This is a genomic window from Bradyrhizobium sp. HKCCYLS3077 (genome assembly GCF_051167555.1).
Classification (GTDB): Bacteria; Pseudomonadota; Alphaproteobacteria; order Rhizobiales; family Xanthobacteraceae; genus Bradyrhizobium.
In genome coordinates this window covers 1-400,169 of sequence record NZ_JBNPTH010000008.1, presented here as the reverse complement: position 1 = coordinate 400,169, position 400,169 = coordinate 1, and the positions used below count along the sequence as shown (strand labels likewise).

The window sequence follows — 400,169 nt, the reverse complement described above, 5'->3', positions numbered from 1 at the left end:
ACTTCGCCCCCCAATGAAGGAAGCCGCATGAAGCAGGAATCCTGCCGGACAGCCGTGGGACAAGCCCGGGCATGACGACGCGGAGAGAGACGGGCACAAAACTACGATCTCCATCTGCGATCGCACTACCCTCAAGGGGAACGGCGGCAGAGCCGTTGACCTCCCAGGAGGCGCCGCGGCATCAGGCACATGCGCGGCGCTGCCATGATACGATCCCGTGGAACACATCACGTTCTAGCCGCCGCTCCGGCACGGCGGAGAAAGCATCGGCACATTCGCCCACGGCCAATTGTGCCATCGACCCTGTTCATCGACGCAGGCGGAGGACGCCGGCGGCGAACTCGCCGTCGCATGCGCGGCGGCCTCGCGCGCTGCAAACCGGTGGTCGACATAGGTTGTCGACAGATATCCCGCCACGGTCACCACCAGGACGACCACGGATCCCTTGGCGAAGTCACCCCAACCCATGTCATCAGCTCCCTCGTTCGGAGTGTCAGGACCACATGGGACGACATTGACGCACCATAGCGCGGCGGGCTGTGAGAGCGGTCACACCGAAAAAAATTACGGTGACAGTGCACTTAACTCAGCGACCTTGAAGTCCGTTCCCGCTCATCCTCCTCCGCCGGCTTCGGCCCGCGCTTGGCTGGCTTGAGCAGGCGACCGGTCATCTTCTCGATGCGGCTGAGGAAGCGGTCGCTGCCGATCGGCCGTCCGATGCTCTCGGCGGCGCGCAGGCGGGCGAACAGAGCCTCCTCGTCGTCCAGCCTGCCGCCCAGGAGCCCCGCGATGTCCGGGACCATCGCCTTCACCGGCTCGCGCGCGTTGACGCCGTCGTCGCGCCCGCGCAGATGCGCGCGCGTGCTCGACCACGCCCAGTCCTGGGCGCGGGTGACCAGCCGCGCCCGCACCGGCTTGAGGCTGACATAGCGCAACGCTGCGGCGAGATGCGCCTCGTCCATCGCCACGGCGCCGAACCGCCCCTGCCAGAAATGGCCGCTGCGCTTGCGGCGCGCCTGGACGATGCCGGCGTAGGTACGATGCACGCGCGCCAGGGCTCGGCGCAGGCCGTCGGCATCCGACGGCACCAGGATCAGATGCACGTGATTGGGCATGAGGCACCACGCCCACACGGCGATGACGATTATGGGCTCTACCGCAACCTGCTCGCGACCCATTGCCGGGCGGCGGACCTCGCGCCTCGAGAAGACATCCACTTTGGCGGGAATAACTCGCCAGACTAAAGTTGATTTTTTATCTCGTTCGGTCGCGGCCCGCCCCCCCCGGGCGCCGTCCATTCATCTGGTGGCTCAACCAAAAAGGCGAGCGCCGCTAAAATTCAACAGCATTCCATGGAACTTAGCCTCTGTGCGAGGGTACTCATAACTCATTGACACTCCAGCCTGAATCAAGGACTCTTTCCTTGCCGAATCATGGGCGTTTTTGCGTCGAGTCCGTCTCACTAGAGAGGCGGGCTCGTTTGATTCCAGGCTCCCAAAGACACTCGCCTACGAGCGCCGCAACCATGATGAAGTCCGGCAAAAAATTGCGCGCAGACAAGCAGGGCGGCAAGGTTGCTACCAATTACGTTCACGAACTCATCGAAATTCTCGAAAGCCATTTTCGAGAAGAAGGACACGCAAGGCAGGAATTTGCCACGGCTGCATTCGCGGGCGCGCTCAGGTTTCTGGAAGAAATTTCAGAGGCGAAGGACATTCCAACCTATAAGCGTATTGCGTTGCTGGCGAAGATTTACGAGGCGGCGAACAAAAAAATCGAGAAGCTGGCGGGAGAGCCCTTCGAGAACATTCCGCTTTGGGCCGACCGCGGTCGCAACTTGAGGAAGATATCCCCCTGCGACTGGGTCAGGCGCCACTACCCCACCTACGGGAAGGGCCTAACCATGGACCAGATCAGAGATGCGAAGCTACGTCAGGCGCTTTGGACCTACAAATCCAAGTATGGCTGGCCAGATGATTTCGATCTGCCGGGCAAATCGGTCACCATTAAACGCCTGCTGGAGGACGTTGGACCGACGGACACGCTTGCCGGCCTTGATGATCTGCCTCCCCGGAGCCGCCGCGACCGCCGGCGGGCTTGGCAGATCCGGTACCAGCGCCTCAAGAAATAGATTTCCGGACACCTAACAGTAGGAGCTTTGCTTCCGGCTCAAAGGAAGCTAACTTTACTAAGTTAACCACCCTTTAGGAAAGAGGTGCGAGCCTGTGACAGCGCCCAGTGACAGGGCTGTTGCCAGGAGGCACGCATGGCCGCCCAAAAATCAGAAGTCTTCTTTAAGATACTTTCACGTATCGCCGACGTTGCTAGTCTGTTCGGCGTGACGCTGATCAGCATCAGCTCGATGCTGCTGCCGACCGCGGCGCAAGCTCCCACCGCGCTCATCGAGCAGGACCTTCACAATTATTGTGTCGAGTATGCCGTCTACGCCGCAGCCAAATCCGATCAGCCGGGCGCCCTCACCATCCTTCGCATCACGGCGGACTGTAAGGACAAGGCCGCGCAACGCGGGGCGATTCCTCGCGCCGGGAGCCGATCATGAAATGTCTCCCCATCTTGTTGCTCGCCGGCGCGATTGCCGTCGGCAGTATGACCGCCGGGGACGCGGCACAACACTTTCAACGCAAGCCCCCCCTCATGCTCGCACCGCCGTCTGCGCCTCCAAAAGCAAAACGGCAGGTGCCGCACTCTGCATCGAAGCCTCCGGCCTGGATGGCGACGCTTCATCGGTGTAATGCCTATATGAATGCACAACTGCTTTGTGCCCGCGCGGTTGATCACACTCGCAACGCGGAGAAACATTTTCTTGCCTGTCTAGACCAGGAAGGCTTTCGCGACGAACCGCCTGAATGCAGGAGCTTACGGTGACGCAGCACTGTCAGCGTAATTCTTGTAATTCCGAAAATGAGTAGGCACGACGCGCTGAGCCTATCTGGGGCCATCAAACGCGAAGCGACTGGCTGGTCTCGCGGTATCGATGCACCCGAATATGTGGGCCTAACATCCGCCCGAAGTCCGAAGATAGTTTTTCCTTGTGCCCAAGCGCTATTCCTGTAGTTGATTAGCTGGGAATACTCGCCACACGGCGGCGTTGGAATCAACTCCATGACCTCAGACGCTTACGATGCTTTTTCTGAAATTCCGAGGATATTGATAACAACATTTACGGTCGCCCTCACGTTAGTTTGCCATATTTTCCTGTGCGCAATTGCAATTTCTAGTGTGTTTGGCATCGAGCAACTTATTCATTGGCTCTGGGGACAAGAGGACCCTAAATTCTTCGATGTTCTTCCTCTCAGATACGTTTTTGGCGCAGTAGATCTTGGGCTAATCGCAGTCTTTGGCGGCTTCGGTATTTGGGATGCGGTGAAGATCTTTCGAGGTAAGAAATGATCTTCTTAGAGCAATGGAGAGAAATTCCTCTTATAGAGTTCCGGCGACAGCCGGGGCGATGGTTCGTCTCACGCGCGATTGTCTATACTGTCGTAGCACTCGGTATTGGATCTTTAGGAACTGCGTTCGCAGCAACATATTCGTTCCTCGTATCGCGGATGCGAGAGCTCCCGCCAACCACTGGAACACTTCCTGAATTTGATCCCCTTACACGACAGAATTTGGTTCCGGACGAAACTGTTTTAAAGAAGGGCGATCGGCTGCCGCTTCTAATGAGCATGCCCGACTCCGCTCATCGAGATCGTATAGCGATGGCCAGCAGGCGAACTGGCGTGGCGCAACTGATCCAAGGCGATGGTGATAGCGATCCTTCAGATGACGCCAAGGCTGCCTTGAGAATTCCGACGACAGCCCGACGTCCACCCGAAACAGCTTTGGCAGCCACAACCGCGCCACCGCCTAAAGGAAGCCGCAAGGATGGACTTCCGTCGACGTCGGCTCGCGCAGCAGCCGTCAGATCCCAGGTAGCGTTGGTCCCACCACGAAAAGAAGACACCACGGCCGCACAGATAGCTGTGAGTGCATCAGCAAATCCGACGAAGGATTTCTCAAACACACTGGAAGTCCTCGATGCGGAAAAAGAGCGTGAGGGTGATCAGCTCTTGCGGATGAACGCTGCCGACAAGAAGGCTGTGCGCAAAGCCATATCGATGTATCGCGCTGCCCTCGCAAATATCGATCGCGAAGATAAGCCAGCGGATTGGGCGAGGCTTCAGGGCAAGATCATCAAAGCCGAAAGTTTACTGCGCTAATGATGTGTGGAATACCGTGTTAGGGTGACAGTGCATATAACTTCCGACCGCCTAACCGTCGACGGGGGCCCGCTCTGCGGCCGCGGCCCGGTCACGCCGCCCGCGGTTTGTTCACCGTCTCGATCCGATCGAAAACCCTACCGAAACTGGGTTTCGTCATCTGGACGTCGTAGTCCGTTTGCAGGCTGAGCGAAAGCTTGGGCGTCGTGTCGAGCGCCTTGGCGAGCCGGAGCGCGGTGTTGGCGGTGGTGCCGGCCTGCTCGCTGGCGATCCGCTCGATCCGCGTTCGCGGCAGGCCGCACACCTTGGCGAGCGCGCCGGCGGACATCCCAAGCGGGGTGAGAAACTCCTCCCACAGGACTTCACCGGGATGCATCGGCTTCAACTTCTTGGTCATTGCAGCGCCTTTCAGTGATAATCGATGATCTCGACGTTCGCCGGGTCGTCGGCCGTCCAGGTGAAGCAGTCCCGAAACTGATCGTTAATGCGGATGGAGTGCTGCCGCTGGCGATTTCCCGTTAGCGCCTCCAGCCGATTGCCGGGCGGCGATCGCAAGTCGCCGAGGTCAGCTGCGGCATTTAGATAGCGCAGCTTCCTAATGATACATAGGTCAAACAATCGCGAGGTCTCTGAGTTGCCCGCGCTGCTTCTACCAACTCACATGTCGTCAGCCAGAGCATCCACCCCTGCACAAACTGCCCGTCGTGCTGATTCCCCTTGCGCCGTCGGGCAAATCACCGCCACATTTCCCGCCATCCCGCCCGCACTGAGAGGGGCGTATCGCGATCGTCACGGGACGTTGCGGCGGGGAGTGGTGGCCGTGGGGCGACGCAGCATCTCATTTGCGGGTGCGGACGAACGTCGTCATGCGGACGGTCAAGCCGTGTGGTCCCGACACCCCGACGCTGGTGTCTTGGTCGGCGACGATGCCGATGACGGGGGCAAGCAAGCCCGGTCCCCTGGGAGAGCGCGGAGCAGCCGTTCAAACCATCGCGCAGGGAAGGCCGGGTTGTTTCCGGCTGAGCCTGTGGTTCCTGCCCCGTGCACTCTGTTTCGCACGGGGGCCGCGGGTGCCAGTCGGCACTCGGCCTTCCCTGCGCCCTCTCAATCGATGAGGACGCCATCCGCAGCAGAGCTCGGGCTGATTCAGCCGCGAGGTTGCGGGCGCATGGGCGCGAGCGACGGCTGCTGATCGCAGCAGGCTGTTTGACAGGGTTGATCAGGAGATCAGGGAGCGGGGCTGAAGCTGGCACTTGGCGGGCTCAAACGCCCGGCTTCGCCAAGAGGCTACGCCGGGCACGCTTCGCCCTGCGGGCTACCGCGGCTGCGCCACGCGTAGCCCGCAGGGCGAAGCGTGGTGCCCAGGGGCGGAATCGAACCACCGACACTGCGATTTTCAGTCGCATGCTCTACCAACTGAGCTACCTGGGCAGGTCTCTTTCGGGCCAAAAAAGCCCGGCGAGCCGGCGGTTTATAGTCAGAGCGGGCGGCGCTGTCTACCGCTGTTCGCGGAAGTTTTCACATTCCTTTTGCAGCTGCGCAGCTGTTGCCGAAACACCGCCCGGCGAGCTGGCGCCATCGGCGCAAGGACATGAAAATACTGGTTTATTCGACGTCGTCCTCGTCGCCCTCGGTGGCCGGGATGACATAGGAGCCGCTGAGCCAGCGATTGAGGTCGACGTCGCGGCAGCGCGACGAGCAGAACGGGCGCGAGGCGTCCGCGGCGGGGCGGTTGCAGATCGGGCAGCGGCGGATGGGTTTGGCCGCGGCGGCGGTGTTCGGTTGAGGCGATTCGTCGGACATGGCCGCTATTTAGGCGACGAGGCCGCCGGATGCATCCCCGTCGGGCGATTACACCCCGACGGTGTTGAGCCAGCCGAAGCGGATCGGAAAGCCCTCGCCGGCGAGCAGGGTCGTGGTCTCGTACAGCGGCAGGCCGACGACGTTGGTGTAGGAGCCGACCATCTTGACCACGAACGAGCCGGCGATGCCCTGCACGGCGTAGCCGCCGGCCTTCCCGCGCCATTCGCCGGAGCCGATATAGGCCTGGATGTCGTCCTCGCTGAGCCGCTTGAAGCGGACGCGGGTCTCGACCAGGCGCTGGCGGAACGCCTCCTTCGGCGTCACCAGGGTGATCGCGGTATAGACGCGGTGGTTGCGGCCCGACAGCAGGCGCAGGCACTGCGAGGCCTCGTCGACCAGATTGGCCTTGGGCAGGATGCGGCGCCCGACCGCCACGACGGTGTCGGCGGAGATGATGAAGGCGCCGCGCAGCTCGTCGTCGAGCTGGACGGATTTCAGCGCCGCATCGGCCTTGGCGCGCGCCAGGCGGTTGGCGCAGGCGCGCGGCAGCTCGCCGCGCTTCGGCGTCTCGTCGACGTCGGCGGGGCGCAGCGCGTCGGGCTCGATGCCGGCCTGGTTGAGCAGCGCCAGACGCCGCGGCGAACCGGATGCAAGAACGATTTTGGGACGGCCGAGCATGCTGATTTCGCTAGGGGATTCGGAAGCGGCGGGGCGTGCGCGCGGAACCTATCGGAAGGGCTGTCATTCCACAACCCGAAGGGTGCGACAAGCTGCGACAGGCCTGCTCTAAGCGCTTCGTTTGAGCACGGGACGACGTTGGTATTTCGGTTCGATGACACCTTGCGGGGGAACTTGGAACTACAGACCTGCCGGACCGGGCTTGGCGAAGCGCTTGCGGATGCGCGTGAACAGGCCGTCGAGGACCTCGCGATAGGCCGACAGCTTCTGCTCGCGGTTGCCGTCGGTGGTGGTGGGATCGGGCGTCGGCCAATATTCGACGTCGGCGGCGATGGTGCGGGTCAGTTCGAGGGCCTTGTGGTGCGCTTCCGGAGAGAGCGTGATGATGAGGTCGAAGTTCAGGCCCTCCCAGTCCTCGAGCTCCTCGAAGGTGGTGGGCTTGTGCTGCGAGATGTCCTGGCCGAGCTCGGCCATCACGGAGACGGCGAACGGGTCGAGCTCGCCCTTCTTGACGCCGGCGGAGCGGACGTAGAGCGCGTGCGGAAACATCTGGCGCAGCAGGCTTTCGGCCATCGGCGAGCGCACGCTGTTCTGCCCGCAGGCGAACAGCACCGCCTGCGGCTGGCGCGCGCGCGGCGGCCCCTCGGCCATGCGGCTAGGCGCCCTTGGCCGGACGGCAGGACGCGCGGAGAGGAGCGCGCGGCGTCACTGGCCCTCGCCCTTCCAGTGCAGCACCGTGATGAGGGTGAACAGCCGGCGCGAGGTCTCGAAATCGACCCGCACCTTGCCCTTGAGCCGCTCCTGCAAAGTACGCGAGCCCTCGTCATGGATGCCGCGGCGGCCCATGTCGATCGCCTCGATCTTGTCGGGCGTCGCGGTGCGGATCGCCTGGTAGTAGCTGTCGCAGATCATGAAATAGTCCTTCACGATCCGCCGGAACGGCGACAGCGACAGCAGATGCGTGACGACAGGGGTGCCGTCCTCGCGGCGGATGTCGAACATCAGCCGGTTGGCGGTAATGCCGAGATGCAGGGTGAAGGGACCGGCGCCGTCGGCGCCCTCGGGCGCGAACAGGTTCTCCTCGACGAGGTCGTAGATCGCGATCGCCCGCTCATGCTCGATGTCCGGACCGGAGCGGCCGATCGACTCCTCGTCGAGCGTCACCGCCACGATGCGATTGGTCCGGTCGTCGCCTGGCGGGTGCTGGGTCATGGCAGATTGAGGCGTATTCCCACGGAGCGTGAATGGGCGTCGAGACCCTCGGCCTTGCCCAGAGTCATCGCCGCTGGCCCCAGCGCGCGCAACTGGTCCGGACCGCATTTCAACAGCGACGTGCGCTTCATGAAGTCGAGCACGCCGAGCCCGGAGGAGAACCGCGCCGAGCGCGCGGTCGGCAGCACGTGATTGGAGCCGCCGACATAGTCGCCGATCGCCTCCGGCGTGTGCGCGCCAAGGAAGATGGCACCGGCATTGCGGACACGGGCCGCGAACGCATCGGGATCGGCGGTCATGATTTCGAGATGCTCGGCGGCGATGGCATCCGCCAGCGGCACGGCCTGGTCGAGGTTGTCGACCTCGATGATGGCGCCGAAATCGGCCCAGGACGCGCCGGCGATTTCCGCGCGGGGGAGCGTCTTGAGCTGGCCCTCGACGGCGCGAGCGACGTCGTCGGCGAGGCGGCGGCTGTCGGTGATCAAAATCGATTGCGCGCTGGCATCGTGCTCGGCCTGGGCGAGCAAATCGGCGGCGATCCAGTCGGCATTGCCGCTGTCATCGGCGATCACCAGCACCTCGGACGGGCCGGCGATCATGTCGATGCCGACCTTGCCGAACACCAGCCGCTTGGCGGCGGCGACATAGGCATTGCCGGGGCCGACGATCTTGGCGACGGGCGCGATGGTCGCGGTGCCATGCGCCAGCGCGGCCACGGCCTGGGCGCCGCCGACGCGGTAGATCTCGGAGACGCCGCCGAGATGGGCCGCGGCCAGCACCAGCGGGTTGAGCTTGCCGTCCGGCGCCGGCACCACCATCACGAGCCGGCCGACACCGGCGACCTTGGCGGGAATGGCGTTCATCAGCACCGAGGACGGATACGCCGCGGTGCCACCGGGCACATAGAGACCGGCCGATTCGATCGCGCTCCAGCGCCAGCCAAGCTCGACGCCGGCGGCATCGGTGAAGCGCTGGTCCTGCGGAAGCTGCTTGAGGTGGAACGCCTCGATGCGGTCGCGGGCGAACTTGAGTGCATCGACGGTTGCCGTGTCGCAGGCCTTCACCGCGGCTTGGATTTCATCTGGCGTGACGCGCAGCGTGGCGGCGGTCAGCTCCAGCCGGTCGAACTTGGCCGTCGCCTCGAGCAGCGCCGCATCGCCGCGCCTGGCGACGTCGTCGACGATGGCGCGGGCGGCGGCTTCGACGTCGGCGGAGGTCTCGCGCTTGGCGGCGAGAAACTGCCGAAACTGGGTGTCGAAATCGGCGTGAGCGCGGGACAGGCGAATGGGCATCTCTGGCACTTTCCGAAGGGGTGGCTGCCCCAGACCCCCTGCTCAATGGCGCGGCAGCGCGGGGCCGTCAACCCTTTGAACCGGCCCCTACCCGGTCAGCGGCGGCACGTCGTCGGAGGTGCCGAGATCGTCGGCACCGAGATCGGTCAGCTCGCATTCCAGGCATTCGACATCGAGCCGCAGCGCGCCGCCATGGGAGAACAGCAGAAGCGCGCTGCCGGCGGGCGCTTCGGTGCCCGGATGGAATTCGATGCCGATCAGCTCCAGCGCGGCATCGGGCGCGGCGAGGTCGATGCGGCGCGACTTGCAGGCGAGCACGCGGTCGAAGCGCAAGGCGGCAAGCAGGCGGCGAGGTTCGGCCTCGCCGTGCAAGGCCTGGTCCCAGTCGAGCCGGTTCATGCCGATGACCAGCCGCTTCTCGGCCTGGCGCCAGATGATGTCGGCCGGCTGCACCCGCGCATCCTGCACATGGGCGGAGATCACGGCGAGATCGTCGGTATCGAGCGCGATCAGTTTGAGCCGGTCGGTCACGACATCATTCCTTCAACCTCACTCGCGGATGCGCTCGATCGTCGCGCCGCAGGCCTGCAGCTTGTCCTCCAGCCGCTCGAAGCCGCGATCGAGATGATAGACGCGGTTGATCATGGTCTCGCCCTCCGCCGCGAGCCCGGCAATCACCAGCGAGACCGAGGCGCGCAGATCGGTGGCCATCACGGGCGCGCCGCGCAGGGTCGAGATGCCCTCGATCCGCGCAGTCTCGCCGTCCAGACTGATACGCGCGCCGAAGCGGGCCAGTTCCTGGACGTGCATGAAACGGTTCTCGAAGATGGTCTCGGTGATGGCGGATGCGCCCTGCGCCCGCACCATCAGCGCCATCAGCTGGGCCTGGAGATCGGTGGGGAAGCCGGGAAACGGCGCGGTGGTGACCTGCACCGGGCGGATGCCGTGGCCGTTGCGGACGACGCGGATGCCCTCGGCGTCGCTGGAGATCTCGGCGCCCGCCTCGGCCAGCACATCGAGCGCCGATTGCAGCAGCTCCGGCCGCGCGCCGGCGAGATGGACATCGCCGCCGGTCATCGCGGTGGCGATCGCGTAGGTGCCGGCTTCGATACGGTCAGGCAGCACCGTATGCCGCGCGCCGTGCAGAGACGCCACGCCCTCGATCTCGATCACAGGCGTGCCAGCGCCGGTGATGCGCGCGCCCATCTTGTTGAGGCAGTCGGCGAGATCGGTGATCTCCGGCTCGCAGGCCGCGTTGGTGATGATTGTCGTACCCCTGGCGAGCGCCGCAGCCATGACCGCGACATGGGTGCCGCCGACGGTGACCTTGGGAAAATCGATCGTGCCGCCGCGCAGGCCGCCCGGGGCCTTGGCGACGACATAGCCGGCGTCGATCTCGATGCTGGCGCCGAGCTTCTCGAGCGCCATGATCAGAAGATCCACCGGCCGCGTGCCGATGGCGCAGCCGCCGGGCAAGGACACCCGCGCCTCGTGCATGCGCGCGAGCAGCGGCGCGATCACCCAGAAGCTGGCGCGCATCCGCGACACCAGCTCGTACGGCGCGGTGGTGTCGATGATGTTGGCCGCCGAGATCTGCAGGGTCTGGCCCTGGTACTGGCCATCGCCCGGGCGCTTCCCGACGGACATGATATCCACGCCGTGATTGCCGAGAATGCGCTGCAGCTGCGCGACGTCGGCCAGGCGGGGGACGTTGTCGAGGATCAGCGTCTCCGGCGTCAGCAGGCCCGCGATCATCAGCGGCAGGGCAGCGTTCTTCGCGCCCGAAATCGGGATGATGCCGTGAAGCGGTTTGCCGCCGACGATGCGAATGCGATCCATGCTGGTCCTATGGGAGCTGGCCGGGAAATCGGGCTGAGATGGGCGCAACAGGACCGACATTACGGCGATTTGATGAGTTCGCAACGGCAGGTCGCATCATGCAGCTCGTCATCCCCTGACCGTGCTCTCGGCGATCAGACCGGCGGCACCAGGGGATCGGCGAGAAAGCCGTGCAGCGCCGCCACCACCTGGGCGCCCTCGCCGATCGCGCCGCCGACCCGCTTGACCGAGCCGGACCGGACATCACCGACGGCAAAGACGCCGGGTACCGAGGTCTCCAGCGGCGACACCGTGCGCCCGGCGTTCTGCTCCGATTGCGCCCCCGTCACGACGAAGCCGGCACGGTCAAGCGTCACGCCGCAATCGCCTAGCCAGCCGGTCGCCGGGTCGGCGCCGACGAACAGAAACAGGTTGCTGATCTCGGCCGGCGTCTCCTCGCCCGACAGCCGGCTCTTCAACGTGATGCGCTCCAGCCCGGTCTCGGCGCCGCCGTCGAGTGCGACCACCTCGGTGTTGAACAGCAGCTCGATGTTCGGCGTCGCCTCGATGCGCTCGATCAAATAACGCGACATCGACGCGGCGAGCCCGCCGCCGCGGACGATCATCCGCACCTTCTTGACGTGCCCCGACAGAAACACCGCGGCCTGGCCGGCCGAGTTGCCGCCGCCGACCAGCGCGACCTCACGGCCCGCGCACAGCCGCGCCTCGATCGGCGAGGCCCAGTACCAGACGCCGCGGCCCTCGAACTCCTTGAGACGGGCGAGATCCGGACGCCGATAGCGCGCGCCACTGGCCACGACGATCGAGCGCGCCCGCACCTCGTCGCCGCCCTCGAGCGCCAGCACGAAGGCGCCGTTCCTGCGCTCGCAATCGAGCGCCGTCACCGACACCGGGATCATGATCTCGGCGCCGAACTTCTGCGCCTGGTTGAAGGCGCGCGCGGTCAGCGCGAGGCCGGTGATGCCGGTGGGAAAACCAAAGTAGTTCTCGATCCGCGCGCTGGCGCCGGCCTGGCCGCCGAAGGCGCGCTGATCGAGTACCGCCACCGACAGGCCCTCGGAGGCGCCGTACACGGCGGTGGCCAGCCCCGCCGGACCGCAGCCGACGACGGCGACGTCGTAGATCTTCTCGCCGCGCGGACCGCCGATCATGCCGATGGCGCGCGCGAGCTCGGTCTCGCTCGGATTGCGCAGCACGCTGCCGTCGGACACCACGACCAGCGGCAGCTCGGCCGGCGTCGGCGAATAGCGCGCGATCAGGTCGGCGGCGTCGTGATCGACCGCGGGATCGAGCAGATGGTGCGGAAAACCGTTGCGGGTGAGAAAGCTCTGCAGCCGGGCGATCGCGGCCGATTGCGGCGGGCCGATCATGACCGGGCCGCCAGCGCCGCCCTGAAGCAGATTCACCCGGCGCAGGATCAGCGCGCGCATGATTCGCTCGCCGAGTTCGGCCTCGGCGATCAGCAGCGCGCGCAGCTTGTCCGGCGGAATCAGGATGACCTCGACCTCGCCCTCGGCATGGCCGTCGACCAATGCGACGCGGCCCGAGAGCTGGGCGATCTCGGCAAGAAACTGCCCAGGCCCCTGATCGATCACCGGGGTGACATGGCCGAGGCCATCGCGCTGGGTGATCGCGACGTGGCCCTTGAGGATGACGAACATGCCGGGCCCCGGCTTGCCGGTCTCGAACAGGCAGTCGCCGTCGCGATAGGTGCGGATCTCGCCGAAGCCGCGCAGGCGTGCGATCTCGGCCGGTGTCAGCTCCGGGAAAGTCTGCTCGAAGCGGGCAAAGGTTTTCGCCAGCTCCGCTCGCTGTGCCGCTTCGGTCGCCGTCGTCCCGTCAGTCGCCGTCATCACGCTCCCCGCTTCACTCGTCTCACCGCTTCGAATCATCGGCGCTGTCGACAGGAGCGGCATCGCCCCTGTCCTTCTCGACAGCCGCCTGGCTCCGCTCCCGGCTCTGCGCCTTGCGCCGCTTCAGGTTCTCGCGCAGCGCCTGCTTCAGCCGCTCCTCGCGCACGCCCTTGGCCGCCGGCCTGCTGGTCTGATCCGTCATCCCCTTCCCCTGCGCCTTGTCGTGCGAGCTATCGCGGCTTGCGCAGCACGTGCCTCGCCCGGCTTGCGGGAGAGGACGCGCACGACCCGAGACGCGAAGATCTCCCCACCAGGCACCGGCGCTCGCCACGAGGGCACAATTGATGTTGCGGACGCGAAAGCCAAGAGGCGATGCGCCGCAGACGGTAAGTTCCGCTGCCGGCTGCGTCGCCTGCCCGGATGGGGAGTTGCCGAGACACCACGTTCATTCCGCCTGTTACGGCGGCCACGAGCGAGAATCCCGGCCTGAACCGGCTGTTTCGGATCGATTCGGGCCTCCGCCGCGCCGATTCGGCGAAAAGCATCTGCGTCTTTCCCCGAAAACCGGGCGAGCCGCGCTTGCGCATGTCCGGACCTTGTGGCAAGAACCGCCCGCGTTCGGGCGCGGCCTTCGGGCCGGCCCCCGTCGCGTTCCTGCTGCCGTAGCTCAGTGGTAGAGCACTCCCTTGGTAAGGGAGAGGTCGACAGTTCAATCCTGTCCGGCAGCACCATTGTTTTTTCCACATTCCAAGCTGCACCATCTCTGGCTTCATGGTCCGAGACGCGCCGCGTCTTGGCAGCCGTCGAAATAGCCTGGATTTGGACGCGGCGCTCCTCACCATGAGGGGCACCAGCGCAGCCAAGCCATCGAGCCGGAGTGAGCCGAGCCGTTTGCCACGCCCGCGGTGCGCTCCCTCTCCCGCTTGCGGGGGAGGGTTGGGGTGGGGGCCGCTCCGAGGGCGGTGGGTGGGGCGCCCCCACCCCGGCCCTCCCCCGCAAGCGGGAGAGGGGGAGCAGCGCGGGTGGGGCAGCAGGTTGGCCTCCGTTCGCAATCGCCTGCTGCACGAGCTCGCCGTATCTCAAGTCCTGCTCGCTCACCTTCGAATCCATCTCCCCTCATCGCGGCAACAAATTCTCCTTTGCCAGATCGATCACCTCGTCGCCGCGGCCGCTCATGACGGCGCGGATCAGCCAGACGCTGAAGCCTTTCACCTGCTCGAGGCCGATGGTCGGCGGCATCGACAGCTCCTGCTTGGCGGTGACGACATCGAGCACGGACGGACCGTCATGCGCGAGCCAGTCGGCAACCGCGCCCGGCAGCTCGCCGGGATCCTCGACACGGCAGCCGTGGATGCCCATCGCCTGCGCCATCGCGGCGAAATTTGGGTTCTCCAGATCGGTGCCGTGCTCGACGAAGCCCGACGCCTTCATCTCCAGCGCGACGAAGCCGAGCGTGCCGTTGTTGTAGATCACGACCTTCACCGGCAGCTTCATCTGCTTCAACGTGATGAGATCGCCCATCAGCATCGCGAAGCCGCCATCGCCGGACAAGGAGATCACCTGCCGCCCCGCCTGTGCGGCCTGGATGCCGATGCCTTGCGACATCGCATTGGCCATCGAGCCGTGCACCAGCGAGCCGACCAGGCGGCGGCGGCCGTTCATGGCGATGTAGCGCGCAGCCCAGATCGTCGGTGTGCCGACGTCAAAGGTGAAGACGGCATCCTCCGCGGCACTCTCGCTGATGACCCGCGTCAGATATTGCGGATGGATCGGCCGGCGGCCGGGCGTACCGGCCGCGAGATCGTCGAGCCCTTTGCGCGCCGAGGCGTAGCGCTTGAGGTTCTCGTCGAGATGGCTGCGGTCCGACTTCGCCGTGAGCTTCGGCAGCAACGCGCAAAGCGTCTCCCCGACATCGCCGACCACGCCGACATCGAGCCGCGCGCGGCGGCCGAGCTGGCTCGGCCTGATGTCGACCTGGGCGATCTTGATGTCCGTTGGAATGAACTGCTTGTAGGGAAAATCGGTGCCGAGCATCAGCAGCGTGTCGCAGCTGTGCATGGCGTGATAGCCCGAGGAGAAGCCGATGAAGCCGGTGAGGCCGACATCGTAGGGATTGTCGTACTCGACATGCTCCTTGCCGCCGAGCGCATGCACGATCGGGCTCTTCAAGGTCTCGGCGAGCTGCATCAGCTCGGCATGCGCGCCGGCGCAGCCGCGGCCGCAGAACAAAGTGACGCGCTCGCCGCCATTGAGCAGCGCCGCCAGCGCATCGAGCTCCGGCTCGGCCGGGCGCACCACGGGCTTCGGCGGCACGAGACCAATCGCCGGCGGCAGCGCGCGCTTCGGCGCAGCCTTCAGCGCGACGTCGCCGGGAATGACGATGACGGCGACGCCGCGCTCGCCGAGTGCGGCACGGATCGCATTGTCCAGCACGAACGGCATCTGCGCGGGATCGGAGATCAGCTCGCAATAGACGCTGCATTCGCGGAACAGGTTCTGCGGATGCGTCTCCTGGAAATAGCCGCCGCCGATCTCGCTCGACGGGATGTGCGCGGCGATCGCCAGGACCGGCGTGCGGCTGCGCTGCGCATCGTAGAGACCGTTGATGAGATGCAGATTGCCTGGACCGCAGGAGCCGGCGCACACCGCGAGTTGGCCGGTGATCTGCGATTCACCTGACGCTGCGAAGGCCGCGGCCTCTTCATGGCGCACATGCACCCAGTCGATGGTCTGACGAACGCGCAGCGACTCGGTCAGCCCGTTCAGGCTGTCGCCGACGACGCCGTAGATGCGCTTGACGCCGACGATCTCGAGCGTCTCGACGATCTGGTCTGCAAGAGTGGTCATGTGCTGATGAGTCCTTTGGTCACGAGAAGGGCCGCGCGCGCGGCCGAGTCGATCCTGTCGTACATTGCATGAGCCAGGCCACCCCAATCAAAACCTCGCGGTGAGCAGGAGTTCCAGATCGTGGCATGCGACGGAGACGACGACGGGAGAATGACGGCGCCCGTGATCCGGGCCATGACAGCACATCCTCGCGGCGCATCTTGCGTCCGAGCTTTGCTGCTCAATCGCCCTCTTCGAGATCGAGGGCGCAGGGAAGGCCGGGCGCTGGCCGCGCCCGTGGCCCGCCTGCCGAAAAAGAATGCAGGCGGCAGTCACCACAGGTCTGGCCGAACACACCCGGCCCTCCCTGCGCGATGGGCTTACGAATTATACGCGCTCTCCCTGGGGACCGGGCTGTCTTGCCCCCATCACCACGCGGCGCTTTCGCGCCGGCGCGGCTTGACCTCAGCGTCGGGAGGCCAGGACCACGCGACTTCTCCGTCCGCACCGAAGCTGTTCGTCCGCCCGCGAATGCGCAGCGCAACTCCGATCCGGCCATCGCATCCCATGCTCAACGCTCGTGACGACCCGCGAAGCGCCCCTCGTTGATGAGCAGGGACGGGCGGAAATGTGCAGGTGATTTGCCCGACGACACAAGGCGAATTCGTGCGGCAAACTGGCACGACGGGCAGTTTGGGCATGGCGGGTATGCGGGCGCATCTGCGCGGTCTAAGCTCCGACTGAAGATTGGGCGGCCCTCATGTCTCTGATCGATAGCTTCCTCCCGACCTATCAGTTCTCCGAGCGGCACGAGACGCGCGTCCGCTGCCCGCCCGGTGAGCTGCTCGATCTCATCCAGAACTGGGAGCCGCCGCGCGACCGCTTCTCCGAGATCGCGATGACTCTGCGGCAGTTGCCGGCGCGGCTGATGCACGCGCTTGCGCCGACGCGGCATCCGGCGCCGCGGCCGTTCAGCCTGAATAGCTTTGCGCCGCTCGGCCGCGACGGCGACCGCGCCATCGTCGGTGGGCTGATCGGGCAGTTCTGGCGCAACGATTTCGGCCTGGTGCGGATCGCGGGGCCTGACGAGTTCATCGCCTTCAATGCCCCGCGAATACCGAAGCTCGTGCTGGCGTTCATGGTCGAGCCCGACGGCGAGATGACGCGGCTCGTGACCGAGACGCGCGTGCACTGCCCGGACTGGCCTTCTTTCCTGATGTTCCTGCCGTACTGGATCGTCATCCGGCTGGCGAGCGGTCTGATCCGCCGGCGCACGCTCCGCGCGATCAAGGCGCGCGCAGAACGTAGCGCTCAGCCGACCTGACAAGCGGTCTAATGCGCGTCCAAACCGGTCCTGATTCTGGCCGGTTCGGTCCTTGCTGCGCGGCGCTCCTGCCCTATCCTGCGCGCATGACAGCAGGACATCGTCGTGCGCCCTCCCAGTCTCAAGCCCGGATGCTTTGAGCGACGAGCAGAGGCCGCTCCACGGCGCGAGCGCGCGCAACGGAGCGAGGACTGACCGCAGACACTGACATGAACCCGCATGTCTCTGCGCTCATGCGGGCTACGGGTCCGCGGGCTTTGAGACTCTGTCGACTACGTTGGCATCCGAGCTCTTCGCCGCGACGGCAGTGAGCTCCTTCTCCCCGCGTGCGGGGAGAAGGTTGGGATGAGGGGGGCCTCTACGGAAACCGCGCCCGCGGAGAGTCCCCCTCACTCGCGGCCTGTCGATGCAATCGGAGCTCTCCCGCATGCGGCAGTGTCATCGCATGAGACGATCTCAGTTTTGTGCTCGTCCCTCTCCGCGACGTGATGGCCGGGCCTGTCCCGCCTGCGCGGCCGAAGCCGATTCGGCGCGGCGAAGGTCCGGCCATCCACGTCGTCCGGCATGCTGAGAACGACGTGGATGCCCGGGACAAGCCCGGGCATGACGGAACAACTAATTGCCAGGATTGATCGTCGCGAGAGTCCAGCATCTCATATGCAATGACCCTGCCGCACGCGGGCCAAGGTGCACCGCGAGCGCCGCGCCGACGTTGATCAGAGGCGACTACAAATCGAAATTCGTCGGCAGCATCACGACGTCGCGGATGGTCATGTTGCGCGGGCGGGTCAGCATGAACAGGATCACGTCGGCGACTTCCGTGGGCTCCAGCAGGCTGCCGGACTCGCGCGCCTCCTTCAGTTTCTCCGCCGGCCAGTCGGCGATCAGCGCCGTCACCACCGGGCCCGGCGAGATCGCGCCGATGCGGATGCCATGCTTGAAGACCTGGCGGCGCGTGGTCTGGACGAAACAGTCGATCGCCCATTTCGAGGAGGCATAGACCGGCTCCCAGGGCGTCGGGTAATGCGCGGCGAGCGAGCTGGTGACGATGATGTCGCCGGCACCGCGGTCGATCATGTGCGGGAGCACGTCGCGCACGTTCTTCATCACGACGTTGACGTTGAGGGTCAGCATACGGTCGATCGCGTCCGTCTGGGCGTCGACCAGGTCGCCGCCGAGATAGCTGCCGGCATTGGCGTGGAAGATGTCGAGCCGGCCGGCGGACTGCAGCACCCGGGGCAGCAGCGTAGCGCAATCGACGGGGTCGAGCAGGTCGATGACGAGCGGGATCACGGCATCGCCGTGACGCTCGTGCAGCCGCGCCAGCGCTGCAACGTCACGATCGATCATCACGACGCGCGCGCCGGCCGCCAGCATCGCCTCGCTGCTGGCGAGCCCAATGCCCGACGCCGCGCCGGTGACGGCAGCCACCTTGCCTTCGAGTTCTGCCGCCATCGTCGCCTCCCCACCTCTGTGATTTGCCTGCGAGTCTAGCAAACGCGGCGCGCGATGTCGGGAGCAATCGGCTGTCGGCATCGGGCATCACTGGCACGCCCCTTGCCTTGCACAACGTCAATATCGCGCAAACGCCAGGGGGCCCAATGAGCAGTTCGCACTTCGACATCACGCGCCGGCACGTCATGCTTGGCGGCTTGGGCGCCGCGGGACTGAGCGCGCTGGGCCCGCGCGTCGCGCTGGCGCAGGGACGCGCCGAGACACTGCTGGTGGTGCAGGAGCTCGGGCCGAACTCGCTGGACATGCAGGGCGTCGGCTCGAACCAGACCGTCAATGGACTCGCCTGGAACTGCTACGACCGGCTGCTGAGCTATGCGGCGAAGACGCTGCCCGACGGCACCACGTCCTATGATCGCGCGACGCTGGCGCCGGAGCTCGCCGAGAGCTGGGAGGTCGCCGCCGACGGCCTATCCTGCACCTTCAAGCTGCGCAAGGACGCGACCTTCCACGACGGCACGCCGGTGACGGCGAAGGACGTCAAATGGTCGTTCGACCGCGCGGTGTCGGTCGGCGGCTTCCCGACCTTCCAGATGTCGGCGGGATCGCTGGAGAAGCCGGAGCAGTTCGTCGTCGTCGACGACCACACCTTCCGCATCGACTACATCCGCAAGGACAAGATGCTGCTGTTCAACGTCGCGGTGGTCGTGCCGTTCGTGATCAATTCGGAGCTCGCGAAGAAGAACGCGACGACCGAAGACCCATGGGCACTGGCCTGGCTGAAGAACAATGAGGCCGGCGGCGGCGCCTACAAGGTGGAGAGCTGGAAGGCCGGCACCGAGACCATTCTCAGCCGGTTCGACAATTGGAAGTGCGGACCGCTGCCGAAGATCAAGCGGATCATTGCGCGCGACATTCCCTCGGCCGGCACGCGGCGGGCGATGCTGGAGCGCGGCGATGCCGATCTCTCCAGCGGCTTCGCCCCGCGCGATTTCGATCAGCTCATCAAGGAAGGCAAGGTCAAGGTCACGGGCGTGCCGATCCCGAACGCGCTGTGGTACGTGGCGCTGAATACGGCGAAGCCGCCGTTCGACAATGTCAAGCTACGCCAGGCGATCGCCTGGGCGATGCCCTATGAGCAGATCCAGGCAAGCGCGTTCTTCGGCCGCGCGGTGCCGATGTATGGCGGCGCTTCTGAGGCGACCAAGCCGGTGTGGCCGCAGCCCTTCCCTTACGTCACCGATCTCGACAAGGCCAAGGCGCTGATGAAGGAGGCGGGTCTGGAAGGACTCGAGACGACGCTGTCGCTGGATGCCGGCACGGCCACCGTCGGCGAGCCCACGGCGATCCTGATCCAGGAGAACCTCGCCAAGATCGGCATCAAGGCGGCCATCGACAAGATCCCGGGCGCAAACTGGCGGACGACCTTGAACAAGAAGGAGCTGCCGATGGCGCTCAACCGCTTCTCAGGCTGGCTCGATTATCCCGAATACTACTTCTATTGGAATTTCCACGGCCGCAATTCGATCTTCAACATCTCGTCCTACCAGAGCAAGGAGATGGACGCGCTGATCGACAAGGCGCGCTTCACCGAAGACGCCGCGGAGTACGAGGCGACGGTGAAGGCCTTCATCACGCTGTGCATGCGCGAGGTGCCGGTGGTGCCGCTGAACCAGCCGATCCACGACGTCGCGATGCAGAAGCCGGTGAGCGGCTATGAGTTCTGGTTCCACCGCGAGCCGGACTACCGGCAGTTCGTCAAGGGCTAGCGCTCGAGCGGCGGCGGCTACACCGCCGCCGTCGTGACGCCGCCATCGACCACGATGGTCTGGCCGGTCATGAAGGTCGAGGCATCCGAGGCGAGATAGGCGACCGCGCCGGCGATCTCGTGCGGCTCGCCGATGCGCCGCAGCGGCGTGGTGGCGCAGCGCTGCTTCAGCCGGGCTTCGTCCTCCCACAGCGCGCGGGCGAAATCAGTCTTGACCAGGCCCGGCGCAACGCAATTGACGCGCACGCCCTGCGGGCCCCATTCGCCGGCGAGGCTGCGGCACAGCGAGAAGTCGGCGGCCTTGGAGATGCCGTAGGCGCCGATCACGGTCGAGCCGCGCAGGCCGCCGATCGAGGAGACGATCACGACCGAGCCTTTCCCGCGCGCGGCCATCGGCGGGATCGCCTTGGCGCAGAGCCACAGGTTGCTCTTGACGTTCGAGCCCATGATCTTGTCGAAGGCCTCGTCGGTGATGTCGAGCAGCGGTCCGTAATACGGGTTCACCGCGGCGTTGCAGACGAGGATGTCGACCTGGCCGTAATGCTTCACGGCGCCATCGATCAGCGCGTCGACCTCAGGCCTGCGCGAGATGTTGCAGGGAATCACATGCGCATCGCCGCCATTGGCGCGGATGCCGGCCGCGACCTCCTCGCAGGCGTCGGCCTTGCGGCTGGAGATCACGACCTTGGCGCCGAGTTGCGCGAGCAATTCAGCCGAGGCACGGCCGATGCCGCGGCTCGAGCCGGTGATCACGGCGACCTGGCCGGCAAGGTTGAAGGGATTGGGGGTCATGGCTCGTTCCTCCGCGTCATTGCGAGGAGCGAAGCGACGAAGCAATCCAGGGCAACGCATGACGCCCTGGATTGCTTCGCTTCGCTCGCAATGACGGCTCAAAAATCAAACCGCATCGGAGCCAAGCCAGCGTAGGCACCGAAGAGCCTCAGATCGTCATACGCGGGCTTGACCCGCGCATCCATCATTCGAAGGCGATGGGTTGCCGGGTCAAGCCCGGCAACGACGCATCCTGTTAGATCAGCCCACCGGCCTCGCTGACGCGGCGCATGTGGTAGTCGGTGTCGCCGAAGGTCAGCTCGATCATCGACAGGCGCTTGAAGTAGTGGCCGATCTTGGCCTCCATCGTCATGCCGATGCCGCCGTGCAGCTGGATCGACTGCTGGCCGACGAACTTGCCGGACTTGCCGATCTGCACCTTCGCGGCGGCGATCGAGGTGGCGCGTTCCTTGGCGTCGTCGAAGTCGGCGGCCATGGTGGCGAACATCGACATCGAGCGGGCCTGCTCCAGCGCCACGAACATGTCGGACGCGCGGTGCTGCAGCGACTGGAACGAGCCGATCGCGACGCCGAACTGCTTGCGGGTCTTGATGTACTCGACCGTGGTCTTGAGCGACTCGTCCATCAGGCCGACCGCCTCCGCGCACAGCGCGATGCGGGCCTCGTCGACGACGCGCTCGATCAGCGGCAGCGCATTGGCGGGATCGCCGATCGCGGCGTCAGCGCCGACCTCGACGCCGGTGAAGGTGATGTCGGCGGCGTACAGGCCGTCCTGGGTCGGGTAGCCCTTGCGGGTGACGCCCTTGGCGTCGGCCGGCACGATGAACACGCCGATGCCGGACTTGTCGCGCTGGCCGCCGGAGGTGCGCGCGGTGACGATCAGCGTGTCGGCGTTCTCGCCGTTGAGCACGACGAACTTCTCGCCGTCGATGACCCAGCCGTCGCCCTTCTTCTTGGCCGAGGTGGCAACATCGAACAGGTCGTAGCGCGACTGCTTCTCGAGCTGGGCGAAGGCGAAGGTCTTGCTGCCGTCGATGATGCCCGGCAGATGGGCGGCCTTCTGCGCCGCCGAGCCGGCGTGGCGGAGGAAGCCGCCCGACAGCACCACGGTCGCGAGATAGGGCTCGAGCACCAGCGCGCGGCCCATTGCTTCCATCACGATCATGGTCTCGACGCCGCCGGCGCCGAAGCCGCCGTCTTCCTCCGAGAACGGCAGGCCGAGCAGGCCCTGCTCGGCGAGCTTCGACCAGATCGCCTGGCTCCAGCCGCCCTTCTCCTTCATGTACAGCTTGCGCTTGTCGAAATCGTAGGCATCCGCCAGCAGGCCGTCGATGCTGTCCTTGAGGAGACGCTGCTCCTCGGTGAGATCAAAATCCATTGGTTGACTCTCCAGTATCCCCATTCTCCGTCATGCCCGCGCTCGTCGCGGGCATCCACGTCATGCCCGCCCGGGGCTGCGCGTGGATGGCCGGGTCAAGCCCGGCCATGACGGTGTGCGTTGTCGAGGCGCTGCGGCTCACAGGTCAGAGCCCCAGCACCGCCTTGGCGATGATGTTGCGCTGGATCTCGTTGGAGCCGCCGTAGATCGAGACCTTGCGGTTGTTGAAGTAGCTCGGCGCGATCTGGGCGGTCCAATCCATGGTCTCGTTGCTGTCGTCGTCGCCATGGACGTCGTAGGGCGCGGCGAACGGGCCGATGACTTCCATCAGCAGTTCGGTCGTGGTCTGCTGGATTTCGGAGCCCTTGATCTTCAGCACCGAGGACGCCGGGTTGGGCTTGCCCTTGCCGTGCTTGCCCTCGTCGGCGACGACGCGCAGCTGGGTCAGCTCCAGCGCCTTCAGCTCGACCTCGCAGGCCGTCAGCTTCTCGCGGAACGACGGATCCTCCAGCACCGGACGGCCGCCGGCTTCGACCTTGGCGGCGAGCTCCTTGATGCGGCGGATGCGCTCCTTGGAGACGCCGACGCGGGCAATCCCCGTGCGCTCATTGCCGAGCAGGAACTTGGCGTAGTCCCAGCCCTTGTTCTCCTCGCCGATCAGGTTCTCGATGGGCACCTCGACGTCGTCGAAGAACACCTCGTTGACCTCGCGGCCGCCGTCGATGGTCTGGATCGGTCGCACCGTGACGCCCTTCGACTTCATGCTGAAGACGATGAAGGAGATGCCCATCTGCTTCTTGGCAGAGGGATCGGTGCGGCACAGGCAGAAGATCATGTCGGCGTGCTGGGCGAGCGTCGTCCAGGTCTTCTGGCCGTTGATGATCCACTTGTCGCCGCGACGTTCAGCCTTGGTCTTGAGCGAGGCGAGGTCGGAGCCCGAGCCCGGCTCGGAGAAGCCCTGGCACCACCAGTCGTCGACATTGGCGATGCGCGGCAGGTACTTCTTCTTCTGCTCCTCATTGCCGAAGGTGTAGATGACCGGGCCAACCATGCTGACGCCGAAGGCGAGCGGCTGCGGCGCCGGATAGGCCTGCAGCTCCTCGTTGAAGATGTAGTGCTGCACCGAGCTCCAGCCGGTGCCACCATATTCCGTCGGCCAGTGCGAGACGCCCCAGCCCTTCTTGTTGAGGATGCGCCACCAGGTCACCATCTCGTCCTTCGACAGATGCCGGCCCTCGACCATCTTCCGGCGCGTCTCCGCGGGCACGTTGTCCCTGAAGAACTGCCGCACTTCCTCGCGGAACGCCTGCTCTTCCTTGGTAAATGCAAGATCCATTGGATCCTCCCGTGTCTAGTTTATCCATCGACAAATCGAGCTGTCATTCCGGGGCGCCTCGAAGAGGCGAACCCGGAATCCATAACCACGATGGTGAGTATGGATTCCGGGCTCGCGCTCCGCGCGCCCCGGAATGACGAAGACTTACTGCAGCACCTCGAACAGGCCGGCGGCGCCCATGCCGCCGCCGACGCACATGGTGACGACGGCGTATTTGGCCTTGCGGCGACGGCCTTCGATCAGCGCGTGGCCAGTGAGGCGCGCGCCCGACATGCCGTAGGGATGGCCGACCGAGATCGCGCCGCCATTGACGTTGATCTTGTCGGGGTCGATGCCGAGCTTGTCGCGGCAATACAGCACCTGCACCGCGAACGCCTCGTTCAGCTCCCACAGGCCGATGTCGTCGACCGTGAGGCCATGGCGCTTCAGCAGGCGCGGCACGGCGAACACCGGGCCGATGCCCATCTCGTCGGGCTCGCAGCCATGCGCGACGAAGCCGCGGAAGATACCGAGCGGCTGCAGGCCGCGCTTGGCGGCTTCCTTGTCGCTCATGATCACCGAGGCCGAGGCGCCGTCGGACAGCTGGCTGGCATTGCCGGCGGTGATGGTGAAGCCGTCGCCGCGCACGGCCTTGAGCCCGGCGAGACCTTCGGCGGTCGTCTCAGGACGCGGGCCCTCGTCCTGCGACAGGGTGATGTCCTTGAACGAGATGTTGCCGGTGGCCTTGTCGGTCACCGCCATCTTGGTCGAGATCGGCGCCAGCTCCTCGCTAAACTTGCCGCCCTGCTGCGCGGCGGCGGTGCGGCGCTGGCTCTCCAGCGCGTATTCGTCCTGGCGCTCGCGCGAGATGCCGTAGCGCTTGGCGACGACCTCGGCGGTGTCGATCATCGGCATGTAGACGTCGCCCTTGATCTCGAGCAGCGCCGGGTCGGTGGCCTGGAAGGCATTCATCTTGTCGTTCTGGACCAGCGAGATCGACTCGCCGCCGCCGCCGACCGCGATCTCGACGCCGTCGAAGATCACCGAGCGCGCCGCGAGCGCGATGGCCTGCAGGCCCGAGGCGCACTGGCGATCGATGGTGGTGCCGCCGACCGACACCGGCAGGCCGGCGCGAAGCAGCGCCTTGCGCGCGATGTTGCCGCCGGTCGAGCCCTGCTGCAGGGCCGCGCCCATCACGACGTCCTCGACCTCGGCCGGATCGATCTTGGCGCGCTTGACGGCCTCGCCGATGGCGTGACCGAGCAAGGTGGCGCCGCCGGTGGCGTTGAGCGCGCCGCGATAGGCCTTGCCGATCGGCGTGCGGGCGGTGGAAACGATGACGGCATCGGTCATGGGCGACCTCCTGTTGTTGTTACGCTTGTTTGCTGTGAGATGTTGATGATTGCTGCTGGCGCAATTCGTGACGCGACAATTTTCCGACCGGCGTGCGCGGCAGTTCGTCGACGAACTCGACGGCCGCCGGCAATTCGTGCTTGCCGAGCTTGCCGGTCAGGAAGTCGCGCAGCTCCTCGACCGGGAACGGCGCAAAGCCGTCGCGCAGCTTGATGAAGGCCTTCGCGGCTTCGCCGCGATAGGCGTCGGGAATGCCGATCACGATCACTTCCTGCACGGCGGGATGGGTGTAGATCGCCTGCTCGATCATCTGCGGATAGACGTTGAAGCCGCCGGAGATGATCATGTCCTTCTTGCGGTCGACCAGGAAGTAGAAGCCGTCGGCGTCGACATAGCCGATGTCGCCGGTCAGGAAATGATCGCCGACGAAGGACTGCGCCGATTCCTCCGGCCTGTTCCAATAGCCGCTGGTGACGTTCGGCCCCTTGACGCGGATCTCGCCGACCTCGTTGACCCCGAGCACCTTGGAGGGGTCTTCGAGCGACACGACATCCATCTCGATGCCCGGCAGCGCGATGCCGATCGAGCCCGGCTTGTCCGGCCCCTCCTTCGGATGGCTGGTGCCGGGCGAGCAGGTCTCGGTCATGCCCCAGCCGCTCTTCAGCTTCATGCCGACGCGCCGCTCCAGGATGCGCGCGACCTCCACCGGCAGCGGCGCGCCGCCGGAGCCGACGCTGGTCAGCGACGACAGGTCGCGTTTGTCGAGATCGGGCAGGTTGGCGATCGCGATCCACATCGTCGGCACACCCGGGAAATAGGTCGCGCGCTTCACCTCGATGTCGCGCATGACAGCCTCGACGTCGAAACGCTGATGCAGCGAGACCAGGGTGCCGATGCGCAGCGCGGTCAATAACACCACGCTCAGCGCATAGATGTGGAACAGCGGCAGCACGCAGATGACGCGATCGGCGCCATCGTGGTGCGGCCGGGTGGCGCGGCTCCAGATCTCGATGATCGAGACCGCGGAGGTGAGGTTGCCATGCGTCAGCATCGCGCCCTTGGGCAGGCCGGTGGTGCCGCCGGTATATTGCAGCAACGCGATGTCGTCGGGCGAGATGTCAGGCCAGGCGGCGGGCGCCACCGCGCCGTCGACGAAGGCACGATGCGTCGTGATCGCGGGGTTGTCGGGCAGCGGCGTCTGCGGCGTGCGGACCTTGCCCCAATCATCATCCTCGCAGACGATCAAATGGTCGAGCAGGCCCTTCGCCAGGAACTTCAGCGCCATCGGCAGCAGCGCCGACAGGTTCGACGTCACCAGGATGCGCGCGCCGGAGTCGCTGAGCTTGTGCGACAGCGCGATCTCACCGTCGAGCGGCGACAGATGCACGACCCGGGCGCCGGCTTTCAGCGCGCCGAAGAAATTGATCGGATGGTCCGGCGTGTTGCTGAGGAACAGCGCGATCGAGGCTCCCTTGCCGAAGCCGGCGCGGAGAAACGCCGCGGCCGCCTGATCGACGTGGCCGGCGAGCTGATTGAAGCTGATCGGTCGATCACGAAACTCCAGCGCATGGCGATCGCCGAAATCGCTCACGGACTTCGCCAGCAGATCCGGCAAGGTGCCGCGCGCGATCGGCGCGTCCCAGCGGACGCCTTCGGGATAGAACTGTTCGCCGGGATGGGTCATGCAAGCTCGACTTCCGTTGGCGTAAGGCGGCCCCACTCTTTCCGTTCCCTCCCCCCTTGTGGGGGAGGGGCAGGGAGGGGGGTGGCCCCGGGCGAGACTGCCGTTGTGGCCCCCCCCCCCGACCCCTCCCCGCAAGGGGGAGGGGAGTAGACTGGCGCGTGGAGCGGCAGTCGGGCGTCCTCAAGCGGCCTTCCCCTGCGCAAGCGAGGCGAAGGTCTTGCCCTCGTCCGCGAGCTTCTTCAGCAGCGGCGCCGGCTCCAGCGACGGATCATTCGTCTCCTTCGCGTAGAACGCCAGCCGCTCGGCGATGTGCTTCAGGCCGACGCTGTCGGCCCAGTACATCGGGCCGCCGCGATAGATCGGCCAGCCATAGCCGTACAGCCAGACGACATCGATATCCGACGGACGCGCCGCGATGCCCTCGGCGAGGATCTTCGCGCCCTCGTTGATCATCGGATACATCATGCGCTCGAGAATCTCCTCGTCGCTCACCGTGCGGCGCTTGAGGCCGAGCTTTGCGAGCGTCTCGTCGATCAGCTTCTCGACATCCGGATCCGGCAGCGGCGCGCGGGAGCCGGCCTCGTATTTGTAGTAGCCCTTGCCGGTCTTCTGGCCGAAGCGGCCGGCTTCGCACAGCGCATCCGCGATCTCGCTCTTGATGCCCCGGTCCTTGCGCGAGCGCCAGCCGATGTCCAGGCCGGCGAGGTCGCCCATCGCGAACGGGCCCATCGGCATGCCGAACTTGGTGACGACGGCATCGACCTGCTGCGGCAGCGCACCTTCGAACAGCAGCTTCTCGGCCTGCTTGCCGCGCTGCGCCAGCATGCGGTTGCCGACGAAGCCGTCGCAGACGCCGACCACCGCCGGCACCTTGGCGATCTTGCGCGCGATCGCCACGGCGGTGACCAGTGCGTCCGGCGCGGTCTTCTCGGCGCGCACGATCTCGCACAGCTTCATGACGTTGGCCGGCGAGAAGAAGTGCATGCCGAGCACGTCCTGCGGACGGCTGGTCTCGGCGGCGATGGCGTCGATGTTCAGATAGGAGGTGTTGGAGGCGAGCACCGCGCCCGGCTTGGCATATTGGTCGAGCTTGCCGAACACTTCCTTCTTCACGGCCATGGTCTCGAACACCGCCTCGATGACGAGGTCGGCGTCCTTGACGTTCTCCAGTCCGACCTTGCCGTCGATCAGCGCCATGCGCTTGGCCGGGGCATCCGCCGGGATGCCGCCGCGCGCGGCGGTCGCCTCCCAGTTCTTCTGCATGATGCCCATGCCGCGCTTGAGCTGCTCCTCGGCAGTCTCGATCAGGGTGACGGGAATACCGGCATTGGCGAACGACATCGCGATGCCGCCGCCCATGGTGCCGGCGCCGATGATGGCGACACGCTCGACCTTGCGACCCTTGGTGCCCTCGGGCACGCCCGCGATCTTGGCGGCCTCGCGCTCGGCGAAGAACGCATAGCGCTGCGCCTTCGACTGGTCGCTGGCGACGAGCTTGAGGAAACCCTCGCGCTCGCGCTTCAGACCTTCATCAAAAGGAAGGTCGATCGCGTAGCCGACCGCGTCGGCGGCTGCGAACGGCGCCTCGAGTCCGCGCGACTTCTTGGTGATCGCAGCCACAGCATTGGTGAAGATCGAGCGATCGGCCTTCGCGGCGGCAATCTTGGAATCGTCATCACGCAGCTTGCGCAGCGGGCGGTTCTCCGCCACCACCTTGCGCGCAAACTCCACGCCGCCCGACGCCGGCCCCTCGACGATCTCCTCGATCAGGCCATTCTTGTGCGCCTCGGCCGCGCTGATCGGATCGCCGCCGACGATCATCTTGACCGCGAGCTCCGGACCGACCGCACGCGGCAGGCGCTGCGTGCCGCCCGCACCCGGCAGCAGTCCGAGCTTCACCTCGGGCAGACCGAGCTTCGCCTCCTTGGTGGCGACACGATAATGACAGGCCAGCGCCACTTCGAGGCCACCGCCGAGCGCGGTGCCGTGAATCGCGGCGATCACCGGCTTCGGGCTGTTCTCGATCGTGCTGAGCACGTCGTTGAGCGCCGGCGGCTTCGGCGGCTTGCCGAATTCGGTGATATCGGCGCCCGCGATGAAGGTGCGGCCGCCACAGGTGAGGACGATGGCCTTGATCGTGGGATCGTCGATCGCCGCCTTGACGTTGTCGAGGATACCGCCACGAACTGCGGCACTCAGCGCATTGACCGGCGGACTGTCGATGGTGACGATGCCGATGATGTCTTGGCGATCAAGCTTTGCCACTTCGCTCACGCTAGGCTCCTTGGGATGTCGTTTCTTTGCGGCCGGTTAACGCACCGGCCAATTGTTGGACCTTCATTTGCGCAGAGTATCAGCCTTGCTTGCGTCTACCCGCTGCAGAACCTCAATTCCGCAGTGCGAAACGTAATTCCACATCTTGACACGCAGGGTTATTTTGAAGCACGAGCGTTGTCAACGAGGCTCATCAATCAACAGCCGATGACATGAAACGCCCAGGGAAGAAAGCTGCGACCGATCGCAACTTCGTCGTTGCGCTGTCGCGCGGCCTGGAAGTGCTGCGCGCCTTCCGGCCGAACGACGGTCTGCTGGGCAACCAGGAGATCGCCGCACGCACCAATCTGCCCAAGGCAACGGTGTCGCGCCTGACCTATACGCTCACGAAGCTCGGCTATCTCACCCCGGTTCCCCGTTTCGAGAAGTATCAGCTGGCGCCGTCGGCGCTGCTGCTCGGCTATGCCGCGCTCGCCAACCTCGGCGTGCGCCAACTCTCCGAGCCGTTTCGCGAACAATTGATGCGCGAGACCGGCGGCGCGGTGGCGATCGGCGGCCGCGACCGCCTGAGCATGATCTATATCGGCCAGAGCCGGCATGGCGTCGTGAATGTCGAGCTCGACGTCGGCTCACGCATTCCGATCGCCACCACGGCGATGGGCCGTGCCTATCTCTGGGCGCTCCCCGAAGAGGAGCGCGCCGCGCTCATGCGCGAGATGCGCGAGCATTATGGCAACCGCTGGCCGAAGATCCGCGACGGCATCGAACGCGCCGGCGAGACTGTCGCCAAGCACGGCTTCGCGATCTCGGCCGGCGAGTGGCAGGACGATGTCCACGCCGTCGCCGCGGCGCTGAGGCTCAATGATGGAACGGGTCCCTACGCGATCAATTGCGGCGCGCCTGCATTCCGCTTCACGGAAGAGCGTCTGCTCACCGACATTGGACCTCGCCTCGTGGCGATGGTAAGAAAAATCGAAGCGGCGCTTGGCGGACTCGCGCCGCAAACTAATCAGACTAATAATCAGACGAGCCAATCGTCTCACAAAGACCTCAATAAAAAGCCGAAGCCAGGAGGAAAAGTTGCCCGTGTTGCCGAGGGTATCAGATAGCCTGCATCATCGCGGTCGGCTGGCGCCGCGCCCCAATCTGAACGATTTCGGGAGGGGCGAGACGAGATGACGCAGGCACAACTCGCCCCCACGAACGATCCGCTGCTCGCGGTTCGCGACGTCAGCGTCGTGTTCGGCGGCATCGTCGCGCTGAACGGCGTGTCGTTCAACATGCAGAAGGGCCAGATCCTCGGCCTCATCGGCCCGAACGGCGCCGGCAAGACGACGCTGTTCAACTGCCTCAGCCGCCTGTACCAGCCGAGCGCCGGCGACATCCTGATGGAAGGCCGCAGCATCCTGACGCGGCCGCCACATCGCATCGCCGAGATCGGCATCGGCCGCACGTTCCAGAACGTCGCGCTGTTCCCGAACCTCTCGGTGCTCGACAATGTCCGCGTCGGCACCCATGCCCGGACGTCGAGCGACATCATCTCGGACTCGCTGCGGCTCGCGTGGATCCGGCGCAGCGAGAAATCCATGAACACCAAGGTTCACGAGATCCTCGCTTATCTCAATCTCGAGGAGGTCGCGCACAAGACCGTGTCCGGCCTGCCGTTCGGCACGCAGAAGCGCGTCGAGCTGGCGCGCGCGCTCGCCGCCGATCCGAAGATCCTGCTGCTCGACGAGCCTGCGGGCGGCCTCAACCACGAGGAAGTCTATGTGCTCGGCGACCTGATCCGCCGCATCCGCGACGATCGTCACATCACCGTACTGCTGGTCGAGCATCACATGGGGCTCGTGATGTCGATCGCCGACCACGTCGTGGCGCTGAACTTCGGCCGCAAGCTCGCCGAGGGCACGCCGGCCCAGGTGCAGGCGGATCCCGACGTCATCAAGGCCTATCTCGGGAGCAAGGATCAATGACGGCGCTTCTCAACGTCAAGGATCTGCGCGCCTATTACGGCCAGGTCCAGGCCCTGCACGGCCTCTCCTTCTCGCTCAACGAGGGCTCGCTGACGACCCTGCTCGGCGCCAACGGTGCCGGCAAGACCACGACCTTGCGCGCGATCTGCAACATGGTGCGCTCGACCGGCGCGATCGAGTTCGAGGGCAAGCCGCTCAACAACAAATCGACCGAGAGCATCGTCCGCTTCGGCATCGCGCATGTGCCGCAGGGCCGCGGCACCTTCACCAACATGACGGTGGAGGAAAATCTGCAGCTCGGCGCCATCACCCGCAGCGACAAGGCGGGCATTGTTGCCGATATCGAGCGGATGTACTCCTACTTTCCGAAGCTCAAGGAGCGTCACACGCAGCAGGCCGGCACCCTCTCGGGCGGCGAGCAGCAGATGCTCGCGGTCGCCCGCGCCCTGATGCTGCGCCCCCGGCTGATGCTCCTCGACGAGCCGTCATTCGGCCTTGCGCCGCTGGTGGTCCGCGATCTCTTCGGCATTCTCGGCAAGATCAATCGCGAGGAGAAGGTCTCGATCCTCGTCGTCGAGCAGAACGCGCAGCTCGCGCTGGAGCTCGCCGACCAGGCCTATGTGATCGAGACCGGCCGTATCGTCATGTCGGGTGTCGCCAAGGACATCGCGAACGACGAGAACGTCCGCAAATCCTATCTGGGCTACTAACGGAGGCGGGACAATGGAACTCTTCACCAACCAGGTCCTGGCCGGCATCGCGACGGGCGCGATCTACGCCTGCATGGCGCTCGCCGTCGTGATGATCTACCAGGCCATCGACCATCTCAACTTCGCGCAGGGCGAGATGGCGATGTTCTCGACCTTCATCTCCTGGCAGCTGATGCAATGGGGCCTGCCCTATTGGGCGGCCTTCGTGGTCACGCTGGCGTTCTCCTTTGCCGGCGGCATCGCCATCGAGCGCGTGCTGTTCAAGCCGCTGACCAAGGCGCCGATCCTGACGCAAGTCGCCGGGTTCATCGCGCTGTTCTCGATCATCAACTCCTGCGCCGGACTGATCTGGGACTTCACGATCAAGCAGTATCCGACCCCGTTCGGCTCCTCGCCCTTCCTCGGGAGCCAGCTCATCTCGACCCACCAGGCCGGCATGATCGGCATCACCTTGCTGCTGCTGATCGGCCTGTACTTCTTCTTCCAGTACACCCGCGTCGGCCTCGCGATGCGGGCTGCGGCGGCGCTGCCCGAGTCGGCACGGCTGGTCGGCATCAACACGTCCTGGATGATCGCGCTGGGCTGGGGCATGGCGGCGGCGATCGGCTCGATCGCCGGCATGCTGATCGCTCCCGTGGTGTTCCTCGAGCCCAACATGATGGGCGGCGTGCTGATCTATGGCTTCGCCGCGGCCGTGCTCGGCGGTCTCACCAGCCCGTTCGGCGCGGTGCTCGGCGGCTTCCTGGTCGGCATCTTCGAGAATCTCGCCGGCACCTACATCCCGCACGTGGGCAATGAGATGAAGCTGCCGATCGCGCTGGCCCTGATCATCTCCGTCCTGGTCATCAAACCCGCCGGCCTGTTCGGCCGCAACATCGTGAAGCGAGTCTGATCATGAGCGCAGTCGAGGAAATCGCATCCCAGGCGCCCGCGGTCGAGGCCGTTCCGAAGCGGGCCATGACCCTGAGCTCCGGCACCACCTTCGTTGTCGTGCTGCTGCTTCTGATCGTGCCGCTGTTCGTCAAGAACTTCATCATCTTCCAGATGACGATGCTCCTGATCTATGGCCTCGCCGTGCTGGCACTGAACATCCTGACCGGCGGCTCCGGACAGTTCTCGCTCGGGCAGAGTGCGTTCTACGCCGTCGGCGCCTATACGTCGGCGATCCTGATGGAGCAGTACAACGTCAACTACGCGCTGACCCTGCCGATCGCCGGCGTCATCTGCTTCGGCTTCGGCTTTCTGTTCGGTCAGCCGGCGTTGCGGTTGTCCGGCGTCTATCTGGCACTCGCCACCTTCGCGCTCGCCACCGCCATGCCGCAGATCCTCAAGCTCGGCTTCTTCGAGCACTGGACCGGCGGCGTGCAGGGTCTGGTCGTCACCAAGCCCGACGCGCCATTCGGCCTGCCGATGTCGCAGGACATGTGGCTTTACTACTTTACGCTCGCGATCACGATTGCGATCTACGTGTTCTCGGTGAACCTGCTGCGCTCGCGCTCGGGCCGTGCGTTCATGGCGATCCGCGACAACGAGATCGCCGCCTCGGCCATGGGAATCGACGTCGCGACCTACAAGACGCTGGCCTTCGGCGTCAGCGCCGGCATCACCGGCGTCGCCGGCGGCCTCGGCGCCATCGCGGTGCAGTTCGTCGCGCCGGACAGCTACACGATCGTGCTCGCGATCTCGCTGTTCCTCGGCATGGTCGTCGGCGGCGTCGGCTGGCTGCCCGGCTCGTTCGTCGGCGCGGCCTTCATCATCTTCGTCCCCAACATCGCCGAAGGCATTTCCAAGGGCCTGTCCGGCGCGGTGTTCGGCGTGCTGCTGTTCCTCGTCATCTTCCTCGTGCCGCACGGCTCGCGGCAGGTGGCGATGGTGGCCCAGCAGCTGCTCGGCAAACTCAGAAAGAACTAAGGAGGAACTCTTGCAGGTCGCTCACCATCTACGCATCGCCGCCCTCGCGACGGCGATCGCCGCCCTCACCTCGGGCGCAGCCTTCGCCCAGAAGAAATACGACACCGGCGCCACCGACACCGAGATCAAGATCGGCAACATCATGCCCTACAGCGGACCCGCGTCCGCCTACGGCGTGATCGGCAAGACCGAGGAGGCGTATTTCAAGAAGATCAACGCCGAGGGCGGCATCAACGGCCGCAAGATCAACTTCGTCACCTATGACGACGCCTACTCGCCGCCGAAAGCCGTCGAGCAGGTGCGCAAGCTGGTCGAGAGCGACGAGGTGCTGTTCGTCTTCAATCCGCTCGGCACGCCGTCGAACTCGGCGATCCAGAAATATCTCAACGGCAAGAAGATTCCGCAGCTGTTCGTCGCCACCGGCGCCACCAAGTGGAACGACCCGAAGAACTTTCCGTGGACCATGGGCTGGCAGCCGAGCTACCAGAGCGAGGGCCGCATTTATGCGAAGTACCTGCTGAAGGAGAAGCCGGGCGCCAAGATCGGCGTGCTGTTCCAGAACGACGATTTCGGCAAAGACTACCTGAAAGGCCTCAAGGACGGCCTCGGCGACAAGGCCGCCTCGATGGTCGTGATGGAGGAGAGCTACGAGACTTCCGAGCCATCGATCGACGGACATATCGTCAAGCTGAAGGCCTCCGGCGCCGACACCTTCTTCAGCGTCACCACGCCGAAATTCGCGGCGCAGGCGATCAAGAAGCTCGCCGAAATCGACTGGCATCCGACGCATCTGGTCGTCAACGTCTCGGCCTCCGTCGGCAGCGTCATCAAGCCGGCCGGCTTCGAGAACTCGCAAGGGATTCTCTCCGCCGCCTACGCCAAGGATGCAGCTGACGCGCAGTGGGACAATGATCCCGGCATGAAGAAGTTCTTCGACTTCCTCGCGCAGTACGCGCCCGACGCCAACAAGCTCGACAGCTCGACCGTCTACGGCTACGGCGCCGCGCAGACGCTGGTGAAGGTGCTGCAGATGTGCGGCGACGACCTCACCCGCGCCAACGTGATGAAGCAGGCCGCGAGCCTGAAGGATTTTGCACCGGACACGCTGCTTCCGGGCGTCAAGATCAACACCTCGGCCACGGACTTCGCCCCGATCGAGCAACTGCAGATGATGCGGTTCAAGGGCGAGAAGTGGGAGTTGTTCGGCGAGGCCATCAGCGGCGCCGTCGAGTAGCTAAAAGTCGAGTCATCGCGCATCGCCGCCAACGAGCGGTGCCGATCTCCACTGGCCCTCCGTGCTCACTGCACGGAGGGCTTTTTCATGCCCGAAGCGTCCGTTCGACCGGCGGTGAAGCGACACCGCCCGACTGATCTCAGGCTGTTCTCGCAAAGCACTCACCCGCCGAGATTGCGCTCTCCCGCAACTGCACATCCAAAACGGCCGCGAAAACACGGCCCGTGCCGTGATGTCGCAGCCTGGCCGCATCAGCTCTGCTATAGTTCCCGTGTCAACAAGAGCTTCCAGCAAGGAAGCCGCGACACGTCATCGAGAACCAACACGGGAGATACGCACAATGATGATCACGCGCAGAGCAGCCCTCGCCTCAGTCGCCGCCATCGCCTTCGCCTCGACCACCGCATCCGCCGCCGACAAGAAATACGACACCGGCGCTTCGGACACCGAAATCAAGATCGGCAACATCATGCCCTATAGCGGGCCGGCCTCGGCCTACGGCATCATCGGCAAGACGGAAGCGGCCTACTTCAAGAAGATCAACGCCGAGGGCGGCATCAATGGCCGCAAGATCAACTTCATCTCCTATGATGACGCCTATTCGCCGCCGAAGACCGTGGAGCAGGCCCGCAAGCTGGTGGAGAGCGACGAGGTGCTGTTCATCTTCAATTCGCTGGGCACGCCGCCGAACACCGCCATCCAGAAATACATGAACTCGAAGAAGGTCCCGCAGCTGTTCGTCGCGACCGGCGCCACCAAGTGGAACGATCCGTCCAACTTCCCGTGGACCATGGGCTGGCAGCCGAACTACCAAAGCGAGTCACGCATCTACGCCAAATACCTGCTGAAGGAAAAGCCGGACGCCAAGATCGCGGTGCTGTATCAGAATGACGATTATGGCAAGGACTACCTGAAGGGGCTGAAGGACGGGCTGGGCGCCAAGGCCGCCTCGATGATCGTGATGGAGGAGAGCTACGAAACGGCCGAGCCCTCAATCGACGGCCACATCGTGAAGCTCAAGACCACCGGCGCCGACGTCTTCATGAACATCACCACGCCCAAATTCGCGGCGCAGGCGATCAAGAAGATCAAGGAAATCGATTGGAAGACGCTGCATCTCCTCAACAACGTGTCGGCTTCGGTCGGCAGCGTGCTGAAGCCCGCGGGCTTCGAGAATTCGCAGGACATCATCTCCGCCGCCTACCTGAAGGACGTTTCCGATCCGCAATGGAAGGACGACGCCGGCATGAAGCAGTTCCTCGACTTCATGGCCAAGGAGTTCCCGGAAGGCGACAAGCTCGACGGCGGCACCGTCGTCGGCTACGCCGTGGCGCAGACGCTGGTGCAGGTGCTGAAGCAGTGTGGTGACGATCTGACCCGCGCCAACGTGATGAAGCAGGCGGCCTCCCTGCGCAACTTCCGGAGCGAGATGCTGTTGCCGGGCATTTCGATCAACACGTCGGCGACGGACTTCGCGCCGGTGAGCCAGCTGCAGCTCATGCGCTTCAAGGGCGAGAAGTGGGAGCTGTTCGGCGACGTGATCTCGGCCGACGTCGGCGGCTGATCGCTGGCGGCAACGATGATGCCTCCTGCGGCGTCGCGCCGCAGGAGGCATTTCTTCATCTGAACAATCTTTGCCAAGCCTTTCTTAAGCTAGGAGTTGGACGAGCGGCGGTCATGCGTCGGCGGCGGTTACGCTGCGCGCGCGGCTGGGCTATGGGGACGGCTTCGGAGTGAAACGAGTCGCCCGCGCTGCGGGCGGATCCAACAACAAGGCCAAGCTCCAAGGCCGCGAAGGAGTCCCCACGTGACCACTGCCCTCACCCGCCGTACCGTCTCCGGCCTGATCGGCCTCGCCCTCGTCGGCGCCGCCGCCGGCAGCGCCTATGCCGACAAGAAATACGACACCGGCGCCAGCGACACCGAGATCAAGATCGGCAACATCGTTCCCTATAGCGGCCCGGCCTCGGCCTACGGCTCGGTCGGTAAGGCGATGTCCGCGGTGTTCAAGAAGGTCAATGACGAGGGCGGCATCAACGGCCGCAAGATCAACTTCATCTCGTATGACGACGCCTATTCGCCGCCCAAGACGGTGGAGCAGGCGCGCAAGCTGATCGAGAGCGACGAGGTGCTGTTCCTGTTCGGCGTGCTCGGCACCGCGCCCAACACCGCGATCCAGAAATACATGAATGCCAAGAAGGTGCCGCAGCTGTTCGTGGCCACCGGCGCGACCAAGTGGAACGAGCCCAAGACCAATCCGTGGACGATGGGCTGGCTGCCGAGCTACCAGTCGGAAGCGCGGATCTACGGCAAGTATCTCAACGCGCAACAGCCGACCGGCAAGATCGCCGTGCTCTACCAGAACGATGACATGGGCAAGGACTATCTGAAGGGCCTCAAGGACGGCCTCGGCGATGCCTCACGCGTGGTGCTGGAGGAGAGCTACGAGATCGCCGAGCCGACGGTGGAATCGCACATCGTCAAGATGAAGTCGGCCAATCCCGACGTCGTCGTGCTGTTCACGACACCGAAATCGGGCGCGCAGGCGATCAAGAAGCTCGGCGAGATGAGCTGGAAGCCGGTGACCATCATCTCCAACGTCAGCGCCTCGACCGCGGCGGTGATGCGGCCGGCCGGCGTCGAGAACTCGCAGGGCGTGATCTCGGCCGCCTACGCCAAGGATGCCTCCGATCCGCAATGGGCCAATGACCCCGGCCTCGGCGCGTTCCGCGAACTGCTCGCGAAATACCTGCCGGAGATCAATCCCGTGGATTCGTCGGCGCTCACCGGCTACAACATCGCCACCACGATGGTCGAGGTGCTGAAGCGATGCGGCGACGAACTGACCCGCGCGAACGTCATGAAACAGGCCGCGAGCCTGAAGCAGTTTGCGCAAGGCGGGCTGCTGCCCGGCGTCACGCTGACCACGGGTCCCGACGATTTCCAGCCGATCGAGCAGCTGCAGCTGATGCAGTTCAAGGGCGAGCGCTGGCAGCTGTTCGGCGAGGTCATGAGCGGCGAGCTGAAGTAGGCGATTGCGTATCTGCGGGCGGCGTCGCATGACGAGCCGCCGTCCGCTGTTGCGTTCCATCTTCGACGCCGCGGTCGCCGCGGCGCATCCCGATGTGGTGCTGCCGGGCTTCCTCCCGGCGGCTCCGAATGGCCGGATCATCTGCCTCGCCGCCGGCAAGGGCGCGGCGGCGATGGCGGTCGCCGCCGAGCGGCACTATCTCGACACGCTCGGGTTCGATCCCGCGAAGCTCGTGGGCATCGCAACCACCCGTCACGGCCATGGCGTGCCGACGCGCCGCGTCAGGGTGATCGAAGCGGGCCACCCGATGCCGGACGAGGCCGGGCTCCGAGCAGCCGACGATACATTGCAGCTCGCCGCGACGGCCGAAGCCGACGACCTGATGCTGGTACTGATTTCCGGCGGGGGCTCGGCCAACTGGGTCGCACCGGTAAACGGCGTCAGCTTCGCGCAGAAGCAGCAGCTGACGCGCGCGCTGCTGCGCTCGGGAGCGCCGATCGGCGAGATGAACGTCGTCCGCAAGCATCTGTCGCGCATCAAGGGCGGGCGGCTGGCACGGGCCGGGCAGAAGGCTGAGATCGTGACGCTGGCGATCTCCGACGTGCCGCATGATGATCCCTCGGCGATTGCTTCGGGACCTACGGTGCCGGATCCGACGACGCTGGCGGACGCCCGCGCGATCGTCGCCAAATACAGGCTCGAGCTCGATCCGGCGATCGCCCGGGCGCTCGAGGATGCCGCCAATGAGAGCTGCAAGCCCGGCGATCCCGCCTTCGCCCGCGCCTCTTTCGAGCTGATCGCGCGGCCCGCCAGCTCTCTCGAAGCCGCTGTGGCCGCGGTCAAGGCCGCGGGCTACGACGTGCTCGACCTCGGTGCCGATCTCGAGGGCGAAGCCCGCGAGGTCGCCGCCGACCACGCCAAGCTGGCGCGCGAGGCCCGCGCGCTCGGCCGCCGCATGGCGATCGTCTCCGGCGGCGAACTCACAGTGACCGTGCGCGGGCAGGGCCGCGGCGGCCCGAACCAGGAATATGCGCTCGCGCTCGCCGACCTGCTCCAGGACATGGACGGCGTCGCGGCGTTGGCCGGCGACACCGACGGCGCCGATGGCGGCGGCGGCAGCGCCTCCGATCCGGCCGGCGCGCTGGTCGATGCCGAGGTCATCGCGGCGATGCGGGCGCAGAATCTCGACCCGCAAGCCTATCTCGCCAACAACGACGCCACGGCGTTCTTCGCCGCGACCGGTGGGCGGCTGCAGACCGGGCCGACGCTGACCAATGTCAACGACGTCAGAGTGATCCTGGTCGACTGAGCGCACGGCGCCTCAGAACTCCTCCGCGATCTTGGTAAGCATCGCCAGCAGCGCCTCGCGGCCGTCGGGACCGAGCAGCTCGTTGAGCCGCGCCTCGTGCTTCGAGACCACCAGCTTCTTGGCGCGGCTGAGCACGCTCTTGCCCTTCTCGGTCAGCAGGAGAATGTGGGAACGCCGGTCATTGGCCGAGCGGACGCGGGTGCAGAGCTCGCGGCTTTCCAGGCTGTCCAGCAGGGACACGAAATTGGGCCGGAGGATGCCCAGCGTGTTGGCGATCTCGGTCTGGTTGCGGCCGGGATTGGCGTCGAGCAGCAGCAGCACCGAGAATTGCGCCGGCGTCAGCTGCAAGGGTGCAACGCAGCGCAGGAAATCCTCGAACACCTTCAACTGCGCCCGTTTCAGCACATAGCCGAGCAGATCGGAGAGCTCGCCGAGCTGGACCGCTTGCGTCTCCTCGACGGCTACGGCAGCTTCCTTGCGGCTCTCCCGCTTGCTGACGGGCCTGGCGCTATCGGACATGGCGATCCGCCAAATTCATCTTCGCTTCCATCCCTGGTCTCGAATGCCGCAGCCGGAACAGCGGCCTTGAGATTATAATCGATAATTGTTATCCACTATATCAAACACGGGCAGCCATTCAACTGCTCCGACCAGCCGCGGGCGCAAGGCACCCCACGGCGTGCGGTCACCACAGAGGGGGAGCGTCCTGTCTTGAACACAACGATCTTGCTGTTCCTGTTGCAGGACGGCATTACCAACGGCGCGATCTACGCCCTGCTTGGGCTGGCGCTGGTGCTGGTATTCGCCGTCACGCGCGTCATCCTCATCCCTCAGGGCGAATTCGTCACTTACGGCGCGCTCACCTACGCCTCGCTCGCCGCCGGCCGCATGCCGGGTACAGCGAAGCTCGCAGTGGTGATCGGCCTCGTTGCCTTTGCCTTCGACCTCTATGCGATGCGCAAGACGCTGCATCTGCCGAAGATCGCGCGCGCCGCTGCCCTTCACGTTGCGTTCCCCGTCGTCGTGCTGCTCGCCAGCATGTGGGCCGCGGACCAGCGCATGCCGGCCGGCGTCAGCCTGGTGCTGTCGCTGCTGATCGTCGCCAGCATCGGCCTGTCGCTGTATCGCATCGTGTTCCAGCCGCTCGCTCACACCTCGGTGCTGGTGCTGCTGATCGCCTCCGTCGGCGTGCATCTTGCGCTGCAAGGCCTCGGCCTGCTGTTCTTCGGCGCCGAGGGCCAGCGCGGCCCGACACTGCTCAACGCCACCGCAACGCTCGGCTCGCTGCGCTTCACCGGCCAGGGCATGGCAGTCTACGGCATCACCATCGCTTTCATCATCGGGCTCTGGCTGTTCTTCGGCCTGACCTTGTACGGCAAGGCGCTGCGCGCCACCGCCGTCAACCGTCTGGGCGCCCGCCTGGTCGGCATCCGCACGACGCTGTCCGGCCAGATCGCCTTCCTGCTGGCGTCCACCATCGGCGCGCTCTCGGGCATCCTGATCGTGCCGATCACCACGCTCTATTACGACACCGGCTTCCTGATCGGCCTGAAGGGCTTCATCGCCGCGATCATCGGCGGCCTGATCAGCTATCCGCTGACCGCGGTCGCCGCGCTGGTCGTCGGCATCGTCGAGGCATTCTCCTCGTTCTACGCCTCGAACTTCAAGGAAGTGATCGTCTTCACGCTGCTGATCCCGGTCCTGCTGCTGCGTTCGCTCGCCGCGCCCGCGGTCGAAGAAGAGAAGGATTGAGCCGTGCGCGAGCGTTGGCCTCTCATCGTCTTTGCCGTCCTCGTCGCGGCGATCCCGTTCATTCCGGGCGTGCCGCCGTTCTGGATCGTGCTGCTCGACAATATCGGCCTGTCCGCGCTGGTCGCGATGGGCCTGGTGCTTTTGACTGGCGTCGGCGGCCTCACCTCGTTCGGCCAGGCCGCCTTCGTCGGCTTCGGCGCCTACACCACGGCGGTGCTGTCGGCGCAATATGGCGTCTCGCCCTGGCTGACCCTGCCGCTGTCGCTGCTGGTCTCCGGCCTCGCCGCCGTGCTGCTCGGCCTCGTCACCGTCAGGCTGTCCGGGCACTACCTGCCGCTCGGCACGCTGGCCTGGGGCCTCGGGCTCTACTACCTCTTCAGCAAGCTCGCCTTCCTTGGCCGTAACGACGGCATCTCCGGCATCCCGCCGCTGTCGATCGGCAGCCTCAGGATGCTCGATCCCGGCACGATCTACTACGCGATCTGGGCCGCCGTGCTGATCTCCGCGCTGCTGACGATGAACCTGCTGGACTCCCGCACCGGCCGCGCCATTCGCGCGCTGCGCCGCGGCCACATCGCGGCCGAAGCGTTCGGCGTGTATTCGCCGCGCGCCAAGCTGCTGGTGTTCATCTACGCCGCCGTGCTCGCGGGCCTCTCCGGCTGGCTCTACGCGCACTTCACCCGCGCGGTGAACCCGACGCCGTTCGGCGCCCAGGCCGGCATCGAATATCTGTTCGTCGCGGTCGTCGGCGGCGCCGGCTACGTCTGGGGCGGCGTGCTCGGTGCTGCGATCGTCGTGGTGCTGAAGGAAGTGCTGCAAAGCTATCTCCCGCTGCTGCTGCATGGTGAGGGCCAGCTCGAGACCATCGTGTTCGGCATCCTCCTCGTCACCCTCCTCCAGCTCGCGCCGACCGGATTGTGGCCGTGGCTGACCGCGCGGCTGCCGTTCAAGCCCGTCGCGAAGAAGCCGGACACCTCGATTGAGCTGCCCGCGCGCGTGCGCTCCTCCTCGGCGCCCAACGTGCTGCTGCAGGTCGACAATGCGCGCAAGCAGTTCGGCGGTGTGGTCGCGGTCAACAACGTCTCGTTCGACGTCCAGGCCCGCGAGATCGTCGCGCTGATCGGTCCCAACGGCGCCGGCAAGAGCACGACCTTCAACCTGATCACCGGCGTGCTGCCGCCGACCTCCGGCAACATCTCGGTGCTTGGCAAGGCCGTCGGCAACGCGCCGCCGCAGGACGTGGTCAAGCTCGGCATTTCCCGCACCTTCCAGCACGTCAAGCTGGTGCCCGACATGACCGTGCTGGAGAACGTCGCGATCGGCGCGCATCTGCGCGGCCATTCCGGCGCGCTGTCCAGCATGTTCCGGCTCGACCGCGCCGACGAGGCCAAGCTGCTGGCGGAAGCCGCGCGGCAGATCGAGCGCGTCGGCCTCGGCGACCAGATGCACCAGCTCGCCGGCTCTCTGTCCCTGGGCCAGCAGCGCATCGTCGAGATCGCCCGCGCGCTGTGCGTCGATCCGATGCTTCTCTTGCTCGACGAGCCCGCCGCAGGCCTGCGCCACATGGAGAAGCAGCGCCTCGGCGCGCTGCTGCGCGAACTCAGGGCCGGCGGCATGTCGGTGCTGCTGGTCGAGCACGACATGGGCTTCGTCATGGATCTCGCCGACCGCATCGTGGTGCTCGATTTCGGCACCAAGATCGCCGAGGGCACACCAGCCGCGATCAAGACCAATCCCGAGGTGATCAAGGCGTATCTCGGAGCCGCCGCATGAGCACCCTGCTGGAAGTCACCGACGCCCACGTCTCCTACGGCAAGGTCGAAGCGGTCCGCTCCGTCTCGCTCACCGTGGCCGAGAACGAGATCGTCACCATCATCGGCGCCAACGGCGCCGGCAAGACCACCTTGCTCAGCGCCATCATGGGCGTGTTTCCGCTCAAGGGCCGCGTCTCCTTCCTGGGCGAGGACCTGGCGCGCTACGAGATCGAGGACCGCGTCGCGCGCGGCCTCTGCCTGGTGCCGGAGCATCGCGAGCTGTTCGCGACCATGAATGTCGAGGACAATCTGCAGCTCGGCGCTTTCAGAATGTCGAAGGCGCACGCGGCGCGTGGCTTCGAGCACGTCTACAATCTGTTTCCGAAGCTGAAGGAGCGGCGCAAGCAGCTCGCCGGCACGCTCTCGGGCGGCGAGCAGCAGATGCTGGCGATGGGCCGCGCGCTGATGGGCTCGCCGAAGATGCTGATGCTGGACGAGCCGAGCCTCGGGCTGGCGCCGATCATCGTCGCCGGCATCTTCGAGATTGTCGCGAAGCTGCGCGAGGAAGGCGTCTCGGTGCTGCTGGTCGAGCAGAACGCCAAGGCCGCACTGAAGGTCGCCGACCGCGCCTATGTCATGGAGCTCGGCGAGTTCGTGCTCAACGGCAAGGCTTCGGAGATCGCGACCGACCAGCGCGTCGCGGCGAGCTATCTCGGCTTCGCCGAGGCCGCCGCGCACTGAACCGAACCTGAAGATGGGACGGCGCTGTCTCAGGATGGCGCCTCCTGCGACAAGAGGAAGTCGACCATCACGCGTTCCAGGGCGTGGTACATGTCGGTGCCGGTCGCCGTCAGGCAGCCGCGCTCGCGCGCGGCGGCGATGAACGGCGACACCTCCGGCTTGGTGATCACACAGCCGCAATAGGCCGAGGGGCTCACCGTCGCCATGTCGACCGGCAGCGGATCGCCCGTCTGCATCCCCGCAGGGGTCGCGTTCACGACCATGTCGAATCCACTGGCGTCGGTGCTGCCGATCACCACGCGGCCTTTGCCGCGTTCATTGAGACGCGCAATCAGCGCGTCGCGACGGCCGTCATCGCTGTCGTGAATCGCGAGCTCGCGGACACCGGTATCGATCAGCGCCAGCGCAATCGCCGAGCCGGCGCCGCCTGCCCCGACCTGCAAGGCGCGAACGCCGGCGGGATCGAAGCCTGCCGCCTTCGCCGCACCGACGAAGCCGAGGCCGTCGACCATGTCGCCATGCCAACGGCCGCCAGGACCACGCCGCATCAGGTTCACGGCACCGATGAAATGCGCGCGTTCGGTGGCCGTGGCACAGGCGCGATAGCAGGCGAATTTGTGCGGGATGGTGGCGACGATGCCGTCGAGATTCTTCACCCGCGTCATCGTCGCCAGGACGTCCGCGAGATCGGCCGGCGCGACCTGGACCGCCACCAGGATCGCATCGCTCTCGCGATCCGCGAAGGCTTCGCTGACCCCGGCGGGCGCGCGCACCTGCGCGATGGGATCGCCGATGATGATGTGGAGCCTGGTGGCGCCGGTGGGGGCGAAGATCATTGCGGGCCTCTTGGAAAACTATAAAGATTGCCGTGCAAATAGCCGAAAGGCCGGCTCAACGAGCCGGCCTTTCCTGATTGAAGCGATGGTCCGCCCGCTCACTTCGCCGGGACGTATTTGCCGTCCTTCACGGTCAGGATGATGCGGGCGCGGTCGTCGAGGCCCGAGCGGTCCTTTTCGGTGAAGTTGTAGACGCCCTGCGAGGCCGCGAGGTCCTTCTCGCTCATCAGCGCCTGGCGGATCGCCTCGCGGAACTCCGGCGTGCCGGGCTTGGCGGTCTTCAGCGCCACCGGGATGACGCGCTTGAGGATCTCGAACGCGTCGAAGGAGTGGCCGGCGAACTGGCTGCGGCTGTTCGGGCCGTACTTGGCCTCATAGGCCTTGTTGAGCTCGAGGCCGGGCTTCTTGGTCAGCGCGCTGTCGTCCTGCGTCTCCGGTGACATCACCGGGCCCGAGGCCATGATCACGCCTTCCGCTGCCTTGCCGGCGATGCGGATGAAGTCCATGCTCGCCGCGCCGTGGGTCTGGTAGATCAGGCCGGTGTAGCCGCGCTCACGCAGCTCGGTCTGCGGCAGCGCCGCCGCGGTGCCGGAGGCACCGACCAGGATCGCATCCGGGTTGGCCGCAACCAGCTTCAGCACCTGGCCCGTCACCGACGTGTCGGGACGCGCGAAGCGCTCCTCGTCGACGATGGTGACGCCCATCGGCACGCCCTGGTTCTTCAGATCGTTGAACCAGAGATCGCCGTAGCTGTCGGAATAGCCGATATAGCCGACGGTCTTCACATTGTGAGCCTTCATGTGCTCGTAGAGCACCTTGCCCATGATCGGCACCGGCTGCGGCATCACCACCGACCATTTGGTACGCTCCGGCGTGACCGGGAACGGCGCCAGGCCGAAATGCGGGATGCCGGCCTCGTTGGCGACGTTGGACACCGCGATGGTCGGCGGCGTCAGCGCCGAGCCCATGATGATGTCGGCCTTGGATTCGGTCACGAAGCGGCGAGCATTGGTGGTCGCCGTGGTCGGATCGCCGCCGTCATCGAGCACGATCACCTTCAGCGGCACGCCGCCGATCTCCTTCGGCACGAATTCCAGCGCATTGCGCTCGGGAATGCCGAGCGCTGCGCCCGGGCCCGTCGTGGTCGTGGTGATGCCGATGGTGATCTCGCTGGTCTGCGCCAGCGCCGGAGCCGACACCAGCATCGCAATGACGCCAGCCGCCGCCAGATAGGCCTTCCTCATCAAATCCTCCCTCAATCTTTTCGGTTCAGCTCGTGATCCGCCGATCCTGTTTACAGTCCCGCCCCTGTTCCGGGACGTCTTCCAGTTGGCCGGCCGATAGGTGTCCAAACGTGATCATAGCATTGAACACGAGAAGATCACTTCTCACCATCCGACCAAAGCACGACAGCTGAACATCCTTAAGACGGCCGCATGTCGCACCCATTGCCGCAGCTCATTCGCCGAGGAATTTGGCTCGCATCTCCTCCGGGAACGGCGCCGATTTCAACTTGTCCGGGTCCGCCGGATCGCGCCCGACCAGCACCCGCGTCTCGAATCCCTCGATCGCCAGCGCCTCGCCCTTGAACACCTTGTGGGTGACGTCGAAGGACGAGCGCTTGATGCTCTCGACCCGGCTCTCGATCGTGATCCAGTCGCCATAGGTCGAGGGGATGTAGAATTTCGCGCGGGTGTCGACCATGGGAATGCCGACCAGGCCGTAGCGGCGGACGATGTCCTGCTTGGAGAACCCGGCCGCCTCGAACATGACCGAGGTCGCATCGTCGAACATCGCGAAGTAGCGCGGATAGTAGACGATATTGGCGGGATCGCAGTCGCCCCACTGGATCTGCACGTCGCGGCGGTTGACGAACATCGATTGAGCCTCGCTACAACGACGACAGCGGTCTGTAGGGTGGGCAAAGGCGCATCGCGCCGTGCCCACCATTCACTTGGGCGGTGGGCAGGCTTCGCTTTGCCCACCCTACGGATCTCTCCGTGGTCATTCCGGGGCGCGCGAAGCGCGAGCCCGGAATCCATGTCTCGGCTGCGCCAGACGCCAAATGGATTCCGGGCCCGACGCTGGCGCGTCGTCCCGGAATGACAACCAAATGAACGCCCGCTCGCGGCACCTACTTCGGCGCCATGCGGAGCGAACCGTCGAGGCGGACGACTTCGCCGTTGAGGTAGGCGTTCTCGACCATGTGCAGCGCCAGCGCGGCGAACTCGTCCGCGGCGCCGAGGCGGCGCGGGAACGGGATTGCGGCGGCGAGCGAGTCCTGGGCCTCCTGCGGCAGGTTGGCGAGCAGCGGGGTCAGGAACAGGCCGGGCGCGATGGTCAGCACGCGAATGCCGAACTGCGCCAACTCGCGCGCGATCGGCAGGGTCATGCCGACGATGCCGCCCTTTGATGCCGAATAGGCCGACTGCCCGATCTGGCCGTCATAGGCCGCGACGGACGCCGTGTTGATGACCACGCCGCGCTCGCCGGTCGCCTGCGGCTCCAGCTTGGTCATGCCGTTGGTGACCAGGCGCAGCATGTTGAACGAGCCGATCAGGTTGACCTTGATGACCTTCTCGAAATCCGACAGCGCCATCGGGCCGTCGCGGCCGACGACGCGCTTGGCGACGCCGATGCCGGCGCAGTTCACCAGCACGCGCGGCTGCTGGCCGAGCGCCTCGACCGCCTTGGCCACGGCTGCTTCGGCGCCGGCGGCGTCGGAGACGTCGCAGACCACCGCCACGCCCTTGATCTCGGCCGCGACCTCCTCCGCCAGCTTGGCGTTGAGATCGAACACGGCGACCTTGGCGCCCTGCGAGGCGAGCTTGCGGGCGGTGGCGGCGCCGAGGCCCGAGGCGCCGCCGGTGACGATGGCGGCCTGATCCTTCAACAACATGTCGTCTCTCCCTTATTTCGTTGATCAGCCGGCGACGATGATGTCGTCGTCCGGTGTCGACGCGTAGATGCGTTCGATCAGGTCCTTGCGGTTCTCCAGCACGGCGCGCTGGTTGATCGAGCCCTTGTCGGTGACCTCGCCCTTGTCGATCGACAAGGGCAAGCCGAGCAGCACCGCGCGCGTGATCCGCGTCGAGGAGCCGGTCGCGGTCTTCAGGAATTTCGTGAAGCGCTCGCGGAACGCGGCAACGATCAGCGGATCCGACGCGGTTTCGGCGAGATCGTCGAACGGCAATGTCGCGTTGATCAGCCGGCAGCCGTCGAGGTCGAGCACGACGATGGCCGCGATCTCGTCGCGATTGATGCCGGCGATGATGACGTCACGCGCCAGCGGCGCGCAGGCCGCGACGAAGCGCGCTCTGAGCGGACCAACCGAGACCCAGGTGCCGGACGCCAGCTTGAAGTCCTCGGCGACGCGGCCGTCGAAATCGAAGCCGGCGTTGAAGTCGTTGGGATCGGCGGGCTTCAGCGCATCGCCCATCTGGTAGTAGCCTTCGGAGTCGAAGGCCGCGGCCGAGACTTCCGGCAGGCGCCAGTAGCCCGGCGTGACGTTCGGGCCCTTGGCGCGCACTTCCATCTTGCCGTTGTTCGGCACGAGCTTGGCCTCGTTGCCCGGCACCGGCAGACCCACGTGGCCGGAGCGGCTGGTGCGCGGATTGACCGACATGAAGAACGGCGCGGTCTCGGTCGAGCCGAGGCCGGTGAGCATCGGCACACGATATCCCGTCTCCGACACCGAGAGCTCGTCGAGCTCGTTCCAGACATGCGGCGCCAGCGCGGCGCCGGAGAAGAACATCGCATGCAGGCGGCGGAAGAACGTCTTCCGCAGACCGGGGTCCTCGCGGAAATACGGCAGCAGCGACTCGTAGCCCTTGGGGACGTTGAAATACACCGTCGGCGAGATCTCGCGCAGGTTCCGCACGGTCTCCTCGATGCCGCCGGGCACCGGCTTGCCCTGGTCGAGATACATCGAGCCGCCGTTGAACAGCGTGAGCCCGATGTTGTGGTTGCCGCCGAAGGTGTGATTCCACGGCAGCCAGTCGACGATGACAGGCGGCTCGTCCTTCAGGAAGGCGAGCGTCTCGCGGATCATCACCTGGTTGGCGCAGATCATGCGCTGGGTGTTAATGACGGCCTTGGGATTGCCGGTCGAGCCGGAGGTCAGCAGGAACTTCGCGATCGTGTCCGGGCCGATCTTGTCATGGATGGCATCGAGGCCGGCAAACAGCGGCGAGGCGATCAGCTCCGACAGCATCGTGATCTTGCGGCCCGGCACCGAGCCGAACGACGCTACGATCTCGGTGCCCTCGGGCACGTTGGCGATCAGCGCATCGGCGAACTTGTCGGCGTCGTCGACGAAGACGAGGCCGGGCGTCAGCAGCTTCATCAGGTAGGCGAGCTTGCCGTAGTCGCGCGACACGAGCGAATAGGCCGGGGAGACCGGGCAGAACGGCACGCCGGCATAGAGCGAACCGAACGCGATGAGCGCATGGTCGATCGAATTGCCGGAGAGGATCATCACCGGACGGTCCGGCGACAGGCCACGGGCCAGCAGGCCGGAGGCGATGTGCCGGCTCGCGGCCAACAAGGTGCCGTAGCTCAGCTCGCGCCAGCCCTCGGGGCCGACGCGCTCGGCCATGAACACGCGCTCGGGCGTCGTCTTTGCGAAATGATGCAGCCGGTCGGTGATCCGCTGCGGGAAATCGCCCAGCGGCTGGGTCGGCCGGAGGTAGATGGTGCCGTCGTCGCGGCGCTCGACGTCGACCACGGGATCATTGAACGAGATGGCGCGCAACGGATGAACACTGGCGCTCCGCGCCGTGTTGTCCGTTCCTCCCTGTGTGATTTTTGTTGTTTGCGCGGTCATGTCACGTCGGCTTCACTTTGGCTGTCTTGTGATCGAGGAAGGCGCGGATGCGGCCCTTGGCCTCCTTGTCGCTCTGCGCGACGGTGGCCATCAGCGATTCCATCAGCAGGCCGGTCTGCGGATTGGCTTCCGCGATCATCGGCAGCGCCTGCAGCACGGCGAAACTGGTCAGTGGCGCGTTGTTGGCGATCTTCGCGGCGAGCTCCAGCGACTTGGTCATCGCGGCGCCGGCTTCGACCAGATATTGCGCGAAGCCGTAGGACGAGCCTTCGGTCGCCGAATAGACGCGGCCGGTCAGCATCATGTCCATCATGCGGGCAACGCCGATCAGGCGCGGCAGCCGCACCGAGCCGCCACCGCCGACGAAGATGCCGCGCTGGCCCTCGGGCAGCGCGAAATAGGCTGACGGTTCGGCGACGCGGATATGCGCGGCGCAGGCGAGCTCGAGGCCGCCGCCGATCACCGCGCCCCTCAGCGCGGCGATGACCGGCACGCGGCAATATTGGATGCGGTCGAATACGCGGTGCCACATCTGCGAATGCACCAGGCCTTCGGTGGCGTCGCGCTCGCGCAGCTCGGAGAGATCGAGGCCGGAAGAGAAATTGTCGCCGATGCCGTGGATCACAACGCAGCGGATATCGTCGGGCAGGCTGGCGAAGCACTCGCCGATCGCGAGGATGATGCCGTCATTGAGCGCATTGCGCTTGGCCGGACGGTTGAGCCCGATCGTCAGGACGGCGCCCTGCTGTTCGATCTGCAGCAGAGACGGATCGCCTGTCGGCGTCGTGTCGGCGTTTCCCATCGCTTGATTGTGTCCTGTTCAGAATAGTTATGTTTTATAACGATCTCGGCAGGAGTCAATAAGCGGTGCCGGAGATCGTGTTGTGCAATGCAAAATGGACGGTGCCTCGCATGAACTACATGAGGCGTGCGCGTGGCATCGTAAGACGCATCAGCGCAAAGGCAAATGACATGATGCGGCATTCCCGCGGCGAATTCGCGCCCGGGGTTTGCTGAGATCGTTCACCCTCCGGTGCAGAGGGCGCAGGGAAGGCCAGGCGCCGACTGACGCCTGCGGCCCGCCTGCTGAAAAAATGCAGGCGGCAGGTACCACAGGTGCAGCCGGAGAACGCCCGGCCTTCCCTGCGCGATGGTTTTCGCGCTTATACGCAGTCTGCCTGGTGCGCCGGGCTTGTTGGCCACCATTCGCGACAATGCTTACGCATTGCGCGGGACACCAGCATCGGGGTGCCAGCACGCTGCGACTTCACGCCCGCGTCACGCCGTTCGTCCGCGCGGGCATTCGCCCACGCTGCGGCACGATCGCGGCCACCGCTCCCCGCCCCGCGTGTCGTGACGATCGCGCGCAACGCCCCTCGGCTTGGGACGGGATGAGGGGAGATAAGCATAATTTCCGATAAACCGCAAGATACTTTTATGTTACAGAATAAGAGCAAAGCCATGGGTCGGATTGGACAGTCGCGAGATATCTCCTCTCGTCATTCCGGGGCGCCCGCAGGGCGAGCCCGGAATCCATAACCACCATCGGAAGTATGGATTCCGGGCTCGTGCCGCTTCGCGGCCCGCCCCGGAATGACCCGTGGGATGGGTCGACGATCTGGCTCATCTAACAGGTTACTCGCGCCCAGCCGGAGCGTCGAATGATCCGATGCACCGTCGAGGCGATGTGCCGGCTCCATGCCAGTGCTCTACGGCTGGCTCCGAAACTGAACGGCCGACAACATTGCATTCAGGGTGGCTTCAAAGCGCGCGCTGTAGAAACGCCATCGTCACCACACTTCCCAATGGAGGGGACCATGGTTTCGCTGAAGACATCTTTCGCTGGCGGCGTCGCCGCGCTCGCCGTGACCGCCACCCTGCTCGCCGGCGCCGCACCGGCCCAGGCGCATGACGGCCGCAACGCGGCACTGATCGGTGGTCTCCTGGTCGGCGCCCTCGTCGGCGGCGCCATCGCGTCGGAAGCGCAAGCCTATGAGCCGGCGCCGGTCTACCGGTCGCACTACCGTTCCTACTACCGCGACGCGGCGTATGACGGCTACGGTTACGAGCGATACAGCTACGTGCCGGCTCACCGCTATCGCCCCTGCGACCACGGCGGCTATGGCCGCGCCTCGAGCTGGGACGACGAGGACTAGTCCAACATCTCCGGGCTTTGGACGTCTTGATGACCTGGATCAACGCGACGGCGCCTGAACGGCGCCGTTGCATTTTCCGCGTGTCGGTCCAGTGTATGAAGCACAATTGCTCGCCACACCGTCATTGCGAGGAGCCAACGGGTCCGCGCAAAGCGCGGCCCGATGACAGGCTCCGCGACGAAGCAATCCAGAGTCCCGTCCACAGCCCTGGATTGCTTCGCTACGCTCGCAATGACGGAGTGTGAGGTAGACAGCCCGCCTTACAGCACCACGTGCACGTCGATGATCACGCGATCCGCATGCCTCGCCGCGGAGCCGACGAAGACGTGCTCCATCAGCCAGCGATATTTGTCGTGGCCGGTCTCGAAGCGCGGGTGGGTGCGGAAGTAGATCAGCTTGGGGTCGACAGGCTCGCCGCGCTTGAGCTTCTGCAAGAGGTCGACCGGCCCGAAGCGGATGCCGCGGTTCTCGACATAGATGGTGGCGCCATCGTCGGTCTCGAAGCCGTATTTGGCTTCGAGGTCGATCAGCTCGTTCGGACGGATGACCTGGAAGTCGGCGCCGAAATTGCAGATCCTGCCGCTGACGCCCTCGCCGTTGAGGCCCGGCCCCTTCACCTCGCCGCCATGGATCGGGATGATCCGGCGCACGCCGATGCCGGTCTCGCCGGCCGATGTGACGGCGCCGATCATCACGGTGAGGGTGAAGACGTACTTCGTTTCGAGAACGGGCGCGGTCATCGGTTCATCATCTGTTGCGGCAGCCAGGTGGCGAGCAGCGGGAAGGCGATCAGGATCACCAGGCGGATCAGGTCGGTCGCGACGAAGGGCAGCACGCCCTTGAAGATCGTCGAGAATGACACGTCCTTCACCACCGATTTGATCACGAAGACGTTCATGCCGACCGGCGGATGGATCAGGCCGAGCTCGACGGTCATCACGATGATGACGCCGAACCAGATCGGATCGAAGCCGAGATGCGAGATCACCGGGAAGATGATCGGCACGGTCAGGATGATCATCGCCATGGCGTCCATCAGGCAGCCGAGCACCAGATACATCACCATGATCAGCGCCAGCACGCCATAGGGGCCGAGGCCGAGGCCGGTGAGGAATTCCGTCACCTTTTGCGGCGTCTGCGTCACCGTGAGGAAGTAGCCGAAGATCAGCGCGCCGATCAGCACGGTGAACACGGCCGCGGCAGTGCGCGTCGCCTGCAGCAGCGAGGCCAGGATCTTCTCCTTGTTCAGCCGCCCGGTGAACACGCCGATCAGGAACGCGCCGGTGGCGCCGACACCGCCGGCCTCCGTCGGGGTAAAGCGCGGCAGGAACGGCAGGCCGTAGAGGCCGCCGATCACGAAAAGGAACAGCAGCACCGGCGCCCAGATGCCCTTCAGCCCGGCGATGCGCTCGCGCCACGGCGGCGCCTCGCCCTTGGGGAGGAAGTCCGGCCTGACCTTGCCGATCACCGTGATGGTGATCATGTACATGGTCATCGCCAGCAAGCCTGGGATGATGCCGGCGATGAACAGCTTGCCGATGTCCTGCTCGGTGATGATGCCGTAGACCGCGAGCACGGTCGACGGCGGCAGCATGGCCCCGAGCGTGCCGCCGGCGGCGATGACGCCGGTCGCGAAGGACTGCGGATAGCCGAAGCGGCGCATTTCGGGATAGGCCACTGCGGAGAAGGTCGCGGCGGTCGCGACCGAGGAGCCGCAGATCGCGGCGAAGCCGCCGCAGGCGGCGACCGTGGCGATGCCCAGACCGCCGCGCAGATGGCCGACGAAGCCGTTGGCGGCGCGGAACAGCTCCTTGCTCATGCCGGAGTTGGAGACGAACGTTCCCATCAAGAGGAACATCGGGATCACGCCGAACGTGTAGTCCGTGACCGTGCGCATCGAGGTCTGGCCGACCAGCTTCAGCGCCGCCGTGCCGTTGACGAGATAGGCGAAGCCGGAGACGCCGACGAGGCCCATCGCCATGCCGACGGGCACGCGCAGGAGCATCAGGGCGAACAGGGCAACGAAGCCGATGACGGCGACCGCATCCGTGCTCATGCGGCACTACTCCGTGGGCTTGACGTGAGGGTCATGAATCTCCTCGGGATGGAAGATCAGGCGATAGGTCCGGATGGCGATCAGCAGCACCGCCGAGACGTCGCCGATCCAGGCGATGGCGAAGAACGGCCAGGTCGGCATGTGCAGGTCGAAGGTGAGGACGTTGTCCTCATAAGTGCCGCGCACCTTGTCGAACAGGGTCCAGGTCTGCACGGTGACGACGAACAGCAGGACGAGGGTGGCGAAGATGTCGATCCAGCGCTGGTAGCGCGGGCCGACATTGCCCCAGATCAGATCGACCGTGATGTGGGTGCCGCGATACGATGTCGCAGCAATGCCCCAGAAGATCAGGATGCCGAGCAGCATGCGGCCGATGTCGAAGGAATCGGGGATCGCGTAGTTCAGGGTGTTGCGCAACAGCACCGACAGGAAGATGTCGAGCGCGACAATGCCGACGAAGAACGCGGCGATCCACTCGATCCCGTCGATGATCCGATCCATGAAGGCGCGCTGCATGGCGTGTCCGTGTCACAAATGTTGGCTTGAGTCGCGAAGAGCTTGAAGCGAGCTAGTGCGCAGCAGGTGGTGCGCTCCCTCGCCCCGCCAGGGCGAAGCAAAGCTTCGCTAAGGCGGGGAGAGGGTTGGGGTGAGGGGGCTCTCCGCACGGTCGGTGCGTGTGGCTGCCCCTCACCCCAGCCCTCTCCCCGTGAAGAACGGGGAGAGGGAGCGCACTGTCGCTGCGGCGATAGCTCTGGTCTCAGAAGACGCTACTGCGCCAGGGCGTTGTACTTGGCGAGCGAGGCCTTCAGCTCGGTCATGGCGGCATCGGCATCGACACCGGTCTTCTTGACGCCGTCGGCCCAGGTCTTGAACAGCGGCTCGGACGCCTTCTTCCAGGCCGCGGTCTGCTCCGGGGTCAGCTTGTAGACCTCCTGATCGGCCTGCGCCTTGATCTTGTCGACGCCGGCGTCCTCGAACTTGCCCCAGGGCTCGCCGACCTTGCCGGCGGTCTCGGTGTTGCAGTTGTCGTCGATCGCCTTCTTCTGCGCCGCCGACATCTGGTTGTACTTGTCCTTGTTCATGACGAACACGAAGGTCGTCACGTAGAACGGCGCGTCCATGTGAAACTTGGTGACCTTGTCGACGCCGAACAGCACCAGCGATCCGGCCGGGAAGGTGACGCCGTCGGCAACGCCGCGCTCGATGATGTCGCGCACTTCAGGCGCCGACGACTGCACATTGGTGCCGCCAAGCAGGGTCACGAAATTCGCGATGGTCGCATCCGCCGGGCGGATCTTCATGCCCTTGACGTCCTCGGGCACGACGACCTTCTTGGTGCGGGTGTGGAAGGCCGAGGGCGTATGGACGAAGGCGAGGCAGTACTTGACGTCCTTCATCTCCTTCTCGGCATATTTGCGATACCACGCGTCGAGACCTTCCGAGCCACCCTTGGCGTCGGAGACCAGGAACGGCAGCTCGCCGGCGCCGATGATCGGGAAACGGCCGGGCTGATAGCCGGGATTGACATAGGTGACGTCGGCGATGCCGTCGCGCGCCATGTCGTAATGGTCGAACGCCTTGCCGAGCTGCTGCGCCGGGAACACCTTGCCCTTGATGGTGCCGCCGGAGGCCTTCTCGACCGACGCGGCCCAATCCTCCAGCGCCTTCTGCAGCGGATGGCTCGCCGGGACCCAGTGCGAAATCTTCAGATCGAACGTCTTGTCCTGCGCGAGCGCGGGGGTGGTCACACCGGCAGCCAGCGCCAACGCCAGAAGCGTCTTCCTCATCGGGATGTTCTCCTCCATCGACGGGCCTTCGAGGGCCCTTTGCTTCATTGTTATAGCATATAACCATCATTGCAAGCGTGACGGCGAGCCGCCGCCGCTGCACGCACGGAGCGGACCCTATCGCGCCAGCCAGCGCAAGTCTGACGGACGAAAGTTGCAGGCGTGTGGCCGATTCATTAACACGTTAAGCATCTCCAATGCACCCGAAATTGCACGGCGGCATCGGCACACCGCGAAATTGCCGCGAGCCTGGAGCGCCCCCTGCGACATCGTGCGCCATCCCTCCCGGCATCCGCGCGGACCGTTTCAAACGTCCACGCAAAAACCGTTTGAAACTTTGTAGGCGGTGCAAAATCCGGGCGGACGTCGTTGACTGCGAACATCGCCCGCAACGATGGAGACGCGCATGAGCAGCATCCCCGCCGGCTTCGAGCCGCATTTCCGCAAGAGCCCGTTCACCGATCCCTGGGAGCCGCTGTACGCGAAGAAGACCGACAAGGCCGTCATCCTCGGCCTGCGGCTCGCCAGGCCGCATACCAATTCGCGCGGGCTGATCCATGGCGGGCTGATCGCCTCGCTCGCCGACAATGCGATGGGCTACAGCTGCGCCCAGGCGCTGGGCTGGGAGCTGTCGCTGGTCACGATCAACCTGTCGGTCGACTATATCGGCAGCGCCGGGATCGGGCAGTGGCTGAGCGTCGAGAGCAAGGTCATCAAGAGCGGCCGGACGCTGTGCTTCGTGCAGAGCCTGGTGCTCGCCGACGACGCCGTCATCGCGCGGGCGAACGCGACGTTTCGGGTGGTGCCGAAGAAGGAATGATCGGGCTCGATCGGCTGTGTCCCGTCGGCCCGGTCGCCTCCTCCCGTCATTCCGGGGCAATCGGCAACGCGCATCAGCGCGTTGTCGATTGAACCCGGAATCTCGAGATGATGAACAGCGGCGCAAGACAAGCTCGAGATTCCGGGTTCAAGGCCTTCGGCCTTGCCCCGGAATGACGGGGTGTGGCGGCGTCGTAAGCATCAGCCGAAGCGCCAGTTGCAGGCCTCCGTCACCAAATCGATGAACGCGCGGACCTTGGCCGAGAGCAACCGGGAGCTCGGAAACACGATGTGGATCGGCAGCGGCGGCGGCTCGTATTTTGCCAGCACCCGCTTGAGACGGCCGGTGCGCAGCCCCTCGGCGGCCTGATAGGCCAGCACGCGCGTCACGCCGCCACCAGCCTCGGCATATTGGATGGCGGCGTCGGCATTGTTGGTGATCAGCCGCGGGCTGAGCGTGATGCGCAGCTCCTCGCCATCCCTCACGAACCGCCAATCGCCGGCATGGCCGAACAGGATGGCTTGGTGCTTGACGAGGGCATCCGGCGCGCGCGGCTCGCCGTGGGCTTTGAAATAGGCGGGCGCGCCGACGACGATCCGCCGCATGCTGCCGACCTGGCGAGCGACCAGCGAGGAATCGCCGAGATGACCGATGCGCACGGCGCAATCGATGCCGTCCTCGACCAGATTGACCTGACGATCCTCCAGGCGCAGCTCGGCCGATACGTCGGGATAGCGGGTGAGATAGGCCGAGACGACAGGCCCGACATGCAGGCGGCCAAACCCCACCGGGGCGGACACGATGAGCCGCCCCGCCGGCTGCAGGCGCTCGCTCTCCGCGGCAAGCTCCGCCTCCTCCAGATCGGCCAGGATGCGCCTGGTCCGTTCGAGATAGCGCCGGCCGGCATCGGTCAGTGTCACCGAGCGGGTCGTGCGCTGCAGCAGCCGCACCCCGAGATGCTCTTCGAGCGCGGCGATCAGGCGTGTTACCGCCGACGGCGACAGCTTCATGCGCCGCGCCGCCGGCGCAAAGCCGTTCAAATCGGCCACCGTCACGAAGGCCTGCATGGCGTCGATGCGGTCCATGGCATCATTGCAGCATCTGCAATGATCCAGTGTCAAGGCGCCCGATTATTTCCGGAGGGGATCGGGAGCATATTGTCGGCATGGCGGCAGGCACTGCCGCAACGACAAGGAGTCATCACGATGACCCAGACAACTCTCCGCCCGCCCGGCGACGTCATGTTCTCCCCGGCGGCCAAGGCGATCCAGGCGCGCAAGGGTTCGCGCGACAGCTATGCCCATGTCGAAGCGACCCGCGGCTTTCGCCACGAGGTCGACGCCGACCTCGCCGGCCGTCTCGCAGAGGCGACGAGCTTCTATCTCGCCACCGCCTCGGCCGATGGCCAGCCCTACATCCAGCATCGCGGCGGGCCGAAGGGCTTCCTCAAGGTGCTCGACAGCCGGACGCTGGCATTCGCCGACTTCAGCGGCAATAAGCAGTACATCACCCAGGGCAACCTGTCGGAGAACCCGCGCGCCTATATCTTCGTGATGGACTACGCGCACCGGCGCCGGGTGAAGATCTGGGGCACGGCGCGGGTGGTTGAGGACGACGCCGCGCTCACGGCGTCGCTGATGCCGAGGGGCTACAAGGCGCGGCCGGAACAGGTGATCCTGTTCACGATCGAGGCCTGGGACACCAATTGCCCGCAGCACATCCCGCAGAAGTTCGACGCGGCCGACGTCGCGGACGCGCTGGCGGTGCGCGATAGGAGGATTGCGGAGTTGGAGGCCGAGGTGGCGCGGTTGAAGGGCGAGGGCTAGCACCCGTCGGGTTTAGCGTCTTGGCCGTCATTCCGGGGCAATCGTCCGAGCGCGACGCGCACGGTCGATTGAACCCGGAATCCCGAGATGGCTTAAAGCGCAAGACAACATCGAGGTTCCGGGTTCAAGGCCTGCGGCCTTGCCCCGGAACGACGGTGGCGGTGGCACGAGTCCTCACGCTGCCTCGGCAGCCGTGCCCCACTCGAACTCCGGGAAATACGTCGTCATCATACGCTCCGCATAGGCGACGAGATTATCGAAGCCTTCCGTCCGCCGGCGCAGCTCGGACTCGAAGAACGGCGTGAGGATGCCGGCGATAACGGCGAAGGCGGTTGCGTCGGTGCCGCAGGGGCGGTCGCCCATCAAATAGGGCCGGTTGCCGAGCTGCACCGACAATGCACGCAGCGAGCGCGCGGCGAGGTCGATGTCCTCGTCGGGCGCGTGGCGGCCGAGGCCGGAGATCAAATAGTTCTCGGCGACGCGGAACTGCGCGTCCTCGCGCAGCTTCTCGCGCTTCTCCGCCGGGACGCCGTCGAAGAAATGCGCCGGTCCCTTGGCGAAGTTGACCGGATCGACCCAGCGCGCGCCGACGAGCGCGAAATACAAATGATGCTCGATCATGCGCTCGAACGCCCAGGCCTGAGCCCGCGCGCGCACATCGAGACCGTGATCGAAGTCGAAGCCGTATTTGCGCTCGATATGGGCGCGGATGAAGGTGGAGTCCGCGATCAGCTCGCCGCCATCGTCGACGAAGGGCAACTGCCCCTTGGGCGACGCCGGCGGCATCGCCCGTTGTTTCCGATAGGCGAGACCCGCCATCTTCAGCTGCACCTCCGTCTTGGTGACGAAGGGGCTGATTTCCGGCAGGCCGAAGCCCGCGCCCAAACCGAACAGCGTGATCATGACAGCACTCCCGACTTCCTGAGCAGTCGGCGGACGCTACGCACATGCTGCTGCCACCATGGTGTCAGCAGCGGCAGTAGCGTGGTCGCAAGGCCAAGGCCATAAAACATCATCATCGACATCACCCCTTCAATCCTGTTGTTGGCCCGGTATAAGGACGGGCTGCTGCCAGCATCGTGTCAGCAGCGGCGGGGTGATCGCTTCCGCGGGGACACACCATGAGACGCGCCGACCGGCTGTTCCAGATCATTCAGGTGCTGAGACGCACGCGCCGTCCGCTGACCGCGGATGCGATCGCGGCCGAGCTGGAGACGTCGAAACGCACGATCTATCGCGACATCGCCACCTTGATCGGCCAGCGCGTGCCGATCCGCGGCGAGGCCGGCATGGGCTACATCCTGGAGAAGGGTTTCGATCTTCCGCCGCTGATGCTGACGCCGGACGAGATCGAGGCCGCCGTGCTCGGCGCGCAATGGGTGGCCGCGAATGCCGATCCGGTGCTCGCCCGCGCGGCGGAGGATCTCATGGCCAAGATCGCCGACACCGTGCCGGAACGCTTGCGGCCCTTCGTTCTGGAGCCGGCCAGCCGCGCGCCACGGCCCTGGACCCGCGAGCCCGACCGCATCGACATGTCGCGCACGCGCTCGCAGATTCACGAGGGCCGTAAGATCAAACTGCGCTATCGCGACGAGCAGGGCCGCGACAGCGAGCGCGTGATCTGGCCGATCGCGATCGGCTATCACGACGCGGTGCGGATTCTGGCCGCCTGGTGCGAGCTGCGCCGCGACTTCCGCAGCTTCCGCACCGACCGCGTGGTCGAGGCGGACTATCTCGACGACAAATATCCCGAGCGGCGCGAGGCGCTGCGCGCGAAATGGCGGCGCAGTCTGGTGTGGGAGGTTCCCAAGGATGTCTGACGATGTCGACCCGGGCCCCTGTCAAAGCTGCGGCGCCTGCTGCGCCTATTCGTCGAACTGGCCGCGCTTCACGATCGAGGAGGACGACGCGCTCGACCTGATCCCGGCCGAACTGGTCAACGACCGGCTATCGGGGATGCGCTGTGAGGGCGACCGCTGCTGCGCGCTGGACGGCGAGATCGCGCGATCCGTCGCCTGCCGGATCTATGCGATCCGCCCCGAGGTGTGCCGCATCTGCATGCCGGGCGACGAAGAATGCACGATGGCGCGGCGCAAGTTCGGACTCGCACCGCTGGTCTGAAGAGATTGAGGGCGTCTCAGGCCGTGGCCGGATCGAGCTCGTCGTCGAGATCGTCCTCGAACGGCTTCATCACCGACAGCGGCTTCGTGGACAGCGAGATCGGCTTGCGGCTCGACGCGGCGACGGCGGCGCCACCCCGGGCACCTCGCGATTGCGCGTAGAGCGCCGATCCGACCCGGCCGCCAAACTGCGACAGATCTTTCTCGGTGCAGGTCGAAGCGATCGTGATCGCCAGCCCGTGCAGATGCGTGCGCCTGTAGCAGAACAGCGCCAGCATGGCGCGGACGTCGGCGGAGACGCTGTCCACGAGGGCGGGCAGCCCGTTGGCATCGGCGCGATAGAGCTCCCCGAGCAGGTCCTCACCCACCGGGCAGGAGTCGGTGTCGAACGCGTCACGGCTAGGCAGCACGGTCTTGATTCCCATGAGGGTGAACATGCCGCGCGAATCGCTAACGTCCGGTTAACCAAACCGAACGATCGCCTGTTCCTCAGCTTGACAGGAGCGGCGCAGGTGCTGCGCCACCGCAAGCTCACCCGTTGGCGGCCATGAAGATCGACAGGCCAAATCCCGTGAGATGATGCAGCGCCTGATCGACGCCGATCAGCGTCCAGAACCAGGGATGCTCGAGGGTGATGCCGAAGCGCGACGAACAGATGCCCTTGATGCGATCGATGGTGATGTGGACGGCGAAGTCGATCACGGCCACGAACCAGAATTTCGGCGCGACGATCAGGATCAGCACCATGGCGACGGCGAGATGGATGAGGCAGTGCACCAGAAGCGGCAGCGCCCAGCCTTTCCGCTGGTCCTTGCCATAGGCCATCCAGGCATTCTGCAGCACGAAGTCGCCGATGATGTGCTTGAAGGTGAGCAGCAGCATCCAGCCGACCAGCGCAGCAACCGGGATCTGCGACGACAAAGAGGGAAAAGACAAAGCTGACGCTCTCGCTACGACTAACCCTTGGACGCACCGAGAACTGGAGGCGTTCAGCGCAATCTGATGAGAATACCCGGCCAATTCGACGCGTATGCGACGCTTATGACATCTCTGGTGGCGAATTGCACGCGAAAGGGAACCTCGGATCGCACTCCGCTACCCCTCGGTACGTCTCCGCCAACAATAAGGTTACCCCGCCCGGGCATGAGTCGGGGCACCTGATCCGGCGGCGGCGTCACTCCGCAGCGCTGGTGCTCGGAACCGCCAGGGCCCGCGCCCGGATCTGGGCGATCGTCCGCTTCAGCGCACCATGCCCCGGCTCGGCCAGCGCGACCGCACGGGCCTCGGCAATCGCCGCGGCGAGATCCGGAATCGGCAGCACGCCGTCGAAGGTGGGCTTGGCGAGCCCGTCGATAATGGCGTGCCAATCGGCGAGACCCTGCCGGTAGCCGTCGCCCTGCCCCTGGATCATGGTTGCCGTCGCGATCACGGCCGGCGCCGCTGCGGGCTGCTTGTCCAGCGCCCGCGCGATCATGTGCAGCCAGCGCTCGGCCCAGGCGCGCTCCTCGGCATAGCGCACCGACTGCAGCCGCCAGCGCCGCAGCCCGGCGATCATCTTGAGGCGGCGCACCGCGAGCCGCGACCGGACGGAAAAGCGCACCTTGACCCGGCGCCGGCCTAGCCAGCCGACCTGCTCGAAGCCCGTCAGCATCGATTCGGCGATCGACTGCGGCAATGCGCCGAGCAGCTCGTCGAGCCGAAACCGTCTGACATCGTCGGTCTCGCGGCCGCCGGGCCTGCGCCCGCTGCTGAGGCTCATCAACCTGAGCTGCGCGATCCGGATCGGGTCCTCATAGGCCATCCGCGCGGCGAGCAGCTGGGCGATCTCGCGCAGAATGGCGGGATCGAGGTTCGATCGGCGTACGAAACGCTTGATGCGGTCGACATAGAGCTGCGCGTAGGCTCCCCCCTGATACTCCATCAGCAGGTGGATGCCCTCGCTCACCGCCTCAGCAGCCGCGTCCGGCAGCCCCTCCGGCAGAAAGGGCGGCTCGCCGTCGTGCTCGCCGATGAAGTCGGCGAATAGGTATCGCAGCGAAGACCGGACGCTCTCCACGGTGCCTCGAACTCCCTCGGATCACGCCGACTTGGCCACCGGCGCCTGCGCGGCGGTCTGCTGCGCCAGCCGGCGCTCCAGCGTCTCGATGTTCTGGAACAGCCGGGCACTGGCCAGGCGCAGGAAGTAGAAGGCGAACGCCGGGTTCTGCACGTAGAGCTGCTCGACCTGATCGTAGGACACCGACAGGATCAGCCCGCCCTCGACGCATTCCAGCGTCTGCGTGCGCGTATTGGACGGCGAGATCATGCCGAACTCGCCGACGATGGCCCCGACCGGGAGCTCGATGCCCGACTCCACCAGGCGGAAGCGGCCGCTGACGATGTAGTACATGCTGTCGGCTTTCTCGTCCTTGTAGAACAGGACCTCGCCCGGGCCGCATTTGCGCTCCGTCATGAACGGCTTCAGCCATTCCATCGAGAGGTCGCTGTTGACCGACTGCTTCACGTCGCGGACGAGCTGCAGCATCTGGTGCAGCCGGTAGCTGTTGAGCGGCAGCAGCACGCCGTGCAGGATCAGGACGGGATAATTGTGCATGGGGATGGCGGTCGCGATCAGCACGATGTTGGTGAGGATCGCGAAGACGCGCAGCGGAATCATCGTCCGCATCGACAGCGTGGCGACCACGAAGATCGATGCGAAGAGGCTGCCGGCGGCGCCTGCATGTTCGACCAGGTGAGACGTATCCATTGGGATCAACCAGACTCTTGCTGCTCGAGGCGGACGAACGCTCGCCGGCCGCGTCTTGCCCAATTTGGCGTGTGCGCGCCGGTCTCTGATATACGGCGAACGGACGACGATTGAACCGGTATTTGAGTCGCGCCCGCAAAATTCCCGCGCGCCGCCAGGCGGCCGAGCCGCCCGACAAAAGCCCTGCAATCACCCTCCCGGCATCGTTGACGCAGGTTCCCCGGTCGGGGCACTTTGCCGGCGCCACCTTCCCAATCCCTCCTCAGCCGCAGGCATCTCCATCCGATGGCCAAATCGCCGTTACCTCCTGCCCTGGCGGCGTTCGTGGCGGCAACGGCCAGGCGCGACATGACCGGAGTGGCCTATGCAGTCATGCTGCTCGGCAACGCCGCGATGGTCCTGCTGACGTTGGACGCGGCCTATGCGGCCGCGCACGGCTGGATCTACGCCCTGTTATGCGGATGCCTTGCCTTCTTCGTCGCCGAATGGGGGATCCGGGTTCAGGCGGCCGTTCGGATGCATCAGGCGACCGCCTACCTCACCTCGGGTCGCGGCCTGGTGGACGCAGCCTCCGCGACCGCCGTTCCGATCGCCTTGGCCGCGGGGGTCGAGCCGCGTACCGCATGGCTGCTGGCGTTCGCCTGGGCGCTGAAGGTGATCCCGGGCGTGCCCGGCCTGCGCCGGCTCCGCCGGGTGATGGTGGTGGAGGCGCGCCCCCTGCTGTCGGTGCTGGTGCTGTTCCTGCTGGTGCTGTTTCTCGGCTCGGTCGCGGAATACACGCTCGAACATGACGTGCAGCCGGCCACCTTCGGCACCATCCCCTCGGCGATGTGGTGGGCCGTCGTCACGCTCACCACGACCGGCTATGGCGACGTGGTGCCGATCACCCCGCTGGGACGGATGGTGGCCGGGATGGTGATGATCTCGGGCCTCGGCGTGTTCGGCCTCTGGACCGGTATCCTGGCGACCAGCTTTGCCGCCGAGACCCGGCGCGACAATTTCTTGAAGACCTGGGAATTGGTCAGCCGCGTGCCGTTTTTCGCCAGCCTCGGCCCTTCCACGATCGCCGACGTCACCCAGATGCTGCGCACGATCGACCTGCCGCCGCGCGCGACCGTGATCCGCAAGGGCGAGCCGGGCGACTGCATGTATTTCATCGCGGCGGGCGAGGTCGAGGTCGATCTTCCCGGCAAGAAGGTTAGGCTCGGCGAGGGCGCGTTCTTCGGCGAGATGGCGCTGCTTGGGAACAATCTGCGCTCGGCCAACATCAGCACCACCAACCTGTCGAAGCTGCTGGTGCTCGACCTCGTCGATTTTCGCGTGCTGATGGCACGCCATCCCGATCTGGCGCGGAGCATCGATGCCGAAGCCCAGCGCCGCGCCTTGGAGAACAGGACATGAGTGATCAGAACAGCCCAATCGAGGACGCGCCGAGCACGCCGGTCCTGACGATCGAGGGCCCGCGCGCCACGATCCGGCTCAACCGTCCCCGCCATCTCAACCGGCTGCAGCCCGAGGATCTCGGCGCGCTGCTCAATCTGTTCGACCGGATCGAGGCGGATGCGACCTTGCGGGTGCTCGTCCTGACCGGCACCGGACGCGCCTTCAGCGCCGGCTTCGACCTCGGCGCCATCGGCGCGGCGCCCGGCAGCGACACCGACGGGCGTTCCACGCCGGCCTTCGAGGCCGTGGTCGACCGGCTCGAGGACCTGACCCTGCCGACGATCTGCCGGATCAATGGCGGCGTCTATGGCGGCTCGACGGACCTCGCGCTGGCCTGCGATTTCCGGATCGGAGTCGACAGCGGCGAAATGTTCATGCCGGCGGCCAGGCTCGGGCTGCACTACTATCCGAACGGCATCAAGCGCTACGTCTCGCGCCTCGGCGTCGACCATGCGAAGCGCCTGTTCCTGACCGCGGAGAAGATCGACGCCGCCGAGATGCTACGGATCGGCTATCTCACGCGCATGGTGCCGGCCGACGGCCTCGATGCGGAGGTCGACCGTCTTGCGACGATCCTGGCCGGCAACGCGCCACAGGCAATGCGGGGCATGAAGCGCGCCATTAACGAATTCGCGCGCGGCGCGCTCGACGATGCGGCGGCCCGCCGCAGGCATCAGGACAGCACCACCGGGACCGAGATCAGTGAAGGCATGAAATCGTTTGCAGAGAAAAGGCCGCCGCGATTCTGAGCGCCGTCGAGCTACGCGTCGGACTCATTTTGCATGCAAAGGCCTGTATCCAGCCGGTGTGCGGACACACGCTCAGCGAACTATCGACGTAAAGCTCCAATTTGCGGTTGACAGCCTTTTGCCCGTGGCTAGCTTGAACCACCGGCGGAGAAATTCACATGCAAGTGATGGACGCGTATTGGGGGCGACGAGCACTGGACTACGTCGATGCGATCGAAGCGTCGAAGACCAGCGCGAGCGTCCTCTCCCAGTTCGAAAAGATGATCGGCGATCTGGGATTTCACGCCTATATCATGGCCGGCGTGCCCGCCCCGGGGCAATCCTTGCAGCAGACCATGCTGGCAAATGGTTGGCCGCGTGAATGGTTCGACATGTACGCGCGGGAACAGTTTCACCGCTGCGATCCAATTCCGCGGCACTGCCTCTCCACATTGAATCCATTCGCATGGTCGGAAGCCCCCTATGACCGGCAGGATGAGCCGGGCGCGCATGAGGTGATGATGCGTGCCAAGGACTTCCGATTGAACGAAGGCTTCTGCGTGCCCATCCACTATGACGACGCCGTCGGCGCCGTCAGCGTGGCCGGCGAGCATCCGAACCTGGCGCCAGACGCGCGCGGCGCGCTGCATCTGATCAGCATCTTCACCCACAGCAGGCTGCGCGCGCTGGCGCGCACCGCCACGAGCAACCCGACCCGGCGGCTGTCACGGATCGAGGCCGAGGTGCTGAGCTGGGCGGCGCGGGGCAAGACCGCATGGGAGACCGCGCGCATCCTCGGCGTGTCCGAGCGCAACGTGCGCTGGCACCTCGAAGAGGCGCAGCGCAAGCTCGCCACGAAGAACAAGACGGCGACGGTTGCGACCGCGCTTGTCAACGGCGAGATCACCATCTGATCTGGCGTTTTTGCCACTGGATCAATCGAAGCGCATCGGCAATCTGCAGACCCCATATTTGTTCAGACGACCGGGGGTTTCGATGCCTGAGATTCATGTCGTTCGAAAAGATAATCGCGCGCTCTACGAATCATATTTCGATCCGTATTTTCGGCTGCGTCACGAGATCTACGTCAAGCAGCGCAAATGGATGGCCCTCGATCGTCCCGACGGCCGTGAGATCGACCAGTTCGACACCGATGATTCCGTCTACCTGTTCTGCATCGACCATGGCCAGCTGATCGGCGCGATGCGCGCGGTGCCGACCTTGATGCCGACATTGATGAGCGACATCTTCCCCTATCTCAATCTGCGCGGCCCGATCCAGCGCCCGGACGTCTACGAACTGTCGCGGATCTTCGTGATCCCAGAGCGGCGCGGCGAACATGCCGGACCGCGAATCGACATGCTGCTGCTCACCGCCATCATGGAATATGGCATCTCGATCGGGCTGACGGCGTTCTCGATCGTGCTGGAAAGCTGGTGGCTGCCGCGATTCGAGAAATGCGGCTGGAAGGCCAAGCCGCTCGGCGTGCCTCACCTGATGGACGGGATGTCGGTGATGGCCGTCCTGGTCGATTGTGATGAATCGACCTGGAAATCGCTATGCAAGCAGATCGGTCTGAAGCGGCCGACATTGACCTGGCGAGGGCTCGAGGACGTCAACCGCCGGGCCCTGCCGGATATCTTTCTTCATCTTCCAGCAGCCGTTCAGCCAGCGCAATGAGCTGCTCCCGATGCCGCGTCAGCCTGAGCTTATGGAATGCCTTCAAGAGGCGGTGACCAAGGAGCGTCGCCTCATCCACCTCGAGCGCGTAAAGGTTGGACGGCGTGTTCATGGAATCCATCGCTGACACTTCAGGTTTCGAGCCGTGACTGAACCTTCAATCGAGAAGATCATCGAGCGTCTACAATTCTGCATCGTTGATGCTCGGGCGATGCAACTCAAAATGTTAGAGAGGATTTTGTCAATATCATTGCTCGAGGCCCATGAGCTCAGGGAAAAATGCGCGCCGAAGCCGAGTAGCAGCAACCACTAGGTCTGCTGCGGCAAGTCTCACGCAGGAGACGTGGCGCTTCGCCCGCGGCATCCTCCGGCAACGCCTTGATTCCAGGACAGCTTTGAATGCGAACGCCGGCGCTTGCGTGGACGCCCTGTCGACAGCCGCGCGCACGCCGCATGAACGACACCCGGGCGGGCACAGTGTGGCGCCGATGTCGCTTGTCAAAAAAGTAAACGCAGAAGGCAATTTCGGGGTGCGATGGCCCCGCTTCGCCTGGGCCGGAGCGCCGAGTCCCGCCAATCGGAACTCGCACTCGGCTTTTGGACCATCATCGCCGTTGCGTCGCGCGGCCGCTCGGGTCAGGTGCCGTCGTCGTGAAAACGGACGGTGTCGGCCACCGTCGCCCGTCCGGTGCGGTAGGAGTTGGCCTTGTGGCCGAGATCGGGATAGCCGAACGAGATGCCGCAGACGATCCTGCGATCATCGCCGAGCCCGAAATGCTGGCGCACCAGGTCGGAATGAAAGGCCAGCGCAGCCTGCGGCACCGTGGCCACGCCGAGCGCCTGCGCCGCCAGCATGAAGCTCGTGACATAGCCGCCGCAATCGATCGCGCCATAGGTGCCGAGCGCCTCGTCGCTATGGATGATCGCCACATGCGGCGCGCCGAACAAATTGTAGTTCTCCAGCGCCTGCTTGGCATATCCGGCCTTGTCGCCCTTGGCGATGCCCAGCGCATTATAGAGCTGGAAGCCGCTCTCGCGCCGCCGCTCCAGATAGACGCCGTTGTATTCACGCGGAAACGGAAAGTCGCCCGACGCCGGCTTTCCGCTCGACGCCGCCGTGTACATCACCTTGCGAAACGCCTCGGTCGCGGCGCCCGAGGTGATCTCGACTCGCCACGGCTGGCTGTTGCACCACGACGCGGTCTTCTGCGCGGCGGTCAGGATGCGCTCGATGATCGCGCGCGGCACGGGATCGGCGCGAAAGCTGCGGCAGGAGAAACGCGCCGCCATGAGGTCTTCGAGGACGTTGATCGCGTCTTGCTCCGGCTTCGGCGCTGCTGATGACATCATGACCTTCCTGGATTTCGATTGAAGCGCACGCGCGCTCCCCCTTCCACACCCGTCATTCCGGGGCGGTCGCGAAGCGACCGAACCCGGAATCTCGAGATTACAAAAAGAGCGGCAAGCCAACCTCGGGATTCCGGGTTCAAGGCCTTTCGGCCTTGCCCCGGAATGACGGCGTGTGTGGCTAGCTGCGTCCCTTGGTCGGCACCTTGTTGAACGGCACGTCCTTGTCGACGCGGATGTCGCCGGGCAGGCCGAGCACGCGCTCGGCGATGATGTTGCGCAGGATCTCGTCGGTGCCACCGGCGATGCGCATCGACGGCGCGGTCAGCAGCATCTGCTGGAACTGGCCCTGCGTCTCCGCCTCGTCCGCGCCGGTGAGCACGCCAGCCGCGCCTTCGAGGTCCATCGCGTAGCTCGCGATGTCCTGGAGCATGACGCCGGCGACCAGCTTGCCGATCGAGTTTTCCGGGCCGGGACGGTCGCCCTTGGACAGCGCCGAGATCGCGCGGTAGCTGGTGTACTTCAGCCCGCTCGCCTTAACCGCCCATGACGCCAGCTTGGAACGTGTCGCGCGATCGTCGATCGCGAGCCCGTTCTCGGTCATCAGGTTGGTGCAAAACTCGAACATCTCGGGGAAGCCGGTCGCGAGCCGCGCGCCGATCGACATGCGCTCGTTCATCAAGGTCGTCAGCGACACGTTCCAGCCGTCACCCACGGCGCCGAGGCGCTGCGAGTCCGGGATGACGACGTCCGTGAAATAGACCTCGTTGAACTCCTGCATGCCGTTGGCCTGCTTGATCGGACGGACCTCGACGCCCGGGCTCTTCATGTCCAGGAAGAACATCGTGAGCCCCTTGTGCTTCGGCACGTTGGGATCGGTGCGCGTGATCAGCAGGCCGTAGTCCGAATAGTGCGCGCCCGAGGTCCAGATCTTCTGGCCGTTGATGACCCAGTCGTCACCGCGCTTCTCCGCGCGCGTGCGCAGGCCTGCGACGTCGGAGCCGCCCGCGGGCTCGGAGAACAGCTGGCACCAGATCTCTTCGCCGGAGGCGAGCTTCGGCAGATAGCGGCGCTTGTGCTCCTCGCTGCCATAGGCCATCACGGTCGGGCCGCACATGCCTTCGCCGATCTGGAACGGCTGCGTCAGCTTGCCGTAGACGCCCTCCTCCTGCTGCCAGATCACGCGCTCGATCGGCGTCGCGCCGCGGCCACCATAGTCCTTCGGCCAGTGCAAACAGGCCCAGCCGGCGTCGGACTTCTTCTTCTGCCAAGCCTTGCCCACCTCAACGATGTCGGCGTGCTTCAGCCGGATGCGCCCGAGCGAGGAGCTCGCAAGCTCTTCCTCCAGCTCCTTCGGCGCATTGGCCGCGACCCAGGCGCGCGCGGTCTCGCGAAAGGCGGCTTCCTGCGGGGTGTCGTCGAAGTTCATGCCCTGACCCTCACTTGATATGCGTAGGGCGGGTTAGCCGAAGGCGTAACCCGCCACTTGATTGACGTCGCGCAGTCGACGGCGGGTTACGCTGCGCTAACCCGCCCTACGACAGCAACTAAGCCCGCCCCTTGGTCGGGACCTGGTTGAACGGCAGGTCCTTGTCGACGCGGATATCGCCGGGCAAACCAAGCACGCGCTCGGCGATGATGTTGCGCATGATCTCGTCGGTACCGCCTTCGACGCGGGTGCCAGGCGCGCGCAGTAGCATCGCCTGGAATTTGCCGGCGACGTCGGCCTCGGGACCGCTGAGCACGCCGGCCGCCCCCTGCAGATCGAGCGCGTAGGCCGCGACGTCCTGCACCATCGCGCCTGCGACCAGCTTGCCGATCGAATTCTCCGGTCCGGGCCGCTCGCCTTTCGACAGCGCCGAGATGGCGCGCATGCTGGTGTATTTCAGCCCGCTCGCCTTCACCGCCCAGTTCGCCAGCTTCGACCGCACGTTGCGGTCCTCGATCGCGGGACGGTCGTCGAGCATGATGTTGGAGCAGAAGTCGAACAGCTCGGGGAAGCCGGTGGCAACACCGGCGCCGATCGACATGCGCTCGTTCATCAGGGTCGTGAGCGCGACGTTCCAGCCGTCATTGACCGCGCCGAGCCGCTGCGAGTCCGGGATCACGACATCGGTGAAATAGACCTCGTTGAAATCCGAATGTCCGCTCGCCTGCTTGATCGGACGGACTTCGACGCCTTTGCTCTTCATGTCCAGGAAGAACATCGTAAGGCCCTTGTGCTTCGGCACGGTGGGATCGGTGCGCGTCAGCAGGATGCCGTAGTCGGAGTAGTGCGCACCCGAGGTCCAGATCTTCTGGCCGTTGATCACCCAGTCGTCGCCGCGCTTCTCGGCGCGGGTGCGCAGGCCGGCGACGTCGGAGCCGCCCGCGGGCTCGGAGAATAGCTGGCACCACACCTTCTCGCCCGAGGCGAGCGGTGGCAAATACTGCCGCTTGTGCTCCTCGGACGCGTAGGCCATCACCGTCGGGCCGCACATGCCGTGGCCGATGATGAACATCGCGGAGAGTTTTCCGAACGGCCCCTCCTCCTGCTGCCAGATCACGCGCTCGATCGGCGAGGCGCCGCGGCCGCCATACTCCTTCGGCCAATGCAGACAGGCCCAGCCGGCATCCGCCTTCTTCTTCTGCCAGGCCTTGGCGACTTCCAGAATGTTGGCGTTCTTCAGCGCGGTGCGGCCGAGCGAGGACGCGCGCAGCTCGTCCTCATACTGCTTCGGCGCGTTCGCCGCGATCCAGGCACGCGCTTGGCTGCGAAACGCGGCCTCCTGCGGGGTGTCATCGAAGTTCATCGTCTCATCCCTTCTAGGTCGTCATTCCGGGGCGATGCGCAGCATCGAACCCGGAATCTCGACGAGATAACCTCTGGATTCCGGGTTCGCTCGCTCTGCGCAAAATGGCCTTGCCATTTTGCGCGCGCGAGCGCCCCGGAATGACGGGCTTGGCTCACGCCGCGTTGCGCTTGCGCATGCGGTCGATCAGCTGGTCCTCCCAATAGGACAGGCTGCCGAGGCCGAGCGCGAGCGCGTTGGCGCGGCGGTAGTACATGTGGCAGTCGAACTCCCAGGTGAACCCCATGCCGCCATGGACCTGGATGTTGTTCTTGCCGCAGTGCTGATAGGCCTGCGTCGCGCTGATGCGCGCCGAGGCCGCAGCCTCCGGCAATTCCGGCGCGTTGGTCGACAGCGCCCAGGCACCATAATAGGCGTTGGATCGCGCGAGCGTCGCCGAGACGTACATGTCGGCCAGCATGTGCTTGACCGCCTGGAACGAACCGATCGGACGGCCGAAGGCGATGCGGTCGAGCGCGTAGTCGCGGCCCATCTCCAGCGCGCGATCGGAACCGCCGACCTGCTCGAATGCCGTCAGCACCGCCGCGCGGTCGAGCACTTGGCTGATGATGCTCCAGCCCTCGCCGGCAGCGCCGAGCGGCTCGGCCTTGCAATTCGCAAAGGTGAGCTCGGCCTGGCCGCGGGTCGGATCGAGATTGGTCAGCGCCTTGGCCTCGACACCGCCGGCCTTGGCGTCGACCAGGAACAGCGAGATGTCGCTGTCGCGGCCGGTCGAGGCCGTGCGCGCGGCGACGATGATGAGATCGGCGATCGCGCCATCGGCGACCGGCTTCTTGGTGCCGTTGAGCACGCCATTGGCGGCTGCGAGCTTGATCGCCTTCGGCGACGGATTGCCGGTGCCCTCGAACAAAGCGAGCGTGCCGATCGTCTCGCCGCTCGCGATCTTCGGCAGCCAGGCCTGCTTCTGCGCATCGCTGCCGGCGAGCATCAGCGCTTCCGCGGCGAGATAGACGGTCGAGGAGAACGGCACCGGAGCCAGCGCGCGGCCGACTTCTTCCGCGATCACGCAGAGTTCGAGATGGCCGGCGCCGGCCCCGCCGTACTCCTCGGGAATGGCGACGCCGAGAAAGCCCATCTCGGCAAAGCCCTTCCACAGCGCGCGGTCATAGGCCTCCTTGCCGTCGAGCACGACGCGCACCGCCTTGGGCGGGCACTTCTCGGCGAGGAATTTCCGCGCCTGGTCCCGCAGCTGTTTCTGATCGTCGGAGAAATCGAAGTTCATGGATGTCACTCGCCTTGGAAGTCGGATCTAAAGCTTGCCGTCATTCCGGGGCGCGCGGAGCGCGAGCCCGGAATCCATACGCCCGATCGTGGTTATGGATTCCGGGCCTGCGTGCTTCGCACGCATCCCGGAATGACGAATGGAGAGAGTGGGACCTCATCACAGCACGATCACGTCGCTGTCGGGCGTGGCGGCATAGAGCCGCTCGACCAGAGCGGCGCGGCGTTCGAGGCCGGCGCGCTGGTTGATGTAGCCCTTATCGGTCAGCTCGTGGCCGTCGATGGACGGCGGCTCGGCCATCAGCATGACGCGGCCGATGCGCCGGCTGCTGGCGCCTTCGCAGTCCTTGTTGTGGGCCTGGAGGCCGCGACGAACGCAGTCGATCACGGCGGGATGCTTCACCACATCCTCGAACGTCGCTTCGGGATTGCCGACCAGTTGGCGGCAGGCGTGCAGGTTCGGCCACGCCAGCAGGCCGATGTAGTCGCGGTCCTGCCCCGCTACGAGCGCATCATGGATCGCCGGCGTTGCCGCCGCGATCGCATCCGTGCGCAGCGATCCCACATGGACGAAGGTGCCGGTCGTCAGCTTGAAATCCTCGACCACGCGGCCGGCGAAGATGATGCCCTGCGCGGGATCGTTGGGATCGACGAACACGCCGGCATCGCCGATGCAATAGAAGCCCTCGTCGTCGAACGCCTTTGCCGTCAGCTCGGGCTGGCCGAAATAGCCGGGCATGACGTTGATGCCGCGCAGACGCAGCTCGTATTTGTCGCCGGTCGGCACCATCTTCAGCTCGACGCCGGGGAACGGCAGGCCGATCAGGCCGACGCGCTCGGTGTTCCAATAGGTGCCGGTCGAGGTCGGCGCGGTCTCGGTCGAGCCCCAGCCGGTGTAGAACACGATGCGCTCGCCGGTGGTCTTCACGGCCAGCGCCTGCATGCGCTCGTAGAGATCATCCGGGAGCCGCGCGCCGCCATAGGCCATGATGCCGAGATCCTTGAAGAAGGAGCGGCACAGCGCATCGTCCTTCTCCATCGCCGCGGCGAGCGCGGCGTAGCCTGCGGGAACGTTGGCATAGTAGGTCGGCGACACCTCGCGCAGGTTACGGAGGCTCTCCTCGAACATCCCGGGCATCGGGCGGCCGTCGTCGATATACAGCGTGCCGCCATCGATCAGCAGCGGATTGAACGCCGCATTGCCGCCCATCGTGTGATTCCACGGCATCCAGTCCAGCACCGTGGAGACCGGCGCATCCGGCGCCCGCGGCCGCGTCTGCATCATCATCGCCGCATTGGCGCACATCATCCGCTGGGTATTGATGACGGCCTTGGGCATGCCGGTGGAGCCCGAGGTGAACAGCAGCTTGCCCACCGTGTCGGGCGTGATCTGCGCGATGGAGGCCTCGACGTCGCCAGTGACGGGCGTCGCAGCAAGATCGGCGAAGCTGACGCTCGGAATGCCCTCGCAGGGACGCGCGACATGCACGACGGTGACGCCGTCGAGATCGAGCGCTTTCAGCGCCTTCTCGAAGGTCGGGCCATCCTGCACCATCACCACGCCCGGCTTCACCAGGCCGAACAGATATTTCAGCTTGAGATGATCGTGGCTCATCAGCGAATAGGCCGGCGATACCGGCGCTGCCGGTGAGCGGGCCTGCATCGCGGCGAACGTCATCAGCGCATGCTCGATGGAATTCCCGGAGAGGATCGCGACCGGGCGGCCGTCGAGCTTCAGATTGAGAAGGCCCTGCGTCAGTCCGTCGACGGTGCGCTTGGCCTCCGCATAGGACAGCTTGCGCCACTGCCGCTCGGGGCCGGTGCGCTGCGCGAGCCAGGTTCGCGTCGGCGCCTCCTTGGCCCAGCGCGCGAGCGGCGCGGCAAGATGCGGCTCATAGGCCTGCAGCGGAATGCGCGACTTGATGACGATCACGCCGTCCGCGCGACGCTCGACGTCGATATCTCGCGCCAGCCAGTTGACCTTGCGGAATGCCGGCTTCTCCAACACCTTCGCTGCCGTCCCGTCCATTTTGCGTCTCCCGAAATATCGTCCTTTGCGGATCTTGATATCTAGCGGTTGGTATAGACCGGCTTGCGCTTCTGGAGAAAGGCTTCAATGCCTTCCTTGAAATCCTCGGAGCGGCTGCACAGCACTTGGTTGCGATCTTCCATCGCGATGACGGCCTCGATCGATGACGCATCGACGCTCATGTTGAGGCATTCCTTGGATAGGCGGAGCCCGACCGGCGAGGCGGTCATCATGGCCTCGATGATCGGCGCAGCGGCGTCATCGAGCTGATCTTCTTCGACGATCTCCGACACCAGCCCGACCATCAGCGCGCGTTCGGCGCCGATGAAACGTCCGGTGAGGATCAGTTCGGAGGCGACGGAGACGCCGACGAGGCGCGGCAAAAAGTAGCTGGTGCCGATGTCGCAGCCGCCCAGACCGAGCTTGACGAAGGCGCAGTTCATGCGGGCCGAGCGCGTGGCAATGCGAATGTCGGCGGCGAGCGCCAGCGCGAAGCCGCCGCCGGCGGCCGCGCCTTGCACCAGCGCAATGATCGGCTGCGGACAGCGCCGCATCAGCATCACGATGTCGGCGATGCGGCGTTGCGAGTCCAGGGATTCGGTCACACCAGGCGGCTCGTTGACGCCGCCGCGCCGCTGCATCGCGGCCTTGAGATCGAGGCCGGCGCAGAAATTCTTGCCCGCGCCCTTGAGCACGACGACGCGCGTGGTGCGATTGCGCTGCAGGCTTTCGAAATAGGTATTAAGCGCGTCGATCAGCGCGGGATCGAGCGCGTTCAGGCTTTCCGGACGATTGAGCGTCACCCGGTCGACACCGTTGTCGTGCTCGATCAGCAGCGGTTGGGACATGGCGCGCGCTTTCCTCACCGTCATCCCGGCGAACGCCGGGATCCATAGCCACCGGCTTCATTGGTTAGGGCGCGGCGTCTGCCAGAGTGCTTCTCACAGACGCCGCGGAGTATGGGTCCCGGCTCAAGGCCGGGACGACAGCGGAGGTTGCCGTCAGCGCGGGGCCATGCGGATGGCGCCGTCGAGGCGGATGGTTTCGCCGTTGAGCATCGGGTTCTCGACGATGTGGACGGCGAGGTTGCCGTATTCCGAGGCGTCGCCGAGGCGGGCGGGATGCGGCACCTGGGCGCCGAGGCTCTTGCGCGCTTCTTCGTTCAGGCCCATCAGCAGCGGCGTCAGGAACAGGCCGGGCGCGATGGTGTTGACGCGGATCTTCTGGCTGGCGAGATCGCGCGCGGCCGGCAGGGTCAGGCCGACGACGCCGCCCTTCGACGCCGAATAGGCGATCTGGCCGATCTGGCCTTCATAGGCCGCGACGCTGGCGGTGTTGATGGCGACGCCACGCTCCTCGCCGATGGGCTCGGCGGTGACCAGGCGCTCGGCGAACAGGCGCAGCACGTTGAAGGTGCCGATCAGGTTGACGTTAATGATGCGCGCGAACTTCGCCAGCGGATAGACGCCGTCCTTGCCGACGATGCGCTGCGAGCCGCCGATGCCGGCGCAGTTCACCAGCACACGGGCGACGCCGTGCGCGGCCTCGGCCTTGGCGATGCCGGCCTTGACCTGCTCCTCATTGGTGACGTCGGCATGCAGGGCGACGCCCTTGAGTTCGGCCGCGACCTTCTCGGCATTCTCCAGGCTCTGATCGAGCACGGCGATCTTGGCGCCCTTCGCGGCCATGGCGCGCGCCGTGGCGGCGCCGAGACCCGAGCCACCGCCGGTGATGAGAACGGCAACGTTGTTCAACTGCATGGTTAAGTTTCCTCCGTGGATGTTTCTTGTTGGCGGCAAGGAGCGAGCGGCAAACACCTACTCGCCATTCGCCCTCTTCAATATCCCGCCGCAGATCAGCGCCTCCATGTGGGCGATGTACTGGCGGCAGACTTCGTCGGTGACCGGGCCGACGCCGATCGCGCGCGACATGGCGTGGCGGCCGAAGAACAGGTGATCGCAGGCGCCGATCAGGCTGGTGTAGAACAGCACGGGATCGACGGCGCGGAACTCGCCCTTGGCGATGCCCTCTTCGATCAGCCGGCGATGGAATTCCAAGAGCGGCGCGACGAAGAATTTCGACACCTCGTTGGCGGCGTCGGCGCTGCTCTCGTGCAGAAGATAGTGGATCAGCCGGTTCATGTAGGGAAACCGGTGATAGGCGCGGATGATGCCGCTGATGTGCAGCTTCAGCTTGGCGGTCGGCGGCAGCGGCTGCGCCAAGAGATATTCGAGATTGGCGACCTCAGTGGCCGCGTCGCGCGCGAGAAGCGCCAGCAGCAGGCCGTCCTTGTTGCCGAAATGGTATTTCACCAGCGCGGCGTTAGAGCCGGACTTCTGGGCGATGTCGCTGAGCGAGATCTCGATCGAGGACCGCTGGATCATCAGCTCGCTGGCGGCATCCAGCAGCTTTTCCGCGGTGGCATTCCGCCCCACGGCAAGCTTCTCCGGCGCGCTGGTCTGCAGCTGAGGTCCCAAAACGGTGCCCACCTTGGACGTTTCCCACCTGATTGTTGGGGCCAGATAAGCCGAAGCCGGAGGCGATCTCAAGAGTTAATTGATCGATTGACTAAAGCTCAATCGCGCATTTAAATCCCTCCCAATCAACGAACCAAGTCTAGGGAGGAAACCTCATGGCGGAAGCCTATATCGTCGCGGCTGCGCGCACGGCCGGCGGTCGCAAGGGCGGGCGTCTGTCCGGCTGGCATCCGGCGGATCTGGCGGCGAAGGTGCTGGACGCGCTGGTCGAGCGCTCCGGCGCCGCGCCGGACCAGGTCGAGGACGTGATCATGGGCTGCGTCATGCAGACCGGTGAGCAGTCGACCAACATCGCGCGCAATGCGGTGCTGGCCTCGAAGCTGCCGGAGAGCGTGCCGGGCACCTCGATCGACCGCCAGTGCGGCTCGTCGCAGCAGGCGCTGCACTTCGCCGCGCAGGCAGTGATGTCGGGCGCGATGGATGTGGTGATCGCCGCCGGCGTGGAGTCGATGACGCGCGTGCCGATGGGCCTGTCCTCCACCTTGCCGGCGAAGAACGGCTTCGGGCACTACAAAAGCCCGAGCATGGAGAGCCGCTATCCGAACATCCAGTTCAGCCAGTTCACCGGCGCGGAGATGATGGCGGAGAAGTACGGTCTCTCGAAGGATGAGCTCGACGAATACGCCTATAACAGCCACCAGCGCGCGATCGCGGCGACGCAAGGAGGGCACTTCAAGGACGAGATCATCCCGCTGCAGATCACCCGCGCGGACGGCTCCACCGACACCCACCATATCGACGAGGGCATCCGCTTCGACGTCAGCCTCGACGGCATCAAGGGCGTCAAGCTGATTGCCGAGAACGGCAAGCTGACGGCGGCGTCCGCCAGCCAGATCTGCGACGGCGCCTCCGGCGTGATGGTCGTCAACGAGCGCGGCCTGAAATCGCTCGGCGTCAAGCCGCTGGCCCGCGTGCACCACATGACCATGATGGGCGGCGATCCCGTCATCATGCTGGAAGCCCCGCTGCCGGCGACGCAGCGCGCGCTGCAGAAGGCCGGCATGTCGATCGACGACATCGACCTCTACGAGGTCAACGAGGCCTTCGCCTCAGTGCCGACCGCGTGGCTGAAGACCACCGGTGCCGATCCCAGCCGTCTCAACGTCAATGGCGGTGCGATTGCGCTCGGTCATCCGCTCGGCGGCTCCGGCACCAAGCTGATGACGACGCTGCTGCATGCGCTGAAGCAGCGCAACAAGCGCTACGGCCTGCAGACGATGTGCGAAGGCGGTGGCATGGCGAACGTCACGATCGTCGAGCGGCTGTAGCCGTCGCTCCAACAACGGTGTCGTCCCGGCCTTGAGCCGGGACCCATAGCCACCGAAATCGATTTTGGGCGAGCTGGAGCCACAGCTCGCTCTCACCACAGGCCCTGTGGTTATGGGTCCCGGCTCAAAGCCGGGACGACAGCTTTTTCCTAATTTAGCGGTGAGCCCATCATGACCCACCCGTCCATCTACGCCCAGAGCCATCCCGACAAGATCGCCTATCAGATGGCCGGCACCGGCAAGGCCATCACCTATCGCGAGCTCGACGAGCTCTCCAACCAGGGCGCCCAGCTGTTTCGATCGCTTGGCCTGAAGGCCGGCGACCACATCGCCTTCCTGATGGAGAACCGGCTCGCCTTCATGGAGATCGCCTGGGCCGCGCAGCGCTCCGGCCTCTACTACACCGCGATCAGCCGCTATCTCACCAAGGACGAGATCGCCTACATCATCAAGGATTGCGGCGCCAAGGTCTTCATCACCTCGCCGAAATGCGCCGAGCAGGTGCGCGACCTCGTGACGGCGGACGGCCCGCTGTTCTTCATGGTCGACGAGCCGGAGCCGGGCTTCCGCTCCTGGGACAAGGAGGCCGGCGCGCAGCCCAAGACCCCGATTGCCGACCAGGTCGCCGGCTATGACATGCTGTATTCGTCGGGCACGACCGGGCGGCCGAAGGGCATCAAGAAGGATTTCGAGGGCAATCCGATCGATCAGCCCAACCAGTTCCTGCGCGTGCTGTGCGCCGACATGTGCGGCATGAATGCCGAGAGCATCTACCTGTCGCCGGCGCCGCTGTATCATGCGGCCCCCTTGCGCTTCAACATGATGGCGATCACGCTCGGCGGCACGTCGATCATCATGGAGCATTTTGACGCCGAGGAGTTCCTGAAGCTCGTCCAGACGTACAAGATCACGCAGTCGCAGCTGGTGCCGACGATGTTCGTGCGCATGCTCAAGCTGCCGGAGGACGTCCGCAAGCGCTACGACGTCTCCACCCTGAAGGGCGCGATCCATGCGGCGGCGCCCTGCCCTGTCGACGTCAAGGCCAGGATGATCGACTGGTGGGGGCCGATCCTGATCGAGTACTATGCCGGCTCCGAGGGCAATGGCGTCACCGTCTGCACCTCGAAGCAATGGCTCGAGCATCGCGGCAGCGTCGGCCGCGCCGTCGTCGGCAAGATCAAGATCCTCGGCGAGGACGACCAGGAGATGCCGACCAGCGAGATCGGCACGGTGTATTTTGCCGATGCGCCGGTTTTCTCCTATCACAACGATCCAGAGAAGACGAAGCGCGCCTACAACGACAGGGGCTGGTCGACGCTCGGCGACGTCGGCTATCTCGACGCCGACGGCTTCCTTTATCTGACCGACCGCAAGTCCTACATGATCATCTCCGGCGGCGTGAACATCTACCCGCAGGAGACCGAGGACGTCCTGATCACCCATCCTGATGTCGCCGATGTCGCCGTGTTCGGCGTGCCGAACGAGGAGATGGGCGAGGAGGTCAAGGCCGTCGTGCAGCCGCACGACATGGCGCGCGCCGGAAAGGCGCTCGAGGAGCAGCTGATGCTGTTCTGCCGCCAGCATCTGTCGCCGATCAAATGCCCGCGCTCGATCGACTTCGAGCCGGAGCTGCCGCGCACCCCGACCGGCAAGCTGGTCAAGCGCCATCTGCGCGAGCGCTATTGGCCGAAGAAGGGCGCGGGGTAAGCGGGCCGCGCCTGCAGCTCAAAGCAACGGTGTCGTCCCGGCCTTGAGCCGGGACCCATAGAGCCACCGTCCCGAGTTTTGCGAAAGCTGGAGCTGCCAGCGCTGCCTACCACATTATCCTGTGGTTATGGGTCCCGGCGTTCGCCGGGACGACACAGATGAGGGCCGCGATGACCTCTTCTTTTCCACTTCCAGCTCTTCCCCCTCTCCCTCTTCCTCCCACTATCCGCTCGCGCTTCGTCGACGGCATCAACGGCTTGCGCATGCACGTGCTCGAAGCTGGCTTCGAGACGCCCGGCCGGCCATGCATACTGCTGCTGCACGGCTTTCCCGAGCTCGCCTATAGCTGGCGCAAGGTGATGCCGGCGCTGGCGGCGGCGGGCTATCACGTGCTGGCGCCGGACCAGCGCGGCTATGGCCGTACCACCGGCTGGAGCGCCGACTATGACGGTGACCTCGCGCCGTTCCGCTTCACCAATCTGGTGCGCGATGCGCTGGGCGTGGTCTATGCGTTCGGCCATCGCCACGTCGCGGCGGTCGTCGGACATGATTTCGGCAGCCCGGTCGCGGCGTGGTGCGCCCTGATCCGCCCCGACGTGTTTCGATCGGTCGTGATGATGAGCGCGCCGTTCCCGGGCCCACCGGCGGCACCGTTCGACACCGCCGACCACCCTCTCGCTGCGCCCGAGGATCCCGTGCATCGCGAACTGGCCGCGCTATCTCGGCCGCGCAAGCACTATCAATGGTACTACTCGACGCGAGAGGCCAACGCCGACATGCATCGCGCGCCGCAGTGTCTGCATGATTTTCTGCGCGCCTATTATCACCACAAGAGCGCGGATTGGCCTGACAACAGTCCCGCACCGTTGCAGGCATGGACAGCGAGCGAGCTGTCGAAGCTGCCGACCTACTACGTCATGGACCTGGACAAGACGATGGCCGAGACCGTCGCCGAGGTGATGCCTGACTCTGCGACGATCGCGGGCAATCGCTGGCTGCCGGATCATGAGCTCGCGGTCTACGCCGCCGAATATGAACGGACCGGCTTCCAGGGCGGCCTGCAATGGTATCGCTGCGGCACGTCAGGCCTGTTCGACGCGGAATTGCAGACATGGTCCGACCGCACCATCGACGTTCCGTCCGCATTCATCTCAGGGCTGCAAGACTGGGGCATCTACCAACGGCCCGGCGTGCTTGAAGCGATGCAGTCCCGAGTGTGCACCAACATTATCCTGAGCGAGCTGATCGATCGCGCCGGACATTGGGTGCAGCAAGAGCAGCATGACAAAGTCAATGAGCTCCTGTTCACGTTCCTGAACAAATCGACAGCCTGATTTTGGACGCGTTGCGGCCTCATCAGGCGAATCGAGGAACGAACATTCGGGGTGCGACGTTTTGGCATCCGGGCGATGCGCATCAGGAGATGAATTCATGGATAAGAAGATCGCAGGCTTGTTGGGCGCGGTCGCCGCTGTCGGCGCGCTCGGCACGGGCCAGGCGTCAGCGGCTCCGGCCCCCACCGACGTGCTGAAGGCCAATTCCTACGCCGATCTGCTCGAGCCGATCCCGAATGCGGCCAAGGTGCTGCAGGCGCTCGACGAGCAGGCGCCGCCGGAGGCCGAGCCGAAGGTGCAGTTGGCGCAGTGGTACCATCACCACCATCATCATCACCACCATCACCATGGCTACTGGCGCGGCTATGGCTACGGCCCCGGCTATGGATATGGCTACGGTCCCCGGGTCTATGTGGTGCCGCGCCGGTACTACCACCACCATCATCACCATCACCACTGGTACTACGATCGCTATTGATCGTCGTCAGGTGAAGGCCATGAGGGCGTCGATCGCAAGGTCGGCGCCCTTTCGTTTTTGGGGGCGAGACAATCGCGTGTGGCGGCACTACCGAAACGAGCGGGTCGTCAAATTGTTACTCCGTCATGCCCGGGCTTGACCCGGGCATCCACGTGGTTCTCAGCATGCCGGACGACGTGGATGGCCGGGACAAGCCCGGCCATGACGTCGTGGAGAGATGAGCGCAAAACTTCGATGGTCGCATGCGACAGCCCTGTTTTGCTGCTTTCAGGACTTGCGCGCCTTCTCCTTCGCCGCGCGGTGGAGATGGCGGTAGGTGCCGTCGAACACGGTGTCGGTGCTCGACACCCATTCGGTCTCCTTGGCGAGCACCGGACGGCTGGCGTGGATGCGGCGCGACTGCAGCTCGCGCTCGGCGGCCTCGTCGGGGCTCATCGGCTCCACCGTGAAGTTGGCCTCCTCGGGAATCACGATCACCTGCGCGAACGGCTCGCCCGGACGGAAGATATGCGTGCGCCCCTCGGCCGGCGCCTTGAACACGCAGAAGAACAGCATCGGCCAGAAATTGCGCACCAGCGCCGGAACCGCGATCGGGCAGGTGTCGGTGCGGTCGGTGTAGAAGCGCGGATGCGGCTCGGTGCGGATCGCAAAGCCAGGCGGCACCTTGAGATCGATCAGGATCTGATAGGTGTAGAACGCATCGCCGAAATTGCGGAACGGCGGCCATTGCAGGCTCGGGCTCGGCGGCTCGCCCCAATCGCCCGACAGCTCCAGCTTGCCGTCGCGCGTCGTCACCTGCAGCTCGAAATCATACGGATAGAACAGCTCGATGCCGTATTGCGCGCCTTCGGAGAACGGCACGCAGTGCCAGACCTGCTCGTGCGAGCCATTCGCGCGCGGCTGCCGCTCGCCGGCCCAGCCCGGAATATCCATCCTGGTCCGTCGCGGCGCCAGTCTCGGATCATTCAGCCGGTATTTGACGCTGGTCATTGGAACTCCTTAGGTAGCCAAGCGGAAACGCGAACCGTGAATTTGCCCAGGGGTTCCCTGACTGGGGCCTGAATGCGACCTCACGAAAACGTTTCGCGACCACCGCGCGGCGGCAGTTTGACCGCGCTGCGGCAAAACCATATAGCGTTTAGAAACGTTCTAAACTCGACTGCGTTGAGAACGGCAATCCGGGGACCTTGGAATGAAGAATTTCGCCGACCTCACCGAGCGCGAGATCCTGGCGATCGCGATCTCGGCCGAAGAGGAAGACGGCCGCATCTACATGAGCTTCGCGGAAGACTTGGCGGAGCGGTATCCGGATTCGGCGAAACTGTTCGAGCAGATGGCCGAGGAGGAGAAGGGCCACCGCCATATGCTGCTCGAGCTCTATGAGGAGCGCTTCGGCAAGAACCTGCCGCCGATCCGGCGCGAGAACGTCAAAGGGTTCATGCAGCGCCGGCCGATCTGGCTGACAAAGAACCTGTCGCTCGACGCCATCCGCAAGGAAGTCGGCACCATGGAATTCGAGGCCGAGCGGTTCTATGCCAAGGCCGCCGAACAGGCCAAGGACGTCGGCGTGCGCCGGCTGCTCGGCGATCTCGCCGAGGCGGAGAAGGGCCACGAGAAGGTCGCGGCGCAACTGACCGACAAGATCCTCAGCCCGGACGTCCGCGACAAGGAAGACGAGACGCGGCGCCGCGTGTTCGTGCTGCAATATGTGCAGCCGGGTCTCGCCGGATTGATGGACGGTTCGGTCTCCACGCTGGCGCCGCTGTTCGCGGCCGCCTTTGCCACGCATCAGAATTTCCAGACCTTCCTGGTCGGCCTCGCCGCCTCGATCGGCGCCGGCATCAGCATGGGCTTTGCCGAGGCGCTGTCTGATGACGGCTCGCTCACGGGGCGCGGCTCGCCCTGGCTGCGTGGCGCGGTCTGCGGCGCGATGACGACGCTCGGCGGCCTCGGCCATACGATGCCCTATCTGGTGCCGGACTCCTGGCCCAACGCGTTCTGGATCGCGACGGCGATCGCCAGCCTCGTCGTGTTCTTCGAGCTGTGGGCCATCGCCTATATTCGCGCGCGCTACATGGACACGCCGTTCATGCAGGCCGTGTTCCAGATCGTGCTCGGCGGCATCATCGTGCTGGGTGTGGGAATATTGATCGGCGCAGCCTAGCATCGCCCCGGCAGGCGGAACGTCCAGCCACGGCGCCGATGGCGCCCCATCGATCGCAACGGAAGGCTCGTGATGACACCACGCCTGCACTACGGCACGCCCGCGAAAGTCCTGCATTGGCTGGTGGTGGCGCTGCTCGCCGTCCAATATCCGATCGGCTGGCTGATGCCGGATTTGCACGCCAATACGCCTCCTGGCGCGCCGATGATCCTGCACATCTCGTTCGGCCTCACCATTCTGCTGCTGATCGTGCTGCGCTTTGTCTGGCGGCTCACCCATCCCGTGGCGCCGGAAAGCTCGCTGCCGGCGTGGCAGCGGCTGAGCTCGGAGGCGGTGCATTGGATGCTCTATGTGATGGTGCTGGCGACGACCATCACCGGCTGGCTGTTTGCCTCCTATCGCGGCTGGAGCGTGTCGTACTTCTATCTGTTTCAGCTGCCGATGCTGGCCACGCGCAACCCCGCAGGCAACCGCGCCATCGACGGCCTGCACCAGGCATCCGAGTGGCTGCTGCTGATCCTGATCATCGTGCATGTCGGAGCCGCGCTGGCGCACATCTTCGTCTATCGCGACCGCGTGATGCAGCGCATGCTGCCGGGTTGACGGCGCGCCTTCCGCAATTTCGATCAAGCGCCTGCCACGCGTCTGGGGTAAAACACGACCTCCACGCGTACGGGGAGCAGGACCTTGGCTGCATCGCAATGGACGTTCGCAACCGCCGTCGAGACGGCAAAAGCTCTGGAACATCGAGAGGTCTCATCGGTCGAGCTGACTCAGCTCGCGATCGACCGCATCCAGCGACATGACGACAAGATCAACGCCGTGTGCGTGCGCGATTTCGACCGCGCGCTGGAGGCCGCCCGCGTAGCCGACGCGCGGCTGGCACGTGGCGAGCGCGCCCCGCTGCTCGGCTTGCCGCTGACGGTGAAGGAATCCTACAACGTCGCCGGCCTGCCGACGACCTGGGGCTTTCCGCAGCAGAAGAATTTCGTCGCGGCCGAGGATGCGCTGACGGTGACGCGCGTGAAGGACGCGGGCGGCATCGTGCTCGGCAAGACCAACGTGCCGCTCGGGCTCGGCGACTGGCAGAGTTACAACGACATCTACGGCACGACGAATAACCCTTACGATCTCGGCCGCACGCCGGGCGGCTCGTCCGGCGGATCGGCGGCGGCGCTCGCCGCCGGCTACGGCTCGCTGTCGCTCGGCTCGGACATCGGCGGCTCGCTGCGGGTGCCGGCGTTTCATTGCGGCGTCACCGCGCACAAGCCGACCTATGGCCTCGTGCCGACGCGCGGCCACACGCCGCCGCCGTTCCAGCCGCTGCCGAACGAGGCCGACCTCGCCGTGGTCGGCCCGATGGCGCGCTCGGCGGCTGATCTGTCGCTGCTGCTCGACGTGATGGCCGGCCCCGATCCGCTCGAAGCGGGCACGGCGTATCGGCTGGAGCTGCCGCCGCCGCGGCATACGCGGCTGCAGGATTTTCGCGTGCTGGTGGTCGCGTCGGATACGCTGCTGCCGACCGACACCGCCGTGCGCGGCGCGATCGAACGGCTCGCAGCTGATCTGGCGAAGGCCGGCGTCAATGTCGTAAGGGAAAGCCCGCTGCTGCCGGACTTCGCCGCCACCAGCCGGCTCTATATGCGCCTGCTGCTCGGCTTCCTCGGCGCGACCATGCCGCCGCAGGTGCATGCCGAGGCCAGCCAGGCCGCCGCGCATTTGCCGAAGGAAGCGATGAGCCTCGCGGCCGAGCGGCTGCGCGGCCTCGCGCTCAGCCATCGCGACTGGGTGCAGGCCAACAACGCCCGCTTCGGCCTGCGCGCACAATGGCGGGCGCTGTTTGCGCAGTTCGATGCGGTGATCTGCCCGATCATGCCGACGCCGGCGTTTCCGCACGACCACTCGCCGGATCAGCGCGAGCGGCGCGTCAAGATCGATGGCGTGGAGCACGACTACAACGACCAGCTCGCCTGGCCGGGTATCGCCACCCTGCCCGGTCTGCCGGCCACGCAGATTCCGCTCGGGCTCGCGGATGGCCTGCCCGTGGGCGTGCAGATCGTCGGCCCCTTCCTCGAAGACCGCACGCCGATCAAGCTCGCCGAACTGATCGAGCGCGAGTTCGGCGGCTTCACGCCCCCGCCGATGTTCGCGGATTAGTTCGATCTTCGAGTTATTCGACGGCGTCTCACCCAACCTCTCCATCGTCATGGCCGGGCTTGACCCGGCCATCCATCGTTCGGGAAGGATGGATGCCCGGGTCGAGCCCGGGCATGACGAGCAACTGATACGCAGGCCACCTCACCTCTCAGCCACGTCACACGGGACCAAGCCCCTTACGCATCGAACATGATGACGCTGCGCAGCGTCTTGCCGGCCTTCATGTTGGCAAAGCCCTCGTTGATCTCGGACAGCTTCAGCTTGGCCGAGATCCAGTCCTCCAGATGCAGCTTGCCGCGCAGGTAGAACTCAACAAGCCTTGGCATGTCGACCCGAAAGTGGTTCGAGCCCATCGACGAGCCCTGGATGCGGCGCTCGCGCAGGAAGTCGAAGCCGTGCAGCTCGATCTTCTGGCCAAACGGGATCATGCCGACGATGGTCGCGGTGCCGCCCGGCGCCAGCATCGCGAAGGCCTGCTCCGCGGTCTCCTTGCGTCCGAGCACCTCGAAGGCGTGATGCACGCCGCCCTTGGTGAGTTCGCGCACCTGCGCCACGACGTCGCCATCGGCCGGATTGATGATGTCGGTGGCGCCGAGCTTCGTCGCGAGTTGCAGCTTGGCCGGGTTGGTATCGATGGCGATGATGCGTCCGGCGCCGGCGATCTCCGCGCCGTTGATCGCCGCCATGCCGACGCCGCCGCAACCGATCACCGCGACGGTTTCGCCGGCCGTTACCCGCGCGGTGTTGACGACCGCGCCATAGCCGGTGATCACACCGCAGCCGATCAGCGCCGCAAGCTCGAGCGGCATGTCCTGGCGGATTTTCACGATCGCGTTCTCGTGCACCAGCATCTGCTCGGCGAAGGACGACAGATTGAGGAACTGGTGCAGCTTCTCACTTCGCCCCCACGACAGCCGGTTGGAGGCGCCCGGCAGCATCTTCACCGTGGTGTCGGTGCACAGCACCGGCCGGCCCGTCGTGCAGTTGTCGCAGGTGCCGCAGAACACCGACAGGCAGGTGACCACATGATCGCCGGGCTTCACATAGGTGACGTCGGAGCCGACCTGTTCGACGATCCCTGCCGATTCATGACCGAGCACGGCCGGCAGCGGATGCGGATAGAGCCCTTCGATAAAGTGCAGATCGGAATGACAGAGGCCGGCCACGCTCGTGCGGATCAACACCTCGCGCGGGCCCGGCTTGGGCACGCTGATGTTCTCGATGACGAGCGGCTTGTTGACCTCCATCAGCACGGCGGCTTTCATTGACGTTCTCCCTGTTGTTTTCTTTTGCTACTCATCTGTTTCGACGCACTCGCCGCGCTCCCTCTCCCCGTCCTTCACGGGGAGAGGGTTGGGGTGAGGGGCAGCCGCACGAGTGGTGCAAATTAGTAAGACCTGTACCCCCTCACCCGGATTGCATCTGGCGATGCAATCCGACCTCTCCCCGCCCTAGCGAAGCTTCGCTTCGCCCTGGCGGGGCGAGGTAAGAACCGCGCCCGGGGCAACCACCTTGCTCATCACGACCATCCGACTGAAAGCAGCCTACGCCGTAGCTATCAGTTCGCCAACCTCCGCCATGGTCGCATCGTGCTCACCGAGCAGCAGCGTTGCAATCGTATCATCCGTCTTATTTTCCGCGAGCCGGAAGGGATCCGACGACGTCAGCCGGTGATCAACAACCAACTTCGCCAGCAACAGCCGGCGTGCATCGCCACGCATCGCGTGGATGCGCGCGCTTTCCCAGGTGAGGGAGACGGCGCTCGCCGTGTGATACAGCAGGCTGGTCGCGCGGCGCGACTCCGCTTCGTTGTCAGCACGACCTGCCACCTCACGGGCAAAGCCGACCGCGCGACCGACAAGGCGATGCAGCTGATCGCGCCAAGCCTGCGGCACGGCGGCGCTGTCGTCGAGCCGCGCATGCAGATCGGCTGCCAGCGCCGCCTCCGCACCATGACGGCCGACCGCGCGCTTCAGTGCATCGAGCGCGACGATATTGCCGGTGCCCTCCCAGATCGAGCCGAGATGCGCATCACGCAACAGCCTGGAGGTGGCGAACTCTTCGACATAGCCGATGCCGCCGCGCATCTCCAATGCGTCGCCGCAGACCTTGCGGGCATCGCGGGTCGCGCGGAATTTCAAGGTCGGCGTCAGGATGCGCAAGAGCGCAGCGGCATCCTGGCTGCCGCCCTCGGCACGGTCGAGCGCATCAGCGGTGAGGAAGCTCATCGACAGCGCCTGCTCGGTCGGGAGCAATATCTTCAATAGTTGACGACGGCCGAGCGGCAGGTCGACGATCCGCTGTCCGAACACGACGCGATTGCGCGCGACCGTGATCGCGTCATGCCAGGCGCGCCGCATCAGCGCCGTCGACTTGACGCCGTTGGACAGCCGCGAGGAGTTGACCATCTCGGCCATCTGCACGAAGCCGCGGTCGAGCCGGCCGACCGCGTAGGCGATCGCGCCCTCCAGCTTGATCTCACCCGACGCCATCGATCGGGTGCCGAGCTTCTCCTTCAAACGGACAATCCGGTAGTGGTTCTGGCTGCCGTCGTCGAGGAAGCGCGGCATCAGGAACAGGCCGACGCCGCGCGTGCCGGGCTCGGCGCCTTCGGGCCGCGCCAGCAGCATCACCACTTTCGCATCGGCGTTGGAGCAGAACCATTTCTCGCCATGCAGCCGCCAGTGATCGCCCTCAGGCACGGCGACGGTCGTGAGCGTGCCGACATCGGAGCCGCCCTCCTTCTCGGTCATGAACTGGCCGCCCTGGGTCAGCTTGCGCATGTCGGTCTGCGTCAGGCCGTCGAGATATCTGGCCTTGAGCGCCTCGCTGCCGAAGCTCGAAAGCAGCTTGGCGCAGCCGTCGGTGACGTTGATCGGACAGCCGAGACCGAACTCCGCCTGGTTGAACAGGAAGGTGAAGGCGTGCTTCGCGACAACAGGATATTTGCTCGGCCAGCCGAGAATGCCCTTGCGGATCGACATTGCGTGAATGCCGAACTCGCCGAACGCCGCGCGCTCCAGTTCGCGATAGGCCGGGTGATACTCGATCCACTGCACGTCGCGGCCGAAGCGGTCGCGCTGATGCAGCACGGGCCCATGGCGGTCGGCGAGCCGGGCGCATTCGTCGAGATAGCCGCCGGCGAGCTCACCGAGGCGGTCGAGATGCGGCACCATGTGACGAAACAGTGCGTCGGGCAGGTGAATGCGCAGGAGGTCGGCGAGCGCCGGGTCGGCGCGATAGAAGTTGAGCCCGGTGGTATCGGGCGCCAGCAGATCCGGCCTCTTACCGCCGGTCATGACGTCGTCGCGCTTCAGGAACTGGTGCATGCGCGTTAAGCCCTCGTTCGTTTCCGCAAGTCTCTGATGGACTCTTCAGGTTGCATCTGATCGGGTACACCAGTCCCACGCCCGCAGGTTCGAGGGAGCCGGTCCATGACCAATCAGCCGACGGATGTTTATCGCATCTTCGGGGCGGAGATGTCGCCCTATTCGGTCAAGGTGCGATCGTATTTGCGTTACAAGGGCATTCCGCATCAGTGGATATTGCGCAGCGCGGAAACCGAGGCGGAGTTCACCCGCCACGCCAAGCTGCCGCTCGTGCCGCTGGTGGTCGCGCCCGACGAGGTGCCGCTGCAGGATTCGACGCCGATCATCGACGCGCTCGAGCTCGATTTTCCCGAACCCTCGGTCCACCCCGGCGACGTGCTGACCAGTTTCATCTCCGCTCTCATCGAGGAGTTCGGCGACGAGTGGGGCAACAAATGGATGTTCCACTATCGCTGGGCCGGCGATCTCGACCAGCGCGCCTCGGCCGGGCGCATCGCCCGCATGGTCGCGCCTAAGGCCGCCGATACCGACGTCGCGCGGCTCGCCGACAAGATCCGCACGCGCATGGTCGCGCGCCTCGCCTATGTCGGATCGAACGAGGCCAACGCGCCGCAGATCGAGCAGGGCTTCGTCGAGATGCTCGATCTCCTGGAACGTCATCTCGCGCTGAGGCCCTATCTGTTCGGCGGCAGGCCGGCCTATGGAGATTTCGGCCTGTGGGGCCAGTTCTACGAACTCTGGACCGACCCGACCGCCGGCGCCCTGATCGAGGGTCGCGCGCCGCATGTGCTGGCCTGGATCCAGCGCATGCTGTGGCCGCGCGCGGAAGGAGAGTTCGAGCTGTGGCCGGAATTGTCGCTCACCTTGATGCCGATCCTGACACGCCAGGTCGGCGGTCTGTTCATGCCGTGGTCGCTCGCGAACGAGAAGGCGATCAAGGACAGCCGCGACACGTTCAGCGTCGAGCTCGGCGATGTCGTGTGGACGCAGAAGCCGCAAAAATATCACGCGCGATCGCTGGCCATGCTGCGCTCGAAATACGCTTTCCTGCACGACCGCAGCCGGCTGGACGTCGTGCTGGAAGAGATCGGCTGCCTCGCAGCCCTACAGGCCGCCGCGGCCTGAGCTGCGGCAAAATTGTGGGAATGAGTGGTAGGAAGTTGGCTTTCGCCGCACTAGCTTGAGCACAGCGGCCGCGTGGCCACGCCCCCTTCAAGGACATGCCCATGGACATCCCTGCCTACAAGATTGCCCTGATCGTCGGTGCCGGCGAAGGGCTCTCCGCCTCGCTGGCGCGGCTGTTCGCGCGCGAGAAGATCCGCGTCGCGCTGGCCGCGCGCAAGACCGAGAAGCTCGGCGCGCTGTGCAGCGAAACCGGCGCGCGCGCCTATCCCTGTGATGCGACCAACCCGGAAGAGGTCGAGCGGCTGTTCGGCCTCGTCTCGCGCGAAATCGGCGAGCCCGATCTCGTCGTCTACAATGCCAGCGCCCGGGCGCGCGGCCCGCTCACCGACCTCGTGCCGGCCGAGGTGCAGGAATCGATCGCCGTCAGCGCCTTCGGCGGCTTCTTGGTGGCGCAGCAAGCGGCGCAGCGCATGCTGCCGAACAAGCACGGCGCCATTCTGTTCACCGGCGCGTCGGCCAGCGTGAAGGGCTATGCGCAGTCGGCACCATTCGCGATGGGCAAGTTCGCGCTGCGCGGCCTCGCCCAGAGCATGGCCCGCGAACTGTCGCCGCAGGGCATCCACGTCGCGCATTTCGTCATCGACGGCGGCATCAAGAGCGCCGCACGGCAGGAGCCGGCCGAGCGCCCGGATTCGATGCTCGACCCCGACGCGATCGCGGCAAGCTATTGGAGCGTGCTGCAGCAGCCGCGCAGCGCGTGGAGCTGGGAGATGGAGCTGCGGCCGTGGGTGGAGACGTTCTGAGTACGCTTGAACATCTGACAACAAAGCAGACTGCACGTGAATGCGCCCTCTCCCCTTGTGTGAGAGGGCAAGTTTGGCCCGTCCACAAGCGCGGTCGGGTGAGGGGTCTCTCTCGGCAAACAACGCTCGTGGATAGAAACCCCTCACCCGGGCGAGTTTGCAGCACCTTCCTACATGCCCTCTCCCACAAGGGGAGAGGGCGCAATCATTGGCATCGCGATCGATCCCCGTGCGTCGTACGTTCTTGCGAGTTTGGCCGCAGCGCTGGATGAGCTGATGACTGTCATTTCATCAAGTCAAGAAAGGCGACATGCACGTGGCTGGCACTTACGCCCTTCTCGAACCGCACCAAAGTCCAATCATCCGCGTGCGGCTGGATCGTGAAGCCGGCTTTCCTGGCCAGCGCGATCATCACGTCGTTGGTGCGCAGCGCGTCGCCTGACAGCGTGACACCGCCGAGGGCGGCTGCGCGGCGCTCAAGATCCGCGATCAGCGCCGGGCCGATGCCGTGACCCTGCCAGCGGTCATGCACCGACAGGCCGAATTCCACGCGACCCGTGCTGCGATCCAGAGCATAGCGCGCCTCGGCGACGATGCTCTCGACACCGTCGTGCTCCATCACACCGAACAGGCTGTAGCGATCATTGCGGCCGAGCGCGACGAAATCGTCGAGCACGGCCTTGGGCAGTTCGCTGAGCGCGCCAAGAAAGCGCTTATTCCGAGAGCGCGGGCTCAACGACCGTACGTAGTCCTGCAGCGCCTCGGCATCGCCGGGCGTCACGAAACGCAGCCGCACCTCCTCGCCACGCCGTGTGGTGATGACGTCGGACGCGGACGCGAATGCAGCGATGGCGGGCGTCGACATGGCGGGCTCCGGCGAGAGAGTTGCCGGCGCCCTCCTTTGCGGAGCGGCGCCGGCGGGGCGGGATGAGTGAGGGGCTCAACCCCGCCAGAACGGCTTGTCGATCTCGGCGGCGATGTCGCTGCGGGACAGGCCGAGATCGTGCAGGTCACGCTCCGACCATTGCGCCAGCTCGTGCCGCGTGCGGTAGCGGAAGCGCCAGGCGGCGAGCAGCTCGGCCACCCCGGACCAGAAGCCCGGACCATGATGTTTCGTCATTGACGAGGAGACGTAAAGGGACATGAAAGCCTCCTGAAAAGCAGTGAGGCTGCACTATCGAAGGCTTGCTCTTCATCTACAAACGACATTTACTACCGTTTCGGATGAAATAAGCTCATGTTATTGGGAGGCCCTGGATGACCCGGCTGCCGTCGCTGAATGGATTGCGGGCATTCGAGGCTGCGGCGCGGCATCTCAGCTTCACCCGCGCGGCCTCCGAGTTGAACGTGACGCAGACCGCAATCAGCCATCAGATCAAGCGCTTGGAGGACGAACTCGGCATTCGCCTGTTCGTCCGCCAGAACCGCAGCCTCGCGCTGACACCGCAGGCGCGCGACTACCTTCCGCTGGTCCGCGCCGCCTTCGACGATCTCCGGCTGGCGACCGAGCGGCTGGTGCGCAAGGACAATGCGAAGGTGCTGACGGTCTCGACCATCGCCTCGCTCGCCGCCAAATGGCTGCTGCCGCGGTTGACCACCTTTCAGGAGGCCCATCCCACGATCGATGTGCGCATCACGACCTCGACCAGCCTGGTCGACTTCCGCAAGGACGATGTCGACGCCGCCATCCGCTATGGCCGCGGCCATTGGCCGGGCGTGCGCGCGGAATGGCTGATGGCGGACGAGCTGTTTCCGGTGTGCAGTCCGACACTGCTGCAGGGACCGAAGCCGCTGCGCTGCCCCGAAGACCTCGCGCATCACACCCTGCTGCAGGCGAGCGGCGGCTATGACGATGATTGGCGGCTGTGGCTTACGGCCGCGGGCCTGCCGGTCGAGATGTCCCGGCAGAGCCGGCTGAGTTTCGACCTGTCGCTGATGACCGTCCAGGCCGCGATCGACGGCCTTGGCGTCGCGATCGGCCGCACGGCCTACGTCCAGGACGATATCGCCAAGGGGCGCCTGGTGGTCCCGTTCAAGATGACGCTGCCGAGCGACGCCGGCTTTTACCTGGTCACGCCGGAGGGCCGCACCGATCCTCCCAAGCTGAAGGCGTTCCGGCAGTGGCTGAAGGGTGCAGCGCAGCAGAACCGCGCGGCAGAGCCGGCACTGCGTTAAGGAATCGACGGAAAATCGATTGGCCGAGGGCCGCCTGGCGTGGCAGATTGCCGCACCTCATCCCCTCGGCCGGCGCAGAAATTCTTCCGCACACGAGCCACTCGACGGTAGGAGTTTCTTCGCGTGTCACCACCCCCCACCCCACCGGCCAACCTCCAATCGCGCATCGGCGCGATCCTGCGCGCCACCAGCGGCAATTTCCTCGAACAGTTCGATTTCTTCCTGTTCGGGTTCTATTCCGATGCGATCGCGAAGGCGTTCTTCCCTTCCGCCGACGAGACCACCGCAGTCCTCAAGGCGTTCGCCGTGTTCTGGGTCGGTGCGCTGATGCGGCCCTTGGGCGCCATCGTGCTCGGCGCCTATGTCGACAAGATCGGCCGGCGCCAAGGATTGATCGTGACGCTCGGAATCATGGCCGTCGGGACCGTGGTGATCGCCTTCTGCCCGACCTATGAAGCGATCGGGATTGCCGCGCCTATCATCGTCGTGATCGGCCGCCTGCTGCAGGGCTTCTCGGCCGGCGTGGAACTCGGCGGAGTGTCCGTCTATCTCGCCGAGATCGCCACGCCCGGCAATCGCGGCTTCTACACCTCGTTCCAGTCGTCGAGCCAGCAGGTGGCGATCTTCGTGGCGTCGATCCTGGGCTACCTGCTGAGCGAATACATTCCGTCGAACACGGTGCTGGATGTCTTCGGCGGAGGCGTCGCCAAATGGCGGATCCCGTTCTTCGTCGGCTGCCTCATCATCCCGCTGATCTTCTTCCTGCGGCGCACGCTCGAGGAAACGCCGGCCTTCCTTGCCATGAAGAAGCATCCCACGGCGAATGAAGTCTTCGCGTCGGCGCTCGCCAACTGGCGGATCGTGCTGCTCGGCATGATGATCGCCATTCTGACCACCACGATGTTCTACTTCGTGACGGTCTACACGCCTCGCTTCGGCAAGGAGCTGCATCTGTCGACGGCTGACGGCCTGCTGGTGACGCTTGCGGTCGCGGTGACCAACTTCATCTGGAACCCGGTGGGTGGCGCCGTCTCCGATCGAATCGGCCGCAAGCCCGTGCTCCTTTTCATCGCCGGCCTCTCGTTCCTCACGGCGCTGCCGGCGCTCTATTGGCTGGTGCAGTCGCCGACCTTCGGCAAGCTGATCGCCGTCGAGATGCTGTTCTCGTTCTACTTCGGCGTCTACAGCGGTGCCATGCTGGGTGCGCTGGTCGAGATCGTACCGGCCCACGTCCGCACCACCTGCTTCTCGATCGCCTTCGCCCTCGCGGCCGCGCTGTTCGGCACGTTCACGCCGCTGGCGTCAACCTGGCTGACCGAAAAGACCGCGCATGCCGAGTGGCTGGGAGCTGCGGTGAAGCCATTCGCCGCGGCCTCGCCGGGGATCTGGCTGATGTTCGCGGCTGCGCTCAGCTTCATCGCCGTCTCCATCGTCTATCGCGGCGGCCAGCAGGCCGTGCAGGCGCGCGAGCCGGTGACGGCCTGACCGGGTTGTTTGTTTACGGCAAGGGCGGCATCATCGGATGCCGCCCTTTTTGTTACCGGTCGGCGCGGACACGAGGATCGCCATGGATGAACTGATCGCCGTCGCCGGCAAGGTTGCCGAGCGGCTCATCGCACGCAAGCAGACCATTGCGGTCGCGGAATCCTCCGCGGGCGGCCTGATCGCCGCAGCGCTGCTCGCCGTGCCCGGCGCCTCGGCCTACTTCCTCGGCGGCGCCGTGGTCTATACGCGCGATGCCCGCCGCGTGCTGATGGACATTCCGGACGAGGCGATGAAGGGCATCCGCTCGGCATCCGAGCCGTATGCCGAGCTGCTGGCGCGGCAGATCCGGACACGCTTTGCGACCGATTGGGGATTGTCGGAGACCGGAGCGGCCGGCCCGACCGGCAATCGCTACGGCGATGCGGCGGGACATGCGTGTTTTGCAGTGTCCGGGCCTGCGTCCGCTGTGGTCACGCTGGAGAGCGGCCGCAGCGACCGAGCGGCCAACATGCAGCTGTTCGCGAAAAGTGCGCTGCAGCTGTTGTTGACGAAGCTCGCCGAATAGCCCCGCTGTCGTCCCGGACAAGCCCGGTGACGCGAAGCGTCGGCGGGCGCCGATCCGGGACCCATACGCCGCAGCAGAAGTGAGTCGCGACGCTGGAGGTCACGAGCATCTCGCGCCACAACGGGGTCCTGTGGCTATGGATCCCGGCGTTCGCCGGGATGACACTGAATGTGTGGCGCCGGATGTGGCCCAGTGAACAGCCGCCGCCCTCACTTCTCCCGGAACGCCCGCATCAACTGGTCGTGCAGCGGCTTCATCAGATACGAGATGACGGTGCGATCGCCGGTCTGCACGAAGGCCTCGACCGGCATGCCCGGGATCAGCTTGACGTCGCCGAGCCGGGCGATCTCCTCGGGCGGCATCGAGACGCGGATGGTGTAGTAGCTCTGGCCGGTGCGCTGGTCGGTGGTGACGTCAGGCGAGACGCGGCTGACGACGCCGTTCAGCTCCGGTGTGGTGCGCTGGTTGAAGGCGGACAGACGCAGCAGGGTCTTCTGGCCGACCTGAAGCTTGTCGATGTCCTGCGGATTGACCTTGGCCTCGACCTGCAGATCATCGCTCTGCGGCACGATCAGCATGATGGTGTCGCCCGCGGTGATGACGCCACCGACGGTGTGGACCGAGGACTGCAGCACCATGCCGTCCTGCGGCGCGCGGATGTCGACGCGGCGCAGCTGGTCCTCGGCGGTGACCTTGCGCTCGACGAACTCGCCGATCTTGTCGGTGGTCTCGCGCAGGTCCTTGGAGACCTCGCTGACCATGTCCTTGTCGATCTGGATGATCTGCAGCTCGGTCTCGCTGATCTTGCCCTTGGCCTGGGCGCGGGCGGCGATGTATTGCGCGCGCTCGCCATTGAGGCGGGCCGTGTCGCGCTCCAGGCTGGTCAGGCGCGACAGCTGCACCAGGTGCTGCTCGTAGAGCTGGCGCACGCCATCGAGCTCCTTCTGCACCAGCGCAGTCTCCTGGTCCTTGGCGGCGACCTGCGCCGACAGCCCCTCGATCTCCTCGCTCAGCTGGGCGACGCGCTCGCGGAGCTGGGCCTTCTGGCCGATGCGGCCGTTGACGCGCACCTCGAACAGCTTGGTCTCGCTTGCGGTCAGGCTCTTGACGTCGGGATCGCTCATCCGCTGCAGGATCTGCGGCGGGAACAGGATCTTGGCCCAGCCGCGCTGCTCGGCCTCGAGCCGCGCGGCGCGCGCCTGCAGCGCATCCAGATTCTTGGTGACGATGGCGAGCGACGCCTTGGTCACGGTGTCGTCGAGCCTGACGACGATGTCGCCGGACTTGACCACGTCGCCGTCGCGCGCGCGGAGCTCGCCGACCACGCCGCCGGTCGGATGCTGCACCTTCTTGACGTTGGATTCGACCACGATCTGGCCGGGGGCGATCAGCGCGCCGGAAATCTCCTGCGTGGCCGCCCAGCCGCCCATTCCGCCGGCGACGGCAATGACGACGCCCATGCCGACCAGGAGGTGACGGCGGATCGACTCGCGCACACTCGCCGGCTTGCGCAGGCCTGGAATGGGGCCGGTGATCACCTGGCTGCTCATGACTTCGTCACTCCCGCCTCGGACACGATCTTGATCGGCGCCGGCGGACGCGGCTGCAGCACCTGCGCCAGCACCGTCTCCTTCGGTCCGAACGCCTGGGCGCGGCCATCCTTCATGACCAGCACCTGATCGACCGCCTCGATGCCGATCGGCCGGTGCGCGACAACGACGACGATCGCGCCGCGCGCCCGCGCCGAGCGCACCGCGCGGGACAACGCCTCGTCGCCTTCGGTGTCGAGATTGGAGTTGGGTTCGTCCAGCACGATCAGGAACGGATTGCCATAGAGCGCGCGCGCAAGCGCCACGCGCTGCGCCTGGCCGGCGGACAGCGCTGTGCCCTGCTCGCCGATCTGGGTGTCATAGCCCTCGCGCATCTTGATGATCATGTCGTGCACGCCGGCCTCCTTTGCGGCGGCGATGATGCCGTCGGCGGAGGCCTGCGGATCGAAGCGACTGATGTTCTGCGCCACCGTGCCGGCGAACAGCTCGACATCCTGCGGCAGGTAGCCGACATGGCGGCCGAGCTCGTCCGAGGACCATTGATCGAGCGCCGCGCCATCGAGCCGGACATGGCCGCGCACCGGACGCCAGACGCCCACCAGCGCGCGCACCAGCGACGACTTGCCCGATGCGCTCGGGCCGATGATGCCCAAGCCGTTGCCCGCCGACAGCGCGAACGTCACGTCCTGGACGATCGCCTTGGTGTCGCCGGGCGCGACGATCGAGACACCCTCGACTGCGAGCTTGCTGACCGGCGGCTGCAGCAGCGTGGGCGCCGCGCGCTGCGGCATGGTCTGCAGCAGCTGGTTGAGGCGATGCCAGCTCTGGCGTGCCGCGACGAAACTCTTCCAATGCGCGATCGCGAGATCGACCGGCGCCAGCGCCCGCGCGCTCAGGATCGAGCCGGCAATGATGATGCCGGCGGTCGCCTCCTGATGGATGACGAGATAGGCGCCGACCGCGAGCACCGCGGACTGCAGCATCATGCGCAGCACCTTGGCGATGGCCCCCAAGCCGCCGGCGACGTCGCTGGCGCGCTGGTTGCCGGCAAGATATTTCTCGTTGGTCTCGTTCCAGCGCTGCAGCATCCGCCCGGTCATGCCCATCGCGACCAACACCTCGGCATTGCGGCGGCTGGTGGTGGCGAGATCGTTGCGGCGGGCGGCGAGGCCCATCGCTTCCTTGGCGGGCGTGCGGGTGAGGAACTCGGTGATCAGCGTCAAGGTCACCAGGATGATCGCGCCGACCAATGCGGTCACGCCGAGCAGGACGTGAAAGGCGAAGCAGATTGCCAGATACAGCGGCAGCCACGGCAGGTCGAAGAATGCGCCCGGCCCCTGGCTCGCCAGGAAACTCCTGATGTTGTCGAGGTCGCGCAGCGGCTGCAGGCCCTCGTTGCGGCCGCCGGCCGACAGCGGCAAGCGCACCACCGTGTCGAACACGCGCGCATTCAGGCTCTCATCCAGCGCCGATCCGATGCGGCCGAGGATCCGGCTGCGGATCATGTCCAGCGCGCCCTGGGCGATGTAGAGACCGGCGGCGATGATGATGAGGCCGATCAGGGTCGGCACCGAGCGGCTCGGCAGCACCCGGTCATAGACCTCCAGCATGAAGATCGAGCCGGTGAGATACAGCAGGTTGATGATGCAGCTCATCACCCCGACGCCGATGAAGGCGCTGCGGCAACCGCGCAAGGCATCGCTCAGCTCGGATTGCCTCACGTGAGGTGCGGCCGCCATCACCACCATCTCTTTCGATCAAATGAGCTGCGTGGCCGCCGATCAAAACCAGAAACGGGCGGCAACCAAGGCAAAATATACTGATTCCTCAGGCGAGCGTCCAACGACGCTCAATTCAGCGTAAACGGGCGATATCTCCGATAGGTCTTGCGGCGCTGCGCAAACGTTCAGCGCCGTCGATGCGCGGCCTCAGAGACGTCCGCCGGTGCGCACCAGCCGGACCACCAGCAGCAGGATGATGGCGCCGAGCGCCGAATAAACGATCTCGGAAACCAGGCCCGTCCCGAGGCGGATGCCGAGCCGCGGGAAGATCAGGCTGGCGACGAGCGCGCCGAGCACGCCGATCACGATGTCGCCGATGAGACCGAAGCCGGTGCCGCGCACGATCTTGCCGGCCAGCCAGCCCGCGATCAGGCCGACGAACAGGATGACCAGAATACCTTCGTTCGATACGTGCATGGCGTGTCCTCAACGTGGCTCGGACGAGCGGTCCGGCACGGCGGCACCTTAGCGAGGCGGCTGCGGCGCTTCGACACGCGATGCATGGTTCCCGCGTACGACCAGCTTGTTTCGCGCGAACCGTTACGTCGCCGCCACACTTGCCGGGGCTTCGGCGAGGACGCAGCGCGCCAGCCGCTGCGGCCCGAGCTGAACGTTCGGCGGCAGCGCCTCCGAGCAGCGCGGCTGGGCGTGGCTGCAGCGGGGCGCGAACGAGCAGCTCTGCGGCGCCTGGTCGAGTGACGGCGGCGTGCCGGGGATGGTCTGCAGCCGCTCGCCGCGCTTGGCGCCATGGACGGTCGACGCCAGCAGGCCGCGCGCATAGGGATGGACGGGCTGGCGCACGATGTCGCGCAAGCTGCCCTGCTCCACGATCTGGCCGGCATACATCACCGCGACCCGGTCGCAGATCTCGATGGCGACGCCGATGTCGTGGGTGACGAAGATGACGGACATGCCGAACTCGCGCTGCAGCTCGCGCAGCAGCAGCAGGATCTGGATCTGCACGGTGGCGTCGAGCGCGGTGGTCGGCTCGTCGGCGAGCAGCACCTTGGGCCGGCAGGCCAGCGCCAGCGCGATCATCGCGCGCTGCCGCATGCCGCCGGACATCTCGTGCGGATAGGACTCCAGCCGGCGCTTGGCCGAGGGGATGCGGACGACATCGAGCATCTCCAGCGCCCGCGCCATACCCTCCGCGTAGCTCTTGCCTTCGTGGCGCATCACCGTCTCGGCGATCTGCCGGCCGATTGTGTAGACCGGATCGAGCGCCAGCCCCGGCTCCTGAAAGATCATCGACACCGTGCGGCCGCGGAACTGCGACAGCTCCTCGTCGCTCATGGCGAGGACGTCGCGGCCCATCACATGGACCTGGCCTGAGATCTGCGAACGCTTCTTCGGCAACAGCCGCATCAGCGCGCGCATCGTGACGCTCTTGCCGGAGCCGGACTCGCCGAGCAGCCCGAGCACCTCGCCGTCGCCGAGCGACAGGCTGACATCGTTCACCGCATGCACCGTGCGCTCGCCGGTGAAGCGGATGGTGAGGTTATTGATCTCGACGAGGTTGGTCATTGGAAGCTATCTCACCTGGCCGTCAGGAGCGCCGTCCCCAAATGGGATGTAAGCCGCCACCCTCCCTGGAGGGCAGGGCAATCGCATGTGGAAATTCCGGGCTGTTGCGACGAACGATCCTGCAAGTTGGTTGCTCCGTCATGCCCGGGCTTGTCCCGGGCATCCACGTCGTTCTCAGCATGCCGACAGACGTGGATGGCCGGGACAAGCCCGGCCATGACGACGTGGAGAGAGAGGAGCACAAAACGTCGATCGCCACATGCGATGCCCCTGCCCTGGAGGGGGAGGGTCGGCTCGCATGCAGCGCAGTGGAATGCGAGACGGGGTGGGGTGGCGGCCCCTCAATTGACTCGCTACTGAAAGGACAGACCGTCACCCCACCCCGATTGCGCATTGCATGCGCAATCGACCCTCCCCCTCCAGGGGAGGGTGAGAGCGTCGAACGGGATGCACTGGTCTCCATCATGGCAGCGTCGGCACCCGGGCGTGGAAGTCGGTGGCGCGCTGGAACGCGGCGCCGATCGTGAGGATCGTGGCTTCGTCGAAGGAGCGACCGATCAGCTGCATGCCGACCGGCAGCCCCGTCGACGTGAAGCCCGTTGGAATCGCGAGCGACGGCAGGCCGAGGTAGTTGACCGGCCGCGTGAAGCGGGTGATGCGCTGGATCACGGCCTCCGCGCCCGGCGCGCCACCGACATCGCTGTCAGCGATCGAGGGCGTCACCAGCGGCGAGACCGGCGCGATCACGGCGTCGACACCCGACGTCGCCGCAACATGCGCGGCCAGCGCCGCGCCGCGCCAGCGCAGCGCTTCGAGATAGGCCACGCCGGAGACGGCCAGCGCATTCTGCAACCGCATCAGCACCTGCGGGCCATAGTCCTGCGGCCGCTCGATCATCCAGCGCTTGTGGAACGCGGCCGCCTCGACCGCGAGCACGAGCTGACAGGCGGCGGTGAGCTGGCGCTGGTCGGGCAGCTCGACCTGCACGACATCGGCGCCTTCGGTCTTCAGCACCGCGATCGTCGCATCGAGGCAGCGCGCGACCTCGGGATCGAGGTCGTCGACATAGAACGCCTTGGGCACGCCGATCTTGAGGCCCTTCATCGAAGCTCTGACGGCCGCGACATAGTCCTGCACCGGCGCGGCGCTGGCGGTCGGATCCTCCGGATCCGGGCCGGCCATCAGGCCGAGCAGCAGCGCGCAATCCTCCGCCGTCTGCGCCAGCGGCCCAACCGTGTCGAGCGACTGTGACAGCGGCATTGCGCCGGCGCGGCTGACCCGGCCCCAGGTGACCTTCAGGCCGGTGACGCCGCAGAAGTTCGCGGGCATGCGGATCGAGCCGCCGGTGTCCGAGCCGAGCGCGGCAAAGGTCAGGCGTGCGCCGACCGCCGAACCCGAGCCGGACGACGAGCCGCCGGTGACGTAGCCGAGCTTCCAGGGATTGTGCACCGGACCGTAATGCGCGTTGTGGCCGGTCGGGCCGTACGCGAACTCCGCCATCTGCAGGGTGCCGAGCCGGATCGCACCGGCATCCTTCAGCCGCTGCACCGCAGTCGAGGTGGTGGTCGCGACAAAGTCGCGGCGGATCAGCGAACCGCAGGTCGAGACGTAACCGGCCTCGTAATACATGTCCTTGTGGGCGAGCGGCACGCCGTGCAGCGGCCCCTTCGGACCATCCTTCTCGAGCGCAGCGTCCGCCTCGGCGGCGGCCTTCAGCGCCGGTTCGGACTCGATCGCCATGAAGGCGTTCAGCTTCGGCTGCCACTGCGCGATACGATGCAGGACGGAGCGCGTCACCTCGACGGAGGACAGCTTCTTCTCGGCGATCGCCTTGGCGACCGCGGTCAACGTCATCAGAGCGGGTTCGGTGCTCATCGGCCCACCTTCAGCGTCTGTGCCACGACGTAGCTCGCCGGTTCCAGATCGAACGGCAGCGTCCCGGCGACGGCGGCGAAGCCGTCAAAGGCCGGTCCGATCGACTCGGCGATGCGGGTCGCGACCTCCTTGTCGACCGGCAGGCCGGAGGCCTCCGCGATGGCATGGACTTGCTGGGGCGTGGGTCTGGTCATCTGCGCGTCTCGCTTCTGGTGTCCGTCAGGCCGGTGCACGGCTGTGTCCCGAGCCTGGGATCGCCATGTGGCAGGCGGCCTGATGGCCCATTGTATCCAGCTCCGTCAGTTTTGGCGCGGCATTCGCGCATAGCGCCTCGGCGAACGGGCAGCGGGTGTGGAAGCGGCAGCCGGCCGGCGGGTCGATCGGATTGGGCGGATCGCCGGACAGCGGCGGCGTCTCGGTGCGCCGGTCCGGATCGGAGGACGGCATCGCCGCGAGCAACGCGCGCGTATAGGGATGCGCCGGCTTGGCCCAGACCTGCTCGACCGGACCAAGCTCGACCACCTCGCCGAGATACATCACCAGCACGCGGTCCGAGATGTAGTTGATGACGTTCAGGTCGTGGCTGATGAACAAATAGGTCAGGCCGAACTCGCGCTTGAGGTCCATCAGCAGGTTCAGCACCTGCGCCTCGACCGATTTGTCGAGCGCGGAGACGGCCTCGTCGAGAATGACGAGGCGAGGCGAGAGAGCGAGCGCGCGGGCGATGTTGACACGCTGGCGCTGGCCGCCGGAGATCTCGTGCGGATAGCGGTTGGCGAAGGTTTCCGGTCGCAGACCGACCTTGCCGAGCAGTTCGCGCGCCAGCGCGCGGGCCGCGCCGTCGGCCATGCCATGCACCTTCGGCCCGAACGCGATCGACTCCTCGATCGTCAGTCGCGGATTGAGCGAGGCATAGGAGTCCTGGAACACCATCTGCATGCCCCTGCGCAGCTCGCGCAGCGAGATCTCGTGCCCGACTTGCCGGCCGTCGAAGATGATCTCGCCGGCATCGCGGTCCATCAGGTGCATCAGCAGCCGCGCCGTCGTCGACTTGCCGCAACCGGACTCACCGACGATGCCGACCGTCTCGCCCTTGCCGATGTTGAACGAGACATCATCCACCGCCCGCACCGTCTTGCGCGCCCCGAACAACACGCCGCGCACGGGGAAGTGCTTGGTCAGTCCGTCGACGCGCAACAACGGCTGCGCCTTGCCGCCAAGGTCTTCGATCGGCGCGAGACCGGTCACGGTTGCTGCTTCGCTCATGATGCACCCGAACTTACGCGACAGAGACGGTACGCTCCCTCTCCCCGTTCTTCACGGGGAGAGGGTTGGGGTGAGGGGCAGCCGCACGGGAAGTACCTCAAGTGAGACCTGTACCCCCTCACCCGGATTGCATCTGTCGATGCAATCCGACCTCTCCCCGCAAGCGGGGCGAGGTGCACTGCCGATGCCGCGCGATTGTCGCTCCAAATCAGCATGATCACCATCAGCTCCGGATATCCATCGCGCTGCGCAGGCCGTCGCTCAGCAGATTGAAGCAGATCGACACAGCGAAGGTCATCACACCGGGTAGCGCCGCCACCCAGGGATTGACGTAAATCGCCGTGCGCAGAGTGTTCAGCATCAGGCCCCATTCCGGCTCCGGCGGCTTGGTGCCGAGGCCGAGGAAGGACAGACCGGCGGCGAGGATCATCGACACCGAGATCAGGCCAGTCGCATAAACAAAGATCGGCCCGAGCACGTTACCCAGCATGTGCGCCCGCATGATCGTGAAGGCGTTCGCACCCGACGCCCGCGCGGCCTCGACGAAATCGCGATTGCGCACGCCCGTGGTGACGCTCTCCGCGACGCGCGTGATCTGCGGCACGAACACGATGGTCAGCGAGACAATCGAGTTGGTGATGCCCGCTCCGAGCGCACCGGAGATCGCGATCGCCAGCAGCACCGAGGGGAAGGCGTAGAACACGTCGATGGTGCGCATGATCATCGTGTTGACCCAGCCGCCGACATAGCCGGCGACGAGGCCGAGCATGGTGCCGATGCCGAAGGCCAGGATCACCGGCGAAATGCCGATCAGGAGCGACAGCCGGCCGCCATAGATCAGCCGCGCCAGCATGTCGCGGCCAAGCTCGTCGGTGCCGAGCGGATAGTTCGGCGTGCCGATGTGGCGCAGGCGGCGGATCATCGAGCCCTGATAGGGATCGGCGAGATGCAGATAGGGCGCGAGCAAGGCGGAGAGAAAGATCAGCAGCAGGATCGCGACGCAGACCATGCTGACCTTGTCCCGGACGATGCGGCGGCCGACGGTGGCCCAATAGCCGCGCGCGTTGGCCATTGGCGCGGCCTGCAGGGACGGGTCGTTGACCGCGCTCGGGGAACTCACGTTCATCGCTAGCCCCGCTTGATGCGCGGATCGATCGCGGCCTGCGCGATGTCGACCACGAGGTTGAGGATGACGAAGAACATCGCCAGCACCAGGATCGTGCCCTGCAGCAGCGGCAAATCGCGCTGGAAGATCGCCGAGTTCAACAGCAGGCCCGATCCGGGCCAGGAGAACACCGTCTCGATCAGGATCGAACCGCCCAGCATGTAGCCGAGCTGCAGACCCATCACCGCGAGCGCGGTCGGCGCGGCGTTCTTCAGCACGTGGCGGAACACCTGGGTTTCGCGCAAGCCCTTCGCGCGCAGTGCCTCGACGAAGTCCTGGCTCAGGATGTCGCCGGTCAGCGCGCGCACGGTGCGCGTGATGATGCCCATCGGAATGACGGAGGTGGTGATCGCCGGCAGGATCAGGAAGCGGATATGCGCCCAGTCCCATGACCACGCGCCGGAGCCGGATGGACCGGCGCCGACAGCCGGCAGCCAGTTCAGCTCGACCGAGAAGATGATCACCAGCACCATGCCGAGCCAATAATGTGGCACGGACACGCCGGCGATCGCGATCGAGGTCGCGACCTTGTCGATCCAGGTGTCGCGGAAGTAGCCGGCGACGAGGCCGAAGAACAGGCCGAGCGAGAAGCCGATGATGGCGGCGGCGATCGCGAGCGTCACGGTGTTCGAGACGGCGCGCAGGACCTCGGCGAGCACCGGGCGGCCGGTCGCGATCGAGCTGCCGAGATCGCCATTGATCGCACGCCACAGCCACAGGCCGAACTGCACCGGCAGCGGCTTGTCGAAGCCGTAGGCGGTGCGCAGTTGCTGCGCCAATTCCTGTGAGGCGTCAGCCGGCAGCACCGCGACGAGGGGATCACCGGGCGTGATGTGAACGAGCATGAAGCAGACGAGCGCAACACCGATGATGATCGGGATCGCATAGACCATCCGCCTGGCAGCATAAGAGAGCACGAGTCACCTTCGGTTGACTCTCCACCGCTGCAGAGAGTCGCGAGAAACAACCGTCACGAAGAAAGCTCCCCTCCCCCACGCCGCAATCGCGAAGCGATTGTCGGCAGCGGGGAGGGGTCGGGGGTGGGGGTCCCCACGAAGACTGCCGCCGGGGTACCCCCCTCCCCACCCCTCCCCCGCAAGGGGGGAGGGAGCGCAGCGGGGCAAGCGGCGAGATCAGCCTGCGAACGTGGACGAATACTCCACCACGCCAACAACTAGTCCACCGAGATCGGCGAGAAGTCGATGAACCAGCTCTTCGGCTGCACCACGCCCTTGACCCTCGGGCTCATCGCGCGCGGGCCGACGTCGTGGGCGACGTAGAGGAACGCCGCGTCGTCGACGGAGGCCGCATGCAACTCGGCCAGCGCCTTGTCGCGCTCGGTCGGATCGAAGGTCTGGCGCGCCTTTTTCACCAGCTCATCGAACTTCGGGTTGTTGATGAAGCCCCAATTATTCGACACCGGCGGCGCCATCGACGACTGCAGGAAGCGCACCAGCGCGAAGAACGGGTCCATCGCCGCATAAGTCACGTTGGTGGCGTTGGCGCCGTTGGCCGAGGCATCCTTGGCGCCGCGGCGCCAGTTGGTGAACAGCGTGTTCCACTCGATGACGTCGAGCTTGACGTCGAAATAGCACTCCGCCAGCGCCTGCTGCAGATACTCGTTCATCGGCAGCGGCTGCATCTGGCCCGAGCCCGACGCCGAAGTCTGCGTCTTCACCTCGAGCTTCTTGTTCGGGCCGTAGCCGGCCTCCTGCATCAGCTTCTGCGCGGCCGCCTTGTCGTACTTGATCTCGAAGGTCACGTTGCCGCGCCAGGGATGGCCCTTCTCAAAGGTGCCGCTCGCCGGCACCATCAGGCCGGCCAGCAGACCGTCACGCAGGCCCTCGCGATCGATGCACAGATTGGCCGCCTTGCGGACGCGGATGTCGTTCCACGGCGAGCCTTCGATACGCGAGAACTGCCACGGCCAGACATGCGGCTGCTCATTGGCGTAGAGCTTGAAGCCGCGCTGCTTGATCTCCGGCAGCGCATCCGGCGCCGGCGCTTCGACCCAATCGACCTGGCCGGACAGCAGCGCCGCGGTGCGCGCATTCGCTTCTGGCATGGGCAACAGGATCATCTTGTCGGTCTTTGGGACGCGCGCCTTGTCCCAATAGGCCTCGTTCTTGACGAGCTCCAGCCGCTCGCGCGGCGTGAACTTCGCCATCTTCCACGGGCCTGTGCCCGCGGCGTCCTTGGCGAACGCCGCCCACGCGGCTTGCGACTTCGCCTTGTCATCGGCGCCGGTGGCGGACTCATAGAGCTTCTGCCACTTCGCCGGGCTCGCCATGAACAGGTTGGTGAGGTTGATCGGCAGGAAGCTGTCCGGCTCCTTGGTCGTCAGCTCGACCGTGAGATCATCGATCTTGCGCGCAGAGGCGAGCGTCGGCATGCGAGAGGCGGTGACGCCGACCTGGCTCGGATCGAACTGCGGTGCGTCCTGCTTCAGCACCTTCTCGACGTTCCACACCACGGCGTCGGCATTGAACGGCGAACCGTCATGGAAGGTCACGCCGGGACGCAGCTTGAAGGTCCACTTGGTCTTGTCGGCGTCGTCCACCTTCCACTCGGTGGCGAGGCCGGGAATGACGACGCTCGGCTTGTCCGCGGACGACAGGTCCCACATCGTCAGCGCGTCGTACATCGTGAGGCCGGTGAAGCGGTTGCCCTCAAAACCCTGGTCGGGCTGGCCGAGCGTGCGCGGAATATCGGCGGCAGTCATGCCGATGCGCAGCACCGACTCCGCGCCGGCCTGCGCCGGCAGCATGAGGATGGCGGCGCTCGTCATCATCGCGGTCGCAACGGCCGCGCGCTTTTTCAGTGAGGTCGCAAGACGCAAAAGCACGATGGATATCTCCGATCAGCTGGCTAATTTCTGGGCAGCATTATGCAACGCCTATGCCAGCGGTGCTCCCAAGCGCCCGCCTGCGACGCGTGGTCACAACCGTTTGTGCTCAAACGATCCCGCCGGAGGGCTTGGCACCCGTATTGCAGGTTTGGCGCGTCGAATTTGATCCGGTTTTTACGGAGCTTCACACTGATGCGTATGAAATTGTCCTTGCTGGCGACTGCGCTTGCGCTCGGCATCTCTACTATGGCCGCGCATGCTGAAACGGTTCTGCGCTACGGCATCTCGATGGCCGACATCCCGCTGACGACCGGCCAGCCCGATCGCGGCGCCGGCGCCTATCAGTTTACCGGATACACGATCTACGATCCGCTGGTCGCGTGGGACATGAGCGTCGCCGACAAGGCGGGCAAGCTGATCCCGGGCCTTGCCACCGAGTGGAAGGTCGACGACGCCGACAAGACCAAATGGCGCTTCACCCTGCGCAAGGGCGTCAAGTTCCACGACGGCAGCGACTTCAATGCCGATGCGGTGATCTGGAATCTGGACAAGGTGCTCAACGATAAGGCACCACAGTTCGACAAGCGGCAGAGCGCGCAGGTCAAGACACGGCTTCCGTCGGTGGCGAGCTACGCCAAGATCGACGACTCCACGGTCGAGATCACGACGAAGACCGTCGACTCCTTCTTCCCCTATCAGATGCTGTGGTTCCTGATTTCGAGCCCGGCGCAATATGAGAAGCTCGGCAAGGACTGGGACAAGTTCGCCAGCCAGCCCTCGGGCACCGGCCCGTTCAAGCTGACCAAGCTGGTGCCGCGCGAGCTCGCGGAACTGACAAAGAATTCCGAATACTGGAACAAGGACCGGCTGCCGAAGACGGACAAGCTGGTGCTGGTGCCGATGCCGGAGGCGCTGACCCGCACCAACGCGCTGCTCGCCGGCCAGGTCGACCTGATCGAGACGCCGGCGCCGGACGCGGTGCCGCAGCTCAAGGCCGCCGGCATGAAGCTCGTCGACAACGTCACGCCGCATGTCTGGAACTATCATCTCAGCGTGCTGCCGGGCTCGCCCTGGACCGACATCCGGCTGCGCAAGGCGCTCAACCTCGCGATCAACCGCGACGAGGTCGTGGGCTTGATGAACGGTCTCGCCAAGCCGGCCAAGGGCCAGGTCGACCCATCGAGCCCGTGGTTCGGCAAGCCGAGCTTCGAACTGAAATATGATCTCGCCGCCGCCAAGAAGCTGGTCGAGGAGGCCGGCTACTCGCCCGCCAAGCCGCTGAAGACCACCTTCATCATCGCACAGGGCGGCACCGGCCAGATGCTGTCGCTGCCGATGAACGAATATCTGCAGCAGAGCTTCAAGGAAATCGGCATCAACATCGAGTTCAAGGTCGTCGAGCTCGAGACGCTCTACACGCATTGGCGCAAGGGCGCGGCTGACGAGATGAACGCCGGCATCACCGCCAACAACATCGCCTACGTCACGTCAGATCCGCTCTACGCCATCGTCCGCTTCTTCGCCTCCGACCAGATCGCGCCTGTGGGCGTCAACTGGGGCGGCTATAAGAATCCGAAGGTCGATGCGCTGATCGCCGAGGCCAAGCAGACGTTCGATCCGGCAAAGCAGGACGAGCTGATTGCGCAGGCCCATGCGCAGGTGGTTGATGACGCCGTGCTGGTCTGGGTCGTGCACGACACCAACCCTCACGCGCTGTCGCCGAAGGTCAAGAAGTTCGTCCAGGCCCAGCACTGGTTCCAGGACCTGACGACGATCGGGGCGGAGTAACGAGCTGTCGTCTCGACCTCGCGGCAACGCGGCTGTCAGATCACATGCCCTCTCCCCTTGTGGGAGAGGGCATTTGCGGCCCATCCGCGAATGCGGTTGGGTGAGGGGTCTCGTTCAACGGGCGCAACTCGCGGAGAGAAACCCCTCACCCAACCGAGCTCCCCGAGCCGTCCTACATCCCCTCTCCCACAAGGGGAGGGGGCGCATTCATGAGCACTGCACTCATCGCCCGGCAACCGCACACTGAAGGGGATAATTCATCGTTGCTAGGGTTTAGTTGGCACTACTTCGATGTCAGCGCGTGAGCGCCGTTCCAGTCCTCTGGCGGCGGATTTTGCCGATAGGCGCGGATGCGCTCTTCGTAGAGATCGAACAGCTTTTCCAGCTCCTTCGCCTCGTCCTTCTTGCGCCCTCGCGCGATCGCCGCCAGCGCTTCGTCCCAGTCGCGGCTGCGATAGGCGGCGAGCATCTCGATGGTCAGGTTGCGCAGCAGCTGGAAGCGCTCGGAATGCATCACGTCTTCGCGGCCGGTGATCGCATAAATCACCTCCGGCTCGCTCTTGCCCTTCACCATGATGAAATCGAGTTCGAGGATCGCGAGCCTGTCTTTCACCGCCATCGCGGTGGCCGCGCCGACGATGATCGGGAAGCCGTACTCCTTGGTCTGGCCTTCCAGCCGTGAGGCGAGGTTGACGCTGTCGCCGAGCGCCGAATAGTTGAACTTCAGGTCGGAGCCCATGTTGCCGACGACGCCGATGCCGGTGTTGAGACCGATGCCGACCTTGAGCGGGATGTAGACGTGGCCGCCATGCGCGGCTTCGTCCTCACGCTCGCCATTGACCCGATCGATCCGATCGAGCATGTCGAGCGCCGCCTCGCAGGCATTGAGCTGATGGTCCTTGTCGGCCAGCGGCGCGTTCCAGAACGCCATGATGGCGTCGCCCATGTATTTGTCGACATAGCCCTTGCGGGCGATGATGGCGTTGGTGAGCGGCGTGAGGAAGCGGTTCATCAGCTGGGTCAGGCCCTGCGGATCGTGCTTGTAGCTCTCCGAGATCGAGGTGAAGCCGCGCACGTCGGAGAACATCACCGTGATCTCGCGCTCCTCGCCGCCGAGCTTGGGCGGCGAGTCAGCCAGTTGCTCGACCAGGACCGGCGACAGGTATTGTCCGAACACCGAGCGCATCTGCCGCCGCTGCTCCTGCTCGCGCACGAAGTTCGCAAAGATGAGCGTCAGATAGACCGCCGTCGTCGAGAGCATCGGATAGGTGAAGTCGATCAGGATTCGCTGCTGGGTGTAGAAGTACCAGGAGACGCCCAGCAGCGCGCTCGCAAACAGCCCTCCCACCGCCACCAGCGTGATCGCGCCCAGCCGCGGTGCGAACAGAATGACGAGCAGTCCGAGCACCACGGCGCCGCCGAACTCGACCGCGATGCCCCAATACGGCCGTGTCAGGATCGATCCGGTCAGGACAGACTCCAGCACCTGGGCGTGCACCTCCACGCCAGGCATGGCTGGATCGACAGGCGTAGTCTTGATGTCGTTCAGGCCGATCGCGGATGGCCCGATCAGGACCAGCTTCTTGGCGATCTTCTCCGGCGCGACCCGCCCCTCGAGCACATCGATGGCGGAAACGTAGATCGACGGATCATGCTTGGCATAGTGGACCCAGATTTTGCCGTTGCCGTCGGTCGGGATCTGAAAGCCGCGCAAGCCAAGGCTGACGATGCCGCCTTCCGCCGTCTTGATCAGCACCGTGTCGGACGCCGTGACAACCCGCAACATCTCGAAGCTGAGCGCGAGCATCGTCACGTCCTGCGCCCGCATGATCATGGGCACCCGGCGGATGATGCCGTCGCGCTCCGGCGGGATCGTGAACAGCCCTCGCCCCGCCGCCGCATGCTCGATCACCGGGACGTTGCGCAGCAGGCCCGGAAACGGCTGCATGAACGGGATCGGATCGTCGCCGAGCATCGCGAACCCCGTCACTGGCAACGTCATGTCGAGATCGGCGCGCGGCTCCGGGCTGCCGGTCTCGCCGAGCACGATGCGCGACCTGCGCAGCGCGTCGGCCAGCACCTGATCGTTCGACGGCAGCGCCTTCAATCTCTCGCGTGTCGTCTCATCGAGATTGGGAAAGGTCTCGGCGGCGAGCGCGGGATTGAGCCGGTCGGGCTCGGCGAAGACCACGTCGAAGGCGATCACGAGCGCCCCCATGCGAGTCAATTGATCGATGATCTCGGCGATTCGCGTCCGGGGCCAAGGCCATTGCCCGAGCTTGGGATCGGACACGCTCTTCTCGTCGATATCGACGATCGTGACCGGCCGGATCGTCTTGGGGCGCGGGCTGAAGGCCTGGAAGCTATCGAAGGTGCGAAGCCGGAACTCCTGCACCGGCGGCGGATCGGCAACGCGTAGTGCCGCGAAGGCGACCAGCAGCAGCAGGCACATCACGCGCGCATAGCCGAACCGGCGCGCGAACCATCGGGGCACTGCCTTCAGTCGTTTCATGCCGCCATCACGCCAAGGACGGACAACCGGAACGAGCGGTCATGCCGAAGAGGACTCCTGCGTAGCCTTGCACGACGGCGCTCAAACCAGGTGGAAGCCGTCGTGATGTGCCTTGAACTGGTCGAGCGTCACGCCCTTGAGCGTCAGCGTATCGTGCGCGGCATCGGTGATGACCGTGTCTTGACCACCGTTGGCGGACTGCGCCGCATCCACCATCGCCTGGACGCTGGCGAACAGCGAATGGTCGATCTCGACGATGTCCTTGTTGAGATTGAGATCGCCGATCGTGGCGCTGCCGAAATGCGGGTTGAAGACGAAGGTGTCGTTGCCACCCTTGCCGAAGATCGTGACGCCGCCGCCGACATTGACGAAATTGTCGTCCTGACTGGTGCCGTTGACGATCGAGGCGCCGTTGCCGGCCAGCGTAATTGTGAGCGGCTTGGTAGCAGACGTGTCGTGGCCATCGCTGACCACGGCCTGATAGGTCACGGTCAGCGTATCGCCCGGCTTGAGGAAGTCCAGGTTCACCGCGTCCGGATGATAGGTCCAGTGCAGCACCTCCTTGTGGCCATCGGAGGTCGCGCTATCGAAGGTGATCGCCGCTGCGCTCGCCAGCGCGTCGACATGGACATTCTCGGGCAGGTTCGACGAGCCGTTGTACTTCACGACACCCTGGCCGAGCACGGACGCGGTCAGCGTATCGCCGATATCCTTGTCGCGAACCGTCAGAGTGCCGGACATGTCGCTCGACAGCTTCACCGGCTGATCCGGGATGTAGCCGGCCGACACATTGTCCAGCTCGAAGGCGTTCTGGCTGCTGGCGAGCACGACCTTGTTGAACGGCGTCAGACCGAGAAACTCGACATAGCCGTTCGACGCAGACGACGTCTGCCCGCCATTGGCGATCAAGGGCGCGACATCGCTGCCTGTATAGGACGCGACCAGCTTGGTGCCGTTGTAGAACGAGATGTTGTTGTAGGCGTCGACCGATCCCCAATACAGCCCGAAACTGTTCTTGATGCTGTCGAAGGTGATCGTCTCGTGCGCGTTGGCGCCGATGGTAAGATATTTGGTCTGGTCCCGGCCGCCATCCATGTAGGGCGCCGACAAAACCGACGAGGAGCCTTGCACGATCCCCGCGGCGCCGCTCGCCGTGAAGGTTGCGTGCAGGGCCTGGCTGTAGAAGCCGTCATGGCCGCGGCCCTCGCCTTCGAAGTCCCACGAGTTGTGATCGAAGGTCTCGGTTGCCATGCCCGCGGTGTTGGCGGTGGCGGAACTCGCCAGCTCGATTGCCCGCTCCGCCAGGATCACGGTCTGCACCGGCGGGTTGGTTTCAGCGACGATGACGGGCGCATCATTGGCGCCGTTGACGGTAATGGTGATGGGCACGTCGACCACGCCACCGCGACCGTCCGCGATTTCCACCGTGTAGGTCAGCGTCACCTGCTGGTCGACGCCGAGATAGTCGAAGCCCTTGTCCTCGGCCGAGAAGGTCCAGGACTGAGATCCCGTGCCTCCGGAGTCGGAATCCGTCAGCGGCCCCAGCGACAGCCAGCTCAGCAATACCGAACTGTCCGGCGGAAGCCCGTCATGCGCGCCCTCGACCGCGACGGCGGTCACCTTCACGGCGTGCGTGTCGGTGACGTCGGCGTCCGTGAAGGTGATGGTGCCTGTTGCCGTATCTCGGAGTTTCGAGCCGGACGTATCCGCGCGCTCTGAGATCTCCGCAGCCTGCGCGTCCGAGGTGATGACGGGCTGATCGTTGGTCCCCGTGATGGTGACGACGACCGTGGAGATCGCGGTGCCGCCCTGGTGATCGTCGACCGTGACCTTGGTGGTGACCATGACGGTCTCGCCGGCGCCGAGGAAATCGAGCGCGCCGCCGGCGATCGCATAGGTCCAGTCGATCGCGCCGTTGTTGGTGTTGGCGCCGTGGCTCAGTTGCAGCGCCTGCTCCAACGCCGCGATCTGGGTCGATGTCAGCTGGTTCGACAGATCGGTCTGGTGATCGGCCGCAGTCCATTTGACTTGCTGGGAGTCGGCGAGGATCGAAGCCGCCGGACGATCCGTCAGATCGACATCGGTGAAGTGAATGGTGCCGGTGGCGGTGTGCGGAGCGGACGACCCGGTCTGCTCGGCGGTTTCCGCGATGCTGCCCGCCTGATCGGGATCGGCAATGACCGGCGCGGCATCCTCCGCCGTCAGCGTGATCAGCGTTCCACCATGCCCATCGGTGCTTCCGGCGAAATGGGCGTTGCTGTAATCGCCGACAAGAGTGAGATCAATGCTGTGCCCCTGACCGTCGGTCACGGTCAGCACGCCGGTTTCGGCGTCGTAGGACGCGGTGGTCGTGGCGCTCCAGGCGATGGTCGACAGGTCGATCTTGTCGCCGACGCCGAGGCCGGCGATCTTGGCGGAGAAGCCCGTCTCGTCGATGACGAGCTCGCTGCCCCCTTCGCTGCTGAAATCGATGGTCTGATCGACATGACCGTCAACCTTCAGCGTCGCGCCGGCGTCGACCTTGATCTGGCCCGAGCCTTCGACGTTGCCGGTGATCTCGAAGGTGCCGGCGACGATCTCGATCGTGCCTTCGTTGTAGATCGTTCCGCTGAGACCGCTCACGCCGCTCGCCGTGATCGTCCCGTAGACGTGCAACTCGCCGTCGCCGCTCACCTTGGTGTCGACCAGAGCGAGGATCGCATCGAGGTCGACGGTGAACACGCCGGCATTCTCGACCTGCACGCCGGACAGAGTCACGTCGTGGCCGGCGATCTCCAGCGTGCCCGCGATCTGGACCTTCAGCGTGCCGCCGGTGAGGCTCGTGCCGCCGTCGAGCACCAGGGTCGACGGCACCGGGGTATCGCCGGCCTCGTCGATGATGATCACGCCGCCGGCATTGTCGATCGTGACATTGTCGAACGTGGACGCCGCCTCGGTCTCGACATGCACCGTGCCGCGATTGACGAGATCACCGCCGGTGATCGTGCTGTCCTCGATCAGCAGCAGCGCGCCCTCGTCCACCTGCACGATGCCGGAGCTGTCGACGGAAACGTCGACGAGGGTCGCGCCCGCGGCCGACGCGACCTCGAGCGTCGCGCCCTCGCCGATCGTCACGTCGACGCTGGTCACCACGGCGCCGCCCTCGAGGGTGAGGACCACCGAACCTTCCGCGAATTGTCCGACGCTGTCGCCGATCAGAACGGAGCCGCCCTGGACGGCGCTGCCGTCGATGACGCTGTCGCCATCGACCGAGATCGTCCCCGCGCCGGTGATGGCCCCGCCAGCGATGGTCGTGCCGCTCAGTGACAGCGCGCCGCTCAGCGCAATGGTGATGGCCGCGGCATTCGCATTGGTGATGGTTTCGTCGTCCAGCGCATTGCCGCTGCCGGACACTGCGATGACGCCGGAATTGTCGACGATGCTGCCGATCAGGGCGCCATGGCCGGCCAGGGCAATCGTTCCGCCGGACTCGTTGGTGATCACGCCCGCGGTGATGCTCGCGTGCGTTAACGTCAGCGTTGCGGCGTCTTCCACCGTGATGCTGCCGCCCGCATTGTCGATGCTGGTGCCGCCGTCAAGCGTCAGTTCGCCATCGGCCTTGATGTCGATGAGGCCGACATTGGTCACGCTCTCATTCGAGAGGATGTTCCCTGTACCGGATACATCGACCGTGCCGAAATTATCGAGCTCGCCGCCACGGATCGCAGCTCCGCCCGTCAACTGCAGCACCCCGCCGGGCTGCTCCGGATTCTCCTCGCCGTCCTGCAGCGTCCCGATATTCTGGATGACCGGCACGCCCTGGATCAGGATGGTGCCGCCGTCGATGCTGCCGCCATCGAGCGTTAGGGTGGCGCCGAGGTCGACCTGGATCAAGCCGGAGCGATCCTCACCGGCGTTCTCGACGTCGGCATGCACGACCAGCGTGCCGGCGCTGAGCTCGATCGTTCCGACGTTGCTGATGATCGCCGAGGCGCCGAACACGCCGCCGCCCGCCAGCAGCACCGTGCCGGAATTGTGCAGCTCGCTCTGGTCGAGCAGTTGCGCCGACCCGCCGACGCTGAGGATCGCATCCGAGAAATTGTAGATGCGGGAATCGGCCTTGGCCGTCAGCGCGCCGCTGATCGTCAGCGTACTGTGATTGTCGAGCTGCGGGACCGCCCCGCCGCCGAAATCGTTCAGGCTCACCGATTTGGCGAAGGCGGCCGAGTCGATCGTCACCGGGAAGGCGGGCGTCAACCCGTGCAACTGATCGGTGATGATGATGACGTCGTCGGCCGCGGTCGGAGCAAGGCCCGTCGCCCAATTCGCGCCGTCGCTCCACAGCATGACCTGGGCGCCGCTCTGCCCATCGGGCTGGGTCGTGGCGATCCAGACCACCGCGGGATCGTCGGTACCGGTAATGGTGACCGTGACCGTCTGCGTCGATGTCGCGCCTTGCGAATCCTTCAAGGTCACCGTGTAGGTGAGCGTCAGGGCCTTCCCGGCCGGGATGAAATCGGCGACATAGACCGGAAGGTCGGCCAGGGTCCAATTGATCTTGCCCGTGCCGCTGCCGGTGCTGTCCAACGCCAGCGACGCCGTCAGCGCCTGCTCGAACAGCGCCAGCGGAGCCGGCGGGATGCTGCCACCGCCCTCGAGAACCGCGCTGCTCAGCTTGGCCGAGACCGTATGGGTATCGGTGAGATCGACATCCTTGAAGGTCAACGTGCCCGATGTCGGATCATCTGATGTCAGCGGCCCGCCGGGAACGCTGGTGCCGCCCTCGAACGCAACCGTCGGGACGCTCGCGACGATCTCGGGCTTGTCATTGGTGCCGGTCACCGTGATCGTGATCGGCACCTCCGTATACTCGTTGGACGGCGCGAAATTGTTGTCGACACGCACCACGTAGGTCAGCGTCAGCGTCTCGCCGGCGGCCAGGAAGTCGAAGGACTTGTCCGGAACGCTGTAGGTCAGCGTTGCCGAGCCGAAGTTCTTGTTCGTGGGATCGGGCACCACCGTGATCTTCACGGCCGTCGCCATCACGTCCTGCACTTGCAGGGCGTTCAACGAACCCGTGACATCGGCCTGATCCACGCTTTTGTAGGCGTAGGATTTGAAGCTGACGGAGACCGTCGGCTTGTCGATGGCATTGACGTCGAGGAAATTGACCCGGCTGAGGACGGTGTCGAAATCGGTCGTATTCCCGGTCTGGCCGGCGCGCTCGACCAGACCGAACGACGTCGTCAGCTTACCGTTGCTGTCGAGAATCCGGACCTCCGGCGCGCCCGGAAGATGCGACGGCTGCTCGGATGTCGTACTCGACGGCGTGGTCGGGGTGGTGGTGTCGGTCAGCTTGATGATCGGCGTCGCGCTGGTGCCGTTGGGCAGCGTCAGGGGCGCCAACGGCTGCAGCACGCCGATATCGGTGAAGTGGGTGTTCGATTTCGGATTCGTGTTGTCGGTGAACTTCAGCGAGAACACGTCGTTGATGAGCTTCTGGATATCCGGCGAGAGCGGCACGGCGCTCTGGTTCACCACGCCGTTGCTGATCTGAATCTGCTGGCCGGCCTGGTTGACCACGGCGATCGGCTGCAGCGTCGTCTTGTCGAACAGCACGTAGGATCCGGTGCGCCCGTCGGGCTCGACCAGCACCTGAAACTTGGCGTCCGGCAAACCGCCCTGACCCGGCACGCTGAAATCGATCTCGACCAGGACGGCGGTGCCGCGAATGCCCATGGTCGCGACCGGCGTGTCGACCTTCATGTCGCCATGCTTGGCGGTCTCGCCGGCGACGAAAGAGATCGTGCCCGCGACCAGGCTGATCAGCGACGAGTTGTTCGACCCGTTGGGGTCGTAGACCATCTCGTTCAGCACCATCCGCGCATTCGAGGAGAGGCCGAACACGGTGCCGTCGATGAAGGTGATGCCGAGCGTCGAATTCGAGCCGGACTGGACGATATCGCCCTTCTCGACGTTGTCGCCGTTGTGAAGCAGGATCGACACGCCGTTGCGGATCACCGTCGCGGTGCCGACCAGCTTCGTCACGTGCCCGATCACCTTGCCGCCCGCAGCGGCGGCGCCGGCCTGACTGACCTGCACCGCGCCCGACAGCGCATTGACGAGGTCGCCGGTCAGATGCGCGCCATCCGGCGAGGCCAGCGGCGCCCGCTTCTCGCCCTTGAAATAGTCGGGGAGCACGAGGTCTCGACCGTCTGACGACAGGATCAGATCGACGCCGGATCGCTTGAAATCGGCACTGAACAGAAAATGCGCATCCGGAACGACGATCGCATCCGCCGGCGCGTGAGCGGGTGGCACGTCCAGCCGCACAGACGCGTGCGCGGGGGTGCCCAGGCCATCGGAGAAAAGCGCGGCGTCAGACTTGCCAGCGTAATTCACGGGGCCACCGAACTATGGTTAATGAATACATAAGAATGAGCGTTCAAAGCGTCCATATCACTGGTGGGTGCCTGGAGGAACCATCTTCAGCTTGTGCCCCCGAGGGCTGGAAACTGCGCCTCCCGCGGGATTGCTTCGATAATGTCAAGATTTCGCCGTCTTTTCGGCTGACGCCGCAAAACACTTACAAGTATTCAGTCAGCGTCATTTGGCTAACCAAAGTAATCTGAAGTACTTTGGAAGACATGATTACCTTTCCTGACCTCGGCATCCTCACCGGCGTACCCTTATGATCGGATTTCAAGTCGAGCAGTGTGATCGGGCTAACAAGAATCAAAGATTTGCATCAATTTAGCAGGAGCTGCGGCTCGACGCAGGCCACAACCTTGCCGCGAATCCGAGAGATGGTCGCGACCCTGGCTCGCCTTTCGTTAGAATTTGTCGCATCGGCGCAACACAACGTTCAGCGTGAAGGTCGAGATTTGATCGCCCGTGCGCCGGCCTTAAGTCTGGGCCAAGGGGTCCCCGCCCATGCTGCATGCAACATCGGGTTCCGCCAGGCGCTGCATTGCGCCGGAGGAGATCTGGGGCATGGGGCGTCACATGACTATTCTCAAGCTGATGCGCGCGTCGCTGGCCGTCGCCGCGGCCGTCGCGGTCGTCTGGACGGGCGATCCGGCTGGGGCAGGCCCGATCGGCCAGCCGTTGGGACTGGCAACCACCATTCGCGCGACGGCAGAACCTTTCGGGCTGATACGCGTCGACCTGCAGACGGGCTCGCTGGCCAGCAAATGGGCGGCGCTCGCGCGCAAGCTCGACGACGAGCGGGTTCAATTGGCGCTGTGCGACGGTGACCGCGCGCACTGCGTTTCGCCGGCCGCGCTCAGCCTCTTGGCCATCGTCGACCAGGGCCGTCTCCGCACCGGCCGAGCCCGGCTCGGCGAGATCAACCGCGCCATCAATCTGGCCATCCGGCCGGCCAGCGACCTCGACCAGTATGGCCAGATGGACGTCTGGGCCTCGCCGCTCGCGACCTTCGATCGCCATGCCGGCGACTGCGAGGACTATGCGATCGCCAAGTTCGTCGCCCTGCGGCTGGCTGGGATCGACGCGGACGACCTGCGCATCGTGATCCTGCGCGACATCGTCCGCGGCGAGGATCACGCCGTCGCCGCCGCCCGCCTCGACGGACACTGGCTGCTGCTCGACAACCAGCGCATGGCCATGATCGAGGACGCCGATGCGCAGCGCATCCACCCCTTGTTCGTGCTCGACGAGACAGGCATCGGCCGATTCCAGCCGGCGCCCCTGCTGGCGGAGATGGCCGGTTTGACCCGCTAGCCTCCAGCATTCGAGCTGGAAAGATCCGATCGATGCCCCCATCATCGCCGTGATCCCGTCCGGACGCGGTGGTCCAATCGCCGGGGAACGCGTTGCTTCGAGGCGCGACCTGGCGTCCGCCGACGTGATCGAGCGGCCGTTCACCGCGCCGCAACGAGTTGCGTTCAAGTTGCCGACGCGAACCAACGAGCGGTCATGATGCCAGACAGCCCTGCCCTCGCCGTGCGAGGTCTCACCAAATGCTTCGAACGGCCGGCGGTCGATGGCCTCGACCTCGTGGTGCGTTCGGGCGAGTTCTACGCGCTGGTCGGTCCCAACGGCGCCGGCAAGACCACCACCCTGCGCATGGTCGCAGGGCTGCTGCGGCCGGATGCCGGACAGGTGGAAATCTTCGGCATCGATGCGCTGCGCGATCCGATCGCCGCCAAGCAGGTGATGGCGTGGGTCTCCGACGAGCCCATGATCTACGACAAGCTCACGCCGCTCGAATATCTGGAATTCGTCGCCGGGCTGTGGGGCATCGATCCCTCGACGTCCGGCCAGACCGCCCGCGATCTGCTGATCTCGCTCGGGCTCGAGCCGCATCTGCACGAGCGCTGCGAGGGCTTTTCCAAGGGCATGCGCCAGAAGGTGGCGCTGGCGGGCGCGCTCATTCATGATCCCCGGCTGATCATCCTGGACGAGCCGCTCACCGGTCTGGACGCCGTCTCCGCACGCCACGTCAAGGGCCTGCTGGCCGAGCGCGTCCGCCGCGGCGGCACGGTGATCATGACGACCCACATCCTCGAAGTCGCCGAGCGCATGGCCGACCGGATCGGGGTCATCGCCGCCGGTCGCGTGGTGGCCGAGGGCACGCTCGCCGAACTGCGCCAGCAGAATGGCCGCACCGACACCAGCCTCGAGGAACTCTTCATCGCTCTCGTAGAGGTGGAGTCCGCGGCATGACGCGGGCGGCGACGCTGGCCTGGTTCGCGCGCCACGAGCTCCGGCTCGCCTGGCGCGAATGGCTCGGCATGATCACCGCCGGCAAGCGCCGCCGCACGCGCGCGGCTATCATCGGCCTCGTGCTGTTCGGCGCGGTCATGCACGTGCCGGCCTGGGTCGTGGTCGGCCGCTATGCCGACCTCGCGCCGCCGCTCGACAAGACCGCGCTGATCGTCGTCACCGCGACCATCATGCTGTCCTGGGCTCTGATGCTGTCGCAGGCGATCGAGTCGGTGACGCGCGTGTTCTACGCCCGTGCCGATCTCGATTTGATCATGTCGTCGCCGGTGCGACTCGCCGAGATCTTCTCGGTCCGGATTGCCGCCATCGCGCTGTCCGTGACCAGCATGGCGCTGCTTCTGGCAACACCGTTCGTCGACGTGCTGCTGATCGAAGGCGGCGTGCGCTGGCTCGCGGCCTTCGTCGTGGTCGCAGCGGTGGGACTGTCTGCCGCCGCGATCGCCATCGCGATCACGATCATCCTGTTCCGCCTGATCGGTCCCGCGCGCACGCGGCTGGTCGCGCAGATCCTGGCCGCCGTGATCGGCGCCGGGTTCGTGATCATGCTGCAGATCGCGGCCATCATGTCCTATGGCACGCTGTCGCGCTTCGCCATCCTCACCTCCGATGCCGCGGCGGCGATCGCGCCCGATCCCGACAGTCTCGTCTGGCTGCCGGCGCGCGCGGCGCTCGGCGACGGCCAGGCGCTGCTCATCCTGCTGGCTGCCGGATTGCTGCTGCTCGGCGTCGTCATGCTGGTGTTCTCGCCGCGCTTTGCCGACACGGCGATCAGCGCTGCGGCCCAGGGGGTCTCGACCCGCGCCGGCGCGAAGATCCAGGCGTTCCGCGGCGGCTCGCGGCAGCAGGCGCTGCGGCGCAAGGAATTCATGCTGCTGCGGCGCGACCCCTGGCTGATCTCGCAGACGCTGATGCAGCTGCTCTATCTGGTGCCGCCGGCCTTGTTGCTGTGGCGGAGCTATTCCGACAGCTCGCAGGCCGTCATCCTGATCACGCCGGTCATCGTCATGGCCGCCGGCCAGCTCGCCGGCGGCCTGGCCTGGCTCACGATCTCCGGCGAGGACGCGCAGGAGCTGGTCGCCACGGCGCCGTTGCCCGCCTCGCGGATCGTGCGCGCCAAGATCGAAGTGGTGCTGATCGCGATCACGCTGATCTTCGCCCCCCTGGTGCTCGCGTTCGGCTGGGTTGCACCGGCCCAGGCGGCGGTCACGGCGGCGGCCGTGCTGATCGCGACCATCTCCTCCACCGCGATCCAGCTCTGGTTCCGCATCCAGGCGCGGCGCAGCCAGTTCCGCCGCCGCCAGACCTCGTCCCGGCTCGCGACCTTCGCGGAAGCCTTCTCCTCGATCGGCTGGGCTGCGACTGCAGCGCTCGCGCTGGCGCTGCCCGAAGGAGCGGTGATCTGCGGGCTGATGACCGCAGCGCTGCTGTTCTTCGCTTGGAAGCTGAGCCCGGCTCGGGCCTGACAGTTTCAGCGCAGCACCTCCCTGACGGCAGCCGTGAACGCCTCGGGCGCCTCCTGCGGCAGATTGTGGCCGGCGCGCGGGATCACGCGATGCGCGATCCGGTTGCTGAATTTTCCAGCGTGCGCACGGCCGTCGGTCGCCGGGGTGACGCCATCGGCATCGCCATCGAGCGTGATCGTGGGCACGGTGATGACGGGCTGCGCCGCCAACCGCTGTTCGAGCTCCTGATAGCGCGGGTCCCCCTCGGCCAGGCCGTAGCGATGGCGATAGCTGTGGATCACGACTTCGACGTGATCCGGATTGTCGAAGGCCTCGGCCGAGCGCGCGAAGGTCGCATCGTCGAAGCGCCAGTTCGGTGACCATTGCTGCCACAGCAGCCGCGCGATTTCGGCGCGGTGGGCGGCGAGCCCGGCGCGGCCGCGTTCGGTCTGGAAGTACCATTGATACCAATAGGCAAATTCCTGCGGGACCGAAGCAGGCTTGAGCGCCTTCGCGATATCCTGGATGGCATAGCCCCCCACCGAGACCAGACCGGCGCAGCGTTCCGGCCACAGCGCCGCGCCAACGCAGGCCGCCCGTCCGCCCCAATCATAGCCGGCGAACACGGCACGCGGGATCGCCAGCGCATCGATCAGCGCGATGAGGTCGGCGCCGATCGCCGCCTGCTGACCCGATCTCGGTATCGACGGATCAAGGAAGCGCGTCGACCCGTAGCCGCGGACGTAGGGCACGATCACCCGGCAGCCGTGCGCGGCGAGGCGCGGCGCGACGTCGACATAGGAGTGGATGTCGTAGGGATAGCCGTGCAGCAGGATGACGGCCGGACCATCGGCCGGTCCGCTTTCGAAATAGGCAATGCGCAGCACGCCTGCATCAATCTCGCGCAGCGGCTGTAGTCGAGCAGTCATGACATCCTCCCACGTCGTCCACCCGCCCTCATCGATCGGTGCGTTGTGGTGAGGATAGTGAAGATGCGGTTTAGGCGCTACACTCGCAGCTGCCGTTGAAGGGGAACCGACATGCTGCGCTCGCTGGTCTCGCTGCTCGCCGTCCTGGTCTCGTTCGCATCGCCTGCGCTGGCGCAATCGGGACCGCGCACCAGCGAGTGTCTCGCGATGGCCGGCAACACGCCGCGCGCGATGCCTGTCAGCCTGCGCCGGACGGCCGCCGCCGCCAACGAGGTGACGATCACCTATGCCGGTCATTCGACCTACTTCATCGACACGCCGATGGGCATCCGCATCGCCACCGACTACAGCGGCGCCTATCAGGTCGGGCGGCTGCCGGACGTCATCACCATGAACCGGGCGCATTCGACGCACTACACGCTGGCGCCCGATCCGCGCATTCCGCACGTGCTGCGCGGCTGGGGCGACGACGGCAAGCCGGCGCAGATCTTCGAGCGCATCGGCGACGTGCTGGTCCGCAACATCACCACCGACATCCGCCGCTATTTCAGCGACTCGCTCGGCGCCGACATGATCAAGGACGGCAACTCGATCTTCATCTTCGAGGTCGCCGGCCTTTGCATCGGCCATCTCGGCCATCTGCACGTCAAGCTCGACGAGACGCATTTCGCCGCGATCGGCCGGCTCGACGTGGTGATGGTGCCGATCGACGGCACCTACACGATGTCGCTGGACGGCATCTCCGAGATCACCAAGCGGCTGCGCGCCTCGGTGGTGCTGCCGATGCACCGCTTCGCGACGCCGCTCGAAGAGTTCATGCGCAACATCGGCCAGCAGTTCGAGATCGACCGCCGCACCGAGCGGTCCTTGAAAATGTCGCGCGAGCTTTTGCCGTCGAGTCCGACCGTTATTATCCTGGACGGGGTCTAGGCGCCCGCGAGGCTGGTGCCGCGGCGGCCTTCCGGGGTCAGGAACATGCGCTTGAGCTTGTTGATCACGCGCACCGCCAGCCCGAGCACGTAAGGCTGCGTCTTCAGGCAGAAGGCGAGCTTCTTGACGTGGCCCTCGACGGTCCATTTGGCATGCGCGCCGTCGCGGAAGAAGACCACGTCGCCCGGCCCGTAGCGCTTCGCCGGCATCCCCTCGCTCTCCAGCACGATCGCGCCTTCGAGGATCAGGATGGTCTCGTCGAAATCGTAGTACCAGTTGAACTTGCCCTCGGTGCAATGCCAGACGATGGTCGAGCCAAGGCCGTCGCTGCTGCGCGCGATCGTGCAGGAGGTCGCGGTCGGATTGCCCTCGATGATCCAGGACGGCTCGATCGGCGCCGGCGACAGGTCGGCGGTGAGATTGGCGGTTTCGATCAGGGACGGCGACATCATGAACCTCAAATGCATCGGGCTGAAATGTTCCGGCGGGCGCCGGCATGAGCCCGCGACCGTAGCGGGTTGCACCTAACCGGTGCTTTCCGCGGTCGTTAAGATTTGATCGGATCGCCGCGACCTGCGGTCGCATCACAACCACGCCAGCGCTATAAACATCACGCGGGCGCCGCAATTTGTTCGCGGCCTCGCCAAACCTGATGATCTACTGTTTGCCCGCACTGCAAGATGCGGTCGCGCCACCTCCGGTAGCCCTCCGCCGCCTTGCGCCGTGCCTTCACCTTTAGAGATTTGCCGACGTCGCAGAGATAAGGATTTCCAGGATGCGCCGACTGAGACTCGCCCTCACGCTGTCCGCCGCCACGCTCGCAACCACGCTTGCAGCCGCCAGCCTCGTCATGGCCGGCGAGACGCCGGCTCCCGACAACGCCAAGGCCTACTTCATCAACCTGAAGGACGGCGACAAGGTGACCTCGCCGGTCCTGATCCGCTTCGGCCTGTCCGGCATGGGCGTCGCGCCGTCCGGCACCGAGGCCCCGAACACCGGCCACCATCACCTCCTGATCGACGCGCCCGCGCTCGAGGGCGACGCGCTGAACGAGGCCATTCCCGTGGACGCCGGCCACGTGCATTTCGGCAAGGGCCAGACCGAGGCCTCGGTCAACCTGACGCCTGGCCAGCACACGCTGCAGCTCGTGCTCGGCGACTGGAGCCACATCCCGCACAACAAGCCGGTCATGTCGGAGCGCATCACCATCACCGTCGAGCCCAGCACTCAGGCCAAGTCTCCATAAGCCCGAAGTCTCCATGAGTCCGGAGCGGCGCAGCTTGTGATCCCGCGAGCTGCGCCGCCTCCCCGTGCTCGATCTCTGACACCCCGCGCTCATCTACGTCTTGAACGCCAGCCGCAGGCCGCCCCAGTGGCGATCCCTGATCCTGATCGGCACATCGATCTCCTTCACGATCATCGTGACTCCGCCGCCCATGTCGCGCTCGTAGCGTTGCGCGAGATGCCCGCGGAGCGTTCGCGCGGCCGCCATGCCGGCGCGGTCCTTATAAAAGCGGCGGTTGCGGCTGTTCGCGACGTTCCAGGCCTGGTCGCCCGGCCGTTGCGGCTGCGAGACCTTGCGGTTGTGGGTCGGGATGTAGGCATTCCTGTCGATCGCGACGCAGAACACGACGTTCGGATCGGCGGCCAAGGCCGCCTCCTGGAGCGGCGCCAACAAGCGGTCGCAGAGGGTCGTGAACGGAGCTTCGAACTGCTCGGGATCGGTGCCCGCAATCCGCCGGTAGTCGAAATCGAACCAGGTCGCGATGGTGCTCTCGCCTGACGCGATCGACTGCTCGATCGCGGCCGTGATCCTGTCGGCCACCGCCATTGCGGCATCGACCTGAGCCTGGTCGGCGCCGTCGATCTTGGCGAGGAGGGCCGTGACACCGCGATGCTCGCTCTCGCCGGCCTCGCGAAAGCTGACGTGAACGTCGCGATTGCCGATCGCAACGATCTCGCCTTCGACCGCGCCGAACGCCGCGCAGTCCACCTTCACAGGCTGCTGCTCGGCAAGACCGACGACATCCATCGCGGCGCGGAAGCGCAGGCCGCCCGCGGAGAGATCGAGCACGGTCCCGTCGATATGTCCTCCGCGGCCATGGAGGCGCGCGGCAATGCTCACGGGCCGGCGCATGTCGGACGTCCGGCGGTCGCCGACGCTCGAGCTGCGCAAAGACACCATGAGGTTGGCGCGCAGCTCCGAGACCCGGCCGTTGGTCCCGGTCACCAGCTCCGACACAGCCTGGGTCTGCTGCTCGATCTGCGACGAGCGGCTGGAGATCCGGGTGACATTCTCCGCGACCAGGGCCACGCCGGACGAGGCCTCGGCGAGACTGCGCGCGACTTCGCGCAAGGTCGCCTCCTGCTCCTCGGCCGCCGCGGCCATCGCGGCGCTCGCGCCATCGATGCTGCCGATCGCCGCGCTGATCTTGCTGATCACGGCGGTCGAGTCCGAGGTGGCGCTCGAGATGCGGTCGATGCGCTGAGCGATGTCGTCGGCAGCCTCGGACGTCTTGCGCGCCAGCGCCTTGACTTCATGCGCGACGATCGCGAACCCGGCGCCGGCCTCGCCGGCGCGCGCCGCCTCGATGGTGGCGTTGAGCGCCAGCAGATTGGTCTGCGCCGCCACCTCCGCGATCGTGCTGACCACCGAGGAGATCTGCTCGGCGGCATCGCTCAAGGCGGCGACCGTCGATCCCGCCTGCTGCGCTTCGCGCGCCGCGCGGCTGGCGAGCTCCGCCGTCTCGGCCGCGCGCTGCGCGATCTCCCGCCCCGTCGCCGACAGCTCTTCCGCCGAGCTCGACACCGTGGTGACGTTGCTGCTCGCGCTGGCGGAGGCCTGCGCGACCATGCCGGCCTCGCTCGCGATCGTCTTCGCCTCCGACACGGCCTGCGCGCTGCGCGTCGAGGCGTCGCTGCTGATCGTCATCACCTCGGCGACGGCGCAATCGAGATCCGTCTCGAGCAGCTCCCACATCTCGGCGAACATCCGTTTGCGCTCGCGCTCGGCAACCTCCTTGGCCCTGGCCTGCTCCTCGGTGAGGCGGCGGTTCTCCAACAGCTTGCCGTGGAAGATGCCGAGCGCGTGCGAGATCTGGCCGACCTCGTCGCGGCGCTTGACCTTCTCGAGGCGGACGTCGAGATCGTTTTGCGCCAGCCGCTCCATCGCGCGGGCCATCTGCAGCAGCGGCGAAGCGAGCCAGCGGCCGAACAGGAACGCGCCTGCGGCGGTGACCAGCAGCGTGATGCAGATCGACCAGAACACGTCGTCCTTGACCGCGGCAAGCTCGGCCTTGACCACCCCGAGCCGCTGGTCGGCCGCGGACCTGATCGCCTGCAAGGTCGGGCTGATGCTGTCATAGTGCCGCGTCAGCTCGGCCGCTTCAGCCATCAGCTTGGTTTGTCCAGCCATGTAGGCGAGGAAGCTCTCGCGATAGATGGTCATCAGCTTGACGATCTCGGCCTTGACCGCCTCCGGCAGATCGGCCTTGGCGAGCTCGGGGCCGAACTCGTCGACGCGCTTGCGCAGATCGTCGCCGTATTTGGGATCGCCGCGCAGCATGAAATCCTTCTCGTGCCGGCGCATCATCAGCATCAGCACGGCGAGGCGCGGCTGGTCGTATTTCGTCAGCTGGCTCTCGATCGAGCGGACGGCGCCGCGCAGCTTGCCCTGAAGGCCGTCGTTCTCGTTGAAGCCGATGAGCTTCTGCGCGGCGACGAGGTTGGCGAACCGGCTCGCATAGCCGTTGACGGCCTCGCGCGACGCAGCGGCCTGCCGCGCGGTCTCGTCATCCGGGTTCGCCGCGAGGATCTGGTCGACCTGGTCGAGCCGCGACGCAATCGACGCCACGGTCTGGTCGTGCGTTGCGACCTTCGCGTCCGACGGCTTCTGCAGGAATTCGCTCGCCGTCCCCCGGGCCTGCAACAGCCCCTCCCAGATGCCGCCGCTCAGGCCGGCGAGCGTCGCGACACGATCGGCGATCCGCTGGCTGCGCCGCTCGATCGAAAGGCCTGCCAAGTACAGGCAGCCGATGACCGCAACACCGGCCACTCCAAGACAAAGAATTTGGCCTCTCAGCCCAAATCGAATTCCGCCGCGCGCCGGACTCACATCCGAAACGACCATCGCTGTTCCCTATGCGTCTATGAAGTAACAGCGGCGAGTTTTATGCGTTTTGCTTAATGACGAACTAATTACGATAGGCACGACGAAACAATTCAACCCATGGATGCAGTAGATTTACGGGATTTCCCGTCGACCTACGCGCTGCCCAACAGCTCTACTCACGCTCTCGTGCAGTCGGCGGCCCGTCATGCGACGGACCGCCAACACGCGAATCGGATTACGCCCACTCGCCGTTGCGGAACACCGGCACGCGGCGGCCATCGGCATGAACGCCATCGATGTTGGTCTCGGCGGCGCCGATCATCCAGTCGATGTGGATCAGGCTCTGGTTGCCGCCTTGCGCCGCGATCTGCTGCGGCGACAGCGAGGTGCCGTTGACGAAGCACTTCGAGTAGCACTGGCCGAGCGCGATGTGCGAGGCGGCGTTCTCATCGAACAGCGTGTTGTAGAACAACAGGCCGCTCTTGGAGATCGGCGAGGAGTGCGGCACCAGTGCCACCTCGCCGAGGCGGCGCGCGCCCTCGTCGGTGTCGAGCACCTTGTTCAGCACCTGCTCGCCCTTCGAGGCCTTGGCCTCGACGATGCGGCCTTCCTCGAACTTGACCTGGATGTCGTCGATCAGCGTGCCCTGATAGGACAGCGGCTTGGAGCTTCGAACGTGGCCGGACACGCGACGGCAATGCGGCGTCGTGAACACCTCCTCGGTCGGGATGTTGGCGTTGCAGGTGATGCCGTTCTTCGCGGTCGAGGCGCCGCCTTCCCATTCGTGCCCGTCGGCCAGGCCGATCGTGAGATCCATGCCGGGGCCGGTGTAATGCAGCGCATGGAAGCGCTGGCCGTTGAGCCATTCGGTGCGCTCGCGCAGCACCGCGTTGTGGCGCTCCCAGGCGGACACCGCATCCTCGCGGTCGACTCGCGACGCGGCGAAGATCGCGTCGGCAAGCTTCGCCACAGCGACCTCCTCCGGCACATCCGGGAAGACCAGCTTGGCCCAGGCCGGGCTCGGATAAGCGATGATGTTCCAGTTGGTCTCGAAATTGGTGATCTTCTCCAGCGCCGGCTGATAGGCCTTGGAGTTCGCCTTGCTGGCGCGCGCGACCTTGGCCGGATCCTGGCCCGACAGCAGCATCGGATTGTCGCCGACGATGGCGAGCCGCGCGGTGTTCTCGGTGAACGCCTTGGCCATGCCCTGGTAGAGCCAGTCCGCGGCGCGATCGAAGCTCTCGTCGTGACCATAGCGATAGCGCGCCAAGGTCAGCTCCTCGTCGGAGAAGAACGAGGTCACGATGCCGGCGCCGGCCTTGTAGGCGTGCTCGGCCACCTTGCGCACCAGCGGCAGCGCCACCGACGGCGCCGTCAGCAGCAGATCCTGCCCCGGCCGCAGTTGCAGCCCGACCTTCACCGCCACCTCGGCAAGGCGGTCAAGCTTCACGGGATCGATGGCGGTATCGAAGCTTCGGGGGTGTGCGGTCATCGAGGGTCCAGTTCCGTTGCTTTGGGATCATCAAGAGATAGGCCAATGGATCGGGCGGTCAATGGCGAAGACGGCGCCACATTCTCCACTGTCGTCCCGGGCAAGCCGCGACGCGCGCAGCGCGGTGTGGCGCCGACCCGGGACCCATAGCCACCGGCAGGAGTTGTTGCGCGAGCTGGAGCTCCAGCGTGCCCCATACCACCGCTGCGGCGTATGGGTCCCGGATCGGCGCTGCGACGCGCCCTGCGCGTCACGGCTTGTCCGGGACGACAGCGGAGATTGTCGCTCCCGCTCGTCATCTCACGCCTATTCGTCATTCTCGCGCCTCATCGTCCCGATCGTCCCCGCTGTCATCGCCCGCGCAGGCGGGCGATCCAGTAGTCCACCGGCCGTGCGGTCAATCATGACTGCCGCGGCGTACTGGATCACCCGCCTGCGCGGGTGATGACATCGAGGTTGTTGCGCGAGCAGTGCAGAACATGGCGAAACGGTCTCGCGGCGCGCCTGGCGTCCGAGTGATGCATCGTTCTCACCCTCTGCAAGCCGAGGGTGCAGGGAGAGCCGGGCCTCGACTGAGGCCCGTGGCCCGCCTGCGGAAAAAAATGCAGGCGGCAGGTACCACAGGTCCAGCCGGAACGACCCGGCCCTCCATGCGCGATGGCGTTACGGCTGCTTCGCGCTCTCCCAGGTGCACCGGGCTTTCTGGCCACCTTTCGCGACAATGCGCTTCTCGCGCCTTGCGCGGGACACCAGCATCGGGGTGTCAGGACCACGCGACTTGACCGTGCGGACCAATCTGTTCGTCGGCGCGATGTGATCACGCTGCAAACCGGCCCGCCCACCACATCCCGCACCCCACGCTTCGTGACGACCGCGCAGCGCCCCTCGTCGATGAGGCGGGACGAGGGAGATAAGATCATGATTTTCCGAAATCGCGAAGCGGAATATTTTTACTAACAGGACTGGACAGCCCAAATCAGCTTGAACGCAAAGGTGAAATCAGATTCTGCGCGCTGGCCGATGGCGCGTTGCTCTGGGCCTGCCGACAGCGGGCCTCCCTGCTGCTGACTCGATGAGCCGTGCCCTCTCCTCGCGTGAGGTCGTTCACTCCCCCTTGTGGGGGAGGGCTAGGGAGGGGGGCGCCACGCCCACCGTCCTCTCGGCTCCCCCCTCCCCCACAAGGGGGGAGGGAGCGTGGAGATCTTGCACTCCTAACGAGGACGAACTGGCAGGCGGATGAGCTCGTAGCTCAGATGCCTGCCGGCTCAATGAGCCGTGCCCTCTCCTCGCCCGAGTTCGTTCCCTCCCCCCTTGTGGGGGAGGGCTAGGGAGGGGGGTGGCCACACTCACCACCCTCTCGGCTACCCCCTGCCCCACAAGGGGGGAGGGAGCGTGGAGAGCTTGCCGTCCTCACGATGACAACCTTGAAAGGACAACGCGTGACGCAGCGGCCATCTGCACGAGGTCGCGCGCGGTCACGAATGGCAAAGGTTGCCGACGCGGAATTCGTTTCCGTCATGCATCGCGCCGCAGTCAGTCAGCCCTCGACAGGAAGATCCTCACCATGGACGTACCAGTCCGCGCGCGACGCCCAGTGCACGTGGCGATCCGGCGCGGCGCCGAGCGGCTGATCGAAACTGCCGGCAGGAATGATCGCCTCGCGACCACTGCGCGTCAGGTGCGGCATCGGGCTGCCGCACCTGTTGCAGAACGCGGTGGCGAAGCTCCGCGCCTGCGGCAGGTCGAAGCGCGAGACGCTCTCCTCACCACGCAGCCAGCGGAGAGCCGGCGCTTTGACGATGACTTCGCACGAATGTGCCGTGCCGCTGGCCTTGCGACAGCGCGAGCAATGACAGTTGAGAAATCGATCGAACGGAGCATCGACCTCGAACGCAACCTGGCCGCACAAACAGCTGCCACGAAACGCGGTCATTTCTTCCTCCTTTTGCCATCGAGCTGACAAGCGGCCGCCGGCGACGCGCGGCTAGACCGAGTCAAGCAAATTGATCAATTCGGAACTGCCGCAGCGGGCAGTCGCATCCCAGAAATGCATGGCTCACGGGCGATTCCGTCACGTTGAGGACACGTTTGCCGGTTGATTGGCGCGCGGCAGGGGGATTTCACAGTGTACAGGAGTCCTCCGAATGTACCGCGTTGTTCTTGTCGTCGCCGCATTGCTGGCTCTCTCCGTTCAAGCCGAGGCACGTCCTCGTCATCATCATCATCACTATTCCTATCATCATCACTCCTCCCATCACCGCTACGCCTATCGCCAGCACTCCTTCATGAACGCGATGGCTTCGATTCCGGGCGAAGCCCGTGTCGTGGCCGGTCGACCGTCGGGATGCCCCCATGCCTTCTGCGGCTGCGAAGCGTCGCTCTATACGTTTGGCCGGATCATTCCCGAGTTGAACCTCGCGTCCAACTGGCGCCGCTTTCCGCGCGCCATGCCGGCGCCGGGCATGGCGGCCGTCCGCTCCGGCCACGTCATGATCCTGCAGCAGCAGGTCGCCGGCAATGTGTGGCTGGTGCATGACGGCAATTCCGGCGGCCACGTCACCCGCGAGCATCCGCGCTCCATCGCCGGATATACGATCGTGAATCCGCGGGGTGGTTCGACGATGTTCGGCGCGGCAGCCGGAGCCACGCGCGAAGCCCGTGCGTCGCGCTATCAGCGGGTGGCGCGCAACACGCGCTCGGATGGGTGGATGGCCAGCGCGGCGCCGATGGCGTTCAATTAGGACGAGGTCGCTCCCTCCTCTCTTGAAGTGAGGCTGTCGCGACGTACGATCCTGCAAGTGAGTGACTCCGTCATGCCCGGGCCTGTCCCGCCTGCGCGGCCGAAGCTGCTTCGGCGCGGCGGAGGCTCGGGCATCCACGTCCATCCACGGGTGCCGAACGACGTGGATGGCCGGGACAAGCCCGGCCACGATGACGGAGAGAGATCAGCGCGAAACGACGATCTTCAAACGCGAGAGGATTGCATCATCGGATGCAAGCCGGGTGGGAGAGGGATAAGTCGTTCCGCTCGCACGTCCCGTGCGGCAGCCCCTCACCCCAACCCTCTCCCCGTAAGAACGGGGAGAGGGAGTCGAAGCACCGCCGGCGTGGAGCCAGAGGCTTCTCGTCGTCTTATTACTTCTGCGGCTCCGTCGTCGACCACAGCAGGGTCGTCGCGTTCTTCTCGTAGGCCATGCCCTTGGGGTAGCTGATCAGCTCCATCTGGAGATCCCAGGGTGTCAGGAAGTACAGGATCGACTGGCCTGCTGCGGGGCCTTCATTGATCGGGATCGGGCCCTGCATGGTGCGCACACCCTTCGACTTCAGATACGCGGCGGCCTTGTCGATGTCGTCGACATAGAGCGCGATGTGATGGCCGCCGAGATCGCTGTTCTTCGGCTGCGTCTTGACCTGGTCGGGCGCCTCGTACTGGAACAGCTCGATGTTGGAGCCATAGCCGCAGCGGACCATGCTGATCTCGTGGATGACGGCGCGCGGATGCACGTTGACGACGTCCTGCATGAAGGTGCCCTTGTCGTCGGAGAACGGCCCGAACGACATCGCCTGCTTGCAGCCGATGACGTCCGTGAAGAACGCAATCGCGGCCTTCACGTCCGGCACGGTGATGCCGGTGTGGTCGTGGCCGCGCAGGCCGGGGATGGAGTCGGCGGCGGCGAGGGTGGAGGAGAGAGCGAGGGCGGCGAGAGCGGTGCTGATGAGTTTGGTGATTTTCATTGAAGACTCCGACCTAGGATTGACATCGAACGATTGGGGCCTCGTGCTTCGAGACGCGCCGCCAAGGCGGCGCTCCTCAGCATGAGGGTTTGAGTTCCGAATGCGGCGCGCACATCAGCTATCGGCTGAGAGCTCGGGAGATGAGCCAGGAGCTTCGCACCGCCCCGCGCGCCCGGGCTGCTCGAACCGCCCCCTCCCCTCACCCTGAGGAGCCCGCCATAGGCGGGCGTCTCGAAGGGCGAGGCCGCTGCTGGGGCCTCATGGTTCGAGACGGCGCCATGGGGCGCCTCCTCACCATGAGGATTGAGATCGAAATCTCGCAGCGCGCGCACACGCACGCTGCCGTCGTTACGCTCACCCCGCCGCCAGCTGCTTCTCCACCGCCTTGTGATCCTGCGCGAGGCCGGCGGCGAGGCCGCGGGCCATGTCGCCGACATAGATGTCCTCCTCGCCCGCCTCGTAGCCGTCGAGGATGTCCTTCGCGGCGTCTGCCGGCGTCATCTTTGGAATCGGCAGCCCGGCCGTCATCCGCGTATCGACAGCGCCGGGCAGCGCGCCCGCGACACGGACGCCTTTCGGCTCGAGCTCGCCGCGCAGGCCCTGCGTCAGACTGAGCGCCGCGGCCTTGGAGGCGCAATAGGAGCCCATCAGCGGCAGGTTCACGCGGGCCAGGATGGTGAGAATGTTGAGCACCGCGCCGTGGTTCCTGATCAGCACCGGCGCGAAGGCGCGGGTGAGCCGCAGCGGCGCGAGATAGTTGATCGCGATCTCCTCGGTGGCGATGGCGAGATTGGGGGCGAGCAGGAAGGCGGTGTTGTGGTTGACGCCGGCATTGTTGATCAGCAGCGTCGCGTCGGAGGCCTGCGCTGCGGCGGCCGCCGCGTCGGCATCGCTGGTGACGTCGAGCTTGAGCGGCACGACCTTGTCGGTGGCCGCAAGCCCGGAGACGTCGCGCGCGGCGGCGTAGACCTTGGCGGCGCCGCGCGCCAGCAACTCGGCGATCAGCGCGGTGGCGATGGCACCGGTGGCGCCGGTGATGACGACGACGGAACTCTTGACCGAAGTGCTCATGCGGCTGATCCCTGCTGCTGTGGTTGCTGACGGGACGGGGAGTCGTCGAGCCAGCCCGGCTCGACATCGGGGAGCGGAATGGCTGCGAGGAGCTGGCGCGTGTAGGCGTGTTGTGGATGGGAGAAGATGCGGCCGACCGGGCCGTGCTCGACCACCTCGCCGCCCTTGAGAATGGCGACCTCGTCGCAGAGCACGCGGATCACGGACAGGTCATGGCTGATGAAGACGACGGTGAGGCCGAGCTTGGCGCGCAGCTCCTTCAGCAGCATCAGGATGTGCGCCTGGGTCGAGACGTCGAGGCCCGAGACGATCTCGTCGGCGACGATGAAGTCAGGCTGCAGCGCGAGCGCCCGCGCGATGCCGGCGCGCTGCCGCTGGCCGCCGGAGAGCTCGTGCGGATAGCGATCGACGAACGACGTCGGCAGGCCGACGAGATCGAGCAGCGCCGCGGCCTTGTCGCGACGGTCGCGCCGACCGCTGAGGCGGCCGTAGACTTCGAGCTGGCGCGTCAAGGTCACCGCGAGCGGTAGCCTCGGATTGAGCGAGGATTGCGGATCCTGGAAGATCATCTGGATGCGCGCGCGCAATGGGCGCAAAGCGGCTTCCGAGAGATGGCTGATCTCGACGCCGTCGAACTGGATGCCACCCGAGGTCGGCTCCAGCAGCCGCACCAGCAGCCGGCCGAGCGTGGTCTTGCCCGAGCCGGATTCGCCGACCAGGCCGAGCACCGCGCCGCGCGGCACGGCGAGATCGACGGACTTGATGACGTCGCGCATCACAGGCTTGCCGAACAGCGAGGTCGAGCGCGCCGGATAGGCGAAGCCGAGCTGGCCGGTGCGCAGCAGGATGTCGCTCATGCCGGCCTCCCGGCGCCGAGTTGATCGAGCCGGCGCGCCTCGGCCCACAGGCTCTCGATCAGCGCCGGCGGCACCGGCTTCAGGCTGTCTGCCGGGCGATCGGCGCGCGGCGTCGCCGCCAGCAGCGCGCGCGTGTAGGCGTGATGCGGCTTCACCAGGACATCGGCGGTCAAGCCGTCCTCGAGCACGCGCCCGGCATGCAGCACGGTCATGCTGCGACATACTTTTGCGACGACACCGAGATCGTGGGTGACGAACAGGATCGCGGCGCCATGGCGCTGGCGCATCCGCTCGACCAGCTGCAGCACCTGGCGCTGCACGGTGACGTCGAGCGCGGTGGTCGGCTCGTCGGCGATCACCAGCGACGGATCGCAGGCGAAGGCCATCGCGATCAGCACACGCTGGCGCATGCCGCCGGAGAGCTCGTGCGGGTATGACGCGAGCACGCGGCCGGAATCGCGGATCGCGACCTCGGCGAGCAGCTCGGCGGCGCGGTCGAGCGCGGCGCGCTTGGAGAGCTTCAAATGCAGCTGCAGCACCGCCGCCATCTGCGCGCCGATGCGCCGGACGGGATTGAGCGAGGTCATCGGGTCCTGCGGGATCAGCGCGATGCGGCGCCCGAGCAGATCGCGGCGCTGCTTGTCGGGCATCGCCAGGAGATCGCGGCCTTCGAAGCTCACATGGCCCGCCGTGATGTTCGCCTTCGCCGGCAGCAGACCGAAGATGGTGCGGCCGACCATCGACTTGCCGGCGCCGGACTCGCCGACCAGTCCGCGCACCTCGCCGGCCTCGACGCGCAAGGAGACGCCGCGCAGCACCTTTGCGGCCCCGATCGCGACGTGCAGGTTTTCGATCTCCAGCACGGCGGTCATCGGCGCTGCACCGGGTCGAGCGCGGCGCGCAGACCGTCGCCGAACAGATTGAAGCCGATGACGCTGACGATGACGGCGGCGATCGGCAGCGCCATGATCCACGGTGCCTGATAGACGATCTGCCGTCCCTCGGTGATCATGCCGCCCCAGCTCGCGGTATCGCCGGTGACGGAGATGCCGACGAAGGAGAGGATGACCTCGACCAGGATCGCGATGCCCATCTCGACGGCGAGCAGGGTCACGATCAGCGGGATCAGATTGGGCAGGATCTCGAGCCGCAGCGCCTGCATGCGGGTGAGGCCAAGCACGCGCGACGCGGCTGCGTAGTCGCGGGCGAGCTGGGCCTGGGTCTCGGCGCGAGTGATGCGCGCAAAGCGCGTCCAGTCGACCACGACGATCGCGGCGATGACGGAGGTCAGGCCGGCGCCGATCACGGCGGCGAGCACGATCGACAGCAGCACCGGCGGGAACGCCATCCAGACATCGATCATCCGCGACACCAGTTGATCGGGCACGCCGCCGAAGGCGCCGGCGATCAGGCCGAGCGCGACGCCGATGAGCGCGGCGAGCGCCGAGGCGACCAGCGCCACCGCCACGGCGGTGCGCGCGGAGTACATCAGCCGCGACAGCACGCAGCGGCCCAGGCTGTCGGTGCCGAGCGGGAACGCCGCTTCACCGCCGCGAATGAAGGACGGCGGCAATTGCGCCGACATCAGGTCCTGCTCGGCCGGGTCGTGCGGGGCGATGGCTGGGGCGAACAGCGCGATCAGCAGCAAGAGAGCGACGAGGCCGCCGCCGATCCACAGCCGCGCCCCGCCGCGCGCGAGCGCGCTGCGCCAGCGCGAGGGCGTTGCCATGATGGGCCCTGAGAGAACGAGATCAGCCACGACGCAGCCTCGGATCGAGCAGCGCGACGAGAAGATCGACGGCGAGGTTGAGCGCGATGAACAGCACGGCGAAGGTCAGGATCAGCCCCTGGATCAGCGGGAAGTCGCGGTTGATGACGGCATCGATCGCCATGTTGCCGATGCCCTCATAGGAGAAGATACGCTCGACCAGCACGGTGCCGCCGAGCAGCAGGGTGACCTGCACGCCTGAGAGCGCCACCGTCGGGATCAGCGCGTTGGGAAACACCTCGCGCTGCAGGATGGTGGTGCGCGAGAAGCCGCGGGTGCGGGCGATCTGCGCGTAGTCCTGATCCTCGGCCTCGGCGAGTTGCGCCTTGAGCAGCCGTGCGACGAGCGCGGCGAAGGGCAGCGCCAGTGCGAGCGACGGAAGAAGCATGTGGCGCAGCAGATCGGCGGCGACGTCGAGGCGCAAGGTGAGCAGGCTCTCGATCAGATAGAAGTGGGTGCGGAAGGCCACGGCGAGCTGCGGGTCGAGCCGGCCGGAGATCGGCAACAGCGGCAGCAGCACGCCGAAGCCGAGCAGCAGGATCAGCGCCCAGAGGAAATCGGGAATCGCGAGGAAGACGCCGTTGACCGTGTCGAGCAGCCACTCGGCGCGGGTGCCGCGCATGAGGCTGCCGACCAGCGCAACCGCTCCGCCCATCAGCAGCGCCATCACGACCGAGAGCGACGCGAGTTCAAGCGTCGCCGGCAGCCGTGCGCCGACCAGCTCGAACACCTGCTGGCGCAGGCTGATCGAGCGGCCGAAATCGCCTGATACGACCTGGCCGAGCCAGGTGATGAACTGCGACAGCAGCGGCTGGTCGAGGCCGTAGAGCGCGCGTAGCCGCGCGATATCGGCAGGCGAGGCGCCGGGCGGGATCATCATGGCGATGGGATCGCCGGGCACGACGCGCAGCAGCACGAACACGATGGCGCCGACGCCGAGCAGGGTCGGCGGGATCAGAGCGAGGCGCTTGAGTAGGGCGCTCCAGCGCATCGCTCGAACTCCGTCTCAGCCTTGTTTCAACCTTGGGTCACGAGCTGCGGCAGGATCATGCCGTTGGCCTGCGGCACCACCTTCAGCCCCTTCTTGTGCACGATCGGCTGGACGTATTGCAGCAGCGGAATCACTTCGCCCTCTTCGGCAATGTATTTGTCGACCGCCTTCCAGCCGGCGATGCGCTTGGCCTCGTCCTTCTCGCCCCACAGCGGGCCGATGCGCTCGATCAAATCCTTGCCCTTCCAGGCCGAATGCGGCGACGGACCGAACATCGCAAAGCCGGTCGACGTCGTGGGATCGCCGATCGCGTTGCCCCAATTGTAGAACGCGGCCGGCGCCAGCGCGTGGCGGGCACGCAGCTCGAAATGCTGCGCGATCTCGTAGACCTCGATGTTGGCCTCGATGCCGACCTTGCGCCACATGCCGGCGATGGCCTGCACCATCTCATAGTCCTTCGGCTTGAAGCCGCGCGTGGTCTGGATGGTGAACTTGACCGGCTTCGTGGTCGAATAGCCGCTCTTGGCGAGCAGGCTCTTGGCGAGCTCCGGATCGTAGGCGACCTTGATCGACGGATCGAACGCGGCGTAGCCCGGCGCTTCCAGCGTGTCGATCGGCACGCCATAGCCGCGCAAGAGCTTCTCGACGATCGCCTTCTTGTCGATGGCGTGATTGGCGGCAAGGCGGACGTTGCGATCCAGCATCGGATCGATGTCGGTCAGGAAGATCATGCCGATGTCGGAGATCGGCTGGGTGAGACCTGCGAGGTTCGGCTTGGCCTTGAGGCGGTCGAACTCCTCGTAGGGAATCTCGAAGGTGATGTCGGAGCCGCCCGACTCGATCTCGGCGACGCGGCTGGTCGGATCAGTGACGAACTTGAACACGACGGTCTCGAACGCCGGCTTCGGCCCCCAATAGCCGGGATGCGCCTTGAGCCGCAGGAACGCGTTGCGCTCGAACGCATCGACCTTGTACGGACCCGAGCCGATCGGCGCCTTCTCGAAGCCCTCGGCGCCGACCTTCTCGTAGTAGGCCTTCGGCAGCACGTAGCCGGTCAGGAACGCCATCCACTTGAACAGCACCGGCTCGAACTCGACGACATCGGCGGTGATGGTCTGGCCGTCGATCTTGAAGTTGTTGATCTTCGACCAGACGAACTGGATCGGGTTGCCGCCCTTCGGATCGGCGGCGCGGGTCAGCGACCACACCACGTCCTCCGGCGTCACCTTCGAGCCGTCGTGCCAGGTTGCGTCGGAGCGCAACTCCATCGTGACCTTGGTGCGGTCCTCGTTCCAGCCCCACTTCGTCAGCAGGCCCGGCGTGAAGGAGAGATCAGCGGCCTGGCCGATATAGGGATCGAAGATAGCCTGGTAGATCGACTGGATGGTGGGATTGACGGCGGAGACGCCGACGGTCGGATCGAACGACGGCAGATTGACGTTGTAGGCGATGGTCAGGGTGCCCGCCGCGGCGCTGGCGGGACGCAACGGCAGGCCGGTGGCGAGCGGCAGAGCAGCCGCGCCCGCGAGCTGCAACATCGTACGACGAGAGATCTGATGGTCACGCATGGTGATGCAACTCCGAAATGTGCGAACGATGGGTGAGCGAAAGGCGGATCCGGAAACGGCGCCCCTGCCAGCGCCATTCCTTACTCGATGATCAGTGGGGCGCGCTCTCGGCCCAGCGCTTCATCAGCGTGTTCGAGGGCAAGGATTCATCGACCAGCTTCTTGGCGGTATCGATGCCCGCGACCGGCAGCTTGGAGGAATCGAGCAGGCCGATCTGCACCAGCACCGAGGCCTGATCCCAGTAGATGTGCTCGTTGTAGAGCTTGTCGCCGCGGAAGCGCACGATCGCGACCAGCGGGATCTCGACATATTTGCCGGTCGGCGGGATGCCCGGCAGCATCCAGTCGATCTCGATGTCGTGGGTGAAGCAGAACAGCATCTCGTCGACGACGCGGTCGGCGCCGATGGTGCGCGAGATCGGCACCAGCTTGGTGTCCTTTGGCGTCTTCGGAATGAAGTGGTTGGCGTAGAAGCGCAGCAGGTCCTTGTAGCCGACGCCGCCGGTCATGGTCGGGATATGGTTGACATAGGGCTCGGCGACCATGGTGCCCATCGTCGCCTCCGCCGAGCGGGTGGCGAATTCGAGCTCGGTGTGCTTATCCCACAACGACGACAGATCGTAATGCGGGCCGAGTACTTTCCTGAACAGCGCGATCGAGCGCGAATGCGCCATCAAGGTCGCGGGCTTGTCGAAGCTCGTGCGCTCCGGCGCGGCGAAGGCGTGATCGCAGCCGGGATAGAGATAGAACTCGGCGTCATCGCGGCCGGCAAAGCCGGCCTTGATCGCCTCGCGCGCCTCGGCGGGCGCGAACTTGTCGAGCTCGGCGAAGTGGAAGACGATCGGGCCCTTGATGTTCTTGGCCTCGGCGATATCGGCCTCGATGCCGACGCCATAATAGGAGACGGCACAATCGACATCGGTGCGGGCGGCCGTGAGATAGGCCAGCTTGCCGCCGAGGCAGAAGCCGAGTGCGCCGACCTTGCCCTTGCACTCGGGACGCGCGCGCAGCACCTTCAGCGCATCGGCCGTGTCCTTGATCGCGAGATTGACGTCGAAGCGCTGGTAGTAGCCGAACGCCTTGCCGAAATCCGCCTCGCCATAGCCGAGCTCGATGCCCGGCTCGAAGCGCCAGAACAGGTCCGGCGCCAGCACGACATAGCCTTCCTCGGCGTAGTAATCGGCGACGGCGCGCATCGAGGCGTTGACGCCGAAAATCTCCTGCAGGAGCACGATGCCGGGACCGGAGCCTGACGCGGGCACCGCCAGATAGCCCTTGAACGTGCCGCCATCGGCGGCGGCGATGTCGATCCACTGTCCAGCGTTCGTGCCAGCCATCGTCATGCTCCCCGGTCCTGCCAGCGTCCACAGTGACGCCGGGCCTCATGTGTTTTCTTCATTGAATTTTTAATGTAAAAATGTCGGATGTAAACAGCAGAGATTGAGCATGCGCTGCACAAGCGTTGTGCGGAGCGGCATCGGGAGATGGGAATTTGAAACGGGCGACGAATGCCGCAGCCAAGCGCAAGACGGTGACGGTCAAGGCAAAATCGGCGGCCAGCAAGGCCGGCTCACGGGCCGACAAGGGTGCTGACAGAAGCGACAGCCACGACACCAAGGGCTCCTGGCATCTCGCCCGCAGCGACGCCGAGCGGCGGCTGTCGGACTTCGAGTTCGCGCTGGAGCGGCTCGCGCAGTCCTACTATCGCTGGAAGGCGTCGTGCCTTGCCGCCGTCTGCGAGGTGCCGCTGACCGGCGACGACGTCGCCGTGCTCAACGTCGTGCGCATGGGCGACGAGCCGAAGCGGCTCGCCGAAGTCGGGCAATTGCTCAACCGCGTCGACGTGCCCAACCTGCAATATGCGACGCGCAAGCTGGTGCGCGCCGGCCTGATCGAGACCGAGGGACGCTCATCGCGCAAGGAGACCCGCTATCGCGCCACGGCGCGCGGCCGGGAGGTCACCGAGGAATACGCAGCGCTGCGCGCGGCGACGCTGCCGCCGATGTTCGACGGCGTGCCCGGCTGGATCGACAGCTGTGCAGCCACCACGGCGCAGCTCGACCAGATGGCCGGGCTCTACGGCCAGGCGACGCGGGTCGCGATTACCAAGCGGCACCAGTCGTGAGGCGTGCTAGCGCGGCTTGACGTCCGTCACCTTCCACAAGGTGCAGATCACGTCATCCCCGGCGCGTTGCGCGCTTTGCGCAACCTGCTCCGCCTGGATGCCGCGGGTCGCGCGCAGATGCGCGAACCAGGCCCGGCCCGGCGTCTCGATCACGAGGAACGGTCCGCCGCCGCGCACCACATCGTCAGTGGTGACGACCTGCGGCATCGGCAACCAGGTCTGTAGCGCCTGCAGAATGTGATAGTCGACGGCGTTGCCGCGCGAGCGCGTCGGATAGGTCGTGACCACGTCCCAATCCAGCGGAAAGCGATAGGCCTCGCGATGCGCGGCATAGGCGGCGCGCGGCAGGAAGACATGCGGCGAGTCGGTGATGACCGGCCACTCGCCTGTGACATAGGCGGCTTCGAAGGGGGTGCCGGCCGCATCCGTACAGACGGGGTCGCCGTGAGCCGGATGCGCGACGTGAGCGGCAACGTTGCGCAGCACCAGCGCCGAGATGATCAGCCCCCCTCCGACGACGAGCGCGCGACGGCGCTCCGCGACTGCGAGCAGCCGCTGTGCAAATGCGGTCATCAGGATGGAGGTGACGATCAGCTGCGGAATGAAGAAGCGCGGCACGAAGATCGGGAATCCGATCAGCGAGACGATCCAGGCTGCGAGCGCGAACGCGGTGAACCCGGTCGCCAGGAGCAACATGTAGCGCGTGGATTGCCGATCGTCGCCGGAGATCATCTCGCCGCGCCATCGCGGCTGCTGGCTCCAGTCGGCCACGCTCGTCAGCAGCAGCCACAGCAACGCGGCGACACAGATCCACAACATCAGTTGCGAGGAGAACAACGTCTCGGCGAGTTCGGACCAGCCCGGCTGTGTGATCCAGCCATAGGGGCTCGCGACCTTGAGCTGCTCGCGCAGGACCGGGAGCCATGCGAGCACCGCCAACACGGAAGGCGCAGTCGCGATCAGGATCCGGCGCAGCACGCCCTTCTCGCAGAGAGCACTGAGCCAGCCGGCCAACGCGATGCAGCCGACATAGGCGATGCCGAAGGTGTGTGACGACGTCAGGGCCAGGAACGCAAGTGCGAGCAGCCCCGTCTCGCGCAGCCGGCCGCGCTCGATGGCGGCCTGCTGCGCCAGCGCGGCGCCAGCCGCCGCGGCGAAATAGGTCGCATAGGTCCGGAACTCGAACGCAGCGAACAGCAGGTTCTCGTTCAAGGTGAGGAGAACGAACAGAGCAGCCCAGCACGCGGCCGCCGACGCCACGCGCCTGCCGAGATGCCACAGCGCGGCAAGACCTGCCGCCACCAGCGCGAGGTTGAGCAGCTTCAGGACAGCGACGGCCGAGATGGAGCCGGGAAGCAGCCGCGCCAGCAGCCACGCGCCGGTGAGGTACAGCGGCGGATTGCCGTCGATGCCGAGCGCTATACCGCCCCACAGCTTGCGCAGGCTGTCGGCCTGCAAAAGATGCATCGTGAGCAGCTCGTCGGCCCACAAGAGATCGTTAACCGAACGGAACGCAAACGCCGCGAAGATGCCAAGACCCAGCAGCACGCCGGCGCCGTTCAGGAATTTGGAAGCTGGAGGGGCGGTCGATGTCATGAATGACGCTGCTGCTGCGGCATCCATGACCCAAATTCCTTAGCACCGGCTTTCGGCGCGGGCTTTCCACCAGCGGTCGCCCCGCACCGGTTCACACGATCTTAGGGAAGCGCGCTGCACAATGCACGCGGCGCCAGCAGCGGTGAGACATGTCCCTTCCCTTCCCAGACGCGAGCGATCCGGGTCACGCCGGCACTCAACGCGAACCGCGCCCGCGCGCAGGCCGGCCGCTGGTCGTCGATGTCGACGATGTGCTGCTGCAGACAAGCCTGTCGAGCGAGGCCGTCTGGTCCGAGATCGCGCACCGTCCCGCCGCCATCATCACGCTCGCCGCCGCGCTGCTGCGCGGCCCTGCCGAGCTGAAGCGGCGCCTGTCGACCTCGGCGCATTTCGATCCTGCCCGCCTCGCCTACAACACTGACACTGTCGGCATGATGCTGCAGGTTCTCGGCGAGGGACGACCGGTCTATCTCGCCTCGGATCACTATGACGGTGCGCTGGTCAGCGCGATCGCGCAACACCTCGGCGTATTCACCGCGTGGTCGGCCTCCGAGACCGGCGTGCGGCTCGATCCGGAGGTGCTCGGCCTGCTGCAATCCTGGAGCCAGGGCTTCGACTATCTCGGCCATGACAGCGAGGCGTTGCCGGCCGGCGCGACACGGCTTCCGCGCCGCACAGCGGACGCATCGACCGTCGCGGCGACGCAGCCCGCGGGCTGGCGCGTCTGGGCGAAGCTGCTGCGCGTGCACCAATGGGCCAAGAACGCGCTGGTGCTGGTGCCATTGCTGACGGCGCATCAGTTCGGATTCTGGCCGGTCGCGACCGCGCTCCTGGCAGCCGTCGCCTTCTCGCTCGGCGCGTCAGCGGCCTACATCCTCAACGATCTCGTCGACGTCACCGCCGACCGCGCGCATGCGACCAAGCGCAACCGGCCGATCGCAAGCGGCGCCATCGCCCCGGCGCAGGCCATTGCCGCGATGGCGCTGCTGCTCGTCACCGCGCTGGCGCTCGCGACAGCCATCTCCCTGCCGTTTCTCGGCATGCTCGTCTTCTATCTTGCGCTCACGACCGCCTATTCGTTCCGTCTGAAGCGCATCGCGCTGGTCGACGTCGTGACGCTTGCCGTGCTGTACACGCTTCGCGTCATCGCCGGCGCCGTCGCGATCGGCGTGGCGATGTCGGAATGGCTGTTCGCGTTCTCGCTGTTCATGTTCATGGCGCTGGCGCTGGTGAAACGCTATGTCGAACTCGATCGCCGCAGCGGCGGCGACAAGCCGATGTCGCGCGACTATCAGCCCAACGATCTGTCGATGATCGCCGTGCTGGCGGCCGCCGCAGGCTTCAATGCCGTCGTGATCTTCACGCTCTACATCTCCTCCGATACGGTTCGCGCGCTCTACAGCCACCCACAGATCATGTGGGCCGGTTGCCCGGTGCTGATGTATTGGATGGCGCGGGTGATGCTGTTCGCCCAGCGCGGGCTGATCGACGACGATCCCGTGATCTTCGCGCTGAAGGACCGCGTCAGCTGGCTCGCGCTCGGCACGATCGGCGCGATCATGCTGGCGGCGATGTAACACGCGGTCATGAGCGATCTCGCCGGCTGGGGCAATTATCCGCGGCTGCCGAGCGAGCAGCTCACGCCGCTGCGCTCCGGCACCATTCCGCCATTGCTCGCAAGCCGCACCGGGCTGATCGCTCGCGGCCAGGGGCGCGCCTATGGCGATGCGGCGATCGGCATGGCCGCGACGCTCTCAACGGGCGGCCTGAGCCGGATGCGCCGGTTCGATCCCGACAGCGGCGAACTGACGGTCGAAGCCGGCGTGACCATTGCCGACATTCTCACGACCTTCGTGCCGCGCGGCTTCTTTCTGAAGGTCGTGCCCGGCACGAAATTCGTCAGCGTCGGCGGCGCCATCGCGGCCGACGTGCACGGCAAGAACCATCATCGCGACGGCGGCTTCGGCGACCATGTCGTCGCTCTCCGGCTGATGTTGCCGAGCGGAGAGAGCGTCACCTGCTCGCGGCACCTCAACGCCGAGCTGTTCCACGCCACGGTCGGCGGCATGGGTCTCACCGGGATCATCACCGAGGCGACGCTGACCCTGATGCCGATCGAGACCGGCTGGCTGGTGCAGGAGACGCATGTCGCTGATGATCTCGAGGCCGCCATGGCGGCGCTCGAGGCGACGGCGTCGCACACCTATTCGGTGGCATGGATCGACTGCCTGGCGCGGGGCGCCGCGCTGGGGCGTTCGCTGATCTACGCCGCCGATCATGCCGGTCTCGCCGACAAGGATCGCTTCGCACCGGCACGCGATCCGTTCCCGCCGCAACGACGCCCCGGTCCGTCGATGCCGTCCTTCACGCCGGGCTTCGCGCTCAACCCGCTGTCGGTGCGCGCCTTCAATGCCCTGTACTTCAAGCACGGCGCCAGGCATGCAGCGACGCCACGGCTGGTGCACTGGGATCCCTATTTCTTCCCGCTCGATGCGATCGGCCATTGGAATCGCATCTATGGCGTCCGCGGCTTCCTGCAGCATCAATGCGTGATCCCGGCGCACAACGCCCGCAGCGTGCTCGCTGAGATCCTCGACCGCGTCGCGCGACGCGGCAGCGCCTCGGTGCTCGCCGTGCTCAAGCAGCTCGGCGACAGCCACGGCCTGATGTCGTTTCCGCTGCGCGGCTATACGCTGGCGATGGATTTTCCGATCCAGGACTCGCTGTTCGACTTTCTCGATGAGCTCGATGCGTTCGTCAGCGCAGCCGGCGGCCGCATCTACCTCGCCAAGGACGCGCGCCAGTCGCGCGCAACGTTCATGGCCGGCTATACCGGGCTCGATCGCCTGCGCGACATCCGCCGCCAGATCGGCGCCACCGACAAGCTCGTCTCTCACCTCTCCGCCCGATTGGGATTCTGAGTCATGACCAACGCGAAATCCGTACTCGTGATCGGCGGCAGCTCCGATATCGGCCATGCCACCGCGCTGCGCTACGCGGAGCGCGGCTGGCAGGTCGCGCTCGCCGCCCGCGACACATCCACTGCGCAGCGCAATGCCGACGACATCAAGGCGCGCACCGGGAGTGATGTCACGGTCCATGCGCTCGACGTGCTCGACAGCGCGCGGCTCACGGGTTTCGTCGACGATCTGCCGGCGCTGCCGGCCACCGTCGTCTCGATGATCGGCGAACTCGGCGACCAGGCGCGCGCGGAACGCGAGATCGAACACGCCGCGATGATCATGCGCACCAATTTCGAAGCGCCGGCGCTGCTGCTCGGCCTGTTCGCCAATGCCTTCGCGGCGCGCGGCTCCGGCACGATCGTCGGCGTCAGCTCGGTGGCCGGCGATCGCGGTCGCGGCTCGAACTACGTCTACGGCGCTGCCAAGGCCGGCTTCTCGCAATTCCTGTCGGGCCTGCGCAACCGCATGGCGCTCGCCGGCAAGGTGCGCGTCGTCACGGTGAAGCCCGGCTTCGTGCGCACGCGAATGACCGCGCATCTCAAGCTTCCGGCGCCGCTGACGGTGACCGCGGCGCGCGTCGCCGCCGACATCTACGCGGCCGCGGAGGAGAGCCCGCGCGACGTGATCTATGTCGGGCGCAGGTTCTGGCTGGTGATGACGATCATCAAGCTGATTCCGGAGGCGGTGTTCAAACGGCTGAAGCTTTAGCCTTCGCGGCCGAAGGCGACTCCTGTCCGTCCGCCTCATGTCCGCCGCGGCGTATGGGTCCCGGCTCAAGGCCGGGACGACATCGTGGGCGGGGCGCCAGGCTCGCCCTCCATACTCCGCCGTCGTCCCGGCGAACGCCGGGGCCCATACAGCGGACACTATCGAGGAACGTTGCTGTGAGTTGGGCTATTCGCTGAGCGCATGATTTGAGAGCTAGGGCGACGTCATCCCCCTTTCCCATGGCAATCGCAGATGACGATCGCAGTTTGTGTTTGTTTCTCTCCTCGTCGTCATGGCTGGGCTTGTCCCGGCCATCCACGTCGTCCGGCATGCTGAGAACCACGTGGATGCCCGGGACAAGCCCGGGCATGACGGAGTGACTATTCGGCAGCATCGCTCGCCGGCTCAGATCCATAGCCTCCTATGCGATGTCCCTGCCGCTCCTCCCTTCTGAACAGCACATACAACGCCGGCAGCACCAGCAAGGTCAGGACCGTCGACGAGATGATGCCGCCGATGACGACGGTGGCGAGCGGGCGCTGCACCTCGGCGCCGGCGCCGGTGGCGAGGGCCATCGGCACGAAGCCGAGCGAGGCGACGAGCGCCGTCATCAGCACCGGGCGCAGCCGCGCCAGCGCGCCCTCCTCTACGGCCGCGAGCACGCTGCGGCCCTCCTGGCGCAATCGTTCGATAAAGGCGATGATGACGAGGCCGTTGAGCACGGCTACGCCGGATAGCGCGATGAAACCGACGCCTGCGGAGATCGACAAGGGCAGCCCGCGCAGCAGCAGTGCGGCGATGCCGCCCGTGAGCGCCAGCGGCACGCCGGAGAACACCAGGGCGGCATCGGCCAGCGAGCCCATGCTCATGAACAGCAGCAGCAGCACCAGTGCGAGTGCGATCGGCACCACGATTGTGAGCCGCTTGGTCGCGGACACCAGTTGCTCGAACTGCCCGCCCCAGCCGATCCAGTAGCCCGGCGGCAGCTTCACCTTCTCGGCAACGGCTACCTGCGCCTCGGTCACGAACGAGCCGAGATCGCGCGCGCGAACGTTGGCCGACACGACGATGCGCCGCTTGCCGTTCTCGCGGCTGACCTGGTTCGGGCCCGGCGCCGATGCCACGTTTGCCACCGAGGACAGCGGCACATAGCGCGGCTGGGCCGCGGCGCTGAAGGCGGTGCGCAGCGGCGCGGCCCCCGCGTCCTCGCCTGCGGGCAAGGGAATCGGGATGGCTCTGATGGCATCGAGATTGCCGCGCAGGCGTTCCGGCAGGCGAACGACGATGTCGAAGCGGCGGTCACCCTCGAACAATTGCCCGGTGGCCTTACCGCCGATGGCGATCTCGACCACGTTCTGCACCTCGGCAACGCTGAGACCGTAGCGCGAAAGCGCCTGGCGATCGATCTTGACGGTCAGGATCGGCAGGCCCGCGACCTGTTCAGTCTTGACGTCGGTCGCGCCGTTGATGCCGCGGATGACGGCCTCCACCTGGCGCGCCGCGCCCTGCAGGATGTCGAGATCGTCGCCGAAGATCTTGATGCCGACGTCGCTGCGTACGCCGGAGATCAGCTCGTTGAAACGCAACTGGATCGGCTGCGAGATCTCGTAGTTGCTGCCGGGGATCTCGTCCGCGGCGGCTTCGATCTCCGCCACCAGTGTCGCCTTGTCCTTGGCCGGATCGGGCCACTCCGCGCGCGGCTTCAGCATGATGTAGCCGTCGCCCTGCGACGGCGCCATCGGATCGGTGGCGACCTCCGCGGTGCCGATGCGGGTGAAGACGTCCTTCACCTCTGGGATTCGCTTCAGCCTCGCATCGAGCGCCTTCTGCAGATCGACCGACAGCGTGAGACTGGTGCCGGGAATCCGCAGCGCCGCCAGCGCCACGTCGCCCTCGTCGAGGCTCGGAATGAACTCGCCGCCCATGCGTGTCGCCGCGACGCCGCTGGCCGCGACGATCACCACGGCTGCGATGGCGACGGCGGCGCGATGGACGATGACGGCGCGCAGCAGCGGCGCATACACGCGCCGGGCGCCGCGCATCACCAGGTTCTCCTGCTCCGACACCTTGCCGGTGACGAAGATGGCGACCGCGGCCGGCACGAAGGTGACGGAGAACAGCACGGCAGCGCCGAGCGCCATCAGCACCGTCAGCGCCATCGGCGTGAACATCTTGCCTTCGACGCCCGTCAGCGTGAGCACGGGCAGATAGACGACCGCAATGATCAGCGTGCCGAACAGGCTCGGGCCGATCACCTCGCGGGCGCCGCTGACGATGGTCTGCAGCCGCTCGGAGGTCGTGAGCAGGCCGCCCTTGCGGTGCTGCGCCTGGGCGAGCAAGCGCAGGCAGTTCTCGACGATGATCACGGCGCCGTCGACGATGATGCCGAAATCGATCGCGCCCAGGCTCATGAGATTGGCGCTGACCTTGCTCTCGACCATGCCGGTGACGGTCATCGCCATCGACAGCGGGATGATGCAGGCGGTCACCAGCGCTGCCCGGATGTTGCCGAGCAGCAGGAACAGCACGACGACGACGAGCGCTGCGCCTTCGAGCAGGTTTGTCTCGACGGTGCGGATCGTCGCCTCGACCAGATGGGTGCGATCATAGAGCGTGCGCGTGATCACGCCCTCGGGCAACGACCTCGCGATCTCATCGAGCCGTGCGGCGACGCGGCGCGCGACGGCGCGGCTGTTCTCACCGATCAGCAGCATCGCGGTGCCGAGGATGGTCTCCTCGCCGTTGAGCGTCGCCGCACCCGTGCGCAGGTCGCGTCCCTCCATCACCTCGGCGACGTCGCCGATGCGCACCGGCGTGCCGCCGCGGGCGCCGATCACGATGTCCTTCAGCTCGGCGGCGCTGCCGACCTGGCCGGGCGCGCGGACCAGATACTGCTCGCCATTGCGCTCGATGTAGCCGGCGCCGACATTGGCGTTGTTCGATGCCAGCGCCGCGATGACGTCGCGAAAACTGATCTTGTAGGCCATGAGCCGGCCGGGATCCGGCAGCACGTGGAACTGGCGCTCGAAGCCGCCGATGGTGTTGACCTCGATGACGCCGGCCACGCCGCGCAGCTGCGGGCGGATGATCCAGTCCTGGATGGTGCGAAGATCGGTCGGCGAGTAATCGGCGCCTTCAGCATTCTTGGCGCCGGGCTTGGCCTCGATCGCATACATGAAGATCTCGCCGAGCCCGGTCGACAGCGGCCCCATCGCCACCTCCACGCCGGGCGGCAGCTGATCCTTGACCTGCTGGATGCGCTCGTTGACGAGCTGGCGGGCGAAGTAGATGTCGGTGCCGTCCTGGAACACGACGGTGACCTGGCTCAGCCCGTAGCGCGACAGCGAGCGGGTGTAGTCGAGCTTCGGCAGCCCGCCCATCGCGGTCTCGACCGGGAAGGTGATACGCTGCTCGGTCTCGAGCGGCGAATAGCCCGGCGCCTTGGTGTTGATCTGCACCTGGACGTTGGTGATATCGGGCACGGCGTCGATCGGCAGCCGGGTGAAATTCCAGGCGCCGAAGCCGGCCGCGCCGAGTGATACGAGCAGCACCAGCCAGCGCTGGCGCACGGCTAAGGCGAGGATGGTGTCAATCATGCTCGGCCTCCCCCTTGCCCATCTCGGCCTTCACGACGAAGCTGTTCTCGGCGACGTAGTGCTCGCCTGGGGAGAGGCCGTCGCGGATCTCGACATGGGTGGGATCGGATTCGCCAAGCGCGACGGGCCGCGCCTCGATCTTGTCGCCCTCCTCGCGGACGAACACGACGGTCTTGTTCTCCAGGGTCTGGATCGCACTGGCGCGCACCGCGACCGCGACGCTGCGCTTGGCGAGCACCAGCCGTGCGGTGACGAACAGGCCGGGGCGCAAGCGACCATCGGCATTCGGCAGCACGACGCGCGCCAGCGCGGTCTGGGTCTCGCTGGCGCCGACCGGGGCGATGTAGGAGATGTTGCCCTTGATGGCGCCGCGGCCGTCATCGGGATCGATCAGCACCTCGTCGTCGAGACGGACGCGCCGCAGATCCTGGCGATAGATCGAGAGGTCGACCCAGATGGTCGAGAGGTCCGCGACCACGAAGGCCGGCTTCTGTTCGGAGGCGTATTCGCCGAGCGAGATCTGGCGATCGATGATGGTGCCTCCGATCGGCGCCTTCAAGTCATAGGCGGTCAGGCTCTGGTTGCTTTCGATCACGGCGAGAAGTTCGTCCTTGGCCACGGTGTCGCCGATGCGCTTCCTGATAGCGCGGACGATGCCGGGGAAGCGCGGCGTCACCTGCACCAGCGCCTCCTGGTTGGCGCGCAGCACGCCGTTGAATGCGAGCGTGTCGGAGAGCGTCGCCGGTCCGGCTTCGGCCAGCGTCACGCCGGCGGCGGCGAGCTTGACGTCGCTGATGCGGATGCGGTCGGCGCCGTGCTCGTCCTGTTCGACATGGTCCTTGGGCTTCTCCGCGTGATCGGCATGGCCGACCGTCGCCTCGGTGTGCGGCGATGCGTGGCCCAAGAAGCGCGCAGCGCCGGCGCCGCTGGCGGCGGCGAGGATCGCGATCAATATGGCGGTGGACGTCTTCATCGCGCGGTCTCCCGGACCAGAGTGAAGGGGCGGCCGACCAGGCCCTCGATGGTCGCCACCGCGACGTGGATGTTCTGCAGCGCCTCCTGCTCGCGCAGCCGCGCCTGGGCGACGCTGCCTTGCGCGTCCAGCACTTCGAGCAGCGAGAAGCGCCCGGCGCTGTAGCCCTGCGCGATCTCGTCCGCCGCCTCCTGCGCCCGGGGGATCGCGATCTCACGCAGTACGGCGAGCTCGCGCAGCGAGCCCTGCAGCGAGTCATAGGCACGGCCGGCGATCACCAGCAGCGCATTGCGGTTGGCCTTGCGCTCGGCCTCAGTCTTGGCGAGGCTTTCCTGCGCGGAGAGGATGTTGCCCTGGTTCTGGTCGAACACCGGGATCGGCACGCTGACGCTGAGCCTGACCGCATCGTCCTGGGTGTCGTTGAAGTGGCGCCAGCCGGCGCCGACGCGGACGTCGGGATAGGGCTTGAGCCGGGCGAGCAGCAGCTCGGCATTGCGCTGCGCGTAGACGGCCGTCCATCGCGTCAGCTGCGGATTGGCATCGATCGCGGCGACGACGGTCTGGAATGCAGGCGGCTGGCCGGTCGTCTCGAAGCGGCCGGTGACGGTGGGGAGCTTGGCCAGACTGTCGCCGATGAGCACGGCGAGTTCGCGGCGCGCGCTCGCCAATGTCGCCTTGACGCGCTCGCGGTCGGCGCGGACCAGCGCGGAGGCGACCTCGGCGCGGCCGGTCTCCGCCGGCGACGACGCGCCGGCCTCGACCCGACGGCGCAGCAGCGGCGTCAGGCGGTCGAGCGCCGCGACCTGGTCGTCGAGGATCTGGATGCGGCGCTGCGTGGCGAGCACGGTGACGAAGGCGATCGCCGTCTCCGACAGCACTTCCAGCCGCACCGCCTGGCGCTGGATCTCGGCGACGCGCACGCCCGCCTGGCCTGCGGCGATACGCGCATCGCGCTTGCCGAACCACTCGAACGCCTGGCTGATCTGCAAGGTCGTCTCGGCCGAGCGCGTGCCGCGATATGCGCCCGAGCCAAGCGAATTGTCCTGCTCGTAGGACAGTTCGGGATTGATCAACGCCCCCGCCTGCAGCCGCTGGCCGGAGGCGATGCCGATGTCGCGATCGGCCGCAGACAGCCGTGGATTGGCAGCGAGCGCGCGCGACAACGCCTCGCGCAAGGTCAGCGTCTGCGCGGCTGTCGCCTGCGCTGAGACGGCGAGCAGGGTCGCGGCGCAGAGCGCGCGCGCAACCATCCCGGGGAATGGCATCAAAGCAACCTGTCTGGACGAGCAAGGATGGACGGCGTCAGCCGTCCGGCACGCGGCGTCAGATCAGGTGTCTTGGCGGCGGAGAATCGCGCTCGGAGAGGACGCCGGCGCGAAGCAGCGGACTGGCCCAGTCGGTGGCCGCGACGATATCGACCGGAACGGCCGCGAGTTGGAGCTGCGGCATGGCGACAGAGAAGCAGCCATGGCAATGGTGATCGGCAATCCCGCGCTGATCGGCATGACCGGCCTTGTCGAGCAGCGATGCGATCTCCGGCTTGCCGGCGGAGGGATGCGCGACGTCGATGTCGCAGGCGCCATGCAGCGCGCCCGCCAGCAGATAGGCCAGCAGCACGCACAGCGACGCGATCCGGCGCAAGAAGCGCGGGCGCGTCGTGACATATCGCGGGCCGACCAACTGCAAAAATCATCCCCTGTATCGGGCGCGGATAGCACGCAGCCGGGATGTTGTCGATCAGCAACAATGTAACAAACGGAACCGCATCGCTGTCGCGCTAGGCGATCGCCGGCGCGAGGATCACGCAGGCGAGCAGCATCAACGCGGCGGCGCTGCAGCGATAGCCGACCGCAGCCGGCAAGAGACCTCCCAGGCCGCGGCGGAGCGTCGCGCCGAGCAGGATCCAGCCTGCCCCGATCAGCATCGTCGAAAGGCCGAGCGCAACGATGAAGGGCAGCAGGGTTGCGGCATCGCCCTGCGCCGGCAGCAGCGTGAAGGCGAAAATGATCGCCTTGGGATTGAACAGCGTGGTGATGAAGACGCGACCGGCTGTGACCGGCGGGGCATGGCGGGCGGCCACGCCGCCATGCCGCCAGAGCGCCGCGGCGAGGTGCAGCAGATAGAGCACGACCACGACGCGCAGGGCATCGCCCACGAGCGGATGGAGGGCGAGAACGGGACCGAGCAAGCCGCGCAGGACCAGAATCGCGAGCAGATAGCCGGCGATCTCCGCCAGCAGCAGGTGAACGGAGCCGCGGGCGCCGCGGCTCGCGCCTGACGTGGCTAGCAGGGTGTTGGTCGGGCCGGGCGTCGCGAGCAGCGCGGCAGCGGCGAGAGCGAAGGTCAGCAATTCCATGCGCCGACTGACCACGCGGGCCACGTCCCCGCCTTGACCAGGGTCAACGCCGCCCGGCTCGGTGTTCAGGGCGCGAGGATCTCGAGGCTCACATCCGCCGGCAGCGTCGGCGCGAAGGCCGCGAGCGCGCGGCTCACCTCGGCCGCGTCGGCCGTGGGCGTGCGGTAGAATGAGACGTCGCCGACGGCCACGGTGACGAACGGGCTGTGCAGCACCGCGACTTTCGTCCAGCTCGCCGGCACGCCCCTGGTGAACCAGCGATCATAGATCATGACCAGGCCGACGCCGCGTTCGGCCGCAAGCGCGGCCATCTCGTCGGGGCCATAGCGGCCGGCGAGCTTGGCCTTGCGCACCGGCTCGGAGCCGAGCCCCCAGAGGTCGAGCACGTAGTTCGGATTGCGGTAGGCAACGAGGCCGAGATCGTTGACGGCCACGGGATGAGGATAGAACTCGTGGGCGAAGCGGCCCATCTGATATTGCTGCTGTGAGATGTTGCGCGAGGCCATCGGCGACACCCAGGCGGCGGACGCATAGGGCCAGGACGCGTAGCCCAATAGCAACAGGAGCGGCACCTTCAGCGCATGCGCGACACGAGGGTCGAGCCGCGGTTTCAGCTGGGCGATCAGCCAAAGCCAGGTCACGGCACCGAGCGCAATGACATAAACCTCGTAGCGGTGAAACCAGTCATACTGCCCGAACGCGACGTGGCCGCCGATGGCGGCAAGCACCGCGCCGGCCACGACCAGCGCGCGCCGGTCGGAGCGCAGCCACCACGCGGTGACCGCCACGGCCATGGCAAGCAGCAGCAGCCGCTGGCCGTAGGGATTGATCAGGCTGAGGATCAGATTGTCGACGATGGCGCCCAGCGCGCTGGTGTGCTCATAGGCCGCCTCGGCGATGCGCGCTTTCAAGAGCACCGAGCTCGGCAGCAGCGGCAGGCCGAGCGCGTGCATCCGCGCGCCGTAAGCGAGCAGCGCCACTGCGATCAGACCTGCGGCGAGCGCTGCGGCCCGGCGCTGCCGCAGCAGCACGAGGCCGGCGAGCGCCGCGCACGCCAGGGCCGCGCCCTCGAACCGGATCAGCGGAAGCAGCACCAGCGCGGCGATCTGCAGCCGGGACGGTGAACGTCCGCGCGCGGCCTCGACCAGCCCGGCGAACGTCGTCACCGTCGCCCAGACATGCAGGCTGTGCTCCAGCCCGGTCATCGGCAGCGCGACCGCGCTGACGATGAAGATCATCAGCAGCGCGATCACGTTCGTGAACCAGGCGCGCTCGCCGTCGAACAGGCCGGAGCTCTCCAGCAGGCGGACGATCGTGACGAGGGTGGCGGCGGCTGCGGCGGCGCCGATCAGCAGCGGTCCCCAGGGGCCGAGATGCAGCGCCTCGGTGAGCGCGATCAGATAGGGCCAGATGATGGACGAGCTCGGCGAGGAGACCTCGCCCGCATTGACGCCGTAGCCGCCGGCCAGGATCTGATCGGCAACCGCGAGATGGATGTAGCCGTCGTCCAGCGTGAACACGAGCCGGCCGCCGGCAAGATAGAGGCTGACGATGAGCTCGGCGGCGAACAGCACGCCCCAGACCGACAACGCCACGACAGTGCGATGCGACAAGGCCGGCCACGGGCGTGAGCCCGATCCGGTGCGCGCGTCCGCCGTTGCGAAGGTATCGATGGTCATGAAGAATCCGAAGCTCGTCGTCGCATGCCTCATTAGCTGCGAAAGCTTAAGTCCCGCTTTCCGGCACTGCGCGTCCGTACATCATTCGTTAACTCCTCGACGCGCCAGCGGTAGGCGATGCCGCATGAGCATCCCGTATTGGCGGCATGCAGTGCGTTTGATTGACTTGGGACCCCCGCCCACTAAGGTTCGCGCCGCCGGGAACAATCAACTGCGACGGATCAGGCCCTTGAGGGCCGATGATCGCGGCGCGAAGGATCGGATCAGAATGACTTTGGCGATGAGCTGGGACGAGTGGACCCGGCATGATGGCGTGGCGCTGGCGGAGCGTGTGCGGAAGGGCGAGCTGACGCCGGCCGAACTGGCGAAGCAGGCCGCGGAAGGCATCGCCAAGGTCGATCCGGCGCTGTCGGGCGTGGTCGAGGTGTTCGCCGACGCGGTCGACGATCCGATCAAGGCCGGCGCCAATGCTGACGGTCCGTTCGCGGGCCTGCCGTTCCTGATGAAGGATCTCGGGCCGACCATGGCCGGCCGGCTGCAGGAGCAGGGCTCGCTGTTCATGCGCGGCAACCGCCCGACCGCCGACACGCATCTCACCGCGAAGATGCGCAAGGCCGGCCTCAATCTGATGGGCCGCACCACGACGCCGGAATTCGGCGTCTGCAGTTCGGCAGAAAACCCCGCCGTCTACGTCACCCGCAATCCCTGGAATACCGACTACACGACATGCGGCTCCTCAGCCGGCAGCGCGGCGATGGTTGCCGCCGGCGTGGTACCGATCGCGCATGCCACCGATGGCGGCGGCTCGATCCGTATTCCCGCTGGCGTCAACGGCAATATCGGTCTGAAGGTCTCGCGCGGCGTGTTCTCGATCGCGCCGCATCTGTCGGATCTCACCGGCCTCGTCTCGATCCAGGGCTGCCAGTCGCGCAGCGTGCGCGACACCGCCGCCTTCGTCGATCATTGCCGCGGCGGCGCGCCGGGCGAGTTCATGCCGTATTGGACGACGCCGGAGCCGTACACCGAGCTGATCAAGCGCGATCCCGGCAAGCTCAAGATCGCGCTGTCGCACCAATGGGGCGACTACCGCGCCACGCCGCACATCGCGGCCGAGCTCGAGCGCGTCGGCAAGTTTCTCGAAGGCCTTGGCCATCACGTCGCCTATGCGCTGCCGGATGTCGACTATCGCGCGGCTTTCGCGGCGCAGACCACCTGCTACATCTCGAACTTCGCGATCGTCATCAACAACCTGCTCGCATCGCGCAAGCTCGACCGGCCGCCGGCCGAGCTGATCGAGCCGATCAACATCCGGATCTGGGAAGCCGGCAAGGGCACCAGCTTCGCCGAGCGCGCGGCGATGCAGGCGGTGTTCAACACCACCTCGCGCGCCTTCGGCGCGTTCTTCGAGGATTGGGACATCATCCTGACCCCGATCACGGCGCTGCCGACGCCGAAGATCGGCACCACGGAATATCTCACAATCAGCGACAATCCGTCCGTGCTCGACTGGTTCGAGAATCTCTGGCGCAACTTCGCCTTCACGCCGCTCGCCAATCTCTGCGGCATTCCGGCGATCTCGCTGCCGCTCGCGACCAATGAGCACGGCCTGCCGCTCGGCATCCAGGCGATCGGCAAGCAGGCCGATGACGGCCTGCTGCTGCAACTGGCGGCCCAGATCGAACGCGCGATCGGCGGCCAGTGGAACGCCGGCGCGACGCCGGCGGTGCACGTCACCAAGGGGTGATGGCGCGCCCCCATGTTTCCGGCCCGGCGATGATCCGACATCGCCGGTGAAACGTTGGTGACGGTGAGCGGCGCTGAGGCCAAGGCTCGGCGCCGCACGTGACCGGCGAGGATGGACGTGACCGATCAGTTGATCGCGACCGCGACACGTGACGGCGCTGCGGAGACCGAGGCGCGCCGGCACACGGTCCGGCTGGACTCGTTTCCGCGCGGCGGCGTCGCCGCGGTATTCGGCGCGAGCGGCGGCATCGGCGGAGCCCTCAGCGCGGCCCTGACCGAGAGCGGTCATTTCAACAGCGTGCTCGGCTTCAGCCGGGCCGGCGATCCCCGTTTCGACCTGACCGACGAGGCGAGCGTCGCACGCGCAGCCGAAGCGCTCGCGGCCGCCGGCGAACTCCGGCTCGTGATCATTGCGACGGGCATGCTGCACGACGGCGACGTGCTGCCGGAGAAGAGCTGGCGCGAGCTCGATGCCCAGCGCCTCGCCCGCGCCTTCGCCATCAATGCCATCGGTCCGGCGCTGCTGATGAAGCATCTGCTGCCTTGCCTGCCGCGCAGCGGCAAGGCGACGCTCGCGGCGCTGTCGGCGCGGGTCGGCTCGATCGGCGACAACCGGCTCGGTGGCTGGTACGGCTATCGCGCGTCCAAGGCGGCGCTGAACCAGCTGGTGCATTGCGCGTCCATTGAGCTGGCGCGCCGCGCGCCCGAGGCCGTCTGCATCGCGCTGCATCCCGGCACCGTGGCGACGCGGCTCTCGGCGCCGTTCGCCCCGGCCGCCGGCCTCGCCCCGGCCGAGGCCGCGCGGCATCTGCTCGGCGTGATCGACCGGCTCGCGGCAAAGGACTCAGGCAGCTTCCACGATTGGCGCGGCATGCCGGTGCCGTGGTGATGCGTCATGCCTAAGATGCGGCGCAAGGCCGACCTTCCGACCAAGATCTGCGCCTGCTGCGGCCGCCCCTTCGCGTGGCGGCGCAAATGGACTCGCGACTGGGACGAGGTGAAGTACTGCTCGGATCGCTGCCGGTCGGATCGTGGTCGAGTGGCTGCCGCTGCATCGACCGCGACCAGGGGACGCTCGCATGCTGTCTGACATTCCGGCACCAATGCGAAGCCTCGGCCTGGCCGGACTGATCCCGTTCGTCGGCCTCGCCATCATCGTCATCACCGGCGATGAGACGATCCGCGCTTCGGCCCTGCGCGCGCAGATCGGCTACGGCGCGGTCATCGTGAGCTTCCTGGGCGCGCTGCATTGGGGCGCAGCCGTGCAGACGCCGGCGCTGGCGAACTGGCCGCGCATGGCCTGGGGCGTGACGCCGTCATTGCTCGGCTGGGTCGCACTGCTGCTGCCGCCACTGCCGGCCCTGGTGCTGCTCACGGCTTCGCTGTTGGCAGCGCTGGTATTCGATGAGTTCAGCTTCAGCGCTGATGCGTCGCAGGCCTGGCTGCTGAAGCTGCGGCGGGTGTTGACGGCTGGCGCGACGTTATCGCTGCTCGCCTCGCTCATCACCATCCTGGTCAAGACGGCGCGCTAACAGCCGCCGTCCTGGACAATGCGGCGTTTCCCCTGGCAAGCTCGCGTAACTTTCGCGAGGCGCCATGAACATCCTGCTGCTCAATCCCAACATCCGCTCCGACATCACCGACCTCATGCTGCAGGTCGGCCGCGACGCCGCGGCGCCCGGCACCAGCTTGATCCCCTGCACCGCGCCGCGCGGCGTGCCCTATATCGCCACCCGCGCCGAGGCGCAGATCGGCGGTGCGGTGGCGCTGGAAATGCTGGCAGAACGCAACGGCACGTTCGATGCCGCGATCATCGCCGCGTTCGGCGATCCCGGCCTGTTCGCGGCGCGCGAACTGTTCGACGTGCCGGTGATCGGACTTGCGGAAGCGGCGATGCTGACGGCGTGCATGGCCGGGCGACGCTTCGCCATCGTCACCTTCGCGCAGGCGCTCGGGCCCTGGTACGAGGAGTGCGTGCGCATGCACGGGCTGATGGAGCGCTGCGCGGGCATCCGCATGCTCGATGGCAGCTTCAAGCAGATTTCGGACGTGCAGCACGAGAAGGAAGAGCTGCTGGTCGAGCTGGCGCTGCGCGCGGTCGAGGAGAACGACGCCGACGTGCTGATCTTCGCCGGCGCGCCGCTGTCGGGGCTTGCGGCCCGCGTTGCGCATCGCATCCCCGTGCCGGTGGTCGATCAGGTGATCGCGGCGGTGAAGCAGGCCGAGGCGCTGCTGGCGCTGAAGATGCGCAAGGCGACGGCCGGGACGTTCCGGCGGCCGGCGGCGAAGCCGACGACGGGATTACCGGAGGCGCTGGCTGCCCGGCTGGAGCATCGCGATTTGTAGTTCGGCGAATGACGAAGAGTCCCGTCTCTCTCCACACCGTCATTCCGGGGCGCGCGTCAGCGCGAGCCCGGAATCCATAACCACGACTGTCTGTGACGATACGAGATGTACCCACGAGCATCTCGCTCTCCAACAACTGCCTGTGGGTATGGATTCCGGGCTCGCCCCTCGGGCGCCCCGGAATGACACGGAGAGAGGCGGGCATGAGCTGACTGCGTGCACTTAGATCGAGCGTCGGACCTCGCCACACACTTCCATACCGCCCACCCGCTCGCTTGTACACAAATGGCACTCGCTGCCTCAAAAGGCGGCACGCTTCTTGCTTTTTCAACTCAGTTGAGCAGGAAGCCCAATGGCCAGCGTATCGGAAGCCAAGTCGCTCGTTCTCGATCGGATCACGCACCGCTTCGCCAGCGGCACGATGGCCGTCTCCGACATCAATCTCGATGTGAAAGGCGGCGAGATCATCGCCCTGCTCGGCCCGTCCGGCTGCGGCAAGACCACTCTGCTGCGCATCATCGCCGGCTTCATCGGCCAGAGCGAAGGGCGCGTGATCATCGGCAATGACGTGGTCGATGCGCTGCCGCCGAACCGACGCGCTGTCGGCATCGTGTTCCAGAACTACGCGCTGTTCCCGCATCTCTCGATCTCCGAGAATGTCGGCTACGGCCTCGCTGCGCGCGGCGTCGACAAGGCGACGCGCATCAAGGAAGCGCAGCGGCTGCTCGACATGGTGCAGCTTGGGCCGTTCGGCGAACGGCTGCCGCGGCAATTGTCCGGCGGCCAGCAGCAGCGCGTCGCGCTGGCGCGCGCGCTCGCGATCAAGCCGTCGATCCTGCTGCTCGACGAGCCGTTCGCCGCGCTCGACAAGAATCTGCGGCTGGACATGCAGATCGAGGTCAAGCGGCTGCAGCGCATGGCCGGAACCACGACCTTGATCGTGACGCACGACCAGGAGGAGGCGCTGTCGATGGCCGATCGTGTCGCCGTCCTCAGCCATGGTCATCTGGAGCAGTTCGGCACGCCCAGCGAGATTTACGACCAGCCGCAGACGCTGTTCGTGAATACCTTTGTCGGCACCGCGAACAAGATGAGGGGCACCGTGATCGCGACCGACGCGGGCAATGTCAAAGTCGCCCTGGAGGCGGGCGGCGAGATCATCGCGCGTGCGCCAAATCCGGTTCGTGCCTCAGACAAGGTCACTGTCTGCCTGCGTCCCGAGCACCTCGCCTTCGTCAGCGACGACTCCGGCTTTGCCGGCGAGATCGGCATGGCGCTGCCGCTCGGCGCCACCGTGGTTCACGAGATCAAGGCCAAGGACGGATCGAGCATCAAGATCTCGCAGGCCCGCACCGGCGGCACCCCGCTGCGCGAAGCAGGCACGCCAGTGCGCGTCGCGCCGCTCGCGCCGGGGCTCGCGACCGTGTTCCCGCAATAGACAACCAACATATCGGAGTGAAACATGATGCTTGATCGCCGCCGGCTCCTCACCAGCGCCTTGACGCTGGGGGCCATGCACGCCTTTCCGGGCCTTAGCCTCGCGCAGGCGCGGCCGCTGGTGTTTGCGACCTTTACCGGCAGCTGGGAGGAGGCGCACAAGGCGGTGCTGGTGCCCGCCTTCCGCAAGGCCAATGGCGATGCGCCCATCGTGCTCGACCCGATGCTGTCGGTCGACCAGATCGCCAAGGTCAATGCCGCGAAAGCCAATCCGCCGATCGACGTCATGCTGCACGATCCCGGTCCGGCGCTGGTCGCGATCGGCCAGGATCTCGTCGAGCCCTACCCGGCCGACAAGAGCGCCTATTTCAAGGACCTGATTCCGGAAGCGCAGGACGCGATGGGTCCGGCGCCATTCTTCCAGGTCGTCGGCCTCACCTACAATCCGGAGACGGTGAAGACGCCGCCGACGTCATGGGCCGATCTCTGGAAGCCGGAGTTCAAGGGCAAGGTCGGCATCACCAATCTCAACTCCACGCTCGGCACCGGCTGGCTGGTCGAGATCGCGCGCATGCGCGGCGGCTCGGAAGCCAATGTCGATGAGGGCTTCAAGGCGCTGGAAGAACTCAAGCCGAACCTCGCCGCCGTCGCCGCCAACCCCGGCGCGCTGGCAACCCTGTTCCAGCAGGGCCAGATCGACATCTCGCCCGGGAATTTCAATGCCATCCAGATCCTGAAAGCGCGCGGCGTGCCGGTCGAGTTCGTGGCGCCGAAGGAAGGCGCCATCGCCTTCAAGACCACGATCCATATCGTCAAGAACTCGCCGAACAAGGAGCTCGCCTTCAAGCTGATCGAGGCGGCGCTGTCGCCGGAGGTGCAGACGACCCTGATGAACCCGCCCTACCTGATCGTGCCGACCAACACCAAGGTCGCGATGTCCGGCGAGATCGCCAAGGTGCTGGCCAAGGACACCGCGGAGCTGAAGAAGAAGTTCGTGTTCCAGGACTGGAAGAAGATCAACGAGCAGCGCGCCTCCTGGATCGAGAAGTTCAACCGCGACATCAAGATCTGACGCGATGAAGAGCGCCACGACAGCACGGAGTACGGCGCCTGGAGACGTGACCAGCTTCAGCCTGGGGCTTGCACTGCCCTTAGGCCTGGTGTTCGCGATCTTCTTCGTGGCTCCGCTGGCGCAGCTGCTCTATCTCTCGCTCCACAACGACACCGCGGCGACGGTGTGGGGGCTCGGCCAGTACATCAAGTTCCTGACCGACCCTTTCAGCCTCGCCGTACTCGGCTCGACGCTTCTGCTCGGCGCCGAGGTGACGCTCGCCTGTCTCGTGCTCGGCTATCCCATCGCCTGGCTGTACCAGCGCTCCGGCAGCCGGGTGCAGACCCTGATCATCATGATCGTGCTGCTGCCGTTGCTCACAAGCGTCGTCGTCCGCACCTTCGCCTGGATCGTGATCCTCGGGCGGCAGGGCATCATCAACTCCGTGCTGCAATCGCTCGGCCTGATCGGCACGCCGCTGCGCATGATCTATACCCAAGGCGGACTGGTGGCGGCGCTGGCGCAGGTGCAGATGCCGCTGATGGTGCTGCCCTTGATCACCGCCATCAGCCGCATCGATCCCAACCTCTCCGACGCCTCGGCCTCGCTCGGCGCCGGCAGCTGGCGCACCTTCGTCAAGGTGATGCTGCCGCTGTCGATGCCCGGCATCATTGCCGGCTGCACGCTGACTTACGCCGCGGCGATCACCGCCTTCATCACGCAGTCGCTGGTCGGCGGCGGGCAGATGCTGTTCATGCCGATGTATCTGTATCAGCAGGCTTCGACCTTGCAGAACTGGCCGTTCGCAGCGGCGATCTCGATCATCTTCCTGTTCGCCGTGCTCGCCATCGTCGCGCTGTTCTCAACACTCGGCCGGCGCGCCCGCGGCTACGGAGATGCGCGATGAGCGGGCGGCAACGCAACTGGGAGGCGCTGAGCTTCCAGATCGTGATGACGGTGATCGCGGTGCTCGCGCTGATCCTGATCGTCTCGCCGTCGCTGGTCGTGGTCATCGTCTCGTTCACCTCAGGCTTCTCGCTGAAATTCCCGCCGCCGGGCTATTCGACGCGCTGGTACGTCGAATTGTGGAATGCCTGGCAGCTGCAATTCGCCGCGCGCAACAGCGTCGTCGTCGCGCTGTGGTCGACCGGGCTGTCGATCGTGCTCGGCGTCGCCGCAGCGCTGGCGATCTCTCGCTCGAAAACTTTGACGGCGAAGCTCCTGGACTCGCTGTTCATGTCGCCGCTGGTGCTGCCCGCCCTCGCCTTTGGATTAGCGGCGCTGATGTTCTTCTCGCTGATCGGCCTGCCGGTGTCGCTGCTCACACTGGTGATCGGTCACACCATCGTGTGCGTGCCCTATGTCGTGCGCAACACCGTGGCCGCGCTGGCGCAGCTCGAACCGACCTTGCTGGAGAGCTCAGCCATTCTCGGCGCCTCCCGGCTCTACACCTTCCGCCGCATCGTGCTGCCGCTGATCCGCCCCGGCATCATCTCTGGCGCGTTCATCGCCTTCATGTCGTCGTTCGACAACGTCCCGGTGTCGCTGTTCCTGCGCGACGCCGCCACCGACATGCTGCCGATCCGGATGTGGCAGGACCTCGAAGGCAAGCTCGACGTCACCATCGCCGCGCTGTCGAGCGTCCTGATCATCGCCACGGTGGCGCTGATGGCGATCATGGAGCGGACGACGGGGCTGTCAAAGCGGCTGACGGGCTAAGGCTGCTTGGCTCTCATCAGTGCCGGCTAGTGCCCGTCTCCATAGCGCCGTCATGGCCGGGCTTGTCCCGGCCATCCACGTCGATCGGCGACTGCGGACAGGCGTGGATGCCCGGGACAAGCCCGGGCATGACGAGCATCTCCTTGGTAGCGACCTCGTTCAATCAGCGTAGGACGGAGGGAGGCATATCGCCCTCAAGCCCCGCGGAAGATCGAGTATCCCCACGGCGTGAATTTCAGCGGCAGGTGAAAATGCTCGTCGACCTTGTCGATGGCGAAGCGAAACGGCACTGTGGTGAGGAATTTCGTTTGAGCGTTTGCCCCGAAGAACTCGCCGATATGGAACAGCACCTCATACTCGCCGGCGGTGACGCCGTCGCCCTTGACGATCGGCGCCTGCAAGGTGCCGTCGGCGCCGAGCGCTCCTTCGGCGAGCAGCGTGCGGTCCGGCGCCACGCGCCAGATCGCGACACCAAGGCCGAGCGCCGGGCGCCCGTTCGCCACATCGACTGCATGAACCGAGATACCGCCGGCCATATCGTGCTCCGCCATCAGGTTGTCGCCGCATGATAGACGCGAAACCCGAGGCGGCGCCAGCGCCGCCGCTGTGGCCTGCACTGGTCGCGATGACCGCGCTGCAGGCGCTGGTGTCGCTGGCGCTGTTCGCGCCGGGCACGGTGGCGCCGCGCGCAGGGATCAGCATCGAGGAATTGTCGCTGTTCTCGACCGCGGCGTTCGCGATCAGCCTGGTGTCCTCGTTCTGGGGCGGCACGCTGGTGCAGAAGATCGGCTCGCTGCGCGTCGCGGCGCTGTGCGCGGTCGTCGTCTGCGTCGGGATGTCGATGGCGACACTCGGCCAAGGCAGGGCCTTACTCGGCGCCGGCCTCGTGCTCGGATTAGCCGCCGGGCCGGAAACGCCGGCGAGTGCGGCCCTGCTCGGACGCCTCGTGCCGCCGGAGCAGCGCGCGATGGTGTTCTCGATCCGGCAGACCGGCAGCCAGATCGGCGCGGTCGTCGGCTCGCTGCTGCTGCCGCCGCTCGCGGTTGGGCTGGCGCCGAGTTCCGCCTATGCCGCGGTGATCATCTGCGCCGTGATTGGCTTCATCAGTTTCGAGCGGCTGCGGCCGGCCTACGCGGTCAAGCTGCCGCCGATGCCGTATCTCGGCCTGCGGCAGCGGCTGCAACTCGTCAGTTCCGACCGGCGCATGGCCGCGCTCGCGGTCGCCTCGATCCCATTCAGCGGCATGCAGGTGATCCTCAACACCTGTTACATCTCCTTCGGCACCTCGGAGCTCGCACTCTCTCATGTCGAGGCCGGCTGGCTGCTGGCCTCGGCGCAAGGCGCGGGCCTGATCGGACGGCTCGGATGGGGCGCGGTCGCGACGCGGCTGCGCTCGGCGCGCGCCGTGCTGGTGATGGCGGGCGCGGGCATGGCGGTGTGCGCGCTGCTGCTCGGCCTGTGGGGACCGTTGCTGAGCGGATCGATCCTGGTGCTGCTCACCTTCGTGTTCGGACTGACGGCCAGCGGTTGGAATGGCGTGTTCATCGCCGAGATCGCCAATCTCGCAAAGCCCGGGCGCGTGGCGGAGGCCACCGGCGCGGTGCTCACCACGTCGTTTCTTGGCCTGGTCGCGGCGCCGCTGCTGGTGGCGGTGCTGACGCCGCGCATCGGCCTCGGCGGCAGCTTCGTCATTCTGGGACTGACCGCGGCCGCAGGCGCCGCCGTGCTGCTGATGGAGCGATCCCATGCGCGCAACTGAGATCGCAAGCGCCGTGACGGCGCGGCAGACGACGGCGATGGAGATGGCCGAGCAGGCGCTGGCGCGTATCGCCGCGAGTAACCTCAACGCTGTCGTGACGACTGATCCGGAGCGAACGCGCGCGGACGCCGAAGCTGTCGACCGCCGTGTGGCATCCGGCGAGACGTTGCCGTTCGCCGGCGTGCCGGTCGTGGTCAAGGACAACATCTGGGCCGCGGGCTGGCGCATCACGCAGGGCTCACGACTGTTCGCTGACTTCGTTGCGCCCGAGGATGCGATCGCGATCGCGCGGCTGCGACGTGCCGGGGCCGTGATCGTCGGGATCGGCGCGACATCGGAGTTCGCCTGCAAGGGCGTGACGACGTCCCTGCTGTATGGACCAACGCGCCACCCGCTCGATCCACGGCTTACGCCCGGCGGCTCGTCGGGCGGACCGGCGACGGCCGTTGCCGCGGGGCTCGTGCCGCTCGCGATCGGCACCGATGCCGGGGGCTCGAGCCGGAGACCACCGGCGCATGTCGGCGTGGTCGGCTTCAAGCCGTCTTATGGCGCGATCCCGTATGGGCCGGGATTTGCCGAGCCGTTCTGGCGCATCTCGGTGATCGCACCGATCGCGGCCGATGTCGCCGATGCAAGGCTCGCGTTCGAAGTCATGGCGGGGGCCGATCCACGCGACCCGGACTCGCTTAATTTGCCATCGACCGCTGCACGGACACCGTTCCGGCTGGCGTTCTCACCGCGCCTTGGGCTCGACGTCGCTGTCGACGACGAGGTGAGGGCCGGCTTGCAGCAGGCGGTCGATCGGCTCCGGGCCAGCGGCTTGGCGATCGAGGACAAGGATCCGATCTGGCCGGCGGACCTCGCGGAGGACGCGGTGATGCCGCTGCAGCACGCCGGGCTGGCTGCGCTCTATGGCGAAGCGTTCCGCAGCGATCCCGCGCAATTCGATCCCGACATCGCCAAGCAGATCGAGCGCGGCCTTGACCTGAGCGGCGTCGAGGTTGGCCGCGCGCTGGAGGCGAGCACGCAAATTGCGCGCGCTTTCGCGGCGTTCTTCACAGACGTCGATGTACTGCTCGCGCCGACGGTGCCGTGTGTCGCCTGGCAGTTCACGCAGCTCGGCCCGTCCGAGATCGGCGGCAAGCCTGCGAGCCCGCGGGCGCATGCGGTGTTCACGCCGTTCGCCAACCATGCGGGCGTGCCGGCGATCTCGATCCCTTGCGGTGTTAACTCACAGGGCTTGCCCTTCGGGCTGCAATTGATCGCCGCGCGCGGACATGATCGCATGCTGCTCGATGTGGCTGTAAACACCGAACGCGTGTTAACTGGTCCGATTTAGGCAATCCATCGCACCACGCGGCGCTCACCTCGCCCCGCCAGGGCGAAGCGAAGCTTCGCTAAGGCGGGGAGAGGTCGGATTGCATCGAAGATGCAATCCGGGTGAGGGGGGCTCTCGGCGGAGTCGGTGGGTGTGGTTGCCCCTCACCCCAACCCTCTCCCCGTAAGAACGGGGAGAGGGGGCGCGCCGTCTGTGAAGAACGAGACTGGGTCCAACTCACAAGTGGTTACTCGTCCGCCCTCACCCCTGCTCGAACTTCTTCGCCAGCCTCGCCCGCGTGATGTGGCCGATCTGGTCGATGGCGTTGGCGATCTCAGTATCCATGTCGTTGCCGATGCGGCGCTCCATCTCGGCGATGACAGAGGCGCGGTCGGCATGCAGCGCCAGCGCCACGATCAGCGGCATGCCGAACTTGTCGCGGTAGCGGCGGTTGATGTCGGCGACACGCTCGAACTCGGCGCGCGTCAGCGCGGTGAAGCCGAGCCGGCCCTGCTCGCCGATCGAGTCGGTCGTCATCTCGCCTGCCAGCGCCTCGCGGCCGGCGAGCTCGGGATGGGCGCGGATCAGCCTCAGCTTCTCGTCGCGGCTCATCGCGCGGACCACGTTCATGAGTGTCGTATGCAGCGCATCCGCGGAGTCGTCGAACGCCGACAATCCCGCGCGGTAGGCGCGGTCGGCAATGTCAGGCGAATGCTCGAAGATGTCGCCATAGCGCTCGACGAATAGCACGCGCGACATCTGCGACGGCCGCCACACGCCCGTCGGCGGATGCGTCCGGATCCAGTGCCGGGCGATGTCGAGCCGGGTCGCGACCCAGACTTTCTCGTGGCCCATAATGTAGTCGAGAAACCGCGCCAGCGCCGCGGCGCGGCCGGGACGGCCGACGAGACGGCAATGCAGGCCCACTGACATCATCTTCGGACTCTCGACGCCTTCGGCATAGAGCGTGTCGAAGCTGTCCTTGAGATAGGCGAAGAACTGATCGCCGGCATTGAAGCCCTGCGGCGTCGCAAAGCGCATGTCGTTGGCGTCGAGTGTATAGGGTACGATCAGCTGCGGGCCGTACGGCCCCTGGATCCAGTAGGGCAGCTCATCGGCATAGGAATCGGCGCTGTAGATGAAGCCTTGCTCTTCCAAGACGATGTCGAGCGTGTGCTCCGATGTCCGGCCCTGGTAGAAGCCGAGCGGCCGCTCGCCGGTGAGTTCGGTGTGCAGCCGGATCGCCTGCTCGATATGGGCGCGCTCATCGGCTTTCGAAAAATCACGATAGTCGATCCATTTCAGGCCGTGCGACGCGATCTCCCAATTCGCCTCCTTCATCGCCGCCACGGCCTCCGGATTGCGCGCCATCGCTGTCGCGATCGCGAACACCGTCACCGGCAGCTTGCGCGCGGTGAACATCCGCCACAGCCGCCAGAAGCCGGCGCGCGAGCCGAACTCGTAGATCGACTCCATGTTCATGTGGCGCTGGCCCGGCCAGGGCGCCGCGCCGACGATCTCGGACAGGAACGCCTCGGAGGCGGCGTCGCCGTGCAGGATGTTGTTCTCGCCGCCCTCCTCGTAGTTGATCACGAACTGCACGGCGATGCGGGCATCGCCCGGCCAGCGCGGATGCGGCGGCGTGCGGCCATAGCCGACCATGTCGCGCGGATATTCGGCACTCATTCGTTTCAGCTCCCGCGATAGGTCTGGTAGCTCCAGGGCGTCGCAAGCAGCGGCACATGGTAGTGCGCGGCGGCGTCTGCGACCGTGAAGCGGAGCGGGATCAGGTCGAGGAACGGCGGCTCGCCGGACGCAAGGCCATGGGCCTTGAAATAGTCGCCCATGTGAAAAGTCAACAGATAGGTGCCGGCGCCGAACTCGTCACCCGCCAGCACCGGTTCATCGGTGCGCCCGTCGGCATTGGTGCGGACCTGCTTGATCCGGCGCCATGCGCCACCGGGCCCGAGAACATCGAGATCGATCGCGACATCGGCGGCGGGCTTGCCCCTCACCGTGTCCAGGATATGCGTGCTGAGACGGCCCATCCGTGCTCCCCTGCTGCTGTGGCCCAAGCCTAGCAGCGGCCGGTTAAAGCTTCGAGGCGTTTTGCCGGTCACCACCAGCCCAATGCGTGGTCATGCCTCGCTCCGGCCGAAGCGCTCGACGAGGAAGTCGATGAACAGCCGCACCTTGACGGAGAGATGCCGCGTCGGCGGATAGATCGCATAGAGCGCCAATGGCGGCGCCGTATAGTCGGACAGGATCGCGGTCAGCGCGCCGCTGGCCAGCGCCTCCGCGGCGATGAAATGCGGGATCAGCGCAATCCCCTGCCCTGTCACCGCGACGTCGCGCAATACCTCGGCATTGTTAACGCACAGACTCCAGGCCGGCTGGATCCAGTGATCGCCGTCGCGGCCGGTGAGCTTCCATTGGTTGCCGGTCAGCAGGAAGCCATAGGTCAGCGAATGATGCCGGCGCAGATCCTCGGGACTCTCGGGCGTGCCGTGCCGAGCAAGATAGGCGGGCGCGGCGCAGATCACCCGGTCCACCGGCATGATCCGCCGCGCCACCAGGCTCGACGATTCCAGCTCGGCAATGCGCAACGTGACGTCGAAGCCGTCCTGAACGGGATCGAGCAGGTCGTCGCTCAGCACGATCTGCAACTGTAATTCGGGATAGCGGACCATGAAATCGGCCACGACAGGCCCGAGCCGCATCGTGCCGAACGACATCGGCGCATTGACGCGCAGCAGCCCGCGCGGTGCCGCCTGCAACTGGCTCACGGCCTGATCGGCCGCGTCGAGCTCGGCCAGAATGGAAACCGCACGTTCGAAATACCTCTGGCCAGTCTCGGTCGGGCTGGCATGGCGTGTGGTGCGGACGATCAGCTGCACGCCGAGGCTCTGCTCGAGCTCGCCGATATATTTCGAGATCGCCGAGCGCGACAGCCGCAACTGCCGGCCAGCCTCGGCGAAACTGCCGCTCTCAACCACCTTCACGAACGCTCTGAGGCTGCCGAGCTTGTCCATCGTCTCCAGGCCAGGATTGTCGCCAAATCGTAGACAGAGACGTCACAAGAGCACGGATTGTCTCCAAATCAAAGCCGACCAATATGGCGTCCAAGAATTCAACGGCCCTGACGGGGCCCATCAATAGGAGACCCACATGCCCGGACTGCACCACGTGACCGCGATCGCTGGCGACCCGATCCGCAATTTCGGCTTCTACACCCGCGACCTCGGCCTGCGCTTCGTCAAGAAGACCGTCAATTTCGACGATCCCGGCACCTATCATTTCTATTATGGCGACGAGACCGGCCGCCCCGGCACCATCCTGACCTTTTTCCCCTGGGCCGGTGTGCGGCCCGGCCGTCGCGGCGTCGGTGAGACGCACCAGACCGCGTTCCGGGTGCCGCAGCGCTCCCTCGGCTACTGGACGCAGCGCCTGACCGAAAAGGGCATCGCCTATGAGGCGCTGGAGAAGCGCTTCGGCGAATCCGTGCTGCCGTTCACCGATCCCGACGGCATGGCCCTGGCGCTGGTCGGCGTCCCCGGCGCCGAGAACGAGCCCGGCTACAGCAATGGCGACATTCCCGCTGAGCATGCGATCCGCGGCTTCCACGGCGTGACCTTGCTGCTCGACTCCGCCGAGAAGACCGCGGCCGTGCTCACCGACGTGTTCGGCTTCGCGGAAGCCGGTCGCGAGGGCTCGGTGATCCGCTTCAAAGCGCCTGGCGATGCGCAAGGCAGCGTCGTCGACATCTACGAGGCCAAGGGGTTTCTGCGCGGTGCCCAGGGCGCAGGCTCCGTGCACCACATCGCGTTCCGCGCGGCCGATGATGCCGAGCAGGGCGTGATGGCCGAGAGGCTGGTCGACCGCCACGGCCTGCATCCGACCGAGCAGAAGGACCGCAACTACTTCCGCTCAATCTACTTCCGCGAACCCGGCGGCGTGCTGTTCGAGATCGCGACCGACATCCCGGGCTTCGCGGTCGACGAGCCGGTCGCCGAGCTCGGACGAAACCTGAAGCTGCCCGCCTTCCTCGAGACGCACCGCAAGCAGATCGAGGGCGTGCTGCCCAACCTCGAAGAGGCCGCGTCATGACCCAGGCATTGTCCTTCACTCACCGCTTCCAGCCCGGAAGCAATGCAGGAGCAGCACCATTGCTGCTCCTGCACGGCACCGGCGGCGACGAGAACGATCTCTTAGCCCTCGGCGCCACCCTCTCGCCCGGCGCGGCGCTGCTGTCGCCGCGCGGGCAGGTGCTCGAGCACGGCATGCCGCGCTTCTTCCGCCGCCTGGCGGAAGGCGTGTTCGACGAGGACGACGTGCGCCGGCGCGCGCTGGAGCTCGGCGCCTTCATCGGCGAAGCTCGCGAGCGTTACGGCATCGGCGCGCCACTCGCCGTCGGCTACTCCAACGGCGCGAACATTGCCGCCGCGCTGCTCCTGTTGCAGCCGGAGGCGCTGGCCGGCGCCGTGCTGTTCCGCGCGATGGTGCCGCTGGCGCAGCCGCCGGCGGCAAAGCTCGCCCGCACGCCGGTGCTGATTCTGTCGGGAAAGGCCGATCCGATCGTGCCGGCCAGCAACTCGGCCAAGCTCTGCACTCAGTTGATCGAAGCCGGTGCCGACGTGACCCATACGATCCTGCCGGCGGGGCATCAGCTCTCGCAGGCGGACGTCGTGCTGGCGCGAGACTGGATCGCGGGACTGCCGCAGGCAAAGGCGGCATGACGCTCATCCGCGCTTGCGGCCCGCGTGCATCCTGATCGAGAATGCCGTCATCAGCATCGGACCGCCCCCGCGGCCCGATGCTGGATTGAATGGAGGATCTCGGCATGGCCTTCGACAAGCTGTTCATCAACGCGCGGCTCGACCGCGGCGCACGCCATGCGATCGCGGTCGATCAAGGCCGCATCAGCGGCTTGCTCGCGGAGACCGAGCGGCCGCAGGCGCGCGAGGTGATCGATCTCGGCGGCGCGCTGGTCGTTCCCGGCTTCGTTGAGGGCCACATCCATCTCGACACCAGCTTCTATGGCGATGCCTGGAAGCCGCACAAGCCGTGCACCAACGGCTTCGACGTGCATGAGCGGGTGACGTTCCAGGCGCAGAACATGGCCGCCGCCGCGGCGATGGACGTACGCGCACGCAACCAGCTCGATCTCTGCATCGGCCACGGCTCCACGCGGATGCGCAGCCATGTCATGGTGGACGGCTCGGTCGGTCTCAAGTCGCTCGAGACCATCCTGCGCGTGCGCGAGGAGTATCGCGACCTGATCGAGATCCAGCTCGTCGCCTTCCCCCAGAGCGGCATCATCAAGAGCCCGGGTACGCCGGAGCTGCTCGACGAGGCGATCAGGCTCGGCGCGAACGTCGTCGGCGGGCTCGATCCGGCGAGCTTCGATCGCGACGTCGAGAAGCATCTCGACGTCGTGTTCGGCGTGGCGCAGAAGCACGGCGTCGATGTCGACATTCACCTTCATGATCCAGGCATGCTCGGCCTGTTCGAACTGGAGCAGATCGCGGCGCGCGCCCGCGCACTCGGCATGCAGGGACATGTCGCGGTCAGCCATGCCTATGGGCTCGGCGACATCACGGCGGAACCACTGAAAAAGATTGCCGAGGTGCTGGCCACATCGGGCGTTGCCATCATGACCAATGCGCCGGGGGCGCGGCCCTTCCCGCCAGTGGCGCTGCTGCGCGCGGCCGGCGTCACCGTGTTCAGCGGCAACGACAACATCCGCGATAGCTGGTGGCCCTATGGCGACGGCGATCTGTTGAACCGCGCCATGATGGTCGGCTATCGCTCCGGCTTCTATGTCGACGACGAGCTGCGGGTCGCCTTCGATCTCGTCACCGCGGCCGGCGCCAAGGCCCTGCGGCTGGCGGACTACGGCCTGCAGGTCGGCGCGCGCGCCGACTTCGTGACCTTGCAGGCGGAGCACGTCCCGGAAGCGGTCGTTGCCGTTCCCAAGGGGCGCTCCGTATACAAGAGCGGCCGCCTCGTCGCGCGCGACGGCCGTGTCGTCAGGCCGAGCTAGACCGGCACTTACTGCGCCGGCTCCACCGGCGCCTGCGAGCGCGGCGGTTCGGCACGCGAGACCGTCGCGGCAGCGATCCACTGCGTCACGGCCGACAATTGCCCACCGGACTCGCGATAGGCCTGCAGCTGATAGTCGGCCGAGCTGCCGAACTGCATGATGGTGCGGCAGCGCTCCACCTCAGCCAGGCAGCCAAGCGCCTCTGCATGCTCGGCGACATCGACGATCATCCGGTTCAGGATCTCCTGGCCGGTCACCGGACCGTCCTCGGTGACGAACAGGCAGTCGGTGCCATAGCGCTGCGCACGCCATTTGTTCTCGACGGCGATCGCGCGCTCGACATTGCCGACATCGTCTGCGCGTTCCGGATGGAGGTCGAGATAGCGCGCCAGCGAGCGATAGAGGGAGGCGACCGCGACGGCGTCATCCACCGACGTGCAGACGTCGGGCGCGCGCAGCTCCAAGGTCGGATGACGCAACGACGGCCGCATCGCCCACCAGACGTGGCTCTCGTCGGGCATCACGCCCGATTTCGTCAGCGCCGCAACGTAGCGATCATAGTCGCGCTTGCTGGTGAACAGCTCCGGCAAGCCGGTGCGCGGCAGCTCGTCATAGGCCGCGAGACGATAGCCCTTCAGCCCGGTCTCGCGCGAATTCCAGAACGGCGACGACGCCGACAGCGCGATGAACACGGGGATATAGGGAATCATTGCGCGCATCACCGCGAAGCGGCGCTCGGGCTCCGGCAATTGGACGTGCACGTGCATGCCGCAGAGCATGTTGCGCTGGCCGACGATGCGCAGGTCCTCCATCATCTCGGCGTAGCGCGGCTTGGGACTCGGCTGCGAGCTGCGCCACGTCGCGGTCGGATGCGTCGAGCACGCCAAAATCGTCAGGCCGTACTGAGCGGCCACATTGGCGACCTCGCGCCTGAGAAATTTGAGTTCCTCCCGCGCGTCGCCGACGTCGACATGGACATTGCTCGCGACCTCGAGCTGCGACTGCAGCATCTCGCGCATCGCCTGTCCGCCGGTCGACCAGTTCGCCGCTTCGAACAGATCGTCGGGCGTGCGGATCGTGACATCCAACGTCCGTGCATCGACCAGGAAGTATTCCTCCTCGATGCCGAAGGAATATTCGGTGATGTCCTCGCCGCCGGTGGCAGAGCGGATGACCAGCCGGCGCTCGTCGTCGCTCAGGCCAAGCCTGAGCCGTTCGAGAATTTTCGGATCCAATCCCATGTGATCAATCCTGTCAGACTCAAATGCCGTTTCAAATGCTGTGGGTCTGCAGCCAAGCCTCCAGCAGGGCGGCCTGCCACAGCCGTGAATGTCCCTTCGGGCTCATCTCGGCTTCGGGATTTTGCAGCATGTGGTCAATGAAATCGCGCTGGTAGATTCCGCGTGTTCGCGCCTTCTCGCTCGTGAGCGTGTCACGAACGTAGTCGAGGAATGGTCCGCGCAGGTACCGCAGCGACGGCACGGGAAAATATCCCTTCGGACGATCGATGACCTCCGCCGGAACGCAGCGGCGCGCGGCTTCCTTCAGGATGTGCTTGCCGCCATTTCTGACCTTCAGCTCGGCCGGGATGCGCGCGGCGAGTTCGACCACCTCGTGATCGAGGAACGGCACCCTGGCTTCGAGTCCGAAGGCCATCGTCATGTTGTCGACCCGCTTCACGGGATCGTCCACCATCATGATCTCGGTATCGATCTGCAGCACCTTGTCGACGGCGGACGCATTGCTGTGATCGGCAAAGAATCGCTCGACGAAAGCAAGGCTCACATCGTCGCCGACGAGATCCGGCGCGAGCAGCCGCTCGAGATCCGAATGCTTCCAGTCGAAATAGGCGTTCTGATACTGCTCGACGGGGTCGTTCGCCGAGAGGAAGCCGGGATACCAGCTGTAGCCGCCGAACACCTCGTCGGCGCCCTGCCCGCTCTGCACGACCTTGACGCGCTTGGCGACCTCCGTCGACAGCAGATGGAACGCGACCGCGTCGTGGCTCACCATCGGCTCGGACATCGCCGCAATAGCGTGCGGCAAGGCTTCGAGCGCACGATTGCCGCCGATCCTGATCTGCTCGTGGTTGGTGCCGAATGTCCGCGCGATCACGTCGGAATAGCGGAACTCGTCGCCGCTGTGGTCGCCGACGGACTCGAAGCCGATCGAGAACGTCCGGATGTCGCCATGCCCGAGCTTCGACAGCAGCGCGACCAGCAAGGAGGAGTCGAGGCCGCCGGACAGCAGAACGCCCACCGGCACGTCGGCGACACGGCGGCGACCGACGGCAGCCGTCATGGCGTCCAAGACCGCGTCCGACCATTCCTCGTGGCTCATGGCGCGATCGGTCGGACGCTGCTCGCCGACATGGAACTTCCAGTACCTTTCCGAGCGCTTCGTGCCATCGGGTTCGATCGTCACCAGCGTGGCCGGCGCGAGCTTCTTGACGCCATTGAGAATCGTCCGCGGCGCCGGAACCGCGGCGTGGAAGCTGAAATAGTGATGCAACGCCGTGCGATCCAACGACGTATCGACGTCGCCGCCCGCGAGCAGCGCCGTGAGCGACGAGGCAAAGCGGAAGAAGCCCGGTCCTTCGGTGTAGTACAGCGGCTTGATGCCGAGGCGATCACGCGCGATCAGCACACGGCCACTGTCGCGCTCCCACAGCGCGAAGGCGAACATGCCCTTGAAGCGCTGCACGCAGGCTTTGCCCCAGGCGTGGTAGGCCTTGAGGATGACCTCGGTGTCCCCATCCGAGAAGAAGCGATAGCCTTTGGCCTGCAGCTCGGCGCGCAGCTCGCGAAAATTGTAGATGCAGCCGTTGAAGGCGATGCCGAGTCCCAGCGCCGCATCGATCATCGGCTGCTGCGCGGCAGCGGAGAGATCGAGGATGCTCAGGCGCCGGTGGCCGAGCGCGACGCCGCCCTGCACGAAGAGTCCTGCCGCGTCGGGTCCACGCGCCTGCATGGCATCGTTCACGCGGCTCAGCGCCGCGAGCGACGGCTGGCCTGAGAACCTGATTTCACCACAAATGCCGCACATCGCGGACCACCAACTCCGTTGTCCTATGTACCTCCGACAACCCTCTGTGATCGCTTGTGTTCCTGGTCAAAACCGACGGCACCTGCGACAAATAGCGGAACGATTTCGGCCGGCCGGGACGCGCGCGCGACCAATACGTGGTCGGGCGGGACCTCGATCCAATCCGGCTCCTTGTCGTAGGGCTCGGAGACCGCGATCACCTGGTCGCCGTCCTCGCGGTAGTACAGAGAGTTGGCGCGATCGTTCGCCGCGAAGCGGAACGCGTAGAGATCATGGCCGTTCGAGAGCGCCGACGTGAAGCGCAGATGCTCGCGCAGGCCGTCCTCGTTGACGAGCTGGCAGAGCGCGCGGAGCACCTTGCGCGTCGCGCCGATCGGATCCTGATCGATGCCGGCGCCGACGATGGCGAGGAACACCGCTTCCGAATCGGTCGTGCCGAGCCGCGACGGATAGAGCGCATCCGGGATCATCGCCTCGACCTTGCGGCGCAGCCTGTTCCAACTTCCAACGAAACCGTTGTGCATGAACATCCAGCGGCCGCAGGCGAACGGATGGCAATTCTGCCGCGTCACCGCCGTGCCCGTCGCCGCGCGCACATGCGCGAAGAACAGATGCGAGTGCAGGTGGCGGCAAAGATAGCGCAGATTTTCATCCGACCACGCCGGTCGTGTCTCGCGATAAAGCCCGGGCTCTGGATGGTCGCCGTACCAGCCGAGACCGAAGCCGTCGCCATTGGTGCCTGCCGTCGATTCGAGCGCGCGGATGCTCTGGGTCACCAGCGAATGCTCGGGCTCGGTGACGTAGTGCTCGAACGAAGTCCGCTCTCCGCGGTAGGCGATCCAACGACACATCCTGCCCCTCCGGATGGATGAATGGATTTCAAGATGCGCGTCTGACGGGGCGCACTTGGCGAGGGATGCGGAAACGCGTCAGGCGCGCGCGAGTTCCCGCGCGCGCATCCTCGAAAGCGTCGAGACCGCGTTCAACCCGTCGGGCTGGGGTTGGAGTCACCCGGCTCCGGAAGCATGCCGGTGCCGGGCGTTTTCTCCTCATCGGTCAGATCGGGCCGTGCGTGTGGGCCTGCGGGCGGAAGCGTCTCGTCTGCTGACTGCTTTGCCCGACTGCCACCGGCCGGCTTTGACCGATTGTCGGACTGACGATCGGTCGTCTCGCGATCATCGTCGCTCATCGAATGTCCTGTCGGTTGAAAGTCATCAACGGCAATGTTGGACGCAACGACCAACGGGCGAACGCAAGCGCGGTTGCTGCTCACATCTTGCGCGCGACCAGCTTCATGCGCAGCTCGGAGATCGCCTCGCCGGGATTGAGCCCCTTCGGGCATGCCTTCGCGCAGTTGAGGATGGTGTGGCAGCGATAGAGCCGGAACGGGTCTTCGAGGATGTCGAGCCGCTCACCGGTGGCTTCATCGCGGCTGTCGTTGATCCAGCGCGCGGCCTGGATCAGCGCGGCGGGTCCCAGGAAGCGCTGCGAATTCCACCAGTAGCTCGGGCACGAGGTGGAGCAGCAGGCACAGAGGATGCACTCGTACAGGCCGTTCAGCTTGTCGCGGTCTTCCTCGCTCTGCCGCCACTCCTTCTGCGGCGTCGGCGTTTTCGTCTGAAGCCAGGGCTCGATGACCGAAAGCTGCGCGTAGAAATTGGTGAGGTCCGGAACCAAGTCCTTCACGACCGGCTGATGCGGCAACGGCAGCAACTGCACGGCGCCGTCATGGTCGCTCATCGACTTCGTGCAGGCGAGCGTGTTCTGGCCGTTGATGTTCATCGAGCACGAGCCGCAGATGCCCTCGCGGCAGGAGCGGCGGAAAGCGATCGTCGGATCGATGTTGTTCTTGATCCAGATCAGGCCGTCGAGCACCATCGGCCCGCAATCCGACGTGTCGACATGATAGCTGTCGATCTGCGGATTGCCGCCGATGTCCGGATTCCAGCGATAGACGCGAAATTCGCGCAGCGTGACGCTCTTCGGCTTCGGCCAGGATTTGCCCTCGATCATCGCGGAGTTCCTGGGGAGCCTGAAGTCGGCCATCATGAGCCTCCGCGGTCATTGGATCGCGACCAACCGCCCGCCTCACCGCACGTTCCTCCATTGGATGAGCGACATCGTCGCGGCGCGGTTCACCCCTCGCCGCGCTCGCGCACCAGCTTCAGCCAGGCTGCGGCGGCTGGCGACAGATAGGCGCCGCGCCGCCAGGCCATCGCCAACGTCCATTCTGTTTCGGGCTCGTCGAGCAGCACGAGGCTGATCGGCACCTGCGTGCGCTGGGTTGCGATCATGCGCGGCAGGAACGCGACTCCGAGGCCCGCGCCGGCGAGCTCCGCGATGAAGTCGATCTGTGTGCTGCGCGCAGCCACGATCGGCTCGAAGCCGTTGCGGCGGCACGCCTCGCGGAGGATGCGGTTCAGCGCGAAGCCAGCCTCGAACAGAACGAACGGTGTATCGCGCAACTCCGCGAGCGTGATGGTCTCGCGCTGAGCCAGCGGATGATTCACGGCAATCAGCGCCATCAACGGCTCACGGCGCACGATCTGGGCGGCGAACTCGTCGGCGATCGGAGGCAGCAGACCGGCGAAATCGATGTCGCCGGCGGCGAGCAGTTCGCTGAGCCGGTCGCTGCCGTGCTCGACAAGCCGGATCTCGATGTCGGGATAGAGCTGGCGGTAGAGCGCAAACAGCGGCGCAAACAGCGTGCTCGAACCGATCGGCGGCAGGCCGAGGCGCAGCACGCCGCGCTTCAATCCACGGAGATCTGCAAGCTCCGCCTGCAGGTCGTCACGCTCAGCCAACAGCCGGATCGCGCGGCGGTAGACGATCTCGCCGGCGGCGGTCATGCGGCTCTTGTGGCCAAGCCGGTCCAGCAACGGCAAGCCGAGTTCGTCCTCCAACTGCTTGATTGCCTTACTGACGGTCGACTGCGTGGCAAACACCACCTTGGCGGCTTGCGAAAATCCGCCCTGGCGGACCACCTCGACGAAGGTTCGGAGCGCTTTAAGTTCCATAATGGGACAGAGTATTCCATTCCTGACTTAAATTCATTCATTCAATTCATTTTGTACATGCTGCATTGCGACATATCCTTTGCTGCAGCAAGACCACCCGGACCCCTACAATGACGCACCGCAACATCGCCCTTCCCCTTCGACGTTTGCTCCGCCGTAACCGGCTGGTGCAGATCGGTCTCCTCGGATTGTTCTGGGCCGCGGGCGAGGCGCTGGCACGGGCCACCGGCCTGCCGCTGCCCGGCGGTATCATCGGAATGGCGCTGGCGCTCCTGCTGTTCCTGGCGGGCGGGCTGAAGGTCGCGAACATGAAGCGGGGCGCCAATTGGATGCTGGCCGAGATGCTGCTGTTCTTCGTGCCGGCCGTGTTGGCGCTGCTCGACCATCGCGAGCTGTTCGGCCTGCTCGGCCTGAAGATCTTTGCCGTGATCATCGTGAGCACCACGGCCGTGATGTGCGTGACGGCGCTGACCGTCGACCTCTGCTACCGCTGGACCGAACGTCATGACACTGCCCGTGCTGTGGCGTGAGCCGCTGGTCCAGGCTGCGGTCTGGTCACTGGCGACGATCCTGCTCTATCTGCTGGCGAAGCGCATGCACCGGCGCTGGCCGCGCTGGTGGCTGATGCCGCTCGCGGTCGCACCGGCGCTCCTGATGATCGCGGCGCTGGCGCTCAACGTCTCCTACCGCGACTATATCCGCGGCACGCATTGGCTGGTGGCGCTGCTCGGGCCTGCCACCGTCGCCTTCGCCGTGCCGATCTATGAGCAGCGCGCGCTGATCCGGCGCCGCTGGCCGCTGCTGCTCGCCGGGATGATCGCGGGCAGTCTGACCGCGGTCGCCACCAGCTGGGCGCTGGCCTATCTGCTCGGCATCGACGGCGAGCTGCGGCTGAGCCTGTTGCCGCGTTCGATGAGCACGCCGTTCGCGATGGAGGTCTCCGGCGAGATCGGCGGCAGTCCCGACCTCACCGCCGTGTTCGTCGTGCTCACCGGCATCATCGGCGCCGCCGTCGGCGACATCGTGCTGGCACGGCTGCCGCTGCGCTCGACGCTCGCCAAGGGCGCGCTGTTCGGCGTCGGCGCACACGGCGCCGGCACGGCGCGGGCGCATCAGATCGGCCGCGAGGAAGGCGCGATCGCCGGCCTCGTGATGGTGCTGGTCGGGCTGATGAACGTGGCGCTGGCGCCGCTGATCATTCAGCTCATGAAGTAGCGATTTCAGCGCCGCGCCAGCGAGCCGATCCAGTTGCTGATCTCGGTCTGGCGCAGCCCATCGTTTGCGACGTCCTGATCGAGCCCGAGTCGCCAGAGCAGATCGCGCCGCGCCCGGTCGTGATGCAAGGTCGCGAGATCGGCGGCATAGCGTTCGAGTTCGGCCATGTCGGCGAAGAAGCCCTCGTCGACCAGCGGCTGGCCGATGCGTCTGATGACCCAAGCGACGTCCTGCAGGCTGAATTCCGGGTGATACTGTACGCCCCAGAACCGGCCGCGGCCGATGCGGATCTCCGCGGCCTGCACTTCGCTGAAGGCATTGCGCGCCGTCACCGTCGCATCCGGCGGCAGCGTCGTCACGATGTCGCTATGGATCGCCGGCGCATCGAACACCTCGTTGCGCGCCGCGTGCAACGGATGACCGCGGCCCGCCTCGGTCAGCATGATCTTGCGGGCAAAGGCCACCTCGCGGCCGGCCGGATTGAGCGAGACTTGCCCACCGGCCGCAACGGTCGCGAGCTGCAGACCCCAGCATGAGCCGAACATCGGCACGCCCTGCGCGAAGATCGTTCGCACCAGCTCGATCTGGCGCAGGGCCTCCGGCTCGCGCTGATAGATGTTGAGCGCCGAGCCGGTGATGACGATGCCCTGATAGGCGTCGATCGGCTGCGGCAATGTCGCATCGGCATCGGCCGGCGTCGCGATGTCGACCTGAGCATCCGGTGCCAGCGCGCGCAGCACGTCGGCATAGCTCTCGGATGGCGTATGTCCGGCGACCTCCGCCCAGCGGCGGCGGCCGGCCAGCGAGTTGCCTTCGAGAACGAGCAGTCTCAGCACGCCATCAATCTCCGAGTTCTCATCGCTCGCGTCGCCTTACTGCTCATCCAGGACCCCGCGCAAGAACTGCGCGCTCCGCTCCCGGACCTCGGGGCGGTTCAGGATGGTATGGACGTCGGCATCGATCACCATCACCTCCGCTTTCGGATCATCCTTGAGCGCCGACGCGCACGAGCCGGTCACGGCGCGGTCCTTGTTCCAGGGATTGGCGGCCGAGAAATACGGATCGCGCGCCGAGATCGCATTCAGCACCGGCTCCTTCGGCCCGATGCCGAGCCGCGGCGCGGTGACGAAGTAGTTGTCCTCGCAGGACCAGGAATAGATCAGCCGCGCGGCGACATCCTTGCCGGCGTAGCGGCCGACCGCCACCGAGCCCTCGCTGGTGCCGCCGATCACGACGCGCTGACGGTCGACCCAGCTCCAGTCGCGCGCGGACTTCAGCGCATTCTCCAACTCGGCCAGCCGCAAGGCGTGGACGCGCTCATAGGTCGCGACATCGATAGGGGACGTGTAGGTCAACCGGCCGGGGATCGCGAGACTGTCGGGCGCAACGGAAGCCGCGCCGAGCTCGTCGGCCAGCCAGACCTGAAACTCCTTGATCGCCGGCGCCACCCCGCTCGAGCCGTGCATCACGACAACGAGCGGCGCGATCCCGATCACGTCCGGCGCATCCTCGGCATGCCCTTCCCAGCGCCGCCCGCCCGCCAGCGCCGCCGGCAGAACGAGATTGGCCTTCGCCCAGGTCAGCGCGAGGTTCTCGGACGATGGCTCCAGCACCGCGCCCTTGGTCTCCCCGGGCTTGTCGGCGGCGAGGACGACCGTGGCGAACAGCAGCGCCGAAGCGGCCGACAGACAACGGAACAGGATCATCGCCAACAGAACCTCTCGCAGGGGCGCAAACGCAGCACGCTCGCAGCGTGATCTCACGACATCGAGACCGGCACAAGCGGATGGTCGCCCGAACCCCGCGGGGCGCCCATGCAGTCGCGCCGCGGATCCGGTGTCCGCCAGACGTCGCGGCATCATTCGGTGATCGATGGTGGGATCACGGCTTGCCAAGATGAGCTGCCAGAAAATCGTGCATCTCCGCGGTCGAGCGCGCCGTCGCATCCGGATCGTATTGCAGCCAGTGGCCGAAGTAGGACCGGCCTGGCCGGGGTGTATCGAAGGCATGATAGGCGCCAGGATAGACCTCGAGCTTCACGGGGGCGCCTTTATCGGGGCGCAGCGACATCCATTGCTGGCAGTCCTGCGCCGGCGTCCAATCGTCCTTGTCACCGATCAGGATCAGCGTCGGCACCGCCAGCCATTTCGACGCGCTACCGCATCGGGGATAGTAGGCGACAGCGACCTTGAAGGTCAGGCTCTCGGGCACGTCATAGATCTTCACATCATGCGTCGAGGCGAGTCGCATCGCCGCGATGCCGCCTTGCGAGGAGCCGACGACGCCGATGCGCGTTCGGTCCACGAAGGGAAGCGAGGCGAGATAGGCGATTGCTCCCCAGGCATCGGCCTGCCGATCAGGCGCTGGACGCGTGCAGGCATGCGCGAGCCCGCGGGCGCCAAAACTGTCGACAGCGAGCGCGACATAGCCCCATCCGGTCAGCATCCGGGCGAAACGCTGACGCGTCGGCTCGCTGAGCCCGCCACATCCGTGCAGATACACGATCGCCGCGAACGGACCATCGCCGGAAGGTTTCGACAGATAGCCGCCGATGGCCTGAGCAGAAGTACCCACCATCTCGCCACGCTCCAGGGCCATCCGCTGTTGAAGCTGGCCGATGATATAGGGCGCGGAGTTGAACGTGACCGGCGCGTCGAAGGTCTGAGCTGCGGCACGCTGCGGCAGCCAAACCAGAGCGATCAGAAGTGCGACGCTCAACCCGAACCGAGACATGGCGCGCAAGCCCTCGTGAGACCTGCTGCAGCATAGGTGCGATGGACGCGAGAATCCATCGTGATTGGTGAGCGCGCACACTTCAGATGTCATGGACGCCGGCGCCTGCCACGCAGGTGACGCAAGTGATGACGCGGGGTCATTGACCCGTGCAGGAAGCGGCTCGGCACGCGATGCGCTGGACTCGCCCCTTCCAGCGCGCTGCCGCAATCGGGAACGAGATGCAGCCGCGGCCGGGTCGAGGACGACTGCAGCATCTCCCGGCGGGTTTCGTCCACAGGATTGTAAGGATCCCGCGGGGTCAGCACCATCAGCACGGCTCTGAGACCTCTCAGGATCGCCTTCATGGCGCGAGACGGCCGTGCCGAGCGATGCCGGCTCAACTCGCGCGCGTGGTGCCCGCGCGGTTCGATCGCCGATGCGGTGTCGCCGAACGGCAGCATCACGCGGAGCGGCTGTTCCGACGGGCCGGTTGCAATCAACATCTTGCGCATGCGTCTCACCTTCGTGTCGTGGCGGCCGAAGCATCGACCGGGTTCGATCGACCATTGCGCCGAGCGCGGTGACGGCGAGCTGTTGCCGGATGTCAGCCAGATGTCAGCTCGCCGCCGCATTTGTTCCAGTCCTACTGCCGCGTGGCGCGCGGAGCTTCGCGCTTCAACTGCTCCAGCGCCTCCGGCATCATGCGGCCGAACATCGAGCTCAGCATCGCCGTCGGGATCAGGCCGGAGTTGCCGCTCTCCTGCCCCGGCCCGCCGGACATCAGGAATTGCGGCACCAACGGCTGGTTGATCCGCGTCAGCGCCTCCGCGAACTTCGCGAAGTTCTGCTCGGCCAGCCTGAACTCCGGCCCGCCATAGGCATCGACCGCGAGCTTGGTCGCCTGCGCGTTGGCCGCACCGACCGCGAGCGCGCGATCGGCCTCGCCCTGGCCTTCGAGCCGCGACTGCTCGCCGACGGCGGCTGCCGTCACCTTGCGGGTCTCGGCATCCTTCTGCGCGCGGGCGAGCGCAGCGGCGCCCTCGTTCTCGTTGACGCGGATCTGGATCAGCGACTGCGTCAACGCGGCCTGTGCCGCAGCCGTCGCCTTGGCTTCGTTGAGCGTGCGCTCCTGGATCGCGGCCTTCTCCTGCTCCTGGAAGGTCTCGACCTGCTCGCGTGCGACCTGGCGCATGCGCAGCTGGATCAGGATGTTCTCGATCGTCTGGTCGCCGGGCGCCGCGCGCGGCGTGCCGATCAAGACCTCCTGCAGCTCGAGCGAATAGCCCTCGAACTTCACCTTCATCTCGGCCGCGGATTCCTCCTGAATCGCGGCGCGGTTCTGCAACAGCTCGATCAGGGTCATCTTCTGCGCGACGTTCTTGAAGAACGCCGACACCATCGGGTCGAGCGTCTGCTCGACCAGCTTCTTCACGTCGCCGAAGCGCTGGATGATCATCGGGGCCTTCTTGTAGTCGATGTGCATCACCACCGAGAGCGGCAGGGTCGGCTCGAACGCGTCCTTGGTGATCAGCGAGATCTCCGACAGGTTCTCGTCGAGCTTCATCGCGCCGACCTCGCCACGCACCCATTTGAGGATGAAGTTGACGGTCGGGATGATCTCGATCTTGCCGGCATAGGTGTTGAACGCGTATTTGCCGGGCAGCAGCGGATCCTTCCAGACGCCGCGGCCGCCATTACTGACGAGCTCGCCATGGCGATAGGTCTCGCCGGAGACGTCGGCCATGCGCGGCCCCGTGTAGAAGATGACGACGCCGACATTGCCGACCGGGATGATGGTCTTCGGCACGTTCTCGACGGTGGCAAACAGGCGGTTGATGTACCAGGTGCCCTCGACGATGACCTGCAGCTGACGGCCGCGATGGCCGCCGGCGGCGAGAAATTTCTCCGGCTCCTGGAAATTGTTGTGAAAGGTCGGAGCATCGTGCAGCTCGGTGCCGACCTCCGGCGCGATGATCTCGCCGGGAGGCAGCGACGGGCCGTCATGGACCGTGACGATGCCGACCAGGTCATGATCGGCCGCCAGGATGACGGGCGTAAAGCCCCAGCGCTCGGCGATCGTCAGCTGCATGGCGTCGAGCACCACGCGCTCCTGGTCGCTCAGCGCGTGGCCATAGACGCGTTCGTCGGTGATGATCGCAAACTGCGTGGTGTTGATCGCGTAGGTGCCTTCGCGCAGAATCTTGCGCTGGGGGCCCTTCTGACCGCCGGCCAAAAGAAAGCGGCGCGCATCCTGGAAGTCGCTGTTGTCCTCGCTGTCGTTGGCGCCCAGCACCTGCGAGGCGCCGAGCGGCGCGCCGTCGCGGGCAAACACATAGGCGATCTTGCCCTGGCCGACCGTCACGAGATCGGACGTGTGGATGCGGTACATGAACGGAAAGAACAGGTGCAGGCCGCCGCGCAGCACCTCCGGCTCGAAGCCGGCCTCGCCGTTCAGCGCAATGAAACCGTCGGCGACGGAGCCGCGGATGCTCCACAGTTTCTCGACGATGCCGACCTGGTTGTTCGGGATGTAGCGGATGACGTTGGAAAGCTTCAGCAGTGCAAGCAACGCAATGATCGCCCCGGCCGCGAGGGCCGGCTGGACCAGAGTGGTGATGTCCATGAGGGGTCTCCAAGTCGCGCAGGGCCGGGGCGGCTGCTGCCGCCGCGCTGTCACCGCGCGCGATCATGCCGATCGATGTCGGCGGGCGAGAAGCTAGACCTCTTGCGGATTTTTCAAAGACCACCGTCGCCGAAATATTTCGCCTCCCAACGTTGAACCTGCGCCGCGATACCGCGACTCAGTCGCCTTTCATTCGCTCTCGTACCAAGGCGATCAGCTCCGGCTCGTCGAACCCCGCGGCGGTCATCGCCGCGCCCGCCGCCATCAGATCGTGGTGCGGAAGATTGGTGCGCATGCCCACGGTGACGATGCCCGCCCTCGTCGCCGCTGTGATGCCGGCGCGCGAATCCTCGAACGCGATTGCATCTTCCGGCGCGGCATCGACCGCGCGCAGGCCCTCGAGGTAGGGCAGCGGGTGCGGCTTGCCGTGGGGCAGCTCGTCGCCAATGATGACGGCGCGAAAGCGCTTCGCGATGCCGAGCCCGGCAAGGATCATCTCGGCATTGGCGCGCGGTGCGTTGGTCACCGCTGCGACGGGAATCCCTTCCGCGTCCGCCAAGTCGAGCAGCGCCATCAGTCCCGGCAGCGGCTGCACCTCGCCGGCGGCGAGACGACGAAACACCGCCTCCTTTTCCGCCATGATTTCGACGCGCCGCTCCGGCGGCTCACCGGGAAGAAACTCCGCCCCGATCGACGCGTTGGAGCGTCCGAGGAGTTCGCGTGCCGCCCGTGGACGGTCGAACACGTGGCCGCGCGGCCCGAACACCGCGTTGAACGCCTCGATATGCAACGCATCGGTGTCGGCAAGCGTGCCGTCGATGTCGAACAGCAACGCCTGTTGCCGTCTCTTGATAACGCCTCGCATCAGCAAATTGACCTCAACTCATCCGGATATTGTCGCGATCTGATCCAACTCTCGACCAGAGCGGCTGTCGTTATTCCCTAAACGGCGTGAAACCGCGACGGGGGAAATTGCGATGATCGGCCAGTTGAAAGCAGTGCCTGCCTCGACGTCGACCAGCCTTAGAGCCAGCCTTGGTGCTGCAGCGCTGATCTCGCTGCTGTCGCTTACGACGTCCGGCGCCGCGGAAGCCAGCACGGACATGGTCAACGGCCAGTACTGCAACGATCTCTGCAAGGCCTACATGTCCTGGTCCAATCGCGTGCTCGCCACCACCCAGCCGCTCTATGCGCGGCCGCAGGTGCGGGTCGCAGTACCGCAGTCCACGACGCCGAAGAAGATGGAGCGGGCCGAGAAGCTCGACAAGCCGGAGCGCGCGGCGCCGAAGCCGCACCGGCCGGCCAACCTCAACTCCTTCGCCCAGCTGCCCGCCGGCAGCCATGCCGCGCAATCGGCCATGGAGCCGCCGCCAAGCGACCTCGCCGCGGCGGACGAGCCCGCCGGCACCGCGATGGGACGTCCGTTCGCAGCAGACCCGCTGCCGCATTCGGCGATCGCCGACATGCGCCGCGCGACCGATGCCGCCGGCCTGCGGATGGTCTCGATGACCGAGCCCGGCGCCGGGCCGACGACGGTCGGCGAGGCCGGCGGGAGCCAGCGCTCCCGGATGCCCTCGCTCTGGATCCTGCTCGCGGTCGGCGCGCTGATCGCCTATTTCGGCCATGGCTGGCTGAAGCGCCGGAACGCCCTCGCCGGGCCGATCGACTGAGCCACAAGGCCGCCGGCGCAACGCCGCGGGAACCATTCCGGACAATTTGATCATCCGCCGGAGGCTGCGACAGGCCGCTCGGTTGAACTGACAGCCCCGTTTCTCTATGCGTGGGCGATGAACATCGCCCTCACCACCCCGCCCCTGAGCGCTCCCTCCTTGAGTTCCTGGCCGCGCCACCGCGCCGACCTCAAGCCCGCGCCGTTCCTGCCGATGAGCCGGAAGGAAATGGACGCGCTCGGCTGGGACGTCTGCGACATCGTGCTGGTCACCGGCGACGCCTATGTCGACCACCCCTCCTTCGGCATGGCGATCATCGGCCGGCTGCTCGAGGCGCAGGGCTTTCGCGTCGGCATCATCTCCCAGCCCGACTGGCACTCGGCCGAGCCGTTCAAGGCGCTCGGCCGTCCCCGCGTGTTCTTCGGCGTCACCGGCGGCAACATGGATTCCATGGTCAACCGCTACACCGCCGACCGCCGCATCCGCAGCGACGACGCCTACACGCCGAACGGCGAGGGCGGCAAGCGCCCGGACCGCTGCACGCTGGTCTATGCGCAGCGCTGTCGCGAGGCGTTCAAGGACGTCCCCGTCGTGCTCGGTGGCATCGAGGCCTCGCTGCGCCGGATCGCGCATTACGACTACTGGTCCGACAAGGTGCGCCGCTCGGTGCTCGCCGACGCCAAGGCCGACATCCTGATCTACGGCAATGCCGAGCGCGCCGTGATCGAGGTCGCGCACCGCATCGCCGGCGGCGAAGCGCCCAGGGATATCCAGTCGGTCCGTGGCACCGCGCTGTTCCGGAAGGTCCCCGAGGGATACGTCGAACTGCACGCCGACGATCTCGATTCCGCCGACGAAGGCGCCGCGCGCGAGAAGGGCGACGTCGTCATCCGGCTGCCGTCCTGCGAGCAGGTCGAGGCCGACAAGGAAGCCTATGCCCGCGCCTCGCGCGTGCTCCATCGCGAGAGCAATCCCGGCAATGCGCGGCCGCTGGTGCAGCGCCATGGCGACCGCGACCTCTGGCTCAACCCGCCGCCGATCCCGCTGACCATGGCGGAGATGGACAGCGTCTACGACCTGCCCTACGCCCGCGCGCCGCATCCGTCCTATGGCGATGCCAAGATCCCGGCGTGGGACATGATCAAGTTCTCGGTCACGATCATGCGCGGCTGCTTCGGCGGCTGCACCTTCTGCTCGATCACCGAGCATGAGGGCCGCATCATCCAGAGCCGCTCGGAAGGCTCGATCCTGCAGGAAATCGAGCGTATCAGAGACAAGACGCCGGGCTTCACCGGCGTGATCTCCGACATCGGCGGCCCCACCGCCAACATGTACCGCATGGCGTGCAAGGACCCGAAGGTGGAGGCCGCCTGCCGCAGGCCAAGCTGCGTCTTTCCGGAGATCTGCCCGAACCTCAACACCTCGCATGACGATCTCATCCGTCTCTATCGCAAGGTGCGCGAGGTCCAGGGCGTCAAGCGCGTGATGGTCGCCTCCGGCGTGCGCTACGACCTCGCGGTCGAGAGCCCCGCCTACATCAAGGAGCTCGTCACGCATCATGTCGGCGGCTATCTGAAGATCGCGCCGGAGCATACCGAGCGCGGCCCGCTCGACAAGATGATGAAGCCGGGCATCGGCACCTATCACCGCTTCAAGCAGATGTTCGATGCCGCCGCTGCGCAGGCCGGCAAGAAGTACTATCTGATCCCGTATTTCATCGCGGCTCATCCCGGCACGTCCGACGAGGACATGATGAACCTCGCGCTGTGGCTGAAGAAGAACCGCTATCGCGCCGACCAGGTCCAGACCTTCCTGCCGTCGCCGATGGCCACGGCCACCGCGATGTACCACACCGGCGTCAATCCCTTGCGCGGCGTGCGCCATGGCGCCAGCGACAAGGTCGAGGCGATCAAGGGTCTCAAGCAGCGCCGGCTGCACAAGGCCTTCCTGCGCTATCACGACCCCGACAACTGGCCGGTGCTGCGCGACGCACTCCGCGCCATGGGCCGCGCCGATTTGATCGGCTCGCGTCCGGACCAGCTGGTGCCCGCGCATCAGCCGCCGGGCACGGGCAAGGCGGCCGTGACGCGGCGGCCGGTGAGGCCCGAGCAGCGGCCGCAGCGGTTCACGACCAAGGGCGTGAAGATCAGGAAGTAGTTGGTAGAGCGCGTACATAGAGCTTGGGCTCGGGCCCGCACGCGCCTCGTTCTCCGCTGTCGTCCCGGGCTTGACCCGGGACCCATAACCACCGGCAGTTTTGTTGGGCACGACTTGAGTCACTTGCCTGCCTCACACACCCGCCGGTGATTATGGGTCCCGGCTCAAGGCCGGGACGACACTGAGTTTGTGGTAGCGCCGTTCCAACTCACACGTGCGATGCGCATAGCTCGTGCACCTCCGCCGCCATCCAACTGCACGATTTTGCAAACAGCCCACCGCAGCCCCGCGGCGCATCCGCGCCCGGGTCATGCTGCCGACGTCGCCCTCGACAATGAGAGGGTGCGGGGAAGACCGGACCTCGACTGAGGTCCGTGGCCCGCCTGCGGAAAAAAATGCAGGCGGCAGGTACCACGGTTCAGCCGGACGACCCGGCCTTCCCCGCGCGGCTGGTTTTAACGGCTGCTTCGCGATCTCCCTGGGGACCGGGCTTGTTTGCCCCCATCACCGCCGAGACGCGTTTCCGCATCATCGACCGGCTTGACCTCAGCATCGGGAGGCCAGGACCACGCGACTTGACCGTACGCACCAGGCTCGCTCGCCGGCCCGCTTGCGCAAAGGCCCCAAGCCCGACACGTCCACCGCTCCCCGCTTGCTACGCTCCGTGACGATCGGCCGAAACGCCCCTCTTCATCGCGAACGGGATGGCCGAGAGCATCGACCTGATTTGCCCGACGACACAAGCCGGTGAGCGTGTGACAAACTGGCTCGACGGGCAGTTGGCGCATGAGAGGGATGCGGAGAGTGCCCGTCGGGCTGGGAATGGCGTTCTGTGAGCAGCTTCGCGGGCAATTGCGCAGCCCAATCACCCGTCATGTATTTGTTGGTCACAGACCGAAGGACTGCACGATGCCACCGACCACCTTGACCGTGCATGTCGATGCAAGCGTCAATGAGCGCCTCGAACGGTTGGCCAAACGCACGGGCCGAAGCCGAGACATCGTTGCGGCCGAGCTGATCAATAGCTCTCTCGATGTCTATGAGTGGCAGGTAGAGGGCATCCAGCAAGCCATCTCATCCCTGGATCGGGGCGAGGGCATTTCACATCACGAGGTCAAGGACTGGGTGGCCTCCTGGGGAACGCAAGCCGAGAAGCCGGCCCCTGGCAACACGACCAAGGCTGCCTCCAAAAGACCATGACCCCGATCTGGTCTCCTGAGGCGGTCGCCGATCTTGTCGCCTTGAGAGTCTTTATCGCGCAAGACGATCCGGCTGCGGCTCAGCGCGTCGCCCTCCATATCCTTCGAAACGTCGAGACACTGCTGGCCAATCGCCCGCAAATGGGACGGCCAGGGCGCGTTCATGGCACGCGTGAGCTCGTCATCCCGAAGACGCCCTTACATCGTGGCGTATCGACTCTCCGGTGATACGATCCAGGTGCTACGCATTCTTCACAGCGCGCGGCGTTGGCCCGAATCTCTTTGAGTCGCATGCCGCTCGCCGCTCCCGCCAGTTAGATGTCCGACGCGGCGGTTCGTATGAAGCTGGAGCCGACACAAGTGTCCGGGTCTTCGATGCTCGGGGGTGGCTCGGTGCAGACGAGTGCGAATGTCGGCAAGGCCGTCGTCAGTCAGCATAGGTTCAATCTCATACGTGCTTTTGCAAACGACAGAAGGCACGCACAAAGCTAGCAGCTCGAGTCCCCGCTGGCCCAGCGGTAGATCCTGCTGCTGAGCGGCCCCGCGCCCAGCGGATTGCTGACCTTGATGGTGACGCGTGAACCGGAGCCGGACTTTTCGATGCGCGCGGCGACGAAGTAGTTCATCCGGATCCCATAGCTGCCTGCGACCAGGCGGAACTCCGCAAAGCCGCGGTCGCGGTGCAACTCGCCTTCGGCTTCGATCTGTCCCCCGCCCGGGTTGGCCGGATTGCCAAAGACCCGGACCGGCGGATTACAGCTCTTGCCGGCCTCCATCAGGCGGCGGTAGATTTCCTCGTAGCTTTCGGAAAAGCTTCTGCTGTCGGCGACGTCGCGCGAGTTCAGGCCCTCCGGCGACGCCGCGCACCCACCGAGCATGGCCATGGCGGACGCCGTCAGCGCCGCCCGCAATGCGAACTTCATCCCCATCGATCCCCCCCAACGCCCACGATCGCCTCGCCCCAGAGGCACCATCATCATGATCCGGCCACGGAACAAATACGCGACAAGAGAGGACACGTGCAACACGCGATGCCACGCGAAGCGTCCGGGCAGCCGCTTTTTGCGACGTCTGAAGTCACGCGGCAAAAGCCAACCGGGATTCGGTACGCAGTTCAGCACTGTTACGGCTTTCCCCGTCGCCCCAGGCGATCGAATTCGCGCCGGCGGACGGCCTCCCTGCCCAGGTGAAATTCGCCGCACAGCCTGCTATACACACCATGTCTACGGAGAGCGCAGATGCCGACCGTCTCTTTTGAGTTCGAAGCCGCACCAGACATGGAAGACCGCTTGCAACGGCTTGCCGAGGCGCGCCGGCTTTCGCCGGATGCCCTGATGCGCGAGGCGATCGAGCAATATGTGGATCGCGAGGAACGCCAAGCGGGTTTTCGGCAGGACGCGGCGGCTGCATGGAACGATTATCAGGTCACGGGACAGCACGTCACGGGGGAGGAAGCCGATGCGTGGCTCGCATGCCTCGAGGCTGGTGAGGACACCGATCCGCCCACGCCCCACAGCTGACGGATGACAAAGGTCGTCTGGACGCCTGCAGCACTGCGCGACGTAAGACGCCTCCACGCATTCCTGGTTTCGAAGAGCCCCGCTGCGGCCCAGCGGGCGGCGCGCGCCATCCGCGCCGGAGCGGCAGCGCTCAGAGACCATCCGCAACTGGGTCGCCAAGTCAGAGAGATGCCGCCGGAATTTCGGGAGCGACACGTGCCGTTTGGAAACAGCGGTTACGTCATTCTCTACCGATACGACGGTCAGCAGGCAACGATCCTCGCCGTTCGGCACAGCCGCGAAGCCGGCTACTGAATGGGGACAACAGGCATTGCGTCCGTGAGGCTGGGACCGTGAAACCCTGGGCTCTGCATCTGCTCGCCGCCCTCGCCGTCTTCGGGCTGGCCGGTCTGGCTTATGCGACCGTCTCCTTCATGATCGATTTCGCCGCCTGCACCATCGTCGAGGAGCGGTCGATTCCGTCGCCGATCAGTTCGCGGTGATGTTGTGCAGATGCAGAGCCATCATCGCATCGTAGTGGGAGTTGCTGGCGTAGGGGTCGTGCAGCGCGGCCTCGTGCATCATGCCGTTGGCATGCGTCGTCGTGCCGGCATCGGTGCCATTGAGTGCAGCCGCATCGGCCTGGGCGTTGGCCAGCACCTGGGCGGCGCCGGCGGCATCGCCGAGCTTGGTGAGGCTCGCCGCCGTCTCGGCGGCGACGGCGGAGGCGATCGCGGCGGCCTGCGCCGGCGTCTGCAGCGGCGCGGCGACGCCGGCGGCGTGGGGAATCTGGGCGAGCAGCGCCGCAGTGTCCGGCGTCTTGATGTTGTAGCCGAGCGTCTCCAGCACCACGAGGTCGATCGGCGACAGCGTCTGCGACGTGGTCGGATTGTAGAACTCGTTGAGGGGATCGCGAGCGCCCTGGATGCCGGTGTTGAGGAAATCGGCCGGGTCCGACATCTGGCCGTAATCGGCGATCTTGGTGACGCCGCCGTCGAGCGAGAAATAGGCAGGCGGGCCGGACGCGATGTTGTTGTTGATCAGATTGTGGCCGGCCCTGGTGAAATCGAACAGGTCGAAGATGTCGAGATTGCCGGGCGACGGCACCCGGCCGAGCGCATGCGACAGCTCGTGCAGCGCGACGCCGACCAGCGACTGCGTCGGGATATCGGTGTTGAAGACGGCGAAGCCGTCTTCCGTGGTCGTATTATTGGGGTCGATCAGGCCGAGCACCTTGGCCTGCGCATTGGCGACGAACACCTGGGAATGACCCTGCACGGCCCGCGTGGTCGGCAGATTGTCGAACACGGTGTCGCCGGCCGCGGCGTGATCCTGCAGCTCGGTGCGGAGCTGCGTGTAGTTGGCGAGCACGCCGTTGCTGACATTGGCGCCGGCGCCGCCGCCGGTGCCGGCGAAGTCGATGGCCAGATTGATCGTGGCCTCGTCGGTGATTGCCGACGACAGGATCGCCGCCGCCTGCTCGACGCCGGCGCGAAAACTCTCGGGCGCGGCGGCTGCGGCGGCATCGAAGGTGAGGTTGAAGGTGAGCCCGCCGGTGTGCACCGAGACCGTCTCCGAGCCGTCGGCATGAACCACGGGATCGGAGACCGCGCCGGCCGGGAGCGTAAACGGTGTCGCGGCAGCCTGCGTGGGCGTCGTCGTCTTCGCCGCTGCCGCCGGATCTGACATCATCAGGGAATCGGAGCTCAATCCGAGCTGGTCATAGGTCAGCTTGTTCATCAGACGGACTCCTCAACCGTTGCCTCGGATCTCCAGCTGCGAGGCGCTCGCAGGCGGGGACCATCGTCGGCAAGTGCGAGAAAAGTCTGACGCTGACGGAACCTCTTCGGGGCAGCCGCGCCATGGTTTGGATGCAGGCGGGCCGCTCCGCCATGCTCCTGCCGCGCTGGTCACGCGCGACGAAAGCAGGCAAGCTGGCGCAGGCATTCGCCAGATTCAGCCATCCTCCTTCCATCGAGAGCTTCCCATGAAGATGCGCCCGCTCGGCCGCTCCGGCCTCAACGTTCCGCCCCTCTGCTTCGGCTGCAACGTGTTCGGATGGACCGTCGACGAGGCGGCGTCGTTCCGCCTGCTCGACAAGGTGCTCGAGTCCGGACTCACCTTCCTCGACACGGCCGACGTCTATTCGCGCTGGGTGCCCGGCCACACCGGCGGCGAGTCCGAGACCATCATCGGCAAATGGATGAAGCAGCGCGGCAATCGGGACAAGATCATCCTCGCCACCAAGGTCGGCATGGACATGGGCGACGGCAAGGTCGGTCTGAAGGCCGACTACATCGCCCGAGCCGTGGAAGACTCGTTGCGCCGGCTGCAGACCGAATTCATCGATCTCTATCAGTCGCACAAGGACGACGAGAGCACGCCTCAGGAGGAGACGCTCGCCGCCTACGACAGACTGATCAAGGCGGGCAAGGTGCGCGTCATCGGCGCCTCCAACTTCACGGCCGAGCGGCTGCAGGCGGCGCTCGACGTCGCCAAGGCCAACAACCTGCCGCGCTATGAGAGCCTGCAGCCGGACTACAGCCTCGCGGAGCGGTCGGTCTATGAAGGCGCGCTGCAGCGCGTGTGCGAGCAGAACGAGGTCGGCGTCATCACCTTCTTCTCGCTTGCCGCCGGCTTCCTCACCGGCAAGTACCGGTCGGAGGCGGATTTCGGCAAGAGCCCGCGCGGCCAGCGCGGCATTCCGAAATACATGAACGAGCGTGGCATGCGCATTCTCGCGGCGCTCGATGCCGTCGCTGCCGAGACGGGCGCGCAGCAGGCCTCAGTCGCGCTGGCCTGGCTGCTCGCCAAGCCCTCCGTCACCGCGCCGATCGCGAGCGCGACCAAGCCGGAGCATGTCGATACGCTGGTGGCGGCGACGCAGCTCACGCTGACAGCGGATCAAGTCGCCCGGCTCGACGCCGCCAGCATCTGAGCCTGCGGCACGCCGGTTCGCCATGATGTGGCGCCGACGCCGCGTCATTTCCACACGCTGCGCGGCGACATGCGATCTCGCACGCTTTGTAGTCGCAAGCCCGGCGCCATTGGTGCCGGGCTTTGCCCATGATCGCAACTGATACGGCCCGCCGCGATCGCAATTCCAGCCCAGGAAAGGAGCAGGCCGGGCCATTATGCGGCATATCGCGCGCTGCCACGTCGCGGACAAATTTAGGCCGGGATCGATCTGCACGGTTGAACACATAAGCTGAATGACGCGGGGAAACGTTCGGTGAGTTGTGTTGCGCGCGCCGTCGCCGGCGCATCGGTCTTTGTATTCGTCCTTTCATCTCTCGTGCTGCCGGTCAAAACCGCCTGGGCTCAGCAAGCCCAGCGCGCGGGCGCAGGCACGGTCGGCACGCTGCCGGAGCGCGAAGCGCTGAACTCCGGCACCGTCACCGTCATCACCGCGCCGATCGGCGGGCCGATGTCGGTGATGGGCTCCGACATGGCGGCGGTGCTCGACGAGGGCGAGAGCCTGCGGGTGCTGCCGATCCTCGGCAAGGGGTCGGCGCAGAACCTCATCGACATCATCATGTTGAAGAACATCGACATGGGCTTCGTCGCCACCGATGCGCTGGAATTCGTCAAGACGGAATACAACATTCCCGACATCGCCCAGCGCGTGCGCTACATCGCGCAGCTGTTCCACAACGACGTCCACATCGTCGCGCGGCGCGAGATCCGGTCGCTGGAGGATCTCAACGGCCGGCGCGTGTTCGCCGAACGCTCGATCGGCCTGCCGGCGGCGCGCACGATCTTCCGCCGCCTCGGCATCCGCGCCGACATCGATTTCCAGACCGACCCGACCGGAGGTTTGCAGAAGCTGATCGACGGCCAGGGCGATGCCTGGATCGCCTCGGTGTCCAAGGACGCGCCGATCATCAAGAGCATCAAGAACGAAGGCGGCCGGCTGCATCTCCTGACGATCCCCTACGACCGCGCGCTGCAGGACGTCTATCTGCCGTCGTCGTTCTCGTCGGAGGAGTATCCGAACCTGGTGCCGCCCGGCAGCAAGGTCGAGACGGTGGCCGCGTCCACGGTGCTGATGGTCTACAATTGGCCTGAGAACAGCGAGCGCTATCGCCGCACCGCGCGGTTCGTCGAGGCGCTGTTCGGCAAGATCGAGGTGCTGCAATCGCCGCCGCGACACCCGAAATGGCGCGACACCGTGCTGTCGGCGCCGGTGCAGGGACTGGTCCGCTTCAAGGCGGCGCAGGAATGGCTGGAGGGCGCCCGTGCCATGCAGTCGCCGGCGCCGGAGGGCAGCCCGGCGGAATTCCGCAAATTCATCGACGAGCGCAAGGCCCAGGCGCGGATGTCGACGGATGAGGCGGCAAAGCTGTACAGCGACTTCCTGAAATGGCAGCGCAGCCGCGAGGCGCGCTGAGCCGGCACACGTGACGCGCTCAGATCGATCGCGGCAGCGGGGCGGCGTGCCGGGCGATCGCCCGCTGTCCCGTGCGGCGCGTGGCCGCGGCATCATGCTGACGCGGCGCTGAAGGCGTAAAGCTGAGCTCGACCGTGGTGCCGCCCCCCGGCGTCTCGCGCAGCGCGACGCTGCCCTGATGCGTCACCATCACCTGCGACACGATCGAGAGCCCGAGCCCCATGCCCTCGCCGCGCGCCTGGCCGCGCTCGAACGGCTGCAGCAGGCGCTCCGGACGGTCCGCCGGCAGGCCGGGTCCGGAATCGATCACGCTGAGGCGCGCGGGCGCGTCGACCTCGACCAGAATGGGTCCACCCGTGCCGGCATGCGCGACGGCGTTCCTGATCAGGTTGGAGAGCGCGACCGCGATCGCGGGCTCCGAGCCCTGAATCCAGACCGGCGAATCGAGCCCGGAAAATTCGATCTCGAGGCCGGCCGTCAACGCCATCGGCACATGCTCGGCGGTGACCCGCCGCGCCAGCGCGACGAGATCGATCTGGCCGAGTTCGACCTCCTCCATCGAAATGCGCGCGAGCTGCAGCAGCATGGTGACGATCGACGACAGCTTCTGGTTCTCTGCGATGAGCTTCGCGCGCAGGGCCGGCTCGGGGATCGTCTCGAGCATGGTGCGCGCATTGGTCAGCGGCGTGCGCAGCTCATGGGCCGCGTTGGAGAGGAAGTTGCGCTGTGCCGCGGCGGCGTGATCGATGCGCGACAGCGCGCGGTTGAACGCCGTGACCAGCGGCAAGAGCTCGGCCGGCGCGTCGCGCTCGGGCAGCCTGCGGCCGTCGGGCACGCCGTCGATCAGCTCGGCGGCGCGCGCCACCGCCCGGACTGGGCGGGCGATCAGCGTCGGCACGAACAAGAGCGCCGCGGCCACCGTCGCGACCAGGACCAGGATGATCGGCAGCGCGACGATGGTGGCATCGGTGAGGGTGCCGAGCATCAGCTGCGTCGAGGTGTAGGCAACGCCGCCGGTCTCGATCCAGACCTCGCCGACCGGCGTATTGCGCACGGCGGTCATCCGCTTCAGGCGGCGCGTCTCGCCGTCGATCGCATAGGCCAGGAAGCTGGTGCGGTCCTGCGCAGTCGGATTCTTGTTCGGCCGCCATGGCGGGATCGAGCCGTAGCTGACCTCGCCGCTCTTGTCCGAGACGACGTACCAGAACGACGGGAAGTCCTGCATGATCTTGTCGAGGCGGGCCGTCTGCTTGACCTGGAGCTGGCCGCCGGCATCGCGCGCCACCGCCTCCTTCAACGCATCGGCGACGTCGGCGGCGCCCCAGGTGCCGTCATCGTCGCCGCCGAACCTGATCAGCAACGCGGCGGCGCAGATCAGCATGATGGTGCTGAGCGCGCCGATCAGCGTCGCCGAGAGCAGCGTGATCGAACGTCGGACACGTGAGAGCTTCTGCCAGTAGCACATCGCTCACTCGCCGCTCAGGAGATAGCCGAGGCCGCGCACGGGCCGGATCGTCGCCTTGCAGCTCGCCTCGCGCAGGCGGCGGCGCAGCCGCGAGACATGGGCCTCGATCGCATTCGACTGGATATCGTCCTCGAAACCATAGGCCGCGGATTCCAGCGTCTCGCGCAGCACCACCCGGCCGCTGCCGCGGACCAGCGCCTCGAGGATCGCGAGCTCGCGCCGCGGCACCACGATCGGCGCCTCGTCGACGCACACGGCGCGATTGACGATGTCGTAGCTGAGATTGGCGATCGAGACCATCGCGCCGCGGTCCAGGAAGAGCCGCCGCAGCACGGCGCGCGCGCGGGCCACCAGCTCGATCGGCTCGAACGGCTTGGTGACGTAGTCGTCGGCGCCTTCGTCGAGCGCGCGCGCGACGTCGGCGGGATCGTCCAGCGCGGTGAGCACGACCGTCGCCGGACGCGGCTTCTGCTGCCGCAAATCGCGCAGCAGCGCCAACCCGTCGCCATCGGGAAGACTGCGGTCGATCACCACCAGCTCGAAATTCCGCACGGCGAGGGCGGCACGCCCTTCGTCGAGCGTGGTCACCACGTCCGACGAGCCGAACGCCGTCGCGAGCGCATCCCGCAGCCAGAGCCCCAGCTGGGGATCATCCTCAACGACCAGAACGCGCACGCTCGTCTCCTGCAACATCGTTTCCGCGTGTTGCTATCATTACGAACGGATTACAATAGAATTACGTCGTCGGCGCTCTGGTACCTTCCGCACGAATGAATGGTAGAATTTCTCTATTCTGCCGGCCGGTTCGTTCATGTTCACTCACGCCATGCTGATACGTGCCACGTTCAAGAGCTCCATGCAGCCAGGTTGCGGCGCGACGAATTCCGCTGTGATTGTCGCCTCTCTTTACGGCGTCGTTTAGTTGCAGCCAGCGGATCGAGAGCCTCGCGCCGGATCGAGCTGCAGCGGCCGCGCGGGCAATCCTCCCACGTCTCGGCGGGCATCATTCCTGCGCCCCGCGACATCCTCGGTTAACGAGCGCGGCGCTTCTCGTCCGGAGCGGTTACCGTCGTATGACGTGACGGACATCCGTGCGGCGCCGGCCCCATCAGCACAACAGCGGAACGTCAGCTTGGCGTAATCGTCCGGGCGCAGACATCGGCCGCGCGACAACATCTGCTTCGCCTACGCCCCGCCCTCTTTCGTTCAATCCGACATGTTTCATGCATTTGCGTTTTCGGCTCTCGCCGACCGGTCCGCCGGCCATCCGGCGTCCTGGCGCCGTCCCTTTCTGCGCTGGCTCGACGGCATCGAGGCCGGCTGGGCCGTGCCGCTGCTGCTGGCCTGCTTCGTCATCGTCTGGACGATCTATCTGTGCATCGCCTATGCCGGCGCCGGGCTGCATCCCGACGTGCTGGAGACCTGGAGCTTCGGCCGGCAGTTCAGCTGGGGCAACGTCAAGCACCCGCCCCTGATGGGCTGGATCGCCGGAGCCTGGTCGAGCGTGTTTCCGGCCTCCGACGGATCATTCCACCTGATGGCGATGACCAATGCCGCGCTGGCGCTGTGGTGCGTCGACCTGGTGACGCGGCGCTTCGCCGCCGGCGACAAGCGGGTCATCGTCCTGCTGCTGCTGATGCTGACGCCGGCCTATCAGTTTCACGCACAGCGCTTCAACGCCAACTCGGTGCAGCTCGCGACCTGGCCGCTGGCGACCTACTGCTTCCTGCGCGCCTTCGAAACGCGGACGCTGCCCTGGGCGGCCGCAGCCGGTCTCACCGCCGCGCTCACGGTGCTCGGAAAGTACTATTCGGTCTTCCTGTTGGCGAGCTTCGCGCTCGCCGCCGCGGCGCATCCGCAACGCCGCGCCTACTTCACATCGGCCTCGCCCTGGATTTCGACCGTCGTGGGCCTCGCTGCGCTGTCGATGCATCTCGACTGGTTGATGGCCCATGATGCCATGCCCATCCAGCATGCGCTGGCGCATGCGAGGTCCGACCTCGCGACGTCGCTGCGGGATGCGCTTTTCTTCGTGCTGGGCCTGCTGGCGGCGATGGCGGTTGCGGCCGTGACCTGGATCGTCGTCGCCGGCCCGAGGATCCGCCGCTTCGCAGCCGAGATGTCCGGGCTGAACGACGGTCTGCGGCTGCTGGCCTACATCGCCATCGGCACGGTCTGCCTGCCCGTCGCCAACGCGCTGATCATGGGCACCGACCTGCCCTCGCTGTGGGCGCTTCAGGGACTGTTCCTGTTCGTGGTGGTCGCCGTATGCGGCGCGAGCTATCCGGTCGAGCGCTTCCACACGGTCAACATGACGGTGCTCACGGCGGCCATCGCGGTTGCAGCCGCCCTCGTCGGGGCACCGCTGCACGCGCTCTACCGCAACACGCACGGCTATGAGGAAGGGCGCACGTACTACCAAGAGGTCGCGAACGAGGCGACACGGCAGTGGCGAGAATGGACAGGGCGGCCGCTCGCCCGGGTCGACGGCACGGAAAGTCTTGCGCTCGCGACGGCCTTTTACAGCCCTGACCACCCGGTTTACGGCAGCGGCGCAGCGGATCAGGCCGGACATTCAAACGACGATTACGGCAGGGTTTCGCTGTGCTTCCAGGATCAGCCTGATTGCATCGCGGCCGCGGAGGACGCGGCCGCTCGCTCGGGTTCCTTCATCAAGCGCGAGTTCGTCGTGCAATCTCGGCTACTCGGATGGCTCGGATGTACACGGGGGGTGGTGGCGTTGCTGGTCACGCGCTGAAGCTGGGAGCAGTGCCGAGGTGATGAGTGATCGCCGCGTGCCGGGCAGGACAACAGGCAGGCGATCGGATGGAGCATGGTCCATCATTGCAGGCCGTCCGGATGTGTGGGGCTGGTACACAATCCGAACGGCCTGCCGACTGGACCTTTGACGTTCGAAGCCATGCGGTGCCAGCTCATGATGAACGATACCGCGGGTGGCAATGAGCCGACCTGATCGGACGATTCAAATTCCGCGGCAGCAGTCCATGTCCTTGCAATCGAATGCAGCATCGCGATGACGAGGGATTGCTCGCCTTCACACGCGGTCGATAGCGTCGATACTCCGCGACGATCACGAGGACTTGAGAAAACTAGCGTGCCCGCCTTACCGCAGCCTTACGACGAACGCCGGCACGCCATGGAACTCACACGCTGAACTACTTCGCTGCGCAAATTCGTTCACGATGTCGTTGTCTCTGTCCGTCGCGTCGATCGAGAGCACGGGGCGTGTACGAGACCCATGACTGGCCGGGAAAAACTCCATGATAGGACAGGATGAACAACCTTGTGTCTAAGCTCGCGATCCTCGGCCCGCTCGGCTGTCCGGTATTCGCCGGCACGCCGCACCAGTTCCCCGAGCTGATGGCCGGCCTCCTGGCGCGGTCAGATTGCAGCCAAGGCCCTGACGACATCATCGCCCAATACCGGCGGTGATGGTTCCCCCGTCAAGAGGTGGCCCTACTGGAACTCATCTCGACTTGTGTTATAATGCCGCTGTGCACGATCTACGGGAGCCTTCGGTACAGCGCGCGCAGCTCAAGGTCGACGTCCGGGCCAATGAGCCGGACTGGACACCTGCGCGACAGGAGTTATGGCGGCGCATCGCCGCGCATGATTTCGAGCCGGCTACGCCGTTCAACTTCACCCAACGTTTGGCGCGCGATCACGGCTGGAGCCTCGATGACGCCCGGGCCGCGGTCGACGCCTACCGGCGCTTCTGCTTCCTCGCGATGGTCTCGCCCAAGCCAGTGACGCCGAGCGAGGTGGTCGACGAGGTCTGGCACCAGCATCTGATCTACTCGCGCGACTATTGGACGACCTGGTGCGGCGAGCGGCTGCAGGCCCCGCTGCATCACGATCCGACGCCCGGCGGACCGGAGGCACAGATGACCTACCGCCGGCAATATGCCGAGACGCTGGCGCTGCACGAACGCTTCTTCGGGCCGCCCAGCCCCGATCTGTGGCCGGCGACACATATCCGTTTCGCCGGACCGCGCTATCACGTCACCGACCTCACTTATTGGCTTGTCCTGCCGCGGCCCCGCGCATGGCTGCGGCGGCTGTTCAGGAGATGATTATGGCGCTCAATCCGTTCGACTGGACGGCCGGCCCATTCCTGCTTCTCTATATCGTTCTCGGTGCCATTGTTTTCCTCAAGGGCTTGGCGCTTCGCGGCACGATCGGACCGGCGTCGGTCAGCGCCCGGCCGTCCTTGAGCGAGCTGGAGCTGGCCTATCTCGCCGGCGGCGCGCCACGTCTCGGCGACACCGTCCTGCTCGGCTTCGCAGCGAACGGCACGGCCACGTTCACGGCCCGCGATCACAAGATCACGGTGACCGACCAGGCGCCGCTGGCAGCGCTGATGGATCGTCCACCGCGGCTTGCGCTGCACCCGGACATGACACGGCAGGAATTCCAGGAGGCGCTGGCGCCGCTCACATCGCGCATCCAGACGCGGCTGGAGACGCTTGGCTATGCGCCGACCAACGGCCAGATGGCGGCATTCCGCAAGTCCGTGTTGCCCTTCGTCGGCGCGCTCGTCCTGTTCGGACTGATCAAGGTCCTCGTCGGCGTTTCGCGGCATCATGACGTCGGCTTTCTGATGATGCTGATCTTTGCCACGGTGCTGGGCACGGCCATGCTCGCACGGGCGCCGACCCGCACGCACGCCGGCAGCGCGGTGCTGCGGAGCTATCAGACGACGCATGCGCGAGCGGCCCGCGCTCCGCGCGAGCACGAACTGCTTCTGGCGGTCGCACTGACCGGCGCAGCGGTGCTGTCCGGCACCGCTTACGCCTCGGTGCTCGCGACATCCAAGGCGCTCAGCAGCAGTGGCGGTGGCTGCGGCGGTGGTGGTTGCGGAGGTGGAGGTGGCGGCGGCGGTGGCTGCGGCGGCTGCAGCTGACCTCAACCAAAGGGAGACACCGAGCGCGGCACCGTCGTTCATGCGCACATGCGGCTCTGATCGCGGCCTCTGATCACAGCCCTTGATCATGGCATCAGCCCAGCTGATTCAGCATCACCCCCACAACCCGTGGACGCACCTAATCCCGCTACAATCCATGTAGCAAGCCGGCAACATCTCAAGCGTGTCTGGTTACTTCATACCATTTCTCTCAGCGACTGCACGTTTCCGGTGATAAGGTTCCATCGGGAACTATTGTTGTCGTTGCGTGCATGGGGCGGGACATGAGGGCTGGATTGCAAGTCGATGGGCACGTCCGTGCGTTGAGTGAACTGAGCCCACCTCGCCGCCGGCTTCCCTACGAGAGCAGCGTCTCAGCGTTGGCCCTCGGGCTTGCTCTGCTGACGCTCGGCACCGCTGCCGCCAACGCAGACTGTACGCCCGCCGCCGCCGACAACGTCACGGCGTCGTGCACCGGCACGACCACCAACCAGGGCGCAGGCGCTCCCGGAACGAGCGCCAGCACCTTCGGCTATGGCACCGGCGTCGAGACGGGCGTCTCCCTCACTATCGCGGTCGGAGCGAACGTGACCGGATCGAACGCCGGACTGAACATTCACGACGGCAGCATCCTCAATTCAGGGACGATCACCGGCACCGGCTTGAACGGCGTCCAGGGCTACAATCTTGCGATCTCGAATGCAGCCGGCGCCACGATCACCGGAAACAACAACGCCATCGAGGCCTATTCGTCCTTCATCATCGTCAACTCCGGCACCATTTCCGGCGCGGCGGGTTTCGTCAGTCCCTTCGGCTCTGGGACCGTCACGAATCTCGTCGGAGGCCTCATCACCGGAACGAATCTAGGCGTCGGCGGCGGCAACGGCGTCCTGGCGGTTCTCAATTCCGGCACGATCAGCAGTCCAGGGGGAGCCGTCTTCCTCGGCAGCAACTCACTGATCTACAATGACGGCACGATCACCGGCGGCGTCTATGGCATTTCCGCCTCCGGCTCCTCGATCGTCAACGCCGGCACGATCAACGGCGGAATCAGCTTCTTTGGTCCGGGCAACACGCTGACGCTGCTGCCTGGCTCGGTCATCAACGGCCTGGTGGGCGGCAGCACCAACAACGCGCTGCAACTCGGCGGCAGCGGCAATGCAACCTTTGACATTTCGCAGCTTGGTGATGCCGCGCAGTATCGCAGCATCTCGACCTTCAACAAGGTCGGTGACTCCTCCTGGACCCTGACCGGCACCAGCACCTACACCGGCGCCGTCAATGTCAATGCAGGCACGCTGCGCGTCGACGGCAATCTTGCATCTGCCGGCAATCTCACCGTGAATTCGGGCGGCACGCTGAGCGGCACCGGCAGCATCGGCCGCACGACGGTGGCGAGCGGCGGCATCCTTTCGCCCGGCAACGGTACCCCCGGCACGTCACTCGGCGTCTCGGGCAGCCTCGCCTTTCAATCGGGGGCGATCTATCTGGTGCAGGTCTCGCCCGCGACGGCGTCCACGACGAATGTCAGCGGCACCGCGACCCTCGGCGGCGCGACCGTCAACGTCACCTTCGCGCCGGGCAGCTATGTCGCCAAGACCTACACCATCCTCACCGCGAGCGGCGGCGTCTCCGGGAGTTTCGCGCCGATCGTCAACGCGAATTCGACCACGCTCACGCGCTCGCTCAGCTACGACGCCAACCACGTCTATCTGAACGTCGCGCTGGGCTATGCCGGCATCGCGGGCCTGAACGCCAACCAGCGTGCCGCCGGCAACGCCCTGACCAACGCGTTCAATGCGGCCGGCGGAATTTCCGCGGCCTATGCATCCCTGACACCGGCCGGCCTCACGCAGGCGGCCGGCCAACTCGGCGCGTCGCCGCAGCAGACGACCTTCGGCGCGATGGGACAGTTCATGGGCCTGTTGACCGACCCGCAGCGCAGCAGCTCAGCGGCGGCTCCGGGCGGAGCCACGGGCTATGCGGAGGAAGACGATCGCGCCAGCGCCTATGCGGCGCGCCGGCGCGGTGATGCCTTCGCGATGGCGACCAAGGCGCCGGCGGCAGCCTTCGCCCCGCGCTTCGGCATGTGGGCCTCCGGCTTTGGCGGATCGCAGACAACCGACGGCAACGCGGCCGCCGGCTCGACCAACACGACGAGCAGGCTCTACGGCACGGCCGTGGGCGCCGACTATCAGATCTCTCCGAATACGCTGATCGGTTTCGCGCTCGCTGGCGGCGGCACCAATTTCGACGTCAGCGGCCAGGGCTGGGGTCGTTCCGACCTGTTCCAGGCGGGTGCCTATCTGCGTCACGTGCAAGGCCCCGCCTATGTCGCTGCGACGGCGGCCTATGGCTGGCAGTCGATCACGACCGATCGCATCGTCACGACGGCCGGCACCGATCACCTGAGTGCCGCGTTCAACGCCAACGCCTATTCCGGCCGCGTCGAACTCGGCAGCCGCTTCGTCGCGCCCTGGATCGGCCTCACGCCCTACGGCGCGGTCCAGGTGACCGCGCTCGACCTGCCGGGCTATGCGGAGCGCACGGTCTCCGGCAGCGGGGCATTCGCGCTTGCCTATGCCGCCCGGACATCCACCGACACGCGCACCGAGCTCGGGCTCCGGACTGACAAGTCCTACGCCATGCAGGACGCCGTGCTGACCCTGCGCGGCCGAACCGCATGGGCGCACGATTTCAATCCGAACCGCACGGCCGCCGCGACCTTCCAGGCCTTGCCCGCCGCGAGCTTCGTCGTCAACGGGGCGGCGCAGGCGAGCGAAGCCGCGCTGAGCAGCGCGTCCGCGGAGCTGAAATGGACGAACGGCTGGGCGGCGGGCGTGACCTTCGAGAGCGAGTACTCGAACGTCACGCGCTCCTACGCCGGCAAAGGCGTCGTCCGCTACGCCTGGTGAGACGTGCCTGTCGCGGGACCGGCGCGCGATTGCACGGCGATGCCGCGGCCTGAGCGTATCGAGCATGATGCGTTTCCATGGAATCGCATCCATGGAAGGCCTCGGCCGCGTGTCTGATGCAGCAGCTCGCAGCTTCGAGATCAGCCCCGCTGTCACCCTCCCCCTCCAGGGCAGGGCAATCGCATGTGACGCTCGAGGTTGTGCGCTCGTCTCTCTCCGCGTCGTCATGGCCGGGCTTGTCCCGGCCATCCACGTCGTCCGGCATGCTGAGAACGACGTGGATGCCCGGGACAAGCCCGGGCATGACGGAGTAACTAACTTGCGGGTTCGTTTGCTGTGACGGTCTAGAATATACACATGCGATTACCCTGCCCTCCAGGGGAGGGTGAGACTGAGATCGCGGCGTCTGCCATCGCCATCGGGGCGGTGGCGATCGAAGCATGATGCGTTTCCACGTCATCATGCTCGCAAGCAGAATGTCGGCGGATGGGGCGCCACATCCGGCGCTCCCCTGCCCCCGAGATCTCAACCATTCAGCGCCAGCACCTCGCGCAGGGCGTCGGTGAGCCGCGCGAGCTCGGGCGCGGAGCCGATCGTGATGCGCAGATAGTCGGCAATCCGCGGCGCGGTGAAGTGGCGAACCAGCACCGCGCGCTCGCGCAAGGCGGCGGCGAGCCGCTGGCCCGAATGGTTGGGATGCCGCGCGAAGACGAAATTGGCGCTGGAGGGCAGCACTTCGAAGCCCAGCCGCAGCAGCGCTGCGGTGAGGTCGGCGCGATTCTGCATGATGGCCGCGCGCGTCTGCTGGAAATGCGCCTCATCCTCGATCGAGGCGATCGCACCGGCCTGCGCGGGCCGCCCCAGCGGATAGGAATTGAAACTGTCCTTGACCCGCGTCAGGCCCTCGATCAGTCCGGCATCGCCGATCGCATAGCCGACGCGCAGGCCTGCGAGCGCGCGCGACTTCGACATCGTCTGCACCACCAGCAGATTGGGATGATCGGTGATCAGCGGGATCGCAGTCTCCGCGCCGAAATCGACATAGGCCTCGTCGATCACGACCGCCGCGTCGCTGCGGCCCTGCACGAGCCGCGCGATCTCGGCGCGCGACAACGCAATGCCGGTCGGCGCATTCGGATTGGCGATGATCACCGGCCCCGGCCGCTCGAGATAATCGTCGATGCGCACGCGCATCTCGGCGTCGAGCGGGACCGTCGTGGCGGCGATGCCGAGCAGCCGGCAATAGACGGGATAGAAGCTGTATGTCACGTCGGGAAACAGCAAAGGCGCCGGTTGCTTCAACAACGCCGCGAAGCTGTGCGCGAGCACCTCGTCCGAACCGTTGCCGACGAACACCTGCGCGGGCGACACCTTGTGGTAGTCCGCCAGCACCTCGCGCAGACGCATGGCCTGCGGATCGGGATAGAGACGCAACGTATCGGCCGCCGCAGCCCTGATCGCCTCGATCGCCTGCGGCGACGGACCGAACGGGCTCTCATTGGTGTTGAGCTTGACGAGGCCCGGGATCTGCGGCTGCTCGCCGGGCACGTAGGGCGACAGCCCATGGGCGAGCTCTGACCAGAAGCGACTCACGATCGTTCTCCTGCGGACGCGAGACACCACGCGCAAGGCGACGTCGCGCTATTCCGAAAGTACGGATGGGATGATGGAGGTTTCATCGGCAAATGGCGCGCCCGGAACGATTCGAACGTCCGACCCTCAGATTCGTAGTCTGATGCTCTATCCAGCTGAGCTACGGGCGCGTTTTTCGCATTTGGCAGGACCGACCGCGAAGGCCAAGTCCCGGAAGGCCGGGGCGGCAATCGCCGGCGGCCTCGCGAAGGGCCTCTGACTAACGGCTCGGAGGCCGCTTGGCAAGGCGGAAGCGGGAGTTTTTGTGCGCCTTTTTTGGGAGGGCTGATCGGCGCCACGGGCCGAGATGACCTCCCGTGGCCATCGGCGGTTCAGGCGCTGGCGCGCTCGGTCCAGAAGGTCTGCAGCTCGACCGGCCGATCGGGGATGGTGATCCGGAACGTGGCGCCCAGGGTGCCTTCCACGAGCTGGATGTCGCCGTCATGAGCCCGCACCAGCTCGGCGGCGATGGCAAGGCCGAGGCCCGAGCCGCCGGGACGGCCGGCGCCGCGGAACGCCTCGAACAGGTGCTCGCGCACCTTTGCCGGCACGCCGGGACCGGTATCTGACACCTCGAGAATCGCCACCGCGCCCTCGCGGCGGCCGGTGATGCGGATCTGGCGGACGCCGGCATCGCCCGACAGGCTCTCCAGAGCCTGGGCGGCGTTGCGCACCAGATTGAGCAGCACGCGGAACAGCTGGTCGGGATCGGCATCGATCTTCAGGCCGCGCTCGACCGCCGCGACCCAGGTGATGGAGACATCCGGGGACAGCCCGGCGGTCTCGCGCACCTCGGCAACGACCGGCTCGACCGCGACCATGCGGCGGTCCGGCGCCGGCTCCTGCACCTTGCCGTAGGACAGGGTGGATTGGCAGAACGCGATCGCGCGCTCCAGCGAGCGCATCAGCTTCGGCGCGAAGCGCTGCACCCGCGGATCGGGCACGCTCGCGAGCTGGTCCGACAAGAGCTGCGAGGAGGCCAAGAGGTTGCGCAGGTCGTGATTGATCTTGGAGACGGCGAGGCCGAGTGCCGCAAGCCGGCTCTTCTGATGCAGCATCGAGACGAGGTCGCGCTGCATGTCGGCGAGTTCGCGCTCGGCGACGCCGATCTCGTCCGAGCGCTGGCTCGGCACGATGATTCGCGCCGCGCTCTCCGGATTCTCATGGAACCCGACCAGGCTCGCGGTCAGGCGCCGCATCGGCCGCACGAACAGGTAATGCAAGGCGAGATAGACCAGCGCCGCGGTGAGCATCGCCAGCAGCAGCGATACGCCGAGCAGGTTGCGCGAGAACCGGTACATCGCCCGGCGCAGCGGCTTCTCGTCGGTGACCACCTCGATGAATTGTGCGCGGCCCGGCGCCGGCCCGATCACGCGCATGGTGTGATCGCCGGTCTCGGTCATCATTTTCAGCGAGTTCACGATCGACGACCACACGGTCATGTCGCGCATGTCGTAGTCATGATCGATCGAGGCCGGCAGATCGGCGCTGGCGAGCAGGCGGCGCTGCTGGCCCATCTTGATCGCGACGCCGCGCGCATTGATGGAGGTCAGGATCTGGCGCGCCAGCGAATCCGGCACCATGCCGGAGGGCGCGGCGTCGAGCACCAGCGCGGCGGTATTGGCAGCGGCGAGGCGGTCGTTGAGCCGATTGGTCCAGAAATTGGCGATGGCGGGCACGTAGACGAGAACCGCCGCGATCATCACCAGCGGAATCGTCAGCAGCAGCAGCTTTCCGGACAAGCCGAGCCGGCGCGACCGCTTCGGTCGCAGGCGCTCCAGAATCGGCTGGTTGTCGCTCTCTGTCACGTCTCGCCCTTGTAAGAGACACCCCCACCCTTACGGCTCCGCAAGATGGGACTGCCCAGGAGTCCGGTCAAATTACGGATCGCTCATGTTGAGGTTTCCAAGTCGTTCACAATGGAACCCAGAATTGTACGATCCCGGCCGTCCTTGGCCTCATCGGGACACTCGTCTAGCGCTTGTCTTGCATCCGCGTCTTGCACGCTATTGATCCGGTCACATTACGGGACGCTGACCAGCATCCGTGACGAAGGCGTTTACGCCGCCTGCTTCGCACCTCCTCCGAGCGGCCGGTCGGACGTCTTGTCGCGATCGTTTTGCCGCGATTGACGAAGGCGGGACGCTCCCTTATAAGCCGCGCCAACCGTCCGCGATGACCCGGCCCGCCCGGGAGCGGCTCGATTTCTGGGCCGGCAGCGGTCCACTTTGGGCCCAAAAGCATCACCGGACATCAATCGACATTTCAAGCCGGCAAGTTGTCAACTGGCAAATTGCCCGTCAGCGGAGAACGACCCGTGAAGCGGACTTATCAACCCAGCAAACTGGTGCGCAAGCGCCGTCACGGCTTCCGCGCCCGTCTCGCCACCACCGGCGGCCGCAAGGTCCTCGCCGCGCGTCGCGCCCGGGGCCGCAAGCGTCTCAGCGCCTGATACCAGGGCGTCTGTCCCGGAGATTTCCATCATGGATCGGCTGCGGCAGCGGGCGGACTTTCTCGCCGTTGCCGATGGCGTACGGGCGAACAGCCCTGCCTTCGTGGTCCAGCGCCGGGAACGGCCGGACCAGGGACCGGTCCGGATCGGCTTTACCGTTACCAAGAAGAATGGCACCGCCACGGAGCGTAACCGCATCCGTCGGCGGTTGCGCGAGCTTGTGAAACGGCTCGATCCCCTGACGATGCGGCCGCACAGTGATTATGTGCTGGTCGGCCGGCGGGACGCACTGTCACGCGACTTCGATATCATGCTCGCCGACCTCCAGGCGACGCTCCGCCGCCTCGACCGGCCGCAGGCCAAGCAGCAGCAAGCCAAGCCGCAGCCTCATGTTAAGCCGCAGCTGCGCAAATCCTCGGATGCGAGCAGGCGACACGCTCCCGCGCCGGACGCGCATTCCAGTGAAACCGGACTGAACGACGAGACGATAAGAAAACGATGACCGACAATCGCAACACCATCCTCGCCGTCATTCTCTCCGGCCTCGTGCTGATCCTGTGGCAGGTCTTCTATAATGGCCCGCAGATGGAGAAGCAGCGCGCCCAGGCGCAGCTGCAGGCCGAACTCGCCAAGAAGCAGGCGCCGGCCGCGCAGCCTGACGGCACTGCGCCGTCGGCGACGCCGCAGCCGAACGCCGCCGCGGGCACGCCGAGCGCCCCGGGTGGCGCAACGGCTCCCGCCACCGGCGTGATGCCGCGCGAGACCGCGATCGCCGCCAATCCGCGCATCAAGATCGACACGCCGCGGCTGACCGGCAGCATTTCGCTGAAGGGCGCGCGCCTCGACGATCTCGCCTTCGTGCAGTATCGCGAGACGGTCGACCCGAAATCGCCCGCGATCGTGCTGTTCTCGCCGTCCAACACCGCGGAACCCTATTACGCCGAGTTCGGCTGGGTCGGCGCGCCCGGCGCCAAGGTCCAGGTGCCCGACCAGAACACGGTGTGGCAGCAGGACGGCAGCAATGCGCTGACGCCGTCGACCCCGGTCAAGCTGACCACGACCAACAGTGACGGCCTGACCTTCAAGCGCACCATCTCGGTCGACGAGCACTATCTGTTCACGATCAAGGATGAGGTCACCAACGCCGGCAGCGCGCCGGTCACGCTGTATCCGTTCGGCCTGATCTCGCGCCACGGCACGCCGCACGTGTCCGGCTACTACATCCTGCATGAGGGCCTGATCGGCTATCTCGGCGACAAGGGCCTGCAGGAATACACCTACAAGAAGATGGACGACGAGAAGGCGGCGAAGTTCGACGTCACCAATGGCTGGCTCGGCATCACCGACAAATATTGGGCGACGGCGCTGCTGCCGATGACGGACGCCCGCCTGACGGCGAACTACTCGTCGAAGCTGGTCGACAACCAGCACCGCTATCAGACCGATTATGTCGAGACCGCCCAGACGGTGGCGGCCGGCGGCTCGGCCGCCGTCTCGACCCGGCTGTTCGCGGGCGCCAAGGAGGCCGGCGTCGTCGGCATCAATTTCCCGATCGGCGGTCTCGGCGGCTACAACCAGCAGCTCGGACTGAACCATTTCGATCTCATGATCGACTGGGGCTGGTTCTACTTCCTGACCAAGCCGATGTTCCTGGCGCTCGACTTCTTCTTCCGCTTCTTCGGCAATTTCGGCGTCTCGATCCTTCTGGTGACGGTGCTGGTGAAGCTCTTGTTCTTCCCGCTCGCCAACAAGTCCTATGCCTCGATGGCCAAGATGAAGGCGATCCAGCCGCAGCTGCAGGCGCTCAAGGAGCGCTATCCGGACGACCGGATGAAGCAGCAGCAGGAGATGATGGAGATCTACAAGAAGGAGAAGATCAACCCGGTCGCGGGCTGTCTTCCGGTCGTGCTGCAGATCCCGGTGTTCTTCTCGCTCTACAAGGTTCTCTTCGTCACGATCGAGATGCGGCACGCGCCGTTCATCGGCTGGATCAAGGATCTCTCGGCGCCGGATCCGACCAATCTGTTCACGCTGTTCGGCCTGATCCCGTTCGATCCGACCCAGATCCCGGTGTTCGGGCACTATCTCGCGCTCGGCATCTGGCCGCTCATCATGGGCGTCACGATGTGGGTGCAGATGAAGCTCAACCCGGCGCCGCCGGATCCGACCCAGGCGATGATCTTCAACTGGATGCCGATCATCTTCACTTTCATGCTCGCCGGCTTCCCGGCCGGCCTCGTGATCTACTGGGCCTGGAACAACACGCTGTCGGTGCTGCAGCAGGGCTTCATCATGCGCCGCAACGGCGTGAAGGTGGAGCTGTTCGACAACATCAAGGGCACGTTCAAGAAAAAGCCGGCGTGACGAGCAAGGCGGCGTGAGAAAGTCGGCGGCGCCACTGGCGGCCGTCATTGCGAGGAGCGCAGCGACGAAGCAATCCAGAGTCCTTGCTCAGCCCTGGATTGCTTCGCTTCGCTCGCAATGACGAGGCGAGAGCGTTTCATGACCACCAGCGCCGATGCGGATGAGCGCCTGATCGAGAAGGGCCGCAAGCTGTTCGCCCAGGCGTGGCGCTTCACCCATGCCTCGCCGTCGATCGCGAGCCTGCCGCCGATGTCCGGGCAGATCGAGATCGCCTTTGCCGGCCGCTCCAATGTCGGCAAGTCCAGCCTGATCAATGCGCTGACCGGCCAGAACGCGCTGGCCCGCACCTCGCACACGCCGGGCCGCACCCAGGAGCTCATCTTCTTCGAAGGACCGGCGAACGCGCCGCTGCGCCTGGTCGACATGCCCGGCTACGGCTACGCCGCCGCGGCCAAGACCAAGGTCGCGTCCTGGACCGAGCTCATCCACCAGTTCCTGCTCGGCCGCGCCTCGCTCGCCCGCGTCTACGTGCTGATCGACGCCCGGCACGGGCTGAAGGAGGTCGATCAGGAGATCCTGAAGACGCTCGACAAGTCCGCCGTCAGCTACCAGCTGGTTCTGACCAAGGCCGACCAGATCAAATCCGCCGAGCTCGCGAGCCGCATCACCGAGACCGAGGTCGCGCTCGCCAAGCATCCGGCGGCGTTTCCGCACGTGCTGGCGACGTCGTCGCGCTCCGGCACCGGGATGCCCGAGCTGCGCGCCGCCATGGCCCGCCTGCTCGAGGAGCGCGGCGCATGACGGCGCTGTGGCGCATCCTGATCGCGCTGGCCGGACTGATGGGCGCCGCCGGCGTGGCGCTGGCGGCCAAGGCCGCGCATGATCCTGATGCTTCGCGGCTCGCGACCGCTTCGACGATTCTCCTGTTCCACGCCTGCGCCCTGCTCGGCACGGTCGCGCTGGCTGAACGCGGTATCGTTCAGCGCCGTATCGGCATGGTCGCGGCCCTCGGCCTGGTGCTCGGCGCGGCTCTCTTCTCCGGCGATCTCATGATGCGGCAATTCGCGGGCGACCGGCTGTTTCCGTTCGCCGCGCCGACCGGCGGCATGCTCCTGATCGGCGGATGGCTGGTGCTCGCCATTGCCGCAGCGTGGCCGCGGCGGGCGTGATCCCGCGCTTTGCGCGAGCCCGGCAATCGGATAGAACCGCGCCCGACGTCCCGACAGCCGAGATCCCCCCGACATGACCGACGCGACCACCATCAGCCCGCTCGATCAGGCCCGCATCCTGTCCGAAGCGCTCCCGCATATGCAGGAGTATGACGACGAAACCATCGTCATCAAATATGGCGGCCACGCCATGGGCGACGAGGACACCGCGAAAGCGTTTGCGCGCGACATCGTGCTGCTCGAGCAGACCGCCATCAATCCGGTGGTGGTGCATGGCGGCGGCCCGCAGATCGCGACCATGCTCAAGCGCCTCGGCATCGTCTCGGAATTTGCCGCAGGGCTGCGCATCACCGATGCCGCGACCATCGAGATCGTCGAGATGGTCCTGGCCGGCTCGATCAACAAGCAGCTGGTCGGCTACATCAACGAGGCCGGCGGCAAGGCCGTCGGCCTGTGCGGCAAGGACGGCAACATGGTGCGCGCGGTGAAGGCCTCGCGCACCATGGTCGATCCGGACAGCCACATCGAGAAGGTGGTCGATCTCGGCTTCGTCGGCGAGCCCGACAAGGTCGACCTGACGCTGCTCAACCAGCTCATCGGCTATGAGCTGATCCCGGTGCTGGCGCCGCTCGCGACCTCGAAGGAAGGCCAGACCTTCAACGTCAACGCCGATACCTTCGCCGGCGCGGTGGCCGGCGCGCTGAAGGCCAAGCGCCTGCTGCTGCTCACCGACGTCCCCGGCGTGCTCGACAAGTCGAAGAAGCTGATTCCGGAACTGTCGGTGAAGGACGCGCGCAAGCTGATCGCAGACGGCACCATCTCCGGCGGCATGATCCCGAAGGTCGAGACCTGCATCTACGCGCTTGAACAGGGCGTGCAGGGCGTCGTCATTCTCGACGGCAAGGTGGAACACGCCGTGCTGCTCGAGCTGTTCACCAACCAGGGCACGGGCACGCTGATCCACAAGTGAGCGCTTTCCGCCAACTCGCTCCGTCATGGCCGGGCTTGACCCGGCCATCCACGTCTCGCGGCGGTGCCGGACGGAGAGACGTGGATGCCCGGGTCAGGCCCGGGCATGACGGCTGGGTGAGAGCAGGGCAAACAAACTCTGTCTGGCCTCGTGTAATTGTTGCCCTGGCTGCGCTTCTTCTTCCGCTTCTCGCCCCCACCCCCGCCCGCGCCGATCTCAAGCTCTGCAATCGCATGAGCTACGTCGTCGAGGCCGCGATCGGCATCGACGAGAAGGCGGCGACCGCGACGCGTGGCTGGTTCCGGCTCGATCCGGCGACGTGCCGCGTGGTGCTGCAGGGCACGATGACGGCGGATCGCATTCTGCTGCATGCGCGCGCGCTCAGCCTGTATGGCGCCTCGCCGATCGCCGACAACGGCAATGACCAGCTGTGCGTGGCCGCGTCCGACAACTTCGTCATCGCCGCCGCGCGGCAATGCCGCAGCGGCCAGACGCCGGCGGCGTTCACGCAGGTGACGCCGACCAAGACCGACGACGGCACCTTGATCGCCTATCTCGCCGAGAGCGCGGAATATGACGACGAGCAGGCGCGCCTCGCCGGCATTCAGCGGCTGCTTGGGATTGCCGGCTATGACGCCTCGCCGATCGATGGCGTCGACGGGCCAAAGACGCAAGCCGCGCTCGCCGCGTTCCTGAAGAGCCGCGGGCTCGCCTCCGATGTCGTGTCACAGCCGAGCTTCTTCGCCACCATGGTCGACGCCGTGCAGACGCCGTCTCCGGTGGGACTAACCTGGTGCAACGACACGCCGCACAAGGTGATGGCGGCGGTCGGCACCGACGACGGCCGCACCGTGGTCAGCCGCGGCTGGTATCGCATCGACGCCGGCAAGTGCCTGCATCCGGACATCACCGGGCAGCCGAAAAAGGTCTACAGCTTTGCGGAAGCGGTCGACGACGAGAACCGCACTATCAAGCTGAAGAACAAGCCGCTGAACTGGGGCGGCCTGGTGCAGCTCTGCACCCGCGAGAACAAGTTCGAAACCACCGAGCAAGGCGACTGCCCGAGCCGCGGCTTCACCGCGACGGGCTTCACCGCGGTCGACATCACCCGCGGCGGCAAGACGCTGCGCTTTGCGCTGCCGTGATGCCGTCGATGATGCCCGGCCTGCCCCCACAAACTCCGTCATCCCGGCGAACGCCGGGATCCATAACCACCGTCCGTGGTGTGGGCCGCCGGCGGCAGCCATCGTGCCCCAAGATAGCTTCCGCGGTATGGGTCCCGGCGTTCGCCGGGACGACGACGGAATATGACGCGCCAGCCGGTCAGAACCGATCGAGGCAACAATGACAGAATCCCCCCGCGCCTTCGATCACGTCGACACCTGGGTGTTCGATCTCGACAACACGCTGTATCCGCATCACGTCAATCTGTGGCAGCAGGTCGATGCGCGGATCGGCGAGTTCGTGTCCAACTGGCTGAAGGTCGATGCCGCCGAGGCGCGGCGCATCCAGAAGGACTACTACAAGCGCTACGGCACCACGATGCGCGGCATGATGACCGAGCATGGCGTGCATGCCGACGACTTCCTCGCCTACGTGCACAAGATCGACCACTCCCCGCTGGAGCCGAATCCGGCGATGGGCGCGGCGATCGAGAAGCTGCCGGGGCGCAAGCTGATCCTGACCAACGGCTCGGTCGACCATGTCGACGCCGTGCTGGCCCGGCTCGGGATTCGCGATCACTTCCACGGCGTGTTCGACATCATCGCCGCCGAGCTGACGCCGAAACCGGCGCGCGAGACCTACGACAAATTCTTGCGGCTGCACGACGTCGATCCGACCCGGGCGGCGATGTTCGAGGACCTCGCCCGCAACCTCGTCGTGCCGCACGACCTCGGCATGACCACCGTGCTGGTGGTGCCCGACGGCACCAAGGAGGTGGTGCGCGAGGACTGGGAGCTGTCGGGACGGGACGATCCGCATGTCGATCACGTCACGGACGATCTGACGGGGTTTCTGCAGCGGTTGGTCTCCGCTTAGCCTTTGTTGCGTCGTCCCGGACAAGCGGAGCGCCACGCTGTCCCGTTCATGCGAAGGCTCGTTCGCGCGAGCGCCGATCCGGGACCCATAGCCACAGGCAGATGTGCTGGGCAGATCCTGAGCCACCTGCGTGCCCAACACATCTCCCTGTGGCTATGGGTCCCGGGTCAAGCCCGGGACGACACCAATTTGGCGGACCGCCGTCTCGCCTCATCACCAGCGTGGCGCTCCGCTTGTCCGGGACGACGGCGGCGGGTGCCTTGACTCCCCTGCCCCAAACTCCGAAAAAGCCCGCCTGCCCCACCCTGCTCGTACATGACCGGCCCAGGCGACCCGCCCGGGACCAAGCGAGGATCGACCGATGTCACTGTCCGCCCTGGAATCCACCATCAACAGCGCCTTCGACGCCCGTGACGGGGTCTCGACCTCGACCAAGGGCGAGGTGCGCGACGCCGTGGAGAGCGCGCTGGAGTTGCTCGACAAGGGTGAGGCCCGCGTCGCAGAGCGCGCCGCGGACGGCAAGTGGAGCGTCAACCAGTGGCTGAAGAAGGCCGTGCTGCTGTCGTTCCGCCTCAACGACATGAGCGTGATTCCCGGCGGCCCCGGCCAGGCGTCGTGGTGGGACAAGGTGCCGTCCAAGTTCGAGGGCTGGGGCGAGAACCGTTTTCGCGATGCCGGCTTCCGCGCCGTACCCGGCGCCATCGTGCGCCGCTCGGCCTTCATCGCCAAGAACGTCGTGCTGATGCCGTCCTTCGTCAATCTCGGCGCCTATGTCGACGAGGCCACCATGGTCGACACCTGGTCGACGGTCGGCTCCTGCGCCCAGATCGGCAAGCGCGTGCACATCTCCGGCGGCGTCGGCATCGGCGGCGTGCTGGAGCCGCTGCAGGCCGGTCCCGTGATCATCGAGGATGACTGCTTCATCGGCGCGCGTTCGGAGGTCGCCGAGGGCGTCGTCGTCCGCAAGGGCGCGGTGCTGGCGATGGGCGTATTCCTGGGCGCCTCGACCAAGATCGTCGACCGCGAGACCGGCGAGACCTTCGTCGGCGAGGTGCCGGAGTATGCCGTGGTCGTGCCGGGCGCGCTGCCGGGCAAGCCGATGAAGAACGGCCAGATCGGCCCCTCGACCGCCTGCGCCGTGATCGTCAAGCGCGTCGACGAGCGCACCCGCTCCAAGACCTCGATCAACGAGCTGCTGCGCGACTGATCGTCCAGGCTCGGGCGGCCGGACTAGCCGCCGCCCGAACGGCCATGATAAGCGGAGGGCATGACCGATGCCCTCACCATCACCCGCGACCTGATCCGCTGCCCCTCCGTCACCCCGGCCGACGCCGGCGCGCTCGGCGTGCTCGAAGCCCTGCTGAAGGACGCGGGCTTCACGACCCATCGGGTCACGTTTTCGGAAGCCGGCACCGCCGACATCGACAACCTCTACGCCCGCATCGGCACCGAGGGCCCGCACATCACCTTTGCCGGCCATACCGACGTGGTGCCGCCCGGTGACGAGACGGCATGGAGCCTTGGCGCCTTCTCCGGCGAGGTGAAAGACGGCTACATCTACGGCCGCGGCGCGGTCGACATGAAGGGCGGCATCGCCTGCAGCGTCGCGGCGGCGCTCGCCTATCTGCGTGACCACGGCGGACAGCCGAAGGGCTCGATCTCGTTCCTCATCACCGGCGACGAAGAGGACGTCTCGATTAACGGCACCATCAAGCTGCTGCAATGGGCCGCTGAGCGCGGCGAGAAGTTCGACCATTGCGTGCTCGGCGAGCCGTCCAACCAGGAAGTCATGGGCGACTGCATTAAGATCGGTCGCCGCGGCTCGCAGTCGGGCACCCTGATCGTCGAAGGCAAGCAGGGCCACGTCGCCTATCCGCATCGTGCCTCCAACCCGGTACCGGACATTTCGCGGCTGATCGTGGCGCTGTCCGACGAGCCTCTGGACAATGGCAGCGCGCAATTCCAGCCGTCGAACCTCGAATTCACCACCGTCGATGTCGGCAACACCGCCACCAACGTCATCGCGGGGATCGCGCGGGCGAAATTCAACATCCGCTACAATGACTGCCATACGCAGCAGTCGCTGCGTGCGCTGGTCGAGGAGCGGCTGGCGAAAGCCTGTGGCAACCGCATCCGCGCCCATATCGACTGGTTGCCGTCGAACTCCAACGTGTTCCTGACCAAGCCGGGACCGTTCACCGATCTCGCGGTCGCGGCCATCGAGGAGGTGACGGGGCGCAAGCCGGAGCTGTCGACCACCGGAGGCACCTCGGACGCGCGCTTCATCTCGTCCTACTGCCCGGTGATCGAGTTCGGCCTGGTCGGCCAGACCATGCACCAGATCGACGAGCGCGCCTCGGTCGCCGACATCGCGACTTTGACCAAGATCTACCGCGGCATCCTCGATCGCTACTTTGCGTAGCCAACGCCGCTCTAGTAGTCGACCTTGACGAGGTACAGCCCCTCCGGCGGCGCCACGACGCCGCAGGCCGCGCGATTGCGTGCAGCGAGCGCGGCGGCAAGATCATCCGCGGTCCAGCGGCCCTGCCCGACCCACACCAGCGAACCGACCATCGAGCGCACTTGGCTGTGCAGATAGGACCGCGCGGAGGTGACGATCGTGATCGCGTCGCCATCTCTCACGACGTCGAGCTGATCGAGCGTCTTCTCTGGCGACTTCGCCTGGCACTCGGTATCGCGGAACGTGGTGAAGTCATGCTTGCCGATCAGGCGTTGCGCAGCGACGTGCATCGCATCGGAATCGAGCCGCTGCGGCACCCGCCAGACGCGGCCGGCCTCGAGCGCGAGGTTGGAGCGGCGGTTGATGATGCGATAGCGGTAGTGCCGCTTGCGCGCGGAGAAGCGGGCCTCAAAGGTGTCGGGCACGATCTCGGCGTCGAGCACCGCGACAGGATTGGGCCGCAGATGCGCGTTGAGCGCGTCGCGCAGCTTGTCGGGGCGGAATTCCTTCTCGATATCGCAATGCGCGACCTGTCCGGTGGCGTGGACACCGGCATCGGTGCGTCCGGAGCCGTGCACGCGAGTGGGCACGCCGCAGGTCGCCTGCACCGCGGCTTCGAGCGCGCCCTGCACCGACGGCAGCGTCTCCTGCAATTGCCAACCGCAGAAGGGAGTGCCGTCATATTCGATGGTGAGCTTGTAGCGGGGCATCGCCTCGATCGCATGTGGCCGTCATTGCCGGGCTTGGACCCGGCAATCCATCCAGGGACGAAGCTTGTTCGCGAGATGGATGCGCGGGTCAAGCCCGCGCATGACGAGCTGAGAAGGTCAACCGAAGCGCAGGCCTGGCGCGACAGGCGTGCCGCGCAGGAAATCCGCGGCCTTCATCGGGCCCTTGCCGGCGCGTTGCAGCTCGGTGATGCGGATGGCGCCGCCGGCGCAGGCGATGGTGAGATGATCGTCGAGGACGGTGCCCGGCTCGCCCGCACCACCGGCCAGCGCGCAGCGCAGGATCTTGAGGCGCACCGCCTCGCCGTCCAACACGACCTCGCTCCAGGCGCCGGGGAACGGCGACAGGCCGTGGATGTGACGCAGCACGGCGTGCGCCGGCTTCGCCCAGTCGATCCGCGCCTCGGCCTTCTCGATCTTGGCTGCATAGGTCACGCCGTCCTCGGCCTGCCTGGTCAGCGTCAGACCGCCGCGCTCCAGTGCGGACATGGCGCGCACCATCAGGTCGGCGCCGATGCGGGACAGACGATCGTGCAGGTCCGACGCGGTCATCGCGTCGGTGATGGCGAGGCGCTCGGCCATCGCGACGTCGCCGGTGTCGAGCCCGACATCCATCTTCATCACCATCACGCCGCTCTCGGCATCGCCCGCCATGATGGCGCGGTTGATCGGCGCGGCGCCGCGCCAGCGCGGCAGCAGGGAAGCGTGCAGGTTGTAGCAGCCGAGTTTCGGCGCATCGAGGATCGCCTGCGGCAGGATCATGCCATAGGCCACGACAACGGCGGCATCGGCCTCGTGCGCGCGGAATTCGGCCAAGGCCTCCTCGGTCTTCAGCGTCTTCGGCGTGAGCACGGGGATGCCGAGCCGGCGCGCCTCGGTCTCGATCGGCGTCGGCACCAGCGCCAGACCACGGCGACCGCCGGGCTTCGGCGCACGCGTATAAACGGCCACGATCTCGTGGCCGTGGCCGGCGAGCTCGAGCAGGGTCGGCACGGCGAAATCCGGCGTGCCCATGAACATCAGGCGAAGCGGCATGTGGTCGGAGACCCTGCAAAGCCTCTACTCCGCCGTCATGCCGGGCTTGTCGCGGCCATCCACGTCGCGACCAAGACAAGCGGCGAGACGTGGATGCCCGGGTCAAGCCCGGGCATGACGAAGGAGAGAGTTGATCGTTACTCGCCGGCGCGCTTGGCGGCCTTGGTGAACTTCTTCATGACGCGGTCGCGCTTGAGCTTCGACAGGTAGTCGATGAACAGCACGCCGTTGAGATGGTCGATCTCATGCTGGATGCAGGTGGCGTAGAGCCCCTCCGCGTCCTCCTCGCGGACCACGCCGTCGAGATCGGTGAAGCGGACGCGCACCCGCGCCGGCCGCTCGACCTCCTCGTAATATTCGGGGATCGACAGGCAGCCTTCCTCATACACCGACAGCTCATCTGACTTGGCGATGATCTCGGGATTGATGAACACGCGCGGCTCGCGCTTGGTCTCGCCGCCGGAATCCGGCTTGGCCAGATCCATGGTGATGACGCGCAGGGGTTGCGCAACCTGGATCGCCGCCAGCCCGATGCCGGGCGCGTCGTACATGGTCTGAAACATGTCGTCGACCAGCTGCCGGATGTCCGGCGTGACCTTCTCGACAGGCTTGGACACCAGCCGCAACTGTCTGTCGGGCAGGATGATGATTTCTCTAAGGGACATGGCGCGCGATTTAAGCCCCGGAGCAGGCGCGGTCAATGTGAGGACGCGCGGTTAAGACTTCGCTAACCATGAATTTCAACGATCCGTTAACCATACTTTTTAACCCGCCCTTAACCATAAATGTTCTCTCTTCGTTCGCGACGGTTTGCGAATCGGATAGACGGGGGTGATGACCGCCAGCCAATCCCTCAATCCTGTCGTCGTCATGATCGGCGACCTGCCCGTCCGCGCCAGCGACGCGCTGATCGGGTTCGGCGTGCTGGTGCTGCTGCTGCTCGTGATGATCGGCCTGGCGCTGGCCCGCTCCGGACGGCGGAGCGCGGAGCTTGCCGCCCGGCAGGCGATGCGCACCGAGGAGATCGAACAGCGGTTCGGCGAGATGATCCGGGTGCAGAGCGAGGCCTCCGGCCGGGTCGATGCGATGGCGCAACTGCTCGCCGGCCGGCAGGTGGATCTCGCCCGCAGCGTCAACGAGCGGCTCGACGCCGTCACCCATCGGGTCGGCCAGTCGATGGAGCAGACCACGCGGCACACCATGGATTCGTTGCGGGTGCTGCACGAACGGCTCGGCATCATCGACAATGCGCATCGTGATCTCAGCGAGCTCACCACGCAGGTCTCTACGCTGCGCGACGTGCTCGCCAACAAGCAGTCGCGCGGCGCTTTCGGCCAGGCGCGGATGGAGGCGATCGTGCAGGACGGATTGCCGAAGGGCAGCTACGCGTTCCAGTACACGCTCGCCAGCGGCAAGCGGCCGGACTGCGTGGTGTTCCTGCCCGACACCAGGCCGCTGTGCATCGACGCAAAATTTCCGCTGGAGGCCGTGACCGCGCTGCACGAGGCGGAGACCGACGAGGAGAAACGCGCCACCGCGCAGCGCCTGCGCACCGACGTGCTGCGTCACGTCAACGACATCGCCGAGAAGTATCTCGTCGTCGGCGAGACGCAGGACACGGCGCTGATGTTCGTGCCGTCCGAGTCGGTCTATGCCGAGATCCATGACGGCTTCGACGACGTCATCCAGAAGGCCTATCGCGCGCGAATCGTGCTGGTATCGCCATCGCTGCTGATGCTCGCGATCCAGGTCATGCAGCAGATCATGAAGGATGCCCGCATCCGCGACGCCGCCGACCAGATCCGCAACGAGGTCATTCACCTCGGCGACGATCTCAGCCGCCTGCGCGACCGCGTGCTCAAGCTGCAAAAGCATTTCGGCGACGTGGGCGAGGACATCCGCCAGATCCTGATCTCCGCCGACAAGATCGAGAAGCGCGCCGCCCGGATCGAAGAACTGGATTTCAGCAAGCAGGATGCGCCGCTGGACTCGCCGCGGATCGCGCCGGGCACGGGCACGACGCCGGACCTGTTTCCGCTGGCGGGACGGATGCAGGCGGGGGAGTGATGGCGGCGTCGCGACAGCCGCGCAAATCTGCTACCACCCGGTCATGACCGCACCCGACGCGACCTCCGACCTCACAGCGAACGCTGCAAAGCCTGACGCCAAGCCCACTCCGACTTGGCGCGAGAGCATGGCCGTCTACCTGCAGCCGCGCGTGCTCGTGGTGCTGTTCCTCGGCTTCTCCTCCGGCCTGCCGCTGGCGCTGTCGGGCTCGACTTTGCAGATCTGGATGCGCGAGCTCGGCGTCGATCTCGGAACCATCGGACTGTTCGCGCTGGTCGGCACGCCCTATACGCTGAAGTTCTTGTGGGCACCGCTGGTCGACGCGCTGCACGTGCCGCTGCTGACGCGCGCGTTCGGGCGCCGCCGCGGCTGGCTGGTGTTCGCGCAGCTCCTGCTGATCGGCGCCATCATGCTGCTGGCGCTGACCGACCCGGCGCACGCGCCGTTCATGGTGGCGCTGGCCGCGCTGCTGGTCGCCGCGACCTCCTCGACCCAGGACATCGTGGTCGATGCGTTCCGTGTCGAGAGCCTGCCGGAGAGCGAGCAGGCCGCCGGCATGGCGGCCTATGTCGCGGCCTATCGCATCGGTATGCTGGTCTCGACCGCCGGGGCGCTCGTCGTGGTCAGCGCGTTCGAGAGCTCGGGGCTGACGCGCCCGTCGTCCTGGATGTGGGGCTACATCGTGATGGCGGCGCTGGTGCTGATCGGCACCATCACGGCGCTGGCCGCGACTGAGCCGGCGCAGTCAAAGCAGGCCGAAGCTGCGATGGGTGCGGACACCGCCCTCACTCGCGTGGCCCAGGCTGCCGCCGGCGCGTTCGTCGAATTCCTCGGCCGCCGCGATGCGCTGGCCGCGCTCGCCTTCGTCGTGCTGTTCAAGTTCACCGACGCCTTCTCCGGCACGATGACCGCGCCGTTCGTGATCGACCTCGGCTTCACCAAGGTCGACTACGCCGCGATCGTGAAGGGCGTCGGCCTCGCCGCCACGCTCGCCGGCGGCTTTGCCGGCGGGTTCGTCGCGCGGCGCTATTCGCTCGCCACGAGCCTCTGGATCGGCGGTGTGGTGCAGGCGCTGGCGAACCTGTCGTTTTCCTGGCTCGCGATCGTCGGCGTCAATCAGTGGGCGCTGGCACTGGCGATCTCGGCGGAGAACTTCACCAGTGCGATCGGCACGGTGATCTTCGTCGCCTATCTCTCGGCACTGTGTAAGAACCCGCTGCACACCGCGACCCAGTATGCGCTGCTCACCGCGCTCGCTGCGGTCGGCCGCACCTATCTGTCAGCAGGCGCGGGCTACGTCGCGAAGGCGACCGGCTGGCCGCTGTTCTTCGTGATCTGCGTGCTGGTGGCGGTCCCGAGTCTCGTGCTGCTCGCCTGGCTGCAGCGGCGCGGACATTTCGATGGTTTGCAAAGCCGCGTCTGAGTTAACGCTTCAGGTCTTGCCGCACCTTGTCGTTCACACGCTCGAACTCCGCGGCGACAGAGTCGCAGGCCGGCTTCACTGCCTCGCACCGAATGTCCATCTCGATGAAGATGTCGTCGCCTTCCTGTACGATGCGGCGGCGAATCGCCGTGGGATAGGCCGTGTGACCTTCGGGTGGAAACGACCAGACGGCGCCTGACTCGAGATCCTCGAAGATGGTCCATCCGGATCGCGTAGAGCGCGTGACGCCCGGTTTGGCCCCCAGCCCGGCCATGGCAGCAGCAACATCGGGATAGCCGAGATCGACCTTGGCGGCTTCCTCGGACACTGCCGCCGAGATTGTCGAAAGCGCCGCTGTAACAAACACCAATCCGACCTTCATCGGCGCTCCCACACAGATACACACCAGTTAAATATAGGGTGCTATTGTAGGGGAGCTTAGCCGAGGATCACCGTTTCACCAAGGTCCACTTCGTCACGACCGCCTCGCTGATCTGCCCGGCATCCTGGGCGCAGGCGATCTCGTCGACCTTCACCGCGATCTGCTTGCCGAGCAGGCCCTTGAGCTGCGAGGCCTGTGCAGGCGTCGCGGTGACGAGCTGGAACGTCTCCGGGCCAGTCTCTAGATTGCATAGTCCGCTCGGCGGCGGCAGGCGGCGCGGCTCGCTGGTGATCTGATAGGCGGCGGTGGGCTGGCCCGGCTTGGCGCCCTTGACCTTCAGCGCGTTCAGCTCGCCCGACAGCACGTCGCCGGTGTTGAGCGGCTTGCCGGCCTTTTGCGCCACCTCGCCCTGCTGGGCGAGCACGGAGGGCACTGAGAGCGCCATCCAAATCGCGCCCAAAGCCAGCCGTTTGCCGAATCCGCAATTCGTCATCATTCACTTCCGTCTGTGCTTAGAACAAGGTCCGCTGCCGCATGGCGGCCGAGAGCGTGCCTTCGTCGAGATAGTCGAGCTCGCCGCCGACCGGCACCCCGTGCGCCAGCCGCGTGACCTTGACGTTCGCCTCCTGCAGGAGGTCGGTGATGTAATGCGCGGTGGTCTGGCCATCCACCGTGGCGTTCAACGCCAGGATGATCTCGGACACTTCCGGCGCATGCGCGCGCTGCACGAGCGCGTCGATGGTGAGGTCCTGCGGGCCGACACCATCGAGCGGCGAGAGCGTGCCGCCGAGCACGTGATAGCGGCCGTTGGAGGCCTTGGCGCGCTCCAGCGCCCAGAGATCGGCCACATCGGCGACGACCACGATCATCGCGGGATCGCGCCGCGGATCGGTGCACACCGTGCAGGGGCTCTGCGTGTCGATATTGCCGCAGGTCTTGCACACCTGGATGCGGTCGATCGCGACCTGCAGCGCAGACGCGAGCGGCACCATCAGCGCCTCGCGCTTCTTGATCAGATGCAACGCAGCGCGCCGCGCCGAGCGCGGCCCGAGGCCGGGCAGGCGCGCAAGCAGCTGGATCAGGCGCTCGATTTCAGGACCGGCGACGGCCATCAGGTCACGACGATCATGAACTAACCGAAGCCGAAGCCCGGCGGCAGGCCGAGCTTGCCGGTGATCGCCTGCATCTTCTCCTGCATCGCGGCCTCGGCCTTGCGGCGCGCGTCGCCATGCGCGGTGACCAGCAGATCTTCCAGGATCTCGGCCTCTTCCGGCTTCAGGAGCGAAGGATCGATCTTGATCGACTTCACGTCCATCTTGGCGGTCATGCGCACGGCGACGAGACCGCCGCCGGAGATACCCTCGACCTCGACATTGCCGAGCTCGGCCTGCATCTCCTGCATCTTCGATTGCAGCTGCGCCGCCTGTTTCATCATGCCGAGAAAGTCAGCCATCGGAGCACCTCGTCATCAGCCTTTTTGGTGAGCATGACCTTTCGGAAAACCGGTTCCCACTTTTCCGGATCATGCTCTAGAAATCATCATCATTGTCGGTATCGGACTCGTCCGGCGGCTCGACAGCACTGGCGTCGGATTCGGGCGGCTCGGGGGCGAGCCGACGCACTTCGATCACTTTGGTACCCGGGAACCGCGCCAGGATCTCCTGCACGCGCGGGTCAGCCTCGGCCGCCGCCTCACGTTCACTCTTGGCGCGCAGGTTCTGCTCGCGCAAGGTTGCCTGACCCTGCTCGTTGGAGACGATCACGGTCCAGCGCCGGCCGGTCCAGTCCTCGAGCTTGCGCCCGAGGTCTGAGACAAGCGAGCGCTGCGCGGTCCGTTCCAGCGCGATCTCGAGGCGGCCGTCCTCGAAGCGCACCAGGCGCACATCCATCTCGAGCGCGCTCTTGGTGATCAGGTCGCGATTCTTGCCGGCGAGCGCAACGAGCTCCTGAAAGCTCCCGAGCCGCAGCGCCGGCTGATCCTGTTGAGCCGGCGCCGGCTGCGACGCCATCGCCTGCGGGCGCATGCCGCCGCCGACCGCAGCCAGCGTCGGCCCCTGCATGCGCGGCGCCTGCATCGGTGCCGAACTCATCACCGGCGGCGCTGCCGCGCTCATGCTCGGCGCGGGTGCAGAGCGTCCGCCGCCGCCATTCGTCACAACAGGCGATCCGCCGCCATTCTGGTCGATCATGCGGATGGCTTCGTCGGGGGTCGGCAGATCGGCCGCATAGGCAATCCGCACCAGCACCATCTCGGCAGCCGCCGCGGGCCGCGTCGCGCCTTGCGTTTCGGCGATGCCTTTCAGCAGCATCTGCCACATCCGCGACAGCACGCGCATCGACAGCTTGGTCGCGAAATCGCGCGCGCGCAGCCGCTCGGTCTCGCTGAAGGCGACGTTGTCGGCAGTGGCCGGCACGACCTTCACGCGGGTGACGAAGTTCACGAATTCGGCGAGGTCCGACAGCACGACCACGGGATCCGCGCCGACATCGTACTGTTCGCGGAACTCCTTGAACGCCGCGGCGATGTCGCCGCTGGCGAGATGATGAAACAGGTCGATGACGCGGGTGCGATCGGCGAGACCCAGCATCTGCCGGACGTCATCGGCGCGAACTTCACCGGCGCTGTGTGCGATCGCCTGGTCGAGCAGCGACAGCGAATCGCGCACCGAGCCTTCGGCGGCGCGCGCGATGATGCCGAGCGCCTCCGGCTCGATGGTCACGCCTTCCTTGGTCGCGATGCCGGCGAGGTGCTTCATCAGCACGTCGGCCTCGACGCGGCGCAGGTCGAAACGCTGGCAGCGTGACAGCACCGTCACCGGGACCTTGCGGATCTCGGTGGTCGCGAACACGAATTTGGCGTGCTCCGGCGGTTCCTCGAGCGTCTTCAGGAAGGCGTTGAACGCCGCCGTCGACAGCATGTGGACTTCGTCGATGATGTAGACCTTGTAGCGCGCGCTGGCCGGCGCATAGCGCACGCTGTCATTGATCTGGCGGACGTCGTCGACGCCGGTGTGGGACGCCGCGTCCATCTCAAGGATGTCCATGTGCCGGCTTTCCATGATCGCCTGGCAATGGGTGCCGAGCACCGGCATGTGGATGGTCGGGCCCTTCACCGAACCATCGGGCAATTCGTAATTCAGGGCGCGGGCCAGAATGCGGGCGGTGGTGGTCTTGCCGACGCCGCGGACGCCGGTGAGGATCCAGGCCTGCGGAATGCGGCCAGTCTCGAACGCGTTCGAGACCGTGCGAACGACGGCCTCCTGGCCGATCAGATCCGCGAAGCTTGAGGGGCGGTATTTGCGCGCCAGGACCCGGTAAGGCTTGGCGGGAGCGTCGGCGCTGTCGGGCGGAACGGGTGGGGCGCCAGCGTCAGTCATCGAGCGATCCGCAAGTGAGTATTCCAGGCCGGCATCGATTGCGGTCGTCGACGCAAACGGCCTCGACGCAATCAACCGGAGTGCGGTCGAGCGCCCGCCCTGCGCGGGGTCCCCGCCAACTTTGCGCGATTCGCTCGAGAAAACAGGTAGGAGACTGACGAGCGACCCGATCCGGACCTCGTTAGGGCTGCTTCCTTCCGGACCTGACCCGGTTGGCGAGTGGCTCGTCCACCGCCAATCTCCCGCTGCCTATTTGGGGCCAAACGGCTCGGAAAGCAAGCGCGAGCTTCGCCGGCCCGGCCCGTCCGTCCGCGGGCTTGTGCCGCAGCTCGGAAAGGCTTTAGGTGCCGTCGATCTTCCCGCCTGACCGCCTTGCCAGGAACACCACCGCATGCCCGAATCAGCCTGGTCGCTGCATCCGCAACTTGCGAAGGACACGATCAATATCGGCGACCTGCCGCTGTCGCGCGTGCTGGTGATCAAGGATGCCAATTATCCCTGGCTTTTGCTGGTGCCGCGCCGCGAAGGCGCGGTCGAGATCATCGATCTCGACGAGGTCGCCCAGGCCCAATTGATGACCGAGATCACGCGAGTCTCACGCGCGGTCAAGGAGATCACCAAATGCGACAAGCTCAACGTCGCCGCCCTTGGCAACATGGTGCCGCAGTTGCACGTCCACATCATCGCGCGCCGCACCAGTGACGTGGCGTGGCCGCGCCCGGTGTGGGGCGTCGCCCCTCCTGTGCCGCACGACCCGCAGGAGGTCGAGAGTTTCATCGGCGCGATCAGGCGCAAGATTTGGCTAGGGTGAGAGATGTCGCCATTCGACTTGTTTCCGCTGGGCAAGCCGGCTTTCGTCGGCCATCCGATCGAGCGCGCCGCGCATCTGCGTTTTCATGACGACAAGCTGTTGGCTTTCGAGAGCAAGCCGTCGACGCGCGCTTACGTGGTGCATCGCGATTCGCTGGTTCTCAAGCGTGACGGCGACCAGCTCCGCGCCCTGCTGTCGATCGACGAAGCCCTGGGCTTTGGCGCCAATCCGGGGACGATCTTCCTCGGCCTGCAGGAGGGCGCGGCCGTGTTCGGCATGGGCATCTCGCCGGCGGCGGTCGAAAAGCTCGCAGGGCGCGACGACGTCTCGGTGACCGAGTTGCGCGGGATGGCGATGCAGGGCGCGATCCCGGTCGACCAGCTAGCGACCATCGCGATGGCCAAGTCCATGGTGTCCTGGCATCAGCGCCACGGCTTCTGCGCCAATTGCGGCACCAAGACCGCGATGCGCGAGGGCGGCTGGAAGCGCGAATGCCCGAGCTGCAAGACCGAGCATTTCCCGCGCACCGACCCCGTCGTCATCTCGCTGGTCGCCTCCGGCGACAAGTGCCTGCTCGGCCGGCAGAAGCAGTTTCCGGCCGGGATGTATTCCTGCCTCGCCGGCTTCGTCGAAGCCGCCGAGACGATCGAGGACGCCGTCCGGCGCGAGGTGTTCGAGGAGTCCGGCATCCGCTGCACCGACGTCGCCTACTACATGACCCAGCCCTGGCCCTACCCGTCGTCGCTGATGATCGGCTGCAGTGCGCGGGCGCTGAACGAAGATATCGTCATCGACCGCAACGAGCTCGAGGACGTCCGTTGGTTCAGCCGCGACGAGGCCCGGCTCATGCTGCAGCGGCAGCATCCGGACGGGCTGGCTGGTCCGCATCCGTTCGCGATTGCCCACCATCTGGTCGGACGCTGGCTCAAGGACGGCGTCTGAAGGCACCCAAACACCATCGCCGTGCAAAATCACCCTCTCGGCCGACCGCATCAGGGGCGTGAATGGCCGATCCTTGCCTTGGAACGATTTTCTCTATATGAGGGTTTCCTGACCTTCATATGGAACAAATTTCTCCATGTCCGACGTCTCCGCCCAGAGCCCCGAAGCCAACCGCCGGCTCGACGCCATCGACCGCAAGATCCTGATGGTCCTGCAGGAGGACGCGTCCCTCTCCGTCGCCGAGATCGGCGACCGGGTCGGGCTGTCCTCGACGCCGTGCTGGAAGCGCATCCAGCGGCTGGAGGCGGATGGCGTGATCCTGCGCCGGGTGGCCCTGGTCGACCAGTACAAGATCGGGCTCGGCATCTCCGTGTTCGTCTCGGTGGAGAGCGCCGATCATTCGGAAGCCTGGCTGAAAAAATTCGCCGAAGCCGTCAGCTCGATGCCTGAGGTCATGGAGTTCTACCGGATGGCCGGTGATGTCGATTACATGCTGCGCGTCGTGGTCGCGGACATGCAGAGCTATGACGTGTTCTACAAGAAGCTTATCAGCGCCGTGCCGCTCAAGAACGTCACCTCGCGCTTCGCGATGGAGAAGATCAAGTCGGTGACCGCACTGCCGGTGCCGCCGGTCTAGGTCAGCCGGGAAGTCCGGCCGATCACTTGGGTCACGCCGCAGGATCGTCGCCGGCCTTGGCCCGGATTTTTACGTCCTCTCCGGTTATCGTTTACCGGAAGTTATCTCCATCCATCTATCTTCAGATGTGATGATGTCCGGTGCAACCATACCTTCGTCGTCGCGCGCCTGGCTGAATGCAATTGCCCTCTTGATCGCGAGCTTCGTCGGGGTGGCAGCGCTGTCGCTGCAGGTACGTCCCGGACGCGAGATCGTAGCCGTCGCCTTTCCACCCTGGTGGAGCGCGCAACAGACGATGCTGGCTACAGCGTCGGCTGACGCCGCTCTCGTGCGCACGACAAATCTATCGTCGCTGCTGGTGGTCCGGCCCGGAGATCATGACGGCTTGGCGCGGCTGCGCGCGGCGGGAGCCTGGCTCATCATCGACCCGCAAGCGGTCTCCGCCTGCCTTACAAAATGATCAATATCGGGGGATGGGAATGACCGGCGAGACCGACGATCTGGCAATTCTCCGTGGCACGACCAGCAAGCTCCTGCTGGCGGTGCTCTGGATTCACGTTCCACTGTCCCTCATCATCGGACTGTCGCGCGGCGACTGGATGATGCCGACCATGATGATGGCCGCGCTCGCCGTCGTGGCGACGCTCTCCTGGCGCAGCGCCGGTGATAACCTGTCGACCCAGCTCACCGTCGCGGTCGCCCTCATGGGCGGCGTGTCCGTGCTCGTCTATCAGATGTCCGGGCATGCGTGGCAGATCGACATGCACATGTACTTCTTCGCCACGCTGGCGTGCCTCGTCGCCTATTGCGACTATCGGCCCATCGTGGCCGGAACCGTCGCCGTCGCGCTCCACCATCTGGTGCTGAACTTTGTCTTTCCAGCCGCCATCTATCCAGGCGGCGCTGATTTCGGCCGGGTGGTGCTGCATGCCGTGATCCTCCTGATCGAGGCGGGCGTCCTGGTTGCGCTCGCGCTCAAGCTCACTCAGCTGTTCGAAACCAGCATGCGCAAGACCGCGGAAGCCAACGCGGCGATCGCGGCCGAAGCGCGTGCCAACGCCGAGCGGATCGAGGCCGAGCACCGTGCCAAGGACCAGGGCGAGGCCGCGCGCCGCGCCCTTGCCGAGGGGTTCGAGCGCAAGATCGGCGGCATCGTCGAGGCGGTGGCAGTCGCCGCGAACGAAGTGCAGAACCTGTCATCCCTGATGAGCCGCAACAGCAGCGAAGCCTCACGCCAGACATCGGCGGCCACCCAGGCCTCACAGCGCGCCTCGACCAATGTCGAGACGGTCGCGGCCGCGACCGAACAGCTGACGGCCTCGATCGGCAGCATTTCCCAGCAGGTGACACGCTCGGCGGAAATCGCCGCCAAAGCCGCTGAGGAGGCGCGCCGCACCAACAGCGTCGTCGAAAGCCTTGCCGCGGGCACGCAGAAGATCGGCGAGGTGGTGACGCTGATCCAGACCATCGCCAGCCAGACCAATCTTCTGGCGCTGAACGCCACCATCGAAGCCGCCCGCGCCGGCGAGCACGGCAAGGGCTTCGCCGTCGTGGCCAGCGAGGTGAAGGCGCTGGCCAATCAAACCGCGAAAGCGACCGAGGAGATCTCCAGCCAGGTGCAGAGCATCCAGAGCGCCACCGGAGATGCCGTCAGCGCCATCCAGCTGATCGGCGGGACCATCGCGGAGATCGACGGGATCTCCAAGGAAATCGCCACCGCGGTCGAGCAGCAGGGCCTCGCGACCGGCGAGATCTCGGGCAATGTGCAGCAGGCCTCGGAAGGCACGCGGCTGGTCAGCCAGAGCATGGGCAGCGTCACGAACGCCTCCAACGAGACCGGCGGAGCGGCGTCCCGGCTGCTGGAATCCGCGAACGGCCTGTCCTCGCAATCGGCGCGGCTCAAGTCCGAGGTCGATCAATTCCTGAAGTCGCTGCGAGCCGCTTAGTTCGCATCGCTGAACGTCGGCGAGCATGCCTCGTGAGTCGGCATGCTCGCGCTGTCGCATCAGATCGTCTGGTTATAGGCGCCGACCTCCGGATGCGTGCGCAGCACGACATTCAAGGCCTCGAACATGTCGTGCATCCGCTGCTCCGACACCGGGCTTTCGACGACGACGACAAGCTCCGGCTTGTTCGATGACGCCCGCACCAGCCCCCAGCTGCCGTCCTCGACCGTGACGCGGACGCCATTGACGGTGACGAGATCGCGGATCGATTGACCCGCCACCTTGCCGCCCTGCTGCTGCAGCGCCTGGAAGTGCTTCACGACGGCATCGACGACGCCGTATTTGACCTCGTCGCCACAATGCGGCGACATCGTCGGCGACGACCACGTCTTAGGCAGCGCGTCCTTCAAATCAGCCATCGACTTGCCCGGCGCGCGGTCGAGCATCTCGCATATCGCGATCGCCGAGACCAGGCCATCGTCATAGCCGCGGCCGAACGGCCTGTTGAAGAAGAAGTGGCCGGACTTCTCGAAGCCGGCGAGCGCTTTGAGCTCGTTGGTGCGGCGCTTCATGTAGGAATGGCCGGTCTTCCAATATTCGGTCTTCGCGCCCTGCGCCTGCAGCACCGGGTCGGTCATGAACAGGCCAGTCGATTTCACGTCGACCACGAACTGCGCATCCTTGTGAATCGCCGACATGTCGCGCGCCAGCATCACGCCGACCTTGTCGGCGAAGATCTCCTCGCCGGAGTTGTCGACCACGCCGCAGCGGTCGCCGTCGCCGTCAAAGCCGAGGCCGACATCGGCCTTATGGGCGAGCACGGCGTCACGAATGGCGTGCAGCATCTCCATGTCTTCGGGATTGGGATTGTATTTCGGGAAGGTGTGATCGAGCTCGGTGTCGAGCGGGATCACCTCGCAGCCGATCGCCTCCAGCACCTGCGGCGCAAACGCACCCGCGGTGCCGTTGCCGCAGGCGGCGACGACCTTGAGCTTGCGCTTCAGCTTGGGACGGTTGGTGAGATCGGCGATATAGCGCGCCGGAAAATTCTCGTGGAACTGATAGGAGCCGCCGCCTTCGTTCTTGAACTCGGCGTTGAGCACGATCTCCTTCAGCCGTGTCATCTCCTCAGGCCCGAAGGTCAGCGGCCGGTTGGCGCCCATCTTCACGCCGGTCCAGCCATTGTCGTTGTGCGAGGCCGTCACCATCGCGACGCAGGGCACGTCGAGCTCGAACTGGGCGAAATAGGCCATCGGCGTCACGGCGAGGCCGATATCGTGCACCTTGCAGCCGGCGGCCATCAGGCCGGAGATCAGCGCGTATTTGATGGAGGCGGAGTAGCCGCGGAAATCATGACCGGTGACGATCTCCGGCTTGACACCGCGTTCGGCGATCAGCGCGCCCAGCCCCATGCCGAGCGCCTGCACCCCCATCAAATTGATCTCCTTGTTGAACAGCCAGCGCGCGTCATATTCGCGGAAGCCCGTCGGCTTCACCATCGGCTCGGATTCGAAGGCGTAGGTGTTGGGGACCAGGACGGGCTTGGGCTTCGGGAACAACATGTAAAATGACGCCTTCTCGGAAAATCGACGATAGAGCCTTACCGAAAGTAGCAAGCAAGCGGAAGGCCACCAGTCGGGATTTATCAAGATGCGTTAAGGCACGCGGCCACAGGATGTCCGGCGTTGGTTTACTACTGCTCCAGCACCATCTGCCCGTTGGCATAGGCGAAGCGCTTCAGCTTCGACAGGAAAGACAGGCCGAGCAGGTTTTCCGACAGCGCCGCGTCCGGCAGCACCAGCGCGTCGACGTCACGGACGGTGAGTTCGCCCAGCTCGACCATCGCGAGCCGGGCCCGCGCGGCCTTGACCGTGCCGTTGGCGGTGGTCACCGTCGCGGTGTAGTCGCCGCGGGCCGGGCGGAGGCCAAAACGGGCCGCCGAACTCTCGTTGAGCGCCACCATCGAGGCCCCGGTATCGACCATGAAGCTGATGCGCTGGCCGTCGATGCGGCCGTCGGCCCGGAAATGACCGCGGCGGTCCGTGGGAATGCTGAGGCTGCGGCCGGCAGCGACCGGTTCCATCGTCGCCGCACGGGCGGAGGGCGTCGCGGCAGCCGATGCGGGCGTTAGACGATCGGCGAGCTGCGCCATGAAGGTGCCGAGCCCCACGAGCACAGCCGCGAAGATCATGATGTTACGCATACAACGCCATCCAACGCTACACCGCCTCCGATTGGAGCATCAAAGCCGCTGGGGGGCGACTGAGGCGGACCGGCTGCCGAAGCCATTTTGGCGAAAACGATGAGTGAAGCGTTAACGCCGGCCAGGCAGACGGTATAATTTGCATCAGCTAGGTCCCGCGCGGCTTGGCGCGCCGGGTCGGCACCGCGCTGGCCGGATCCTCCGGCCAGGGATGCCTGGGATAGCGGCCGCGCAGGTCGGTGCGGACAGCGGCATAGGAGCCGCGCCAGAAGCCGGGCAGATCGCGCGTCACCTGCACCGGCCGCTGCGCCGGCGACAGCAGCTCCAGCACCAACGGCACCGCGCCGCGGGCGATCGATGGGTGGACGTTCAGCCCGAACAGCTCCTGCAGCCGCACCGCGATGGTCGGGCCCTGCTCGGCCTCGTAGTCGATCGCCAGCATGCTGCCGGTCGGCGCCTCGAAATGGGTCGGGGCCTCCTTGTCGAGCCGGGCACGGAGATCCCACGGCAGCAGCGCCATCACCGCATCCGACACATCGCCGGGAGACACCTCCTTCAGCGAAATCTTGTCGGCGAGCAGCGGCACCAGCCAATCCTCGCGCCGCGCGGTCAGGCCCGTATCCGACAGGTCGGGCCAGCTGTCGCCCTCGGCCTTGCGCAGGAAGGTCACCCGGTCGCGCCATTGCTTGGCGGCCTTCGACCAGGGCAGCCGGTCCAGCCCGGCCGCGCAGAGACCATCCGCGAAGATGCGCGCAGTGTCCTCCGATGGCGTCAGCGCCACCGGCGCATCGGCCATCACGATCGCATGCAACTTGCGCCGGCGCCGCGCCCGCAGCGCCATCGCGGTGGAATCAAAGCTGACCTCGTCCTTTGCCTCGATGTGCGCGGCGAAGTGGCGCTCGATGTCCTCGATCGCGAGCGGCGCAGCCAGCAGGATGCGGCCGCTGGCGGCCGTCCCGGTCAGCTCGCCGACGGCGATATAGGGCACGCGCGCCAGCGACGACGTCTGCTCGACCGCAGCGCCGCGGCCATTGGCCAGCACGAAGCTGCCATTGCCGCGATTGCGGGCGACACGGTCGGGGAAGGCGAAGGCCAGCATCAGACCGGTGGTCAGCTCCCCTGCCCCTTGCGACGACGAGGCGGTACTGACCTGCTGCGCCCACCGGCGCGCCATGTCGCGCGCGCTCTGCGCCCGTTGTGAACGGTCGCGGCGGAACTGATCGAGCCTGACTTCGAGATCGACGCTGTCGCCGCCCAGCCCGCGTTCGGTGATGATCGCCGCGATGTCGGCAGCCTGCGCGGCCGCGCCGTGATCGGCGGCATCGACGATCATCCGCGCCAGCCGCGGCGGCAGCGCCAGCGCCCGCAGCCGGCGCCCTTCATCCGTCAACCGGCCGTCGGCATCGACCGCGCCGAGTTCGTTGAGGAGACCACGGGCCTCCTTCCAGGCCGGCTGCGGCGGCGGATCGAGGAAGCTCAAGCTCGCGGGATCGCTGACGCCCCATTGCGCGAGGTCGAGCACCAGCGAGGACAGATCGGCGCTGAGAATCTCGGGCTGCGTATAGGCCGCGAGCGAGGCCGTCTGCGGCTCGTCCCACAGCCGGTAGCAGACGCCGGGCTCGGTTCGTCCGGCGCGGCCGCGGCGCTGGTCGACGGCGGCGCGCGAGGCCCGCACCGTCTCCAGCCGGGTCAGGCCGATATCGGGTTCATAGCGCGGCACGCGGGCAAGGCCGGAATCGACCACGATGCGCACGCCCTCGATGGTCAGCGAGGTCTCGGCGATCGAGGTTGCCAGCACCACCTTGCGGTGGCCCTTCGGCGCCGGCGAGATGGCGCGGTCCTGGACCGCGGCGTCGAGCGCACCGAACAGCGGCACGATCTCGATCGCGGCGTCGTGGACGCGCTCGGCCAGCATGGTCTGGGTGCGCCGGATCTCGGCGGCGCCGGGCAGGAAGGCCAGCACTGAGCCGGCATCAGCGCGTAGGGCGCTCGCAATGGTCTCGGCCATCTGCCGCTCGACCGGTGCATCCGGCTTGCGGCCGACATAGCGCGTCTCGACCGGATAGGCGCGGCCCTCGCTCTCCACCACCGGCGCATCGCCGAGCAGGCTGGCGACGCGGGCGCCGTCGAGGGTCGCCGACATCACCAGGATGCGGAGATCCTCGCGCAGGCCCTGCTGCGCATCGCGTGCCAGAGCAAGGCCGAGATCGGCGTCGAGCGAGCGCTCGTGGAATTCGTCGAACAGCACCGCGGCGACGCCGGTCAGTTCCGGGTCGTCGAGGATCTGCCGTGTGAAGATGCCCTCGGTGACGACCTCGATGCGGGTCGCGCGCGACACCTTCGAGCCGAAGCGCACGCGATAGCCGACGGTCTCGCCGGCGCGCTCGCCGAGCGACTTGGCCATGCGCTCGGCGCTGGCGCGGGCCGCGATGCGGCGCGGCTCCAGCACGATGATCTTCTTGTCCCCGACCCATGGCGCATCGCGCAGCGCCAGCGGCACCCGCGTGGTCTTGCCGGCACCCGGCGGCGCCACCAGGACGGCGGTGTTGCTGCGTTCGAGCGTGCCGGACAATTCGTCCAGCACGGCGTCGATCGGCAGCGGCGTGTCGAAGCGAAGGGGCAATCGATCAACCAATCATCACCCGCCGAAGCGGATGATCCAGTCAGTGCAGATCACCTCGCGGCAATCGGTCGTCGTGCATACTCCGCCTGCGCGGCCCATGACAACGGCGTGTCAGGCACCCGTCACCGACGGACGGCCGACGCTCTCATAGACGAAGCCGTGGGCCGCCATCTCGTCCGGACGATAGACGTTGCGCAGATCGACGACCACCGGATGGACCATCACCTGCTTGAGCCGATCGAGATCCATCGCGCGGTACTGCACCCATTCGGTCACCAGCACCATGGCATCGGCGCCGGCGGCGCAATCATAGGGATCGTCGAAATAGGCGATCTCCGGCAGCTCCTTCTTGGCCTGCTCGATGCCCACAGGATCATGCGCGCGCACCTTGGCGCCCATGTCGAGCAGCCCGGTCACCAGCGGGATCGACGGCGCCTCGCGCATGTCGTCGGTCTCCGGCTTGAAGGTGAGGCCGAGGACGGCGACCGTCTTGCCGCGCAGATTGCCGCCGACGGCATGCGCCACCTTGCGCGCCATCGCGCGCTTGCGGTTGTCGTTCACCGCCAGCACGGATTCGACGATGCGCAGCTGCGTGTCGTAGTCCTGCGCTATCTTGATCAGCGCGCGCGTGTCCTTCGGAAAGCACGAGCCGCCGAAACCGGGGCCGGCATGCAGGAATTTCGCGCCGATGCGGTTGTCGAGGCCGATGCCGCGCGCGACCTCCTGGACGTCCGCGCCGACCTTCTCGGCGAGATCGGCGACTTCGTTGATGAAGGTGATCTTGGTGGCGAGGAACGCGTTCGCCGCGTATTTGATCAGCTCGGCGGTGCGACGCGCGGTGTACATCACCGGCGCCTGGTTCAGCGACAGCGGGCGATAGATGTCGCCGAGCACCTTGCGGCCGCGATCATCATCGGTGCCGACGACGATGCGGTCAGGCCATTTGAAGTCGCGGATCGCCGCGCCCTCGCGCAGGAATTCGGGGTTGGAGGCGACGACGACATCGGCCGCCGGGTTGGTCTCGCGGATGATGCGCTCGACCTCGTCGCCGGTGCCGACCGGCACCGTCGATTTGGTCACGACCACCGTGAAGCCGGTCAGCGACGCGGCAATCTCGCGGGCGGCGGCATAAACGTAGGACAGGTCGGCATGGCCGTCGCCGCGCCGCGACGGCGTGCCGACCGCGATGAAGACGGCATCGGCCTCGGCAACCGGCTGCTTGAGATCGGTGGTGAAATCGAGCCGCTTGGCCTTCACATTGGCCGCGACCAGCGCATCCAGCCCGGGCTCGAAGATCGGGATTTCCCCACGATGAAGCGCGGCGATCTTGCTCTCGTCCTTGTCCACGCAAGTGACCTGATGCCCAAAATCGGCAAAGCAGGCACCGGACACCAGCCCAACATAGCCCGTGCCGATCATCGCAATTCGCATAGAAACCCACCCTTCAAGGTTAATACTTCAGCGTCTTAGACCATTTGCGGCCCAAGGGGAATTTAGAAAACGGCATGACGTTTGGATGACAGCAGGGAGTATTAACGGCTCTGCCCGAAGATGCGGCAGCTCCGCGCCAGAGAGGGACAGCATGACCGCAAATGGCACGCCGCAGACGGTGGGAACCGAGGCGCGCATCGACTGGGTCGACTACGCAAAGGGCATCTGCATCATCATGGTCGTGATGATGCACTCGGTGCTCGGCGTGGAGCTCGCCGCGGGCGAGACCGGCTTCATGCATGCCGTCGTCGCCTTCGCCAAGCCGTTCCGGATGCCCGATTTCTTCCTGATCTCCGGCCTGTTCCTGCCGCTGGTGATCGATCGGGACTGGCGCACCTACATCGACCGCAAGGTCGTCCACTTCGCCTATTTCTACGTGCTGTGGGTGACGATCCAGTTCGGCTTCAAGGCGCCCGGCTTCGCCGCCGCCTCCGGCTGGCAGCATGCCGGCTACCTGTATCTGGAGTCCTTCATCGAGCCGTTCGGCACGCTGTGGTTCATCTACCTGCTGCCGATCTTCTTCGTCGTCATCAAGCTGACGCGGAAGGCCCCGGCGCCCGTGATCTGGGGCATCGCCGCGGGGCTCGAGATGTCGCATATCGTGACCGGCTGGACCGTTATCGACGAGTTCTGCGCCCGCTTCGTCTACATCTATTCGGGCTATTTGTTCGCGAACTACATCTTCGCAGTGTCGGACCGCGCGCGGGCACAGCCCCTGCTGGCCGTCGCCGGCCTGCTGGCCTGGGCAGTGATCAACCAGGGCCTCGTGACGCTCGGCGTCAGCGAGTGGCCGGTGATCTCCCTGACACTCGGCTATGCCGGCGCGGTCGCCATCATCGTCGCCGGCACGCTGCTCGCGCGCGCCCAACTGCTCACCGCGCTCAGGTTCTGCGGCGAGCATTCGATCGTGATCTATCTCGCCTTCTTCCTGCCGATGGCGGCGACCCGCACCGTGCTGCTGAAGACGGGGATCATCGCCGACGTCGGCACGATCTCGCTGCTGGTCACCATCGCCGGCGTGCTCGGCGCGCTCGTGATCTGGCGCCTCGCGCTTGTTGTCGGCGCCCGCTTCCTGTTCGAACGTCCGATCGCGTTCTGGATCGCGCCGCCGAAATCCAAGGCCGTGCTGCAGGCGGCGGAGTAGCGTCAAACTCGGTGTCGTCCCGGGCGAAGACCCGGGACCCATAGCCACCGTCCTCCGTGTTGGGCATGCTGTGGCTCCAGCTTGCCGCCTCATCACCGCCTGGGCGTATGGGTCGCGGGTCGGCGCCCCGCCGGCGCTTCGCGGCGTCGTGGCTTGCCCGGGACGACGGCGGAATATGACGCGCCTGGCGAGCGCTCCACAGCCACCGATTTGCGTGGGGAACGCGCCGGAATCTGCCGTTCCCAGGGTGTCAATCCCCGCCAAATTCCCTACATTGCGGCCATGCCCAAAGCTCCCCAGAAAGCCGCCGCCACGCCCTCCGCTCCTGTGCCCGCCACCAAGAGCGCGGCCAAAGGCGACCATGTGTTCCTGGTCGACGGCTCGTCCTACATTTTCCGCGCCTATCACGCGCTGCCGCCGCTCAACCGCAAGTCCGACGGGCTGCAGGTCAATGCCGTGCTCGGCTTCTGCAACATGCTGTGGAAGCTGTTGCGCGACATGCCCGAGACGGACCGGCCGACGCATCTGGCGATCGTGTTCGACAAGTCCGAGGTCACGTTCCGCAACAAGATCTATGCCGACTACAAGGCGCACCGGCCGCCGGCGCCCGACGACCTGATTCCACAGTTCGCGCTGATCCGCGAGGCCGTGCACGCCTTCGACCTGCCCTGCCTGGAGCAGGCCGGCTATGAGGCCGACGACCTGATCGCGACCTATGCGCGGCTCGCCTGCGAGCGCGGCGCCACCACCACGATCGTGTCGTCCGACAAGGACCTGATGCAGCTCGTCAACGACTGCGTCACGATGTACGACACCATGAAGGACCGTCGCATCGGCACCGCCGAGGTGGTCGAGAAATTCGGCGTGCCGCCGGAGAAGGTGGTCGAGGTGCAGGCGCTGGCCGGCGATTCCACCGACAACGTGCCGGGGGTGCCCGGCATCGGCATCAAGACCGCGGCGCAGCTGATCAACGACTATGGCGACCTTGAGAGCCTGCTGACGCGCGCATCCGAGATCAAGCAGCCGAAGCGGCGCGAGGCGCTGATCGAGAACGCCGAGAAGGCGCGGATCTCGCGCCAGCTGGTGCTGCTCGACGACAAGGTCGCCCTCGATGTGCCGCTCGACGACCTCGCCGTGCACGAGCCCGACCCGCGCAAGCTCATCGCGTTCCTGAAGGCGATGGAGTTCTCGACGCTGACGCGGCGCGTCGCGGAGTATTCGCAGATCGATCCGGCTGACGTGACGGCGGACGAGAATTTCAAGAGTAAGGCGGGCACTGCTCTCTCCGTTCCCTCCCCCCTTGTGGGGGAGGGTCAGGGAGGGGGGTCCCCCACGGGCGGTCCCTCCGGAGCACCCCCCTCCCCAACCCTCCCCCACAAGGGGGGAGGGAGCCCCAAGAGTGGTGATCCGCGGACGGACAAGTCCGCGATGAGCAAGGGCACGCCGGCTGGACTCGCGGAGTCGAGAGCTGAGGCGGCGAAGAGCGCGCGGATCGATCGGGACAAGTATCAGACGCTGCGGACGCTGCCCGAGCTGAATGCCTGGTTGGCACGCGCGCATGATTTCGGCCGGATCACCATCGAGGTCAAAGCGAGCTCGATCGATCCCATGCAGGCGAACCTGTGTGGCCTGTCGCTGGCGCTGGCGCCGGGCGAGGCCTGCTACATCCCGCTGGCGCATCGCCAGTCCGGCGACGGCGGCGGCCTGTTCGACGCCGGGCTGGCGCCGGACCAGATCAAGGAGAGCGACGCACTGGCCGCGCTGAAGCCGGTGCTGGAATCCGCGGGGCTCTTGAAGATCGGCTACAACATCAAGTTCACCGCCGTACTGCTTGCGCAGCATGGTATCACGCTGCAGAACGTCGACGACATCCTGCTGATGAGCTACGCTCTCGATGCCGGGCGCGGCTCGCACAAGCTGGACTCGCTGGCCGAGCACGTGCTGTCCCATGCCTTGCTCAGCGAAGGCGAGCTGATCGGCAGCGGCAAGAACAAGCTGACCTTCGAGCAGGTCGCGATCGACCGCGCTACCGCGCATGCGGCCGAAGCCGCCGATGTCATCCATCGCGTCTGGCGCGTGTTGAAGCCACGGCTCGTCGCCGAGCGCATGACCGCGGTCTACGAGACCTTGGAGCGGCCGCTGGTCTCGGTACTCGCGCGCATGGAGCGGCGCGGCATCTCGATCGACCGCCAGGTGCTGTCGCGTCTGTCCGGCGATTTCGCCCAGACCGCGGCACGCGTCGAGGCCGAGCTGCAGGAGCTCGCCGGCGAGCCGATCAATGTCGGCAGCCCCAAGCAGATCGGCGACATCCTGTTCGGCAAGATGGGGCTGTCGGGCGGCACCAAGACCAAGACCGGGGCGTGGTCGACCTCGGCCTCGATCCTCGACGACCTCGCCGAACAGGGCAACGATTTCGCGCGCAAGATCCTGGAATGGCGGCAGGTCTCGAAGCTGAAATCGACCTACACCGATGCGCTGCCGACCTATGTCAATCCGCAGACCCACCGCGTGCACACCACCTACGCGCTGGCGGCGACCACCACGGGGCGGCTGTCGTCGAACGAGCCGAATCTGCAGAACATCCCGGTGCGCACCGAGGACGGCCGCAAGATCCGCCGCGCCTTCATCGCAACGCCCGGCCACAAGCTGGTGTCGGCGGACTATTCGCAGATCGAGCTGCGGCTGCTGGCGGAGATCGCCGACATTCCGGTGCTGAAGCAGGCCTTCAAGGACGGGCTCGACATTCACGCGATGACGGCGTCTGAGATGTTCGGCGTGCCGATCAAGGACATGCCGAGCGAGGTGCGCCGCCGCGCCAAGGCGATCAATTTCGGCATCATCTACGGCATCTCGGCGTTCGGCCTCGCCAACCAGCTCGGCATCGCCCGCGAGGAGGCCTCGGCCTACATCAAGCGCTATTTCGAGCGCTTCCCGGGCATCCGCGCCTATATGGACGAGACCCGCGAGTTCTGCCGCAAGAACGGCTATGTCGTCACGCTGTTCGGCCGCAAGTGCCACTACCCGGAGATCAAGGCGTCGAACGCCTCGGTGCGCGCCTTCAACGAGCGCGCCGCGATCAATGCGCGATTGCAGGGCACGGCGGCAGACATCATCCGGCGCGCGATGACGCGGGTCGAGGAGGCGCTGGCCGCGAAGAAGCTCTCGGCGCAGATGCTGCTGCAGGTGCATGACGAACTGATCTTCGAGGTGCCCGAGGACGAGGTCGCGGCCACCTTGCCGGTCGTGCAGCACGTCATGCAGGACGCCCCCTTCCCCGCCGTGCTGCTGTCGGTGCCGCTGCACGTCGACGCGCGCGCGGCGGACAATTGGGACGAGGCGCATTGAACGGATTGTACGGCTCTTCCCTACGTTGCTGACTGTTTGTGGAAGCCCGGCCGCATCGCCAGCCACTTCCGTCGTCCCGGCCTTGAGCCGGGACCCATACCCCCAGGGAGCGGTTCGAGGCACGCTCGCCGTTGGCCCTTTGCCCAATACGACCGCCGCAGAGTATGGGTCCCGGATCGGCGCCGTGCCGTGCTGGCGCGCGCCACGGCTTGTCCGGGACGACGGCGGAGTGAGAGGGCGCATTCACGGTTCAAACAGCTAAGGACATGAAGGCCACGGCTTCGCTGTCTCGCGGCACATCATGCCCGAGGCTTGCGATTGGTCCGCCCTCGCAAATCGTGCAAAGGGCGCAGGGAAGGCCGGACCTCGACTGAGGCCCGTGGCCCGCCTGCTCAAAAGAATGCAGGCGGCAGGTACCACAGGTTCAGCCGGACAGACCCGGCCCTCCCTGCGCGATGGGTTTAACGGCTGCTCCGCGCTCTCCTCGGGGACCGGCTTGTTTGCCCCCGTCGCCTCGACGACACGTCTTGTCACAGATCATGTCGCAGCGAGGCTTGGCGCCAGCATCGGGGCGCCAGGACCACACGGCTTGACCGTCCGCAGGCTGCCAATCGTCCAGCGCGAAAGCACCTGACAGGCCCGCGGCCACCGCTCCCCGCCTCTACGTATCGTGACGACGCGTACGTCCCTCTGCACGAGGACGGGATGCGCGGAGTAGAGCATGATTTCTGAAAAATAGCAATCTAAATTTCCGAAGGATCGATGCGGGGGATTGCCCACCGATCGCGGCCGCGCGGCCCGCGGCGGCTTTACCTGTCGTTAGGCACGATGGGATCGTCGCCTGATCATCCCGACCGCTGGTAACGCGGCGTGCAGCCGTTTGCTGCCAGAATTCGACGGGCACCGCGCCCGAGCGATCACGTGGGCCACCCACACATGCCACGATCATGCCGAAGCCGCCGAACACCCTGACCTCGCTCAGCTCCATGACCGCGATCGCATCCGCAGCTCCCCCCACGGCGCGCGACCGGCGCGCGATCCTGATCGGCCTGGCTGCGCTCGCGCTCTACAACGGCGCCTATCTCGTCAGCTGGGTGCTGTCGACGCCGCAGCCGGCGTTCGGCGACTTTTTCGGGCTGTGGTCGTTCGGCAAATATGCAGCACTCGCAGGCGCCGGCATCTACGATCCCATCGCGCTCGCCAACTACCAGCAGACGCTCGATCCCACGCTCGGCGGCGGCGGCTTCCCCTACCCCTATCCGCCGACCTTCCTGCTGGTGATGGTCCCGCTCGGCCTGCTGGCATTGCCCGTGGCCTATGTCTGCTGGATCTCGGTCACGTTCGCCCTGTATGGCCTCGCGACGCTGGGGCGTGACTGGCGCTCGATGGCCGGCCTCGCGCTGCTCGCTGCGCCGACGAGCTTGATCAACGCGATCACCGGCCAGAACGGCTTTTTGTCCGCGGCGCTGATGATCGGCGGCTTGCGGCTGCTCGCGAGCCATCCGGTCGTCGCAGGCAGCCTGCTCGGCCTGCTCGCCTACAAGCCGCAATTCGTATTGCTGATGCCGATCGTGCTGCTGGCCTCGCGCAATTGGCGCGCCATCCTGTCCGCCATCGCCACGACGATGATCGTCGTCGTCGTGACCAGTGCTGCGCTCGATCCCTGGATCTGGCTGCAATGGATCGCGAGATTTTCGGACTATCAGGCGCAGCTCGGGGCCAACCAGGCCAGCCTCGACCACATGATGCCGACGGTCATCGCCGGACTGCACGAACTCGGCGCGCCGCCGCCGGTTGGCCTCATGATCCAGCTGATCCTGTCGCTCTCCGTCGTCGCGCTGGTGTGGAAGGCCTGCCGTCGCGGCATGACGGAGCAGGCGATCGCGCTGGTCGCGGTCGGCAGCATCGTCGTCACGCCCTATGCGATGATCTATGACATGCCGATGGTCGCGGCCGGGATCGCGATCCACTGGACGGCGCGGGTCGAGGCCGGCGCGCCAATTGCGCCGCTGGAGATCGGCCTGGTGATCGCACTCGGAGTCTGTTTGCTCGCGATGATCACGCACAGCCTCCCTCTGGCCGCGGCGCTGCTGCTGGTGATGCTGGTGCTGAGCATCGCCGGCGTGTTCGACCGTGTCCGCCGCAGCATGCCCGAATTCAACGCCGCGCCGCCTTCGGCCGGCTGATTGCTCTCGGTGCAATTGATCGGATGACGGTGAGCGATCGGCTGCGCTAAGCATCGATCGGCAATTCTCCTCGTCGGACCGGTCATGCCGCACTCATCATCCCTGCTCGCCTTTGCCCTCGTCTCGCTCGGCATGGTGCTGACGCCCGGGCCGAACATGATCTATCTGATCTCGCGCTCGATCACGCAGGGCCACGCCGCCGGCCTGGTCTCGCTCGGCGGCGTCGCCGTGGGCTTCCTGGTCTACATGCTGGCCGCGGCGTTCGGCATCACCGCGCTGCTGTTCGCCGTGCCCTTCGCCTATGACGCGCTGCGTCTCGCCGGTGCCGCCTATCTGCTCTATCTAGCGTGGCAGGCGGTGAAGCCGGGCGGACGCTCGCCGTTCCAGGTGAAGAAGCTCGCCATCGACAGCCCGCGCAGGCTGTTCCTGATGGGGCTCGTCACCAATCTTTTGAATCCGAAGATCGCGATGCTGTACCTGGCGCTGCTGCCGCAATTCATCGACCCCGCCGCGGGCAGCGTGCTGACGCAGTCGGTGGTGCTCGGCGCGATCCAGATCATGATCAGCGTCAGCATCAACGCTGTCATCGCGATGGCCGCGGGATCGATCGCGCTGTTCCTGGCGACACGGCCGACCTGGGCGCTGGTGCAGCGCCATCTGATGGGCACGGTGCTCGCCGGGCTCGCGGTGCGCATGGCGCTGGAGGCGCGGCGGGGGTAGCGGTTCTCGCCAGCGAACCAGCGACCCTTCCGGCTTGTGGGCCCCTCTCAACCCTCACCCTGAGGAGACCGCCCTAAGGGCGGTCGTCTCGAAGGGCGAGGCCACCGGCGGGGCCTCATGGTTCGAGACGCGCCGCGAGCGGCGGCCTTGCCTCGAATGACAGAATGGGCGCGTCGCTCCTCACCATGAGGGGCGGCTTCCGAGATCGGCGCCGCACGTTGGTCATCAGCCGCGTGTTCAGGGAGAGGGTCTGGCAGCGAACGCCGCACCGCGCCTTTCGCTCAATCCAGCTTCGCCTCCATGCCGCGCTTGACGGCGGGGCGGGCCATCAGGGCGTCGTACCAGCGCTTGACGTGGGGGAAGTCGGCGAGGTCGACCTTGTGGCGGGGGTGGCGCCAGGCCCAGCCGAGGATGGCGAAATCGGCGATCGAGAGCGGGCCGGCGACGAACTCGTGGGCGGCCAGGCGGCGGTCGAGCACGCCGTAGAGCCGGACCGTCTCGGCCATGTAGCGCTTCAGGCCGTAGGCGCGGTCCTGCTCGTTCTCGAGCGCGATGAAATGGTGGACCTGGCCGGGCATCGGGCCGAAGCCGCCCATCTGCCATATCAGCCATTCATACACCGGGACGCGCTCGGCGAGGGACTTCGGCAGGAACTGGCCGGTCTTCTCGGCGAGATACAGCAGGATGGCGCCGGATTCGAACACGCTGACCGGCTTGCCCTCCGGGCCCTCGGGATCGACGATCGCCGGGATCTTGTTGTTCGGGCTGATGGCGAGGAAGGCCGGCGCCATCTGGGCGCCTTTGGTGATGTCGACCGGAATGACGCGATAGGGCAGGCCCATCTCCTCCAGCGCCACCGAGATCTTGCGGCCGTTGGGGGTGTTCCAGGTGTGCAGCTCGATCGTCATGGGGCGTCCTTCTGATGGTCCTTGCCGATTATCCTTGCGTGGGCGGCGGGCTTTCCATTAGCTCGAAACTGCACGAGCCTCCAAACGTACCGTTGTTGATGGGACATCCTGACGGCTGGCCTCAGCCGCCCGGGCCCGATAGATTGCGCCACCCGAGAATCCACTCAAGACAAGACCCTCAAGGGAAAACGCCGTGTCCAAATCCGCCTCCCGCGCCCGCCTCCTCGAGATCATCCGCAGGCGTTCGTTCGGCCGGGGCGAGGTCACGCTGGCGTCCGGCCGCAAGAGCGATTTCTATTTCAACCTGAAGCCGACGATGATGGACCCGGAGGGGGCGACTTTGCTCGCCGAGCTGACCTATGAGGCGCTGAAGGACGAAGGCTTCGACTATATCGGCGGGCTGGAGATGGGCGCGGTGCCGCTGGCCGGCGCGATCGCGCAGATCTCCTGGATCAAGGGCCATCCGATCGCCGCCTTCTTCGTCCGCAAGAAACCGAAGGAGCACGGCGCCAAGCTGGCGATCGAGGGCCTCACCCGGGACGAGACCCTGGCCGGCAAGCGCATCGTCGTGGTCGAGGACGTCACCACCACCGGCGGCTCGGCGATGAAGGCGGTCGAGACCCTGCGCGAGGCCGGCGCCGAGGTGTCGCTGGTTTTCACGATGGTCGACCGCGAAGAAGGCGCCGCCGAGGCGTTCGCCGCCGCCGGCCTGCCGTTCCGCGCGCTCTACAAGGCGCGCGAGTTCCTCTGAGACTGCACTCGCAAGGCGCATTTGATCGCCCACGCACACCGCTCATTTACCAACGCCCGTTAAGGTTACCGCAAAGCTGATGGCGCCATGCCGTGGGCATGGTCGGCCTGTTCGCGCATGATCGGCGCGGATTTGCCGCGGCCGGACGGACATTGCGGTGAGAATGGAGCGGGCGTTGCGTAGCGTGTTGTCGTTTCGGCGGAGATCCCGCCGCGTGGCGGTCGCAACCACCATCGGCCTCGTCACGGCCGTCGCGCTGGCGCCGCCGATGGCATCGGCCCAGGGCCTGTTCGATTTCCTGTTCGGCGGCTTCAACAAGCCGCAGGCCCAGCGGCCCGCGGCGCAAGGCGGCTTCTTCGCCGATCCGTTCGGGAGCAATCCGCAAGCCTCACCGCAGCCGCGCGTCGCGACCGGATCAGGCGCCGCGTTCTGCGTGCGCACCTGCGACGGGCGCTATTTCCCGCTGACCCGCGGCCTCGCCTCGCCGGCCCAGATGTGCCAGGCGTTCTGCCCGGCGAGCCCGACCAAGATCTACTACGGCTCCAACATCGACTATGCCACGGCGGCCAATGGCGAGCGCTATGCCGACAGCGAGACGGCGTTCGCCTATCGCCAGGCGCTGCGCGCCGACTGCACCTGCAATGGCCGCGATCCCGCCGGGCTCGCGCCGGTCGACCTGTCGCTGGATACGTCGCTGCGGCCCGGTGATGTCGTCGCGACCAGCGACGGGCTGGTCGCCTATTCCGGCACGCGCGGCAGCGGCGGCCAGCCGGCCGACTTCAAGCCGGTCGCGTCCTATCCCGGGTTGAACGCCGACACGCGGGCGCGGCTCGGCGAGCTGAAGGTCGCGCCGGTGCGCGCCGAGATGCTGGCCGCCGATGCCATGGCTGCGGTGCCGCCGCCGGAAACCCCGATCGAGAATGTCAGCGTCGCGCCGCCGATGAGCATCGCACCGAAGCAGCCGACGGGCCGCGCCAAGCGCGCGGATGTGAATTGAGGTCTCGCCCCCCGTCATTGCGAGCCACCGGGTCCGCGCAAAGCGCGGCCCGATGACAGGCTCCGCGAAGCAATCCAGAGTCCCGCACACCACCCTGGATTGCTTCGCTGCGCTCGCAATGACGGCGCGCGCGGCTAGCGTCCCACGATCACGCCGATGACGTTCGGCGCCTCAAGATACTTCTCCTCGATCGCCGCCCGCGCGGCGGCGCGGTTGTCGGGCGTCAGCAGGCCGCGCTTCTCGGCCAGGATCATCCAGCAGAAGCCCCACCAGTCGCTCAGCATGCCCTCGTCGTCGACCAGGTCGTAGCCCTGCTCGGCGGCGAAGATGCGCGCCCGCGCCTCATCGAGACCGTCGAGGAAGGTGTGGTCGGTGGCGGAGAACAAATCGTCGGAAATGTCGTCGGTGGTGTAGCCCCAGACCGACATGCAGACCGCGTTGAATGCGCGGTCGATCTGGTCGTCATCGACGACCCGCCGCCGCGCGGTCTTGTGCAGCCGCGAAAGTGTGCGCGCGAAATCGGCAATGCGGGTGAGGGCCAGGGGATCGAAGGCGACGGTGGACATGGTGTCCTCGCGAGATGCTCTGATGCCGGATGTGGGCGGATCGAATCGCCATAGGGATAACGATCGCTTGCTAAATTGTTCTTAATTTGTTCTGACGGGAAAAGAAAGCCAATTATCGTCGTCCCCGGCCTCCGAGCCGGGACCCATAGCCACCGAAGCCAATTGGTTGGCACGGACCGATGAGCGCACGGGCCGCATGGACGGTCTACATTCTTGCCAGCGGGCATCACGGCCCGCTGTATATCGGCGTAACCAGTGATGTCAGGAAGCGCCTCGAAGACCATCGTGCCGGGCGGGGCTCAAAGTTCGTCAGCAAGTACAGGGTTTTTCGGCTCGTCCACGTCGAGCGCTTCGCGTGCCCGCTGGAGGCTATCGCACGCGAGAAGCAGCTGAAGAACTGGCATCGCGATTGGAAGGTCGAGCTGATCGAAAAGGATAACCCGGATTGGAGCGACTTGTCGGGCCTCATCTTTGGCCGGTGAGTCTGGATCCCGGTTTTCGCCGGGATGACGACGAGGAGATTTCTCTCGATCCTCTTCTCACACCTGCAGGCAGCTAGAGCGTTCCACTCCCGGAACTCCGGCCCAAACCTTGCATCTTTTTCCATCACCTTGCTGTGCGGACCAGCCTTTCCCCGGGTTTCGGACCGCGCGCAACCATCGTATGCTTTTACCGGTTCCTCGTAGCATCACAGGTTTCAAGGTGACAGATCAGCCGTCCCAGCGCAGCTTCGTAAGCACCGGCCAGCCCGTCGACGAATTGGCCGTCGCCGAGATCAAGAGCGACATCCTCGCGAAGCTTCGGCTCGCGATCGGCAAGGAGGCGAGCCAGGCGACGCAGCAGGACTGGTATCACGCCGCAGCGCTGACCCTGCGCGACCGCATCGTGCATCGCTGGCTGACGGCGGACAAGGAGAGCTACGACGCAGGGCGCAAGCGGGTCTATTATCTCAGCCTCGAATTCCTGATCGGTCGTCTGTTCACCGACGCGCTCAACAATATGGGCCTGATGAAGGTGTTCGAGACCGCGCTCGGCGATCTCGGCGTCGGCCTGCAGGACCTGCGCAAATGCGAGCCGGATGCCGCGCTCGGCAATGGCGGCCTCGGCCGGCTCGCAGCGTGCTTCATGGAGAGCATGTCGACCCTGCAGATCCCGGCGATTGGCTACGGCATCCGCTATGATTTCGGCCTGTTCCGCCAGGTCATCGTCGACGGCTGGCAGCACGAATATCCCGATGTCTGGCTGTCGTTCGGCAATCCCTGGGAGTTCCAGCGCCCCGAAGTGGTCTATCACGTCCATTTCGGCGGCGGCGTCGAGCATGTCGACGACAAGGGCCGCGACCGCGCGATCTGGCATCCCGGCGAGACCGTTCAGGCGGTCGCCTATGACACGCCGATCGTCGGCTGGCGCGGCCAGCATGTGAATGCGCTGCGGCTGTGGTCGGCGCGCTCGCCCGATCCGCTGAAGCTCGACGTGTTCAACTCCGGCGACTATCTCGGCGCATCGGCGGAAGAAGCGCGCGCGGAGGCGATCTGCAAATTCCTGTATCCGAATGACGAGAGCCCGGCCGGGCGCGAGCTGCGGCTGCGCCAGGAATATTTCTTCGTCTCGGCCTCGCTGCAGGATCTCATCAAGCGCCATCTCGGCTCCGACGGCCAGTTGCGGAGTCTCGCGCAGAAGGCCGCGGTGCAGCTCAACGATACGCATCCCTCGCTCGCGGTCGCCGAGCTGATGCGGATTCTCGTCGACCTGCACAATTTCCGCTGGGACGAGGCCTGGAAGATCACGGTCGCGACGCTGTCCTACACCAACCACACGCTGCTGCCCGAAGCGCTCGAGACCTGGCCGGTCGAATTGTTCGAACGGCTGCTGCCGCGGCATCTCGAGATCATCTACCGCATCAATGCGCAGCATCTCGCGCTCGCCGAGCAGCGCGCGCCCGGCGATATCGACTATCGCGCCTCGGTGTCCTTGATCGACGAGAAGAGCGGCCGCCGCGTGCGCATGGGCCAGCTCGCCTTCGTCGGCTCGCATCGCATCAATGGCGTTTCGGCGATGCATTCGGACCTGATGAAGGAGACCGTGTTCCACGATCTCAACCATCTCTATTCCGGCCGCATCACCAACAAGACCAACGGCATCACCTTCCGCCGCTGGCTGACGCTCGCCAATCCGAAGCTGACGGGCCTGCTGCGCGAGGCCTGCGGCGACGCCATCGTCGACGATCCGACGCTTCTCTCGAGCCTCGAGAGCTACGTCGCCGATTCCGGCTTCCACGACAAGTTCCGCGCGGTGAAGCACCACAACAAGGTGCAGCTCGCGCGTCTTATCTCCGAGCGCATGAACGTCCGGCTCGATCCGGGCGCGCTGTTCGACGTGCAGATCAAGCGCATCCACGAATACAAGCGGCAGCTCCTCAACATCCTCGAGGCGGTGGCGCTGTATCTCGACATCAAGGACGATCCGCAACGCGATTGGGTGCCGCGGGTCAAGATCTTCGCCGGCAAGGCGGCGGCGAGCTACCGCTATGCCAAGCTGATCATCAAGCTGATCAACGACGTCGCCGATGTCGTCAACAGCGACCCGGCGATCGCCGGCAAGCTCAAGGTCGTGTTCATGGCCGACTACAATGTCAGCCTGGCGGAAACGATCATTCCCGCGGCCGATCTCTCCGAGCAGATCTCGACCGCCGGCATGGAGGCGTCCGGCACCGGCAACATGAAGCTGGCGCTGAACGGCGCGATCACCATCGGCACGCTCGACGGCGCCAATATCGAGATCCGCGACAATGTCGGCGCCGACAACATCGCGATCTTCGGCATGGAGGCGCCCGACGTCATGATCCGGCGCCAGCAGGGGCTGGATGCCACCGACGTGATCCGGCGTTCGCCGCGGCTCGGTCGTGCCATCGATGCGATCGCGTCCGGCCTGTTCTCGCCCGGCGAGCCCGGCCGGTTCGAGCCGATCGCGCATGCGCTGCGCCATCTCGATCACTACATGGTGTCGGCGGATTTCGACTCCTATTACGAGACGCAGCGCGGCGTCGACGCGCGCTGGCAGACCACGCCGGCCTGGACCCGCGCCTCGATCCTCAACATCGCGCGCATGGCGTGGTTCTCGTCCGACCGCACCATCCGCGAATATGCCGACGACATCTGGAACGTGCCGGTCGGGCCAGCGGCCGCGCTGCCGCACGCGCAGCGGGCGTGACACTGCTGCTCAATGACCTGTGAGGTCATTGAGTCCGCCTGCGATTGCTTTTCACCTGACGGCCATCATACGATGGCCGCCAGGAGGAACGCATGACCGAGACAACAGCGCATCTGTTCGACGAGGCCACCCGCGTCACCGCCGGCGACAGCCGCTGGCAGGGCCGCACCAGCCCGGACTATTGGGCCTTCGTCGGTCCGTTCGGCGGCGTCACCGCCGCGACCGTGCTGCGCGCGTTGATCGAGCATCCGCAAATCATGGGCGATCCGCTGGCCGTGACAGTGAACTATTGCGCGCCGATCGCGGAAGGTCCGTTCGATCTCGACGTGCGGCTGATCAAGGCCAACCGCTCCTCGCAGCATTGGTGCGTGGAGCTCAGCCAGGGCGACGCCGATTCGGCAACGCTGGCCACTGCTGTCTTTGCCGAGCGGCGGCCATCCTGGTCGCACCAGCCGGCCGTCAAACCCGACGCGCCCGCGTTCGATCAGGTCAAGCGCTATCCCGATGCCGGGATGTCCTGGACCAGACAATATGATTTCCGCTTCGTGGAAGGACGCCCGGACTTCGGCAGTCGCTCCGACGAACCGCGCAGCGCCTATTCGCGGCTGTGGATCTCCGATCGCAAGCCGCGCAAGCTGGATTGCCTGTCGCTGCTGTCGATGTCGGATGCGTTCTTCGGCCGCGCCTTCCACGTCCGCGGCGAGCTGATCCCGTTCGGCACGGTGTCGCTGACGACCTACTTCCATGTCAGCCGCGAGGAGCTCGCGGCAGAGGACATCACGCATGTGCTGGCGACCGCCGACGCCAAGGTGTTCAACCGGAGCTATCAGGACCAGCATGGCGAACTGTGGTCGCCGTCCGGCCGGCTGCTCGCGACCACGACGCAGATCGCCTATTTCAAGGCGTGACGCGAGCGACGCGGCTTACATCTTCTTCTGCAGACCCATCGACTTCATGAGGTTGTCGAGCGTCTTCTGCGATTGCGGCGAGGCCCCTTTGCGCACCTCCCGGTAGACATCCGAGTCGGTCATCGATGACTTGCGGTCGTCGTCACCGTCAGCAGCGTCGGGATCAGGCGTCGGCGTCGCAGAGGTGTGGCCCGGGTCGGTTTCGGTCGTCGAGGACGTCGCAGGTCCGGATTTCTGGACGATCGTCGTCGAATTGCCGCCGCTGCTCTGCTCGATCTTGGTATAGCCCGGACGCGTCTCGACCTTCTTGTCGGTGGCCGGCGCGCCGCTCTGGGTCACGGTCGCCGCGTTGCTGCCGTTCGTGATCGATGTCGTCTCGGCCTGCGCCGACAGGCTGGTGAGCCCGGCCAGAGCAGCGGTGAGCAGCAGCGCCTTATGCGGGATCAGCTTCATCTGTCCGTCTCCTTGGCGGCGATGCGACCGGGCGAGGCCTCGCCCGATCGCCGTTGTGTTGCAGGTCAGGCCGAGCGGCGGCCACTACCATTGATGGACCTTGACGCGGTTGGCGTTGCCGACCTGCATGGCGCCGGCGCTGTTGTCACGGCCGCGCTGATCGAGGCGGGTGGCGTTGCCGTTGCCGAGCTGCGTCGAGTTCGAGCTGTTGTTCATGCCGGTCTGGCGGGCGCTGGCGGTGTTGCCGTTGCCGGCCTGCATCTGGCCGTTCATGTTATACTGGCAGTTCTGAGTGACGCTGTCGCTCAGGCCGTTGCCGATCTGGGTCTTGGCATGCACGCAGGCGGTGATGCCGCCGGCATAGGCCGGGGCGGAAACCAGCGCCAGCGCGGCACCGGCGATCAGAAGAAGCTTGCTCATCGGGCTGTTTCCTTCGGTTTGATGTTGGCGGCGGTGGTCAGCGGACAGGACGCGTGGCGAGGGGGCGGCACGCGTCCTTCCGCTCCGCCCGGCCGATCAACGGCGGCGCTGCCACACACCCGCGTAGTTGCCGTCGCCGTTCTGGCCGATGCCGGCGTTGTTGTTACGGCCGATCTGATGCACGCCGGCGCCGTTGCCGTTACCGTACTGGATGATCTGGCTGTCGTTGTTGCGGCCCTTCTGGAAGGTCTCGGCGCCGTTGCCGTTGCCGTTCTGCACGATCGAGGACGAGTTGCCGGCATAGGCGCCCGAGGTGAGCGTCAGGACCGCAGCGGAGACGAGGAGGATGGAGCGGAGCATGGTCGTTATCCCTGTTGATCATTCGAACTGCGTCATTGCCGTTCGATGATGGGAGGATAGGCGGCCGCAACGTCCGCTTCCGTGCGGGAGGTCACACTGGTGATTGGACGCGTCGACGCATGACCAGTTTGCCCCACCGGCGCGTCATGCTCAGCTGTCGTCCCGGCCTCGAGCCGGGACCCATATACACCGCTGCCGGCTTGGCGAAGGCTGGAGCCAACTGCGCACGTCGCCACACCGTCCTGTGGTTATGGGTCCCGGCTTTCGCCGGGACGACGGCGGTGGGTGAGGTGCGAATTCAACCACCTCACAGGGCGGCCCGTCTTCAGCGAGACGCGCGGGTGACCACGTAGTCAGAGAGCGAATAGAGCTATGAGCGAGATCAGAACCCGAAGCGGATGCCCGCGTTGACGCCGACGCTCCGCGTGCCGCGGTCGGCGACGACGCCGTCAGCGGACACGGTGAGACGCGTATTGGCCGCGAGATCGTAGCCGATGCCGCCGGCGATCCGGACATAGGTGTCGTCGAACGGACGCACCGGCGTGAACACCGGCACGCCCGGCGCCAGCGTGAACGTCGTCTGCACCACCCGCGTGGTGTTGATGAGGTTCTTCTCGACGGTCACGTCGAGGTAGCCTGTGGTCTTCGGGCCGAACGCCGCAACGCCCGGCTCGAAGCGGACACCGCCGCTGACGACCGACGACCGCAGCGACTGGCTGCCGACCGTCTGCGTCAGGAAGGGGTCGCCGGTTTCGGCATAATCGCTGACATGGCTCTGCGAGTATGTGTAGCCGCCGAGCGGCCCGACCTTCACCATGCCGAGATCGAACAGATAGGCCGCCTTGATCGCGGCGACCGCGCTCTGCCCGTTGGTCTTCGGCGTGATCGGCGCAGCGAAGCCGGTGCGCGAGATGCTGTAGCCGTTCCAGCCATAGGCGGCCATGGCGTGAACGAACCACGAGCGGGTGTCGTAGGCCAGGAAGCCGCCGAAATGGTACGAGTCCAGATCTGTGGAGCCGAGCCCCTGCTTGAAGCTGGCGGCGGTCCGGGTGTAGCCGGCCGTCGGTCCCATCGCGAGCTCGGGCGTCAGATAGAACTTCGCGCCCGCCAGCACGCCGCCGGAATCGTAGCTGTAGGCAGTCGAACCGAACGCATCGGCGTGGTCGCCGTGGTGATAATTGCCTTGGACGAACAAGGCGACCTTGCACGGCGGCGCGACCGCCGCCGGTACGGCCTTGGTGATCAGCGGCGCCCTGGCCGGCGACGGCTGATCGATGCACGCCTGGCCTCGTCCGGTGCCGAGCTGCGACAGCAGGTCCCGCGAGAAATCCTGCGCGCTGAGCTGGGCCATGGTGGGAAGCGCCGCGGCCGTTTCCGGCGCGAACAGGAGATTCGCCGCCACGCGCTGCAGATAGCCGGTCCCCAGGGCGGTGATCGGAGAGGCCGCCAGCTGGATGGCGAACGCCGACGCATTGTTGCCGGTCTGCGCGATGGCGGCGTTGTTGGTCGGGCCGACCTGGATGATGAAGGCGTGGCTGAAGTCGCCGAACTGGGTGATGTTGGCGGTGTTGGTGCCGTCGACCTGGATGATGGCGGTGCGGTTGTAGAAGCCGTTCTGCGTGACGGTGGCCAGCGGGTTCGGCGCCAGCTGGACGATGCCCGCGATGTTCTGCCCGGGCGGAAGCGCCTGGTTGAGCACGATCGGCCCGTTCAGCGGCAGGAAGCCGTTGCCGTTGGTATCGATGAAACCGACCTGCGCAGCGGCCGGCGCTGCCAGCAGCACGGCGGCTGTCCCGATCACGGAGACCAGCGAAGCCTGCTTCGTATTCATGGACACCCCGCCCCATCCTGCCTTGAGCATCAAGCCCGATGCGCACGTCACGAGGCCGCGAAGTCCAGCTCCACGACGCTCACGGCGACGTGTATCTTAACCGAATGCGCGCCCGCGGCCGTTGCAACAAGGTGACACGGACTGAAATCTTTCGCGGGGCGCGCGGGACTCAAGGATGGCGCTGTCCCCGCTGTCACCCGGCGGGCGGTGCGTCCCCTCTCCCGCGTGCGGGGGAGGGTTAGGGAGGGGGCCGCTCCAACAGCGGTGCAAATGGCGCCCCCTCTCCAACTCTCCCCCGCACGCGGGGGAGAGGGCAAGGCGGTGGGCGCGGTGGCTTGATTGCCTGAACTCGGAATCGACCGTCGCCGATAGAACGGGCTGAAGGTTGGCCCCGCTGTCACCATGCGGTCGGTACGTCCCCTCTCCCGCTTGCGGGGGAGGGTTAGGGAGGGGGCCCACTCCGGCGGCGGTGCGCGTGGCGCCCCCTCTCCAACTCTCCCCCGCACGCGGGGGAGAGGGCGCAGCGAATGCGCGGAAACTTGGTCAATTCAGAATTGCAGTTTTGTCCGGATGGCGCGTCGGACTGGATCGGTCTCACGCAACGAGCTGGGCAACTCTTGCGGACGGTCGACGAGGAGAGCACGTCGGATAGAGCGAGATCAGGGCAGCGAACCGGAAGCGGGGTGTCAGGCCCCCGCTTCCGTCCGCTCCAACTCACCGATCAACGGCGGCGCTGCCACACGCCGGCGTAGTTGCCGTCGCCGTTCTGGCCGATGCCGGCGTTGTTGTTGCGGCCGATCTGATGCACGCCGGCGCCGTTGCCGTTGCCGTACTGGATGATCTGGCTGTCGTTGTTGCGGCCCTTCTGGAAGGTCTCGGCACCGTTGCCATTGCCGTTCTGCACGATCGAGGACGAATTGCCGGCATACGCGCCCGACGAGGCGAGCGTCAGGACAGCGGCGGAGGCGATGAGGATGGAGCGGAGCATGGTGGGTATCCCTTCTGATCATTCGATCCCGGCGTCATTGCCGTTCGATGATTGGAGGATAGGCGGCACCAACGCCGGCTTCCGTGCGGGATGTCACACTGGTGATCGCGCGCCTTTCACGCGCAAGCGCAGTCGGCTGCGTCACACCCCGGCGTCGTCCCGGCCTTGAGCCGGGACCCATAAACACGATTCCAAGTTTGACGAAGGCTGGAGCGCCCAGCCTGCCTCACCACGCCGTCCTGTGGTTCTGGGTCCCGGCGTTCGCCGGGACGACGGCTGTGGGTGGGGCGCGACCTCGGGCCTTTCGGGCAAAGCCATCTGCGCTAGCGCCGCCATAGTGACCTATTAAATGCAAAATCGGGCCAGCCGCGAGCCGCGGCTGACCCGACGAGCGTTGGCGAACTTACTCGGCCGCGAGCTTCACGTCCGGCGCGGCGGCGCGGACGTCGGCGTCGACCTGGGCTTCGAACTTGGCGAAGTTCTTCTGGAACATGCCGACCAGAGCGCGGGCGGTCTTGTCGAACTCGGCCTTGTCCCTCCAGGTGTTGACGGGATCGAGGATCTCGCTCGGCACGCCCGGCAAGGCGGTCGGCACCGCGAAGCCGAAATATTTGTCGGTGCGGAATTCGACATTGCGGAGCGAGCCGTCGAGCGCCGCGGTCAGCAGGGCGCGCGTCACCTTGATCGGCATGCGCGAGCCCGTGCCGTACTTGCCGCCGGTCCAGCCGGTGTTGACCAGCCAGCAGTCGACATTGTGGTCGGCGATCAGTTGCCGCAGCATGTTGCCGTACACCGACGGATCGAGCGGCAGGAACGGCGAGCCGAAGCAGGTCGAGAACTCCGGCTGCGGCTCGTTGCCGAGGCCACGCTCGGTGCCGGCGACCTTGGCGGTGTAGCCGGACAGGAAGTGATACATCGCCTGCGCCGGCGACAGTTTTGCGATCGGCGGCAGCACGCCGAATGCGTCGGCGGCGAGCATCACGACGTTCTTCGGATGCGGGGCGCGGCCGGTGCGCGAGGCGTTCGGGATGTAGTCGAGCGGATAGGCCGAGCGGGTATTCTCGGTCTTGGAGCCGTCGTCGAAATCCGGGACGCGGCTGTCCTCGTCGAGCACGACGTTCTCCAGCACGGCGCCGAAGCGGGTCGACGCGGCGAAGATCTGCGGCTCGGCTTCCTGCGACAGCTTGATGCACTTGGCGTAGCAGCCGCCCTCGAAGTTGAACACGCCGGACGGACCCCAGCCATGCTCGTCATCGCCGATCAGGGTGCGGTTCGGATCGGCCGACAGCGTCGTCTTGCCGGTGCCGGACAGGCCGAAGAAGATCGCGGTGTCGCCGTTCGGGCCGACATTGGCCGAGCAGTGCATCGGCATCACGCCGCGCTCGGGCAGATAGTAGTTGAGCGTCGTGAACACGCTCTTCTTCATCTCGCCGGCATAATAAGACCCGCCGATCAGGACGATCTTGCGGGCGAAATCGATGGCCACGACGTTCTGCGAGCGCACGCCGTGACGTTTCGGGTCGGCACGGAAGCTCGGCATGTCGATGATGGTGAGCTCCGGCACGAAGGTGTCGAGCTCGATTGTCTCCGGGCGGATCAGCAGCGTGCGGATGAACAGCGAGTGCCACGCGAGCTCGGTGAAGACGCGCGTCTTGATGCGGAACGCCGGATCGGCGCCGCCATACAGGTCCTGCGCGAACAGGCTCTTGCCTTCGGCGTGCTTGAGGAAGTCCTGATACAGCGTCTCGAACTGCTCGGCCGTGATCGACTGGTTGCCGGCCCACCACATCTTCTCGGTCGATGCGTCGCGGACCGTGAACTTGTCCTTCGGGCTGCGACCGGTGAACTCGCCCGTATCCGCGCACAGCGCCCCATCAGCCGACAGCACCGCCTCGCCCGCCGCCAGCGAATACTGATAGAGCTGGGGCGCGCCGAGATTCCAATGCACCTGCTTGAGGTTCTTTAAGCCGAACTTGTCGGCACCGAAGGCGCCGTTGCGAATACCCGTCTCTTGCACGAAGAACCCTCCTGAGAGCCCGCATCACTCGCGCGCGAAATGCGTGGCGCGTTGCGCGGTGACCGTTACCGTTTACATCGCCTTACCAAGCGCGGTCGCCGACCTAATACTGATCAACGCTGGTCTTGCCAAGACGATCCGGCCGAATTGGTTATCGCTGCGAGCTGATGCACGTCGCTCATTTTTCGTCGTGCGGTGCTCATTCAGTTGGCAATCATCACGGCTGCCCAGGATGCTGCAATGCAACAGATATATCAGCGCGTTTCGGTTTCGCCGAGCAACACGAACGGCGCCCAAACCGAAGGATCCGCGCCGCCGGACGAAGATGGATCGTCCAGCAGCGCGAGCATCGCCTGGCGCAGCGCTTCGCTGCGACCCATTGTCGGGTGCTCCGTGAGGCGGTGGAACGTGTCGGTCATCAGCCGTGTCGCGGCCGCCGAATCGACCGCCCAATGCGTGACCAGCAGCGCCCGCGCGCCGGCATAGAAGAAGGCACGCGCGAGACCCGACAGCGCCTCGGCGCCGGGCTTGTCGCCCGCGATCGTGTTGCAGGCCGACAGCACGACGAAATCCGCATTGAGCTTCAGCTGCGCGACCTCGCTCGCCGTCAGTAGCCCGTCATCGAGCGCCGACGGAGCGGCCGGCAGGCTGAGCGCCAGCGACGGCTCGGCGATGCCCTTGACGTCGCCGGCGACGAGACCATGCGTGGCGAAATAGACGATGCGGAAATCCGACAGCTGCGCCCGCTTCACGGTCGTCTCGCTGGCATCGCTGCCGAGATGAAGATCGGCCGCGGCCACGCCCAGATCGGTCGCCACCGCCTTGAGCTCGTCGGCCGTGTCGGGAAGCTGCGGCAAGGCGCGCGCGAGCTGAGCGCGGTCGACGCCGGCGCCGCGCCAGAACTCCGTATAGGCCAACGTCGCGATGCTGCGCGCGGCCTGCTTGTCGACCGCCCGCGGCGGCGCGCCGGCGCGACCAGGATCGAACACCGGATCGCCGAAGCCGATCATGGGCCGGCTGCCGCGCGGCGTCTGCGCCGCGCCCCGCAGCGTCTTCAGGCTGCCAATCGACGGCAGCACGGCAACGGCATGACGCCGCAACAGCCAGGCCGCATCGCGGTAGCCGGCCGCGCGATCCGGAATAGCTTGCGCTGGCGGCTCGGTGACCAGGAGGTGGAACGGCAACGCCGTCAGTGCGCCTGACGGCACGATCAGCAGGCTGCGCTTGCCCTTGATCTCGGCGTCGATCGGCCCCAGCAGCGTCTGGTAGAGCTCGTGGGCCGTGACGAGGTCGAACCGGTCGGACGTCGCGGCCGTGGGAGCGAGGCCGCGGCGAAAGCGCATGACGTCCCGCGCCAGCGTATCCGAATCACGCGATATCGGCTTCCACGCGAAGCTGTCGCGGGTGACCGCCAGCACGAAGGCCGTGCGCTCGGCGAGGCCGAATGCGACCAGCGCCTCGTCCTCGGCCAGCAGCGACTGGATGTCGCCGAGCCGAAGCGGGAGCGGATTCGCGAGCGCCGCAAAGTCAGGAAACTCCCGCGCCAGCGTCGCGCGCACGCCGGTGCGCTCAGCGGTGACCGCTGCCAGCCGCGCCTTGTCGCGGGTCTCGGCGGCGCGATCGCGCTGCGGGGCGGGACGCGATACCGCGGCGATGATGGCCTTGTCGAGCGTCTCGGTTTCAGCCGTGAGATCCTGATCCTTGCGCACCAGTTCGGCCAGCCGATCATTGCCAGCCGCGAGCCTGACCGCGAGCTTGTCGACGGCGGCCCCGGCCTGCGACTGGGCGCCGCGCTGGATCACGTCGATGGCCTCGTCGAACGCCCTCGGCGCCGGCAGCAGGCCGTCGCGCCCGGCCGCAAACAGCACGGGGAGCGCGACCTTCGGCTGCGCCTGCCCGCGCTGAACGAGGCGCTCGACCAGCGGCAGCGCATCGGAATGACGCCCCGCGGCCTGGTAGAGACCGGCGAGATTGTTCAAGGCGGTGATCGCATCGGGATGATCGGGCCCCAGCGCGCGTTCGCGGATCGCGAGCGCGCGGACGAACAACGGCTCCGCCTCGTCGGCGCGCTGCTGGCGCTGCTTCAGGTCGGCGAGGTTGTTCAGCGAGCGCGCGACATCGGGATGATCGGGGCCGAGCAGCTTTTCGCGGATGGCGAGGGATTGCCGGATCAGCGGCTCAGCCTCGCGGTCGCGGCCGTCGCTCTTGGTGAGCTGGCCGAGATTGTTGAGCAGCGTCGCGACCGGCGCGCTGTCATTGCCAGCCACCTTGCGATAGATCGCCAGCGCCCGCTTGAACAGCGGCTCGGCATCGCCATGACGATCCTGGCGTTCGTACAGCGTGGCGAGATTGTTCAGCGCCTGGCCGACATCGGGATGGCCGGGGCCGAGCGCCTTCTCGCGGATGGCGAGCGCGCGCACGAACAACGGCTCGGCCTCGGCATAGCGCTGCTGGCGTTGATAGAGCGCGGCGAGATTGTTGAGCGCCGGCGCGATCTCGACGCTGTCGAGCCCCAGCGCCGTCTCGTACAGCGCCACCGCGCGCTTGTAGACCGGCTCCGCCTCGGCATCGCGACCGAGCGAGGCCAGCGCCTGGCCGAGATTGGTCAGGGCGGCCGCGAGATCGCGCTTGTTCGACGTCGCCTCGAGTCGCGTCACCATCGCCTGCGCCAGCGGCAACGCCTCGCGGTATCTGCCGGCGCGGCTGAGCGCGATGATCCGGCCGCTCTCGGCGGCGAGATCGGTCTTCTGGGCGAGAGCTGGCGGGGCGGACGCGCTTGCGAGCAGCACCGCTCCGACCGCGATCGCCACGCGTTTGCAGCCTCTCATGCCGGACCTCCGCCCATCACGGAGACTTAGTCGCGGCGCCACGCGTCTGCGTTCGACGCAAAGGGGAGATGCCCAGGAAAGAGGAGCATACGATCGCCGCCAATATCGGTGTCGGCTGTTCTAACCGACGCCGCCACAGCGGCGCTGCGCTCCCTCTCCCCGTTCTTACGGGGAGAGGGCTGGGGTGAGGGGCAACCGCACGGGAGGTCTCGGTGAAAGGGTTTGGCGGGGTCACGCAGCTGGAGTGGGTATGATGGAAAGCGGCTCTTCGGTACTAATTGGATGGGGGCATATAGTCTGATCGCGCTCTCCAGCTAGAATCCCCGTGTGGCTGCCCCTCACCCCGACCCTCTCCCCGTGAAGAACGGGGAGAGGGAGCGCACCGCTTGCGAGGCGCGCAGATGCGATTCGACCAATGCACGCTCGAACTAATGATCAGCCTTCGAACGAACGATCAGTCCGTCCAAGCAACTATCAGTCCTTCGCCCGCGCCTCATCAGCAAGCCGCACCAGCATCTTGCGCAATCCTCCGGGCGTGGTGACGCGCTCGGGAAAATCGAGCCGCAGCGTCCGGCCGTCGGCCATCAGATCCAATCCGTCAGGATCGCAGCCGCTGCAGCGCCACTCCGCGGGCTCGGCGCCGAGCAGCTTCGTCGCATACAGGCCGAGCGCGTCGCGATGGTCTTCGTTCATGTGATCGATGGCGCCCTGCTCGGCCGCGAGCAGCTCAGCCGCATCGGAGACATCCGTGAAAAACTGCTCCGGCTTGAGATCGACGATACGGCCGAAACCCGCGACGAGGTGCGTGCCGGAAAGACGAATGAGGAAGAACGAGAAGTCGGCAAAATCGGCATAGTCGCTCGCCGACGGATGCGCATTGAGATACCGACGGCGCAGGTTTTCCCTGTTCTCATCAGTTGCCTGCTCGGCCTTGCCCGACAGCATGATCCGGGCACCTTCGAGCGGATCACCGGGCGCGCGCTCATCGAGCATCAGCGACACGCGCGAATCTGCTAGTATGTTCTTCGTATGCACCGCCAATCGCGAGATCAGGATGACCGGCGCACCATCGGCGGCGGTGGCGACGTTCACGAGGGAGCAATACGGATCGCCGGAGCCCGTCATCAGGGTCGCGAGCGCGCCTTGGCGGCTTCGTCGCAGCAGGGACCGGGTCACGCGGTTAGGGTTAAAGCTCTCGGACATCGTCTTTCCCTCGTCCATCCGGTTGCAATGAAGGCCTTTTTTCGGCTAAACGGGCCACAAACTTGGGCATGGCACAAGACTTTGCCATGGTATTTGTGGAACTCGGTCACACTTCAGCCCAGCTTGCATTGCTCGTTGACCATGTTCGAAGCCCAAATACGCGGCCCTTATCTCGATTCTCGAAGTCTCGGCGTAACCAGACTCTGAAAGCAGGCTCATGCCCACAATCGCCTTGGTCGATGACGACCGCAACATTCTGACATCCGTCTCGATCGCGCTCGAGGCCGAAGGCTATCGCATCATGACCTATACCGATGGTGCATCGGCGCTGGACGGTTTCCGGACCAGCCAGCCGGACCTGGCCATCCTCGACATCAAGATGCCGCGCATGGACGGCATGGAGACGCTGCGGCGCCTGCGGCAGAAGTCCGACCTGCCGGTGATCTTCCTCACCTCCAAGGACGAGGAGATCGACGAGCTCTTCGGCCTGAAGATGGGCGCCGACGACTTCATCCGCAAACCGTTCTCGCAGCGCCTGCTGGTCGAGCGCGTCAAGGCCGTGCTGCGCCGCTCGCAGCCGAAGGATCCGACGGCGCTGCCGAAGGAGAACGACGCCAAGGCGCTGGATCGCGGCCTGCTGCGCATGGATCCGGAGCGGCACACCTGCACCTGGAAGAACGAGCCGGTCACGCTCACCGTCACCGAATTCCTGATCCTGCAGGCGCTGGCGCAGCGTCCGGGCGTGGTCAAGAGCCGCAACGCGCTGATGGACGCGGCCTATGACGACCAGGTCTATGTCGACGACCGCACCATCGACAGCCACATCAAGCGGCTGCGCAAGAAGTTCAAGATGGTCGACGAGGAGTTCGAGATGATCGAGACCCTTTACGGCGTCGGCTATCGCTTCAAGGAAACCTGAGGCATTGCTGAGAGCGACGTCATGCGAAATTGCGCGCTGACGTCGCGATCTTGATTGGGTAGATTGCGACGCCTGCGCGCATATTGGGCGCAGTTGCCGGAACGGGGCCATTGTTGCGGCGAATTGGTGCGGCGAGTTGAGGTCTCACGGGAGACCGCCGCACGACCCTTGCGAAATCCGGAATCGGAGCACTCCCATTGCTCGATCGCACGCAGCTTGACCCAGCGTTGAACTCCCCGGACGAGGTGGTCGAGGAGACGCCGCAGGTCTCCGGCTGGCAGCGTCCGGTCAGCTGGCTGCGCCGCGCCGGCCAGTTCCTGTTCGCGCTGTCGTTCTCGAGCCTGACCCGGCGCATCGTCTCGCTGAACATCGCCGGCTTGCTCGCTCTGGTTGCCAGCATCCTCTATCTCTCGCAGTTCCGCGCCGGCCTGATCGATGCGCGGGCGCAGAGCCTGCTGGTGCAGGCGGAAATCATCGCCGGCGCCATCGCCGCCTCCGCGACCGTCCAGACCAACACCATCACCATCGATCCCGAGCGCCTGCTCGATCTCAAGCCCGGCGAAAGCTATGGCGCGCCGGACGAATATTCGCCGCTCGACTTCCCGATTAATCCCGAGCGCGTGGCGCCGGTGCTGCGGACGCTGATCTCGCCGACCAAGACGCGGGCGCGCATCTACGATCCCAATGGCGGCCTTCTGCTCGACAGCCGCAACCTCGAGAACGTGCTGCGCTTCGACCTGCCGCCGCCGTCGAGCGAGAAGCCCGGCTTCGTCGAGCGCGCGCTGATCTCGGTGCGCACCTGGCTCAATCGCGGCGACCTGCCGCTATACCGCGAATACGGCCCGGAGAACGGCAACGGCTATGAGGAAGTCTCGGACGCGCTGAAGGGCCAGAAGCGCAGCATGGTCCGCGTCAACTCGCGTGGCGAGGTGATCGTCTCGGTCGCGGTGTCGGTGCAGCGCTCGCGGACCATCCACGGCGCGCTGATGCTGTCGACGCAGGGCGACGACATCGACCAGATGGTCACCGCCGAGCGTCTGGCCATCCTGAAGGTCGGCGGCGTCGCCTCGGCGGTCATGATCGTGCTCTCGCTGCTGCTGGCCAGCACCATCGCAGGCCCCGTCCGACGGCTGGCCGACAGCGCCGAGCGCGTCCGCCGCCGCATCAAGACCCGCGTCGAGATCCCCGATTTCACCCGCCGCCGTGACGAGATCGGCCATCTCTCCGGGGCGCTGCGCGACATGACGGACGCGCTATACGCCCGCATCGAGGCGATCGAGATGTTCGCCGCCGACGTCGCCCACGAGCTCAAGAACCCCCTGACCTCGCTGCGCTCCGCGGTCGAGACGTTGCCGCTAGCGCGCAACGACAACAGCCGCGCCCGCCTGCTCGCGGTGATCGAACACGACGTGAAGCGGCTCGACCGCCTGATCTCGGACATTTCCGACGCCAGCCGGCTGGATGCCGAGTTGCAGCGCCAGGACATGACCCTGGTCGACCTGCGCCGGCTCTTGAACACGCTGACCTCGGTCGCCAACGAGACCAAGAAAAACGGCACCGACGTCGCCGTCGAGGTGCGGTTCGAGGGCCGCGGGGTCAACGACACCTTCTCGGTGCCGGGCCATGATTCGCGGCTCGGCCAGGTGATCTCCAACCTGCTGTCGAACGCGCAGTCGTTCTCGGAGGCCGGCGGCAAGGTGCGCATCACCTGCCGGCGGGTGCGCTCCGAGATCGAGATCACGGTCGACGACGACGGTCCGGGCATTCGCGAGGACGCCCTGCAGCGCATCTTCGAGCGCTTCTACACCGACCGGCCGCATCAGGGCTTCGGCCAGAACTCGGGCTTGGGCCTGTCGATCTCCAAGCAGATCATCGATGCCCATGGCGGACGGATCTGGGCGGAGAACCGGCCCGGCCCGGTCGATGCCGACGGCAATCCAACGTCCGCCGGCGCGCGCTTCATCGTCCGGCTGCCGGCGTCGTGACCGCCGAATCGGCCAGCATCCATGCGTCGGCCGTCCAAGTGGGGGAACTCGCGGTCCTGATCCGGGGTCCGTCCGGCTCGGGCAAATCGCGTCTCGCCTTCGATCTGATTCTCGCCGGCCGCGCCGGACAGCTGCCTCGCGCGACCCTGGTCGGCGACGACCGTGTTCATCTCGCCACACGCGGCGGAGAAATATGGGTGAGCCCTGCCCCCGCTTTGGCCGGCCTGATCGAGATCCGCGGGCTCGGAATCCGGGGGTGCGACCATGTGTCGGAGGCAAAACTGGGGCTCGTCGTCGACCTCATGGCCGGGGATGCCGCCCGTCTGCCGAACGCCGAAGCGCTCCGTGTCACACTCAACGGTATTGAATTGCCGCGAGTCCCCGTCGGCCCGGGGGTCGCCCCCTTCCCCATGGTTGCAGCAGCACTAATTACCACCAATACTTCATGTTCCGGTAATCTTTCGGCCGATTGTGTGGAGCAAATTGGTAACCATATCAGCCCCACTATCGCCACCGATTAGACCGCCGCTAGCTCTCCTGCCGTATGCCAGAATCCGGGAGCCTCGCGAATATGCCCTCTTGCGCGAGGGCTCCGGATGGTCAAAGTGGCGCGTTCGTGCGGTGCACCCAAGGCGCCCGCGAGGAGTATCCGATGATTGGCCTGGTACTGGTGACCCATGGGCGCCTCGCCGACGAGTTCAGGGCGGCGCTCGAACACGTCATGGGTCCTCAAAAACAAATCGAAGCGGTTACGATTGGCGCCGACGATGATTCCGATCTCTGTCGCAGCGACATCATCGAAGCCGTGAACCGCGTGGACACTGGCGACGGCGTCGCCATCCTCACCGACATGTTCGGCGGCACGCCGTCGAACCTTGCGATCTCCTGCATGAGCCGGCCCAAGGTCGAGGTGCTTGCGGGCATCAACCTGCCCATGCTGGTCAAGCTCGCCAAGGTGCGCGAAGAGCGTTCGCTGCCCGACGCCATCGCGATGGCGCAGGAGGCGGGCCGCAAATACGTGACCATCGCCAGCCGGGTGCTTGCCGGCAAATGAGCGACGAGGACGCGCCGCAGGATAATATCGCCGGGCCGGCCGTGCCGGCCGACGCGATCTCGCGGGAGCTCCTGATCACCAACAAGCGCGGCCTGCACGCGCGGGCCTCGGCGAAGTTCGTGCAGATGGTCGAGAAGTTCCAGGCCGAGGTCTGGGTCACGCGCGGCGGCGAGACCGTCGGCGGCCGCTCGATCATGGGCCTGATGATGCTCGCGGCGGCGCCGGGGACGAAGATCCTGGTGTCCGCGACCGGCCCCGAGGCCGAAGCCGCGCTGCAGGCGATCACTGATCTGGTGAACGACAAGTTCCACGAAGAAGGCGTGTGAGCTTCTTTCACCTCTCCCCGCTTGCGGGGAGAGGTCGGATTGCGTCGTCAGATGCAATCCGGGTGAGGGGGGCTCTCCGCACGGTCGGTGGGTGTGGTTGCCCCCACCCCAGCCCTCTCCCCGTGAAGAATGGGGAGAGGGAGCGCACCGTTTTCCGCTCAGCAGCTCGACCATCAATTTGGACGGCCTGCGGGCCGCGCGGGCTACTTCCCCGGCCCTTGAATATACACCTTCCAAACGATGGCAGGGCCGGCCTGGCCGTGGAAGAAGCGCTGGGTGGTCATGACCAGCGGCTCGGACTTGGGCGCCTGCTTGAGCATCCACGCCTCGCAGGCCGCGATGCGATTGTCGGTGGTGTCGCAGATGCCGATGAAGCCTTCGCGCTTGAGGTCGTCGAGCGTGCTCAGCCCTGAACTCCAGGTCTCCTCCGCCGTATAGGGCACCGTGAACGGCCGCGGATGGTCGGGGCTGTAGAAGGTCATCGGCGTGTTCATCTCGGAGAAGCCGGCGACCAGCGGCCAGGGCGTCCCGAATCGGGCGTGCCAGGCCTTGGTCAGTTCCCGCGCCAGCTCCGAGCGGGCGCCGTAGCCGGTGGCGCCGTTGGGGTTGGCGGCCATCTCGCGCCGGGCGATCCAGGGCGAGGCGATCAGGGTCAGCAGCGACAGCACCAGCCACACCGTGGCGAGCCGCGGCAGCGTGGTCAGGCGCAGCCGCAGCGCGGGGATCGCCACCAGCGCCAGCGGCACCAGGAAGAACAGCGAGATGCCCCAATCGGTCTTCATATAGATCGTGAAGGCGAGGCCGCCGAGCGGCGGTCCGACGGCGACGATCGCCTGCACCAGCCAGACGTTCAGCGCCTGGCTGCGATTGACCCCGGGATTGGGTCCGCGCCGCCAATTGGCGAACGCGAACCGCGGCGGCCAGACCAGCACCAGCGCCGCCAGCGCCACCGGCAGCGCCAGCAGCGCCAGATTGTGGCCGACATAGCCCAGCACCAGCGTGGCCGCCCGGCCGCGATCCGACAGCGAATAGACATCACCGGCATAGGTCAGCGCCACGAAATCGACCTGCCACAGCCAGATGAGGTGCGGGATCATCGCGATGAGCATGGCGACGATCGCGACCCAGGGCGCGGGCGAGGCCAGGAAGCGCAGCCGCTCCGGATGCAGCAGCGCCGCCAGCCCGATGGCGCCGATCATGGTCAGCACCCAATATTTGGTCATCATCGCCGCCGCGCCGGCGAGGCCGAGCCACAGGCCGGACACGGCGCTGCGCTTCTCGAAGGCGTTGAGATAGGCCAGGACGACCAGCGGCAGGGTCAGGAGCTGCAGCAGATCGGCGTTGTATTTGAATCCCTTGAAATTGAAGATCGGATACAGCGCGACCATCACCAGCACGAAGAACGCCCGGCGGCGGTCAACCACCTTGAGGCTCGCCAGCCAGATGATGACGAGCCCGGCGCTGTTCACCGCCATGGCCAGCGCATAGGTCGCCCAGTCCTTGACCGGAAACACCGCGAACCACAGCCCGGCAATCCAGCCCGACAGCGGCGGATGCTTGCCGTAGCCGAACAGGAATCGGCTGCCCCAGGCATAGGCCTCGGCGACATCCATATGGACGTCCTGCGCCGCCTTGAGATTGGTCAGGATCGCCGTCCACAGCACCGCGTGGACCACGGCAAAGCCGATCACGACCCAGATCGAGGTTGCGGGCGCGGTGGCGCGCGCCACCAGCCAGGCGGCCAGCCGCTGCGGTCGGAAACGGCCGCGCATGCGCGCCGCGACAGGCGGGAGAGAGGTACTCGACATCCGCTCTCGGTAGCCTGTTTTAGGGCTGCGGGGAATCAGCTTGCCGTGAAGAAAGGCCCTGGAAATTCAGCAATATGGTTGCTGGTGAGGGGCCTGTGATGCTATTTGCGCGACCCATGACGACCGTCCCCATTCCCAACATCCGCAACTTCTCCATCGTCGCCCATATCGACCATGGAAAGTCCACGCTGGCCGACCGCCTGATCCAGATGACCGGCGGGTTGTCGGACCGCGAGATGGCGGGCAAGGAGCAGGTGCTCGATTCGATGGACATCGAGCGCGAGCGCGGCATCACCATCAAGGCGCAGACCGTGCGCCTGCAATACCGCGCCAAGGACGGCAAGGATTACATCTTCAACCTGATGGACACGCCCGGCCACGTCGACTTCGCCTACGAGGTCTCGCGGTCGCTGGCGGCCTGCGAGGGCTCGCTGCTGGTGGTCGACGCCAGCCAGGGCGTCGAGGCCCAGACCCTCGCCAACGTGTACCAGGCGCTCGACAACAACCACGAGATCGTCCCGGTCCTGAACAAGATCGACCTGCCGGCCGCCGAGCCGGACAAGATCAAGCAGCAGATCGAGGACGTCATCGGCATCGACGCCTCCGACGCTGTCATGATCTCGGCCAAGACCGGCCTCGGCATTCCCGACGTGCTGGAGGCGATCGTCACCCGGCTGCCGCCGCCGAAGGGCGATCGCGAGGCGACCCTGAAGGCGCTGCTGGTCGACAGCTGGTACGACGTCTATCTCGGCGTCGTCGTGCTCGTGCGCATTGTCGACGGCGTCATGAAGAAGGGCCAGCGCATCCGGATGATGGGTACGGGTGCCGCGTATGACGTCGAGCGCGTCGGCTTCTTCACGCCCAAGATGCAGCAGGTCGACGAGCTCGGCCCCGGCGAGGTCGGCTTCATCACCGCCGCGATCAAGGAAGTCGCCGACACCCGCGTCGGCGACACCATCACCGACGACCGCAAGCCGGTCTCGGAGATGCTGCCGGGCTTCAAGCCGGCGATTCCGGTGGTGTTCTGCGGCCTGTTCCCGGTCGACGCCGACGATTTCGAGACGCTGCGCGCGGCGATGGGCAAGCTCCGGCTCAACGACGCCAGCTTCTCGTTCGAGATGGAGACATCCGCCGCGCTCGGCTTCGGCTTCCGCTGCGGCTTCCTCGGCCTGCTGCACCTGGAGATCATCCAGGAGCGGCTGTCCCGCGAGTTCGATCTCAACCTGATCGCCACCGCGCCGAGCGTCATCTACAAGATGAAGCTGACCGACGGCGAGGAGATCGAGATCCACAACCCCGTCGACATGCCCGACGTGGTCAAGATCGCCGAGATCCAGGAGCCCTGGATCGAGGCCACCATCCTGACACCGGACGAATACCTCGGCAGCGTGCTGAAGCTCTGCCAGGACCGCCGCGGCAATCAGAAGGAGCTCACCTATGTGGGCGCCCGCGCGATGGTCAAATACGATCTGCCGCTCAACGAGGTCGTGTTCGACTTCTACGACCGGCTGAAGTCCGTCTCCAAGGGCTACGCGTCGTTCGACTATCATCTGACCGACTACAAGCCGGCCGACCTCGTCAAGATGCAGATCCTCGTCAACAACGAGCCGGTCGATGCGCTGTCGATGCTGGTGCACCGGACCCGCGCCGAAGGCCGGGGCCGCGCGATGGTCGAGAAGATGAAGGACCTGATCCCGCCGCACATGTTCCAGATCCCGATCCAGGCGGCGATCGGCGGCAAGGTGATCGCGCGCGAGACCGTGCGCGCGCTGCGCAAGGACGTCACCGCCAAGTGCTACGGCGGCGACATCACGCGCAAGCGGAAGCTTCTGGAGAAGCAGAAGGAAGGCAAGAAGAAGATGCGGCAGTTCGGCAAGGTCGACATCCCGCAGGAAGCCTTCATCGCCGCGCTCAAGGTGGATAGCTGAGGCCGGGCCGCACACGGTCCGCTGGAGGCAAGCGGCGGACACCTCCCGGCAGAATCTGCATTCCCGTGCAACTACGGTATCTGTTCCTTAATGGTATTCTGGGACCCTTGCTGCAAAGCAAGGAATGCCCCGAATGTCCCGCCTTCGATCGATCTCCGCCCGCCTCATCGTCGCCCTTTCGCTCACTGTCGCCATCGCCTGCGCCGTGCTCGGCACATTCTCGGTGATGCAGCAGCGGTCGCTGACCCGCCTCGCCTTGGAACAGCAGCTCAAGCTGCAGTTCGACAGCGTGGCCGCCGGCATCGATTACGAGGGCCGCGCCGCGCTGGCGGTGAGCTCGACGCTCGCGGCGTTGCCGCCGGTCGCCGATGCCTATCTCAAGGGTGACCGCGAGGCGCTGGGCACCCTGCTCGGCGGCGCCATGACCTCGCTGAAGGCGCAGGGCATTCCGCTGGTGAACGTATGGGCGCCGCCGGCCACCAACTTCTACCGCGTGCATGAGCCGAAGGTGTTCGGCGACGACACCTCAAAGCGCCGCATCACGGTGGTCGAGGCCAACCAGACCGGCAAGCAGATCGCCGGGGTCGAGCAGAGCCGGCTGTCGCTCGGCATCTTCGGCATGACCCCGATGGTGCGCGACGGCAAGGTGATCGCGACCGTCGACGTCGGCGCCGCCTTCGGCAAGGAATTCGTCGACCGGGCCAAGCAGCGCTACGGCATCGATCTCGCCGTCTACTGGATCAACGAAGGCCAGCCGAAGCGGCTGTCGTCGACGTTCGGCGACGAGACGGTCGCCACGACCGACGAAGTGCAGGCGGTGTTCAAGGGCGCGCCGATCCAGCGCGAGGCGACGCTGGCCGGCCGGCCCGCGGCGCTGTATGTCGGCCAGATCAAGAACTACGCCGGCGATCCGATCGCCGTGCTTGAGGTGATCAAGGACACCACCGCCTATCAGGCCGCCGCGAGCAGCGCGCAGCAGCAGCTGATCCTCGGTACGGTCGTCATTCTGCTGCTCGCGGTCGCCGTCGCATTGTTCGTCGCCCGCGGCATTTCGCGACCGCTGGTCGCGATCACCGCCGTCATGCACCGCCTGTCGAGCGGCGACACCGAAGTCACGATTCCCGGTGGCGAACGCAAGGACGAGCTCGGCACCATGGCGCGGGCCGTCGACGTGTTCCGGCGCACGATGATCGAAACGAGCAGCCTGCGCGATGCGCAGGAGGCGACGCAGCAGCGTGCCGAGGAGGAGAAGCAGGCGCTGCAGCGGCAGATGGCCGACCGCTTCGAAGCCGACGTCAAGGGCGTGGTCTCGGCGGTGGCCAGCGCGACGCAGGACATGGAGCGTGTCGTCCGCGAGATCACGATGAGCGTCAACGGCGCGTCGCAGCGCGCGGCTGCTGCCGCCGCCGCCTCCGAGGAGGCGTCCAGCGGCGTGTCCACGGTCGCCGCCGCCTCCGAGGAGCTGGCATCGTCGGTGACCGAGATCGGGCGCCAGGTGACGCATTCGAGCAAGGTGGCCGACGGCGCCGTCATCAAGGCGCGGCAGACCACCGAGATGGTCGGCAGCCTGGCTGCCGCCGCCGAGAAGATCGGCGACGTGCTGCGCCTGATCGATGCGATCGCCAGCCAGACCAACCTGCTGGCGCTTAACGCCACGATCGAGGCGGCGCGCGCCGGCGAGGCCGGCCGCGGCTTCGCGGTGGTCGCCGCCGAGGTCAAGGAGCTCGCCGGCCAGACCGCGAAGGCGACCGAGGAGATCGCCGGCCAGGTCACCTCGATCCAGGCCGCGACGTCGGATTGCGTCACCGCGATCGGCGACATCAGCACCACGATCCAGGAGATCAGCGGCATCGCCGCGACCATCGCCGCCGCCGTCGAGCAGCAGGGCTCGGCGACGCGCGAGATCGCGCGCAGCGTCCAGCAGGCGGCCTCCGGCACCACCGAGGTTTCACAGAACGTCGTCGGCGCCAGCGATGCCGCCGAGCAGTCGCGGCAGCTCGCCGATCACGTCATGGTGGCCACCCGCGACCTCGGCCAGCACGCCGACGCGCTGTCGAAGAGCATCGACTCGTTCCTGGCCGGGCTGCGCAAGGCGGCCTAGGGAGGGGTGCCAAGACGGCCCGCCACAAAACCGGTGTCGTCCCGGCCTCGAGCCGGGACCCATGACCACCGACGCCGGAGTTGGAGCGAGCTGAGGCTACAGCGGCGTCTCACCGGAGGCGTCACGGAGTATGGGTCCCGGCGTTCGCCGGGACGACACCGATGCTGGCGGAGGGGAGCCGGGCTCTCGCTCAGTCGCTCGCCGTCAGCGCAAAACCTTCATCGATCCAGCCGGTCACGCCGCCGATCATCATCTTGACCGGGCGGCCGAGCCGCGCGAGGCGGATGGCGGCGCGGTTGGCGCCGTTGCAATGCGGGCCGGCGCAGTAGACGACGAACAGCCTGTCCGCAGGAATGTCAGCCAGCCGTTCGGCGGTGATGCTGCGGTGCGGCATGTTGATGGCGCCCGCGATGTGTCCCTTCGCGAACGAGACCGGGCCGCGAACGTCGGCCAGGATGAAATCCACCTCGGGCGCGCGCAGGCTCTCGTGGACGTCCCAGCAATCCGCCTCGAAAGAAAGCATGTCCTCGAAATGCTGAAGCGCCCTTGCCGACGGCGCGGCGGGGACGTCGGTGACGTGCGTGGTCATGGCTTGTCCGTGCAATTTGGAGATCATCGAGGTCGCAATCTCGCGCAGGCCGGCTCTGGCCCCAAGTGACGGATCTGACAAAGTCCGGTAAGTTTCCGCCAATGTCGCAAGCTGCTCCCAGCGCCCGCCCGCGGGATCCGGGCCTCGTCGCCGTCATCACCTATGACGGGCTGTGCACGTTCGAGTTCGGCATCGCCGTCGAAGTGTTCGGTCTGCCGCGGCCGGAGTTCGATTTTCCCTGGTATCAGTTCAAGGTCGTGTCGGCCGAGGGGCGGCGGTCGCGCGCGATCGGCGGCATCGTCGTCGAAGCCGGCGCGCCGCTGGCGCGGCTGAACGACGCCAGGACCATCATCGTGCCCGGCTGGCGCGACCGCAACGAGCGGCCGCCGGAGCGGCTGCTGCGGGCGATCGCGCAGGCATCGGCGCGCGGCGCGCGCTGCCTGTCGATCTGCTCCGGCGTGTTCGTCTTGGCGGCCGCCGGCCTGCTCGACGGCAAGCGCGCCACCACGCATTGGCGCCACATGCCCGACCTCAAGCGGCTCTACCCCGACATCAGCATCGAGGAGGACACGCTCTATGTCGACGAGGGCAACGTCATTACTTCAGCCGGCAGCGCGGCCGGCATCGATGCCTGCCTGCACCTCGTCCGCCGCGACTTCGGCAGCAAGGTCGCGAATTCGGTGGCGCGCCGTCTGGTGATGCCGCCGCATCGCGACGGCGGCCAGGCGCAATATGTCGCCGCTCCCGTCCAGTTGCGGCCGGGGCGGACGATCGGCGAGGTCATGGACTGGGCGCGCGCCCGGCTGGCGCAACCGATCGCGATCGGCGCGATGGCGAAGCGCGCCGGCATGAGCGAGCGCACCTTCCTGCGCCGCTTCGCGGAGGCAACAGGATCAGCGCCGGCTGCATGGCTGCAACAGGAGCGCATGGCGCGGGCACGCGAACTGCTGGAGAACGCGACCATGCCGCTTGCCGACGTCTCGGCGCAGTGCGGTTATCAGTCGCTGGAGACATTCCGGGTCGCCTTCCGCCGCAGCGTCGGTACGTCGCCCGCCGCCTACCGCGCGCGGTTCAAGGCCGCTGCGGGATGAGGCGCACGCTTAGGCCACCATGGCCTTGCCCGCCGTCGTCCCCTCCGCGGCATCCCGCTGCGCCTGCAGCAGACCGACGATCTCGGCATTGGGGCGCGGACGGCTGAACAGATAGCCCTGCCCTTCGTCGCAGCCCTCGGCGCGCAGGCAGCGCAGCTCCGCCTCGGTCTCCACGCCCTCGGCGGTGATCGTCACGCCGAGCCCCTTGCCGAGGCTGACGATCGAGCGGACGATGGCCTGCGCCTCGCGATTGGCGGCGAGATCGCGGATGAAGGACTGGTCGACCTTGATCTTGTCGAACGGGAAGCTGCGCAGATAGCTCAGGCTGGAATAGCCGGTGCCGAAATCATCCATCGAGATGCGCACGCCGAGCGCGCGCAGCGCATGCAGGGTCGCCAGCACCTGGCCGCTCTTCTCCAGCACCAGCGTCTCGGTGATCTCGAGCTCGAGCCGGCTCGGCGGCAGGCCGGACTGCTTGAGCACCTCCATCACCTGCGACAGCACATTGCCGACGCGGAATTGCAGCGGCGACATGTTGACGGCCACGCGCACATCATCAGGCCAGTTCGCCGCGTCCCGGCAGGCCTGGCGTAGCATCGTGCGGCCAAGCGCCGAGATCAGCCCGGTCTCCTCGGCGACCGGAATGAACTCCGATGGAGGAATCATGCCACGCTCGGCATGCGGCCAGCGCACCAGTGCCTCGAAGCCGGTGATGCGGCCGGTCGAAAGGTCGACCAGCGGCTGATAGTAAGGCCGCAGCACATCGTGCTGGATGGCGTCGCGCAGCTCGATCTCCAGCCGCCGGCGGCTCTGCGCCCGCGCATCCATGCCGGTCTCGAAATAGCTGAAGGTGCCGCGCGTCTCGTTCTTGGCGCGCGACAGCGCCATGTCCGCGTTCTTGAGCAGCTTCTCGGCGTCGTCGCCGTCATTCGGCGCCATCGCAATTCCGATCGTCGCGCCGATCGTGACCGAGCTGCCATCGATGAGATAGGGATCGGCGAGCGCCTGCAGCAGGCGCCGGCAGAGCAGCGCCGCGTCCTCCGGTCGCGCCAGGCCGCCCTGCACGACGGCGAACTCGTCCGAGTTCAGCCGCGCGACGATGTCCTCCTGGCGCAGGATCGAGCGCAGCCGCTTGCCGACGCCACGCAACAGCCGGTCGCCGACGGCATGGCCGAGCGTGTCGTTGATCGATTTGAAATTGTCGAGACCGAGCACCAGCACGGCGATCTTCTCGGAGCTGCGGCGCATCTGCGCGAGCTTGTCGTCGATCCTCTGGCGCAGCAGGTTGCGACTGGGCAGGCCGGTCAGCGCATCGTGCTGCGCCAGGAAGGCGAGCCGCGCCTCGGCGCGCTTGCGCTCGGTGATGTCCATCAGCGCCAGCAGCACGGCGGGCTGCTCCTGATAGACGAGGTGGCGGGAGTAGATCGCGAGGTCGATCAGGGTGCCGTCAGCGCGGACGTGCTTCCAGGTGCGGGCCGCGTTCTCCTCGCCGGACGGATCGCCGGCCCACGGCGGCTCGCTCTCATAGGCCTGGAGATTGCGGATGCTGAGCTGCTCGAAGGCTGCACGGTCATAGCCATAGTGCTGGGCCGCCGCCGCGTTGACGCCGAGCACCCTGCCGTCGCCGCTGGCGCAGACGATCATCGGGACCGGATTGCCGTCGAACAGCAGCCGGAATGATTCCTCGCGCTGCTTCAGCTCGGTGATGTCGACACGTAATCCGATGATGCCGCCATCCGCGGTCAGACGCTCGTCGATGAGAATGGTGCGGCCGTCCGACAGGCGCTGCTCGTGACGGCCGCTTGGATGGAACAGCCTTTGCAGACGTTCGGCGATCCAGGCGTCCTCGCGGCCCACCGCATCCGGATATTCACCGCGCGCGATGCCGATCCGGATGGTGTCCTGAAGCCGCGCGCCGGGCTGGAACAGATCCGAGCTGCGGTTGTAGATCTCGGCGTATTTCTTGTTCCAGAGGATGTAGCGGCCTTCGGCGTCCAGGAAGACGATGCCTTCGGGCAGCAGGTCGATCGCTTCCATCAGGCGATCATGGGCCGTCTTGGCGTCGGCGATGGCGGCTTCCCACTCGGCGCGCTTGCCGGATTCGTCGGTCGCAGCCGTCGTCTGCAGGTTGTGCCGCCGCAGCTTCGGGGCGGGTCTGGCCGGACGGGAACCACGAGCGCGGGGCACGCAATTCAGCTTCTTGGGCTTGGGTGGCCGAACGGGCCGCATCGCACGCCTCACTCTCCTTACTGGGGCCATTGTCTCAGCCAAGTGTCTGAAAAAATGGTATCTTGATGCAGAAACCTAGCATCACTGATTGCGCGAGCAAGACCACACACTCTCGCATCGCGGGAGCCTTGCGCCGGCAACATGGTCAACCAAAAATTGCGCTACAACCGACGGTAAGCGCTTCACGATTTCAGCGGCGCCGAATTGCGCGCATTCCGTGCAATCGCCCCCCAATTTGGGTTCAACTACCGAACTAAATCAGGCAATTGAGCCTTGTTGGGGATGTCGTGCCAATTCCGCGGCAGGGTTACACAACCGTTAAGATTCGGTGCCGGGCGTGCCCTTCCCTGCTCGCCGGCAGGCGCTAGACTGCCGCAATGCATGCCCGTCTGATTCTGATGACCGCACTGAGTGCGGCTGCGGTGACCGCCGCGGCACCAGCCCTTGCGCAGGACAAGGGCACCGTGGAGCCAAAGGCGCTGCCGCCGCTCGCCCATCCGGACGATCCCGAGACACCGGCCAAGGAGCTGTTCGCCCGCCGGCTGCAGCCTTCCGCGCAGCCGACCAAGGTGATCGGCACCTACAACCGCGGTTGCATCGCCGGCGCCGAGCGCATGCCGATCAATGGCGAGGACTGGCAGGTGATGCGGTTGTCGCGCAACCGCAATTTCGGTCATCCCAACATGATCGCGCTATTGAAGCGGCTGGCGGATCGCGCGCGCAGGGACGCCAGCTGGCCCGGCATCCTGGTCGGCGACATCGGCCAGCCGCGCGGCGGCCCGGCGCTGAGCGGCCACGCCAGCCACCAGATCGGCCTCGACGCCGACATCTGGCTGACGCCGATGCCGGAGCACCGGCTGTCGCGCAACGAGCGCGAGGAGATGTCGGCGGTGATGATGGTGCGGCAGGATCGTCTCGACGTCGATCCCCGCGTGTTCACGAAGGGCCATGTCGCGGTGATCCGCGCAGCCGCGCTGGAGCCGTCGGTGCAACGCATCTTCGTCAATGCCGCGATCAAGAAGGCGCTGTGCCGCGAGGCGAAGGGCAACCGCAGCTGGCTGAGCAAGGTGCGTCCGTGGTGGGGCCACGACTATCACTTCCACATCCGCATGGTGTGTCCGCCGGGCAATCCGGATTGCCACGGCCAGACCGACCAGGACGGCGGCGACGGCTGCGGCGATCTCGACTACTGGTTTTCGGACGCCGTGCTGCATCCGCCGCCACCGAAGGAGCCGCCGAAGCCGCCGCAGCCGATCACCATGGCACAACTGCCACCGGGCTGCCGCGCCGTGCTGCACGCGCCGGACGCCAGGAATTGAGGTACGACACACGCGATTGCGAGTCGCGGCAGCGCACGCCGATCCGCTAGACTGCAGCATCGCGCCGTAAGCGTGATGATCACCCATCGGGATGACGGTCCCACGTCTTCATTGATCGCCGCGGCGCATCGAGCCGCCGCGCATTTGTCCTGCGAGCCGTCATCATGCGCCTCCCTCGATTCGCTCCGACTGCACTTCTCCTCGCTTTGTTTGCAACCACGGCGTCAGCCGCCGAGCCGAGCGGCTGCGACAAGTTCAAATGGGACATCGCGCGCGAACGCGCCGCGCTGACGGCGGCCGACCGTCAGGCCCTCGACTCGGGCGCCGAGATCGCCGCGCTGCCTGCCTCGGGCATGGCCCTGACACTGCATCCACTCGCCGATGCCAGGCTGCCGAGCCGGCCGGAACGCGCGCCCAAGGACGGCACCTTCGCTGGCGTCATCCGCATCGCGAGCGTGAAGACCGGCGTCTACACCGTAAGCCTGTCAGCCGCAGCCTGGATCGACGTCGTGCAGGACGGCAAGGTCCTCAAGCCGATCGCCTTCAGCGGCGCCACCAATTGCGACGGCATCCGCAAGACCGTGAAGTACGAGCTCGGCGCACAGCCGGTCGTGCTGCAGATCAGCGGCGCGCCGGAGGCCGCGATATCAGTCGCGATCCTGCCGGCCGAGTGAGCCTCACACCCCCGCCACCGACGACCAGACATTGGCGAGCTTGCGCCTCACCTGTTCCTTGCGCGTCAGCACTGGTTGCTCTTCCTCATCCTCCGGCAGGCGCAAGCCAACGACATTGACGCGGCCGCCGGAGATCGAGCGCGCGACGAGAACGATGGTGTCGAGCGCGACGGTGGAGCCTTCCTTCGGCGCGTTGTCGAGGTGGATGTCGAAGTAATCCGCCAAGGTCAGCTTGTCGTCGCCCTCGCCGAGCTTGACGCCATAGATGCCGGCGACCTCGTCGAGCGTGTGCTCGGCCGAGACCATGAAGTCGCCGAGCAGGTGCGGATCGGGCGCCGAGGACGGCGGCATGTCGACGAAGAAGCGGTCGAGCGACTCGGCCTTTTCCGGCGGCGCCAGCAGATAGAGGTAGTCACCGGGCGCGATCGGCTCGGCCTCGGGCGGCGACAGGATCTGCTGGTTGCGGATCACAAGGGTCGGCTTCGACCAGGACGGAATCAGGCCGCGGCGGAAGTACAGGCTCTTCGGACGGATCGCATAGCCGACCAGCTGCTGCTCGAGCTGGCCGGGCAGGTCGAGCTCGATGCGGCGCGGGCCGCGATCGGTGCGCGGCAGCGCGACGTGCAGCTTGCGGGCGGCGACCCCGAGCGTCCAGCCCTGCGCCAGCAGCGAGATGATGACGACGACGAAGGCGACGTCGAAATAGAGATAGGCGTTCGACAGGCCGACCAGCATCGGGATGGAGGCGAGGAAGATCGCGACCGCGCCGCGCAGGCCGGTCCAGGCGATGAACGCCTTCTCGCGCCAGTTGAAGCGGAACGGACGGAGACAGAGGAAGACCGCGACCGGGCGCGCCACCAGCATCAGCACCAGCGCGACCGCGATCGCGGGCAGCAGGCTGTCCAGCAGCCGCTGCGGCGACACCAGCAGGCCGAGCAGCACGAACATCACGATCTGGGCGAGCCAGGTGGCCGCGTCGAGGAAGGTGACCACCGAGTTGTGCGCCCGCGTCGGCCGGTTGCCGACGATGAGGCCGGCGAGATAGACCGCGAGAAACCCGGAGCCGTGGACGATCTGCGCCAGGCCGAAGATGACGAGCGCAGCCGTGGTAACGAACGGCGCATGCAGGCCCTGCGGAAGCGCGACCTTGTTGAGGCCGATCACCACCAGGCGGCCGCCGACGATGCCGAACAGCGTGCCGAGCACGGCCTCACGTACCAGCTCGAACACGAAATGCCCGACGCTGCCGTGGCCGACCGAGATCAGCTCGACCAGCATCAAGGTCAGGAACACTGCGAACGGGTCGTTGCTGCCGGACTCCGCCTCGAGCGTCGCGCCGACCCGCGGACGCAGGCGCAGGCCCTGCGCATGCACCAGCAGGAACACGGCGGCGGCATCGGTCGACGCAACGACGGCGCCGACCAGCAACGCCTCGGTCCAGCCGAGGTCGAGGGTGTATTTCGCAATGGGCGCGGTGATGAACGCGGTCAGCAGCACGCCCGCAGTAGCGAGCACCATCGACGGCGCCAGCACGGTGCGGATGCTCTGGAAGCGCGTGCGCAGGCCGCCATCGAACAAAATCAGCGCCAACGCCACCGAGCCGACCAGATAGGTGGTACGAACGTCCTGAAATTCGATATGACCAGGGCCTGAATCGCCCGCCAGCATGCCGATCACCAGGAACACGAGCAGCAGCGGCGCGCCGAAGCGCAGGGCCAGCAGGCTCGACAGGATGCCGGCCATGACCAGGATCGCGCCAAGGAGGATGGCAATGCTGACGGCGTCGAGGGATGACATGAAAAAACGTTGATCGATCCGAGTTTTACATCCTTATCGTCGCCACACTTGCACGCCAACCGGATTTGCTCTTATCGCGGCGATATGCCCATTTTTCCATCCCTGCCCGCGTTCGGGGTATATTTCGCGGCAATCGCCTGTGACGAAAACGAGCTAAATCCCGCCAATCGGGCTCCCGCGCGCCTCCGTTCCTTTCCGAGATCCCTCTGATGGACTTCGATTTAAAAGACGTTCTCGAATTCCTGCAGACCGTGGCGCGCTCGATCGGCGCCGAGGTCACCTCGCCCTGGTTCTATCTGCAGCTCGGCATGGTGCTGAGCGGCGCCGGCATCGCGTTTGCGGCGAGCGCCGCGGTGCGCGCGCGCATCGACGTCACCTCGCTGGCGATGGGTTGGCCCGGCCCGCTTCGCCAGTTGCTGCGGGTGCTGCTGGAGAGCGTGACCACCGTCGTCTTCGTGATCCTGATGCGGATCGCGCGCACCGGCATGGTGCTGTGGACCTGGCCGAGCCGCTCCTATCTGCTCGCTGTCGCCCTCAAGCTGGCGCTGGCCTGGCTCGTGATCCGGCTGATCACCTCGGTGATCCGCAGCACCTTCATCGTGCAGATCGTGTCGATCTCGGCCTGGCTGGTGGCCGCGCTCAGCATCATCGGCCAGCTCGACAACGTGGTCGATGCGCTCGACTCGGTTTCCGTCGTGCTCGGCGGCCTCAGGCTGACGCCGCTTCTAGTTATCAAGCTCGGCGTCCTGCTGCTCGGCGTGCTCTGGCTGACCAACATCGCCAGCAATTTCGTCGAGAGCCGGATCACGCGCTCCACCGACCTGACGCCATCGATCCAGGTGCTCCTGATCAAGATGGTCCGCATGGGCCTGATGATCTTCGGCATCGCGATTGCGATCAGCGCCGTCGGCATCAACCTCTCGGCGCTCGCGATCTTCTCCGGTGCCGCCGGTGTCGGTATCGGTCTCGGCCTGCAGCGCATCGTCGCCAATTTCGTCGCCGGCATCATCCTGCTCGCCGACAAATCGGTGAAGCCCGGCGACCTCGTCACCATCGGCGACAGCTCGGGCCGCATCAGCGCGATGAACACGCGCTACATCTCGGTCGCCGCCGGCGACGGCCGCGAGTTCCTGATCCCCAACGAGGACCTCGTTACCCAGAAGGTCACCAATTGGACCTATACGGACAAGAACACGCTGGTGAAGGTGAATTTCGGCACCAATTACGACGCCGATCCGCGCGTCGTCGTCAAGCTCGCCACCGACATCGCCGCCGAGATGCCGCGCACGCTGAAGTCCAAGCCGCCGAACTGCCTGCTGACTGAATTCACCGAGGCCGGCATGAAGTTCTCGCTGACCTGCTGGATCGCCGACCCCAGCTACATGGACAGCGTCAAGAGCGAGGTGATGCTGGCGCTGTGGGACGCGTTCAAGCGCGAGGGCATCCGCGTGCCCTATCCGGTGCGAGAGCTTCGCGTTCGCGGCGGTGCACTGCCGGTCGAAACCACCGTCGAGGTTCCGACGGCCTGAGGGCACCGACGTTTTCCTCTCCCGTCGCACCGGCTCAAGAGGGAGTCTCCTCGCGCGTTTGAGCAATTGATCCGCCCCGCATTCCACTGCGCCCTCTCCCCCGCTTGCGGGGGAGAGTTGGAGAGGGGCGCCAAATGCACCGCCGCCGGAGCAGCCCCCTCCCTAGCCCTCCCCCGCAAGCGGGAGAGGGAACAGACCGAGCGCGCGGCGCCCGCGCGGGCCGGCCGCGCCGTGCAGACCCGGCTTGCACCGGGGGGCAGGATCATTAAATTAGGCAATCACCCCACGACACCCCCGGGAACGAAACAGGCCCATGAGCTATATCGAAGCCACCGATACCGCTGCGCGCAAGAACGGCCAGATCAAGCTGCATGGCCCGAGCGGCTTCGCCGGGATGCGCAAGGCCGGCGCGCTGGTGTCGAAGTGCCTCGACGCGCTCACCGACATCGTCAAGCCGGGCGTTCCGACCTCGCGAATCGACGATGTCGTGCGCGACTTCGCCTTCAGCCACGGCGCCTATCCGGCGACCTTGATGTATCGCGGCTATCGCTACTCGACCTGCACCTCGATCAACCATGTCGTCTGCCACGGCATGCCGAACGACCGGCCGCTGAAGGAAGGCGACATCATCAATGTCGACGTGACCTTCATCGTCGACGGCTGGTACGGCGATTCCAGCCGCATGTATGCAATCGGGCCGATCTCGCGGAAGGCCGAGCGGCTGATCGAGGTCACCTATGAATCGATGATGCGCGGCATCGCCGCGGTGAAGCCCGGCGCCACCACCGGCGACATCGGACACGCCATCCAGAGCTTCGTCGAGCCGCAGGGCATGAGCGTGGTGCGCGATTTCTGCGGCCATGGCCTGGGACGGCTGTTCCACGACGAGCCGAACATCATCCATGTCGGCCGCCCCGGCGAGGGCGTGCTGCTGAAGCCCGGCATGTTCTTCACCATCGAGCCGATGATCAATCTCGGCAAGCCGCATGTGAAGATCCTGTCCGACGGCTGGACGGCCGTCACGCGCGACCGCTCGCTGTCGGCGCAGTTCGAGCATTCGGTCGGCGTCACCAATGACGGCGTCGAGATCTTCACGCTGTCCGAGCGCCATGGCGAAAAGCCGCTGACGCAGGTGTGAGCTTGTCAGGACGTGTGAGCTCGCCAGAACGTTAGAACGTGCCGAGTCCGGCCCGTCACCTAATCGACCGGGTCAGCCGCGCTGCTCAATTGCGCTTGGGTTTCGGCAGTTCGACAGCTCCGCGATGCGGGGCGCCGTTCGGCAGCGAATCGAACAGCACGACGAAGGTGAGCCGGTCGGCGCTCGCCGCGAGCACGGCCAATCCTTCTGCTTTGCCGACGACCGGCTTTCCCTTGACGGTTTGCTGGACGGTTGCGAGCGTCCCCAGTTCCTCGGAGGCTCCGCTCGCGGGCTCGACGACGAACAGCTTGAACGGCACCTCCGGACCATGAGGCGCGCCGGCGAGCACCAGCAGCCGCCCGTCCGGCAACGCCGCCAAGTCGCGGATGCCACGTCCATCGAGCCTGATCGGCACCGCCTTCGCCGTGGCAGCACTCCGCTGATGTCCCGCAGCAAACAGGTCGGACACCGTCGCCGGCACGAGATAGGCGTTGCCGCCGATGACGGGCGCGCGCAGGCCGAACCACAGCTGGTCGCCCTGGGCGGCGATGCCCTCGATGTTCAGCCCGTTTTCGGATTCGAGATCCTTGCCCAGGAAATCACTGATCGTTGTGGCGCTTCGCAGCAGATCGGACACGCGATAGGTCGTCTCCGCCTCGGCCGAGGCAGCTGGATTGGCGCTGACGCGCGCCAGAATGAACGATGACCGCTGGAACTTGTTCATCTTGCGCGAGCAGCCATGGGAGCCGATCACGTAGTAATAGGGCTCCGCGTAGGCGACGCCTTCGCCGTCCAGATCGTCCTTCTCCTCTTTTTCCTCGTCGGCATCATCTTTCTTGCGGCCGGCCTCTTTCTTATTGTTGCATGCCACTTCCGGCGGGGCGCCCAGCGTCTTCTTGCTCGGCTCCTTGTCGACCAGTGTCACCATCGCGCCGGCCGTGATCCGATCGGTCTCGAGAACGGCGCGCTGGGCCGTCCGGTTCTCGTCGTTGATCAGCAGGCAGTTGCGCTTGCCCTGCTGCGGCGCCAGGCACGCGATGCCGCTGAGATCCTTTGCCGTCTTGCCGGGCTTCTTCTCGAAGGTGCCGGACACGTCGAGGCTGGTGAGAGGAATGGTGCCGCCCTGCGCGGCAACCAATCCCATGCTGCCGTCGATGACCATCGAGGCGACGAGAATTGCGCATGCCAATCGCATCATGACCTCCCGAGAATGAGCGCGTGCTGAAAACAACCGACGATTGCACAGCCATCGGAGAGCTGCAACGGCATCATCTGTGGCCAATGCGGGTTCCCTGCGCGTGTGCTGCGCATCGTGCAGGTCTGATTGTTGCCATGCCCGGGTGATTTGTGAGCAGCATCGGCATGCCATTGGAGGCGCTCTTGGCGAACGCAACACGCCGCGGCTTTCTCGGACTTGTCTCCGCGGGGGCCGCGCTGCTCGCACCTTCAGCACACGCAGAGTCGGAGTCCTCGACGCTTTCAGCGGGCGCGGACGACGCCTGCGTCCTCACGCCGCAATCCGAATCGGGCCCCTATTACTTCGATCCCAAGCTGGTGCGGGCCGACATCGCCGAAGGCCGGCCCGGCGTGCCGCTGTCGCTCCGGCTGCGTGTGATCGAGGCCGGCGCCTGCACGCCGATCCCGGGCGCCCGCGTCGATATCTGGCATTGCGACGCCCGCGGCATCTATTCCGGCTATCCGGGCCAGGGCGACACCCACAAGCTCGACCAGAGCGGCAAGACCTTCCTGCGCGGCACGCAGATGGCGGATGCCGCGGGCTGGGCCGCGTTCAAAACGATCTATCCCGGTTGGTATGCGGGCCGTGCCACGCACATCCACTTCCGCGTGTTCCTCGACGAGGCCACCGTTCTCACCGGACAGACGTTCTTCCCGGAGGCGCTGAACGAGTTCATCTACACCAACGTGCCCGACTACACCGGGCGACCGAAGCAGCGGCTCGTCGTCAACGCCAATGACCGCGTCGCCACCGACGCCGATCCCGACCATCGCGCCTATTGCGCGATCAAGGAGGAGCGCGACCAGTACCTTGCGACGCTGACGCTCGCGGTGAGCCGCAAGCCTGCGGCGGCTGTCGAAATGCCCACCGGCAAGCTGCCGCCGGCGCCGTGGATCAAGGACCGCCTGGCCGCGCTGGTGCCGGGGCTGAAGCGCAGCCCGTTCTGATCAGCGCCGCTCGGTGAACTGATAGGCCAGCGCGACGAGCGGCAGCGCTGTTCCGAGAACGGCCGCGAACGTCCAGCCGCCGTGCGCATAAGCCCAGGCGCCGAGGCCCGAGCCGGCCGCGCCGGCGACGAAGAAGGTGGTCATGTAGAGACCGTTGAGCCGGCTGCGCTGGCTGGCGCCGAGCACGAACAGCACGCGATAGCCGAGGATCAGGCTGAGTTGCGCGCCGCAGTCGATCGCGATTGCCGCGAACACCAGCGCCGCCAGCGACCAGTTGGTTCCCGATGGCGCCAGCAGCGTGACCGCAAAGCCGGTCGCGCACATCAGCATCGAGGCAATCGTCGCCGGCCGGGTCCAGCCGCGATCGGCGATGCGGCCCGCCACCGGGGCCATGATCGCGCCGGCAACGCCGGCCAGCGCGAAAAGCGCGATGCCGGTCTGCGACATCCGGAAGTCGGGCCCTGCCAGCAGCAGCGGCGATGTGGTCCAGAACACGCTGAAGCAGCCGAACAGCGCAGCCTGGTAGAACGCACGGCGGCGCAGCGCCGGGGTGTCGCGATAGAGCTGCACCATCGAGCCGAGCAGTTGGCCGTAGCTGAGCCGCGCCTGCGGCTCGCGCGGCGGCAGCGCCACGCGCAGCACGACGGCCAGGCTCAGCATGGCCACGGAAGATGCCGCATAGATCACGTGCCAGGAGGCATGGGCGGCCACGAAGCTTGACAGCGGCCGCGCCAGCATGATGCCGAGCATCAGCCCAGTGGTGACGTTCCCGACCGTCCGGCCACGGATCGCCTCCGGCGCCATGTGGCCGGCATAAGGAATGAGAATCTGCACCGCGACCGAGCCGAATCCGATCAGCAGCGCGGACAGCAGGAAGGTCGGCGGGCTCGTCGCCAGCGCCGCGCAGGCCAGCGCAGCGGCACCGATGATCACGGTCGCGACGATCAGTTTGCGATTCTCGATGAGATCGCCGAGCGGCACCACGAACAGGAGCCCCGCGCCATAGCCGATCTGGCTCATCGTCACCAGCAGGCCCGCGAGCTGCGGGCGAAGTCCGAGGTCGGCGCTGATCGGACCGATCAGCGGCTGTGCGTAATAGATGTTGGCAACGATCAGCCCGCAGGAGAAGGCGAGCAGCAGTGTGATCCAGGCCGACAGCTGGTCGCTGGAATCGGACGTCAGGGTGGTCAACGCAGATCTCTCTTAAGGCAGGGACGGCCGCCATTGGGCCGATGCGGACACGGGCTGTCGAGACGCGATTTTGCATCGCAACATTCACGCTCGACATAGGTTCGGGGCTCTACCGCACCAAGTCACGTCTGCGTGGCCATGCGACTGCACATGGCCTGCCCTGCACGAGGCAACCGCCAGCGGCCTCAGGGATTGCTGCGCGGGGCCGGCGAGGCCTCACCATCTGCGTTGAGCCGGCTGCCCACCAGCCGCGGCAGCAGCATCGGAACCCTCTGGCGATAGCGCTCATAGCTCGCGCCGAACTGGGCGACCAGATCGCGCTCCTCCAGCCACACGCCGACCAGGATGTAGGCCGTGTTGAGGGCTGCGAACAGCAGATGACCGACCGACATCTCCGGCGTCGCCCAGAAGGCGATCAGGAAGCCGAGCATCAGCGGATGGCGCACGAGGCGATACAGCAGCGGCGTCTTGAACGGATGCGCCGGCGCCTCCGTCCCGCGGACGGCAAAGATCGCCTGGCGCAAGCCGAACAGGTCGAAATGATCGATCAGATAGGTCGAGGTCAGCACGAGCAGCCAGCCGAACCAATGCAGCCCGGTCAGCACCGTCGCCGCAACGCCGTCCAGGCGCCAGACCAGCGTTGGAAGCGGCCGCCACTGCCACAGCAGCAGCAACAGCACCAGGCTCGACAGCAGCACATAGGTGCTGCGCTCGGCGGCTTTTGGAATCATGCGCGTCAGCATGCGCTTGAAGGCCGGACGCGCCATCACGCTGTGCTGGACCGCAAACAGCGCGAGCAGCAGCACGTCGATCATGACGGCCTCGACGACCGGGCTGGAGACGCCGACGTCGATCGACTTGCCCGTGATAAGGTTGGTGTTCCCGACGAAACCGACCGCCCATCCGAATGACACAAGAAAGACGGCATAGCTCACGGCGGCATAGAGCAGAATGAGGAGACGGCCAAACATGTCTATTTCCTTGTTGCTTCGAGGACGGCCTGCCGCCATCGACGCGTCCGATCGTTCGATCGCGCGCGTCCCTGGCGAGACCGAGCCGTAGCAACCGAGCGTCCCCCAAGCGTCCCCCGACGCGTCTCCCACAGGCCGCCTCCCGATGGTTCAGTTCCGCGTCCAGACATTCGGCTTTCCCGAGCTGCAGCGAGACGGTCGACCGTGTCCGCTGGCGCTGCGCAAGGGCGTTGCCTTGCTGGTCTATCTGGCGGAAACCAAGGGGCCGGTCGGGCGCGACAGCGTGGCCGCGATGTTCTGGCCGGAGACGCCAGACGACGTCGCTCGGGCGCGGCTGCGCCGTCTGCTGCACCGGATCCAGCTGACGCTCGGCGACGGCTGCCTCGCCGTCGACCGGTCGACCATCAAGTGGGCCGCGAGCGCCATGCCGGAGGTCGATTCCGCGCAGTTCGAAGCCGCCTGCGATGCCGGCGACTTCGAGCAGGCCTGCCGCCTCTACACACATGACTTCCTCGACGGCTTCACGGCCGGCGACTGCCCGCAATTCGACGAATGGGCCTTCTTCCGGCGCGAGGCCCTGCGCGGCCGCGCAGTGCAGGCGCTGGAGCGCGTGGTGCAGGACCGCAGTGCCGCCGGTGACCATTCTGCCGCGGCGGCCCATGCTCACCGCCTGGTGGCACTCGATCCCCTCAGCGAGGTCTATGGCCGCGCCTTGATCCGCAGCCTGCTGATGGCCGGCGATCGCGCCGCCGCCGAGCGCCAGCTCGAGGCGCTGACGCAGCGCCTGCGGGACGAACTCGGCGTGGCGCCCGAAGCCGAGACGCTGGCGCTGTTGAAGCAAGGGGCAGCCGAGCCCGGCCCAAGCGTGCCGCCGACACGCTATGTCCGTGGCGGCCATGTCCATCTCGCCTACCAGACCTATGGCAGCGGCCCGCTGGACATCCTGCTGCTGCCCGGCTTCGTCTCGCATGTCGAGCGCGTCTGGGAGGAGCCGCGCTGCCGGGCGATGCTGTCCGCGCTGGCCGCCATGGGCCGGCTGATCCTGTTCGACCGTCGCGGCATCGGCCTCTCCGACCGCGTCGGCTTCAGCCCGAGCGTTGCGGCGACCGCCGCCGACATCGCCACCGTGCTCGATGCCGCCGGCAGCCGCCGCACGCTGCTGCTCGGCGCCTCCGAGGGCGGCCCCGCCTGCGTCGCCTTCGCCGCCGATCATCCCGAGCGGGTCGCCGGGCTGATCCTGTTCGCCTCGCTCGCCAAGGGCAGCGCGACGGCGGACTATCCTCACGCGCTACAGGCCGCCCAGTATGACATGTGGCTGCAGCAGCTCGTCGCGGAATGGGGCGGGCCGGCGGGCATCGAGACATTCGCGCCGAGCCTGGCCGGCGATCCCCAGGCGCGCGCCTGGTGGGCCGGCCTGCTGCGGGCGTCTTCCAGCCCCGGCGCCATCAGGGGCCTGCTCGAGGCCTTGAGGGATACGGATGTCCGGCACCTGCTGGCGCGAATCGCCGCGCCGACCCTGGTGCTGCACCGCCGCCGCGATCGCGCCGTGCTGGTTGCCGCGGGACGGCATCTGGCCAGCCACATTCCCAAAGCACGCTTTGTCGAGCTCGACGGTGCCGATCACTGGGTGTTTGCCGGAGATCAGCAGCCGGTGCTCGCTTGCATCCGGGACTTCATCGGCCATCTCCCGGTCTAGGCGGGACGACCCAATCGATGTAGTCCCGAGACGGGAGGATTCGTCGGTGAACGAAGACCACGCCGGTTTCCAACGCGAGCAGCGGCAGGTCGCCATTGGCATGGCCGCGGCCGCCCTGGTTGCCATCGCCGCGATCGCATTCGCGCTCTGGCGCGCCGCGGGGGGCCCCGCGCAACCGGTGGCGGAGCGACTCGCGGTCGCCCTCAAGCTCGATCTGCTCGTGATCGTGTGGCTGCTCGCATCCATCGGCAACGTCGCCCGGCTGCGCTTCTTCTCGCCCCAGGACATCGCAGGCAGCGCCAGCACCGCGCCGAGTGATGCCGTCCGGGGCGGCAACGCGATCCTTCAGAACACGCTGGAGCAGGTGGTGCTGGCCGTCACGGTCCATCTGGCGCTGGCGGCGGCGCTGCCCGCGCCGACGCCTGTGCTGATGACGCTGGTGGTGCTGTTCGGCCTCGGACGCCTGCTGTTCTGGCGCGGCTATGCAGGCGGCGCGGCCGGCCGCGCCTTCGGCTTCGCGCTGACCTTCTATCCCACGGCGTTCGCGCTGATCGCAGGCATCGTCCTCGTGTTGACCGGCCGGGCCGCCTAGCCGTCACCGGCAGCCGTCGCGAACACTTCGAGGTTGCAAAACCGGCGCGGCGCGGCATGCTGCGCCGGATGCCGGATAAGACCTCCCCTGTCGATGTGACACCCAGCGAGCCGCCGCATTATCTCGGCCATCGCCAGCGGCTGCGCGAGCGCTTTCACAGCGCCGGTCCCGACGCGCTCAACGATTACGAACTGCTGGAGATGGTGCTGTTCGCGGCGCTGCCGCGGCGTGACGTCAAGCCGCTGGCCAAGGCGCTGCTGAAGACGTTCGGCTCCTTCGCCGAGGTGATCCATGCGCCGGAGCCGCGGCTGCGCGAGATCGACGGCGTCGGCGACGCCTCGATCACCCAGCTCAAGCTGATCGCAGCCGCCGCGCATCGCATCGCCAGGGGCGAAGTCCGGCAGAAGCATGCGCTGGCGTCGTGGCAGGACGTGATCACCTATTGCCGCACCAGCATGGCCTTCGCCGAGAAGGAACAGTTCAGGCTGCTGTTCCTCGACAAGCGCAACCAGCTGATCGCCGACGAGGTGCAGCAGACCGGCACGGTCGACCACACGCCGGTCTATCCGCGCGAGGTGATCAAGCGCGCATTGGAGCTGTCGGCGACCGCCATCATCCTGGTGCACAACCACCCGTCCGGCGATCCGACGCCGTCACAAGCCGACATCCGCATGACCAAGACCATCGTCGACATCGCCAAGCCGCTCGGGATCACCGTCCACGATCACATCATCGTCGGCAAGAACGGGCACACCAGCCTGAAGGGCTCCGGGCTGATGTGAGGCGGAGCGACCGCAGTCATCGCGACAGTCAGCTCACGCCCAGCGTCGTGCCATCGCGACGCAGAGGACGACGATCGCGGCGGCGCCGATCATCGACGATGACACCGGCTCATGCAGCAGCAGGCTTGCAAAGGCGAGACCCAGGAACGGCTGCAGCAATTGCAACTGGCCGACGGTGGCGGTGCCGCCACGCGCGAGGCCGCGGTACCAGAAGGCGAAGCCGACGAACATGCTGAAGACCGAGACATAGCCGAGGCCGAGCCAGGCCGCGGCCGTGATCGCCTGAGACGAGCCCGGCCAGGTCCACGCCGAGACCACGAGCATCAGCGGCAATGACAGCAGCAGCGCCCATGAGATCACCTGCCAGCCGCCGAGCCGGCGCGTGAGCATCGCGCCTTCCGCATAGCCGAGACCACAGACGATGATTGCCGCGACCATCGCAAGATCTCCGATCGGCGACGCCACGCCACCCTGCATCAGCGCGAAGCCGGACACTGCGGCAGCGCCGAGCGCGGCGAACAACCAGAACAGAGGCCGTGGCCGCTCACCGCCGCGCAGCACGCCGAACAGAGCCGTCGACAGCGGCAGCAGTCCGACAAACACGATCGCATGGGCCGAGGTGATGTGCTGGAGCGCGAGCGCCGTCAGCAGCGGAAAGCCGACGACCACGCCGAGCGCCACGATGCCGAGCGACAGCAGGTCGCGCCGCCCGGGAAGCGGCTGCCGCAACAGGACGAGACACGCTGCCGCGAGCAGCGCCGCAAGCGTCGCGCGCGCCCCCGTCAGGAACAGCGGCGCAAAGCCTTCGAGCGCCGCGCGTGTCGCCGGCAGCGAGCCGCTGAAGATCGTCATGCCGATCGCCCCGCTGCCCCAGCCTTCGATAGATCCCTTCATCGTCTTCCTCCCGGCTGCCCCCGATCTAGCCGGTGCCGCCTTGTTGCGGCAGCCACAGATCAGTACAATCCTGGCAAACTGTACTGGTTATCGGAGCAATACACTTGAAGGCGATCACCACGGCTTCCCACGATCGGGGTCCGCGCACGGCAGCCGTGATCGCGGCCATTCGCCAGCAGCTGGAGACGCGCGCGCTCGGCCCAGGTCAGCGACTGCCGTCGATCCGCGCGTTCGCGGCGAGCATGGGCGTGGCGCCGGCGACGGTCGTGGAGGCCTATGACCGGCTGGCCGCGGAGGGCATCATCCGCGCCCGCCGCGGATCTGGCTTCTATGTCGCCGATCTCGCGCTGCCGCCGCTCGCTCTCGCCGAGCGTGAGCCGCACCGTCCCCGTGCGGTCGATCCGTTCTTCGTGTCGCGTCAGTCGCTCGATGCTGGCACGGCGACATTGACGCCGGGTTGCGGCTGGCTGCCGGCCGACTGGATGCCGCAGGAGGCGCTCCGCCGCGCCGTGCGCGCGCTGGCACGCAGTGAAGACGGCGTACTGACCGACTATGGCGCCTCGCGCGGGTCGCCGGCGCTACGACGCGTGCTGCAGGCCCGCTTGGCCGGCCTCGGGATCGAGGCGTTCAGCGAGCAGGTGCTGCTGACCGCGTCGGGCACGCAGGCGATCGACCTGATCTGCCGCATGCTGCTCCGGCCCGGTGACACGGTGCTGGTCGACGACCCCTGCTATTTCAATTTCCTGGCGCTGCTGCGTGCGCACCAGGTGCGGATCGTGAGCGTGCCGATGACGCCGAGCGGGCCCGACATCGCGCAGTTCGAGGCGGTGCTGTCGGCCGAGCGGCCGCGGCTCTACATCACCAATTCCGGACTGCACAATCCGACCGGGGCGTCACTGTCGCTGCAGACCGCGCACCGCCTGCTCAACGCCGCCGCCGCATCCGACACGATCATCATCGAGGACGACATCTACGGCGACTTCGAGCCCGAGCCGTCGCCGCGGCTGGCCGCGCTCGACGGACTGCAGCGCGTCATCCTGGTCGGCAGCTTTTCCAAGACGCTGTCGGCATCCGTCCGCTGCGGCTACATCGCGGGCCGGGCGGACTGGATCGAGCCGCTGATCGACCTGCAGATCGCGACCGGCTTCGGCGGCCCCGGACAATTCGCCGCAGAGGCCCTGGCGCAAGTCGTGACCAGCGGCGCCTATCGCAAGCATATCGAGGAGCTGCGCGCGCGGCTATCGCGCGCACGTCCACGCGTCGCGGCGCGGCTGCAGCGCCTCGGCATCACGCCCTGGCTGATGCCGCGCGGCGGCTATCATCTGTGGTGCAGGCTGCCGGACGGATGCGCGGCGGTCGACGTCGCCCAGGCCGCGCTGGCCGACAATGTGGTGCTGGCGCCCGGCGACGTGTTCAGCACGGCGCAAACAGCCGGCATGATGATGCGCTTCAACGTGGCGCATTGCGAGGATGTGCGCGTGATCGCCGCGCTCGAGCGCGCCCTGCAGCAATCCGCGGCGCGACACGGCGCGCCGTCAGACTCTGTTGCGATCAGCAGGACTCAGTAGCAGTAGCGCGGATGCGCGCGGACCCAGGAGCCGTCGCCGCGCTGCAGATAGCAGCCGTTGCGATAGGAGTAGTAGCCGCCGCGGCGCCGCTCGCCATCGGCTGCGATGGCGGCTCCCGTTCCCGCGCCGATCACGGCGCCGATCGCAGCGCCGCGTCCGCCACCGATCGCGCCGCCGAGAATGGCGCCGCCGGCACCGCCGAGGATCGCACCGCCCAGCACGTCCTGCGCGGCGGCCTGATGCAGCGGCGCAAGGGTCGTCGCAAGCGTCGCAAAGGTCAGCAGCGCTGCGGCACTGAGGCGGGTGGCAAGAGAAATCCCCAGGCGTCGGGTCATGTACACGTCTCCGTTCCGGGCAAGCTAGTCCGCCCGAGCCGGCCGTTCTTGATGCAGATCAAGGCAGCGTCAAGGCGGCGTATCCCGACATCGCCGCGTTCCGCTCATGCCGCCGCGCGCTGATCCTGCGTGCGATCCTCGACGATGCTGAGAAGGTATTTCGGCTCGCCCTCGCCCGTGGAAACCGGCAACCGGCGCACGACGACATCGCGCTTGCCGTTGCCGGGCGTCTCGATGCTGTGCGTCTTCGGCACCTGGTCGACGACCGCCTGGCCGAGCTGCTCGCGGTCGAAGGTCTCCAGAAGCTCTCCCGTCGGCTCCGGGAACAGCTCGCGCGCGGCGCGGCCGATGATTTCGGAACGCGGCAGGCCGAACAGCACCTCGGTGGCGCGGTTGACGAACACGTAGCGCAGCGACTGCGCGTCCTTGGCAACGACGGCCTGCGGAATGTTTTCGAGCAGCGCGGCCAGGAAGTATTCGGCGCGCGCCAGCACCCGCTCGTTGCGCCGCTGTGCGGTGAAGTCCTCATGCGTCGCGATCCAGCCGCCTCCGTCCATCGGGCGTTCCGCGATACGGATGACGCGGCCGTCGGCCAGCTCCATCTCGAAGGTCTCGGCGCGCCTTTGCTTCATCCGCTCACGCAGCGCAGCGAGAAACTCCGACGGCTTCTCGCGCAACAGTCCGAGCTTGGCGCGATGCGCCAGGATCTCGCGCATATGCGCGCCGGGCTTCGCGATCGAGCCGGGAACGCCGTAGAGCTTGCGATACTGGTCGTTGACCATCAGCACGTAGCCGAAGCTGTCGAGCATGATGAGCCCCTGCGCCATGTTGGCGACGGCGGCGTCGAGCCGCTGCTGGCTGCTGATCGCGCCCTGCTCCAGCCGCTCGTTGTCACGCAGCACATCGGCATGCTGCCGTTCGATCTCGACCTCGTGCTGCTCGAGCTCCTGCAGGCGGAACGTGCCTTCCTGGTAGGTCTCGACGGCATGCGCGACACGTCCGATCTCGTCATGCCGCCGCGCATGCGGAATTTTCAGCTTGATGCGGCCGGCGGCGATGCGGTCGGTGACTTCGGCGACGTCCAGGAGCGGCATCAGGACGCCCCAGCGCAGCGCCAGCGCCGCGGCCGCGATCAGGGCGATCAGCAGCAGGCCGAGGCCGCCGAGATAGACCAAGGCAAGACCACGCTCGTCCACGAGCTCGTTGAGCTCGCCCATGCGCTCGTCGTAGAGCCGCGACAGGGCCTCGAGATCCTCGTTGAGCGCGGTACGGACCGCGCGGTTCTCGTCGTTGTCGCCGAGCTCGCGCGCCGCGGACGAACCGACTGAAATCGTCCGGCGCGCCATTTCCGTCCGGAATGCAATGAACTGGTCGATGCGCTTCCGGAACGGTGCGAACACGGCCGCATCATCGTCGGCGAGCGCGACCTGCCATTCCTCGACGACCTTGGCGAGTTGCGCGATCTTCGCCAGTTGCGAATCGGCGTAACGCCGCGCCACGTTGCGATCGAACGACATATAGATGCCGCGCGATTCCATCACGACGGCGTAGATCAGCGCATTGGTGCGTTCGATGTTGCGGGAGGCGACGGCGAGGTGCTCGAGCCGGTCGTAGAACATGCGCTGTTCGCGCAACGCCGACAACGCGCCGAGCGTCAGCAGCATCACCAGAACGGCGAAGCCGATGGCGGCCATCGAGATCTTGTCGTTGAGGCTGAACGACGGCAGCGAATGGGTGAACCTGCGCACTGGACTCTGCATGGCTGGCTCCCGGCCTTTGGACAACCATCAGACGCAGCATCTGTAAACGACACGTTTAAATCGCTTCTGCAACTCGCAACGAAGCGTTAACCGGCATGACCGAACTGTTAACGTCAGCGAATGGCGCAAGCGGTCCCGGCCTCACTGCCGCAGCATGATCAGCGGATTCGCACTGTCCGGCACCAGCCGCCACTGCGCATTGTCGTCCGCCTCGAACCGCCAGGTCTCGCCGCGGTCGGACATCAGCATCATCTGGCCGTGCTCGAGCCGCCACTGCGACGGCGCGAAGGCCGCGACGGTGGGATCGCATTTCGGCTTCACGAACACCTGGAAATTGTCGTTGCCGGCGTCGTTGTTGGTCAGCACCAGGCTGCAGATCACAGCGCCGTTGCCGCGCACCATGGCCCAGTCGCCGATCATCTGGTCCATCGACTTGGCGAGCGACCGCGCTGCCGCGAGGTTCTGCATGATGTAGACGCCCTCGCCCTGGCGCAGGCCCTCGAAAATGCCGGCCTCAACCTCGGTGAAGTCGATCACCGCCTCGCCGTTGGCGGATTGCAGGCTGACGATGTCGTCGAGCCCCTTCACGTTCCAGCCGGCGATGTCCTTGGTGAAGGGCAGCGCGGTCGCGCAGCCCGGCTCCATTTCGAGCTTCATCCCGCGCTGCGCCGCCTCGGGCTTCAATGTCAGCACGCAGGTCTTGCTGCGCTCGGTGGTCGCAAGCTCCCATTGTCCGATCATCGCTTTCTTCAGGCCGCCCGCATCCTGCGCAGGCGCGGGAACGGTGGCCAATGACGACAGCAATGCGATCAGCAATGGGAGCGAGCGTTTCATCAGCGGCCTTTCACCGGCGTCTCCGGAACGGGCGTCAGCGGCGGCTTGCCGGCAAACCAGACCTTGAGATTGTCGACCACCAGCTGATCCATCGCGTTGCGGGTTACGATGGCAGCGGAGCCGATGTGTGGCAGCAGCACGACATTGTCCATCGCCTTGAGCGCGTCCGGCACCGCCGGCTCCTTCTCGAACACGTCGAGGCCGGCGGCGAGAATCGTGCCGGACTTCAGCGCATCCACCAAAGCCTGCTCGTCGATAACGGAGCCGCGGGCCACGTTGACGACGACGCCGCGCGGTCCGAGCGCCTTCAGCACCTCGGCATTGACGATCTTGTTGGTCGAGGCGCCGCCCGGCACGATGACGACCAGCGTATCGACGTCCTTCGCCATCGCCAGCAGGTCGGGATAATGCTTGTTGGCGACGCCGGCCGCGGGCTTGCGCGAATGATAGACGACCGGAACCAGCGAGGCTTCGAGCCGGCGCGCGATCGCCTGGCCGATGCGGCCCATGCCGACCATGCCGACGGTGCGATCGCGCAGCGAGCCGACGCTGAGCGGATACGGCTTCTGTTCCCATTCGCCCGAGCGCACGTATCGGTCGGCCTTGATGAACTCGCGACAGGTTGCGATCAGCAGGCCCAGCGCGACGTCGGCAACCTCCTCGGTCAGCACGTCCGGCGTATTGGTGACGACGATGCCGTGCTGGCCGGCGTGAGCCGCCGCGACGTGGTCATAGCCGACGCCGAAGCTCGCGACGATCTCCAGCTTCGGCAGCATGGCCATGACCGCGGCATCGGTCTTGACGGTGTGAAAGGTCACCGCGACGCCGCGAATGCGCCCCTTCACGTCCGCCGGCAGCGCTTCGAGGTCGGCCTGCGTCGTCGCATGATGCACGTTGAAGCTGTCCGGGAACCCTTTTTCCAGGATCGGCCGCAACGGCCCATAGATCAGAACATCGACCTTGTCAGACGAAGTCGCCGCCATCAGTTATCCTTTCCAAGCGCGCTCTCATGCCAGCGCCGTAAAACGAGGTGCGAAACTAGCGCCAGCAAGCCATAGATGACAATCCCGGCCACCGATAGCAGCACCAATGCAGCAAACATGCGAGGTATGTTGAGTCGATAGCCGGATTCCGCGATGCGATAGGCGAGTCCCGATCCGGCACCGGCGCTACCAGCCGCGATCTCGGCGACGACCGCGCCGATCAGCGACAGGCCGCCGGCGATGCGCAGGCCGCCGAGAATGTAAGGCAGCGCGGCGGGCAGCTTCAGATAGCGCAGCGTCTGCCAGCGCGAGGCGCCATAGAGCTGAAACAGCCCGGCAAGGTTGCGGTCGACAGAATTGAGTCCGAGCGCGGTGTTCGACAGCACCGGAAAGAAGCCGACGATCCACGCGCAGGTCACCACGGCGGTCTGCTGCGGCAGATAGATCAGCAGCAGCGGCGCGATCGCGATGACCGGGGTCACCTGCAGCACAACGGCATAGGGAAACAGCGCCCGTTCCAGCCATTTCGACTGGTTGAACAACAGCGCCAGCGCGATGCCGCCAAGCGCCGCGGCGACGAAGCCTTCGAGCGTGGTGATGAGGGTCGTCACCAGCGATTGGAAGAGGATGTCCCAATCGCTCACCAGGGTCTTCAGCACCAGGAGCGGTCCCGGCAGCACATAAGGCTGGATGTCATTCAGGCGGACGGACAGCTCCCACGCCGTCATCACGGCAATGAAGACGACCGCCGGAGAGACGAGGCTCGCAAGCCGCGCCGCCGAGACGGAGACACCGCGCCGACCGTCGCTCACAGCGCATGCACTCCGGTGTAGGCCGGAGCCAACGCATCCGAGACACGACGGCAATACGCCGCATAGTCCGGCGAAGCGCGGAACGCATCGTCGCGTGTCCCGGCCTCGATCGGGATCTCGGCGCTGAGCCGGCCGGGCCGCGCCGTCATCACCAGCACCCGCTGCGACAGATAGACCGACTCGAACACCGAGTGAGTCACGAACAGAACGGTCATATTCAGCTTGCGCCACAGCGCCAGGAGATCATTGTTGAGCCGGAACCGCGTGATCTCGTCGAGCGCGGCGAACGGCTCGTCCATCAACAGGATGTCCGGCTGCGTCACCAGCGCCCGGGCCAGCGACGCGCGCATCTTCATGCCGCCGGACAGCTCGCGCGGGAATGCGTCGGCGAAATCGGCGAGCCCGACCTGCGCCAGCGCGGCGTCGACCCGCAGGCGCGCATCGGCCGCCGGCAGATGCGCGAGCTTCAGCGGCAGGCCGACATTGTCGCGCACGCTGGTCCAGGGCATCAGGGTCGGCTCCTGGAACACGAAGCCGATGCGGTGGCCGGACTGCGTCGGAGAGGCTGCCGCCGCCACATCCAGCATGCCCGACGTGGGGGCCACGAGTCCCGCGATCAGGCGCAGCGCCGTCGACTTGCCGCAGCCGGAAGGCCCCAGCAGCGACACGAATTCGCCCTTGGCAATCGTCAGGTCGATCGGCCCCAGCGCGGCCACGCCGGACTCGTAGACCTTGGTGACGCCGCGCAGGCGCACGGCGCTGCCGTCGGCGCGCGCGGACGAAGGGGACGAACTCATCTGCTGATCGCGCCGCTCGCGCGTCCTACTTGTTCGGCCGGAGATCGAGACCGACGCCCTTGTTGACGAAGCGCAGCGTATAGGACTTGCGATAGTCGATCGTCGGCTTGACGACACCGGCGCGCACCATCTTGTCGAAGAAGCTGGTGATGCGCTCCTCGGTCATGGCGCCGATGCCCTTGTCCATGCTGTCGCCGGAATCGACGATGCCGTATTCCTTCATCTTGGCGATCGAATAGGCCAGGAGATCGTCGGTCATCTCCGGATTCATCTTCTTGATGAGCGCATTGCCGGCGGAGTTGTCGCCGTAGATGTAGTTGTACCAGCCGATGATCGAGGCATCAACGAAGCGCTGCACCAGATCCGGCTTCTTCTCGATCAGGTCGCGCCGCGTCTCGATCAGGGTCGAGTAGGTGTTGAAGCCGTTGTCGGCGAGCAGGATCACGCCGGGCTTGAATCCGGCGGCGCGCTCGACCGCGAAGGGTTCCGACGTGACATAGCCCTGCATCGCGCTCTGCGGCGTCGCGATAAAGGGCTGCGGATTGAACGTGTAGGGGCGGACGTTCTTCTCGGAGAAGCCATATTCCGACTTCAGCCATTGATAGTAGCTGGAGATGCCCTCCTTGGAGACGAACAGGGTCAGCGGCTTCAGCTCCTCCAGCTTGGAGATCCTGGACTCCGGATGGGTCAGGAACACCTGCGGGTCTTTCTGGAACATCGCCGCGATCGACACGACCGGCACGTTGTTGGCCACCGCATCGAACGCCATCAGCGTGTTCGCCGCCATGAAGAATTCGATCTTGCCCGAGATCAGCAGCATCCGGTTGTTCTCGTTCGGGCCGCCCGGCACGATCGTCACGTCGAGGCCGTAGCGCTTGTAGGTGCCGTCCGCGACCGCCTGGAAGAAACCGCCATGCTCGGCCTCGGCCACCCAATTGGTGCCGAAGGAGACCTTGTCCAGGGTCTGGGCCTGCGCGGCCGAGACCGCCGCGCCAGACGTCCCACCGATCACCAGCCATGCCGCCATTAACGTTCGCGCGAGAAGCGATTGCGCCATCTCTGGTCTCCCCGGTTCTTTCTGGCTGAACATGTTAAGATCAATGGAGCGATAACTACCCTGCCCGACGGACGAAGGAAACTGCCCGCGCGATGACCCTGCCGCCCCGCGATTGGACCGAGCTGAACTGGCCCGCTCTGGAAACGCCTGACGTCGCCGGCTGGATTGCGGTGCTGCCGCTCGCCGCCACCGAGCAGCACGGGCCGCATCTGCCGCTCGGCACCGACGTCTACATTGCCGAGGCGTATCTCGCGGAGGTCCGCGCTCTGCTGCCGCCAGCACTCCCGGTGACCTTCCTGCCGGTGCAGCCGGTCGGGATTTCGACCGAGCATATCGATTTTCCGGGCACGCTGACCCTGCCGGCCGAGGTCGCGCTGCGGAGCTGGCGGGCGCTCGGCGACTGCATCGCGCGCGCAGGCATTCGCAAGCTCGTCATCGTCAGCAGCCATGGCGGCAACAGCGCCGCGATGAGCCTGGTCGCGCAGGATTTGCGCGCGGTCCATCGCATGCTGGTGGTGACGACCTCCTGGTCGCGCTTCGGCGCGCCTGACGGGCTGTTCTCGGCCAGCGAGATTCTCCACGGCATCCATGGCGGCGCGATCGAGACCTCGATCATGCTGGCGCGCTATCCGCAATTCGTGCGGAGCGAGGCGATCGCCGATTTCGCATCCTCGGGCGCGGCGATGGCGCGCGACAACCGCGTGTTGTCGACACAACGCCCCGCGCCGCTGGCCTGGCAAACCCAGGATCTCCATGCGAGCGGCGCCGTCGGCGATGCCACGCAGGCCTCTGCGGAGAAGGGCGCGCACGTGCTCGATCATGGCGCCCGCGCATTCTGCGCGCTGCTGCAGGACGTCGATAACTTCGACGTGAACACGCTTGGCGCGGGCCCGTTGGCCGGCCACTGAGCCAACCGCAAACCTCTGCATCGCCTCACGAATTCGACGCGGCCCCAGTCGGCCGCAGCGCGAATCGAACCGCTTTCGAAAAGGCTTCGTCCAATTGGGCAAGCGGCCAGGACCGGCCGCCCCAACGCGAAACACAGGAGCCTTCGCCATGTCGATCAAGAGCAAGATTGCCGCTGTCGCCCTCGCCACGCTCGCCGTCACCGGCGGCATCGCCGCCACCTCCACACCCGCCGCCGCGGGCGGCTATCATCCCCATTGGGGCTGGGGTGTCGGTGCCGGCCTCGTCGGAGCCGCCGTGGTCGGCAGCGCCATCGCCGCCAGCAACGACGCCTACTACTACGGTGGTTATCGGGTCTGCCGCTGGGTGCCGCAGTATGACATCTATGGCCAGTATGTCGGCCGTGTCCGGGCCTGCCGCTACTGATGCTGCGGCGATCGCTTCGCCGGGCCGCGCAACCAGGGCGCGCTTCACCACGCCCGCCGTCCCGCCCAGGTCCGCGCCTGATCGTTAACGCCGCACCCTCTCTGCCCCGGTTCCTATCGTCACAACCCGTCCGGCCAACCCCGGGCGGGTTGTTTGTTGCTCGACGGCCACACTTTCAGTCGGATCGTTCGGATCATTGTGCAAATCTTACTATTGCGAATTAATCGCAATATAAATCATCCACAAATCGACCGTGTTCGTCCACATTTTCGCTCGAAGATCGACGACTCCGTATTCTTCTCGTGACTGTGCTCGGGCAATGAGGTTCTGACTTCAGCCCGGAATCGCGTGCTTTGCCTGGGGACTGCCGCCATGATCAAGTCGAACTGCACCCGGGAGATGATCATTGCCGGCGCCGTCGCGATGGCGGCGCTCGGGCCGTTCGCCAGCGCGTCAGCCGAGGCCGCCGATCTGCCGGTCAAGGCCCGGATGGCGCAGACGGTGTTCGACTGGACCGGACTCTATGTCGGCGTCCACGCCGGCTATACCCGTGACCATGCAGCGGCGACGCTGACCGATCCATTCGGCACGGCCAGCGCCGGCAGTCCGTTCAGCGGACTGACGGGCGGCGTGCAGGCCGGCTACAACTGGGTGACCCGCTCGGGCCTGCTGCTCGGTCTCGAGGGCGATTTCAGTTTCCCGAACTATCTGACCTCGAACCACACCGTGGCGATGCTGAACACGCCGGGATCAAGCGTGTCCGAGCTGTGGGATTATGTCGCAACCGCGCGTGGCCGCGTCGGCTACGCCCAGGGCGACTGGCTGGTCTATGCCACCGGCGGCCTCGCCTGGACCGGCGGTCGCTTCATCAACACCGATGCGGCGGGCAATGAGGAAAAGAAGCTGGCGACGCGGCTCGGCTGGGTCGCCGGCGCCGGCATCGAGCGCGGCTTTGCGCCGCACTGGAGCTGGCGTCTCGAATATCTCTACAACCGGTTCGAGAATGGCGGCGTCCGCTTCTCCAACGGCGCCAGTTACAATTCAGCGCTGGAATTCCAGACTTTGCGTTTCGGGCTCAACCGCAAGCTCGACTTTGCCGATGGCCCCGACCTCAAGCTCAAGAACGATCCATCGGACACCGAGTCGGACCGCTGGGAGATCCATGGCCAGGCCACCGTGATCGGCCAGGGATATCCGTCCTTCCGCGCCCCCTACACCGGGACCAACAGCCTGACGCCCGCGCGCCAGTTCCAGCAGACCTGGAGCAACAGCCTGTTCATCAATGCGCGGCTGTGGGACGGCGGCGAGGTCTACTACAATCCCGAGCTGCTGCAGGGCTTCGGCCTCAGCAACACGGTGGGCATCGCCGGCTTTTCGAACGGCGAGGCGCAGAAGTCGGACTTCCCCTATCCGCACTACAACACGTCGCGACTGTTTCTGCGCCAGACCTTCGGCTTCGGCGGCGAGCAGGAGCAACTCGGCTCGGGCCAGCTGCAGCTTTCCGGCAAGCAGGACATCTCGCGGCTGACTTTCCAGATCGGCAAGTTTCCGGTGCTCGACGTGTTCGACGGCAACGCCTATGCCAAGGACGCGCGCAAGGATTTCATGAACTGGTCGGTGTGGGCCCCCGGCGCCTTCGACTACGCCGCCGACAAGCTCGGCCTGACCTATGGCGCCACCGCCGAGCTGAACCAGAAGAACTGGGCGCTGCGCACCGGCTACTTCCTGATGGATGCCGTGTCGAACTCGAACAATTTCGACATGAAGGTGTTCCGCCGCGGCAGCTACGTCGTCGAGCTGGAGACGCGCTATCAGCTGTTCTCGCAGCCCGGCCATCTGCGCACCATCGCCTGGTTCAACAGCGTGTTCTCCGGCAGCTATCGGGAGACGCTGGACAATCCCGCGCTCAATCTCGACATCAGCCAGACCCGCCGCGGCCGCAGCAAATATGGCTACGTGGTCTCTTTCGACCAGGCGATCTCGGACGAGTTCGGCCTGTTCGGCCGCTGGAGCTGGAACGACGGCAAGACCGAGATCATGGCGTTCACCGACATCGATAACAGCCTGTCGCTCGGCGCCTCGATCAAGGGCAACCGCTGGGGCCGCCCCGACGACACGATCGGCCTCGCCGGCGTGACCAACGGCCTGTCCGGCGACCACCGCGCCTTCCTCGCCGCCGGCGGACTCGGCCCGCTGATCGGCGACGGCGCGCTCAACTACCGGCGCGAGACCATCATCGAGGCCTACTACGCCTATGCGATCAACAAATACCTGACCTTCACGGCGGACTATCAGTTCGTCAACAACCCCGCCTACAACGCCGACCGCGGACCGGTGTCGATCTTCTCGGGCCGCCTGCACGGGGATTTTTGAGGTTGATGTCGGTGCCTCGCTCGCCGTCATTGCGAGGAGCCAACGCGTCCGCGCAAAGCGCGGCCCGATGACAGGCTCCGCGACGAAGCAATCCAGAATCTCGCCCTCGACTCTGGATTGCTTCGCTGCGCTCGCAATGACGAGGTGGAGCCAGCGACGCCTCGTCAAAGGCGGTGGCGTCCCGGCCTTGAGCCGGGACCGATACCGCGGACGCTATCGAGGAAACGCCGTCGCCAATTGCCTGGCTCATCCAGGCTGGTGGCTATGGGTCCCGGCTCGAGGCCGGGACGACGGCGGAGGGCTGAGCTCCGGCGGGTGCGCCAAACTGAGCCGCCGCCTGCGCGCATCCCTCCATGCACCTACCGCAACGCAGCAATGGGCGGCTGCCATCCCCATATGCTAGGACCTGTGTCCATTCCCGCCCATCCGGGCGCCACATCAGGTCGCAATGCTTTCCGCCGAACTCGCCATCATCGTCGTCCTCATCGTCGTCAACGGGCTGTTGTCGATGTCGGAGCTCGCCATCGTGTCATCGCGGCCCGCCCGGCTGGCGCTGCTGGCCGAGAAAGGCGTGTCCGGCGCTCGCCGGGCGCTGACGCTGGCCTCCGATCCCGGCCGCTTCCTGTCGACGGTGCAGATCGGCATCACCCTGGTCGGCGTGCTCTCCGGCGCCTTCTCCGGCGCCACGCTTGGCCAGCGCCTGACCCAAACGCTGCTGGAGCTCGGGATGAGCGCCTCGATCGCCGACATCGTCGGCGTTGGTCTCGTGGTCAGCATCATCACCTATGCGACCCTGATCGTCGGCGAACTGGTACCGAAACAGCTCGCGCTGCGCGATCCCGAAGCGATCGCCGTGCGCGTCGCGCCGGCCATGCAAGTGCTCGCGAAAGTATCGCTGCCCTTGGTCGTGCTGCTGGACGTCTCCGGCAAGCTGATCCTGGCGCTGCTCGGCCGCTCCGGGGACGCAGAGGAGAAAGTGTCGGAAGAAGAGATCCACCATCTCGTGCGCGAGGCCGAGACTGCGGGGGTGCTCGAGCCGGGCGAGAAGGAAATGATAGCCGGCGTGATGCGGCTCGGCGACCGCCCGGTCGGCGCGATCATGACGCCGCGGCCCGAGGTGGACGTGGTCGATCTCAACGACGATCCGAAGGTGATCCGCGAGCTGCTCGCCAAGAGCCCGCATTCGCGCCTGCCGGTGTCGGACGGCGAGCGCGACCGTCCGATCGGCGTGCTGCAGGCGAAGGATCTGCTGGTCGCCTATCTGCGCGACGAGACGCCGGACCTGCGCAGCCTGGTGCGCGAGGTGCCGATCATTCCGTCGACGGTCGACGCCCGCGACGTGATTGCGATCCTCAAAGTGGCGCCCGTGCATATGGGCCTGGTGCACGACGAATACGGCGCGTTCGAAGGCGTCGTGACCGCGGCGGACATTCTGGAATCGATCGTCGGCGCCTTCTCGTCCGAGGAAGGCCCGCCCGAGCCCGCCTGCGTCCGCCGCGACGACGGCTCGCTGCTGGTGTCCGGCTGGATGCCGCTCGACGAGTTCGCCGACGTGCTCGCCATCGAAGTCCCGCCGCATCGCGGCTACCACACCGTCGCCGGTCTCGTGCTGCAGCATTTCGGCAGCGTGCCCGAGGTCGGCCAGAGTTTCGAGCTGCAAGGCTGGCGCTTCGAAATCGTCGACCTCGACGGCCGCCGCATCGACAAGATCCTGGCCACGAAGCTCGCGCCCGAGGGCGGCGAGCCGAACGTGGGGTAGTTGAAGCGCAAGCTGTCGCGGCACCGACGGTGCGCCCCCTCTCCCGCGTGCGGGGGAGGGCCGGGGTGGGGGCAGCCCCGGCGGCAGTCTTTCCGGAGCGTTCCCCCACCCGTATCGCATCTGGCGATGCGATACGACCTCCCCCGCAAGCGGGGGAGGCGCTGACCGCCGTTGCGGCTTGCGACGAAGGCCCACACGCACGTTGTCGCGGGAACGTGAAGACGCGGCCGGCGTATCCTTTGATAGGCCGGGTCACGGAGCCGGGGATCACCGGCCCCCGCCGCTTGAAATCAAACCATCACACAGCGCACCTAGGGTGCCGCTTCGCCCGGCCGCCGTGTCGGCGCGGGCCACCCCGAGCGCCACGACCAAAGACGTCCGCAGCCATCATCTGCGGCCGACGAGACGAGACACGCCGATGCAGCTCCACGACATCAGGACGGCCGTGCTGCGCGAGGCCGTGCGCCCCAACATCTGGGACGTGGTCGCGCTGATCATCGTGGTCGGGGCGATGGTTCTGATCGTCTATGGCGGCGAGCAGACCACGCTGCCGCTGTCGGCGCTCGACACCGCCCCGGTGTCGCTCGATCCGGCCAACCTGCCGCTCTACGCGCTGCGCACGACGTTGCGCATGCTGCTCGCGATCATCTGCTCGCTCGTCTTCACCTTCGTCTATGCGGCGCTGGCGGCCAAGAGCCGCCGCGCCGAGATCGTGCTGATCCCGCTGCTCGACATCCTGCAGTCGGTGCCGATCCTCGGCTTCCTGACCTTCACGGTCGTGTTCTTCATGAACCTGTTCCCGGGCAAGGTGCTCGGCGCCGAGCTCGCCTGCGTGTTCGCGATCTTCACCAGCCAGGCCTGGAACATGACCTTCAGCATGTACCAGTCGATGCGCAACGTGCCGAAGGATCTCGAGGAGGCGACGCGCAGCTTCCACCTCTCCGGCTGGCAGCGCTTCTGGCGGCTCGACGTGCCCTATGCGATGCCCGGCCTGATCTGGAATGCGATGATGTCGATGTCCGGCGGCTGGTTCTTCGTCGTCGCGTCCGAGGCGATCACCGTCGGCAACACCACCGTCACCCTGCCCGGCATCGGCTCCTATGTCGCATTGGCGATCCAGCAGAAGGATCTCGCCGCGATCGGCGCGGCGCTGCTGACCATGCTGCTGGTGATCACCGCCTATGACCAGTTGCTGTTCCGCCCGATCGTCGCCTGGGCCGACAAATTCCGCTTCGAGCAGACCGCCTCGGGCGATCCACCTGGTTCATGGATGCTCGACCTGTTCCGCCGCACCCGCGCGCTGCGCTCGCTGTCGATCCCGTTCGCGGCGATCAACCGCACGTTCTCCAACCTGCGGATCAACTGGCCGAAAGCCTGGAGCGGTCCGGCGCGCCATGCGCCGCCGTCGCAGCTCGTCGACGGGCTGTGGCTCGCCGCGGTCGTTCTCGGCTGCGCCTATGCCGGCTGGAAAACCTATCTCTATCTCTCGGCCACCCTGGCGCCGGCGGATGTCTTCGCCGCGATCGGCTACGGCCTGATCACGCTGGTCCGTGTCGCCGTGCTGATTACGCTGGCCTCGCTGATCTGGGTCCCCGTCGGCGTCTGGATCGGGCTGCGGCCGAAGTTGGCCGAGCGCATCCAGCCGCTGGCGCAATTCCTCGCGGCCTTCCCGGCCAACCTCGCCTTCCCCGTCTTCGTCGTGCTGATCGTGCGCTACGGCCTCGACGCCAATGTCTGGCTGAGCCCGCTGATGATCCTGGGGACGCAGTGGTACATCCTGTTCAACGTCATCGCCGGCGCCAGCGCCTTCCCGAGCGACCTGCGCGAAGCCGCCGCAAGCCTGCATCTCACTGGCTGGCGCTGGTGGTTCAAGGTCGTGCTGCCCGGCGTCTTCCCGTACTACATCACCGGCGCGATCACCGCGTCCGGCGGCTCCTGGAACGCTGCGATCGTCGCCGAAGTCGCGAGCTGGGGCGACACGCATCTCACGGCGTCAGGCCTCGGCGCCTATATCGCTGGGGCGACCGAGCGCGGCGATTTCCCGCGCGTCGTGCTCGGCATTGCCGTGATGTGCATTCTCGTCACTCTGTTCAACCGGCTGCTGTGGCGGCCGCTCTATGCCTTCGGCGAACGCCGGCTGCGGCTCGGCTGACCGGGAGAGATCATCATGCGCGACCAGGTCAAGGACACCTCGCTGATCGAGATCAAGGGCGTCAGCCGGACGTTCCCGAAGGGCAGCGGCGAGGATCTCGTCGTGCTCGAGAAGGTCGACCTCACCATCCGCGCCGGCGAGATCGTCGGCCTGCTCGGCCGCTCCGGCTCGGGCAAGTCGACCTTGCTGCGGATCATCGCCGGCCTGGTGTCGCCCTCGTCGGGTGAAGCGAAATGCCGCGGCGAGATCATCGCCGGCCCGCCGCGCGGCGTCGCCATGGTGTTCCAGTCGTTCGCGCTGTTTCCCTGGCTGACCGTGCTGCAGAACGTCGAACTCGGCCTGGAGGCGCTCGGCATCGACAGCGCCGAGCGCCGCAAGCGCGCGCTGGCGGCGATCGACCTGATCGGCCTCGACGGCTTCGAATCCGCGTTTCCGAAGGAGCTGTCCGGCGGCATGCGCCAGCGCGTCGGCTTCGCCCGCGCGCTCGTCGTGCATCCGGACCTGCTCTTAATGGACGAGCCGTTCTCCGCGCTCGACGTGCTGACCGCGGAGACCTTGCGCACCGACCTCGTCGATCTCTGGATCGACGGAAGGCTGCCGATCAAATCGGTGCTGATGGTGACGCACAACATCGAGGAGGCGGTGCTGATGTGCGACCGCGTGCTGGTGTTCTCGTCCAATCCGGGCCGCGTCGCCGCCGAGTTCAGGATCGACTTAGCCCATCCGCGCAACCGGCTCGATCCGGCGTTTCGCCAGCTCGTCGACAGCCTTTATGCGCGCATGACGCAGCGGCCCGAACCGAAGCTGCCGAGCACCGCGAGCGCCGGGGTCGGCATGGTGCTGAGCCACGTCTCCTCGAACTCGATCTCCGGCCTGATCGAGGCGCTCGCCGGCGCGCCGTACAAGGGGCACGCCGATCTGCCGGTGCTCGCGGGTCATCTGCAGCTCGAAGTCGACGAGATCTTCCCCTTGGCCGAGGCGCTGCAACTGCTACGCTTCGCCCATCTCAGCGAAGGCGACCTGACCCTGACCGACGCCGGCCGGCGCTTCGCCGACCTCGAGACCGACGACCGCAAGAAGCTGTTCGCCGCGCATCTGATGGAGAACGTGCCGCTGATGGGCTTGATCCGCCGCGTACTCGACGACCGTCCCTCACATGCCGCGCCCGCTGCGCGCTTCCGCATCGAGCTCGAGGACTACATGTCCGAGCAATATGCCGACGAGACCCTGCAGACCATCGTCTCCTGGGGCCGCTATGCCGAGCTGTTCTCCTACGACGAGCAGTCGGAGACGTTCAGTCTGGAAAATCCGCATTGAGGCGCTGACCGCCTGCCTCACTCTCCGCCGTTGTCCCGGGCAAGCCCGCTGACGCAACGCGTCAGTGGGCGCCGACCCGGGACCCATACCGCGTGATCTCGCTCGAGGCAGGCGGCCAGTTGAACATTCGTGCCACGAACCAGCCCCTGTGGTTATGGATCCCCGCCTGCGCGGGGATGACACCGAGGGTGGGGACGCCGCGTTCCGTCTCAGTTAAAGCGGCCGAACTATCTCACGCCGCCGCGAACGTGTCCGGCCGGGCCATCGCCCAGGCATCCTTGAAGCGGATATCCTGCGTACCTTCAAGCAATTCGCCCGGCCGCAGCGACGGATAGAGTTTTGCAAACGACGAGACCTCCGTCGTTGACGTCCGCTGCGAGAAGTGGATCGGCCGCAGGTCCTGCGGATGCTCCAACCCGGCCGCCGCGAGCAGCTCAGCGAGCGCGTGCAGGGTCGCGTGATGATAGTTGTAGACGCGGTCGATCTTGTGCGGCACGACCAGCGCGCGGGCGCGCGTGGGATCCTGCGTCGCGACGCCAGTCGGGCATTTGTCGGTGTGGCAGCTCAGGGACTGGATGCAGCCGAGCGCGAACATGAAGCCGCGCGCGGAATTGCACCAGTCGGCCCCGATCGACATCGCCCGCGCCATGTCGAAGGCAGTCGCGATCTTGCCGGAGGCGCCGATCTTGACGCGATCGCGGATGTTCATCCCGACCAGCGCATTGTGAACGAAGTTGACGCCCTCGCGCATCGGCATGCCCAGGTGGTCCATGAACTCCAGCGGTGCGGCCCCGGTGCCGCCCTCATTGCCGTCGACCACGATGAAGTCGGGATAGATGCCAGTTTCCAGCATCGCCTTGCAGATCGCCAGAAACTCCCAGGGATGGCCGATGCACAGCTTGAAGCCCGCCGGCTTGCCGCCCGACAGCCGCCGCATCTCGCCGATGAACTGCATCATGCCGATCGGCGTCGAGAACGCGCGATGCGCCGGCGGCGAGATGCAGTCCTCGCCCATCGCGACGCCGCGGATCTTCGAGATCTCTTCCGACACTTTCGCCGCCGGCAGCACGCCGCCATGACCGGGCTTGGCGCCCTGGCTCACCTTGAGCTCGACCATCTTGATCTGCTCGGTCGCAGCAACGCGGGCGAACGCGTCAGGATCGAAGCTGCCGTCGCGGTGCCGGCAGCCGAAATAGCCGGAGCCGATCTCCCAGATGATGTCGCCGCCCATTTCGGCGTGGTACGGGCTGAAGCCGCCTTCGCCGGTGTCGTGGGCAAAGCCACCGCGCTTCGCGCCGGCGTTCAGCGCCCGGACCGCGTTGGGGCTCAGTGCGCCGAAGCTCATGGCGGAGATGTTGAACACCGAGGCCGAATACGGCCTGGCGCAATCAGGACCGCCGATCGAAATGCGAAATTTCTCTTCGGCATGCGGCTTGGGTGACACCGAATGGTGCATCCACTCATAGCCCTCGCGGTAGACGTCCTCCTGGGTGCCGAACGGGCGCTTGTCGAGCACCATCTTGGCGCGCTGATAGACCACCGCGCGGGTGTCGCGCGAGAACGGCATGCCGTCCTTCTCGCTCTCGAAGAAATACTGCCGCATCTCCGGCCGGATCTCTTCGAGGATGAAGCGCAGATGCGCCGAAATCGGATAGTTGCGGAGGACGGCGTGGCTGCTCTGCAGCAAGTCGCGGATACCGAGCGCGGTCAGCGCCCCGAAGATCAGCAACGGAATGAGAATGAGATCGAAGATCTTGCGATCGTAGATCCCGAGGATGAGCAGCAGAGCGGTCGCCGAGGCGCAGATCGTCAGCACGATGTAGCGCGGCGAGAACGGAAGCAGCAGCGTATCCATGGAGGGCCCCGGGCGGATCGTGGACAATCGGCGATGACCATACTACGCGCATCGCGAAACAATCGTTACACAAGCGCGCGCGATTGACTATCCGAGGTTTCACGTCGTCGATAGCCTGGGGCTATCGACCGTGATGTCACGGTGTCGCTGGGTGCGAGTGCGCGACCGCGAAGGCCAGATCCTGTTGGATCGACCGGCCGCCCCGATCTGTCCGGAAGAGGAGCAGACCTGTCCGGAAGAGTCATTGACCAGGCGGCCCCGCCGTGCCTTACCCTTCAGAAAACAGGCTGGAATGCGCTTCGCGCAACTGTCGCTTGAGCAGCTTGCCGCTGGGGTTCTTCGGCAGTGCATCGACGAACACCACGCGCTTCGGCGTCTTGAACGAGGCCAGCCGGCTGGAGGCCTGCTTGAGCAGCGCCTCCTCGGTCAGCTCGCAGCCGGACTTCACGACGACCATCGCCACCACGGCCTCGACCCAGCGCGGATGCGGCAGGCCGACCACGGCGACCTCCGACACCTCCGGAATCTGGTACAGCGCCTCCTCGACCTCGCGGCTGGCGACGTTCTCGCCGCCGGTCTTGATCATGTCCTTCTTGCGGTCGACGATGGTGATGTAGCCTTCGTCGTCGATGGTCGCGAGATCGCCGGAGTGAAACCAGCCGCCCTGGAAGGCAGCAGTGGTGCGCTCGTCATCGTGGAAGTAGCCGAGCATCAGATGTGGCGAGCGGTGCACGACCTCGCCGACCTCGCCCGGGGCGACATCGTTCATGTAATCATCGACCACGCGGGTCTCGACGTTGAGTACGGCGCGGCCGCACGAGCCCGGCTTGCGCAACTGGTCCTCAGGCCCGAGCATTGTCGCCAGCGGCGCGATCTCGGTCTGCCCGTAGAGATTCCACAGCCGCACCTTCGGCAGCCGCTGCGCCAGCTCGCGCAGCACCTCGACCGGCATGATCGAAGCGCCGTAATAGCCCTTGCACAAGGTCGAGACATCCGTGGTCTCGAACAGCGGCGAACGCAGGATCGAGATCCATACCGTCGGCGGCGCGAAGAACGAGCTGATGCGATGCTTCGCGATCAGCGGCAGCAGATTGTCGGGTGTCGGAAACGCCGTGATGATGTTGGTGGCCCCGACATAGATCGAGGGACCGAAGAACACGTCGAGCTGCGCGCAGTGATACAGCGGCAGCGCATGCAGGGTGACATCGTCGGCCGCGATGCCGGCATCCACGATGCAGCTCACATACTGCCAGATGACCGCGTCGTGGGTCAGCATCGCGCCTTTCGGCAGCGACTCCGTGCCGGATGTGTACACGATCTGCGCGACATCGCTGCCCGCGATCTCGACAATCGGGGCGGCCGACGTCGACGATGCCAGCTCAGCAAAATCGATCATGTCGGCTTGCCGTTCGCTGGGCGCTTCCGACGGCAGCCAGATCATCTGCTCGACCGCCGGCGCCAGCGCCTTGGCAGCGCGCGCCACGCCGGCAAAGCCACTGTCGGTGGCCAGCAGCCGCGCGCCGGCATGCTTGAGGATGTAGGCGACCTCCTCCGGCTTCAGCATGAAATTGATCGGCACCAGCACCGCCCCGAGCCGCGCCAGCGCGAAGCGCAGGGCGGCGAAGGCATGCGAATTGCGGGCGAGGATGGCGACGCGCTCGCCCTTTCCGACGCCACGGCTCGCCAAGCCCGCGGCAAGGCGATCGACCACCGCATTGAACTCGGCATAGGTCCAGCTGGTCTCGCCGCAGATGACCGCCGTCTTGCCCGGCGTACGCGCCGCGCTCCGCCGCAGGAGGTCACCGAGCGTCTGCCGCCGAACGATCGAATCCATGGCCATTCCCCTCATCGTCGCGGGGATGGCGCCGTCCAGGCATCCATGTCCCCTCCCTGTCGCCGGACGTCTGCAGGTCCGGTCCTGGCGTCGAAAATCGCACGGCCGCTTCGCGACGTGCAAGGAGGATATTGCCAACGAAAAGAGCGCCCCGATTGCGTCGAGGCGCTCTTTGGAATTTGTCGGAAACGGCGGCGCGAGAGGCTCAGCGCTCGACGAAGGCCTTCTCGATCACGAAATGGCCGGGCTCGTTGCCGCTGCCTTCGAGGAAGCCGCGCGACTCGAACATGGTCTTGAGCTCTTCCAGCATCGCCGGGCTGCCGCACATCATGACGCGGTCCTCGGCGATATCCAGGGCATGCTGGCCGAGATCGTTGAACAGCTGCTCCGAGGAGATCAGGTCGGTGATGCGGCCGCGGTTGCGGAAGGGCTCGCGGGTGACGGTCGGATAGTAGTGCAGCTTGCCTTCCAGCAGCTCGCCGAACACCTCGTCCTCGCGCAGCTTGGCAACCACACTTTCGCCATAAGCCAGCTCGGCCACCTGGCGGCAGCCATGCACCAACACGATGCTCTCGAAGCGATCGTAGACGTCGGGGTCCTTGATCAGGCTGGCGAACGGGGCGAGACCGGTGCCGGTCGACAGCAGCAGCAGCCGGCTGCCGGGCAGCAGGTTGTCGGGGATCAGCGTGCCCGTCGCCTTGCGGCCGACCAGGATGGTGTCGCCTTCCTTGATCTTCTGCAGCCGGGAGGTCAGCGGACCGTCCTGCACCTTGATGCTGAAGAACTCGAGCTCCTCCTCGTGATTGGCGCTCGCCATGCTGTAGGCGCGCAGCAGGGGGCGGCCCTCGACCTCGAGGCCGATCATCGCGAACTGGCCATTCTGGAAGCGGAAGCCCGCGTCACGGGTCGCCCGGAAGGAGAACAACGTGTCCGTCCAGTGGTGAACGGAAAGAACTTTCTCTTTATAGAACGCGCTCATGTCGTTTGTTTTTTCACGTGGGCTGAAGTTGGAAGAAACAAGTCGTAACGAGGCAGACCCGCAAAAACCCTATAGATCCAGCGGTTTTCGGCGCCTGATGTACGTGAAAACAGCAAATAATCAACCCGCATGACTGCACCATTGATCACGATCAAACGCATGCCGGCCCGTCCCGGATTGCCTCGATCAGCCATTCATTCGTACACAAACGATACGCGCAATTTACTTGCCGGGATTGTGACTTTCCAGCACTTTAATTCCGCATCTCCGGCCCAATCCTTGAGCAATGATTAACCATCCGCACCGCCAGCGCGCCGCCGTCACCCGCTATTGCAAGGAGCGGAGGATCGCGCTTGACGTCCGGGAGGACGGCTGGCTGCTGGTGCTCGGGAACGGCCGCGAACGTCACCTGATCTTCGGCTATGACCTCGGCCTGAACAGTGCGGTGGCGCACAGAATTGCGTGCGACAAGGCCGCCACGTCCGCCCTGCTCGCGGCCTCAGGGGTTCCCGCAGTCCCGCACGCGCTGTTCCTCGCACCGACGGTGACCGGCGTCAGCGCGCCGGCCTGGACAACGATGCTGGAACTGATCGAAACGCATCCCACCGGCCTCGTCGTCAAGCCGAACGAGGGGACGTCGGGCCGCGCCGTGACGCGCGTCCGTACCTCGGCCGAGCTCAAGGATGCGCTCACCCAGATCTTCGAGACCGGCGCCAGCGCGGCGATTGCACCGCTGCTGGAGATCGCCGACGAAGTCCGCGTCATCATGCTCGATGGCGCGCCGCTGATCGTCTATCGCAAGCTGCGGCCCGTCGTGACCGGCGACGGACTTCATTCGCTGCGCGACCTTGCGCTCCAGGCGGTGCCAGTCGAACAGCAATCACGCCTGCTGCGGCGTCTGGCGGTGGAGTTCGACGCATCGACGCTGCAAGCGATCATCCCGCAAGGCGAGCAGCGCCTGCTGAGCTGGCGACACAACCTCGAATTCGGAGCCCAGCCGGTGCTGCTGACCGAAGGCCCGCTGCGCGAGACCTGCACGGCACTGGCGCGCGATGCCGCACGCGCCGTCGACATCCGCTATGCCTCGGTCGATGTGGTCATGGCCGACGGGCAATGGCAGGTGCTCGAAATCAATTCGGGCGTGAAGATGGAAGCGCTCGGCGAGTACGCGCCCGAGCTGGTCGAAGAGGCAACCTTCGCCGCACTCGACGCGATCTTCGGATGCCGCCCCTCAGGATCGACAGCCGGTCCGCCCGACATCCCGCAATAAGATTTCTCTAGCGTCGATGAGGTTGACGGATTAGTCTCCGACCCAAAATAAACAGTATACTGTCAATTTGGGAGAGCGTCCTTGCGCATCGCCGTGCTCGGCGGCGGCCCCGGCGGGCTGTATTTCGCCTATCTCTGGAAGAAGCGGCACCCTGCCGCCGTCGTCGATCTGTTCGAACAGAACCCGGCCGGCGCGACCTGGGGCTTCGGCGTCGTGTTCTCCGACCAGGCCCTGGAATTCCTGCGCGCGGACGATCCCGACACCGTCGACGCGATCGCACCGCAGATGGAGAGCTGGCGCAACATCACGCTCAACCTGCATGGCGAGAGCGTCGAGATCGACGGCGTCGGCTTCTCCGCGATCGGCCGGCTCGAGCTGCTGAAACTGTTGCAGTCGCGCGCCGAAAGCGTCGGCGTCGTCGCCCGCTACGGCACGACCATCCAGTCGCTGGATCAGCTCGCCGGCTACGATCTCATCGTCGCGGCGGATGGACTGAACTCGCTGGTCCGGCGCAGCTTCGAGGGCGATTTCGGCTTCTCGGTCTCCTACTCCAGCAACAAATTCGCCTGGTACGGAACGTCAAAGACCTTCCCGACGCTGTCGCAGACCTTCGTCGCCACGGAGCGCGGCACCTTCAACGCGCATCACTATCGCTACGCGCCCGACATGAGCACGTTCCTGGTCGAGTGCGATCGCGCAACCTGGCACGCCTACGGCTTCGCCGAGATGTCGGTCGACGAATCCCGGCGCATCTGCGAGCAGGTGTTTGCCGACGCGCTGGGTGGCCATTCCCTGGTCTCCAACCGCTCGGTGTGGCGCAACTTTCCATGGGTGTGGAACGAGCATTGGTGGCACCGGAACATGGTGCTGATCGGTGACGCGCTGCATACGGCGCATTTCTCGATCGGCTCGGGCACGCGGCTTGCGATCGAGGATGCGATCGCGCTGGCCAAGGCGCTCGACGCGGAGGCCAACCTCTCCGACGGACTTGCTCGCTATCAGGCTGAGCGTCAGCCGATCGTGAAGAAGCTGGTGACGGCCGCCCGCACCAGCGCCGAGTGGTACGAGAAGTTCCCGGCGCACATGCAGGCGGAGCTGATGGATTTCGCCTACAGCTACATCACGCGCTCGGGCCGCATCGACGACAGCAGGCTGCGCGCAATGGCGCCGCAGTTCATGGCGCGCTACGAGGCCTCTCGCAATGTGGGAGCGCCGGCATGACGACTGACATGACCGATCAGGTCCCGCACGACAGCGCCGGCGCCCGCGAAATCGGCTTCGCGATTCCCGAGCGCTATAACGCGAGCCGCATCCTGTTCGACAACCTCGCGCGCGGCAACGCGAACAAGCCCGCACTGATCGGTCCCGCGGGCGGACGCAGCTATGCCGAACTGTGCAGCGACGCCTGCCGCTGGGGCAACGGCTTTGCGTCGCTTGGCCTCACCCGCGGCGACCGCGTGCTGCTGTTCCTCGACGACACGCCGGCCTATCCGGCCGCGTTCTTCGGCGCGGTGCGCGCGGGCTTCGTGCCGCTGCTGATCAACACGCTGACCCCGCCGGACCTGCTGCAGTTCTATCTCGCGGACTCCGGCGCCAAGGTGGCCGTCGCGGACGCCGAGTTCGCCGGGCGGTTCGATGCGCAGGCCTGCGCGGCCACGGCGTTGCAGACACTGATCGTGGTCAATGGCGAGCCAACAGCGACGTCGGCGGCCTCGACGGTCCCGGCCGATCGCTGGCTCCCGGGTTTTCTCGATCAGCTCGCAGAGGCGGACACCCATCGCAACGAGATGGCGTTCTGGATGTACTCGTCCGGCTCGACCGGCCGTCCCAAGGGCATCGTTCATCTGCAGCACGACATGGCCTACAGCGAGCAGGCCTTCGCGAAGAACGTGCTGCGCCTGAAGTCCGACGACATCTGCTTCTCGGTGCCGAAGATCTTCTTCGCCTATGGCTTCGGCAATGCGATCACCTTCCCGTTCTCAGTCGGCGCCACCACCTTGCTGCTGCCGGGCCAGCCAAAGCCGGCCGCGATCTTCGATGCGATCAGCCGCTTCCGTCCGACCGTGTTCTTCGGCCTGCCGACGCTCTACACCGCACTGACGAAGGCCGACGGCGTCGGGCAAACCGATTTCTCGTCCCTGCGCCTCGCGGTGTCCGCGGCCGAGGTGTTGTCGTCGGAGGTGTTCAACGGCTGGAAGAGCCTTACGGGCCTCGAGATCGTCGAAGGCCTCGGCTCGACCGAGGTGCTGCACGTCTATCTCTCCAATCGCGAGGACCGGAAGAAGCTCGGCGCCGCCGGCCTGCGCGTGCCCGGCTACGAAATCGCGCTGCGCGACAGTGACGGACGCGAGGTCGCCACCGGCGAGGAAGGTATTCTCTGGGTCCGTGGCGACTCCAACACGCCGTTGTACTGGAACAGGCCCGACAAGACCGCGGAGACGATCCGCGATGGCGGCTGGATCTACACCGGCGACCGCTTCGTCCGCGACGCCGAGGGTTTCCATTTCTTCCGCGGCCGCGCCGACGATCTGGTCAAGATCTCCGGACAATGGGTCTATCCGCTGGAGGTCGAGCTCTGCCTTGCCGAACATCCGGACATCAGGGAATGCGCGGTGTTCGCCCATGAGCTGCCGGATCGGCGGATGAGCCTGAAGGCGGTGGTCGTGACCAACGGCCAAGCCCGCGACGCGCAGGCGACGACCAAGGCGTTGCAGGACTACGTCAAGACGAAGCTGCTGCCGTACAAATATCCGCGCGAGATCGTGTTCATCGACGAACTGCCCAAGACCGGCACCGGCAAGATCGACCGTCAGGCGGTGATGCGGCTATGAATGCGCAGCGTCCCCACCGCGCTCGATGGCACCTCGCGCTCAGCCGGCTTTGCCGAGATGCTCCAACGCATCCTCGGCGCGCAGCGGCACGCGCGAAACCTCATTGTTGAGGTCGACGAGTTGCGACAGCAACAGCATCAGCATTTTGCGGTCAGCCGGCTTCAATGGCGCCAGCATGCGCGCCTGCGCGCGGTCGACCGAAGGCATGATGGCGCGCAGCAGCGCCGCTCCGGCCTTGGTCAGATAGAGCAGCTTGACGCGCTTGTCCTCCAGCGACGGTTTGCGCTCGATATGTCCTTTGGCCTCGAGTCGCTCGATCACGCTGCCGAGCGTCGACCGATCGAACGCGATCACGGCCGACAGGCGGGTGGCGTCGATGCCGGGATGAGTCTGGATCGCGACCAGCGCCGCATATTGCACCGGCGTCAGATCGAACTCCCGGCACTCTTCGACGAAGATGGACACCGCGATCTGCTGCATGCGCCGGAACAGATAGCCGGGCTTGGTGTAGACCGCGTCCATCGTGATGTCGGGCGGTCTACTCGGCATCGGGCTGACGCTCCGGCGCGGCATCCGCAAATGCCGGCATCGCCTTGGCCGCCGCCTCGGCCTGCAGCAGGCGCGGGAACGCCGCGACGTCGACGCCGAAGCGCCGCGCATTGCCGAGTTGCGGCACCAGGCAGAGATCGGCAAGAGTCGGCGTGGCGCCGAAGCAGAACGGGCCCGGCTCATGCTTGACCAGCGCCTCACAGGCCGCGAGTCCCTCGCGATTGGCCCAGCCGGCCCAGGCCGTGACCTTGTCCTCGGGCAGACCGAGCTCGCGCAGCCGCGCCAGCACCTTCAGGTTCTGGACCGGATGGGTGTCGCAGGCGAGCACCTGCGCGAAGGCGCGGACCTGCGCCCGTCGCAAGGGATCGCTCGGCAGCAGCGGAGGCTCCGGATGCGTCTCGTCGAGCCATTCGATGATCGCCAGCGACTGGATCAGAACGATGCCGCCGTCATCCTCAAGAGCCGGCACGAGTCCCTGAGGATTGATGGCGAGAAAAGCGGGCGCGCGCTGCTCGCCCTTGCGGAGATGGTGCGGCAGGTGCTCAGCCGTGAGCCCCTTGAGATTCAGTGCGATCCTGACGCGATAGGACGCGCTGCTGCGAAAATAGCCGTGCAGCTTCATCATGACACTCCTCCCGAATTGTCGCCTTGATTGAGTTTGACGGTAGTCAAATTGGCAGTATACTGTCAATCAACAATGACACATGCTCACGGGAGACGCTCATGGCCGCGGTTTCGACGCCGGAACGCGAGGCGTTCTACAAGAAGATCGACGGCGAGAACATGACGGCGCTGTGGACCGTGATGAGCGATCTCATCACGCCCGAACCGAAGAGCGCCTGCCGGCCGCACCTCTGGCAATTCGCCGCCATTCGCGACTACATGATCGAGGCCGGACGCCTGATCACCGCCAAGGAGGCCGAGCGTCGCGTGCTGATCCTGGAGAACCCGGGTTTGCGCGGACAGTCGAAGGTGACGACCTCGCTCTATGCCGGCATCCAGATGGTCATCCCCGGCGACGTCGCGCCGGCCCACCGCCACAGCCAGTCGGCACTGCGCTTCGTGCTGGAAGGCAAGGGCGCGTTCACGACCGTCGACGGCGAGCGCACCTTGATGGAGCCGGGCGACTTCATCATCACGCCGTCGATGACCTGGCACGACCACGGCAACGAAACCTCGGAGCCGATGTTCTGGCTCGACGGCCTCGACATTCCTCTGGTGCAGTTCCTCGACGCCTCGTTCGCGCAAGGCGCACAGGAGGATCAGCAGAAGGTCGCGCGTCCCGCGGGCGACAGTTTTGCGCGTTACGGGCACAATCTGCTGCCGGTGGACGCCAAGCGCAAATCGCGGACCTCGCCGATCTTCAACTATCCCTACGCCTACACGCGTGAAGCGCTGGAAAATGCCAAGCGCAGCGAGGAATGGGACGCGTGTCACGGGCTGAAGCTGAAGTTCTCCAACCCGGAGACCGGCGATTTCGCAATGCCGACCATCGGCACCTTCATCCAGCTGCTGCCGACGTCTTTCAAGACGGCGCGCTATCGCTCGACGGATGCCACCGTCTTCACGGCGATCGAGGGCAGGGGCCGCAGCCGCATCGGTGACCAGACCTTCGAATGGGGACCGCGCGATCTGTTCGTCGTGCCGAGCTGGCAATGGGTCAGCCACGAGGCGGACGAGGATGCCGTACTGTTCTCATTCTCCGACCGGCCCGTGCAGGAGAAGCTCGATCTGTTCCGCGAGGATCGCGGCAACGCCTGAGGCGCTCAGCGCCAGTGCAGCAGGCGCGCCTCGAGCAAGCTGATCAACTTGCCGACGGCGAGGCCGAACAGCGACAGGATGAGAATCCCCGCCATCAGCTGATCGGTCTGCATCAGATTGCCGGCCTGCAGCACGAAGGTGCCGATGCCAGTCTCGGCGCCGATCATCTCCGCCGAGACCACCAGCATCAGCGCCACCGATGCGGTGATGCGAAAGCCCGCCAGGATCGACGGCAGCGCACCGGGCCAGATCACCTTGCGCACGATGGTCGGGAACGGCACGTCGAAGCTCTGCGCCATCCGGATCAGATTGCGCGGCACCGCATCGACGCCGCTATAGACCGAGATTGTGGTCGAGAAGAAAACGCCGAGCGCGATGGTCGCGATCTTCGGCTGCTCGCCAATGCCGAGCCAGAGGATCAAGAGCGGCAGCACGGCGATCTTCGGGATCGGGAACAGCGCCGACACGAAGGTGATTCCGATGCTGCGCGCGATTCGCCACAGGCCAATGGCAAAGCCAATGACGATGCCGGAGGCCGTGCCGAGCGCCCACCCCGTCACGATGCGCACGAACGACGCCGAGACGTGCTGCCACAGGGCGCCACTCTCGGCGAGACGGACCAGCGCGCGCAGGATCGTCAGCGGCGTCGGCAGGAACAACGGATTGACCAGCGCCAGACTGCCGACCGCCTGCCAGACGCCAAGCGCCGCGGCGAGCGCCAGCCACCCGGCCCAGCGGCTCGCGGCCGGCGTGAAGCCGCCGCCGCGAAACGGGACCTTGCGGGTCGGTTGCGTGCCGACGATCTCGGACCGGTCTGCCGGGGAGCGCTCAAGCATTCTGAACCTCGCGCTCGGCGTCGATCGCCTCGGTCCTGATGAGCGCCCACAATTCGTTCTGCAGCTCCAGCAATTGCGCGCGCGTCGCGGCATCGCCGCGGCTCTGCCGCGTCGCCGGGACGCTCACCACCTTGCGGATTCGGCCAGGGCGTCGTGACAGCACGACGATGCGATCGGCGAGCCGCACGGCCTCTTCGAGGTTATGGGTCACGTAGACCGCGCCCATGGCTCCGTCGGCCAGGAGATCGACGAAGTCCTCCATCAGGAGCTCGCGTGTCTGCGAATCCAGCGCGGACAACGGCTCATCCATCAGCAGGATCGCCGGGCGGACCGCCAGCGCCCTGGCGATGCCGACGCGCTGGCGCATGCCACCCGACAACTGCTTGGGGTAGACATGGCGAAAGTCGAAAAGCCCCGTGCGCCGCAGCGCATCGTCGACGGCAGCGGCGCGCTGGGCTGCCGAGAGCGACGTATGCAGCAGCGGGAAGGCGACATTGTCTTCGACGCTGGCCCAGGGCAACAGGGCAAAATCCTGGAACACGAAGGTCAGGGGATTGAGGCTGCCGGCTGGCGCGGCGCCACGCAGTTGCGCCTCCCCCCGGGTGGGCTGCAACAGGCCGCCGAGGATTGACAACAGCGTGCTCTTGCCGCAGCCGGAGGGACCCACGATGGCGACGACTTCACCCGCTCCGACCGTGAAGGAGACGTCCTGAAGCACTTCGAGCGCATCGAAGCGATGACTGATGGCGTCGGCGATCAGGTCCATCTCGGTGATCCCGCGGCGGCTGTGCTGTCTTTCACTCCCATCAGTCCGGCTTGACGAACTCCTTCGCGATGATCGCGGCTGCATCATAGCCCTGATCGGCGAACCCCTGCCCTTGCAGCCACTTGATCTGGCTATCGATGTTCTTCACGTCGAGCTTGCCGTCGGGGTCGATATAGGCGCAATTGCCGACCACCTGCTCGACCGGGAGGTTGGTGTATTTGCCGATGATTTCGAGCAGCGGCCTGGTCTTCTCATCGATCGCGGCGTTGCCGTCCTTCACGGTGGACAGCACGACATCATGATACTCGCGCTCGGCGCGCTGCAGCGAGGTCAGCAGTTTGCCGACAAGCGCCGCATTGGCCAGCGTCTTCGGTCCGGCGAACACGCCGCTGACCTGCCACGGCGTCTCGTCGCCGACCCAGCCGAGATGCTTCACCGCCCCCTCTTCCATCAGCTTGCGCGCGACGGACACCGGCATCAGCGCCGCATCCACCGTCTCGCCCTTGATGGCAGCGGCCATGTTGGACATCGACTGCAGCGGCACGATCTTCACATCGGACAGCTTGAAGCCATACTTCTCGGCGAGCAGCCCCACCGAGTAGTGGAAGCTCGACCCGACCTGCGTCATGGCCACGCGCTTGCCGGCGATGTCCTTCGGCGTCTTGAGACCGGCGTCGTAAGCCTTGTTGCTGGCGAAGTAGCCGATCAGCGGATAGCCCGGTCGGTCGCGGCTCATGCCGGAAATGATCTTGAGGGCGCCTTTGCCGGCGAGATTGTAGAGACCCGCGGTGAACGCGGTCACCCCGACATCGACATCGCCGGTGGCCGTCGCCACGGCGATCGGTTGCGCTGCATCGAAGAACTTCAGCTCGACGTCCAGCCCGGCGTCACGGAAGTAGCCCTTGTCGAGCGCGATGAACACGGGCGCTGACGACGACAGCCGGAGAACGCCGATCCGGAGCTTCGCGTCGTCGGCCAGCGCGGCGCTGATCGATACGAGGCTGCAGAGCAGCCCCAGGACGAAGCCGAGGTATCGGAACATCAAACTCTCCAAGATCGGGCGACCCGCGCACCAAGTCCGGTCCTTTGCCGCGACCGTCAGTTTCTTGCAAGCCCCACGCAAGGTCTCGATGCCTTTCAAGCCGTCCTCGGCATGCACCGACATCGCTGGCAGGTTCGCTGCGCAAAGCACCAGCAGCGAAAGACGTGAGATGACCCTTCTCATGGGCTCCTCGGGGATGATGGAAGGCAGCGCTACCAGAATGCCTTGCTGGAACTATGGCTCAACCTTAGATTCATTGAAAGTTCTTTCTTTGTTCTCTTTCGGTTTTTCTTCAGAGCACCCATTCAGCGCGTCAGTCGCGGCGAACCCCGAGCGCATCGAGCCACGTCGCGAACGCCTGTGTCAGCTCGACCATCACGGCCCGGTCATTCCGTCCGGAGCGCGCCGGCACGTGAAAGGCGTGATCCGCCTGATCGATCACATGCAAGGTCGCAATCGGCCCAAGCCCTGTCACGACCGGTTCGAGTAGGGGCATCTCCGCCAGCTTGTCGCGCGTGCCCTGCAGAAACAGCATCGGGATGTCGACGCCGCCGAGGTGATCGGCGCGGGCGATGGACGGTTTGCCGGCCGGATGGAGCGGGAAGCCGAGGAAGGCGAGACCCACGACCTTCGGCAGCGGCTCCACCGATTGCGCCTGCGAGGTCATCCGCGCGCCGAAGGATTTGCCGCCGGCAATCAGCGACAGACCCGGGCAGAGCCGTGCCGCCTCGGCGACTGCAGCGCGAACGGCGGCGTGGGCGACCGCCGGCGAGTCGGGCCGCTTGCTACCGTTCTCCATGTAGGGGAACTGAAACCGCAACGTAGCGATGCCGTGCGCGGCGAGGCCATCGGCTGCCTGCGCCATGAAGGCGTGGGTCATGCCGGCCCCGGCTCCGTGCGCGAAGACGAAACAGGCGCGCGACGCTTGTGGAGCGAGGAACAGCGCGGAGACCGCGCTGTCGCCGTCGACCGCGAGACTGAGAGAGCGCAACTGCGGAGCGATCATCGGATCATGCTTGCCGTCGCGCTCCGCAATCGTCAACTCCCGTAGCAGGACCGGCACATCGGCCTGCCAACGTCATCGTTCGTCGGCGCTCAGGCCGCCGTGCGGATCGTCTGCAGGAAGTCCGCGACATTGCTCCGCAGCGACTCCGCCTGCTGCTGCAACGCTGCGGCTGCCGTCAGCGCGGCTTCCGCGCCCGCATCGGTCTGCCCGGCCACGGTGCGCACGTCGCCGATCTCCTGCGTGACCGCCGCGGTGCCGCTGGCCGCCTGCTCGACATTGCGGGCGATCTCGCTGGTCGCGGCGCCCTGCTGCTCGACCGCGGCGGCGATCGCGTTGGAGATTTCGGCGATCTCACGCACGGTGCTCCCGAACTGCGCGATCGCGCCAACCGTCTCCTCGGTCGCGCCCTGAATGGTCGCGATCTGGCTCGAGATCTGCTCGGTCGCCTGCGCCGTCTGCGAGGCGAGATTTTTCACCTCGCTCGCAACGATCGCAAAGCCCCGGCCTGCTTCGCCGGCACGGGCCGCCTCGATGGTCGCGTTGAGCGCGAGCAGGTTGGTCTGGCTGGCGATCGCCTGGATGAGCTGTACGATGGTGCCGATGCGCTCCGCCGCGCTCGAGAGCCCGTTGATCAGTTCGGACGTCCGCTGCGTCTCATGCGTTGCCCGCGTAGAGACGGTCACCGAACGCTGCACCTGTCCGGAAATCTCGCGGATCGAAGCCGCGAGTTCCTGCGTCGCCGACGCCACGGTCTGCACGTTCACCGAGGCCTGCTCGGCCCGATTGGCGACGGCCTCCGCGAGACCGCGGCCGCGCTCGGCGATCTGAGCAAGCTCTCTCGCACTCTGGCCCATGTCGGAGGCGCGCCCGCCGACACCGGTGATCACGCCCTGCATGCCCTGTTCGAACCGCCCGGCGAGATCGGCCATCATGCGGGCGCGCTCGGCCTCCGTGGCCTCACGCTGCGAGGCAGCCTCCTGCTCCATGCGGCGAACGGCCAGCGCATTGTCGCGGAAGATCTCCACCGCACGCGCCATCCGTCCGATCTCGTCACGGCGCTCGCCGCCGGGGATCGGCTGCTCCAATTCGCCGGCTGCCAGCGACTGCATGCGATCGGTCATGCTGCGGATCGGCGAGGAGACGCTGGCGCCGATCAGCCACGCCAGGATTGCTCCGAGCACGACCGCGCCGGTGGCCGTGACGATCACCGTCTGCCGCGTTTCGGCAACGGCCACGCCGGTCTTCGCGCCCTGTTCGGCGCGAGCCGCGCCGAGCTGTCGATTGATCCGCCCCACCTGCTCGTCGATCGCCGCGCTCGCCTTGACGAGCTCGGCCTGTTTGGCGCGCAAGTCAGCCGTGACTTTGATGACGTCTTCGAGCGCCGCTGCGTCGGCCGTCACCGCCTCCTTGAGGGCAGCAATCAGGCCCTTCAGCTTGGCGTCATCGACGCCGGCGAGCTCAGCCTCGGAATCGGCGAGCGCAAGCTTCACATAGACGAAGGTGAGCCGCGCGTCCTCGGCATCGTTGGCAGATTGTGAGTTGGTGTAGCGCATGACCGCCACGCGCGCCGCATCCACCGTGCTGGCGAGACGCAACGGATTGAGCAGCGGCTCGCGACCCGCGCGGTTGGCGAGGGCGACCTGGATGCCGCCGATATTGACGCCGGCGACGGCGCCAAGCGCCTCGGTCTTGTTTGTTGCGACGCGCAGGCGGTCAACCGCCTCGGCGGCGGCGCCAAACGATGAACGATAGGCGGCGAGCGCGCTCCTGACCGAGCCGACACCATCGGCGATCACCTTCAGCTTGCCCGACTGCTTCTCGACCTCGTCTGCAAGTCCGCCGACGGCATCAATCGCCTTGCCCGCTGCATCCTTGTCACCTACGCTCCAGGTGCGGATGAACTTCTCCACCGCGCCATTGGCCGTGAGCAACGCCGCGCGCACCTGCGACATGCCGGCATCGCCTGCGGCGCTGGCCACGAGATCATCCACGGTGCCGCCGATGCGTCCGACCTGACTCATGGCGAAGCCGCCGAGCAGCACGAGAAAGCTCAGGATCAGCGCAAAGCCGCCGAAAATCCGCGGGCGGACGCCGATCCACGACATCATCGAAGAGAGATTCATGAAGTTTCCTGGCTCGTTCACGGCGTGGACCTGATGGTGGCGAGCAGATCCTTGCCGAAGCGCTTCTCGAATTCGGGGTCGAGCGGCTTGACCGCATCGACGAAGGTCTTGCGATCGAAGGTCTCGATCACATCCATGCCGCCCTTGCGCAGGTCGGCGAGCTTCTCGGCATCGAGCTGCGCCTGCCACGTCACTTCTGCGGCGGCCTTGGCGGCCGTGATCAGCGCGTCGCGCTCGCTCGCATCGAGCTGTTCGAACGTCGCGCGATTGGCGACGAATGCGATCGGCGCGAAGAAATGGCCGGTCAGAGTGAGGTACTTCTGAACTTCCTCGAACCGGTTGGCGGCGATGGTCGCGACCGGATTCTCCTGACCGTCGAGGCGACCGTCCTTGAGCGCGGCATAGACCAATGGAAAGTCCATCGGCAGAACTTCGGCGCCCATCGCCTTGAAGGTCATCTGATAGACCGGATTGGGGATGACGCGGATCTTCAGCCCCTTGACGTCGTCGACGGTCCGCACCGGGCGCTTCGAGTTGGTCAGGTTGCGGAAGCCCTGTTTGCCCAGAGCGAGCAATACCAGCCCCTTGTCGGCGAATTTCGTTCCGATCGCGGTTGCCACAGGGCCCGTGGCGACGGCCTTGGCGTGGGCGGTGTCGCGAAACAGGAAGGGAATGTCGAACACGCCAAGCTCGGGGACGACTGCGCTGGCGATGCCGCCGGAGACGACGGCGATGTCCACGGCTCCGGTGCGGGTCGCCGCCAGGACGGCCGCCTCGCTGCCGAACGAATTGCCGGCGCGTTCGTCGATGATCAGCTTCTTGCCCGCCAGCGCCTGAAGCTTGGTCCGGAACTCGTCCGACCCGATCTGCTGCGGGTTCTGCGGCTGCGAGTTGAAGACCAGCGACACCATGCGGGGCGATGCCGCCGCTGGATGCGGGCCGAGCAACGCCGCTGTCATCAGTCCCGCAACAAAAACATCTCGAAGCTGTCTGCGCATGAGATCCCGAGCTCGTTGTTCTCACCGCAGTGGTAGCAGGCAGATATGGTTAAGGTGTTAAAAGCGAGCACGAGCTAATTCTTCAACTCACGGAATGTCATAGGTTAATCAACTGGATCTATTTCCTGGCGAACGCCCCCTCCCCAGCCGCCGCTTCCGTAAAAATACGGCCTTTCTCCCGATCGTCAGGACCGCCCGAACCAGGCCATCGCCCTTGGATTTCTGATAAATGGAAACGACAGCTCCGCGCCGCAAGGGGGCGGGCCAACTATCGACGCATCGCACCAGATAGAAGAACCCTGCTGCCGGCAGCCGTAGGCACCGTGGACAACAGCGCCTGCGCAACGTCGGCGGCAGGGATGGGCTTGTAGTTCGGTGGAATGAGAAAGCCGATGAGTTGGTTGAGCCTGTTGCCCCATTCCTCGCCGGGCCGGCTCGGCTGTCCCAGTTCCTCTCGCGGGCCGACCAGCAGCGATGGCCGCGCGATCACGAGACCGGCGAACGGCAGCGCAGCCAGATCGTTTTCCAGTTCGCCCTTCACGCGGCTATAGAAGACGCGCGACTTGGCGTCGGCGCCCATCGCGCTGACCAGCCCGACGCGCTTCGTCCCACTCGCCAGCGCGGCCTTGGCCACTGCGAGGTTCGCATCGTGATCGACGGCGCGGAAGGCGGCCTGACTGCCAGCGACCTTGATCGTCGTGCCGAGTGCCAGGTAGAGTTCATCAGTCGCGGGCAGAGGCGGCAGCGCGGCGAAGTCCACCACATGAGCAGTCAGCTTCGGTGAAACGATTGTCGGTGCCCGGCGGCCGAGAACGTGGATGTGATCGACCCTGGGGTCGGCGAGCAAACCCTTCAAAAGCTCGCGGCCGACGAGGCCAGTCGCTCCCGCGATGATCACCGTGCGATTTGCCATCTCCGCTCCCCCGGACAGCAGCTATCAGGGAAGGTAAGTATCGCGAGCCGGGTTCGGAAGACCGGCAACTCGCTTTCGTTCAGCGCCGCGGAATGAAGTGTCATTCCGCGGCGTGCAGCGATGTCAGGAGTCGTCTGGGCGCTCACGCGCCCTTGCGGCGCTCCTGGGCTTTCGCCAGCGCCGCGGCGAAGGCGCCGCCGCCCGACGGCTTCTCCTCGCGCGTGGTCATGCGCGCCGCCGCCGGCGGCCGCGCGCTGGTGCGCTTCTCGCCCTTGGCCGGCAGCGGATCGGACAGCCGCAAGGTCAGCGAGATGCGCTGGCGCGGCACGTCGACGTCGAGCACCTTGACCTTCACGACCTGGCCCGGCTTCACCACCTCGCGCGGATCGTTGATGCGCTTCTCGGACATCGCCGAGATGTGGATCAGGCCGTCCTGGTGCACGCCGATGTCGGCGAAGGCGCCGAACGCGGCGACGTTGGTGACGGTCGCCTCGAGGATCATGCCGGGCTTGAGATCGGTGATCTTCTCGACGCCTTCCTGGAAGGTTGCGGTCTTGAATTCGGGGCGCGGGTCGCGGCCGGGCTTCTCCAGCTCCTTGATGATGTCGGTGACGGTCGGGACGCCGAAGCGCTCATCGGCGAACTTCGCCGGATTGAGCGCCTTCAGCGTCTTGGTTTCACCGATCAGCACCTTGATGTCGCTCTTGGTCGCCTCGAGAATCTTCTTCACGACCGGATAGGCTTCCGGATGCACGCCGGAGGCATCGAGCGGATTGTCGCCGTCGCGGATGCGCAGGAAGCCCGCGCACTGCTCGAATGCCTTCGGTCCCAGACGCGGCACGTCCTTGAGCTTGTCGCGGGTCGGGAACGGGCCATTGGCATCACGATGCGCGACGATGTTCTGCGCCAGGGTCTCGCCGATGCCGGACACGCGCGCCAGCAGCGGCGCGGAGGCGGTGTTGAGATCGACGCCGACCGCGTTCACGCAGTCCTCGACGGTGGCATCGAGCGCGCGCGCCAGCTCATACTGATTGAGGTCGTGCTGATACTGGCCGACACCGATCGAGGCCGGCGGCACCTTCACGAGCTCGCCGAGCGGATCCTGCAGGCGGCGCGCGATCGAGACCGCGCCGCGGATCGAGACGTCGAGATTCGGGAATTCCTTGGCCGCGAATTCCGAGGCCGAATAGACCGACGCGCCTGCTTCGGAGACGATCGCCTTGGTCAGCTTCAGGTCCGGCTTCAGCTTCATCAGGTCATTGACCAGCTTCTCGGTCTCGCGCGAGGCGGTGCCGTTGCCGATCGCGACCAGCTCGATGCGGTGCTTGATGCAGAGCTGCGCCAGGGTCAGCATGCTCTCGTTCCACTGCCGCTGCGGCTCATGCGGATAGATCGTGGCGTGATCGACGAACTTGCCGGTGCGGTCGATGACCGCGACCTTGACGCCGGTGCGGAAGCCGGGATCGAGGCCGAGCGTGGCGCGGCCACCGGCGGGCGCGGCGAGCAGGAGATCGCGCAGGTTCGCGGCGAACACACGCACGGCTTCCTTCTCGGCTTCCTGCCACAGCCGCATGCGGACATCGAGCGCGAGCGAGGTCTTGATGCGGGTGCGCCAGGCCCAGCGCACGGAGTCCGACAGGAATTGATCCGCGGGACGGCCCTGGCGGGAGATGCCGAAGGTCACCGCGATGCGGTTCTCATACAGCGACGGGTCCTTCGAGTCTTCCGGCTCGCCATCGCCGAAATCGAGCTGCAGCACCTCTTCCTTCTCGCCGCGCAGCATCGCCAGGATGCGGTGCGAGGGCAGCTTGGTGAACGGCTCGGAGAAATCGAAGTAGTCGGCGAACTTGGCGCCTTCGGTCTTCTTGCCGTGACGCACCGTCGACTTGACGGCGCCGCGGGTCCACATCTCCTCGCGCAGCGAGCCGACGAGGTCGGCATGCTCCGCGAAGCGCTCGACCAGGATCGCGCGCGCACCGTCGAGCGCGGCCTTGACGTCCTTGACCGGATTGTCGCCTTCCTTCTTGATGAAGGCCTTGGCCTCGTCTTCCGGATTCTTCATGGGGTCGCCGATCAGCATGTCGGCGAGCGGCTCGAGCCCGGCCTCCTTGGCGATCTGCGCCTTGGTGCGGCGCTTCTCCTTGAACGGCAGATAGATATCTTCCAGACGCGCCTTGGTGTCGGCGGTCGCCAGCGCCAGCTCGATCTCCGGCGTCATCTTGCCCTGCGACTTGATGCTCTCGATGATCGCGGTGCGCCGTGCATCCATCTCGCGCAGATAGCGCAGTCGTTCTTCCAGCGTACGCAGCTGCGTGTCATCGAGCATGCCCGTCGCTTCCTTGCGGTAGCGCGCGATGAACGGAACGGTCGCGCCGCCGTCGAGCAGGTCGATCGCGGCCTGGACCTGGGCGTCCCTGACAGAGAGCTCAGCAGCGATGATGGAGGCAAAATTCGACACGGTGTTCTTCCGAGATTCGTGACGGGGCTGATTGGATAGGAGTCCGCACGCCCCAGCGCAAGCGGCTGGCTGACGCTCTGTGGGCAACCGTGGCAAAAAAGACCGATTGCGAATCATGTAAAACGCTGCAGCAAGCGGGCCATGTCGTTGCGCGCATGGCGCAAATCGCGGATTCTCGCGAGCTGAGGGGCGATTCGTGCAGGCAGCGGCCGCGACATATCTCGACGATCTTAATCCGGAGCAGCGCCGCGCGGTCGAGCATGGCGGCGCTTTGGCCGCACCTGGGCCGCCGCTGCTGATCATCGCGGGGGCCGGCTCGGGCAAGACCAACACGCTGGCGCATCGCGTCGCGCATCTGCTCGTCAACGGCGTCGATCCGCGCCGCATCCTGCTGATGACATTCTCGCGCCGCGCCGCGAGCGAAATGAGCCGGCGTGTCGAGCGCATCGCGCGAAAGGTGCTGGGCAGCCAGGCGGAGGCGATCACCTCGGGACTGACCTGGGCCGGCACGTTTCACGGCCTGGGCGCGCGAATGCTGCGCGACTATGCCGAACGCATCGGCCTCGATCCCGTGTTCACGATCCATGATCGCGAGGATTCCGCCGACCTGATGAATCTGGTGCGGCACGAACGCGGCCTGTCCAACACACAGAAGCGCTTTCCGACCAAGGGAACCTGCCTCGCGATCTATTCGCGCTGCGTCAACGCCGACATGCCGCTCGACGAGGCGCTGGTGCGGCACTTTCCCTGGTGCGCGGAATGGGCCGGCGAGCTGAAGGGCCTGTTCGCGGCCTATGTCGAGGTCAAGCAGGCCAACGCCGTGCTCGACTACGACGACCTGTTGCTCTACTGGGCGCAGATGATGGCGGACGAGAGCATCGCCCGCGAGATCGGCGAGCGTTTCGATCACGTGCTGGTCGACGAGTACCAGGACACGAACCGGCTGCAGTCGCAGATCCTGCTCGGCCTCAAGCCAACCGGTGCGGGTCTCACGGTGGTCGGCGACGATGCGCAGTCGATCTACGCGTTCCGCGCAGCGACGGTGCGCAACATCCTGGAATTCCCCGATCAGTTCAGCCCGCGCGCCGATATCGTCACGCTCGACCGCAACTACCGCTCGACGCAGCCGATCCTGTCCGCCGCCAATGCGGTGATCGGGCTGGCGCGCGAGCGCTTCACCAAGAATTTGTGGACCGACCGCACGGCCTCGCGCAAGCCGCAGCTGGTGACGGTCCGCGACGAGACCGACCAGGCGCGCTACATCGTCGAACAGGTGCTGGCCAAGCGCGAGGAAGGCATCGTGCTGAAGCAGCAGGCGGTGCTGTTCCGGACCTCCTCGCATAGCGGGCCGCTGGAGTTCGAGCTGACGCGCCGAAACATTCCGTTCGTGAAGTTCGGCGGGCTGAAGTTCCTCGATGCCGCGCATGTCAAGGACATGCTCGCCTGCCTGCGCTTCGTCGAAAACCCGCGCGACCGGATCGCAGGCTTCCGCGTGCTGCATCTGATCCCGGGCATCGGCCCGGCGTCGGCGCAGCGGCTGCTCGATGCCGCCGGTGAGAGTGCCGATCCGATTGGTGCGTTGTGCGCCCAACCGGCGCCGGCGCGCGCTGGCGAGGATTGGACCGCGTTCGTGCGCATGCTCGAACAGTTGCGGGCTTCGGATTGGCCCGCCGACATCGAGCGCGTCAGGCAGTGGTATCAGCCGCATCTTGAGCGCGTGCACGAGGATGCCGAGGTGCGCAGCGCCGATCTGCTGCAGCTCGAGCAGATCGCCAGCGGCTATCCGTCGCGCGAGCGCTTCCTCACCGAGCTGACGCTCGATCCGCCCGACGCCACCTCCGACCAGGCCGGCGTGCCGCTGCTCGACGAGGACTATCTGATCCTCTCGACCATCCATTCCGCCAAGGGCATGGAGTGGAATGCGGTGCACGTCCTCAACGTCGTCGACGGCTGCATGCCGTCCGATCTCGGCGCCGGCTCCAGCGCCGAGCTGGAGGAAGAGCGTCGGCTGCTCTATGTCGCGATGACCCGCGCCAAGGACGATCTGCATCTGCTGGTGCCGCAGCGTTTCTTCGTCCATGGCCAGCCCGTGCGCGGCGATCGTCATGTCTACGCCTCGCGCACGCGATTTATTCCAGAGGCGCTGGTGTCGCTGTTCGAGCGTGTCAGCTGGCCGAAGGTGCAGGCGGGGTCGGCGGTTGCGAGCGCGGGGCCGCGGATCGACCTGGGCGCAAGGATGCGCGAGCGGTGGCGGTGAACTAAATCTGCAGCAGCAGTGCTCCTACGGCGCCAATGACTGCGCCCTCTCCCCCAAGGCGAAGCAATAGCTTCGCCAGGGTGGGAAAGGGCATCGCCGCTATAAGCGTCATACTCACTCGGGTGAGGGGTTCTTTCCCCAAATTCAGGACTGAGTTCGTGGCGACCCCTCACCCGACTTTCATGCTTCGCATGAAAGCCACCCTCTCCCACCCTGGCGAAGCTATTGCTTCGCCTTGGGGGAGAGGGTGCACCGTCTGCTCGGCGAGGGCTTGCCGACATCGCAGGCGACGCGGTCGGTCTGCGCCTCCCCCGCTTGCGGGGGAGGTCGCATCGCATCGTCAGATGCGATGCGGGTGGGGGCCGCTCCGGAAAGACTGCCGCTGTGGCGCCCCCACCCCGACCCTCCCCCGCAAGCGGGAGAGGGGGCGCACTGATCGCGTGGCAACGGCTCGGATCCCAACTCATCATGTGCGAGACTTCGTTAGGTCTGAGACTTCGTCCCCTCCCACTGCGTCCGAAACCACGCCCAGGTCTGCCGCGTCACCGCGACATACCCCTCCCCGCGATACTTGATCTCCCCATCCACGATCGCATGCAGCTTCGGCAGCGCGTGGAACGGCACGGCCGGATAGGCGTGGTGCTCGACGTGGTAGGGCATGTTCCAGGCGATCCAGTGCACGAATTGCGTGGTGAAGGTGGTGCGGGTGTTGTGGAAGGCGCTTCTCGTGTGATCGCAGCCGGTGTGCTCGGCGTAGAGATAGGGGCGCAGGATCAGTTGGCCGAGCAGCAGCGGCACGACCCAGACCCACAACAACAACGCGCTGTGCAGCGCCAGCGAGCCGAGCAGCAGCAGCGCGTAGCCGGCGACGTAGAAACGCGCCTCGCGCACGATGATCGCGCGGCGGCCGGCGGGCACCCAGGGCACGGTCACTTCGCCGGTCACGGCGTGCTTCAGCACCAGCCGGAGACGGCCGGCGACCTGGACCAGACCCGAATAGGCGATCGCGAGTTGCGTCTCGGAGCGCGGCTTGGGGCCGACGATCAGTTCGGGATCGCGCTGGGGATCCTGGGTGTGGCGGTGATGCTCCCAGTGGAACAGGCAATAATACTCGTACGGCAGCCCGATCAGGAAGCCGGAGAGATTGCCGACAGCGACGTTCAGCCGGCGGCTGTCGAACGCGGTCTTGTGCGCCGTCTCGTGCACCGCCATGAACAGGAAGGCGATCAGCACGCCCTGCAGAGGCAGCAAGGGCAGCGCCCACAACACGCCCTGCGTCGAGGCAATGGCTCCGATCAGCGCACCGATGGCGACGATCGCGCCGTAGTGACTGAGCGTGCGCAGGGCGCCCTTGAGGTTGGAGCGCGTGCAGAGCTGCTGCAACACTGGCGGAGTCAGCAGCTTCGGGCGGGGCGCGAATTCGTCGATAGGCACGTCGGTCATATTGAACTCAGCTTTGGAGAAGGGACGACAGTTGGGCTTTGATGAAGTCGCGATCGGCCGGAATGCGAACGGGATTGCCGGCGCGGTGGCCGTGGACCGAGGGGATCGGCCGCAGCGCGGCGGACCGCGCGTTGATAAGCTTCGGCAGCTCACGCTCATTGTCGCGCCAGTCGAAATAGCGGTCGGTCTGGCCGGGCATCAGCAGCATGCGCGCGGTGATCGCGGCCAGCGCCCGGTCGAGATCGCCTGAGAACGCCGCGCAATTGCTGATGTCGCCGCCCTGCCAGATCGCGATCTGCGTCAGCAGATTGTTGGCGTCGCGATGGGCGAAGGCGGTGTCCCAGGTCGCGGCGAGATAGTCCTCCTGCGAGCCAAAACCCTGCTCGCGCCAGACCTCGTCGCGGTAGAACTCGTAGGACATCGCCCATCCGGCATAGATACGGCCCATGGCGCGCAGGCCGGCCACCGGCTTTTCGACGAAGCGGCCGTTCCGGAACGCAGGGTCGGCTATCAGCGCGGCCTTCACGGCGTCGAGGAATAGATGATTGTAGGGCGAGCAGCGCGCGCTGCCACAGACGACCGCCGCGCGCTCCACCATGTCCGGGTGAAGCGCAGCCCAGTGATAGGCCTGCATGCCGCCCATCGACCAGCCATAGACCAGCGCGAGCTTCTCGATGCCGAACTGCTCCGCCAGGAGCCGCTTCTGGACCGCGATGGCGTCGTGATAGCTGATCGCCGGGAACGGCGTGTCGCCGACCGGCGTGTTCGACGGCGACGACGACAGGCCGTTGCCGAACAGGTTCGGGATGATGATGAAGTATCTGTCGGAGTCGAGAATGCCGCCGGGTCCGATCAGCCATTCGATGTCGGTGTGCTGGGCGCCGAACGAGGTCGGATACAGGATGACGTTGTCCTTGGCCGCATTCAGCGTGCCATAGGTCTTGTAGGCGAGGCGCAGCGACGGGAACGTCACGCCCGTTTGCAGCAGGACGTCGCCCGCCTCGAAGATTTGATAGTCCCTCTGTGCCATCATGCGCGTGGTCCCATGTCATCCATGCACCGAGCCTAGGTGATGCGCGGCGGGCCGACACGCCCATTTTTTGGCATGGCATGCGCGCATCGAGGGCGCGACAGCCGGCGTTGCACCGCCCATGCGCGGGCGGTCCCGCGGCGCGTTGCGCCCGAGTTTTGCCGAATGGAACACCCTCGACAGATGAGGGCGCAGGGAATGCCGGGTGCTGGCCGCAACCCATGGCCCGCCTGCGGAGAAAAATGCAGGCGGCAGGTACCACAGGTTCAGCCGACAATCCGGCATTCCCTGCGCGATGGGCTTACGGCTGCTCCGAGCTCTCCCCGGGGACCGGCTGTCTTGCCCCCGTCGCCGATGGATCACACCACCGGCTTGGCCTCAGCATCGGGAGGCCAGGACCACACGGCTTGACCGTCCGCAGCGGATCGTTCGTCGGCGCGACTTGCGTCACGCTGCGACCCGCCACGGCCACCGCATCCCCGCCTCGCGTCTCGTGACGACCGCGCGTACGCCCCTCATCGATGAGGCGGGATGCGCGCAGTAGAGCATAGTTTTCGGAAAAACGAAAGAGGAAATTTTGGGCGTGACCCGAATCGGGTCGCGGCCCTCGTCTTCGCCAGGCAACCGTCATTCCGGGGCAAGGCCGAAAGGCCTTGAACCCGGAATCCCGAGATTGTCTGGATCTCTTTTCGCCACATCGAGATTCCGGGTTCAATCGTCATGCGCAGTCGCGCATGACGATTGCCCCGGAATGACGGGGGATGACGGGGTGAGGCGGCGGACCCGCGATCGCAGACAGGGCCTCTGCGGAGTGAAACCCTGTGTTTCGCCCTGGCCGCTTGCAATCCGGTTCAGCCCCTTCCAGCTAACAGCGGGACGCCGTATGACGGCGCGACGGATTGGAACGAGACATGACTGCAGCAATCGAATTCGGCCTGGATACTTTCGGCGACGTCACCCGCGGCGCCGATGGCGCGATCGCGCCGCATGCCCAGGTGATCCGCGACGTGGTCGAGGAGGCCGTGCTCGCCGACCAGCTCGGGATCGACTTCATCGGGCTCGGCGAGCACCATCGCGGCGACTTCGCGATCTCGGCGCCCGAGGTCGCGCTCGCGGCGATCGCGGCGCGAACCAACCATATCAAGCTGGGGTCGGCGGTGACGGTGCTGAGCTCGGACGATCCGATCCGCGTGTTCCAGCGCTTCGCCACGCTCGATGCTGTCTCGAACGGCCGCGCCGAGGTGATCCTCGGCCGCGGCTCGTTCACGGAATCCTTCCCGCTGTTCGGCTTCGACCTCAAGGACTACGAGACGCTGTTCGAGGAGAAGCTCGATCTGTTCGTCAGCCTGCTGCCGCAGCAGCCGCTGACCTGGCAGGGCAATCTGCGACCGCCGCTGAAGGATCAACTCGTCTATCCGCCGGTCGAGCACGGCCGGCTGAAGGCGTGGATCGGCGTCGGCGGCAGTCCCGAGTCCGTGGTGCGCGCGGCGCATTACGAGCTGCCGCTGATGCTCGCGATCATCGGCGGCGACCCCACGCGGTTCGCGCCCTATGTCGATCTCTATCATCGCGCGATCAAGCAGTTCGGCCGCGCGACGAACCCGATCGGCGTGCACTCCCCCGGCTATGTCGCCGACACCGACGAACAGGCGCGCGAGGAGCTGTGGCCGGACTACAAGACCATGCGCGACCGCATCGGCCGCGAGCGCGGCTGGCCGCCGATGGGCCGCGACGAATTCGTCCAGGAGGCCGATCACGGCTCACTCTATGTCGGCTCGCCGGAGACGGTGGCGCAGAAGATCGCCGCCACGATCAAGGCGCTCGGCCTGTCGCGCTTCCAGCTGAAGTACTCCGCGGGTCCCCTGCCCCACGCCAAGCTGATGCGCAGCATCGAGCTGTACGGCCGGGTGGTGGTGCCGCGGGTGCGGGAGCTGCTCGCGGAGAGCCAGCAACGTCCAAGCGAGGCGGATCAGTCGCTCACGATGTCCTGAGGCTGCGATGTTGGGCTGCCCTTGGGCAACCCACATTGACGCCCGGCAGTGTCCGACGTGACTACAACCGACAGCACGCGCGCCGATCGCGCCACACCAAATCGTCGGCAAAATTCCCGCTGTGCTGGGCAGGGTGATTCGCGATCACGTCAAGGCTGTGTGTCCCGGCGATGACAGACACCGACCAAAGGCAATCGCTAACAAACCGTTAAGAATCTGAAACAAACGCCCAATAGTGACGGCGGCGGGACAAAACGTCGCATGTGCGACGGCGACGCGTCCCGCCGGAGTCCGCATCGGTTCCGGCATCGAATGTCTTTGTCTGGGAACCGTCGGAATGTCGTCGTCTGCCTACCTGAAGTTCTGGAAATATGCCGCGCTGGGCTCGGCGCTGCTGCCCATCGCCGCCAAGGCCGGCGACATCCCGACCACGCCGCCGGTGAACTTCACCAATTCGAGCACGGCAACGGTTGGCTCGACCATGGTCAACGTGGTCGATTCCTACATCAACCTGATGCTGAACGATCCGGCGCTGACCAACGGCACGGGCGTCATGGAGCAGAACCTCGCCACCGTGGTCCGCATGACGCGGGCGCGCACCGCGGCGCAGACGCTGGAGGCGATCCACGACGACCGCACCAGTCAGCAATACAGCGTCCTGAACGGGCTCGGCGTGCTCACCAGCTCCTTCATGACCGGCACCGGCGCCTCCGCCAGCGGCACTACGCCGAACAGCCTGACGCCGACGACCTACGCGCCGTACACGCTGCAGAACTTCCAATCCAACATCAACTATCTGAACAGCGCGAGCTGGGGCGCGACGACCTTGGGCAATGGCAGCGCGACACCGCTCGCCGCCGCCGTCAACTTCGTCAACAACACCGTGCGCGCCAATTCCTCGACCGAGCCGTCCAAGCGCACCTTCGAGCGCTACATGGGCTCGACCGCGCCGGTGACCAACCCCGGCGCGTTCGGCGCCTCGGTGAACCAGACCACGGTGAGCCCGCTGGCCGCCGCCTTCGGCAACTACAACGCCACGACCAGGACCGGACTGACCACGGCCGACACCGCCAACATCGTCGTCCCCACCTATTACGGCAACCTCACGATCCCCGCGGTCTACGGCAACGCCACCAACTGGGTGCGCGGCTTCACCGTGACCCAGGCGATGATCGACGCGCAGAACACCGCGAACGGCACCAGCCTGAGCTATCTCACCGTGCCGAATGTCGGCAGCATCGTGAACGGCGTGCTGCAGCCGACGCAGTTCGTGGTCGGCGACTACGTGCCCGGCATCGGCGCGGCGTCGCGGCCCTACCGGCTGTCGACCGACGTCAGCGTGCCGACACCGCTCTTGCAGATCATCAACAGCACCAACCCTTATGCCGATGGCGGCTTCATCTCCGGCCACACCAATTCGGGCTATACGCAGGCGCTCGGCCTCGCCTTCCTGGTGCCGCAGCAATATCAGAGCCTGCTGGCGCGCGCTGCCGACCTCGGCAACAACCGCATCCTGGCCGGCATGCATTCGCCGCTCGACGTCATCGGCGGCCGCACGTTCGCGACCGCGATCGCGGCCACCAACATCTACAATGCGCTCTATGATTCCAACGGCGACCGGGTCGACTGGACCAACCCGGCCAACACCAATGCCTACGCCGTCTACCAGGCCTACACCCAGACGCAGTCGTATCTCTCGTCATCCTGCGGCACGGTGAGCGTGCAGGCCTGCATCCAGCAGGCGCAGGGCGGCGCGGCGACGATCGCGGCGGCCTCCAGGGACGTCAATCTCAGCTCGACCGATCCGTCGAGCTACACCTACCGCATGACCTATGGCCTGCAGCTCGCCGGCGCCAGCACCACCCTGCCGGAGAACGTGCCGGTGCAGGCGCAGGTGCTGCTGCTGACCCGCTTTCCCTATCTCAGCGACGCGCAGCGCACCGAGATCCTGAAGACCACGGCGCTGCCCTCCGGCTACGCGCTGCTCGACGGCAACACCTGGGACGGCTGGGGCCGCATCAATCTCTACCAGTCGGCTTACGGCTACGGCGCGTTCAACAGCGCGGTCGCGGTGACGATGGATGCCGCGCAGGGCGGCTACAATGCGTTCGACATCTGGAGCAACGACATCTCCGGCGCGGGATCGCTGACCAAGAGCGGCAGCGGCACGCTCGTGCTCGCCGGCAACAACAGCTATGGCGGCGGCACCACCGTGAATGGCGGCGCCCTCGTCATCGCGGCGGGCGCTGCGGTGACGAGCCCGATCAGCGTCAATGCCGGCGCGACCCTCTCCGGCCTCGGCACCGTCGGCAACGTGAACGTCGCCGGCACGCTGGCGCCGGGCTATCAGGCGGTGACGGGCCTCACCGGCCAGGCCGGCAAGCTCACCGTGCTCGGCAGCCTCGCCTTCACCAGCGGCGCAGCTTACGCGCTGCAGTTCACGCCCGGCAGCTTCAGCACGACCAGCGTGTCCGGCACGGCGACGCTGAACGGCCAGGTCACAGCGACGTTCGCGAGCGGCGTCTATGCGGCGGGCAGCAAGGTGGCGATCGTGTCCGCCGGCGGCGGCGTGAGCGGCCAGTTCTCGTCGTTCAACACCACGACCACGGGCACCACCAACATCACGCCGACCTTGAGCTATGACGGCCAGAACGCCTATCTCACGCTGAAGCAGGCCGCGCTGCCGTCGCTGCCAGCCACTGGCGTCAGCGGCAACGGCCAGCAGATCTACAACGCGCTCGCCAATGCGGTGACCAAGGGCGGCACCTTGCCGACGTCGCTGCAGTCGATCTACTTCCAGAGCGCGGCCGGCGTCGGCGCGACGTTCAACCAGCTCGCCAGCCAGAGCGCACCGGCGGTGACGCAGAGCGTCGGCCAGAGCATGACCGGCTTCCTCTCCACCGTGCTCGACTTCGGCGGCAGCGGCCGCTCCGGTTCGAACCCCGGCGGCTCGCCGATGATGGCCTTTGCCGAGGCGAGCGGCCCGGCCGCCCAGGCCGGCAGGATCTTCGCCAAGGCGATGCCGATGGAGCCGAGCTGGGCGGTGTGGGGCTCGGCGTTCGGCGGCGGCGGCCGCATCGGCGGCGATGCCGCGGCCGGCAGCCAGGACCTGTCGTCGCGGATCTACGGCCTCGCGGCCGGCGCCGATTATCGGCTGGCGCCGGACGTGACGCTGGGCTTCGCGCTGTCGGGCGGCCAAACCAGCTTCAGCGTCGCGCAGGGCGGCGGCTATGGCAATTCGGACTTCATCCAGGCGGCGGCCTATGCGACAAAGCGCTTCGGCGCGGCCTATGTCTCCGGCAGCCTCGCCGCCGGCGCGCATTGGATGTCGACGACGCGCAACCTCACCGCCGGCGCCATCGAGACGCTGCGCGCGAGCTACACGGCGCCGACGCTCGCGGGCCGCGCCGAGGCCGGCTACCGCTTCGATCTCGGCTTCGGCGGCCTCACGCCCTACGCCGCGCTGCAGCTGCAGCAGGTGTGGAGCCCGTCCTACAGCGAGACCAGCTCGCTCGGCGCGGGCGGCTCGGCCCTCACCTTCGCTGCGCGCGACACCACCCTGCCGCGCACCGAGCTCGGCCTCTGGGCCGATCGCCGCATCTCCGAGACGTTCCTGCTGCGCGGCCGCGCCGCCTGGGCTCACGACTACAATCGTGACTCCAATGTGAGCGCGACGTTCCAGACCCTGCCTGGTGCGAGCTTCGTCACCACGGGCGCGCGGATCGCGGCGGACTCGGCGCTGCTGTCGGGTGTCGCCGAGGTCGCGCTGACTTCGCATCTCACGCTGTCGGGTCAGATCGACGGCCAGTTCGCGCCGTCCGCATCGTCCTGGGCCGGCACCGGTCGGGTCAGATATCAATGGTGATGTGATCCGCCGGCCGTCAAAACAGCCGCGTCCGACAGGGCGCGGCTGTAGCCAGCGGAACGACGTCCTGCATTGCGGACCTGACGGTTCGGGACAATCTGCGCTGGCCGGTTAACGCCTCCTTGGCCGCACGCGTCGTAGCCTGCTGGCGTCAGGCGGCGCGCGCGGTGCCGAGCTTGGGGGACGATCCGATGGTGCTGAAGGTGATCGCGGTGGTCTACGGCCTCTGGTTCGTGCAGGCTGCCCTGGATCCCGGCTTCTACGATACGACGGCGCACACGGTGAGCGCGACGCTCGCGCTCGGCGGATTGATCGCGCTGTTCGACCATGCCTTCAGGCTGCACCTGCTCACGGCGATCATCTGGCGGGTCTTTGCCGTGATCTACCTCGCCGACGGCCTGGTCCATGCCGTGCCGACAGCGAAGCGGCTGATCGAAACGCAGCGCTACGACGTGCTGGTCGGCGCGGCCGCGATGAGCTTCGTGTTTCAATTGCCGATGCTCTACAGCCTGGCCAGGCTGTCGTTCTCGTCCGCGCCGTCAGGCGGGACAGGTCCGGCGCGATTGGCGACGCGATAGGCGCGTCGCCGGCCGCAACGCACCTCAGGCCGGAACGGCCAGCGGACGCGACGCGTCCCGTGCACGGATGATGTCGGGCGTGCGATAGGCTGCTTCGGGAATGGTGCCCAGGCGGGACTCGTGAACGCGCGGACCGAGCCCATAGAATTGCTGAAAGCTCATGATCAGCGGCCGCCATTTATCGGGATCGACGCGGTCGCGCGTGCCGTCCATCAGGATGGCGGGGGCGACATGGACCCGCTGCACGCGCACCTCGAAGCATTGGATGTGGCCCTTCAGGACGGCATCGTCATCGGCGATGCCGTGCACCGCCTCGACGCAGGCTTCGAGCTGCACCGGACATTCGGCGACGCGCGGCGCGGCGACGGTCTCGGACGGCGCAGGCGTGAGACCGGCCGCAGCGAACTTGTCAGGCTCGTGACGATAGCCCTTGCGCAGCTTCATCGGCGGGACCGGATCGGACCCCGTGGTCAGCGCCAGCCGGTCGACGGCGGCGACGAGGTCGACCGAGGGCAGGTTCAGCACGCATTCGCCGGTCCGCAGCATGTTCTGCGGCGTCTTCGATCCCGCCGCGAGGCCGAGCATGCAGCGCCAGCCGAGCCAGAACGCCGATGACATCGGCGCGAGATTGGCGCTGCCGTCCTCGTTGACGGTGCTGATGAGGACCACGGGCGTCCCGAAATACAGGATGCCCGGCTCGATGGTGGTGTGCATGACGCTCTCCAGGTGATGCAGCGGCGACGGCCGCTGTCGGCTCCTGGATGGTTCCCTGATGACGGCGATGCGCTCCACCCGATTCCCGGACAAGCGTCATTTCGCGGCGATGCTGCGCACTTCAGGAAAGCTGCGATGATGTCCGGCGGCTGGAGGCGTGGCGCTGAAAGAATGGCGATCCCGGCATGACTCGAACATGCGACCTACGGTTTAGGAAACCGCCGCTCTATCCAGCTGAGCTACGGGACCGGAGCCTGCACCGACGTGCACCTGCTTCGACCGCCTGCATAGCAGACCCGGTCTGCGACCGGAAGCCTCATCACGGGGCCTCGCCGCAGCCGGGGACGTCGAACAGCGCCTTGAGCCCGCAGGACGAGGTGAACATCTTGTCGCCGTTGTGACCGACGCCGGCGACGTCCCACAGCCGGTGATTCGGCGTGCCGCCGTCGCGCGCGGCCATGACCGCGGCGTAGGAATGCCCGCGCACATAGCGCGTCGGCCCCTGCGCCCGCGCCATGCAGCTCTTGTCGAGCGCCGGATGATTCGGATCGGTGTCGCGGGTGCCGAGCAGGTAGATCACGCGTCGCGCCACATAGGTCCGTTCCAGCTCGGAAGGCGTCGGGGTGGCGAGATAGGCCGGCCGGTCGGCCATGCCGTATTTCCAGCGGTCATAGCCCGGACAGGCCGCGGCGATCTCGGGCTCGGGCCGGTCGGCGGAGAAATAGGCGTAGGACGAGGGATTGGCGACGACATAGCGCACCGCGACCTGGCGCCGCGTCAGCGCCGCCTCGCCCTGCCCGGCGATCGCGTAGCGCTGCACCACCTGGCCACCGCCGGAATGGCCGGCGACGACGACCTCGGTCAGCGCCGGGAACAAAGAGCGGTCGGCAAGATGCGCGAGGATCGCATCCAGAGCCTCGAACGAGCTGACGGGGTGCGGAGCGGTCGCCGCATCGCCGCCCTGCCAGCCTTCCAGGGTCCAGCGCAGGGTCTCCGGCGGCAGGCCATGCGCCTCGACATCGAGGTCGGCGAGAAACTGCGGCACGACCAGCAGGGTGGTGGCCCCGGCGGGGCCCGCGGCGTCGCGGGACTTGATCGCGGTGTCGTAATAGACGTCGGCGTTGCGCAGCCGGCCATGCAGGACCAGCACCGCGCGGGTGATGTCGGGCTGCGGCTTCGTCCAGGGCCGGGAGACATAAAGCGGCAGAATGCCGCGATCGCCGACGGCAAGCCGCGCATCGGCCACGACAGCCACGGGACGGCGGTTCGGCGCGGTCTCATCCTGGGCCCAGGCCAGGCCGCCGAGCAGTGCAAGACAGGCGATCAGCGCCGACTTCAACGCAGTCATGAATCCCCACCAACCGGACGCGACACCGGACGGCGGTGCCCCGGTTCAACCATAGGCACCTCGAGGCGGGAACAGAAGACCGCCTGTGCCTTACTGCCATGGCCGGGCGATCACAGCCCCGTTGGCGGGGGCGGTTTGACTATCCGGCAGGCAGCCGATGGTCTAAGAGAACGGCGCCGATACGGAACCGGCCTCGGGATCGCCGTATTGGTCGTGCCTGAGCGCAGCGCGTGACAGCCGTCAGAGGTCACGGGGCTTGCGCGCGGCGCGCCCGCCCATTGTTCAGCCGAGGGAAACAGACAGTTCGATGCTTATCCGGTCGGTCATTGCAGGTGCGTTTGCAGCTCTCCTCTCCGTCGCCGCCGCCGGCGCGGAGGACGCCCGTCATCTCCTGGAATCCAAGGAGTCGCTCTACAACAACATCTACGTTTATGAGCAGGGGCCTTACCGCAGCATGACGTTCGGCCATAACCGGCGCATCTATACCGAGAGCGTCTACAACACCAAGGACGAGCTCGACCTGCCGGTCGACTATACCCGCTTCATGACCGCGAGCGTGATGTACGCCAAGAATGTCAGCTCGATCCTGGAGATCGGCTTCGGCGGCGGCCGCACCGCCTGGTACCTGCACCGCTTCCTGCCCAAGGTGCAGGTCACCTCGGTCGAGCTCGACCCGACGGTGCTGGACTTCGCCAAGAAATATTTCGGCATCAAGGAGGAGCCGAACTTCCACGTCGCCAACCGCGACGGACGGCTGTTCGTGCAGGAATCCAAGGACCGCTACGACATCATCCTGATCGATGCCTATCGCGGGCCCTTCGTGCCGTTCCATCTCCTGACCAAGGAATTCTACCAGCTCGTCAAGGATCACCTCGCCGAGGGCGGCGTGGTGGCGCAGAACGTCGAGCCGTCGACCATGCTGTTCGACGCCGCGGTCAAGACCATCCACAGCGTGTTCCCGCAGGTCGACTTCTACGAGGCCGGCGGCAACATCGTGATGGTCGCCTATCCCGGCGATGAGCGGAAGGCCGAGGATCTCGCCGCCATCGCGCAGGAGCGCGACAAGGAATTCGGCTTCCGCTACAAGCTCGCCGACATGCTGGCGCAGCGCAAGCGCATCGACATCGACGGCGGCCAGGTGATCGACGCCAAGGCCAAGATCCTGACCGACGACTTCGCTCCGGTGGAAGCGCTGAAGAGCATCGAGCGCCATAACAAGAAGCTGCCATGAGCGAGCCGGTGTCCCGCGCCGGCATGCTGGCGATCTATATCTGCTCGTTCCTGGTCGGCTGCGTGCTGATGGGCTTCGAGATGCTGGGCAGCCGCTATCTCAACCCGTATTTCGGCAGCGGCATCGGCGCCTGGGCGAGCCTGATCTCGACCGTGCTGTGCGCGCTGGCGATCGGCTATTTCGCCGGCAGCGCCATCGTCGACCGCAGGCCCACCACGCGCACCATCGCCACCATGATCCTGATCGCCGCGGCCTACATGGCGCTGGTGCCGGCGACGGCGGACATCGTCATGGCCGATATTCTCGACACGGTCGGCGACGGCCCGATGGCGACGCTGATGGCCGCGACCGCGCTGCTGCTGGTGCCGCTGACCCTGCTCGGCACGTTCTCGCCGATCGCGGTCAGCCTGCTGACGCGCTCGGCGGGCGAGGCCGGCCGCGTCGCGGGGCTCGTCTATGGCGTCTCGACCATCGGCAACGTCGTCGGCACGCTGGTCACGACGTTCACGCTGATCCCGTCGATCGGCTCGCGCGCGATCACCTATTATTTCGCCGTGGCGCTCGCCGGTTGCGCCGGCATCCTGTTCATTCCGTTCGGCAAGAAGACGTCCTGATATTCATCATCGAAGAGCTTTGCGAATGACCGAGTTCTGGCCCCGCCTCGCCGCGACCGCGGCAACGGCCGCGCTGCTGCTGATGTCGCTGCCCGCGCAGGCGGCGGACGCCCAGATCGAGCTGTGGGACGGCCAGCGCGCGCTCGGACACATCGCCGACCTCTTGAAGTTCACGCCGCGCTCGATGGGCGAGCCCGGGCACCAGAAGACCATCGACTACATCAAGGCGGCGATGGCCAAGAGCGCCGCCGAGGCGGTGCTGACGCAGAGCTTCACGGCCAAGGGCGACGACGGCAAGGCGATCCCGCTCACCAACATCATCGCCCGCTTCCAGGTGCAGAACCCGCGCCGCATCATCGTGGCCACGCATTACGACAGCATCATCAAGGCCTATCGCGATCCGAAAACGCCTGATGCCCCGATGCCGGGCGCCAACAACTCGGCGTCCGCCGTGGCGCTGCTGCTGGAGACCGCGCGCGTGCTGTCGCTGTCGGGCAAGCCGGACATCGGCATCGACTTCATCTTCTTCGACGGCGAAGAGGGGCCGAAATCGCTCGGCGCCGGCGATCCGACCTGGCGCCCCCTGGGCTCGCCCCATTTCGCGGCCAATCTGAAGACCTATTACCCGACCATAAAGCCGGAGAAGGCGGTCGATTTCGACATGGTCTGCGACAAGGACCTCAGGCTGCAGCCTGAGCCGTCGTCGCTCGCCTCGGCGCTGCCGGAGGTCAAGAAGTTCTGGAGCATCGGCAGCCGGATCGCGCCGCAGGCGTTCTCGCCGGAGCCGACCGCCTATCCGATCAGTGACGACCACACCGCGCTGATGCAGGCGGGCATCCCGAGCTTCCTGGTCATCGACTTCGACTACGAGCCCTATTTCAACACGACGCAGGACACGATCGAGCAGTGCTCGGCGCAGAGCCTCGAGGCTGTCGGTCGCACCCTGCTGCGCTATCTCTACACGCCCTGATTGGCCGCGGTTACGGGCCGCGTCTCCGCCGCCCGCGCGGGCTGCTCGGTCTGCTGCCGCGAGCCGGCCCGCGCGGCGCCGGCCAGCAGGCCCGGGAGCAGCGCTTCGGCCGCCTCGGCCCCTGAAATCACCACCGCCTCGACACCTGCTCCGGCATTGCCGCCGCCGGCGATGACCAGGTTGGACACCGGTGCCTTGGCGCCCTTGAGCCGGCCGGCGCGCCCGACGCCGTAGATCGAGCCGGCGCTGGCGAGATCGTAGCGCGCATAGGTCACCGGGCTCGCATCGGTGCGATAGACGATGTGCTTGGACAGATCGGGAATGACGGTTTCGGCGGCCGCGACCATGGCGTCGCCCAGCTCCTGCTTGCGCGCCTCGTACTCCGGCGAACGGCGCCACGCCTTCCAGTCGTCGCCGCCCTCTGCCGGAAACCAGGCCTTGGCCTGCTCATGCGGAACGAGGGTGATGATGGTCATCGTCGAATGGCCTTCGGGCGCGGCCGACGGATCGAGCTTCGACATCACCGCAAGCCCGACGCCCATCGGCGTGTCGAGATGGGTGGCCGGGGCGATGTCGGGCACGATGTCGAGGCCGAGATGCACCGAGAAGCAGGAGGTGGCCGGCGCGATCGCGGCGGCGCGCTCCCGGAACGCGGCGGGCAGATCCTCGGGCTTCAAAAGCTCGGTGAAGGTGCGCTTGAGGTCGGCATTCGAGACGACCGCTTGCGCCCGGATGGTGCGGCCGTTGGCGAGCACGACGCCGGCGGCGCGCCCCTGCTCGACCAGGATTCGCGTCACCTGCGACTTCAACTGCACCTCGCCGCCGCGCGCGGTGATCGCATCCGTCAGCACGTCGGCGAGATGACCGGAGCCGCCGACGGGATAGAATCCGCCCTTGAAGTAATAGCCGAAGATCGGGACCATCTGCGCGCACGAAAGCGTCTCGCTGCCGTCGCCGAGATAGCCGGAGAGCGCGTTGAGCGTGCTGATCAGTTCGGGATCGGAGACGTGCGCGGCGACCAGCTCGTCGAACGGGCGGTTCATCCAGCGATAGGCCTGCGGATGCTTGCGCGGGAAGGCGAGCAGCTCCTCCAGGGTCGCGGGCATGCCGGGAATGCCGCTGCGGCCCTGCCCGGTCGCGTACATGCTCTCGAAGATCGCGTGGATGGTGTCGAACAGCCGGGTCAACCCGTCGGCGCTGGCGGGAAACATCTCGCAGAGCAGGCGGACATAGGCGCGCCAGTCCTCGGGGACGTCGATGCGGCGGCCGGCGAGGCGATAGGAATGGGTGACGCGCTTCCACTGGATGCGATCGGCCACGCCGAGACGGCGCAGCACGCTGTCGACGGGACCGCCGGGCCAGACGCCGGAGAAATCATGCGGGCCGGCATCGAAGCGGTACAGCACCGGCTTGTTGTCGTGATGCGCCTTGCGCAGATAGGTGTGGCAGAAGCCGCCGGGCACCACGTGGTGGTCGAACACCTTCACCTTCAGCCCGGAGTCGGCGAGCAGCGCCGCCGCGGTGAGGCCGCCGATGCCGGCGCCGATCACCGCGACGTCGCAATCGGTCTTGGCCTGATCGGTCTCGGCCTGGCCGGTGAAGCGCGGGGCCGGCCAATGATAGTCCTCGCGCGCGGCCCGCATGCGCTGCAGCGCCTGGCGGACGGCGAGGCGGGGCCCGAAGATCGAGACCAGCGCACCGCCGACGACGATCGCGGTGGTGATCCAGGAGGCGACGCCGGCCCAGCGGCACAGGCCGAGCAGGAGAAACAGGACACCCCAGAGCCCGGTCATCAGCATGTTGATCAGATGAAACTGCGGTGTCGCGGCGCTGTCGGCATAGGCCGAACGGGAATAGTCCGCGGTCCAGGGCCGGCCGACCGCGAGCGAGGCGAAGCTGATCAGCCCGAGCGCGGCGAAGGACAGCCACAGCGCATTGGCCATCGTCCAGTTCGGCGCCACGTCGTTCGCGATCGCCAGCATGACGAACAAGGCAAGGCCGCCGAGTTCGAGCAGCGCCAGCTCGCCGCGGAAGGCGCGCCAGACATTGCCGGCGACCGCCAGCGCCAGCGCCGACCAGACCGCCCATGCGGGCTGGTTCCAGGCGAGCAGAGCCCAGAACACCACGAACGGCAGCAACGCCAATTTCACCGTGAGGAATACCTTCATACCAGCCTCCCCCGCGCCGCTCCGGCGCGCGCCATCTTTCCAATGTCAAGATTAAGCTTTAGGGCCGGGGGAACCTGCCGTCAACCGAAATCTTTCCACCGTCAAGATTTGCCTTGTCAACCACGGCGGGAGAAAAACGGTAAAACCATGCCGCGTATCGTTTGCGCGCCACAGCCAGGCGTGATTCACTCACCTCATGGCCGTGAAGGCTGAACCAAGTGTGGCAAGTCGATCACGGAACCACGGCAAACAAAGAAGAAAGTCCAAATTTACGCAGCATTGGAGTCACACCCCGCCGCAAATTGGCGACAATCTCCGGTCATCTGAGGCAGCGAGACGTTGAGGATTGCCGTTCGTGTATCGACCCCGCTTGCCAATATTGGTTTTCGCAGCGTTGACCTGCCTTCCCGCCGCGCAACCTCAACGCGCGCACGCCGAATGGTGGAGTCGCTCGCCGACGGATTTCGAGGAATGCGCCGACGCGGCCGAGAAGTCCGCCTCCAAGGAGGAGAAGACGGCTGCGCTCGCGCAATGCAACGCGAAATTTGCCGGGAGACGGAAGCCCGGCGGCGGCTATGTCTATTACGACTTCATGCAGGACCGCAGCTTCGACATCGCCGGCCCCAATCCGACGCCGGACGAGCAGAAGTTCATCGACCAGCAGTATACGCAATATCTGGAGCGGCAGCGCCACTCCAACATGAGCTCCGCGATGATGTCGCGGCCGCAGCCCCAGGAGCTGCAGCCGACATTGCGCGAGATGACGGCGCGCGCCGCGATCGAGCCGCCGAAGCCCGCGATGCCGGCGCCACCGCCGCAGCCGCGACCGGCCAAGCCGCCAGCCGCGACGGCCCAGGGCGGTGTGCCGCCGCCCGCTTCGACCGCGGAGGCCCGCGCCCGCATCAAGGCCGCGCAATGTGCCAAGGACGGCGGCCGGCGCGATTCGTTTTCGTGCAATTTCCCGGTCCTGTCCGAGAAGCTCGACGAGCTGAAGCGCATGTTCACCGGTCCGCGCGAGACCGCGGCAGCGCCGCCGGCCGCCAAGGCGCCCAAGCGAGCGGACGCCAGGAACTGAGCCGACCCGCGCGCGCGGAGCATGTTGAAGATGCGGCGATTCCGCCCGCCTTGTAACGCTCCGGGCCAAGCCATAGCTTGACGTGCGGGGCGCGCACGGAGGCGGTCAATGGGTCTACTCGATATCCTCAACGGCATGCAGAACGGCCCGAACGGGCCCAGTCACCCGACGACGCAGAAGAGCGGCGGCATGTCGCCGATGACCATGGCCATCCTCGCCTTGCTGGCGTGGAAGGCCGTCAAGCACTTCTCGCAGAATGGGCAGCAGCCGAATGCGGCGCCCGCGCCGGTTCCGCCGCCGCAGCCGACCGGTCACCAAGGTGGCGGACTTGGCGGCGGTCTTGGTGGTGGTCTCGGCAACATCATTGCCGGCGGGCTCGGCGGTCTGCTGGCTGGCGGCGCCGCGGGCAGCGTGCTGTCCGGCGGACTCGGCGATCTCCTGCGCCAATTCCAGGAGAAGGGTCACGGCGACACCGCGAACTCCTGGGTCTCGCCCGGTGAGAACAAGCCGATCTCCCCCGGCGATCTCGCCAATGCGCTCGGCGCCGACCAGCTCGATCAGCTCACCGCGCAGAGCGGCCTGTCGCGCGACGAACTGTTGAGCGGATTGAGCCAATACCTGCCGAGGGTGATCGACCAGCTGACGCCGGACGGACGGCTGCCGACCGAGCATGAGCTCGCGGGCCGGATCTGAGCGCGGCCATCAGGCAAGGATGATTCCATGATCTACATACTGATCGTCGGCTTCGTCGCCGGACTGCTGGCGCGGCTGCTGTCGCCGGGACCGAACAATCCCTCCGGCTTCATTCTCACCACCGTGCTCGGCATCGTCGGTGCGTTCCTCGCCACCGCCGTCGGCCAGGCCATTGGCCATTACGGTCCGAACCAGGGGGCCGGCTTCATCACCGCGACGATCGGCGCCGTCGCCGTGCTGTTCATCTGGAACCGGCTGGTCGCCAGCGGCACGATCCGCGACTACAACCGCTGACCTCCGCGACATCGCGAGCACGGCGAAGCAATTCAGATTCCTTACTGGGCCTCTGGATTGCTTCGCTGCGCTCGCAATGACGGAGTGACTGCGGTGCTCCATCCGCGTCATTGCGAGCGCAGCGAAGCAATCCAGGGGCTACGCGAAAATGGCGGATGGCGTCGCCCCCTGACGACGCGACACCGCTCTCATCCGAGCAGATGCATCCCCGCGTCCATGCGCACGACCTCGCCGGTCATGTGGCCGGACGCCGGGCTCGCCAGGAACGCCACCAGCTGCGCGATGTCCTCGGCCGATGACGCCGCGCGCAGCGGCACCCGCGCCACCACGGCATCGCGCACCTGCTTGGCGCCGGCTTCGCCGCGGCCCTTGGTGAACCAGGGCGTATCGATATAGCCCGGGCAAACGGTGTTGACGCGGATCGACGGCGCCAGCGCCCGCGACAGCGACAGGGTCATCGTGTTCAGCGCGCCCTTGCTCGCCGCGTAAGCAACTGATGAGCCGATGCCGCTGATGCCCGCGACCGAGGAGACGTTGACGACGGCCGAGGCGCGCACCGTCGCCTTCGCCGCGGCTTCGAGCAGCGGCCGCGCGGCACGCACCATCTGGAACGGGCCGATGGTGTTGACCGCGTAGATGCGCTGGAAATCCTCCGCCGACAGGCCGTCGAGCTGATCATGCGGCACATGCTTGGTGGTGCCGGCATTGTTGACCAGCGCGTCGAGCCGGCCCCAGGGCGCCGCCGCCGCGACGATCTTGCGGCAATCCTCGTCACGCGACACATCGCCCTGGACGACGACGACCTCGACGCCCTCCTTGCGGCACAGATCGGCGGTCTGCTCCGCCTCGGTCTTGCTGTTGGAATAGTTGACGACGATGCGCATGCCGGCCTTCGCCAGCAGCAGCGCGCTCGCGGCCCCGAGGCCGGATGCCGAACCCGTCACGATCGCGCACGAACCTTCCGCCATGCCGCTCCTCCCTGTTTGCCGTCCTGTTTGCTTGGCTTCTTCTAGCCAAGATCACCGCGACTGCAAATCGGCGCGATCTCCGCGTTGCGGAAATCGCCGTCGATTCCATGCGGCGAGCGGACGGGGCCCTGCACTGCGCAGTGCTTGTCAGGAACCGCGCTTGCGCCCATCATGCGCCGCAAAGCACCGCTGGCGCTTTCAGCCGAAGCGGACAACAAGAGAGGGACGAGGCGCGCCGTGGCGGAAGCTGAGAACATCGTCGTTGCGACCGCGGAGAAGATCTTCGCCGATCTCGCCGACCCGCAGACGATCAATCACGACAAGGACGGCCGCTGGACCGCGCCGTTGTGGCAGGCGCTGAGCGAGGCCGGCCTGCCGCTCGCCTGGGTCAGCGAGGAGCTCGGCGGCGCCGGGGTTGATCTCGCCGACGGCTTTGCCGTGATCAGCGCCGCGGGACGGTTCGCGATCGCGGTGCCGCTCGCCGAAACGCTGCTGGCCGGCTGGCTGCTGCAGCAGGGCGGCCTGTCGTCGCCCGACGGCGCCATGACCGTCGCGCCCGCAAGTCCGAAGGACAGGATCACGCTCGCCGCCGACGGTACGCTGTCAGGGCGCGCCCGGGGCGTGCCATTCGGCAAGGCTGCGAAACATGTCGCGGTGATCGCCGACAGCGCCGACGGCGCCGTGATCGCGTTGGTCGAGACCGCGCAGCTGCGCATCGAGCCGGGACTCAACGTTGCCAATGATTCCAGCGACACCGTGATTTTCGACAAAGTCGCGCCACGCGCCAGCAACAAGGCGCCGGCCGGCTTCGACGCCGCGACATTGATGCTGATGGGCGGCGTGGTGCGCGGCCTGCAGATCGCCGGCGCGCTCGACCGGCTGCTGTCGATCAGCGTCAACTACGCCGGTGAGCGCGTCGCCTTCGAGAAGCCGATCGGGAAGTTTCAGGCGGTGCAGCACAACCTCGCCCGGCTCGCCGGCGAAAGCGCCACGGCCAGTGCCGCCGCGACCTCGGCCGCCGATGCGATCACGCGCGCCAGCACATTCGACGACGCGGTGTTCCTGGAAGCGGCGGCCGCCAAGATCCGCTGCGCCGAGGCCGCCGAAAAGGGCGCGGCGATCGCCCACCAGGTCCATGGCGCGATCGCCTTCACCACCGAGCACATCCTGCACCGTTTCTCGTTGCGCGCGCTGGCTTGGCGCGACGATTTCGGCTCCGAGAGCCATTGGGCCGTCGAACTCGGCAAACGCGTCGCCGCACGCGGCGCCGACGAGTTGTGGCCGCTGGTCGCGTCACGCTGATACGAAGAGGATTGTCGCATGACCACCGCACTTCGTTTCGATCCGATCCGCCTGCCGCCCGAATGCGAGGAGCTGCGCAAGGAGGTGCGCGCCTTCCTCGCCGAGGAGATCGCGGCCGGCACCTTCAACCCGTACCAGCCCAAGCGCGAGGACGCCGACGCGCGCGAGTTCTCCGCCCGTGTCGGCGCGCGCGGCTGGATCGGCATGACCTGGCCGAAGCAATATGGCGGCCATGAGCGCTCGTTCCTGGAGCGCTACGTCGTCACCGAGGAGATGCGCGTCGCCAACGCGCCGGTGCGGCGCTTCTTCGTCGCCGACCGCCAGAGCGGGCCGATCCTGCTGCGCTATGCGCCGGAACACATCAAGGCGGACATCCTGCCGCGCATCTGCCGCGGCGAGCTGTGCTTTGCGATCGGCATGAGCGAGCCGAACTCCGGCTCGGACCTGTTTGCGGCCAAGACGCGCGCGACGAAGACCGACGGCGGCTGGCTGATCAACGGCTCGAAGATCTGGACGACCTCGGCGCACATGGCCGACTACATGATCGCAATCTTCCGCACATCGCCGTCGACCAAGGAGAACCGGCGTCACGGCCTGACGCAGTTCCTGGTCAACATGAAATCGCCGGGCATCAAGGTGAATCCGATTCCGCAGATCACCGGGCAGAAGGAGTTCAACGAGGTCGTCTTCACCGACGCCTTCGTGCCGGACGATCATCAACTCGGCGAGATCGACGGCGCGTGGAAACAGGCGACCTCGGAGCTCGCCTATGAGCGCTCCGGGCCGGAACGGTTCCTCGAGACCTACTACGTGCTGACCGAGCTGGTGCGCGCGGTCGGCCCCGATCCGGACACGCGCAGCGCCGAGGGCATCGGCCGGCTGGTGGCGCAATTGCATGCGATGCGCCGGATGTCGGTGTCGGTCGCCGGCATGCTGCAGGCGGGCAAGGAGCCGGTGGTGGAGGCCTCGATCGTCAAGGACGTCGGCACCGTCTGGGAGCAGCAGCTGCCGCACCGCGTGCGCGACCTCGCCGCCTTCGTCGACGAGAACGCCGGCAATCGCGAGACCCTGGAGAGCCAGCTGACCTTTGCGATGCAGACCGCGCCGAAGCTGACGATCCAGGGCGGCACCACCGAGGTGCTGCGCGGCATCATCGCGCGCGGACTGGGGTTGCGGTAGGCACCGTCGGCGCTCTGCCGTCGAAAGCGAGCACACACATCTATCAGCTCGCACCGTCATCGCGAGCGCAGCGAAGCGATCCAGGGCCGCACGACGATTCTGGATTGCTTCGTCGCTTCGCTCCTCGCAATGACGCCTGAGGACATAGAATCGGAGACCACCCCCATGACGACCTTCCCTGACATCGGCGTCGAGATCCACGGCCATGTCGGCCTGATCGAGATCCGCCGGCCGCCGTTGAACTTCTTCGACATTTCCCTGATCAACCAGATCGCGGACGCGCTTGAGGGATTCGATCGCGACATCGAGATCCGGGCCTCGGTGCTGGCCGCGCAAGGCAAGGCGTTCTGCGCCGGCGCCAACTTCACCGATCCCGCGCGACAGGCCCAGGACGCCGCCGAGGCGAAGGGCGATCCGGCCGACAGCCTCGGGGCGATCAACCATCTCTACATGCAGGCGGTGCGCATCTTCCGCTGCAAGAAGCCTGTCGTCGCCGCCGTGCACGGCGCTGCGATCGGTGGGGGACTTGGACTTGCCGTGTCGGCCGATTTCCGGGTCACCTGCCCCGAGGCACGGTTCTCGGCGAACTTCACCAAGCTCGGCTTTCATCCCGGCTTCGGCCTGACGGTGACGCTGCCGGAGCTGGTCGGCAAGAACAACGCCGAGCTGATGTTCTACACCAGCCGCCGCGTCACCGGCGAAGAGGCCTTGAAGATGGGCCTCGCCAATGAATGCGTGCCGCAGGACCAGGTGCGCACGGCCGCGATGAAGCTGGCCTCCGAGATCGCCGAATGCTCGCCGCTCGGCCTGCTCTCGACCCGCGCCACGATGCGCGCCAACCTCGCCGACCGCGTGATGGCCGCCACCGAGCACGAGCTCGCCGAACAGACCCGCCTGCGCGCGACCGAGGATTTCAAGGAAGGCGTCAAGGCCACCGAGGAGCGCCGCTTCGCGAACTTCAAGGGACGGTGAGCGATTGTTGTTGTGAACCTACACTCTCGCCACGATCGCTGCTGCGCTCCCTCTCCCCGTCCTTCACGGGGAGAGGGCTGGGGTGAGGGGCCCACCCACCGACCGTGCTGAGAGTCCCCCTCACCCGGATTGCATCTGACGATGCAATCCGACCTCTCCCCGCAAGCGGGGCGAGGTTACGGCGAGTTCGCAGCACGAGTTTCCCTCAAAACCGATCTCAAGCGACTACCGCGAACGTCACACCAGCGATCTCGAACCCGTTCCCCGAGACCGCATAGCCTCGCGCACGCGCAGCATCGAGGACAACAGCCACATCCGTCCGGAAGCACAAGCCGCTCATGCACTCGCGCTCGCCTTGCGTCACGCGAATCGCCGCATTCGGCAGCGTCAGTGTCCATTCACCCTCGCCGCCAGTTGCCGACGTTAGATCAAGGATCCGTCCCCAATGCGCGGCGAGCGCTGATGGCTCCGGGCTCTGCAGCACGACCTCGGTCAGCGCCGTCGTGACATCGTGACGGATCGCGCGCGTCCAATCCGGCCCCGCCGGCGGATACGGCCCCAGCACATCGTCGCTGCCATCGGTGTGATTGAGCTCGATGAAGGCGGCGCGGCAGTCGCGCGGGTGCAACTGCACGCCGTGATAGGTCTCGCGATCGATGACATTCGCGGTGCGCACGCCCAGTGCATTGGCTCGCGCCGCACGGCCGTCCGGATCATCGCAGGACAGGATCGCCATGTAGCCGCCGCGGCCGCCGGACTTGTCGAGAAAGCGTCCGGCCGCGGTGCCGTCGCGGGTCGGCGCGATCACTTCGAGCAGGATCGGCCCGACCGGCAGCAGCGCGTTCTCCAGCCCGTATTTGCCGACATGCGGATCGCGGTAGCAGACCTCCAGCCCCATGATCGCGGCGATGTCGGAGACCACAGGCTCCAGCCTGCGAGCGACAAGACAGATCTGGCGCAAATGGAGGTAAGGCATGGCCGGCCTCATGAGGTTCGATCTACGACACAGCTCCGCAGCACCAGCAACCGTCATTGCGAGCGCAGCGAAGCAATCCAGGGCCGAGCAAGGATTCTGGATTGCTTCGCTACGCTCGCAATGACGGAGGAGGTCGCTTTAACGTCCGTGAAACACGGGTGCACGCTTTTCGACGAAGGCCCTCGCCGCTTCCTTGTGATCCTCGGTGTCGGAGCAGCGCGAGTGATACACGGCCTCGGCGTCGAAGCAGGCCTCCAGCGTCATCGTCTCGGCATTGTTGATGTTGCGCTTGATGTAGCCCAGCGTCACGCTCGGGCCCTGCGCCAGCGACAGCGCCAGTTCGCGCGCGGCGGCCTCGACCTCGGCATCGGCGACCACCTTCGTCACCATGCCCAGCGCCAGCGCCTCGCGCGCGGTCAGGATCGGCGAGGTGAGATAGAGCTCGCGCGCCTTGGCGCTGCCGAGCAGCTGGGTGAGGAAATAGGTGCCGCCGAAATCGCCGGACAAACCGACCTTCGCGAAGGCCGTCGTGATCTTGGCTGATTCGCCGGCGACGCGGAGATCACAAGCCAGCGCGATCGACAGGCCGGCGCCCGCAGCCGCGCCGTCGATCTGGGCGATGACCGGCTTCTGCATCTGATGCAGCAGCCGCGACACCTCCATGCGCTCGCGCAAGCTGGTGACCTTGGTTTCGAACGACGGCGCGGTCTTGGCCTCGGCCATCGCCTTGACGTCGCCGCCGACGCAGAACGTGCCGCCAGCGCCCTTCAGCAGCACGGCGCGGACGTCGGGATCGTTCGCCGCGCGCTGCGCCGCCTCGACCAGGCCCTTGGTCAGATCGCTGTTGAGTGCGTTGCGCCGCTCCGGGCGGTTCATCGTAATCGTGAGCAGGCCGGAGTCGAGGTGCTGCAGGACGGTGGTGTTGGTGGTCATGGCCGGCGCTCCTGTTCGCGATTGATCTCCATCATTCCGGGGCGACGCGCCAGCGTCGAACCCGGAATCCGGAGATGATGGACTCATATCGAGATTCCGGGTTCGCGCTGACGCGCGCCCCGGAATGACCGCCGTTCGGCGGTCACTTCTTCACCAGCGGACAGCGCGAGGATTCCAGCGGCTGGAACGCCTCGTTTCCCGTGACGGTCGCGAGCAGCTTGTAGTCGTCGGACTTCGCCTTCGACTCCGACGGCTTCTTGACCTCGAACAGATACATGTCGTGCACCATGCGGCCGTCGGCGCGGATGCGGCCGCCCTTGGCGAACATGTCGTTGATCTCGGTCGAGCGCATCAGCTTCATCACGGCGTCGGGATCGGTGGTGCCGGCGGCCTTCACCGCCTTCAGATAGTGCGTCACCGAGGAGTAGACGCCGGCCTGCGCCGAGGTCGGCACGCGCTTGGTCCGCTCCATGAAGCGCTTGGTGAAGGCGCGGGTGTCGTCGTTGAGATCCCAATAGAAAGCCTCCGCGACCAGCAGCCCCTGCGCGGTCTCCAGCCCGACGCTGTCGATGTCGGAGACGAAGGCGAGCAGCGGCGACAGCTTCTGCCCGCTCTTGGTGAGGCCGAACTCCGCCGCCTGCTTGATCGCGTTGATGGTGTCGCCGCCGGCATTGGCGAGACCGATCACCTTGGCCTTCGAGGCCTGCGCCTGCAGCAGGAAGGAGGAGAAGTCCGAGGTGTTGAGCGGATGGCGGACGCTGCCGAGCACCTTGCCGCCCGACTTCGTGACGACAGCCGTGGTGTCCTTCTCCAGGTCCTGGCCGAAGGCGTAGTCGGCGGTCAGGAAGAACCAGCTGTCGAGACCCGACTTCACCGCGGCGAGGCCGGTGACGTTGGCCTGCGCGAAGGTGTCGAACACGTAGTGCACGGTGTAGGGACCGCAGGCCTCGTTGGAGAGACGCACCGAGCCGGGGCCGTTGAAGATGATGATCTTGTTGCGCGCCTTGGCGATCTCACCGGCGGCGAGCGCGGTCGCGGAGGCCGCGACGTCCCAGATCATCTCGACGCCCTGGTTGTCGAGCATGTCGCGGGCGATGTTGGCGGCGAGATCGGCCTTGTTGAGATGGTCGGCCGCGATCACCTCGATCTTGCGGCCGAGCACCTCGCCGCCGAAATCCTCCACCGCCATCTTCGCCGCAGCCTCGCTGCCGGGGCCGGTGATGTCGGCATACAGGCTCGACATGTCGAGAATGCCGCCGATCTTCAGCGGCGGCTTGCTCTGCGCATGCGCACCGGCCGACAAGGTCAGCGCAAGCGCCAGCGTGAACAATGACACCGCGGCGCCGCCGATAGTTCTGCTCATCAAATTCCTCCCTGCGGGCACGCCGCTGCATGGCGACGGCCTCGTTGATAGTTCGTATCATGACGCACGCGCGCGCACGCGGCAAGCGCTCAACAAAGACGATGCGCTCCGCTGTTTTCCGCTGAATGGAATGGACGAAGCGTGCGATGATGCGTCATGCCGCACGCCCGCATCATCGCTGCCAGACACTGGGTTCTCGCCTGCAACCTCACGCTGTTCGCGATCGGCGCGGCCGCGCCCGCGAGCCACGCCGCGCCCTGCATGTTTGCCGAGCTCGGCGAGGGTCGCGTCAGCGACATCGTCGACGCACGCAGCTTCCGATTATCCGATGGACGGGAGGTGCGGCTTGCCGGTCTCGAAGCGCCGCCGGACGAGTACCTCACCGCTGCGGTCGAGGCACTCGGCACGCTCTTGCGCGACCGCGACATCGTGCTGCGCGGCGACGACGACGCGCCGGACCGCTACGGCCGGCAGCGGGCGTTCGCATTCCTCACAGGTGGGGATCAGCCGGTGCAGATCGGGTTGCTGAAGGCCGGGGCCGTGCTGCGCGGGATCGACTTGGCCGACCGCGACTGCGCCGCCAGCCTGGGCCTGGCCGAGGATGAGGCGCGCACGGCGCGCCGGGGTCTCTGGAATATTAGAACCGTCATAAAAAACGCGGAAAGTCCAGACGATATTTTGGCTCGCGCAGGGCTATTTACGGTTGTCGAAGGCAAGGTGTTGTCCGTACGACAGACGGGCACAACAACTTATCTGAACTTCGCTCGTAGCTGGACACGGGGCTTCGCGGTGATTATTCCAAAGCGTATGATGGCGGTATTGGAAGGTGCCGGCATCAACGTCAAATCACTTGCGAATCGGCAGGTTCGCGTGCGCGGTTGGATCGAAGCGCAGGCGGGTCCGAGACTGGAACTGACGCAAGCCGCGCAGATCGAGATTTTGAGCGGAAGTGACCGCTAAGGTACGTGAGTAGCGACGTGACCCTGTCTGTTCGAAGGCGCATGACGGTGATGAACTGCGGTTCGCGGATCGCACCGGCTTTGCTGTGCCTCCAGGTTGTCCTTGGCCTCTCGCTGGCCGGTTGCAGCGACATGGGCAAGTTGCAGCAGGCGACGGCGCCGCTGCCGACGCCGCGCCCGAAGCCGGCGATGGTCCAGACCACGCCGGCGAGCGATCGCGAGCACGAGCGCATTCTTGCAACCTACGGCGGCGCCTACGAAGACCCCCAGCTCGAAGGGCTGATCGGCCGAATCGTCGACCGGCTGGTGGCGGTCTCGGACCGCCCCGACCAGGGCTACAAGGTCACGATCCTGAACTCCGGTGCGGTCAACGCCTTCGCGCTGCCGACCGGCCAGCTCTATGTCACCCGCGGCCTGATTGCGCTGGCCAACGACACCTCGGAGCTGTCGTCGGTGCTGAGCCACGAGATGGCGCATGTGCTGGCGCGGCACGCCGCGATCCGCGAGGACCAGGCGCGGCAGGCGGCGGTCGTCACCCGCGTCGTGTCGGACATGAGCAACGATCCCGACCTGACGGCGCTGGCGCTGGCCAAGACCAAGCTGACGATGGCGAGCTTCTCGCGCACGCAGGAGTTCGAGGCCGACGGCATCGGCGTCGGCATCTCGGCCAAGGCCAAGTTCGATCCCTACGGCGCCGCCCGCTTCCTGACCTCGATGGAGCGCAATGCGGAGCTGAAGGCCGGCAAGGTCGCGCTCGACCCGCGGGCGCAGGATTTCCTGTCGTCGCATCCGGCGACGCCGGAGCGGGTCCAGAACGCCGCGGCCATCGCCAAGCAATATGTCTCGCCGGAGGCCAAGGAGCATGACCGCGAGACCTATCTCGCGGCCGTCGACAACATCGTCTACGGCGAGGACCCGAGCGAGGGCTTCGTCCGCGGCCGCCGCTTCCTGCATCCCAAGCTCGGCTTCACCTTCCAGGCGCCGGAGAACTTCACCCTCGACAACACCGCGCAGGCGGTGATCGGCGTGCGTGAGGGCGGCGCCCAGGCGATGCGCTTCGACGTGGTGCGCGTGCCGGCCCAGCAGACGCTCGGCGACTATCTGAATTCCGGCTGGATGGAGAATGTCGACAAGTCCGCGACCGAGGAGCTGACTATCAACGGCTTCCCGGCGGCCTCGACCACCGCCAGCGGCGATCCCTGGCAGTTCAAGGTCTATGCGATGCGCGTCGGCAGCGACGTCTACCGCTTCATCTTCGCCTCGCGCCAGAAGACCACCGAGAGCGAGCGCAACGCCCGCGAGACCGTGAACTCGTTCCGCCGCCTCAGCCTGGAGGAGATCCAGTCGGCCCGGCCGCTGCGGATCAAGGTCATCACCGTGCAGCCCGGCGACACCGTCGAATCGCTGGCGCATCGCATGAACGGCGTCGACCGCCCGATCGAGCGCTTCCGCGTGCTCAACGGCCTCGACGCCCGCGCCCAGGTGAAGGTTCGTGATCGCGTCAAGATCGTGGTGGAGTGAGCACAAGACCGGACGTGGTCGCGCTGATGCGGCGCGCGATGAACCTCCGCCGCATCCGGATCACCAGCTCCGCGACAAGCAGCACATACGAGAGCAGCACGAGCAGCGTCGACAGAAGCTCGAAGTCGCCGAGCCCGGAGACGTTGTCTTCGTAGGTCCCTGCTTGCGTGAAACATTCGTAGGGCGGCTGGCCGGCGGTGCCGAGCAATGAGATCCCTGCCCGCAGTGCCACCAGCCCGAGGACCAGATTCAAGACGAGGCTCACGGCACCACGGACCAGCACAGCTGGAACGCCGGCAACGAGCAGCGCAACGCCCAGCCAGATGATCGGCGTTGCACCATAGAAAATCATGCTCTGGCCTGCGCAAAGGTCGTTGTAGGCCTTCGCCGCCATCGGCTGCGCATGATGATAGATCGCGAGCGCCCCGCCATAGCCAAGAAGGCTGGCGAACCGACAGAAGGCGCGGAGCCACTTGTTGGAGCGGAGGACAGCCAGCATGGTTCGAGTGCCCCCAAAACAAAAAGCCCGACCTCGCGGCCGGGCTTTCGTAAGCAACTAATTGGAAAACGAGCTAACGGTCGATCAGGCGGCTTCGTCGGCCACGGCGGTGTCGTCGCCGTCGATGTCGTCACCCTCGGCGTCTGCATCACCCTCGGCGACCGCGTCGGCTTCGGTCTTGGCACCGCGGCGCGGGCTCTTGGCGAGCTGCGTCTCGATCTCCTTGACGGCCTCGGTCTCGGTCGAGTGCTGCACGACAGCGATCTCGCGCGACAGCCGGTCGAGTGCGGCTTCATAGAGCTGGCGTTCGCTGTAGGACTGCTCCGGCTGCGACTCCGAGCGGTAGAGGTCGCGCACGACCTCGGCGATCGCGACGATGTCGCCCGAATTGATCTTCGCTTCGTACTCCTGGGCGCGGCGCGACCACATCGTGCGCTTGACGCGGGCGCGGCCCTTGAGGGTCTCCAGCGCCTTCTTGACCAGCGCCGGGTCGGACAGCTTGCGCATGCCGACATTGGCGACCTTGGCGGTCGGCACGCGCAGCGTCATCTTGTCCTTGATGAAGTTGATGACGAACAGCTCGAGCTTGGCGCCCGCGATCTCCTGCTCCTCGATGGCCAGGATCTGGCCGACGCCGTGAGCCGGATAGACGACGAATTCATTGGTCTTGAAGCCCTGACGCTGGGTCGGCAGCTTCTTCTCCTCGACGCGCGGGGCGGCCGCGGCGGGAGCGGCCGGCTTGGCGGCAACGGGGGCCTTGGCAGCAGGGGCAGCAGCAGGAACGGCCGTCTTGGTGGCCTTGGGCGCAGCGGCAGCCTTGGCCGGAGCGGCCTTGGCAACAGAGTCCTTTTCAAGAGGGGTCTTCGCGGCGGATGCTTTCGCGGCAGTCTTGGCAGTCTTTTCAGGCATTGCGCTTCTTTTGTTCTTGGTGGACTTGGCAGCCGAGGCCTTTGCGGCAGCCCGAATCTCCTTTACAGGAGCCCGGGCACGGCCCTTGGAAACGCTGCGGCTGGCCGCGGCGGCTTTTTTGGTACTCTTGGAAGCACTCTTTTTACGCGTTTTCTGTGACACAGCCTGCGCGCGGAACTGCCACGCCCCTGTTTGATGTTGCGGGAACCTAAAAGGGCGGCCAAAAAAGAATACGCATGGCCGGGTTCGGCTCTGAGAATGTGCCATATATAGCACATTTCCCGCAAAAATCAATGATTTAGAGGCCTCAGGGGCGGTATTGTGACGGATCCGCGAAGTTAGGGTTAAGTGAGCCGTGCCGGAATAGAACAACTCCCGCAGCGCTCAGCGTGGCTGCGGGGCATGGTCTAGGCCTTTGTTTCCGCGTAGCGATTTCGATCCGGTCAAAGTCCGCTGCAGACGGCGCGGCGCCGCTGCGGCAGAGGTATCGCGGTGACCGTCAGTCCCCGGCGCCGGGCTTCGACGAAAAATATTTCTCGAACTTTCCGTCCTCGCCGTCGTGCTCCTTGGCGTCGGCCGGCGGATCCTTCTTCTGGGTGATGTTGGGCCAGGACTTGGCATACTCGGCATTCACGCCGAGCCACTTCTCCAGCCCCGGCTCCGTATCCGGCTTGATCGCGTCGGCCGGGCATTCCGGCTCGCATACGCCGCAATCGATGCATTCGTCCGGATGGATCACCAGCATGTTGTCGCCTTCGTAGAAGCAGTCTACTGGGCAGACCTCGACGCAGTCGGTATACTTGCACTTGATACAGTTTTCGGTGACGACGTAAGTCATCCAGGGCTCCGGAACGGATCGACAATTCGGCAGGCCTGCACTAGCGCAGGACGTGATGTGCCGCAAGTGAAGCGCGGCGAAGAACTGAATCGAAGCCGCGTTCGCGCAGCCGATCCAGATCAGACCGGGCCCGCGCCTTCGAGATCATCGTACAACCCGACCACCGACGCCGCGTCACCGCGGCGCGCCGCAAAGCCTGTCACCTTGAGCACGCGCACCTTGCGGTCGAGGGCAATGGTCAGGACATCACCGGTCTTCACGCCGTGCCCAGGCGAGGTCTCGCGCACGCCGTTGACACGGACGTGGCCCGACGACACCAGCGCCGCGGCGCTGGTGCGGGCCTTCACCAACCGCGCATGCCATAGCCATTTGTCGAGGCGCTGGCGCTCTGACGGGGTGTCGGACGTGGGCGTGGTCCTTCCGGTCTGGCCGCGTCAATCCTTGCGGTTGTTGGCCGCAAGCTGCTCCTTGAGCGCCGCAAGCTTGGCGAACGGCGAGTTCGGATCGACCGGCCGGTCGCGATCCCGGCCACCACCACCGCCGCTCGACGCGTAGGGCCGCAGCGCCGGCCCGCCGTCGCGCTTGTCGCGGCCGCCCTTGCCGAAGTCGCGGCCACCACGTCCCTCGCGGTCGCCACCGAACTTGCCGCCCTTGTTGCGATCGCGATTCTGGTCGCGTCCCTTGCCGTCCTGGTCGCGGCGCGGACCGCGATCCTCGCGCGCGGGCGCGGCCGCTGCGGCGGCTTCGCCACCTTCGCGCGGCGGTCCCTTGCGGAAGTCCTTGCCGAACTCCTTCATGCGGTCGCGGCGGCCGTGGCCGCGATGGCGGTCACGCCCCTCGCCCTCGGCCGGTGCGGCACCGGCGGCCGCAGCCTCGCCGCCACTCGCGGCCTGGCCGCGATCGTGCTGCGGACGCTGATGGCGATTGCGCTGATGGTGCTCGTGCCGCGGCCGGCGCTCGTCCGAGCGACCGCCGGGACGCCAGACCTCGACGAGGACCGGCTCGGCCGGCGCGGCCTCGGCAACGCCGCTTGCCGGCTCGGCCGCCGGAGCGTCGGCCTCGACCAGGGCTGCTTCGGGCTGTGCCGCATCAGCCTGGGCGGTCTCGTCGGCCGCAGCCGTCTCGGCCTGCGGCGCGACGTCGTCCGCCGCAGCCGTGGGGTCCGAGGCGCTCTCGACCGCCGGCGGCTGCTCGGCCGGCGTCGGCGTCACGAAGTCGACCGTCGGCAAGGAGGTCATCGCCGCGGGCTGCGCGGGTTCGGCCGCCGCGTCAGGCAACGCGTCCGGCGCGGCGACGGCCTGCTCGGTCACCGGCGCAACCGCGGCTTCCGCGACCGTAGGCACCTGCGCGTCCGACGGCTCGGCGGCGGTCGCCGGCGCAACATCGGCGGATACCGTCTCGGCCGGCGCCGCCTCCGCGGCAACAGCCTCCGCCGGCTGGTCGACCGGAGTCTCGATCTGCGTCTCGATCTGGGTCTCGACCTTCTTGGGCGGCAGCGGCGGGCGCTTCTCCATACGATAGCCGAGCGCGCGCAGGATCGAGGCGAAGTCCTCGCCGGCCGAGCCGGTGAGCGAGGTCATGGCCTGAGTCACGACGAAACCACGGCCGTCGAAGGCGCCCGCCGGCTTCTCGCCCTGCGTATTCTCGCGCCACGCCAGAGCGGGACGAATCAGATCGGCAAGCCGTTCCAGGATGTCGACGCGCACGGCGCGCTCGCCCGCCTGCTTGTAGCCGAGCACGCGATAGGCGTCGCGCGGCAGCGCCTTGTCGACCGGGAACGAGGTGCGGCCCGAGCTTGCCAGATGTTGCGCGCCGGTCAGCGCGGACATGTCGACATTGCCCTGCTTCTCGGCCCACAGCAGCGCGGCCAGCGCGCGCGCGGCCGGCTTCAGCAGCGCCGGGACGTAGATGTGATAGGCGCCGAAACGAACGCCGTATTTGCGCAAGGTGGCGCGCGAAGGCTGGTCGAGATCCTTCATCTCGCCGGCGATCTTGTTGCGCTCGATGACGCCGAGCGCCTCGACAAGCTGGAAGGCGATGCCGCGGGCGATGCCGGTGATGTCCTCGGCCTTGGACAGTTCGAACAGCGGGCCGAGCAGCTTCTCGATATGCGTCTTGAGCCACAGATCGAGGCGGGCCTGCACCTTGTCGCGCGCGGCTCCCGTGAGCCGCTCGTCGGCGATGATGCGCAGGCGCGGGTGCAGGGCGTCGTCTGCCGCGACCAGCTTGGCCACGGCATCGCCGGTCCAGCGCAGCGTGCCATCGGCCGTCAGCACGATGTGCTCGTCCGGCGCATTGGACAGTTTCTCGGCACGCGCCTCGATCTCGCCGGCCAGGGCCTTCTGGGCAGCAGCCTGCAGGGCCTTGGCCTCGGAGCCGGCTTCGGCGGCGTCGGGCGCGAAGGTGAATCCATCCAGGCGGCCGATCGCATGCCCTTCAACGATCACTTCGCCGGTCTTGCCGATTTCCGTATTCAAAACACTGTTCTCCCGCAGGCGCCGCATCAATACACTGGTACGACGATCAACGAAACGCTCCGTGAGCCGTTCATGAAGGGCGTCTGACAATTTATTTTCGAGGTCGCGGGTAATCCCCTGCCAATAATCGGGATCACGCAGCCAGTCCGGCCGGTTCGCGACGAAGGTCCAGGTGCGAATCTGTGCAATCCGGCCCGACAGCGTGTCGATGTCGCCGTCGACGCGGTCGGCCTGATCGACCTGGGCGGCGTACCAGGCGTCGGGAATGCGCCCCTTCTGCATCAGGAAGCCGAACACGGTGGTCACGAGCTCGGAATGCGCAGCCGGCGACAGCCTGCGATAGTCCGGAATCTGACAGGTCTCCCATAGCCGCTCGACGGCCGCTGCGCCATGCGCCATGTCGCGCACCTCGGCATCGCGCGCGGCGTGGTCGAGCACCCGCAGGTCCTCGGCGATCGGCGCACGCGTCAGCGCCTCGTGCGACGGCGCCAGCGCCAATGACACCTGCAGCGCGCTCAGCGACGCAAAATCCAGCTTCGAATTGCGCCATTGCAGCACCTTCACGGTATCGAAGGTGTGGTTCTGCAGCGCGTTGACGAGCTCGGGCTCGAACGGCGCACAACGCCCGGTGGTGCCGAAGGTCCCGTTGCGCGTTGCGCGGCCGGCGCGGCCTGCAATCTGGGCAAATTCCGACGGCGTCAGGCGGCGGAACTGATAACCGTCATATTTGCGGTCGGAGGCAAAGGCGACGTGATCGACGTCGAGGTTGAGCCCCATGCCGATGGCGTCGGTGGCGACGAGATAGTCGACGTCGCCGTTCTGGAACATCGCCACCTGCGCGTTGCGGGTCCGCGGCGACAGCGAGCCGAGCACGACGGCCGCGCCGCCATGCTGGCGGCGGATCAGTTCCGCGATCGCATAGACCTCATCGGCTGAGAACGCGACGATCGCGGTCCGCCGCGGCTGCCGCGTGATCTTGCGGTCGCCTGCGAATTCGAGCTGCGAGAGCCGCGGCCGCGTCACCATCGAGGCGCCGGGCAGCAGCCGCTCGATGATCGGACGCATCGTCGCAGCCCCGAGCAGCAGCGTCTCGTCGCGGCCGCGCCGGTTGAGGATGCGGTCGGTGAAGACGTGGCCACGCTCGAGATCGGAGGCGATCTGGATCTCGTCGACAGCGAGGAACGACACGTCGAGATCGCGCGGCATGGCCTCGACCGTCGACACCCAGTAGCGCGGGCTCTTCGGCTTGATCTTCTCCTCGCCGGTGATCAGCGCGACAGCTTCGCTGCCGACGCGATCGGCGATCTTGTTGTAGACCTCGCGCGCAAGCAGCCGCAGCGGCAGGCCGATGATCCCGGACGAATGCGCCAGCATGCGCTCGATCGCGAGATGTGTCTTGCCGGTGTTGGTGGGACCGAGCACGGCGGTGACGCCGCTTCCAGGAGCACGGTCGGATGCACGGTCGGACATGCGCTCGAAGGGCGAGGCAGCCGAAGAAGACGAAAAAGCCATTCGTTAAATGTGGGTCTCGAAGCCGGCGTTGCAGGCGCGCGGGTCAGGCGCGATGGATGCTGGATTTGTCGTTGTTGTTGAGAGGCTGCGCTCCTCACCCCTGTCTCATACTGTGACGCATATAGGGACGCAGCTTAAGCTTCGGAACGCCTTGAGAACGAATCACGAAGGAATCGCTGACTCCAGCGTCTTTCCGGCTTCGTTCACCGCAACATCTCGCGCTCTGCGATCTCCTCGGCACTAGATCAAGTTTTCGCGGGCTCGACAAGCAACGCTTTCGCGAGGGAACCGGAGTGCCTTTGCGCCGGTCCCGAGTCGAATCAGATCGAGGCAAGAGTCAAACTGATTCGCGCGCGATGAAGCAGGTATCGCCATGCACGCGTTTGGGCTCGGCTCGCCCCGGAAGTCCCGCGACAATCCAAGCAACATCATCGAACCGACGCTCGGAGATCTCGTCACGGCGTCCGTATCCGGGGCGTCAGCTTCTGGGAGACTGTCCGGAGCGAAGGGCAGGAACACGCAATAGGGAGATGCAGGCGCTACTGCGTCTTGGCAACGTGCGGCGTCGCCTGGGTGATGAAGGTCGTCGCTTCCAGCATCGCCGTGCCGAACGATGTCGGGATCACCACCCGGAACGGCACCAGCACCCGCGTGCCGGCGAGCGGCACGAAGAAGACTTCCATGTTGCGGGCCTGGGCCAGATATTTGATGACCGGCCGATCGGGGATGTAGCCCGCGACGGGCGTGAAGTAGATCGCGCAGACCAGCGCGGGGCCGCGATAGCCCTTCTCCGCCTTGACGTTCTCCATGCGCTTGTAGTCGAGCTTGAGCTCATAGCGCATCCGGCCGTCGAAGATCGGCGCCGCGCCACGGCAGGACTCCGGCGACAGCAGCTCGCCGTTCCCGGGCACGCGCACGAGCGACGCGGTCATCGGATCGAACACGCCGCGCTTGTGCGCATCGGTCACCGGAATGCGGTCGGGATCGACCGGCGGTGTCGGCTCGATGGCAAAATCCTTCACCGTGCCGTTCTGTAGGTTGATGCGGATCTGCTCGGATTTCTTTCCCGTGGTGGTCGAGGCCTGATAGCTCTGGGCAACCAGCGCGCCGTTGACGACGCGACCCTGCACCGAGCCGTTGCCCGAGCCCTGCGAAAAGCTCTTGAGCAGGCCGGCCGTGCCGCCCTGGACCGAAGCGCCGTATTGATCATCGCCGATCTCGATGGCCCAGGTGCCCTTCCCCACGGGAATACCGGCCAGAGATGCCTCGTACTGGGCATCGAGCCTTGCTTGCGCGCGAACCACCTGCGGCGTCAGCATCAGGAGGGCCGCGAGGGATCCGGCCGCTGCGAGGCGCCGAGAACGGAAGAAGGCCGAGCTGTTCGTCACGTCGAAATGATCCTGCCGATCCGTTGACCAGGCCTTCGGCCTCTGCGCCGCGCCACGGGTGTTACTTACGCCAAAAACACGCCTGAACAACGCCAACCGGTCGCTCTCTGGCCGATTGTCCAGCGCTTTGCGCCCGGACCGCATCCCGGCGAAGCCGCGTCACGCTGCCACCGTCCCGGCCTGCGGCCCGCCGGGCCGGCCTGACACACGCCGCGCAAGTCCCCATTGATCGCCTTCGAATACGCCCTTTATGTGGTCGGGACTCACCGCCTATACTATTGATTGTACGACCTGTTTCCGGATCGAGGATCGGCCGCCGCGGCCACCGGCACGGCTGCCGCTCGGCCTCTCGATACCGTCGCCTGGAACCGGCAGGGCTCATCCGACTCGACACCCTCGCAGGCTGCCATTGCCGCGCCGCCTCAAAACCTTGACGAAAAGCCGCATCCCCCCTATAGGACCGCATCTCCCAGAGACGAGCTGGACGAGTTTTGGACCCCCGCGGCCCGCCGACTTCAGGCGGACGAAGGGTGCGGGGATGAGAGAGGATTTATTGCCATGTCGCGGCGCTGTGAACTGACGGCCAAGGGCCCCCAGGTTGGCCACAAGGTCAGCCACTCGAACATCAAGACCAAGCGGCGCTTCCTGCCGAACCTGTGCAACGTCACCTTCATCTCGGACGTGCTCGGCCGGAACGTGCGCCTGCGCGTGTCGACCAATGCGATCAAGAGCGTCGACCACAATGGCGGCCTCGATGCCTATCTGCTGAAGGCCAATGCCGCGGCGCTGTCGCCGCGCGCGCTCGAGCTGAAACGCGCCATCGAGAAGAAGGCCTCCGAGGCCGCTCCAGTCGCCAAGGCGAGCTGAGAGGTCGCGTTTCGTCGCAGCCGAGCGCGGCTGTGGCGAGCGTCGAACGCAATGAGTTGACGAATGGCCGGGTCGCGAGATCCGGCCTTTGCGTTTTGTGAAAGCTATTTTTGTGTCAGCGTGTTTTGTGGCGGTCACGACCGCCGCCTGCCCGCCCCTGCCGAACCGCAGTTCGCAGACGGCACGTCTGCAAGCGATCGGCAAGACTGTCCAGCGGCGATACGCGCAACGCGCGGCCTCCGACGAAGGATCTGGAGAAGCGGTCTCCCCAAGCTCAGCCGGATGCTCTACACTCGCTGCGGTAGCATTATAGTGGACATTCCTTTGTCATGAAGAATATTGTCATCTGCTGCGACGGCACCGGCAACGAGATCAGCGAGAACATTTCCAACGTCCTCAAGCTCTATCGCTGCCTGCGCAAGACCGACAAGACGACGCCGCATCAGGCCGTGTTCTACGATCCGGGCGTGGGCACATTGACGCAGCCCGACAGCTGGCATCGCTTCAAGACGAACTTCAACATGGTGCTGGGCCTGGCGACAGGCTACGGGCTCGATGACAACGTCATCAAGGCCTACTGCTTCCTCGCGTCGCACTATGAGGAAGGCGACCGCATCTTCCTGTTCGGCTTCTCGCGCGGCGCCTACACCGTGCGCGTGCTGGCCGGGTTGATCCACAAGGTCGGACTGATCTCGCCCGACCAGATCAATCTCGCGGGCTCCGGCGTCATCGCCTACAAGAAATACTCCTCCGACAACCCGAAGGCCGGACGCGGCATCACGACCGAGCTCGAGAGCACCGAGGAGGACGGGCCGATCCCCGAGAGCCGCGACGACCAGGCCGCGCAATTCGCGCGCATCACCTCGACGCGCTGGCCGACCCTTCACTTCGTCGGCGTGTGGGACACGGTCGCCAGCGTCATCGTGCCGCGGACGGACCGACTGCTGGCGCTGCCGAGCCTGGAAGAACTGGCGTTCACCATCAGCAATCCGAGCGTGAAGATCTTTCGCCAGGCCGCGGCGATCGACGAGCGCCGCTGCATGTTCCGGCTGAAGCCGTGGGAGATGCCGCAGACCTTCACGCCCAACCGCTTCAACAAGGCCAAGGCGGGCCCGCAGGACGCCAAGCAGGTGTGGTTCGCCGGCGTCCACTGCGATGTCGGCGGCGGCTATCCGGAAGCGCAGTCGGCGGCATCGAAATATCCGCTGCTCTGGATGATCGACGAGGCGGTGGAGGCCGGGCTCGCCGTCAATCCGCGCACCGTGAATCAGCTCGCCTGGGGGGTGCAGCGCAAGAACAGCCCGTTCTCCTATGTGCCTCCGAGCATCCACGGCCCGCTGCACGATTCGATGACGCCGGCCTGGCGGCTGCTCGAATTCCTGCCGAAGAAGGCGAAGTACAAGGAATGGCCCGAGCGCAAGGCGCATCTCGGCTTCTATATCCCGAACTGCGAGCCGCGCTTCATCCCGGATGGCGCCTTCGTCCACGAGAGCGTCCTGATGCGGATCGCAGAATCGGCGGACTATCGGCCCATCAACCTGCCGCCGACCTACGAACGCGTGCCGCTCCCGGTCAAGGCCAGGTCGGAATAGCGGCGCATTACAGCGCCGCGATCGCCAACGGCGTCAGATCATCCGCAAATGGATGACGCCGTCCGTGAGTTCGCCGCGGGAGAAGCGCTCACGCGCCATCTGCTCGAACGCCGTGCGATTGCGCTGCAGATAGGCGAGCGCCTGATTGCGGGTGCAGAAGCAAGTCTCGAGGTGGCAGACCTGCCGCGTCGCCCCGATCGCGAGAGCGAATGCGATCGTCTGGCCTCCGCTCTGCCGGTCGTCCTTGGCGATACGGACGTCTGTTGCGCTGGATTTGGCCACGTCAGCCTCCTCGGGTCGGGAAGGTCGGATCCGGACGCGGAACACGGTTCGGGCGCTTGTAGCTGTTGATCACGACGAGCTTGCGTCAGCGACGATCAGAAGCACGATCAAGGACTAATTGAACGCGGTGGAGATTTTCTCCGCCGCTTTGCAGGAAGCGCAACGGGAGCCGATTGCGCCACCTCAGCCTCCTTGGCGAGCCGCAACGTGCGCAGGCGCTCCATGTTCTTGCGCACCGCGATCGCGCGCTGATCCCATTCGGCGCGCGCCTTCGCTCCATCCTCAGCCGCGACGCGCTGACGCTCGGCGCGTGCCAGGCTTTCCGGAGAGCGTTCCAAGATCTTCCTGGTGGCCATCGACAGATCCTTCCGGTGAAGCGGGTTATCGTCGAGACGCAGAAAGCCCGCTCAATACAGGATCGAGCGGGCAAACCAGCCATTTCAGTACATCCGTGAAATGGCTTTGAGACGTCTAACAAAGACGCCTGATCAGTACGATCAGACCAGTGTCAGATTTTCTGCGCTGGTCTTGCCGCGCATCTTGTCGGTCTTGACCTCGAAGGTCAGCTTCTGGCCTTCGGCCAGGCCAGCGAGACCAGCGCGCTCAACGGCGCTGATATGAACGAACACGTCGTTCCCGCCGTCCTGCGGCTGAATGAAACCAAAACCCTTCTGACCGTTGAACCACTTCACAGTACCCTGCATGTCTATCTCCAAACGCTTTATCAAGCGTATTCATCGCGCGAACACCGCACGATCTCATCATTCAACTGAGCGATGACTTTGGAAATAGCCCGCGGGCACATTCAGAAAGGCACAGCGGCTAATCGAACAATCTCAAGGTAGACCCTTTCCTGGGGATTACAAGGGCGCGACGCAAATATAGTTTGCGGCCGGTGACACTGCGGTCCAACGCGCTGGCAATATCGAGGGTTCGCGCTTATCTTTGCCGGCACCATCGGTAACGGCCCGGCCATCGATGGCTGAGAGACAGATCGTGCTCCCGCCTTCCTACGAAGCGGATCACCCATGTCTCGACATATCTCTCAGCACATCTCGTTCAGCTCATCGCGTTCAGCTCATCATTCTGAATCCTGAGACAGACACTGCTGAACGTGGCGCCATCGCAGGCGCTACGCCGATCGACTTCACATCAAGACACTCATCGCGAGATGAAGACAAGGAGGACGCTTTTGCAGGTACTCGTTCGTGACAATGACGTCGAGAAGGCGCTGCGCATTCTCAAACGCAAGATGCAGCGCGAGGGCGTGTTCCGTGAGATGAAGCGGCGCCGCGCCTACGAGAAGCCATCGGAGCGCAAGACACGCGAGAAATCCGACGCGATCCGGCGCCAGCGCAAGGTCGCGCGCAAGGCCGCGATCCGCGAAGGGCTGCTGCCAGCGCCGGTGAAGAAGGTGCCCACGGCAAGGCCGGGCGCGCTTCCATCGACGAGTTCCGCGCGCACCGAGCGCGAACGGCCGCAAGGCCCGCTCACCTCCGCGACGCCGCGCAGCTAAGCGCGAGGGCTGCCAGCTCGGCTGGCACAGAGGCCAAAGAAGCCGGCGCTCACGCCGGCTTTTGTTTGCTGTCGAGATGTTTGCTGTCGGCAAGAGCCGCCTCGCGCGCCAGGCGCTCGGCTCTCAGTCGCTCGCGGTTCTGATTGAAGGCGCCTTGCGCCTTCTCGTAGTCACTGGTTGGGGCCGGAGCCGGCTTGAACGCTTTCTGGGCTTCGAGCACCGCGGCCGTGGGCCTACGCTCTGACATCGGAGACTTCCTCATTGGAGTGGCGAACGCGCCGGCGCGTGCTGGCAAGATTGGCACAGGACGGCCACGGTTCAGTGACGGCATCGGACGAGCGTCTCGCAAGATTGCGCTCGGGAGCGGATGCGGATCGGAACCCGCCTCGGCGGAGAGGCGTCGGCTCGGGTCCCGGATGATGCTGTTATAACCGAAATACGCCGAATATGTTGCAACTCATTTATGCGTCGATTTCGACCGGCTGAGGCTTGCGCCCCGGGACAGCCGCAAGCAGCTCGCGCGTATAGGGATGCTCAGGGTTTGCAAACAGCGCAGCCGTCGGCTTCAGCTCGACGATTTCGCCCCGCTGCATCACCGCGATGCGATCGCAGATCTGCGCGGCGACACGCAGATCGTGGGTGATGAACAGCATCGAGAGGCCGAGCCGCGCCTTCAGATCCTCCAGCAGCCGCAGCACCTGCGCCTGCACGGACACGTCCAGCGCCGACACCGCCTCGTCGGCGACGATGATCTCGGGCTCGAGCGCGAGCGCGCGGGCGATGCCGATACGCTGGCGCTGACCGCCGGAGAACTCGTGCGGATAGCGATCGACGGCACGGGCATCCAGTCCGACGAGCCCCAGCAGCTCCTGCGCGCGCGTCAGCGCCGCGTCCAGCGGCGTGCCGCGCGCGACCATGCCGTCGGCGATGATGCGGCCGACCTTGCGGCGCGGGTTCAGCGAGGCGAACGGATCCTGGAAGATCATCTGGATGCGATGCCGCTGCGCGCGTAGCGCGCGCCCCTCCAGGGTCGTGAGATCGACATCGCCGATGCGCACGGTGCCGCGATCGGCCTCGATCAGCCGCATGACGAGACGTGCGACCGACGATTTGCCGGAGCCGGACTCGCCGACCAGGCCGAGCGTCTCGCCCTGATGGATGACGAAATTCACCGCGTGCGCAGCGCGCGTCTCACGCTTCGGCCGGAACCAGCCGGTCGGCGTCACATAGGTCTTGTCGAGGCCGATCACCTCGATCGCCTTCGGCTGATCCTCGCGCGTGACGCGCGGCGGCGGGTCGAACGAGGGAACGGCGGCGAGCAGCGCCTTGGTGTAGTCGTGCTGCGGGTTGCCGAGCACGGTTTCGGCGGTGCCCTCCTCCACGACCTTGCCATGGCGCAGCACCACGACCTGGTCGGCGATGTCGGCGACGACGCCGAAATCATGGGTGATGAACATCACCGCCATGTTGTGGCTGGCCTGCAGGTTGCGGATCAGCTTCAGGATCTGGGCCTGGGTGGTGACGTCGAGCGCGGTGGTCGGCTCGTCGGCGACGAGCACGGCCGGCTCGAGCGCCAGCGCCATCGCGATCATGGCGCGCTGGCGCTGCCCCCCGGAGAGCTGGTGCGGATAGGCTCGGATGATGCGCTCGGGATCGGGCAACCCGACCTCGCGCACCAGCGCCAGCGCCTTGGCGCGGCGCTCCGCGGGCGTGTGCAGGTCGTGCGCCTCGAACACCTCCATCAGCTGGTCGCCGATCCGCATCAAGGGATTGAGCGCGGTCATCGGCTCCTGGAACACCATGGCGATGCGGCGGCCGCGCAGATCGCGCCAGCCGTCTTCGTCGACGGCGAGCAGATCGCGTCCCTCGAAGCGGATCTCGCCGCTGTCCACCTTGACGGTGTCGGGCAGCAGGCCGAGCAGCGCATGCGCGCACATCGACTTGCCCGAGCCGGACTCGCCGACGACACAGACGATCTTGCCGGCGGTGAGATCGAACGACACGCCGTCGACCGCGTGCGCGCGCTCGGCCCCCTTCGGCAGGGCTATGCGGAGATTCTTGATGGTGACGACGGGATCAGACATCGTTCACCTGCCCTCGCGCGACAGGCGCGGGTTCAACGCGTCATTCAGGCCTTCGCCGATCAGGTTGAGGCCGAGCACCGAGAGCAGGATCGCGACGCCGGGGAACACCGTGATCCACCACGCCTGGCGGATGACGGTGCGGCCGGCGCCGACCATGTAGCCCCAGGAGATCAGATTGGGATCGCCGAGACCGAGGAACGACAGCGAGGATTCCAGCAGGATCGCGGTCGCGACCATCAGCGAAGCCAGCACGATCACCGGCGACAGCGCGTTGGGCAGGATCTCGCGCCAGATGATCCACGAATTGCTTTGCCCGGTCACGATCGCGGCCTGGACGTATTCGCGGGTCCGCAATGAGAGCACTTCGCCGCGCACCAGCCGCGCCACCGGCGGCCAGCTGACGAGGCCTATGGCGGCGACGATCGAGTAGATCGAGGGCTGCAGGATCGCGACCAGCACGATGGCGAGCGCGAAGCTTGGAATGGTCTGGAAGAACTCGGTGAAGCGCATCAAGGCGTCATCGACGCGGCCGCCGAAATAGCCGGCGATGGCGCCGAGCGGCACGCCGACGACCAGCGCCACCAGTGTCGAGACAAGGCCCACCAGCAGCGAGACGCGCGCGCCGAAGATCAGGCCAGCGAGGACATCACGTCCGAGCGCATCGGTGCCGAGCGGCACCTTCGCCAAGGTGAACGGCGGCACGAACGGCCGCTGTACCATGCGCCAGGGCGAATTCGGGAAGTAGAACGGACCGGCCACCGCGATCACGATCGCCAGGATGAGGATGATCAGCCCGATGATGCCGCTTGGGCTGCGCAGCATGGTGCGCCAGAACTGTCTCATGAGGCGTACTCGATGCGGGGATCGACCAGGCGGTAGACGAGATCGGTGACGAGATTGAAGATCAGCACCATGGCCGAAGACACCACGAACACGCCGAGCAGCAGATTGTAGTCGCGCTGGATCAGCGCGTCATACATGAGCCGGCCGATGCCCGGCCAGGCGAACACGGTTTCGGTCAACACGGCGCCGCCAACCAGCGTGCCGGCGTGGACGCCCGCGAGCGTCACCACCGGCAGCAGCGCGTTGCGCAGCACGTGGCGGCGCAGGATGACGCCGTCGCGCAGGCCCTTGGCGCGGGCGGTCTTGACGAAGTCGAGCCGCTTGACCTCGAGCATCGAGGCGCGGGTCATGCGGGTGTAGGTCGCCATGAAGAACAGGCCGAGCGTCGCGGCGGGCATGACGAGATGTGCTCCGACGTCGAGGGCGTGGCGCAGGCCAGTGTAGCCGGCTCCGACGGTCTCATAGCCGAAGCTCGGCAGCCAATCGACCCAGACGGAGAACAGGAGAATCGCGATCAGCGCGATCCAGAACAACGGCGTCGCGTAGAAGATCAGCGCGAGCACGGTGATGGCGGTATCGAGGAAGGTGCCGGCGAATCGCGCCGCCAAGGCTCCGAACAGCACGCCGAGCGCGAGCGAGATCGCGAACGCGGACAGCGTGAGCAGCAGCGTCGCGGGCAGCCGCTCGGCGATCAGCTTGGCGACTGGCGCCTGCTGGCGAAACGAGAAGCCGAGATCGAGCGTGGCGATGCCCTTGACGTAGATGAGGAGCTGCTCCGGCAGCGGTCGGTCGAGGCCGAACTTCTCACGCAGCTGCGCGACGAACATCTGGTCGGACGCGCCGGCCTCGCCGGCCATGACAACGGCGGGATCGCCCGGCGCCAGCCGGATCAGAAAGAAGTTCAGCACGATGATGGCGAGAAGGACGATGACGCCCTTCGCGACGCGCTGGGCGATGAAGGAGAGCATGAAGGGCCCGTGATGGTCAGCTCAAGAAGCAGGTGGAGCACCGGGGGCACAGCGCACAGCGCTGCGCCCACAGGGCTATCGTTCATGATCAGAGCTTTGCGCTCATCTGTCTCGACATCGTCATGGCCGGGCCTGTCCCGGCCATCCACGTCGTTCGGCATGCTGAGAACCACGTGGATGCCCGGGACAAGCCCGGGCATGACGGAGTAACGAACTGCAGGATCACACGTCGCAACAGCCCAGCACCTCAATCATTTATCGAGCCAGGCGTCGCGGAAGCCGTCGTTGACGCCGACGCCGGTCGTGATCAGGTTCTTGACCTTGCACTTGGTGATGGTCGGGAACTGCAGCTCGAGCAGCCAGGCCACAGGCACGTCCTCGACGAGGATCTTCTGGACCTTCTCATACGCCTCCTTGCGCTTGGCATCGGTCGGCGCGGTTGCGCCCTCGGCGAACAGCTTGTCAACCTCGGGGTTCGAATAGCCCTCGACATTGTTGAACAGCTGACCCTTGGCAATCGCCGAGGTCAGGTAGTTGCGGGAGACGCCGAGCGCGGGATCGCCGTACTGATAGAGATAGGTGAAGGCGATGTCGTAGTCCCACTCCATGATCTTCTGGTTGCCGCCGGGGACGTCGGTCGCGATCGTCTCGATCGTCATGCCGACATCCTGCAGGTTCTGCTTCACCGCCTCGCCCCAGCGCTGCCAGGTCTCGCCATAGGCCAGCGGCAGCATGCGGATCTTCTCGCCCTTGTAGCCGGCCTCCTTCAGCAGCGCCTTGGCCTTGGCCGGATCGTACGGATATTTCGGCACGTCGTCGGTGTAGAACTTGATGGTCGAGGCCGACGGGCCGGTCGCGACCTTGCCGAGTCCGTTCCAGATCACATCCTTGGCGAAGTCGCGATCGATCGCGTACATGATCGCCTGCCGGACCTTCTTGTTGGCGAGGACCGGGTTGCGCAGGTTCAGCCACATCCAGGACAGCGGCGAGAAGAACTCCCAGCCGGCGCCGGTGACGCAGGCGCCCGGCAGCTTGGAGACGCGCGGCACGTCGAAATTCTCGATCGAGCCGCCCGGCAGCACGTCGACCTTGCCGGTCTCGAACGCGACCGCGCGCGCCGCGGCGTCCGGAATGATCTGCCAATAGACCTCGTCGAGATAGGGCTTGCCCTTCTCGTGGTAGTTCGGATTTTTCACCATGCGGATGAACGAGCCCTTCTGCCACTCCTTGAACATGAAGGGGCCGGTGCCGATGGGCGCGTTGTTATTCGGATTGGTCTTGTAGTCGGTGCCCTCATAGAGATGCTTCGGCACCATCGGCAGCGAGCCGACCTCGAAGATGCCGATGAAGGGGCCGAACGGCTCCTTCAGGGTGAACACCACGGTGAGATCATCGGGCGCCTCCACCTTCTCGACCATCACGAGATTGTTGCGGGCACGCGCATGCGTCTGCTTCAGCATCTCGATCGAGAACAGCACGTCGGCCGAGGTGAACGGCTTGCCGTCGTGCCAGGTCACGCCCTTCTTGAGCTTGAAGGTGTAGACCTTCGCATCCGGACTGATGGTCCAGCTCTCCGCGAGGCCGGGCAGCGGCTCGAGCTTGGGGCTGTAGCGCAGCAGGCCCTCGAAAATGTTGCCGGATACCATCTGGGTCGGGCCGTTCTGGACCATCGCCAGCATCAGGCCGGGCGGCTCCGGCTGGATCACCGCGTTGACGACCCCGCCGACCTTCGGCTCCTCCGCATGCGCTACGGCCAACCCGCAGCCGATGACAACGCCCAACAACGCCCGTTTGATCATGATGCACGTCCCAAATGATTTCGAGAGCCGCAATGCATCAAGCGCGCCAACGCGCGCGACGCGGCCATGCGGCGTTTTGATGCTGCGCCTGCTCCGGATGCATGGACGCGAGCCAGGTCGGCGCTCACAGAGCGGAAATGCAGCCCCGATGCACAACCGCGTTCCGCGGGACAGGATGAACGTCGAGGTCCCCGCAGGCAGCGAGGATCAATTAGTTCCGTTCGGCAGAACTCGCAAAGCCATGCACGATCACGCGCTGCGGGGACCAGATGAAGTTCGCGACAGGATCAGCCCAAAAATTGATCACGAATTCAGCGCCGGATCCGCGCAATGGCCCCCGCCACGATCTGCATGATGACACCGATGACCCAGCCCGCCATGATCAATGAGGTCCAGACGATGTGCGGATCCTCGCGCAGGATGATGATGGCGACGGCGAAGAACGCGGTCAGCGTGGCGAGGAAGGTGCCGACCGCGCTGAGAAACTCGGCCGCGTCGATCCGCCGTTCCGCAGGCGTGCCTTCCTCATGCGGATGGAAGGGAAGCTGCGGCGTGTCGATGCCGAGATAGAAGCCGAATGCGCCGGACAGCATCATCAGAAGCAGGAAGCCCTGGGTGGTCAGCGCGGGCACGCTGGACCCGACGTGAGCACCGACGAACACCCCGCAGGCCGCACCGGCCAAGGCCAATCCCGAGCGCTCCAGGACGTGAGCAAAACGTCGGACGCGGATGCGCATGAGACCCCCCTTGCTCCGGACCGGCGAGACCGCCGGTCCGGCCATGATTGATCAAACAGCTTACGCCGCCCTGGTCATGTCGGCATTGAGATGGCGCAACCTCGGCATCACCTCATGCTTCAGCAACCGCAGGGAGTTGTGCCAGGCCTCCGGCTTATGCTTGTAGTCGAAGCCGAACACGCACAGCGTCCCGAAGCCGCCGACCTCGTGCCAGATCTTCTCGATCTTCTCGGTCACCGTTGCCGGCGAGCCGATGATCCAGTTGCGCTTGGCGCAATAGTCCACCGTCACGTCGGTGTCGGCCACCTCGGGCGAATGCTTCAGATAGTCCTTGAAGCCGAAATGGCTGAGCAGAGGCAGGAAGTACTCGCTCATCATCCGTCCCATCATGTCGCCGGTCGACAGCCGCCACGCCTCCTCGTCGGTTTCGGCCACGAACACCTCGCGCACCAGCCGCCAGTCATTGCGGCTCGGCTTGCGCCCGGACTTGGCCGCGCCCGCCTCGACCGAATCCCAGTGCGACGACACATAGGCCGGGTTGAGGTTGAGGCTCATCGGAATGAAGCCGCGCTCGCCGGCGAGCTTCAGCGTGTCCGAGTTCTTCGACAGGCCGGCGACGCCGATCGGCGGATGCGGCGCCTGCACCGGCTTGATGTGCGGCTTCAGGAAGTCGAACATCACGTCGGGCTTGGTCACCGTCCAGTATTTGCCCTTGTGCGTGAACGGCGCCGGCTCGGTCCAGAGACGCAGGATGATCTCGAGCGCCTCGCGGGTCATCTCGCGGTTCTGGCCGCTCATGCCGTCGACGTTGAACATGGCCCAGTCGCTCGGCAGGCCCGATGCGGCGATGCCGAAATTGAGCCGGCCATCGGAGAGATGATCCAGCATCGCGACGCGGTTGGCGAGCTCGGCCGGGTGGTGATAGGGCAGCAGGAAGCCGCCGGGGCCGAGGCGGATGTTCTTGGTCTCGCGAAAGGCCTGCGCCAGGATCAGGTCGGGCGCCGGATGCGGCTCCCAGGGCGCGGTGTGATGCTCGCCGATCCAGGCTTCCTGATAGCCGAGCTCATCGAGCCAGCGCAGGACCTGCAAGTCCCACTCCTGCCCTTCCTTCAACCCGCACTCCGGCGGATGCGAGGGCATCGTGAAGTATCCAATTTCCATGGCGCTTTCCTCTCGCGTTTGTTTTTTTGCTCTGCTGCGCTGCACGCATCGCTGCGCACGACCCAGCATAGCACGTCCTGCGAGCAGGATCAGCGCCCAACCGCGCATGACCCATCACGTGATGGCCAGGGGGCTGCGCGACCGCGGAGCTACTTGTCGCCTGCGGAGGAGGATGCAGGCTTTGGTGGCGTGCGAAAACGATCCAGCACGTCCGCGGGAATCACGGCGGCTCGGGGCGTTGTGCCCCTCTGGGTCGACGTGAAAGGCGAGGCTGGCGCCATCGCGGCCGGTTTCGGCGGGCCGCCGACGATGCGCGTGGCAACGTTCTCACGCAGCAGTTCGCGCGACTCAGGATACCACATCGAACTCGGCTCGGCCTGGTTGGCACGGACGGCGAAGTCGCGGCTGAGGCCGAATTTCTGAAGACGGTTCTCCTCCAGCTCGATCGCGGCGCGGCGATCGGCGGCGCTCAAACCGCGATAGGAGGGTTGATGGAAGCCAAGTCGGGCATTCCACATCACTGCCCGATCGGTGCCGCCAAGGAACACGATCGTGCAGGCCGAGAGGCAGGTCTGCTCGACCAGCGTAGAAAGTCCCCGCGCCTTGATGAGGTCCGACATGCGCTGCGCCTCGCGGATCCGGCCGCCCTGCGAATTGAGGCGGACGGTCTTCACGTCAGGCATGGCATCGAGCAGCTCGGCCAATTCCCGCGCGACGCCAAATTTGATGCCTCCGGAGAATTCGAGCATCTCCCCATAGGCCAGCACCTGGAATCGATGCGGACCCAGGCGCTGGTCGCCCGTAGCGATGTCGCCGATTTCGGCGATCTGAGGCAGGCCGTGGCTGACGAAATTCCAGAGCCCTCCGACAATGCCGAGCAAGACCATCACTTTGGCGACGCCGCCCCAGCCAGGTCGCCCGGACGCGCGATAGACCGTCGCCGATCGCCAGATGCCGACGTTCTGCCAGAGCATCAGGAGCGCCAGGATGAGCCAAATCATCAGGAGCGCCGTCAACCCGGCGGTCGGATGATCGTCGAGTCCGCCATCGAACAGGAGGGCGCTCGCGGCAGCGACTGCGACACCAGCAAGAAACCCGAGCAGCGTCCCGTTGACCCAGTACGATAGCGGCAGCGACAACTGGCCACGCCAATGCCGCATGATGTAATTCTGCCGCGAGGGCTCCGGCGGCGATGGCGCCATGACGCCAGCCACCTCCGTCATCGGCGGCCGGTCCCGCTCAACGCGAACCACCTGTGTGCCGGCGAAGCGATCGTACCAGGTGTCCGCCCGCAAATAGATCTGCCGCCAAGCGACCAGACCTCCCATCAGAAGCGGACAAAGGACGGCGACCGCAATCCCGAAAAGGAGATCTTCAGGAAGGGCCGTGACCGCCGTGAAGGACTGCGCCAGCGCCCACGCGATCGCCGGACCGAAGATCAGCAGCAGCATCCCATAGCGTCGCCGGGCGGCGCGCAAGGGCGGTGGACCGTCCCCGTGGCTCTGAGCCAGCCGGAGGCGGCAGATCCGGCGGCCCGGGGTCCCGCGCCGGACGTCGAGCATGAGGCGCAAGCCGAGCAGCAGGGGCAGCAGAACAATTCCGAGCGACAATCCCTTGACCGGCACGCCGTCCGCATCGAGCATGCTGTCGATATGAATCTCCTTGGTGATCGGCCCATCCTGGGTGATCCGCGACACGCGCAACATCCGGGCCGAAGGCAATCCGAACAGATGGTGCTCGCAGTCGAGGATCGCGGTGGGATTGAACTGCGGCGGGACTGCCACACCATCCGGTACGGCCTCGCGCTTGCTGCAGTTGGTCGCGTAGATGCCGTCGGCAAACTGCACCCGGCCATGTGTCAGCGGGAACAGCACGATCCCACCGGCCTGCAGGAGGATCACGACCAGCAGCGCATCAATGAAAAACGCCCCTGCCCGACGCCACACGCCAGCGCGCTCGAATTCGTCGTGAAGACTTTGGTTCGACACGTGACGCCGAAGGGCTGCTATGAGTTGCGTCGGACAGAGCGGTTGTGTGGGCGGGAATATGTTACCCGAACTTGAGGATCGTCACAAGATGTCGCAGGTCGGCCCCACCCGATCTGAAATGATCGCGCCGGAGACGAAGATGCGATCACGTGGGATCATCGCGTCTCCACCTAGCGCGCACCGAAGGTCGTCCGGCCGAACAGCTCCTTGTGCGTCGACGGCTGCGAGCGCCAATATTGCGGAGGGGCGGCGACCTGTCCGCCCAGCTCGGCGGCGGCATGCCAGCCCCAGCGCGGGTCGTAGAGCATGCCGCGGGCGAGTGCGACCATGTCGGCCTTGCCGGAGGCCACGATCTCCTCGGCTTGCTGCGCCTGCGTGATGAGGCCGACCGCCATGGTTGGTAGTCCCGTCGCCTTCTTCACGGCCTCGGCAAATGGCACCTGATAGCCGGGCCCGAGCGTGATCTTCTGCAGCGGCGACACACCGCCCGAGGACACGTCGATCCAATCGACGCTGCGTCGCTTCAACTCGTTGGCAAAGGCAATGGTCTGATCAAGATCCCAGCCGCCCGCGACCCAGTCGGTCGCCGACACGCGCATGCCGACCGGCTTGTCCGCGGGAAAGACGGCGCGCACCGCATCGTAGACTTCCAGCGGGAAGCGCATGCGATTTTCGAGCGAGCCGCCGTAAGCGTCGCTGCGCTGATTGGCGATCGGCGACAGGAATTGATGCAGCAGATAGCCGTGCGCGCCGTGCAGCTCGATCGCGTCGATGCCGAGGCGGGCGGCGCGTTGCGCCGCAGAAACGAACGCATCGCGAATGCGTGCGAGGCCTGCCGCGTCGAGCGCCTCTGGCGCCAGTTCGCCGTCCTTGTGCGGCAGCGCCGACGGCGCGACCGTCTGCCAGCCGCCATCCGCAATTGGAATCTGCTGGCCGCCATCCCACGGCTTGTGGCTGGAGGCCTTGCGGCCGGCATGGGCGAGCTGCATTGCGATCGCTGTCTTGGAGTGCTTGCGCACCGAGGCCAGGATCGGCGCAAGCGCGGCTTCCGTCGTATCGTCCCACAGCCCGAGACAGCCGGGCGTGATGCGGCCGATCGGCTCGACATGCGTCGCCTCGATGCAGAACATCGCCGCGCCGGACAGAGCCAGAGTGTTGATGTGAGTGAAGTGCCAATCATTGGCCGCGCCATTCTCGGCCGAGTACTGGCACATCGGCGACACGATGATGCGGTTGGCGAGCTCGAGGCCGCGCAGCTTGATCGGAGTGAACAGGGCGCTCATGCGGGGTTCCAGACTGTGAGTTGATCGGGTGATCTCATCAGCGAGTGTCCGCGATGGCGCGAGCGCGGTCAACGCGTCCGCTGCAACGCGGGAGGGCTCATTCCAGCAATGTGAACTGCAGCAGCAGGGTACGCTGGATCATCGAGAAGTTGTCATCTGACACCAGCGTCAGCACGGTTTCGCCGTCCGGCGTGACATGCGCATCGATGCCTTCGAGATTGTCGATCTCCTGGCCGAGATCGGCTGAGAAGATCGCGGGGCCATCAACCAGCGCGCCCGGCGCGATCTGCGCCAGCGACAGGCGGCGGATGCGGATGCCGACCCCATTGAACAACGAGAATTTTCGCTCCAGCACCAGCAGATCGCCGGACGGCAGCAGCACGGCGTCGCTGACATCGAAATCATTGCTGCGGACGATGCTGAACTGTCCCGGAGGCGAGCCGCCGATCAGGAACGCCAGCAGGTTGCCGTTGGCATCGAGGCCGCGCTCCGAGATCGCGATGATGGTGCCGGCAAGCGGCAATCCCTTCGGCACGACGACGAGCGCTTCGAGCCCCTTGTTGTTGGGCAGGCGCTTGGCCGCCGGCGGCAACGGAATGATCTCGCCCCGCGCGCCGACACCGCCCTTCGCGAAATCATAGCGCAACAGCTGGTTGACGCGCTCGAGGCCGACATAGACGACGTCGCCATCACGGGCGAGCGACTCGGAATCGTACCAGCCGCGATCCGTGATCGGGCGTCCGTCAGGTCCAAGCAGTGGCGCCGCCTCGACGTCGGCGAGCCCCGCGATCTCACGCCCGGAGTAGACGATGCGGCCGGTGAACCAGCCGCCCTTGTCGCTGATCGCGAGGAAACGCTCGCCCTTGGCATCGAGCCGGAGGCCGGAGAGCCCGCCGAAGCCCGGATAGGATGAGGTCAGCGCGACGCCGCTGCGATAGTGCAGCATGCCGAAGCGCAGATGGGTGCGGTCGCGCAGATCGAATGACGGCAGCGGCCGCGCCTTGACCTCGATCTTGGTGGCCGTTGTGACGGAATGCTCGTCGATAGCGGCGCGGCGGCGCACCGGCGGTGGCGCCGACTGTGCAAGCGCACCGCCGGACCATGCGAGTGCTGACACTCCGCCGAGAGTCAGCGCCAGGAAGCGCCTGCGGTCGGAGATCGCCTGCAGCGGCATTGTCAGCGGGGCCCCCTCCCCCACCTCCTCCCGACGGGAGGAGGGACGCGTCCGGCCCTCGGCCGGCGGATCAATGCAGCTTGCGCTTCGGTGCGCGCGCGGGCTGCTGTGGCGCCGCGTGTGTCTCGGTGAACAGCTCGGCGAGCTTCTCGGTGATGGCGCCGCCAAGCTCCTCGGCGTCGACGATCGTGACTGCGCGGCGATAGTAGCGCGTCACGTCATGGCCGATGCCGATCGCGATCAGCTCGACCGGCGAGCGGGTCTCGATCTCCTCGATGATGTGGCGGAGATGACGTTCGAGATAGTTGCCGGGGTTGACCGACAGCGTGGAGTCGTCCACCGGCGCACCGTCCGAGATCATCATCAGGATCTTGCGTTGCTCGGGCCGGCCGAGCAGGCGCTTGTGCGCCCAGTCGAGCGCCTCGCCGTCGATGTTCTCCTTCAGGAGGCCCTCGCGCATCATCAGGCCGAGATTCTTCCGCGCGCGGCGCCAGGGCGCGTCGGCGGCCTTGTAGATGATGTGGCGGAGATCATTGAGGCGGCCAGGATTGGCCGGCTTGCCGGCGGCGAGCCACGCCTCGCGCGACTGCCCGCCCTTCCAGGCGCGTGTCGTGAAGCCGAGGATCTCGACCTTGACGCCGCAACGCTCGAGCGTGCGGGCGAGAATGTCGGCGCAGGTCGCGGCCACCGTAATCGGTCGGCCGCGCATCGAGCCGGAATTGTCGAGCAGCAGGGTCACGACGGTGTCGCGGAAGGTCGCTTCCTTCTCGCGCATGAACGACAGCGGCTGATAGGGGTCGATAACTACGCGCGACAACCGCGCCGGATCGAGGATGCCCTCTTCGAGATCGAACTCCCAGGCGCGGTTCTGCTGCGCCATCAGCCGGCGCTGCAGCCGGTTGGCCAGCCGCGCGACGATGCCTTGCAGATGCGCGAGCTGCTTGTCGAGATAGGAGCGCAACCGCTCCAGCTCGTCATGGTCGCACAGGTCCTCGGCGGCGATGATCTCGTCGAATTTCGGCGCGAAGGCATGATATTCCGGTCCACGCGGCTCGTTGGCGCCGTTGCGGTTCGGGCGCGTCGCCTCGCCCGGCGTCTCGTCGTCGCCGAGTTCGCCGTCGTCGAGCGTGTCGGAGGCGGACGCCTGCGCGGCTTCCATCGCGCTCTCCGACATCTCGTCGGAGGTCGTCTGCGCCTGGTCGGCACTCATTTCCTGCGCGGCATCGGACTCCGGCGAGCCTTCGGCGCCGGACTGGTCGTTGTCGCCGTCGCGGTTGTCGTCGTTGTCCTCGTCCTCTTCGGAGTCGGCATTGCGCTCGTCGCCGAGATCGAGCGCCGACAGCAGATCGTGGACGAGATCGCCGAACTTGGCCTGGTCCTCGGTGAAGCGGCCGAGCTCATCGAGCTGCGAGCCGATCCGATCCTCCAGGAACGGGCGCCAGAGATCGACCACCTTGCGCGCCGCATTCGGCGGCGCCATGCCGGTCAGCCGCTCACGCACCAGCATGGCGAGCGCATCCGACAGCGGCGCATCGGCGCGGTCGGTGATCTCGTCATACTTGCCGCGATGGAAGTGATCGTCGAGCATCGCCGTGAGGTTCTTGGCGACGCCGGCCATGCGCTTGGCGCCGATCGCCTCGACACGCGCCTGCTCGACCGCCTCGAACACGCCGCGCGCCTGCGGATTGCCGGGGATCAGCTTGCGGTGAATCTTCGGATCGTGACAGGCGATCTTGAGCGCGATCGAATCTGCGTGCCCGCGGACGACCGCCGCATCGCGCTTGGTCATCTTGCGCGCCGGCTCCGGCAGCCGCGCCTTGCCTGGCGCCAGCCCCGGCCGCTCGGCGGCAAAGGAAACTTCGAGTTCAGGCGATCGCGCGATCGCGCGCAAGCACCCCGTCACCGAGCGCTTGAACGGCTCGGTCGGCGCTTCCTTGGTACCGGGACGGAGTTTGCTGTTGGATGTGGTCATCTTGTCCCTGCGGCCTGTCGTCCCGGCGAACGCCGGGACCCATAGCCACCGGCGGTCATCTCATCGTGTCGACGCCAACTCCGGCGCATCGCCGAAACGTCACGGCGTATGGGTCCCGGCGCGAGGCCGGGACGACGCCTTCAATCAGCTCAGCGCAACGTTGACGGCGGATTCCGGCAGCTCGGCATTGAAGCAGCGCTGATAGAATTCCGCGACCAGCGGACGCTCGAGCTCGTCGCACTTGTTGAGGAAGGTCACGCGGAACGCGAAGCCGATGTCGCCGAAGATCTCGGAGTTTTCCGCCCAGGTGATCACCGTGCGCGGGCTCATCACCGTCGACAGATCGCCATTGGCGAACGCGTTGCGGGTGAGGTCCGCAAGCCGCACCATCTTGTTGACGGTGTCGCGGCCCTGCGCGTTCTGATAATGCTTGGCCTTCGCCAGCACGATCTCGACCTCCTCGTCATGCGCCAGATAGTTCAGCGTCGTGACGATCGACCAGCGGTCCATCTGGCCCTGGTTGATCTGCTGCGTGCCGTGATACAGGCCCGAAGTGTCGCCGAGGCCGATGGTGTTGGCGGTCGCGAACAGGCGGAACGCCGGGTGCGGCTTGATGACCTTGTTCTGGTCGAGCAGCGTCAGCCGGCCCGAGACTTCGAGCACGCGCTGGATCACGAACATCACGTCCGGACGGCCGGCGTCGTATTCGTCGAACACCAGCGCGACGTTGTGCTGCAGGGCCCAGGGCAGGATGCCGTCGCGGAACTCGGTGACCTGCTTGCCGTCCTTGACGACGATCGCATCCTTGCCGACGAGGTCGATACGGCTGATGTGGCTGTCGAGGTTGACGCGCACGCACGGCCAGTTCAGGCGGGCGGCGACCTGCTCGATATGGGTCGATTTGCCGGTGCCGTGGTAGCCGGTCACCATGACGCGGCGGTTCTTGGCGAAGCCGGCCAGGATCGCGAGCGTGGTCGCGCGGTCGAAACGGTAGTCGGCATCGACCTCCGGTACGTGCGGGTCGGTCGCGGAAAAGGCCGGCACCTCAAGGTCGCTGTCGATCCCGAACACCTGCCGCACCGACACCTTCATGTCGGGCACACCGGTCATCTCCTGCGCATTGGTCGTAGCGGCGGTCGTCATTCATCCTCCGAGGTCCCGGGCAATCCCGAAACCAGATTTCATGGTTTGGCTGCGGTTGAAGGGCTTCGAACGCCAGCCTAGCAGAGAGCACGCGCGGGCAGAAGCCTAAGCCTTGATCAAAGTTCCGTCGTTATATCATCGAGATAGGCATGGGCCGACGTTTTTGGAAGGCTGCCCTGCGTATCACGCCACCTTTTGGCCGCGAACGGCACGCTGAAGCATTCTGACGTGGCACTCGGGGGTAGGGTTCCTACTTATCGAAGGGTTCGTCATGTCTCCGTCATACCGCGCAGGATCCGTGTGGCCCATCTCCTCGACCCCTTGATCGCCTTCGTCTCCGCCCATGCGGGATTGGCCTATCTCATTCTGTTCCTGGCGGCGCTGCTGGAGGCGGTTCCGATTGTGGGCTCGGTGGTGCCGGGCACGACGATCATCCTGGCGCTGAGCGCGCTGATCCCGGGCGGCGAGCTGACGCTGCAATGGGTGCTGGCGGCCGCGATCCTTGGCGCCGTGATCGGCGACGGCAGCGCGTTCTGGGTCGGCCATCGCCAGCAGCGGGAGATCCTGACGGCCTGGCCGTTCTCGAACTATCCACGCCTGGTGGCGCAGAGCGAGGCGTTCTTCCACCGCTTCGGCACGCTCGCGATCTTCTTTGCGAGGTTCGTGGCACCGATCCGCGCCGTCGTGCCGATCACGGCGGGCGCGCTCGACATTCCGCCGGCGCGGTTCTACGCCGTGAACATCCCGGCCATCGTGCTGTGGGCCTGCGCCCATGTGCTGCCCGGCGTGTTCGCCGTGCAACTGCTCCACCGCTATGGCGGCATTCCGCATCACAGCCATATCGCCAAGTCGACCTGGATCCTCGCGGCCGTCGCCGGCACGATCGTGGTCTGGCTGTTGCTGCGGATGGTACGCAAGCGTCGCGAGACTCAGCTGGCGGCGGGGACGGCGGAATGAGCCTGCTTCGCTAAAGCGTCTCCAAGGTCGCGGCGCGTCCCGGGATGGGTCCGGTATAGCGCGCCCGCGGCCGGATCAGCCGGCCGAACTGCAGCTGCTCGCAGGCATGCGCAATCCAGCCGACGCAGCGCGCCATGGCAAACAGCGCCAGCTCGCTGCCGGCCGGCAGCCGCAGGCTGTGCACCAGGACGGCGAGCGCATAGTCGATATTGACGAACTCTCCGGTGGCTTCCGCAATCCGCTCGGGCACCTCGCGCGTGAATTTGCGCGGCGCGCCGGCGCGGGTCAGAGCTTCCAGCAGTGAGATCGCGCGCGGATCGCCGCGCTTGTAGACGCCATGGCCGAAGCCGGCGAAGCGCTCGCCCAGCGCCACCCGCTCGCGGATCAATGGCGCGACGTCGCGATCGATGAGGGTCTTCACCAATTGCGAGGCCAGCACGCCCGCGCCGCCATGCTGCGGTCCCTTGAGCGCGGCGAGGCCGGCGATCACGGCATCGTAGAGGCTGAGGCCGGTCGAGGCCGCGCAGCGGACAGTGAAGGTCGATGCGTTCAGCTCGTGGTCGGCGAGCAGCACGAGGGTTCGCCGGATCAGGTCGGGCGCATGCTTGTGCTCGGGCGCCCAGGCCTTCGCGACCTGAACATGCAGAGGCTCGGCAGAAGGCGGCGCATTCAGCATGGTCGCGACCACCAGCCGAACGATGCGCGCGCCGACCAGGGCGCGGCCGTCGGGGGCGCGATTGAACGCAGCGGGATCTGCATGGGTCGCCAGCGCCAGCACAGCAATGGCGCGGTCGATCGGCGCTGCGCGCCGCGCCGCCTCGGCAATCAGGCGCATCTCGTCCGAGATGTGCGGCATGTTGTCGGACGCAAACGGATCGAGTGCCGTGACGTCCCACAGCAGGGTCGCCGCATGCTCCAGCGAATCCCGCTCCGCCAGTTCGACGCAGTTCACCCCGCGGTAGATCGGACCGGCCTCGGTGATCGTCGACACGGCGGAGTCGAACACCGGCAGGTCGGCGTCGAAGCTGCGGAAGGCGCGCGGCTCGGGCGCCGGCGCACGGCGCTCCTTCAGCGCGCGGATGTCCTCGGCGCGATAGCGGTTGCTGCGCGAATCCGGCGACGGCTCGGAGCGGACCAGCCCGCGGCTTACATAGGCGTACAGCGTCGCCGGCGTGATCGCGAGCTCGGCGGAGGCTTCGCGGGCCGATAGGTAAAGACCACTGTCTTTTTTCATATTGATCAGCTTAATCAAGATTGATCAACCTGTCGACCCGGCGAATCTTAGCCGCGTGACCATTCACGCAGGAGATCACGCCATGACCATCCAGCTCTCGAAGTCCCCCATCGGCCTCGACGGCGTCCCCGCCGCGGAGACCGTGCTCAGCCATGTCGACGGCCAGCAGGGCGAGCTGATCATCGCCGGTAGCCGGGTGGCCGACCTCGCCGCCGCCAGCGGCTTCGAGGGGGTGACCGCCCGGCTCTGGAGCGCGGCGACCAAGCGCAGCCTCAACGAGGCCGACGTCCGTACCAGCCTCGGTCAGGCTCGCCAGCGGGCCTTCGCGCGGCTGCCGGAGCTGCTCGCCGCGACCTCCGGCCTGTCGATCATCGACGGCTACCGCGCCGCCATCGCGGCCCTGCGTCCCGAGTCCGGGCTGGACGACGAAGCCACGATCGTCGGTGCCGGCCCGGTGATCGCCGGCGCCCTGGTTCAGCGCGCGCGGGGGACGCAGCCGATCGCACCGAATCCCGACCTCAGCCACGCTGCCGACACCCTGCGCATGGTCCGCGGCGATACGCCTTCCAATGGCGAGGTGGCCGCGCTCGACACCTATCTCGTGACGGTCAGCGATCACGGCATGAACGCCTCGACCTTCGCCGCCCGTGTCGTCGCCTCCACCGAGGCCGACCTGTTCGCCGCGATCACCGCCGGCTATTGCGCGCTCACCGGCCCACTGCACGGCGGGGCGCCGGAGCCGGTGCTGGAGATGTTGAATGCGATCGGGACGCGGGAGAACATCGGGCCGTGGGTCGATGCGGCGCTTGGACGGGGCGAGCGGCTGATGGGGTTTGGGCACCGGATCTACCGGGTGCGTGACCCTCGCGCCGATGTCTTGAAGTCTGCCATCGAGCGGCTGGCGGGGAGCGGAGCGGACCTGCCGTTCGCGAGCGAGGTAGAGGCGTATATCCGACAGGCACTGCGGCGGAAGAATCCGGAGCGGGTGCTCGATACCAATGTCGAGTTCTTCACCGCCATCCTGCTCGACGCGCTGAAGATTCCGCGCCAGGCGTTCACGCCGATCTTCGCGGTGGCGCGTGCCGCGGGCTGGACCGCACACGCCAGAGAGCAACAACGGACGGGGCGGTTGATCCGGCCGAGCTCGGCCTATATCGGGCCTAAGCCCTGATATCTCAAATACGACGCGCGGCAGCCTCGCTGCCGCGTGTCAGCCCTTCACCACCGTCTTGAGATAGTTGTAGGCCTTGATGATCTCGATCAGGCGATCCTCGGTGGAGCGGTCGCCGCCATTGGCGTCGGGATGGTGCTGCTTCACCAGCGCCTTGTACTTGACCTTGACGTCCTCGAGCGTGGCGTCGGGACCGAGGCCCATCACCTGCAGCGCCTTGCGCTCGGCGTTGAACACCTTGCGCGTCTCCGTCTTCGGCGGCGCGGACTGCGCACCCGGCCGCCATCCGGCGCGGCCGTTGATCTCCGCGAACACGCTGAACGGATCCGATGCATCGCCGAGATCGCTCTCGGCATTGCCCTTGCCGCGCTTGCCCGCGGTGTTGGCGCCCATCTTCCAGGTCGGCCGATGTCCCGTCAGCGCATCCTTCTGATAACGCGCCACGGCATCGGCGTTCATGCCGGAGAAGAAATTATAGGACTGGTTGTACTCGCGCACGTGGTCGAGACAGAAGTGCCAATACTCGCGCTGGTTCTCGCGCCCTTTGGGCGCGCGATGCGAGCCGCGGTTCGTGCAGTCCGGCCATTGGCAGGGCTGAGCCTCCTCGCGCACCGGCTGCCGCGAAGCCGCCTTCTTGGGCTTGATGCGGATGGAGTCGAAGAATTTGTTTGAATCGATCGGCATGGCGGACTTTGACTACGCAACGCGAAAAGCTTCAAGTCTTGACATTGCGAATACCTCAGGCGGGGACCGCCGATTGACGAAAAATAATTTGATGCGTATTTCCAGAGACCATGCGGACCCAGGATGCTATCATCGAAAAGTTGCGCGAAGCTTTCGCTCCGGAAAGCCTCGATGTGCAGGACGAATCACATCTGCATGCGGGCCACATGGGACACCGTGAGAGCGGTGAGACCCATTTCCGCGTGTATATTGTGTCGCAGGCCTTCGCTGGCAAGAGCCGCGTCGATCGCCACCGCCTGATCAACGCCGCATTGGCCGAGGAACTTGCCGGCTCCGTGCATGCGCTCGCGCTGCATGCGAAGGCGCCGGGCGAAGCCTGATCTCAACAATACCCGATTAGAACGCCGTACCGGCCCGGCGCGGCCGTGTCTCCTCCGTTTCTCCACGGGGCACCGGCACGATGCGCAGCGCGGTGATGCGATTGCGCTCCCGCCGCAGCACGCGAAAGCGGAAGCCGTGGAACGTGAAGCTCTGGCCGCGCTCCGGGATCGAGCGCGCCTCGTGAATGACCAGACCGGCCACCGTCGTTGCCTCTTCATCAGGCAAGGTCCAGTCCATCGCGCGATTGAGATCGCGGATTGGCACCGAGCCATCGACGACGACAGATCCATCCGGCTGCACGCGCACGCCAGCGACCTGCACATCCTGCTCGTCGGAGATATCGCCGACGATTTCTTCCAGAATGTCCTCGAGCGTGACGATGCCTTCGACTTCGCCATACTCGTCGACGACCAGTGCGAAATGCGTCTTGCGGCGGCGGAACGCCTTCAGCTGTTCCGACACCGAGCGCATCTCGGGAACGAACCAGGGCGGCAGCGCGAGTGACGCGACGTCGATGTGCGACACGTCGCCTTCGGCCGAGCGGATCGCGCGCAGCAGATCCTTCGCGTGCAGCACGCCGATGATGTTCTCCGGCGTGTCACGCCACAGCGGAATGCGGGTGTACTCGGTCGCCAGCACCTCGCGCACCAGCTCCTCCTGCGGCAGGTCGGCATTCACCATCACCATCTCGGTGCGGTGAACCATGACGTCCGACACCTGCAGCTCGCGCAGATCGAGCAGGCCGCCGAGCATGTCGCGGTCCTGCTTCTCGACCTTGCCTTCGTGATGCAAGAGATCGACGGCGCCGCGCAGACGTTCGGTCGGCGACAGGATCGGCTGATTGGCGCCGACCTTGAAGCCGATCAGCCGCATCAGTCCGCGCACGATCGCCTCGATGACGGCGAGCACCGGACCGAGCACGATCACGGTCGCGCGCATCGGCCGGGCCACCGCCAGCGACACGCGATCCGGCGCGTTGATGGCGATCGTCTTCGGCAGCACCTCGGCGAAGATCACGACCAGCGCTGTCATCACGCCGGTCGCGTAGAGCACGCCGACCTCGCCGAACCAGGCGGTGAAGATGCCGGTCGCCAGCGCTGAAGCGCCGATATTGGCGATGTTGTTGCCGAGCAGGAGCGCGCCGATCAGGCGTTCGCGCATGTCGAACAGGCTCGACACCACATCCGCGTCGCGGTTGCCCTGCTTCGACAGCCGCAGCATCGAGGCGCGGGAGGCGCCGGTCAGGGCGGTCTCGCTCAGCGCGAAGAAAGCGGAGCCCGCGAGGAGGAGGATGACAACGGAAAGTGTGAACCAGTCCATGACGCCGATGTCGCTCTCGATGGAAGCCGCCGATGATGCGCTGCCACTGCTCAACGCGGCGTAAAGCGCGCGCTCAGCCGCGGCTCTGCAATTTGGCCTGCAGGAAGTCGCGGACCCGCGCGGGGTCGACGTCCTTGGCGATGACAGCGCGGCCGATCGCTTCCATCAGGATGAAGGTGAGCTTGCCGCGCTTGACCTTCTTGTCCTGCGCCATCAAGGCCAAAAGCCGGTCGGCATCGCCGACGCCCTCCTGAGCGAAGCCGGCGATGTCCTGCAGATGGGTCGGCAGCCCGGCCGCGGCAAGGTGACGCTCGATGCGCGTGACGTCATCGGGCGGCAGCATGCCGAGCTCGGCCGAGAACTGCGCCGCCAGCACCATGCCGACGGACACGCCCTCGCCGTGGAACAGCCGGTCGGAGAAGCCGGTGATCGCCTCCAGCGCATGGCCGAAGGTGTGGCCGAGATTGAGCAGCGCGCGGTCGCCAGTCTCGCGCTCGTCGCGGGCGACGATCGCGGCCTTGGCGCGGCAGGAGGTCGCGACCGCATGCTCGCGCGCCGCGCCGCCCTTGACGATGTCGGCGTGGTTGGCCTCGAGCCAGGCAAAGAAGCTGGCGTCGCCGAGCAGGCCATATTTGGCGACCTCGGCATAGCCGGCCCGGAACTGGCGCGGCGACAAGGTGTCGAGCACCGCCGTGTCGGCGATCACCAGCACCGGCTGGTGGAAGGCGCCGAGCAGGTTCTTGCCCTGCGGCGAGTTGATCCCGGTCTTGCCGCCGACCGAGGAATCCACCTGCGCCAGCAGCGAGGTCGGCACTTGCACGAAATCGACGCCACGGCGCAGGATCGCGGCCGCAAAGCCGGCGAGATCGCCGACCACGCCGCCGCCGAGCGCGATGACCAGATCGTTGCGTTCGATCTTCGCGGCGATCAGCGCCTCGCTCACCTTTTCCAGGCCGGCATAGGTCTTGGACCCCTCGCCCTCCTCGACCACGATGGTCGAGGTGGGGATACCGGCCTCCGCCAGGATCGCCTCGGCCGGCTTCAGCCAATGCGCAGCCACGGTGCGATCGGTGACGATGGCGGTGCGCACGCCCGGCCGCAGCGCCGCGATGCGCTGACCGAGCGTGGCCAGCACGCCGCGGCCAATGACGATGTCATAGGCGCGGTCGCCGAGCGCGACGTCGACGATGATCGGATCGGAATGTTTGAGGGGTGCCGTCATCGGAGTGCGCTCATGGCCTGCGGAGGGTCGGACTGAATCGGATCGGGTTGCGGCCCGTCCGGCTGCCCCTCGGTGTCGGCGACCGGCGCGGGCGACAGGAACGCCTGCAGCGCCTCCAGGCAATCCTCGACCACCCGGTCATGCGGCACGTCGCGCGAGCAGATCGTGATGTCGGCGGTCTGATAGACCGGCTCGCGCTCGGTCAGGAGCCGGGACACCGTGCCTTCGGGATCGGCGGTCTGCAGCAGCGGCCGGTCGGCCCGCCGCCGGACCCGGCGCATGATCACGTCCGCGTCCGCCTTGAGCCACACCGAGACGGCCTTGTCGTGGATGCGCTGGCGCGTCTCCTCGCGCATGAAGGCCCCGCCGCCGGTCGCCAGCACGGCCGGCCCGCTTTCGAGCAGGCGGGCGATCACCCGGGCCTCGCCATTGCGGAAATAGTCCTCGCCGCGGGATTCGAAGATCTCCGGTATGGTCATGCTGGCGGCGGTCTCGATCTCGGTGTCGGCATCGACGAAGCGCAACCCAAGCCGCGCCGCCAGCCTCCGGCCGACGGTCGATTTGCCCGCGCCCATCATCCCGACCAGCACGATCAGCCGCTTGCCGAGGCCCGCGAGAATCGCGGCCTCCGGAGCGGCTGGGTGGGGTGCGGGTTGGGTCATCTCGGTCATCCCTCCGCTTCTAACCCAGGCCCTGCTGCTTTCAAAGGCATCCTGTTCCGCGTCGGGTGGACCGGTTGAGCCCTCGACCCCGGTGTCATTCCGGGGCGCGCGCAGCGCGAGCCCGGAATCCATAACCACAGGAAGCTGTGTGGGGCAGGCTGGGAGTGGATACCTCGCCCCACGACATCTGCCTGGGGTTATGGATTCCGGGCTCGCCGCGCTGCGCGCGCCGCCCCGGAATGACGGAGCAAGACAACTGGTCATCGGACGACGGGACGACCCCGCCGGACTTGCCAGCCGGGTGCGAACATGTTGGATGAACCTGTTCCCTTCCCGGTGGCCTGCGCGAGCCTGATGCCCAGCCTGTTCCGCTTCCTGACCGTGATCGCCGTGATCGTCGGCGTGGTCTATGGCGCGATCTACGCGCTGGCCAACTTCGTCAACCCTAAGCCGCGCGAGATGACGGTGTCGATTCCGCCGGACAAGTTCCAGAAGAAGTAGGCGGCGCGGCTGCGACGAACCAAAAAGCCACAGGGCATTGTTTAAGAATTTTGCGGTTGTCTGAGACGGCCCGGCGCCGCGATATCGGCCAGATTTGCCGTCACCGCTCGACGTCCCGGCGCAAGCTCTTCGTCCTGATTCGATCGCCCGGGTCTCAGCGGATTTCACCACATGAAGGTCAAGGCCTCCGACGCCCGGCTGATGAGCCTGTTCCTCGACATGATGGCCGCGGAACAGGGCGCCGGCGCGAACACGCTCGATGCCTACCGCCGCGACCTCACCGATCTCTCCGAATTTCTCACCCGCAAAAGCAACAGCTTTGCCGCGGCCGACACCCAGGCGCTGCGCGACTATCTCGCCGATCTCGACAACCGGGGATTCAAGTCGTCCAGCGTGGCGCGGCGGCTGTCGGCGATGCGGCATCTGTTCCGCTTCCTGCTGAGCGAGCGTATCCGGACCGACGACCCGGCCGCGATCCTGTCCGGCCCGAAGCGCGGGCGCGCCCTGCCGAAGGTGCTGTCGATCGGCGACGTCGACCGCATGCTGACCAAGGCCAAGGAGCTGTCCGAGGCTGGCGACGTCTCGCCGTCGCAGCGGCTGCGGGCGCTCAGGCTGTATTGCCTGCTCGAGGTGCTCTACGCCACCGGCCTGCGCGTCTCCGAGCTGGTGGCGCTGCCGCGCACGGCGGCGCGCAACGACGCCCGCATGATTGTGGTGCGCGGCAAGGGCAACAAGGAGCGGCTGGTGCCGCTGAACCAGGCCTCGCGCCAGGCGATGGCCGACTATCTGGCGATGCTGGACAAGCAGAAGCCGGAGAAGAAGGCGAGCGCCACGTTCGGCAAATGGCTGTTTCCCTCGTTCGGCGAGAGCGGCCATCTGACCCGGCAGCACTTCGCGCGCGACCTCAAGGAGCTCGCGGTGGCGAGCGGCCTGCCCGCCCGGCTGGTGTCGCCGCACGTGCTGCGCCACGCCTTCGCCAGCCATTTGCTGCACAACGGCGCCGACCTGCGCATCGTCCAGACCCTGCTCGGCCACACCGACATCTCGACCACCCAGATCTACACCCATGTGGTCGAGGAACGGCTCAAGAGCCTGGTGCGCGACCTGCACCCGCTGGCCGAGACGTGATCGCGCCCCACACCTTCCCGCAACCAAATCCGACACCAAATCCTTGGGCGTGACGCGCCGCCCGCTTGACTTCGCGCCCGTCTGCCCCGAAAGAGCGCCATCCTGCCCGCGATCCCGGCGCGATGCCTGGAGGCTGGGCACCGATCGACCCTCAAGCTCCTGAAACCGTTCGGCTTCAGGTCCGAAGGCCGAACCGATTTCGTCTCCCAGCGCTCTTCCTTCAGCTCTTCCATGCCGGATCCCATGCGCAGCTACCTCGATTTCGAAAAGCCCGTTGCCGAGCTCGATTCCAAGGTCGATGAACTCCGGGCGATGGCCGCCTCCGGCACCGATATCGGCGAGGAGGTCGGCCGGATCGAGGAGAAGGCCGGCCAGGCGCTGGCCGAGCTCTATGCCAATTTGACGCCGTGGCAGAAGACCATGGTCGCGCGCCATCCGCAGCGGCCGCACTTCACCGACTTCGTCAACGCCCTGATCACCGAGTTCACGCCGCTCGCCGGCGACCGCAAGTTCGGCGAGGACGCCGCCCTGCTCGGCGGCTTCGGCCGCTTCCGTGGCGAGCCGATCTGCGTGATGGGCCAGGAGAAGGGCGCCACCACCGAATCCCGCCTCAAGCACAATTTCGGCATGGCCCGCCCTGAGGGCTATCGCAAGGCGGTGCGCCTGATGGAGATGGCCGAGCGCTTCGGCATCCCCGTGCTGTCGCTGGTCGATTCCGCCGGCGCCTATCCAGGCATCGGCGCCGAGGAGCGCGGCCAGGCCGAGGCCATCGCCCGCTCCACCGACGCCTGCCTGGCGCTGGGCGTGCCGAACGTCGCGATCATCACCGGGGAGGGCATGTCGGGCGGCGCCATCGCGCTGACCACCGCCAACAAGGTGTTGATGCTGGAGCACGCGATCTACAGCGTGATCTCGCCGGAAGCCGCCTCCTCGATCCTCTGGCGCGACGGCACCAAGGCGCAGGAAGCCGCCAACAGCATGAAGATCACCGCGCAGGACATGCTGCGCTTCGGCGTGGTCGACACCATCCTCAAGGAGCCGGTCGGCGGCGCCCACCGCGACCCCGCCGCGATGATCGCGGCCACCGGCGAGGCGATCGCCCAGGCCTTCGACGAGTTGAAGGGCCTCGATGCCGACGCCATCCGCAAGCAGCGCCGGCAGAAATTCATCGAGATCGGCCGCAAGCTGAGCTGAGCCGGCCTTCCGGAGTCCCCCGCTCGCGGTTTCGTGAGTCTTTCCAGCCGTTTGGCCGCATTTCGGCCCTGCCGGCAGGGTCTGATGTTTAGGACTTGTTGACCAAGAGGGCCACCGCGCCGCGGCACCGCCGCAGCGCGGGTTGCGGCTCCCAGGGCCAAAGGGTACAATTTTAATCATTGGTTTGACGTGGGCATGACGCGCGGTCGACCTGGGATCTGTCCAGCTTTCCCGGCCGATCGATCGAAACGAGAGTGGGGTTCGCGGCATGCTGGGTTTGCGGGGAGCTTTGCTTTGATCAACCGCGCTTTCGTCCGGGTCCTGATGACCTCCGCGGCGTTGGCCGCCGGCGCGCTGCTGGCCGGCTGCAACAGCGATCAGATGGCGCTCGCCACCAATGCCAAGGCCAATCAGCCGGTGCCGCCCAAGCTCGTCGCCGCGATGGGCGAGAAGGACATGGATCCGCAGTCGCCTATCCTGGTGCGCGTGTTCAAGCAGGAGGCCGAGCTCGAGGTCTGGAAGCAGGACCGCTCCGGCAGGTTCGGGCTGCTGAAGACCTATCCGATCTGCCGCTGGTCGGGCGATCTCGGCCCGAAGGTGCGCGAGGGCGATCGCCAGGCGCCGGAGGGCTTCTACTCGATCAATCCGAGCCAGATGAACCCGCAATCGGCGTATTATCTGTCGTTCAACACCGGCTACCCGAACGCGTTCGACAAGGCGCTGGGCCGCACCGGGTCGCAGCTGATGGTGCATGGCGACTGCTCCTCGCGCGGCTGCTTCGCGATGACCGACGAGCAGATCGCCGAGATCTATGCGCTGGGCCGCGAGTCGTTCTTCGGCGGCCAGCGCGCCTTCCAGTTCCAGGCGTTCCCGTTCAAGATGACGCCGGTCAACATGGCCAGGCACCGCAACAACCCGAACATGCCGTTCTGGCGCATGATCAAGGAAGGCTATGACGCCTTCGAGGTGACCCGGCAGGAGCCGAAGGTCGACTTCTGCGAGAAGAAATACGTCTTCAACGCCCAGAAGCCGCCGGGCGCGACCCGCGACCCTGTGTTCGACGCCGCCGCCAAGTGTCCGGCCTATGTCGTGCCGGATGAGATCACGGCCGCGGTGCGCGAGAAGCAGCAGGCGGACGAGGCGGAATACGCCAAGCTGGTCGCCAAGGGCACGCCGGTCGCCAAGCTCAACACCGGCATCGACGGCGGCATGAATCCGATCTTTGCCTCGCGCGTGCCGGGCGCATCGACCGGCCTGTCCGATTCCGGCGAGGCGCCGGGCCTGTCGCTCGCCAACTTCCAGGCCGCGCCGGGCACGATCCCGGGTCACGTCAATCCGCCGCGTGCGCCTGAGGGCAACGAGGTTGCGGCGATGCCGGCCAGCGCGACTGAAGCGCCGGTCACGGCGCCCTCGACGCGCGTCGCCGCCGTGAGCGCGCCGGAGAAGCCGAGCTTCATGTCGAGCCTCGCCCGCAAGGTCGGCATTGGTGGTGGTGCCGAGACCACCGCGGCGACCAAGCCTGCCGAGAGCAAGACCGCCGAGACCAAGCCCGCGCCGAAGCCGGTGGCCGTCGCCAAGCCAGTTGAGACCAAGCCGGCCGAGACGAGGCAGGCCGCCGCACGGCCGCCGTATAAACCCGCCGCCAGCGACGCGCCCGCCACGACGGCCTCGGCTCCCGCCCAGACCCAGGCCTCCCTGGTCTCCGGCGCCGCCCCGGTGCTGCCGTCGAACTCGTTCGACAGCCGGTTTGCCGGGTTCAAGTAGGACGGCCAGCGCGCATCGCGCGAATTGCTGTTCAGGTCGGGAGACAGCTCGATCTGCTTCGTCGCGGCTGTCCGCACCTGGTGTCGATCGGTCCGCGTCGGCATCATCGCAATCGGTGTCATCCCGGCGAACGCCGGGATCCATAACCACCGGCGGGAATTGCTGCGCGAACTGGATGCTCCAGCGTGCCCCATCCGTCCGCGGCGGCGTATAGGTCCCGGATCAGCGCCGCGACGCGCCCTGCGCGTCACGGCTTGTCCGGGACGACAGCGGAGATTGTCGCTCCCGCTCGTCATCTCACGCCTATTCGTCATTCTCGCGCCTCATCGTCCCGATCGTCCCCGCTGTCATCGCCCGCGCAGGCGGGCGATCCAGTAGTCCACCGGCCGTGCGGTCAATCATGACTGCCGCGGCGTACTGAATCACCCGCCTGCGCGGGTGATGACATCGAGGTTGTTGCGCGAGCAGTGCAGAACATGGCGAAACGGTCTCGCGGCGCGCCTGGCGTCCGAGTGATGCATCGTTCTCACCCTCT

General features: G+C 66.1%; 348 protein-coding genes, 4 tRNA genes, 1 other RNA gene and 2 pseudogenes. 160 read left to right on the top strand and 195 right to left on the bottom strand.

The window, feature by feature from the left end; all coding sequences use genetic code 11:
* Positions 1 to 234: 234 nt before the first annotated feature.
* Both ACQR0Z_RS30255 and ACQR0Z_RS30250 read right to left on the bottom strand, forming a co-directional pair.
* Entirely contained in the window at positions 235 to 468 is a 234-nt protein-coding gene (locus tag ACQR0Z_RS30255) for a hypothetical protein (RefSeq protein ID WP_434921037.1), read from the bottom strand.
* 113 nt (positions 469 to 581) lie between these two features.
* Entirely contained in the window at positions 582 to 1,178 is a 597-nt protein-coding gene (locus tag ACQR0Z_RS30250) for a transposase (RefSeq protein ID WP_434921036.1), read from the bottom strand.
* Between the two features lie 347 nt (positions 1,179 to 1,525).
* Here ACQR0Z_RS30250 and ACQR0Z_RS30245 point away from each other — a divergent pair, with 347 nt between their 5' ends.
* The 4 genes from ACQR0Z_RS30245 (at position 1,526) to ACQR0Z_RS30230 (ending at position 4,223) form a co-directional block, all read left to right on the top strand.
* Positions 1,526 to 2,131 (top strand): hypothetical protein, encoded by a 606-nt coding sequence (locus ACQR0Z_RS30245; protein ID WP_434921035.1) that lies wholly within the window; start codon positions 1,526 to 1,528, stop codon positions 2,129 to 2,131.
* A 135-nt stretch (positions 2,132 to 2,266) separates the two neighbouring features.
* A complete protein-coding gene (locus tag ACQR0Z_RS30240) occupies positions 2,267 to 2,560 on the top strand; it encodes a hypothetical protein (RefSeq protein WP_434921034.1) in 294 nt (97 codons plus the stop codon).
* Positions 2,561 to 3,123: 563 nt separating this feature from the next.
* The gene (locus ACQR0Z_RS30235) at positions 3,124 to 3,411 is read left to right on the top strand and encodes a hypothetical protein (protein WP_434921033.1); all 288 of its coding nucleotides are present in this window, start codon (positions 3,124 to 3,126) and stop codon (positions 3,409 to 3,411) included.
* Positions 3,408 to 4,223 carry a hypothetical protein gene (locus ACQR0Z_RS30230; protein WP_434921032.1) on the top strand — a complete coding sequence of 272 codons (816 nt, stop codon included), beginning with the start codon at positions 3,408 to 3,410 and terminating at the stop codon, positions 4,221 to 4,223. Before ACQR0Z_RS30235 ends, ACQR0Z_RS30230 begins: the two co-directional genes overlap by 4 nt.
* Positions 4,224 to 4,314: 91 nt before the next feature.
* Here the strand turns inward: ACQR0Z_RS30230 and ACQR0Z_RS30225 are convergent, their stop codons facing one another.
* The 12 genes and pseudogenes from ACQR0Z_RS30225 to ACQR0Z_RS30170 form a co-directional block, all read right to left on the bottom strand.
* The gene (locus ACQR0Z_RS30225; protein WP_434921031.1) at positions 4,315 to 4,620 is read right to left on the bottom strand and encodes a HigA family addiction module antitoxin; all 306 of its coding nucleotides are present in this window, start codon (positions 4,618 to 4,620) and stop codon (positions 4,315 to 4,317) included.
* Between the two features lie 11 nt (positions 4,621 to 4,631).
* Positions 4,632 to 4,823: pseudogene (locus tag ACQR0Z_RS30220) on the bottom strand (type II toxin-antitoxin system RelE/ParE family toxin); the annotation flags it as partial.
* 755 nt (positions 4,824 to 5,578) lie between these two features.
* A tRNA-Phe gene (locus tag ACQR0Z_RS30215) sits at positions 5,579 to 5,654 on the bottom strand.
* A gap of 174 nt (positions 5,655 to 5,828) precedes the next feature.
* Entirely contained in the window at positions 5,829 to 6,026 is a 198-nt protein-coding gene (gene yacG, locus ACQR0Z_RS30210) for a DNA gyrase inhibitor YacG (RefSeq protein WP_434859698.1), read from the bottom strand.
* A 48-nt stretch (positions 6,027 to 6,074) separates the two neighbouring features.
* Positions 6,075 to 6,704, bottom strand: a complete 630-nt coding sequence (locus ACQR0Z_RS30205) for a Maf-like protein (RefSeq protein WP_006613056.1) — start codon at positions 6,702 to 6,704, stop codon at positions 6,075 to 6,077.
* Positions 6,705 to 6,884: 180 nt separating this feature from the next.
* Complete coding sequence (locus tag ACQR0Z_RS30200; protein WP_434859697.1) at positions 6,885 to 7,355, bottom strand: low molecular weight phosphatase family protein; 471 nt, start codon at positions 7,353 to 7,355, stop codon at positions 6,885 to 6,887.
* A gap of 54 nt (positions 7,356 to 7,409) precedes the next feature.
* Positions 7,410 to 7,916 (bottom strand): UPF0262 family protein, encoded by a 507-nt coding sequence (locus ACQR0Z_RS30195; protein WP_015663966.1) that lies wholly within the window; start codon positions 7,914 to 7,916, stop codon positions 7,410 to 7,412.
* Complete coding sequence (hisD, locus tag ACQR0Z_RS30190) at positions 7,913 to 9,208, bottom strand: histidinol dehydrogenase (RefSeq protein WP_434921030.1); 1,296 nt, start codon at positions 9,206 to 9,208, stop codon at positions 7,913 to 7,915. The genes ACQR0Z_RS30195 and hisD overlap by 4 nt, the downstream gene beginning before the upstream one ends.
* Before the next feature lie 87 nt (positions 9,209 to 9,295).
* Positions 9,296 to 9,739 (bottom strand): DUF2948 family protein, encoded by a 444-nt coding sequence (locus ACQR0Z_RS30185; RefSeq protein ID WP_434921029.1) that lies wholly within the window; start codon positions 9,737 to 9,739, stop codon positions 9,296 to 9,298.
* Positions 9,740 to 9,757: 18 nt separating this feature from the next.
* Positions 9,758 to 11,047 carry a UDP-N-acetylglucosamine 1-carboxyvinyltransferase gene (gene murA, locus ACQR0Z_RS30180; RefSeq protein ID WP_434859694.1) on the bottom strand — a complete coding sequence of 430 codons (1,290 nt, stop codon included), beginning with the start codon at positions 11,045 to 11,047 and terminating at the stop codon, positions 9,758 to 9,760.
* 134 nt (positions 11,048 to 11,181) lie between these two features.
* Complete coding sequence (locus ACQR0Z_RS30175) at positions 11,182 to 12,900, bottom strand: FAD-dependent oxidoreductase (protein ID WP_434921028.1); 1,719 nt, start codon at positions 12,898 to 12,900, stop codon at positions 11,182 to 11,184.
* 22 nt (positions 12,901 to 12,922) lie between these two features.
* On the bottom strand, positions 12,923 to 13,102 hold the full coding sequence (locus ACQR0Z_RS30170; RefSeq protein WP_434921027.1) for a hypothetical protein: 180 nt from the start codon (positions 13,100 to 13,102) through the stop codon (positions 12,923 to 12,925).
* 454 nt (positions 13,103 to 13,556) lie between these two features.
* Here ACQR0Z_RS30170 and ACQR0Z_RS30165 point away from each other — a divergent pair.
* Positions 13,557 to 13,631, top strand: a tRNA-Thr gene (locus ACQR0Z_RS30165).
* 385 nt (positions 13,632 to 14,016) lie between these two features.
* Here the strand turns inward: ACQR0Z_RS30165 and poxB are convergent.
* A complete protein-coding gene (poxB, locus tag ACQR0Z_RS30160; RefSeq protein ID WP_434878930.1) occupies positions 14,017 to 15,747 on the bottom strand; it encodes a ubiquinone-dependent pyruvate dehydrogenase in 1,731 nt (576 codons plus the stop codon).
* A gap of 739 nt (positions 15,748 to 16,486) precedes the next feature.
* Between poxB and ACQR0Z_RS30155 the strand changes: the two genes are divergently transcribed.
* Positions 16,487 to 17,050 (top strand): hypothetical protein, encoded by a 564-nt coding sequence (locus ACQR0Z_RS30155; RefSeq protein ID WP_434921026.1) that lies wholly within the window; start codon positions 16,487 to 16,489, stop codon positions 17,048 to 17,050.
* 726 nt (positions 17,051 to 17,776) lie between these two features.
* Here the strand turns inward: ACQR0Z_RS30155 and ACQR0Z_RS30150 are convergent.
* Positions 17,777 to 18,505: an SDR family oxidoreductase gene (locus ACQR0Z_RS30150; protein WP_434921025.1), complete on the bottom strand. Its 729-nt coding sequence runs from the start codon at positions 18,503 to 18,505 to the stop codon at positions 17,777 to 17,779.
* A gap of 146 nt (positions 18,506 to 18,651) precedes the next feature.
* On the opposite strand from ACQR0Z_RS30150, the gene ACQR0Z_RS30145 reads away from it, so the two are divergent.
* The gene (locus ACQR0Z_RS30145) at positions 18,652 to 20,271 is read left to right on the top strand and encodes an ABC transporter substrate-binding protein (protein WP_434921024.1); all 1,620 of its coding nucleotides are present in this window, start codon (positions 18,652 to 18,654) and stop codon (positions 20,269 to 20,271) included.
* A gap of 17 nt (positions 20,272 to 20,288) precedes the next feature.
* On the opposite strand, the gene ACQR0Z_RS30140 is transcribed toward ACQR0Z_RS30145, so the two are convergent.
* The 6 genes from ACQR0Z_RS30140 to ACQR0Z_RS30115 all read right to left on the bottom strand — a co-directional run bounded on the left by ACQR0Z_RS30140 (position 20,289) and on the right by ACQR0Z_RS30115 (position 29,066).
* Positions 20,289 to 21,062 (bottom strand): SDR family NAD(P)-dependent oxidoreductase, encoded by a 774-nt coding sequence (locus ACQR0Z_RS30140; RefSeq protein ID WP_434878934.1) that lies wholly within the window; start codon positions 21,060 to 21,062, stop codon positions 20,289 to 20,291.
* A 235-nt stretch (positions 21,063 to 21,297) separates the two neighbouring features.
* Positions 21,298 to 22,440, bottom strand: a complete 1,143-nt coding sequence (gene pimD / locus ACQR0Z_RS30135) for a pimeloyl-CoA dehydrogenase small subunit (RefSeq protein WP_434921023.1) — start codon at positions 22,438 to 22,440, stop codon at positions 21,298 to 21,300.
* Between the two features lie 145 nt (positions 22,441 to 22,585).
* Positions 22,586 to 23,776, bottom strand: coding sequence for a pimeloyl-CoA dehydrogenase large subunit (gene pimC / locus ACQR0Z_RS30130; protein ID WP_434921022.1), 1,191 nt, complete (start codon positions 23,774 to 23,776; stop codon positions 22,586 to 22,588).
* A 144-nt stretch (positions 23,777 to 23,920) separates the two neighbouring features.
* Complete coding sequence (locus tag ACQR0Z_RS30125) at positions 23,921 to 25,108, bottom strand: acetyl-CoA C-acyltransferase (protein WP_434878937.1); 1,188 nt, start codon at positions 25,106 to 25,108, stop codon at positions 23,921 to 23,923.
* 19 nt (positions 25,109 to 25,127) lie between these two features.
* Positions 25,128 to 26,792: a dicarboxylate--CoA ligase PimA gene (gene pimA, locus ACQR0Z_RS30120; protein ID WP_434921021.1), complete on the bottom strand. Its 1,665-nt coding sequence runs from the start codon at positions 26,790 to 26,792 to the stop codon at positions 25,128 to 25,130.
* 180 nt (positions 26,793 to 26,972) lie between these two features.
* Positions 26,973 to 29,066: a 3-hydroxyacyl-CoA dehydrogenase NAD-binding domain-containing protein gene (locus ACQR0Z_RS30115; RefSeq protein WP_434921020.1), complete on the bottom strand. Its 2,094-nt coding sequence runs from the start codon at positions 29,064 to 29,066 to the stop codon at positions 26,973 to 26,975.
* A gap of 212 nt (positions 29,067 to 29,278) precedes the next feature.
* Here ACQR0Z_RS30115 and ACQR0Z_RS30110 point away from each other — a divergent pair, with 212 nt between their 5' ends.
* The 9 genes from ACQR0Z_RS30110 (at position 29,279) to ACQR0Z_RS30070 (ending at position 39,234) form a co-directional block, all read left to right on the top strand.
* Positions 29,279 to 30,175, top strand: a complete 897-nt coding sequence (locus ACQR0Z_RS30110; RefSeq protein WP_434859681.1) for an IclR family transcriptional regulator — start codon at positions 29,279 to 29,281, stop codon at positions 30,173 to 30,175.
* A 66-nt stretch (positions 30,176 to 30,241) separates the two neighbouring features.
* Positions 30,242 to 31,039 (top strand): ABC transporter ATP-binding protein, encoded by a 798-nt coding sequence (locus tag ACQR0Z_RS30105; RefSeq protein WP_434859680.1) that lies wholly within the window; start codon positions 30,242 to 30,244, stop codon positions 31,037 to 31,039.
* The gene (locus tag ACQR0Z_RS30100; protein WP_434859679.1) at positions 31,036 to 31,749 is read left to right on the top strand and encodes an ABC transporter ATP-binding protein; all 714 of its coding nucleotides are present in this window, start codon (positions 31,036 to 31,038) and stop codon (positions 31,747 to 31,749) included. Before ACQR0Z_RS30105 ends, ACQR0Z_RS30100 begins: the two co-directional genes overlap by 4 nt.
* A gap of 13 nt (positions 31,750 to 31,762) precedes the next feature.
* Positions 31,763 to 32,641 carry a branched-chain amino acid ABC transporter permease gene (locus ACQR0Z_RS30095; protein ID WP_434859678.1) on the top strand — a complete coding sequence of 293 codons (879 nt, stop codon included), beginning with the start codon at positions 31,763 to 31,765 and terminating at the stop codon, positions 32,639 to 32,641.
* A gap of 2 nt (positions 32,642 to 32,643) precedes the next feature.
* Positions 32,644 to 33,660 (top strand): branched-chain amino acid ABC transporter permease, encoded by a 1,017-nt coding sequence (locus ACQR0Z_RS30090; protein ID WP_434859677.1) that lies wholly within the window; start codon positions 32,644 to 32,646, stop codon positions 33,658 to 33,660.
* A 10-nt stretch (positions 33,661 to 33,670) separates the two neighbouring features.
* Positions 33,671 to 34,894, top strand: coding sequence for an ABC transporter substrate-binding protein (locus ACQR0Z_RS30085; RefSeq protein WP_434921019.1), 1,224 nt, complete (start codon positions 33,671 to 33,673; stop codon positions 34,892 to 34,894).
* Positions 34,895 to 35,234: 340 nt separating this feature from the next.
* Positions 35,235 to 36,458 (top strand): ABC transporter substrate-binding protein, encoded by a 1,224-nt coding sequence (locus ACQR0Z_RS30080; protein WP_434921018.1) that lies wholly within the window; start codon positions 35,235 to 35,237, stop codon positions 36,456 to 36,458.
* A 243-nt stretch (positions 36,459 to 36,701) separates the two neighbouring features.
* Positions 36,702 to 37,925, top strand: coding sequence for an ABC transporter substrate-binding protein (locus tag ACQR0Z_RS30075; protein ID WP_434921017.1), 1,224 nt, complete (start codon positions 36,702 to 36,704; stop codon positions 37,923 to 37,925).
* Positions 37,926 to 37,953: 28 nt separating this feature from the next.
* Complete coding sequence (locus ACQR0Z_RS30070) at positions 37,954 to 39,234, top strand: glycerate kinase type-2 family protein (protein WP_434921016.1); 1,281 nt, start codon at positions 37,954 to 37,956, stop codon at positions 39,232 to 39,234.
* 12 nt (positions 39,235 to 39,246) lie between these two features.
* On the opposite strand, the gene ACQR0Z_RS30065 is transcribed toward ACQR0Z_RS30070, so the two are convergent.
* Positions 39,247 to 39,753, bottom strand: coding sequence for a MarR family winged helix-turn-helix transcriptional regulator (locus ACQR0Z_RS30065; protein WP_434921015.1), 507 nt, complete (start codon positions 39,751 to 39,753; stop codon positions 39,247 to 39,249).
* A gap of 192 nt (positions 39,754 to 39,945) precedes the next feature.
* On the opposite strand from ACQR0Z_RS30065, the gene ACQR0Z_RS30060 reads away from it, so the two are divergent.
* From ACQR0Z_RS30060 to ACQR0Z_RS30050, 3 genes are read left to right on the top strand one after another with little or no spacing between them, the layout of a single operon-like run.
* On the top strand, positions 39,946 to 40,986 hold the full coding sequence (locus tag ACQR0Z_RS30060; protein WP_434878945.1) for a branched-chain amino acid ABC transporter permease: 1,041 nt from the start codon (positions 39,946 to 39,948) through the stop codon (positions 40,984 to 40,986).
* A 3-nt stretch (positions 40,987 to 40,989) separates the two neighbouring features.
* Positions 40,990 to 42,759 (top strand): branched-chain amino acid ABC transporter ATP-binding protein/permease, encoded by a 1,770-nt coding sequence (locus ACQR0Z_RS30055; RefSeq protein ID WP_434859670.1) that lies wholly within the window; start codon positions 40,990 to 40,992, stop codon positions 42,757 to 42,759.
* Complete coding sequence (locus ACQR0Z_RS30050) at positions 42,756 to 43,481, top strand: ABC transporter ATP-binding protein (RefSeq protein WP_434921014.1); 726 nt, start codon at positions 42,756 to 42,758, stop codon at positions 43,479 to 43,481. The genes ACQR0Z_RS30055 and ACQR0Z_RS30050 overlap by 4 nt, the downstream gene beginning before the upstream one ends.
* A 29-nt stretch (positions 43,482 to 43,510) precedes the next feature.
* Here the strand turns inward: ACQR0Z_RS30050 and ACQR0Z_RS30045 are convergent, their stop codons facing one another.
* From ACQR0Z_RS30045 to ACQR0Z_RS30020, 6 genes are all read right to left on the bottom strand, one after another.
* Entirely contained in the window at positions 43,511 to 44,317 is an 807-nt protein-coding gene (locus ACQR0Z_RS30045; RefSeq protein WP_434921013.1) for a shikimate dehydrogenase family protein, read from the bottom strand.
* Between the two features lie 98 nt (positions 44,318 to 44,415).
* Entirely contained in the window at positions 44,416 to 45,561 is a 1,146-nt protein-coding gene (locus tag ACQR0Z_RS30040) for an ABC transporter substrate-binding protein (protein WP_434921012.1), read from the bottom strand.
* A gap of 214 nt (positions 45,562 to 45,775) precedes the next feature.
* Positions 45,776 to 46,195, bottom strand: coding sequence for an acyl-CoA thioesterase (locus ACQR0Z_RS30035; protein WP_011924132.1), 420 nt, complete (start codon positions 46,193 to 46,195; stop codon positions 45,776 to 45,778).
* Positions 46,196 to 46,451: 256 nt separating this feature from the next.
* Positions 46,452 to 47,216 carry an SDR family NAD(P)-dependent oxidoreductase gene (locus ACQR0Z_RS30030; RefSeq protein WP_009027535.1) on the bottom strand — a complete coding sequence of 255 codons (765 nt, stop codon included), beginning with the start codon at positions 47,214 to 47,216 and terminating at the stop codon, positions 46,452 to 46,454.
* Between the two features lie 24 nt (positions 47,217 to 47,240).
* Positions 47,241 to 49,142: a feruloyl-CoA synthase gene (locus tag ACQR0Z_RS30025; protein ID WP_434921011.1), complete on the bottom strand. Its 1,902-nt coding sequence runs from the start codon at positions 49,140 to 49,142 to the stop codon at positions 47,241 to 47,243.
* A 1-nt stretch (position 49,143) separates the two neighbouring features.
* Entirely contained in the window at positions 49,144 to 49,944 is an 801-nt protein-coding gene (locus tag ACQR0Z_RS30020; protein WP_434921010.1) for a crotonase/enoyl-CoA hydratase family protein, read from the bottom strand.
* A 1,015-nt stretch (positions 49,945 to 50,959) separates the two neighbouring features.
* Here ACQR0Z_RS30020 and ACQR0Z_RS30015 point away from each other — a divergent pair.
* Positions 50,960 to 51,298, top strand: a complete 339-nt coding sequence (locus tag ACQR0Z_RS30015) for a hypothetical protein (protein ID WP_434921009.1) — start codon at positions 50,960 to 50,962, stop codon at positions 51,296 to 51,298.
* A gap of 260 nt (positions 51,299 to 51,558) precedes the next feature.
* Here the strand turns inward: ACQR0Z_RS30015 and ACQR0Z_RS30010 are convergent, their stop codons facing one another.
* The 4 genes from ACQR0Z_RS30010 to ACQR0Z_RS29995 all read right to left on the bottom strand — a co-directional run bounded on the left by ACQR0Z_RS30010 (position 51,559) and on the right by ACQR0Z_RS29995 (position 55,141).
* Positions 51,559 to 52,038: a DUF3237 domain-containing protein gene (locus ACQR0Z_RS30010; protein ID WP_434921008.1), complete on the bottom strand. Its 480-nt coding sequence runs from the start codon at positions 52,036 to 52,038 to the stop codon at positions 51,559 to 51,561.
* Positions 52,035 to 53,354 carry a TRAP transporter large permease gene (locus ACQR0Z_RS30005; RefSeq protein WP_434859661.1) on the bottom strand — a complete coding sequence of 440 codons (1,320 nt, stop codon included), beginning with the start codon at positions 53,352 to 53,354 and terminating at the stop codon, positions 52,035 to 52,037. The genes ACQR0Z_RS30010 and ACQR0Z_RS30005 overlap by 4 nt, the downstream gene beginning before the upstream one ends.
* Before the next feature lie 6 nt (positions 53,355 to 53,360).
* Positions 53,361 to 53,870 (bottom strand): TRAP transporter small permease, encoded by a 510-nt coding sequence (locus tag ACQR0Z_RS30000; protein ID WP_006611344.1) that lies wholly within the window; start codon positions 53,868 to 53,870, stop codon positions 53,361 to 53,363.
* Positions 53,871 to 54,121: 251 nt separating this feature from the next.
* Positions 54,122 to 55,141 carry a TRAP transporter substrate-binding protein gene (locus ACQR0Z_RS29995; protein WP_434859660.1) on the bottom strand — a complete coding sequence of 340 codons (1,020 nt, stop codon included), beginning with the start codon at positions 55,139 to 55,141 and terminating at the stop codon, positions 54,122 to 54,124.
* 406 nt (positions 55,142 to 55,547) lie between these two features.
* Here ACQR0Z_RS29995 and ACQR0Z_RS29990 point away from each other — a divergent pair, with 406 nt between their 5' ends.
* Positions 55,548 to 55,961 (top strand): PaaI family thioesterase, encoded by a 414-nt coding sequence (locus ACQR0Z_RS29990; protein ID WP_434921007.1) that lies wholly within the window; start codon positions 55,548 to 55,550, stop codon positions 55,959 to 55,961.
* Between the two features lie 200 nt (positions 55,962 to 56,161).
* Here the strand turns inward: ACQR0Z_RS29990 and ACQR0Z_RS29985 are convergent, their stop codons facing one another.
* Positions 56,162 to 57,046 carry a LysR family transcriptional regulator gene (locus ACQR0Z_RS29985; RefSeq protein ID WP_434921006.1) on the bottom strand — a complete coding sequence of 295 codons (885 nt, stop codon included), beginning with the start codon at positions 57,044 to 57,046 and terminating at the stop codon, positions 56,162 to 56,164.
* 120 nt (positions 57,047 to 57,166) lie between these two features.
* On the opposite strand from ACQR0Z_RS29985, the gene ACQR0Z_RS29980 reads away from it, so the two are divergent.
* Positions 57,167 to 57,787 carry a pyridoxamine 5'-phosphate oxidase family protein gene (locus ACQR0Z_RS29980; protein ID WP_434921005.1) on the top strand — a complete coding sequence of 207 codons (621 nt, stop codon included), beginning with the start codon at positions 57,167 to 57,169 and terminating at the stop codon, positions 57,785 to 57,787.
* A gap of 174 nt (positions 57,788 to 57,961) precedes the next feature.
* Here ACQR0Z_RS29980 and ACQR0Z_RS29975 read toward each other — a convergent pair whose 3' ends face one another.
* Positions 57,962 to 58,690, bottom strand: coding sequence for a glutathione S-transferase family protein (locus tag ACQR0Z_RS29975; RefSeq protein ID WP_434878957.1), 729 nt, complete (start codon positions 58,688 to 58,690; stop codon positions 57,962 to 57,964).
* A gap of 218 nt (positions 58,691 to 58,908) precedes the next feature.
* Here ACQR0Z_RS29975 and ACQR0Z_RS29970 point away from each other — a divergent pair, with 218 nt between their 5' ends.
* Together ACQR0Z_RS29970 and ACQR0Z_RS29965 are read left to right on the top strand one after the other, a co-directional pair.
* Positions 58,909 to 59,607 (top strand): helix-turn-helix transcriptional regulator, encoded by a 699-nt coding sequence (locus tag ACQR0Z_RS29970; protein WP_434859655.1) that lies wholly within the window; start codon positions 58,909 to 58,911, stop codon positions 59,605 to 59,607.
* Positions 59,600 to 59,908, top strand: a complete 309-nt coding sequence (locus ACQR0Z_RS29965) for a YkgJ family cysteine cluster protein (RefSeq protein ID WP_434921004.1) — start codon at positions 59,600 to 59,602, stop codon at positions 59,906 to 59,908. Before ACQR0Z_RS29970 ends, ACQR0Z_RS29965 begins: the two co-directional genes overlap by 8 nt.
* A 16-nt stretch (positions 59,909 to 59,924) precedes the next feature.
* Here ACQR0Z_RS29965 and ACQR0Z_RS29960 read toward each other — a convergent pair whose 3' ends face one another.
* The 4 genes from ACQR0Z_RS29960 to ACQR0Z_RS29945 all read right to left on the bottom strand — a co-directional run bounded on the left by ACQR0Z_RS29960 (position 59,925) and on the right by ACQR0Z_RS29945 (position 62,653).
* Positions 59,925 to 60,317 carry a hypothetical protein gene (locus ACQR0Z_RS29960; RefSeq protein WP_434879042.1) on the bottom strand — a complete coding sequence of 131 codons (393 nt, stop codon included), beginning with the start codon at positions 60,315 to 60,317 and terminating at the stop codon, positions 59,925 to 59,927.
* A 121-nt stretch (positions 60,318 to 60,438) separates the two neighbouring features.
* A complete protein-coding gene (locus ACQR0Z_RS29955; RefSeq protein ID WP_434859886.1) occupies positions 60,439 to 60,789 on the bottom strand; it encodes a DUF3307 domain-containing protein in 351 nt (116 codons plus the stop codon).
* A 292-nt stretch (positions 60,790 to 61,081) separates the two neighbouring features.
* Positions 61,082 to 61,963, bottom strand: a complete 882-nt coding sequence (locus ACQR0Z_RS29950) for a DUF6537 domain-containing protein (protein WP_434859653.1) — start codon at positions 61,961 to 61,963, stop codon at positions 61,082 to 61,084.
* Between the two features lie 21 nt (positions 61,964 to 61,984).
* Positions 61,985 to 62,653 (bottom strand): Crp/Fnr family transcriptional regulator, encoded by a 669-nt coding sequence (locus ACQR0Z_RS29945; RefSeq protein WP_434859652.1) that lies wholly within the window; start codon positions 62,651 to 62,653, stop codon positions 61,985 to 61,987.
* A 285-nt stretch (positions 62,654 to 62,938) separates the two neighbouring features.
* On the opposite strand from ACQR0Z_RS29945, the gene ACQR0Z_RS29940 reads away from it, so the two are divergent.
* From ACQR0Z_RS29940 to ACQR0Z_RS29925, 4 genes are all read left to right on the top strand, one after another.
* Positions 62,939 to 64,054: a cyclic nucleotide-gated ion channel gene (locus ACQR0Z_RS29940; RefSeq protein WP_434921003.1), complete on the top strand. Its 1,116-nt coding sequence runs from the start codon at positions 62,939 to 62,941 to the stop codon at positions 64,052 to 64,054.
* Positions 64,051 to 64,845: an enoyl-CoA hydratase/isomerase family protein gene (locus ACQR0Z_RS29935; RefSeq protein WP_434921002.1), complete on the top strand. Its 795-nt coding sequence runs from the start codon at positions 64,051 to 64,053 to the stop codon at positions 64,843 to 64,845. Before ACQR0Z_RS29940 ends, ACQR0Z_RS29935 begins: the two co-directional genes overlap by 4 nt.
* A 158-nt stretch (positions 64,846 to 65,003) precedes the next feature.
* Complete coding sequence (locus ACQR0Z_RS29930) at positions 65,004 to 65,738, top strand: helix-turn-helix transcriptional regulator (RefSeq protein WP_434859649.1); 735 nt, start codon at positions 65,004 to 65,006, stop codon at positions 65,736 to 65,738.
* Between the two features lie 82 nt (positions 65,739 to 65,820).
* Positions 65,821 to 66,504 (top strand): acyl-homoserine-lactone synthase, encoded by a 684-nt coding sequence (locus ACQR0Z_RS29925; protein ID WP_434878960.1) that lies wholly within the window; start codon positions 65,821 to 65,823, stop codon positions 66,502 to 66,504.
* Between the two features lie 636 nt (positions 66,505 to 67,140).
* Here the strand turns inward: ACQR0Z_RS29925 and ACQR0Z_RS29920 are convergent.
* The 8 genes from ACQR0Z_RS29920 to ACQR0Z_RS29885 all read right to left on the bottom strand — a co-directional run bounded on the left by ACQR0Z_RS29920 (position 67,141) and on the right by ACQR0Z_RS29885 (position 76,430).
* Complete coding sequence (locus ACQR0Z_RS29920; RefSeq protein ID WP_434921051.1) at positions 67,141 to 67,794, bottom strand: nitroreductase; 654 nt, start codon at positions 67,792 to 67,794, stop codon at positions 67,141 to 67,143.
* Between the two features lie 238 nt (positions 67,795 to 68,032).
* Entirely contained in the window at positions 68,033 to 69,280 is a 1,248-nt protein-coding gene (locus tag ACQR0Z_RS29915; protein WP_434921001.1) for an acyl-CoA dehydrogenase, read from the bottom strand.
* Between the two features lie 118 nt (positions 69,281 to 69,398).
* Entirely contained in the window at positions 69,399 to 70,643 is a 1,245-nt protein-coding gene (locus tag ACQR0Z_RS29910; protein WP_434921000.1) for an acyl-CoA dehydrogenase, read from the bottom strand.
* A gap of 154 nt (positions 70,644 to 70,797) precedes the next feature.
* On the bottom strand, positions 70,798 to 71,925 hold the full coding sequence (locus tag ACQR0Z_RS29905; protein ID WP_434920999.1) for an acyl-CoA dehydrogenase family protein: 1,128 nt from the start codon (positions 71,923 to 71,925) through the stop codon (positions 70,798 to 70,800).
* Positions 71,926 to 72,084: 159 nt separating this feature from the next.
* Positions 72,085 to 73,953: an AMP-binding protein gene (locus ACQR0Z_RS29900; protein WP_434920998.1), complete on the bottom strand. Its 1,869-nt coding sequence runs from the start codon at positions 73,951 to 73,953 to the stop codon at positions 72,085 to 72,087.
* Between the two features lie 41 nt (positions 73,954 to 73,994).
* Positions 73,995 to 74,801 (bottom strand): enoyl-CoA hydratase/isomerase family protein, encoded by an 807-nt coding sequence (locus ACQR0Z_RS29895; RefSeq protein ID WP_434920997.1) that lies wholly within the window; start codon positions 74,799 to 74,801, stop codon positions 73,995 to 73,997.
* A gap of 153 nt (positions 74,802 to 74,954) precedes the next feature.
* Positions 74,955 to 75,713: an SDR family NAD(P)-dependent oxidoreductase gene (locus tag ACQR0Z_RS29890; protein WP_434859642.1), complete on the bottom strand. Its 759-nt coding sequence runs from the start codon at positions 75,711 to 75,713 to the stop codon at positions 74,955 to 74,957.
* A gap of 57 nt (positions 75,714 to 75,770) precedes the next feature.
* A complete protein-coding gene (locus ACQR0Z_RS29885) occupies positions 75,771 to 76,430 on the bottom strand; it encodes a TetR family transcriptional regulator (RefSeq protein WP_434859884.1) in 660 nt (219 codons plus the stop codon).
* Between the two features lie 155 nt (positions 76,431 to 76,585).
* Between ACQR0Z_RS29885 and ACQR0Z_RS29880 the strand changes: the two genes are divergently transcribed.
* The 4 genes from ACQR0Z_RS29880 to ACQR0Z_RS29865 all read left to right on the top strand — a co-directional run bounded on the left by ACQR0Z_RS29880 (position 76,586) and on the right by ACQR0Z_RS29865 (position 81,277).
* Complete coding sequence (locus ACQR0Z_RS29880; RefSeq protein ID WP_434878966.1) at positions 76,586 to 77,758, top strand: acetyl-CoA C-acetyltransferase; 1,173 nt, start codon at positions 76,586 to 76,588, stop codon at positions 77,756 to 77,758.
* A gap of 171 nt (positions 77,759 to 77,929) precedes the next feature.
* The gene (locus ACQR0Z_RS29875) at positions 77,930 to 79,465 is read left to right on the top strand and encodes an acyl-CoA synthetase (RefSeq protein WP_434920996.1); all 1,536 of its coding nucleotides are present in this window, start codon (positions 77,930 to 77,932) and stop codon (positions 79,463 to 79,465) included.
* Positions 79,466 to 79,728: 263 nt separating this feature from the next.
* Positions 79,729 to 80,799: an alpha/beta fold hydrolase gene (locus ACQR0Z_RS29870; protein ID WP_434921050.1), complete on the top strand. Its 1,071-nt coding sequence runs from the start codon at positions 79,729 to 79,731 to the stop codon at positions 80,797 to 80,799.
* A 97-nt stretch (positions 80,800 to 80,896) separates the two neighbouring features.
* Entirely contained in the window at positions 80,897 to 81,277 is a 381-nt protein-coding gene (locus ACQR0Z_RS29865) for a hypothetical protein (protein WP_434920995.1), read from the top strand.
* Between the two features lie 267 nt (positions 81,278 to 81,544).
* Here the strand turns inward: ACQR0Z_RS29865 and ACQR0Z_RS29860 are convergent, their stop codons facing one another.
* Entirely contained in the window at positions 81,545 to 82,267 is a 723-nt protein-coding gene (locus ACQR0Z_RS29860; protein WP_434859639.1) for a hypothetical protein, read from the bottom strand.
* A 202-nt stretch (positions 82,268 to 82,469) separates the two neighbouring features.
* On the opposite strand from ACQR0Z_RS29860, the gene mbfA reads away from it, so the two are divergent.
* The 3 genes from mbfA to ACQR0Z_RS29845 all read left to right on the top strand — a co-directional run bounded on the left by mbfA (position 82,470) and on the right by ACQR0Z_RS29845 (position 85,598).
* Positions 82,470 to 83,441, top strand: a complete 972-nt coding sequence (gene mbfA / locus ACQR0Z_RS29855; protein WP_434859638.1) for an iron exporter MbfA — start codon at positions 82,470 to 82,472, stop codon at positions 83,439 to 83,441.
* A 72-nt stretch (positions 83,442 to 83,513) separates the two neighbouring features.
* Positions 83,514 to 84,044: a cytochrome b gene (locus ACQR0Z_RS29850; RefSeq protein ID WP_434920994.1), complete on the top strand. Its 531-nt coding sequence runs from the start codon at positions 83,514 to 83,516 to the stop codon at positions 84,042 to 84,044.
* A gap of 84 nt (positions 84,045 to 84,128) precedes the next feature.
* Positions 84,129 to 85,598: an amidase gene (locus tag ACQR0Z_RS29845; RefSeq protein WP_434920993.1), complete on the top strand. Its 1,470-nt coding sequence runs from the start codon at positions 84,129 to 84,131 to the stop codon at positions 85,596 to 85,598.
* 176 nt (positions 85,599 to 85,774) lie between these two features.
* On the opposite strand, the gene ACQR0Z_RS29840 is transcribed toward ACQR0Z_RS29845, so the two are convergent.
* Both ACQR0Z_RS29840 and ACQR0Z_RS29835 read right to left on the bottom strand, forming a co-directional pair.
* Positions 85,775 to 86,863: a Zn-dependent alcohol dehydrogenase gene (locus tag ACQR0Z_RS29840; RefSeq protein ID WP_434920992.1), complete on the bottom strand. Its 1,089-nt coding sequence runs from the start codon at positions 86,861 to 86,863 to the stop codon at positions 85,775 to 85,777.
* Between the two features lie 279 nt (positions 86,864 to 87,142).
* Positions 87,143 to 88,927: an acyl-CoA dehydrogenase family protein gene (locus ACQR0Z_RS29835; RefSeq protein WP_434920991.1), complete on the bottom strand. Its 1,785-nt coding sequence runs from the start codon at positions 88,925 to 88,927 to the stop codon at positions 87,143 to 87,145.
* Positions 88,928 to 89,032: 105 nt separating this feature from the next.
* Between ACQR0Z_RS29835 and ACQR0Z_RS29830 the strand changes: the two genes are divergently transcribed.
* Together ACQR0Z_RS29830 and ACQR0Z_RS29825 are read left to right on the top strand one after the other, a co-directional pair.
* Entirely contained in the window at positions 89,033 to 90,052 is a 1,020-nt protein-coding gene (locus tag ACQR0Z_RS29830) for a glutathione S-transferase family protein (protein WP_434920990.1), read from the top strand.
* Between the two features lie 101 nt (positions 90,053 to 90,153).
* Entirely contained in the window at positions 90,154 to 90,855 is a 702-nt protein-coding gene (locus ACQR0Z_RS29825; RefSeq protein WP_434859632.1) for an SDR family NAD(P)-dependent oxidoreductase, read from the top strand.
* A 283-nt stretch (positions 90,856 to 91,138) separates the two neighbouring features.
* On the opposite strand, the gene ACQR0Z_RS29820 is transcribed toward ACQR0Z_RS29825, so the two are convergent.
* Together ACQR0Z_RS29820 and ACQR0Z_RS29815 are read right to left on the bottom strand one after the other, a co-directional pair.
* Positions 91,139 to 91,720, bottom strand: a complete 582-nt coding sequence (locus ACQR0Z_RS29820; RefSeq protein ID WP_434920989.1) for a GNAT family N-acetyltransferase — start codon at positions 91,718 to 91,720, stop codon at positions 91,139 to 91,141.
* Positions 91,721 to 91,795: 75 nt separating this feature from the next.
* Positions 91,796 to 91,999: a DUF1127 domain-containing protein gene (locus ACQR0Z_RS29815; RefSeq protein WP_434878974.1), complete on the bottom strand. Its 204-nt coding sequence runs from the start codon at positions 91,997 to 91,999 to the stop codon at positions 91,796 to 91,798.
* Between the two features lie 113 nt (positions 92,000 to 92,112).
* On the opposite strand from ACQR0Z_RS29815, the gene ACQR0Z_RS29810 reads away from it, so the two are divergent.
* From ACQR0Z_RS29810 to ACQR0Z_RS29800, 3 genes are all read left to right on the top strand, one after another.
* Positions 92,113 to 93,030 carry a transcriptional regulator GcvA gene (locus ACQR0Z_RS29810; RefSeq protein WP_434920988.1) on the top strand — a complete coding sequence of 306 codons (918 nt, stop codon included), beginning with the start codon at positions 92,113 to 92,115 and terminating at the stop codon, positions 93,028 to 93,030.
* A gap of 123 nt (positions 93,031 to 93,153) precedes the next feature.
* Positions 93,154 to 94,515, top strand: coding sequence for an MFS transporter (locus ACQR0Z_RS29805; RefSeq protein WP_434859628.1), 1,362 nt, complete (start codon positions 93,154 to 93,156; stop codon positions 94,513 to 94,515).
* 82 nt (positions 94,516 to 94,597) lie between these two features.
* A complete protein-coding gene (locus ACQR0Z_RS29800) occupies positions 94,598 to 95,080 on the top strand; it encodes a CinA family protein (RefSeq protein ID WP_434920987.1) in 483 nt (160 codons plus the stop codon).
* 209 nt (positions 95,081 to 95,289) lie between these two features.
* Here ACQR0Z_RS29800 and ACQR0Z_RS29795 read toward each other — a convergent pair whose 3' ends face one another.
* The 10 genes from ACQR0Z_RS29795 to ACQR0Z_RS29750 all read right to left on the bottom strand — a co-directional run bounded on the left by ACQR0Z_RS29795 (position 95,290) and on the right by ACQR0Z_RS29750 (position 107,032).
* Positions 95,290 to 96,630 carry an HlyD family type I secretion periplasmic adaptor subunit gene (locus ACQR0Z_RS29795; RefSeq protein ID WP_434920986.1) on the bottom strand — a complete coding sequence of 447 codons (1,341 nt, stop codon included), beginning with the start codon at positions 96,628 to 96,630 and terminating at the stop codon, positions 95,290 to 95,292.
* Positions 96,627 to 98,369: a type I secretion system permease/ATPase gene (locus tag ACQR0Z_RS29790; protein ID WP_434920985.1), complete on the bottom strand. Its 1,743-nt coding sequence runs from the start codon at positions 98,367 to 98,369 to the stop codon at positions 96,627 to 96,629. The genes ACQR0Z_RS29795 and ACQR0Z_RS29790 overlap by 4 nt, the downstream gene beginning before the upstream one ends.
* A gap of 189 nt (positions 98,370 to 98,558) precedes the next feature.
* On the bottom strand, positions 98,559 to 98,828 hold the full coding sequence (locus ACQR0Z_RS29785; protein WP_009030922.1) for a GlsB/YeaQ/YmgE family stress response membrane protein: 270 nt from the start codon (positions 98,826 to 98,828) through the stop codon (positions 98,559 to 98,561).
* Positions 98,829 to 98,951: 123 nt separating this feature from the next.
* Complete coding sequence (locus ACQR0Z_RS29780; RefSeq protein WP_434878978.1) at positions 98,952 to 99,935, bottom strand: ABC transporter ATP-binding protein; 984 nt, start codon at positions 99,933 to 99,935, stop codon at positions 98,952 to 98,954.
* A gap of 462 nt (positions 99,936 to 100,397) precedes the next feature.
* A complete protein-coding gene (locus ACQR0Z_RS29775; RefSeq protein ID WP_434920984.1) occupies positions 100,398 to 101,810 on the bottom strand; it encodes an amidase in 1,413 nt (470 codons plus the stop codon).
* Complete coding sequence (locus ACQR0Z_RS29770; protein ID WP_434878980.1) at positions 101,807 to 102,004, bottom strand: hypothetical protein; 198 nt, start codon at positions 102,002 to 102,004, stop codon at positions 101,807 to 101,809. Before ACQR0Z_RS29770 ends, ACQR0Z_RS29775 begins: the two co-directional genes overlap by 4 nt.
* Positions 102,005 to 102,029: 25 nt before the next feature.
* Positions 102,030 to 103,076: an ABC transporter ATP-binding protein gene (locus ACQR0Z_RS29765; RefSeq protein WP_434878981.1), complete on the bottom strand. Its 1,047-nt coding sequence runs from the start codon at positions 103,074 to 103,076 to the stop codon at positions 102,030 to 102,032.
* Positions 103,077 to 103,299: 223 nt separating this feature from the next.
* On the bottom strand, positions 103,300 to 104,202 hold the full coding sequence (locus tag ACQR0Z_RS29760; protein WP_434920983.1) for an ABC transporter permease: 903 nt from the start codon (positions 104,200 to 104,202) through the stop codon (positions 103,300 to 103,302).
* Positions 104,203 to 104,204: 2 nt separating this feature from the next.
* Positions 104,205 to 105,158: an ABC transporter permease gene (locus ACQR0Z_RS29755; protein ID WP_434878983.1), complete on the bottom strand. Its 954-nt coding sequence runs from the start codon at positions 105,156 to 105,158 to the stop codon at positions 104,205 to 104,207.
* Between the two features lie 257 nt (positions 105,159 to 105,415).
* Positions 105,416 to 107,032 carry an ABC transporter substrate-binding protein gene (locus ACQR0Z_RS29750; RefSeq protein WP_434920982.1) on the bottom strand — a complete coding sequence of 539 codons (1,617 nt, stop codon included), beginning with the start codon at positions 107,030 to 107,032 and terminating at the stop codon, positions 105,416 to 105,418.
* Between ACQR0Z_RS29750 and ACQR0Z_RS29745 the strand changes: the two genes are divergently transcribed.
* Complete coding sequence (locus tag ACQR0Z_RS29745) at positions 107,013 to 107,255, top strand: hypothetical protein (RefSeq protein WP_434878985.1); 243 nt, start codon at positions 107,013 to 107,015, stop codon at positions 107,253 to 107,255. The two genes, ACQR0Z_RS29750 and ACQR0Z_RS29745, sit on opposite strands and share 20 nt — an antisense overlap.
* A 26-nt stretch (positions 107,256 to 107,281) precedes the next feature.
* Positions 107,282 to 108,877 (top strand): ABC transporter substrate-binding protein, encoded by a 1,596-nt coding sequence (locus ACQR0Z_RS29740; protein ID WP_434920981.1) that lies wholly within the window; start codon positions 107,282 to 107,284, stop codon positions 108,875 to 108,877.
* 283 nt (positions 108,878 to 109,160) lie between these two features.
* Here the strand turns inward: ACQR0Z_RS29740 and ACQR0Z_RS29735 are convergent, their stop codons facing one another.
* Positions 109,161 to 111,389 carry a CHASE2 domain-containing protein gene (locus tag ACQR0Z_RS29735; RefSeq protein ID WP_434920980.1) on the bottom strand — a complete coding sequence of 743 codons (2,229 nt, stop codon included), beginning with the start codon at positions 111,387 to 111,389 and terminating at the stop codon, positions 109,161 to 109,163.
* A gap of 81 nt (positions 111,390 to 111,470) precedes the next feature.
* A complete protein-coding gene (locus ACQR0Z_RS29730; RefSeq protein ID WP_434920979.1) occupies positions 111,471 to 117,770 on the bottom strand; it encodes an Npun_F0296 family exosortase-dependent surface protein in 6,300 nt (2,099 codons plus the stop codon).
* Between the two features lie 621 nt (positions 117,771 to 118,391).
* Here ACQR0Z_RS29730 and ACQR0Z_RS29725 point away from each other — a divergent pair.
* From ACQR0Z_RS29725 to ACQR0Z_RS29715, 3 genes are all read left to right on the top strand, one after another.
* Positions 118,392 to 119,111: a transglutaminase-like cysteine peptidase gene (locus tag ACQR0Z_RS29725; protein WP_434920978.1), complete on the top strand. Its 720-nt coding sequence runs from the start codon at positions 118,392 to 118,394 to the stop codon at positions 119,109 to 119,111.
* A 195-nt stretch (positions 119,112 to 119,306) separates the two neighbouring features.
* A complete protein-coding gene (locus ACQR0Z_RS29720) occupies positions 119,307 to 120,056 on the top strand; it encodes an ABC transporter ATP-binding protein (protein ID WP_434859612.1) in 750 nt (249 codons plus the stop codon).
* The gene (locus ACQR0Z_RS29715; RefSeq protein WP_434920977.1) at positions 120,053 to 121,579 is read left to right on the top strand and encodes a permease; all 1,527 of its coding nucleotides are present in this window, start codon (positions 120,053 to 120,055) and stop codon (positions 121,577 to 121,579) included. The genes ACQR0Z_RS29720 and ACQR0Z_RS29715 overlap by 4 nt, the downstream gene beginning before the upstream one ends.
* A gap of 5 nt (positions 121,580 to 121,584) precedes the next feature.
* Here the strand turns inward: ACQR0Z_RS29715 and ACQR0Z_RS29710 are convergent, their stop codons facing one another.
* Positions 121,585 to 122,487, bottom strand: a complete 903-nt coding sequence (locus tag ACQR0Z_RS29710) for an alpha/beta fold hydrolase (protein ID WP_434920976.1) — start codon at positions 122,485 to 122,487, stop codon at positions 121,585 to 121,587.
* Between the two features lie 111 nt (positions 122,488 to 122,598).
* Here ACQR0Z_RS29710 and ACQR0Z_RS29705 point away from each other — a divergent pair, with 111 nt between their 5' ends.
* Positions 122,599 to 123,417 (top strand): MBL fold metallo-hydrolase, encoded by an 819-nt coding sequence (locus tag ACQR0Z_RS29705; protein ID WP_434920975.1) that lies wholly within the window; start codon positions 122,599 to 122,601, stop codon positions 123,415 to 123,417.
* On the opposite strand, the gene ACQR0Z_RS29700 is transcribed toward ACQR0Z_RS29705, so the two are convergent.
* Positions 123,414 to 123,866 (bottom strand): cupin domain-containing protein, encoded by a 453-nt coding sequence (locus ACQR0Z_RS29700; RefSeq protein ID WP_434921049.1) that lies wholly within the window; start codon positions 123,864 to 123,866, stop codon positions 123,414 to 123,416. The genes ACQR0Z_RS29705 and ACQR0Z_RS29700 overlap by 4 nt on opposite strands.
* A gap of 326 nt (positions 123,867 to 124,192) precedes the next feature.
* Here ACQR0Z_RS29700 and ACQR0Z_RS29695 point away from each other — a divergent pair, with 326 nt between their 5' ends.
* Positions 124,193 to 124,663, top strand: coding sequence for a DUF4399 domain-containing protein (locus tag ACQR0Z_RS29695; protein WP_434920974.1), 471 nt, complete (start codon positions 124,193 to 124,195; stop codon positions 124,661 to 124,663).
* A 93-nt stretch (positions 124,664 to 124,756) separates the two neighbouring features.
* Here the strand turns inward: ACQR0Z_RS29695 and ACQR0Z_RS29690 are convergent, their stop codons facing one another.
* The 3 genes from ACQR0Z_RS29690 to ACQR0Z_RS29680 form a co-directional block, all read right to left on the bottom strand.
* Positions 124,757 to 127,438 carry a methyl-accepting chemotaxis protein gene (locus ACQR0Z_RS29690; protein WP_434920973.1) on the bottom strand — a complete coding sequence of 894 codons (2,682 nt, stop codon included), beginning with the start codon at positions 127,436 to 127,438 and terminating at the stop codon, positions 124,757 to 124,759.
* A gap of 325 nt (positions 127,439 to 127,763) precedes the next feature.
* A complete protein-coding gene (locus ACQR0Z_RS29685; RefSeq protein WP_434920972.1) occupies positions 127,764 to 129,020 on the bottom strand; it encodes an aminopeptidase in 1,257 nt (418 codons plus the stop codon).
* A 1,537-nt stretch (positions 129,021 to 130,557) separates the two neighbouring features.
* A complete protein-coding gene (locus ACQR0Z_RS29680; protein WP_434920971.1) occupies positions 130,558 to 130,953 on the bottom strand; it encodes a GFA family protein in 396 nt (131 codons plus the stop codon).
* A gap of 211 nt (positions 130,954 to 131,164) precedes the next feature.
* Between ACQR0Z_RS29680 and ACQR0Z_RS29675 the strand changes: the two genes are divergently transcribed.
* Positions 131,165 to 131,761: a hypothetical protein gene (locus ACQR0Z_RS29675; protein WP_434861726.1), complete on the top strand. Its 597-nt coding sequence runs from the start codon at positions 131,165 to 131,167 to the stop codon at positions 131,759 to 131,761.
* 394 nt (positions 131,762 to 132,155) lie between these two features.
* On the opposite strand, the gene ACQR0Z_RS29670 is transcribed toward ACQR0Z_RS29675, so the two are convergent.
* The 8 genes from ACQR0Z_RS29670 to ACQR0Z_RS29635 form a co-directional block, all read right to left on the bottom strand.
* Positions 132,156 to 132,755 (bottom strand): VOC family protein, encoded by a 600-nt coding sequence (locus ACQR0Z_RS29670; protein WP_434920970.1) that lies wholly within the window; start codon positions 132,753 to 132,755, stop codon positions 132,156 to 132,158.
* A 354-nt stretch (positions 132,756 to 133,109) separates the two neighbouring features.
* Positions 133,110 to 133,826 (bottom strand): SDR family oxidoreductase, encoded by a 717-nt coding sequence (locus ACQR0Z_RS29665; RefSeq protein ID WP_434920969.1) that lies wholly within the window; start codon positions 133,824 to 133,826, stop codon positions 133,110 to 133,112.
* Positions 133,823 to 134,683 (bottom strand): ATP-binding cassette domain-containing protein, encoded by an 861-nt coding sequence (locus ACQR0Z_RS29660; RefSeq protein ID WP_434920968.1) that lies wholly within the window; start codon positions 134,681 to 134,683, stop codon positions 133,823 to 133,825. Before ACQR0Z_RS29660 ends, ACQR0Z_RS29665 begins: the two co-directional genes overlap by 4 nt.
* On the bottom strand, positions 134,680 to 135,555 hold the full coding sequence (locus tag ACQR0Z_RS29655; RefSeq protein ID WP_434920967.1) for an ABC transporter ATP-binding protein: 876 nt from the start codon (positions 135,553 to 135,555) through the stop codon (positions 134,680 to 134,682). The genes ACQR0Z_RS29660 and ACQR0Z_RS29655 overlap by 4 nt, the downstream gene beginning before the upstream one ends.
* Positions 135,552 to 136,442 carry an ABC transporter permease gene (locus ACQR0Z_RS29650; RefSeq protein ID WP_434920966.1) on the bottom strand — a complete coding sequence of 297 codons (891 nt, stop codon included), beginning with the start codon at positions 136,440 to 136,442 and terminating at the stop codon, positions 135,552 to 135,554. Before ACQR0Z_RS29650 ends, ACQR0Z_RS29655 begins: the two co-directional genes overlap by 4 nt.
* A complete protein-coding gene (locus ACQR0Z_RS29645; RefSeq protein ID WP_434920965.1) occupies positions 136,435 to 137,442 on the bottom strand; it encodes an ABC transporter permease in 1,008 nt (335 codons plus the stop codon). The genes ACQR0Z_RS29650 and ACQR0Z_RS29645 overlap by 8 nt, the downstream gene beginning before the upstream one ends.
* Positions 137,443 to 137,468: 26 nt before the next feature.
* Positions 137,469 to 139,010, bottom strand: coding sequence for an ABC transporter substrate-binding protein (locus ACQR0Z_RS29640; protein WP_434920964.1), 1,542 nt, complete (start codon positions 139,008 to 139,010; stop codon positions 137,469 to 137,471).
* Positions 139,011 to 139,101: 91 nt separating this feature from the next.
* A complete protein-coding gene (locus tag ACQR0Z_RS29635) occupies positions 139,102 to 140,346 on the bottom strand; it encodes a dienelactone hydrolase family protein (RefSeq protein ID WP_434920963.1) in 1,245 nt (414 codons plus the stop codon).
* A gap of 155 nt (positions 140,347 to 140,501) precedes the next feature.
* Here ACQR0Z_RS29635 and ACQR0Z_RS29630 point away from each other — a divergent pair, with 155 nt between their 5' ends.
* Entirely contained in the window at positions 140,502 to 141,134 is a 633-nt protein-coding gene (locus tag ACQR0Z_RS29630) for a helix-turn-helix domain-containing protein (RefSeq protein ID WP_434920962.1), read from the top strand.
* A 6-nt stretch (positions 141,135 to 141,140) separates the two neighbouring features.
* Here ACQR0Z_RS29630 and ACQR0Z_RS29625 read toward each other — a convergent pair whose 3' ends face one another.
* Positions 141,141 to 142,730 carry a hypothetical protein gene (locus ACQR0Z_RS29625; RefSeq protein WP_434920961.1) on the bottom strand — a complete coding sequence of 530 codons (1,590 nt, stop codon included), beginning with the start codon at positions 142,728 to 142,730 and terminating at the stop codon, positions 141,141 to 141,143.
* Positions 142,731 to 142,879: 149 nt separating this feature from the next.
* On the opposite strand from ACQR0Z_RS29625, the gene ACQR0Z_RS29620 reads away from it, so the two are divergent.
* Genes ACQR0Z_RS29620 through ACQR0Z_RS29610 form a run of 3 tightly spaced genes read left to right on the top strand, consistent with a single transcriptional unit; the run spans position 142,880 to position 146,401 of the window.
* Complete coding sequence (locus tag ACQR0Z_RS29620; RefSeq protein WP_434879007.1) at positions 142,880 to 144,307, top strand: UbiA family prenyltransferase; 1,428 nt, start codon at positions 142,880 to 142,882, stop codon at positions 144,305 to 144,307.
* A 9-nt stretch (positions 144,308 to 144,316) separates the two neighbouring features.
* A complete protein-coding gene (locus tag ACQR0Z_RS29615) occupies positions 144,317 to 145,651 on the top strand; it encodes an FAD-binding protein (RefSeq protein ID WP_434920960.1) in 1,335 nt (444 codons plus the stop codon).
* A 3-nt stretch (positions 145,652 to 145,654) separates the two neighbouring features.
* Positions 145,655 to 146,401 (top strand): SDR family oxidoreductase, encoded by a 747-nt coding sequence (locus ACQR0Z_RS29610; RefSeq protein WP_434920959.1) that lies wholly within the window; start codon positions 145,655 to 145,657, stop codon positions 146,399 to 146,401.
* Positions 146,402 to 146,781: 380 nt separating this feature from the next.
* Here the strand turns inward: ACQR0Z_RS29610 and ACQR0Z_RS29605 are convergent, their stop codons facing one another.
* The 6 genes from ACQR0Z_RS29605 to ACQR0Z_RS29580 all read right to left on the bottom strand — a co-directional run bounded on the left by ACQR0Z_RS29605 (position 146,782) and on the right by ACQR0Z_RS29580 (position 155,005).
* Positions 146,782 to 149,997 (bottom strand): efflux RND transporter permease subunit, encoded by a 3,216-nt coding sequence (locus ACQR0Z_RS29605; RefSeq protein ID WP_434920958.1) that lies wholly within the window; start codon positions 149,995 to 149,997, stop codon positions 146,782 to 146,784.
* A complete protein-coding gene (gene ihpB / locus ACQR0Z_RS29600) occupies positions 149,990 to 150,970 on the bottom strand; it encodes a divalent metal ion exporter adaptor subunit IhpB (RefSeq protein WP_434920957.1) in 981 nt (326 codons plus the stop codon). The genes ACQR0Z_RS29605 and ihpB overlap by 8 nt, the downstream gene beginning before the upstream one ends.
* The gene (ihpA, locus tag ACQR0Z_RS29595) at positions 150,967 to 152,235 is read right to left on the bottom strand and encodes a divalent metal ion exporter subunit IhpA (protein WP_434920956.1); all 1,269 of its coding nucleotides are present in this window, start codon (positions 152,233 to 152,235) and stop codon (positions 150,967 to 150,969) included. The genes ihpB and ihpA overlap by 4 nt, the downstream gene beginning before the upstream one ends.
* Positions 152,236 to 152,293: 58 nt before the next feature.
* On the bottom strand, positions 152,294 to 152,650 hold the full coding sequence (locus ACQR0Z_RS29590; protein ID WP_434920955.1) for a hypothetical protein: 357 nt from the start codon (positions 152,648 to 152,650) through the stop codon (positions 152,294 to 152,296).
* A 97-nt stretch (positions 152,651 to 152,747) separates the two neighbouring features.
* The gene (locus ACQR0Z_RS29585; RefSeq protein WP_434879014.1) at positions 152,748 to 153,326 is read right to left on the bottom strand and encodes a LysE family transporter; all 579 of its coding nucleotides are present in this window, start codon (positions 153,324 to 153,326) and stop codon (positions 152,748 to 152,750) included.
* A 65-nt stretch (positions 153,327 to 153,391) separates the two neighbouring features.
* Positions 153,392 to 155,005, bottom strand: a complete 1,614-nt coding sequence (locus ACQR0Z_RS29580) for a hypothetical protein (protein ID WP_434920954.1) — start codon at positions 155,003 to 155,005, stop codon at positions 153,392 to 153,394.
* Between the two features lie 268 nt (positions 155,006 to 155,273).
* Here ACQR0Z_RS29580 and ACQR0Z_RS29575 point away from each other — a divergent pair, with 268 nt between their 5' ends.
* From ACQR0Z_RS29575 to ACQR0Z_RS29535, 9 genes are all read left to right on the top strand, one after another.
* Positions 155,274 to 156,749 (top strand): amidase, encoded by a 1,476-nt coding sequence (locus ACQR0Z_RS29575; RefSeq protein ID WP_434879016.1) that lies wholly within the window; start codon positions 155,274 to 155,276, stop codon positions 156,747 to 156,749.
* A gap of 117 nt (positions 156,750 to 156,866) precedes the next feature.
* On the top strand, positions 156,867 to 157,637 hold the full coding sequence (locus ACQR0Z_RS29570) for an SDR family NAD(P)-dependent oxidoreductase (RefSeq protein WP_434879017.1): 771 nt from the start codon (positions 156,867 to 156,869) through the stop codon (positions 157,635 to 157,637).
* Between the two features lie 6 nt (positions 157,638 to 157,643).
* Entirely contained in the window at positions 157,644 to 157,838 is a 195-nt protein-coding gene (locus ACQR0Z_RS29565) for a DUF2256 domain-containing protein (protein ID WP_434861748.1), read from the top strand.
* Positions 157,828 to 158,280: a DUF3429 domain-containing protein gene (locus ACQR0Z_RS29560; RefSeq protein ID WP_434879018.1), complete on the top strand. Its 453-nt coding sequence runs from the start codon at positions 157,828 to 157,830 to the stop codon at positions 158,278 to 158,280. The genes ACQR0Z_RS29565 and ACQR0Z_RS29560 overlap by 11 nt, the downstream gene beginning before the upstream one ends.
* 64 nt (positions 158,281 to 158,344) lie before the next feature.
* Positions 158,345 to 159,094 (top strand): aspartate/glutamate racemase family protein, encoded by a 750-nt coding sequence (locus ACQR0Z_RS29555; protein ID WP_434879019.1) that lies wholly within the window; start codon positions 158,345 to 158,347, stop codon positions 159,092 to 159,094.
* 352 nt (positions 159,095 to 159,446) lie between these two features.
* On the top strand, positions 159,447 to 160,532 hold the full coding sequence (locus ACQR0Z_RS29550; protein WP_434879020.1) for an ABC transporter ATP-binding protein: 1,086 nt from the start codon (positions 159,447 to 159,449) through the stop codon (positions 160,530 to 160,532).
* A 24-nt stretch (positions 160,533 to 160,556) separates the two neighbouring features.
* Positions 160,557 to 161,603, top strand: coding sequence for an ABC transporter substrate-binding protein (locus ACQR0Z_RS29545; protein WP_434861752.1), 1,047 nt, complete (start codon positions 160,557 to 160,559; stop codon positions 161,601 to 161,603).
* 4 nt (positions 161,604 to 161,607) lie between these two features.
* Positions 161,608 to 162,489, top strand: coding sequence for an ABC transporter permease (locus ACQR0Z_RS29540; RefSeq protein ID WP_434920953.1), 882 nt, complete (start codon positions 161,608 to 161,610; stop codon positions 162,487 to 162,489).
* A complete protein-coding gene (locus ACQR0Z_RS29535) occupies positions 162,486 to 163,301 on the top strand; it encodes an ABC transporter permease (protein ID WP_434861754.1) in 816 nt (271 codons plus the stop codon). The genes ACQR0Z_RS29540 and ACQR0Z_RS29535 overlap by 4 nt, the downstream gene beginning before the upstream one ends.
* A gap of 194 nt (positions 163,302 to 163,495) precedes the next feature.
* Here ACQR0Z_RS29535 and ACQR0Z_RS29530 read toward each other — a convergent pair whose 3' ends face one another.
* On the bottom strand, positions 163,496 to 163,837 hold the full coding sequence (locus tag ACQR0Z_RS29530) for a hydroxyisourate hydrolase (protein ID WP_434921048.1): 342 nt from the start codon (positions 163,835 to 163,837) through the stop codon (positions 163,496 to 163,498).
* 29 nt (positions 163,838 to 163,866) lie between these two features.
* Between ACQR0Z_RS29530 and ACQR0Z_RS29525 the strand changes: the two genes are divergently transcribed.
* Both ACQR0Z_RS29525 and ACQR0Z_RS29520 read left to right on the top strand, forming a co-directional pair.
* Positions 163,867 to 165,060 (top strand): MFS transporter, encoded by a 1,194-nt coding sequence (locus ACQR0Z_RS29525; protein ID WP_434920952.1) that lies wholly within the window; start codon positions 163,867 to 163,869, stop codon positions 165,058 to 165,060.
* Positions 165,047 to 166,399, top strand: a complete 1,353-nt coding sequence (locus ACQR0Z_RS29520) for an amidase (protein ID WP_434920951.1) — start codon at positions 165,047 to 165,049, stop codon at positions 166,397 to 166,399. Before ACQR0Z_RS29525 ends, ACQR0Z_RS29520 begins: the two co-directional genes overlap by 14 nt.
* Positions 166,400 to 166,639: 240 nt before the next feature.
* Here the strand turns inward: ACQR0Z_RS29520 and puuE are convergent, their stop codons facing one another.
* The 3 genes from puuE to ACQR0Z_RS29505 all read right to left on the bottom strand — a co-directional run bounded on the left by puuE (position 166,640) and on the right by ACQR0Z_RS29505 (position 169,410).
* Positions 166,640 to 168,064, bottom strand: coding sequence for an allantoinase PuuE (gene puuE / locus ACQR0Z_RS29515; RefSeq protein WP_434920950.1), 1,425 nt, complete (start codon positions 168,062 to 168,064; stop codon positions 166,640 to 166,642).
* A 5-nt stretch (positions 168,065 to 168,069) separates the two neighbouring features.
* On the bottom strand, positions 168,070 to 168,426 hold the full coding sequence (gene uraH, locus ACQR0Z_RS29510; protein WP_434861758.1) for a hydroxyisourate hydrolase: 357 nt from the start codon (positions 168,424 to 168,426) through the stop codon (positions 168,070 to 168,072).
* Positions 168,427 to 168,516: 90 nt separating this feature from the next.
* Positions 168,517 to 169,410: a LysR family transcriptional regulator gene (locus ACQR0Z_RS29505; RefSeq protein WP_434920949.1), complete on the bottom strand. Its 894-nt coding sequence runs from the start codon at positions 169,408 to 169,410 to the stop codon at positions 168,517 to 168,519.
* Between the two features lie 136 nt (positions 169,411 to 169,546).
* Here ACQR0Z_RS29505 and ACQR0Z_RS29500 point away from each other — a divergent pair, with 136 nt between their 5' ends.
* The 3 genes from ACQR0Z_RS29500 (at position 169,547) to ACQR0Z_RS29490 (ending at position 172,421) form a co-directional block, all read left to right on the top strand.
* Positions 169,547 to 170,485, top strand: a complete 939-nt coding sequence (locus ACQR0Z_RS29500) for a ring-cleaving dioxygenase (protein ID WP_434920948.1) — start codon at positions 169,547 to 169,549, stop codon at positions 170,483 to 170,485.
* Positions 170,482 to 171,114 (top strand): alpha/beta hydrolase, encoded by a 633-nt coding sequence (locus tag ACQR0Z_RS29495; RefSeq protein WP_434920947.1) that lies wholly within the window; start codon positions 170,482 to 170,484, stop codon positions 171,112 to 171,114. Before ACQR0Z_RS29500 ends, ACQR0Z_RS29495 begins: the two co-directional genes overlap by 4 nt.
* 104 nt (positions 171,115 to 171,218) lie before the next feature.
* Complete coding sequence (locus ACQR0Z_RS29490; protein WP_434920946.1) at positions 171,219 to 172,421, top strand: amidohydrolase family protein; 1,203 nt, start codon at positions 171,219 to 171,221, stop codon at positions 172,419 to 172,421.
* 8 nt (positions 172,422 to 172,429) lie between these two features.
* On the opposite strand, the gene ACQR0Z_RS29485 is transcribed toward ACQR0Z_RS29490, so the two are convergent.
* From ACQR0Z_RS29485 to ACQR0Z_RS29460, 6 genes are all read right to left on the bottom strand, one after another.
* A complete protein-coding gene (locus ACQR0Z_RS29485; protein WP_434861763.1) occupies positions 172,430 to 173,662 on the bottom strand; it encodes a carboxylate-amine ligase in 1,233 nt (410 codons plus the stop codon).
* A 31-nt stretch (positions 173,663 to 173,693) separates the two neighbouring features.
* Entirely contained in the window at positions 173,694 to 175,466 is a 1,773-nt protein-coding gene (locus tag ACQR0Z_RS29480) for an N-acetylglutaminylglutamine amidotransferase (protein ID WP_434920945.1), read from the bottom strand.
* Positions 175,467 to 175,489: 23 nt separating this feature from the next.
* The gene (locus ACQR0Z_RS29475) at positions 175,490 to 176,317 is read right to left on the bottom strand and encodes a class II glutamine amidotransferase (protein ID WP_434920944.1); all 828 of its coding nucleotides are present in this window, start codon (positions 176,315 to 176,317) and stop codon (positions 175,490 to 175,492) included.
* 131 nt (positions 176,318 to 176,448) lie between these two features.
* Complete coding sequence (locus ACQR0Z_RS29470) at positions 176,449 to 176,655, bottom strand: hypothetical protein (RefSeq protein WP_434920943.1); 207 nt, start codon at positions 176,653 to 176,655, stop codon at positions 176,449 to 176,451.
* A gap of 80 nt (positions 176,656 to 176,735) precedes the next feature.
* Positions 176,736 to 177,512, bottom strand: coding sequence for a succinate dehydrogenase iron-sulfur subunit (locus tag ACQR0Z_RS29465; protein WP_434921047.1), 777 nt, complete (start codon positions 177,510 to 177,512; stop codon positions 176,736 to 176,738).
* 89 nt (positions 177,513 to 177,601) lie between these two features.
* The gene (locus tag ACQR0Z_RS29460; RefSeq protein WP_434920942.1) at positions 177,602 to 178,483 is read right to left on the bottom strand and encodes a LysR family transcriptional regulator; all 882 of its coding nucleotides are present in this window, start codon (positions 178,481 to 178,483) and stop codon (positions 177,602 to 177,604) included.
* Between the two features lie 110 nt (positions 178,484 to 178,593).
* On the opposite strand from ACQR0Z_RS29460, the gene ACQR0Z_RS29455 reads away from it, so the two are divergent.
* Together ACQR0Z_RS29455 and ACQR0Z_RS29450 are read left to right on the top strand one after the other, a co-directional pair.
* The gene (locus ACQR0Z_RS29455) at positions 178,594 to 179,013 is read left to right on the top strand and encodes a CidA/LrgA family protein (RefSeq protein WP_434920941.1); all 420 of its coding nucleotides are present in this window, start codon (positions 178,594 to 178,596) and stop codon (positions 179,011 to 179,013) included.
* Entirely contained in the window at positions 178,988 to 179,698 is a 711-nt protein-coding gene (locus tag ACQR0Z_RS29450; protein WP_434920940.1) for an LrgB family protein, read from the top strand. Before ACQR0Z_RS29455 ends, ACQR0Z_RS29450 begins: the two co-directional genes overlap by 26 nt.
* 5 nt (positions 179,699 to 179,703) lie before the next feature.
* Here the strand turns inward: ACQR0Z_RS29450 and ACQR0Z_RS29445 are convergent, their stop codons facing one another.
* From ACQR0Z_RS29445 to ACQR0Z_RS29420, 6 genes are all read right to left on the bottom strand, one after another.
* Entirely contained in the window at positions 179,704 to 180,534 is an 831-nt protein-coding gene (locus ACQR0Z_RS29445) for a type 1 glutamine amidotransferase (RefSeq protein WP_434920939.1), read from the bottom strand.
* A 36-nt stretch (positions 180,535 to 180,570) separates the two neighbouring features.
* Positions 180,571 to 181,404, bottom strand: coding sequence for a hypothetical protein (locus ACQR0Z_RS29440; protein ID WP_434921046.1), 834 nt, complete (start codon positions 181,402 to 181,404; stop codon positions 180,571 to 180,573).
* Positions 181,405 to 181,579: 175 nt separating this feature from the next.
* The gene (locus tag ACQR0Z_RS29435; RefSeq protein ID WP_434920938.1) at positions 181,580 to 182,431 is read right to left on the bottom strand and encodes a dienelactone hydrolase family protein; all 852 of its coding nucleotides are present in this window, start codon (positions 182,429 to 182,431) and stop codon (positions 181,580 to 181,582) included.
* 89 nt (positions 182,432 to 182,520) lie between these two features.
* Positions 182,521 to 182,925 (bottom strand): hypothetical protein, encoded by a 405-nt coding sequence (locus ACQR0Z_RS29430; RefSeq protein WP_434920937.1) that lies wholly within the window; start codon positions 182,923 to 182,925, stop codon positions 182,521 to 182,523.
* Positions 182,926 to 183,056: 131 nt separating this feature from the next.
* Positions 183,057 to 185,036 carry an SPFH domain-containing protein gene (locus tag ACQR0Z_RS29425; protein WP_434879038.1) on the bottom strand — a complete coding sequence of 660 codons (1,980 nt, stop codon included), beginning with the start codon at positions 185,034 to 185,036 and terminating at the stop codon, positions 183,057 to 183,059.
* 178 nt (positions 185,037 to 185,214) lie between these two features.
* Positions 185,215 to 185,907, bottom strand: coding sequence for an HAD family hydrolase (locus ACQR0Z_RS29420; protein ID WP_434861774.1), 693 nt, complete (start codon positions 185,905 to 185,907; stop codon positions 185,215 to 185,217).
* Positions 185,908 to 186,013: 106 nt separating this feature from the next.
* Here ACQR0Z_RS29420 and ACQR0Z_RS29415 point away from each other — a divergent pair, with 106 nt between their 5' ends.
* The 4 genes from ACQR0Z_RS29415 (at position 186,014) to ACQR0Z_RS29400 (ending at position 190,290) form a co-directional block, all read left to right on the top strand.
* Positions 186,014 to 186,706 carry a hypothetical protein gene (locus ACQR0Z_RS29415; protein ID WP_434861775.1) on the top strand — a complete coding sequence of 231 codons (693 nt, stop codon included), beginning with the start codon at positions 186,014 to 186,016 and terminating at the stop codon, positions 186,704 to 186,706.
* Between the two features lie 117 nt (positions 186,707 to 186,823).
* The gene (locus ACQR0Z_RS29410) at positions 186,824 to 188,863 is read left to right on the top strand and encodes a YgiQ family radical SAM protein (RefSeq protein WP_434920936.1); all 2,040 of its coding nucleotides are present in this window, start codon (positions 186,824 to 186,826) and stop codon (positions 188,861 to 188,863) included.
* A gap of 804 nt (positions 188,864 to 189,667) precedes the next feature.
* Positions 189,668 to 190,063 carry a CopG family ribbon-helix-helix protein gene (locus ACQR0Z_RS29405; RefSeq protein WP_434920935.1) on the top strand — a complete coding sequence of 132 codons (396 nt, stop codon included), beginning with the start codon at positions 189,668 to 189,670 and terminating at the stop codon, positions 190,061 to 190,063.
* Positions 190,060 to 190,290, top strand: a complete 231-nt coding sequence (locus tag ACQR0Z_RS29400; RefSeq protein ID WP_434920934.1) for a type II toxin-antitoxin system RelE/ParE family toxin — start codon at positions 190,060 to 190,062, stop codon at positions 190,288 to 190,290. Before ACQR0Z_RS29405 ends, ACQR0Z_RS29400 begins: the two co-directional genes overlap by 4 nt.
* 260 nt (positions 190,291 to 190,550) lie before the next feature.
* Here the strand turns inward: ACQR0Z_RS29400 and ACQR0Z_RS29395 are convergent, their stop codons facing one another.
* Positions 190,551 to 190,985, bottom strand: a complete 435-nt coding sequence (locus ACQR0Z_RS29395; protein WP_434920933.1) for a hypothetical protein — start codon at positions 190,983 to 190,985, stop codon at positions 190,551 to 190,553.
* Between the two features lie 315 nt (positions 190,986 to 191,300).
* On the opposite strand from ACQR0Z_RS29395, the gene ACQR0Z_RS29390 reads away from it, so the two are divergent.
* Genes ACQR0Z_RS29390 through ACQR0Z_RS29380 form a run of 3 tightly spaced genes read left to right on the top strand, consistent with a single transcriptional unit; the run spans position 191,301 to position 192,064 of the window.
* Complete coding sequence (locus ACQR0Z_RS29390; RefSeq protein ID WP_434880074.1) at positions 191,301 to 191,582, top strand: CopG family ribbon-helix-helix protein; 282 nt, start codon at positions 191,301 to 191,303, stop codon at positions 191,580 to 191,582.
* 3 nt (positions 191,583 to 191,585) lie between these two features.
* Positions 191,586 to 191,876 carry a type II toxin-antitoxin system RelE/ParE family toxin gene (locus ACQR0Z_RS29385; RefSeq protein WP_434880075.1) on the top strand — a complete coding sequence of 97 codons (291 nt, stop codon included), beginning with the start codon at positions 191,586 to 191,588 and terminating at the stop codon, positions 191,874 to 191,876.
* 38 nt (positions 191,877 to 191,914) lie between these two features.
* Entirely contained in the window at positions 191,915 to 192,064 is a 150-nt protein-coding gene (locus ACQR0Z_RS29380) for a hypothetical protein (protein WP_434920932.1), read from the top strand.
* Here the strand turns inward: ACQR0Z_RS29380 and ACQR0Z_RS29375 are convergent.
* Positions 192,051 to 193,301 carry an NF038122 family metalloprotease gene (locus tag ACQR0Z_RS29375; protein WP_434880077.1) on the bottom strand — a complete coding sequence of 417 codons (1,251 nt, stop codon included), beginning with the start codon at positions 193,299 to 193,301 and terminating at the stop codon, positions 192,051 to 192,053. The genes ACQR0Z_RS29380 and ACQR0Z_RS29375 overlap by 14 nt on opposite strands.
* Before the next feature lie 247 nt (positions 193,302 to 193,548).
* Here ACQR0Z_RS29375 and ACQR0Z_RS29370 point away from each other — a divergent pair, with 247 nt between their 5' ends.
* Positions 193,549 to 194,499, top strand: a complete 951-nt coding sequence (locus ACQR0Z_RS29370; protein WP_434920931.1) for an aldo/keto reductase — start codon at positions 193,549 to 193,551, stop codon at positions 194,497 to 194,499.
* Positions 194,500 to 194,856: 357 nt separating this feature from the next.
* Positions 194,857 to 195,951: a TAXI family TRAP transporter solute-binding subunit gene (locus tag ACQR0Z_RS29365; RefSeq protein WP_434861785.1), complete on the top strand. Its 1,095-nt coding sequence runs from the start codon at positions 194,857 to 194,859 to the stop codon at positions 195,949 to 195,951.
* A 19-nt stretch (positions 195,952 to 195,970) separates the two neighbouring features.
* Here the strand turns inward: ACQR0Z_RS29365 and ACQR0Z_RS29360 are convergent, their stop codons facing one another.
* Entirely contained in the window at positions 195,971 to 197,416 is a 1,446-nt protein-coding gene (locus tag ACQR0Z_RS29360) for a sensor histidine kinase (protein ID WP_434920930.1), read from the bottom strand.
* Between the two features lie 3 nt (positions 197,417 to 197,419).
* Complete coding sequence (locus ACQR0Z_RS29355; RefSeq protein WP_434861787.1) at positions 197,420 to 198,091, bottom strand: response regulator; 672 nt, start codon at positions 198,089 to 198,091, stop codon at positions 197,420 to 197,422.
* 541 nt (positions 198,092 to 198,632) lie between these two features.
* Between ACQR0Z_RS29355 and ACQR0Z_RS29350 the strand changes: the two genes are divergently transcribed.
* The 5 genes from ACQR0Z_RS29350 to ACQR0Z_RS29330 all read left to right on the top strand — a co-directional run bounded on the left by ACQR0Z_RS29350 (position 198,633) and on the right by ACQR0Z_RS29330 (position 205,255).
* Positions 198,633 to 200,174, top strand: a complete 1,542-nt coding sequence (locus ACQR0Z_RS29350) for a glycosyltransferase family 39 protein (protein WP_434920929.1) — start codon at positions 198,633 to 198,635, stop codon at positions 200,172 to 200,174.
* 536 nt (positions 200,175 to 200,710) lie between these two features.
* Positions 200,711 to 200,869, top strand: coding sequence for a hypothetical protein (locus tag ACQR0Z_RS29345; protein WP_434880081.1), 159 nt, complete (start codon positions 200,711 to 200,713; stop codon positions 200,867 to 200,869).
* Between the two features lie 62 nt (positions 200,870 to 200,931).
* A complete protein-coding gene (locus ACQR0Z_RS29340; RefSeq protein ID WP_434861789.1) occupies positions 200,932 to 201,510 on the top strand; it encodes a glycine-rich domain-containing protein in 579 nt (192 codons plus the stop codon).
* Between the two features lie 2 nt (positions 201,511 to 201,512).
* Positions 201,513 to 202,340: a TIGR04222 domain-containing membrane protein gene (locus tag ACQR0Z_RS29335; RefSeq protein ID WP_434920928.1), complete on the top strand. Its 828-nt coding sequence runs from the start codon at positions 201,513 to 201,515 to the stop codon at positions 202,338 to 202,340.
* Positions 202,341 to 202,720: 380 nt separating this feature from the next.
* Positions 202,721 to 205,255, top strand: a complete 2,535-nt coding sequence (locus tag ACQR0Z_RS29330) for an autotransporter outer membrane beta-barrel domain-containing protein (protein ID WP_434920927.1) — start codon at positions 202,721 to 202,723, stop codon at positions 205,253 to 205,255.
* A gap of 525 nt (positions 205,256 to 205,780) precedes the next feature.
* Here the strand turns inward: ACQR0Z_RS29330 and hisC are convergent.
* The 3 genes from hisC to ACQR0Z_RS29315 all read right to left on the bottom strand — a co-directional run bounded on the left by hisC (position 205,781) and on the right by ACQR0Z_RS29315 (position 208,695).
* Positions 205,781 to 206,848 (bottom strand): histidinol-phosphate transaminase, encoded by a 1,068-nt coding sequence (gene hisC / locus ACQR0Z_RS29325; protein WP_434920926.1) that lies wholly within the window; start codon positions 206,846 to 206,848, stop codon positions 205,781 to 205,783.
* 93 nt (positions 206,849 to 206,941) lie between these two features.
* A tRNA-Arg gene (locus ACQR0Z_RS29320) sits at positions 206,942 to 207,018 on the bottom strand.
* 201 nt (positions 207,019 to 207,219) lie between these two features.
* On the bottom strand, positions 207,220 to 208,695 hold the full coding sequence (locus ACQR0Z_RS29315) for a sensor histidine kinase (RefSeq protein ID WP_434861793.1): 1,476 nt from the start codon (positions 208,693 to 208,695) through the stop codon (positions 207,220 to 207,222).
* 509 nt (positions 208,696 to 209,204) lie between these two features.
* On the opposite strand from ACQR0Z_RS29315, the gene rpmH reads away from it, so the two are divergent.
* From rpmH to dapE, 10 genes are all read left to right on the top strand, one after another.
* Positions 209,205 to 209,339: a 50S ribosomal protein L34 gene (gene rpmH, locus ACQR0Z_RS29310; protein WP_006609582.1), complete on the top strand. Its 135-nt coding sequence runs from the start codon at positions 209,205 to 209,207 to the stop codon at positions 209,337 to 209,339.
* A gap of 31 nt (positions 209,340 to 209,370) precedes the next feature.
* A complete protein-coding gene (gene rnpA, locus ACQR0Z_RS29305) occupies positions 209,371 to 209,841 on the top strand; it encodes a ribonuclease P protein component (RefSeq protein WP_434880086.1) in 471 nt (156 codons plus the stop codon).
* Positions 209,838 to 211,703 carry a membrane protein insertase YidC gene (yidC, locus tag ACQR0Z_RS29300; protein ID WP_434880087.1) on the top strand — a complete coding sequence of 622 codons (1,866 nt, stop codon included), beginning with the start codon at positions 209,838 to 209,840 and terminating at the stop codon, positions 211,701 to 211,703. The genes rnpA and yidC overlap by 4 nt, the downstream gene beginning before the upstream one ends.
* Before the next feature lie 138 nt (positions 211,704 to 211,841).
* Positions 211,842 to 212,504, top strand: coding sequence for a ribosome biogenesis GTP-binding protein YihA/YsxC (gene yihA, locus ACQR0Z_RS29295; protein ID WP_434861796.1), 663 nt, complete (start codon positions 211,842 to 211,844; stop codon positions 212,502 to 212,504).
* On the top strand, positions 212,501 to 212,872 hold the full coding sequence (locus ACQR0Z_RS29290) for a DUF423 domain-containing protein (RefSeq protein ID WP_434920925.1): 372 nt from the start codon (positions 212,501 to 212,503) through the stop codon (positions 212,870 to 212,872). The genes yihA and ACQR0Z_RS29290 overlap by 4 nt, the downstream gene beginning before the upstream one ends.
* Positions 212,873 to 212,945: 73 nt before the next feature.
* Complete coding sequence (gene argB / locus ACQR0Z_RS29285) at positions 212,946 to 213,842, top strand: acetylglutamate kinase (RefSeq protein WP_434861798.1); 897 nt, start codon at positions 212,946 to 212,948, stop codon at positions 213,840 to 213,842.
* An 80-nt stretch (positions 213,843 to 213,922) separates the two neighbouring features.
* The gene (locus tag ACQR0Z_RS29280; protein ID WP_434920924.1) at positions 213,923 to 214,987 is read left to right on the top strand and encodes a DUF1036 domain-containing protein; all 1,065 of its coding nucleotides are present in this window, start codon (positions 213,923 to 213,925) and stop codon (positions 214,985 to 214,987) included.
* Positions 214,988 to 215,186: 199 nt separating this feature from the next.
* Positions 215,187 to 215,882, top strand: coding sequence for a pyrimidine 5'-nucleotidase (locus tag ACQR0Z_RS29275; protein WP_434920923.1), 696 nt, complete (start codon positions 215,187 to 215,189; stop codon positions 215,880 to 215,882).
* 361 nt (positions 215,883 to 216,243) lie between these two features.
* Positions 216,244 to 217,089: a 2,3,4,5-tetrahydropyridine-2,6-dicarboxylate N-succinyltransferase gene (gene dapD, locus ACQR0Z_RS29270; protein WP_434920922.1), complete on the top strand. Its 846-nt coding sequence runs from the start codon at positions 216,244 to 216,246 to the stop codon at positions 217,087 to 217,089.
* Positions 217,090 to 217,149: 60 nt separating this feature from the next.
* Positions 217,150 to 218,304 (top strand): succinyl-diaminopimelate desuccinylase, encoded by a 1,155-nt coding sequence (dapE, locus tag ACQR0Z_RS29265; RefSeq protein ID WP_434920921.1) that lies wholly within the window; start codon positions 217,150 to 217,152, stop codon positions 218,302 to 218,304.
* Between the two features lie 11 nt (positions 218,305 to 218,315).
* On the opposite strand, the gene truA is transcribed toward dapE, so the two are convergent.
* From truA to def, 3 genes are all read right to left on the bottom strand, one after another.
* A complete protein-coding gene (gene truA / locus ACQR0Z_RS29260; protein WP_434920920.1) occupies positions 218,316 to 219,053 on the bottom strand; it encodes a tRNA pseudouridine(38-40) synthase TruA in 738 nt (245 codons plus the stop codon).
* A gap of 117 nt (positions 219,054 to 219,170) precedes the next feature.
* Positions 219,171 to 220,106, bottom strand: coding sequence for a methionyl-tRNA formyltransferase (fmt, locus tag ACQR0Z_RS29255; RefSeq protein WP_434920919.1), 936 nt, complete (start codon positions 220,104 to 220,106; stop codon positions 219,171 to 219,173).
* 137 nt (positions 220,107 to 220,243) lie between these two features.
* On the bottom strand, positions 220,244 to 220,771 hold the full coding sequence (gene def / locus ACQR0Z_RS29250) for a peptide deformylase (protein ID WP_315787129.1): 528 nt from the start codon (positions 220,769 to 220,771) through the stop codon (positions 220,244 to 220,246).
* A gap of 169 nt (positions 220,772 to 220,940) precedes the next feature.
* Here def and ACQR0Z_RS29245 point away from each other — a divergent pair, with 169 nt between their 5' ends.
* Together ACQR0Z_RS29245 and ACQR0Z_RS29240 are read left to right on the top strand one after the other, a co-directional pair.
* A complete protein-coding gene (locus tag ACQR0Z_RS29245) occupies positions 220,941 to 222,173 on the top strand; it encodes a DNA recombination protein RmuC (RefSeq protein WP_434920918.1) in 1,233 nt (410 codons plus the stop codon).
* Between the two features lie 43 nt (positions 222,174 to 222,216).
* Entirely contained in the window at positions 222,217 to 223,596 is a 1,380-nt protein-coding gene (locus ACQR0Z_RS29240; protein ID WP_434920917.1) for an AmpG family muropeptide MFS transporter, read from the top strand.
* Position 223,597: 1 nt separating this feature from the next.
* Here the strand turns inward: ACQR0Z_RS29240 and ACQR0Z_RS29235 are convergent, their stop codons facing one another.
* From ACQR0Z_RS29235 to ffs, 6 genes are all read right to left on the bottom strand, one after another.
* Positions 223,598 to 223,978 (bottom strand): hypothetical protein, encoded by a 381-nt coding sequence (locus ACQR0Z_RS29235; protein WP_434880097.1) that lies wholly within the window; start codon positions 223,976 to 223,978, stop codon positions 223,598 to 223,600.
* 67 nt (positions 223,979 to 224,045) lie between these two features.
* The gene (locus ACQR0Z_RS29230; protein WP_434921045.1) at positions 224,046 to 224,471 is read right to left on the bottom strand and encodes a hypothetical protein; all 426 of its coding nucleotides are present in this window, start codon (positions 224,469 to 224,471) and stop codon (positions 224,046 to 224,048) included.
* Between the two features lie 19 nt (positions 224,472 to 224,490).
* Positions 224,491 to 225,090, bottom strand: a complete 600-nt coding sequence (gene recR, locus ACQR0Z_RS29225; protein ID WP_008964175.1) for a recombination mediator RecR — start codon at positions 225,088 to 225,090, stop codon at positions 224,491 to 224,493.
* A gap of 20 nt (positions 225,091 to 225,110) precedes the next feature.
* On the bottom strand, positions 225,111 to 225,431 hold the full coding sequence (locus ACQR0Z_RS29220) for a YbaB/EbfC family nucleoid-associated protein (RefSeq protein WP_006611474.1): 321 nt from the start codon (positions 225,429 to 225,431) through the stop codon (positions 225,111 to 225,113).
* 76 nt (positions 225,432 to 225,507) lie between these two features.
* Complete coding sequence (locus ACQR0Z_RS29215; RefSeq protein WP_434920916.1) at positions 225,508 to 227,355, bottom strand: DNA polymerase III subunit gamma/tau; 1,848 nt, start codon at positions 227,353 to 227,355, stop codon at positions 225,508 to 225,510.
* Between the two features lie 146 nt (positions 227,356 to 227,501).
* Positions 227,502 to 227,598: signal recognition particle sRNA small type (gene ffs, locus ACQR0Z_RS29210), an RNA gene on the bottom strand.
* Between the two features lie 148 nt (positions 227,599 to 227,746).
* Here ffs and ACQR0Z_RS29205 point away from each other — a divergent pair.
* From ACQR0Z_RS29205 to ACQR0Z_RS29185, 5 genes are all read left to right on the top strand, one after another.
* Positions 227,747 to 228,166, top strand: coding sequence for an HIT domain-containing protein (locus ACQR0Z_RS29205; protein WP_434861810.1), 420 nt, complete (start codon positions 227,747 to 227,749; stop codon positions 228,164 to 228,166).
* 3 nt (positions 228,167 to 228,169) lie between these two features.
* Positions 228,170 to 229,108, top strand: a complete 939-nt coding sequence (gene nudC, locus ACQR0Z_RS29200) for an NAD(+) diphosphatase (protein ID WP_434920915.1) — start codon at positions 228,170 to 228,172, stop codon at positions 229,106 to 229,108.
* Positions 229,109 to 229,244: 136 nt separating this feature from the next.
* Positions 229,245 to 229,745 carry an Lrp/AsnC family transcriptional regulator gene (locus ACQR0Z_RS29195; RefSeq protein WP_257170229.1) on the top strand — a complete coding sequence of 167 codons (501 nt, stop codon included), beginning with the start codon at positions 229,245 to 229,247 and terminating at the stop codon, positions 229,743 to 229,745.
* A 133-nt stretch (positions 229,746 to 229,878) separates the two neighbouring features.
* The gene (locus tag ACQR0Z_RS29190) at positions 229,879 to 230,205 is read left to right on the top strand and encodes a hypothetical protein (protein WP_434921044.1); all 327 of its coding nucleotides are present in this window, start codon (positions 229,879 to 229,881) and stop codon (positions 230,203 to 230,205) included.
* A gap of 19 nt (positions 230,206 to 230,224) precedes the next feature.
* A complete protein-coding gene (locus ACQR0Z_RS29185; protein WP_434920914.1) occupies positions 230,225 to 231,691 on the top strand; it encodes a methyl-accepting chemotaxis protein in 1,467 nt (488 codons plus the stop codon).
* A gap of 59 nt (positions 231,692 to 231,750) precedes the next feature.
* On the opposite strand, the gene ACQR0Z_RS29180 is transcribed toward ACQR0Z_RS29185, so the two are convergent.
* From ACQR0Z_RS29180 to ACQR0Z_RS29165, 4 genes are all read right to left on the bottom strand, one after another.
* Positions 231,751 to 233,250: a phosphomannomutase/phosphoglucomutase gene (locus ACQR0Z_RS29180; protein WP_434921043.1), complete on the bottom strand. Its 1,500-nt coding sequence runs from the start codon at positions 233,248 to 233,250 to the stop codon at positions 231,751 to 231,753.
* 134 nt (positions 233,251 to 233,384) lie between these two features.
* Positions 233,385 to 233,882, bottom strand: a complete 498-nt coding sequence (locus ACQR0Z_RS29175) for a TIGR02281 family clan AA aspartic protease (RefSeq protein ID WP_434861820.1) — start codon at positions 233,880 to 233,882, stop codon at positions 233,385 to 233,387.
* A 160-nt stretch (positions 233,883 to 234,042) separates the two neighbouring features.
* Entirely contained in the window at positions 234,043 to 236,517 is a 2,475-nt protein-coding gene (gene hrpB / locus ACQR0Z_RS29170) for an ATP-dependent helicase HrpB (RefSeq protein WP_434920913.1), read from the bottom strand.
* A gap of 111 nt (positions 236,518 to 236,628) precedes the next feature.
* Positions 236,629 to 237,948, bottom strand: a complete 1,320-nt coding sequence (locus tag ACQR0Z_RS29165) for a UDP-glucose dehydrogenase family protein (protein WP_434920912.1) — start codon at positions 237,946 to 237,948, stop codon at positions 236,629 to 236,631.
* Positions 237,949 to 238,099: 151 nt separating this feature from the next.
* On the opposite strand from ACQR0Z_RS29165, the gene ACQR0Z_RS29160 reads away from it, so the two are divergent.
* From ACQR0Z_RS29160 to ACQR0Z_RS29145, 4 genes are all read left to right on the top strand, one after another.
* Complete coding sequence (locus tag ACQR0Z_RS29160) at positions 238,100 to 239,152, top strand: acyltransferase family protein (protein WP_434920911.1); 1,053 nt, start codon at positions 238,100 to 238,102, stop codon at positions 239,150 to 239,152.
* A gap of 282 nt (positions 239,153 to 239,434) precedes the next feature.
* On the top strand, positions 239,435 to 242,497 hold the full coding sequence (gene polA, locus ACQR0Z_RS29155; protein ID WP_434920910.1) for a DNA polymerase I: 3,063 nt from the start codon (positions 239,435 to 239,437) through the stop codon (positions 242,495 to 242,497).
* Between the two features lie 947 nt (positions 242,498 to 243,444).
* Positions 243,445 to 244,683 (top strand): glycosyltransferase family 87 protein, encoded by a 1,239-nt coding sequence (locus tag ACQR0Z_RS29150; protein WP_434920909.1) that lies wholly within the window; start codon positions 243,445 to 243,447, stop codon positions 244,681 to 244,683.
* An 84-nt stretch (positions 244,684 to 244,767) separates the two neighbouring features.
* Entirely contained in the window at positions 244,768 to 245,403 is a 636-nt protein-coding gene (locus ACQR0Z_RS29145) for a LysE family translocator (RefSeq protein WP_434920908.1), read from the top strand.
* Positions 245,404 to 245,684: 281 nt separating this feature from the next.
* Here ACQR0Z_RS29145 and ACQR0Z_RS29140 read toward each other — a convergent pair whose 3' ends face one another.
* Positions 245,685 to 246,311: a glutathione S-transferase family protein gene (locus ACQR0Z_RS29140; RefSeq protein WP_434920907.1), complete on the bottom strand. Its 627-nt coding sequence runs from the start codon at positions 246,309 to 246,311 to the stop codon at positions 245,685 to 245,687.
* Positions 246,312 to 246,504: 193 nt separating this feature from the next.
* On the opposite strand from ACQR0Z_RS29140, the gene pyrE reads away from it, so the two are divergent.
* Both pyrE and ACQR0Z_RS29130 read left to right on the top strand, forming a co-directional pair.
* Positions 246,505 to 247,062 carry an orotate phosphoribosyltransferase gene (gene pyrE, locus ACQR0Z_RS29135; protein ID WP_434862209.1) on the top strand — a complete coding sequence of 186 codons (558 nt, stop codon included), beginning with the start codon at positions 246,505 to 246,507 and terminating at the stop codon, positions 247,060 to 247,062.
* Between the two features lie 175 nt (positions 247,063 to 247,237).
* The gene (locus tag ACQR0Z_RS29130; RefSeq protein WP_434920906.1) at positions 247,238 to 248,059 is read left to right on the top strand and encodes a DUF2865 domain-containing protein; all 822 of its coding nucleotides are present in this window, start codon (positions 247,238 to 247,240) and stop codon (positions 248,057 to 248,059) included.
* Between the two features lie 134 nt (positions 248,060 to 248,193).
* Here ACQR0Z_RS29130 and ACQR0Z_RS29125 read toward each other — a convergent pair whose 3' ends face one another.
* Positions 248,194 to 248,625, bottom strand: a complete 432-nt coding sequence (locus tag ACQR0Z_RS29125; RefSeq protein ID WP_434920905.1) for a hypothetical protein — start codon at positions 248,623 to 248,625, stop codon at positions 248,194 to 248,196.
* 179 nt (positions 248,626 to 248,804) lie between these two features.
* On the opposite strand from ACQR0Z_RS29125, the gene ACQR0Z_RS29120 reads away from it, so the two are divergent.
* From ACQR0Z_RS29120 to ACQR0Z_RS29110, 3 genes are all read left to right on the top strand, one after another.
* Positions 248,805 to 249,107: a GIY-YIG nuclease family protein gene (locus ACQR0Z_RS29120; protein WP_434920904.1), complete on the top strand. Its 303-nt coding sequence runs from the start codon at positions 248,805 to 248,807 to the stop codon at positions 249,105 to 249,107.
* A 220-nt stretch (positions 249,108 to 249,327) separates the two neighbouring features.
* Positions 249,328 to 251,835, top strand: coding sequence for a glycogen/starch/alpha-glucan phosphorylase (locus tag ACQR0Z_RS29115; protein ID WP_434920903.1), 2,508 nt, complete (start codon positions 249,328 to 249,330; stop codon positions 251,833 to 251,835).
* A 92-nt stretch (positions 251,836 to 251,927) separates the two neighbouring features.
* A complete protein-coding gene (locus ACQR0Z_RS29110; RefSeq protein WP_434920902.1) occupies positions 251,928 to 252,743 on the top strand; it encodes an acyl-CoA thioesterase in 816 nt (271 codons plus the stop codon).
* Positions 252,744 to 252,758: 15 nt separating this feature from the next.
* Here the strand turns inward: ACQR0Z_RS29110 and ACQR0Z_RS29105 are convergent, their stop codons facing one another.
* The 8 genes from ACQR0Z_RS29105 to ACQR0Z_RS29070 all read right to left on the bottom strand — a co-directional run bounded on the left by ACQR0Z_RS29105 (position 252,759) and on the right by ACQR0Z_RS29070 (position 262,843).
* Positions 252,759 to 253,196, bottom strand: a complete 438-nt coding sequence (locus tag ACQR0Z_RS29105; RefSeq protein ID WP_434920901.1) for a hypothetical protein — start codon at positions 253,194 to 253,196, stop codon at positions 252,759 to 252,761.
* Between the two features lie 84 nt (positions 253,197 to 253,280).
* Entirely contained in the window at positions 253,281 to 253,616 is a 336-nt protein-coding gene (locus ACQR0Z_RS29100) for a hypothetical protein (protein WP_434862202.1), read from the bottom strand.
* 96 nt (positions 253,617 to 253,712) lie between these two features.
* Positions 253,713 to 253,976, bottom strand: a complete 264-nt coding sequence (locus tag ACQR0Z_RS29095; RefSeq protein ID WP_434880121.1) for a hypothetical protein — start codon at positions 253,974 to 253,976, stop codon at positions 253,713 to 253,715.
* 382 nt (positions 253,977 to 254,358) lie between these two features.
* The gene (locus tag ACQR0Z_RS29090) at positions 254,359 to 255,807 is read right to left on the bottom strand and encodes an autotransporter domain-containing protein (protein ID WP_434921042.1); all 1,449 of its coding nucleotides are present in this window, start codon (positions 255,805 to 255,807) and stop codon (positions 254,359 to 254,361) included.
* 721 nt (positions 255,808 to 256,528) lie between these two features.
* Positions 256,529 to 256,795: a hypothetical protein gene (locus ACQR0Z_RS29085; protein ID WP_434860615.1), complete on the bottom strand. Its 267-nt coding sequence runs from the start codon at positions 256,793 to 256,795 to the stop codon at positions 256,529 to 256,531.
* A gap of 403 nt (positions 256,796 to 257,198) precedes the next feature.
* Complete coding sequence (locus ACQR0Z_RS29080) at positions 257,199 to 258,812, bottom strand: phosphoenolpyruvate carboxykinase (RefSeq protein WP_434920900.1); 1,614 nt, start codon at positions 258,810 to 258,812, stop codon at positions 257,199 to 257,201.
* Positions 258,813 to 259,066: 254 nt separating this feature from the next.
* A complete protein-coding gene (locus tag ACQR0Z_RS29075) occupies positions 259,067 to 261,640 on the bottom strand; it encodes a CHAT domain-containing tetratricopeptide repeat protein (protein WP_434920899.1) in 2,574 nt (857 codons plus the stop codon).
* 474 nt (positions 261,641 to 262,114) lie between these two features.
* The gene (locus tag ACQR0Z_RS29070; RefSeq protein ID WP_434920898.1) at positions 262,115 to 262,843 is read right to left on the bottom strand and encodes a HugZ family protein; all 729 of its coding nucleotides are present in this window, start codon (positions 262,841 to 262,843) and stop codon (positions 262,115 to 262,117) included.
* A gap of 217 nt (positions 262,844 to 263,060) precedes the next feature.
* Here ACQR0Z_RS29070 and ACQR0Z_RS29065 point away from each other — a divergent pair, with 217 nt between their 5' ends.
* From ACQR0Z_RS29065 to ACQR0Z_RS29045, 5 genes are all read left to right on the top strand, one after another.
* Positions 263,061 to 263,762, top strand: a complete 702-nt coding sequence (locus ACQR0Z_RS29065) for a response regulator transcription factor (RefSeq protein ID WP_006611449.1) — start codon at positions 263,061 to 263,063, stop codon at positions 263,760 to 263,762.
* A 197-nt stretch (positions 263,763 to 263,959) separates the two neighbouring features.
* Positions 263,960 to 265,747 carry a stimulus-sensing domain-containing protein gene (locus tag ACQR0Z_RS29060; RefSeq protein ID WP_434877990.1) on the top strand — a complete coding sequence of 596 codons (1,788 nt, stop codon included), beginning with the start codon at positions 263,960 to 263,962 and terminating at the stop codon, positions 265,745 to 265,747.
* Entirely contained in the window at positions 265,744 to 266,268 is a 525-nt protein-coding gene (locus tag ACQR0Z_RS29055; protein ID WP_434920897.1) for an HPr kinase/phosphorylase, read from the top strand. Before ACQR0Z_RS29060 ends, ACQR0Z_RS29055 begins: the two co-directional genes overlap by 4 nt.
* A 131-nt stretch (positions 266,269 to 266,399) precedes the next feature.
* Complete coding sequence (locus tag ACQR0Z_RS29050) at positions 266,400 to 266,801, top strand: PTS sugar transporter subunit IIA (protein WP_006611446.1); 402 nt, start codon at positions 266,400 to 266,402, stop codon at positions 266,799 to 266,801.
* Positions 266,798 to 267,127, top strand: coding sequence for an HPr family phosphocarrier protein (locus ACQR0Z_RS29045; RefSeq protein WP_434862196.1), 330 nt, complete (start codon positions 266,798 to 266,800; stop codon positions 267,125 to 267,127). The genes ACQR0Z_RS29050 and ACQR0Z_RS29045 overlap by 4 nt, the downstream gene beginning before the upstream one ends.
* A gap of 203 nt (positions 267,128 to 267,330) precedes the next feature.
* On the opposite strand, the gene ACQR0Z_RS29040 is transcribed toward ACQR0Z_RS29045, so the two are convergent.
* Complete coding sequence (locus tag ACQR0Z_RS29040; protein ID WP_434920896.1) at positions 267,331 to 268,935, bottom strand: glycosyltransferase family 39 protein; 1,605 nt, start codon at positions 268,933 to 268,935, stop codon at positions 267,331 to 267,333.
* Between the two features lie 116 nt (positions 268,936 to 269,051).
* Here ACQR0Z_RS29040 and lepA point away from each other — a divergent pair, with 116 nt between their 5' ends.
* Complete coding sequence (lepA, locus tag ACQR0Z_RS29035; protein ID WP_434862194.1) at positions 269,052 to 270,863, top strand: translation elongation factor 4; 1,812 nt, start codon at positions 269,052 to 269,054, stop codon at positions 270,861 to 270,863.
* Between the two features lie 133 nt (positions 270,864 to 270,996).
* Positions 270,997 to 272,964 (top strand): methyl-accepting chemotaxis protein, encoded by a 1,968-nt coding sequence (locus tag ACQR0Z_RS29030; protein WP_434920895.1) that lies wholly within the window; start codon positions 270,997 to 270,999, stop codon positions 272,962 to 272,964.
* A gap of 190 nt (positions 272,965 to 273,154) precedes the next feature.
* Here the strand turns inward: ACQR0Z_RS29030 and ACQR0Z_RS29025 are convergent, their stop codons facing one another.
* A complete protein-coding gene (locus tag ACQR0Z_RS29025) occupies positions 273,155 to 273,553 on the bottom strand; it encodes a rhodanese-like domain-containing protein (protein WP_434920894.1) in 399 nt (132 codons plus the stop codon).
* 101 nt (positions 273,554 to 273,654) lie between these two features.
* Here ACQR0Z_RS29025 and ftrA point away from each other — a divergent pair, with 101 nt between their 5' ends.
* Positions 273,655 to 274,644, top strand: a complete 990-nt coding sequence (gene ftrA, locus ACQR0Z_RS29020) for a transcriptional regulator FtrA (protein WP_434920893.1) — start codon at positions 273,655 to 273,657, stop codon at positions 274,642 to 274,644.
* 9 nt (positions 274,645 to 274,653) lie between these two features.
* Here the strand turns inward: ftrA and ACQR0Z_RS29015 are convergent, their stop codons facing one another.
* On the bottom strand, positions 274,654 to 276,873 hold the full coding sequence (locus tag ACQR0Z_RS29015; protein WP_434862190.1) for a putative bifunctional diguanylate cyclase/phosphodiesterase: 2,220 nt from the start codon (positions 276,871 to 276,873) through the stop codon (positions 274,654 to 274,656).
* A gap of 377 nt (positions 276,874 to 277,250) precedes the next feature.
* Here ACQR0Z_RS29015 and mepA point away from each other — a divergent pair, with 377 nt between their 5' ends.
* Positions 277,251 to 278,192 carry a penicillin-insensitive murein endopeptidase gene (gene mepA / locus ACQR0Z_RS29010; RefSeq protein ID WP_434920892.1) on the top strand — a complete coding sequence of 314 codons (942 nt, stop codon included), beginning with the start codon at positions 277,251 to 277,253 and terminating at the stop codon, positions 278,190 to 278,192.
* Between the two features lie 164 nt (positions 278,193 to 278,356).
* A complete protein-coding gene (locus ACQR0Z_RS29005) occupies positions 278,357 to 278,866 on the top strand; it encodes a hypothetical protein (RefSeq protein ID WP_434920891.1) in 510 nt (169 codons plus the stop codon).
* 3 nt (positions 278,867 to 278,869) lie between these two features.
* On the opposite strand, the gene ACQR0Z_RS29000 is transcribed toward ACQR0Z_RS29005, so the two are convergent.
* Positions 278,870 to 280,663 carry a potassium/proton antiporter gene (locus ACQR0Z_RS29000; RefSeq protein ID WP_434920890.1) on the bottom strand — a complete coding sequence of 598 codons (1,794 nt, stop codon included), beginning with the start codon at positions 280,661 to 280,663 and terminating at the stop codon, positions 278,870 to 278,872.
* Between the two features lie 209 nt (positions 280,664 to 280,872).
* Between ACQR0Z_RS29000 and ACQR0Z_RS28995 the strand changes: the two genes are divergently transcribed.
* The gene (locus ACQR0Z_RS28995; protein WP_434862184.1) at positions 280,873 to 282,192 is read left to right on the top strand and encodes a mechanosensitive ion channel family protein; all 1,320 of its coding nucleotides are present in this window, start codon (positions 280,873 to 280,875) and stop codon (positions 282,190 to 282,192) included.
* Between the two features lie 313 nt (positions 282,193 to 282,505).
* A complete protein-coding gene (gene map, locus ACQR0Z_RS28990) occupies positions 282,506 to 283,330 on the top strand; it encodes a type I methionyl aminopeptidase (protein WP_009027481.1) in 825 nt (274 codons plus the stop codon).
* A gap of 85 nt (positions 283,331 to 283,415) precedes the next feature.
* Here map and ACQR0Z_RS28985 read toward each other — a convergent pair whose 3' ends face one another.
* Positions 283,416 to 284,726, bottom strand: a complete 1,311-nt coding sequence (locus ACQR0Z_RS28985; protein ID WP_434920889.1) for a DUF3616 domain-containing protein — start codon at positions 284,724 to 284,726, stop codon at positions 283,416 to 283,418.
* Between ACQR0Z_RS28985 and ACQR0Z_RS28980 the strand changes: the two genes are divergently transcribed.
* Positions 284,711 to 285,514, top strand: coding sequence for an intradiol ring-cleavage dioxygenase (locus ACQR0Z_RS28980; protein ID WP_434920888.1), 804 nt, complete (start codon positions 284,711 to 284,713; stop codon positions 285,512 to 285,514). The two genes, ACQR0Z_RS28985 and ACQR0Z_RS28980, sit on opposite strands and share 16 nt — an antisense overlap.
* Here ACQR0Z_RS28980 and ACQR0Z_RS28975 read toward each other — a convergent pair whose 3' ends face one another.
* Positions 285,515 to 286,705 (bottom strand): MFS transporter, encoded by a 1,191-nt coding sequence (locus tag ACQR0Z_RS28975; protein ID WP_434920887.1) that lies wholly within the window; start codon positions 286,703 to 286,705, stop codon positions 285,515 to 285,517.
* Between the two features lie 185 nt (positions 286,706 to 286,890).
* The gene (gene mddA / locus ACQR0Z_RS28970) at positions 286,891 to 287,676 is read right to left on the bottom strand and encodes a methanethiol S-methyltransferase (RefSeq protein WP_434920886.1); all 786 of its coding nucleotides are present in this window, start codon (positions 287,674 to 287,676) and stop codon (positions 286,891 to 286,893) included.
* A gap of 145 nt (positions 287,677 to 287,821) precedes the next feature.
* Here mddA and ACQR0Z_RS28965 point away from each other — a divergent pair, with 145 nt between their 5' ends.
* The 3 genes from ACQR0Z_RS28965 (at position 287,822) to radC (ending at position 290,746) form a co-directional block, all read left to right on the top strand.
* Positions 287,822 to 289,372, top strand: coding sequence for an alpha/beta fold hydrolase (locus tag ACQR0Z_RS28965; protein ID WP_434862179.1), 1,551 nt, complete (start codon positions 287,822 to 287,824; stop codon positions 289,370 to 289,372).
* Positions 289,373 to 289,418: 46 nt separating this feature from the next.
* Positions 289,419 to 289,964 carry an MAPEG family protein gene (locus ACQR0Z_RS28960; protein WP_434920885.1) on the top strand — a complete coding sequence of 182 codons (546 nt, stop codon included), beginning with the start codon at positions 289,419 to 289,421 and terminating at the stop codon, positions 289,962 to 289,964.
* A gap of 68 nt (positions 289,965 to 290,032) precedes the next feature.
* Positions 290,033 to 290,746 carry a RadC family protein gene (radC, locus tag ACQR0Z_RS28955; RefSeq protein ID WP_434862177.1) on the top strand — a complete coding sequence of 238 codons (714 nt, stop codon included), beginning with the start codon at positions 290,033 to 290,035 and terminating at the stop codon, positions 290,744 to 290,746.
* 33 nt (positions 290,747 to 290,779) lie between these two features.
* Here the strand turns inward: radC and ACQR0Z_RS28950 are convergent, their stop codons facing one another.
* Complete coding sequence (locus ACQR0Z_RS28950; RefSeq protein WP_434920884.1) at positions 290,780 to 291,640, bottom strand: DMT family transporter; 861 nt, start codon at positions 291,638 to 291,640, stop codon at positions 290,780 to 290,782.
* 104 nt (positions 291,641 to 291,744) lie between these two features.
* Here ACQR0Z_RS28950 and ACQR0Z_RS28945 point away from each other — a divergent pair, with 104 nt between their 5' ends.
* The gene (locus ACQR0Z_RS28945) at positions 291,745 to 293,208 is read left to right on the top strand and encodes a PLP-dependent aminotransferase family protein (RefSeq protein WP_434920883.1); all 1,464 of its coding nucleotides are present in this window, start codon (positions 291,745 to 291,747) and stop codon (positions 293,206 to 293,208) included.
* Here the strand turns inward: ACQR0Z_RS28945 and ACQR0Z_RS28940 are convergent.
* The 7 genes from ACQR0Z_RS28940 to ACQR0Z_RS28910 form a co-directional block, all read right to left on the bottom strand.
* Positions 293,202 to 293,543, bottom strand: a complete 342-nt coding sequence (locus tag ACQR0Z_RS28940) for a hypothetical protein (RefSeq protein WP_434862175.1) — start codon at positions 293,541 to 293,543, stop codon at positions 293,202 to 293,204. The two genes, ACQR0Z_RS28945 and ACQR0Z_RS28940, sit on opposite strands and share 7 nt — an antisense overlap.
* Positions 293,544 to 293,647: 104 nt before the next feature.
* Positions 293,648 to 295,303 carry a PAS-domain containing protein gene (locus tag ACQR0Z_RS28935; RefSeq protein WP_434920882.1) on the bottom strand — a complete coding sequence of 552 codons (1,656 nt, stop codon included), beginning with the start codon at positions 295,301 to 295,303 and terminating at the stop codon, positions 293,648 to 293,650.
* Between the two features lie 141 nt (positions 295,304 to 295,444).
* Positions 295,445 to 296,044, bottom strand: coding sequence for an AprI/Inh family metalloprotease inhibitor (locus ACQR0Z_RS28930; protein ID WP_434921041.1), 600 nt, complete (start codon positions 296,042 to 296,044; stop codon positions 295,445 to 295,447).
* A gap of 92 nt (positions 296,045 to 296,136) precedes the next feature.
* Positions 296,137 to 297,120, bottom strand: a complete 984-nt coding sequence (locus ACQR0Z_RS28925) for a 2-hydroxyacid dehydrogenase (RefSeq protein WP_434920881.1) — start codon at positions 297,118 to 297,120, stop codon at positions 296,137 to 296,139.
* Entirely contained in the window at positions 297,120 to 297,932 is an 813-nt protein-coding gene (locus ACQR0Z_RS28920) for an ABC transporter permease (protein WP_434920880.1), read from the bottom strand. Before ACQR0Z_RS28920 ends, ACQR0Z_RS28925 begins: the two co-directional genes overlap by 1 nt.
* Positions 297,929 to 298,729, bottom strand: a complete 801-nt coding sequence (locus tag ACQR0Z_RS28915; protein ID WP_434920879.1) for an ABC transporter ATP-binding protein — start codon at positions 298,727 to 298,729, stop codon at positions 297,929 to 297,931. The genes ACQR0Z_RS28920 and ACQR0Z_RS28915 overlap by 4 nt, the downstream gene beginning before the upstream one ends.
* A gap of 25 nt (positions 298,730 to 298,754) precedes the next feature.
* Positions 298,755 to 299,786 (bottom strand): ABC transporter substrate-binding protein, encoded by a 1,032-nt coding sequence (locus tag ACQR0Z_RS28910; protein ID WP_434862170.1) that lies wholly within the window; start codon positions 299,784 to 299,786, stop codon positions 298,755 to 298,757.
* A gap of 92 nt (positions 299,787 to 299,878) precedes the next feature.
* On the opposite strand from ACQR0Z_RS28910, the gene ACQR0Z_RS28905 reads away from it, so the two are divergent.
* From ACQR0Z_RS28905 to ACQR0Z_RS28880, 6 genes are all read left to right on the top strand, one after another.
* Positions 299,879 to 300,694, top strand: a complete 816-nt coding sequence (locus ACQR0Z_RS28905; RefSeq protein WP_434878012.1) for a creatininase family protein — start codon at positions 299,879 to 299,881, stop codon at positions 300,692 to 300,694.
* A gap of 148 nt (positions 300,695 to 300,842) precedes the next feature.
* A complete protein-coding gene (locus ACQR0Z_RS28900) occupies positions 300,843 to 301,118 on the top strand; it encodes a hypothetical protein (protein ID WP_434862168.1) in 276 nt (91 codons plus the stop codon).
* Between the two features lie 372 nt (positions 301,119 to 301,490).
* Entirely contained in the window at positions 301,491 to 303,491 is a 2,001-nt protein-coding gene (locus tag ACQR0Z_RS28895) for a carbohydrate porin (RefSeq protein WP_434920878.1), read from the top strand.
* A gap of 448 nt (positions 303,492 to 303,939) precedes the next feature.
* The gene (locus ACQR0Z_RS28890) at positions 303,940 to 305,250 is read left to right on the top strand and encodes a hemolysin family protein (protein WP_434861821.1); all 1,311 of its coding nucleotides are present in this window, start codon (positions 303,940 to 303,942) and stop codon (positions 305,248 to 305,250) included.
* Positions 305,251 to 305,668: 418 nt separating this feature from the next.
* The gene (locus tag ACQR0Z_RS28885; RefSeq protein ID WP_434920877.1) at positions 305,669 to 307,402 is read left to right on the top strand and encodes an ABC transporter permease; all 1,734 of its coding nucleotides are present in this window, start codon (positions 305,669 to 305,671) and stop codon (positions 307,400 to 307,402) included.
* Between the two features lie 15 nt (positions 307,403 to 307,417).
* Positions 307,418 to 308,719, top strand: a complete 1,302-nt coding sequence (locus ACQR0Z_RS28880) for an ABC transporter ATP-binding protein (RefSeq protein ID WP_434920876.1) — start codon at positions 307,418 to 307,420, stop codon at positions 308,717 to 308,719.
* A 232-nt stretch (positions 308,720 to 308,951) separates the two neighbouring features.
* On the opposite strand, the gene ACQR0Z_RS28875 is transcribed toward ACQR0Z_RS28880, so the two are convergent.
* The 4 genes from ACQR0Z_RS28875 to ACQR0Z_RS28860 all read right to left on the bottom strand — a co-directional run bounded on the left by ACQR0Z_RS28875 (position 308,952) and on the right by ACQR0Z_RS28860 (position 313,548).
* Positions 308,952 to 310,574, bottom strand: a complete 1,623-nt coding sequence (locus ACQR0Z_RS28875) for an FMN-binding glutamate synthase family protein (RefSeq protein WP_434920875.1) — start codon at positions 310,572 to 310,574, stop codon at positions 308,952 to 308,954.
* A 268-nt stretch (positions 310,575 to 310,842) separates the two neighbouring features.
* On the bottom strand, positions 310,843 to 312,408 hold the full coding sequence (locus ACQR0Z_RS28870) for an acyl-CoA synthetase (protein WP_434920874.1): 1,566 nt from the start codon (positions 312,406 to 312,408) through the stop codon (positions 310,843 to 310,845).
* A 205-nt stretch (positions 312,409 to 312,613) separates the two neighbouring features.
* On the bottom strand, positions 312,614 to 313,387 hold the full coding sequence (locus ACQR0Z_RS28865; protein WP_434920873.1) for a ferredoxin--NADP reductase: 774 nt from the start codon (positions 313,385 to 313,387) through the stop codon (positions 312,614 to 312,616).
* Positions 313,384 to 313,548 carry a hypothetical protein gene (locus ACQR0Z_RS28860; protein WP_434878017.1) on the bottom strand — a complete coding sequence of 55 codons (165 nt, stop codon included), beginning with the start codon at positions 313,546 to 313,548 and terminating at the stop codon, positions 313,384 to 313,386. The genes ACQR0Z_RS28865 and ACQR0Z_RS28860 overlap by 4 nt, the downstream gene beginning before the upstream one ends.
* A gap of 125 nt (positions 313,549 to 313,673) precedes the next feature.
* On the opposite strand from ACQR0Z_RS28860, the gene ACQR0Z_RS28855 reads away from it, so the two are divergent.
* The 3 genes from ACQR0Z_RS28855 to ACQR0Z_RS28845 all read left to right on the top strand — a co-directional run bounded on the left by ACQR0Z_RS28855 (position 313,674) and on the right by ACQR0Z_RS28845 (position 317,488).
* On the top strand, positions 313,674 to 314,657 hold the full coding sequence (locus ACQR0Z_RS28855) for an ATP-grasp domain-containing protein (RefSeq protein WP_434920872.1): 984 nt from the start codon (positions 313,674 to 313,676) through the stop codon (positions 314,655 to 314,657).
* A gap of 81 nt (positions 314,658 to 314,738) precedes the next feature.
* Positions 314,739 to 315,878, top strand: a complete 1,140-nt coding sequence (locus ACQR0Z_RS28850) for an FAD-dependent monooxygenase (protein WP_434920871.1) — start codon at positions 314,739 to 314,741, stop codon at positions 315,876 to 315,878.
* Positions 315,875 to 317,488, top strand: coding sequence for a benzoate-CoA ligase family protein (locus ACQR0Z_RS28845; protein ID WP_434920870.1), 1,614 nt, complete (start codon positions 315,875 to 315,877; stop codon positions 317,486 to 317,488). Before ACQR0Z_RS28850 ends, ACQR0Z_RS28845 begins: the two co-directional genes overlap by 4 nt.
* Before the next feature lie 39 nt (positions 317,489 to 317,527).
* On the opposite strand, the gene ACQR0Z_RS28840 is transcribed toward ACQR0Z_RS28845, so the two are convergent.
* Both ACQR0Z_RS28840 and maiA read right to left on the bottom strand, forming a co-directional pair.
* Positions 317,528 to 318,037 (bottom strand): MarR family winged helix-turn-helix transcriptional regulator, encoded by a 510-nt coding sequence (locus ACQR0Z_RS28840; RefSeq protein WP_434861831.1) that lies wholly within the window; start codon positions 318,035 to 318,037, stop codon positions 317,528 to 317,530.
* Positions 318,027 to 318,659, bottom strand: coding sequence for a maleylacetoacetate isomerase (maiA, locus tag ACQR0Z_RS28835; protein WP_434921040.1), 633 nt, complete (start codon positions 318,657 to 318,659; stop codon positions 318,027 to 318,029). The genes ACQR0Z_RS28840 and maiA overlap by 11 nt, the downstream gene beginning before the upstream one ends.
* Positions 318,660 to 318,760: 101 nt before the next feature.
* Between maiA and gtdA the strand changes: the two genes are divergently transcribed.
* On the top strand, positions 318,761 to 319,798 hold the full coding sequence (gene gtdA, locus ACQR0Z_RS28830) for a gentisate 1,2-dioxygenase (protein WP_434920869.1): 1,038 nt from the start codon (positions 318,761 to 318,763) through the stop codon (positions 319,796 to 319,798).
* Between the two features lie 5 nt (positions 319,799 to 319,803).
* Here the strand turns inward: gtdA and ACQR0Z_RS28825 are convergent, their stop codons facing one another.
* From ACQR0Z_RS28825 to ACQR0Z_RS28790, 8 genes are all read right to left on the bottom strand, one after another.
* Positions 319,804 to 320,634: an ABC transporter permease gene (locus ACQR0Z_RS28825; protein ID WP_434861833.1), complete on the bottom strand. Its 831-nt coding sequence runs from the start codon at positions 320,632 to 320,634 to the stop codon at positions 319,804 to 319,806.
* Positions 320,627 to 321,400 carry an ABC transporter ATP-binding protein gene (locus tag ACQR0Z_RS28820; RefSeq protein ID WP_434920868.1) on the bottom strand — a complete coding sequence of 258 codons (774 nt, stop codon included), beginning with the start codon at positions 321,398 to 321,400 and terminating at the stop codon, positions 320,627 to 320,629. Before ACQR0Z_RS28820 ends, ACQR0Z_RS28825 begins: the two co-directional genes overlap by 8 nt.
* Before the next feature lie 40 nt (positions 321,401 to 321,440).
* On the bottom strand, positions 321,441 to 322,442 hold the full coding sequence (locus ACQR0Z_RS28815) for an ABC transporter substrate-binding protein (protein WP_434920867.1): 1,002 nt from the start codon (positions 322,440 to 322,442) through the stop codon (positions 321,441 to 321,443).
* Positions 322,443 to 322,755: 313 nt separating this feature from the next.
* Positions 322,756 to 323,448 carry an alpha/beta hydrolase family protein gene (locus ACQR0Z_RS28810; RefSeq protein WP_434921039.1) on the bottom strand — a complete coding sequence of 231 codons (693 nt, stop codon included), beginning with the start codon at positions 323,446 to 323,448 and terminating at the stop codon, positions 322,756 to 322,758.
* 89 nt (positions 323,449 to 323,537) lie between these two features.
* Positions 323,538 to 325,553 carry a methyl-accepting chemotaxis protein gene (locus ACQR0Z_RS28805; protein ID WP_434878096.1) on the bottom strand — a complete coding sequence of 672 codons (2,016 nt, stop codon included), beginning with the start codon at positions 325,551 to 325,553 and terminating at the stop codon, positions 323,538 to 323,540.
* A 35-nt stretch (positions 325,554 to 325,588) separates the two neighbouring features.
* Complete coding sequence (locus tag ACQR0Z_RS28800; RefSeq protein ID WP_434920866.1) at positions 325,589 to 326,569, bottom strand: TRAP transporter substrate-binding protein; 981 nt, start codon at positions 326,567 to 326,569, stop codon at positions 325,589 to 325,591.
* A 268-nt stretch (positions 326,570 to 326,837) separates the two neighbouring features.
* A complete protein-coding gene (locus ACQR0Z_RS28795) occupies positions 326,838 to 327,482 on the bottom strand; it encodes a nucleoside-diphosphate sugar epimerase (RefSeq protein WP_434920865.1) in 645 nt (214 codons plus the stop codon).
* A 142-nt stretch (positions 327,483 to 327,624) separates the two neighbouring features.
* Positions 327,625 to 329,940 carry a Tex family protein gene (locus tag ACQR0Z_RS28790; RefSeq protein WP_434920864.1) on the bottom strand — a complete coding sequence of 772 codons (2,316 nt, stop codon included), beginning with the start codon at positions 329,938 to 329,940 and terminating at the stop codon, positions 327,625 to 327,627.
* 196 nt (positions 329,941 to 330,136) lie between these two features.
* Here ACQR0Z_RS28790 and ACQR0Z_RS28785 point away from each other — a divergent pair, with 196 nt between their 5' ends.
* The gene (locus ACQR0Z_RS28785) at positions 330,137 to 332,197 is read left to right on the top strand and encodes an ATP-dependent helicase (protein WP_434920863.1); all 2,061 of its coding nucleotides are present in this window, start codon (positions 330,137 to 330,139) and stop codon (positions 332,195 to 332,197) included.
* Between the two features lie 483 nt (positions 332,198 to 332,680).
* Here the strand turns inward: ACQR0Z_RS28785 and ACQR0Z_RS28780 are convergent, their stop codons facing one another.
* Together ACQR0Z_RS28780 and ACQR0Z_RS28775 are read right to left on the bottom strand one after the other, a co-directional pair.
* Positions 332,681 to 333,640 (bottom strand): fatty acid desaturase family protein, encoded by a 960-nt coding sequence (locus ACQR0Z_RS28780; protein ID WP_434920862.1) that lies wholly within the window; start codon positions 333,638 to 333,640, stop codon positions 332,681 to 332,683.
* 7 nt (positions 333,641 to 333,647) lie between these two features.
* A complete protein-coding gene (locus ACQR0Z_RS28775; protein WP_434920861.1) occupies positions 333,648 to 334,673 on the bottom strand; it encodes an alpha/beta fold hydrolase in 1,026 nt (341 codons plus the stop codon).
* Positions 334,674 to 335,581: 908 nt separating this feature from the next.
* Here ACQR0Z_RS28775 and ACQR0Z_RS28770 point away from each other — a divergent pair.
* From ACQR0Z_RS28770 to ACQR0Z_RS28760, 3 genes are all read left to right on the top strand, one after another.
* On the top strand, positions 335,582 to 336,661 hold the full coding sequence (locus tag ACQR0Z_RS28770; protein WP_434878031.1) for an LLM class flavin-dependent oxidoreductase: 1,080 nt from the start codon (positions 335,582 to 335,584) through the stop codon (positions 336,659 to 336,661).
* A gap of 337 nt (positions 336,662 to 336,998) precedes the next feature.
* Positions 336,999 to 340,526 (top strand): autotransporter domain-containing protein, encoded by a 3,528-nt coding sequence (locus tag ACQR0Z_RS28765; protein ID WP_434878032.1) that lies wholly within the window; start codon positions 336,999 to 337,001, stop codon positions 340,524 to 340,526.
* Positions 340,527 to 340,693: 167 nt separating this feature from the next.
* Positions 340,694 to 341,104 (top strand): hypothetical protein, encoded by a 411-nt coding sequence (locus ACQR0Z_RS28760; RefSeq protein ID WP_434920860.1) that lies wholly within the window; start codon positions 340,694 to 340,696, stop codon positions 341,102 to 341,104.
* Between the two features lie 24 nt (positions 341,105 to 341,128).
* Here ACQR0Z_RS28760 and ACQR0Z_RS28755 read toward each other — a convergent pair whose 3' ends face one another.
* The 3 genes from ACQR0Z_RS28755 to ACQR0Z_RS28745 form a co-directional block, all read right to left on the bottom strand.
* On the bottom strand, positions 341,129 to 341,818 hold the full coding sequence (locus ACQR0Z_RS28755) for a flavin reductase family protein (RefSeq protein WP_434920859.1): 690 nt from the start codon (positions 341,816 to 341,818) through the stop codon (positions 341,129 to 341,131).
* 172 nt (positions 341,819 to 341,990) lie between these two features.
* Positions 341,991 to 342,067, bottom strand: a tRNA-Arg gene (locus ACQR0Z_RS28750).
* A gap of 70 nt (positions 342,068 to 342,137) precedes the next feature.
* The gene (locus ACQR0Z_RS28745) at positions 342,138 to 343,166 is read right to left on the bottom strand and encodes an alpha/beta hydrolase (RefSeq protein WP_434920858.1); all 1,029 of its coding nucleotides are present in this window, start codon (positions 343,164 to 343,166) and stop codon (positions 342,138 to 342,140) included.
* 307 nt (positions 343,167 to 343,473) lie between these two features.
* Between ACQR0Z_RS28745 and ACQR0Z_RS28740 the strand changes: the two genes are divergently transcribed.
* From ACQR0Z_RS28740 to ACQR0Z_RS28730, 3 genes are read left to right on the top strand one after another with little or no spacing between them, the layout of a single operon-like run.
* Entirely contained in the window at positions 343,474 to 344,397 is a 924-nt protein-coding gene (locus ACQR0Z_RS28740) for a spermidine synthase (protein ID WP_434920857.1), read from the top strand.
* A complete protein-coding gene (locus ACQR0Z_RS28735) occupies positions 344,394 to 345,011 on the top strand; it encodes a fused MFS/spermidine synthase (protein WP_434861875.1) in 618 nt (205 codons plus the stop codon). The genes ACQR0Z_RS28740 and ACQR0Z_RS28735 overlap by 4 nt, the downstream gene beginning before the upstream one ends.
* A 25-nt stretch (positions 345,012 to 345,036) precedes the next feature.
* Positions 345,037 to 345,981 (top strand): M28 family peptidase, encoded by a 945-nt coding sequence (locus ACQR0Z_RS28730; RefSeq protein ID WP_434920856.1) that lies wholly within the window; start codon positions 345,037 to 345,039, stop codon positions 345,979 to 345,981.
* Here ACQR0Z_RS28730 and ACQR0Z_RS28725 read toward each other — a convergent pair.
* A complete protein-coding gene (locus ACQR0Z_RS28725; protein WP_434920855.1) occupies positions 345,969 to 348,149 on the bottom strand; it encodes a phytoene desaturase family protein in 2,181 nt (726 codons plus the stop codon). The genes ACQR0Z_RS28730 and ACQR0Z_RS28725 overlap by 13 nt on opposite strands.
* A 370-nt stretch (positions 348,150 to 348,519) precedes the next feature.
* On the opposite strand from ACQR0Z_RS28725, the gene ACQR0Z_RS28720 reads away from it, so the two are divergent.
* From ACQR0Z_RS28720 to ACQR0Z_RS28710, 3 genes are all read left to right on the top strand, one after another.
* Positions 348,520 to 349,224 (top strand): hypothetical protein, encoded by a 705-nt coding sequence (locus ACQR0Z_RS28720; RefSeq protein WP_434921038.1) that lies wholly within the window; start codon positions 348,520 to 348,522, stop codon positions 349,222 to 349,224.
* Positions 349,225 to 349,332: 108 nt separating this feature from the next.
* Entirely contained in the window at positions 349,333 to 349,917 is a 585-nt protein-coding gene (locus tag ACQR0Z_RS28715; RefSeq protein ID WP_434920854.1) for a YidB family protein, read from the top strand.
* 27 nt (positions 349,918 to 349,944) lie between these two features.
* The gene (locus ACQR0Z_RS28710) at positions 349,945 to 350,211 is read left to right on the top strand and encodes a GlsB/YeaQ/YmgE family stress response membrane protein (RefSeq protein ID WP_434861880.1); all 267 of its coding nucleotides are present in this window, start codon (positions 349,945 to 349,947) and stop codon (positions 350,209 to 350,211) included.
* A gap of 188 nt (positions 350,212 to 350,399) precedes the next feature.
* Here ACQR0Z_RS28710 and ACQR0Z_RS28705 read toward each other — a convergent pair whose 3' ends face one another.
* Positions 350,400 to 351,179 (bottom strand): SDR family NAD(P)-dependent oxidoreductase, encoded by a 780-nt coding sequence (locus ACQR0Z_RS28705; RefSeq protein ID WP_434861881.1) that lies wholly within the window; start codon positions 351,177 to 351,179, stop codon positions 350,400 to 350,402.
* A 237-nt stretch (positions 351,180 to 351,416) separates the two neighbouring features.
* On the opposite strand from ACQR0Z_RS28705, the gene ACQR0Z_RS28700 reads away from it, so the two are divergent.
* From ACQR0Z_RS28700 to ACQR0Z_RS28690, 3 genes are all read left to right on the top strand, one after another.
* The gene (locus ACQR0Z_RS28700) at positions 351,417 to 352,481 is read left to right on the top strand and encodes an acyl-CoA dehydrogenase family protein (protein WP_434861882.1); all 1,065 of its coding nucleotides are present in this window, start codon (positions 351,417 to 351,419) and stop codon (positions 352,479 to 352,481) included.
* Between the two features lie 18 nt (positions 352,482 to 352,499).
* Positions 352,500 to 353,660 (top strand): acyl-CoA dehydrogenase family protein, encoded by a 1,161-nt coding sequence (locus ACQR0Z_RS28695; protein WP_434920853.1) that lies wholly within the window; start codon positions 352,500 to 352,502, stop codon positions 353,658 to 353,660.
* A gap of 165 nt (positions 353,661 to 353,825) precedes the next feature.
* Positions 353,826 to 354,632 (top strand): enoyl-CoA hydratase/isomerase family protein, encoded by an 807-nt coding sequence (locus tag ACQR0Z_RS28690; protein WP_434878043.1) that lies wholly within the window; start codon positions 353,826 to 353,828, stop codon positions 354,630 to 354,632.
* Between the two features lie 217 nt (positions 354,633 to 354,849).
* Here the strand turns inward: ACQR0Z_RS28690 and ACQR0Z_RS28685 are convergent, their stop codons facing one another.
* From ACQR0Z_RS28685 to ACQR0Z_RS28675, 3 genes are all read right to left on the bottom strand, one after another.
* Complete coding sequence (locus tag ACQR0Z_RS28685) at positions 354,850 to 355,608, bottom strand: VOC family protein (protein WP_434920852.1); 759 nt, start codon at positions 355,606 to 355,608, stop codon at positions 354,850 to 354,852.
* Positions 355,609 to 355,746: 138 nt separating this feature from the next.
* A complete protein-coding gene (locus tag ACQR0Z_RS28680; RefSeq protein ID WP_434920851.1) occupies positions 355,747 to 356,541 on the bottom strand; it encodes an enoyl-CoA hydratase in 795 nt (264 codons plus the stop codon).
* Positions 356,542 to 356,683: 142 nt separating this feature from the next.
* On the bottom strand, positions 356,684 to 357,904 hold the full coding sequence (locus ACQR0Z_RS28675) for an ABC transporter substrate-binding protein (protein ID WP_434861887.1): 1,221 nt from the start codon (positions 357,902 to 357,904) through the stop codon (positions 356,684 to 356,686).
* A 156-nt stretch (positions 357,905 to 358,060) separates the two neighbouring features.
* Here ACQR0Z_RS28675 and ACQR0Z_RS28670 point away from each other — a divergent pair, with 156 nt between their 5' ends.
* On the top strand, positions 358,061 to 358,864 hold the full coding sequence (locus ACQR0Z_RS28670) for a thermonuclease family protein (RefSeq protein ID WP_434920850.1): 804 nt from the start codon (positions 358,061 to 358,063) through the stop codon (positions 358,862 to 358,864).
* Positions 358,865 to 358,905: 41 nt separating this feature from the next.
* A complete protein-coding gene (locus ACQR0Z_RS28665; RefSeq protein ID WP_434861892.1) occupies positions 358,906 to 360,384 on the top strand; it encodes a M48 family metalloprotease in 1,479 nt (492 codons plus the stop codon).
* Here ACQR0Z_RS28665 and ACQR0Z_RS28660 read toward each other — a convergent pair.
* From ACQR0Z_RS28660 to ACQR0Z_RS28635, 6 genes and pseudogenes are all read right to left on the bottom strand, one after another.
* Positions 360,365 to 360,883, bottom strand: coding sequence for a hypothetical protein (locus ACQR0Z_RS28660; protein WP_434920849.1), 519 nt, complete (start codon positions 360,881 to 360,883; stop codon positions 360,365 to 360,367). The two genes, ACQR0Z_RS28665 and ACQR0Z_RS28660, sit on opposite strands and share 20 nt — an antisense overlap.
* Positions 360,884 to 360,967: 84 nt before the next feature.
* Positions 360,968 to 361,792 (bottom strand): CarD family transcriptional regulator, encoded by an 825-nt coding sequence (locus ACQR0Z_RS28655; protein ID WP_434920848.1) that lies wholly within the window; start codon positions 361,790 to 361,792, stop codon positions 360,968 to 360,970.
* Positions 361,793 to 362,291: 499 nt separating this feature from the next.
* Entirely contained in the window at positions 362,292 to 362,630 is a 339-nt protein-coding gene (gene fdxA / locus ACQR0Z_RS28650; RefSeq protein WP_035660174.1) for a ferredoxin FdxA, read from the bottom strand.
* A gap of 119 nt (positions 362,631 to 362,749) precedes the next feature.
* A pseudogene (locus ACQR0Z_RS28645) lies at positions 362,750 to 363,019 on the bottom strand (RNA-binding S4 domain-containing protein); the annotation flags it as partial.
* A 45-nt stretch (positions 363,020 to 363,064) separates the two neighbouring features.
* Complete coding sequence (locus tag ACQR0Z_RS28640; RefSeq protein ID WP_434920847.1) at positions 363,065 to 366,619, bottom strand: helicase-related protein; 3,555 nt, start codon at positions 366,617 to 366,619, stop codon at positions 363,065 to 363,067.
* A gap of 539 nt (positions 366,620 to 367,158) precedes the next feature.
* The gene (locus ACQR0Z_RS28635) at positions 367,159 to 367,938 is read right to left on the bottom strand and encodes a DUF3108 domain-containing protein (RefSeq protein ID WP_434862040.1); all 780 of its coding nucleotides are present in this window, start codon (positions 367,936 to 367,938) and stop codon (positions 367,159 to 367,161) included.
* Between the two features lie 627 nt (positions 367,939 to 368,565).
* Here ACQR0Z_RS28635 and rpmB point away from each other — a divergent pair.
* The gene (gene rpmB / locus ACQR0Z_RS28630) at positions 368,566 to 368,874 is read left to right on the top strand and encodes a 50S ribosomal protein L28 (RefSeq protein ID WP_434861974.1); all 309 of its coding nucleotides are present in this window, start codon (positions 368,566 to 368,568) and stop codon (positions 368,872 to 368,874) included.
* Between the two features lie 329 nt (positions 368,875 to 369,203).
* Entirely contained in the window at positions 369,204 to 370,466 is a 1,263-nt protein-coding gene (locus tag ACQR0Z_RS28625; protein WP_434920846.1) for a DUF2235 domain-containing protein, read from the top strand.
* A 33-nt stretch (positions 370,467 to 370,499) separates the two neighbouring features.
* On the opposite strand, the gene ACQR0Z_RS28620 is transcribed toward ACQR0Z_RS28625, so the two are convergent.
* From ACQR0Z_RS28620 to ACQR0Z_RS28610, 3 genes are all read right to left on the bottom strand, one after another.
* Positions 370,500 to 370,748: a hypothetical protein gene (locus ACQR0Z_RS28620; protein WP_434861976.1), complete on the bottom strand. Its 249-nt coding sequence runs from the start codon at positions 370,746 to 370,748 to the stop codon at positions 370,500 to 370,502.
* 107 nt (positions 370,749 to 370,855) lie between these two features.
* Complete coding sequence (locus tag ACQR0Z_RS28615) at positions 370,856 to 371,104, bottom strand: transcriptional regulator (protein WP_434861977.1); 249 nt, start codon at positions 371,102 to 371,104, stop codon at positions 370,856 to 370,858.
* Between the two features lie 141 nt (positions 371,105 to 371,245).
* The gene (locus ACQR0Z_RS28610) at positions 371,246 to 371,452 is read right to left on the bottom strand and encodes a cold-shock protein (protein ID WP_434861978.1); all 207 of its coding nucleotides are present in this window, start codon (positions 371,450 to 371,452) and stop codon (positions 371,246 to 371,248) included.
* Between the two features lie 488 nt (positions 371,453 to 371,940).
* Here ACQR0Z_RS28610 and rpsU point away from each other — a divergent pair, with 488 nt between their 5' ends.
* Positions 371,941 to 372,264, top strand: coding sequence for a 30S ribosomal protein S21 (gene rpsU, locus ACQR0Z_RS28605; protein ID WP_434861979.1), 324 nt, complete (start codon positions 371,941 to 371,943; stop codon positions 372,262 to 372,264).
* 49 nt (positions 372,265 to 372,313) lie between these two features.
* On the opposite strand, the gene ACQR0Z_RS28600 is transcribed toward rpsU, so the two are convergent.
* The 12 genes from ACQR0Z_RS28600 to cobS form a co-directional block, all read right to left on the bottom strand.
* The gene (locus tag ACQR0Z_RS28600) at positions 372,314 to 372,511 is read right to left on the bottom strand and encodes a hypothetical protein (protein ID WP_434861980.1); all 198 of its coding nucleotides are present in this window, start codon (positions 372,509 to 372,511) and stop codon (positions 372,314 to 372,316) included.
* 214 nt (positions 372,512 to 372,725) lie between these two features.
* Complete coding sequence (locus ACQR0Z_RS28595) at positions 372,726 to 374,348, bottom strand: ABC transporter ATP-binding protein (protein WP_434920845.1); 1,623 nt, start codon at positions 374,346 to 374,348, stop codon at positions 372,726 to 372,728.
* A gap of 3 nt (positions 374,349 to 374,351) precedes the next feature.
* Positions 374,352 to 375,191, bottom strand: coding sequence for an ABC transporter permease (locus tag ACQR0Z_RS28590; RefSeq protein ID WP_434861982.1), 840 nt, complete (start codon positions 375,189 to 375,191; stop codon positions 374,352 to 374,354).
* The gene (locus tag ACQR0Z_RS28585; protein ID WP_434861983.1) at positions 375,188 to 376,159 is read right to left on the bottom strand and encodes an ABC transporter permease; all 972 of its coding nucleotides are present in this window, start codon (positions 376,157 to 376,159) and stop codon (positions 375,188 to 375,190) included. The genes ACQR0Z_RS28590 and ACQR0Z_RS28585 overlap by 4 nt, the downstream gene beginning before the upstream one ends.
* A 251-nt stretch (positions 376,160 to 376,410) precedes the next feature.
* Positions 376,411 to 377,958: an ABC transporter substrate-binding protein gene (locus tag ACQR0Z_RS28580; RefSeq protein WP_434920844.1), complete on the bottom strand. Its 1,548-nt coding sequence runs from the start codon at positions 377,956 to 377,958 to the stop codon at positions 376,411 to 376,413.
* A 311-nt stretch (positions 377,959 to 378,269) separates the two neighbouring features.
* On the bottom strand, positions 378,270 to 378,695 hold the full coding sequence (locus ACQR0Z_RS28575; RefSeq protein WP_434861985.1) for a hypothetical protein: 426 nt from the start codon (positions 378,693 to 378,695) through the stop codon (positions 378,270 to 378,272).
* Between the two features lie 60 nt (positions 378,696 to 378,755).
* A complete protein-coding gene (locus tag ACQR0Z_RS28570; protein WP_434861986.1) occupies positions 378,756 to 379,856 on the bottom strand; it encodes an LLM class flavin-dependent oxidoreductase in 1,101 nt (366 codons plus the stop codon).
* Positions 379,857 to 380,005: 149 nt separating this feature from the next.
* Positions 380,006 to 381,844 (bottom strand): RDD family protein, encoded by a 1,839-nt coding sequence (locus ACQR0Z_RS28565; RefSeq protein ID WP_434920843.1) that lies wholly within the window; start codon positions 381,842 to 381,844, stop codon positions 380,006 to 380,008.
* Positions 381,845 to 382,014: 170 nt separating this feature from the next.
* Positions 382,015 to 383,127: an NADH:flavin oxidoreductase/NADH oxidase gene (locus ACQR0Z_RS28560; RefSeq protein WP_434920842.1), complete on the bottom strand. Its 1,113-nt coding sequence runs from the start codon at positions 383,125 to 383,127 to the stop codon at positions 382,015 to 382,017.
* Between the two features lie 97 nt (positions 383,128 to 383,224).
* Positions 383,225 to 384,301: an esterase-like activity of phytase family protein gene (locus ACQR0Z_RS28555; RefSeq protein WP_434920841.1), complete on the bottom strand. Its 1,077-nt coding sequence runs from the start codon at positions 384,299 to 384,301 to the stop codon at positions 383,225 to 383,227.
* Positions 384,302 to 384,371: 70 nt separating this feature from the next.
* Positions 384,372 to 386,273: a cobaltochelatase subunit CobT gene (cobT, locus tag ACQR0Z_RS28550; RefSeq protein ID WP_434861990.1), complete on the bottom strand. Its 1,902-nt coding sequence runs from the start codon at positions 386,271 to 386,273 to the stop codon at positions 384,372 to 384,374.
* A gap of 144 nt (positions 386,274 to 386,417) precedes the next feature.
* The gene (gene cobS, locus ACQR0Z_RS28545) at positions 386,418 to 387,416 is read right to left on the bottom strand and encodes a cobaltochelatase subunit CobS (protein ID WP_035647724.1); all 999 of its coding nucleotides are present in this window, start codon (positions 387,414 to 387,416) and stop codon (positions 386,418 to 386,420) included.
* 300 nt (positions 387,417 to 387,716) lie between these two features.
* Between cobS and ACQR0Z_RS28540 the strand changes: the two genes are divergently transcribed.
* On the top strand, positions 387,717 to 388,373 hold the full coding sequence (locus ACQR0Z_RS28540; RefSeq protein ID WP_434920840.1) for a DedA family protein: 657 nt from the start codon (positions 387,717 to 387,719) through the stop codon (positions 388,371 to 388,373).
* A 10-nt stretch (positions 388,374 to 388,383) separates the two neighbouring features.
* Here the strand turns inward: ACQR0Z_RS28540 and ACQR0Z_RS28535 are convergent, their stop codons facing one another.
* Complete coding sequence (locus tag ACQR0Z_RS28535; protein WP_434920839.1) at positions 388,384 to 389,607, bottom strand: citrate/2-methylcitrate synthase; 1,224 nt, start codon at positions 389,605 to 389,607, stop codon at positions 388,384 to 388,386.
* Between the two features lie 82 nt (positions 389,608 to 389,689).
* On the opposite strand from ACQR0Z_RS28535, the gene ACQR0Z_RS28530 reads away from it, so the two are divergent.
* A complete protein-coding gene (locus ACQR0Z_RS28530; RefSeq protein WP_434920838.1) occupies positions 389,690 to 390,778 on the top strand; it encodes a citrate synthase/methylcitrate synthase in 1,089 nt (362 codons plus the stop codon).
* Positions 390,779 to 390,817: 39 nt separating this feature from the next.
* Here ACQR0Z_RS28530 and ACQR0Z_RS28525 read toward each other — a convergent pair whose 3' ends face one another.
* Complete coding sequence (locus ACQR0Z_RS28525; RefSeq protein WP_434861994.1) at positions 390,818 to 391,462, bottom strand: J domain-containing protein; 645 nt, start codon at positions 391,460 to 391,462, stop codon at positions 390,818 to 390,820.
* A 110-nt stretch (positions 391,463 to 391,572) separates the two neighbouring features.
* Between ACQR0Z_RS28525 and ACQR0Z_RS28520 the strand changes: the two genes are divergently transcribed.
* Positions 391,573 to 391,842 carry a BolA family protein gene (locus tag ACQR0Z_RS28520; protein WP_434878060.1) on the top strand — a complete coding sequence of 90 codons (270 nt, stop codon included), beginning with the start codon at positions 391,573 to 391,575 and terminating at the stop codon, positions 391,840 to 391,842.
* Between the two features lie 16 nt (positions 391,843 to 391,858).
* Here the strand turns inward: ACQR0Z_RS28520 and ACQR0Z_RS28515 are convergent, their stop codons facing one another.
* The 3 genes from ACQR0Z_RS28515 to ACQR0Z_RS28505 form a co-directional block, all read right to left on the bottom strand.
* Positions 391,859 to 393,163, bottom strand: coding sequence for an HlyC/CorC family transporter (locus tag ACQR0Z_RS28515; RefSeq protein ID WP_434920837.1), 1,305 nt, complete (start codon positions 393,161 to 393,163; stop codon positions 391,859 to 391,861).
* A gap of 73 nt (positions 393,164 to 393,236) precedes the next feature.
* Positions 393,237 to 394,385 (bottom strand): 3-dehydroquinate synthase, encoded by a 1,149-nt coding sequence (gene aroB, locus ACQR0Z_RS28510; protein ID WP_434920836.1) that lies wholly within the window; start codon positions 394,383 to 394,385, stop codon positions 393,237 to 393,239.
* The gene (locus tag ACQR0Z_RS28505) at positions 394,382 to 395,056 is read right to left on the bottom strand and encodes a shikimate kinase (protein ID WP_434920835.1); all 675 of its coding nucleotides are present in this window, start codon (positions 395,054 to 395,056) and stop codon (positions 394,382 to 394,384) included. The genes aroB and ACQR0Z_RS28505 overlap by 4 nt, the downstream gene beginning before the upstream one ends.
* A gap of 345 nt (positions 395,057 to 395,401) precedes the next feature.
* Here ACQR0Z_RS28505 and ACQR0Z_RS28500 point away from each other — a divergent pair, with 345 nt between their 5' ends.
* From ACQR0Z_RS28500 to ACQR0Z_RS28485, 4 genes are all read left to right on the top strand, one after another.
* Positions 395,402 to 395,548 (top strand): hypothetical protein, encoded by a 147-nt coding sequence (locus tag ACQR0Z_RS28500; protein ID WP_008966351.1) that lies wholly within the window; start codon positions 395,402 to 395,404, stop codon positions 395,546 to 395,548.
* A gap of 171 nt (positions 395,549 to 395,719) precedes the next feature.
* On the top strand, positions 395,720 to 396,676 hold the full coding sequence (xerD, locus tag ACQR0Z_RS28495) for a site-specific tyrosine recombinase XerD (protein WP_434861999.1): 957 nt from the start codon (positions 395,720 to 395,722) through the stop codon (positions 396,674 to 396,676).
* Positions 396,677 to 396,907: 231 nt separating this feature from the next.
* Positions 396,908 to 397,870 carry an acetyl-CoA carboxylase carboxyltransferase subunit alpha gene (locus ACQR0Z_RS28490; RefSeq protein ID WP_434878065.1) on the top strand — a complete coding sequence of 321 codons (963 nt, stop codon included), beginning with the start codon at positions 396,908 to 396,910 and terminating at the stop codon, positions 397,868 to 397,870.
* Between the two features lie 294 nt (positions 397,871 to 398,164).
* Entirely contained in the window at positions 398,165 to 399,634 is a 1,470-nt protein-coding gene (locus ACQR0Z_RS28485) for a L,D-transpeptidase family protein (RefSeq protein WP_434920834.1), read from the top strand.
* Positions 399,635 to 400,169 lie beyond the last annotated feature (535 nt).

What these genes read in the sequence shown, in the direction of transcription:
- ACQR0Z_RS30255 (WP_434921037.1), bottom strand. Translation starts at nt 468, where the DNA reads ATGGGTTGGGGTGACTTCGCCAAGGGATCCGTGGTCGTCCTGGTGGTG.
- ACQR0Z_RS30250 (WP_434921036.1), bottom strand. Translation starts at nt 1,178, where the DNA reads ATGGGTCGCGAGCAGGTTGCGGTAGAGCCCATAATCGTCATCGCCGTG.
- ACQR0Z_RS30245 (WP_434921035.1), top strand. Translation starts at nt 1,526, where the DNA reads ATGATGAAGTCCGGCAAAAAATTGCGCGCAGACAAGCAGGGCGGCAAG.
- ACQR0Z_RS30240 (WP_434921034.1), top strand. Translation starts at nt 2,267, where the DNA reads ATGGCCGCCCAAAAATCAGAAGTCTTCTTTAAGATACTTTCACGTATC.
- ACQR0Z_RS30235 (WP_434921033.1), top strand. Translation starts at nt 3,124, where the DNA reads ATGACCTCAGACGCTTACGATGCTTTTTCTGAAATTCCGAGGATATTG.
- ACQR0Z_RS30230 (WP_434921032.1), top strand. Translation starts at nt 3,408, where the DNA reads ATGATCTTCTTAGAGCAATGGAGAGAAATTCCTCTTATAGAGTTCCGG.
- ACQR0Z_RS30225 (WP_434921031.1), bottom strand. Translation starts at nt 4,620, where the DNA reads ATGACCAAGAAGTTGAAGCCGATGCATCCCGGTGAAGTCCTGTGGGAG.
- yacG (WP_434859698.1), bottom strand. Translation starts at nt 6,026, where the DNA reads ATGTCCGACGAATCGCCTCAACCGAACACCGCCGCCGCGGCCAAACCC.
- ACQR0Z_RS30205 (WP_006613056.1), bottom strand. Translation starts at nt 6,704, where the DNA reads ATGCTCGGCCGTCCCAAAATCGTTCTTGCATCCGGTTCGCCGCGGCGT.
- ACQR0Z_RS30200 (WP_434859697.1), bottom strand. Translation starts at nt 7,355, where the DNA reads ATGGCCGAGGGGCCGCCGCGCGCGCGCCAGCCGCAGGCGGTGCTGTTC.
- ACQR0Z_RS30195 (WP_015663966.1), bottom strand. Translation starts at nt 7,916, where the DNA reads ATGACCCAGCACCCGCCAGGCGACGACCGGACCAATCGCATCGTGGCG.
- hisD (WP_434921030.1), bottom strand. Translation starts at nt 9,208, where the DNA reads ATGCCCATTCGCCTGTCCCGCGCTCACGCCGATTTCGACACCCAGTTT.
- murA (WP_434859694.1), bottom strand. Translation starts at nt 11,047, where the DNA reads ATGGATCGCATTCGCATCGTCGGCGGCAAACCGCTTCACGGCATCATC.
- ACQR0Z_RS30175 (WP_434921028.1), bottom strand. Translation starts at nt 12,900, where the DNA reads ATGACGGCGACTGACGGGACGACGGCGACCGAAGCGGCACAGCGAGCG.
- ACQR0Z_RS30170 (WP_434921027.1), bottom strand. Translation starts at nt 13,102, where the DNA reads ATGACGGATCAGACCAGCAGGCCGGCGGCCAAGGGCGTGCGCGAGGAG.
- poxB (WP_434878930.1), bottom strand. Translation starts at nt 15,747, where the DNA reads ATGACCACTCTTGCAGACCAGATCGTCGAGACGCTCGAGATCGTCGGC.
- ACQR0Z_RS30155 (WP_434921026.1), top strand. Translation starts at nt 16,487, where the DNA reads ATGTCTCTGATCGATAGCTTCCTCCCGACCTATCAGTTCTCCGAGCGG.
- ACQR0Z_RS30150 (WP_434921025.1), bottom strand. Translation starts at nt 18,505, where the DNA reads ATGGCGGCAGAACTCGAAGGCAAGGTGGCTGCCGTCACCGGCGCGGCG.
- ACQR0Z_RS30145 (WP_434921024.1), top strand. Translation starts at nt 18,652, where the DNA reads ATGAGCAGTTCGCACTTCGACATCACGCGCCGGCACGTCATGCTTGGC.
- ACQR0Z_RS30140 (WP_434878934.1), bottom strand. Translation starts at nt 21,062, where the DNA reads ATGACCCCCAATCCCTTCAACCTTGCCGGCCAGGTCGCCGTGATCACC.
- pimD (WP_434921023.1), bottom strand. Translation starts at nt 22,440, where the DNA reads ATGGATTTTGATCTCACCGAGGAGCAGCGTCTCCTCAAGGACAGCATC.
- pimC (WP_434921022.1), bottom strand. Translation starts at nt 23,776, where the DNA reads ATGGATCTTGCATTTACCAAGGAAGAGCAGGCGTTCCGCGAGGAAGTG.
- ACQR0Z_RS30125 (WP_434878937.1), bottom strand. Translation starts at nt 25,108, where the DNA reads ATGACCGATGCCGTCATCGTTTCCACCGCCCGCACGCCGATCGGCAAG.
- pimA (WP_434921021.1), bottom strand. Translation starts at nt 26,792, where the DNA reads ATGACCCATCCCGGCGAACAGTTCTATCCCGAAGGCGTCCGCTGGGAC.
- ACQR0Z_RS30110 (WP_434859681.1), top strand. Translation starts at nt 29,279, where the DNA reads ATGAAACGCCCAGGGAAGAAAGCTGCGACCGATCGCAACTTCGTCGTT.
- ACQR0Z_RS30105 (WP_434859680.1), top strand. Translation starts at nt 30,242, where the DNA reads ATGACGCAGGCACAACTCGCCCCCACGAACGATCCGCTGCTCGCGGTT.
- ACQR0Z_RS30100 (WP_434859679.1), top strand. Translation starts at nt 31,036, where the DNA reads ATGACGGCGCTTCTCAACGTCAAGGATCTGCGCGCCTATTACGGCCAG.
- ACQR0Z_RS30095 (WP_434859678.1), top strand. Translation starts at nt 31,763, where the DNA reads ATGGAACTCTTCACCAACCAGGTCCTGGCCGGCATCGCGACGGGCGCG.
- ACQR0Z_RS30090 (WP_434859677.1), top strand. Translation starts at nt 32,644, where the DNA reads ATGAGCGCAGTCGAGGAAATCGCATCCCAGGCGCCCGCGGTCGAGGCC.
- ACQR0Z_RS30080 (WP_434921018.1), top strand. Translation starts at nt 35,235, where the DNA reads ATGATGATCACGCGCAGAGCAGCCCTCGCCTCAGTCGCCGCCATCGCC.
- ACQR0Z_RS30070 (WP_434921016.1), top strand. Translation starts at nt 37,954, where the DNA reads ATGACGAGCCGCCGTCCGCTGTTGCGTTCCATCTTCGACGCCGCGGTC.
- ACQR0Z_RS30065 (WP_434921015.1), bottom strand. Translation starts at nt 39,753, where the DNA reads ATGTCCGATAGCGCCAGGCCCGTCAGCAAGCGGGAGAGCCGCAAGGAA.
- ACQR0Z_RS30050 (WP_434921014.1), top strand. Translation starts at nt 42,756, where the DNA reads ATGAGCACCCTGCTGGAAGTCACCGACGCCCACGTCTCCTACGGCAAG.
- ACQR0Z_RS30045 (WP_434921013.1), bottom strand. Translation starts at nt 44,317, where the DNA reads ATGATCTTCGCCCCCACCGGCGCCACCAGGCTCCACATCATCATCGGC.
- ACQR0Z_RS30040 (WP_434921012.1), bottom strand. Translation starts at nt 45,561, where the DNA reads ATGAGGAAGGCCTATCTGGCGGCGGCTGGCGTCATTGCGATGCTGGTG.
- ACQR0Z_RS30035 (WP_011924132.1), bottom strand. Translation starts at nt 46,195, where the DNA reads ATGTTCGTCAACCGCCGCGACGTGCAGATCCAGTGGGGCGACTGCGAT.
- ACQR0Z_RS30030 (WP_009027535.1), bottom strand. Translation starts at nt 47,216, where the DNA reads ATGTTGTTGAAGGATCAGGCCGCCATCGTCACCGGCGGCGCCTCGGGC.
- ACQR0Z_RS30025 (WP_434921011.1), bottom strand. Translation starts at nt 49,142, where the DNA reads ATGACCGCGCAAACAACAAAAATCACACAGGGAGGAACGGACAACACG.
- ACQR0Z_RS30020 (WP_434921010.1), bottom strand. Translation starts at nt 49,944, where the DNA reads ATGGGAAACGCCGACACGACGCCGACAGGCGATCCGTCTCTGCTGCAG.
- ACQR0Z_RS30015 (WP_434921009.1), top strand. Translation starts at nt 50,960, where the DNA reads ATGGTTTCGCTGAAGACATCTTTCGCTGGCGGCGTCGCCGCGCTCGCC.
- ACQR0Z_RS30010 (WP_434921008.1), bottom strand. Translation starts at nt 52,038, where the DNA reads ATGACCGCGCCCGTTCTCGAAACGAAGTACGTCTTCACCCTCACCGTG.
- ACQR0Z_RS30005 (WP_434859661.1), bottom strand. Translation starts at nt 53,354, where the DNA reads ATGAGCACGGATGCGGTCGCCGTCATCGGCTTCGTTGCCCTGTTCGCC.
- ACQR0Z_RS30000 (WP_006611344.1), bottom strand. Translation starts at nt 53,870, where the DNA reads ATGCAGCGCGCCTTCATGGATCGGATCATCGACGGGATCGAGTGGATC.
- ACQR0Z_RS29995 (WP_434859660.1), bottom strand. Translation starts at nt 55,141, where the DNA reads ATGAGGAAGACGCTTCTGGCGTTGGCGCTGGCTGCCGGTGTGACCACC.
- ACQR0Z_RS29990 (WP_434921007.1), top strand. Translation starts at nt 55,548, where the DNA reads ATGAGCAGCATCCCCGCCGGCTTCGAGCCGCATTTCCGCAAGAGCCCG.
- ACQR0Z_RS29985 (WP_434921006.1), bottom strand. Translation starts at nt 57,046, where the DNA reads ATGGACCGCATCGACGCCATGCAGGCCTTCGTGACGGTGGCCGATTTG.
- ACQR0Z_RS29980 (WP_434921005.1), top strand. Translation starts at nt 57,167, where the DNA reads ATGACCCAGACAACTCTCCGCCCGCCCGGCGACGTCATGTTCTCCCCG.
- ACQR0Z_RS29975 (WP_434878957.1), bottom strand. Translation starts at nt 58,690, where the DNA reads ATGATCACGCTGTTCGGTTTGGGCGCGGGCTTCGGCCTGCCGGAAATC.
- ACQR0Z_RS29970 (WP_434859655.1), top strand. Translation starts at nt 58,909, where the DNA reads ATGAGACGCGCCGACCGGCTGTTCCAGATCATTCAGGTGCTGAGACGC.
- ACQR0Z_RS29965 (WP_434921004.1), top strand. Translation starts at nt 59,600, where the DNA reads ATGTCTGACGATGTCGACCCGGGCCCCTGTCAAAGCTGCGGCGCCTGC.
- ACQR0Z_RS29955 (WP_434859886.1), bottom strand. Translation starts at nt 60,789, where the DNA reads ATGCTGCTGCTCACCTTCAAGCACATCATCGGCGACTTCGTGCTGCAG.
- ACQR0Z_RS29945 (WP_434859652.1), bottom strand. Translation starts at nt 62,653, where the DNA reads ATGGATACGTCTCACCTGGTCGAACATGCAGGCGCCGCCGGCAGCCTC.
- ACQR0Z_RS29940 (WP_434921003.1), top strand. Translation starts at nt 62,939, where the DNA reads ATGGCCAAATCGCCGTTACCTCCTGCCCTGGCGGCGTTCGTGGCGGCA.
- ACQR0Z_RS29935 (WP_434921002.1), top strand. Translation starts at nt 64,051, where the DNA reads ATGAGTGATCAGAACAGCCCAATCGAGGACGCGCCGAGCACGCCGGTC.
- ACQR0Z_RS29930 (WP_434859649.1), top strand. Translation starts at nt 65,004, where the DNA reads ATGCAAGTGATGGACGCGTATTGGGGGCGACGAGCACTGGACTACGTC.
- ACQR0Z_RS29925 (WP_434878960.1), top strand. Translation starts at nt 65,821, where the DNA reads ATGCCTGAGATTCATGTCGTTCGAAAAGATAATCGCGCGCTCTACGAA.
- ACQR0Z_RS29920 (WP_434921051.1), bottom strand. Translation starts at nt 67,794, where the DNA reads ATGGCGGCGCGTTTCTCCTGCCGCAGCTTTCGCGCCGATCCCGTGCCG.
- ACQR0Z_RS29915 (WP_434921001.1), bottom strand. Translation starts at nt 69,280, where the DNA reads ATGAACTTCGACGACACCCCGCAGGAAGCCGCCTTTCGCGAGACCGCG.
- ACQR0Z_RS29910 (WP_434921000.1), bottom strand. Translation starts at nt 70,643, where the DNA reads ATGAACTTCGATGACACCCCGCAGGAGGCCGCGTTTCGCAGCCAAGCG.
- ACQR0Z_RS29905 (WP_434920999.1), bottom strand. Translation starts at nt 71,925, where the DNA reads ATGAACTTCGATTTCTCCGACGATCAGAAACAGCTGCGGGACCAGGCG.
- ACQR0Z_RS29900 (WP_434920998.1), bottom strand. Translation starts at nt 73,953, where the DNA reads ATGGACGGGACGGCAGCGAAGGTGTTGGAGAAGCCGGCATTCCGCAAG.
- ACQR0Z_RS29895 (WP_434920997.1), bottom strand. Translation starts at nt 74,801, where the DNA reads ATGTCCCAACCGCTGCTGATCGAGCACGACAACGGTGTCGACCGGGTG.
- ACQR0Z_RS29890 (WP_434859642.1), bottom strand. Translation starts at nt 75,713, where the DNA reads ATGCAGTTGAACAACGTTGCCGTTCTCATCACCGGCGGTGGCTCGGGT.
- ACQR0Z_RS29880 (WP_434878966.1), top strand. Translation starts at nt 76,586, where the DNA reads ATGGCGGAAGCCTATATCGTCGCGGCTGCGCGCACGGCCGGCGGTCGC.
- ACQR0Z_RS29875 (WP_434920996.1), top strand. Translation starts at nt 77,930, where the DNA reads ATGACCCACCCGTCCATCTACGCCCAGAGCCATCCCGACAAGATCGCC.
- ACQR0Z_RS29870 (WP_434921050.1), top strand. Translation starts at nt 79,729, where the DNA reads ATGCACGTGCTCGAAGCTGGCTTCGAGACGCCCGGCCGGCCATGCATA.
- ACQR0Z_RS29865 (WP_434920995.1), top strand. Translation starts at nt 80,897, where the DNA reads ATGGATAAGAAGATCGCAGGCTTGTTGGGCGCGGTCGCCGCTGTCGGC.
- ACQR0Z_RS29860 (WP_434859639.1), bottom strand. Translation starts at nt 82,267, where the DNA reads ATGACCAGCGTCAAATACCGGCTGAATGATCCGAGACTGGCGCCGCGA.
- mbfA (WP_434859638.1), top strand. Translation starts at nt 82,470, where the DNA reads ATGAAGAATTTCGCCGACCTCACCGAGCGCGAGATCCTGGCGATCGCG.
- ACQR0Z_RS29850 (WP_434920994.1), top strand. Translation starts at nt 83,514, where the DNA reads ATGACACCACGCCTGCACTACGGCACGCCCGCGAAAGTCCTGCATTGG.
- ACQR0Z_RS29840 (WP_434920992.1), bottom strand. Translation starts at nt 86,863, where the DNA reads ATGAAAGCCGCCGTGCTGATGGAGGTCAACAAGCCGCTCGTCATCGAG.
- ACQR0Z_RS29835 (WP_434920991.1), bottom strand. Translation starts at nt 88,927, where the DNA reads ATGCACCAGTTCCTGAAGCGCGACGACGTCATGACCGGCGGTAAGAGG.
- ACQR0Z_RS29830 (WP_434920990.1), top strand. Translation starts at nt 89,033, where the DNA reads ATGACCAATCAGCCGACGGATGTTTATCGCATCTTCGGGGCGGAGATG.
- ACQR0Z_RS29825 (WP_434859632.1), top strand. Translation starts at nt 90,154, where the DNA reads ATGGACATCCCTGCCTACAAGATTGCCCTGATCGTCGGTGCCGGCGAA.
- ACQR0Z_RS29820 (WP_434920989.1), bottom strand. Translation starts at nt 91,720, where the DNA reads ATGTCGACGCCCGCCATCGCTGCATTCGCGTCCGCGTCCGACGTCATC.
- ACQR0Z_RS29815 (WP_434878974.1), bottom strand. Translation starts at nt 91,999, where the DNA reads ATGTCCCTTTACGTCTCCTCGTCAATGACGAAACATCATGGTCCGGGC.
- ACQR0Z_RS29810 (WP_434920988.1), top strand. Translation starts at nt 92,113, where the DNA reads ATGACCCGGCTGCCGTCGCTGAATGGATTGCGGGCATTCGAGGCTGCG.
- ACQR0Z_RS29800 (WP_434920987.1), top strand. Translation starts at nt 94,598, where the DNA reads ATGGATGAACTGATCGCCGTCGCCGGCAAGGTTGCCGAGCGGCTCATC.
- ACQR0Z_RS29795 (WP_434920986.1), bottom strand. Translation starts at nt 96,630, where the DNA reads ATGAGCAGCCAGGTGATCACCGGCCCCATTCCAGGCCTGCGCAAGCCG.
- ACQR0Z_RS29790 (WP_434920985.1), bottom strand. Translation starts at nt 98,369, where the DNA reads ATGGCGGCCGCACCTCACGTGAGGCAATCCGAGCTGAGCGATGCCTTG.
- ACQR0Z_RS29785 (WP_009030922.1), bottom strand. Translation starts at nt 98,828, where the DNA reads ATGCACGTATCGAACGAAGGTATTCTGGTCATCCTGTTCGTCGGCCTG.
- ACQR0Z_RS29780 (WP_434878978.1), bottom strand. Translation starts at nt 99,935, where the DNA reads ATGACCAACCTCGTCGAGATCAATAACCTCACCATCCGCTTCACCGGC.
- ACQR0Z_RS29775 (WP_434920984.1), bottom strand. Translation starts at nt 101,810, where the DNA reads ATGAGCACCGAACCCGCTCTGATGACGTTGACCGCGGTCGCCAAGGCG.
- ACQR0Z_RS29770 (WP_434878980.1), bottom strand. Translation starts at nt 102,004, where the DNA reads ATGACCAGACCCACGCCCCAGCAAGTCCATGCCATCGCGGAGGCCTCC.
- ACQR0Z_RS29765 (WP_434878981.1), bottom strand. Translation starts at nt 103,076, where the DNA reads ATGAGCGAAGCAGCAACCGTGACCGGTCTCGCGCCGATCGAAGACCTT.
- ACQR0Z_RS29760 (WP_434920983.1), bottom strand. Translation starts at nt 104,202, where the DNA reads ATGAACGTGAGTTCCCCGAGCGCGGTCAACGACCCGTCCCTGCAGGCC.
- ACQR0Z_RS29745 (WP_434878985.1), top strand. Translation starts at nt 107,013, where the DNA reads ATGGCGGCGCTCGTCATCATCGCGGTCGCAACGGCCGCGCGCTTTTTC.
- ACQR0Z_RS29750 (WP_434920982.1), bottom strand. Translation starts at nt 107,032, where the DNA reads ATGATGACGAGCGCCGCCATCCTCATGCTGCCGGCGCAGGCCGGCGCG.
- ACQR0Z_RS29740 (WP_434920981.1), top strand. Translation starts at nt 107,282, where the DNA reads ATGCGTATGAAATTGTCCTTGCTGGCGACTGCGCTTGCGCTCGGCATC.
- ACQR0Z_RS29735 (WP_434920980.1), bottom strand. Translation starts at nt 111,389, where the DNA reads ATGAAACGACTGAAGGCAGTGCCCCGATGGTTCGCGCGCCGGTTCGGC.
- ACQR0Z_RS29725 (WP_434920978.1), top strand. Translation starts at nt 118,392, where the DNA reads ATGCGCGCGTCGCTGGCCGTCGCCGCGGCCGTCGCGGTCGTCTGGACG.
- ACQR0Z_RS29720 (WP_434859612.1), top strand. Translation starts at nt 119,307, where the DNA reads ATGATGCCAGACAGCCCTGCCCTCGCCGTGCGAGGTCTCACCAAATGC.
- ACQR0Z_RS29715 (WP_434920977.1), top strand. Translation starts at nt 120,053, where the DNA reads ATGACGCGGGCGGCGACGCTGGCCTGGTTCGCGCGCCACGAGCTCCGG.
- ACQR0Z_RS29710 (WP_434920976.1), bottom strand. Translation starts at nt 122,487, where the DNA reads ATGACTGCTCGACTACAGCCGCTGCGCGAGATTGATGCAGGCGTGCTG.
- ACQR0Z_RS29705 (WP_434920975.1), top strand. Translation starts at nt 122,599, where the DNA reads ATGCTGCGCTCGCTGGTCTCGCTGCTCGCCGTCCTGGTCTCGTTCGCA.
- ACQR0Z_RS29700 (WP_434921049.1), bottom strand. Translation starts at nt 123,866, where the DNA reads ATGTCGCCGTCCCTGATCGAAACCGCCAATCTCACCGCCGACCTGTCG.
- ACQR0Z_RS29695 (WP_434920974.1), top strand. Translation starts at nt 124,193, where the DNA reads ATGCGCCGACTGAGACTCGCCCTCACGCTGTCCGCCGCCACGCTCGCA.
- ACQR0Z_RS29685 (WP_434920972.1), bottom strand. Translation starts at nt 129,020, where the DNA reads ATGACCGCACACCCCCGAAGCTTCGATACCGCCATCGATCCCGTGAAG.
- ACQR0Z_RS29680 (WP_434920971.1), bottom strand. Translation starts at nt 130,953, where the DNA reads ATGACCGCGTTTCGTGGCAGCTGTTTGTGCGGCCAGGTTGCGTTCGAG.
- ACQR0Z_RS29675 (WP_434861726.1), top strand. Translation starts at nt 131,165, where the DNA reads ATGTACCGCGTTGTTCTTGTCGTCGCCGCATTGCTGGCTCTCTCCGTT.
- ACQR0Z_RS29670 (WP_434920970.1), bottom strand. Translation starts at nt 132,755, where the DNA reads ATGAAAATCACCAAACTCATCAGCACCGCTCTCGCCGCCCTCGCTCTC.
- ACQR0Z_RS29665 (WP_434920969.1), bottom strand. Translation starts at nt 133,826, where the DNA reads ATGAGCACTTCGGTCAAGAGTTCCGTCGTCGTCATCACCGGCGCCACC.
- ACQR0Z_RS29660 (WP_434920968.1), bottom strand. Translation starts at nt 134,683, where the DNA reads ATGAGCGACATCCTGCTGCGCACCGGCCAGCTCGGCTTCGCCTATCCG.
- ACQR0Z_RS29655 (WP_434920967.1), bottom strand. Translation starts at nt 135,555, where the DNA reads ATGACCGCCGTGCTGGAGATCGAAAACCTGCACGTCGCGATCGGGGCC.
- ACQR0Z_RS29645 (WP_434920965.1), bottom strand. Translation starts at nt 137,442, where the DNA reads ATGCGCTGGAGCGCCCTACTCAAGCGCCTCGCTCTGATCCCGCCGACC.
- ACQR0Z_RS29640 (WP_434920964.1), bottom strand. Translation starts at nt 139,010, where the DNA reads ATGCGTGACCATCAGATCTCTCGTCGTACGATGTTGCAGCTCGCGGGC.
- ACQR0Z_RS29635 (WP_434920963.1), bottom strand. Translation starts at nt 140,346, where the DNA reads ATGGCTGGCACGAACGCTGGACAGTGGATCGACATCGCCGCCGCCGAT.
- ACQR0Z_RS29625 (WP_434920961.1), bottom strand. Translation starts at nt 142,730, where the DNA reads ATGACATCGACCGCCCCTCCAGCTTCCAAATTCCTGAACGGCGCCGGC.
- ACQR0Z_RS29620 (WP_434879007.1), top strand. Translation starts at nt 142,880, where the DNA reads ATGTCCCTTCCCTTCCCAGACGCGAGCGATCCGGGTCACGCCGGCACT.
- ACQR0Z_RS29615 (WP_434920960.1), top strand. Translation starts at nt 144,317, where the DNA reads ATGAGCGATCTCGCCGGCTGGGGCAATTATCCGCGGCTGCCGAGCGAG.
- ACQR0Z_RS29610 (WP_434920959.1), top strand. Translation starts at nt 145,655, where the DNA reads ATGACCAACGCGAAATCCGTACTCGTGATCGGCGGCAGCTCCGATATC.
- ACQR0Z_RS29605 (WP_434920958.1), bottom strand. Translation starts at nt 149,997, where the DNA reads ATGATTGACACCATCCTCGCCTTAGCCGTGCGCCAGCGCTGGCTGGTG.
- ihpB (WP_434920957.1), bottom strand. Translation starts at nt 150,970, where the DNA reads ATGAAGACGTCCACCGCCATATTGATCGCGATCCTCGCCGCCGCCAGC.
- ihpA (WP_434920956.1), bottom strand. Translation starts at nt 152,235, where the DNA reads ATGCCATTCCCCGGGATGGTTGCGCGCGCGCTCTGCGCCGCGACCCTG.
- ACQR0Z_RS29585 (WP_434879014.1), bottom strand. Translation starts at nt 153,326, where the DNA reads ATGGAATTGCTGACCTTCGCTCTCGCCGCTGCCGCGCTGCTCGCGACG.
- ACQR0Z_RS29580 (WP_434920954.1), bottom strand. Translation starts at nt 155,005, where the DNA reads ATGACCATCGATACCTTCGCAACGGCGGACGCGCGCACCGGATCGGGC.
- ACQR0Z_RS29575 (WP_434879016.1), top strand. Translation starts at nt 155,274, where the DNA reads ATGACTTTGGCGATGAGCTGGGACGAGTGGACCCGGCATGATGGCGTG.
- ACQR0Z_RS29565 (WP_434861748.1), top strand. Translation starts at nt 157,644, where the DNA reads ATGCCTAAGATGCGGCGCAAGGCCGACCTTCCGACCAAGATCTGCGCC.
- ACQR0Z_RS29560 (WP_434879018.1), top strand. Translation starts at nt 157,828, where the DNA reads ATGCTGTCTGACATTCCGGCACCAATGCGAAGCCTCGGCCTGGCCGGA.
- ACQR0Z_RS29555 (WP_434879019.1), top strand. Translation starts at nt 158,345, where the DNA reads ATGAACATCCTGCTGCTCAATCCCAACATCCGCTCCGACATCACCGAC.
- ACQR0Z_RS29550 (WP_434879020.1), top strand. Translation starts at nt 159,447, where the DNA reads ATGGCCAGCGTATCGGAAGCCAAGTCGCTCGTTCTCGATCGGATCACG.
- ACQR0Z_RS29545 (WP_434861752.1), top strand. Translation starts at nt 160,557, where the DNA reads ATGATGCTTGATCGCCGCCGGCTCCTCACCAGCGCCTTGACGCTGGGG.
- ACQR0Z_RS29540 (WP_434920953.1), top strand. Translation starts at nt 161,608, where the DNA reads ATGAAGAGCGCCACGACAGCACGGAGTACGGCGCCTGGAGACGTGACC.
- ACQR0Z_RS29535 (WP_434861754.1), top strand. Translation starts at nt 162,486, where the DNA reads ATGAGCGGGCGGCAACGCAACTGGGAGGCGCTGAGCTTCCAGATCGTG.
- ACQR0Z_RS29530 (WP_434921048.1), bottom strand. Translation starts at nt 163,837, where the DNA reads ATGGCCGGCGGTATCTCGGTTCATGCAGTCGATGTGGCGAACGGGCGC.
- ACQR0Z_RS29525 (WP_434920952.1), top strand. Translation starts at nt 163,867, where the DNA reads ATGATAGACGCGAAACCCGAGGCGGCGCCAGCGCCGCCGCTGTGGCCT.
- ACQR0Z_RS29520 (WP_434920951.1), top strand. Translation starts at nt 165,047, where the DNA reads ATGCGCGCAACTGAGATCGCAAGCGCCGTGACGGCGCGGCAGACGACG.
- puuE (WP_434920950.1), bottom strand. Translation starts at nt 168,064, where the DNA reads ATGAGTGCCGAATATCCGCGCGACATGGTCGGCTATGGCCGCACGCCG.
- uraH (WP_434861758.1), bottom strand. Translation starts at nt 168,426, where the DNA reads ATGGGCCGTCTCAGCACGCATATCCTGGACACGGTGAGGGGCAAGCCC.
- ACQR0Z_RS29505 (WP_434920949.1), bottom strand. Translation starts at nt 169,410, where the DNA reads ATGGACAAGCTCGGCAGCCTCAGAGCGTTCGTGAAGGTGGTTGAGAGC.
- ACQR0Z_RS29500 (WP_434920948.1), top strand. Translation starts at nt 169,547, where the DNA reads ATGCCCGGACTGCACCACGTGACCGCGATCGCTGGCGACCCGATCCGC.
- ACQR0Z_RS29495 (WP_434920947.1), top strand. Translation starts at nt 170,482, where the DNA reads ATGACCCAGGCATTGTCCTTCACTCACCGCTTCCAGCCCGGAAGCAAT.
- ACQR0Z_RS29490 (WP_434920946.1), top strand. Translation starts at nt 171,219, where the DNA reads ATGGCCTTCGACAAGCTGTTCATCAACGCGCGGCTCGACCGCGGCGCA.
- ACQR0Z_RS29485 (WP_434861763.1), bottom strand. Translation starts at nt 173,662, where the DNA reads ATGGGATTGGATCCGAAAATTCTCGAACGGCTCAGGCTTGGCCTGAGC.
- ACQR0Z_RS29480 (WP_434920945.1), bottom strand. Translation starts at nt 175,466, where the DNA reads ATGTGCGGCATTTGTGGTGAAATCAGGTTCTCAGGCCAGCCGTCGCTC.
- ACQR0Z_RS29475 (WP_434920944.1), bottom strand. Translation starts at nt 176,317, where the DNA reads ATGTGTCGTTGGATCGCCTACCGCGGAGAGCGGACTTCGTTCGAGCAC.
- ACQR0Z_RS29470 (WP_434920943.1), bottom strand. Translation starts at nt 176,655, where the DNA reads ATGAGCGACGATGATCGCGAGACGACCGATCGTCAGTCCGACAATCGG.
- ACQR0Z_RS29465 (WP_434921047.1), bottom strand. Translation starts at nt 177,512, where the DNA reads ATGGCCGACTTCAGGCTCCCCAGGAACTCCGCGATGATCGAGGGCAAA.
- ACQR0Z_RS29460 (WP_434920942.1), bottom strand. Translation starts at nt 178,483, where the DNA reads ATGGAACTTAAAGCGCTCCGAACCTTCGTCGAGGTGGTCCGCCAGGGC.
- ACQR0Z_RS29455 (WP_434920941.1), top strand. Translation starts at nt 178,594, where the DNA reads ATGACGCACCGCAACATCGCCCTTCCCCTTCGACGTTTGCTCCGCCGT.
- ACQR0Z_RS29450 (WP_434920940.1), top strand. Translation starts at nt 178,988, where the DNA reads ATGACACTGCCCGTGCTGTGGCGTGAGCCGCTGGTCCAGGCTGCGGTC.
- ACQR0Z_RS29440 (WP_434921046.1), bottom strand. Translation starts at nt 181,404, where the DNA reads ATGATCCTGTTCCGTTGTCTGTCGGCCGCTTCGGCGCTGCTGTTCGCC.
- ACQR0Z_RS29435 (WP_434920938.1), bottom strand. Translation starts at nt 182,431, where the DNA reads ATGTCTCGGTTCGGGTTGAGCGTCGCACTTCTGATCGCTCTGGTTTGG.
- ACQR0Z_RS29430 (WP_434920937.1), bottom strand. Translation starts at nt 182,925, where the DNA reads ATGCGCAAGATGTTGATTGCAACCGGCCCGTCGGAACAGCCGCTCCGC.
- ACQR0Z_RS29425 (WP_434879038.1), bottom strand. Translation starts at nt 185,036, where the DNA reads ATGGACATCACCACTCTGGTCCAGCCGGCCCTCGCGGCCGGGGCGATC.
- ACQR0Z_RS29415 (WP_434861775.1), top strand. Translation starts at nt 186,014, where the DNA reads ATGATCGGCCAGTTGAAAGCAGTGCCTGCCTCGACGTCGACCAGCCTT.
- ACQR0Z_RS29410 (WP_434920936.1), top strand. Translation starts at nt 186,824, where the DNA reads ATGAACATCGCCCTCACCACCCCGCCCCTGAGCGCTCCCTCCTTGAGT.
- ACQR0Z_RS29400 (WP_434920934.1), top strand. Translation starts at nt 190,060, where the DNA reads ATGACCCCGATCTGGTCTCCTGAGGCGGTCGCCGATCTTGTCGCCTTG.
- ACQR0Z_RS29395 (WP_434920933.1), bottom strand. Translation starts at nt 190,985, where the DNA reads ATGAAGTTCGCATTGCGGGCGGCGCTGACGGCGTCCGCCATGGCCATG.
- ACQR0Z_RS29390 (WP_434880074.1), top strand. Translation starts at nt 191,301, where the DNA reads ATGCCGACCGTCTCTTTTGAGTTCGAAGCCGCACCAGACATGGAAGAC.
- ACQR0Z_RS29385 (WP_434880075.1), top strand. Translation starts at nt 191,586, where the DNA reads ATGACAAAGGTCGTCTGGACGCCTGCAGCACTGCGCGACGTAAGACGC.
- ACQR0Z_RS29375 (WP_434880077.1), bottom strand. Translation starts at nt 193,301, where the DNA reads ATGAACAAGCTGACCTATGACCAGCTCGGATTGAGCTCCGATTCCCTG.
- ACQR0Z_RS29370 (WP_434920931.1), top strand. Translation starts at nt 193,549, where the DNA reads ATGAAGATGCGCCCGCTCGGCCGCTCCGGCCTCAACGTTCCGCCCCTC.
- ACQR0Z_RS29360 (WP_434920930.1), bottom strand. Translation starts at nt 197,416, where the DNA reads ATGTGCTACTGGCAGAAGCTCTCACGTGTCCGACGTTCGATCACGCTG.
- ACQR0Z_RS29350 (WP_434920929.1), top strand. Translation starts at nt 198,633, where the DNA reads ATGTTTCATGCATTTGCGTTTTCGGCTCTCGCCGACCGGTCCGCCGGC.
- ACQR0Z_RS29345 (WP_434880081.1), top strand. Translation starts at nt 200,711, where the DNA reads ATGAACAACCTTGTGTCTAAGCTCGCGATCCTCGGCCCGCTCGGCTGT.
- ACQR0Z_RS29335 (WP_434920928.1), top strand. Translation starts at nt 201,513, where the DNA reads ATGGCGCTCAATCCGTTCGACTGGACGGCCGGCCCATTCCTGCTTCTC.
- rnpA (WP_434880086.1), top strand. Translation starts at nt 209,371, where the DNA reads ATGGATCGGCTGCGGCAGCGGGCGGACTTTCTCGCCGTTGCCGATGGC.
- yidC (WP_434880087.1), top strand. Translation starts at nt 209,838, where the DNA reads ATGACCGACAATCGCAACACCATCCTCGCCGTCATTCTCTCCGGCCTC.
- yihA (WP_434861796.1), top strand. Translation starts at nt 211,842, where the DNA reads ATGACCACCAGCGCCGATGCGGATGAGCGCCTGATCGAGAAGGGCCGC.
- ACQR0Z_RS29290 (WP_434920925.1), top strand. Translation starts at nt 212,501, where the DNA reads ATGACGGCGCTGTGGCGCATCCTGATCGCGCTGGCCGGACTGATGGGC.
- argB (WP_434861798.1), top strand. Translation starts at nt 212,946, where the DNA reads ATGACCGACGCGACCACCATCAGCCCGCTCGATCAGGCCCGCATCCTG.
- ACQR0Z_RS29275 (WP_434920923.1), top strand. Translation starts at nt 215,187, where the DNA reads ATGACAGAATCCCCCCGCGCCTTCGATCACGTCGACACCTGGGTGTTC.
- dapD (WP_434920922.1), top strand. Translation starts at nt 216,244, where the DNA reads ATGTCACTGTCCGCCCTGGAATCCACCATCAACAGCGCCTTCGACGCC.
- dapE (WP_434920921.1), top strand. Translation starts at nt 217,150, where the DNA reads ATGACCGATGCCCTCACCATCACCCGCGACCTGATCCGCTGCCCCTCC.
- truA (WP_434920920.1), bottom strand. Translation starts at nt 219,053, where the DNA reads ATGCCCCGCTACAAGCTCACCATCGAATATGACGGCACTCCCTTCTGC.
- fmt (WP_434920919.1), bottom strand. Translation starts at nt 220,106, where the DNA reads ATGCCGCTTCGCCTGATGTTCATGGGCACGCCGGATTTCGCCGTGCCG.
- def (WP_315787129.1), bottom strand. Translation starts at nt 220,771, where the DNA reads ATGTCCCTTAGAGAAATCATCATCCTGCCCGACAGACAGTTGCGGCTG.
- ACQR0Z_RS29245 (WP_434920918.1), top strand. Translation starts at nt 220,941, where the DNA reads ATGACCGCCAGCCAATCCCTCAATCCTGTCGTCGTCATGATCGGCGAC.
- ACQR0Z_RS29240 (WP_434920917.1), top strand. Translation starts at nt 222,217, where the DNA reads ATGACCGCACCCGACGCGACCTCCGACCTCACAGCGAACGCTGCAAAG.
- ACQR0Z_RS29235 (WP_434880097.1), bottom strand. Translation starts at nt 223,978, where the DNA reads ATGAAGGTCGGATTGGTGTTTGTTACAGCGGCGCTTTCGACAATCTCG.
- ACQR0Z_RS29230 (WP_434921045.1), bottom strand. Translation starts at nt 224,471, where the DNA reads ATGACGAATTGCGGATTCGGCAAACGGCTGGCTTTGGGCGCGATTTGG.
- recR (WP_008964175.1), bottom strand. Translation starts at nt 225,090, where the DNA reads ATGGCCGTCGCCGGTCCTGAAATCGAGCGCCTGATCCAGCTGCTTGCG.
- ACQR0Z_RS29220 (WP_006611474.1), bottom strand. Translation starts at nt 225,431, where the DNA reads ATGGCTGACTTTCTCGGCATGATGAAACAGGCGGCGCAGCTGCAATCG.
- ACQR0Z_RS29215 (WP_434920916.1), bottom strand. Translation starts at nt 227,355, where the DNA reads ATGACTGACGCTGGCGCCCCACCCGTTCCGCCCGACAGCGCCGACGCT.
- ACQR0Z_RS29205 (WP_434861810.1), top strand. Translation starts at nt 227,747, where the DNA reads ATGCCCGAATCAGCCTGGTCGCTGCATCCGCAACTTGCGAAGGACACG.
- nudC (WP_434920915.1), top strand. Translation starts at nt 228,170, where the DNA reads ATGTCGCCATTCGACTTGTTTCCGCTGGGCAAGCCGGCTTTCGTCGGC.
- ACQR0Z_RS29195 (WP_257170229.1), top strand. Translation starts at nt 229,245, where the DNA reads ATGTCCGACGTCTCCGCCCAGAGCCCCGAAGCCAACCGCCGGCTCGAC.
- ACQR0Z_RS29190 (WP_434921044.1), top strand. Translation starts at nt 229,879, where the DNA reads ATGTCCGGTGCAACCATACCTTCGTCGTCGCGCGCCTGGCTGAATGCA.
- ACQR0Z_RS29185 (WP_434920914.1), top strand. Translation starts at nt 230,225, where the DNA reads ATGACCGGCGAGACCGACGATCTGGCAATTCTCCGTGGCACGACCAGC.
- ACQR0Z_RS29175 (WP_434861820.1), bottom strand. Translation starts at nt 233,882, where the DNA reads ATGATCTTCGCGGCTGTGCTCGTGGGGCTCGGCACCTTCATGGCGCAG.
- ACQR0Z_RS29165 (WP_434920912.1), bottom strand. Translation starts at nt 237,948, where the DNA reads ATGCGAATTGCGATGATCGGCACGGGCTATGTTGGGCTGGTGTCCGGT.
- ACQR0Z_RS29160 (WP_434920911.1), top strand. Translation starts at nt 238,100, where the DNA reads ATGACCGCAAATGGCACGCCGCAGACGGTGGGAACCGAGGCGCGCATC.
- polA (WP_434920910.1), top strand. Translation starts at nt 239,435, where the DNA reads ATGCCCAAAGCTCCCCAGAAAGCCGCCGCCACGCCCTCCGCTCCTGTG.
- ACQR0Z_RS29150 (WP_434920909.1), top strand. Translation starts at nt 243,445, where the DNA reads ATGCCGAAGCCGCCGAACACCCTGACCTCGCTCAGCTCCATGACCGCG.
- ACQR0Z_RS29145 (WP_434920908.1), top strand. Translation starts at nt 244,768, where the DNA reads ATGCCGCACTCATCATCCCTGCTCGCCTTTGCCCTCGTCTCGCTCGGC.
- ACQR0Z_RS29140 (WP_434920907.1), bottom strand. Translation starts at nt 246,311, where the DNA reads ATGACGATCGAGCTGCACACCTGGAACACCCCCAACGGCCGCAAGATC.
- ACQR0Z_RS29125 (WP_434920905.1), bottom strand. Translation starts at nt 248,625, where the DNA reads ATGTCCACCGTCGCCTTCGATCCCCTGGCCCTCACCCGCATTGCCGAT.
- ACQR0Z_RS29120 (WP_434920904.1), top strand. Translation starts at nt 248,805, where the DNA reads ATGAGCGCACGGGCCGCATGGACGGTCTACATTCTTGCCAGCGGGCAT.
- ACQR0Z_RS29110 (WP_434920902.1), top strand. Translation starts at nt 251,928, where the DNA reads ATGACCGAGACAACAGCGCATCTGTTCGACGAGGCCACCCGCGTCACC.
- ACQR0Z_RS29105 (WP_434920901.1), bottom strand. Translation starts at nt 253,196, where the DNA reads ATGAAGCTGATCCCGCATAAGGCGCTGCTGCTCACCGCTGCTCTGGCC.
- ACQR0Z_RS29100 (WP_434862202.1), bottom strand. Translation starts at nt 253,616, where the DNA reads ATGAGCAAGCTTCTTCTGATCGCCGGTGCCGCGCTGGCGCTGGTTTCC.
- ACQR0Z_RS29095 (WP_434880121.1), bottom strand. Translation starts at nt 253,976, where the DNA reads ATGCTCCGCTCCATCCTCCTCGTCTCCGCTGCGGTCCTGACGCTCACC.
- ACQR0Z_RS29090 (WP_434921042.1), bottom strand. Translation starts at nt 255,807, where the DNA reads ATGAATACGAAGCAGGCTTCGCTGGTCTCCGTGATCGGGACAGCCGCC.
- ACQR0Z_RS29085 (WP_434860615.1), bottom strand. Translation starts at nt 256,795, where the DNA reads ATGCTCCGCTCCATCCTCATCGCCTCCGCCGCTGTCCTGACGCTCGCC.
- ACQR0Z_RS29075 (WP_434920899.1), bottom strand. Translation starts at nt 261,640, where the DNA reads ATGAGAGGCTGCAAACGCGTGGCGATCGCGGTCGGAGCGGTGCTGCTC.
- ACQR0Z_RS29070 (WP_434920898.1), bottom strand. Translation starts at nt 262,843, where the DNA reads ATGTCCGAGAGCTTTAACCCTAACCGCGTGACCCGGTCCCTGCTGCGA.
- ACQR0Z_RS29065 (WP_006611449.1), top strand. Translation starts at nt 263,061, where the DNA reads ATGCCCACAATCGCCTTGGTCGATGACGACCGCAACATTCTGACATCC.
- ACQR0Z_RS29050 (WP_006611446.1), top strand. Translation starts at nt 266,400, where the DNA reads ATGATTGGCCTGGTACTGGTGACCCATGGGCGCCTCGCCGACGAGTTC.
- ACQR0Z_RS29045 (WP_434862196.1), top strand. Translation starts at nt 266,798, where the DNA reads ATGAGCGACGAGGACGCGCCGCAGGATAATATCGCCGGGCCGGCCGTG.
- ACQR0Z_RS29040 (WP_434920896.1), bottom strand. Translation starts at nt 268,935, where the DNA reads ATGTCGAGTACCTCTCTCCCGCCTGTCGCGGCGCGCATGCGCGGCCGT.
- lepA (WP_434862194.1), top strand. Translation starts at nt 269,052, where the DNA reads ATGACGACCGTCCCCATTCCCAACATCCGCAACTTCTCCATCGTCGCC.
- ACQR0Z_RS29030 (WP_434920895.1), top strand. Translation starts at nt 270,997, where the DNA reads ATGTCCCGCCTTCGATCGATCTCCGCCCGCCTCATCGTCGCCCTTTCG.
- ACQR0Z_RS29025 (WP_434920894.1), bottom strand. Translation starts at nt 273,553, where the DNA reads ATGACCACGCACGTCACCGACGTCCCCGCCGCGCCGTCGGCAAGGGCG.
- ftrA (WP_434920893.1), top strand. Translation starts at nt 273,655, where the DNA reads ATGTCGCAAGCTGCTCCCAGCGCCCGCCCGCGGGATCCGGGCCTCGTC.
- ACQR0Z_RS29015 (WP_434862190.1), bottom strand. Translation starts at nt 276,873, where the DNA reads ATGCGGCCCGTTCGGCCACCCAAGCCCAAGAAGCTGAATTGCGTGCCC.
- mepA (WP_434920892.1), top strand. Translation starts at nt 277,251, where the DNA reads ATGCATGCCCGTCTGATTCTGATGACCGCACTGAGTGCGGCTGCGGTG.
- ACQR0Z_RS29005 (WP_434920891.1), top strand. Translation starts at nt 278,357, where the DNA reads ATGCGCCTCCCTCGATTCGCTCCGACTGCACTTCTCCTCGCTTTGTTT.
- ACQR0Z_RS29000 (WP_434920890.1), bottom strand. Translation starts at nt 280,663, where the DNA reads ATGTCATCCCTCGACGCCGTCAGCATTGCCATCCTCCTTGGCGCGATC.
- ACQR0Z_RS28995 (WP_434862184.1), top strand. Translation starts at nt 280,873, where the DNA reads ATGGACTTCGATTTAAAAGACGTTCTCGAATTCCTGCAGACCGTGGCG.
- map (WP_009027481.1), top strand. Translation starts at nt 282,506, where the DNA reads ATGAGCTATATCGAAGCCACCGATACCGCTGCGCGCAAGAACGGCCAG.
- mddA (WP_434920886.1), bottom strand. Translation starts at nt 287,676, where the DNA reads ATGTTTGGCCGTCTCCTCATTCTGCTCTATGCCGCCGTGAGCTATGCC.
- ACQR0Z_RS28965 (WP_434862179.1), top strand. Translation starts at nt 287,822, where the DNA reads ATGGTTCAGTTCCGCGTCCAGACATTCGGCTTTCCCGAGCTGCAGCGA.
- radC (WP_434862177.1), top strand. Translation starts at nt 290,033, where the DNA reads ATGCCGGATAAGACCTCCCCTGTCGATGTGACACCCAGCGAGCCGCCG.
- ACQR0Z_RS28950 (WP_434920884.1), bottom strand. Translation starts at nt 291,640, where the DNA reads ATGAAGGGATCTATCGAAGGCTGGGGCAGCGGGGCGATCGGCATGACG.
- ACQR0Z_RS28940 (WP_434862175.1), bottom strand. Translation starts at nt 293,543, where the DNA reads ATGACCCGACGCCTGGGGATTTCTCTTGCCACCCGCCTCAGTGCCGCA.
- ACQR0Z_RS28935 (WP_434920882.1), bottom strand. Translation starts at nt 295,303, where the DNA reads ATGCAGAGTCCAGTGCGCAGGTTCACCCATTCGCTGCCGTCGTTCAGC.
- ACQR0Z_RS28930 (WP_434921041.1), bottom strand. Translation starts at nt 296,044, where the DNA reads ATGATCGGACAATGGGAGCTTGCGACCACCGAGCGCAGCAAGACCTGC.
- ACQR0Z_RS28925 (WP_434920881.1), bottom strand. Translation starts at nt 297,120, where the DNA reads ATGGCGGCGACTTCGTCTGACAAGGTCGATGTTCTGATCTATGGGCCG.
- ACQR0Z_RS28915 (WP_434920879.1), bottom strand. Translation starts at nt 298,729, where the DNA reads ATGAGTTCGTCCCCTTCGTCCGCGCGCGCCGACGGCAGCGCCGTGCGC.
- ACQR0Z_RS28910 (WP_434862170.1), bottom strand. Translation starts at nt 299,786, where the DNA reads ATGGCGCAATCGCTTCTCGCGCGAACGTTAATGGCGGCATGGCTGGTG.
- ACQR0Z_RS28905 (WP_434878012.1), top strand. Translation starts at nt 299,879, where the DNA reads ATGACCCTGCCGCCCCGCGATTGGACCGAGCTGAACTGGCCCGCTCTG.
- ACQR0Z_RS28900 (WP_434862168.1), top strand. Translation starts at nt 300,843, where the DNA reads ATGTCGATCAAGAGCAAGATTGCCGCTGTCGCCCTCGCCACGCTCGCC.
- ACQR0Z_RS28895 (WP_434920878.1), top strand. Translation starts at nt 301,491, where the DNA reads ATGATCAAGTCGAACTGCACCCGGGAGATGATCATTGCCGGCGCCGTC.
- ACQR0Z_RS28890 (WP_434861821.1), top strand. Translation starts at nt 303,940, where the DNA reads ATGCTTTCCGCCGAACTCGCCATCATCGTCGTCCTCATCGTCGTCAAC.
- ACQR0Z_RS28885 (WP_434920877.1), top strand. Translation starts at nt 305,669, where the DNA reads ATGCAGCTCCACGACATCAGGACGGCCGTGCTGCGCGAGGCCGTGCGC.
- ACQR0Z_RS28880 (WP_434920876.1), top strand. Translation starts at nt 307,418, where the DNA reads ATGCGCGACCAGGTCAAGGACACCTCGCTGATCGAGATCAAGGGCGTC.
- ACQR0Z_RS28875 (WP_434920875.1), bottom strand. Translation starts at nt 310,574, where the DNA reads ATGGATACGCTGCTGCTTCCGTTCTCGCCGCGCTACATCGTGCTGACG.
- ACQR0Z_RS28870 (WP_434920874.1), bottom strand. Translation starts at nt 312,408, where the DNA reads ATGGATTCGATCGTTCGGCGGCAGACGCTCGGTGACCTCCTGCGGCGG.
- ACQR0Z_RS28865 (WP_434920873.1), bottom strand. Translation starts at nt 313,387, where the DNA reads ATGAGCGCGTTCTATAAAGAGAAAGTTCTTTCCGTTCACCACTGGACG.
- ACQR0Z_RS28860 (WP_434878017.1), bottom strand. Translation starts at nt 313,548, where the DNA reads ATGCGTTTGATCGTGATCAATGGTGCAGTCATGCGGGTTGATTATTTG.
- ACQR0Z_RS28855 (WP_434920872.1), top strand. Translation starts at nt 313,674, where the DNA reads ATGATTAACCATCCGCACCGCCAGCGCGCCGCCGTCACCCGCTATTGC.
- ACQR0Z_RS28845 (WP_434920870.1), top strand. Translation starts at nt 315,875, where the DNA reads ATGACGACTGACATGACCGATCAGGTCCCGCACGACAGCGCCGGCGCC.
- ACQR0Z_RS28840 (WP_434861831.1), bottom strand. Translation starts at nt 318,037, where the DNA reads ATGCCGAGTAGACCGCCCGACATCACGATGGACGCGGTCTACACCAAG.
- maiA (WP_434921040.1), bottom strand. Translation starts at nt 318,659, where the DNA reads ATGAAGCTGCACGGCTATTTTCGCAGCAGCGCGTCCTATCGCGTCAGG.
- gtdA (WP_434920869.1), top strand. Translation starts at nt 318,761, where the DNA reads ATGGCCGCGGTTTCGACGCCGGAACGCGAGGCGTTCTACAAGAAGATC.
- ACQR0Z_RS28825 (WP_434861833.1), bottom strand. Translation starts at nt 320,634, where the DNA reads ATGCTTGAGCGCTCCCCGGCAGACCGGTCCGAGATCGTCGGCACGCAA.
- ACQR0Z_RS28820 (WP_434920868.1), bottom strand. Translation starts at nt 321,400, where the DNA reads ATGGACCTGATCGCCGACGCCATCAGTCATCGCTTCGATGCGCTCGAA.
- ACQR0Z_RS28815 (WP_434920867.1), bottom strand. Translation starts at nt 322,442, where the DNA reads ATGTTCCGATACCTCGGCTTCGTCCTGGGGCTGCTCTGCAGCCTCGTA.
- ACQR0Z_RS28810 (WP_434921039.1), bottom strand. Translation starts at nt 323,448, where the DNA reads ATGATCGCTCCGCAGTTGCGCTCTCTCAGTCTCGCGGTCGACGGCGAC.
- ACQR0Z_RS28805 (WP_434878096.1), bottom strand. Translation starts at nt 325,553, where the DNA reads ATGTCGTGGATCGGCGTCCGCCCGCGGATTTTCGGCGGCTTTGCGCTG.
- ACQR0Z_RS28800 (WP_434920866.1), bottom strand. Translation starts at nt 326,569, where the DNA reads ATGCGCAGACAGCTTCGAGATGTTTTTGTTGCGGGACTGATGACAGCG.
- ACQR0Z_RS28795 (WP_434920865.1), bottom strand. Translation starts at nt 327,482, where the DNA reads ATGGCAAATCGCACGGTGATCATCGCGGGAGCGACTGGCCTCGTCGGC.
- ACQR0Z_RS28780 (WP_434920862.1), bottom strand. Translation starts at nt 333,640, where the DNA reads ATGACCGACGTGCCTATCGACGAATTCGCGCCCCGCCCGAAGCTGCTG.
- ACQR0Z_RS28775 (WP_434920861.1), bottom strand. Translation starts at nt 334,673, where the DNA reads ATGATGGCACAGAGGGACTATCAAATCTTCGAGGCGGGCGACGTCCTG.
- ACQR0Z_RS28770 (WP_434878031.1), top strand. Translation starts at nt 335,582, where the DNA reads ATGACTGCAGCAATCGAATTCGGCCTGGATACTTTCGGCGACGTCACC.
- ACQR0Z_RS28765 (WP_434878032.1), top strand. Translation starts at nt 336,999, where the DNA reads ATGTCGTCGTCTGCCTACCTGAAGTTCTGGAAATATGCCGCGCTGGGC.
- ACQR0Z_RS28755 (WP_434920859.1), bottom strand. Translation starts at nt 341,818, where the DNA reads ATGCACACCACCATCGAGCCGGGCATCCTGTATTTCGGGACGCCCGTG.
- ACQR0Z_RS28745 (WP_434920858.1), bottom strand. Translation starts at nt 343,166, where the DNA reads ATGACTGCGTTGAAGTCGGCGCTGATCGCCTGTCTTGCACTGCTCGGC.
- ACQR0Z_RS28740 (WP_434920857.1), top strand. Translation starts at nt 343,474, where the DNA reads ATGCTTATCCGGTCGGTCATTGCAGGTGCGTTTGCAGCTCTCCTCTCC.
- ACQR0Z_RS28735 (WP_434861875.1), top strand. Translation starts at nt 344,394, where the DNA reads ATGAGCGAGCCGGTGTCCCGCGCCGGCATGCTGGCGATCTATATCTGC.
- ACQR0Z_RS28730 (WP_434920856.1), top strand. Translation starts at nt 345,037, where the DNA reads ATGACCGAGTTCTGGCCCCGCCTCGCCGCGACCGCGGCAACGGCCGCG.
- ACQR0Z_RS28725 (WP_434920855.1), bottom strand. Translation starts at nt 348,149, where the DNA reads ATGAAGGTATTCCTCACGGTGAAATTGGCGTTGCTGCCGTTCGTGGTG.
- ACQR0Z_RS28715 (WP_434920854.1), top strand. Translation starts at nt 349,333, where the DNA reads ATGGGTCTACTCGATATCCTCAACGGCATGCAGAACGGCCCGAACGGG.
- ACQR0Z_RS28710 (WP_434861880.1), top strand. Translation starts at nt 349,945, where the DNA reads ATGATCTACATACTGATCGTCGGCTTCGTCGCCGGACTGCTGGCGCGG.
- ACQR0Z_RS28705 (WP_434861881.1), bottom strand. Translation starts at nt 351,179, where the DNA reads ATGGCGGAAGGTTCGTGCGCGATCGTGACGGGTTCGGCATCCGGCCTC.
- ACQR0Z_RS28695 (WP_434920853.1), top strand. Translation starts at nt 352,500, where the DNA reads ATGACCACCGCACTTCGTTTCGATCCGATCCGCCTGCCGCCCGAATGC.
- ACQR0Z_RS28690 (WP_434878043.1), top strand. Translation starts at nt 353,826, where the DNA reads ATGACGACCTTCCCTGACATCGGCGTCGAGATCCACGGCCATGTCGGC.
- ACQR0Z_RS28685 (WP_434920852.1), bottom strand. Translation starts at nt 355,608, where the DNA reads ATGCCTTACCTCCATTTGCGCCAGATCTGTCTTGTCGCTCGCAGGCTG.
- ACQR0Z_RS28680 (WP_434920851.1), bottom strand. Translation starts at nt 356,541, where the DNA reads ATGACCACCAACACCACCGTCCTGCAGCACCTCGACTCCGGCCTGCTC.
- ACQR0Z_RS28675 (WP_434861887.1), bottom strand. Translation starts at nt 357,904, where the DNA reads ATGAGCAGAACTATCGGCGGCGCCGCGGTGTCATTGTTCACGCTGGCG.
- ACQR0Z_RS28670 (WP_434920850.1), top strand. Translation starts at nt 358,061, where the DNA reads ATGCCGCACGCCCGCATCATCGCTGCCAGACACTGGGTTCTCGCCTGC.
- ACQR0Z_RS28665 (WP_434861892.1), top strand. Translation starts at nt 358,906, where the DNA reads ATGACGGTGATGAACTGCGGTTCGCGGATCGCACCGGCTTTGCTGTGC.
- ACQR0Z_RS28660 (WP_434920849.1), bottom strand. Translation starts at nt 360,883, where the DNA reads ATGCTGGCTGTCCTCCGCTCCAACAAGTGGCTCCGCGCCTTCTGTCGG.
- ACQR0Z_RS28655 (WP_434920848.1), bottom strand. Translation starts at nt 361,792, where the DNA reads ATGCCTGAAAAGACTGCCAAGACTGCCGCGAAAGCATCCGCCGCGAAG.
- fdxA (WP_035660174.1), bottom strand. Translation starts at nt 362,630, where the DNA reads ATGACTTACGTCGTCACCGAAAACTGTATCAAGTGCAAGTATACCGAC.
- ACQR0Z_RS28640 (WP_434920847.1), bottom strand. Translation starts at nt 366,619, where the DNA reads ATGGCTTTTTCGTCTTCTTCGGCTGCCTCGCCCTTCGAGCGCATGTCC.
- ACQR0Z_RS28635 (WP_434862040.1), bottom strand. Translation starts at nt 367,938, where the DNA reads ATGCTGACGCCGCAGGTGGTTCGCGCGCAAGCAAGGCTCGATGCCCAG.
- rpmB (WP_434861974.1), top strand. Translation starts at nt 368,566, where the DNA reads ATGTCGCGGCGCTGTGAACTGACGGCCAAGGGCCCCCAGGTTGGCCAC.
- ACQR0Z_RS28625 (WP_434920846.1), top strand. Translation starts at nt 369,204, where the DNA reads ATGAAGAATATTGTCATCTGCTGCGACGGCACCGGCAACGAGATCAGC.
- ACQR0Z_RS28615 (WP_434861977.1), bottom strand. Translation starts at nt 371,104, where the DNA reads ATGGCCACCAGGAAGATCTTGGAACGCTCTCCGGAAAGCCTGGCACGC.
- ACQR0Z_RS28610 (WP_434861978.1), bottom strand. Translation starts at nt 371,452, where the DNA reads ATGCAGGGTACTGTGAAGTGGTTCAACGGTCAGAAGGGTTTTGGTTTC.
- ACQR0Z_RS28600 (WP_434861980.1), bottom strand. Translation starts at nt 372,511, where the DNA reads ATGTCAGAGCGTAGGCCCACGGCCGCGGTGCTCGAAGCCCAGAAAGCG.
- ACQR0Z_RS28595 (WP_434920845.1), bottom strand. Translation starts at nt 374,348, where the DNA reads ATGTCTGATCCCGTCGTCACCATCAAGAATCTCCGCATAGCCCTGCCG.
- ACQR0Z_RS28590 (WP_434861982.1), bottom strand. Translation starts at nt 375,191, where the DNA reads ATGAGACAGTTCTGGCGCACCATGCTGCGCAGCCCAAGCGGCATCATC.
- ACQR0Z_RS28585 (WP_434861983.1), bottom strand. Translation starts at nt 376,159, where the DNA reads ATGCTCTCCTTCATCGCCCAGCGCGTCGCGAAGGGCGTCATCGTCCTT.
- ACQR0Z_RS28580 (WP_434920844.1), bottom strand. Translation starts at nt 377,958, where the DNA reads ATGATCAAACGGGCGTTGTTGGGCGTTGTCATCGGCTGCGGGTTGGCC.
- ACQR0Z_RS28575 (WP_434861985.1), bottom strand. Translation starts at nt 378,695, where the DNA reads ATGCGCATCCGCGTCCGACGTTTTGCTCACGTCCTGGAGCGCTCGGGA.
- ACQR0Z_RS28570 (WP_434861986.1), bottom strand. Translation starts at nt 379,856, where the DNA reads ATGGAAATTGGATACTTCACGATGCCCTCGCATCCGCCGGAGTGCGGG.
- ACQR0Z_RS28560 (WP_434920842.1), bottom strand. Translation starts at nt 383,127, where the DNA reads ATGAGCGCCCTGTTCACTCCGATCAAGCTGCGCGGCCTCGAGCTCGCC.
- ACQR0Z_RS28555 (WP_434920841.1), bottom strand. Translation starts at nt 384,301, where the DNA reads ATGCCGCTGCAGGCGATCTCCGACCGCAGGCGCTTCCTGGCGCTGACT.
- cobT (WP_434861990.1), bottom strand. Translation starts at nt 386,273, where the DNA reads ATGACCACATCCAACAGCAAACTCCGTCCCGGTACCAAGGAAGCGCCG.
- cobS (WP_035647724.1), bottom strand. Translation starts at nt 387,416, where the DNA reads ATGACGACCGCCGCTACGACCAATGCGCAGGAGATGACCGGTGTGCCC.
- ACQR0Z_RS28535 (WP_434920839.1), bottom strand. Translation starts at nt 389,607, where the DNA reads ATGAAAAAAGACAGTGGTCTTTACCTATCGGCCCGCGAAGCCTCCGCC.
- ACQR0Z_RS28530 (WP_434920838.1), top strand. Translation starts at nt 389,690, where the DNA reads ATGACCATCCAGCTCTCGAAGTCCCCCATCGGCCTCGACGGCGTCCCC.
- ACQR0Z_RS28525 (WP_434861994.1), bottom strand. Translation starts at nt 391,462, where the DNA reads ATGCCGATCGATTCAAACAAATTCTTCGACTCCATCCGCATCAAGCCC.
- ACQR0Z_RS28520 (WP_434878060.1), top strand. Translation starts at nt 391,573, where the DNA reads ATGCGGACCCAGGATGCTATCATCGAAAAGTTGCGCGAAGCTTTCGCT.
- ACQR0Z_RS28515 (WP_434920837.1), bottom strand. Translation starts at nt 393,163, where the DNA reads ATGGACTGGTTCACACTTTCCGTTGTCATCCTCCTCCTCGCGGGCTCC.
- aroB (WP_434920836.1), bottom strand. Translation starts at nt 394,385, where the DNA reads ATGACGGCACCCCTCAAACATTCCGATCCGATCATCGTCGACGTCGCG.
- ACQR0Z_RS28505 (WP_434920835.1), bottom strand. Translation starts at nt 395,056, where the DNA reads ATGACCGAGATGACCCAACCCGCACCCCACCCAGCCGCTCCGGAGGCC.
- ACQR0Z_RS28500 (WP_008966351.1), top strand. Translation starts at nt 395,402, where the DNA reads ATGCCCAGCCTGTTCCGCTTCCTGACCGTGATCGCCGTGATCGTCGGC.
- xerD (WP_434861999.1), top strand. Translation starts at nt 395,720, where the DNA reads ATGAAGGTCAAGGCCTCCGACGCCCGGCTGATGAGCCTGTTCCTCGAC.
- ACQR0Z_RS28490 (WP_434878065.1), top strand. Translation starts at nt 396,908, where the DNA reads ATGCCGGATCCCATGCGCAGCTACCTCGATTTCGAAAAGCCCGTTGCC.